Annotated in this window: 392 protein-coding genes, 2 tRNA genes, 3 pseudogenes and 1 riboswitch; of the genes and pseudogenes, 194 read left to right on the top strand and 203 right to left on the bottom strand. The window is 64.7% G+C overall.

What is annotated here, in order from left to right:
• Positions 1-165: 165 nt before the first annotated feature.
• The 7 genes from DSD28_RS14790 to DSD28_RS14760 all read right to left on the bottom strand — a co-directional run bounded on the left by DSD28_RS14790 (position 166) and on the right by DSD28_RS14760 (position 8,204).
• A complete protein-coding gene (locus DSD28_RS14790) occupies positions 166-1,311 on the bottom strand; it encodes an iron-containing alcohol dehydrogenase (RefSeq protein ID WP_119257161.1) in 1,146 nt (381 codons plus the stop codon).
• A gap of 5 nt (positions 1,312-1,316) precedes the next feature.
• Positions 1,317-2,696, bottom strand: coding sequence for an aldehyde dehydrogenase family protein (locus tag DSD28_RS14785; protein ID WP_119257160.1), 1,380 nt, complete (start codon positions 2,694-2,696; stop codon positions 1,317-1,319).
• A gap of 161 nt (positions 2,697-2,857) precedes the next feature.
• Positions 2,858-4,228 (bottom strand): glutamine synthetase family protein, encoded by a 1,371-nt coding sequence (locus DSD28_RS14780; RefSeq protein ID WP_162911408.1) that lies wholly within the window; start codon positions 4,226-4,228, stop codon positions 2,858-2,860.
• A 71-nt stretch (positions 4,229-4,299) separates the two neighbouring features.
• Complete coding sequence (locus DSD28_RS14775) at positions 4,300-5,352, bottom strand: TRAP transporter substrate-binding protein (RefSeq protein ID WP_119257159.1); 1,053 nt, start codon at positions 5,350-5,352, stop codon at positions 4,300-4,302.
• Positions 5,353-5,479: 127 nt separating this feature from the next.
• Positions 5,480-6,808 carry a TRAP transporter large permease gene (locus DSD28_RS14770; RefSeq protein ID WP_119257158.1) on the bottom strand — a complete coding sequence of 443 codons (1,329 nt, stop codon included), beginning with the start codon at positions 6,806-6,808 and terminating at the stop codon, positions 5,480-5,482.
• A complete protein-coding gene (locus tag DSD28_RS14765) occupies positions 6,805-7,314 on the bottom strand; it encodes a TRAP transporter small permease subunit (protein WP_119257190.1) in 510 nt (169 codons plus the stop codon). The genes DSD28_RS14770 and DSD28_RS14765 overlap by 4 nt, the downstream gene beginning before the upstream one ends.
• 125 nt (positions 7,315-7,439) lie before the next feature.
• Complete coding sequence (locus tag DSD28_RS14760) at positions 7,440-8,204, bottom strand: N-formylglutamate amidohydrolase (RefSeq protein ID WP_119257157.1); 765 nt, start codon at positions 8,202-8,204, stop codon at positions 7,440-7,442.
• Positions 8,205-8,398: 194 nt separating this feature from the next.
• Here DSD28_RS14760 and DSD28_RS14755 point away from each other — a divergent pair, with 194 nt between their 5' ends.
• The 6 genes from DSD28_RS14755 to DSD28_RS14730 all read left to right on the top strand — a co-directional run bounded on the left by DSD28_RS14755 (position 8,399) and on the right by DSD28_RS14730 (position 14,118).
• Entirely contained in the window at positions 8,399-9,277 is an 879-nt protein-coding gene (locus tag DSD28_RS14755; RefSeq protein ID WP_205536209.1) for a MurR/RpiR family transcriptional regulator, read from the top strand.
• Positions 9,278-9,373: 96 nt separating this feature from the next.
• Positions 9,374-10,480 (top strand): ABC transporter substrate-binding protein, encoded by a 1,107-nt coding sequence (locus DSD28_RS14750; protein WP_119257155.1) that lies wholly within the window; start codon positions 9,374-9,376, stop codon positions 10,478-10,480.
• A gap of 81 nt (positions 10,481-10,561) precedes the next feature.
• A complete protein-coding gene (locus tag DSD28_RS14745; protein ID WP_119257154.1) occupies positions 10,562-11,452 on the top strand; it encodes an ABC transporter permease in 891 nt (296 codons plus the stop codon).
• Positions 11,449-12,231 (top strand): ABC transporter permease, encoded by a 783-nt coding sequence (locus DSD28_RS14740; RefSeq protein ID WP_119257153.1) that lies wholly within the window; start codon positions 11,449-11,451, stop codon positions 12,229-12,231. Before DSD28_RS14745 ends, DSD28_RS14740 begins: the two co-directional genes overlap by 4 nt.
• A gap of 9 nt (positions 12,232-12,240) precedes the next feature.
• Positions 12,241-13,302: an ABC transporter ATP-binding protein gene (locus tag DSD28_RS14735; protein WP_119257152.1), complete on the top strand. Its 1,062-nt coding sequence runs from the start codon at positions 12,241-12,243 to the stop codon at positions 13,300-13,302.
• A 104-nt stretch (positions 13,303-13,406) separates the two neighbouring features.
• Positions 13,407-13,551, top strand: a riboswitch (FMN riboswitch).
• Between the two features lie 90 nt (positions 13,552-13,641).
• On the top strand, positions 13,642-14,118 hold the full coding sequence (locus DSD28_RS14730) for a 6,7-dimethyl-8-ribityllumazine synthase (RefSeq protein ID WP_119257151.1): 477 nt from the start codon (positions 13,642-13,644) through the stop codon (positions 14,116-14,118).
• Between the two features lie 110 nt (positions 14,119-14,228).
• Here the strand turns inward: DSD28_RS14730 and DSD28_RS14725 are convergent, their stop codons facing one another.
• On the bottom strand, positions 14,229-14,930 hold the full coding sequence (locus tag DSD28_RS14725; RefSeq protein ID WP_432430865.1) for a helix-turn-helix transcriptional regulator: 702 nt from the start codon (positions 14,928-14,930) through the stop codon (positions 14,229-14,231).
• A gap of 291 nt (positions 14,931-15,221) precedes the next feature.
• On the opposite strand from DSD28_RS14725, the gene DSD28_RS14720 reads away from it, so the two are divergent.
• The 5 genes from DSD28_RS14720 to DSD28_RS14700 all read left to right on the top strand — a co-directional run bounded on the left by DSD28_RS14720 (position 15,222) and on the right by DSD28_RS14700 (position 20,240).
• On the top strand, positions 15,222-16,301 hold the full coding sequence (locus DSD28_RS14720) for an ABC transporter ATP-binding protein (protein WP_119257149.1): 1,080 nt from the start codon (positions 15,222-15,224) through the stop codon (positions 16,299-16,301).
• Between the two features lie 35 nt (positions 16,302-16,336).
• Positions 16,337-17,503: a polyamine ABC transporter substrate-binding protein gene (locus DSD28_RS14715; RefSeq protein WP_119257148.1), complete on the top strand. Its 1,167-nt coding sequence runs from the start codon at positions 16,337-16,339 to the stop codon at positions 17,501-17,503.
• Between the two features lie 281 nt (positions 17,504-17,784).
• Positions 17,785-18,651 carry an ABC transporter permease gene (locus DSD28_RS14710; RefSeq protein WP_119257147.1) on the top strand — a complete coding sequence of 289 codons (867 nt, stop codon included), beginning with the start codon at positions 17,785-17,787 and terminating at the stop codon, positions 18,649-18,651.
• Positions 18,651-19,475 carry an ABC transporter permease gene (locus tag DSD28_RS14705; RefSeq protein WP_119257146.1) on the top strand — a complete coding sequence of 275 codons (825 nt, stop codon included), beginning with the start codon at positions 18,651-18,653 and terminating at the stop codon, positions 19,473-19,475. Before DSD28_RS14710 ends, DSD28_RS14705 begins: the two co-directional genes overlap by 1 nt.
• Positions 19,476-19,478: 3 nt before the next feature.
• Positions 19,479-20,240 carry an SDR family NAD(P)-dependent oxidoreductase gene (locus DSD28_RS14700; RefSeq protein WP_119257145.1) on the top strand — a complete coding sequence of 254 codons (762 nt, stop codon included), beginning with the start codon at positions 19,479-19,481 and terminating at the stop codon, positions 20,238-20,240.
• Between the two features lie 55 nt (positions 20,241-20,295).
• Here DSD28_RS14700 and DSD28_RS14695 read toward each other — a convergent pair whose 3' ends face one another.
• Entirely contained in the window at positions 20,296-21,009 is a 714-nt protein-coding gene (locus DSD28_RS14695) for a L,D-transpeptidase (protein ID WP_119257144.1), read from the bottom strand.
• A gap of 162 nt (positions 21,010-21,171) precedes the next feature.
• Between DSD28_RS14695 and DSD28_RS14690 the strand changes: the two genes are divergently transcribed.
• A complete protein-coding gene (locus DSD28_RS14690) occupies positions 21,172-21,771 on the top strand; it encodes a YdeI/OmpD-associated family protein (RefSeq protein ID WP_119257143.1) in 600 nt (199 codons plus the stop codon).
• A 10-nt stretch (positions 21,772-21,781) separates the two neighbouring features.
• Here DSD28_RS14690 and DSD28_RS14685 read toward each other — a convergent pair whose 3' ends face one another.
• Both DSD28_RS14685 and DSD28_RS14680 read right to left on the bottom strand, forming a co-directional pair.
• A complete protein-coding gene (locus DSD28_RS14685; protein ID WP_119257142.1) occupies positions 21,782-22,807 on the bottom strand; it encodes a glycoside hydrolase family 25 protein in 1,026 nt (341 codons plus the stop codon).
• Positions 22,808-23,041: 234 nt separating this feature from the next.
• Positions 23,042-24,016, bottom strand: a complete 975-nt coding sequence (locus DSD28_RS14680; protein ID WP_245424844.1) for a GlxA family transcriptional regulator — start codon at positions 24,014-24,016, stop codon at positions 23,042-23,044.
• 114 nt (positions 24,017-24,130) lie between these two features.
• On the opposite strand from DSD28_RS14680, the gene DSD28_RS14675 reads away from it, so the two are divergent.
• The 9 genes from DSD28_RS14675 to DSD28_RS14630 all read left to right on the top strand — a co-directional run bounded on the left by DSD28_RS14675 (position 24,131) and on the right by DSD28_RS14630 (position 36,404).
• Positions 24,131-25,045, top strand: coding sequence for a 3-keto-5-aminohexanoate cleavage protein (locus DSD28_RS14675; protein ID WP_119257140.1), 915 nt, complete (start codon positions 24,131-24,133; stop codon positions 25,043-25,045).
• Between the two features lie 186 nt (positions 25,046-25,231).
• Positions 25,232-26,728, top strand: coding sequence for a carnitine 3-dehydrogenase (locus DSD28_RS14670; protein WP_119257139.1), 1,497 nt, complete (start codon positions 25,232-25,234; stop codon positions 26,726-26,728).
• A 181-nt stretch (positions 26,729-26,909) separates the two neighbouring features.
• A complete protein-coding gene (locus tag DSD28_RS14660) occupies positions 26,910-28,070 on the top strand; it encodes an acyl-CoA dehydrogenase family protein (protein ID WP_119257138.1) in 1,161 nt (386 codons plus the stop codon).
• Positions 28,071-28,227: 157 nt separating this feature from the next.
• On the top strand, positions 28,228-30,318 hold the full coding sequence (locus tag DSD28_RS14655; RefSeq protein WP_119257137.1) for an acetate--CoA ligase family protein: 2,091 nt from the start codon (positions 28,228-28,230) through the stop codon (positions 30,316-30,318).
• On the top strand, positions 30,315-31,097 hold the full coding sequence (locus tag DSD28_RS14650; protein WP_119257136.1) for a carnitinyl-CoA dehydratase: 783 nt from the start codon (positions 30,315-30,317) through the stop codon (positions 31,095-31,097). Before DSD28_RS14655 ends, DSD28_RS14650 begins: the two co-directional genes overlap by 4 nt.
• Positions 31,098-31,257: 160 nt before the next feature.
• Positions 31,258-32,847: an ABC transporter substrate-binding protein gene (locus tag DSD28_RS14645; RefSeq protein ID WP_119257135.1), complete on the top strand. Its 1,590-nt coding sequence runs from the start codon at positions 31,258-31,260 to the stop codon at positions 32,845-32,847.
• Positions 32,847-33,956: an ABC transporter permease gene (locus tag DSD28_RS14640; protein WP_119257134.1), complete on the top strand. Its 1,110-nt coding sequence runs from the start codon at positions 32,847-32,849 to the stop codon at positions 33,954-33,956. Before DSD28_RS14645 ends, DSD28_RS14640 begins: the two co-directional genes overlap by 1 nt.
• Positions 33,953-34,780 (top strand): ABC transporter permease, encoded by an 828-nt coding sequence (locus DSD28_RS14635; protein ID WP_119257133.1) that lies wholly within the window; start codon positions 33,953-33,955, stop codon positions 34,778-34,780. Before DSD28_RS14640 ends, DSD28_RS14635 begins: the two co-directional genes overlap by 4 nt.
• Entirely contained in the window at positions 34,773-36,404 is a 1,632-nt protein-coding gene (locus tag DSD28_RS14630; protein WP_119257132.1) for an ABC transporter ATP-binding protein, read from the top strand. The genes DSD28_RS14635 and DSD28_RS14630 overlap by 8 nt, the downstream gene beginning before the upstream one ends.
• Positions 36,405-36,629: 225 nt before the next feature.
• Here DSD28_RS14630 and DSD28_RS14625 read toward each other — a convergent pair whose 3' ends face one another.
• The 4 genes and pseudogenes from DSD28_RS14625 to DSD28_RS14610 form a co-directional block, all read right to left on the bottom strand.
• Entirely contained in the window at positions 36,630-36,980 is a 351-nt protein-coding gene (locus DSD28_RS14625; RefSeq protein ID WP_119257131.1) for a PAAR domain-containing protein, read from the bottom strand.
• Positions 36,977-37,391, bottom strand: a pseudogene (locus tag DSD28_RS14620) (ACT domain-containing protein). Before DSD28_RS14620 ends, DSD28_RS14625 begins: the two are co-directional and overlap by 4 nt.
• A complete protein-coding gene (locus DSD28_RS14615) occupies positions 37,388-38,299 on the bottom strand; it encodes an alpha/beta hydrolase (protein WP_119257130.1) in 912 nt (303 codons plus the stop codon). The pseudogene DSD28_RS14620 and the gene DSD28_RS14615 overlap by 4 nt, the downstream one beginning before the upstream one ends.
• 19 nt (positions 38,300-38,318) lie before the next feature.
• Positions 38,319-38,966 carry a LysE family translocator gene (locus DSD28_RS14610; RefSeq protein ID WP_119257129.1) on the bottom strand — a complete coding sequence of 216 codons (648 nt, stop codon included), beginning with the start codon at positions 38,964-38,966 and terminating at the stop codon, positions 38,319-38,321.
• 130 nt (positions 38,967-39,096) lie between these two features.
• Between DSD28_RS14610 and DSD28_RS14605 the strand changes: the two genes are divergently transcribed.
• The 9 genes from DSD28_RS14605 (at position 39,097) to DSD28_RS14565 (ending at position 47,053) form a co-directional block, all read left to right on the top strand.
• The gene (locus tag DSD28_RS14605) at positions 39,097-40,005 is read left to right on the top strand and encodes a LysR family transcriptional regulator (protein ID WP_119257128.1); all 909 of its coding nucleotides are present in this window, start codon (positions 39,097-39,099) and stop codon (positions 40,003-40,005) included.
• Between the two features lie 75 nt (positions 40,006-40,080).
• Positions 40,081-40,509 (top strand): hypothetical protein, encoded by a 429-nt coding sequence (locus tag DSD28_RS14600; RefSeq protein WP_119257127.1) that lies wholly within the window; start codon positions 40,081-40,083, stop codon positions 40,507-40,509.
• A 123-nt stretch (positions 40,510-40,632) separates the two neighbouring features.
• Positions 40,633-41,793, top strand: coding sequence for an ABC transporter substrate-binding protein (locus DSD28_RS14595; RefSeq protein ID WP_119257126.1), 1,161 nt, complete (start codon positions 40,633-40,635; stop codon positions 41,791-41,793).
• A gap of 185 nt (positions 41,794-41,978) precedes the next feature.
• Positions 41,979-42,974, top strand: a complete 996-nt coding sequence (locus DSD28_RS14590; RefSeq protein ID WP_119257125.1) for an ABC transporter ATP-binding protein — start codon at positions 41,979-41,981, stop codon at positions 42,972-42,974.
• A complete protein-coding gene (locus DSD28_RS14585) occupies positions 42,971-43,921 on the top strand; it encodes an ABC transporter permease (protein ID WP_119257124.1) in 951 nt (316 codons plus the stop codon). The genes DSD28_RS14590 and DSD28_RS14585 overlap by 4 nt, the downstream gene beginning before the upstream one ends.
• A complete protein-coding gene (locus DSD28_RS14580; RefSeq protein ID WP_119257123.1) occupies positions 43,911-44,726 on the top strand; it encodes an ABC transporter permease in 816 nt (271 codons plus the stop codon). The genes DSD28_RS14585 and DSD28_RS14580 overlap by 11 nt, the downstream gene beginning before the upstream one ends.
• Before the next feature lie 23 nt (positions 44,727-44,749).
• Positions 44,750-46,177 carry a gamma-aminobutyraldehyde dehydrogenase gene (locus DSD28_RS14575; RefSeq protein ID WP_119257122.1) on the top strand — a complete coding sequence of 476 codons (1,428 nt, stop codon included), beginning with the start codon at positions 44,750-44,752 and terminating at the stop codon, positions 46,175-46,177.
• 107 nt (positions 46,178-46,284) lie between these two features.
• The gene (locus tag DSD28_RS14570) at positions 46,285-46,458 is read left to right on the top strand and encodes a DUF1328 domain-containing protein (protein ID WP_119257121.1); all 174 of its coding nucleotides are present in this window, start codon (positions 46,285-46,287) and stop codon (positions 46,456-46,458) included.
• Positions 46,459-46,537: 79 nt separating this feature from the next.
• The gene (locus DSD28_RS14565; RefSeq protein ID WP_119257120.1) at positions 46,538-47,053 is read left to right on the top strand and encodes a hypothetical protein; all 516 of its coding nucleotides are present in this window, start codon (positions 46,538-46,540) and stop codon (positions 47,051-47,053) included.
• A gap of 18 nt (positions 47,054-47,071) precedes the next feature.
• Here the strand turns inward: DSD28_RS14565 and DSD28_RS14560 are convergent, their stop codons facing one another.
• Genes DSD28_RS14560 through DSD28_RS14550 form a run of 3 tightly spaced genes read right to left on the bottom strand, consistent with a single transcriptional unit; the run spans position 47,072 to position 52,802 of the window.
• Positions 47,072-47,908: an isocitrate lyase/PEP mutase family protein gene (locus tag DSD28_RS14560; protein WP_119257119.1), complete on the bottom strand. Its 837-nt coding sequence runs from the start codon at positions 47,906-47,908 to the stop codon at positions 47,072-47,074.
• Positions 47,908-50,355 (bottom strand): GcvT family protein, encoded by a 2,448-nt coding sequence (locus DSD28_RS14555; protein WP_119257118.1) that lies wholly within the window; start codon positions 50,353-50,355, stop codon positions 47,908-47,910. Before DSD28_RS14555 ends, DSD28_RS14560 begins: the two co-directional genes overlap by 1 nt.
• Positions 50,352-52,802: a GcvT family protein gene (locus tag DSD28_RS14550; protein ID WP_119257117.1), complete on the bottom strand. Its 2,451-nt coding sequence runs from the start codon at positions 52,800-52,802 to the stop codon at positions 50,352-50,354. The genes DSD28_RS14555 and DSD28_RS14550 overlap by 4 nt, the downstream gene beginning before the upstream one ends.
• Before the next feature lie 128 nt (positions 52,803-52,930).
• Between DSD28_RS14550 and DSD28_RS14545 the strand changes: the two genes are divergently transcribed.
• The 3 genes from DSD28_RS14545 to DSD28_RS14535 are packed head-to-tail and all read left to right on the top strand — an operon-like array spanning position 52,931 to position 54,754.
• Complete coding sequence (locus tag DSD28_RS14545; RefSeq protein WP_119257116.1) at positions 52,931-53,788, top strand: LysR family transcriptional regulator; 858 nt, start codon at positions 52,931-52,933, stop codon at positions 53,786-53,788.
• Between the two features lie 56 nt (positions 53,789-53,844).
• Positions 53,845-54,099 (top strand): hypothetical protein, encoded by a 255-nt coding sequence (locus tag DSD28_RS14540; RefSeq protein WP_119257115.1) that lies wholly within the window; start codon positions 53,845-53,847, stop codon positions 54,097-54,099.
• A 34-nt stretch (positions 54,100-54,133) separates the two neighbouring features.
• A complete protein-coding gene (locus tag DSD28_RS14535) occupies positions 54,134-54,754 on the top strand; it encodes an HAD family hydrolase (protein ID WP_245424843.1) in 621 nt (206 codons plus the stop codon).
• A 43-nt stretch (positions 54,755-54,797) separates the two neighbouring features.
• On the opposite strand, the gene DSD28_RS14530 is transcribed toward DSD28_RS14535, so the two are convergent.
• The 5 genes from DSD28_RS14530 to DSD28_RS14510 form a co-directional block, all read right to left on the bottom strand.
• The gene (locus DSD28_RS14530; RefSeq protein WP_119257113.1) at positions 54,798-55,574 is read right to left on the bottom strand and encodes an SDR family oxidoreductase; all 777 of its coding nucleotides are present in this window, start codon (positions 55,572-55,574) and stop codon (positions 54,798-54,800) included.
• A gap of 186 nt (positions 55,575-55,760) precedes the next feature.
• Entirely contained in the window at positions 55,761-56,033 is a 273-nt protein-coding gene (locus DSD28_RS14525) for a hypothetical protein (RefSeq protein ID WP_162911405.1), read from the bottom strand.
• A 118-nt stretch (positions 56,034-56,151) separates the two neighbouring features.
• A complete protein-coding gene (locus DSD28_RS14520) occupies positions 56,152-57,495 on the bottom strand; it encodes a sensor histidine kinase (protein WP_245424839.1) in 1,344 nt (447 codons plus the stop codon).
• Positions 57,496-57,506: 11 nt separating this feature from the next.
• Positions 57,507-58,163: a response regulator transcription factor gene (locus DSD28_RS14515; protein ID WP_119257189.1), complete on the bottom strand. Its 657-nt coding sequence runs from the start codon at positions 58,161-58,163 to the stop codon at positions 57,507-57,509.
• A gap of 96 nt (positions 58,164-58,259) precedes the next feature.
• The gene (locus tag DSD28_RS14510; protein ID WP_119257110.1) at positions 58,260-59,897 is read right to left on the bottom strand and encodes a phosphoethanolamine transferase; all 1,638 of its coding nucleotides are present in this window, start codon (positions 59,895-59,897) and stop codon (positions 58,260-58,262) included.
• A gap of 416 nt (positions 59,898-60,313) precedes the next feature.
• Between DSD28_RS14510 and DSD28_RS14505 the strand changes: the two genes are divergently transcribed.
• Entirely contained in the window at positions 60,314-60,973 is a 660-nt protein-coding gene (locus tag DSD28_RS14505; protein ID WP_119257109.1) for a glutathione S-transferase family protein, read from the top strand.
• Positions 60,974-61,018: 45 nt separating this feature from the next.
• Here DSD28_RS14505 and DSD28_RS14500 read toward each other — a convergent pair whose 3' ends face one another.
• The 8 genes from DSD28_RS14500 to DSD28_RS14465 all read right to left on the bottom strand — a co-directional run bounded on the left by DSD28_RS14500 (position 61,019) and on the right by DSD28_RS14465 (position 69,165).
• On the bottom strand, positions 61,019-61,381 hold the full coding sequence (locus tag DSD28_RS14500; RefSeq protein ID WP_119257108.1) for a hypothetical protein: 363 nt from the start codon (positions 61,379-61,381) through the stop codon (positions 61,019-61,021).
• A 148-nt stretch (positions 61,382-61,529) separates the two neighbouring features.
• Positions 61,530-62,015, bottom strand: a complete 486-nt coding sequence (locus DSD28_RS14495; protein ID WP_119257188.1) for a GlcG/HbpS family heme-binding protein — start codon at positions 62,013-62,015, stop codon at positions 61,530-61,532.
• A 108-nt stretch (positions 62,016-62,123) separates the two neighbouring features.
• Positions 62,124-62,720 carry a response regulator transcription factor gene (locus DSD28_RS14490; RefSeq protein WP_119257107.1) on the bottom strand — a complete coding sequence of 199 codons (597 nt, stop codon included), beginning with the start codon at positions 62,718-62,720 and terminating at the stop codon, positions 62,124-62,126.
• Entirely contained in the window at positions 62,717-64,345 is a 1,629-nt protein-coding gene (locus DSD28_RS14485) for a sensor histidine kinase (protein WP_119257106.1), read from the bottom strand. Before DSD28_RS14485 ends, DSD28_RS14490 begins: the two co-directional genes overlap by 4 nt.
• 33 nt (positions 64,346-64,378) lie before the next feature.
• Entirely contained in the window at positions 64,379-65,824 is a 1,446-nt protein-coding gene (locus DSD28_RS14480) for an amidohydrolase family protein (protein WP_119257105.1), read from the bottom strand.
• Positions 65,817-66,914 (bottom strand): amino acid ABC transporter permease, encoded by a 1,098-nt coding sequence (locus DSD28_RS14475; protein ID WP_119257104.1) that lies wholly within the window; start codon positions 66,912-66,914, stop codon positions 65,817-65,819. Before DSD28_RS14475 ends, DSD28_RS14480 begins: the two co-directional genes overlap by 8 nt.
• Position 66,915: 1 nt before the next feature.
• A complete protein-coding gene (locus DSD28_RS14470; protein WP_119257103.1) occupies positions 66,916-68,064 on the bottom strand; it encodes an amino acid ABC transporter permease in 1,149 nt (382 codons plus the stop codon).
• A gap of 81 nt (positions 68,065-68,145) precedes the next feature.
• Positions 68,146-69,165: an amino acid ABC transporter substrate-binding protein gene (locus DSD28_RS14465; RefSeq protein WP_119257102.1), complete on the bottom strand. Its 1,020-nt coding sequence runs from the start codon at positions 69,163-69,165 to the stop codon at positions 68,146-68,148.
• Between the two features lie 558 nt (positions 69,166-69,723).
• On the opposite strand from DSD28_RS14465, the gene DSD28_RS14460 reads away from it, so the two are divergent.
• Positions 69,724-69,921, top strand: a complete 198-nt coding sequence (locus tag DSD28_RS14460) for a hypothetical protein (RefSeq protein WP_119257101.1) — start codon at positions 69,724-69,726, stop codon at positions 69,919-69,921.
• Positions 69,922-69,932: 11 nt separating this feature from the next.
• Positions 69,933-70,130, top strand: a pseudogene (locus DSD28_RS14455) (hypothetical protein); the annotation flags it as partial.
• Between the two features lie 160 nt (positions 70,131-70,290).
• Here the strand turns inward: DSD28_RS14455 and DSD28_RS14450 are convergent.
• Entirely contained in the window at positions 70,291-71,502 is a 1,212-nt protein-coding gene (locus DSD28_RS14450) for an MFS transporter (RefSeq protein ID WP_119257100.1), read from the bottom strand.
• Between the two features lie 274 nt (positions 71,503-71,776).
• Here DSD28_RS14450 and DSD28_RS14445 point away from each other — a divergent pair, with 274 nt between their 5' ends.
• Positions 71,777-72,997, top strand: a complete 1,221-nt coding sequence (locus DSD28_RS14445) for a helix-turn-helix domain-containing protein (RefSeq protein WP_119257099.1) — start codon at positions 71,777-71,779, stop codon at positions 72,995-72,997.
• A 33-nt stretch (positions 72,998-73,030) separates the two neighbouring features.
• Complete coding sequence (locus tag DSD28_RS14440) at positions 73,031-73,672, top strand: Vgb family protein (RefSeq protein WP_119257098.1); 642 nt, start codon at positions 73,031-73,033, stop codon at positions 73,670-73,672.
• On the opposite strand, the gene DSD28_RS14435 is transcribed toward DSD28_RS14440, so the two are convergent.
• Positions 73,669-74,529: an urea carboxylase-associated family protein gene (locus DSD28_RS14435; RefSeq protein ID WP_119257187.1), complete on the bottom strand. Its 861-nt coding sequence runs from the start codon at positions 74,527-74,529 to the stop codon at positions 73,669-73,671. The genes DSD28_RS14440 and DSD28_RS14435 overlap by 4 nt on opposite strands.
• A 460-nt stretch (positions 74,530-74,989) precedes the next feature.
• Here DSD28_RS14435 and DSD28_RS14430 point away from each other — a divergent pair, with 460 nt between their 5' ends.
• The 4 genes from DSD28_RS14430 to DSD28_RS14415 all read left to right on the top strand — a co-directional run bounded on the left by DSD28_RS14430 (position 74,990) and on the right by DSD28_RS14415 (position 78,821).
• Positions 74,990-75,607, top strand: a complete 618-nt coding sequence (locus DSD28_RS14430) for a hypothetical protein (RefSeq protein WP_119257097.1) — start codon at positions 74,990-74,992, stop codon at positions 75,605-75,607.
• A 337-nt stretch (positions 75,608-75,944) separates the two neighbouring features.
• The gene (locus tag DSD28_RS14425) at positions 75,945-76,493 is read left to right on the top strand and encodes a DUF488 domain-containing protein (protein ID WP_119257096.1); all 549 of its coding nucleotides are present in this window, start codon (positions 75,945-75,947) and stop codon (positions 76,491-76,493) included.
• Positions 76,490-77,602 carry a site-specific integrase gene (locus DSD28_RS14420; protein WP_245424838.1) on the top strand — a complete coding sequence of 371 codons (1,113 nt, stop codon included), beginning with the start codon at positions 76,490-76,492 and terminating at the stop codon, positions 77,600-77,602. The genes DSD28_RS14425 and DSD28_RS14420 overlap by 4 nt, the downstream gene beginning before the upstream one ends.
• Before the next feature lie 100 nt (positions 77,603-77,702).
• A complete protein-coding gene (locus tag DSD28_RS14415; protein WP_119257095.1) occupies positions 77,703-78,821 on the top strand; it encodes a competence protein CoiA in 1,119 nt (372 codons plus the stop codon).
• Between the two features lie 15 nt (positions 78,822-78,836).
• On the opposite strand, the gene DSD28_RS14410 is transcribed toward DSD28_RS14415, so the two are convergent.
• Positions 78,837-79,172, bottom strand: coding sequence for a helix-turn-helix domain-containing protein (locus DSD28_RS14410; RefSeq protein WP_205536204.1), 336 nt, complete (start codon positions 79,170-79,172; stop codon positions 78,837-78,839).
• Between the two features lie 150 nt (positions 79,173-79,322).
• Between DSD28_RS14410 and DSD28_RS14405 the strand changes: the two genes are divergently transcribed.
• A complete protein-coding gene (locus DSD28_RS14405; RefSeq protein WP_119257093.1) occupies positions 79,323-79,946 on the top strand; it encodes a hypothetical protein in 624 nt (207 codons plus the stop codon).
• A 147-nt stretch (positions 79,947-80,093) separates the two neighbouring features.
• Here the strand turns inward: DSD28_RS14405 and DSD28_RS14400 are convergent, their stop codons facing one another.
• Positions 80,094-80,396 (bottom strand): hypothetical protein, encoded by a 303-nt coding sequence (locus DSD28_RS14400; protein WP_119257092.1) that lies wholly within the window; start codon positions 80,394-80,396, stop codon positions 80,094-80,096.
• Between the two features lie 47 nt (positions 80,397-80,443).
• Positions 80,444-81,205 carry a hypothetical protein gene (locus tag DSD28_RS14395; RefSeq protein WP_162911403.1) on the bottom strand — a complete coding sequence of 254 codons (762 nt, stop codon included), beginning with the start codon at positions 81,203-81,205 and terminating at the stop codon, positions 80,444-80,446.
• On the opposite strand from DSD28_RS14395, the gene hsdR reads away from it, so the two are divergent.
• The 6 genes from hsdR (at position 81,204) to DSD28_RS14365 (ending at position 89,950) form a co-directional block, all read left to right on the top strand.
• On the top strand, positions 81,204-84,758 hold the full coding sequence (gene hsdR / locus DSD28_RS14390; RefSeq protein ID WP_245424837.1) for a type I restriction-modification system endonuclease: 3,555 nt from the start codon (positions 81,204-81,206) through the stop codon (positions 84,756-84,758). The two genes, DSD28_RS14395 and hsdR, sit on opposite strands and share 2 nt — an antisense overlap.
• Positions 84,758-86,224 (top strand): N-6 DNA methylase, encoded by a 1,467-nt coding sequence (locus tag DSD28_RS14385; protein ID WP_119257185.1) that lies wholly within the window; start codon positions 84,758-84,760, stop codon positions 86,222-86,224. The genes hsdR and DSD28_RS14385 overlap by 1 nt, the downstream gene beginning before the upstream one ends.
• Positions 86,221-87,579 (top strand): restriction endonuclease subunit S, encoded by a 1,359-nt coding sequence (locus tag DSD28_RS14380; RefSeq protein ID WP_119257090.1) that lies wholly within the window; start codon positions 86,221-86,223, stop codon positions 87,577-87,579. Before DSD28_RS14385 ends, DSD28_RS14380 begins: the two co-directional genes overlap by 4 nt.
• Entirely contained in the window at positions 87,576-88,508 is a 933-nt protein-coding gene (locus DSD28_RS14375) for a restriction endonuclease (RefSeq protein ID WP_119257089.1), read from the top strand. Before DSD28_RS14380 ends, DSD28_RS14375 begins: the two co-directional genes overlap by 4 nt.
• A gap of 144 nt (positions 88,509-88,652) precedes the next feature.
• Positions 88,653-89,396 (top strand): hypothetical protein, encoded by a 744-nt coding sequence (locus tag DSD28_RS14370; RefSeq protein WP_245424836.1) that lies wholly within the window; start codon positions 88,653-88,655, stop codon positions 89,394-89,396.
• Positions 89,393-89,950 (top strand): type II toxin-antitoxin system VapC family toxin, encoded by a 558-nt coding sequence (locus DSD28_RS14365; protein ID WP_119257087.1) that lies wholly within the window; start codon positions 89,393-89,395, stop codon positions 89,948-89,950. The genes DSD28_RS14370 and DSD28_RS14365 overlap by 4 nt, the downstream gene beginning before the upstream one ends.
• Positions 89,951-90,136: 186 nt before the next feature.
• Here DSD28_RS14365 and DSD28_RS14360 read toward each other — a convergent pair whose 3' ends face one another.
• Positions 90,137-90,421 carry an Arc family DNA-binding protein gene (locus DSD28_RS14360; RefSeq protein ID WP_162911402.1) on the bottom strand — a complete coding sequence of 95 codons (285 nt, stop codon included), beginning with the start codon at positions 90,419-90,421 and terminating at the stop codon, positions 90,137-90,139.
• Between the two features lie 128 nt (positions 90,422-90,549).
• Between DSD28_RS14360 and DSD28_RS14355 the strand changes: the two genes are divergently transcribed.
• From DSD28_RS14355 to DSD28_RS14340, 4 genes are all read left to right on the top strand, one after another.
• Positions 90,550-90,756, top strand: a complete 207-nt coding sequence (locus DSD28_RS14355; RefSeq protein ID WP_119257085.1) for an Arc family DNA-binding protein — start codon at positions 90,550-90,552, stop codon at positions 90,754-90,756.
• A 32-nt stretch (positions 90,757-90,788) separates the two neighbouring features.
• The gene (locus tag DSD28_RS14350; RefSeq protein WP_119257084.1) at positions 90,789-91,106 is read left to right on the top strand and encodes a hypothetical protein; all 318 of its coding nucleotides are present in this window, start codon (positions 90,789-90,791) and stop codon (positions 91,104-91,106) included.
• Positions 91,106-91,375 (top strand): hypothetical protein, encoded by a 270-nt coding sequence (locus DSD28_RS14345; RefSeq protein WP_119257083.1) that lies wholly within the window; start codon positions 91,106-91,108, stop codon positions 91,373-91,375. Before DSD28_RS14350 ends, DSD28_RS14345 begins: the two co-directional genes overlap by 1 nt.
• Positions 91,376-91,464: 89 nt before the next feature.
• Entirely contained in the window at positions 91,465-92,418 is a 954-nt protein-coding gene (locus tag DSD28_RS14340) for a tyrosine-type recombinase/integrase (protein ID WP_162911401.1), read from the top strand.
• Between the two features lie 93 nt (positions 92,419-92,511).
• Here DSD28_RS14340 and DSD28_RS14335 read toward each other — a convergent pair.
• Positions 92,512-92,587 (bottom strand) — tRNA-Ile (locus DSD28_RS14335).
• Positions 92,588-92,743: 156 nt separating this feature from the next.
• Between DSD28_RS14335 and DSD28_RS14330 the strand changes: the two genes are divergently transcribed.
• The gene (locus DSD28_RS14330) at positions 92,744-93,493 is read left to right on the top strand and encodes an SIMPL domain-containing protein (RefSeq protein WP_119257081.1); all 750 of its coding nucleotides are present in this window, start codon (positions 92,744-92,746) and stop codon (positions 93,491-93,493) included.
• A 202-nt stretch (positions 93,494-93,695) separates the two neighbouring features.
• Here DSD28_RS14330 and DSD28_RS14325 read toward each other — a convergent pair whose 3' ends face one another.
• The 5 genes from DSD28_RS14325 to DSD28_RS14310 form a co-directional block, all read right to left on the bottom strand.
• Positions 93,696-94,109 (bottom strand): hypothetical protein, encoded by a 414-nt coding sequence (locus tag DSD28_RS14325; RefSeq protein ID WP_119257080.1) that lies wholly within the window; start codon positions 94,107-94,109, stop codon positions 93,696-93,698.
• Between the two features lie 105 nt (positions 94,110-94,214).
• Positions 94,215-94,571 carry a nuclear transport factor 2 family protein gene (locus DSD28_RS14320; protein WP_119257079.1) on the bottom strand — a complete coding sequence of 119 codons (357 nt, stop codon included), beginning with the start codon at positions 94,569-94,571 and terminating at the stop codon, positions 94,215-94,217.
• Positions 94,572-94,626: 55 nt separating this feature from the next.
• Complete coding sequence (locus DSD28_RS14315) at positions 94,627-95,049, bottom strand: secondary thiamine-phosphate synthase enzyme YjbQ (RefSeq protein WP_119257078.1); 423 nt, start codon at positions 95,047-95,049, stop codon at positions 94,627-94,629.
• A 13-nt stretch (positions 95,050-95,062) separates the two neighbouring features.
• Positions 95,063-95,188, bottom strand: a complete 126-nt coding sequence (locus tag DSD28_RS26390; protein ID WP_281048102.1) for a hypothetical protein — start codon at positions 95,186-95,188, stop codon at positions 95,063-95,065.
• A gap of 50 nt (positions 95,189-95,238) precedes the next feature.
• A complete protein-coding gene (locus DSD28_RS14310) occupies positions 95,239-95,592 on the bottom strand; it encodes a DUF1428 domain-containing protein (protein ID WP_119257077.1) in 354 nt (117 codons plus the stop codon).
• Positions 95,593-95,752: 160 nt separating this feature from the next.
• Here DSD28_RS14310 and DSD28_RS14305 point away from each other — a divergent pair, with 160 nt between their 5' ends.
• Positions 95,753-97,399: an alpha/beta hydrolase gene (locus DSD28_RS14305; RefSeq protein WP_245424835.1), complete on the top strand. Its 1,647-nt coding sequence runs from the start codon at positions 95,753-95,755 to the stop codon at positions 97,397-97,399.
• A 230-nt stretch (positions 97,400-97,629) separates the two neighbouring features.
• Here DSD28_RS14305 and DSD28_RS14300 read toward each other — a convergent pair whose 3' ends face one another.
• The gene (locus DSD28_RS14300) at positions 97,630-98,736 is read right to left on the bottom strand and encodes an ABC transporter substrate-binding protein (RefSeq protein WP_119257075.1); all 1,107 of its coding nucleotides are present in this window, start codon (positions 98,734-98,736) and stop codon (positions 97,630-97,632) included.
• Positions 98,737-99,036: 300 nt separating this feature from the next.
• On the opposite strand from DSD28_RS14300, the gene DSD28_RS14295 reads away from it, so the two are divergent.
• Entirely contained in the window at positions 99,037-99,609 is a 573-nt protein-coding gene (locus DSD28_RS14295) for a hypothetical protein (protein ID WP_119257074.1), read from the top strand.
• Between the two features lie 244 nt (positions 99,610-99,853).
• On the opposite strand, the gene rpoD is transcribed toward DSD28_RS14295, so the two are convergent.
• The 6 genes from rpoD to DSD28_RS14260 form a co-directional block, all read right to left on the bottom strand.
• Positions 99,854-101,905, bottom strand: a complete 2,052-nt coding sequence (gene rpoD / locus DSD28_RS14285; protein ID WP_119257072.1) for an RNA polymerase sigma factor RpoD — start codon at positions 101,903-101,905, stop codon at positions 99,854-99,856.
• Positions 101,906-102,306: 401 nt separating this feature from the next.
• Positions 102,307-102,654, bottom strand: a complete 348-nt coding sequence (locus DSD28_RS14280; RefSeq protein ID WP_119257071.1) for a GFA family protein — start codon at positions 102,652-102,654, stop codon at positions 102,307-102,309.
• 70 nt (positions 102,655-102,724) lie between these two features.
• The gene (gene tdh, locus DSD28_RS14275) at positions 102,725-103,762 is read right to left on the bottom strand and encodes an L-threonine 3-dehydrogenase (RefSeq protein ID WP_119257070.1); all 1,038 of its coding nucleotides are present in this window, start codon (positions 103,760-103,762) and stop codon (positions 102,725-102,727) included.
• A 33-nt stretch (positions 103,763-103,795) separates the two neighbouring features.
• Positions 103,796-104,983 (bottom strand): glycine C-acetyltransferase, encoded by a 1,188-nt coding sequence (locus DSD28_RS14270; RefSeq protein ID WP_119257069.1) that lies wholly within the window; start codon positions 104,981-104,983, stop codon positions 103,796-103,798.
• 50 nt (positions 104,984-105,033) lie between these two features.
• The gene (locus DSD28_RS14265) at positions 105,034-105,489 is read right to left on the bottom strand and encodes a GFA family protein (RefSeq protein WP_119257068.1); all 456 of its coding nucleotides are present in this window, start codon (positions 105,487-105,489) and stop codon (positions 105,034-105,036) included.
• Between the two features lie 118 nt (positions 105,490-105,607).
• A complete protein-coding gene (locus DSD28_RS14260; RefSeq protein ID WP_119257067.1) occupies positions 105,608-106,336 on the bottom strand; it encodes a class I SAM-dependent methyltransferase in 729 nt (242 codons plus the stop codon).
• A 124-nt stretch (positions 106,337-106,460) separates the two neighbouring features.
• On the opposite strand from DSD28_RS14260, the gene DSD28_RS14255 reads away from it, so the two are divergent.
• The gene (locus DSD28_RS14255; protein ID WP_119257066.1) at positions 106,461-107,231 is read left to right on the top strand and encodes an SDR family oxidoreductase; all 771 of its coding nucleotides are present in this window, start codon (positions 106,461-106,463) and stop codon (positions 107,229-107,231) included.
• A gap of 477 nt (positions 107,232-107,708) precedes the next feature.
• Here DSD28_RS14255 and DSD28_RS14250 read toward each other — a convergent pair whose 3' ends face one another.
• The 5 genes from DSD28_RS14250 to DSD28_RS14230 form a co-directional block, all read right to left on the bottom strand.
• Positions 107,709-108,179: a VOC family protein gene (locus DSD28_RS14250; RefSeq protein ID WP_119257065.1), complete on the bottom strand. Its 471-nt coding sequence runs from the start codon at positions 108,177-108,179 to the stop codon at positions 107,709-107,711.
• A 70-nt stretch (positions 108,180-108,249) separates the two neighbouring features.
• The gene (recQ, locus tag DSD28_RS14245) at positions 108,250-110,112 is read right to left on the bottom strand and encodes a DNA helicase RecQ (protein WP_119257064.1); all 1,863 of its coding nucleotides are present in this window, start codon (positions 110,110-110,112) and stop codon (positions 108,250-108,252) included.
• 332 nt (positions 110,113-110,444) lie between these two features.
• On the bottom strand, positions 110,445-112,412 hold the full coding sequence (gene dnaG, locus DSD28_RS14240; RefSeq protein WP_119257063.1) for a DNA primase: 1,968 nt from the start codon (positions 112,410-112,412) through the stop codon (positions 110,445-110,447).
• An 88-nt stretch (positions 112,413-112,500) separates the two neighbouring features.
• Positions 112,501-112,839 carry a hypothetical protein gene (locus DSD28_RS14235; protein ID WP_119257062.1) on the bottom strand — a complete coding sequence of 113 codons (339 nt, stop codon included), beginning with the start codon at positions 112,837-112,839 and terminating at the stop codon, positions 112,501-112,503.
• 228 nt (positions 112,840-113,067) lie between these two features.
• Positions 113,068-113,517, bottom strand: coding sequence for a GatB/YqeY domain-containing protein (locus DSD28_RS14230; RefSeq protein ID WP_119257061.1), 450 nt, complete (start codon positions 113,515-113,517; stop codon positions 113,068-113,070).
• A gap of 322 nt (positions 113,518-113,839) precedes the next feature.
• Between DSD28_RS14230 and carA the strand changes: the two genes are divergently transcribed.
• Complete coding sequence (carA, locus tag DSD28_RS14225) at positions 113,840-115,048, top strand: glutamine-hydrolyzing carbamoyl-phosphate synthase small subunit (RefSeq protein WP_119257060.1); 1,209 nt, start codon at positions 113,840-113,842, stop codon at positions 115,046-115,048.
• 80 nt (positions 115,049-115,128) lie between these two features.
• Here the strand turns inward: carA and DSD28_RS14220 are convergent, their stop codons facing one another.
• From DSD28_RS14220 to DSD28_RS14205, 4 genes are all read right to left on the bottom strand, one after another.
• Positions 115,129-116,502, bottom strand: coding sequence for an MATE family efflux transporter (locus DSD28_RS14220; RefSeq protein ID WP_119257059.1), 1,374 nt, complete (start codon positions 116,500-116,502; stop codon positions 115,129-115,131).
• A gap of 151 nt (positions 116,503-116,653) precedes the next feature.
• Positions 116,654-117,907 carry a TCR/Tet family MFS transporter gene (locus DSD28_RS14215; protein ID WP_119257058.1) on the bottom strand — a complete coding sequence of 418 codons (1,254 nt, stop codon included), beginning with the start codon at positions 117,905-117,907 and terminating at the stop codon, positions 116,654-116,656.
• Between the two features lie 213 nt (positions 117,908-118,120).
• Positions 118,121-119,053: a KPN_02809 family neutral zinc metallopeptidase gene (ypfJ, locus tag DSD28_RS14210; RefSeq protein ID WP_119257057.1), complete on the bottom strand. Its 933-nt coding sequence runs from the start codon at positions 119,051-119,053 to the stop codon at positions 118,121-118,123.
• A gap of 110 nt (positions 119,054-119,163) precedes the next feature.
• The gene (locus DSD28_RS14205; protein WP_119257056.1) at positions 119,164-119,673 is read right to left on the bottom strand and encodes a DUF2306 domain-containing protein; all 510 of its coding nucleotides are present in this window, start codon (positions 119,671-119,673) and stop codon (positions 119,164-119,166) included.
• A 43-nt stretch (positions 119,674-119,716) separates the two neighbouring features.
• Between DSD28_RS14205 and DSD28_RS14200 the strand changes: the two genes are divergently transcribed.
• Entirely contained in the window at positions 119,717-120,553 is an 837-nt protein-coding gene (locus tag DSD28_RS14200) for a LytTR family DNA-binding domain-containing protein (RefSeq protein WP_432430864.1), read from the top strand.
• Between the two features lie 82 nt (positions 120,554-120,635).
• Entirely contained in the window at positions 120,636-121,295 is a 660-nt protein-coding gene (locus tag DSD28_RS14195) for a dihydrofolate reductase family protein (RefSeq protein ID WP_119257055.1), read from the top strand.
• 6 nt (positions 121,296-121,301) lie between these two features.
• On the opposite strand, the gene DSD28_RS14190 is transcribed toward DSD28_RS14195, so the two are convergent.
• Positions 121,302-122,189 (bottom strand): LysR family transcriptional regulator, encoded by an 888-nt coding sequence (locus DSD28_RS14190; protein WP_119257054.1) that lies wholly within the window; start codon positions 122,187-122,189, stop codon positions 121,302-121,304.
• A 110-nt stretch (positions 122,190-122,299) separates the two neighbouring features.
• On the opposite strand from DSD28_RS14190, the gene blaOXA reads away from it, so the two are divergent.
• Both blaOXA and carB read left to right on the top strand, forming a co-directional pair.
• Complete coding sequence (blaOXA, locus tag DSD28_RS14185; protein ID WP_119257053.1) at positions 122,300-123,106, top strand: class D beta-lactamase; 807 nt, start codon at positions 122,300-122,302, stop codon at positions 123,104-123,106.
• A 209-nt stretch (positions 123,107-123,315) separates the two neighbouring features.
• Complete coding sequence (gene carB / locus DSD28_RS14180; protein WP_119257052.1) at positions 123,316-126,798, top strand: carbamoyl-phosphate synthase large subunit; 3,483 nt, start codon at positions 123,316-123,318, stop codon at positions 126,796-126,798.
• Between the two features lie 54 nt (positions 126,799-126,852).
• Here carB and DSD28_RS14175 read toward each other — a convergent pair whose 3' ends face one another.
• The 3 genes from DSD28_RS14175 to DSD28_RS14165 form a co-directional block, all read right to left on the bottom strand.
• Positions 126,853-127,818, bottom strand: a complete 966-nt coding sequence (locus DSD28_RS14175; RefSeq protein WP_119257051.1) for an SDR family oxidoreductase — start codon at positions 127,816-127,818, stop codon at positions 126,853-126,855.
• Positions 127,819-127,828: 10 nt separating this feature from the next.
• On the bottom strand, positions 127,829-128,155 hold the full coding sequence (locus tag DSD28_RS14170; RefSeq protein ID WP_119257182.1) for a hypothetical protein: 327 nt from the start codon (positions 128,153-128,155) through the stop codon (positions 127,829-127,831).
• A 427-nt stretch (positions 128,156-128,582) separates the two neighbouring features.
• Positions 128,583-128,846 carry a hypothetical protein gene (locus DSD28_RS14165; RefSeq protein WP_119257050.1) on the bottom strand — a complete coding sequence of 88 codons (264 nt, stop codon included), beginning with the start codon at positions 128,844-128,846 and terminating at the stop codon, positions 128,583-128,585.
• Between the two features lie 227 nt (positions 128,847-129,073).
• Here DSD28_RS14165 and greA point away from each other — a divergent pair, with 227 nt between their 5' ends.
• The 4 genes from greA to DSD28_RS14145 all read left to right on the top strand — a co-directional run bounded on the left by greA (position 129,074) and on the right by DSD28_RS14145 (position 133,216).
• Entirely contained in the window at positions 129,074-129,550 is a 477-nt protein-coding gene (gene greA / locus DSD28_RS14160; protein ID WP_119257049.1) for a transcription elongation factor GreA, read from the top strand.
• 14 nt (positions 129,551-129,564) lie between these two features.
• Positions 129,565-130,626 carry a glycosyltransferase family 10 domain-containing protein gene (locus DSD28_RS14155; RefSeq protein ID WP_245424834.1) on the top strand — a complete coding sequence of 354 codons (1,062 nt, stop codon included), beginning with the start codon at positions 129,565-129,567 and terminating at the stop codon, positions 130,624-130,626.
• Positions 130,627-131,061: 435 nt separating this feature from the next.
• Complete coding sequence (locus DSD28_RS14150) at positions 131,062-132,225, top strand: glycosyltransferase family 4 protein (protein WP_119257048.1); 1,164 nt, start codon at positions 131,062-131,064, stop codon at positions 132,223-132,225.
• A gap of 7 nt (positions 132,226-132,232) precedes the next feature.
• Entirely contained in the window at positions 132,233-133,216 is a 984-nt protein-coding gene (locus tag DSD28_RS14145) for a mitochondrial fission ELM1 family protein (RefSeq protein ID WP_119257047.1), read from the top strand.
• On the opposite strand, the gene DSD28_RS14140 is transcribed toward DSD28_RS14145, so the two are convergent.
• Positions 133,188-133,655, bottom strand: coding sequence for an Lrp/AsnC family transcriptional regulator (locus tag DSD28_RS14140; RefSeq protein WP_119257046.1), 468 nt, complete (start codon positions 133,653-133,655; stop codon positions 133,188-133,190). The two genes, DSD28_RS14145 and DSD28_RS14140, sit on opposite strands and share 29 nt — an antisense overlap.
• 248 nt (positions 133,656-133,903) lie before the next feature.
• Here DSD28_RS14140 and trxB point away from each other — a divergent pair, with 248 nt between their 5' ends.
• The 5 genes from trxB to DSD28_RS14115 all read left to right on the top strand — a co-directional run bounded on the left by trxB (position 133,904) and on the right by DSD28_RS14115 (position 139,118).
• Complete coding sequence (trxB, locus tag DSD28_RS14135) at positions 133,904-134,893, top strand: thioredoxin-disulfide reductase (protein ID WP_119257045.1); 990 nt, start codon at positions 133,904-133,906, stop codon at positions 134,891-134,893.
• 114 nt (positions 134,894-135,007) lie between these two features.
• Positions 135,008-135,904, top strand: a complete 897-nt coding sequence (locus tag DSD28_RS14130) for a LysR family transcriptional regulator VtlR (RefSeq protein WP_119257044.1) — start codon at positions 135,008-135,010, stop codon at positions 135,902-135,904.
• Positions 135,905-136,407: 503 nt separating this feature from the next.
• Positions 136,408-136,713 (top strand): ArsR/SmtB family transcription factor, encoded by a 306-nt coding sequence (locus DSD28_RS14125; protein ID WP_119257043.1) that lies wholly within the window; start codon positions 136,408-136,410, stop codon positions 136,711-136,713.
• A 68-nt stretch (positions 136,714-136,781) separates the two neighbouring features.
• Positions 136,782-137,903 carry an alkene reductase gene (locus DSD28_RS14120; protein ID WP_119257042.1) on the top strand — a complete coding sequence of 374 codons (1,122 nt, stop codon included), beginning with the start codon at positions 136,782-136,784 and terminating at the stop codon, positions 137,901-137,903.
• Between the two features lie 120 nt (positions 137,904-138,023).
• Positions 138,024-139,118, top strand: coding sequence for a calcium:proton antiporter (locus DSD28_RS14115; protein ID WP_119257041.1), 1,095 nt, complete (start codon positions 138,024-138,026; stop codon positions 139,116-139,118).
• Positions 139,119-139,185: 67 nt separating this feature from the next.
• Here DSD28_RS14115 and DSD28_RS14110 read toward each other — a convergent pair whose 3' ends face one another.
• Positions 139,186-140,388 carry a pyridoxal phosphate-dependent aminotransferase gene (locus DSD28_RS14110; RefSeq protein ID WP_119257040.1) on the bottom strand — a complete coding sequence of 401 codons (1,203 nt, stop codon included), beginning with the start codon at positions 140,386-140,388 and terminating at the stop codon, positions 139,186-139,188.
• A gap of 323 nt (positions 140,389-140,711) precedes the next feature.
• Here DSD28_RS14110 and DSD28_RS14105 point away from each other — a divergent pair, with 323 nt between their 5' ends.
• The 4 genes from DSD28_RS14105 to DSD28_RS14090 all read left to right on the top strand — a co-directional run bounded on the left by DSD28_RS14105 (position 140,712) and on the right by DSD28_RS14090 (position 144,282).
• A complete protein-coding gene (locus DSD28_RS14105) occupies positions 140,712-141,620 on the top strand; it encodes an EAL domain-containing protein (protein WP_162911399.1) in 909 nt (302 codons plus the stop codon).
• 174 nt (positions 141,621-141,794) lie between these two features.
• On the top strand, positions 141,795-142,013 hold the full coding sequence (locus tag DSD28_RS14100) for a hypothetical protein (protein WP_119257038.1): 219 nt from the start codon (positions 141,795-141,797) through the stop codon (positions 142,011-142,013).
• A 96-nt stretch (positions 142,014-142,109) separates the two neighbouring features.
• Positions 142,110-143,279, top strand: a complete 1,170-nt coding sequence (locus DSD28_RS14095; protein WP_119257037.1) for a PQQ-dependent sugar dehydrogenase — start codon at positions 142,110-142,112, stop codon at positions 143,277-143,279.
• 100 nt (positions 143,280-143,379) lie between these two features.
• Positions 143,380-144,282 (top strand): DMT family transporter, encoded by a 903-nt coding sequence (locus DSD28_RS14090; RefSeq protein WP_119257036.1) that lies wholly within the window; start codon positions 143,380-143,382, stop codon positions 144,280-144,282.
• Between the two features lie 9 nt (positions 144,283-144,291).
• On the opposite strand, the gene DSD28_RS14085 is transcribed toward DSD28_RS14090, so the two are convergent.
• From DSD28_RS14085 to hppD, 5 genes are all read right to left on the bottom strand, one after another.
• Complete coding sequence (locus DSD28_RS14085) at positions 144,292-145,674, bottom strand: ATP-binding protein (RefSeq protein WP_119257035.1); 1,383 nt, start codon at positions 145,672-145,674, stop codon at positions 144,292-144,294.
• Between the two features lie 31 nt (positions 145,675-145,705).
• Positions 145,706-146,413, bottom strand: a complete 708-nt coding sequence (locus DSD28_RS14080; protein WP_119257180.1) for a response regulator — start codon at positions 146,411-146,413, stop codon at positions 145,706-145,708.
• 25 nt (positions 146,414-146,438) lie between these two features.
• Positions 146,439-146,873 carry a MarR family winged helix-turn-helix transcriptional regulator gene (locus DSD28_RS14075; RefSeq protein ID WP_119257179.1) on the bottom strand — a complete coding sequence of 145 codons (435 nt, stop codon included), beginning with the start codon at positions 146,871-146,873 and terminating at the stop codon, positions 146,439-146,441.
• 296 nt (positions 146,874-147,169) lie between these two features.
• Complete coding sequence (locus DSD28_RS14070) at positions 147,170-147,439, bottom strand: hypothetical protein (protein ID WP_119257034.1); 270 nt, start codon at positions 147,437-147,439, stop codon at positions 147,170-147,172.
• A 245-nt stretch (positions 147,440-147,684) separates the two neighbouring features.
• A complete protein-coding gene (hppD, locus tag DSD28_RS14065) occupies positions 147,685-148,788 on the bottom strand; it encodes a 4-hydroxyphenylpyruvate dioxygenase (protein WP_119257033.1) in 1,104 nt (367 codons plus the stop codon).
• Positions 148,789-148,925: 137 nt separating this feature from the next.
• Here hppD and DSD28_RS14060 point away from each other — a divergent pair, with 137 nt between their 5' ends.
• The 3 genes from DSD28_RS14060 to DSD28_RS14055 all read left to right on the top strand — a co-directional run bounded on the left by DSD28_RS14060 (position 148,926) and on the right by DSD28_RS14055 (position 150,394).
• Positions 148,926-149,378 carry an Lrp/AsnC family transcriptional regulator gene (locus DSD28_RS14060; protein WP_245424833.1) on the top strand — a complete coding sequence of 151 codons (453 nt, stop codon included), beginning with the start codon at positions 148,926-148,928 and terminating at the stop codon, positions 149,376-149,378.
• Between the two features lie 124 nt (positions 149,379-149,502).
• A complete protein-coding gene (locus DSD28_RS25935; RefSeq protein WP_162911398.1) occupies positions 149,503-149,664 on the top strand; it encodes a hypothetical protein in 162 nt (53 codons plus the stop codon).
• Positions 149,665-149,752: 88 nt separating this feature from the next.
• Positions 149,753-150,394 (top strand): MBL fold metallo-hydrolase, encoded by a 642-nt coding sequence (locus DSD28_RS14055; protein WP_119257178.1) that lies wholly within the window; start codon positions 149,753-149,755, stop codon positions 150,392-150,394.
• A gap of 77 nt (positions 150,395-150,471) precedes the next feature.
• On the opposite strand, the gene DSD28_RS14050 is transcribed toward DSD28_RS14055, so the two are convergent.
• From DSD28_RS14050 to DSD28_RS14025, 6 genes are all read right to left on the bottom strand, one after another.
• Entirely contained in the window at positions 150,472-150,897 is a 426-nt protein-coding gene (locus DSD28_RS14050; RefSeq protein WP_119257031.1) for a BA14K family protein, read from the bottom strand.
• Positions 150,898-151,036: 139 nt separating this feature from the next.
• A complete protein-coding gene (locus DSD28_RS14045) occupies positions 151,037-151,252 on the bottom strand; it encodes a cold-shock protein (protein ID WP_023515606.1) in 216 nt (71 codons plus the stop codon).
• Between the two features lie 540 nt (positions 151,253-151,792).
• The gene (locus DSD28_RS14040; protein ID WP_119257030.1) at positions 151,793-152,134 is read right to left on the bottom strand and encodes a tRNA-binding protein; all 342 of its coding nucleotides are present in this window, start codon (positions 152,132-152,134) and stop codon (positions 151,793-151,795) included.
• Between the two features lie 80 nt (positions 152,135-152,214).
• Positions 152,215-153,033 (bottom strand): pyrroline-5-carboxylate reductase, encoded by an 819-nt coding sequence (gene proC, locus DSD28_RS14035; protein WP_119257029.1) that lies wholly within the window; start codon positions 153,031-153,033, stop codon positions 152,215-152,217.
• A gap of 2 nt (positions 153,034-153,035) precedes the next feature.
• Positions 153,036-153,536, bottom strand: coding sequence for a YbjN domain-containing protein (locus DSD28_RS14030; protein WP_119257028.1), 501 nt, complete (start codon positions 153,534-153,536; stop codon positions 153,036-153,038).
• A gap of 391 nt (positions 153,537-153,927) precedes the next feature.
• Positions 153,928-154,185, bottom strand: a complete 258-nt coding sequence (locus tag DSD28_RS14025; protein WP_117366739.1) for an accessory factor UbiK family protein — start codon at positions 154,183-154,185, stop codon at positions 153,928-153,930.
• Between the two features lie 259 nt (positions 154,186-154,444).
• Here DSD28_RS14025 and lgt point away from each other — a divergent pair, with 259 nt between their 5' ends.
• The 7 genes from lgt to DSD28_RS13990 all read left to right on the top strand — a co-directional run bounded on the left by lgt (position 154,445) and on the right by DSD28_RS13990 (position 161,127).
• Positions 154,445-155,257 carry a prolipoprotein diacylglyceryl transferase gene (lgt, locus tag DSD28_RS14020; protein ID WP_119257177.1) on the top strand — a complete coding sequence of 271 codons (813 nt, stop codon included), beginning with the start codon at positions 154,445-154,447 and terminating at the stop codon, positions 155,255-155,257.
• 13 nt (positions 155,258-155,270) lie between these two features.
• Positions 155,271-156,371: a class I SAM-dependent methyltransferase gene (locus DSD28_RS14015; protein WP_119257027.1), complete on the top strand. Its 1,101-nt coding sequence runs from the start codon at positions 155,271-155,273 to the stop codon at positions 156,369-156,371.
• Positions 156,372-156,470: 99 nt separating this feature from the next.
• Positions 156,471-157,262, top strand: coding sequence for a peptidoglycan editing factor PgeF (pgeF, locus tag DSD28_RS14010; RefSeq protein WP_119257026.1), 792 nt, complete (start codon positions 156,471-156,473; stop codon positions 157,260-157,262).
• Between the two features lie 27 nt (positions 157,263-157,289).
• Positions 157,290-158,441, top strand: a complete 1,152-nt coding sequence (locus DSD28_RS14005) for a M24 family metallopeptidase (RefSeq protein WP_119257025.1) — start codon at positions 157,290-157,292, stop codon at positions 158,439-158,441.
• Positions 158,442-158,548: 107 nt separating this feature from the next.
• Positions 158,549-159,322: a hypothetical protein gene (locus DSD28_RS14000; RefSeq protein ID WP_119257024.1), complete on the top strand. Its 774-nt coding sequence runs from the start codon at positions 158,549-158,551 to the stop codon at positions 159,320-159,322.
• Positions 159,323-159,447: 125 nt separating this feature from the next.
• On the top strand, positions 159,448-160,380 hold the full coding sequence (locus DSD28_RS13995) for a ribose-phosphate pyrophosphokinase (protein WP_119257023.1): 933 nt from the start codon (positions 159,448-159,450) through the stop codon (positions 160,378-160,380).
• Positions 160,381-160,527: 147 nt separating this feature from the next.
• Positions 160,528-161,127, top strand: a complete 600-nt coding sequence (locus tag DSD28_RS13990; protein ID WP_432430863.1) for a Kazal-type serine protease inhibitor domain-containing protein — start codon at positions 160,528-160,530, stop codon at positions 161,125-161,127.
• 57 nt (positions 161,128-161,184) lie between these two features.
• Here the strand turns inward: DSD28_RS13990 and DSD28_RS13985 are convergent, their stop codons facing one another.
• The 3 genes from DSD28_RS13985 to DSD28_RS13975 all read right to left on the bottom strand — a co-directional run bounded on the left by DSD28_RS13985 (position 161,185) and on the right by DSD28_RS13975 (position 164,315).
• On the bottom strand, positions 161,185-161,571 hold the full coding sequence (locus DSD28_RS13985; protein WP_119257022.1) for a DUF779 domain-containing protein: 387 nt from the start codon (positions 161,569-161,571) through the stop codon (positions 161,185-161,187).
• Between the two features lie 125 nt (positions 161,572-161,696).
• Positions 161,697-163,205, bottom strand: a complete 1,509-nt coding sequence (adh, locus tag DSD28_RS13980) for an aldehyde dehydrogenase (protein ID WP_119257021.1) — start codon at positions 163,203-163,205, stop codon at positions 161,697-161,699.
• Between the two features lie 150 nt (positions 163,206-163,355).
• The gene (locus DSD28_RS13975) at positions 163,356-164,315 is read right to left on the bottom strand and encodes a helix-turn-helix domain-containing protein (protein ID WP_119257020.1); all 960 of its coding nucleotides are present in this window, start codon (positions 164,313-164,315) and stop codon (positions 163,356-163,358) included.
• 600 nt (positions 164,316-164,915) lie between these two features.
• Between DSD28_RS13975 and DSD28_RS13965 the strand changes: the two genes are divergently transcribed.
• Positions 164,916-166,100: a benzoate/H(+) symporter BenE family transporter gene (locus tag DSD28_RS13965; RefSeq protein WP_119257018.1), complete on the top strand. Its 1,185-nt coding sequence runs from the start codon at positions 164,916-164,918 to the stop codon at positions 166,098-166,100.
• Positions 166,101-166,102: 2 nt separating this feature from the next.
• On the opposite strand, the gene DSD28_RS13960 is transcribed toward DSD28_RS13965, so the two are convergent.
• Entirely contained in the window at positions 166,103-167,557 is a 1,455-nt protein-coding gene (locus DSD28_RS13960; RefSeq protein WP_162911396.1) for a hypothetical protein, read from the bottom strand.
• Positions 167,558-167,800: 243 nt separating this feature from the next.
• On the opposite strand from DSD28_RS13960, the gene DSD28_RS13955 reads away from it, so the two are divergent.
• The 4 genes from DSD28_RS13955 (at position 167,801) to pth (ending at position 172,578) form a co-directional block, all read left to right on the top strand.
• Positions 167,801-168,409 carry a 50S ribosomal protein L25/general stress protein Ctc gene (locus DSD28_RS13955; protein WP_119257016.1) on the top strand — a complete coding sequence of 203 codons (609 nt, stop codon included), beginning with the start codon at positions 167,801-167,803 and terminating at the stop codon, positions 168,407-168,409.
• A gap of 223 nt (positions 168,410-168,632) precedes the next feature.
• Positions 168,633-171,023: a putative bifunctional diguanylate cyclase/phosphodiesterase gene (locus DSD28_RS13950; RefSeq protein WP_432430862.1), complete on the top strand. Its 2,391-nt coding sequence runs from the start codon at positions 168,633-168,635 to the stop codon at positions 171,021-171,023.
• Positions 171,024-171,040: 17 nt separating this feature from the next.
• Complete coding sequence (locus tag DSD28_RS13945) at positions 171,041-171,790, top strand: substrate-binding periplasmic protein (protein WP_162911395.1); 750 nt, start codon at positions 171,041-171,043, stop codon at positions 171,788-171,790.
• 71 nt (positions 171,791-171,861) lie between these two features.
• Complete coding sequence (gene pth / locus DSD28_RS13940; RefSeq protein WP_119257174.1) at positions 171,862-172,578, top strand: aminoacyl-tRNA hydrolase; 717 nt, start codon at positions 171,862-171,864, stop codon at positions 172,576-172,578.
• 27 nt (positions 172,579-172,605) lie between these two features.
• On the opposite strand, the gene clpS is transcribed toward pth, so the two are convergent.
• Entirely contained in the window at positions 172,606-172,917 is a 312-nt protein-coding gene (clpS, locus tag DSD28_RS13935) for an ATP-dependent Clp protease adapter ClpS (RefSeq protein ID WP_119257014.1), read from the bottom strand.
• Between the two features lie 158 nt (positions 172,918-173,075).
• On the opposite strand from clpS, the gene ychF reads away from it, so the two are divergent.
• Positions 173,076-174,179 carry a redox-regulated ATPase YchF gene (gene ychF / locus DSD28_RS13930; RefSeq protein ID WP_119257013.1) on the top strand — a complete coding sequence of 368 codons (1,104 nt, stop codon included), beginning with the start codon at positions 173,076-173,078 and terminating at the stop codon, positions 174,177-174,179.
• 37 nt (positions 174,180-174,216) lie between these two features.
• On the opposite strand, the gene DSD28_RS13925 is transcribed toward ychF, so the two are convergent.
• Positions 174,217-175,335 carry a hypothetical protein gene (locus DSD28_RS13925; protein WP_119257012.1) on the bottom strand — a complete coding sequence of 373 codons (1,119 nt, stop codon included), beginning with the start codon at positions 175,333-175,335 and terminating at the stop codon, positions 174,217-174,219.
• Between the two features lie 154 nt (positions 175,336-175,489).
• Between DSD28_RS13925 and DSD28_RS13920 the strand changes: the two genes are divergently transcribed.
• Both DSD28_RS13920 and DSD28_RS13915 read left to right on the top strand, forming a co-directional pair.
• The gene (locus DSD28_RS13920) at positions 175,490-175,960 is read left to right on the top strand and encodes a MaoC family dehydratase (protein ID WP_119257011.1); all 471 of its coding nucleotides are present in this window, start codon (positions 175,490-175,492) and stop codon (positions 175,958-175,960) included.
• Entirely contained in the window at positions 175,947-176,414 is a 468-nt protein-coding gene (locus tag DSD28_RS13915; RefSeq protein WP_119257010.1) for a MaoC family dehydratase, read from the top strand. Before DSD28_RS13920 ends, DSD28_RS13915 begins: the two co-directional genes overlap by 14 nt.
• Before the next feature lie 217 nt (positions 176,415-176,631).
• Here the strand turns inward: DSD28_RS13915 and DSD28_RS13910 are convergent, their stop codons facing one another.
• From DSD28_RS13910 to DSD28_RS13890, 5 genes are all read right to left on the bottom strand, one after another.
• Positions 176,632-177,174: an adenine phosphoribosyltransferase gene (locus DSD28_RS13910; protein ID WP_119257009.1), complete on the bottom strand. Its 543-nt coding sequence runs from the start codon at positions 177,172-177,174 to the stop codon at positions 176,632-176,634.
• Positions 177,175-177,283: 109 nt separating this feature from the next.
• Positions 177,284-178,165 (bottom strand): cytochrome c1, encoded by an 882-nt coding sequence (locus tag DSD28_RS13905; RefSeq protein ID WP_119257008.1) that lies wholly within the window; start codon positions 178,163-178,165, stop codon positions 177,284-177,286.
• Between the two features lie 26 nt (positions 178,166-178,191).
• The gene (locus DSD28_RS13900; protein ID WP_119257007.1) at positions 178,192-179,460 is read right to left on the bottom strand and encodes a cytochrome b; all 1,269 of its coding nucleotides are present in this window, start codon (positions 179,458-179,460) and stop codon (positions 178,192-178,194) included.
• A gap of 14 nt (positions 179,461-179,474) precedes the next feature.
• Positions 179,475-180,053 (bottom strand): ubiquinol-cytochrome c reductase iron-sulfur subunit, encoded by a 579-nt coding sequence (gene petA / locus DSD28_RS13895; RefSeq protein WP_119257006.1) that lies wholly within the window; start codon positions 180,051-180,053, stop codon positions 179,475-179,477.
• A 263-nt stretch (positions 180,054-180,316) separates the two neighbouring features.
• The gene (locus DSD28_RS13890) at positions 180,317-182,185 is read right to left on the bottom strand and encodes an ABC transporter ATP-binding protein (RefSeq protein ID WP_119257005.1); all 1,869 of its coding nucleotides are present in this window, start codon (positions 182,183-182,185) and stop codon (positions 180,317-180,319) included.
• Between the two features lie 114 nt (positions 182,186-182,299).
• Here DSD28_RS13890 and DSD28_RS13885 point away from each other — a divergent pair, with 114 nt between their 5' ends.
• Both DSD28_RS13885 and DSD28_RS13880 read left to right on the top strand, forming a co-directional pair.
• Positions 182,300-182,599 (top strand): type II toxin-antitoxin system RelE/ParE family toxin, encoded by a 300-nt coding sequence (locus DSD28_RS13885; protein ID WP_119257004.1) that lies wholly within the window; start codon positions 182,300-182,302, stop codon positions 182,597-182,599.
• 1 nt (position 182,600) lies between these two features.
• On the top strand, positions 182,601-182,891 hold the full coding sequence (locus DSD28_RS13880; protein WP_119257003.1) for an addiction module antidote protein: 291 nt from the start codon (positions 182,601-182,603) through the stop codon (positions 182,889-182,891).
• 40 nt (positions 182,892-182,931) lie between these two features.
• Here DSD28_RS13880 and DSD28_RS13875 read toward each other — a convergent pair whose 3' ends face one another.
• Positions 182,932-184,788 carry an ABC transporter ATP-binding protein gene (locus DSD28_RS13875; RefSeq protein WP_119257002.1) on the bottom strand — a complete coding sequence of 619 codons (1,857 nt, stop codon included), beginning with the start codon at positions 184,786-184,788 and terminating at the stop codon, positions 182,932-182,934.
• Positions 184,789-185,137: 349 nt separating this feature from the next.
• Here DSD28_RS13875 and DSD28_RS13870 point away from each other — a divergent pair, with 349 nt between their 5' ends.
• A complete protein-coding gene (locus DSD28_RS13870; protein ID WP_119257001.1) occupies positions 185,138-185,599 on the top strand; it encodes a tRNA (cytidine(34)-2'-O)-methyltransferase in 462 nt (153 codons plus the stop codon).
• Position 185,600: 1 nt separating this feature from the next.
• On the opposite strand, the gene DSD28_RS13865 is transcribed toward DSD28_RS13870, so the two are convergent.
• Positions 185,601-186,809 (bottom strand): MFS transporter, encoded by a 1,209-nt coding sequence (locus DSD28_RS13865; RefSeq protein ID WP_119257000.1) that lies wholly within the window; start codon positions 186,807-186,809, stop codon positions 185,601-185,603.
• On the bottom strand, positions 186,806-187,378 hold the full coding sequence (locus tag DSD28_RS13860; protein WP_119256999.1) for an NADPH-dependent FMN reductase: 573 nt from the start codon (positions 187,376-187,378) through the stop codon (positions 186,806-186,808). Before DSD28_RS13860 ends, DSD28_RS13865 begins: the two co-directional genes overlap by 4 nt.
• Positions 187,379-187,451: 73 nt before the next feature.
• On the opposite strand from DSD28_RS13860, the gene soxR reads away from it, so the two are divergent.
• On the top strand, positions 187,452-187,922 hold the full coding sequence (gene soxR / locus DSD28_RS13855; protein ID WP_119256998.1) for a redox-sensitive transcriptional activator SoxR: 471 nt from the start codon (positions 187,452-187,454) through the stop codon (positions 187,920-187,922).
• Here soxR and DSD28_RS13850 read toward each other — a convergent pair.
• Positions 187,919-189,199 (bottom strand): hemolysin family protein, encoded by a 1,281-nt coding sequence (locus tag DSD28_RS13850; protein WP_119256997.1) that lies wholly within the window; start codon positions 189,197-189,199, stop codon positions 187,919-187,921. The genes soxR and DSD28_RS13850 overlap by 4 nt on opposite strands.
• 123 nt (positions 189,200-189,322) lie before the next feature.
• Complete coding sequence (locus DSD28_RS13845; RefSeq protein ID WP_119256996.1) at positions 189,323-189,580, bottom strand: hypothetical protein; 258 nt, start codon at positions 189,578-189,580, stop codon at positions 189,323-189,325.
• 226 nt (positions 189,581-189,806) lie between these two features.
• On the opposite strand from DSD28_RS13845, the gene hemF reads away from it, so the two are divergent.
• The 3 genes from hemF (at position 189,807) to DSD28_RS13830 (ending at position 191,369) form a co-directional block, all read left to right on the top strand.
• Positions 189,807-190,718: an oxygen-dependent coproporphyrinogen oxidase gene (hemF, locus tag DSD28_RS13840; RefSeq protein WP_119256995.1), complete on the top strand. Its 912-nt coding sequence runs from the start codon at positions 189,807-189,809 to the stop codon at positions 190,716-190,718.
• 81 nt (positions 190,719-190,799) lie between these two features.
• Complete coding sequence (locus tag DSD28_RS13835; protein ID WP_119256994.1) at positions 190,800-191,051, top strand: hypothetical protein; 252 nt, start codon at positions 190,800-190,802, stop codon at positions 191,049-191,051.
• A gap of 126 nt (positions 191,052-191,177) precedes the next feature.
• Complete coding sequence (locus DSD28_RS13830) at positions 191,178-191,369, top strand: DUF1059 domain-containing protein (RefSeq protein WP_119256993.1); 192 nt, start codon at positions 191,178-191,180, stop codon at positions 191,367-191,369.
• Positions 191,370-191,553: 184 nt separating this feature from the next.
• Here DSD28_RS13830 and DSD28_RS13825 read toward each other — a convergent pair whose 3' ends face one another.
• The 3 genes from DSD28_RS13825 to DSD28_RS13815 are packed head-to-tail and all read right to left on the bottom strand — an operon-like array spanning position 191,554 to position 194,056.
• The gene (locus DSD28_RS13825) at positions 191,554-192,813 is read right to left on the bottom strand and encodes a CCA tRNA nucleotidyltransferase (protein ID WP_119256992.1); all 1,260 of its coding nucleotides are present in this window, start codon (positions 192,811-192,813) and stop codon (positions 191,554-191,556) included.
• Complete coding sequence (locus DSD28_RS13820) at positions 192,810-193,442, bottom strand: CoA pyrophosphatase (protein WP_119256991.1); 633 nt, start codon at positions 193,440-193,442, stop codon at positions 192,810-192,812. The genes DSD28_RS13825 and DSD28_RS13820 overlap by 4 nt, the downstream gene beginning before the upstream one ends.
• Entirely contained in the window at positions 193,439-194,056 is a 618-nt protein-coding gene (locus DSD28_RS13815) for a DUF1285 domain-containing protein (RefSeq protein WP_119256990.1), read from the bottom strand. Before DSD28_RS13815 ends, DSD28_RS13820 begins: the two co-directional genes overlap by 4 nt.
• A gap of 173 nt (positions 194,057-194,229) precedes the next feature.
• On the opposite strand from DSD28_RS13815, the gene DSD28_RS13810 reads away from it, so the two are divergent.
• The 5 genes from DSD28_RS13810 to DSD28_RS13790 all read left to right on the top strand — a co-directional run bounded on the left by DSD28_RS13810 (position 194,230) and on the right by DSD28_RS13790 (position 201,769).
• Entirely contained in the window at positions 194,230-195,243 is a 1,014-nt protein-coding gene (locus DSD28_RS13810) for an AAA family ATPase (RefSeq protein ID WP_119256989.1), read from the top strand.
• A gap of 13 nt (positions 195,244-195,256) precedes the next feature.
• Positions 195,257-196,177 (top strand): DUF58 domain-containing protein, encoded by a 921-nt coding sequence (locus tag DSD28_RS13805; RefSeq protein WP_119256988.1) that lies wholly within the window; start codon positions 195,257-195,259, stop codon positions 196,175-196,177.
• On the top strand, positions 196,174-198,981 hold the full coding sequence (locus tag DSD28_RS13800) for a DUF4159 domain-containing protein (RefSeq protein WP_119256987.1): 2,808 nt from the start codon (positions 196,174-196,176) through the stop codon (positions 198,979-198,981). Before DSD28_RS13805 ends, DSD28_RS13800 begins: the two co-directional genes overlap by 4 nt.
• Before the next feature lies 1 nt (position 198,982).
• Positions 198,983-201,055 (top strand): hypothetical protein, encoded by a 2,073-nt coding sequence (locus DSD28_RS13795; RefSeq protein ID WP_119256986.1) that lies wholly within the window; start codon positions 198,983-198,985, stop codon positions 201,053-201,055.
• 177 nt (positions 201,056-201,232) lie between these two features.
• A complete protein-coding gene (locus tag DSD28_RS13790; protein WP_119257173.1) occupies positions 201,233-201,769 on the top strand; it encodes a glyoxalase superfamily protein in 537 nt (178 codons plus the stop codon).
• A 204-nt stretch (positions 201,770-201,973) separates the two neighbouring features.
• On the opposite strand, the gene DSD28_RS13785 is transcribed toward DSD28_RS13790, so the two are convergent.
• Positions 201,974-202,474 (bottom strand): GNAT family N-acetyltransferase, encoded by a 501-nt coding sequence (locus DSD28_RS13785; RefSeq protein ID WP_119257172.1) that lies wholly within the window; start codon positions 202,472-202,474, stop codon positions 201,974-201,976.
• A gap of 289 nt (positions 202,475-202,763) precedes the next feature.
• Between DSD28_RS13785 and DSD28_RS13780 the strand changes: the two genes are divergently transcribed.
• Entirely contained in the window at positions 202,764-203,750 is a 987-nt protein-coding gene (locus tag DSD28_RS13780) for a glutathione S-transferase family protein (RefSeq protein WP_119256985.1), read from the top strand.
• 1 nt (position 203,751) lies between these two features.
• On the opposite strand, the gene DSD28_RS13775 is transcribed toward DSD28_RS13780, so the two are convergent.
• The gene (locus DSD28_RS13775) at positions 203,752-204,240 is read right to left on the bottom strand and encodes an NUDIX domain-containing protein (RefSeq protein WP_119256984.1); all 489 of its coding nucleotides are present in this window, start codon (positions 204,238-204,240) and stop codon (positions 203,752-203,754) included.
• A 110-nt stretch (positions 204,241-204,350) separates the two neighbouring features.
• On the opposite strand from DSD28_RS13775, the gene DSD28_RS13770 reads away from it, so the two are divergent.
• From DSD28_RS13770 to DSD28_RS13755, 4 genes are all read left to right on the top strand, one after another.
• Positions 204,351-205,253 carry a metallophosphoesterase family protein gene (locus tag DSD28_RS13770; RefSeq protein ID WP_119256983.1) on the top strand — a complete coding sequence of 301 codons (903 nt, stop codon included), beginning with the start codon at positions 204,351-204,353 and terminating at the stop codon, positions 205,251-205,253.
• A 130-nt stretch (positions 205,254-205,383) separates the two neighbouring features.
• A complete protein-coding gene (locus DSD28_RS13765; protein WP_119256982.1) occupies positions 205,384-205,986 on the top strand; it encodes a hypothetical protein in 603 nt (200 codons plus the stop codon).
• 164 nt (positions 205,987-206,150) lie between these two features.
• On the top strand, positions 206,151-206,669 hold the full coding sequence (locus DSD28_RS13760; RefSeq protein WP_119256981.1) for an RNA polymerase sigma factor: 519 nt from the start codon (positions 206,151-206,153) through the stop codon (positions 206,667-206,669).
• A 2-nt stretch (positions 206,670-206,671) separates the two neighbouring features.
• Complete coding sequence (locus tag DSD28_RS13755) at positions 206,672-207,526, top strand: anti-sigma factor family protein (protein ID WP_119256980.1); 855 nt, start codon at positions 206,672-206,674, stop codon at positions 207,524-207,526.
• Positions 207,527-207,731: 205 nt separating this feature from the next.
• Here DSD28_RS13755 and leuA read toward each other — a convergent pair whose 3' ends face one another.
• From leuA to DSD28_RS13730, 5 genes are all read right to left on the bottom strand, one after another.
• The gene (leuA, locus tag DSD28_RS13750) at positions 207,732-209,438 is read right to left on the bottom strand and encodes a 2-isopropylmalate synthase (protein WP_119256979.1); all 1,707 of its coding nucleotides are present in this window, start codon (positions 209,436-209,438) and stop codon (positions 207,732-207,734) included.
• A gap of 390 nt (positions 209,439-209,828) precedes the next feature.
• Positions 209,829-210,407 carry an ATP-dependent Clp protease proteolytic subunit gene (locus DSD28_RS13745; protein WP_119256978.1) on the bottom strand — a complete coding sequence of 193 codons (579 nt, stop codon included), beginning with the start codon at positions 210,405-210,407 and terminating at the stop codon, positions 209,829-209,831.
• Between the two features lie 184 nt (positions 210,408-210,591).
• Positions 210,592-211,056, bottom strand: coding sequence for a preQ(1) synthase (queF, locus tag DSD28_RS13740; RefSeq protein WP_119256977.1), 465 nt, complete (start codon positions 211,054-211,056; stop codon positions 210,592-210,594).
• On the bottom strand, positions 211,053-211,970 hold the full coding sequence (locus DSD28_RS13735) for a cation diffusion facilitator family transporter (RefSeq protein ID WP_119256976.1): 918 nt from the start codon (positions 211,968-211,970) through the stop codon (positions 211,053-211,055). Before DSD28_RS13735 ends, queF begins: the two co-directional genes overlap by 4 nt.
• 291 nt (positions 211,971-212,261) lie before the next feature.
• Positions 212,262-214,451, bottom strand: coding sequence for an anthranilate synthase (locus DSD28_RS13730; protein ID WP_119256975.1), 2,190 nt, complete (start codon positions 214,449-214,451; stop codon positions 212,262-212,264).
• 335 nt (positions 214,452-214,786) lie between these two features.
• On the opposite strand from DSD28_RS13730, the gene DSD28_RS13725 reads away from it, so the two are divergent.
• The 3 genes from DSD28_RS13725 (at position 214,787) to DSD28_RS13715 (ending at position 218,630) form a co-directional block, all read left to right on the top strand.
• A complete protein-coding gene (locus DSD28_RS13725) occupies positions 214,787-217,078 on the top strand; it encodes a TonB-dependent hemoglobin/transferrin/lactoferrin family receptor (RefSeq protein ID WP_119256974.1) in 2,292 nt (763 codons plus the stop codon).
• Between the two features lie 285 nt (positions 217,079-217,363).
• Complete coding sequence (locus tag DSD28_RS13720) at positions 217,364-218,020, top strand: extensin-like domain-containing protein (protein ID WP_348627921.1); 657 nt, start codon at positions 217,364-217,366, stop codon at positions 218,018-218,020.
• A gap of 103 nt (positions 218,021-218,123) precedes the next feature.
• Complete coding sequence (locus tag DSD28_RS13715; RefSeq protein WP_119256972.1) at positions 218,124-218,630, top strand: DUF1993 domain-containing protein; 507 nt, start codon at positions 218,124-218,126, stop codon at positions 218,628-218,630.
• Between the two features lie 36 nt (positions 218,631-218,666).
• On the opposite strand, the gene DSD28_RS13710 is transcribed toward DSD28_RS13715, so the two are convergent.
• The 7 genes from DSD28_RS13710 to DSD28_RS13675 form a co-directional block, all read right to left on the bottom strand.
• Positions 218,667-220,346: a formate--tetrahydrofolate ligase gene (locus tag DSD28_RS13710; RefSeq protein ID WP_119256971.1), complete on the bottom strand. Its 1,680-nt coding sequence runs from the start codon at positions 220,344-220,346 to the stop codon at positions 218,667-218,669.
• A gap of 119 nt (positions 220,347-220,465) precedes the next feature.
• Entirely contained in the window at positions 220,466-221,617 is a 1,152-nt protein-coding gene (locus DSD28_RS13705; protein ID WP_119256970.1) for a DUF2333 family protein, read from the bottom strand.
• A complete protein-coding gene (locus DSD28_RS13700) occupies positions 221,610-222,911 on the bottom strand; it encodes a DUF6638 family protein (RefSeq protein WP_119256969.1) in 1,302 nt (433 codons plus the stop codon). Before DSD28_RS13700 ends, DSD28_RS13705 begins: the two co-directional genes overlap by 8 nt.
• A 10-nt stretch (positions 222,912-222,921) precedes the next feature.
• Positions 222,922-224,832 (bottom strand): AAA family ATPase, encoded by a 1,911-nt coding sequence (locus tag DSD28_RS13695; RefSeq protein ID WP_119256968.1) that lies wholly within the window; start codon positions 224,830-224,832, stop codon positions 222,922-222,924.
• Between the two features lies 1 nt (position 224,833).
• Complete coding sequence (locus DSD28_RS13690; RefSeq protein ID WP_119256967.1) at positions 224,834-225,982, bottom strand: hypothetical protein; 1,149 nt, start codon at positions 225,980-225,982, stop codon at positions 224,834-224,836.
• Between the two features lie 187 nt (positions 225,983-226,169).
• Entirely contained in the window at positions 226,170-227,258 is a 1,089-nt protein-coding gene (locus DSD28_RS13680) for a hypothetical protein (protein ID WP_119256965.1), read from the bottom strand.
• Positions 227,259-227,450: 192 nt separating this feature from the next.
• Positions 227,451-228,038 carry a thymidine kinase gene (locus tag DSD28_RS13675; protein WP_119256964.1) on the bottom strand — a complete coding sequence of 196 codons (588 nt, stop codon included), beginning with the start codon at positions 228,036-228,038 and terminating at the stop codon, positions 227,451-227,453.
• A 228-nt stretch (positions 228,039-228,266) separates the two neighbouring features.
• On the opposite strand from DSD28_RS13675, the gene DSD28_RS13670 reads away from it, so the two are divergent.
• The 10 genes from DSD28_RS13670 to DSD28_RS13625 all read left to right on the top strand — a co-directional run bounded on the left by DSD28_RS13670 (position 228,267) and on the right by DSD28_RS13625 (position 237,689).
• Complete coding sequence (locus DSD28_RS13670; RefSeq protein ID WP_119256963.1) at positions 228,267-229,226, top strand: choline ABC transporter substrate-binding protein; 960 nt, start codon at positions 228,267-228,269, stop codon at positions 229,224-229,226.
• Positions 229,227-229,371: 145 nt separating this feature from the next.
• Positions 229,372-230,247 (top strand): choline ABC transporter permease subunit, encoded by an 876-nt coding sequence (choW, locus tag DSD28_RS13665; protein WP_119256962.1) that lies wholly within the window; start codon positions 229,372-229,374, stop codon positions 230,245-230,247.
• Positions 230,244-231,287, top strand: coding sequence for a choline ABC transporter ATP-binding protein (choV, locus tag DSD28_RS13660; protein ID WP_119256961.1), 1,044 nt, complete (start codon positions 230,244-230,246; stop codon positions 231,285-231,287). Before choW ends, choV begins: the two co-directional genes overlap by 4 nt.
• Before the next feature lie 84 nt (positions 231,288-231,371).
• Entirely contained in the window at positions 231,372-232,136 is a 765-nt protein-coding gene (locus tag DSD28_RS13655) for a HugZ family protein (protein ID WP_119256960.1), read from the top strand.
• Between the two features lie 182 nt (positions 232,137-232,318).
• On the top strand, positions 232,319-232,654 hold the full coding sequence (locus DSD28_RS13650) for an ArsR/SmtB family transcription factor (RefSeq protein WP_119256959.1): 336 nt from the start codon (positions 232,319-232,321) through the stop codon (positions 232,652-232,654).
• Positions 232,655-232,814: 160 nt separating this feature from the next.
• Positions 232,815-234,140, top strand: coding sequence for an aspartate aminotransferase family protein (locus DSD28_RS13645; RefSeq protein ID WP_119256958.1), 1,326 nt, complete (start codon positions 232,815-232,817; stop codon positions 234,138-234,140).
• 330 nt (positions 234,141-234,470) lie between these two features.
• Positions 234,471-235,340, top strand: coding sequence for an aldose 1-epimerase family protein (locus DSD28_RS13640; protein ID WP_119256957.1), 870 nt, complete (start codon positions 234,471-234,473; stop codon positions 235,338-235,340).
• 174 nt (positions 235,341-235,514) lie between these two features.
• A complete protein-coding gene (ade, locus tag DSD28_RS13635; protein WP_119256956.1) occupies positions 235,515-237,209 on the top strand; it encodes an adenine deaminase in 1,695 nt (564 codons plus the stop codon).
• An 8-nt stretch (positions 237,210-237,217) separates the two neighbouring features.
• On the top strand, positions 237,218-237,463 hold the full coding sequence (locus DSD28_RS13630) for a DUF4160 domain-containing protein (RefSeq protein ID WP_119256955.1): 246 nt from the start codon (positions 237,218-237,220) through the stop codon (positions 237,461-237,463).
• Positions 237,444-237,689 (top strand): DUF2442 domain-containing protein, encoded by a 246-nt coding sequence (locus DSD28_RS13625; RefSeq protein ID WP_119256954.1) that lies wholly within the window; start codon positions 237,444-237,446, stop codon positions 237,687-237,689. The genes DSD28_RS13630 and DSD28_RS13625 overlap by 20 nt, the downstream gene beginning before the upstream one ends.
• Positions 237,690-237,693: 4 nt before the next feature.
• On the opposite strand, the gene DSD28_RS13620 is transcribed toward DSD28_RS13625, so the two are convergent.
• The gene (locus DSD28_RS13620) at positions 237,694-239,337 is read right to left on the bottom strand and encodes an alpha-glucosidase (RefSeq protein ID WP_119256953.1); all 1,644 of its coding nucleotides are present in this window, start codon (positions 239,335-239,337) and stop codon (positions 237,694-237,696) included.
• Between the two features lie 148 nt (positions 239,338-239,485).
• Here DSD28_RS13620 and DSD28_RS26495 point away from each other — a divergent pair, with 148 nt between their 5' ends.
• The 4 genes from DSD28_RS26495 to DSD28_RS13600 all read left to right on the top strand — a co-directional run bounded on the left by DSD28_RS26495 (position 239,486) and on the right by DSD28_RS13600 (position 242,991).
• Entirely contained in the window at positions 239,486-240,550 is a 1,065-nt protein-coding gene (locus DSD28_RS26495) for an Ldh family oxidoreductase (RefSeq protein WP_432430861.1), read from the top strand.
• Entirely contained in the window at positions 240,505-241,419 is a 915-nt protein-coding gene (locus DSD28_RS13610; protein WP_119256952.1) for a sugar kinase, read from the top strand. The genes DSD28_RS26495 and DSD28_RS13610 overlap by 46 nt, the downstream gene beginning before the upstream one ends.
• A gap of 98 nt (positions 241,420-241,517) precedes the next feature.
• Positions 241,518-242,069, top strand: coding sequence for a YbhB/YbcL family Raf kinase inhibitor-like protein (locus DSD28_RS13605; protein WP_119256951.1), 552 nt, complete (start codon positions 241,518-241,520; stop codon positions 242,067-242,069).
• Between the two features lie 64 nt (positions 242,070-242,133).
• Positions 242,134-242,991, top strand: a complete 858-nt coding sequence (locus DSD28_RS13600; RefSeq protein WP_162911394.1) for an AraC family transcriptional regulator — start codon at positions 242,134-242,136, stop codon at positions 242,989-242,991.
• Here DSD28_RS13600 and der read toward each other — a convergent pair.
• The 3 genes from der to DSD28_RS13585 form a co-directional block, all read right to left on the bottom strand.
• Positions 242,942-244,372, bottom strand: a complete 1,431-nt coding sequence (gene der, locus DSD28_RS13595; protein ID WP_119256949.1) for a ribosome biogenesis GTPase Der — start codon at positions 244,370-244,372, stop codon at positions 242,942-242,944. The two genes, DSD28_RS13600 and der, sit on opposite strands and share 50 nt — an antisense overlap.
• A 36-nt stretch (positions 244,373-244,408) precedes the next feature.
• Positions 244,409-245,080 (bottom strand): tetratricopeptide repeat protein, encoded by a 672-nt coding sequence (locus tag DSD28_RS13590; RefSeq protein WP_119257171.1) that lies wholly within the window; start codon positions 245,078-245,080, stop codon positions 244,409-244,411.
• Between the two features lie 103 nt (positions 245,081-245,183).
• On the bottom strand, positions 245,184-245,768 hold the full coding sequence (locus DSD28_RS13585; protein ID WP_119256948.1) for an NnrU family protein: 585 nt from the start codon (positions 245,766-245,768) through the stop codon (positions 245,184-245,186).
• A 139-nt stretch (positions 245,769-245,907) separates the two neighbouring features.
• Here DSD28_RS13585 and DSD28_RS13580 point away from each other — a divergent pair, with 139 nt between their 5' ends.
• On the top strand, positions 245,908-246,921 hold the full coding sequence (locus DSD28_RS13580) for a polysaccharide deacetylase (RefSeq protein ID WP_119256947.1): 1,014 nt from the start codon (positions 245,908-245,910) through the stop codon (positions 246,919-246,921).
• Between the two features lie 9 nt (positions 246,922-246,930).
• On the opposite strand, the gene sbmA is transcribed toward DSD28_RS13580, so the two are convergent.
• The 8 genes from sbmA to glpK all read right to left on the bottom strand — a co-directional run bounded on the left by sbmA (position 246,931) and on the right by glpK (position 255,201).
• Positions 246,931-248,208, bottom strand: coding sequence for a peptide antibiotic transporter SbmA (sbmA, locus tag DSD28_RS13575; RefSeq protein WP_119256946.1), 1,278 nt, complete (start codon positions 248,206-248,208; stop codon positions 246,931-246,933).
• Between the two features lie 103 nt (positions 248,209-248,311).
• Complete coding sequence (locus tag DSD28_RS13570; RefSeq protein ID WP_245424831.1) at positions 248,312-249,502, bottom strand: YbfB/YjiJ family MFS transporter; 1,191 nt, start codon at positions 249,500-249,502, stop codon at positions 248,312-248,314.
• Positions 249,503-249,578: 76 nt separating this feature from the next.
• On the bottom strand, positions 249,579-250,331 hold the full coding sequence (gene map, locus DSD28_RS13565) for a type I methionyl aminopeptidase (protein WP_119256945.1): 753 nt from the start codon (positions 250,329-250,331) through the stop codon (positions 249,579-249,581).
• Between the two features lie 46 nt (positions 250,332-250,377).
• Complete coding sequence (locus tag DSD28_RS13560) at positions 250,378-251,439, bottom strand: LLM class flavin-dependent oxidoreductase (RefSeq protein ID WP_119256944.1); 1,062 nt, start codon at positions 251,437-251,439, stop codon at positions 250,378-250,380.
• Between the two features lie 81 nt (positions 251,440-251,520).
• Entirely contained in the window at positions 251,521-252,789 is a 1,269-nt protein-coding gene (locus DSD28_RS13555) for an RNA polymerase sigma factor (RefSeq protein ID WP_119256943.1), read from the bottom strand.
• Positions 252,786-253,160 carry a YciI family protein gene (locus tag DSD28_RS13550; protein ID WP_119256942.1) on the bottom strand — a complete coding sequence of 125 codons (375 nt, stop codon included), beginning with the start codon at positions 253,158-253,160 and terminating at the stop codon, positions 252,786-252,788. Before DSD28_RS13550 ends, DSD28_RS13555 begins: the two co-directional genes overlap by 4 nt.
• A 94-nt stretch (positions 253,161-253,254) precedes the next feature.
• Positions 253,255-253,659 (bottom strand): YkgJ family cysteine cluster protein, encoded by a 405-nt coding sequence (locus DSD28_RS13545; protein ID WP_119256941.1) that lies wholly within the window; start codon positions 253,657-253,659, stop codon positions 253,255-253,257.
• A gap of 51 nt (positions 253,660-253,710) precedes the next feature.
• A complete protein-coding gene (gene glpK, locus DSD28_RS13540) occupies positions 253,711-255,201 on the bottom strand; it encodes a glycerol kinase GlpK (protein WP_119256940.1) in 1,491 nt (496 codons plus the stop codon).
• A gap of 192 nt (positions 255,202-255,393) precedes the next feature.
• Between glpK and DSD28_RS13535 the strand changes: the two genes are divergently transcribed.
• Together DSD28_RS13535 and xdhC are read left to right on the top strand one after the other, a co-directional pair.
• Positions 255,394-256,167, top strand: a complete 774-nt coding sequence (locus tag DSD28_RS13535) for a 3-hydroxybutyrate dehydrogenase (RefSeq protein ID WP_119256939.1) — start codon at positions 255,394-255,396, stop codon at positions 256,165-256,167.
• 38 nt (positions 256,168-256,205) lie between these two features.
• Complete coding sequence (xdhC, locus tag DSD28_RS13530) at positions 256,206-257,027, top strand: xanthine dehydrogenase accessory protein XdhC (RefSeq protein ID WP_119256938.1); 822 nt, start codon at positions 256,206-256,208, stop codon at positions 257,025-257,027.
• Here xdhC and DSD28_RS13525 read toward each other — a convergent pair.
• Positions 257,024-257,209, bottom strand: a complete 186-nt coding sequence (locus DSD28_RS13525; RefSeq protein ID WP_119256937.1) for a hypothetical protein — start codon at positions 257,207-257,209, stop codon at positions 257,024-257,026. The genes xdhC and DSD28_RS13525 overlap by 4 nt on opposite strands.
• A 79-nt stretch (positions 257,210-257,288) precedes the next feature.
• Between DSD28_RS13525 and DSD28_RS13520 the strand changes: the two genes are divergently transcribed.
• The 3 genes from DSD28_RS13520 to guaD all read left to right on the top strand — a co-directional run bounded on the left by DSD28_RS13520 (position 257,289) and on the right by guaD (position 261,036).
• A complete protein-coding gene (locus DSD28_RS13520; RefSeq protein WP_119256936.1) occupies positions 257,289-258,203 on the top strand; it encodes a LysR substrate-binding domain-containing protein in 915 nt (304 codons plus the stop codon).
• 175 nt (positions 258,204-258,378) lie between these two features.
• Positions 258,379-259,566 (top strand): arabinose transporter, encoded by a 1,188-nt coding sequence (locus DSD28_RS13515; protein ID WP_119256935.1) that lies wholly within the window; start codon positions 258,379-258,381, stop codon positions 259,564-259,566.
• Positions 259,567-259,728: 162 nt separating this feature from the next.
• Positions 259,729-261,036 carry a guanine deaminase gene (guaD, locus tag DSD28_RS13510; RefSeq protein WP_119256934.1) on the top strand — a complete coding sequence of 436 codons (1,308 nt, stop codon included), beginning with the start codon at positions 259,729-259,731 and terminating at the stop codon, positions 261,034-261,036.
• 245 nt (positions 261,037-261,281) lie between these two features.
• Here the strand turns inward: guaD and DSD28_RS13505 are convergent, their stop codons facing one another.
• From DSD28_RS13505 to puuE, 3 genes are read right to left on the bottom strand one after another with little or no spacing between them, the layout of a single operon-like run.
• Positions 261,282-261,776 carry an ureidoglycolate lyase gene (locus DSD28_RS13505; RefSeq protein WP_119256933.1) on the bottom strand — a complete coding sequence of 165 codons (495 nt, stop codon included), beginning with the start codon at positions 261,774-261,776 and terminating at the stop codon, positions 261,282-261,284.
• A gap of 51 nt (positions 261,777-261,827) precedes the next feature.
• On the bottom strand, positions 261,828-262,325 hold the full coding sequence (uraD, locus tag DSD28_RS13500; protein WP_119256932.1) for a 2-oxo-4-hydroxy-4-carboxy-5-ureidoimidazoline decarboxylase: 498 nt from the start codon (positions 262,323-262,325) through the stop codon (positions 261,828-261,830).
• Positions 262,322-263,254 (bottom strand): allantoinase PuuE, encoded by a 933-nt coding sequence (gene puuE, locus DSD28_RS13495; protein WP_119256931.1) that lies wholly within the window; start codon positions 263,252-263,254, stop codon positions 262,322-262,324. Before puuE ends, uraD begins: the two co-directional genes overlap by 4 nt.
• Before the next feature lie 136 nt (positions 263,255-263,390).
• Here puuE and DSD28_RS13490 point away from each other — a divergent pair, with 136 nt between their 5' ends.
• Positions 263,391-263,765, top strand: a complete 375-nt coding sequence (locus DSD28_RS13490; RefSeq protein WP_119256930.1) for a PRC-barrel domain-containing protein — start codon at positions 263,391-263,393, stop codon at positions 263,763-263,765.
• 6 nt (positions 263,766-263,771) lie between these two features.
• Here the strand turns inward: DSD28_RS13490 and DSD28_RS13485 are convergent, their stop codons facing one another.
• Positions 263,772-264,950 carry an NAD(P)/FAD-dependent oxidoreductase gene (locus DSD28_RS13485; protein ID WP_119256929.1) on the bottom strand — a complete coding sequence of 393 codons (1,179 nt, stop codon included), beginning with the start codon at positions 264,948-264,950 and terminating at the stop codon, positions 263,772-263,774.
• Between DSD28_RS13485 and mnmD the strand changes: the two genes are divergently transcribed.
• Complete coding sequence (gene mnmD, locus DSD28_RS13480; protein WP_119256928.1) at positions 264,949-265,671, top strand: tRNA (5-methylaminomethyl-2-thiouridine)(34)-methyltransferase MnmD; 723 nt, start codon at positions 264,949-264,951, stop codon at positions 265,669-265,671. The genes DSD28_RS13485 and mnmD overlap by 2 nt on opposite strands.
• 3 nt (positions 265,672-265,674) lie before the next feature.
• Here the strand turns inward: mnmD and DSD28_RS13475 are convergent, their stop codons facing one another.
• Both DSD28_RS13475 and DSD28_RS13470 read right to left on the bottom strand, forming a co-directional pair.
• Positions 265,675-269,298, bottom strand: coding sequence for a PAS-domain containing protein (locus tag DSD28_RS13475; protein WP_162911393.1), 3,624 nt, complete (start codon positions 269,296-269,298; stop codon positions 265,675-265,677).
• A 120-nt stretch (positions 269,299-269,418) separates the two neighbouring features.
• On the bottom strand, positions 269,419-269,871 hold the full coding sequence (locus DSD28_RS13470; protein WP_119256926.1) for a host attachment protein: 453 nt from the start codon (positions 269,869-269,871) through the stop codon (positions 269,419-269,421).
• 518 nt (positions 269,872-270,389) lie between these two features.
• Between DSD28_RS13470 and DSD28_RS13465 the strand changes: the two genes are divergently transcribed.
• Positions 270,390-271,826, top strand: a complete 1,437-nt coding sequence (locus tag DSD28_RS13465; RefSeq protein WP_119256925.1) for a DEAD/DEAH box helicase — start codon at positions 270,390-270,392, stop codon at positions 271,824-271,826.
• A gap of 81 nt (positions 271,827-271,907) precedes the next feature.
• Here DSD28_RS13465 and DSD28_RS13460 read toward each other — a convergent pair whose 3' ends face one another.
• Entirely contained in the window at positions 271,908-272,792 is an 885-nt protein-coding gene (locus DSD28_RS13460; RefSeq protein ID WP_119256924.1) for a DMT family transporter, read from the bottom strand.
• A 323-nt stretch (positions 272,793-273,115) separates the two neighbouring features.
• On the opposite strand from DSD28_RS13460, the gene DSD28_RS13455 reads away from it, so the two are divergent.
• Genes DSD28_RS13455 through DSD28_RS13445 form a run of 3 tightly spaced genes read left to right on the top strand, consistent with a single transcriptional unit; the run spans position 273,116 to position 276,295 of the window.
• Positions 273,116-274,510, top strand: a complete 1,395-nt coding sequence (locus tag DSD28_RS13455) for a circularly permuted type 2 ATP-grasp protein (RefSeq protein WP_205536208.1) — start codon at positions 273,116-273,118, stop codon at positions 274,508-274,510.
• A gap of 4 nt (positions 274,511-274,514) precedes the next feature.
• Positions 274,515-275,456: an alpha-E domain-containing protein gene (locus tag DSD28_RS13450; RefSeq protein ID WP_119256922.1), complete on the top strand. Its 942-nt coding sequence runs from the start codon at positions 274,515-274,517 to the stop codon at positions 275,454-275,456.
• A 14-nt stretch (positions 275,457-275,470) separates the two neighbouring features.
• The gene (locus DSD28_RS13445) at positions 275,471-276,295 is read left to right on the top strand and encodes a transglutaminase family protein (RefSeq protein ID WP_119256921.1); all 825 of its coding nucleotides are present in this window, start codon (positions 275,471-275,473) and stop codon (positions 276,293-276,295) included.
• Between the two features lie 84 nt (positions 276,296-276,379).
• Here the strand turns inward: DSD28_RS13445 and DSD28_RS13440 are convergent, their stop codons facing one another.
• The 6 genes from DSD28_RS13440 to chvE all read right to left on the bottom strand — a co-directional run bounded on the left by DSD28_RS13440 (position 276,380) and on the right by chvE (position 283,761).
• Positions 276,380-277,006, bottom strand: coding sequence for a hypothetical protein (locus DSD28_RS13440; protein WP_245424830.1), 627 nt, complete (start codon positions 277,004-277,006; stop codon positions 276,380-276,382).
• A 198-nt stretch (positions 277,007-277,204) separates the two neighbouring features.
• Positions 277,205-278,638 (bottom strand): aldehyde dehydrogenase family protein, encoded by a 1,434-nt coding sequence (locus tag DSD28_RS13435; protein WP_119256919.1) that lies wholly within the window; start codon positions 278,636-278,638, stop codon positions 277,205-277,207.
• 61 nt (positions 278,639-278,699) lie between these two features.
• Positions 278,700-279,695 (bottom strand): AraD1 family protein, encoded by a 996-nt coding sequence (araD1, locus tag DSD28_RS13430; protein WP_119256918.1) that lies wholly within the window; start codon positions 279,693-279,695, stop codon positions 278,700-278,702.
• A 127-nt stretch (positions 279,696-279,822) separates the two neighbouring features.
• Positions 279,823-281,031: a multiple monosaccharide ABC transporter permease gene (gene mmsB, locus DSD28_RS13425; protein WP_119256917.1), complete on the bottom strand. Its 1,209-nt coding sequence runs from the start codon at positions 281,029-281,031 to the stop codon at positions 279,823-279,825.
• Positions 281,031-282,566, bottom strand: a complete 1,536-nt coding sequence (gene mmsA / locus DSD28_RS13420; RefSeq protein ID WP_119256916.1) for a multiple monosaccharide ABC transporter ATP-binding protein — start codon at positions 282,564-282,566, stop codon at positions 281,031-281,033. Before mmsA ends, mmsB begins: the two co-directional genes overlap by 1 nt.
• Positions 282,567-282,687: 121 nt before the next feature.
• On the bottom strand, positions 282,688-283,761 hold the full coding sequence (gene chvE / locus DSD28_RS13415) for a multiple monosaccharide ABC transporter substrate-binding protein (protein WP_119256915.1): 1,074 nt from the start codon (positions 283,759-283,761) through the stop codon (positions 282,688-282,690).
• A gap of 256 nt (positions 283,762-284,017) precedes the next feature.
• Between chvE and DSD28_RS13410 the strand changes: the two genes are divergently transcribed.
• Both DSD28_RS13410 and DSD28_RS13405 read left to right on the top strand, forming a co-directional pair.
• The gene (locus DSD28_RS13410; protein WP_119256914.1) at positions 284,018-285,025 is read left to right on the top strand and encodes a LysR family transcriptional regulator; all 1,008 of its coding nucleotides are present in this window, start codon (positions 284,018-284,020) and stop codon (positions 285,023-285,025) included.
• Between the two features lie 24 nt (positions 285,026-285,049).
• Positions 285,050-285,526 (top strand): hypothetical protein, encoded by a 477-nt coding sequence (locus DSD28_RS13405; RefSeq protein ID WP_245424829.1) that lies wholly within the window; start codon positions 285,050-285,052, stop codon positions 285,524-285,526.
• Here the strand turns inward: DSD28_RS13405 and DSD28_RS13400 are convergent.
• The 5 genes from DSD28_RS13400 to DSD28_RS13380 all read right to left on the bottom strand — a co-directional run bounded on the left by DSD28_RS13400 (position 285,523) and on the right by DSD28_RS13380 (position 289,329).
• Positions 285,523-285,759, bottom strand: a complete 237-nt coding sequence (locus DSD28_RS13400; protein WP_119256912.1) for a hypothetical protein — start codon at positions 285,757-285,759, stop codon at positions 285,523-285,525. The genes DSD28_RS13405 and DSD28_RS13400 overlap by 4 nt on opposite strands.
• Positions 285,760-285,822: 63 nt before the next feature.
• Entirely contained in the window at positions 285,823-286,617 is a 795-nt protein-coding gene (locus DSD28_RS13395) for a 3-methyl-2-oxobutanoate hydroxymethyltransferase (protein WP_119256911.1), read from the bottom strand.
• Between the two features lie 10 nt (positions 286,618-286,627).
• Complete coding sequence (locus DSD28_RS13390; protein ID WP_119256910.1) at positions 286,628-287,851, bottom strand: NAD(P)/FAD-dependent oxidoreductase; 1,224 nt, start codon at positions 287,849-287,851, stop codon at positions 286,628-286,630.
• Positions 287,852-287,904: 53 nt separating this feature from the next.
• The gene (locus DSD28_RS13385; RefSeq protein WP_119256909.1) at positions 287,905-288,219 is read right to left on the bottom strand and encodes a MocE family 2Fe-2S type ferredoxin; all 315 of its coding nucleotides are present in this window, start codon (positions 288,217-288,219) and stop codon (positions 287,905-287,907) included.
• 24 nt (positions 288,220-288,243) lie between these two features.
• Positions 288,244-289,329, bottom strand: coding sequence for a fatty acid desaturase family protein (locus DSD28_RS13380; protein ID WP_119256908.1), 1,086 nt, complete (start codon positions 289,327-289,329; stop codon positions 288,244-288,246).
• 162 nt (positions 289,330-289,491) lie between these two features.
• On the opposite strand from DSD28_RS13380, the gene DSD28_RS13375 reads away from it, so the two are divergent.
• From DSD28_RS13375 to iolG, 6 genes are all read left to right on the top strand, one after another.
• A complete protein-coding gene (locus DSD28_RS13375; protein ID WP_119256907.1) occupies positions 289,492-290,523 on the top strand; it encodes a LacI family DNA-binding transcriptional regulator in 1,032 nt (343 codons plus the stop codon).
• Positions 290,524-290,685: 162 nt separating this feature from the next.
• The gene (locus DSD28_RS13370) at positions 290,686-291,498 is read left to right on the top strand and encodes a TIM barrel protein (protein WP_119256906.1); all 813 of its coding nucleotides are present in this window, start codon (positions 290,686-290,688) and stop codon (positions 291,496-291,498) included.
• A 256-nt stretch (positions 291,499-291,754) separates the two neighbouring features.
• Complete coding sequence (locus DSD28_RS13365) at positions 291,755-292,684, top strand: sugar ABC transporter substrate-binding protein (protein ID WP_119256905.1); 930 nt, start codon at positions 291,755-291,757, stop codon at positions 292,682-292,684.
• Positions 292,685-292,790: 106 nt separating this feature from the next.
• Complete coding sequence (locus DSD28_RS13360) at positions 292,791-294,329, top strand: sugar ABC transporter ATP-binding protein (RefSeq protein WP_119256904.1); 1,539 nt, start codon at positions 292,791-292,793, stop codon at positions 294,327-294,329.
• 49 nt (positions 294,330-294,378) lie between these two features.
• Positions 294,379-295,398 (top strand): ABC transporter permease, encoded by a 1,020-nt coding sequence (locus tag DSD28_RS13355; protein ID WP_119256903.1) that lies wholly within the window; start codon positions 294,379-294,381, stop codon positions 295,396-295,398.
• A 101-nt stretch (positions 295,399-295,499) separates the two neighbouring features.
• A complete protein-coding gene (iolG, locus tag DSD28_RS13350) occupies positions 295,500-296,492 on the top strand; it encodes an inositol 2-dehydrogenase (protein ID WP_119257169.1) in 993 nt (330 codons plus the stop codon).
• A gap of 73 nt (positions 296,493-296,565) precedes the next feature.
• Here the strand turns inward: iolG and DSD28_RS13345 are convergent, their stop codons facing one another.
• The gene (locus DSD28_RS13345; protein WP_119256902.1) at positions 296,566-297,786 is read right to left on the bottom strand and encodes an ROK family transcriptional regulator; all 1,221 of its coding nucleotides are present in this window, start codon (positions 297,784-297,786) and stop codon (positions 296,566-296,568) included.
• Between the two features lie 244 nt (positions 297,787-298,030).
• On the opposite strand from DSD28_RS13345, the gene xylF reads away from it, so the two are divergent.
• The 4 genes from xylF (at position 298,031) to DSD28_RS13325 (ending at position 301,590) form a co-directional block, all read left to right on the top strand.
• Positions 298,031-299,071, top strand: coding sequence for a D-xylose ABC transporter substrate-binding protein (xylF, locus tag DSD28_RS13340; RefSeq protein WP_119256901.1), 1,041 nt, complete (start codon positions 298,031-298,033; stop codon positions 299,069-299,071).
• A gap of 176 nt (positions 299,072-299,247) precedes the next feature.
• Positions 299,248-300,561 carry a sugar ABC transporter permease gene (locus DSD28_RS13335; protein ID WP_119256900.1) on the top strand — a complete coding sequence of 438 codons (1,314 nt, stop codon included), beginning with the start codon at positions 299,248-299,250 and terminating at the stop codon, positions 300,559-300,561.
• A 14-nt stretch (positions 300,562-300,575) separates the two neighbouring features.
• Positions 300,576-301,361: an ATP-binding cassette domain-containing protein gene (locus DSD28_RS13330; protein WP_119256899.1), complete on the top strand. Its 786-nt coding sequence runs from the start codon at positions 300,576-300,578 to the stop codon at positions 301,359-301,361.
• Between the two features lie 152 nt (positions 301,362-301,513).
• Positions 301,514-301,590, top strand: a tRNA-Arg gene (locus tag DSD28_RS13325).
• A gap of 328 nt (positions 301,591-301,918) precedes the next feature.
• Here the strand turns inward: DSD28_RS13325 and DSD28_RS13320 are convergent.
• The 10 genes from DSD28_RS13320 to DSD28_RS13275 form a co-directional block, all read right to left on the bottom strand.
• Positions 301,919-303,331: an HAD family hydrolase gene (locus tag DSD28_RS13320; RefSeq protein ID WP_162911390.1), complete on the bottom strand. Its 1,413-nt coding sequence runs from the start codon at positions 303,329-303,331 to the stop codon at positions 301,919-301,921.
• Between the two features lie 444 nt (positions 303,332-303,775).
• Complete coding sequence (locus DSD28_RS13315; RefSeq protein WP_119256897.1) at positions 303,776-306,670, bottom strand: autotransporter outer membrane beta-barrel domain-containing protein; 2,895 nt, start codon at positions 306,668-306,670, stop codon at positions 303,776-303,778.
• Between the two features lie 610 nt (positions 306,671-307,280).
• The gene (locus DSD28_RS13310; protein WP_119256896.1) at positions 307,281-307,820 is read right to left on the bottom strand and encodes a dTDP-4-dehydrorhamnose 3,5-epimerase family protein; all 540 of its coding nucleotides are present in this window, start codon (positions 307,818-307,820) and stop codon (positions 307,281-307,283) included.
• A gap of 7 nt (positions 307,821-307,827) precedes the next feature.
• Positions 307,828-309,054 carry a class I SAM-dependent methyltransferase gene (locus tag DSD28_RS13305; RefSeq protein ID WP_119256895.1) on the bottom strand — a complete coding sequence of 409 codons (1,227 nt, stop codon included), beginning with the start codon at positions 309,052-309,054 and terminating at the stop codon, positions 307,828-307,830.
• Between the two features lie 3 nt (positions 309,055-309,057).
• On the bottom strand, positions 309,058-310,134 hold the full coding sequence (rfbG, locus tag DSD28_RS13300) for a CDP-glucose 4,6-dehydratase (protein WP_119256894.1): 1,077 nt from the start codon (positions 310,132-310,134) through the stop codon (positions 309,058-309,060).
• On the bottom strand, positions 310,134-310,907 hold the full coding sequence (rfbF, locus tag DSD28_RS13295) for a glucose-1-phosphate cytidylyltransferase (protein ID WP_119256893.1): 774 nt from the start codon (positions 310,905-310,907) through the stop codon (positions 310,134-310,136). Before rfbF ends, rfbG begins: the two co-directional genes overlap by 1 nt.
• Before the next feature lie 235 nt (positions 310,908-311,142).
• Positions 311,143-312,177 (bottom strand): glycosyltransferase, encoded by a 1,035-nt coding sequence (locus tag DSD28_RS13290; RefSeq protein ID WP_119256892.1) that lies wholly within the window; start codon positions 312,175-312,177, stop codon positions 311,143-311,145.
• Between the two features lie 17 nt (positions 312,178-312,194).
• On the bottom strand, positions 312,195-313,118 hold the full coding sequence (locus DSD28_RS13285; RefSeq protein WP_119256891.1) for a glycosyltransferase family 2 protein: 924 nt from the start codon (positions 313,116-313,118) through the stop codon (positions 312,195-312,197).
• Between the two features lie 18 nt (positions 313,119-313,136).
• The gene (locus DSD28_RS13280) at positions 313,137-313,901 is read right to left on the bottom strand and encodes a hypothetical protein (protein ID WP_119256890.1); all 765 of its coding nucleotides are present in this window, start codon (positions 313,899-313,901) and stop codon (positions 313,137-313,139) included.
• A gap of 105 nt (positions 313,902-314,006) precedes the next feature.
• Complete coding sequence (locus tag DSD28_RS13275; RefSeq protein ID WP_119256889.1) at positions 314,007-315,113, bottom strand: acyltransferase family protein; 1,107 nt, start codon at positions 315,111-315,113, stop codon at positions 314,007-314,009.
• Positions 315,114-315,146: 33 nt separating this feature from the next.
• Between DSD28_RS13275 and DSD28_RS13270 the strand changes: the two genes are divergently transcribed.
• Entirely contained in the window at positions 315,147-316,028 is an 882-nt protein-coding gene (locus DSD28_RS13270) for a glycosyltransferase family 2 protein (protein ID WP_119256888.1), read from the top strand.
• Here the strand turns inward: DSD28_RS13270 and DSD28_RS13265 are convergent.
• The 3 genes from DSD28_RS13265 to DSD28_RS13255 all read right to left on the bottom strand — a co-directional run bounded on the left by DSD28_RS13265 (position 316,025) and on the right by DSD28_RS13255 (position 318,386).
• Complete coding sequence (locus tag DSD28_RS13265) at positions 316,025-316,672, bottom strand: NAD-dependent epimerase/dehydratase family protein (RefSeq protein WP_162911389.1); 648 nt, start codon at positions 316,670-316,672, stop codon at positions 316,025-316,027. The genes DSD28_RS13270 and DSD28_RS13265 overlap by 4 nt on opposite strands.
• A 200-nt stretch (positions 316,673-316,872) precedes the next feature.
• The gene (locus DSD28_RS13260) at positions 316,873-317,361 is read right to left on the bottom strand and encodes an acyltransferase (protein WP_119256886.1); all 489 of its coding nucleotides are present in this window, start codon (positions 317,359-317,361) and stop codon (positions 316,873-316,875) included.
• A gap of 461 nt (positions 317,362-317,822) precedes the next feature.
• Complete coding sequence (locus DSD28_RS13255; RefSeq protein ID WP_119256885.1) at positions 317,823-318,386, bottom strand: dual specificity protein phosphatase family protein; 564 nt, start codon at positions 318,384-318,386, stop codon at positions 317,823-317,825.
• Positions 318,387-318,548: 162 nt separating this feature from the next.
• On the opposite strand from DSD28_RS13255, the gene arsC reads away from it, so the two are divergent.
• Positions 318,549-318,971: an arsenate reductase (glutaredoxin) gene (gene arsC / locus DSD28_RS13250; protein WP_119257168.1), complete on the top strand. Its 423-nt coding sequence runs from the start codon at positions 318,549-318,551 to the stop codon at positions 318,969-318,971.
• Positions 318,972-318,974: 3 nt separating this feature from the next.
• Here the strand turns inward: arsC and DSD28_RS13245 are convergent, their stop codons facing one another.
• Positions 318,975-320,087, bottom strand: coding sequence for a glycosyltransferase (locus DSD28_RS13245; protein ID WP_162911388.1), 1,113 nt, complete (start codon positions 320,085-320,087; stop codon positions 318,975-318,977).
• A 323-nt stretch (positions 320,088-320,410) separates the two neighbouring features.
• Here DSD28_RS13245 and DSD28_RS13240 point away from each other — a divergent pair, with 323 nt between their 5' ends.
• On the top strand, positions 320,411-321,427 hold the full coding sequence (locus tag DSD28_RS13240; RefSeq protein WP_119256883.1) for a LacI family DNA-binding transcriptional regulator: 1,017 nt from the start codon (positions 320,411-320,413) through the stop codon (positions 321,425-321,427).
• 2 nt (positions 321,428-321,429) lie between these two features.
• Here DSD28_RS13240 and DSD28_RS13235 read toward each other — a convergent pair whose 3' ends face one another.
• The 4 genes from DSD28_RS13235 to DSD28_RS13220 form a co-directional block, all read right to left on the bottom strand.
• Positions 321,430-322,473 carry a Gfo/Idh/MocA family protein gene (locus tag DSD28_RS13235; RefSeq protein WP_119256882.1) on the bottom strand — a complete coding sequence of 348 codons (1,044 nt, stop codon included), beginning with the start codon at positions 322,471-322,473 and terminating at the stop codon, positions 321,430-321,432.
• A gap of 8 nt (positions 322,474-322,481) precedes the next feature.
• Positions 322,482-323,267 carry a ThuA domain-containing protein gene (locus DSD28_RS13230; RefSeq protein ID WP_119257167.1) on the bottom strand — a complete coding sequence of 262 codons (786 nt, stop codon included), beginning with the start codon at positions 323,265-323,267 and terminating at the stop codon, positions 322,482-322,484.
• Between the two features lie 109 nt (positions 323,268-323,376).
• A complete protein-coding gene (locus DSD28_RS13225; RefSeq protein ID WP_119256881.1) occupies positions 323,377-323,718 on the bottom strand; it encodes a DMT family transporter in 342 nt (113 codons plus the stop codon).
• Between the two features lie 61 nt (positions 323,719-323,779).
• The gene (locus DSD28_RS13220; protein ID WP_119256880.1) at positions 323,780-324,340 is read right to left on the bottom strand and encodes a TetR/AcrR family transcriptional regulator; all 561 of its coding nucleotides are present in this window, start codon (positions 324,338-324,340) and stop codon (positions 323,780-323,782) included.
• A gap of 133 nt (positions 324,341-324,473) precedes the next feature.
• Between DSD28_RS13220 and DSD28_RS13215 the strand changes: the two genes are divergently transcribed.
• Both DSD28_RS13215 and DSD28_RS13210 read left to right on the top strand, forming a co-directional pair.
• Entirely contained in the window at positions 324,474-324,890 is a 417-nt protein-coding gene (locus DSD28_RS13215) for a group II truncated hemoglobin (RefSeq protein ID WP_119256879.1), read from the top strand.
• A 15-nt stretch (positions 324,891-324,905) separates the two neighbouring features.
• Positions 324,906-325,280: a DUF423 domain-containing protein gene (locus DSD28_RS13210; protein WP_119256878.1), complete on the top strand. Its 375-nt coding sequence runs from the start codon at positions 324,906-324,908 to the stop codon at positions 325,278-325,280.
• A 95-nt stretch (positions 325,281-325,375) separates the two neighbouring features.
• Here the strand turns inward: DSD28_RS13210 and DSD28_RS13205 are convergent, their stop codons facing one another.
• The 4 genes from DSD28_RS13205 to DSD28_RS13190 form a co-directional block, all read right to left on the bottom strand.
• Entirely contained in the window at positions 325,376-325,642 is a 267-nt protein-coding gene (locus DSD28_RS13205) for a hypothetical protein (protein ID WP_119256877.1), read from the bottom strand.
• Positions 325,639-326,028, bottom strand: coding sequence for a DUF2325 domain-containing protein (locus tag DSD28_RS13200; protein WP_119257166.1), 390 nt, complete (start codon positions 326,026-326,028; stop codon positions 325,639-325,641). Before DSD28_RS13200 ends, DSD28_RS13205 begins: the two co-directional genes overlap by 4 nt.
• 405 nt (positions 326,029-326,433) lie before the next feature.
• Complete coding sequence (locus tag DSD28_RS13195; RefSeq protein WP_119256876.1) at positions 326,434-327,327, bottom strand: cell envelope integrity protein TolA; 894 nt, start codon at positions 327,325-327,327, stop codon at positions 326,434-326,436.
• A gap of 57 nt (positions 327,328-327,384) precedes the next feature.
• Complete coding sequence (locus DSD28_RS13190; RefSeq protein WP_119256875.1) at positions 327,385-327,813, bottom strand: hypothetical protein; 429 nt, start codon at positions 327,811-327,813, stop codon at positions 327,385-327,387.
• A 219-nt stretch (positions 327,814-328,032) separates the two neighbouring features.
• Here DSD28_RS13190 and DSD28_RS13185 point away from each other — a divergent pair, with 219 nt between their 5' ends.
• The 6 genes from DSD28_RS13185 to DSD28_RS13160 all read left to right on the top strand — a co-directional run bounded on the left by DSD28_RS13185 (position 328,033) and on the right by DSD28_RS13160 (position 333,008).
• The gene (locus DSD28_RS13185; protein WP_119257165.1) at positions 328,033-329,079 is read left to right on the top strand and encodes a hemin-degrading factor; all 1,047 of its coding nucleotides are present in this window, start codon (positions 328,033-328,035) and stop codon (positions 329,077-329,079) included.
• 41 nt (positions 329,080-329,120) lie between these two features.
• Entirely contained in the window at positions 329,121-330,071 is a 951-nt protein-coding gene (locus tag DSD28_RS13180; RefSeq protein ID WP_119256874.1) for a heme/hemin ABC transporter substrate-binding protein, read from the top strand.
• Positions 330,058-331,179 carry a FecCD family ABC transporter permease gene (locus DSD28_RS13175; protein ID WP_119256873.1) on the top strand — a complete coding sequence of 374 codons (1,122 nt, stop codon included), beginning with the start codon at positions 330,058-330,060 and terminating at the stop codon, positions 331,177-331,179. The genes DSD28_RS13180 and DSD28_RS13175 overlap by 14 nt, the downstream gene beginning before the upstream one ends.
• 7 nt (positions 331,180-331,186) lie before the next feature.
• Entirely contained in the window at positions 331,187-331,975 is a 789-nt protein-coding gene (locus DSD28_RS13170; RefSeq protein ID WP_119256872.1) for a heme ABC transporter ATP-binding protein, read from the top strand.
• A 136-nt stretch (positions 331,976-332,111) separates the two neighbouring features.
• A complete protein-coding gene (locus DSD28_RS25930; protein WP_162911387.1) occupies positions 332,112-332,510 on the top strand; it encodes a glycine zipper domain-containing protein in 399 nt (132 codons plus the stop codon).
• Between the two features lie 66 nt (positions 332,511-332,576).
• The gene (locus DSD28_RS13160) at positions 332,577-333,008 is read left to right on the top strand and encodes a hypothetical protein (protein ID WP_119256870.1); all 432 of its coding nucleotides are present in this window, start codon (positions 332,577-332,579) and stop codon (positions 333,006-333,008) included.
• A 72-nt stretch (positions 333,009-333,080) separates the two neighbouring features.
• Here DSD28_RS13160 and DSD28_RS13155 read toward each other — a convergent pair whose 3' ends face one another.
• The 3 genes from DSD28_RS13155 to DSD28_RS25925 all read right to left on the bottom strand — a co-directional run bounded on the left by DSD28_RS13155 (position 333,081) and on the right by DSD28_RS25925 (position 335,380).
• On the bottom strand, positions 333,081-334,586 hold the full coding sequence (locus DSD28_RS13155) for an HWE histidine kinase domain-containing protein (RefSeq protein ID WP_119256869.1): 1,506 nt from the start codon (positions 334,584-334,586) through the stop codon (positions 333,081-333,083).
• Between the two features lie 118 nt (positions 334,587-334,704).
• Positions 334,705-335,259, bottom strand: a complete 555-nt coding sequence (locus DSD28_RS13150) for an RNA polymerase sigma factor (RefSeq protein ID WP_119256868.1) — start codon at positions 335,257-335,259, stop codon at positions 334,705-334,707.
• 7 nt (positions 335,260-335,266) lie between these two features.
• A complete protein-coding gene (locus tag DSD28_RS25925) occupies positions 335,267-335,380 on the bottom strand; it encodes a NepR family anti-sigma factor (protein ID WP_162911410.1) in 114 nt (37 codons plus the stop codon).
• 234 nt (positions 335,381-335,614) lie between these two features.
• Here DSD28_RS25925 and DSD28_RS13140 point away from each other — a divergent pair, with 234 nt between their 5' ends.
• A complete protein-coding gene (locus DSD28_RS13140; protein WP_119256866.1) occupies positions 335,615-336,409 on the top strand; it encodes a response regulator in 795 nt (264 codons plus the stop codon).
• Positions 336,410-336,710: 301 nt separating this feature from the next.
• On the opposite strand, the gene DSD28_RS13135 is transcribed toward DSD28_RS13140, so the two are convergent.
• From DSD28_RS13135 to DSD28_RS13095, 9 genes are all read right to left on the bottom strand, one after another.
• Complete coding sequence (locus tag DSD28_RS13135) at positions 336,711-338,291, bottom strand: FGGY-family carbohydrate kinase (RefSeq protein WP_119256865.1); 1,581 nt, start codon at positions 338,289-338,291, stop codon at positions 336,711-336,713.
• Positions 338,291-338,983: an HAD family hydrolase gene (locus tag DSD28_RS13130; RefSeq protein WP_119256864.1), complete on the bottom strand. Its 693-nt coding sequence runs from the start codon at positions 338,981-338,983 to the stop codon at positions 338,291-338,293. Before DSD28_RS13130 ends, DSD28_RS13135 begins: the two co-directional genes overlap by 1 nt.
• A gap of 76 nt (positions 338,984-339,059) precedes the next feature.
• A complete protein-coding gene (locus DSD28_RS13125; protein WP_119256863.1) occupies positions 339,060-340,544 on the bottom strand; it encodes a mannitol dehydrogenase family protein in 1,485 nt (494 codons plus the stop codon).
• A 60-nt stretch (positions 340,545-340,604) separates the two neighbouring features.
• Positions 340,605-341,378, bottom strand: coding sequence for an L-iditol 2-dehydrogenase (locus DSD28_RS13120; RefSeq protein ID WP_119256862.1), 774 nt, complete (start codon positions 341,376-341,378; stop codon positions 340,605-340,607).
• A complete protein-coding gene (locus DSD28_RS13115; protein ID WP_119256861.1) occupies positions 341,375-342,376 on the bottom strand; it encodes an ABC transporter ATP-binding protein in 1,002 nt (333 codons plus the stop codon). Before DSD28_RS13115 ends, DSD28_RS13120 begins: the two co-directional genes overlap by 4 nt.
• A 13-nt stretch (positions 342,377-342,389) precedes the next feature.
• Positions 342,390-343,214, bottom strand: coding sequence for a carbohydrate ABC transporter permease (locus DSD28_RS13110; protein ID WP_119256860.1), 825 nt, complete (start codon positions 343,212-343,214; stop codon positions 342,390-342,392).
• An 11-nt stretch (positions 343,215-343,225) separates the two neighbouring features.
• Positions 343,226-344,098 (bottom strand): carbohydrate ABC transporter permease, encoded by an 873-nt coding sequence (locus tag DSD28_RS13105; protein ID WP_119256859.1) that lies wholly within the window; start codon positions 344,096-344,098, stop codon positions 343,226-343,228.
• A gap of 249 nt (positions 344,099-344,347) precedes the next feature.
• On the bottom strand, positions 344,348-345,658 hold the full coding sequence (locus DSD28_RS13100; protein ID WP_119256858.1) for an ABC transporter substrate-binding protein: 1,311 nt from the start codon (positions 345,656-345,658) through the stop codon (positions 344,348-344,350).
• A gap of 157 nt (positions 345,659-345,815) precedes the next feature.
• A complete protein-coding gene (locus tag DSD28_RS13095; protein ID WP_119256857.1) occupies positions 345,816-346,769 on the bottom strand; it encodes a sugar-binding transcriptional regulator in 954 nt (317 codons plus the stop codon).
• 257 nt (positions 346,770-347,026) lie between these two features.
• On the opposite strand from DSD28_RS13095, the gene DSD28_RS13090 reads away from it, so the two are divergent.
• Together DSD28_RS13090 and preA are read left to right on the top strand one after the other, a co-directional pair.
• Positions 347,027-348,388: an NAD(P)-dependent oxidoreductase gene (locus tag DSD28_RS13090; RefSeq protein WP_119256856.1), complete on the top strand. Its 1,362-nt coding sequence runs from the start codon at positions 347,027-347,029 to the stop codon at positions 348,386-348,388.
• A gap of 12 nt (positions 348,389-348,400) precedes the next feature.
• Complete coding sequence (gene preA, locus DSD28_RS13085; protein WP_119256855.1) at positions 348,401-349,714, top strand: NAD-dependent dihydropyrimidine dehydrogenase subunit PreA; 1,314 nt, start codon at positions 348,401-348,403, stop codon at positions 349,712-349,714.
• Between the two features lie 17 nt (positions 349,715-349,731).
• Here the strand turns inward: preA and DSD28_RS13080 are convergent, their stop codons facing one another.
• A complete protein-coding gene (locus DSD28_RS13080) occupies positions 349,732-350,076 on the bottom strand; it encodes a carboxymuconolactone decarboxylase family protein (protein ID WP_119256854.1) in 345 nt (114 codons plus the stop codon).
• 72 nt (positions 350,077-350,148) lie between these two features.
• On the opposite strand from DSD28_RS13080, the gene DSD28_RS13075 reads away from it, so the two are divergent.
• Together DSD28_RS13075 and DSD28_RS13070 are read left to right on the top strand one after the other, a co-directional pair.
• On the top strand, positions 350,149-350,451 hold the full coding sequence (locus DSD28_RS13075; RefSeq protein WP_245424827.1) for an ArsR/SmtB family transcription factor: 303 nt from the start codon (positions 350,149-350,151) through the stop codon (positions 350,449-350,451).
• A gap of 2 nt (positions 350,452-350,453) precedes the next feature.
• Positions 350,454-350,987, top strand: a complete 534-nt coding sequence (locus DSD28_RS13070) for a rhodanese-like domain-containing protein (protein ID WP_119256852.1) — start codon at positions 350,454-350,456, stop codon at positions 350,985-350,987.
• Between the two features lie 6 nt (positions 350,988-350,993).
• Here the strand turns inward: DSD28_RS13070 and DSD28_RS13065 are convergent, their stop codons facing one another.
• Positions 350,994-351,632, bottom strand: coding sequence for an exopolysaccharide biosynthesis protein (locus DSD28_RS13065; protein WP_119256851.1), 639 nt, complete (start codon positions 351,630-351,632; stop codon positions 350,994-350,996).
• 140 nt (positions 351,633-351,772) lie between these two features.
• On the opposite strand from DSD28_RS13065, the gene DSD28_RS13060 reads away from it, so the two are divergent.
• Together DSD28_RS13060 and DSD28_RS13055 are read left to right on the top strand one after the other, a co-directional pair.
• Positions 351,773-352,702, top strand: coding sequence for a DMT family transporter (locus tag DSD28_RS13060; RefSeq protein WP_245424826.1), 930 nt, complete (start codon positions 351,773-351,775; stop codon positions 352,700-352,702).
• A 79-nt stretch (positions 352,703-352,781) separates the two neighbouring features.
• Positions 352,782-354,005 carry an OpgC family protein gene (locus DSD28_RS13055; protein WP_119256850.1) on the top strand — a complete coding sequence of 408 codons (1,224 nt, stop codon included), beginning with the start codon at positions 352,782-352,784 and terminating at the stop codon, positions 354,003-354,005.
• On the opposite strand, the gene DSD28_RS13050 is transcribed toward DSD28_RS13055, so the two are convergent.
• Positions 353,986-354,636 (bottom strand): TetR family transcriptional regulator C-terminal domain-containing protein, encoded by a 651-nt coding sequence (locus DSD28_RS13050; protein WP_119256849.1) that lies wholly within the window; start codon positions 354,634-354,636, stop codon positions 353,986-353,988. The genes DSD28_RS13055 and DSD28_RS13050 overlap by 20 nt on opposite strands.
• A 275-nt stretch (positions 354,637-354,911) precedes the next feature.
• Here DSD28_RS13050 and DSD28_RS13045 point away from each other — a divergent pair, with 275 nt between their 5' ends.
• The 3 genes from DSD28_RS13045 to DSD28_RS13035 all read left to right on the top strand — a co-directional run bounded on the left by DSD28_RS13045 (position 354,912) and on the right by DSD28_RS13035 (position 358,064).
• Positions 354,912-356,162, top strand: a complete 1,251-nt coding sequence (locus DSD28_RS13045) for a Zn-dependent hydrolase (RefSeq protein ID WP_119256848.1) — start codon at positions 354,912-354,914, stop codon at positions 356,160-356,162.
• 73 nt (positions 356,163-356,235) lie between these two features.
• Complete coding sequence (gene hydA, locus DSD28_RS13040) at positions 356,236-357,690, top strand: dihydropyrimidinase (RefSeq protein WP_119256847.1); 1,455 nt, start codon at positions 356,236-356,238, stop codon at positions 357,688-357,690.
• Positions 357,690-358,064 (top strand): hypothetical protein, encoded by a 375-nt coding sequence (locus DSD28_RS13035; RefSeq protein WP_119256846.1) that lies wholly within the window; start codon positions 357,690-357,692, stop codon positions 358,062-358,064. The genes hydA and DSD28_RS13035 overlap by 1 nt, the downstream gene beginning before the upstream one ends.
• 26 nt (positions 358,065-358,090) lie before the next feature.
• Here DSD28_RS13035 and DSD28_RS13030 read toward each other — a convergent pair whose 3' ends face one another.
• Positions 358,091-358,504, bottom strand: coding sequence for a cupin domain-containing protein (locus DSD28_RS13030; RefSeq protein WP_119256845.1), 414 nt, complete (start codon positions 358,502-358,504; stop codon positions 358,091-358,093).
• A gap of 134 nt (positions 358,505-358,638) precedes the next feature.
• Between DSD28_RS13030 and DSD28_RS13025 the strand changes: the two genes are divergently transcribed.
• The 8 genes from DSD28_RS13025 (at position 358,639) to DSD28_RS12990 (ending at position 368,569) form a co-directional block, all read left to right on the top strand.
• Positions 358,639-359,427, top strand: coding sequence for an ABC transporter ATP-binding protein (locus DSD28_RS13025; protein ID WP_162911409.1), 789 nt, complete (start codon positions 358,639-358,641; stop codon positions 359,425-359,427).
• On the top strand, positions 359,417-359,992 hold the full coding sequence (locus DSD28_RS13020) for an endonuclease domain-containing protein (protein ID WP_432430860.1): 576 nt from the start codon (positions 359,417-359,419) through the stop codon (positions 359,990-359,992). The genes DSD28_RS13025 and DSD28_RS13020 overlap by 11 nt, the downstream gene beginning before the upstream one ends.
• A 32-nt stretch (positions 359,993-360,024) precedes the next feature.
• On the top strand, positions 360,025-360,909 hold the full coding sequence (locus DSD28_RS13015; protein ID WP_119256842.1) for an ABC transporter permease: 885 nt from the start codon (positions 360,025-360,027) through the stop codon (positions 360,907-360,909).
• On the top strand, positions 360,906-361,775 hold the full coding sequence (locus DSD28_RS13010; protein ID WP_119256841.1) for an ABC transporter permease: 870 nt from the start codon (positions 360,906-360,908) through the stop codon (positions 361,773-361,775). The genes DSD28_RS13015 and DSD28_RS13010 overlap by 4 nt, the downstream gene beginning before the upstream one ends.
• A 22-nt stretch (positions 361,776-361,797) precedes the next feature.
• A complete protein-coding gene (locus tag DSD28_RS13005; protein WP_119256840.1) occupies positions 361,798-362,790 on the top strand; it encodes an ABC transporter substrate-binding protein in 993 nt (330 codons plus the stop codon).
• Between the two features lie 349 nt (positions 362,791-363,139).
• Positions 363,140-364,300 carry an efflux RND transporter periplasmic adaptor subunit gene (locus DSD28_RS13000; RefSeq protein WP_119256839.1) on the top strand — a complete coding sequence of 387 codons (1,161 nt, stop codon included), beginning with the start codon at positions 363,140-363,142 and terminating at the stop codon, positions 364,298-364,300.
• Between the two features lie 121 nt (positions 364,301-364,421).
• On the top strand, positions 364,422-367,733 hold the full coding sequence (locus DSD28_RS12995) for an efflux RND transporter permease subunit (RefSeq protein ID WP_119256838.1): 3,312 nt from the start codon (positions 364,422-364,424) through the stop codon (positions 367,731-367,733).
• A gap of 152 nt (positions 367,734-367,885) precedes the next feature.
• A complete protein-coding gene (locus DSD28_RS12990; protein ID WP_119256837.1) occupies positions 367,886-368,569 on the top strand; it encodes a Crp/Fnr family transcriptional regulator in 684 nt (227 codons plus the stop codon).
• Positions 368,570-368,684: 115 nt separating this feature from the next.
• Here DSD28_RS12990 and DSD28_RS12985 read toward each other — a convergent pair whose 3' ends face one another.
• The 15 genes from DSD28_RS12985 to DSD28_RS12920 all read right to left on the bottom strand — a co-directional run bounded on the left by DSD28_RS12985 (position 368,685) and on the right by DSD28_RS12920 (position 381,477).
• Entirely contained in the window at positions 368,685-369,320 is a 636-nt protein-coding gene (locus DSD28_RS12985; RefSeq protein ID WP_119256836.1) for a Urease operon accessory protein, read from the bottom strand.
• A gap of 10 nt (positions 369,321-369,330) precedes the next feature.
• Positions 369,331-369,756, bottom strand: coding sequence for a lysozyme inhibitor LprI family protein (locus DSD28_RS12980; RefSeq protein WP_119256835.1), 426 nt, complete (start codon positions 369,754-369,756; stop codon positions 369,331-369,333).
• A gap of 1 nt (position 369,757) precedes the next feature.
• The gene (locus tag DSD28_RS25920; protein WP_162911385.1) at positions 369,758-369,919 is read right to left on the bottom strand and encodes a hypothetical protein; all 162 of its coding nucleotides are present in this window, start codon (positions 369,917-369,919) and stop codon (positions 369,758-369,760) included.
• A gap of 7 nt (positions 369,920-369,926) precedes the next feature.
• Positions 369,927-370,181, bottom strand: a complete 255-nt coding sequence (locus DSD28_RS12975) for a DUF1272 domain-containing protein (protein ID WP_119256834.1) — start codon at positions 370,179-370,181, stop codon at positions 369,927-369,929.
• A 5-nt stretch (positions 370,182-370,186) separates the two neighbouring features.
• Positions 370,187-370,357, bottom strand: a complete 171-nt coding sequence (locus DSD28_RS12970) for an urease subunit gamma (RefSeq protein WP_119256833.1) — start codon at positions 370,355-370,357, stop codon at positions 370,187-370,189.
• 284 nt (positions 370,358-370,641) lie between these two features.
• On the bottom strand, positions 370,642-371,760 hold the full coding sequence (locus tag DSD28_RS12965; protein ID WP_119256832.1) for a branched-chain amino acid ABC transporter substrate-binding protein: 1,119 nt from the start codon (positions 371,758-371,760) through the stop codon (positions 370,642-370,644).
• 108 nt (positions 371,761-371,868) lie between these two features.
• Positions 371,869-372,213 carry a DUF6867 family protein gene (locus DSD28_RS12960; protein ID WP_119256831.1) on the bottom strand — a complete coding sequence of 115 codons (345 nt, stop codon included), beginning with the start codon at positions 372,211-372,213 and terminating at the stop codon, positions 371,869-371,871.
• Between the two features lie 26 nt (positions 372,214-372,239).
• Positions 372,240-372,965 (bottom strand): ABC transporter ATP-binding protein, encoded by a 726-nt coding sequence (locus DSD28_RS12955; protein WP_119256830.1) that lies wholly within the window; start codon positions 372,963-372,965, stop codon positions 372,240-372,242.
• Positions 372,962-373,861 carry an ABC transporter ATP-binding protein gene (locus tag DSD28_RS12950; RefSeq protein WP_119256829.1) on the bottom strand — a complete coding sequence of 300 codons (900 nt, stop codon included), beginning with the start codon at positions 373,859-373,861 and terminating at the stop codon, positions 372,962-372,964. The genes DSD28_RS12955 and DSD28_RS12950 overlap by 4 nt, the downstream gene beginning before the upstream one ends.
• Complete coding sequence (livM, locus tag DSD28_RS12945) at positions 373,861-375,252, bottom strand: high-affinity branched-chain amino acid ABC transporter permease LivM (RefSeq protein ID WP_119256828.1); 1,392 nt, start codon at positions 375,250-375,252, stop codon at positions 373,861-373,863. The genes DSD28_RS12950 and livM overlap by 1 nt, the downstream gene beginning before the upstream one ends.
• A gap of 3 nt (positions 375,253-375,255) precedes the next feature.
• Positions 375,256-376,158: a branched-chain amino acid ABC transporter permease gene (locus DSD28_RS12940; protein ID WP_119256827.1), complete on the bottom strand. Its 903-nt coding sequence runs from the start codon at positions 376,156-376,158 to the stop codon at positions 375,256-375,258.
• A 266-nt stretch (positions 376,159-376,424) separates the two neighbouring features.
• A complete protein-coding gene (locus DSD28_RS12935) occupies positions 376,425-376,979 on the bottom strand; it encodes a sarcosine oxidase subunit gamma (RefSeq protein ID WP_119256826.1) in 555 nt (184 codons plus the stop codon).
• Positions 376,980-376,989: 10 nt separating this feature from the next.
• A complete protein-coding gene (locus DSD28_RS12930; RefSeq protein ID WP_119256825.1) occupies positions 376,990-379,947 on the bottom strand; it encodes a sarcosine oxidase subunit alpha family protein in 2,958 nt (985 codons plus the stop codon).
• Positions 379,944-380,219: a sarcosine oxidase subunit delta gene (locus DSD28_RS12925; RefSeq protein ID WP_119256824.1), complete on the bottom strand. Its 276-nt coding sequence runs from the start codon at positions 380,217-380,219 to the stop codon at positions 379,944-379,946. The genes DSD28_RS12930 and DSD28_RS12925 overlap by 4 nt, the downstream gene beginning before the upstream one ends.
• A 7-nt stretch (positions 380,220-380,226) precedes the next feature.
• Positions 380,227-381,477 carry a sarcosine oxidase subunit beta family protein gene (locus DSD28_RS12920; RefSeq protein WP_119256823.1) on the bottom strand — a complete coding sequence of 417 codons (1,251 nt, stop codon included), beginning with the start codon at positions 381,475-381,477 and terminating at the stop codon, positions 380,227-380,229.
• Positions 381,478-381,629: 152 nt separating this feature from the next.
• Between DSD28_RS12920 and cysQ the strand changes: the two genes are divergently transcribed.
• A complete protein-coding gene (cysQ, locus tag DSD28_RS12915; RefSeq protein ID WP_432430859.1) occupies positions 381,630-382,445 on the top strand; it encodes a 3'(2'),5'-bisphosphate nucleotidase CysQ in 816 nt (271 codons plus the stop codon).
• A gap of 165 nt (positions 382,446-382,610) precedes the next feature.
• On the opposite strand, the gene DSD28_RS12910 is transcribed toward cysQ, so the two are convergent.
• From DSD28_RS12910 to DSD28_RS12895, 4 genes are all read right to left on the bottom strand, one after another.
• On the bottom strand, positions 382,611-385,709 hold the full coding sequence (locus DSD28_RS12910; RefSeq protein ID WP_119256822.1) for an efflux RND transporter permease subunit: 3,099 nt from the start codon (positions 385,707-385,709) through the stop codon (positions 382,611-382,613).
• Positions 385,706-386,779: an efflux RND transporter periplasmic adaptor subunit gene (locus tag DSD28_RS12905; RefSeq protein WP_119256821.1), complete on the bottom strand. Its 1,074-nt coding sequence runs from the start codon at positions 386,777-386,779 to the stop codon at positions 385,706-385,708. The genes DSD28_RS12910 and DSD28_RS12905 overlap by 4 nt, the downstream gene beginning before the upstream one ends.
• The gene (locus DSD28_RS12900) at positions 386,776-387,846 is read right to left on the bottom strand and encodes an efflux RND transporter periplasmic adaptor subunit (protein ID WP_162911384.1); all 1,071 of its coding nucleotides are present in this window, start codon (positions 387,844-387,846) and stop codon (positions 386,776-386,778) included. The genes DSD28_RS12905 and DSD28_RS12900 overlap by 4 nt, the downstream gene beginning before the upstream one ends.
• Before the next feature lie 532 nt (positions 387,847-388,378).
• Positions 388,379-390,703, bottom strand: a complete 2,325-nt coding sequence (locus DSD28_RS12895; RefSeq protein WP_119256819.1) for a methyl-accepting chemotaxis protein — start codon at positions 390,701-390,703, stop codon at positions 388,379-388,381.
• Between the two features lie 396 nt (positions 390,704-391,099).
• On the opposite strand from DSD28_RS12895, the gene DSD28_RS12890 reads away from it, so the two are divergent.
• Positions 391,100-392,053, top strand: coding sequence for a ring-cleaving dioxygenase (locus DSD28_RS12890; RefSeq protein WP_119256818.1), 954 nt, complete (start codon positions 391,100-391,102; stop codon positions 392,051-392,053).
• A gap of 69 nt (positions 392,054-392,122) precedes the next feature.
• Positions 392,123-392,680 carry an NADPH-dependent FMN reductase gene (locus DSD28_RS12885; RefSeq protein WP_119256817.1) on the top strand — a complete coding sequence of 186 codons (558 nt, stop codon included), beginning with the start codon at positions 392,123-392,125 and terminating at the stop codon, positions 392,678-392,680.
• Positions 392,681-392,740: 60 nt separating this feature from the next.
• On the opposite strand, the gene DSD28_RS12880 is transcribed toward DSD28_RS12885, so the two are convergent.
• Together DSD28_RS12880 and DSD28_RS12875 are read right to left on the bottom strand one after the other, a co-directional pair.
• Positions 392,741-394,297 (bottom strand): VOC family protein, encoded by a 1,557-nt coding sequence (locus DSD28_RS12880; protein ID WP_119256816.1) that lies wholly within the window; start codon positions 394,295-394,297, stop codon positions 392,741-392,743.
• 153 nt (positions 394,298-394,450) lie between these two features.
• Positions 394,451-394,669, bottom strand: coding sequence for a hypothetical protein (locus DSD28_RS12875; RefSeq protein ID WP_119256815.1), 219 nt, complete (start codon positions 394,667-394,669; stop codon positions 394,451-394,453).
• Positions 394,670-395,325: 656 nt separating this feature from the next.
• Between DSD28_RS12875 and DSD28_RS12870 the strand changes: the two genes are divergently transcribed.
• On the top strand, positions 395,326-396,720 hold the full coding sequence (locus DSD28_RS12870; protein ID WP_119257162.1) for an efflux transporter outer membrane subunit: 1,395 nt from the start codon (positions 395,326-395,328) through the stop codon (positions 396,718-396,720).
• Positions 396,721-396,793: 73 nt separating this feature from the next.
• Here the strand turns inward: DSD28_RS12870 and DSD28_RS12865 are convergent, their stop codons facing one another.
• Complete coding sequence (locus tag DSD28_RS12865; RefSeq protein WP_119256814.1) at positions 396,794-397,498, bottom strand: GntR family transcriptional regulator; 705 nt, start codon at positions 397,496-397,498, stop codon at positions 396,794-396,796.
• 105 nt (positions 397,499-397,603) lie between these two features.
• Here DSD28_RS12865 and DSD28_RS12860 point away from each other — a divergent pair, with 105 nt between their 5' ends.
• Positions 397,604-398,443, top strand: a complete 840-nt coding sequence (locus DSD28_RS12860) for a fumarylacetoacetate hydrolase family protein (protein WP_119256813.1) — start codon at positions 397,604-397,606, stop codon at positions 398,441-398,443.
• A gap of 74 nt (positions 398,444-398,517) precedes the next feature.
• On the opposite strand, the gene DSD28_RS25915 is transcribed toward DSD28_RS12860, so the two are convergent.
• On the bottom strand, positions 398,518-398,679 hold the full coding sequence (locus tag DSD28_RS25915; protein ID WP_162911383.1) for a hypothetical protein: 162 nt from the start codon (positions 398,677-398,679) through the stop codon (positions 398,518-398,520).
• Between the two features lie 109 nt (positions 398,680-398,788).
• The gene (locus DSD28_RS12855) at positions 398,789-399,430 is read right to left on the bottom strand and encodes a thermonuclease family protein (protein WP_119256812.1); all 642 of its coding nucleotides are present in this window, start codon (positions 399,428-399,430) and stop codon (positions 398,789-398,791) included.
• Positions 399,431-399,594: 164 nt separating this feature from the next.
• On the opposite strand from DSD28_RS12855, the gene gst reads away from it, so the two are divergent.
• The 9 genes and pseudogenes from gst to DSD28_RS12810 form a co-directional block, all read left to right on the top strand.
• The gene (gene gst / locus DSD28_RS12850; RefSeq protein ID WP_119256811.1) at positions 399,595-400,197 is read left to right on the top strand and encodes a glutathione transferase; all 603 of its coding nucleotides are present in this window, start codon (positions 399,595-399,597) and stop codon (positions 400,195-400,197) included.
• Between the two features lie 273 nt (positions 400,198-400,470).
• Positions 400,471-401,964 carry an NAD-dependent succinate-semialdehyde dehydrogenase gene (locus tag DSD28_RS12845; protein WP_119256810.1) on the top strand — a complete coding sequence of 498 codons (1,494 nt, stop codon included), beginning with the start codon at positions 400,471-400,473 and terminating at the stop codon, positions 401,962-401,964.
• A gap of 76 nt (positions 401,965-402,040) precedes the next feature.
• Complete coding sequence (locus tag DSD28_RS12840; protein WP_162911382.1) at positions 402,041-403,084, top strand: amino acid ABC transporter substrate-binding protein; 1,044 nt, start codon at positions 402,041-402,043, stop codon at positions 403,082-403,084.
• Entirely contained in the window at positions 403,084-404,208 is a 1,125-nt protein-coding gene (locus DSD28_RS12835; protein ID WP_119256808.1) for an amino acid ABC transporter permease, read from the top strand. The genes DSD28_RS12840 and DSD28_RS12835 overlap by 1 nt, the downstream gene beginning before the upstream one ends.
• The gene (locus tag DSD28_RS12830; protein ID WP_119256807.1) at positions 404,205-405,284 is read left to right on the top strand and encodes an amino acid ABC transporter permease; all 1,080 of its coding nucleotides are present in this window, start codon (positions 404,205-404,207) and stop codon (positions 405,282-405,284) included. The genes DSD28_RS12835 and DSD28_RS12830 overlap by 4 nt, the downstream gene beginning before the upstream one ends.
• A gap of 2 nt (positions 405,285-405,286) precedes the next feature.
• A complete protein-coding gene (locus tag DSD28_RS12825; protein ID WP_162911381.1) occupies positions 405,287-405,988 on the top strand; it encodes a GntR family transcriptional regulator in 702 nt (233 codons plus the stop codon).
• A complete protein-coding gene (locus tag DSD28_RS12820) occupies positions 405,985-406,974 on the top strand; it encodes a phosphotransferase (protein WP_119256805.1) in 990 nt (329 codons plus the stop codon). Before DSD28_RS12825 ends, DSD28_RS12820 begins: the two co-directional genes overlap by 4 nt.
• An 18-nt stretch (positions 406,975-406,992) precedes the next feature.
• Positions 406,993-408,315, top strand: coding sequence for an aspartate aminotransferase family protein (locus DSD28_RS12815; RefSeq protein WP_119256804.1), 1,323 nt, complete (start codon positions 406,993-406,995; stop codon positions 408,313-408,315).
• A gap of 53 nt (positions 408,316-408,368) precedes the next feature.
• A pseudogene (locus DSD28_RS12810) lies at positions 408,369-408,550 on the top strand (amino acid ABC transporter ATP-binding protein); the annotation flags it as partial.

Genomic DNA, 408,550 nt, shown 5'->3' with positions numbered 1-408,550 from the left:
TCAGGCCCGGAAGGACCAACCGCTCTGCGCATCGTCACCAAGGTGTTGCGATCACCCAAATGACAAACGAGGCCGGATCATCATAACCGATGATCCGGCCTCGTAATGTATAAGCCCGGAAAAACAACGTTTTCCGGGCCTCTGTAACTTGTTAACGGTAAGAAATCAGATGCACTCGATGAAGAGCTTCTTGGCCGCATCGAGCGTCAGCTCCACCGGATTGCCGCCGGCCGTCGGGTCGACGATGGCCATGGCGGCCATCTCGTCGATGCGGTCCGTGCCGACGCCGAGCGCAGCGAGCTTGTCCGGCACGCCGACCTCTTCGCGCAGGCGCAGCACATAGTCGAAGAAGCCGTCGAAACCGCCAGCGATGCCGAGATAGGCGGCGGCGCTGGCGATCCTCGCCTCGATGGCCGGCCGGTTGAAGGCCAGCACTGGCGGCATCACGACGGCGTTGGTCATGCCGTGATGCGTGTTGTAGATCGCGCCGACCGGGTGCGACAGCGAGTGGATCGCGCCGAGGCCCTTCTGGAAGGCGACGGCGCCCATGGCGGCGGCCGACATCATGTTGGCGCGGGCCTCGATATCCGTGCCGTCCTTGTAGGCGCGCGGCAGGTATTCCTTGACGAGGCGCATGCCCTCGAGCGCGATGCCCTGGCTCATCGGATGGTAGAAGGGCGAGGAATAGGCTTCGAGGCAATGGGCGAAGGCGTCCATGCCGGTGCCGGCGGTGATGACCTTCGGCATGCCGACCGTCAGCTCCGGGTCGCAGATCGTCACCGAAGGCAGGAACTTCGGATGGAAGATCACCTTCTTGGTGTGCGTCTCGGAATTGGTGATGACGGAGGCGCGGCCGACTTCCGAGCCGGTGCCGGCCGTCGTCGGCACGGCGACGATGGGCGCGATGCCGTCGGAATTGGCGCGGGTCCACCAGTCGCCGACATCCTCGAAATCCCAGACCGGGCGCGTCTGGCCGGCCATGAAGGCGACGGCCTTGCCGAGGTCGAGACCGGAGCCGCCGCCGAAGGCGACGACGCCGTCATGGCCGCCGGCCTTGAAGGCCTTCACGCCGGCTTCGAGGTTCCTGTCGGTCGGGTTCGGATCGACCTCGGCGAACATCGCCCGGCCGAGGCCTGCGGCCTCCAGGATGTCGAGCGCGTTCTGCGTGATCGCCATGGTCGAGAGGCCGCGGTCGGTGACGAGCAGCGGCTTTTTCATGCCGACCGCCTTGCAGTGGTCGGCCAGTTCCTTAATCCGGCCCGCGCCGAACTTGATCGCGGTCGGGTAGCTCCAGTTGGCGGTGATGGTCATTCTGTTCAAGCTTTCCTGAAGTGGTAGGATTTCGGACGGGTAAGGTTGTGGAATCCGATGACGGAGAGCGAGCCGCCACGGCCCGTTTCCTTGACGCCCGTCCAGCACAGCGCCGGGTCGAGATAGTCGGCGCGGTTCTGGAAGACGGTGCCGGTTTCGAGGTCGCGGGCGATGCGGGCAGCCCGTTCGCTGTCCTTCGTCCAGAGCGAGACGGTCAGGCCGTATTTGCAGTCGTTCATCAGGGCGAGCGCTTCCTCGTCGCTCTTTACCTTCATGATGCCGACGGCCGGGCCGAAGGTCTCTTCCTTCATGAATTCCATGGAGTGATCGACATCGACGAGGATCTGCGGCGCGACATAGGCGCCGCCGTCATCGGCCGGGAAGAGTTTCGGGTCGACCAGCGCCTTGGCGCCCCTGGAGACCGCATCGGCGATCTGCGAGCGCACGGTCGCGGCGAAGCGCTTGTGCGCCATCGGGCCGAGCGTCGTTTCCGGATCGAGCGGATTGCCGAGCTTGTAGTTGGAGACCCAGGCGACGGACTTCTCGACGAAGGCGTCATAGAGCTTCTCGTTGACATAGATGCGCTCGATGCCGCAGCAGCACTGGCCCGAATTGTAGGTCGCGCCGTCCATCAGCGTGTCGACGGCGGCGTCGAGATCGGCGTCCTCCATGACATAGCCCGGATCCTTGCCGCCGAGTTCGAGGCCAACCGGCGTGAAGGTGCCGGCGGCGGCGCGCTCGATGGACCGGCCGCCTTCGACGGAGCCCGTGAAGTTGATGAAATCGAACGAGTTGGCGGCGATCAGCGCCGAGGTCGTGTCATGGTCGAGGAAGACGTTCTGGAAGACGTCCTCCGGCACGCCCGCCTCGTTGAAGGCGCGCACCAGCCTTTCGCCGACCAGCAGCGTCTGCGCGGCATGCTTGATGATGACCGTATTGCCGGCCATCAGCGCCGGGGCGATCGTGTTGATCGCCGTCATGTAGGGGTAGTTCCACGGCGCGATGACGAAGACGACGCCGTGCGGCTCACGCTCGATGCGGCGCTCGAAACGGTCGCTCTCCTCGATGACGATCGGCGCAAGCGAGGAGCCCGCGATCTCGGCGACATAGTTGGAGCGCTCGTTGAAACCCTTGAACTCGCCGCCGTAGCGGACCGGACGACCCATCTGCCAGGCGATTTCCGGTACGATCTCGTCGGCCATCTCGTTGACGCGGGCGACGCCCTTGAGGACGAGCTGGATGCGCTCTTCCAGCGGGCGCTTCGCCCAGGCCTTCTGCGCTTTCTTCGCACGGGCGACAGCGGCCTGCGCGACGGCCAGCGGCATCGCCTCGCGCTCGGCATAGACCGAGCCGTCCACGGGGGATATGCATTTGATCACAGTCATGATCGACTTCCTGTTGGTTCTATCGGAATTTCAGTCTCTGGCGCTCGGCCGCCCCTCATCCGCCATGCGGCATATCCCTGACCGAACCCTTTCGCAGGCCGGGTCCCCTCTCCCCGCTTGCGGGGAGAGGGTCAGTGTGAGGGGCAGTTCCCGAAACGCTTCTACGCCCTCTCGAAGCCGCGCGCCACCTCCCAGTCGGTGATGCGGCGATCGTACTCTTCCTGCTCCCATTCGGCCGCGCGGACATAGTGATCGACCACGTCGTCGCCGAAGGCGTCGCGCAACATCTCCGACCCCTTCAGGGCCGCAGCCGCGTCGCGCAGCGTCTTGGGAATCTCGCGAATGTCCTTGCCGCCATAGGCGTCGCCCTCGAAGGGCGCTTCCAGCTCGAACTTCCCCTCAATGCCTGCGATGCCGGCGGCCAGCAGCGCCGCCATGGCGAGGTAGGGATTGAGGTCCGAGCCGCCGACGCGGCATTCGATGCGGATGCCCTTCGTGCCCTCGCCGCACAGGCGGTAGCCGGCCGTGCGGTTGTCCTTGCTCCAGATCGCCTTGGTCGGTGCGAAGGTGCCCGCGACGAAGCGCTTGTAGGAGTTGATATAGGGCGCGAGGAAATAAGTGATCTCGCTGGCATGGGCGAGCAGGCCCGCCACATACATGCGCATCATCTCCGACATGCCGTATTTGGCCTCCCTGTCGAAGAACTTCGCTTCCTTGCCGTCGAGGCTCCAGAGCGACTGGTGGATATGCGAGGAGGAGCCGGCGGCGTTGTAGTTCCACTTGGCAAGGAACGTCACGGCCTTGCCGCGCTGCCAGGCGATCTCCTTGGTGGCGTTCTTGATGATCGAGTGCCGGTCCGCCATGGTCAGCGCCTCGGCATAGCGCACGTTGATCTCTTCCTGGCCGGGCGAGGCCTCGCCCTTGGAGTTCTCGACCGGAATGCCGGCGCCCTGCAGCCCGTTGCGCAGCGCGCGCATGACATCCTCTTCCTTGGTGGTCTGGAAGATGTGGTAGTCCTCGTTGTAGCCGCTGGCCGGCTGGAGGTCGCGGTAGCCGCTCTCGCGGGCATGGTCGTAGGTCTGGTCGAACAGGTAGAATTCCAGTTCGCTCGCCATGAAGGGCTTGAGGCCCATCGCCTCGAGGCGCTTGACCTGCTTCTTCAGGACGGCGCGCGGCGAATGCGGCACCTCTTCATGCGTGTGATGGTCGAGCACGTCGCAGAGCACCAGCGCCGTGCCCTCCAGCCAGGGAAGCTTGCGCAGCGTCGAAAGGTCGGGCTTCATCGTGTAGTCGCCGTAACCTGCGGACCAGCCCGTCGACTTGTAGCCCGGCACTGTTTCCATCTCGATATCGGTCGCCAGCAGGTAATTGCAGCTATGCGTTTCCTCGTAGGCGCCCTCGACGAAAAACTGCGCGTGGAAACGCTTGCCCATCAGGCGCCCCTGCATGTCCACGAGGCATGCCAGAACGGTGTCGATGCGGCCCTCGGCCACATCCTTCTTCAGGTCATCGAATGTATAGGTCACGGTCATCGGGGTGGTCCTGCGGGGTTATGGCGTCGTACCGGACCGGGCCGACAAGGGCCCGGTCCGAAGTCGTGGCGTCAGCCGTTGACGTAGGGCGGGCCGGCCTTGTTGATCACGCCGTTATAGTCCTCGAAGATCTTGACGACCTTGGCGGCCGTCTCGCTCTGTTCGGCGATCTCCTTCCAGAAGACCTTGGCGGCGTCCTCGACGACCTTCCATTCCTCGGTCGGAACGCTGGTGAGCTTCAGCTTCGTGCCTTCGGCGCGCAGCTTCGCCTCGCCGCCCCAGTACCACTGGTCGCGGTAGTTGTTGCCGGCCTCGATGGCGGCCATGACAAGCTTCTTCAGGTGGTCCGGCAGCTCGGCCCACTTCTTCTCGTTGACGAAGAACGAGCCGATCCAGGCGCCCGAGATGTTGTTGGTCAGGAAGTGGTCCGTCACATCGGCCCAGCCGACCGTGTAGTCCTCGGTGATGCCCGACCAGGCCATGCCGTCGAGCTCGCCGGTCTGCACGGCGACCTGCGCGTCCTCGTAGGGGATCGTGACGGGCACGACGCCGAACTGGCTGAGGAAGCGGCCGGCCGTCGGGAAGGTGTAGAGGCGAAGCCCCTCCAGATCCTTGACCGAGGTGATGGCCTTCTTGGTGTTGAAGTGGCACGGATCCTGACCGGAAGACGACAGCCACACGACGCCGCCGACCTTCTCGTAGGACGAGCGCCAGATATCGGCGAGGCCGTACTGCTTGAACAGCACCGGCACGTCGAGGATCTGCTTGGTGGCGAGCGGGAAATAGCCGCCGAAGGTGGCGACATCCGCCGGCGAGGCCATGGAATCGTCATCAGAATGCACGGCGTCGATGGTGCCGGCCTGGAGCGCGCGGAAGAGCTCGCCCGTCGGCACGATCTGGTCGGCGAAGTAGAGCTCGATCTCCAGCTCGCCCTTGGCGGAGGCGTTGATCGCATCGACAATGGGCTTGGTGACGTGCTCGCCGAGCGCGGCGCCCGCATAGGTCTGGAAGCGCCACTTGATGGCCTCCTGGGCCCTCACGATGGCGGGCGCGGAAAGCGTAGCGGCACCGGCTCCGATCGTAACCGCCCCGGCCCGCGTCAGAAATTGCCTTCTATTGGTCATATCTCTTTCCCTCTGGTTCGTTTTCGCATCTGCCCCGGAACGGCCGTTGCTTCCGGCGGCATGGTCTTCTTTTCTTCTGTGCGGCCTCATGTGGCTGCCCCGGCGTCTGCCGCCGGGGCGGTATTCGTCATTGCCCCTTGGCGTAGAAGTGCTCCGGCAGCCATGTCGCGATATCCGGGAACAGGCCGATGATGAGCAGACTCACGATCATGATGCCGACGAACGGCCAGATCGACGCATAGATGTCCCGCATGGTGATGCCGGGCGGCGCCATGGCGCGCATCATGAACAGGTTGTAGCCGAAGGGCGGGGTGATGTAGGCGATCTGGCAGGTGATCGTGTAGAGCACGCCGTACCAGACAAGGTCGAAGCCCAGCTTCTGCACCAGCGGAATGTAGAGCGGCGCCACGATGACGAGCATCGCCGTGTCGTCGAGGAACATCCCCATGATGAGGAAGGAGAGCTGCATCAGCACCAGCACCTGCCAGGGCTCGAGGCCGAGGTCGCCGAGGAAGAAGCGCTCGATGGACTTGACCGCGCCGAGACCGTCGAAGACGGCGCCGAAGCAGAGCGAGGCGATCAGGATCCACATGAACATGCAGCTGATGCCGAGCGTCTTCTGCAGAACGTCGCTCCACAGCCGCCGCGTCAGGCGGCCGCGTTGCCAGGCGACCAGCGCCGAGGAGATCGCGCCGATCGCCGAAGCCTCCACGAGGCTGGCGATGCCGCTAAGGAACAGCCACATCATCAACGTGAAGATGCCGAGCGGAAGGATGCCGGCGGTCAGAAGCCTCAGCTTCTCGCCCATCGGCACCTTGCGGTCCTCCGCCGGCAAGGCCGGCCCGAGGGACGGATTGATCCGGCAGCGGACATAGACGTAGATCGCCATCAGCGCCGCCATCAGGAGGCCCGGGAAGACGCCGGCGAGCCAGAGCTGGCCGACCGGAACGCGGGCGATCATGCCGTAGAGCACGAGCACGATGCTCGGCGGGATAAGGATGCCAAGCGTCGAGCCGCCCTGCACCACGCCCGTCGTCATCACCTTGTCGTAGCCGCGGCGCAGCAGCTCCGGCAGCGCGATGGTGGCGCCGATCGCCATGCCGGCGACGGAAAGGCCGTTCATCGCCGAGATGATGACCATGAGGCCGATGGTGCCGAGCGCGAGGCCGCCGTTGATCGGCCCCATCCAGACGTGGAACGCCTTGTAGAGGTCTTCCGCGATGCCCGATTCCGAGAGCATGTAGCCCATGAAGACGAACATCGGCACCGTCAGCATCGGGTACCATTTGACGAGCTTCATGGCGGAGGCGAAGCCCATTTCCGAGCCGCCCGTACCCCATAGCAGGAAGGCCGCGACGACGCCGACGAAACCGATGACGGCAAAGACGCGCTGCCCGGTGAGCAGCAGCACCATCATGCCGGCGAACATCGTGATTGCGATGAATTCATAGCTCATGCGATGGGCCTTCCCCGCAACTCGGCGATATCCTTGAAGAGCGAGGAGATGGCCTGCGCGAGCATCATCACGACGCCGAAGGTCATCACGATCTTGATCGGCGCCATATAGGGCGCCCAGGCGGAAAAGCTCTTTTCCTTGAACTGGATGGCATAGGTCGTGCTAGCGATGCCGCCGAACAGCATGAAGCCGAGGAAGACGATCAGCGCGATGGCCGTGACCGAATCGAAGGCCGCGCGCCGGCGCACCGACCACTGGCTGTAGAACAGGTCCATGCGGACATGGTCACCCGTCTGCATCGCGAAGGCGCCGCCCAGCATATAGTAGGCCGCCATGGTGAACTGGGCGGATTCCAGCGTCCAGTTGGCCGGCAGATGGAAGGCCTTCGAGACGGATGAATAAAGCAGGATCGCGAACATCGCGAAAATCAGATACATCGCAAAAATACCGACACGCCGGTTGAACGTGTCGACGAAACGTACATAGCTCTTGATGAAATCAGGCATGACCGTTGCCTCCCTTGGCAGCGGCGGCATCAGCCGGGCCGGACCTCCGATAAATCAACGCAAGCATCCGCTTGGCCTCTCCAGTTCGTGTTCATTTCCGTTTCCACGGCATTTCCCCGGGCCGGTTATTGATTGATTGCGGGAAGGCTCTTGGCGAGCAGTCCCGTCAGATAGCCGGCCACGACCCTCTGGCCGGCTTCGTCTCGGATGAGGTCGTTGCGGACCTCGATCATGACATTGGCAAGGCCGTTGGAAAGGCCGTGCTCCCTCAAGGTATGCGTCACGCCGTCATCCGGCCCGTAGGGCTCGTTGCGGCGGGCGTCATAGCGTCCGTCGGCCGCCGCAGCCTCCAGCATGGCGTCGGCGAGGCGCGCGTCGGTGTCGTGCAGAATGCCGATCTCGACGGCGCGCGGCGCACCGAAATAGACCGGCGTGAAGCTGTGCATGGTCACGATGACCGGCGGCCGGCCCTCGGCGATCCGCGCCTTCACGAGGCCGGAGAGCTTTTCGCGGAAAGGCAGATAAAGCGCCTCGGTGCGCGCATCGCGCGCCGCCCGGTCGAGCCCGGCATTGCCCGGCACGTCGAACACCTCGCTCTTTTCCGGCATGGCGGCAGGCGATTCCGGCGGGCGATTGCAATCGTAGACGAGACGGGAGAAGCGCTGGAAGAGCAGTGTCGCATCGAGGCTTTCGGCCATCAGGCGCGAGACGGCGAGCGCCCCCGGATCCCAGGCGATGTGACTGGCCAGCGCCTCTTCGGAAAGGCCCAGCGTACCGAGAGACTTCGGCAAGACGCGCGATGCGTGCTCACAGACCAGGATGACCGGACCGCGGGCAACGGCATTCTCCAGGGCGACAGGATCGCCCTCCTCCACACTCAGAATTCCCATGAGCCTGATCCCCTCGACCGGCCTTTATCGTTGATGAAGAGAATTCTTCACCATTTTGCCGCTGTCAACCGCACATTGAAAAAATCTCTTCAAAAAATCATTTGACTCCAATTGTGACAGCGATGTTTAATTTTCCAAACTCCGGCACCAGACCGGAGCGCAGGGGAATAAACTTGACGCCCAACACAGCATCCATGACGGTGTCGGATGTGATCCATGCTCATTTCGATACGCTGACGCGTGCCGAAAAGCAGCTTGCCGCATCACTGCTCGACAATTACCCCGTCTCCGGCCTCGGCAGCATCACGACGGTCGCGGAAAACGCCGGCGTGTCGACGCCGACGGTCGCGCGCATGGTGCAGAAGCTCGGCTTCCGCGGCTTTCCCGATTTCCAGGCGCGCCTGCACCACGAACTGGAGACCACGCTCTCCAGCCCGATCACCAAGCACGACCGCTGGGCCGCGAACGCGCCTGGCACGCATATCCTCAACCGCTTCGCCGACGCGATCATGACCAACATGCGCCAGACACTGGCGCATGTGGAGACCGCCGAATTCGACGGCGCGAGCGCCCTGCTCGCCGACCGCCAGCGCAGCATCTACATCATCGGCGGACGCATCACGAAGGCGCTCGCGGACTATCTCTTCACCCATCTTCAGGTCATCCGCCCGAACGTCACGCAGATCGCCTCCAATCCCGCCTCCTGGCCGCATTACGTACTCAACATGAAGGCCGGCGACGTGCTGGTGATCTTCGACATCCGCCGCTACGAGCAGGAGATGGAGACGCTCGGGCGCGTCGCCCGCGAGCGTGGCGTGGAGATCGTGCTCTTCACGGACCCCTGGGCCTCGCCCGTCGCCAAGGTCGCGGCGAAGGTCTTCCGCGTCCATATCGAGGCGCCGTCGGCCTGGGATTCGTCCGTCGTGACGCTGTTCATCGTCGAGGCGCTGATCGAGGCCGTCCAGAGCTCGGGCTGGGAGGAGACTAGCGACCGCATGAAGACGCTGGAGGGCCTTTTCGAGGCCAGCCGGCTCTTTCGCAAGCCCCGGCCGGAGGTTACCGCCAAGCCTTGAATCCATATGGGAAAAAACGGGACTAAACTGTCACGTAAGCTTCATCTGCCGCAAGTAATCACCCTTCGCCGCCTGACACACAAAAGGAGAACACCCGTGATGTCACAGACGAGACGCCTGCTTTCGCTTTCCACCGCCCTGGTGGTCGCCTCCTCCACGCTCGCCTTCGCAGAGCCGAGCGCGGAACTCATCGAAGCCGCCAAGAAGGAAGGCATGCTGACCACGGTCGCCCTTCCGCACGACTGGTGCGGCTACGGCGACGTCATCGCTGCCTTCAAGGCCAAGTATCCGGAAATCCAGGTCAACGAACTGAACCCGGATGCCGGCTCGGCCGACGAGATCGAGGCCATCAAGGCCAACAAGGACAACAAGGGCCCGCAGTCGCCCGACGTGATCGACGTCGGCCTCGCCTTCGGCCCCTCCGCCAAGGCGGAAGGCCTGCTCCAGCCCTACAAGGTCTCCACCTGGGACGAGATCCCGGACAACGTCAAGGACGCCGAAGGCTACTGGTACGGCGACTATTACGGCGTGATGTCCTTCTTCGTGAACAAGGACATCGTCACCAATTCGCCGAAGGACTGGGCCGACCTCCTGAAGCCTGAATATTCCGGCCAGGTGGCGCTTGCCGGCGACCCGCGCGCTTCCAACCAGGCCATCCTCGGCGTTCTCGCCGCCGGCCTCGGCAAGGGCGCGAAGGCGGGCAAGGAAGCCGGCGAAGCAGGCCTTTCCTATTTCGCCGAGATGAACAAGGCCGGCAACTTCGTTCCGGTCATCGGCAAGTCCGGCACGCTCGCCCAGGGCTCGACCCCGATCGTCGTCGCCTGGGACTATAACGCACTGAGCTGGGCCAAGACCCTCAACGGCAACCCGCCGACCGAGGTCGTCGTTCCGGAAACGGGCGTTCTCGCCGGCGTCTACGTCCAGGGCATCTCGGCCTACGCGCCGCATCCGAACGCCGCCAAGCTGTGGATGGAGCATCTCTATTCCGACGAAGGCCAGGTCGGCTGGCTGAAGGGCTATTGCCATCCGGTTCGCTTCAACGCCATGGTCAAGGCCGGCAAGGTTCCGCAGGACCTGATCGACGCGCTGCCGCCGGCCGCTGCCTACGAGAAGGCCTACTTCCCGACGCTCGAGGAAGTCGACGCCAACCAGGCCGCCGTGACCGGCGCCTGGGACAGCGTGGTCGGCGCGAACGTGCAGTAAACCACATCCCCGCCGCCCCGGTCTTCCGGCCGGGGCGGCGACCGCGGTATGCCAAGACGGCAACCCCACGAGGCTAACCCAATGTCTTCAGACAGCTCTGCCGCGAAACAGTCGACGAAGGCGCCGTTGCGCCTTCCGCTGCACTGGCTCGGCGCGGCGCCCTTCGCGATCTTCGTCCTGCTGTTCCTGATCATGCCCACGATGCGCATCGTGATCGGCGCTTTCCAGACGCCGGACGGCGGCTTCACGCTGGACAATATCCGCGGGCTGTTCACGACGTCGATCATGTCGGCCTACTGGATCTCCATCAAGATCTCCATCGCCTCCGCCCTGCTCGGCTGCCTGATCGGCTTTTCGGTCGCCGCCGCCGTGGTGCTCGGCGGCCTGCCGAAATGGATCCGCGGCCCGCTGCTGACCTTCTCGGGCGTCGCCTCCAACTTCGCGGGCGTACCGCTCGCCTTCGCGTTCCTGGCGACCCTCGGCCCGGTCGGCCTCGTCACGGTGTTCCTGAAGACCCAGCTTGGCATCGACCTGCGCGCGCTCGGCTTCAACATCCTTTCCTTCTGGGGACTGACGGTCACCTACCTGTTCTTCCAGATCCCGCTGATGATCCTCATCATCACGCCCGCGCTCGACGGCCTCAAGCGCGAATGGCGCGAGGCGGCGCAGATCCTCGGCGCGACCAACGCGCAATACTGGCGCATGGTGGCCTTCCCGATCCTGCTGCCCTCCTTCCTCGGCACGCTCGCGCTGCTCTTCGCCAATGCCTTCGGCGCCGTCGCGACCGCCATCGCGCTCACCGGCTCCTCGCTCTCCATCGTGCCGATCCTGCTCTTCGCGCAGATCCGCGGCGACGTGCTCGGCAATCCCCATCTCGGCTATGCGCTGGCCTTCGGCATGATCGTCGTCACCGGCATCGCCAACACGATCTACATCTGGCTGCGCGCGCGCAGCGAAAGGTGGCTGAAATGAAGAAGTTCTGGGCCTGGGGCGCCCTCATCGTCGGGCTGCTCTACTTCATCCTGCCGCTCCTCGGCATGACGAACTTCTCGCTGAAGATGCGCCGCGGGGTCTATTCCTTCGATGCCTATGCGGTCGTGCTCGGCGATCCGCGCTTCCAGGAGACCTTCACCTATTCCGTCGTGATGGCGCTGTTCACCATCGCCTTCGGCGTGCTCCTCGTCGTGCCGACGGCCTACTGGGTGCGCCTCAAGCTGCCGGGCCTCCGGCCCTATGTCGAATTCGTCACGCTGCTGCCGCTGGTCATCCCGGCCATCGTCATCGTCTTCGGCTATATCCGGCTCTACAACACCTCGAGCTGGCTGCCGCTGACCGGCTCGATCACCGGCACCAACATCCTCCTGATGTTCGGCTATGCCACGCTGTCGCTGCCCTACATGTACCGCGCGGTGGATACGGGCCTGCGCTCCATCGACATCACCACGCTGACGGAGGCCGCCCAGAGTCTGGGCGCCGGCTGGACGACGATCCTCACCCGCATCATCCTGCCGAACGTGCTCGTCGCGGTCCTGTCGGGCGCCTTCCTGACCTTCGCCATCGTCATCGGCGAGTTCACCATGGCCGCCCTCCTCAACCGCCCGGCCTTCGGCCCCTACATGCAGCTTCTCGGCGCCAACCGGGCCTATGAGCCGGCCGCGCTCGCCGTGATCGCCTTCGCCATCACCTGGGGCTGCCTCGGCCTGATCCAGCTCGTCTCGCGCTTCCAGAAGGGCGCGCAAAGCCCCGTCTAAGGATTTCCCATGAGTTTCCTCACACTCTCCAGCATCCAGAAGTCCTTCGGCCCGGTGCAGGTCGTCAAGGACTTCAACATGGCCATCGAGAAGGGCGAGTTCATCTCCTTCCTCGGCCCGTCCGGCTGCGGCAAGACCACCATCCTGCGCATGATCGCCGGCTTCGAGACGCCCTCGGGCGGCACGATAACGATCAACGGCAAGAGCCAGGCGAACCTTCGCCCGAACCAGCGCAACATCGGCATGGTCTTCCAGGCCTATGCGCTCTTCCCGAACATGAACGTCGCGGAAAACGTCGCCTTCGGCCTCAAGGTCGCCGGCCGGCCGAAGGCCGAGATCGACGCCCGCGTCAAGGAGATGCTCGGCCTCATCAAGCTCGACCATCTCGCCGACCGCTACCCCTACCAGATGTCCGGCGGCCAGCAGCAGCGCGTGGCGCTCGCCCGCGCGCTTGCCCCGAAGCCCCAGGTCCTCCTCCTCGACGAGCCGCTCTCGGCCCTCGACGCCAAGATCCGCGTGTCGCTGCGCGAGGAAATCCGCATGATCCAGCAGCAGCTCGGCATCACCACGGTCTTCGTCACGCATGACCAGGAAGAGGCGCTGTCGATCTCCGACCGCATCGTCGTCATGAATGCCGGCAAGGCCGACCAGATCGGCACCCCCGCCGAAATCTACAACCACCCCTCCACCCGCTTCGTCGCCGGCTTCGTCGGCACGCTCAACCTCATCGAGGCGAAGGTGGTGGACGCGGCCGCGAACCGCGTCACCATCGGCGACCAGGGCGTGACGCTCCGCGAGCCCCTCGGCAACGCCAAGGCCGGCGACACGGTATCGCTGGCGCTGCGCCCCGAGGCCGGCTCCATCGCCCCCGACGCCAAGGGCGATACCGCGCTTTCCGGCGAGGTCGTCTCCTCCAACTTCCTCGGCTCGGTCATCCGCACCCGCATGAAGGTCGGCGGCAGCGTCATCTCCTTCGACATGTTCAACAGCCCCGGCCTCGTGCCGCCGGCTGTCGGCGAAACGGTGACGCTGCGCTTCACCGCCGGCGACCTGTTGGTCATCCACGACTGAACGTCCATTCCACGCCTTACCGAAGGCGTGGAAAAATCTGTCGTGAATCGTGTTTTTTGCGTCGCCCGCGGATTTGATCTGCGGGCGATTGCCGTTTAATCTCCCATCGTTCTCAGGGCGGGGCGGAACTCCCCACCGGCGGTATCCGGAGCGATCCGGGAGCCCGCGAGCGCCTTCCGCGAGGAAGGGTCAGCAGATCCGGTGCGATGCCGGAGCCGACGGTCACAGTCCGGATGGAAGAGAGCAAGCAGGAGGCCCGTTCCGCGATGGGCCGGCCTCGTGCGTGTTCGCCCAAGGGACCCGTTGAAAAATGGCTCAACCCTTGAAAGGCCAAGACATATGAATGCCAATGCCACCCCCTCCGCCCGCATCGCCGTCATCCGTGCCCGCTGGCACGCCGGCATCGTCGACCAGGCGGTCACATCCTTCATCGCCGAATGGCAGGCCCTCGGCGGGCGGGTCGAGGACGTCGACGTGATCGACGTGCCGGGCGCCCTCGAAATCCCGCTGCACGCCCAGCTCCTCGCGAAGACCGGCCGCTACTCGGCCATCCTCGGCGTCGCCCTCGTCGTCGACGGCGGCATCTACCGCCACGATTTCGTCGCCGGCACTGTGGTCGACGCCATCGTGCGCGTCGGCCTCGATACGAACGTTCCGGTGCTCTCGGCCGTGCTGACGCCGCACAACTTCCAGGAATCGGAAGCCCATATCGCCTTCTTCCGCGACCACTTCGTCATCAAGGGCAAGGAAGCCGCCCACGCCGCCCGCCAGATCCTCGACGCACGGGCGCAGGTGGCGCTGGCGGCGGTTTCCTGAATCGGTTTCTCAAGAACCGGAATCGGCTCGTGAAGGCGAATCGATAAACCGCTGAAAAGACTCTGGAAGCCCGGCAGCGATGCCGGGCTTTTCCGTCCCCTCTCCTGCGTCTAAGCCTGCAAATTCTTCAGATAGATCGACAGCAACTGGATCTGCGACGAGATCCCCAGCTTGCGGTAGACGTTCCGCCGGTGAACCTTCACCGTCCCCGTCGAGATATCGAGCTTGAGCCCGATCGATTCCGATGAATGCCCTTGCAGCACGAGCTCGATGATCGAGGCCTCGCGGTCGGTGAGGTTGAGCTTGCGCCAGACCTTGTCCGCCGCGCTCACCGGCTCGCTGCGCCGCCCGCGCCCTTGCCCCGCAAGCGCGAAGCGTTCCGCAAGGCCGCTCCAGGCCTGGCGCACGAAGGCGGCGACGAGGGGTTCGGCATCCGCCAGAAGCGCAAATTCGGCGGCGGGGAATACCCCCGTCTTCTCGCGCCGCATCAGCGAGACGACCACCGTGACGCCGTCGCCTACCGGCACGAAGAAGCCCAGTTCCTCGGCAAGCCGCGTCTGCGAGTAGTAGGTACGGTAGTATTCGCTGGAGAAGAAGCGGTCCGGCGCGAGCTCCCGCATGCGGAAGACGCCGGCCCGGCCCGCCCGTGCCGTGTGGTAGAACGGATCGAGCAGGTACGGCCCCACCTGATAAAGCGTCACGAAGACATGGTAATCGTCCGCATCGAAGGTGCTGAAGAGGTCGATCGGCCGGGCCTTGTCGCGATAGGCGAAGATGACCATGTCGTCGAAGCGCACGAGCGCCCGCGTCATCGCCAGCAGGGCTTCGCCCGCCTGCCCGTCGGAGCGTTCCGCCGCATCCGTCCAGTCGGCGAGCGTGCGGAAGAGTGCCGTGAAATCGACCCGCATGACGCTGATGCTCCCCCGATCCCCTTGCGGCGCACGTTTTTCGCCGCGCCGGGATATACTCCTTCCATAGCCGGTTTACGGATAAAATACCTCTCTCGGGGTATATACCGTCCACCGGCGGCTGACTAGCATCCTTCCCGACGGTGGCTAAAGCGGCGCAAGATCGCTTCAACGCAACAACCGCAGGGAACAGACGTGACATCCGCCTCCACGAACGACATCGAGTTCCGGTCGGTGACCAAGCGCTATGGCGCGGTGACCGCGGTCTCCGACATAAACCTTTCCGTGCCGAAGGGCGCCTTCGTCGCGCTGCTCGGCCCGTCCGGCTGCGGCAAGACGACCTGCCTTCGCATGATCGGCGGCTTCGAGCAGCCGAGCGAGGGCGAGGTCCTGATCGCCGGCAATGTCGCCAACGGCGTGCCGGCCTATCGCCGCCCGGTCAACATGGTCTTCCAGCAATATGCGCTCTTCCCGCATTTCGACGTGGAGAAGAACGTCGCCTACGGCCTGAAGCAGCTCCGCCCGCGGCTGCCGGCCGGGGAGATATCGCGCCGCGTCGGCGAGGCGCTGGAAATGGTACGGCTTTCCGGCTTCGCCAGGCGCCGCATCCATGAAATGTCCGGCGGCCAGCAGCAGCGCGTGGCGCTCGCCCGCGCCCTCGTCAACAAGCCCTCCGTGCTCCTCCTCGACGAGCCGCTCGCGGCCCTCGACAAGAAGCTGCGCACCGCCATGCAGATCGAGCTGCAGACGCTCCAGCGCGACCTCGGCATCACCTTCGTTCTCGTCACCCATGACCAGGAGGAGGCGCTGTCGATGAGCGACCTCGTCTGCGTCATGAGCGCCGGCCGCATCCGCCAGCTCGCGACGCCCCAGGAGGTCTACGACCGCCCGGCCGATCTCTTCGTCGCCGATTTCGTCGGCAAGACCAACCGTTTCGACGGCACGCTGGAGACCGGCGGCACCATCCGCCTCGGCAACGGCACGGCCCTGCCCGCCCCGCGCGGCGATCTTGCGCCGGGCGCCGTCACCGTGGCGCTCCGCCCGGAGGCGATCCGCCTTGCGCGCGGCGCGGAGGGCGCGACGACGCTGGAGGGCACCGTCACCCACCGCATCTTCCTCGGCTCGGCCGCCGAATATTCCATCGCCATCGACGGGCTGGGCGACCTCCTCGTCACCGCCGAACGCCATAACCAGTCGGAAAACGACCTCGTCGCGCCGGGCGAACGGGTCGCAATCAGCTTCGATCCCGGCACAGCGCATATCTTTCCGGCCTGAGGGGAAACAGGCCCCAAACACAAGGGAACAGTGTGATGTCGAAATGGTTCAGAGACAATGCCCCGATCAGCGCCCATGAGCTGACGGAAGAATTCATGCGCCTGAAGCGCGGCTCCGTCACGCGCCGCCACTTCCTCGGCGTCACCGGCCTCGGCCTTGCCGCCGCCGTGCTCGCCCGCCAGCCCGGCCTCTTCAATTCGGCCGCCTATGCGCAGCAGGAAGATCTCGGCTCGGCCATGTCCATCGCCACTTGGCCGAACTATCACGACCCCGCGACCTTCGAGGCCTTCACCGCCGAGACGGGCGTCGCCGTCGAGGTCAACGTCTTCGGCTCGAACGAGGAGATGCTGGCCAAGCTCCAGGCCGGCGGCACCGGCTGGGACCTCTTCGTTCCCACGAACTACACGATCTCCACCTATGCCGGCCTCGGCCTGATCGATCCGCTCGATCTTTCCAAGGTGCCGAACTTCGACCAGAAGACCCAGAATGTACGTTTCACCAATGAGGGCACGGTCGACGGCAAGGTCTATGCGCTGCCGAAGAACTGGGGCACGACCGGCATTGCCGTCAATTCCGACAAGGTGAAGTCCAAGGTCACGAGCTGGAAGGAATTCTTCGAGATCGCCATGACCGAGGCGGACGGCCGCGCCATGGTGCACGACTACCAGCTCACCACCATCGGCAATGCCCTCGTCTCGCTCGGCTTCTCCTTCAACTCGGTCAAGCCCGAGGAGCTTGCCAAGGCCGAGGAGCTGCTGATCAAGGTCAAGCCGCACCTCTACGCCATCAACAGCGACTACCAGCCCTCCATGCGCGCCACCGACGCCTGGATGACCATGTGCTGGACCAACGACGGCGCGCAGCTCAACCGCGACATCCCGGAAATCCACTTCACGCTCGGCTCCGACGGCGGCGAGATCTGGTCCGACTTCTACGCCGTGCCGAAGGCCGCCGCCAACAAGCCGGCGGGTTACGCGCTGCTCAACTACCTGATGGACCCGCAGCATGCGGTGAAGGAGCACATCGCCAACGGCGCGCCTACCACCGACAGCCGCGTCATTGCCCTGCTGCCGGCCGAGATCACCGGCAACAAGATCGTCTATCCCGACGAGGCAGCGCTGACCCCGCTGGAATTCGGCGCTGCCGTGACGCTCACCGACCCGGCGCGCGCGGAACTGATGGCGCGGTTCAAGTCAGCGTAACAAAGCACGGGAAGCCGTTCCGACCTGCCGATCTCCCCCCCCTTGTGGGGGAGATGCCCGGCAGGGCAGAGGGGGGTGTGGCACCCACCTGCCCCCGCCGGATCGTCGTCCTGGCTGCGCCGTTGCTACCCCCCTCTGTCGGTTCGCCGACATCTCCCCCACAAGGGGGGAGATCAGAGGGAGTATGCCGCAATGTTTTTCCTTCTCCCCGCTTGCGGGGAGAAGGTGGCCGGCAGGCCAGATGAGGGGCGACCCTCGCAATTCGCAACAGGATCGACGCAATGCCCCTGACGACGACGGCGAAAAGACGGCTGGTGACGACGGCGCTGCTGGCGCCGGCCTCCCTCTGGCTGTTCGTCTTCCTGGTACTGCCCTTCATCGCCATGGTGGTCTTCTCCGTCGGCGAGCGCGGACCGGCGGGCGGTTACCAGGCGGCCTTCACCTTTGCGCAATATGCCAACCTGCCGGCCCGTTCCGCCGCCTACTGGAACACGCTGATGCTGGCGCCGGTCGGCGCCTTCCTCTGCCTGCTCGTCGCCTATCCGACGGCCTATTACCTCGCCGTCAAGGCAAGCCCGCGCCACCGGCTGCTGCTGGTCTCGCTGGTCGTCGTACCGTTCTGGACGAGCCTTCTGGTGCGCACCTATGCCTGGATGTACATCCTCGGCTCGCGTGGCATCCCGAACCTCCTCGACATGATCGGCATCGAGAACGTGCGCCTGCTCAACACGCCCGGCGCCGTGCTGCTCGGCATCGTCTACGGCTACCTGCCGCTGATGATCATGCCGATCTATGTCAGCCTCGAAAAGCTCGACCGCCGGCTGCTGGAGGCTTCGGCCGATCTCGGCGCGAAGCCCGTCTCGACCTTCTTCTCCGTCACCCTGCCGCTCTCGCTGCCGGGCGTCATGACGGGCGTCGCGCTCGTGACGATCCTGCTGCTCGGCGAATATCTCATTCCGCAGCTTCTCGGCGGCGGCAAGGTCTTCTTCATCGGCAATGCGCTGGTCGACCTCTTCCTGCAATCGCGCAACTGGCCCTTCGGCTCGGCCATCGCCGTCACGCTGGTCGCCATCGTGGTCGTGGTGCTGATGGTCGCCATGCGCATCGCCTGGAAAATCTCCGGCACGAGACAGGTGGACCTCGTCTGATGCGCGCGCTGATAACCTCCGTCTACCTGTTCCTCTACGCGCCCATCGCGCTGGTCGTGCTGTTCTCCTTCAATGCGGGGCGCAATGCCAGCGAGTTCACCGGCTTCTCGACGCAATGGTACGGCAAGGCGCTCGCCAATCCGTTCCTTGTCGCCGCGTTGCAGAACAGCCTGATCATCGCCTTTACCAGCGCCACGCTCGCCGCCGTCTTCGGCACCATGGCCGCCCTTGGCCTGGAACGCCTCGGCGCGCGCACCCGCGCCCTCTTCGACGGCCTGCTGGCCGCCGCCATCGTCGTGCCGGGCGTCGTCATCGGCATCGCGACGCTGGTCGCGCTCGTCGCGGTCTTCGGCGTCGTCAATCCGGCCATCGCCTCGCTCTGGCCGGGCGAGAAGCCGCCGCAGCTCGGCCTCGGCTACGGCTCGATCATCGCCGCGCACGGCCTCTTCACCATGGCGCTCGTGACGATGATCGTGAAGGCGCGCATCGCCACGCTCGGGCGCGATATCGTCGAGGCCTCGGCCGATCTCTACGCCACGCCCTTCACCACTTTCCGCGATATCGTCCTGCCGCAGATCCTGCCTTCGGTGCTGGCCGGCTTCCTGCTCGCCTTCACCTTCTCCTTCGACGATTTCATCGTGGCCTTCTTCGTCGCGGGCTCCAAGACGACGCTGCCGATCTACGTCTTCGCCTCGATCCGCCGCGGCGTGACGCCGGAGGTCAACGCCATCGCGACGATGGTGCTGGTCGCCTCGCTCTTCCTCATTCTCGTCGCCCGCCTCCTCATGCGGGAAAAGAAAACGAAATCGCCTGCCGGAGAATAACAGATGATCCTGAAGAACCGTGTCGCCATCGTCACCGGGGCCGGCTCCGGCATCGGCCGGGCCGGCGCGCGCATCATGGCGCGCGAGGGCGCGACCGTCTGCGTCGCCGACCGCGACGAGACGCGGGCCGGCGAGACGGTCGATCTCATCCGCAGCGAGGGCGGCACGGCCGAGGCCGTCATCCTCGACGTCACCGACGACGTGGAACTGAAGATGGCGATTGCCGGCGTGCTCTCGCGCCACGGCCGCATCGACATCCTGCACAACCATGCGGGCGCGCAGGTTGCCGGCGATCTCGAAAGCGTTGCGCTCGACGGGCTGGATCTTTCCTGGAACCTCAATGTGCGCGCCCATCTCATGGCGGCCCGCCTCGTCATGCCGGCCATGAAGGCGCAGGGAAAAGGCGTCATCCTCAACACCTCCTCCTCGTCAGGCGTGCTCTACGACCGCGAGATGATCGCCTATACGACGACCAAGCATGCAGTCATCGCCATGACGAAGCAGATGGCCGGCGACTATGCCCGCCACGGCATCCGCGTCAACGCGCTCTGCCCCGGCTGGGTCGACACGCCCTTCAACGCCCCCTTCATCGACCAGATGGGCGGGCGCGGCGCCATCGAGGACTATATCCGGGAAAAGGTGCCCATGGGCCGCTGGGCGAATGTCGAGGAGATCGCCGAACCGATCCTCTTCCTCGTCTCCGACCGGTCAAGCTACATGACCGGCCAGATCCTCGTGGTGGACGGCGGCGAGACCGTCGTCTAGCTCTGCTCAGCGCAATTCCGGACGCAAAACCGCCTCACGCTTTTGCTGGACTTGCTCAGACGGACCCCAGCCCGCCCTGATGCACGACGATGCGCGCGTGGTAGGGCACGCGCTTGTAGAGATCGAGCACGTCCTGGTTGACCAGCCGCACGCAGCCCGAAGAGGTCGCCTTGCCGATGGACCTCCATTCCGGCGAGCCGTGCAGGCGGTAGAGCGTGTCCTTGCCGTTCTGGAAAATGTAGAGCGCGCGAGCGCCGAGCGGGTTCTTGACGCCCGGATCCATGCCGCCATTCTCGACGGAATAGCGGGCAAGGCTCGGCTGGCGCTTGATCATGTCGTCCGGCACCTTCCAGCGCGGCCAGGGCTGGCGCCACTGGATGACACCCTCGCCTTCCCAGGCAAAACCGTCACGGCCGATGCCGACGCCGTAGCGCATCGCCGTGCCGCCCGGTTCTACGACATAGAGGAAGCGCGTGGCCGTATCGACCACCACCGTGCCTGCCGGCTCGCCGGTCGGGTCCTTGACGCGCTGGCGGTAGTATCTCGGATCGATCTCCTTGTAAGGGATCGCCGGGATGAGATGGCCGCCATCCTCGACGGCGGCATAGCGCGCCGCCAGCTCCTCGTCCGTTGCCGGCACGATCGGATAGCTGACCTTCTGGGGAAGCGGGACGGTCCTGGTCGAGGTTTCCGTGGTTGCGCATCCTGCGAGCGTCGCGGCGGCGCCCAGGAAGAAGGCTCTGCGCGACAAAGTGCACACCGTAGGCATTCTCTATATCGACTCCAATGAAAACGTGTTGGAGCCGATGGCTAGCCAAAGCAGGAAGGGGCTGGCAAGAAGCGGGAGCATCACATCTTCGGCATCCGCCCCGCATAGTCGCGGACAGATGCAAAGCGGCCACGCTGGACCATGCCGGGAGGGCAGAAAACGATGGCGCCTGTGGAAATCGACCCTGCCCATGTCCGCGAATTTCCCGACCCGGAAAGCTTCTGCCGCTGGCTCTCGGACAACCACGACAAGGCGCCGGAAGTCTGGATCCGGATTCACAAGCGCGCCTCGGGCCTTCAATCCATCAACCCGGAAGAGGCGATCGAGGCCGTGCTCTGCTGGGGCTGGATCGACGGCATCCGCAAGGGGCTGGACGACAAGAGCTTCCTCCAGCGCTACAGCCCGCGCGGCCGCAAGAGCGTCTGGAGCAAGAAGAACGTCGATACGGTCGGCCGGCTGATCGCGGATGGCCGCATGACGGAACATGGCCTGAAGCATGTGGAGGCCGCAAAAGCCGATGGGCGCTGGGACAGGGCCTATGGCAGCGGCAAGAACCTGAAGATTCCGCCGGACCTGCAAGTCGCCATCGACGCGGAACCGGCCGCCGCCGAAATGCTCGGCAGGCTCACCGAGCAGAACCGCTTCGCCCTCGCCTTCCGCGTCCACAATCTGAAGACGGAAGCCGCGCGCAGGCGCAAGATCGAGACATTCGTGGAGATGCTGAAGAACGGCGAGACGATCTATCCGCAGAAACGGAAATAGATCGTCCCGTTCAGGTGGACTGGCCCGCGAGCCAGTTGTGCCAGTCGTTCTCGCTGCCGGAGAAAACGTTGAGGTCGATCCTGCCCGTCACGCCATGCGACAGGCCCGAGCCGGAATATTGCCAGAACAGCCAGCGGCGGTTCGGATAGCGCTGCGACGGATGCGCGGCGACCGAGCGCAGCCAGAAATGATAGTCCTTCAATTCGCCAGACAGATTGTCTTCGTAGAAGTCCGGCGCGGTATAGATGATCGGCCGCTTGCCGTAGTGCCGTTCCAGCATTTCGGCGAAGACGCGGATCTTCTCGACATATTTCGCGCGCGACAGGCGCTTCTTGCAGGCGGAATCGCCGTTATATTCGGCATCGATCACCGGCGGCAGCGCATCCGGGTCCTTCGGCACGTTGCGGATGAACCATTCGGCCTGCGAGCTTGCGACCCGGCACCAGTAGAAGAAGTGATAGGCCCCGCGCCGGATGCCGGCTTCCTTGGCCTGGCGCCAGTTCTTCTGGAACATCGGATCGAGATGGTCGCCGCCGTCGGTCGCCTTGATGAAGGCGAAGTTGGCGCCCTGCGTGCGCAGCCGCATCCAGTCGATATCGCCCTGCCAGCGCGAGACGTCGACGCCATGCACCTGATAGTGCCGCGGCGCGCGCTTGCCGAAATTGATCGGATGAGCATCGCGGAACTGCTGGCTGTAGACGCGCGAGCGCTTGCCGAGGCGCCGGGTCGGCATTTCGGTCATCGTCGCGGAATCGGCCGGACGCTCGGAGGGAATGGCGGACTGTTTCGTCACCGTCTCGAAGACGTGGGTTTCCGGGATCGGCCCTGCCCAGGCGAGCATTTCCTCCGCGTCGTCGGCCTTCACCCTGCTCTGGCCGACGGCCACTTCCGGCACCGGCCCGCCGCCCTTGGTGACGGAGCTCGTGGTCTCGCGCGAGGGCTTGACCGCCAGCACCGTTTCCGGGGTCGCACTCGATGCGCAGCCGGCCAGGGAGGCGCAGCCGAGGAGGATCGCTGTCAGGACCGAAAGACGCATTGGCACTCGCACGCAAAACAAACCGAAGCCCCGCCCTTTCGACACATGGACGGAATTACTAACGGAAGATTACCGCGAAATGTTAAATACAATCTTTACGGCCGACCGTGACATTTCAGGCACTTAGGGCATTTCCGCTTTTCCTCGAATCGCGAAAACGCTCCAACCCTTCTACGCAATCCCGGACGCAAAACCGCTTCGCACTTTTGCTGGAATTGCTCTGGGTCCGCGTCTTCATCCCTTCGCGCCGGCCCGCAGCCGCCGCCGGGTCTCCGTCGGGCTTTCGTGGTAGTGCGCGCGGTAACTGCGGGAGAAGGCGGAGGAGGAGTTGAAGCCGGTGAGCGCGGCGATGTCGGCGAATTCCGTCTTGGTCTCGATCACCTTGCGCCGGGCGGCATTGAGGCGCAGCGCGAGATAATGCTGGTGCGGCGCGACGCCCATCGATTCCTGGAACAGGTCCTGCAGGTGCCGCGCACTGATGCCGACGCGCCTGGCAAGTTTTGCCAGCGTCAATGGCGCATCCATCGTCTCCTCCATCAGCCGCACTGCCTGGCTGACGCGCTGGTCGGCGACACGCATGTTGCCGAGCGCCGGCACCTGCAACAGGCCGCCAGTGCGCTCGTGCTCGTAGATGAATTGCCGCGAGACCTCCAGCGCCAGCGAATAGCCCTGCCGGCGGCGGATGATCTCCAGCATCAATTCGAGCGTCGGCAGCGAACCGCCGGTGGTGACGCGCTTGCCGTCGATGACGTAGCGCTCGCGCATCACCGCGATCTGCGGATAGCGGGAGGCGAATTCCTCCATGTCCTCCCAGTGAATCGTCACCGAATAGCCGTCGAGCAGGCTCGCCTCGGCAAGCAGCCAGCTTCCCGATTCGATGCCGGCCATCGCCGTGCGGTGGCGCGCCGTCTGCGAAAGCTGGCGGCGCAACAGGGATGTCGCACTCATCTGCCATTGGTAGCTCGATAGCACGAAGAGCGGCGCCGTCTCCCGCTCCGGCCGGAAGGCGCCGTCGACGGGCACGGGAATGCGGCTGCGCGTCTCCACCGGCTCGCCGTCCGGCGAGAAGATGCGCCAGCGGTAAAGCGCCTGCCCCGAGATGCGGTTGGCGGCGCGCAGCGGCTCGATGACCGAGGCGACGAGGATGAGGTTCGTCTCGGGCAGCACCAGGATGTCGATGTCGAGCGTGTCGGATGAGGGATCGAGCATGGCGGAAGCTTGGCCGCCCATCTCTCGAATTGTCAAGGATGGATCCGAAAAGTGAAAGCATTGCGCCTTCTCTTGGCTCGTAATGTCCGCAACGAGAATAATGGGAGAACGACAATGCCTCTTGCCATGAACCGCGACGTCTTCATCACCTGCGCCGTCACCGGCTCCGGCGACACCGCCGGCAAATCCCCTCACGTTCCGCGCTCGCCCAAGCAGATCGCCGAATCGGCCATCGAGGCCGCCAGGGCCGGCGCCGCCGTCGTGCATTGCCACGTGCGCGATCCGGAAACCGGCGCGCCGAGCCGCCGCAACGATCTCTACCGCGAAGTGACCGAACGTATCCGCGACGCCGAGGTCGACGTCGTGCTCAACCTTACCGCCGGCATGGGCGGCGACATGATCTTCGGCAACACCGAGCAGCCCCTGCCGCTGAACCCCAACGGCACCGACATGGCCGGCGCCACCGAGCGCGTTTCCCACGTCGCCGAATGTCTGCCGGAAATCTGCACGCTCGATTGCGGCACGATGAACTTCTCGCTCGGCGACTACGTGATGACCAACACGCCGTCCATGCTGCGCGCCATGGGCAAGATGATGACCGATCTCGGCGTCCGCCCGGAGATCGAGGCCTTCGACACCGGCCATCTCTGGTTCGCCAAGCAGCTCGTCGAGGAAGGCATCATCGAGGACCCGGTGCTCATCCAGCTCTGCATGGGCATTCCGTGGGGCGCGCCCGACGACCTCAACACCTTCATGGCGATGGTCAACAACGTGCCGTCCAACTGGACCTTCTCGGCCTTCTCCATCGGCCGCAACGCCATGGCCTATCCGGCCGCTTCCGTGCTGGCCGGCGGCAATGTCCGCGTCGGCCTGGAAGACAACCTCTATGTCGCCAAGGGCCAGCTCGCCACCAATGCGCAGCTCGTTGACAAGGCCGTCAACATCATCGAGAGCATGGGCGCCCGCGTCATCGGCCCGGCCGAAGTGCGCGAGAAGCTGAAGCTCACGAAGCGCGCGCCGCGCGGCTGACGATTTGGGGTTGCCCCTCACCCCTAACCCTCGCCCGTGAACGGGGAGAGGGAGCCCGCCAAGCGCAGGCTTGGAAATGAAGGAAACCGGCGCGGCATATCCCTTCTCCCCGCCTGCGGGGAGAAGGTGGCGGCAGCCGGATGAGGGGCAGCGACACCAGCACACAATAACGAATTGAGGGAACGCATGAGCACCACCATCAACAAGGCAGCCTGCGTCGGCGGCGGCGTCATCGGCGGGGCATGGGTCGCGCGCTTCGCGCTGGCCGGCATCGACGTGAAGATCTTCGACCCGCATCCGGAAGCCGAGCGCATCATCGGCGAAGTCATGGCCAATGCCGAGCGCGCTTATGGCATGCTCACCATGGCTCCCCTGCCGCCGAAGGGTAAGGTCACCTTCTGCAAGAGCATCGAAGACGCCGTGCAAGATGCTGACTGGATTCAGGAAAGCGTGCCCGAGCGCCTCGAACTGAAGCGGGGCGTCCTCACCCAGATCGATGCCGCCGCAAAGCCCGACGCCCTGATCGGCTCCTCCACGTCAGGCCTCATGCCGACCGATCTGCAGCGCGACATGAAGCACCCCGAACGCCTGTTCGTGGCGCATCCCTACAACCCCGTCTACCTGCTGCCGCTCGCCGAACTCGTCGGCGGCCAGAAGACGTCGCGCGCCGTGCTCGAAGACGCCAAGGCCAAGCTCGCCCCCATCGGCATGAAGGGCGTGATCATCAACAAGGAGATCGAGGCCTTCGTCGGCGACCGCCTGCTCGAAGCCGTCTGGCGCGAAGGCCTCTGGCTGATCAAGGACGACATCTGCGACACGGAAACGCTGGACGACGTGATCCGCTATTCCTTCGGCATGCGCTGGGCGCAGATGGGCATGTTCGAGACCTACCGCATCGCCGGCGGCGAAGCGGGCATGCGCCACTTCCTCGCCCAGTTCGGCCCCTGCCTCTCCTGGCCCTGGACGAAGCTCACCGATGTCGTCGATCTCAACGACGAACTGGTGGAAAAGATCGCCAACCAGTCCGATGCCCAGTCGGGCGCGCGCGGCATTCGCGAGCTTGAGCGCATCCGCGACCAGAACCTCGTCGGCATCATGCATGCGCTGAAGGCCGGCGACGAAGGCCGCGGCTGGGGTTCGGGCAAGCTGCTCGCCGACTTCGAGGCGCATCTTTGGGCCAAGGCTGGAAAGGCGAAGGTCGAGGTCTCCTCGAGCGAACCGCTCCGCCTCGTCGACACCAAGGTCAACGCCGCCTGGGTCGATTACAACGGCCACATGACGGAGCACCGCTACCTCCAGCTCTTCGGCGATACATCCGACGCGCTTCTCCGCCTCATCGGCGTCGACTTCGCCTATGTCGAGGCCGGCCACAGCTACTACACGGTGGAAACCCACATCCGCCATCTCGGCGAGGGCAAGCTCGGCCAGGCGCTCTACACGACGCTCCAGCTCCTCTCCTCGGACAGGAAGCGGCTGCACTTCTTCACCCGCATCCACGACGCCGCCACCGGCGACGTCATCGCGACCGCCGAGCAGATGATGGTCCATGTGGACTCGAAGGCCGGCAAGAGCGTCGATGCACCCGAGGACGTGCTGGCGAAGATCGCGCCGATTGCCGAGGCCCATGCGAAGCTGGCGGTGCCGGAGGGGGCGGGGCGCAGCGTCGGACAGAGGAACAAGTAGGGCGCAAGCCTCCACCCCCCTCTGCCCTGCCGGGCATCTCCCCCACAAGGGGGGAGATCGGCTGGGGGTAAGGCGGTGCCACGATCCAATCCCCCCCCTTGGGGGGGAGATGCCCGGCAGGGCAGAGGGGGGGTAGCCAAAGATGGCGCCTCCCGCAAAAGAAATACCGGGAGGACTTTCAATGAATTTCGCACTCACCGACGAACAGCAGATGATCGTGGACACGGTCCGCGCCTTCGTCGAAACCGAAATCTATCCGCATGAAAACGAGGTCGAGCGCACCGGCCATGTGCCGCCGGAACTCGGCCAGGAAATCGCGCGCAAGTGCAAGGAGATCGGCTTCTTCAGCTGCAACATGCCGGAAGAAGTCGGCGGCGCGGGCCTCGACCACACGTCCTTCACGCTGGTCGAGCGCGAGCTTGGCCGCGGCTCGATGGCGCTGACGGTCTTCTTCGGCCGCCCCTCCGGCATCCTGATGGCCTGCAACGACGAGCAGCGCGAGCGCTATCTGTTGCCCGCCGTCAGCGGCGAGAAGTTCGATGCCCTCGCCATGACCGAGCCGGACGCCGGCTCGGACGTGCGCGGCATGAAGTGCTTCGCCCGCAAGGACGGCGACGACTGGGTCGTCAACGGCACCAAGCATTTCATCAGCCACGCCAACATCGCCGATTTCGTCATCGTCTTCATCGCGACGGGCGAAGAGGACACGCCGCGCGGCAAGAAGAAGCTGATCACCTGCTTCCTCGTCGACCGCGGCACGCCCGGCTTCGAGATTCGCGAGGGCTACAATTCCGTCTCCCATCGCGGCTACAAGAACTGCATCCTCAATTTCGACGAATGCCGCCTGCCCTCCGCCCAGATCCTCGGCGAAGTGCACAAGGGCTTCGACATCGCCAACGACTGGCTCTACGCGACGCGCCTCACCGTCGCCGCCACCTCCGTCGGCCGTGCCCGCCGCGCCTTCGACTACGCTCTCAACTACGCCGCCGAGCGCAAGCAGTTCGGAAAGCCGATCGGCGCGAACCAGGGCGTTTCCTTCAAGCTCGCCGACATGATCACCGAGATCGACGCCGCCGACCTCCTGACGCTGTCGGCCGCCTGGCGGCTCGACCAGGGCCTGCCGTCGAACCGCGAGATCGCCTCGGCCAAGGTCTATGCCACGGAAATGCTCGCCCGTGTCACCGACGAGGCGATCCAGATCTTCGGCGGCATGGGCCTGATGGACGACCTGCCGCTCGCCCGCTTCTGGCGCGACGCCCGCGTCGAGCGCATCTGGGACGGCACGTCGGAAATCCAGCGGCACATCATCAGCCGCGACCTGCTCCGGCCGCTGGGGGCGTGATGAATATGGCAGTCCGTGCCCATGATACCCCCCTCTGCCCTGCCGGGCATCTCCCCCACAGGGGGGGAGATCAGCAGGGGGCTAGAACCTCACTAGACCAGCCACGTCAAAGATGGGCAGCACATCGCCCCATCCAATCTCCCCCCTTGTGGGGGAGATGGCCGGCAGGCCAGAGGGGGGTATCGCCGTGACCCGCTCCCTCGACCGCCTCATCCGTCCGAAATCCATCGCCGTCTTCGGCGGTAAGGAAGCGCGGCGGGTCATCTATCAATGCGACAAGATGGGCTTTTCCGGCGATATCTGGCCGGTGCATCCGCGTGAGGACGAAATCCTCGGCCGCAAATGCTATCGCTCGGTCGCCGATCTGCCCGGCGCGCCGGATGCCTCCTTCGTCGGCGTCAACCGCGAGCTCACCATCGGCATCATCCGTGATCTCGCTGCGCGCGGCGCGGGCGGCGCGGTCTGCTACGCCTCCGGCTTCCGCGAAGCCGTCAGCGAGCTTGCCGACGGCGATGACCTTCAAAGGGCGCTGGTGGAGGCCGCCGGCGACATGCCGATCCTCGGCCCCAACTGCTACGGCTTCATCAACATGCTGGATGGCGCCCTGCTCTGGCCCGACCAGCACGGCATGCTGCGCATCGAAAAGGGCGTCGCCGTCCTGACGCAGTCCTCAAACATCGCCTGCAATGTCTCGATGCAGCAGCGCGGCCTGCCGCTCGCCTATATCCTGACGGCCGGCAACCAGGCGCAGACCGGCCTTGCCGATCTCGCCTGCGCCGTGCTCGAAGACCCGCGCGTCACCGCCGTCGGCCTCCATATCGAGGGCTTTGACAGCATCGCTTCGCTGGAGCGCCTGGGCCTTCGCGCCCGCGAACTGAAGAAGCCGGTCGTCACGCTGAAGGTCGGCAAATCGGAACAGGCGCAGCTCGCCACCGTCTCGCACACCGCCTCGCTCGCCGGCAACGACGCCGTCTCCTCGGCGCTGCTCGCCCGCCTCGGCATCGGCCGTGTCGAGACCCTGCCGGAACTGCTGGAAACCCTGAAGCTTCTGCATGTCGCCGGCCCCCTTTCGAGCCACGACATCTCCTCCATGTCCTGCTCGGGCGGCGAGGCCTCGCTGATGGCGGATGCCGGGGTGAAGCGGAAGGTCGTCTACCGCGACCTGAAGCCGGCGCAGCGCCAGCCGCTGCGCGAAACGCTCGGCCAGATGGTGACGATCTCCAACCCGCTCGACTATCACACCTTCGTCTGGGGCAACCGCGAGAGGCAGACCGCCGCCTTCACCACCATGATGCAGGGCGGCTATGCGCTGAACCTCGTCGTGCTCGATTTCCCCCGTCTCGACCGCTGCGACGCCGCCGACTGGACCACCACCTGCGAGGCCCTGATCGACGCCGCGCGGGCGACGGGCGAAAATGCCGGCATCGTCGCCAGCATGGGCGAGAACCTGCCGGAAGCGACCGCCGAAATGCTGGTGCGAAACGGCGTCGTGCCCTTCTACGGCATCGAGGAGGCGCTTGCCGCCGCCGATGCCGCCGCCGGCATCGGCGAAGCCTGGTCGAAGCCGCTTGCCGCCCCGCTGCTCAAGGCCCCGACCGGCGAAGGCGAGGCGATCACGCTCACCGAGCACGAGGCCAAGCGGGCGCTCGCCACCCATGGCCTTCCCGTCCCGAAGGGCCTCACCGCCGAAACGGCGGAAGCAGCCGCGCAGGCAGCCGAAGCGCTTGGCTTCCCCGTCGTGCTCAAGGGCCTCGGCGTCGCGCACAAGACCGAAGCCGGCGCGGTCAAGCTCAACCTCGCCGGCCGCGAAGCCGTACTCGATGCGGCAAAGGCCATGGCCGGCGTCGCCTCGGGCTTCCTCGTGGAAAAGATGGTGGGCAAACCGGCCGCCGAACTCATCGTCGGCGCCATGCGCGATCCCGTCGCCGGCCCGGTGCTGACCATCGGCGCCGGTGGCATCCTCGTCGAACTGCTTGAGGATTCCGCGATTTTGACCCTGCCGACCGACGAGAAGACGATCCGCGAGGCGATCTCCGGCCTCAAGATCGCCAGGCTGCTGAACGGCTATCGCGGCGCGCCGAAGGGCGATATCGACGCCCTTGTCGCCGCCGTCGCATCAGCGGCATCCTATGTCGTTTCAAACGCTTCAATAATCGAAGAACTGGACGTTAATCCCATAATGGTGCTCCCCGCCGGCGACGGTGTCGTGGCGGCCGATGCACTGATCCGTCTGAGGAAACAATCATGACCGGACCGATACGCCAGCGCCGCGAAGGCGGCATCCTCGAAGTCACGATCGATCGCCCCAAGGCGAACGCCATCGACCTTGCGACCAGCCGCATCATGGGCGAGGTCTTCCGGGAATTCCGCGACGATGACACGCTGCGCGTCGCCATCATCACCGGCGCGGGGGAGAAATTCTTCTGTCCGGGATGGGACCTGAAGGCCGCAGCGGCAGGCGATGCCGTGGACGGCGACTATGGCGTCGGCGGCTTCGGCGGCATGCAGGAACTGCGCGACCTCAACAAACCGATCATCGCTGCCATCAACGGCATCTGCTACGGCGGCGGCTTCGAGATTGCGCTGTCGACCGACCTCATCCTCGCCGCCGAGCACGCGACCTTCGCCCTGCCGGAAATCCGCTCCGGCACGGTGGCCGATGCCGCCTCGATCAAGCTGCCGAAGCGCATTCCGTATCACATCGCCATGGACATGCTGCTCACCGGCCGCTGGCTGGACGTTCAGGAGGCGCATCGCTGGGGCTTCGTCAACGAGATCCTGCCGGCCGACAAGCTCATGGACCGCGCCTGGGAGCTGGCGCGCCTGCTCGAAAGCGGCCCCCCACTCGTCTACGCCGCCATCAAGGAAGTGGTGCGCGCGGCCGAGGGCGACACCTTCCAGGGAACCATGAACAAGATCACCAAGCGGCAGTTCCGCACGGTCGATATTCTCTATTCCAGCGAGGATCAGCTCGAGGGCGCGCGCGCCTTCGCGGAGAAGCGCGATCCCGTCTGGAAGGGGCGATAGGCGGCTTGGCCGGCTCGAGAAAGAAAGGAGATCAGGGAGAAGAATGATCCCGCGCCGGCATAAAAACCGGCCGCAAGGTTGCCTTACAGGCGAAAAACAGAAATTCTGCCAATCACAACGACAAATGCCCGCAAAAGGGCCAGCGAAAGGGAACAGGGGAATGACTGATTACACCAAATACCTCACCGGCCAGGTCACGCTCGGCAAGATGAACCGCCGCGAGTTCATGGGCCGCGCCGCTGCCTTCGGCATCACGCTCGCCGCCGCCGGCACCCTATTCGACACCGCCGCAAAGGCCCAGGAGCCCAAGCGCGGCGGCAACCTCAAGCTCGGCCTCGAAGGCGCAGCCGCCACGGATTCCAAGGACCCGGCAAAGGCGCTCTCGCAGTTCATGTTCGTCGTCGGCCGCAACTGGGGCGACATGCTCGTCGAATCCGAGCCGCTGACCGGCAAGCCCGTCCCGGCGCTCGCCGAATCCTGGGAGCCCTCCGCCGACGCAGCGACCTGGATCTTCAACATTCGCAAGGGCGTGAAATTCCACGACGGCAAGGAACTGACCGTCGACGACGTCGTCAAGACCCTGCAGCGCCACACCGACGAGAAGTCGGAATCGGGCGCGCTCGGCGTCATGAAATCGATCAAGGAAATCAAGACCGACGGCGACAAGCTGGTGCTGGTGCTGACCGAAGGCAACGCCGACCTGCCGCTGCTGCTCACCGACTACCACCTCGTCATCCAGCCGAATGGCGGCCTCGACGACCCGAATGCGCAGATCGGCACCGGCCCCTACAAGGTGACGAGCTTCGAGGCCGGCGTTCGTGCTACCTTCGAGCGCAACAAGGACGACTGGCGCCAGGATCGCGGTTTCGTCGATACGATCGAGATGATCGCGATGAACGACGCGACCGCCCGCATCGCCGCGCTCTCCTCCGGCCAGGTGCACTATATCAACCGCGTCGACCCGAAGACCGTCGATCTCCTCAAGCGCGCGCCGACCGTGGAAATCCTCTCCACCTCCGGCCGCGGCCACTATGTCTTCATCATGCATTGCAACACCGCGCCGTTCGACAACAACGACCTGCGCATGGCGCTGAAATACGCCATGGACCGCGAGACGATGCTGGAGAAGGTGCTCGGCGGCTACGGCAAGATCGGCAACGACTTCCCGATCAACGAGACCTATGCCCTCTTCCCGGAAGGCATCGAGCAGCGCGCCTACGACCCGGACAAGGCCGCCTTCCACTACAAGAAGTCGGGCCACAGCGGCTCGGTGCTGCTGCGCACCTCCGACGTCGCCTTCCCGGGCGCGGTCGACGCCGCCGTCCTCTACCAGGAGAGCGCCAAGAAGGCCGGCATCGAGATCGAGGTGAAGCGCGAGCCGGGTGACGGCTACTGGTCGAACGTCTGGAACGTCCAGCCCTTCTCCACCTCCTACTGGGGCGGCCGCCCGACGCAGGACCAGATGTATTCCACCGCCTATCTCTCGACGGCGGACTGGAACGACACCCGCTTCCAGCGCCCGGACTTCGACAAGATGCTGCTGGAAGCCCGTTCGGAACTCGACGAGGCCAAGCGCAAGGACATGTACCGCACCATGGCCATGATGGTGCGTGACGAGGGCGGCCTGATCCTGCCGATGTTCAACGACTTCGTGAACGCCTGCGGCAAGAACGTGAAGGGCTATGTCCACGATATCGGCAACGACATGTCGAACGGCTATGTCGCAACCCGCGTCTGGCTCGACGCCTGATGACCGGCAACGGACCGGCGCACGGTCCGGAGCTGACAGCGACGGCGGCTGCGGGCGAAGCCCCGCAGTCGGCCGGCGTTGCCGGATCGGTTGCGTCCACCGGAACCCCAGCCATCGAAGCTACGCCTTCGACCTGGGCAAAACTCAGCAAACGCAGCCCGCTGGCTGCGCTCATCCTGCAACGCCTCGCGCTCAGCGTGGCTCTGCTCTTCGCCGTGTCGCTGATGATCTTCGGCGGCGTGGAAGCCCTGCCCGGCGACTTCGCGACGACCTATCTCGGCCAGTCGGCGACGCCCCAGGCGGTGGAGAACATCCGCAAGGACCTCGGCCTCGACCAGCCGGCGACCACCCGCTACTTCAAGTGGCTCGGCGGCGCCGTCCAGGGTGACTTCGGCAAGTCCTGGGCCTCGAAGCAATCGGTCAGCGAGCAGATCGGCAAGCGCCTCGGCAATTCGCTGTTCCTCGCGTTCTTCGCGGCGATCATATCGGTGCCTCTCGCCGTCGGCCTCGGCATGCTCGCGGTGCAGTACCGCAACCGCCTGCCGGACAAGATCATCAACGTCATCTCGCTTGCGGCGATCTCGCTTCCCGAGTTCTTCGTGGGCTACCTGCTGATCCTGTTCTTCGCCGTGCAGATGGGCGTCGCGACCTTCCCCGCGACGGTCTACGACACGATGACGCTCGGCCAGCGGCTGTCGGCCATCGCGCTGCCGACCGCCACCCTCGTCCTCGTCGTGCTCGCCCACATGATGCGCATGACGCGGGCCGCGATCCTCAACGTCATGTCGTCCGCCTATGTGGAGACGGCGGAACTCAAGGGCCTCAGCGGCATCCGGATCATCGCCAGGCATGCGGCGCCGAACGCCGTGGCCCCGGTCATCAACGTCATCGCGCTCAACCTCGCCTATCTCGTGGTCGGCGTCGTCGTCGTGGAGGTGGTCTTCGTCTATCCCGGCATGGGCCAGTACATGGTCGACGCCGTGACGGTGCGCGACATGCCCGTCGTGCAGGCCTGCGGCCTGATCTTCGCCGCCTTCTACATCTTCCTCAACATGTTCGCCGATATCCTCGCGATCGTCGCGAACCCCAGATTGAGGCACCCGCGATGAGACTTTCCACCATCCCAATCAGCGCATGGATCGGCATAATCGGCATCGCCCTCGCCCTCTTCTGCGCTCTCTTCGCCCCCTTCATCGCACCGCATGGCGAAAGCGAGATCGTCGGTTCCGTCTGGCAGCCGATGGGCGGCGACTACCTGCTCGGCACGGACAATCTCGGCCGCGACCTCTTCTCGCGGCTGATCTTCGGCGCCCGCACCACGATCTTCGTGGCGCTGGCGGCAACCGTGCTCTCGTTCTCGCTCGGCATGCTGCTGTCCTTCACGGCGGCGGTGACGGGCGGGTTCATCGACCAGGTCTTCTCGCGCTTCAACGACCTGATGATGGCGATCCCGACGCTGATCTTCGCCCTCGTCGTGCTGGCCGTGCTGCCGCAGCAGCTCTGGATCCTCATCCTCGTCATGGCGATCCTCGACTCGACCCGCGTCTACCGCATCGGCCGCGCCGTCGCGCTCGACGTGGCGGTCATGGAATTCGTGGAGGCCGCAAGGCTGCGCGGCGAACGCACGGGCTGGATCATCTTCCGGGAAATCCTGCCCAACACGCTCTCGCCGCTGCTCGCCGAGTTCGGCCTGCGCTTCGCCTTCTCGATCCTGTTCCTTTCCACCCTCTCCTTCCTCGGCCTCGGCATCCAGCCGCCGGCGGCAGACTGGGGCGGCATGGTGAAGGACAACAAGGACGGCATCATCTTCGGCATTTCGGCCGCCCTCATTCCGGGCGGCGCGATCGCGGGGCTGGCCATCTGCGTCAACCTCGTCGTCGACTGGCTGATGAAACGCACCTCGAGCCTGAAGGGGGGACGCGGCGATGCCTGATCTTCTTTCCGTCCGCAATCTCAAGATCGAGGCGACGAGCTACCCGCCCGGCGAACCGCCGAAGACCGTGACGCTCGTCGAGGGCGTGAACTTCGACGTGCAGAAGGGCAAGGTGCTCGGCCTCATCGGCGAATCCGGCGCCGGCAAGTCCACCATCGGCCTCACCGCGCTCGCCTACGGGCGCGGCGGGGTGCGCATCACCGGCGGCGAGGTGAAGCTCAACGGCGAGGACCTCCTGAAGCTCTCGCCGTCGGGCATCCGCAAAGTGCGCGGCAGCAAGGTCTGCTACGTCGCGCAATCGGCGGCCGCGGCCTTCAACCCCGCCCACCGTCTCGGCGAGCAGGTGATCGAGGCCTCGCTGAAACACGGCATCATGAGCCGGGCGGACGCGGAAAAGCGCGCGCTCTACCTCTTCAAGGTGCTCGGCCTGCCGAACCCGGACACCTTCGGCCAGCGTTATCCGCACCAGGTCTCCGGCGGCCAGCTGCAGCGCGCCATGACCGCCATGGCGCTCTGCCCCAATCCGGAGCTGATCATCTTCGACGAGCCGACCACCGCGCTCGACGTGACGACGCAGATCGACGTGCTCGCCGCCATCAAGCATGCCATCGAGGAAACCCACACGGCCGCGCTCTACATCACCCACGACCTTGCCGTCGTGGCGCAGATCACGGACGACATCCTCGTGCTCCGGCACGGCAAGATGGTGGAATACGGCTCGGTAAAACAGATCATCGAAGAGCCGACGCAGGACTACACCCGGGCGCTGGTCAACGTGCGCGGCACCGGCCGGGACGAAGCGCCCGACCAGACGGACACGCTCCTGAAAGTGGAGAACGTCACCGCCGGCTACTCCAACGGCTTCAAGGTGCTGCAGGACGTGTCCCTGCATCTGCCGAAGGGCCAGACGCTGGCGGTGGTGGGCGAATCCGGCTCGGGCAAATCCACCCTCGCCCGCGTCATCACCGGCCTCCTGCCCCCGCAGGAGGGCACGATCAGCTTCGACGGCAAGCCCTTGCCGAAAGCGCTGAAGGGCCGGTCGAACGACGAGCTGCGCCGCATCCAGATGATCTACCAGATGGCCGACACCGCGATGAATCCGCGCCAGACGGTGCGCGACATCATCGGCCGCCCCCTCACCTTCTACTATGGCCTGCGCGGCCGGGAGAAGACCGAGCGGGTCAAGGAGTTGCTGGACCAGATCGAAATGGGCGGCCGCTTCGCCGATCGCTACCCCGCCGAGCTCTCCGGCGGCCAGAAGCAGCGCGTCGCCATCGCAAGGGCGCTTGCGGCCAAGCCCGAACTCATCCTCTGCGACGAGCCGACCTCCGCGCTCGACCCGCTGGTGGCCGAGGGCATCCTGAAGCTTCTCCTGAAGCTGCAGGAGGAAACGCATGTCTCCTACATGTTCATCACCCACGACATCGCCATCGTGCGCGCGATCGCCGACAGCGTGGCCGTGATGCACCGGGGACGCCTCGTGCGCTTCGGACCTAAATCGAAGGTGCTTTCACCGCCCTTCGACGACTACACGGACCTGCTGCTGAAATCCGTCCCGGAAATGGAGATCGGCTGGCTGGAGCGGGTACTGACGACCCGGCGCATGGAGAGTGCCGGGAATTGATAGAAGGCGGGCGGCTTTAGTCGCCCGTTTTTGTAGCAGCGTAGCCCCTCATCCGGCCTGCCGGCCACCTTCTCCGTGGCTGCGGGCGAAGGAGATATGCCGTGCGCTTTCCCGAATCTTCGGCGCTGCGTGGGGCAAGTCCCCTCTCCCCGCTTGCGGGGAGAGGGTTAGGGTGAGGGGCAACGCCTCAAGCACGACGGCCGGCGCAGGGCACGTGGCCCTCGCTCAATTCTGCGTGCAGGTCACGTCCCCGAGCCGGCTCGCCGATTCCCCCTCGACACTCACCGTCTCGTCGCCGCGCGCCGTGCAATTGCCCTTCTCGCCGACGCCGCTGCGAAACTTCACCATGGGCTGGCCCTCGATCATCACGCTCGGCACGATCTCGTAGAGTTCCGGCGGGCAGTTCACCACGTCGGAAAGGCGCAGCGCCGGGGCGCCGCCGATGAAGACGCTCTTGGAGCCGGACATGGCGCAGGCGGGAATGGGCGCCGGGGCATCGTCGGCAAGAGAGACGGACGGCGCGGCCGCCGCGATGCCGAAGGCCAGGATCGCGGCCGAAAAATGCTGGAATTTCATCTGGTTTCTCCCTTGTCACGCGCCGCGCGGGATAGCGCCCGCAGCGTTTCGAGCGCCCGTTCGGCGTCCCGCTCCGGCACGAATATATGGTCGTGATGGAAGGCGGCAACCACATTGGCGCTGATGCCCGCGCTGGTCCGTGGCGAAGGCCGCCGTCAGCCCCACCGCTTCAAGTGAGGAATGCACCGTGAGCGTGATCATGCGCATCGGCCCGCTGGCGGAAAGCCCGTCGGCGGCGTCAGCCGGCAGGATCAGCGTGATGCCCTCCTCCTCCCGGAAAAGGCCGATCGGCCCGCGCGCAAGATGGGCCGCGATATCGCTGGCCTGCACGCTCGCATAGACGAAACTGCCTGCCACCAGCGCCGGCTCCATGGTCGCCAACAGCTCGTCGAGATCGGTAACGCCGCTCATGGGTGGGCCATCCGGCGCACGGCATCGCAAAGCGCCGCAAAGCCGGCCCTTGCGCCCTCGCTCATGAAACGGGCGCGCAGCCAGGCATGGATCATCTGCTTTTCCTCACGATATTCCACCGGCACGCCGGCAAGGATCAGCCGCGCGGCATAGGCCCGGGCATCGTCACGCAGCGGATCGAAAAAGGCCCCGCTGATAAAGGCCGGCGGCAGGCCGGCGAGACTTTCCGCCCGCGACGGGAAGGCATGTGCCGCGTCCCCCGGCGCCGCATAGACTTCGCGATAATAGGCGACGTCGGCGGTGGAGAGGCCCGGCGCCTCGGCCATTTCCACATAGGAACCGGACACGAGATCGCCGCCAAGGCCGGGATAGATCAATGCCTGCCCGGCTATGCCCTTCAGCCCCTCGTCACGCGCCTTCAGCACGAGGCCAGCCGCAAGATTTCCGCCGGCGCTGTCGCCGATCACGACGACCGGATGGCTTTCCAGCAGAAGCTCGACGAGTACCGCCCAGCAATCGTCGAAGGCGGCGGGCCAGACGTGTTCCGGCGAGAGGCGGTAGTCGACCGAGACGAGTTCCGCCCCGGCCGCCTCGGAAATCTCCGCACAGATGGCGTCGTGGCTTTCGAGCGAGCCGACGACGAAACCGCCACCGTGGATGTAGAGGAGCCGTGTTTCGCTCGCCACCTGCGCGGGGCGATAGCGGCGCACCGGAATGCGCTCGGCCACCAGCCCGTCGCGCTTGACCATGCCGGCCGGCGGCGGCGCATCAAAGGCTGCGCAGAGGGCATCGTACCAGGCGCGCTGCTGGATGATGTCGGCATCGACGGCATCGGCGGGGTAAAAATCCTCGCAGCGTTTGTGGAAGGCGAGAATGCCCGCCTCGGTCGGCACGGGACGATCGGTCATGGCTGGGTTCCGCTGGCGCTCAGGTCTTCTGGAAGGCGAGATTGAGGCCGAGCCCGACGAGGATCGTGCCGCCGACGCGCTGCATCGTCTTCTGCATCCGCACCGAGCCCTTCACGCGGCTCGCGATGACGCCGGCCAGGAACACGCAGACGATATCGGCCGAGGTGAACATAAGATTGACGATGGTGCCGAGAACAAGAAGCTGCATCCAGACCGGCAGGGCCGCGGCGGGATCGACGAACTGCGGCAGGAAGGCAAGGAAGAAGATCGCCGTCTTGGGGTTCAGCACCTCCACGGAAATGCTTTCGACGAAGGCGCGCCAGCCATTCTTGCGCGCCAGTTCCGCCGGAAGCGCGGCTCCCAGATCGCCCATCGGCTCGGCCTTGGCGCGGAACATGCGCACCCCGAGCCAGACGAGGTAGAGCGCGCCGAGCAGCTTGACCGCCAGATAGAGCGCGGGCACGGCATGGAACAGCGCCGTGAGGCCCGCGGCGGCGGCGATCACATGCGCATAGCCGCCGAGGTGGATGCCGAGGCTTGCCATCAGGCCGGAGCGGCAGCCGCGCGCAATCGTCTGCGCCGCCGCATAGAGCATCGCCGGGCCGGGCATATAGGCGAAGACCGCCGTCGTCACGAAAAAGGCAAGCATCATCTCGAACGGCGGCATATCCTCTCCTCCAGGCCTCGTCTCCTGCCTGCGAGCTTATCGCGGAAATGGCGGGCGGGGAACTCTCGGCGGCATTTCATCCGCAGCCATTCGCCTTGCCTCTCCGCCGCCCGTCCTATTAAGTGCCGCCATGGCTTTCACTTTCCGGCAATTGCAGTATTTCGTCGCCGTCGCGGAACAGGGATCCGTGACGCGGGCGGCGCAGAACCTGTCGATCTCGCAATCCTCGATCACCGAGGCGATCAAGGAGCTCGAATCGGATCTCGGCGTCGAACTTTTCGAGCGCCATCCGCGCGGGCTGACGACGACGCATAACGGCCACCAGTTCCTGCGGCATGCGACGAAAATCCTCTCCAATGTCTCGGATGCCCGCCGCTCCTTCTCCGACAACCGGGCGCCGGAAAAGGGCCAGCTCAATCTCGGCGTCACCTCGCTTGTCGCCGGTTACGTGCTGTCGGACCTGCTCTCGCGCTACCGCCGCGCCTTCCCTGGCATCGATGTCAGCGCCATCGAGGACAACGGCTCCTATCTGGAGCACCTGCTGGTCGGCGGGGAACTGGACGTGGCGGTCATGGTCATCTCGAACCTGCGCGACCGCATGGCGCTGCAGGCCGAGATCATCGAGACCTCGCCCTATCGGCTGTGGCTGCCCATCGGGCATCCGCTCGTCTCGGCCGACATCATCTCCGTCAGCGATATTGCGAAGGAACCGCTGATCATGCTGACGGTGGACGAAATCGAGGAGAATACCGGCAAGCTGCTGAGCGCCCTCGGCGCCCGCCCGCATGTCGCCTTCCGCACCCGCTCGGTGGAAGCGGTGCGCAGCCTCGTGGCGACGGGCGCGGGCATCGCGCTGCTGCCCGACCTCGTCTACCGTCCCTGGTCGCTGGAAGGCGACCGCATCGAAAGCCGCGACGTCTCCGGTGCGCTGCCGGTGGTGCAGATCGGCATGGTCTGGCGCAAGGGCTCCGGTCTGTCGCAGGCGGCGCGCGATTTCGTGGGACTGGCGGAAGCGCTCAGAAGCGGGCGCGGGCGCTAACGTAAAAGTATATCAAGGAATGCTGAGTAAGCCGGAGATTGAGATTTTTACTGATCCGGCACCACGAGACGATCGATGAGAATATTTGTCCGGTTGATAACCATCACGATGACAACGGTCCTGTGCATCGTTGTTTTTAGCGCTCTGTTCGAGTTCCTGAACGCACTGCCGAATCTTTCCTGGACACTGCAGCCCCAACGTGGTGAGCTACCTTTTTACTCTGCCTTGCTCTGGGGGGCGGTGCTTCGCGCGCCGGGCTATATCGTCACCGGCACGGTCCCACTGCTGACCATTCTTTCCGTCTTCGAATGGCGAGTGATAAGAAATCGATGGGCCTACCTTCTCCTCTGGTCTGTGGCCGGGATTTTCGTTACCTGCCTGCTGTTCCTGTGGCTTCAGCCGTCCCGCCTCCTCGCCGCAGCCATAGCCGGTTGCGCCGCGGGTTCCCTATACTGGTTGCTTGCCGGCCGTCATGCGGGATTTGCGCCACGGAACGACACTTAACTTCACCATTCGGAATTTCCGATACCGGCATTCTGATTAATGAATTTGCGAAAGCGGCGAAATCGCGGCACCTTTCCTTTCGGGAACAATACCGCTCGAAGCGGATCAAACCGGGAGACTGTCATGAAGCGACTTCTGCATTCCTGCACCGCGCTTACCCTTTCGCTCGCCTTCGCCACCGCCGCCATCGCCCAGGAGCCGCTGAAGGCGCTTGGCCCCGGCGAGGGAGAAGTCTCCATCGTCGCCTGGGCCGGCTATATCGAGCGTGGCGAGACGGACAAGGCCTATGACTGGGTCACCGACTTCGAGAAGAAGACGAGCTGCAAGGTAACGGTGAAGACCGCCGCGACCTCCGACGAAATGGTCGCGCTGATGAACGAAGGCGGTTTTGACCTCGTCACCGCCTCGGGCGACGCCTCGCTCCGCCTCGTCGCCGGCAAGCGCGTCCAGCCGATCAACATCGACCTCATCCCCAGCTGGAAGACCCTCGACGAGCGCCTGCAGAACGCGCCCTGGTACACGGTGAACGGCGTCCACTACGGCACGCCCTATCTCTGGGGGCCGAACGTCCTGATGTACAACACCGAAGCCTTCAAGGGCGAGGCGCCGAAGAGCTGGAAGGTCGTCTTCGAGGAAATGACGCTGCCGGACGGCAAGTCCAACAAGGGCCGCGTGCAGGCCTATGACGGCCCGATCCACATCGCCGACGCCGCCCAGTACCTGATGGCGCACAAGCCGGAACTCGGTATCAAGAGCCCCTACGAGCTGAACGAAGACCAGTACAAGGCCGCGCTCGACCTCCTGCGCGTCCAGCGCACGCTCGTCGGCCGCTACTGGCACGATGCCATGATCCAGATCGACGATTTCAAGAACGAAGGCGTCGTCGCCTCGGGCTCCTGGCCGTTCCAGGTCAACCTGATGAAATCGGAAGGCCAGCCGATCGCCTCGACCTTCCCGGAAGAGGGCGTGACCGGCTGGGCCGACACCACCATGCTGCATGCCGAAAGCCAGCACCCCAACTGCGCCTATATGTGGATGGAGCATTCGCTTTCGGCCAAGGTGCAGGGTGACGCGGCCGCCTGGTTCGGCGCGGTTCCCTCCGTTCCGGCTGCCTGCAAGGGCAATGCGCTGCTGACCGACGAAGGCTGCTCGACCAACGGCTACGACAACTTCGACAAGATCGCCTTCTGGCGCACGCCGACGACGAAGTGCGAAAGCCAGGGCGAGTGCGTGCCCTATCACCGCTGGGTCTCCGACTATATCGGCGTCATCGGCGGTCGCTGAGAACAGCCCCCTCACCCTAACCCTCTCCCCGTGAACGGGGAGAGGGAACGTGCCCCACGACAGGTTTCGCTTCGACGGCAAAGGCCGCAGCGGAAAACGCCTCTTCGTGCCTCCTTCTCCTCGCCTGCGGGGAGAAGGTGCCGGCAGGCGGATGAGGGGCGGAACACAAAACACCGGGAGCCCCCATGACCGCCGTCCTGTTCCAGCAAGTATCCCGCCACTTCGGCGCCGTGCGCGCCGTCGACAGCGTGGATCTCGCCATTGCCGAGGGCGAGTTCTTCGCCATGCTCGGCCCGTCCGGCTCCGGCAAGACGACCTGCCTGCGCCTGATCGCCGGCTTCGAGCAGCCGACCTCTGGCCATATCGAGATCTTCGGCGAGACGGCCGAGGGCGTGCCGCCCTACCGCCGCAACGTCAACACGGTGTTCCAGGACTATGCCCTCTTCCCGCATCTCTCGATCCTGGAAAACGTCGCCTATGGCCTGATGGTCAAGGGCGTCGGCAAGGCCGAGCGGCTGAAGGCGGCGGAAGAGGCGCTCGCCATGGTGAAATTGCCCGGCTACGGCACGCGCCGCCCCGGCCAGCTCTCCGGCGGCCAGCGCCAGCGCGTGGCGCTCGCCCGCGCCCTCGTCAACCGCCCCCGCGTGCTCCTCCTCGACGAACCGCTCGGCGCGCTCGACCTCAAGCTGCGCGAGCAGATGCAGGAAGAGCTGAAATCGCTGCAGAAATCCCTCGGCATCACCTTCGTCTTCGTCACGCACGACCAGGGCGAGGCGCTGTCGATGGCCGACCGCATCGCCGTCTTCAGCGACGGCAAGATCCAGCAGCTCGGCACGCCTGAAGAGGTCTACAAGCGGCCGCAGACACGCTTCGTCGCGGATTTCGTCGGCTCCTCCAACGTGCTGCCGCCGGACTTCGTGGATGGCCTCGGCTACGGCCGGCACTATGCCAGCCTGCGCCCCGAGGACATCGCGCTCGGCGAGGCGCCCGGCCGCAAGCAGTTCACCGGCCGCGTGACGGCCGCAAGCTTCCTCGGCGCGGCGAACCGCGTCACGGTGGAAGCGAACGGCGCGCGCGTCGCCGCCATGCTGCCGGCTTCCATCGCGGTACCCGCCGAGGGCGAGACCGTCACCCTCTCCTTCCTGCCGCAGGACCTGCACACCATGGACGGCGCCCAATGAGCACCGTCACCGACACCTCAATTCTCGCGCGCCGGCAAGGCGCCTTCGGGCAGCTCTCGGATTTCTTCTGGCGCAATCCGGGCATCCTGCTGCTCCTGATGCTGACGCCGCCGCTGCTCTGGCTCGGCGTCATCTATCTCGGTTCGCTCTTCGCGCTGCTCCTGCAGAGCTTCTTCTCGATCGACGACTTTTCGGGGCTGATCAATTACGAGTTCACGCTCGCCACCTACAAGCAGCTCCTCATACCCTCGAACTTCGACATCATCCTGCGCACCGTGCTGATGGCCGCGCTGGTGACGATAGCGTCAGCGATCATCGCCTTCCCCATCGCCTATTATGCGGCGCGCTATGCCAAGGGGAAATGGAAGGTCATCTTCTATCTCGGCGTCATGCTGCCGCTGTGGTCGAGCTATCTCGTGAAAATCTATGCCTGGAAGCTGATCCTTGCCAAGGAAGGCATCCTCACCTGGTTCTTCGCCAAGCTGCACCTGCTGTGGCTGCTCGATGCGTGGCTTGCCCTCCCGGTCGTCGGCGGCTCCTCGCTCTCCATCAGCTATACCGGCACCTTCATCGTCTTCATCTATGTCTGGATGCCCTTCATGATCCTGCCGATCCAGGCCTCGCTGGAGCGCGTGCCGGGCAACCTCATCGAGGCGTCCGCCGACCTCGGCGGCAATCCCGGCCAGACCTTCCGCTACGTGCTGTTTCCGCTGGCGCTGCCCGGCATCATCGCCGGCTCCATCTTCACCTTCTCGCTGACGCTGGGCGATTACATCATTCCGCAGATCATCGGCTCGTCGCGACTGTTCATCGGCCAGGCGGTCTATGCCCAGCAGGGCACGGCCGGCAACATCCCGCTGGCCGCCGCCTTCTCCGTCGTGCCGATCGTCATCATGGGCCTCTATCTCTGGATGGCCAAGCGACAGGGAGCCTTCGATGCGCTCTGACAAGAACACCTCCGCCCCGCTCGGCCTGAAGATCGCCGCCGGCGCCGGCCTTGCCTTCCTGCACCTGCCGATCCTGCTCATCTTCCTCTACGCCTTCACCACGGAGGAGAAGAGCTACCAGTTCCCGCCGCCGGGCTATACGCTGCAATGGTTCGCCGTTGCCTGGAACCGGCCTGATGTCTGGGAGGCGATGGGGCTTTCCGTCCGCGTCGCGTCGATCTCGACGGCCGTCGCGCTGGTGCTCGGCACGCTCTGCGCCGCCGCCGTCTCCCGCACGCGCTTCTTCGGCCGTGAGACGGTCTCGCTGCTGGTGATCCTGCCTATCGCGCTTCCCGGCATCATCACGGGCATCGCGCTGCGCTCGGCCTTCTCCTTCGCGGAGATCCCCTTCTCCTTCTGGACCATCGTGCTCGGCCACGCGACCTTCTGCGTCGTGGTCGTCTACAACAACGCCGTCGCCCGCTTCCGCCGCATCTCCGGCTCGCTGATCGAAGCCTCCATGGACCTCGGCGCCGACAGCTTCCAGACGTTCCGCTACGTCATCCTGCCGAATATCGGCACGGCGCTGCTCGCCGGCGGCATGCTCGCCTTCGCGCTGTCCTTCGACGAGGTGATCGTCACCACCTTCACCGCCGGCCAGCAATCCACCCTGCCGATCTGGATGCTCGAGGAACTCGTGCGCCCCCGCCAGCGGCCGGTGACGAACGTCGTCGCCATGGTGGTCGTGCTCGTCACCTTCCTGCCGATCCTCGGCGCCTACTACCTCACCCGCGACGGCGACCAGGTCGCCGGCGGCGGCAAATGAACCAAACGACAAGGGAGAACATCATGGACACCCAGATGCTGATCGGCTCGCGCTTCGAGGCCGGCACCGAGGCGGAAGAGCACATCCTGAACCCGAAGACCGGCGGCAAGATCGTCGACCTGCCTGAGGCGTCCCATGCGCAGATCGACGCCGCCGTCGACGCCGCCGAGAAGGCCTTCGTCTCCTGGGCGACCACCACGCCCGCCGAACGCTCCGGCTATCTCCTGCGCATCGCCGACGCCATCGAGAAGGACTCGGACGCCTTCGCCGCGCTCGAATCCCTCAACTGCGGCAAGCCGATCAACGCCGCCCGCAACGACGAACTGCCCGCCATCGTCGACTGCTGGCGCTTCTTCGCCGGCGCGATCCGCTCGCTGCACGCCCCGGTCGCCGCCGAGTATCTGCCCGGCTTCACCTCCATGGTGCGCCGCGACCCGGTCGGCATCGTCGGCTCCATCGCGCCGTGGAACTATCCGCTGATGATGATGGCCTGGAAGCTCGCCCCCGCGATCGCCGGCGGCAACACCGTCGTCTTCAAGCCCTCCGAGCAGACGCCGCTGACGGCGCTGAAGATGGCCAAGCTCTTGGCCGACATCCTGCCGGAAGGCGTGGTCAACATCGTGCTCGGTCGCGGCGAGACGGTCGGCAACGCACTGATCAACCATCCGAAGATCAACATGGTCTCCATCACCGGCGACGTCGCCACCGGCAAGAAGGTGCTGGCCGCCGCCGCCAAGACCGTCAAGCGCACCCATCTGGAACTCGGCGGCAAGGCCCCGGTCGTCGTCTTCGACGATGCCGATCTCGAAGCCGTCGTCTCCGGCATCCGCGCCTTCGGCTACTACAATGCAGGGCAGGACTGCACCGCCGCCTGCCGCATCTATGCGCAGGACGGCATCTACGAGAAACTGGTCGCCGACCTCTCGGCCGCCGTCTCGACCATCAAGTACAACGACCCCGACGACACGCAGAACGAGATCGGCCCGCTGATCTCCAGGCGCCAGCGTGACCGCGTGGCGAGCTTCGTAGAGCGCGCCGCCGAGGTGAAGCATATCGAGATCACCGCGGGCGGGCGCCCCGGCAGCGACGACGGCTACTTCTTCCAGCCGACGGTCGTCGCCGGCGCGACGCAGGACGACGAGATCGTGCGCCGCGAGGTCTTCGGCCCGGTCGTCTCCGTCACCCGCTTCTCCGATGCCGAGCAGGCCATCGGCTGGGCCAACGACAGCGACTACGGCCTCGCCTCCTCCGTCTGGACGAAGGATATCGGCAAGGCCATGAAGGCGGCCTCCCGCCTGCAATACGGCTGCACCTGGATCAACACCCACTTCATGCTGACGACCGAAATGCCCCATGGCGGCGTCAAGCAGTCGGGCTACGGCAAGGACATGTCGATCTACGCGCTGGAGGACTACACCGCCGTCCGCCACGTCATGATCAACCACGGCTGACCCTCCCCGCCGCCCTCGCGCGCGGCCACCTGCCGGGGCGTCTCCAGCGCCCCGGAACTTTCTTGCCCTTCACGCGTCTTGCCTTCCATCAAACAGGAGGCACCGCCATGCTGAAATGGGCCTTGATTTTCCTCGTCATCTCACTGATCGCCGGCTTCCTTGGTTTTTCCGGCGTATCGGCCGCGACGGCCACCATCGCGAAGGTCCTCTTCGTGATCGCGCTCGTCATCTTCCTGATTTTCCTGGTTCTTGCCCTGATGGCCGGCAGCGCCGTGGTCTGAGACCGTTCAAGGCGATTTGAAGCCGAATACCCTTCCGGCCGCCCGTCGCGCAGGCTATACCAGTCCCAGGAGGACGGGGATGATCTGGGCATTTGCGGTCGCGGCGGCGGCCATTCTGTATCTCGCATTGCGTTTTCGACGCTTCCAAAGCTGGGTTGAACCCGTTCTGACCATCGTGGTCGCCATCGGCCTTGCCGGCGCGCTTCTCGTCTGGTTCGTCGACGAGCGGGTGCCGTCGAGCGATCCCGCGACACCCGGCAGCACGGCAGCGGCGCTTACCGCCGACGACGTTTCCCTCTCCGAAATGCAGGCGAGCGTCGGCCAGACCAAGACGAGCTACCGCGTCACCGGCCGCCTCACGAACAAGGGCACGATGCCGCTGCAATCCTTCCGGCTCGACGTGGTGCTCTCCGATTGCCCGAACGGCGCCTGCCGCGAGGCGGGCCGCGACAGCGCCCTGATCGTGCTGCGCGTGCTGCCGGGCGAAAGCCAGACCTTCAGCACCTTCGCCGTCTTCCCCGGCCTCGACCTCACCCCCGTCACGACGCCCGAATTCGACTTCGGCGTCAGGGACGTGCGCGCGGCCACCCGCTAGGCATTACACGGAAAAAGATCAATCCGCCTCGCCGGCGCCGGCTGTCAGCATCCGGTTGATGGCATCGCCGGACGCGGCCGCTGAGAGTTTCGCGAAGCTGCCGTCCTTGAGGATGGCGTCCATCTGCTCGGCGATGGCGGCGTGGGTGACGCGGGCGATCGTCGAGCCGAGCGAGATGCGGCGCACGCCGAGGGCGGCGAACTGCGGCACCGTGAGCTGGCGCAGCGGCCCGGCGGCAAGCGCGTTGACGGGCTTCGAGACGGAGGCGAGCACGCGCTTCAGCTCCTCGGCACCCGGCGGTACCGGAACATAGAGCAGATCCGCCCCGGCCTTTTCGAAGGCCTGGATGCGGCGGATGGCTTCGTCGAGATCGTAGACGCCGTTCATCACGCCGTCGGCGCGGGCGCAGAGGATGAAGGGCCGGCCGAGCGAGCGGGCGGCATCGGCAGCGGCGCGGATGCGCTCGACGGAAAGGTCGAAGGCATAGGCCGGGTTGCCGTCCACCATCTGCGTGTCTTCGATGGAGCAGCCGGAAAGGCCGACTTCGGCCGCAAGGCGGATCGTCTCGGCCACATCGTCGGGCGCATCGGCAAAGCCGTTCTCGAAATCACCCGAGACGGGAAGCGGCGTGGCGCGGACGATATCCTCGGCATGTTTCAGCGATTCCTCGCGCGTCACCCGCCCCATGTCGGGCCGGCCGAGCGTGAAGGCGAAGCCGGCGGAGGTGGTGGCGAGCGCGGCGGCTCCGGCCGACGCCATCATGCGGGCAGACCCCATGTCCCACGGATTGGGGATGACGAAGCAGCCCGACTGGTGCAGGTCGTGGAACCGTTGATGGCGTTCGGCAAGGTTCATCAGGCGCGCACCCTTTCGGCTTTCGGATCATACATCGGCACGAGCGAGGCTTCCGCCTTCACCCGCACGCCGGCGATCTCGATCTCGTATTGCGAGGCGAGGATATCCACCTCGCTTTCGCCTTCCGAGGGAACGTAGCCCATGCCGATGGCCCCGCCAAGGGCATGGCCGTAATTGCCCGAGGTCACGGTGGAGACGATTTTCCCGTCGCGCACCAGCGCCTCGTTGTGGAAGAGCAGAGGCTCCGGATCGGTGAGGCGGAACTGCACCATGCGGCGCTTCAGCCCCTCCTCCTGCTTACGCAGAACCGCATCGCGGCCGATGAACTCGCCCTTCTTCGTGCGCACGGCAAAGCCGAGGCCGGCTTCCAGAACGTGATCCTCGTCGGTGATGTCGTGGCCGAAATGGCGGTAGGCCTTTTCGATACGGCAGCTGTCGAGCGTGTGCAGGCCGCAGAGTTTCAGGCCGACATCGGCTCCGGCCGCCTCCAGCACCTCGAAGACATGGGCGGTCTGGTCGGTGGAGACGTAGAGTTCCCAGCCAAGTTCGCCGACATAGGTGACGCGATGGGCGCGGGCGAGGCCCATGCCGATCTCGATCTCGCGCGCCGTCGCGAAGGGATGATGGACGTTGGAGAAGTCGTTGGGGCTGACCTTCTGCATGAGGTCGCGCGCCTTCGGCCCCATGACGCAGAGCACGCTTTCGGCCGCCGTGACATCGGTGATGACGACGAACTCGTCCGCGAGGTGCTTGCGCAGCCAGGCGAGGTCGCGCTGGAGCGTCGCGCCGGGCACGACGAGGAAGAAGGCGGTTTCCGAAAGGCGCGTCACCGTCAGGTCGCTCTCGATGCCGCCGCGGGCATTGAGCATCTGGGTATAGACGATCTTGCCGGGGGCGACATCCATCTGGTTGGCGCAGAGCTTTTGCAGGAAAGCCAGCGCATCGCGACCCTCAACACGGATCTTGCCGAAGGAGGTCATGTCGAAGAGGCCGACGCCGTTGCGGACGGCAAGGTGCTCTTGCCTCTGGTTCTCGAACCAGTTCTGCCGCTTCCACGAATAGCGGTATTCCCGCTCCTGCCCATCCTTGGCGAACCAGTTGGCGCGCTCCCAGCCGGCCACCTCGCCGAAGACCGCGCCGCGCGCCTTCAGGTGTTCGTGCAGTGGCGAGCGCCGCACGCCGCGGGCCGTCGCCATCTGGCGATAGGGGAAATGGTCGGCATAGAGCAGGCCGAGCGTTTCGGAGACGCGATCCTTGAGGTAAGCGCGGTTCCGCTGGAACGGCTGGGCGCGGCGGATATCGACTTCCCAGAGATCGAAGGGCGGCTCGCCGTCGTTCATCCACTGGGCAAGCGCCATGCCCGCGCCGCCGGAGGAAACGATGCCGATGGAATTGTAGCCGGCGGCGACCCAGTAGCCCTTCAGCTGCGGAGCCTCGCCGAGATAGTAGCGGTCATCGGGCGTGAAGCTCTCCGGGCCGTTGAAGAAGGTGTGGATGCCGGCGGTCTCCAGTATCGGCATGCGGTTGATGGCGTTTTCGAGGATCGGCTGGAAATGGTCGAAATCCTCCGGCAACTGGTCGAAGCAGAAGTCTTCCGAAATACCGTCCATGCCCCAGGGCTTGGCCTTCAGTTCGAAGGCGCCGATCAGCATCTTGCCGGCGTCCTCCTTGTAATAGGTGCATTCGTCCGGCACGCGCAGCACCGGCAGGCGCTGAAGGTTCGGGATCGGCTCGGTGACGATGTAGAAATGCTCGCAGGCATGCAGCGGCAGCGTGACGCCCGACATGTCGGCGAGCGTGCGCCCCCACATGCCGGCGGCGTTGACGACATTGTCGGTCTCTATGGTGAAAGTCTCGCCGTTCTGCTCGCAGGCAACGCCCGTCACCCGGCCGTCCTTCGTCAGCACCGACGTCACCTTGACGTTCTCGATGACCGTCGCGCCGTTCTGCCGCGCGCCCTTCGCCAAGGCCATCGCAATATTGGCCGGGTCGCACTGGCCGTCGAGCGGCAGGTGCACGGCGGCCTTCACATCCGCCGTGTTGAGGTGCGGATAGAGCCCCTTCACCTCGTCCACGCTGATCTCGCGCACGTCGATATCGAAGGCGCGGGCGAGCGAGGCCTGGCGGTAGATTTCCTCCTTGCGCTCCTCGGTCAGTGCCACGGTCATCGAGCCGCACTGGCGCATGCCGGTGCCGATGCCGGTCTCTGCCTCCAGCTTGACGTAGAGGTCGGCGGAGTATTTGGCGAGGCGCGTCATGTTCTGCGAGGCGCGGAGCTGGCCGATGAGGCCGGCGGCGTGCCATGTCGTGCCCGACGTGAGCTGCTTGCGCTCCAGCAGCACCACATCCGTCCAGCCGAGCTTGGCGAGGTGATAGGCGACCGAGCAGCCGGAGACGCCGCCGCCGATGATGACGGCTCTCGCCTTGGAGGGAATGGGCTTGCTCATGCGCGCAGTCTTTCATTGTTGGGGTCGAAGAGCGGGCCGTCCGGCTGGACGGTCGCCTTGAAGCGGTCGCCGTAGATTTCCACCTCGATTTCCGTGCCGGGCACGGTAAGGTCGGCGCGCAGCATGCCGAGCGCGATGGATTTTCCGGTGCGGTAGCCCCAGTTGCCGGAGGTCGTCTCGCCGACGACCTTGCCGCCGTGCCAGAGCGTCGACATGTAGGGCGCGTCGCATTCGCCGGCTTCCACCGTCAGCGTCACGAAGCGCTTGGTGACGCCCTGCTGCTTCTCGCGCTCCAGAGCCGGCTTGCCCTTGAAGTCGGGCTTGGTCCAGTCGACGAAACGGTCGAGGCCGCCCTGCAGGATCGTGTAGTCGGTCGAAAGATCGCCCTTCCACGCACGATAGCCCTTCTCGATGCGCAGGCTGTCCAGCGCCTCCATGCCGAAAGGCTTCAGGCCATGCTTCTGCCCCGCCGCCCACACGGCGTCGAAGATGGCGGCGGTGTCCTCGATCTTCGTGTGGATTTCCCAGCCGAGCTCGCCGGCGAAGGAAACGCGCACGAGCTGGCACCAGCGGCCGGCGATCTGGCAGCTCTGGTGCGTCAGCCAGCCCTTGGAAAGGTCGGCATCGGACACATCGGCAAGGATGGCGCGGGAATTCGGGCCGGAAAGGATCTGGCAGGAGAAATTGTCCGTCACGTCATCGATGGTGAAGGCGGCATTGTCAGGCAGATGCTTCGTCAGCCATTCGAAATCGTGCCACTGGGCGGTCGCGGCGGTGATGAGGAAGAAGAAGTCCTCGTCCAGCATCATGACGGACATTTCCGTGACGATGCGGCCCTTGTCGTCGGAGAAATAGGCAAGGCCTATGCGGCCGGGCTTCGGCACCTTGCCGGTGATGAGCGAGGAGAGCCACGCCGTCGCGCCCTCCCCCTTCACACGGAAGCGGGAGAAGCCGGGAAGGTCGAGGATGCCGGCGGCCTCGGTGACGGCGCGGCACTCCTCCTCGATGCGCGGGCGCCACGGCCCCTCGCGGTTCCAGGTCTGGGTGGATTCCTCCGAAAGATCGTCGCCGGGCCTGGCGTACCAGTTGGCACGCTCCCAGCCGTTATAGGGCTTGAACTGGCCGCCGAGCGCCTTGATGCGGTCGTGGATCGGCGAGAGCTTCCTGTCCCGGCCCGCCGGCCATGCATGCTTGGGGAAGTGCATCGCATATTCGTGGCCGTAGATTTCCATGCCCTTGGCGATGCAATAGTCCTTGTCGGCGGCAAAGCTCGTGTAGCGGCGCGGATCGCAGGACCACATGTCCCACTCCGTCTCGCCTTCCGTGACCCATTCCGCCAGCACCTTGCCGGCCCCACCCGCCTGGCAGATGCCGAAGGTGAAGACGCAGGCCTCGAAGGCATTCGGCACGCCAGGCATCGGGCCGATCAGCGGGTTGCCGTCGGGCGCATAGGGAATGGGGCCGTTGATCATGCGCGACAGGCCCGCCGTTCCGAGGATCGGCACGCGCTCGACGGCGTCGTTGAGATACCATTCGAGACGGTCGAGATCGTCGGGGAAGAGCTGGAAGGAGAAATCGTCCGGCATCGGATCGTCAGGCGTCACCCAATGCGCCTTGCAGTTCCGCTCATAGGGGCCGAGATTCATGCCCGTCTTTTCCTGGCGGAGATAGTAGGACGAGTCCACGTCGCGCAGCAGCGGCAGCTTGTGCCCGGCCTCCCTCGACCATGCGGCAAGCTCGGGGATTTCCTCGAAGAGAATGTACTGATGGCTCATCACCATCATCGGCACGTCACGGCCGAACCATTTGCCCACCTCGCGGGCATAGTAGCCGGCAGCGTTGACCACCTTCTCGCAGCGGATTTCGCCCTGCGGCGTGGAGATCACCCACTCCTCCCCCTCGCGCCGCGCGCCGGTGGCGGGACAGAAGCGGAAGATCTTCGCGCCCATGTCGCGCGCGCCCTTGGCGAGCGCCTGCGTGAGCTGCGCGGGGTCGATGTCGCCGTCATTGGGATCGTAAAGCGCGCCGGTAAGGTCGTGCGTTTCGAGGAAGGGATATCTGCCGCGCATCTCGTCGGGCGTCAGGATGTCGAGGTCCATGCCCTGGTAGCGGCCCATGCCGACGACGCGCTTGAACTCCTGCAACCGCTCCTTCGAGTGGCCGAGGCGGATCGAGCCGGTGACATGGTAGTTCATGGGATAGTCGACCAGCTCGCCAAGCTCCCGGTAGAGCGAGGCGGAATAGCGCTGCATGTTCATGATCGACCAGGAGGAGGAGAAGGTCGGCACGTTGCCGGCGGCATGCCATGTCGAGCCGGCGGTCAGCTCGTTCTTCTCGAGCAGCACGCAATCGGTCCATCCGGCTTTCGCCAGATGATAGAGGGCGGATGCGCCGACAGCGCCTCCACCGATGATGACGACACGGGCATGGCTTGGCAGTGCGGACATTCTCGCTCCCCTTATTCGACGGGGATTTGTGGCAACCAAAGCGCCGGGGGACAAGCGGAGGATTTCGCTTTATTAATCGAGGATGCCGATTAGACTATTGTCAAACATTGAGAAAATACGGCGCGTTCATGCAGATTGCCCTGATTGAGACATTCCTCGACCTGATGGAAACGCGCAATTTCAACCGCACGGCGGAGCGGCTGAACATCACGCAATCGACGGTCACGCATCGCATCAACGCGCTGGAGGCGCTGTTCGCCCGGAAGCTCTTCGCGCGCAACAAGGGCGGCACCCAGCCGACCGCCGCAGGCCTGCGCTTCCTCGACCACGCCAAGGCCCTGCAGCACCAGTGGCACGAGGCGGCACGGGCGGTGGAAACGGCGGGCGCCTACGAGCGCTCCATGCGCCTCGGCCTTCAGCACGACCTTGCCGCCCATTATGCCGGCGACTGGCTGGCGGCGGTGCGGATGGAGCTGCCGGCGACGTCGATCTATCTGGAGGTAGACTACTCCAACCAGATGAACCGCGACCTCGGCGCGGGCGACCTCGACCTCGCCATCCTCTTCACGCCGCATTATCTGCCGGACCTCCATTACGAGCGCATCGGCGATGTACGCTACGACATGGTGAGCAACCGGGTAAGCCGCATCGAGGACGTCAGGCCGGAGGATTATATCCAGGCCGTCTACTCCCCCGCCTTCGACCGGCTGCACCGGCAGGCCTATCCCGGCCTTTCCACCGCCCCCATCGCCAGCGGCGAGACGACCGCCATCCTCGCGCTGATGCAGAAGCTGGGCGGCTCGGCCTTCGTGACGGCGGCCGACGCCGCGCGGCTGGTGCAGGCTGGCGCGGCAAGCCGGGTGGAAGGCGCCGAGCCTATCGCCCAGCCGGTCTACGCCGCCGTCAACGTGCGCACCCGCCACGCCCACCAGCACCGCCGCATCATCACCGCCCTACAGGCTTTGCTGGCCGCATCGAATCCTTGAAACCGGCCGGGCCGATGCCTATTAACGGCGAACCCTAACCGACGAAGGAGTCCCTCATGGCCGCCCGCGACCGCTATTCGCGCAAACTGGAATGCGCCATGTGCGGCAATGCCGGCTATGCGGAAGTCTCCGAGGACGACATGCCGACCCGCGCTCACCCGGATTTCACCGTCGATTCCCTGCCGCGCGGCTTCCTCACCGAACGGCCCTCGAAATATCCCGACAAGCACATGATCCGCTGCCGCTGCGGCCATGTCTTCAAGTTCCAGCAGAAGACGGTCTACGCCGCAGGCGGCGAGCCGCGGCGTTAAGCCATCAAGCCGAAAGGGAATTGTCTTGAGGTCGGTGCTCTTCGATGTGGATGGCGTCCTCGTCCATGGCTATACGGGGCAGACGGAGCGCCGCCGCCGATGGGACGAGCACTTGCTTGCCGATCTCGGCATCGATCCGGCGGCATTCCGCGATCTCTTCATCAAGCAGGCCTTCGAGAAAGAGGTCCTGACGGGCCGCAAGGCGCTGCTTTCGGCCCTTGAAGAGGTCCTTCCGAAACTGGGCTTTCACGGCTCGCCCTTCGTCGTCGCCAGCTACTGGCTGGATCGCGACAGTCACCTGAACCGGCAATTGCTGGATGTCGTCCGTCGCCTCCGGCGGACGGGACGCGCCCGCCTCTATGTCGCGACCAACCAGGAACACCTGCGCGCGTTCCATCTCTGGAACAGGCACGGCTTCGAGAACCTGTTCGACGATATGTTTCACGCGGCCCGGTTCGGCGCGCTGAAGCCCACGCGCGCCTTCTTCGAGCGCGCCGCGGAAATCCTCGGGCCCCAGGACGAACCGCCCCTCTTCTTCGACGATTCGGAGGCGGTGGTGCAGGCCGCCAGCGCCTTCGGATGGGAGGGCATCCTCTATCGCGGGCTCACGGACTGCACCGCTCACCCCTGGATTTCAACAATCCTGTCGCAGTAATCCTGAAACGCGCGCCACCGCCGGGCCCGGGCCGATACGGGCCCTACCCCCGCCCGACGAACGGCATGTTGGTCGCCATCACCGTCATGGTCAGCACGTTGGCGTCGAGCGGCAGGCTGGCCATGTAGACGACCGCGTCGGCGACGTGCCTGACCGACATGGTCGGCTCGGAGGCGATTTCGCCGTTGGCCTGCAGAACGCCGGCATTCATGCGGGAGGTCATGTCGGTCGCCGCGTTGCCGATGTCGATCTGGCCGCAGGCGATATCGTATTTGCGCCCGTCGAGCGCGATCGATTTGGTGAGGCCGGTGATGGCGTGCTTCGTCGCGGTATAGGGCGCGGAATTGGGGCGCGGCGCGGTCGCGGAAATCGAGCCGTTGTTGATGATGCGCCCGCCGCGCGGGCTCTGGTCCTTCATGATGCGGAAGGCCTGCTGGGTGCAGAGAAACGCGCCGGTGAGGTTCGCGGCGAGGATGCTCGACCATTCCTCGAAGGGAATGTCCTCCAGCAATGCCGGCGAGACATTGGAGCCGGCATTGTTGACGAGAACGTCGAGCCGGCCGAATTCCTGCTTCACCTCGGCAAAGACGGCCGCCACCTGCAAGGGATCGCCGACGTCGCAGGCGATGCCCCGCACAGGATTGCCCGTCGCCGCAGCAATCTCCCCCGCCGCCGTTTCCAGCACGGCAAGCCGCCGCCCGGTAATGACGACGGCATAGCCTTCGGCGCTGAGGGCGCGCGCGATTGCAAGGCCGATGCCTGTTCCGCCGCCCGTCACCAGTGCGATCCTGCCCTTGCCGGTGCTGCCCCATTGCGTCATGTCGGGTTCCTCCTCAGAATCGATGCCACAGGCCTTATGAGGACCTATCGCCCCGCACCGGGAAAGTCACCTCAGGACATGAATAGACCGCCCGAAGCCAGAATACGCGGCTTCGGGCGGCAGCTCCGTGATCATGACATGTCATTGGCGCAATACGCAGTACAAACCCGCGCCATAAGCTTACGATCAGGAGTGAAGCAGGACACGCTCGCGGCGCTCGTTCATCGCCGTCAGCTCTTCATGGATGTGGATATTCCGTGCCTCGTCCATCGCCGCGGCAATGGTCTGGCTGATTACGCGAACGCTGTTTTCTGAAAGAAGCGGCGACCCGCCGCGAGATTCTGCTGCATGCAACTTGCAAAGTGCGCTGGCCAGAAGCCGCGCATATTCCTCCGGTTTGCGACCCATGTTCCCCACCAGTTTTTGATTATGACCACATAAAACCACAATATTGGGCATAAAGCCACAACTTTCTCACATGCTAATACAAAAAATAGCCGGAACCGCCCGACTGTTGCAAGCGGGAAACACCGGAAACCCGGGCTGTCCGGAAATGGGTCAGGCCTGCTGCCGCCCCTCAGCTCCGTGTGGGAAACACGATCTCGGCCTGGAAGCCGTCGGGCATGCCAGGGATGGGCGAGGTCAGGACGAGGCTCGCCTGCATCTGCCCCAGGAGCCGCTCGGCGATGGACAGGCCGAGGCCGGAACCGGCTGCAAGGGTCCTGCCGCGGGCAAAGCGCTTGCGCACGGCGGCAAGCTCCTCATCGCTCATGCGCGGGGCGCCGTTGCGGATGCGCACATCGCCCACCCCGGTGAGGTGGATGTCGACCGGCGCATCGGCCCGCCCGTGCAGCAGCGCATTTTCGATGAGATTGCGCAGCACGATGGCGAAGGCGTCCGCCTCGCCCTCGTGCAGGACGGGCGCGGCAAGGTCGCTTGTGAGGCGGATGCGCCCGGCATCGGCCGAGGCGCGCTGGAAATCGGTGACGACGACGCGGGCGACATCGGCGACGTCGAAGGTGTTTTCCGTCATGCCGATGCCCGCCTCGGCGCGGGCGAGCTGCAGCAGCTTTTCCGTAAGCTTGGTCAGCTTCTGCAGCGAGGCTTCGATCTGCTGGGCACGCGCGCGTTCCGGCACGTCAGTCAGCTCGGAAAGAAGGAGTTGCGTCTGCGCCAGCGCGCCGGCGATCGGCGTGCGCAGCTCATGGGCGCTGTTGGAGGTGAATTCGCGCTCGGCCGCAAGGACCGCGCGCAGGCGGGCAAGCAGGAGATTGACCGAGCGGAGGATCGGCCGCAGCTCCTGCGGCAGACCCACCGCTTCGATGGCGGCGAGATTGCCGCCATCCTTCTCGCCGATCGCCGCGCGCAACGTTTCGACCGGCGCCAGAACACGGCGCACGATGAACCAGACGGCCGTGATGGTGAGGGGAACGATGAGCAGCACGGGCAGGAGCAGGGCGAGCGAACCCTCCCGCGTCGCCTCCCGCCGCTCCTTCGCCGAATCCTGCACCTGCACGAAGATCGTCTCGTCCAGCGTCGCAGCCGTGTAGATGCGGCCCTTGCGCCCTTCCCAGAACCCCACCTTGAGCGGCGCGCCGAACGGATCGACGGGCGCGGTGTGCGAATGCAGCAGCACCCTGCCCGTCTCGTCGCGCACCTGATAGGTCAGGTATTCCTCCTCGGAGGGGCCACGCGTCGCCTCGATGCGCAACGGGGCGTTCGGCTCGTCGCGATGCCTCAGGTCATCGACCACCAGCGGCACGAGGCGCTCGGCGGTCTCCTGCAGGGCGCTGTCGAAAATCTCGCCGAACTCGTCATGCATGACGAAGGCGCCGAAGCCGACGGCGACGAGCCAGAGGAGCGTGATCGTCGCCGTGATCCACAGCATGAGCTGGCCGGCAAGGCTCCTTCCCCCTCTCAACGGCCCTCCTCTCATCGGCCGAGCCTGTAGCCGATGCCGCGCAGGGTCTCCACGCAGCCCTTGCCGAGCTTCTTGCGCAGCCGGCTCACATAGACCTCCACCGTGTTGCTTTCGATTTCCGAGCCGAAGGCATAGAGCGCCTCCTCGATCTGCCCCTTGGAGACGATGGCATCGGGCCGGGCGGCAAGCCGCGCCAGCACCGCCCATTCCCGGCTGGAAAGATCGACCGGCTCGCCCTCGCGCAGCACCCGGCGATCGGCAAGCTGGATCGTCAGCGGCCCGGCCTCCACCAAGGGGAGGGCCGTGCCGGCATAACGCCGGGCGACGGCAAGCATGCGCGCATTGAGCTCGCCGAGGTTGAAGGGCTTGACGAGATAATCGTCCGCCCCGCTGTTCAGCCCCTCGATGCGGTCGGAGATCTGGTCGTGTGCGGTGAGGATGATGACGGGCGTGATGGCACCGGCCCGGCGCAGGTCCGTCAGCAGCGAAATCCCGCTGCCGTCCGGCAGGCGCAGGTCGAGCAGGATGAGGTCGTAGGCAACCGTGTCCGTCGCCGTGCGGCCGTCGTCCAGCGTCTGCATCCAGTCGACGGCATGACCGAGCCCGGCAACATAATCACGCACCGCCTCGCCCAGAACGGCGTCGTCCTCGATCAGCAGAACTCTCAAGCGCCCGGCACTCCGCATCGCGGCGGCGCATTGACCGCCGCCGCCTTCCGAATCCGGACGATACATGGGCAGGAGCCGTCTTGCCATGCCCATCGTTCAGGACGTAGCACCCTCGCGGCAGCCGGAGACGATGTCGAGGGACGGATCGCGCACAGTGGTATCGACCCGCATCATGCCGAGCACGGTGTGGAAGAGGTTGTCATGCGATTGCGGTTCCCTGGTCTTGCCTTCGAGGCAGGCAGCGGAATAGGCCGCCTTCTCGTCCTTGCCGAGCCAGAGCACGAAGGGCACATGGGTCTGATGGCTCGGCGCGATCATGTAGGGCGCGCCGTGCAGGTAGAGGCCCAGCTCTCCGAGCGATTCGCCATGGTCGGACATGTAGAGCATGGAGACGTCGAGGCGGTCCTCCTGCTTCTGCAGCCGGTCGATCACGCTTGCAAGGATGTGGTCGGTATAGGCGATCGTATTGTCATAGGCATTGACGATCTCCTCCTTGGTGCAGTCGGAGAACTCGGCGCTGCGGCATTCCGGCTGGAAGTGGCGGAACGCCTCGGGATAGCGCTGGTAATAGGCCGGACCGTGGCTGCCGATCTGGTGCAGCACCAGCACCGTGTCCCGGTTCACCGAGCCGATCCAGCCGTCCAGCGCATCGATCAGCACCTGATCCTGGCACTCGCCGCCCGAGCAATAGGCCGGATTGCCGTTCTTGATCAGCGACTGCTCCTTCACGCGCTTGGCGATTTCCTTGTCGCCGGTATTGTTGTCCCACCATTCGACATCGACGCCGGCATGGGAAAGCACGTCGAGCAGGTTCTGCGTCGCGAGCCCCTTGCGGTGCGTGTAGTCGGAGCGGGTATAGACGGAGAACATGCAGGGCAGCGAGACGGCGGTCGCCGTGCCGCAGCTCGTCGTGTCGGGGAAGTAGAGGATATCCTTCCTGGCCAGTTCGGGATTGGTGTCGCGCTCATAGCCGCCGAGCGAGAAATTGTCGGCGCGCGCGGTCTCGCCGGCAACGACGATCATGAGGCGTGGCTTGCGCTGGCCAAGCGGCGCGTCGCTGACACGCGCATCCTCGCCGAGCGGGGCGGCCACCACATTCAGGTCGCCGGACTGGCCGGCCGCGAACTGGACGGCGGTGACGAGCGGCACGATGGGATTGAGCGTCTCGAACCAGTCGTGATGCGCCCTGACGGCGGCGGCATAGACGCGGGCGTGGGAGAGCCCCGCGACGAGCGCGACGACAAGCGCCGGCACGATGACGGCAAGGTTGCCGCGCACCTTGCCGAAGAAGGTGCGATGACGGACCTTCACCCAGATCAGAAGGAGCGAGGGCAACACGCCATAGGCCAGCATGTGGATGACAAAGCCCGGCGTGATGAGATGGCCGGCTTCCGCGCTGTTCGTCTCTGCCGCGTTGCGGATCATCTCGATGTCGATGACGACGCCGAAGCGGTCCATGAACCAGGCGCCCGCGGCGCTTGCGAGAATGAGCGCGATGAAGAGCGGCTTCATCACATATTTCAGCGAAACGGCGACGCAGAGCGCGATGTAAAGGCAGGCGACCCCAAGGGCGATGGACGCGAAGGTGGTGGGACGGCCCTCCAGATAAGACCAGCCCTTCGACCAGAAGCTCCAGTTCGTGAGCGCCAGAAGATAAAGCGCCGTCAGGATGCTGACGGTAACGCTGCCAAGTTCGGGCCGCCAGAGGGAGAAGCGGCCGGTTCCTTCGCGCATGAATGGTCCTTTCACGTCAAATCGGGCAAGGCCGCGCACGGTCCGCCATTTTGTTTCCCCCTGCCCCGCCAAGCTGACAGCCGCCTGAACGATCCGGCCGCGTTCAGCCCGATGTCAGCTTTTCACCGGATAAACCGGTGCTGGAATGCGAGGTGATACGTGAAACCCAGACTGCTTTATCCCGGCGCGTTGTTCGTCGGCGCCCTGGTCTTTTTGGTCCTGGCCATCCCGCTCGCCCAGACCCAGTTCGCAAGATCGCACAGCGAAGACCTGCAGAGGGCTTTCGCTTGGCGGAGCGACTGACGGTCCGGAACCATGCAGGTCCCGCCCGAGGTCGGGAAACTGCTGCGCCTTGAAAATCCGATTGCAAAGTGCAATCGGATTTGCGACAAAGGCATGGCAAACGGGAGGTTGCCATGAAGCCGGTTCTCTATGCCCATCCCTTTTCAAGCTACTGCCAGAAGGCGCTGACGGCGCTTTATGAAAACGGCACGGATTTCGAGTATCGCATGCTCGACCATGCCCAGCCGGAAACGCTTGCCGATTTCGAGGCGCGCTGGCCGATCAAGCGCTTCCCCATCCTCGTCGACGGCGACCGCACGATCGTCGAGGCGACCATCGTCATCGAATATCTGGGACTGCGCTATCCGGGACCCGTGAAGCTCATCCCGGACGATCCTGACGCGGCGATCGAGGTACGCATGCTCGACCGCTTCTTCGACAATTACATCTCGACGCCGCAGCAGAAGATCGTCTTCGACGCCATCCGCTCCGAGCCGGACCGCGACCCCTACGGCGTCGAGGAGGCGCGGCGGATGCTGGAGCGCGCCTATGCCTGGCTCGACCGGCACATGGAAGGCCGAAAATGGGCCGCGGGCGAGGCCTTCACGCTCGCCGATTGCGGCGCCGGCCCGTTCCTCTTCTACGCCGACTGGACCCATGCCATCGATCCGGGCTTTCGCAACGTGCACGCCTATCGCCGGCGGCTGCTCGAACGCCCCGCCTTCGCCCGTGCGGTCGATGAAGGAAGGCCCTACCGGAAGTTCTTCCCGCTCGGCGCGCCGGACCGCGATTAGGTCTATCCACCGGAAGCGCGAAAAGGCGCCGTTTGCAGGTCGCCCCTATCCCTTCGGGCAGTGCCGGCGCTCCGCCGGCTTCGCCTTCCGCTCGATGCCGGTCACGACGAGCGCGGAAGGGCCCTTTGCCTGCCGCACGATATGGCCGCGCAGCACGAGGCGGCCATAATAGAGCGCATCCGTCTCGCGGATACGCTGCTGATCACTCGCCGAAAGCCTGCCGATATCCGGCGACGTCCCCTTCCACAGCTTGCCGGTCGCAAGATCGCGCACCGTCGTGGAAGGGCATGGCGCCTTGAAGCAGCGCAGGCCATTGTCGCAGGCGACATAGGCGCCGTCCCGCGCAGCGGACTGCGAGGCCGCGGCAAGAAGCAGGCAGGCGGCGAGTGCGGGAATCGTTGGGCGCATGCGGCATTCTCCCGGTGATTTCGGGCAGTCTATGCCTTTCCCGGCAAAGGACAAACCCCGGCGACCCACCCTCCTCCGTTGGAGGAGCTTCAAACAGAAAGACCCCGGCGCTTTCCGGCGCCGGGGTCGATCATGGAACGCGCAATCCTTACTTCAGCTTGGCGCTGACGGCCTCGATGCCGGCGCGGGCGCATTCGTCGTCGATATCGCCGCTCGGCGCGCCGCCGACGCCGATGGCGCCGATGGTTTCCTCACCCGCCTTCACCGGAACGCCGCCGGCGAGGACGAGGAAGCCCTCGATGGAAACGAGTTGCGCGGCAGCCGGGTTCTTGCCGACATTCTCGGCGATCTTCTGGGTCGGCGTGCGCATGGAAGCGGCGGTGAAAGCCTTGCGGATCGCGCTGTCGACGGTATGCGGGCCGGCGCGGTCTGCGCGCAGCACGGCGCGGGTGATGCCGGCGCGGTCGAGGACGGCGGCCGTCACGTTGAACTTCTTGGCGGCGCAGGCATTGACGGCGGCCTGGGCGGCTTCGACGGCGATGTCGAGCGGCATGTTGCGCTCGGTGAGCACATCGGCATTGGCGGCGCCGGCGAAGGCGAGAGCGGCGAAGGCGGTAGCAACGAACTTCTTCATGTTGATCTCCATCTGGGGCCGCCCGGTCTCATCGGCGGCAACGACCCTCTTTTCGGAGATTTCCGCGTGCTAGGGTATCGGTGGACGGACGGAGCGGGGTCCGTAGGACTACGGAGCCTGCCCGATCAGGGCGAGACGCGCGAACTCGGCGACCGAGGTCGTGCCGAGCTTCTGGGCGATGTTGGCGCGGTGCGTATCGACCGTGCGGGGCGAGAGTTGCAGGCTGTCGGCAATCTCCTTCGTCGACCAGCCGCGCCCGACCATGTCCAGTACCTCACGCTCGCGATCGGTGAGCTGCGCCACCAGCTTCACCGCCTCGGCCTTCTCCGCATGCACGTCCAGCGCGCCGGAGGCCTGTTGCAGGGCCTCGATCAGCACCTGCTCGTCGATGGGCTTGGTGAGGAAATCGACGACGCCCGCCTTGAAAGCGCGGCGGCAGGCATGCACGTCGCCATGGCCGGTGCAGATGATGGTGGGCCAGTCGCAGCCGATGGCGGCGAGCTTTTCGTGCAGTTGCAGGCCGGTGATGGCGGGCATGCGCAGGTCGAGCAGCAGCACGCCCGGCTTCAGTTTCGGCGCGCGGGCGAGGAAGGCGGTCGGATCGCCGAACGTCTCGATGCGGACGCCGTAGGTGCCGAGCAGAAGCGACAGGGCGCTGCGCACTCCCTCGTCGTCATCGACCAGATAGACCGGCGCCATCGTCATTCCGCTGCTTCCTCTCGTTTCTGCATATCCTGTGCCGTCGGCAGGCGCACGGTGAAGGTCGCGCCGCCCGCCGCCCCGTTCCCGGCCGAAATGCTGCCATCGAAGCGCTCGACGATACTTTCGCAAAGGCTGAGCCCGAGGCCCATGCCATCGGGCTTGCTGGAGAAGAACGGCTCGAAGAGGCGCGGCAGGATATCCGGCGGGATGCCGGTGCCATTGTCTGAAACGGTGATCTCGTAGCTTGCCGCCGCCGGCTTCAGCGCGACCAGCACCCGGCCATCCGCCCTCTCCGTCTGCTCGACGGCATCGGCGGCGTTGCGGATGAGGTTGTGGATGACCTGCTCGATCTCCACGGGGTCGATCCGCGCCAGTGCCGGGGCCTCCGGTATCTCGATATCGAGCGCAATGCCGCGCCGGTCGAGGTCGATGCGCGAGAGGGCGACGATATCGGCGACGTGACGGCCGAGATCGTGCACGCCGGCCTCCAGCGCGCTCTTGCCGACATAGGCGCGCAGGCGCACCAGGATATCGGCGGCGCGCTTGGCCTGCAGCACATTGGCGGCAAGCACGGTGTCGATGGGCGTATCCGTCAGGCCGTTCGCAGCGGCGATGCGCCTGCCCGCCTGGCTCTGGCTCAGCAGCGCCGTCAGCGGCTGAGTGAGTTCATGGGCGATGCCGGAGGCCATCTCGCCCATGCTGTTGATGCGCAGCGCATGGGCAAGCTTCGTCTCGTGCTGGCGCAGCGCCTCGCGCTGGGACGCGGCCTCAGCCGCCTCCCGCGCCAATGCGGCATCCTGCCGGTGTTTCAGCAGCGAGCGTACGAGCACGAGGCCCGCAAGCGAGAGGGCGGCGAAAAGCGCGAAGGGCAGCGGCGGCAGGAGCTGCGCCAGCGTGACATGGCGCTGCAGGGAAAGGCGCAGCGGTTGGGTGGCGCTGGCGATCGACGCATCGAAACTGACCGTGCGGGCAAGAAAACCTGCAGCGTCGGGCTGCCTTGCACCGGTTTCCAGCAGCGGCCCCTCGGCCGTCGAGAGGCGCAGGGTCGCCCAGCGCGGCAGTTCCTCGCCCTCGACCAGCTTTGCGCCGTCGATATCGAGACTGACGGCCATCGTCTCGTTCATGCGCTTCATCAAGCGGTAATGGCCGGGCTTGGCATCCGCGCCATAGGCCGCCTTGCCGGGGGTGAGCATTTCCACGGCCCGGGAGACCTGCGCGGGATCGACGGTCGAGCCATCGCCTGATGTCGCCGAACTGACGACGTCGGGCGACGTACCTGACGGAAGACGTACGAGGTCGATGGCGACGATGCGGGGGTAGAAGCGCAGGATCGACTTGGCGACGAGGTCGAAATCCTCCGATGGCTGCGCCTGTGCGAGGCCGAGGGCGCTGAGGCCGGTCAGGTGCGCATCGTGCTGGGCGACGCGCTGGGAGATGGCACGCTGCAAGGCGCGGCCGCTTTCCGACACTTCCTGCTCGAAGGCCTGCCAATGGCTCGTCGCGGAATAGACGCCGAAAGCCGCCAGCAGCAACAGCCAGCCGCCGGCAAAAGCGGCTGAGGAGCGGAGAAAGGTCAGTCGTCGATGCATGCGCGGTGCGGCCAGATCAGGGTTCGGGAGGATCATCATAGGACTTCCCTCCCCCCTTGGCGATCCGCAGCATCACGGATGCGGCAGCACCGGCAGCGAAAGCGGCGCGAGCGCGGCGGCGGAGCGGCCGCGCGGGTCGTTCGCCTGGAAATGGCGCACCGCGAAATCCTGCACCGCCTGCAATTCTGCAAGAGCGCCGTCATAATCGACCAGCGTCGGCCGGTCGTTCTCCATGACGCAGGCGCCGTCGACATAGACGGCCGCGACCGCACGCTCGGCGGCGCAATGCAGCAGGTTGCGCAGCGGGTCGTAGACCGGCTGCATGCCGGGGTGCTTGAGATCGACCAGCGAGAAATCCGCCTTCGCACCTTTCGCGATGCGGCCGATATCGCTGCGGCCAAGGGCCTTTGCGCCAGCCAGCGTCGCGACGTCGAGAATATCGGCGGTCGAGACGTCGAAGACCGTGCCGGCGGCGATGCGGGCGTTGATCAGCGCGGTGCGCATCTCCTCCAGCATGTTGAAGGGATAGCTGTCCGTGCCGAGCGCCACGTTGACCCCGTCGCGACGATACCGGCCGACCGATTGCAGGATCATGCCGCTACGCGCGAAGGTGACGGGGCAATGGGCAACGCTGGTGCCGCTTGCCGCAAGACGGCCGAGATCGTCCGCCGTTCGCTGGCGCGTCCAGCCGTGGCTGTCGATGAAGATGCAATGGCCGAGGATGAGGTCCGGACCGAGGACACCGAGCTTTTCGAGATAGTGCACGGCGGTGAGGCCATGGCGGCGCAGCAGCTCCTCGTGCTCGGCCATGGTCTGGGCGGCATGGATGGTAATCGGCACCTTGCGGCTGCGCGCGGCCTCCGCCGCTTCCTGCAGCAATTCGGGCGAGCAGGTCTCGACCTGCGCCGGGGCGACAATGCCGCCGAGGCGGCCGGAGGGATGAGCCTGCGCCGCATCGACGGTTTCGAGCGCACGGGCGAAGGCCTCGCGGCCGCGGGCGGCATCCCATCGAAAATCGAGGCGGTGGCTGTCTTCCACATGCCATTGCGCTTCGCGGAAGCCGGGGGCGACATAGGCGCGCGCGCCGCTTTGCACCAACGTCGGCAGCCAGCATTCGTGCGGGCCGGCAATGTCCACGAAGGTGGTGACGCCGCTGCGCAGGAGGTCGCCGAGCATGACGGTGAGCGCGGCCTTCACCGCGTCGTCGCTGATCTCGATGAGCGTCGAATATTCATACATCGCCTGGCCCCAGAGGGCGGCGGTTCCCTGGTCCTCGAAGAAGCTCTTGGAGATAGGCTCCTCGCCGGAATGGCAATGCACGTTGACGAAGCCCGGCAGGACCATGCGATCGCGCCCGGAAATCTCCGTCGTGAACGGTCCGTCATAGCGGCCGCCGACATGGACGAAGCCGGTCTCGTCGAAGGCGACGTCGGCGTCCTGCATATAGGCGTGGCCGCGGGTCCCCTCGTCATAGGCGACGACGGTGCGGGCATTGCGGATGACGGTGACGTTAGGCATGGGTCGTCCTGAAATGCACTTCGAGGAAGCGGCTGTAGGCGCCCATCAGGGCACTGAAGGTGAAATAGACGGCGGCGGCGACGAGATAGCCTTCCAGCACCGCGATGCCCTGCCATTCCGGGTCGCGGATGGCGGAGCGGACGGTATCGAGGAAATCGACGAGGCCGACGATGGTGACGAGCGTCGTATCCTGGAAGAAGCCGATGAAGAGGCCGACCATCGGCGGAATGACCTTCTTCAGCGCCTGCGGCAGCACGATCTTGCGCATGATCTGCCAGTAGTGCAGGCCGAGCGATTTGCCCGCCTCATATTGCCCGGCCGGCACGTCCTGCAGGCCGCCGCGCACGATCTCGGCGATATAGGCCGAGGCGAAGAGGATGATCGCCACCTGCGCGCGCAACAGTTTGTCGATGGTCGTGCCCTCGGGCATGAAGAGCGGCAGCATGACCGTCGCCATGAAGAGAATGCTGATCAGCGGCACGCCGCGCACGATCTCGATGAAGCCGACCGCAAGCACCCGGATCGCCGGCAGGTTCGAGGCACGGGCAAGCGCCAGCACGATGCCGAGCGGCAAGGCGAGCGTCAGCCCGACGAAGGAGAGCGTGAAGGACAGCGGCAGGCCGCCCCAGCTCGTCGTCGGCACCGGCGTCAGGCCGAAGACGCCGCCGGCCATGAGGATATAGAGCGCCGGCAGGATGACGATGATCCAGGCGATCAGCAGCTTGCGGCTCCAGAAGCGCGGCATCATGGAGAAGAGGCAGGCGCCGAAGAGCAGGAGCAGCGCGAGCATCGGCCGCCATTGCTCGTCATAGGGATAGAAGCCGAAGAGCATGTAGCGCAGCTTCTGCGCCACGAAGGGCCAGCAGGCCCCGCTCGCCGCCTTGCACACCGCGCCGTCGCCGGAAAACACGGCATCGACTACCAGCCAGCCGAAGGCGAGCTTGGCAATGAAGACGATGGCGGCGATGGAGGCGACGCTGATCAGCGTATTGCCTGGCGTGCCGAAATAGGCGGAGAGCTTTCCACCACGCGCGGCGGCGGCGGGGGCTGGCTGCGGCGGGGCGAGAACGAGAGCCTGAACGTCGGTCATATCAACGCTCCTTCAGCGCGACATGCGCATTGTACCAGTTCATCAGAAGCGAGATGGCGATCGAGAGGGCGAGATAGACGCCCATGAAAATCGCGATCGTCTCCATGGCCTGCCCGGTCTGGTTCATCACGATGTTGGAGACGGTGACGAGGTCCGGATAGCCGATGGCGATGGCCAGCGAACTGTTCTTGAAGACGGTGAGATAGGTATTGGTGAGCGGCGGGATGATGATGCGCAGCGCCTGCGGCAGCACGACGAGCCGCATGGTCTTGCCGCGCGGCAACCCGAGCGCGGCCGAAGCCTCCCACTGCCCCTTGTTGACCGCCTGGATGCCCGCGCGCACGATTTCCGCGACGTTTGCAGAGACGCTGAGCGCAAGGCCGAAGAGCAGCGCGACGAATTCCGGCCGCACATGCAGCCCGCCCGTCAGGCGGAATTTTCCGGCCGTCGGGAAATCCCAGTCGATCGAGACGCCGCCGGCAAGCCAGAGCAGCAGCGCCGGGCCGACGAGCACGGTGAGCGCGATGAGGCCGCCATGGTTCGACTGACCGGTCGCGACACGCTTCTTCGTTGCCACATTGCGGATGACGAGCGCCGCGACCGCGCCGCCGACGAGGCAGGCGAGAAGCGCAAGGCCCCCACTTTCGACGAGCGCCGCCGGCACGACGAGGCCGCTATTGGAGAGATAGACACCCGGCAGAAGGTTCAGGGCCTGCTTGACCGGCGGCAGGATGAGGATGATCAGCGAATACCAGAGGAAGAGATAGAGCAGCAGCGGCACGTTGCGCAGAAGCTCGACATAGACGAGCGCGAGGCGCGCCAGCAGCGGGTTTCGCGACATGCGCGCGATGCCGACGGCAAGGCCGAGCATGGTGCCGAAGATGGCGGCGAGCAGCGAAACCTTCACCGTATTGGCGATGCCGACCAGGATGGCACGGCCGACCGTGTCGGTGGGCTCGAAGGCGATGGCCGCCTCGGTAATGACGAAGCCGGCCGGCCGCGTCAGGAAGTCGAAGCCCGTCGCGATGTTCTGCTTGGCAAGGTTGGCGCTCGCCGTGGAAAACAGGGTCCAGCCGACGAGGGCCACGAAGCCGATCGCGACGACCTGGTAAAAATAGGCGCGAAAGCGCATGTCATGCAGGAAAGCCATGAAACCTCGCCGCCGATATCAGGAAAGAGGGGGCGCACGCACCGCCATGCGCGCGCCCCGGAGGATCGCCCTAGGAAGCGATCAACGGATCGGCGGCGAGTAGATCAGGCCGCCGGCATTCCAGAGCGCGTTCGGGCCGCGCGTCAGGCCGAGCTTGGTGCCCTCGCCCACGTTGCGCTCGAAGACTTCGCCGTAATTGCCGACGCTCTTGATGATGTTGTAGCCCCACTTGTTGTCGAGGCCGAGCATCTTGCCGAGTTCCTCGGTGGCGCCCAGCATGCGCTGTACGTCCGGGTCCTCGCTCTTCAGCTTCTCGTCGACATTCGCCTGGGTGATACCCTTTTCCTCGGCGGCCATCAGCAGCCAGACGGACCAGGAAACGATATCGCCCCAGTTGGAATCGTTCTGGCGGAAGGCCGGCGCGAGCGGCTCCTTGGAGATTGTTTCCGGCAGGACGATGTAGTCGTCCGGGTTGTTGGCGACGGCGCGGATCGAGGCAAGGTCCGAACGGTCGGAAGTGATCGCTTCGCAGCGGCCGGAATAGAAGGCGGCGCGGTTCTCGTCCGGGCTTTCGAAGACGACGAGCTCGAACTTGCCCTTGATGGCGGCGAAGAAGTCGGAAATGTTCTGCGCGGTCGTGGTGCCCGGCAGGGTGCAGATGGCGGCTTCCGTCAGTTCCTTGGCGCTGGTGACGCCGAGCGACTTCGGCACCATCAGGCCCTGGCCGTCATAGAAGACCGTCGGGCCGAAATCGAGGCCGAGCGAAGCGTCGCGGGAGAAGGTGTGCGTCGTCTGGCGCGAGAGCACGTCGATCTCGCCGGACTGCAGCGCCTGGAAGCGCGTATTGATGTTGGTCGGGACGAAATCGACCTTTTCGCCATCGCCGAAGACGGCAGCGGCGATCGAGCGGCAGATATCGACGTCAAAACCCTGCATGCGGCCCTTGTCGTCGGGCGCCGCAAAACCCGGAACCGTCAGCGAAACGCCGCAGATGAGCTTGCCGCGCGCCTTGACGGTTTCCAGCGTGCCGGCGGCCGAGGCCTGGCCGGCGATCGCGAGACCGAGCGCGGCGGCGCAAATCGAAAGAAGTGCCTGTTTCATGCTTCCCCTCCCATGGGTGTTTGTTGGATGCAGAAGGCATGCCGCCCTCCAGCAGCCGCCACTCCGTCGCGATCCTTCAGACCGCAATGATTGTGTACAATGCAAAAATAATATCATCAACACTTCGCACTTCACCATGTCGACAATCCAAGCAAATTGCTCATGTACAATGGGCATGAAGCCATGTATGATCGACATCAATCACGTATCCGCGCCGTTTCCTTCAGGAATTTCGGTCGCAAGCCTCTTGCCGGCGGCCAGCGGGGCCGCTGAAAAATAGGATTGATCGGGCAGCGACGTATACAATCGGCGTCGGACATCTCTTGTGGCCGCTGGTCCACTGGATACGGTTGCGCGCGGCCTTGAGGCCTATCTCGGATTTCTCCCGGAAGCGGGGTCGGAAGCGCGAATGCTCCGGCCCCGTCTCTGTTCGCGCATCACCCGCAAGAGGCGTCGGCGCCTGGAACCGATCCTCCCCAACCTTTCCATTTCCGCCACGGAACAATCGCCGCCCTTGCCGGTTCCCTCACCGTCAATGACGATTAGGCGTGATTGCAGATGCCCGACCAATCCAAGCTCTTTCCCGACCATCGAAGGCTGTCGGGGGAACGCTATACGGTGGAATCGTTCCGCGCGGCCTATGAGCTGACGCGGGAGGAGGCCCAGCGTCTCTTCGACAAGTTCGGCCCCTCCAAGAGGGAGCTCGACCTTCTCATGCGCGCCCGCCGGAACCCCGCGCAGTTCCTGAACTTCTGAAGGAGGCGATCATGACGATCGACAAACCACAACCCGGCCCGCCCGGCACCACGGATCAGTCGCCCCGCTGGGAAGGCCCGGAAGCCACCCGCCCCCGCGGCTACATGCCGGCGAAGGACGACCCGGACCACGACCGCGACGCCGCCGGTGAGACGAACGCTGATCCCTCGCGCGAAAAGCTGCGCGACGCCGGCAAGACCGCGGACGACGAGCCGGACAACGAAGAAAGCGAGATCCGGCGCGAGCAGGCGACCAACCCCGCCCTCATGCCGATCGGCGACCCCGCAGGCGCCGCCTAGGCGCGCAGTCTCGTGAACAACCTTTCGCCCGTCGAACCCGCCGCATCCGCGGCGGGTTTTTCATTCCGGCTTACGTCGCCGCCAGCGCCTCGCGCGTCTTCGCCGCCGGCCGGAACGTCATGGCGATCAGGAAAGCGCCGAGGCCGATGCCCCAGGAGCCGACATAGAGCCAGGTGTAGCTGGCGAAGGTATCGTAGATCATCCCGCCCGCGACCGGCCCCAGCGCCATGCCGAGGCTGCCGGCCATGGCCGTGCCGCCGATCACCGTTCCCATCAGGCGCAGCGGGAAGTTTTCGCGCGCGATCACCGCATAGAGCGGCATGACGCCCGCATAGATGAAGCCGAAGATGCCGGCGACGAGGTAGAACGAGAAAAGCCCGCCCGTGAAGACATAGCCGAGCGCCCCGAAGGCCTGCGCGAACAGCCCCGCGACGAGGACATGCTTGGCGCCGAACCGGTCGCCGAGAAGGCCGAAGACGACACGCCCCCCAAGACCGGCCAGCCCCTCGACGCTGTAGATCGTGACGGCGGCGATCATCGGAATGCCGCAGGTGATGGCATAGCTCACCGTATGGAAGATCGGCCCGGAATGGGTGGCGCAGCAGAAGAAGTTCGTCAGGCACAGAATGATGAATTGCGGCGAGCGCAGCACCTCACCCGTCGTCATGCCCTCCTGCGGCGCGTCTGAGGCGGGTGCCCCGGCCTCCGCTTCCAGCGCCGGCGGTCGGCGGATCAGAAGCGAGACGGGGATCATCACCACGGCCACGACCAGAGCGATGATCTGCATGGAGGTGCGCCAGCTATGCATGGAAACGAGCCAGGCCGCGAAGGGCGACATGGTCATCGGCGCCATGCCCATGCCCGCCGAGACCAGCGAGACGGCAAGGCTGCGATGCGTATCGAACCAGCCGGTGACGCAGGCCATCATCGGCGCGAAGACGGCGGCCGCCGCCACCCCCACGACCAGCCCGAAGGTGAACTGGAAGGCGACGAGCGAGGTGGCGACACTCGTCGCCGCAAGGCTGGCCGCCAGCAGCACAGAGCCCGTCAGCACCACGGGCCGCGGCCCCCAGCGGTCGGAGAGCCCGCCCCAGAACATGCTGGCGAAGGCCATGGCGAGGAAGCCGACGGTCATGGCGGTGGAAACGCCCGTCACAGACCAGCCGGTATCCTTCGAGATCGGCAGCAGGAAGACGGGCAGCGAGAACATGGCGCCGATGGCGATGCAGCCGAGCAGGCCGCCCGCCGCGACGATCACCCAGCGATAATGCGTATGGATCATGGTCATCTCCTTCTGGACCGACCGGCGGGCATGGCCACGCCGCACCGTTTCCGTCCACCCGGATGAAAGACGCCGGCCGGCGGGCTTTTCCGACATCGCGCGCGAAGAATTTCACGATGATGCCGAAGATGCCCGTCCGCAAGGTGCCTAGCGGCGGCATTTTCCGCCGGATGGGCTTGAACCCGGCCGGCAAAACGCCTTTCCTCCAGATCGACACGGCAAGACTAGGCGCCGGCAGCCCCGCAGCGGGAGTGACAAATGTGACGGGAATCGCATGGACTCGATGATCATTGCCGCCGCGCGGGCGCTGGCTGGGGGCGATCCGCTCGCCGCACTGAATCGCGTGGCGCTGCGCGACGATGCCCCCGCGCTGGCCCTGCGCGGCATCGCCATGGCCCAGCTCGGCGATCTCGACCGGGCGAAGGCCCTGTTGAAGAGCGCCGCCCGCGCCTTCGGCCCGCGCGAGGCCGTGGCGCGGGCGCGCTGCATCGTCGCCGAGGCGGAAGTCGCCCTTGCCGCGCGCGACCTCGCCTGGCCGGTCAAGGCGCTTGCCGCCGCCGGCGCGACGCTTCAGGCCCATGGCGACCGCCTCAACGCCGCCCATGCCGAAACCCTCGCCATCCGCCGCCTGCTGCTGATCGGCCGGCTCGACGAAGCCGCCACCCTGCTGGCGAAGCAAAACGCCGCCGCCCTGCCCCCGCCGCTGCGCGCCACGCACGAGCTGGCCGCCGCCGGCATCGCCATCCGCCAACTGCGCACCCGGGCGGCCCGAGAGGCCTTCGCCCGCGCCGCCGAGGCCGCCGGGCAGGCCGGCATTCCTGCCCTGATCCGCGAGATCGACGACGCGGCCGCGGTGCTGCAAAGCCCCGCCGCCCGCCTCATCGCCGGAGGAGCGCAGCGAACGCTGCTGCCGGAGGAGGTGGAAACCCTCTTCAAGACCGACACCCTCGTCGTCGATGCCTGCCGGCATGTGGCGCGCTGCGGCGAAAGAACCGTACCGCTCGCCACGCGGCCCATCCTCTTTTCCCTGCTGCGCACGCTGGCGGAAGCCTTTCCGCGGGATGCGAGCCGGGAGGCCCTGCTGCTGCATGCCTTCCGCGCCCGGCATGCCGATGAATCCCACCGCGCACGCCTGCGCGTGGAAATGGGCCGGCTGCGCGCCGAACTCGCCCCTTTGGCGGCGATCAACGCGACATCGGCCGGCTTCGTGCTCGCCCCACATGGAAATCGCGCGGTCGCCGTGCTCGCTCCGCCGCTGGACGAGCCGCATGCCGACATGCTGGCGCTTTTCGCCGATGGCGAGGCGTGGTCGAGCTCGGCGCTCGCCATCGCGCTCGGCGCCAGCGCCCGCACGGTGCAGCGGGCGCTCGAAACGCTTTCCGCCGCCGGCAAGGTGCAGCCGGTCGGGCGCGGCCGCGCCCGCCGCTGGCTGACGCCGACGCCGGGCGCTTTCTCGACACTCTTGTTACTCCCCGGTCCCCTGCCGGGCGATTAGGATCGATCGACCAACGATCCGGAGGAAACGACGATGACCAGGAGCGAAGCAGAGATCATTCGCGAATACGGCCCCTTTCCCGGCGTGGAACAGGTGCATGGCGTGACCTATGACGGCACGAACCTCTGGTTCGCCTCCGACGGAGGCGTCAAGGCCGTCGATCCCGATAACGGCACGGTGCTGCGCACCATCGACGTGGCCGCCCATGCCGGCACCGCCTATGACGGCCGCCACCTCTTCCAGATCTCCGAGGACCGGATCCACAGGATCGACCCCGAAAACGGCAAGGTGCTCGCCACCATTCCCGCGCCCGGCAATGGCGGCGATTCCGGCCTCACCTGGGCGGAGGGTTCGCTCTGGGTCGGCGAATACCGCAGCAGGCAGATCCATCAGATCGATCCGGAAACCGGCGCGGTCATCCGCGTCATCCGCAGCAACCGCATGGTGACGGGCGTCACCTGGGTGGACGGCGAGCTCTGGCACGGCACCTGGGAGGGAGACGAAAGCGACCTGCGCCATATCGATCCCGAAACCGGGGCCGTGCTCGACACGATCGTCATGCCCGCCGGCACGGGCGTTTCGGGCCTTGAATCCGACGGAGCGGACCGCTTCTTCTGCGGCGGCGGGCGAAGCGGCACGATCCGCACCGTCCGCCGCCCGCAGAGCAACCGTTAAAGGCCGTGGGTGCCGTCGTAGCCGTTGACCGGCGGCGGCGCCCAGCCCTTCGGCAGGCCCTTTGCCTTGTAGACCTCGACCACCATCGGATGGCAGGCCGCCGTGTCGGAGGAGTGCTCCGACGAGCAATCCCCGCCCGGGCAGGCCGACATGCAGCCGAGAAGATCGATCTCCGCGAAGAATTCCAGATAGTCGCCCGGCCGCACCGGGCTTGCCTTCATGAAATACTGCCCGGTGTCGCGCGTGAAGCCGGTGCACATGAAGACGTTCAGCACGTCGTGCACGTAGCCTTCCGCCTCGCGCGGCGCCATGCCGGTCTTCTGCGCGAAGGCGCGCGTCAGGTTGGAATGGCAGCAATGGTGGTACTGGCCGCCATGGCTGAGCAGGTTGTGCGTATAGGGATCGCAACGCGTGCCGATCACGTCATGCACCGCGCCGCCGAATTCGTCGAAGCCGTACCAGTCCAGCGTGTCATGGGTGATGGTGGCGATGGGGCGCAGATAGGGGAAATTGGAGAAGAGCTGGTCGCCGAGCCCGACATGGGTGCCGTTCAGCGCCCGCGTCTTGCCGGTATAGAGCCGTTCCTTCAGGTCATTGGCATTGAAGAGGTTGAGGTCGCCGACCTGCGGCCCCTCGCTGCAGACGATACGGCAGAAATGCCCCGCCGGCACCGACCACGTCGCCGCCTCGCGCGGCGGCACGACGATGGTCTCGACCAGCTCCAGATCGTCGCGCAACGCACGATAGGCCGAAAGATCCGGCCGCGGCAGGCTCTCCACCGGATAACAAACCACCGGCTTCACCGCCTTGCGCGCCGCCGCCTCCGCGGGAGCCGCCGTAATCGGATTGGGCTTCATGAAATCCTCCTCCACAGACGCCTTCCGGGCGCCTACTCCAACCTTGTTGAATAACATTATTATGATTGTTCAACAGAAAGCAATCGAAACAGCGACGCGGCATGTCGGATTGCACAAGGAGACCACCTTGCCGGCAAACCCGCATTCAAACGGCTGAAAATGAAGGAAAATGGTGGGCCCGGAGGTTCAGCCACTATCAAACCATTTCAAAGAGTTGGATTGGCTAATACCCAAAAACCTCGCCATTGGTTCAAAAAGGCAATTTTCTCGATTGGCTAACGCAAGTGAGCCGTAGCCACAGCGGCAATCGCTGCACATCCTCCTAAGAAAGCGGCCCCGGCGGATCGCACCCAGCCGAGGCCATTGAGAACACTCCGCACATCCAATCGCCGGGTGAACGACGCAATTATAGCACGTCCGTCCTCGGCAATGAACCACGTTCAAACGTGGGAGAAGGACGATGAACAAACAATCGACCTCGAAGATCGCACCACTCCGCAAGCTGATTGCCGAGAGCATCGCAAACCAGCCTCACGAACTTGATGGCTTCCTGTGGGCGGCTCATCCCCAGGAATGGTACTGCTTCAAGCTGGGCATATCCAAAGAGACGCTGCGCCGGTGGATCAGCAAACCGCCGTTTGTGCGCCAGGTGAAGCAGATTGACGGAAAAAACATGACGCTGCTCCGGGAGGGGGAGCTGGGGCCCATTACGCATCGTCATATCGCGAACATCATGTCGAACATCTTCCGAAAGAAGTTCGATAAGCCAGTAACGAGGAAGGAATACGGCTGCCTGATCGGACTGGCAGAGACTTGGCCACAGGGAGAACAGGTAGAAATTTTCAAGATAGTGCTGGCTGACTGGCAATCATTCATGTCAGGCGTCCATTGCATTATCATGGAAATGCAGGATGCCGGTGAGGACGCGGTGAAGCGGTTCTATTCGTTCCCGTCGATCTCGGTAATGCGGCGGTTTTCCGATGTCGGTCTTGAGCTTCATCTGATGAAGGTGCAGGCATCCATCAATGCTGCATCAAAGCCGCTGACAACTGACCATCTCGACGATTGCCCCTTCTGATCACGTTGATGACCGAATGCATCTTGTCCACGTAAACAAGAAAATACACCTAAGAACCACTATTATAACAGGGGACAAGATAATTCGGTCATAGTAGTTCTAAGAGCGGTCGCACTCGCTGACGCTCGTACTCGACGCCAGAGGAGTTTACCTGTTCTCCGGAGCGATAGCAGAACGTGGGGACAAGATGCATTCGGTCATCGATCCCGGACATTTTAAGCTGGAACTGATCTGCTGCTACAGCAGGATTAATTGATTATCCCTATGTTTTATTTGTGTAATTTTTCTCATCCGCATGCAAGGATACCTCATATAAGGAGGTAACTGCTTGAAGAATATGATTTTTAGCGTCGGGCACTCGAACCTAACATGGGATCATTTCCGGTCACTGATCGAGGCTCCTGACATCGGCGTCGTGCTGGATGTCCGATCCACCCCTCGGTCCCGCCTGCATCACTTCAACAAGCCCGAGCTGCGCTATCGACTGAATTCCATCGGGATCAGCTACGTGCACATGGGCGACCAGCTCGGGGGCCGTCCCACCAGCGGTGCTGCCGACTACGAGACGATGGCAACGACCGCTCCTTTTCTCGACGGAATTGCCAAGGTGCTGGAGATCGCTGGCCGCTGCCGCCCGGCGCTCGTGTGCGCCGAGCATGAACCTCTCGAATGCCACCGCTGCCTGCTTGTTGCCCGGCATCTGGTCGAGCATCATGGTGCGCAGGTTGTCCACATCCAACGAGATGGCCGGATCGAGCCCCACGAGGACACTGAAGATCGATTGTTGTCGAAGTGGGGAGACGGTGGCGATCTCTTCCGCACCCGCGCCGAACGTCTCGCTGTGGCGTATCGTCTGCAAGCACGTAGGCTGGGAGCGGGCAAATGAAATCCGACCTTTTCACCTCTGTCTTCTCAAAAGATGATGTCGCAGCCCCGGCAGACACTTACGACGATGGCAGCCGCGTTGCATGTCATGATGGGGAAGCCCGAGACGACGAAATCGACCATTCCGTAAAATCCGACATGATGGCTTCATCAGATGGAAAGACCGGCGGCGATAAAATTGCAATTAATTGCAATTTCGCGGACCAGCCTTTTCAAGGGCTTTCCACGCCCGTTCGCGATTTCGTATCCCAATCCATCGCCGCAAGCACCAAACGCGCCTATGCCGCCGATCTGGCCTCCTATGAGGCATCCGGAAGGAAAATCCCTTCCTCCCCGCAGGACGTTGCCGAATACCTCGCCGGGAAGGCGGGCACCCTCGCCGTCGCCACGCTCCAGCGGCACCTTGCTGCGCTCGCGAAAGCGCATCGCGCAATCGGCGCTCGTGATCCGGTAAAGTCCGAGTTGATCGCATCCACGATGCGCGGCATCCGCCGGACATTCGGTGTCGCACAGCGGCAAGCAAAGCCGCTGCTGCGCGACGATCTGTTCGCGGCACTCGACAAGCTCGGAGACCGACCGAAGGATGTCCGAGACCGGGCGCTGCTTCTTCTCGGCTTCGCCACCGCCATGCGTCGATCTGAGCTTGCCGCGCTCGATGTGGCCGACGTGGAATTCGTCACCAAGGGCATGCTCGTCACCATCCGCCGCTCGAAAACCGACCAGGAGGCGCAAGGACGCACCATCGCGGTTCCGTTCGGTCGAACCCGCCATTGCCCCGTGGCTGCCCTGAAGGAGTGGCTGGAGCTGGCCGAGCGCCGGGAGGGGCCAATCTTCGTCTTCATCGACAAGCACGGAAATGTCAGTAGCTGGCGAATTTCCGGAGGGGGCGTGAGCCATGTCGTGAAAACCCGCATCGCGGCGGCAGGCTACGATCCCACGCTGTTCTCGGGCCATTCGCTGCGGGCGGGTTTTGCGACCTCTGCGGCGCAAGCTGGGGCATCGACCCATAAAATCCGACAGGTAACGGGCCATCGATCCGAGGCCAGTCTTGCGCGTTATATCAGAGACGCCGACCTGTTCGCCGACAATGCTGCCGCCCGAGTACTGTAGGAGGCGGCACGGATTGCAGCACATTGACGATCAGGAACTGGCACAGCAGCACGGTGAGTGATCGAGTTCGTGTCGCGGGCGGATTGGAGCGGCCTGTCGAATGCCGGGATTGAAACAGCCGTCCGTGATGTGCAGATTGGAGCAGCCCAATAGTTGCCACCAGCAGGAAGATGATTTGCCTCTGCGTTGTCTCGATCAGTCCGGTGCAAGCATTCACGCCTTCGACCTGAAGGCGGAGGAATGGGACGATCTCGCCAATCGTAACAGACGTGACCGCCACCTGCGCATGTCGTGCTGCTCGGCACAGGCCACTCTGCGCCGCTCGTCACGCGGCACCCAGTTCTTCGCGCACAAGGCTGTGGGAGAGTGCCAGACTGCGCCGGAAACGGAAGTCCATCTGCGGCTGAAGCAGATGGCGGTCGAGGCCGCTCGCGCCCAGGGTTGGACGGCGGAGGCGGAGGTTTCTGGCGTATCCCCTTCTGGCGAGCGATGGCAGGCCGACATGCTGGCGTCCCGCAACGGCGTCAAGGTTGCCGTTGAAATCCAATGGTCCAGCCAGACGGCTGAGGAGACACTGCGCCGCCAGGAGCGTTACCGACAATCAGGTATTCGTTGTCTATGGATTGCTCGAACCGCGAGATTACCCGTAACCCAGAGCCTGCCTGTCGCGCATATCGCCGACAAAGGGGCGGAGCCACTCCGGGTCGAGCTGTCGAGTGGACAAACAATACCTGTCGATCAGTTCCTCGACGCAACCTTCGGCGGGCGATTTAAGTTTGGCGTACCTTTGGGTATCCCGGCGACGGTATCGGTGCGAGCCGGTCCTACCCAGTGTTGGCATGACAGTTGCCGGTCACGCACGACGATAATCACCGGCGTTGATGTCATGTTCGGCCCGAACGTCTGTGGGTTCGGTGTTGACGATCTGGGCGCCTATCCAGCTCTGTTTGAGATTATTCGAGGCCATCTCCCGAGGGACCAGCAAATCGGCGCAATCAAGCCACGCTTTAGCAAAACACGCGGAGAGCCCTATCTCAGTAACGGCTGCTATCGATGCGACCGGCTCATCGGCGCATTCTTCGAGCATGACGCTTATGAGGAGCAAGATGTCTTATGTGCGTTCCCGATCCGCCTAACGGAACTGTGGCAACGGGCGATAGATCAGCACCACGGTTACGACAATGGCTGGGCGGTCTATCCCCCCGACGACGGGCTCTGAAGTTCCCGCGTCACGTTACCGCTTCTGTCTCAGTGCAGCGTCCACAACCCCGTTGATCCAGGTAAGTTCGTCTTCACCCAACCCGGCAAGTCGGATTATGAGCGCCGTGAAGACCGGGCTGCGTTTTTCCCTCGGCGGTAATTCTGCTGTGAACAGCTCTGCCGGATCAACACGCAGCGCATTCGCCAGCTTCTCGATCAGGGGAAACCGCGCCCCCGTCGCGCCGGTCTCGATCTTGGAAATCATATCCACGCTGACAGACGCAGCCGCCGCAAGCTCATCCTGCGTCAGTCCCGCCTTGCGGCGATGAGCGGCAACCAGTCGCCCAAATCGCTTCCGAAGATCATCCATGCCGCCCTCCGCCATCCTGTGTAGAGGGGCGGTCGCGGCAACAGCAGTGATGTAATTTCAGAAATTTACCTAAATCCGTAATCTATTTACAGGAAACGGGAACTAGTTTCCGTATCTATGGAAACTCGTAAATCAAGGAGTACGGGAACGATGGTCAAGCTGATTGCAGCCACCTTGCTGGCGACAGCCGCCATGATCGGCGCGGCGCAGGCCGATGACATGGACGTCTATCAGACCTGCTGGGCAGAGGCATCGACATCAGTCCTCGACCAGAAGGGCGTCACGGAAGAGACCCTGAAGGAAGCGGTGCGCAAGGCAGATGGCATGTGTGAGTACCAGAGGATCAGCGTCATGGCGTCTGGGCAGTCGCCCAAGGAGATGCGGGAATACATGGAGGTCCAGCTCTACAACGCAAACCCGGTGCAGGAGACCCAGGTGGCGGCAGCAGAGCCCGAGAGGAAGATCGAGAAGGTATCTGGCTTCACCCCGAAGGTCGGCTACAACCTGTATAATGCCCGCACAGGTTTCCTGTGCCGCTTTCCGTCCGACGTGGAGAACGCTCGCGGGCTACTGGATACGAACCGCGCTCACCTGATCGAGCAGATCGGTGGCTGCGTCGTGATCGACAGGCCCATCGAGGTCGAGAAGATACAGACGCTCTACTCCGCTATCGAAGTCCGGTACGTGAACGCCAATGGCAAGATGATCACCGCCTTCACGAGCGACCGCACCTTCCGCACGAAGTCGGAGTGGAACCGGTTGGGGATCGAGTGACGTGTGTCGTTGTGGCAAGGTAATTGCAGTCCGTCTCAGCGGGTATAATTCCCTATTATCGGGCGCTAACGGCGAGGTTGTAACCGACGCAGCGAGCGTCAAAACAGGCGAAGTCACAGACCATCGCAGCGGTGCCGACCTTGCTCTCTACTGGCAAGCATCGCCCAGCTCCAGCTCGTAGGTGGTCTTGCCGACGCCCTGCGGCGGCACTGGCTTCAGGTAGACCGTCAGGTCGCATTCCTGCGTTCTCACCTGCCATTCACGCGCCCCATCGGCGCGGGTTCCCGTATTGGCGACATGGCCAATCGGCGCTTGACGAAGCGCATCCGCCACCGCTGCGCTGGACAGGATGGTGCCGATCTGTTCGGCGCTGTCATAGAAGCCCGACACGGCTGCCTGAGCCGGGATGGCGGCGATGACCAATGCCAGCGCGGTCAAAATGGATTTCATGTTACGGCTTCCTTCGTGGTGCATCGTTTCTGGCCGTCGTGATGGCCTCAATGGACGGTCCCGCTCGTCACCCTCGTGAAATTGAAATGCAGGAAACGCCCAAAGAGCGGCGTCTTGCGGTAGCAGCGGCCATAGACGCTGCCGTATCGCTCGGTGTCGGGATGCAGTTCGATCATACCCAGCCAATTCAGGGGGCGCATGAGGCGGGACAGAAGGTAGTAGCAGGCATCCTCCAGCGGGCTGAACCGATAGTTGGTGATGAGGTCAATAGGCAGGCACCAGCCCGCCAGTTCCGTCATCGGCATCCAGTCATCGAGCCGGTTCTTGATCACTCCGAGAAAATGCACGAAGTCAGCGTCGTCGTAGTCGATAGGGAACCGTTCGTGGCTGAGGAAGTCATAGCCGGTGAGATATGTGTCGAATAGCTCGGCCTGCAATGCGCCGTGATCGCCGATCATCGCCTTGCCCGTCTTTGTCAGTAGCGCCTTGCCTTTGTAGCGGCGGATCAGCCGTGCGCCGACCAGAAGCTCGTGCATGACGGCCAGGGGCGGGAAGTCCTGCTCGTTCAGCACCTTGCTGACGAGATAGAGCTGCTCCACCTCATAGCCGGGCCATCGGAAATCCTCCGCCGCCCAGGTGACGAACTTGCGATTGAACGCGCCGGACTTGGTGAGCAGGATGCCGTCATCCTCGTTGGCGCGGCTGAGCACCTTCATGGTGTTGATGCACATCGTGCTTCCCGACAGGTCGGATACGCCCAGGCTCTCGTTGAGCATGATGATGGGGTCGATCCTCGATGGTCGTATCATGGCGGCAATGATCCTGCGTCTTCCGGCCTATACCATAGGCGGTTTTGCCGCTGGCGAAAGTCAGCCTCGCATGGTCACCGCTCAAACGGCTGATGTCGGAGCCGAAAATACCATGTCGATGCTGGACAAATCTTTACGGCCTCGTGCAATGATTGCGGCCACGGGGGCGGATATGGTTGCATCACTGAACTTTGAGTTTCTTGCCGGGCATGACAATCGACTTGTGAAACTGGGCGGGCTCGCCGAACAGTATTTTAGCGGCGATCCATCGACGGCGATTGTCAAGCTGCGCCAATTCGCCGAACTCATGGCAAAGTTGATCGCCGCTCGCCATGGCTCCTACCGTGACGAGCGCGAGACCTTCGATGAAACCTTGCGGCGGCTGTCCTACGAACGGATCATCCCGAAGGAAGTTGCCGACGTTTTCCACGCGCTGCGCAAGGCGGGCAACACCGCTGTTCACGAGGCCAAGGGCGATCACGCCAATGCGCTGACCTCGCTCAAGTTCGCCCGGTCGCTCGGCGTCTGGTTCCATCGCACATACGGAAAACAGCCCGGCTTCACGCCCGGCGCTTTTGTTCCGCCCCGCGAGCCAATCGATGCCACCGCATCACTGCGCCAGGAGATCGAGGCGCTGCGGCGCAAGGTGGCAGAGAGCGACGACGCAGCCACCGCTGCTCGCCTTGAGGCCGAGGAGCAGGCTCGCGCCCGTGAGACGGTCGAGGAACGGTTGAAGCGCGAGGCGGAGGAGCGAGCGACTTGGGAACAGCTTGCCCAAGAGAGCGCGGCGGAGAAGGAGGCCATCGCTGCCAAGCTCGCCGGTCTTCAGGCAGCGGCGGAAGCGGCTCCCCGCGTCGAGGTTCAGGAGCTTGTCGAGCGCGGTGAGCAGGCAGCCGCGAAGATCGACCTCGATGAGAGCCAGACCCGCGCCCTGATCGATCAGCAGCTTCGGGATCGTGGCTGGGAGGCGGATACCAAAACGCTGCGCTACAGCGCCGGTGTACGTCCCGCCAAGGGCCGCAACATGGCGATTGCCGAATGGCCCACGGCCAGCGGTCCCGCCGACTACGCGCTGTTCATCGGCATGATGCTGGTTGGCGTCGTTGAGGCGAAGCGCCGCCGCAAGAATGTCTCCGCCGCCATCGACCAGGCCGAACGCTATTCGGTCGGGATCAAGGACAGCACGGACTTTGTTTTGGCTGGCGGGCCTTGGGGGGAGCATCGTGTCCCTTACGTCTTCGCCGCCAATGGTCGCTCCTATCTGAAGCAGATCGAGACCGAGAGTGGTATCTGGTTTCGCGATGTCCGACGTAGCGCCAATCATCGCCGTGCGCTGGTGGACTGGCTGACGCCGGATGGCATAGCGCGGCTTTTGGAGATCGATCTCGACGCGGCCACTGCCGCCCTCAAATCGCAGCCGTTCGAGTTCGGTTTTCCTCTGCGCTCGTATCAGGAGGCGGCGATCCGCGCCGTGGAGGCGGCACTGTCTGGCGAACAGCGGTCCATGCTGGTGGCGATGGCGACCGGCACCGGCAAGACCAAGCTCGCCATCGCCATGCTCTACCGGCTGCTGTCGGCCAAACGCTTCCGCCGCATCTGCTTCGTCGTGGATCGCAGTGCCCTCGGCCACCAGACCGAAGGTGAATTCTCGACCACCAAGGTCGTGTCGGGCAAGACCTTCGCCGAGATTTTCGGCCTCAAGGGGCTGGAGGATGTTACGCCCGATCTGGAAACCAAGGTGCATATCTGCACGATCCAGGGACTGGTGAAGCGTGTCCTCTTCGCCGCCGATACCTCGGAGGCTCCGCCCGTCGATCAGTACGACCTCATGGTCATCGATGAGTGCCATCGCGGCTATCTGCTCGACCGGGAGATGTCGGACGCCGAACTGAGCTTCCGGGGGCAGGACGACTACATCTCCAAGTACCGCCGGGTGCTCGAATACTTCGACGCCGTGAAAATCGGCCTGACGGCAACGCCAGCCCTGCACACCGCCGACATCTTTGGCGAGCCGATCTTCCGCTATTCCTATCGCGAGGCCGTCATCGACGGCCACCTGATCGACCACGAGCCGCCGATCCGGATCGAAACCGCTCTGGCCCGGTCGGGCATCGATTTTGCTGGAGGCGAGCAGGTCGAGTATCTTGTGCCGGAAACCGGCGAGATCAACACGGCGACCCTACCGGACGAAATCCACTTCGAGGTGGAACAGTTCAACAAGCAGGTGATCACGCCGGAGTTCAACCGCGTGGTGGCTGAGGAGCTGGCCAGGCACATCGACCCGGCGCTGCCCGGCAAGACGCTGATCTTCGCCGCCACCGATGCCCACGCCGACATGGTGGTCGATGCGATCAAGAAGGCGTTCAGCGACGCCTATGGCGAAATCGATGATGCGGCGGTGAAGAAGATCACCGGCAGCGTCGATAAGGTGCAGAACCTGATCCGCTCGTTCCGCAACGACGCCAATCCGCAGATCGTTGTCACCGTCGATCTTCTGACCACCGGCGTCGATATACCGAAGATCACCAACCTCGTGTTCCTGCGCCGGGTCAACAGCCGTATCCTTTATGAGCAGATGATCGGGCGAGCGACGCGGCAATGCCCTGAGATCGGCAAGGAGGTGTTCCGCATCTTCGACGCCGTGGACCTTTACCCGCATCTGCAAGGTCTGACGGACATGAAGCCGGTTGTCGTCAACCCGTCGATCAGCTTCGAGCAGCTTGTGCGCGAGATGGTCGAGGCGACCGACGATCACCAGCGCGAGACGATCCGCGAGCAGATGGCCGTGAAACTTCGCCGCCGTCTCAAGAAACTGCCCGAGGATGCGCGGCAGCGGTTCGAGGCGGTTGCGGGCGAAACGCCGGAAGCGATGTTGCAGCGGTTGCTGGTTGGCGATGCGCCAGGACTTTCCGCCTGGTTGAAGGACCGCGCTGCCATTGGCCCGATCCTCGATTGGCAGGGCGATGGCGGCAATCCGCGTATCGTGCCGATCTCGACGCACGGCGATGAGGTTGTTGCTGTCACGCGAGGGTATGGCGAAGCTGAGAAGCCCGAAGATTTCCTCGATAGTTTTGCCGCCTTCGTCCGCGACAACGTGAACAGCATCGCCGCACTCAAGCTGGTGGTGACGCGCCCCCGCGATCTCACTCGTGCCGATCTGAAGGAGCTGCGCCTGGCGCTCGACCGCAAGGGCTATTCGGAAGCCAATCTGCGTCGTGCCTGGGCGGATGCGAAGAACGAGGAGATCGCCGCCTCGATCATCGGTTTCGTGCGCCAGGCAGCGATTGGCGATCCGTTGACCCCGTACGAGGATCGCGTCAGATCGGCGATGCGCTCGATCATGGCGAGCCGCTCGTGGACCGATCCGCAGAAACGCTGGCTGTCGCGGATCGGTGAGCAGATCGAAAAAGAAGTGATTGTTGACCGCGAGGCCATCGACAAGGAGCCGTTCATCGCCGATGGAGGGTTCAACCGTCTCAACAAGGTGTTCGGCGGGGAGCTTGAAAACATCCTTGCCGGGATCAACGAAGAAATGTGGAAGAAGACCGCCTGATGACAACAACCACCGACATCGTTGCCAAGCTCTGGGGCCTCTGCAATGTCCTGCGCGATGATGGCGTCACCTACAACGAGTATGTGACCGAGCTGACCTATCTGCTGTTCCTGAAGATGTTGGAAGAGACGGGGCGCGAGGAGCGGCTGCCTGACGACTATCGCTGGGGCATCCTCGCCAAGCGCGAGGGCATGGAGCAGCTCGACTATTACAAGGCGATGCTGCTCGATCTCGGCAAGGCCAGGGACGGCCTGATCAGCGCGATCTTCACCGATGCGCAGACACGACTTCGGAAGCCGACCAATCTCAAGGCGTTGACCTCCAACATCGATCAGCTCGATTGGTTCTCCGCCCGCGAGGAAGGTCTCGGCAATCTTTATGAAGGGCTGTTGGAAAAGAACGCCGCCGACAAGAAATCCGGCGCGGGGCAGTATTTTACGCCGCGACCGCTGATCGATTGCATCGTTCGGCTAATGCAGCCGCAGCCCGGAGAGGTCGTGCAGGACCCGGCAGCGGGCACGGCGGGCTTCCTCGTCGCCGCCGACAGGTACATCAAGGATCACACCGACGATCTTTACAAGCTCTCGCCTGAGCAGGCGCACTTCCAGCGCAACAATGCCTTCGTCGGCGGTGAGCTTGTGCCGGACACGCATCGGCTTTGCATGATGAACCTGCTGCTGCACGGCATCGAGAGCGGCGTGGTGAACATCGACACATTGTCGCCGGACGGCGATGGCTTGCCCAAGGCCGATCTGATCCTGACCAACCCGCCCTTCGGCACGAAAAAGGGCGGCGGTCGCCCGACCCGTTCCGATTTCTCGGTGACGGCGGACACATCGAACAAGCAGCTTGCTTTCGTCGAGCACATTGTCCGCGCCCTCAAGCCTGGTGGCCGTGCCGCCGTGGTCGTGCCGGACAACGTACTGTTCGAGGACAATACCGGGCGGCGTCTGCGTACCTGGTTGATGGAGCTTTGCGACCTGCACACGATCCTGCGCCTGCCGACCGGCATCTTCTATGCGCAGGGCGTCAAGACCAACGTGCTGTTCTTCCAGCGCGGCAAGGCCGACAAGGGCAACACCAGCGCCGTGTGGGTCTATGACATGCGGGCCAATATGCCAGCCTTCGGCAAAACCCGCCCGCTGACCGTGGCCGACTTCGCCGAGTTCGAGACCGCCTATGGTTCCGATCCGAACGGCGGTGCCGAGCGGAAGGATCAGGGCGAGGATAGCCGGTGGCGTATGTTCTCCCGCGAGGCCATCACCGCCCGCAACGACAATCTCGACATCGCATGGTTGCGCGATACCGAAGCCGAAGCCGAGGAGGCGCTGACCGAGCCGGAGGACATCGCCGCCGCCATCATCGGCCACCTCAAGGCCGCACTGGAAGAGATCGAGGCGTTGTCGGAGGAAATCGAGCCTAACAGCATCGAGGAGGCTACTGGTGTGGCGGAGGCAGCGGAATGAGCGAGCTGCCGCAGGGGTGGATTGAAACACACGTCGGCGATGTTGCCGACATCAGCTCGGGTTTTGGGTTCCCAGAACGATTTCAAGGCAAGGCAACGGGTGACTTTCCCTTCGCCAAGGTTCGAGACATTTCCTATGCACACCGGAACCACCGTGGTCGGTTAGCCACTGCAGACAATTACGTTACACACACTGATCTGCTCGACCTAAAAGCTCGCCCTGCACCGGCAGGGTCAGTCGCGTTTGCAAAAATCGGCGAGGCGTTGCGTCTAAACCGCCGCGTTCTATTGGAGCAGGACACGATCCTCGACAACAACTGTATGGCTGTCACTGGCGACCGTCGCGCCATTGAAACCGAGTATCTATACCAGTTTTTGACCACGGTAGATTTGTCACCATTTGCCGTCGCAACTACGGTTCCGTCTGTCCGCAGGGGAGACGTTGAGGGGATCGCATTGCCTCTACCTCCACTGCCCGAGCAGCGGCGGATCGTGGCGAAGATCGACAGCCTCACCGGCAAATCCAGACGCGCCCGCGATCACCTCGACCACATCCCCCGCCTCGTCGAGAAGTACAAGCAGGCCGTGCTCGCGGCAGCGTTCCGAGGCGATCTGACGCGGGAGTGGCGGGCATCGCATACGCCGCCCGACGCCGACTGGGAAACGATAGAGTTGGGGCAAATCGCAGATGTTGGTACGGGGGCTACGCCGAAGCGTGGGACTTCTCGATACTATGACGGCGGAACCATCCCATGGGTGACCAGTGGTGCAGTGAACGACGAGATAGTGCGGGGCTCGGAGGAGTGCATCACGGCTGCCGCGCTGCGAGAAACCAATTGCCAGCTATATCCGGTTGGTACACTGCTGCTGGCAATGTACGGGGAGGGAAAGACCAGAGGCAAGGTGGCCGTTCTCGGGATGGAGGCTGCGACAAATCAGGCGTTGGCGGCAATCGTTGTCCACCGCAATAGCCCCGCAGAACGAGATTTCGTTCACTGGTATTTGCGTAGTCAGTACCTCGAACTCCGCGAACAAGCCGCTGGTGGAGTACAGCCGAACCTAAACCTCGGCATTGTCAAGCGAACTCTCCTCCCGCTACCGCCACAGATTGAACAACGAGAAATCGTTCAAAGGCTCGAAGCCGCCTTCGCCTGGATCGACCGCCTCACCGCGGAGGTGACCAGTGCCCGCAGGCTGATCGATCGGCTTGATCAGGCCGTTCTTGCCAAAGCCTTTCGTGGAGAACTCGTGCCGCAAGACCCCGAGGACGAACCCGCCAGCATGCTCCTGGATCGGATAAGGGCCGAGCGCGGCGCAGCTCCGAAGACGCGAAGAGGACGGCGACCAGCGGCATGAGCATTCCCGACTATCAGAGCCTGATGCTGCCCGTTCTGCGCCTCGCAGCCGAGGGCGAAAAGCGTGTCGCCGATGTGGAGGACCGGATCGCCAACGATCTCGGCCTGACGCAGGACGAACGTGAGGAACTACTACCCAGTGGCCGCCAGCGCGTACTGCACAACCGCATCCACTGGGCCAAGTTCTACATGACCAAGGCTGGGCTGCTCGCTTCTCCGGCACGAGGACGGTTCGTCGCCACGGACGATGGCAAGGCCATTCTCGCTGCCAACCCCGACCGGATCGACGTGAAGTTGCTCCTCCAGCGCCCGGACTTCCGTGAGTTCTACAAGAACGCCAACGGCTCGGATGCCAATGGCGGCGAGGCCGCGAAGGTCCAGACCCCGCACCCTGATACCGACGCCACGACGCCGGAGGAGCAGATCGAGGCTGCCTATCAGGCGGTGCTGACCGCACTGCGAGCCGACCTCCTCGACAGGATCAGTCAGAACAGCCCGGCATTCTTCGAGGGACTAATTGTCGATCTTCTCGTCGCAATGGGCTACGGCGGCTCACGCAAGAACGCAGCCGAGCAACTTGGTCGATCCGGCGACGGCGGTGTCGATGGCGTTGTGAACGAAGACCGACTGGGCCTCGACCGCGTGTATGTCCAGGCGAAACGCTACGCCCCTTCCAACTCTGTCGGGCGTCCGGACGTGCAGGCTTTCGTCGGCAGCCTCGTTGGTCTCGGGGCGACCAAAGGCGTGTTCGTGACGACCTCCACTTTCAGCCAGCAGGCCAGAGATTTCGTGAAGCACCTCTCTCAGAGGGTGATCCTGATCGACGGTCAGCGCCTCACCGACCTGATGATCGAGCACGACGTTGGTGTCCGCATCAGTCGCGCCATTGCGTTCAAACGCCTGGATGAGGATTTCTTCACGGAAGAATAGCGGCGGCGCTGCCGTAGGGAGACCATGAAGTGCTGCTATTTCCTGCCACGATGAAAATGTACCGTTTGGTTTCAGGGGCGATCAATGGTAGTCGTCTGGCAAGGTGGTCGGATTTTGCGCCGGCCAGCGTGAGGCATGATTAGAATGAGCGAATACAGGTTTCACATAGAAAACAGCTACACGCCGGAAACGCTGCCGATGGACCGGCTTGCGGAGTACATGGCGGCGTATGCCCGTTTGCTCGGTGAAACCGCCAATGTTCATTTTCAGGGTGTCAAGACGGGTTCCGCCATCCTTGTCGCTGCTGTGGATGAACCGGCGCAGCCGAAGGTGCAGGACAGGGTGCGGAGCCTTCAGCGAGGGAGCGCACCCAAGGATGCCCTCAAGGCGTTTGACGAACTCGATGAGATGCTCCGCAAGGATAATGCGACCGGCGAGCTGAGCGGGAACGATGGTGCTGTCATTCTGCCGTTTCCCGGTCGTACCCGGCCTGAGCCGCTGGTCTTTGGCCCGATACGGCAGGAAGGCAGCCTTGAGGGGCAGGTCATCCGCGTCGGTGGTAAGGATGACACTATCCCTGTTCACCTGCGCGATGGTGCCGTCATCCATAGCGGCCTCAACGCTACAGCCGACATCGCTCGGAAGATCGCACAGCATCTTCTCGGCCCGACCTTGCGCGTTTACGGCAGTGGGACATGGTATCGGGAAGCCGATGGCAGTTGGGTTTTGAAGAGCTTCAAGATCACCGATTTTGAAGTTCTGGGCGACGAGCCGCTGGAAGATGTGGTTGCCTCCCTGCGAAAGATCAAAGGAAGCACCTGGAACGAGGTTCCCGATCCTGTTCGCGCACTCCTTGAAGATCGTCACGGTGGCGGAGACGCGAATTGATTGTTGCCTTCGACGCCAACATACTGGTCTACCTCTTTGATGAAAATGCCAATGCGCCGACCAGTAAGACCACCGGCCTGCCGGTGGAGCGTTGCCGTGAGCGTGTCGAGTATCTGCTCGCGACCCTCCAGCGGGAAAAGACGAAGATCATCATCCCCACGCCCTCGCTGGCCGAAAGCCTTGTAAGGGCGCAGGATGGAGCGCCGGAACGCCTCTCGATCATCAAGAGAAGCAAGCATTTCCGCATCTCGCCTTTCGATGAGCGTGCGGCGGTAGAATATGCCGCCATGCAGGTTGAACGCCGCCGGAGCGGTACGAAATCCGAAGCGGCGTCAAAGGCGAAAGCCAAGTTCGATGACCAGATTGTCGCTATAGCCGCTATCGAGGGCGCGACGGTTATCTATTCTGACGACGGGGACATCAAGAAGCTGGCTGGCTCGAAATTCGAGGTCTTGGGCATTGAAGACCTGCAACTTCCGCCCGAAGATGACCAGACATCATTCAAATTTGATCCGCCGATAACCGGTGAAAATGACACCGAAGACAGTGAGTAGCGGCTAGCTTATCTGCAAATTCATCAACCGCTGGAACGCCTTGGATGATTTCAGTTGATCCGAAGGCCGGCGGCTCACTCAGTTTGCGACCGACCTTCGCGGGGCTGGTGGTGGGATAACTGACCTTGTGCAATTAATTGCAAATTTAATCGAATTTTAACGATCAGCAGATGCGACGCTATTTCGCTAGTCGCCCTTTTCGAGTGTTTCATTGATCTTCTCAAGCTCGGCCATGATGCCGAGGACGGCGGCCTCAACGGACGACAGGCGTTTGTCGTGATCCGGCACTGGAACCGTGAGCCGTGCCGCTGGTGTTGTGTTGGCGCCAGCCTCTTCCGCTGCGAAGCTCCACTCCAGACGCCGGATGATTTCATTGCTCGTGGTCCGGCTCCCATTGTCCGCTGCCTTGTCCACCTTCTCTTTCAAGGCCGTAGGGAGGCGCAGCTTAAACTGTGGGTCTGTTCTTTTCATCGTTCGTTTCCTGATTTGCGTCGTCATTAACTATCACGAACGGACGGACCCAAAAAGTACCCGGCATACTCTCGCGCTGGGTCCGCTAGGGTTTATATTGGGTCCTATATTTGATGGAGAGCGGACCCATGCAGACCAAAGAATTCAAGATCAGATTGCCGGAAGACCTCAAAGCCTGGTTGGAAAATCGCTCGATCCGCAACTTCCGTTCCATGAATAAGGAACTGGTTGCCCTCCTGTCCGCTATCCGCGACGGCGAGGAGAACGGCGCGAACTTTGAAAAGCTTGCTAATCCGTCCGGTATCTCCGGCGACACGCCTTTGTTTCCCACCTGACCCAGCCATCGAACAAGTAAGGAGTATCGAAAATGAGCAATCGTCACGAACGTCGCCGCGCCGCCAAGGTCATGCGCGTTGAACAGCGCACCATGTCCGTTGAAGAGTTTGCCAGCCTCCCCAGCGGTTGCGCATGGGCGGGCTGTACGGCCACCACCGCCGAGCCGCACAAGCACAGTTGGAGCAATATGCTCATCTACCGGGGCAGGCCAGCATTGGACTTTCTCGAAATCGATCCACGCCAGATGGCGCGGGATTGTGTCCTTTGCCCCGAACATGCCCGCTATCTTGACGAGAACCTTCTGGTGGAGATCGGCGGGCGTCTTCGCAACGTCGCGGGGAATGCCTAATGCCTGATAGCACCCTTGACAAGCTCCCGCTCCAGAAGTCCCCCGGCAAAGGGGGCTTCAGCTTCTTTAAGAAGCTCCAGCAACCGACGCCCCAGAAGCCCGCCTTCACCATTCCGAAGATGAAACAGGTGGCGAAGCTGGCGGAAGGCATGGGAAAACAGGTGACGGGCTTCACCGTCAACGGCGACGGCGGTTTCACGATCACCGCCGTTGAACCCGGCACCTTCACCGGCTCCGAACCGAACCCCTTTGACGCGGTGCTGAAATGATCCGGCACAAGCTCCCGAAGTATGTTCGGCACTATCAGGACCGCACCGGCACATGGCGCACCTATCTGCGCAGGCCGGGGAAGCCACAGATGCCCTTGCCGGGGCCGTTGTTCTCCGAAGCGTTCTTCATAGCCTATCACAAGGCCATGGAGGGCGGCGCGAAGCCGGTCATAGAGGCGGGAGCATCGAAGACCAAGGCAGGCACCTTCGACGCGCTCATTGCCGCCTATTACAAGTCGTCGTCCTTCACACAGTTGGAGAAGTCCACGCAATCGACCTACCGGAACCAGATCGAACAATTCCGTAAGGAGCATGGCACGAAGCCCGTTGCCGCGCTCAAGGCGAAGCATGTGGACGCCATCCTTGGCGGGATCGCCGCCAAGTCCACGGCGCAGGCCCAGAAGCTCCGCAAGCGCCTTGTAAAGCTCATGGCCCTTGCCGTGAAGTGGGAATACATCACCGACAATCCGATGCTGAACGCCGAGCGCGTGAAGCACAAGGCCAAGGGTTACGAGACGTGGACGGATGACGACATTGCCGCCTTCCGCGCCCATTGGGAGGACGGCACGCCCCAGCGGCTTGCTTTTGAAATCCTGCTCTATACCGGTCTTCGGCGCTCCGACGCCGTAAAGCTGGGACGGCAGCACATTCAGGGTGATTACATCGTCATCACCACCAAGAAGAGCGGCGACATGGTGGAACTGAACATTCCTATCCATGACGATTTCCGCAAGGTGCTGGACGGCGCGGAGAAGAAGCACCTGACATTCATCACCACGGCTTATGGGGCGGCGCGTTCCGAGAAGGCTTTCACCAACTGGCTTATCGAAGCAGGCCGGGAAGCTGGTCTTCCCTCGCATCGTTCGCCCCACGGCGTCCGCAAGGCGGCTTGCCGCACCCTTGCCGAAGCAGGCTGCACCGCGCTGGAAATCATGTCCATCACCGGACACACGAACATAAAGGAGATCGAAACCTATTGCGCCGCCGTCAACAAAAAGCGGCTCGCTCAGATCGCAATGACCAAGAAACATGGTGCAGCATGAGAACGAACGAAAAACAGAAATTGGCTAACCCGATTTCAGAGTTAGCCAAAACCGCCAGCAACATATTGAAAAATATAGGAAAAAAAGTAGAAATGGTGGGCCCGGAGGGACTCGAACCCCCAACCAAGCGGTTATGAGCCGCCGGCTCTAACCATTGAGCTACAGGCCCGTTCCGGCCGGATGGCCGGGGCCGTCGGTCAATGGCAGCCGACGGTGGGAAAGCGTCTAGACGAAATCGGCCATTCTCACAAGCGCTGCCGTATTCTCCACACAATCACGGGCGAAGAACGCGGCAAGGGACACAACCATCAGGAGACATTCCAACATGTTCCACGGAAGCTTGGGCCGCCGCACCGGCGCCAGCCTCGTCGCCCTCTCGCTCGCTCTGGCCGCTGCCGTTCCGGCCGCCGCACGGGCCGAGGAAGCCGCGAAACCGCGCGAATCGACCATCGTCGTCACTGGCGAGGGTTCGTCCGAAATGGCTCCCGACATGGCGCTGATCGACCTCGGCGTCGTCAAGGATGCCAAGACCGCCCGCGAGGCGCTCGACGCCAACAACAAGGCCATGGCCGAAATCCTCGCCGCGCTGAAGGAAGCCGGCATCGAGGAGCGCGACCTGCAGACCTCCGGCTTTGCGATCAACCCGCAATACCAGTACACGCAGAGCTCCACGGGCGAGAACCCGCCGCCGGTCCTGACCGGCTTCCAGGTCACCAACACGCTGACCCTGCGCGTGCGCGACCTTTCCAAGCTCGGCGAGATCCTCGACAAGGCGGTGACGCTCGGCGCCAACCAGGGCGGCGGCATCCGCTTCACCAACGACAAGCCCGACACCGCCGTCAGCGCCGCGCGCAAGAAGGCCGTCGAAAACGCCATCGCCAAGGCGAAGGAATTGACGGCCGCCGCCGGCGTCGATCTTGGCCGCGTGCTGGAAATCTCGGAAACGAGCTACCGCGCCGAGCCCATGCCGATGATGCGCGCCGTCGCCAAGGACTATGCCGGCTCCGTGCCGATGGCGACCGGCGAGAACAGCTATTCCGTCGTGGTCAACGTGACCTTCGCGCTCGGCAAGTAAGCCGGGCGGCACGCAGACAAGCGAAAGGGCCGGGAAACCGGCCCTTTTTCATTTGCAGCGGCAAGCCTTGGCCCCGGCACGGCACGCCAACGCAAAAACCCTCCCGGCGGAACCGGGAGGGTAGCCGTCCATCGGCCGGGGGTGACGAGATGGACGGTTTCCGTCGCGAGCCTGCGGGCGGTCGCCCGCCTGCCCCTTGGCGTTACATGGCCGGGCAGCCACGCTCGTTCGCGAAGATGATGCGGCGATAGTCGCCGCGGCGGAAGCCTTCGACCACGACGCGGCGCGGCGACATGTCGACGATGCGGGCACGGCGCAGGCCGAAATCGCGAGCCTTGGCAATCGCCAGCTCCGGCGAGCAACGGCCGCGGCGACCCCAGTCGCCATGGCGGCGGTCAGGGCGGCGGTCGCGATCCCAGCGATCGCCGCGATCACGGCGATAGTCCTCGCGATCCCAGCCGCCGTCATAGTCCTGGACCTGCAGGAAGCCGTTGCGGTAGCCGGCCGGCTCGACCGTGACGCTCAGGCCCGCAGCGGAGGCGGCCGGAACGGAGGCGGTCAGCGCGCCGAGCCCAAGGACCGCGGCAAGAAGCGTCTTTTTGAGAATGGTCGTCATGGAAGGATCTCCTGTTCGTTCCGACCGGATTGTTCTGTCCGGCGATTGGGGAAACCATATGGCGGCTGATCTGAACGCAGACCGAATTCGTCGTTCAGCCTGCGTTCAACTTTCCGCGGTGGAAAAGAGCGCAAAGCGCGTGATGAGCCCCTCCTCCAATTCCAGAAGCAGGATCTTTTCCTTCGAATAGGCAGCCCCGCCGGCGGCCTTGCCGCGGGCCGTCAGGCGGATGGCGATCGTGTTGCCGGAGGCGTCGCTCATCGCCAGCGCATCGCCATAACTTTCGTCGAAGGCTTCGAAATGCCGGGCAAGCCGCTCCCGCAACGCCTCGCGGCCATTGTCGCTGCCTTCGCCGATGCCGGAAATGGCGACGTCCTCGTCGACCCTGCCGGCGATCGCGGCGAAATCGCGGGCATTCAACGCCTCGACGACCGTATCCCTGATGCTTTCCCTGTCAGCCATGGATGTCTCCTCTTTCCAGCGGCAGGGAAACGTTCCATCGCGCGAACGGGTTCCGTCAAGAGCCGAGATGCAGCACGATCTCCCGCCGGTGCGGCCGGTCGCGATGCTCGAAGAGATAGAGGCCCTGCCAGGTGCCGAGCGCCGGCCGGCCGGCCATGACCGGAATGCCGATCGAAACCTGCGTCAGCGCCGCCTTGATGTGGGCCGGCATGTCGTCCGGCCCTTCCAGCGTATGCACGATCCAGCCCATGGCGGGATCGTCGGAAGGCGGCACGAGGCGGCGGAAGAATTGATCGAGGTCGCGCCGTACATCCGGGTCGGCATTTTCCTGGATGAGCAGCGAGCAGGACGTATGGCGGACGAAGACGGTCAGCAGGCCCGTTTCCACGCCTGCCTTGCGCACGAAGGCCTCGACCTCGCGGGTGAACTCGTAGAGCCCCTGCCCGCGGGTCGAAACCGAGATGACGGTCTGCGCCACGGCGCCGCCCGCCTCAGCCGATCGCCCAGAACACCGTGCCGGCGATCACGATGAAGGCGAGGATGACGCCCATGAAGCGCACGAGGCCGGCATTGGTGTCGGTCGTGGTGCCGACGATCGCGTAATAGAGGTCCTTCATGGCAAGTCCTTTCTTCCGGTAGCCCGCGTGATAGCGCAACCGCCCGCCGCTCACAACTCGACGAAGGCCTCGAAACCGCCATAGATCATCCGCTTGCCGTCGAAGACGTCCTTCCAGTCGTCGCCTTGCAGGCGGGCATCGGCCATGACCTTGGCGAGGACCTCGTCGCGGCGCGCGCGCGATTCATAGGTGATCCAGGAAAAGATCACGACCTCGTCGTCGCTCGCCAGCACGGCGCGGGGAAACGAGGTGAGCTCGCCATAGGGAACGTCGTCCCCGATACATTCCACATAGTCTATCGCGCCGTATTCCTTCCACACCGCGCCCGCCGTGCGCGCCATCGCCTTGTAGGCCTCCAGATTGGCCTTCGGCACCGCCAGCAGAAACCCGTCAACATAGGCCATGTCCGCTTCCTCCTTGTTGGGACATGACAAGGACGTGTGTCAGTTCCGCGATCCGACAAGGGGGGAGGTTATTTCACCGGCGGCCAGCGGCAGCTTGCGCCGCTTCGGCCGCCATGCGAGGTTTACACCCCGAAGGCGTTGAAGCGGAAGGGAGATTGTCGTGCGGGATTGGTTCTGGCGGGTCGTCCTTTCCCTCTCCGCCACCGGCCTCGTGCTGGGCACGCTTTTCTTCGCCGCCTCGCTGACGCCGAGTCTCCTGCCGCGCACCTACCTCACCCAGGGCATGCTTTCGGGCATCGCCATGGCCTGCGGCTATGGGCTCGGCGCGCTCTTTTCCGCGCTGTGGTTCTGGCTGGAACTGCCGGAGCCGAAGGACCGCCTGCGGCGGTGGATCATGATTATGGCGGGCAGTCTTTCCGGCATCGTCGTGCTCGTCTTCCTCTGGCGCACGGCGGAGTGGCAGAACTCCATCCGCACGCTGATGAACCTGCCGCCGATCGAGACCGCCCATCCCTTCTATGTCGGCCTCATCGCGCTCCTCGTCTTCCTCGTGGTGTTCGGCCTCGGGCGGCTCTTCGCGTTCCTGGTCCGGCTCTTCGCCCGGACATCGCGCCGCGCGGCCCCGCGCCGCCTTTCCTATGTCATCGGCACGGCGCTCGCCGCGACGCTGTTCTGGACGCTGGCGGACGGGCTTCTCCTACGCTTCGTGCTGCACACGGCCGATTCTTCCTTCCGGCATCTCGACCAGGTGATCGAGCCGGACACGGCGGAGCCGACCGATGCCATGAAGTCGGGCAGCGCCGCCTCGCTGGTGCGCTGGGACGAGCTCGGCCGCATGGGCCGCGCTTTCGTGGCGAGCGGGCCGTCATCCGCCGACATCGCCGCCTTCACCGGCAAGCCGGCCATGGAGCCGCTGCGGGTCTATGCCGGGCTGAACGCCGCCGAAACGGCGGAGGCGCGGGCGAAGATCGCGCTCGACGAGCTGATCCGCGTCGGCGGCTTCGAGCGTTCGACCCTTCTCATCGTCATGCCGACGGGCACCGGCTGGGTCGATCCCGAGGGCATCGACACGGTCGAATACCTGCATCACGGCGATATCGCGAGCGTCGCCATCCAGTATTCCTATCTCGCAAGCTGGCTCTCGCTGCTGGCCGAGCCCGATTACGGGGCGGAGGCGGCGCGCGCCCTCTTCCGCGCCGTCTACGGGCACTGGACCGCCCTGCCGAAGGCGCACCGGCCGAAGCTCTACCTCTACGGCCTCAGCCTCGGCGCCCTCTCCTCCGAGCAGTCGGCGGAACTCTTCGAGGTGATCGGCGATCCCTACCAGGGCGCGCTCTGGGCCGGGCCGCCCTTCCCCAGCCGCATCTGGCGCAAGATGACGGCCGAGCGCAATCCGGGCACGCCCGCCTGGCTGCCGCGCTTCCGCGACGGCTCCTATGTGCGCTTCACCAGCCAGCGCAACGCCCTGCCCGAGGCGGGCGACCACTGGGGGCCGATGCGCATCGTCTATCTGCAATATGCCAGCGATCCGATCGTCTTCTACGATCCCTATTCCTTCTACCGGCAACCCGCCTGGATGGCCGTGCCGCGCGGACCGGACGTCTCGCCGGACTTCCAGTGGTACCCCGTCGTCACCTTCCTGCAACTGACGCTCGACATGGCGATGGCGACGACGACACCCATGGGGCTCGGGCATGTCTATGCGGGCGAGCACTATATCGACCCGTGGATCGCGGTGACGGACGTGACGGACTGGAGCGCGGCGGACATCGCGCGGCTGAAGGAGAAGTTCCGGGCGGGGCGGTAAGGGACGGCCCCTCATCCGCCTGCCGGCACCTTCTCCCCGCAAGCGGGGAGAAGGGACATGTAGGACCGTTGCCTTCTTTCCCCATCGGTCCGATTTGCAGGAAACCGGCCCGGAATTCCCCTTCCCCGCTTGCGGGGAGAAGGTCGCGGCAGCGGGATGAGGGGCAGCCCTCCCCACAAACGAAAACGCCGGGGCAAAGCCCCGGCGTCCGCATTCGAATGACGACAGCCTTATTCGGCGTCGACGATCTTGCCGTCTTCCCACTTGAAGAGCGAGAAGCTCTGCGAGGTGAGGTCGCCGGTCTCGCCGTAGGTCAGCTTGCCGATGGCGGTCGGGATGGCTTCGCCGGACTTCAGGGCGGTGGCGACGGCAACCGGGTCTTCCGCGCTGCCGGCCTTCTCGATGCCGGCCTTCAGAACCTCGACGGCGGCATAGGCATTGAGCGTGAAGGCTTCCGGCGGGACGCCCTTTTCCTTGAGAACAGCGACGGCCGCCTGCGAGTCGGGGCTCTTCAGCGCGTCGGACGCGTTGGTGAAGAGCGTGCCGGCCGAAGCGTCGTTGCCGATCGCCCAGTATTCGCTGTTGGAGAGGCCTTCGCCGCCGATGATCGTGGCGCTGACCGACATGTCCTTCAGCTGGCGGGCGAGCAGGCCGCCTTCCGGATGGTAGCCGCCGAAGTAGATGACTTCGACGCCCTCGGACTTGAGGCGCGTGACCAGCGCGCTGAAGTCCTTGTCGCCGGGCGTGATGGAATCGTAGAGCACCTCGTTGACGCCGCCCTTGTTGAGCGCCGCCTTGAAGGCGTCTGCCAGGCCCTTGCCGTAGGCGCCCTTGTCGTGGACGATGGCGACCTTCTTGTCCTTCATCTTGGCCAGCACATAGGCGGCGGCGACTTCGGCCTGCTGGTCGTCACGGCCGCAGGTGCGCAGCACGTTGGTGAGGCCACGCGCGGTGAGGTCCGGCGCGGTCGCGGTCGGGGTGACCATCAGGATGCCGTTCTCGGCCAGTACGTCGGAAGCCGGGATGGCAACGCCGGAGGTGACCGGGCCGACGACGAAATGAATGCCTTCGCCGACGATCTGGTTGGCGGCCGAAACGCCCTGCTTGGGCTCGCCAGCATCGTCCGTCAGCTTCAGCACGACCTTTTCGCCGAGGATGCCGCCGTTCTTGTTGATCTGGTCGACGGCCGCTTCCGCGCCGTTCTTCACCTGGTCGCCATAGGCGGCGACGGGGCCGGTGAGCGGGGCGATGAGGCCGATGACGATATCGGCATGGGCGAGCGGCGCAAAGGCGACGGAGGCCGCAAGGAAGGCTCCGGCGAAAATCTGCTTCTTCATGGTTCTCTCCTCAACTGGGGCCGCCAAGGGGCCCGGTCGCAAGCCATTCTGCGCCCGGACGGCGCAGGCCGTGTCCGATAGCAGGACGGGGTACTTTCACGCTCCGGAACAATCGTGCGCGAAGGCCCGGCGTGCTGTGGATTGATTAGGCCGGCAGGGCAAAAAGCGCAACAAAATAATGCAATTGCACCTTTGCCGGGCGGTTTTGGCGCACCCGGCATAAGGATGCACTGCAATTGAATCAAAACGGATTGTTAAGATTTACCATTTATAAACACCCGGAAATTTTGAGGATCCACGATGCGTTGCGTATTGATCGTCGTCCTCCTGCTGCTCGCCGGATGTGCGTCCGTCCCCAGACAGACGCAGAATGCCTGCGCCATCTTCGAGCAGCGCGACGGCTACTTCGATAACTGGCGGAAAGCCGCCTATAGTGTAGAGCGCGAATATGGCGTGCCCGTCCCCGTGCTGATGGCGACGGTCTATGCGGAGTCCGGTTTCCGGCACAACGCCCGCCCGCCGCGCACCAAGCTCTTCGGCTTCATTCCCTGGAAGCGCCAGTCGACGGCGCTCGGCTTCTCGCAGGCGCTCGACGGCACCTGGGCGCGCTACAAGCGCGAGACGGGCCGCTGGTCCGCGAGCCGCACCGATTTCCGCGACGCCATCCGCTTCATCGGCTGGTATCATACGGAGAGCAACCGCCGGAACGGCATCGCGCTCAACGACACGTACCGGCTCTACATCGCCTATTACCACGGCCATACCGGCTACCAGCGCGGCAACTGGAGCGCGACGGCGAAGGCCGGCGCCAAGCGGGCGTCGACCATGGCCGGCAACTATGCACGGCAATTGCAGAGCTGCGGTGGATGGTGAGTTTGGCGGGGGCGATTGCCCCTCACCCGGCTGCCGCCACCTTCTCCCCGCAAGCGGGGCGAAGGGATATGCGGCACCCTTTTCCAGTCACATGACCGTGTTTGTTTGAGGAAACCCAGGCATCCTTCCCTTCTCCCCGCAAGCGGGCAGAAGGTGGCGGCAGCCGGATGAGGGGCAGACACATCCCACAAACAAAAAGCCCCGCAACCTCTCGGTCGCGGGGCTTTTCGGTTTCTTCGCCGCCTCAGCTGTCGAGGAACGAGCGCAGCTTGCGGCTGCGGCTCGGGTGCTTGAGCTTGCGCAGCGCCTTCGCCTCGATCTGGCGGATACGTTCGCGGGTGACCGAGAACTGCTGGCCGACTTCTTCCAGCGTGTGGTCCGTGTTCATGCCGATGCCGAAGCGCATGCGCAGGACGCGCTCTTCGCGCGGTGTCAACGAGGCCAGCACGCGGGTCGTCGTCTCGCGCAGGTTCGCCTGGATGGCGGCGTCGATCGGCAGAAGCGCGTTCTTGTCCTCGATGAAATCGCCGAGGTGGCTGTCTTCTTCGTCACCGACCGGCGTTTCCAGCGAGATCGGCTCCTTGGCGATCTTCAGGACCTTGCGGACCTTCTCGAGCGGCATGGCGAGCTTTTCGGCCAGTTCTTCCGGGGTCGGCTCGCGGCCGATCTCGTGCAGCATCTGGCGCGAGGTACGGACGATCTTGTTGATCGTCTCGATCATGTGCACCGGGATGCGGATCGTGCGGGCCTGGTCGGCGATCGAACGGGTGATCGCCTGCCGGATCCACCACGTCGCGTAGGTGGAGAACTTGTAGCCGCGGCGATACTCGAACTTGTCGACCGCCTTCATCAGGCCGATATTGCCTTCCTGGATGAGATCGAGGAACTGAAGGCCGCGGTTCGTGTACTTCTTGGCGATCGAGATCACGAGACGGAGGTTGGCTTCCACCATCTCCTTCTTGGCGATGCGCGCCTCGCGCTCGCCCTTCTGCACCATCGAGACGATGCGGCGGAATTCGGCGATGGAAATGCCGGTTTCCGTGGCGAGATTCTGGATCTCCTGACGGATGTCGCGGATCGTCGTGTTCTCGTTCTTGGCGAACTCCTTCCAACCGCGGGCGGCCAGATTGGCGATCGACTTCATCCAGTTCGGATCGAGTTCCGCGCCGGAATACTGCTCGAGGAACGAGTCACGCTTGACGCCGTAGCTTTCGGCGAGGCGCAGCAGGCGGCCCTCGTTCTGCATCAGGCGCTTGGAGATGTCGTAGAGCTGCTCGACAAGGCTGTCGACGCGGTTCTGGTTGAGCGACAGCGACTTGACGGCCGTGATCAGCTCGTCCTTGAGCTCCTTGTAGCGGCGCTCCTGGGCGGGCGAGAGCGTGCCGGTCGCCTGCAGGCGGGCTTCCACCTGCTGGTCCTGCAGCTTGCGCAGCTTCTTGTAGGTCTCGGCGATCGTGTCGAGCGTTTCCATGACCTGCGGGCGCAGTTCCGCTTCCATGGCGGCGAGCGAGAGGTTCGACTCGTCGTCGTCCTCTTCCTCTTCCTCCGGCGGCAGGCCTTCGCCGCCGACATTGGTGATGTCGTCGTCGTTGGCCGCGCGGGGCTTGCGGTTCTTTTCCTTCTCCTCGGCCGCCTTGCGGTCGGCCTCGATCTTTTCCGGGCTCTGGAACTGCGGGGCAGCCTTCGCCTCGGGACCGGAATAGGTCGTCTCGAGATCGATGATCTCGCGCAGCAGCGTCTGGCCTTCGTTGAGTTCATCCCGCCAGATGATGATGGCCTGGAACGTCAGCGGGCTCTCACAGAGGCCGGCGATCATCGTCTCGCGGCCGGCTTCGATGCGCTTCGCGATGGCGATTTCGCCTTCGCGCGACAGGAGTTCGACGGAGCCCATCTCGCGCAGATACATGCGCACCGGGTCGTCCGTACGGTCCGTCGGCTCCTTCTTCTTGGCGGTCGCAAGCGCGGTGCCGCCGGAAGCGGCAAGCTCTCCGCCTTCGCTCTCGTTGTCGTCGTCGCCGCCTTCGTCGTCGGTCTGGGCCGCCTCTTCGGCGTCCTCGTCCTCGATGACGTTGATGCCCATGTCCGAAAGCATGGCCATCGTGTCCTCGATCTGCTCCGAGGTGACTTCCTCGGACGGCAGGACGGAGTTCAGCTCATCCATCGTGACATAGCCGCGCTTCTTGGCGGCCTTGATCATCTTCTTGACGGCATCATCGGAAAGATCGAGAAGAGGGCCGTCGGATGCGCCTTCGCGTTCGTTTTCGACTTCCTCGTTCTCTTTGACCTTTGTCGCCATATTATTTCGTCGCTTTCCTGAGCATCAGTTTCCAAGCGGTCGGGGTTCCGCAGCCGATCGCCCTTCGGCATGCGCAAACGCGAATCAGCGTCCCTGACCTAACGGATTGACAATTAAATCCCGATTAACCACATCCCGGCCCGCGGGATCGTGGGAATGTTGCCTGAGCAACATAATTGACATGACTTCCCGATCCGCCGTACCCATTCCTTCTCAGCCAACCATGGTGATTCCCAGAATTTTCGGTTACGTCAAGCTTTTCCGGTAAAAAAGCCGGAAAAGGTTCCGATTCGGGTTCGCGGACAGGAAAGTCGGCGGATCCGGGCGATTGAGCCTCATGTAGGGGCAAATCCCGGAAAGACAAGGGCACGCGCCCGGCACCCCCGACCGAATCACCCGCCTCAGAACGAGCGCCCGTCCACCTTGTCGATCCTCAATGTTTCAAGATCGACCGCGGGGATGCAGCGCAGGTTCACCGCCGCCATCCTGTTGCCCTTCGGATCGCTCCCCTCGCCATAGGGCGCGATGCCGCAACTGGCGCAGAAATGATGCTGGATGACATGGCGGTTGAACGTGTAGGTCGAGACGTTTTCCTCCGGCACCGTCAGCCGCAGGTTCTCGCGCGGCACGAAGGCCAGAAGCCCGCCGCGCCGCCGGCACATGGAACAGTTGCAGTCGAGCGCGGAGGTGAACTCGCCCTCCACCTCGAAGGCGACATTGCCGCAATGGCAGCTTCCCTCGTACTTCATACGCAGTCCTCCCTTTGTTCAGACGCATGCCGTTGCCGCAAAACCGCTGCACACTTTTGCGCGGCATGCATCAGTACCAGTCCATGACGACCTTGCCGGAATTGCCCGAGCGCATCGCCTCGAAGCCGTCCCGGAACTCGTCGATCTTGATGCGGTGGGTGATGATCGGCGAAAGGTCGAGCCCGCCCTGCACGAAGGCGATCATCTTGTACCAGGTCTCGAACATCTCGCGCCCGTAGATGCCCTTCAGCGTGAGCATCTTGAAGATCACCTTGTTCCAGTCGATGCCGAAGCCGTCGGGCGCGATGCCGAGAATGGCGATCTTGCCGCCATTGTTCATCGTGTCGATCATCGAGCGGAAGGCCGGCGGGGCGCCGGACATTTCGAGGCCGACGTCGAAGCCCTCCGTCATGCCGATCTCCGTCATGACAGTGGCGAGGTCCTCCTTCGAGGCGTCGACCACATGATCGATGCCGACCTTGCGGGCGAGGTCGAGGCGTACCGGATTGATATCCGTGATGACGACCTTGCGCGCGCCGGAGCGCTTCGCCACCATCGCCCCCATGATGCCGATGGGCCCGGCCCCGGTGACGAGCACGTCCTCGCCGACGAGATCGAAGGAAAGCGCCGTGTGCACGGCATTGCCGAACGGATCGAAGATCGCCGCCACCTCGTCCGGCACGTCGTCCGGGATCGGCACGACATTATGCTCGGGAATGCAGACGAACTCGCCGAACGAGCCCGGCCGGTTGACGCCGACGCCCTTGGTATAGTGGCAGAGATGCCCGCGCCCGGCGCGACAATTGCGGCACTTGCCGCAGACAATGTGCCCCTCGCCCGAGACCCGTTCCCCGACATGGTATTTGGTGACCGCCGAGCCGACCTCGGCGATCTCGCCGACGAATTCATGGCCGACGACCATAGGCACCGGAATGGTCTTCTGCGCCCAGTGGTCCCAGTTCCAGATATGCACGTCCGTGCCGCAGATGGCGGACTTCTTCACCCGGATCAGCACGTCGTTCGGGCCGACCTCCGGCACCGGCACGGTCTCCATCCAGAGGCCGACTTCAGGTTTTGCTTTAACCAGCGCACGCATCATGTTCGACATGACAAAAACTCCGCAAGGGATTCAGAAGGCAGTTCAAATGACGCCCAGTTCGCGTCCGACCTCGGCGAAGACGTCAATCGCCTTGCGAACATCCGCCTCGCTGTGCGCGGCCGACATCTGGGTGCGGATGCGCGCCTGCCCACGCGGCACGACGGGGAAGGAGAAGCCGATGACATAGACACCCTTTTCCAGCATGCGGCTCGCCATCTCCTGCGCAAGGCTCGCATCGCCGAGCATGACGGGGATGATCGGATGCCCCTCGCCCGCAAGCGTGAAGCCGAGCTTCGTCATCTCCGCGCGGAAGAGATCGGCATTGGCATAGAGCCGCTTCCTGAGCGCATCACCGTTGTCGATGAGGTCGAAGACCTTCAGCGAGGCGGCCGCGATGACCGGGGCGAGCGTGTTGGAGAAGAGATAGGGCCGCGAGCGCTGGCGCAGCCATTCGACCACCTCGCGCCTGCCCGACGTATAGCCGCCCGAAGCGCCGCCGAGCGCCTTGCCGAGCGTGCCGGTGATGATATCGACCCGCCCTTCCACACCGCAATGCTCCGCCGAGCCCCGGCCGTGCCTGCCGACGAAGCCGACCGCATGGCTGTCGTCCACCATGACCATCGCGCCGTATTTTTCCGCAAGGTCGCAGACCCCCTCGAGATTGGCGATGATGCCGTCCATCGAGAAGACGCCGTCCGTCGCGATCATCTTGAAGCGGCTGCCTTCCGCCTTCTTCAATTCCTCCTCCAGAGCCGCCATGTCGTTGTTGGCATAGCGGAAGCGCTTCGCCTTGGAGAGCCGCACGCCGTCGATGATCGAGGCATGGTTCAGCGCATCGGAGATGATGGCGTCCTCCTCCGAAAGCAGCGTCTCGAACAGGCCGCCATTGGCATCGAAGCAGGAGGAATAGAGGATCGTATCCTCCAGCCCGAGGAAGGCGGAGATGCGCGCCTCCAGTTGCTTGTGCTCCTCCTGCGTGCCGCAGATGAAGCGCACGGAGGCCATGCCGTAGCCGTAGCGGTCGAGCGCCTTCTTGCCGGCCTCCGCCAGTTCCTCGTTGTCGGCGAGGCCCAGATAGTTGTTGGCGCAGAAGTTCAGCACGCGCTCGCCCGAGGTCACAGTGATCTCGCCCGCCTGCTTGGAGGTGATGACGCGCTCGGACTTGTAGAGGCCGGCGGACTTGAGGCCGGCGATTTCGGATTGCAGATGGGTGATGAAGGCAGAGGTCATGGACGCGCACTCACGGCTGGAAGGAACATGTCGGATCGAAGAGCGGCAGCTCACGCCGCGCGCGCCGCATAGGCGGCGACGAGCGTCTCGTAATCCTCCATCGGCGGGAATTTCTCGTAGCTGTGCACGGCGCCGGTCGCGGCGAAGGCGAGCTTCTCGCTCGTATAGGTCTCGATGAAGGGCTGGAACCAGCCGGTATCGTCGAGCATGGTCGGCCGGACATTGACGAAGAAATCCATCCCCGCCGGCCGCGTGAACATCCAGGTCATGCAATCGGGACAGAAGTGATGCCCCGCTTCGCGGCTGGCGCCGGCGACGACCGGCTCGCCCGCCGTGACGGCAAAGCCCTCTGAGGGGATCGCCGCGCTCAGCGAATAGGCGCTGGCCGACATGCGCTGGCAGCCGGTGCAATGGCAGGCCATGGTCAGGAGCGGCGGCGCGCTGATGCAGATTTTCACCCGCCCGCAACGGCAGGCTCCGTTAAGCGGCAAGGTCGGTTGCTTCATGGGCTCGGCTTCCCTTCCGATAAGCGCCGGCTTGTCTTGTTATCATAGCGCCGGCGAATGGCTCCACGGCATAGTTCTAGCGCAGCCGCAGCCGGCGTAAAGGGCCGCCGCCCCGTTTTCAGGGCCGCTCGCAGGCAATCAGCAGGAACATCGGCCGATTGAGCTCCACCTGCCATTCGGGATGCGCGGCAAGCTGCGCCTCGCTCGGCTTCCACTCCTCGACATGGCGGATGACAAACCCCGCGGCGATGAGCGCATTCAGCGTCGTGCCGAGGGTGCGGTGATGCTTGACGACGTCCTTGGCGAGCCAGTCCGTCGTGCGCGGACCCTCGACGAGATAGGAATCCACCGGCCAGACCGTGCGGCCATCGACCTCTGCCCAGTTCGGTGCCGAGGGGGCCATGTAGAGCGGGTGTTCGATGGTGAAGACGAAGGACGACCCCGGCACCAGCGCCGCATGGATCGTGCGCACCAGCCGGTCGAAATCCGCGATATAATGGAAAGCGAGCGAGGAATAGGCGAAGTCGAAGGTGTCCTCCGGCAATTCGAGCCGGTCGAGATCGGCGATCTCGTAGCGCACGGCCGGCGATTGCGTTTCCGCCTTCGCGCGCGCCAGCATGTTTTCCGAAAGATCGAGGGCGAGCACGCTTTTCGCCCCCTCCGCGGCGGCATGGCGCGCGAACCAGCCGAAGCCGCAGCCGAGATCGACGACGCGGCGGCCCGCAAGATCGGGCAGCAGCGCGCGCACCGATTCCCATTCCGCCGCGCCCGCAAGCCCGTGGATCGAGCGGGGAAGGCTGGAATAGCCCTCGAAGAAGGCGGGCTGGTCGTAGATGTTCTGGGCCATGGCGAAATCCTTTCCGCCGCGGACATAGCGCCTTTTCGGCGAAGGACAAAGCCCGCCATCACGCCCGCCGGGGTTGACAGGAAGGCCCCGCCTCTGTCCGGTGGCGCCACGAAAGGAAGCGACGATGACGATATTGGACAGGTTTTCCCAGAAAGGCCGCGTGGCCCTCGTCACCGGCGCCGGCCGCGGCCTCGGCTTCGAAATCGCGAAGGGCTTGGCCGAGGCCGGCGCGCATGTCGTGCTGACGGGCCGGACGGCCGCGACGCTCGACGAGGCGGTGGAAGCAATCGTTGCCGCCGGCGGCAGCGCCTCCGCCGTCGCCTTCGACATCGCCGACCGCGACGCCCAGCGCGAAACCCTCGCCGAAATCGAGCGCCGGCACGGGCGGCTGGACGTGCTGGTCAACAATGTCGGCGCGCGCGACCGCCGGCCGCTCTCCGAAATGGAGGATGCGGCCATCGACGCACTTCTCCTCACCGACCTTGCCGCCGCCGCCAGCCTTTCGCGCGACGCGGCGGCGATCATGAAGCGTCACGGCCATGGCCGCCTTATCTCGGTCACCTCGATCAACGGCCATGTCGCGCTGCCGAACGACGGTATCTATCCCGCCGCCAAGCACGGCCTCACCGGCCTGATGCGCGGCATGGCGGTGGAATACGGCCCCTTCGGCATCACCAGCAACGCCATCGCGCCCGGCTGGTTTGCGACGGAAACCAATGCCGCGATGGCCGCCGACGACGAGCTGACGCCCTTCGTGCGCCAGCGCATCCCCGTCCAGCGCTGGGCGCGCCCCGACGAAATCGCCGGCGCCGCCCTCTTCCTCGCCAGCGACGCCGCCTCCTTCGTCAACGGCCATGTGCTGGTTGTGGATGGCGGAATGACGGTGCGGATGTAGACGAAGCCCCTCATCCGGCCTGCCGGCCACCTTCTCCCCGTAAACGAGGCGAAGGAGATTGCCGCGCCGGTTTCTCCAAACATTGCCGACCTCTTCTCACTGCTTGCGGGGAGGCTATCGATTTTGAAGGAAGCCGTTTCCCCATCTCCCTTCTCCCCAGCGGGGAGAAGGCGCCGGCAGGCGGATGAGGGGGACGCCGAAAGCAGAAAAAATCAACGGCTTTATTCGAGATACCCCTCATCCGATCCTTCAGGCCACCTTCTCCCCGCTGGGGAGAAGGGAAGAGCGGCAATGCCGAATTCCATATGCGACAGCCCTGCCGCGGGCATGGATGTGCGCTGGTCGATGCCGAAAGGATCAGGCAGCCACGCCCTCCCGATCCTCTCACGCCGGCGAACCCGGGAAACCCCGGCATCCCTCCCTTCTCCCGCCTGTGGGGAGAAGGTCGCGGCAGCGGGATGAGGGGCAAGCGCCCACCTACCCCGCCGCAGCCGCCTCCAGCGGCGCGATATCCAGCTTGACCATCTTCAGCATCGCCGCAGTGACACGGCGCACCTTGTCCGGATCGGGATCGCTCATCAGTTCGCCGAGCCGCGTCGGCGCGATCTGCCAGGAAAGGCCCCAGCGATCCTTCAGCCAGCCACACTGCTCCACCGAGCCACCCTCCCTCAGCGCGTCCCACAGTCGGTCGAGGTCGCCCTGCGTCTCGCATTCCACCATGATGGAGAAGCTGTGATTGAAGGGATCGAGCGGCCCGGCCTCGATGGCCATGTAGCGCTGGTCGCCGAGCGTGAAGCTCGCGATCTTCACGCTGCCGGCCGGCCCGCTCGGCGTATCGGCCATGACGGGCGTGACCCAATGGACGGAAGAGCCGGGAATGAGCGAGGCATAGAAACCGATGGCGGCCTCCATGTCCTTCTCGAACCAGAGATGCTGCGTGACTTTCATCGGAACGTCCTCCTGCTGACCGTCAACAAGGACGATAGGGGACCGAACGTTCCGACAGGCCTCGCAAAAACTAGCCCGCAAAATCCTCGATGACGGCGAGGAAAGCCTCGCCGAAGCGGTCGCGCTTGGAAACGCCGATGCCGGGAATGTCGAGAAGCTCCTCGAGATCGGCCGGCCGTTCTCGCGCAAGCGCGATCAGCGTCGTATCCGGGAAGACGACATAGGGCGGCACGTCGAGATCCTTGGCGATGGCAAGGCGCTCGGCCCGCAACAGCTCGAAGAGCTCCCGGTCGGAACCCGAAAGGTTGTCGCGTTCGCGGGCGGCGGGCGAGCCGCCAGCCCTTGCCTTGCGCCCGGTCTGCGGCCGGTCCTTGCGGAACAGCACCTCCCGCTCGTGGCGGAAGACGGCGCGCGCCTCAGGCTCAAGCTTCAGCGCGCCATAGGCGGAATGGTCGACGCTGATGAGGCCCATGGCCAGCAATTGCCGGAAGATCGATTGCCAGATGCGCGGCGCGATATCCTTGCCGGCGCCGAAGACCGGCATGTCCGTATGGCCGAAGCGCTCCGTCTTCTCGTTGGCCGTGCCCATCAGCACATCGATGACGTGCCCCGCGCCGAAGCGCTCGCCCGTGCGATAGACCGCCGCGAGCGCCTTGATCGCGGCCTCCGTGCCGTCCCAGGTCTCGACCGGGTTGCGGCAGGTGTCGCAATGGCCGCAATGACCCGGATGGGCCTCACCGAAATGCGCGAGGATGGCCTTGCGCCGGCAGCTTGCCGTCTCGCAGATGGCGAGCAGCGCCGTCAGCTTGGCGCGTTCGATGCGCTTCACATCCTCGGCCGCCCCGCCCTCGTCGATCATCTTGCGCCGCTGCACGACGTCGGCCATGCCATAGGCCATCCAGACCTCGGAGGGCAGGCCGTCGCGCCCCGCGCGCCCGGTCTCCTGGTAATAGGCCTCCACCGAACCCGGCAGGTCGAGATGGGCGACATAGCGCACATCCGGCTTGTCGATGCCCATGCCGAAGGCGACGGTGGCAACGAGGCAGAGGTTCTCTTCCTTCAGGAACGCATCCTGGTTCGCGTCGCGCACCGCTCGGTCGAACCCGGCATGGTAAGGCAGCGCGCGAATGCCCTGCGTGTTCAGCCACGCGGCCGTGTCCTCCACCTTGGCACGCGACAGGCAATAGACGATGCCGCTCTCTCCTTCGTGGCGCGACAGGAAGCGTAGCAGCTGCTGGCGCGCCTGGTCGCGCTCGGCGATCTCGTAGGAAATGTTCGGCCGGTCGAAGCTGGTGGTGAAGACCTCGGCATCATCGAGCCCGAGGCGCTCGATGATGTCCTCGCGCGTATGCGGATCGGCCGTCGCCGTCAGCGCGATGCGCGGCACGCCGGGATAGCGCTCGCCGAGCAGGCCGAGCGTGCGGTATTCCGGCCGGAAATCATGCCCCCATTGCGAGACGCAATGCGCCTCGTCGATGGCGAAGAGCGCGATGCGGGCCTCCGCCACGAGATCGGCGAAGCCGTCCGTGACGATGCGCTCGGGCGTGACATAGAGAAGATCGAGCTCGCCGGCCCGCATGGCGTCGCGCACCGCGAAGAACTCGTCCCGCGTCAGCGAGGAATTCAGCGCCGCCGCCTTGACGCCGAGCTGCTTCAGCGCCTCCACCTGGTCGCGCATCAGCGCGATCAGCGGCGAGATGACGATGCCGACGCCCTGGCGGCAGAGCGCGGGAATCTGGAAGCACAGCGACTTGCCCGCCCCGGTCGGAAACAGCACGACGGCATCGCCCCCCGCCGTCACATGCTCCACCACCGCCTGCTGCTTGCCGCGGAAGGCGTCGTAGCCATAGACGCGCTTGAGCACGTCGAGCGGATCGGCGACCTCAGCATCGAACAGGGCGGAGAGGGAACCGGAGGGATTTGCCTGAATCATGACCTGCACTTTCTCCCTCCATTCTGGCCAAGCACGGGACCCTCGGCAACCACCCGACGGACGACTTTCGCGTTCACGCACAATGTTCTTGTTTCGTTCTAATTTCAAGGGTAAGTTGTGAAGAAAGTTCAGAACGGGAAAATTGGTAGGTGCCGGTGCGGCAGCGGCGCTGATCGGTGAGGCTCGGCGTTAGTCATGGCGAAAGCGCATGTCGAGCGGCAGGGGTCGCATGATGGCGCAAGCTGCTTTTGCTTGGGAGATGATCAGACGTCGTTCTCGGGGCGTGGGTCCTCGGGTCAAGCCCGAGGATCCAACGCCGCCAGTGCTGTCCTCTACTTCCCCGCCGGCCCCTTCACCCGGCCGGAGAGCACGCCGAAGCCTTCGATGATGGCCTCCTGGTTCTCCATCCGGACGGTCTCCATCTGCACCTCCTGAAGCGCGCGCAGGATCTGCGGCACGCGTTCGTCGTCGCCCTCATCCGTCGAGACGGCGAGTTCGCGTTCCAGTTCGCGGCGCTGCCAGAGGAGCGCGCGGGTGCGCTTGTGGAGGGCGAGCGCCTGGAGATAGCCTTCGCGGGCATCCTCGGGCGCGGCGTCCTCCGTCGCGGTCCACAGGCGCGAATTGCGGATCTGCTGGTCGAGGCCCTTGAGCAGGGTGTCGAAGCCGGCGGCTTCCAGCTCCTCGACCAGCCGGGCGCGGTCGAGCCGCGCGCCGACGGAGCCGGCAATGCCGATGAGGGCCGACCAGAGGCGCTGGAGGTCGCGGTTCTCGTATTCGATGATGGCGATCTCGTCATAGTCGCTGAAGAGAAGGCCCGGATGGTTGACGACGGTGAGCGCCAGCACGCTTTCGCGCAGGGCCGGCAGCTCCTGCGCGCCGCGCACCAGCGCCGAGCGGGCGAGCCGGTCGGAAATGCCGGAGGGGACCATATTGCCCTGCGGCCCGCCGCGGCCGCCGCCCCTACCCTGCCGGTTGCCGGAAAAGCCGCCGCCGCCCTGCCGCTGGACGGGGCGGAAGAAGGCGTTCAGCCGCTCGCGCATGTCCTGCTGGTAGTGGCGGCGCACGTCCTCGTCGGCGATGCCCGCGGTGATCTGGCGCAGGCGCGATTCCAGCTCGGCGCGGCTTTCCGGCGTGTCCAGCGTCGAGCCCTGGACCTCGCGGTTCCAGATCATGTCGGCGAGCGGACGGGCATTCGCCAGCACCTTGTCGAAGGGTGCGCGGCCCTCGTGGCGCACGAGATCGTCCGGGTCCTTGCCGTCGGGCAGCAGCGCGAAGCGCACCGTGCGGCCCGGCTTGATGAAGGGCAGCGCGAGATCGGCCGCCCGGTTCGCCGCGCGGATGCCCGCCCCGTCGCCGTCGAAGCAGAGCACCGGCTGCGGCGTCATCTTCCAGAGCAGATCGAGCTGGTTCTCGGTGAGCGCCGTGCCGAGCGGGGCGACGGCGTTCTCGATGCCCGCCTGGTAGAGCGCGATCACGTCCATGTAGCCTTCGACGGCGATGATCGTGCCGGCGCCGTCAGCGCCTTGAGCCCCCTTCCGGGCGCGGGCGTGGTTGTAGAGCACACTCCCCTTGTGGAAGAGCTCGGTCTCGTTGGAATTGAGGTATTTCGCCGGCGCGTCCGGCGACATGGCGCGGCCGCCGAAGGCAATGACCTTTTCCCGCACCGAGAGGATGGGGAACATGATGCGGTCGCGGAACCGGTCGTAGGAGACGGGGATTTCCGGCCCGTGCACGACGAGGCCGCAGGCCTCGATCGCCTCCTTCGGCACGCCCTTGCCCGCCAGAAACTCCTTCAGCGCGTTGCGGCTCTCCGGCGCATAGCCGAGGCGGAAGGTCTCGATGGTGCGGCCGGTCAGCCCGCGGTCGCGCAGATAGGCGCGCGCCTTCGCCCCGGCCGGCGTCTGGAGCTGGTCCTCGAAGAAGCGGGTCGCCATCTCCATGACCTCGACGAGGCCCATGCGCTCCCTCTCGCGCTGCTCGGCCTGCGGGTCCGGCTGGGGCATGGCGACGCCCGCGAGATCGGCGATCTGCTGGACCGCCTCGGGGAAGGACAGGCCGTCGAGATCGGTGAGGAAGCGGAAGTGATCGCCCGAGACGCCGCAGCCGAAGCAATGGTAGCGGCCCTTGCGGTCCTCGCAGTGGAAGGACGGCGATTTCTCGCCGTGGAACGGGCAGCAGGCCCAATAGTCCCCGCGCGAGACGTTGGTCTTCCTGCGATCCCAGGTCACGCGTCGGCCGATCACGTCCGAAATGGGGACGCGGTCGCGGATCTCGTCTAGGAAGGCGTTGGAAAAGCGCATGGATACCTCGGTCGAGGTCCATATAACCATGCGCGGGGCCCACCGCCAGCATTACCGCCCGGCGCCACGGCAATTCACAGGCTCCGGCTCAAAATCCCATGTCGGGCGCGTAGAAGCAGCGGGGCGTATCCTCGGTCGGGTAGAGGCAGAGATGATATTCTCCGTCCTGCGAGCGGCGGGCGGTGCCCTGCGGCAGGAGAAAGATATGGCGGCGGGTGGCGAGACGATGGTCGCCCGGCGCCAGCGTCACCTGATAGTCCCCGTGGACGATGCGCACGGCGGTCGCCGGGATCATCTGGCAGTCGCCGTTGTGGTTGCTGCCGTTGCAACAATATTGCTCGTACTGCCAGCCGCTCGGCGCATCATGCGCAAGGGCCGGCCCGGCAAGGGCGATGGCTGCGAGGGAAAGAAGAAACGTCGCACGCATGGGTTCGGCCTCCGTTTCGTGGAACGGCCACCGGGAACCTCGACGCTAGACAATCCGGCGGCACCACATGCACTTCGCCGGGGCGGGCGGTGACGTTCGACGACGCATCGTCACGCTCCTATTGCTGCGAGCTCAACTGTGCGCCTTCCTTTTGGTTCCCGCAAGCCGCAGGCCGGAAACGAAAAAGGCGGCCACCGGCCGCCTTCATGATACCGCAAGGACCGCAATTTACTTCAGCAGGTCCTTCACCACGCCGGAGGCCTTGGCGAAGTCCATCTGGCCGGGATGGCGCTCCTTGAGCACGGCCATGACCTTGCCCATGTCACGCAGGCCCTGCGCGCCGATCTCGGCGATCACGCCGGAAATCAGCTCCTTGACCTTCTCGTCGGAGAGCTGCTCCGGCATGAAGCTCTGGATGACCGTGATTTCCTCGCGCTCCTGGGCGGCGAGTTCCGGGCGGCCGTTTTCGGCGAAGATCTTGGCGGATTCCTCGCGCTGCTTGATCATCTTGGCGAGGATCTGCAGCAGCTCGTCATTTTCCACCGGCCCCTTGCCGGCGCCGCGGTTGGCGATGTCGCGATCCTTCAGCGTGGCCTGGATCAGGCGCAGCGTGGAAACACGGCAGGCGTCTCTTGCCTTGAGTGCATCCTTCAAGGCGTTTGCGATGGTATCGCGCATCATTTTCTCCATGGGAGGCTGCCGGCGCGGGATGCGCAGCTCGGCCTCTATCGTCGTTCGATTGTGCATGCTCATAGACCGGCGGAGGGTCCGCCGGCAAACGGATTACGCAAGCGATTGATTTTAAACGCTTTATAATTCCGCGCAATCCACAGGCAACGGTTGACCCTGTCCCCTGCTTTGTCTATTTTCCGGCACCTGCACGAAAATCGGCAATCAGGGCGAACCAACGCGGGTTTCCGCGCGCCTTTGCCTGCGACCTTAAATGGTGTCCGTCCCCTCGGCTTTCAAGCCGGCGCCCGACACCGGAAACGGGATGACTATGACCTCGACCCCCGCATGGACCACTGAAAAGCCCACCGCCCTCATCGTCCTTGCCGACGGCACCGTGATCGAAGGCAAGGGCATCGGCGCCACCGGCAAGGTGACCGCGGAAGTCTGCTTCAACACGGCGCTGACGGGCTACCAGGAAATCCTGACCGACCCCTCCTATCTCGGCCAGATCGTCACCTTCACCTTCCCGCATATCGGCAATGTCGGCGCCAATGACGAGGACATCGAGGACCTGACGCCGGCCGCCCGCCACGGCGCGGTCGGCACGATCTTCAAGGCCGACATCACCGAGCCGTCGAACTACCGCGCCGCAAAGCACCTCGACGCCTGGCTGAAGGCCCGCGGCATCATCGGCCTCTCGGGCATCGACACCCGCGCGCTGACCGCCTGGATCCGCGAGAACGGCGCGCCGAACGCGGTGATCGCCCACGACCCGAACGGCGTCTTCGACATCGAGACGCTGAAGGCCGAAGCCAGGGCCTGGGGCGGCCTCATCGGCCTCGACCTCGCCAAGCCCGCCTCCTCCGGCCAGTCCTCGCGCTGGAGCCAGAAGCCGTGGGTGTGGAACGAAGGCTACGAGGACCTTGCCGACAGCGACGTGAAGTATCACATCGTCGCGCTCGACTACGGCGTGAAGCGCAACATCCTGCGCCTCTTCACGGGCCTCGGCTGCAAGGTCACGGTCATGCCGGCCACCTCCAGCGCCGACGACGTGCTGGCGCTGAAGCCGGACGGCATCTTCCTTTCCAACGGCCCGGGCGACCCGGCGGCAACCGGCGAATATGCCGTGCCGGTGATCAAGACGCTGATCGAAACGGGCATTCCGGTCTTCGGCATCTGCCTCGGCCACCAGATGCTCGGCCTCGCCGTCGGCGCGACGACCGAGAAGATGCACCAGGGCCACCACGGCGCGAACCATCCGGTAAAGGATCACACGACCGGCAAGGTCGAGATCGTCTCGATGAACCACGGCTTCGCCGTCGCCTCCTCCACCCTGCCCGAAGGCGTCGAGGAGACCCACGTTTCCCTGTTCGACGGCACGAATTGCGGCCTGCGCCTGACCGGCAAGCCGGTCTTCTCCGTGCAGCACCACCCGGAAGCCTCCCCCGGCCCGCAGGACAGCCACTACCTCTTCCGCCGCTTCATCAACCTGGTGCGCGAGAGGAAGGGCGAGGAAGCCATCCCGGAACGCGCATAAGCAGGCGATCCGCCCCACCATCGACGTGAAAAGCCCGCCGGAGCGATCCGGCGGGCTTTTCTTATCGCCACTCTCGGGCGTCAGGCGCCCCTCTGCCTCACCAGCCGGTAGAAGCGCAGGTTGAGCAGGATCGACGCAGTGGAAAGGCCGGCGAGGAAGCCGAACCAGATGCCGATGCCGCCCAAGCCCACCGGGAAGGCGAAGAGCCAGGCGGCGAAGAAGCCGACCGGCCAGTAGGAGATCAGCGCCAGCACCATCGGGATGCGCGTGTCCTTCAGGCCGCGCAGCAGGCCGGCGGCGATCGCCTGCAGGCCGTCGACGAGCTGGAAGAGGCCCGCGACCACCACGAAGGGGCCGGCGATGGCGAGAACCGCGGCCGAATCCGTACCCGCCTTGTCGAGGAAGATCGAGGCGAGCTTCGTCGGGATGAGCGCGAAGAGTAGGCCGCCCCCGACCGCAATGGTCGCCGCGATGACGAGCACCGCCCAGGCCGCGCGCACGACGCCGAGATGATCGCCGCGCCCGTGCGCCACGCCGACGCGCACCGTGCCCGCCTGCGCAAGGCCGAGCGGAACCATGAAGGCGACGGAGGCGAGCTGGAGCGCGATGCCGTGCGCGGCAAGCTCCAGCGTGCCGATATTGCCCATCAGCAGCGAGGCGCCCGTGAAGAGGCTGACTTCCGCCAGCATGGTAAGGCCGATCGGCAGGCCGAGATAGACGACCTCGCGCAGAGCGCCCCAGTCCGGCCGCCAGAAGCGCACGAAAAGCTCGTAGCGGCGCATGTCCGGCTGCGCCTGGATATAGGCGGTGATGAGCACGAAGCTCAGCACGTTCACGCCGAAGGAAACGATGGCCGCCCCCTCCATGCCGAGGGCCGGGAAGCCGAAATGGCCGAGCACCAGCGCGTAGGCGAAGAAGGCGTTGACGGAGAGGATGACGATCGTGACATAGAGCACGATACCCGCCCGCCCATGCGCGCTGACGAGGCCGCGCAGCGTCATGAAGAGCAGCGCCGGGCCGAGCCCCCATTGCGCGATCTTCAGGTAGCTGCCGGCAAGCGCGGCGACCTCCGGCTTCTGGCCGGCAAAGAGCAGGATGTTTTCCGCATTGTAGAAGAGCGGGATCATCAGCGCCGCATAGAAGAGTGCTACCCACATGCCCATGCGCACCGAACGGCGCACGGAAACCGTGTCGCCCCGGCCATAGGCCTGCGCCACCATGGGCATGACGGCATTGGCGAAGCCCGAGCCGAGCATGAAGATCGTGAAGAAGAACTGGCTGGACAGCACGATGGCCGCGAGATGCGCCGCGCCGAGCCGGCCGAGGATCACCACGTCCGTCGTATGGATGCCGAGCTGGGCGAGCTGGGCGCCGATCAGCGGCACGCCGAGCGTCAGGGTCGCCCGGAAATGCCGCCCCCAGCCGTTGTCCTCGCGATGCGTTGCCATGTGCATGATAGTTCTCACTTTCGCCTCGCTTCCGATCACAAGTTCCGGTCGCGATCAATCGAATAGATTTGATGACGTCATCAAAAATGCGCGGAAACGGCGCTCCGGGGCCGTTTCCGGACGAAAATTTCGTCGAAATGTCACGTTTGAAAGCGCTTCAGGCGCTTTCCGGGGCAAAATTCCCGCTCGGGCCGACACCGGCCCCTTTCAGCTTGACGAGGAAGATCGCCAGGCCGGCAAGGAGGATGAGCGCCGCCACTGCGAACGGCGCACCGGCGAAGGCGACGGGCGCGGACGGGGCGGTAAAATGGCTGAAGACCTGCGCGAAGATCAGCGGTCCGATGATGGTCGTGATCGAGGAAACGCTGGTCAGCGCCCCTTGCAGCTCGCCCTGCGCCGAGGCCGGCACGCGGGCGGACGCGATGGAGCGCAGCGGCGGATCGGCCAGCGCCTCCAGCGCGGTCAGGGCGATGACGACATAGACCATCCAGCCCTGCCACGCCGCGGCATAGCCGGAAAGCGCGACGACCGAGAAGACGAGGCCGAGGACGGCCGTGCGGTACTCGCCGAGCCTCGGCACGATGCGCGGCAGGACGAAGCCCATGACGACCGCGCCGCCGATGCCGAAGATGCCGAGCGACAGGCCGATCTGTCCCTCGCTCCAGCCGTAGCGATAGGAACCGACGAAGGACCAGACCGCCGGATAGACGGCATGCGCCAGGCCATAACAGAGGAAGACGACGCCGACCCAGAGCACGCCGGGATAGTTGCGCATCTGCATGAGAGCGCCGAGCGGATTGGCGCGGGCAAGCTCGAAGGAACGTCGATTGTGCGCCGCAAGGCTCTCCGGCAGCAGGATCCAGGCGCCGACGAAATTGAGGAAGGCAAGCACGGCCGCGCCATAGAAGGGAATGCGCGGCCCGAACTCGCCGAGAAGCCCGCCGATCACCGGCCCGATGACGAAGCCGGTGCCGAAGGCGATGCCCATCAGCCCGAAATTCTTCGAGCGGGTCTCGTCGTTCGACACGTCCGCGATATAGGCGGCCGCCGTGCTGAAGCTCGCGCCGCTGATGCCCGCCAGCACCCGCCCGACGAAGAGCATCCAGTAGCTCGCCGCCAGCGCGCAGATGAGGTTGTCGATGGCGAAGGTCAGGATGCAGGCCAGCAGCACCGGCCGCCGGCCGAAACGGTCCGAGAGATTGCCGATGAGCGGCGCGAAGAGGAACTGCATGCCGGCATAGACGAGCAGCAGCCAGCCGCCGTCGATGGCCGCCTGGCTGATATCGTCGCCCGTCAGCTCACGCAGATAGGTCGGCAGCACCGGCATGATGATGGCAATGCCGATCACGTCGAGGAACATGATCATGAAGACGAGAAAGAGCCCGCGCCGGGTAGACCTGGCATCGATCATGGATGTGACCTCGAAAGAATGAACAGCGCCCCGGGGGCAAAAATGTCAGGCGGGGAGTTCTATTTCACTTCTTTCAGCGAAACAATCCATGAACATCTCAAAAGTTTTGATGCTTATGATCGGATTCGTCGATGATAACGGCCCGTTCGGCCCGAAAAGGCAAAGCCCCTCGGCAGGCAAGCCGGAGGGCTTTTCAGAGAAGTCCGTGTAATATCAGGGCTCGCCCTGGAAGGTGTTGCAGGCATCCAGGCGGCCGCTGTCGAAGCCGCGCTTGAACCAGCGGCGGCGCTGCTCGGAAGTGCCGTGGTTGAAGCTTTCCGGCACGACATAGCCCTGCATGCGCTTCTGCAGCGTGTCGTCGCCGATCTGCGTGGCAGCGTTCAGCGCCTCATCGAGGTCGCCGCTTTCCAGAAGGCCCTTCTGCTGCGTGTACTTGCCCCAGATGCCGGCATAGCAGTCGGCCTGCAACTCGACGCGCACGGACATCTGGTTCGCCTCCGCCTCGCTCATGCGCTGGCGCTGCTGGTTGAAGCGCGGCAGGATGCCGGTGAGGTTCTGGACATGGTGGCCCACCTCATGCGCCACGACATAGGCTTGGGCGAAGTCGCCGGCCGCGTCGAACTTGTTGGCGAGCTCGTCGAAGAAGCTCATGTCGAGATAGACCTTGTGGTCGCCCGGGCAATAGAACGGCCCGGACGCCGCCGAGGCGAAGCCGCAGGCGGATTTGACGGAGCCGGAGAAGAGCACCATCTTGGGCTCCTCGTATGTCTCGCCGGCTGCCTTGAAGATGCCGTTCCAGGTGTCTTCGGTCTCGGCGAGCACCGTCGCCATGAATTCCTTGGTCTCTTCCTCCTGCGGCGAGGAACGGTTGCTGGCGCTCTCCGTCTGCTCGAAGCCCGGCATGCTGACCTGCCCGCCATTGCCCATGACCTGCAGGAGATCGATGCCCATCGCCTTGAAGACGAAATAGATGACGACGAGGAAGATGATGGTGCCGATGCTCATGCCGCCGCCGGACCGGCCGCCGCCGCCCATCGGAATGCGGAAACCGCCGCCCCGGCCGAAGGGATTGCTGCCTCCCATCGAGGGACCGGCTCCGCGCTGGTCCTCGATATTGCCCGACTGGCGACGACCTTTCCATTCCATGGCGCATTTCCCCGCATTGAATTGCCGACGAACGTTCATCGCATGAATTCGTTCCTCAGCAACGACTTATAGGGCCTGCCGGGGCGCCTTGCAAAACGAAAAGCGGCCCCTCAGCGCCGCCGGAGAAGCCCGCCCCAGCCGGCTTCGCGCACCGCCAGCGCCCCCGCCGCGACGAGCAGGAAACTGACGGCGGCAGCGGCAAGCCCGCTCGCGAGGCCAGACGACCCGTCGAAGATCATCGCGCCCATCACCCGGTGCGGAACGAGGGTGAAGAGACCCGCAACGACGATACCGCCGAAATATATGCCGGCGACCTGGGCGCGGTGCGCGCGGATATTGCCGCGCCGCGCCGCCATCACGGCCGGCACGCTGGCGAGGATGACATAGAGCGAGAGGAGATGGATCGGGCTGAAGCCGTGGAATGTGTTGATTCCATGGATGAAGAAGGTCGAGAAACTCGTCGCAACCATCAGGAAAAGCCAGACTTTTCCGAGCAGCCGATGGGCCGGCGTGCCCTTCGGGCGGGCGAGGAGGACGGCGCCGAGCACGGCCGCCGGCAGCACGGTCGCGACGTGGAACTGGACGGCGAAGGGCGCGTTGGCAAGCGGCTCGAAGGTCATGGCGGGCTCCGGGGGCGGTTGAATTCGGCCCCGTCTTCCGCCAATGATCGGGCCGCTTCAAACGCTTTGGCCCGAACGGACGGAAAACTTCGTGGAACGCCCCTTGCTGCAATCCGCGCTTCGTGAACTGCAGGTCTTCCTGCGCGCGCCGCGGTTCTGGGCGACCTTCGGCGCGGTGGTGCTGATCTTCTGGGTGACGGGTCCCTACGGCACCGCGGAGCGGCTGGCCGCCATCCCTCGCCTCGGCTTCTGGCTCGTGCTGCATGCCGTCGCCTGGGCCATCGCCGTCACCGCCATCGTGCTCGTCAACACGCTGCTGCGGGACCATATCCCGAGCCTTGGCCGCCGCATGGCGCTCGGCACGCTGGTCGCCGGCGTACCGGTCGGGCTTGCGACGAATGCGATCAGCCGCGCGACCTTCGGCGGCACGCCGACAATCTCCGACCTTGCCGCAAGCATCGCGACCGGCCTCCTCCTCTCCGCCCTCTTCTGCGCCCTCACCTACCTGACGATGAGCAGCCGGCAGGCCGAGGCGCTCTCCTCCGTCCCGCCGAGCGAGGAGGAACGGGCAGATGTGCCGCTGCTGCGCCGCCTCAGGCCGGAAAACCGCGGCCCGATCCTGCACATGACCGTCGCCGACCACTATACCGAGGTGACGACCAGCCGCGGGCGGGAATTGATCCTGCTGCGCTTTTCCGATGCCGTGGAGGAAGTCGGCGGCACGCCGGGCTTGCAGGTGCACCGCTCGCATTTCGTCGCCGATGTGCATGTCGAAAGGCTCCTGCGCTCCGACGGCAAGCTGGCGATCCTCCTGAAGGACGGCTGTGAGATTCCGGTGAGCCGTAGCCGGACGGATGCGGTGCGCACCCGCTGGGGCTGATATTTTTCCGGCGCCTGTCGGCTCGCCGTCGCGCCGTTCGTCTCTAGGTATCCGTCAATCAACCGTGCCAGGAGAAGTCTCCATGCGAAAGATCATTGTCGGCGCATTCACCAGCCTCGACGGCGTCATGCAGGCGCCGGGCGGGCCGGACGAAGACCCCGTCGGCGGCTTCAAATTCGGCGGCTGGGCCGCCCCGATGTTCGACGAGAAGATGGGCGCCTTCATCGGCGAGCTTTTTGCAAAACCCTTCGACTTGCTGCTCGGCCGCAAGACCTACGACATCTTCGCGGCCCACTGGCCCTATGTGGACAAGGACGACCCGATCGGCCCGCTCTTCGACCGCATCGATAAATATGTCGCGACCCGTAACCCGGATTTCAAACCCACATGGCAGAACAGCCATGTGCTCGGCTCGGACACCATTGCGGCCGTGCGCAAGCTGAAGGACGGCAACGGGCCGGACCTCCTGACGCAAGGCTCCACCGAATTCCTGAAGGCGCTGTTCGAGAACGACCTCGTCGACGAGATCCACGTCTCCGTCTTCCCGGTCATCCTCGGCAAGGGCAAGCGGCTCTTCGGCGACGCCTCCTTCCCGCGCGCCCTGACGCTGATCGATTCGCGCACCAGCGACACCGGCATCGTCATGAGCCGCTATGCCCGCGCCGGCGACGTCGCCAGCGGCTCCTTCGAGTTCGAGACGCCGACCGACGCCGAGCTGGAGCGCCGACGCAACCTCACCTGACCGGGCTCAGGCCAGCCCCTCCTCCGCCACCGTCTCCGCCAGCCACGCGGCGAAGGCGGACATGGCGGGGGTGAGGCTGCGCGATTGCAGGCGGGTCAGCCAGTAGCTGCCGAGCGCGACGCTGGTGCGGAAAGGCTGGACGACAGCCCCGGCGGCCAAGAGCCGCGAGAACATCAGCGGCGGCGCAAGGCCGACGCCCGCGCCCTGCAAAACCGCCTCCATCATGGCGAGCGAGGTGTCGAAGACGATGGCGTTCTGCGGCGGCGGCGTGCGCGGCAGCCCGGCGGCCTCGAACCAGCGCGTCCACTCGTCGCGCCGGTAGGAGCGCAGCAGCGTCAGCCCGAGCAGGTCGGCGGGCTCCTTGAGGTCGCGCGCGACGGCGGGAATGGCGAGCACGGACAGCGGTGCATCGAAGAGGCGCACGGCATCCGTCCCATGCCATGCGCCGGCCCCGAAGCGGATGGCGAAGTCGAGCCCTTCGGCGGCAAGGTCCACCCGGTTGTTGTTGGTGGAAAGCCGCACCTCCACGAAGGGATGGCGCTCGCGAAAACCGGCGAGCCGCGGCAGCAGCCAGCCGACGGCGAAGGTGCCGACAGCGCCCACCGTCAATATCTCCCGCACATGCCCGCCGCGGAAGCGCTCCACCGCATCCGCCATGCGGTCGAAGCTGTCGCGCAGAACCGGCAGCAGGCTCTCCCCCTCCGCCGTGATCATCAGACCGCGCGGCAGACGCTTGAAGAGGACGACGCCCATCTGCTCCTCCAGGCTCTTCACCTGATGGCTGACGGCCGCCTGCGTGACATTCAGCTCGATGGCGGCGCGCGTGAAGGAAAGATGGCGGGCGGAGGCCTCGAAGGCGCGGAAGGCGTTCAGCGGTAGATAAGGCCGAACCATGGCAATGCCCCAATTTTCCTAATGGCTGAGACCAGTATTCATCTTTTGTCAGGCCATGAAAGCATTGCTATCCATGATGCACAAGTCATTCGGAAATAGAGGAAAACGTGATGGACCTGCGTCCCTTCGCGGCCGGCATCCTGCTGGCCGCCGGCTTCGCCATGCCCGCCGAGGCCCGCATTATTTGTAGCATCGTCGCCGATGCGGAAAACGGCGAGATCATCCTGGAAAAGGGCGACTGCAAGACACGCGTCACCCCCGCCTCCACCTTCAAGGTGCCGCTCGCGGTGATGGGCTATGATTCCGGCTTCCTCGAAAACGCCGAGGAGCCGGCGCTACCCTTCATCAAGGGCTATCCCGACTGGGGCGGCGACAACTGGCGCCAGCCGACGACGCCGAAGCGCTGGCTGGAATATTCCGTCGTCTGGTATTCCCAGCGCATCACCGAATTCCTCGGCTACGAGCGGCTGCGCGACTATGCCGAAGCCTTCGGCTACGGCAATGGCGACATGACCGGCGATCCCGGCAAGGACAACGGCCTCGAGCGCGCCTGGATCGCCTCCTCGCTGAATATCTCGCCGCGCGAGCAGGTGGAATTCCTGCGCAAGCTGGTGAACCATGAGCTGCCCGTCTCCGCCGAGGCGATGGATGCGGCGATGGAGATCGTCGAGGGACGCGACATCGCCGACGGCTGGCGGGCGCAGGGCAAGACCGGCATGGCCTATCCCCGAAAGACCGACGGCAATTTCGATTATGCCCGCCCCTGGGGCTGGTATGTCGGCTGGGCGCGCCGCGAGGACCGCACCGTCGTTTTCGCCCGGCTGATGCAGGACGAGAAGAAGCAGGAATCGCGCACCAGCCTGCGCGCGCGGGACGGCATCCTCGCAGAATTGCCGGGCATTCTGGCCGGCGAGTAAGGCCCGCCCGCGACACCCCGGATCGACAGCGCAAAGTCCCCGCACTTTTCCTGTCGATTCGGCGATTTTCGGGGTTCCGCTCGCCCCTTCCTTTGCCTATAAGCCGCTTCTAGCCTTTGAACGACCATAGATGCGCGCCCGGCCGGTGAACCCATCACCATGGCCGGTTTTATGCGCGCGCGGCCCATGCGTTAAGAACGGATAGAGAGATGCCCAAGCGCCAAGATTTGAAATCGATCCTCATCATCGGCGCGGGGCCGATCGTCATCGGTCAGGCCTGCGAATTCGACTATTCCGGCACCCAGGCCTGCAAGGCGCTGAAGGAGGAAGGCTACCGCGTCATCCTCGTCAACTCCAACCCGGCGACGATCATGACCGATCCGGGCCTCGCCGACGCGACTTACGTAGAGCCGATCACCCCGGAAGTCGTGGCGAAAATCATCGCCAAGGAGCGCCCGGACGCGCTGCTGCCGACCATGGGCGGCCAGACCGCGCTCAACACCGCGCTCTCTCTCAAGCGCATGGGCGTTCTCGACCGCTACAATGTCGAGATGATCGGCGCCAAGCCGGAAGCCATCGACAAGGCCGAGGACCGCGCGCTCTTCCGCGAGGCCATGGCCAAGATCGGCCTCGAAACGCCGAAGTCGATGCTGGCCAACGCCACCGAGATCAAGGACAAGGACCGCAAGCTCCACGAGGCCGAGCGCGCCAAGCTGAAGGCCGAGCTTTCGGGCGATGCGCTCGACAAGGCGCTGGACGAGCTTGAGAACCAGTGGAACCTCGGCGAGACCGACCGCAAGCAGCGCTACATGAGCCATGCCATGGCCATCGGCGCGCAGGCGCTCGACGTCATCGGCCTGCCCGCCATCATCCGCCCGTCCTTCACGCTGGGCGGCACCGGCGGCGGCATCGCCTACAACCGCTCGGAATTCTTCGAGATCGTCAATTCCGGCCTCGACGCCTCCCCGACCACGGAAGTCCTCATCGAGGAATCCGTCCTCGGCTGGAAGGAGTACGAGATGGAAGTCGTCCGCGACAAGGCGGACAACTGCATCATCATCTGCTCCATCGAGAACATCGACCCGATGGGCGTGCATACGGGCGATAGCATCACCGTCGCCCCCGCCTTGACCCTGACGGACAAGGAATACCAGATCATGCGCAACGCCTCGATCGCGGTGCTGCGCGAGATCGGCGTCGAGACGGGCGGCTCCAACGTGCAGTTCGCCGTAAACCCGGAAAACGGCCGGCTCGTCGTCATCGAAATGAACCCGCGCGTCTCGCGCTCCTCGGCGCTGGCATCGAAGGCCACCGGCTTCCCGATCGCCAAGATCGCGGCCAAGCTCGCCATCGGCTACACGCTCGACGAGCTGGAGAACGACATCACCGGCGGGGCGACCCCGGCCTCCTTCGAGCCGTCCATCGACTATGTCGTGACGAAGATCCCGCGCTTCGCCTTCGAGAAATTCCCCGGCGCCGAGCCGACGCTGACCACGGCCATGAAGTCGGTCGGTGAAGTCATGGCCATCGGCCGCACCTTCGCCGAATCGCTCCAGAAGGCCCTGCGCGGTCTCGAAACGGGCCTGACCGGCCTCGACGAGATCGAGATTCCCGGCCTTGGCGACGGCAACGACAACAATGCCATCCGCGCTGCCATCTCCACGCCGACGCCGGATCGCCTGCGCATGGTCGCCCAGGCGCTGCGCATGGGCCTGACGCCGGAGGAAGTCCACGAAGGCTCGAAGATCGACCCGTGGTTCCTCGAGCAGTTCAAGGCCATCGTCGACATGGAGGCCCGCATCCGCGAGCACGGCCTTCCGGCCGACGCCGAGAACCTGCGCATGCTGAAGGCCATGGGCTTCTCCGACGCGCGCCTCGCCACCCTCTCCGGCAGGCGCCCGAAGGAAGTGGCCGAGCTGCGCAACGGCCTCAATGTCCGCCCGGTCTTCAAGCGCATCGACACCTGCGCTGCCGAGTTCGCTTCGCCCACGGCCTACATGTACTCGACCTACGAAACCCCGTTTGCCGGCGCGACGCGCTCGGAAGCCGGCATCTCGGATCGCAAGAAGGTCGTCATCCTCGGCGGCGGCCCGAACCGTATCGGCCAGGGCATCGAGTTCGACTATTGCTGCTGCCATGCCGCCTTCGCCCTGAAGGACGCCGGCTATGAAGCCATCATGGTCAACTGCAACCCGGAAACCGTCTCGACCGACTACGACACGTCGGACCGCCTCTATTTCGAACCGCTGACGGCAGAAGACGTCATCGAGATCCTGAAGGCCGAGCAGACCAACGGCGAAGTCGTCGGCGTCATCGTGCAGTTCGGCGGCCAGACCCCGCTGAAGCTCGCCGAAGCGCTGGAGAAGAACGGCATCCCGATCCTCGGCACCGCACCGGACATGATCGACCTTGCCGAGGACCGCGACCGCTTCCAGAAGCTGCTCCAGAAGCTCGACCTCGCCCAGCCGAACAACGGCATCGCCTATTCGGTCGAGCAGGCCCGTCTCGTCGCGGCCGAGATCGGCTTCCCGCTGGTCGTGCGCCCGTCCTACGTTCTCGGCGGCCGTGCCATGCAGATCATCCATTCGGAAGGCCAGCTCCAGACCTATCTGCTCGATACGGTGCCGGAACTTGTTCCCGAGGACATCAAGCAGCGCTACCCGAACGACAAGACCGGCCAGATCAACACCCTGCTCGGCAAGAACCCGCTGCTCTTCGACAGCTACCTGTCGAACGCGGTCGAGGTCGATGTGGACGCGCTCTGCGACGGCAAGGACGTCTTCGTCTCCGGCATCATGGAGCATATCGAGGAAGCCGGCATCCATTCGGGCGACTCGGCCTGCTCGCTGCCCGTCCACACGCTCTCCAACGAGATCGTTGACGAACTGGAACGCCAGACCAAGGCGCTCGCCAAGGCGCTGAACGTCGGCGGCCTGATGAACGTGCAATACGCCATCAAGGACGGCACGATCTACGTGCTGGAAGTCAACCCGCGCGCCTCGCGCACGGTGCCTTTCGTCGCCAAGACCATCGGCGCGCCGATCGCCAAGATCGCCGCCCGCGTCATGGCCGGCGAAGGCCTCGATGCGGCAATTGCCGCCTATGGCGAGAAGCCGGACCCGCGCAACCTCAAGCATATCGCCGTCAAGGAAGCCGTGTTCCCCTTCGCCCGCTTCCCGGGTGTGGATACGCTGCTCGGCCCGGAAATGCGCTCGACCGGCGAGGTCATCGGCCTCGACACGGACTTCGCGCTGGCCTTCGCCAAGTCGCAGCTCGGCGCCGGCGTCGACCTGCCGCGCGAAGGCACGGTCTTCGTCTCCGTGCGTGACGAGGACAAGGAGCGCGTGCTGACGGCCGTGCGCCTCCTCACCGAGATCGGCTTCAAGGTCATGGCCACCTCCGGCACGGCCCGCTTCCTTGCCGAAAAGGGCATCGAGGCGATCAAGGTCAACAAGGTGCAGGAAGGCCGCCCGCATGTCGAGGACGCCATCCGCAACCGCCAGGTCAGCCTCGTCATCAACACGACGGACAGCAGCAAGGCGATCTCGGACTCGAAGTCGCTGCGCCGCGCCGCGCTGATGCAGAAGGTGCCCTACTACACGACCATGGCCGGCGCGGAAGCCGCCGCCCAGGCGATCAAGGCCCTCAAGCAGGGCCAGCTCGAGGTACGGCCGCTTCAGGCCTATTTCTGAGGCCGATCTCCTGAGGAATGGAAAGCCGGGCAATCTGCCCGGCTTTTTTCGTTTTCAATAGCCGCCGATGATCGGGAGCACTTCTCCCGTGATGTAGCTGGAGCATTGCGGCGAGGCGAGGAAGACATAGGCGGGTGCCAGCTCCTCCGGCTGGGCGGGCCGCTTCATCGGCGTCTGTGCGCCGAATTTCGCCACGTCCTCGGCCGCCTTGTCGGAGGGGTTCAGCGGCGTCCAGACCGGCCCCGGCGCCACGGCATTGACGCGGATGTCGCGCGGCACGAGCTGGCCGGCGAGCGAGCGCGTGAAGGCATGGATGCCGCCCTTGGTCATCGAATAGTCCAGGAGGTCCTTCGAACCCTCCAGCCCCGTGACCGAGCCTGTATTGACGATCGCCGACCCCGTCTTCATGTGCGGCACCGCGGCCTGCGCCATGAAGAAATAGCCGTAGAGATTGGTCTTCAGCGTCTCGTCGAAATGCTCTTCCGAAAGGTCGGCGATATCCTTCGTGTGCACCTGGAAGGCGGCATTGTTCACGAGGATATCGAGCCGCCCGAGGTCCCGCACCACGCATTTCACCGTCTGCACGCAGAACGCCTTGTCCTTGACGTCGCCGGCAAAAGCGATGCAGCGCCGGCCTTCCGCCTCCACGGCCGCGATCGTCTCCCGCGCATCCTTTCCTTCCGCAAGATGCACGATGGCGACATCCGCGCCCTCGCGCGCAAAGAGCACGGCGACCGCCCGGCCGATGCCGGAATCCCCGCCGGTGATGAGCGCCACCTTATCCTTCAGCTTTTCCGAGCCCTTGTAGAAGGGAGCGTCGTACATCGGCGGCGGATCGAGCGTGGCCTCCCTGCCGGGCTTCGGCTGGTGCTGCCCGGGAAAGGGCGGCGCGGGATAGGGCCGCGCACCAGCCTGCATGGCGCCCGGCTTTTCGCTCCTGCCCTTGCGGTCGGCCTTGGCCACCTCTTCCTGGATGTCGCGCTGCTTTTCTGCCGTGCGGGCGGACTGGCTCGGGCTCATCGCTCTCTCCTCAAAGTTCGCTGGGTCGGATATTGTCGACACGGACCTTCCCGGCCACGACCCCGCGCGGCCCTTCGACCGGATAGGCAGGATCCGTCTCGTCGATGACCGTGTAGAGCTTCTCGCTGCGGAAGGCGCTGGACGAGGTCGTGGAATTGCCGTCGCCCGGCAGCGCGTCGATCTCCAGATAATCGAGCTCCGCCTCGGCCGCGACGACCCGCGCATCGCCGCTGGAGCGGGCGCGCACCACCACCTCGCCCTGGTTCGGCGCAAGGTCCCAGTTCTGGTCGCCCGCCGCCGCGATGGGAACGAGGCGGAAGAGCTTCAATTGCTCCATATCGGAATAGTCGACGGCCGGCGCGCCGGTATCCCGCCGCGGCGCGGTCTCGTCGAAGCCCGCCGACCAGTCACGGGCCGGCTCCGTCATGCCGGGCGGCGTGCGATGCGCCGTGGCGTCGTCGCTCCCGGTGATGACCCGCGGCTTGGCGCTGGAAACGCCGTCATTGCTCGCGCCGGCCCGCGAGATCACGAACTGCGGCGCCGCATCCGCACGGACGGCCCTCCCCGCCTCGCTCTCCGCCGGAGCGGCGCTTTCCGCCGCGGACGGCGTGCGCGGTTCGGCGTGCATTGCCTCGACATCCGGGTGATTTACGCCCACCGCCTCCCGCCGTCCTTCGTCATGCATCGCCTGGTTGCCGGATACCTCGCCGGCAAGCTGCTTGAAATAGCCGGAAATCTTCTCGATCACACCCATCGTCCGTTCCTCATGATCTGGTTTCGAGGCGCGCCATCGCGGCCTTCAGGATCGCGCGGATTTCATCGTCGGCGATCTGCTGGGCGGCGAAGGTGGCATCCGGCTCGATGCCGGGATCCTCCTCGTGGTCGCGAACCGTTTCGCTGTCGCGGGCCATGGCGACGAGCGCGTCGCGCGCCTCGGGCATGGCGGCGATGGCCGAGATGAGTTCGACCAACAGGCGCCGGTGCGCATTGATCCTGCCTTCCAGATGAACCGTCCCGTCGATTGCCATGCACGCCTCCCGCGATAGAGCGCTAACGGCAGCACCGGGCGATTGTTCCGACCGCTGTGGGCAGCGCGGAAGCGGCGGCGAAAAAACTGGCTTTCGCGGGGCGCAATCTGCTATAAGGGCCGTTCAAACGCTTCCGACGGTTCCGGGGATTCTTCTCCGGAGACCGTTTTCTTTTGCGTCCGCATGGCTGGGAAGCCGGGCGGCGCGGTCTGAAGGACGGGAATAAAATGGTTGAAAAGGTACCGATGACTCAGGACGGTTTCGTCAAGCTGCAGGAAGAACTGCGCTGGCGTCAGCAGGAAGAGCGTCCGCGAATCATCGAGGCGATCGCCGAGGCGCGCGCCCATGGCGACCTGTCGGAAAACGCCGAGTACCACGCCGCCAAGGAAGCCCAGAGCCACAACGAAGGCCGCATCACGGAGCTGGAGGACTTCGTCGCGCGCGCCGAGGTCATCGACCTTTCCAAGATGTCCGGCTCCAAGATCAAGTTCGGCGCCAGGGTCAAGCTCGTCGACGAGGACACCGAAGAAGAGAAGGTCTACCAGATCGTCGGCGACCAGGAAGCCGACGTGAAGCAGGGCCGCATCTCGATCTCCTCCCCCATCGCCCGCGCCCTCATCGGCAAGGAAGTCGGCGACTCGATCGAAGTCAACGCCCCCGGCGGCTCCAAGGCCTACGAAATCCTCGCCGTCAGCTGGGGTTGATGGAGAGGCAGCCCATGTTTTCCGAAGAGGAAAATAATACCGGTAGCGGTAGAACCGCCACCGTGGTGAAGGTAATGGGCGGGCCACTTGCCCGCCAGCTACTTTCCGGTTTTTCCCAAAAGCACAACCTTTCCTTCACCTTCGATCCAGAGGCGCGGGATTATGATTGGCTCGTTGTCTATGAGAACTTTCCGCCGGTCGGCACCGAGCGCCGTTCGATGCGGGTGGAAAATCTCGCCTGTGCGCCGGAAAACACCATTCTCTTCACAACAGAGCCATCGGGCATCAAGATTTACAGCCGCACTTATACGCGCCAATTTGGTCATGTGGTGACGAGTCAGGAGCCTTTCGCACTACGCCACCCGGGTCGCATTTATAACCAGGCCGGCCTGTATTGGTTCTATGGCAATGGCAGCCGACAGAGAAGCGCCGACGAAATTGCCACTTATTTTCCGGAAAAAGTGAAAACCATTGGTACGGTCTGCTCTACCAAGCGGCAGGGCCATACGCTGCATCGCCTCCGTTACGATTTCACGCAAGCCATGGCGGCACGCATGCCGGATCTCGAGGTCTTTGGTCGCGGTCATCGCCCCATCGACGATAAAGCGGAAGCAATCGACCCCTACAAATACCACCTGGCGATCGAGAACCACCTCGCCCCGCATCATTTCACTGAGAAACTCGCCGACCCCTTTCTTGGTCTATCCTTGCCGTTCTATTTCGGCGCGCCGAACGCTGCAGACTATTTCCCGGCCGAAAGTTTTATAGCAATCGATATCCGCAAGCCGGATGAAGCCTATCGGATCATGCGTGAGGCGATCGATAACGGTGAATATGAAAAGCGCCTTCCCGCTATCCGCGAGGCGCGACGCCGTGTGCTCGAAGACCATAATCTTCTCACGCTCATCGCCAAGGTAGTGGAGAAGAATGGCACGAAACCAAAGGGCAATGGTGGTGCATTGCTAAAGAGCCAGCGTGCCGCTCGAAAGGGTCATCCGCTGCTTGCTGCTGGTACTTTCGCCTTTCGCGAGGCACTCCACCTGAAAAACCGTATCACCGGACTACTTTTGCGCTAGGAGAATCGATAGACCTAGCGAGCTGCCGTAAATATATATGAATTCTGACATGATCGGAACACGATAAATGCCGGAGGCGAACCTCACAATCGCCTTGTGATGAGGAAGAATTTCGATCAATCCTCCACCTTAACTCCAGCAAGATGGAATAAAATGCCGCAGAGGGAGACGATACTCAGGCTCGCAATATTCCGCAACGAAGCTTGACGACTAACGAATCTTGAGAGAATTACGGCGAGGCCGATGCCAACCAAAAGCGTATCCATCCTAGACGCTGTTTCGATATAAGCGCTTCGTGTGTCTCGATCACTTTCGCGTCGCTTTAAAACGCATCATGACGACCACTATCATTCTGATGCCTTCTCGGGCAAAAGCTGTAGGTCAGAGGCTCCATTCATCTCCTCTGTGGGTAACAATCCCAGCATTGGCAAGAGTATGCTCGCATCCACTTTCCCTTCGCAAGGGTCCGAAAATTTAAAAATCCTTCAGCTTCTCCCGGCTCTCGGGGATGGCGGCGTCGAGCGCAGCACGGTCGAGATGGCCCAGTATCTGAGTGCACGCGGAATTCCCAATCTCGTTGCCAGTCGCGGCGGGGCGCTGGTTTCCGCCGTTGAGGCGGTGGGAAGCCGGCATGTATCGATTCCCGTTGGCAGCAAGTCGCCATTCACGATAATTCGAGCCGCTCGGTCCGTCGCCCGCCTTATCGATGCCGAAGGGATCAATGTCGTGCACGCTCGGAGCCGGGCGCCCGCATGGGTCGGTCTCCTCGCTTGCAAACTTGCGAAGCGACAGGCCCGCTTCATTACCACTTTCCACGGCGTATATAGCCACGGCAACGTACTGAAGCGCTTATACAATAGCGCCATGTTGCGTACGCCGGTCGTGATTGCCAACTCGCAGTTCATCCGTAGACATATCGTCGATGTTTATGGCTATCCAGAAGAGCGGATCGTCGTCGCGCCGCGCGGCATTGATCCCACATTGTTCGAGCCTGCAACCATATCCGACGCTACCCGAAGCGCCGTTCGAGCCGAACTCGGTGTCATTGAAGGGGTACCGCTGGCCGTCATGGTAAGCCGTATTACCAACTGGAAGGGCCATTCCGTTTTCGTCGACGCCATGGCCCGCTGCAGCCGAAACGACCTGCATGCGGCCTTTGTCGGCGAAGGCAACCCGGACGAAATCGCCCGCGTAAAGCAACAGATCGAACGGCTTGGTCTCTCCGACAGGATTTTTTTCGCAGGCAGTCGCCGCGATGTTCCGGCCATTCTCGCCGCAGCCGACCTTGCCGTTTCCGCTTCCATCCGGCCGGAGGCTTTCGGCCGGGCAGCCATCGAGGCACAGGCAATGGAAACGCCGGTGATCGCAACCAACCATGGCGGCAGCAGAGAAACCGTTCTGCCGGGTGAAACGGGCTGGCTTGTACCTCCTGGTGATGTAGCGGCTCTCGCGGCCGCCCTTGAGGAAGCGTTTGCGGATCCGGGGCGCCTGGCTGTCATGGGAACGCACGGACGCGAACACGTACTGGCGACTTTCACCACGCAGCAAATGCTCGAAAGAGAGTTCTCCGCCTATGAAAAGCGCATGGCGGCGCCATGACGCCGAGATGACGAACGACACGTCTCCCATCGTCTGGGTGCTGACGGACGGCAAAGCCGGTGACGAACAGCCGATGATCGGCCTTGCCGAAGCGATGGAGGCGAAGACGATCCTGCGCCGCGTAGCGCCCCGCCGCGCCTTCACCTGGTTCATGCCGATAGGGCCGATTGACCCGAAGGACGCCCCGTCGAGACAGGGCTCGCCCCTCTCGCCTCCCTTCCCTGATATATGTCTCGCCACGGGGCGTCGTGCAGTTCCCTATCTCCGAAAGCTCAAGGCGGCTTCACCGGAAACCTTCTGCGTGCTTTTCAAAGATCCACGCACGTCGCGCCACGACGCCGATCTGCTCATCGTGCAGGAGCACGATACGCCGAGAGGCGACAATGTCCTGGTCACGACGACCGCCCCCAATCGACTGTCTGCCCAACGCCTCTCCGAAGCGCATGCTGCCTTTGCGGCGGCATTGATGCCCTTGCCGAAGCCGAGAGTCACAGTCCTCATCGGCGGGGACAGCCGGCATCACCGCTTCACCGGGGAGGATATTCAACGCCTGTTGCATGGCCTTCACGCAAAGCTCGACAGTGGATCGGCCTTGATGATCACGACATCGCGCCGGACACCGCCTTCGCTTGCCAAGGCGCTTGCCGACCTCGCCGAACGCCCGAATATACATATGTGGGACGGCAAGACCGAGAATCCATTTCTTGCATACCTGTCCTGGGCCGACGAGATCATCGTCACCGCCGATTCAACGAATATGGTGGGAGAGGCCGTGGCAATCGGCGTGCCTGTGCAGATATTCCATCCTTCAGGTGGGCATCCCAAGATCGACCGTTTTATCGCCGCCCTTTCGCGAAAGTTTCCTGTCGGCCGTTTCCCGGATATGCCCGTTATAGGCAATCATCCGCCGCTCAATGCCACAAAAGAACTGGCGCGTCAGATCATGACACGCTGGCAGGCGTTCAAAGTTCCACCAGCCCCACCTTCTTGACCTGCCGGATCGTCAGCATCGTCCGCACGGTGTCCACCTGCTGATTGGCGGTGAGCTCCTCGATGACAAAGTCCTGGAAGCGGGTGAGGTTTTCGGCGACGCAGTGGAGCAGGAAGTCGCTGTCGCCGGAGACCATCCAGGCCTGGCGGACCATCGGCCATTCGCCGGTCGCGGCGGCAAACGCCTTGAGGTTGGCTTCCGACTGGTGCTTGAGGCCGACCATGCAGAAGGCGACGAGGTCGTAGCCGAGCGCGGGGGCGTTCAGCATCGCCGTGTAGCCCTCGATGATGCCGGCCTCCTCCAGCTTGCGCACGCGGCGAAGGCAGGGCGGGGCGGAAATGCCGGCCCGGGCGGCCAGCTCCACATTGGTCATCCGGCCATCGGCCTGCAGTTCCTTCAGGATGCGGATGTCGATGGCGTCGAGTTCGGCACGAAACATGGGAGCTTTTGAAACCTTTCGGAATGGCGACCGGAAGTAACCCGAATCGTCGCATCGGCGCAACATTGTTACCCCAAGCGGCACAAATATGTCACGGGGCTTTGCTTGTCTGTTGGCAAACCGCCGCGAGCTCTTGAAACTCGGTCGACTCCCCTCATAAATGAGGATCGAACACAGACACGCTGGCTCTGCCATGCGCGAGACCGCGCGCAGGGCCGATTGGGGCGATGGCCCCGGAAGGAACGACCATGTCCGCCCGCCCTGCTTCCGCCCGTCACGTCAAGGTGCTGATCATCGGCTCCGGCCCCGCCGGCTACACCGCCGCCATCTACACCGCCCGCGCCATGCTGGAGCCGGTGCTGATCGCCGGCATGGAACAGGGCGGCCAGCTCATGATCACCACGGATGTGGAAAACTATCCGGGCTATGCCGATCCGGTGCAGGGTCCCTGGATGATGGAGCAGATGCTCAAGCAGGCGGAGCATGTCGGCGCCGAGATCGTCAACGACCTCGTCACCAATGTCGACCTCGACGTGCGTCCCTTCCGCATCTCCACCGACAGCGGAACCGAGTGGACCGCCGATGCGCTCATCATCGCCACCGGCGCCAAGGCCAAGTGGCTCGGCATCGACACCGAGCATAAGTTCATGGGCTTCGGCGTTTCGGCCTGCGCCACCTGCGACGGCTTCTTCTACCGCGGCAAGGACGTCATCGTGGTCGGCGGCGGCAATTCGGCCGTGGAGGAAGCGCTCTACCTCGCCAATCTCGCGAAAACCGTGACGGTCGTGCACCGCCGCGATTCGTTCCGCTCGGAAAAGATCCTGCAGGAGCGCCTGTTCGCCAAGGAAAACGTCAAGGTCGTCTGGGACCACGAGGTCGTCGAATATCTCGGCGCCGAGCCCAAGCCGCCGATGCCGGCCTCCGTCAACGGCGTGACGCTGCGCAACGTGAAGACCGGCGAGACGCGCGATGTGGAAACGGACGGTGTCTTCGTCGCCATCGGCCACGCGCCGGCAGTGGAACTCTTCAAGGGCAAGCTGCGCCAGAAGCCGAACGGCTACCTCTGGACCGCGCCCGATTCCACCGCGACGGACGTGCCGGGCGTTTTTGCCGCAGGCGACGTCACGGACGACATCTATCGCCAGGCGGTCACGGCCGCCGGCATGGGCTGCATGGCGGCCCTCGAAACCGAAAAATACCTTGCAGGTCATATGCCTGTCGCAATTGCGGCCGAGTAGAAGCCGCCAACAAAGGGCGGCGGATTCGCATCCGACCGCCCGCGTGGGAACAGTAGTATCAGCGACCGGGCGGGAGGCACGCGCTCCCCGCCGCACAGACATATGGGGGATAGAATGCCGCTCGATTGGGACAAGCTGCGGATTTTTCACGCCGCGGCCGAGGCCGGCTCGTTCACGCACGCCGCAGACAAGCTGCACCTTTCTCAATCGGCCATCAGCCGCCAGGTGAGTGCGCTGGAGCAGGATGTCGGCATCAAGCTCTTCCACCGCCATGCCCGCGGCCTGATCCTCACCGAGCAGGGCGAGATTCTCTATCGCGCCGCCCACGACGTGCTGATGAAGCTCGAAAGCGTGCGCGTGCAGCTGACGGAAAACACCGAGAAGCCGAGCGGCAAGCTGCGCATCACCACCACCGTCGGCCTCGGCCAGGGCTGGCTGACGGACAAGGTGCAGGAATTCCTCGCGCTTTATCCGGACATGCAGGTGCAGCTCATCCTCGACAACGAGGAGCTGGACGTGAACATGCGCCATGCCGACTGCGCCATCCGCCTGCGCGAGCCGCAGCAGTCGGATCTCATCCAGCGCCGGCTGTTCACGGTGCACATGCACCTCTACGCCGCCCCCTCCTACATCAACCGCTACGGCGAGCCGCAGTCGATCGACGATCTCGACAACCACAAGATCATCACCTTCGGCGAGCCTGCACCGAGCTACCTGCTCGACGTCAACTGGCTGGAGATCGCCGGGCGCGATTCCGACAATCCCCGCCCCTCCGTGCTGCAGATCAACAGCCAGACCTCGATCAAGCGCGCCTGCCTGCTCGGCATCGGCATCGCCATGCTGCCGGACTATATCGTCGGGCGCGATCCCGGGCTGATCCAGCTGCCGGTGAGCGCCGACATTCCCTCGTTCGACACCTATTTCTGCTATCCGAGCGAGATGAAGAACGCGGCGAAGCTCAAGGTTTTCCGCGACTTCATCGTCGCCAAGGCGCGCAACTGGAACTTCTGAGGACGGCTTTCGGCAAGGCCTGCGCCCCGCGCATGGCTGGCATGCACATTAACGGATTGATGCATGCCCAAAAAACCAGCATATGACGCGCAGCTGATGCACTTTGGTGGCTTTTTCCTCCCAGTGCCACCGCACCAGCTGTTCCCCTCTGGAGGTTTTATTACCTTCAAAACTATAAAGGGCCCAAGTTGATCTTGCGGCCCTCTTTTTTTGCCTTCCGTTCACCGGAAAGGAATTTCCACCCTTCCCGGAAAACTTGGCACGCGCTTCTCTTGAAGAATGCCGGCCCCTCCCCCATATCTAGAACAGCCGGCGCATCCGCGGTCTTTCTCCTCCCAGTACCGCGCGCTGGCTGTTCCCCTCTGGAGGTTCTTTAACCTTCAAACTTGCAGGGCCCAAGCTTCGCTTGTGGCCCTCTTTTTTTGCCGACGCCTCTTGTATCGCCGAACGGCGAACCCGATATCGAGATCAGACGATATAACCATCGCCGGATCACGATAGAGATGACCACGCCCGACACCGACGAAATCCTCAAGGCCCTCGCCCATCCCAAGCGGATGGAGATCCTCGCCTGGCTGAAGGAGCCACAGCAGCATTTCGCCGGCCAGGAGCACCCGCTGGAATTCGGCGTCTGCGCCGGCCAGATCGAAAAGCGCTGCGATCTTTCGCAGTCCACCGTTTCCGCCCATCTCGCCACCCTCCAGCGCGCCGGCCTCGTGACGACGCGCAAGGTCGGCCAGTGGGTGTTCTTCAAACGCGACGAAGAAAAGATCGCGGCCTTTCTCCACCACATCAACGGCGCCCTTTGAGCAGTCCGGCTTCCGCCGGCCCTTGCCGCAGACGACGTCACCTTTCCCAGCAGAAGAAGGATCCTTCCATGACCTCGCTCTTCGACCCCATCAGGATCGGCGATATCCAGCTCGCCAACCGCATCGTCATGGCGCCGCTGACGCGCAACCGTTCGCCGGGCGCCGTGCCGAACACGCTGAACGCGACCTATTACGAGCAGCGCGCCTCCGCCGGCCTCATCATCACCGAGGGCACGCCCATCACCCAGCAGGGCCAGGGCTATGCCGACGTGCCGGGCCTCTATACGCCCGAAGCGCTCGCCGGCTGGCGGCAGGTGACGGACGCCGTACACAAGGCCGGCGGCAAGATCGTCGTGCAGATGTGGCATGTCGGCCGCGTCTCGCATGAGAGCCTCCAGCCGAACGGCGGCAAGCCGGTGGCCCCCTCCGCCGTCATCGCCAGATCCAAGACCTATCTCATCAATGCCGACGGCAGCGGCGCCTTCGCCGAGACCTCCGAGCCCCGCGCCCTCGACCGCACCGAGCTTGCCGGCATCGTGGAGGATTACCGCCACGCGGCCCGCGCCGCGATCGACGCCGGCTTCGACGGTATCGAGATCCATGCCGCCAACGGCTATCTCATCGACCAGTTCCTGCGCTCCGGCAGCAACAAGCGCACGGACGACTACGGCGGCTCCATCGAGAACCGCGCCCGCTTCCTCTTCGAGGTCGTCGACGCGATCGTCGCCGAGATCGGCGCCGGCTGCACCGCCATCCGCATCTCGCCGGTGACGCCCGCCAACGACGCCTTCGACCCGGAACCGCAGCCGCTCTTCACCCATGTCGTCGAGGGCCTTGCGAAGCACGACCTCGCCTATATCCACATTATCGAAGGCGCGACCGGCGGTCCGCGCGATCACCAGCAGGGCGACAGGCCCTTCGACTACGAAGCCCTGCATACGGCCTACAAGGCGGCCGGCGGCAAGGCCGCCTGGATGGCCAACAACGGCTACAACCGGGAACTGGCCATCGACGCCGTTGAGGAAGGCCGGGCCGACCTCGTCGCCTTCGGCAAGCTCTTCATCGCCAACCCGGACCTCGTGGAGCGGCTGAAGAACGACACGGTGCTCAACCCGCCGGACAAGGACACGTTCTACGGCGGCGGCGCCAGGGGCTATACGGACTACCCGGCCCTTGAAAACGTCGCCTGATCAAGGCGTCGCCTAAAAGAACCATGCAGAAACGCCCGCGGTTTTCTCCCCGCGGGCGTTTCCTTTTTGCGGGTCTCGGCTACATCTACGCAAGATGCAACCACAGGGAGCCGCCTGCCCATGCTATCCAGCCTGCTGAAGGAACGCTTCCTGTTCGTCGGCCTTGCCGCCGCCATCCTCGCCTATGCGAGCGAACACAGCCTGCTGGAGATGGGCCGCCTGCCGGTGCTGGCGGCCGCCTTCGCCCTCGTCGTCGCGATCGTTCTCGTTTCCACCCGCATCGCCCACCACGCGGAAATCCTCGCCTCCAAGGTCGGCGATCCCTATGGCACGATGATTCTCACCCTGTCGGCGGTGCTGGTGGAGGTGGTGATCCTCGCCATCATGATGCAGGGCGAGACCTCGCCGACGCTGGTGCGCGACACGATCTATGCGGCGGTGATGCTGGACATCAACGGCATCCTCGGCCTTGCCGCCCTCCTCGGCGGCATCCGCCACGGCGAGCAGCCCTATAACGACGATTCGGGAAAGACCTACGGCGTGATGATCCTGACCGCCATGGGCATCTCCATGGTCGTGCCGGAATTCGTGCCGCGCGAAAGCTGGCACCTCTATTCCGCCTTCACCATCGGCGCGATGATCGCGCTTTATGCGCTCTTCCTGCGCATGCAGGTCGGCGCGCATTCCTATTTCTTCAGCTACGCCTATCCGCGCGCCGAGCGGAAGGAGGCCCACAAGAGCACGGAGCCGGAGGAAGACGAGCCGGCCGGCCTCTCCATCGCCGTCATCGTCATCGGCGTGGTGCTGATCGGCGCGCTCGCGGAAGTGATGTCGGTGCTGCTCGGCGCCGGGCTCAAGGGTTCCGGCGCGCCGCCGGCGCTGATGGCCGTGGTGGTCGCCGCGATCTCCGCCGCGCCGGAAATCCTGACGGCGCTGCGCGCCGCGCTCGCCAACCGCATGCAATCGGTCGTCAACATCGCCATGGGCGCCTCGCTCTCGACGGTCATCCTCACGGTGCCCGTCATGGAGGCCATCGCCCTCTATACCGGCCAGCCCTTCATCATGGCCATGTCGCCGACGCAGACCGTCATGGCGACGATCACGCTGATCGCCGCCGCCATCAACCTCAACGACGGCGAGACGAACGCCATCGAGGGGATGACGCATTTCATCCTCTTCGCCACCTTTGTCATGCTGACCTTGATCGGCCTTTGAGCGGCGCACCGCGCAACAAAAAAACCCGCCGTCTCCGGCGGGTTTCTCGTTCACGAAGTGAAATGCGTTACTTGCAAGCCGCGCAGAAGCGCTGGATGCGCTTGCAGGCCTCCTCGAGCTGGGCTTCCGAGGTCGCATAGGAGATGCGGAAGTTCGGGCCGAGGCCGAAGGCCGAGCCGTGCACGACGGCGACGCCTTCCGCTTCCAGCAGTTCCGAAACGAAGTCCTCGTCCGTCTCGATGACCTTGCCCGACGGCGCGGTCTTGCCGATCAGGCCCTTGCAGGACGGATAGACGTAGAAGGCGCCTTCCGGCGAAGGGCATTCGATGCCGGTCGCCTGGTTGAGCATGGACACGACGAGATCGCGGCGACCTTCGAAGATCTTCTTGTTTTCCGGAATGAAGTCCTGCGTGCCGTTCAGCGCCTCGACGGCCGCCCACTGGGCGATCGAGCAGGCGCCCGACGTCTGCTGGCCCTGGATCATGTCCATGGCCTTGATGAGGGCGAGCGGGCCGGCCGCATAGCCGATACGCCAGCCGGTCATCGCATAGGCCTTGGAAACGCCGTTCATGGTCAGCGTGCGGTCGTAGAGGCCGGGCTCGACCTCGACCGGGGTGGCGAACTTGAAGTCGCCATAGGTCAGGTGCTCGTACATGTCGTCGGTCAGCACCCAGACATGCGGATGGCGCATCAGAACGTCCGTCAGCGCCTTCAGCTCGTCATGGCTGTAGGCCGCGCCCGAGGGGTTGGACGGCGAGTTGAAGATGAACCACTTGGTCTTCGGCGTGATAGCCTTTTCAAGGTCTTCCGCCTTCAGCTTGAACTTGTTTTCCTGCGTGGTCGCAACGAAGACCGGCGTGCCGCCGCACAGCGAGACCATTTCCGGGTAGGAGACCCAGTAAGGTGTCGGGATAACGACTTCATCGCCCGGATTCATCGTCGCCATGAAGGCGTTGAAAAGAATCTGCTTTCCGCCCGTGCCGACGATGGTCTGCGCGGCGGTGTAGTCGAGGTTGTTCTCGCGCTTGAACTTCTTGACGATGGCTTCGCGCAGTTCCGGAATGCCGGCAACCGGCGTGTACTTCGTCTCGCCGCGGTTGATCGCCTCGATGGCGGCCTGCTTGATGTTGTCCGGCGTGTCGAAGTCCGGCTCGCCCGCGCCGAGCCCGATGACATCGCGGCCCTTCGCTTTCAGCTCGCGCGCTTTCTGGGAAACGGCGATGGTGGCGGAAGGCTTCACACGGGAAAGAGCGTCGGCAAGAAAGGCCATGATGGAGATGTCCTCATCGGGTTCAAAGACGGCTTGAGGCCATGGACCCGGAGCGCGGGCTCCATAGCGGTTAGGTCTATGTCGAATGTGGGCCGGTCTTGCAAGCGCGAAGGGCGAAAAAAGCGGGAAATGCGGGCGGCACCGCAAAATTTCATGGGCGCCATCAGCGATGCGAATGGATCGCCGCGCCGTCATGCAATCGTCACACCAGAAAGTTGAGACAACGGGAAACACCAGAAATTTTTACGCGAAAGATTAATCCGGCATTAACGGCTCGGCCCTATTATTTCATCATCACATCGTTCCAGCGGATGGTGCGCTGCATGAGCGAAAGAAGCATCTTCTCCAATCTCGTCCGCCAGCCGGACGGCGCCTTCAGCGCGATCTATGGTCCCTACCTGCTGCAATCCGCCCTCCAGCCGATCTTCTGCGAGCATCAGGACGGACACCTGCAGATCGCCGCCTTCAAGGGCCTGATCCGCGCCAGCATCAAGGGCGAGCCCATCGCCCCGACGGATTTCTTCCGAACGGTGCCGGAAGAGGAGTGCGCGGCGGTGGATGGCCTTTGCCGCAGCCTGCACATCCTCAGTACGGGCGCGCTCGGCCGGCAGGGCGTCGCGCTCCTGGTCAATTTCCAGACCGGATTCTACGGCGCGTCCCAGGCAATGCGCCAGGAGGTCGAGCGGCTGCGACTCTCGGCCCATCAGGCCGGCATGGCGCCGGATGCCATCGCCTGCGAAATCCACGAGCACCCGCTGGACGATTCCGACGAGCTAGCGGAGTTTGCCGCACGCCTGCATGAAAGCGGCTTTTCCATCGCCATCGACGACTACGCCGGCGAGGATCGCGACCTTGACCGCCTCGAACGCCTGCGCCCGCAATTCGTGACCTTCGACACGGCATGGCTGCACGGCTTTGCGGAAAACTCCGCGGGCCTCGCGCTGCTGCGCATCGTCGTCGGCCAGCTCGCCCAGAAGGGCATCCGCGCCATCGTCGCCGGCATAGAGGAGCCGGACATGATCGCGCTCTGCCGCGAGATGGGCGGGCCGCTGATGCAGGGCTATCTGCTGGCCCGGCCGGAGATCGCCCCGACGAGCTTCAACGCGACCTTTCCCGAGACGGGGGAAGCGCCTTCGCGGATGCCTGCGCAAGCCCCCTCGGCAGGCACCCACGCCCCGGCGGAAACCCGCCTTCAACGCTCTCAGCGCCAGTTCGGCAGGAGGGGTGTCTAGAACGGTGCGAAGCGGCCGTCTATTCGGCGGAACATGCTGAAAATCCGCCTTTTTTACCATGCCATCTTTTCGCCGCAATAAATGCCGTGCCTTGCCGCAATTCGGTCCTTGTCGCGCCGATTTCCGCAGGCTTTTTCGTACTGCAACGGGAAAAAACCGAGACAGGGGAAAACGATGTTTCTCGACGAAGACAAGATCGGCAGGTCGCCAAAGGTGCGGGAATCGCGCGCCATGTTCCTCATCGCCATGACGGCGCTGGCCGCCTGCGTGGTCATGGTCGTCGGCCTCATGTCTCCCCCGGCCGTCGCCGTCGATACGATCAAGACTTCCAGCATCGAAAAGACCGCGCCCGACGCAGTTTCCCCGCAAAAGGTCGACCCCACGCAAAAGTGAGGCGCGCTTTCGCGCCTTCCTGCCGCGTCCGGCCCGAACGCTCTTGAAAGCCGCCCGCGTCTGGGCCAGTTATCGGCACAAGGATGGGAGACGGGCATGCGACAGGAAAAGACCTACCGGAAAAGCGCTTTGGCGGTCGCCGCCGCGGCATTCCTCCTCGCCCTTGCATTCTCCCCTGCCCCTTCCGCCGCAGAAACCCGCAATTTCCCCAGCAAGAAGGCCGAGCTTGCCGTCGAGACCGTGGCGACGGGCCTCAAGCATCCTTGGTCCGTCGAAGTGCTGCCCGATGGCGCCTATATCGTCTCCGAAAAGGGCGGCACGCTCCGCCTGATCCGCAAGGGCCATATTTCCGCGCCGATCAGCGGCGTGCCGGAAGTGGCGACCAACGGCCAGGGCGGCCTGCTCGACATCGCGCTCGCGCCCGATTTCGCGACGAGCCGCACCCTCTTCCTCACCTACAGCGCCCGCGGCAACGGCGGCATCGGCACCGCCGTCGCGAAGGCCCGGCTTTCGGACGACGGCACGAAGCTCGAAGGCACGACCCGCATCTTCCTGATGAACCGCCTCACCGGGCGCGGCGAGCATTTCGGCTCACGCATCGCCATCGCCAGGGACGGCAGCCTGTTCTTCGGCATCGGCGACAGGGGCGACGGCGCTCGCGCGCAGGATCCGCGCGACCATGCCGGCTCCATCCTGCACATCAACCCCGACGGCAGTCCCTTTGCCGGCAATCCCTTCCGCGGCAGCTCCGATGGCCTTGCGGAAATCTGGTCCAAGGGCCACCGCAACCCGCAGGGGCTGACCATCGATCCGAAGGACGGCACCCTGCTCACCGCCGAGCACGGCGCGCGCGGCGGGGACGAGATCAACAACCCGCAGCCCGGCCGCAACTACGGCTGGCCGCTCGTCTCCTACGGGCGGCACTATTCGGGCGCGGAATTCGACCTCGGCTCGTCCGCCGCGGGCTACGAACAACCGCTCTACTACTGGGACCCGTCCATCGCGCCGGGCGCCATCGCCGTCTATCGCGGCGCAATGTTCCCGGAATGGGATGGCAACCTCATCGTCGCCGCGCTGAAATACCAGCTCGTCGCCCGCCTCGAGCGAGACGACAGCGGCGCCATCGTCGCCGAGGAACGCATGCTCGCCGGCGAATATGGCCGCATCCGCGACGTCGTCGTCGACCCGGACGGCGCACTCCTGCTGCTGACGGACGATGCCGACGGCGCGCTCCTGCGCGTTTCCCGCGTCACCACCACGGACTGACCCCGCGCCCTCGACCGCCCTTGCCTGAACGGCGGGCACCTGCTAGCAGGGCCGCGGGCGCGTTGACGCCCGCCTATCTCCCATCACAGGGTCAAGAGACATGACGCGCATTCAGGCGAACCTTCTCCTGTTGCTGGCCGGCGCCATCTGGGGCGCGGGCTTCATCGCCCAGTCGACGGCGATGGAGACGCTGGGACCGATCTGGTTCATCGGCCTGCGCTTCGTCCTTGCGACCGTCGTCGCCGCGCCCTTCGCGCTGTGGGAAAAGGCGCGCGCGGCAAGCCCCCTTCGCCGGCGCGACCTTGCCGGCTTCGTGCTGACCGGCATCGCGCTCTTTGCCGCCGCCGCCGCGCAGCAGATCGGCCTCCTCACCACCACCGTCACCAATTCCGGCTTCCTCACCGGCCTCTATGTCGTCTTCACGCCGATCCTCACCGTGCTGGCGCTGCGCCGCCGGCCGCACTGGGTCGTCTGGCCCGCCGCGCTCATGGCTTCCTTCGGCATCTTTCTTCTCTCGGGCGGCGCGCTCGCGGCGCTGACGGCCGGCGACATGCTGACGATCCTGTGCGCCGTGCTCTGGTCGGTGCAGATGATCTGCGTCGGCGTTCATGCGGGCCGCTCCGGCCGGCCGCTCGCGCTCTCGCTCGTGCAGTTCGCCGTCTGCGCGGTGCTCGGCTGCACGGCGGGCTTCCTGTTCGAGCCCGTGAGCCTTGCCGCCATCAAGGGCGCTCTGCCGGAAATCCTCTATGCCGGCCTGTTCTCCAGCGGCATGGCCTTCATCTTCCAGAACATTGCCCAGCGCTACACGAGCGCCCCGCAGGCCGCCATCTTCCTTTCCAGCGAGGCCCTGTTCGCCGCCGCCTTCGGTGTGATGCTGCTCGGCGAGACGATCACGCCTGCCGGCTATGCCGGCTGCGCCATCATCTTCGCCGCCATGCTGGCGGTGGAGCTCGTGCCGGAATTGCTGCGCCCCCGCCGCGCGAACGTCGCCGTGGAAGCCTGAAGCCGTCCGTCAGGCCGGAACGCGGACCGTCGCGCGCAGGCCGCCGAGCGGACTGTCGGAAAGCGTGACGTCGCCGCCGTGGCTGCGCGCGATGTCGCGGGCGATGGCAAGGCCGAGGCCCGTGCCGGACGCGTCGAGATTGCGCGCCTCGTCGAGACGGAAGAACGGCTTGAAGACATCCTCGCGCGACCGTTCGGGAATGCCCGGGCCGTCGTCGTCCACGGTGATCGTCAGCCATTTGGCGTTCCGCCGTGCCTCCACGCGCACCGTTCTGGCATAGCGGAAGGCGTTCGACACCAGATTGCCGACGAGACGGCTGAAGGCGTTCGGGCGGGCCAGCACCTCGTCGTCGCCATCGATTTCGCTGCTGAAGGTGCGGTCGTGCAGCTCGGCCTCCATGGCGAGCCGTTCGAAGAGGTCGGAGAGCCGCAATTCGCCGACATCCTCCTCCGCGTCACCCCGGGCAAAGGAAAGATAGCCCTCCAGCATGCTCTGCATGTCCTCGACATCCTTGTGGAGGCCCTGAAGGTCCGGATTGTCGCCGGCAAGCGCGAGCTGCAGCTTGAAGCGGGTGAGGATGGTGCGCAGATCGTGGCTGACACCGGTCAGCATGGCGGTGCGCTGCTCCATCTGGCGCTCGATGCGCTCGCGCATGAGGATGAACGCAAGACCGGCGCGGCGCACCTCGTTGGCCCCGCGCGGTGCAAAACCCTCCGGCATCTTCTGCCCCTTGCCGAAGCTCTCGGCCGCCTGCGTCAACGTCAGGATCGGCCGGATCTGGCCGCGCAGGAAGAGGATGGAGATACCGATCAGCACCAGCGCCGAGCCGACCATCCAGAGCAGGAAGATATGCGTGTTCGACGCATAGGCCTGGTTGCGCCGCGCATAGACGCGCAGCACCTTCTTGTCGAGCAGGATGCGGACCTCGACGACGCCACTGTCGCCAACCGTGTCGATCCAGAACGGCCGGCGGATCTGGCGGACGATCTCGTCGCTGAGGATCTCGTCGAGAATGTTGAAGAAGGGCTTGCGGCGCGGCGGCGGCAGCTCGGTGCCCGGCTCGATCGACACGATCAGGTCCAGCCGCTCGCGCGCGATGCGGATGATCTGGGCATAGGCCGGATCTTCCGGATAGGTGTCGATGAGATCGATGATCGCCGCGATGTCGCGTGTGACCGCCTGCGAAAGGCGCTGGGTGACGAGCTGCCAGTGGCGCTCCATGAAGACGAAGGCGACCACCGCCTGCAAGAGCACCATCGGCAGGATGATGATGAGGAGGGAGCGGGCATAGAGGCCCGTCGGCATGCGGCGGCGCAGCCAGCGGGCGAGGCGCCGCCAGCCGGCGAGCGGCGCGCGTTCGAGGTCCCGCCGCAATGTCTCGAAAGTGGTCATCGGACCGCGCTTTCCGCCGGGCGTTCCACGCTCAACCCTGTTCCACGCTCAGCCGGTAGCCGATGCCGCGCACCGTCTGCAGCCAGACCGGGTTGGAGGGGTCCTCCTCGATCTTGCGGCGCAGCCGATTGATCTGCACGTCGATGGTGCGCTCGCCGACCTCGGTCTCCTCGCCGATCAGTTCGTGCCGCGGGATCGTCTCACCGGCGCGCAGCGAGAAAAGCAGCATGATCTCCTGCTCGCGATCGGTGAGGCGGATCGGATCGCTGCCGCGCTTCAGTTCCTTGCGCACGATGGAGAAGGTGTAGGGACCGAACATGACCTGCTCGATCTTCGGCGTTGCCGGCGCGGCGTTGCGTTTCAGGATGTTGTTGATGCGCAGCACCAGTTCGCGCGGCTCGAAGGGTTTTGACAGGTAGTCGTCCGCCCCCGCCTCCAGTCCCTCGATGCGCGCGCGCGATTCGGCGAGCGCCGTCAGCATCAGGATCGGCACGGGGCGGATCTCGCGCAGGCTCTTCGTCAGCGAAAGCCCGCTCTCGCCGGGCATCATCACGTCCATGATGATGAGGTCGAAATCGAGGCCACGCAGCTTGCGGCGGGCCTCGTCGGCATCGCCCGCTACCGTCACACGAAAGCCCTCGGCCACCAGGTAACGGTTCAGAAGCTCGCGGATGCGGGTGTCGTCGTCGACGACGAGAAGATGGGATGCATCGTCGGAGGGCGTACCGGCCGCGGTCATCGTCTTCACCTCCAGGGTCAAATTCTCAATCGTTTCGGGCGTTCTGCATGCCGGTGAGGAACCGGATCACCACCCGGCGGTCGCCTGCATTCATATCCTCGAATGCATGGGCGATGCGGCGGGATTGCGGCTCGGCGAGCGCGAGCGCGAGTTCCCTTCCGGCCCTTGTCGGGTAGAGCTTGCGCTGGCGGCGATCCTCGGGGCCGGCCACCTGCTGGATATAGCCGGAATCGATGAGCTGCTTCAAGACGCGCGCAAGGCTCTGCTTGGTGATCTTCAGCGTGTCGAGCAGGTCGGCGACGGTCATGCCCGGCTCGCGGTTGACGAAGTGCACGACGCGGTGATGGGCGCGGCCGAAGCCGCTTTTCTCCAGGATGGCATCCGGATCGGAGATGAAGTCGCGATAGGCGAAGAACAGGCCTTCGATGATCTCGAAGTCGATACGGCCGTCGCCGGTCATGGCGTCCTCGTGCAGCGCGCCCAAGCCGTTCTTCTCCGGCGCCTGTCGAGCCACGTTGTCGTTTCCTTTCATGCCTGCCGTCCCCATTTCGCTCCGGTGCCGAAGAATATCCGGATTTCTCCTCGCCGGGCGCAAATTACGCTTCTGCCGTCTCTGGTTAGACCGTAATCGGCAAAACAATCAACTTGAAAGAAGAAAGGGAAAAAGCAAGGGGCGCGGCAGGCCGGGATGGCGCGCGCGGGCGGAAAAGGGTCCGCCCAAGAAAAACGGCGGCCCTTGCGGGCCGCCTTTCTCGTTCAGGCCGGCTTCTTGCCGAGCACGGCGCCGACGATCGCGGTGAGCACGCCGCCGCCGACCAGACCACCGATGCCATTGGCAACGAGGCCGGAAAGACCGGCTTCACCGCCAACCATCTGCAGGAGAAGGCCGCCGCCGACACCCCCGATGGCCCCGACGATGGTTCGCACGATCACGCTCACGGCCACCTGTTTCAGGGCGGCGCCCGCGGCGTTGCCCCCGACGGCGCCGGCGATGAGCTGCGTGATGATGGGCATCAATGCTTCCATGACTTCCCCTCCGAAAGGTGCGCCCGGAATGAAGAGTGCTCCGGGACCGGACACCTGCCTCGTTGCCGGCCGCGATCTGGAGCCCGCGCCGGTGCCGAAAGATTCGGCTTCCCTAACGTGCGGAGAGTCTTGGCCGCTGTCAATTTATCCGTGCGCCTCCTGCACCGGAGTTTTATCCAACGAAAAGAGGCGGCCGCAATGCGACCGCCCCTTCCTTCCCCGCGTTGGCTTGGGTGCCGCGGTTGTTATTCTGCTGCGATGACGCCCCGGCGGATCTGGTCTTCCTCGATGCTCTCGAAGAGCGCGCGGAAATTGCCCTCCCCGAAGCCTTCGTCGCCCTTCCTCTGGATGAACTCGAAGAAGATCGGACCGATTACGGTCTTCGAGAAGATCTGGAGCAGGATCTTTGTCATGCCACCGTCGACGACACCTTCGCCGTCGATGAGGATGCCGTGCGTCTTCATGCGCTCGACCGGCTCCTCATGGCCGACGACACGCACATAGGAGCGGTCGTAGTAATTGTCCGGCGGGCCGGGCATGAACTTCAGGCCGTTCCCGGCGAGCCTGTCGGTCGCGTCATAGATCGCATCGGTGCCGACGGCGATGTGCTGGATGCCCTCGCCCTTGTACTTCTTCAGGTACTCGACGATCTGGCTTGTCTCGTCCTTCGATTCGTTCAGCGGAATGCGGATCTTGCCGCAGGGCGAGGTGATGGCGCGCGACACGAGGCCGGTGATGCGGCCGTCGATGTCGAAGAAATGGATCTGCCTGAAGCCGAAGAGCTCGCGGTAGAAATCCCACCACTTGTCCATGTTGCCGCGATAGACGTTGTGCGTCAGGTGGTCGAGATAATAGAAGCCGACGCCCTCGGGCTTCGGATCGCGCGCGCCGGTCCATTCGAATTCCGCGTCATAGGCCGAGCCCTTGGCGCCATACGTCTCGATGAAATAGAGCAGCGAACCGCCGATGCCGACGATGGTCGGCACGTCGAGCGCCTTGTCGTCCCCTTCATAGGGCGTGGCGCCCTTGGAGACCGCATGTTCGAAGGCATGCCGCGCATCGACCACGCGCCACGCCATGGAGGCCGCGCAGGGACCGTGCACATCCGCGAATTTCATGGCATGCGAGCCGGGCTCGGCATTGACGAGATAGTTGATGTCGCCCTGCCGCCAGACGGAAATCGCCTTGCTGCGATGCGTGGCGACCTTGCTGTAGCCCATGCGGGCGAAAAGCTCTTCCAGCTTTTCCGGTTCCGGATGGGCGAACTCGACGAACTCGAAGCCGTCCGTGCCCGCCGGGTTTTCCGCCGTGATCTCGGCCGGCGGTGCGTCATGCGGGAAAGGGCCCATCGTTCATCCTCCTCGAAAATGATGTCAGGAACAGTATGGCGCGATTTCCGCGCAATGTGCGTGCATAGTGCTTGCGCTTTGGCAAATCCATGCAATGTTCGTGCGCAGATACTTATTCAGAAGGGCAATCCGTGCAAATGGACGATTTCGACCGCAAGCTGCTGGCGCATCTGCAGGAGGATGCGCGCCTGACGAACAACGAATTGTCGGAGCGCATCAACCTCTCCCCCTCGCAATGCTCGCGCCGGCGCATCCGCCTTGAGGAGGAAGGCATCATCCACGCTTACCGGGCCGAACTCGACCGGGAAAAGCTCGACCTAGGCATCGTCATCATCGTCACCGTGACGCTTTCCACGCACAACCGCGACAATGCGGTGCGCTTCGCGCGGCTGATCTCCAATCTGCCGGAGGTGCTGGAAGCCTATTCGCTGACCGGCGAGATGGACTACATCATCAAGGTCGTCGTGCCGAACCTCAAGGCGCTCTCCGCCTTCGTCAACGACGTGCTGCTGCCGCACGAATCCGTCTCGCACGTCAAGACCGCCATCGTGCTCGACACGCTGAAGGAAACCACCGCCCTGCCGCTGTGAGCGCTGTTGCGCGAAAGCAACAGCCTCCCGCCTCGCCTGTTCCCGTTGGAACAGGCCGGATTCCTGCGTCGTTGTAGAAGAAATCGCATGGGGCCCGGAGCGGCCGGAAACAGCAGGAAGAACGATGCAAACGAACCCGAAGCCGCAGAACCCGGTCGCCAAGCGCCTCCGTCCCGTCGTCTATCTTTACGCCGCCTTCAACATCGCCGTGGCGATGCTGCTCTTCTCCACCGTCTCGCCGACGCTGGCGACCGGCCCGGTGCAGGAGATGGCGAGCGCCCGCTAGAACGGTTTCCCAGTTCAGGCTTGGTCTTCGCCCGCGCTTGCGGCTATAGGGAAGCGACAAGCGGCAATCGAGCGAGGACCCCATGGGCATGCTTCAGGCGGGCATCATTCCCGTCACCCCCTTCCAGCAGAACTGCACCATCCTCTTCGACACCGAAACGAAGGAAGGCGTGGTCGTCGATCCGGGCGGCGATGTCGAGGTGATCCTGAAGACCGTCGAGGAAAACGGCATCACCCTCAAGGCGATCTGGCTGACGCACGGCCATATCGACCATGCCGGCGGCGCCAAGGAACTGAAGGAAGCGCTCGGCCTCGACATCATCGGCCCGCACAAGGACGACCTGCAACTGCTGCAGCGGCTGGAGGCGCAGGCCTCGATGTTCGGCGTGCCGATGAAAGTCAGCAATGTCGTGCCGGACCGCTGGCTGGAGGACGGCGACAGGGTTTCCTTCGGCGACCACGAATTCGAGGTCTACCACACGCCCGGCCACGCGCCGGGACACGTGATCTATTTCAACCGCAACCAGGGCTTCGCCCATCTCGGCGACGTGCTGTTCCACGGCTCGATCGGGCGCACGGACCTTCCCGGCGGCGACCATCAGCAGCTTCTGGAATCGATCCGCGACAAGGTGTTTCCGCTGGGGGACGAGGTCGGCTTCCTCTGCGGCCACGGGCCGGGCGGCAAGATCGGCGAGGAGCGCCGCACCAACCCCTTCCTGCGCGGACTTTAGGGGCGCAAACTTCCCTGTAGATATAAAAAAGGCGGGTGCCACGCGGCACCCGCCTTTCGATTCAAGCCCGCGGCCGATCAGCCGGCAGTGCAGAAATGCTCGCGGCCGTCATAGCCGACATAGGTGCCGGTGTTCGCGTCGAACGAGCGGTAACGCTGCGAGCAGAAGCGGTACCAGGACTGCGTCCAGGGCTCGTAGCTCGGGGCCTCGCGATAGATCACGCGGCGCTCGGGCTCGGGATAGTAATCCGGCTCGACATAGACACGGCGCTCTTCGTAGCGCGGCTGCGAAGCGATCGCGCCGCCGATGATCATGCCGGTGGCAAGGCCGAGCGCGCCGCCCACGAGGGCGTCGTTGTTATGGTGATGGCGGCGATAGTAGGGGCGATGGCCGTTGCCCCAGTAGCCGTCACGGTCACGCGCTTCGGCAATGCCGGCGGTTGCGGTGATCAACGTGGCGGCGGCCGCTGCAGAAAGCACGATGGCTTTGATGACTTTGTTCATGACCTTACTTCCTTTGGACGCCGGCTTGGCCGGTCGAATGATGCTACCAAACTAGAGAAACGAGGCTGAACGGAGGCTGAATGAAAAAACCCGGCATCTCTGCCGGGCTTCAACTTGAAAATCCTGAGAAAGTTCCGGCTCAGCCGGCGATCTGCAGGTTGACCGCCTTCGGGCCTTTGCCGCGGCGATCGGGTTCCGTGTCGAAGCTTACCTTCTGGTTCTCGGAAAGGCCGTTCAGGCCCGAAGCCTGCACGGCGGAGATGTGTACGAAGATATCCGCACCACCGTTGTCGGGCTTGATGAAGCCGAAGCCCTTCTCGGTGTTGAAGAATTTTACGATGCCAGTTTCGGCCATGCGTCAGGTCCTTTTCTCTCTGCCCGTATATTTGGCGGCGGGCAGCACATCAGTTTTGCCCCGTAGGGCGTTAGGCAGGCAGTTCTCGAGGTTGAGGAAAGGGTCCTGTTTTCACCGCAGCCAGCCAACCATATAGTCCAAGGACCGTCCAGATGTTGGCTGCCCGGAATTGTTTCGCGTCTCCGGCGCGCTTTTATTCAAGGTCTTCCCGTGTTCGCAAATTGCCCGAACGGCGCAAGATTGATGTGTTTGCGACAAATTGGCAAGCAAAAGTTTTGATGCGCTCTTGTGACGCCTAACTTTGGTCAAATTCCGGGCGATTGCCGAAAAATCCCTCAGCTTTTACGGGGTTTCCGGTGCTATCGTATGATTTATATTGCACCGCGGAAGAAGACGCGCGGCCACTCCAGTATCGCCCGGATACCGTGAAGGAACGGCGGGCGGGTTGCCTTGCCCGCCCCTGTAACGCGCCCGCGGCTGCGCGGACCGTACTTCATCGCCGCACGGCCACGTCGACCGGCGCCGCGGATACTCGCCCGCTCAGCACATCTTCTTGCCGTTCGGCACGGCCTGGCCGACGCCGGCAAGAACGATCGCGCCCGTCTCGTCCTCGAAGCCGAGCGTCAGCACTTCCGAGCGCACCGGGCCGATCTGGCGCGGCGGGAAATTGACGACGGCAAGCACCTGGCGGCCGACGAGATCTTCCAATGTATAATGCACGGTGATCTGCGCCGAGGACTTCTTGATGCCGATCTCGGGGCCGAAATCGATCTGCAGCTTGTAGGCCGGCTTGCGCGCCTCGGGAAACGGCAGCGCCTCGACGATGGTGCCGACGCGGATGTCGACGCGTTCGAAATCGGCGTAGGTGATGGTTTCGGTCATGAAAAAATTCCTGTCTGCAAACCCCTCACCCTAACCTCTCCCCGCAAACAGGGAGAAGGGCAAACCGGTCATATGAGAGTTCAGCCCGCCAGTTCCTCGGCACGCTTGCGGGCACTCGCAATGGCCTTGTCGAAGAGCGGCTGCATGCCGTCCTCGGCCATCAGTACGGCGAGCGCAGCGGCGGTGGTGCCGCCCGGCGAGGTCACGTTCTGGCGCAGGCGGCTGGCGTCGTCGGGGGACTGGTGAAGCAGTTCACCAGCCCCCGCGACTGTTTCCCGTGCGAGCCGCATGGCGAGGTCCGCCGGCAGGCCGGCTTTGCGGCCCGCCTCTGCCATGCACTCGACGAGATAGAAGACATAGGCCGGCCCGCTGCCCGAGACGGCGGTGACGGCATCGATATCGGCCTCGCTCGCGACCCATTCGACCGGGCCGCTGACCTTGAGGAGGGAATGGACGAAATCGCGCTGCGCCGCGGTGACGCGCGCATTGGCGAAGGCTCCGGTGACGCCGCGGCCGATCATCGCCGGCGTGTTCGGCATGGCGCGAACGGTGGCGGCCGCGCCGAGATGGCTTTCCAGATTGGCGATCGTCTTGCCGGCGGCGACCGACACCACGACGGTCTCGGGCCCGACGAGCCCCTTCAGCGGCGGCAGGACCTGGTCCATCACCTGCGGCTTGACGGCGACGAAGAGGACGCCCGCCTTCACGCCCGCAGGCGCGGAGGTTTCATGGTGCGCGCCGTTGTCGGCGATCAGCTTGGCCATGGCCGGCTGCGGGCCGGGATCGATGACGACAACGGACGAACCGGAAATGCCGCTCTTCAGCCAGCCCGAAAGCATGGCGCCGCCCATGTTGCCGGCGCCGATGAGAACGATGGGACCCGTCGCAGCCGCTGCCATCCTCAGGCCTCCCCGACCGTTTCGAACAGCACGGCGTCGACGGCGGACTGGGCGTCCATGCCGGACCAGACGACGAACTGGAAGGCCTGGAAATAGGCCTCGCAGGATTCGAGCGCGCTGGAAAGCAGCACTTCGACCTGCCGGTTGGTCGGCTCCGCGCCGCCGGCCAGCAGCAGCGACTGGCGGAAGATCACCACGTCCTCGCGGCGCCACAGGTCGAAATGCCCCATGAGCACCTGGCCGTTCACATGCGAGAGCAGGCAGTGCACCTCGTTGACGCGGCTTTCGGGAACCTTGATGTCGAAGGCGCAGGCCAGATGCAGCGCCTCGAATTCCTCCATCCAGGAGAAGGAGACGTGGTAGTCCGTCCACTTGCCCTCGACGGTCATCGCGATCTCGTCTTCGCCGGATCGCTCGAACGTCCAGTCATTGTTGGCTGCGACGAACTCGATCATGTCGACCGGGTTGGACTGGCGCCCGATATCCAATTCCATAAAGCTCATGCATCACCTTCAAGACCGGAAGGCATGCGCCGTCGCGCTCACACACACGACGCGGCAAACCGTACTCCGGATACAACACTGAATGATTGCTCGGCACTTTACGCAATCTGGACGACTTACCCTGCCCGAAGCTTGCGTTGCCCGTTTCGAATCATCATTTAAAATCAGTGTATAACGGCGGAGTCACGACGCCAGCCCCCGCCTTCCCGTTTTCCCCGGCCGGTTGTGGACAGAGGTTGTGAAAAAGATTCAGGTCGGTCGCTTAAGAGACTCTGCGAAAAGAGCTTTTCGGAAGTGTCCACAGGGGTAAAAAATTTATTAAAAAAAACGGTTGGCGCGATGTGAATCACGCCAACCGAGTCCTGCCTCTGAAATGCTGCCCCGAAACGGGTCAGTTGCCTGTATTGAGGCGCGCTTCGAGGGCTTCGATGCGCTTCAGAAGCGCGTCGTTTTCGTCCCGTGCCTTGATGGCCATTTCCCGCACCGCCTCGAATTCCTCGCGTTTGACGAGGTCCATGCCGTTGATGAATCGCTCGGCCTGGGCGCGGAACACCGTCTCGGCTTCCTTGCGCACGCCCTGCGCGGCGCCGGCGGCATCGGTCATCAGCTTGGCGAAGTCGTCGAGAATGCGGTTGGCACCGGTGGTCATGGTCTGCCCTCCTGGGGGATCGATGGTCCTGGCGGGCCTGCCGCCCGCGTCTTGGAACTGAGGTAGGGTCTCGCGCCGCCGCTTGCAAGCGATTTCGGGGCGATTTCCGGGGCGGATTTCGGTGGATCGCGGCGTATCCGGACGCCGCGCGGCCACCGCGCGCCATTTCTCGCCTTGACCCTGCCGCAAGCCCTCGCCATCTTCCGCGCAAATCAGGAATATCCGAGCCTTGACGAATATAGCGCAACTCTTCGCCATCATGCCCTTTCCCGAGATCGACCCGATCGCCTTCTCGATCGGCCCGGTCGCCGTCCACTGGTACGGCATCGCCTATGTCGTCGGCATCATGCTCGGCTGGCTCTATGCCCGCCGGCTGATCGAGACGCCGCGATTGTGGGCGGGCGAAGCGCCGATGACGCGCGCCATGCTCGACGACTTCCTCGTCTGGGCCGCCGTCGGCATCATCCTCGGCGGCCGCGTCGGCTATATCCTCTTCTACGACTTCCCGAATGTCGCCGCCGATCCGCTGCGCGCCATAAAGGTCTGGAACGGCGGCATGTCGTTCCACGGCGGCTTCGCCGGCACGACGCTCGCCATGATCCTCTTCGCCCGGCGCAACCGCATCCCGATCTGGAGCCTCTTCGACATCGTCGCCGCCGTGGTGCCGATCGGCCTGTTCTTCGGCCGCATCGCCAATTTCGTCAACGGCGAGCTGTGGGGCCGCCTGTCCGATGCGCCCTGGGCCGTCGTCTTCCCGGAAGCCGGCCCCTTCGCGCGCCATCCGAGCCAGCTTTATGAAGCCGGCCTCGAGGGCATCGTCCTGCTCGCCGTGCTGGCGCTCGCAATCTACCGCTTCGGCGCACTGAAGCGCCCGGGTATCGTCACCGGCCTCTTCGTCTGCGGCTATGCGCTGTCGCGCATCGCCGTGGAATTCTTCCGCGAGCCCGACCCGCAGCTCGGCTATCTCTACGGCGGCTGGCTCACCATGGGCATGCTGCTGTCGCTGCCGATGCTCGTCGTCGGCCTGTGGGCGATCATCCGCGCCCGCCGGGCCGAGCCCGCAAGGGCCTGAGCGGACCAACGCCATGACGACGCCCCTCGCCCGCAAGATCAAGGCGCTGATCCGCACCAACGGCCCCATCAGCGTGACCGACTATTTCGCCCTGTGCCTCGCGGACCCCGCCTATGGCTACTACCGCACGCGCGACCCCTTCGGCGAGGCCGGCGATTTCATCACCGCGCCGGAGGTCAGCCAGCTTTTCGGCGAGATGCTCGGCGTCTTCCTCGTCCATGCATGGCAAAGGCACGGCGCGCCCGAGACGGTGCGCATCGCCGAGATCGGCCCCGGCCGCGGCACGATGATGGCCGACATGCTGCGCGTCGTCTCCCGCATCGCCCCCGAGCTCTACGAGAGCGCGACGATCCATCTCATCGAGACGAGCCCGAAACTGCGCACCGTCCAGCGCGAGACGCTGGGCACCCATGCCGCGCGCGTCGCCTGGCACGACAGCTTCGAGGAACTGCCGGAAGGCTTCGTGCTGCTCGCCGCCAACGAGCTCTTCGACGCCATCCCGATCCGCCAGTTCATCAAGACCGCTTCCGGCTTCCGCGAGCGCATGGTCGGCCTCGACGCCGAGGACGAGCTCACCTTCGCCGCGGGCGTTGCCGGCATCGACCCGGCGCTGCTGCCGGAGCATCACAGGACGGCCGAAAACGGCACGATCTTCGAGATCGCCCCGGCCCGCGAAGCCGTCATGGCGACGATCGGCGAGCGCATCGCCCGCTGCGGCGGCACGGCGCTCGTCATCGACTACGGCCATTTCGTCACCGGCTTCGGCGATACGCTGCAGGCCGTGCTGAAGCACGATTTCGACCCGCCGCTCGCCCATCCCGGCGAGGCCGACCTGACGAGCCATGTGGACTTCGAGCGGCTGGCGGGCGCGGCCGTCGGCGCGGGCCTTCATGTGCACGGCATGCTGCACCAGGGCGATTTCCTCGTCGGCCTCGGCATCGGCGAACGCGCCTCCGCGCTCGGCCGCAACCGCGACGAGGCGACGCAGCAATCGATCCTCGCCGATGTCGACCGTCTCGCAGGCTCGGGCGCGGGGAAAATGGGCGATCTTTTCAAGGTGCTGGCCGTCGGCAGCGCACCGCTCGCCCTCTTTCCGTTCCGTCAGCCCGATTGACACATAAGCCAAGGCCGGACAACATTCGGCCCGATTTGACCCCGCATGCCCCGGCGACATCCTTGCCTGGCGGCCCAGCCCGAAGCCAGCCGAGAGACCATGAAGGACCAAGCGCCCCCAACGCCCATCGAAAGCCCGCTGCTTGCGGAACGCGCCGGAAAAGCGGCCCTGCACGGGTTCTTCACCCGCGCCGGCGGCGTGTCCGAAGGCATCTATCGCGGCCTCAATGTCGGCCTCGGCTCGAAGGACGAGCGCGGCAAGGTCGAGGAGAATCGCGCCCGCGTCGCGCGCTGGTTCTCGGCGGAGCCCGGCCGGCTCGCCACCGTGCACCAGGTCCACTCGCCCGATGTCGTCATCGTCGACGAGACCTATGACGGATCGCGCCCGGAGGCGGACGCGCTGGTCAGCGCCACGCCCGGCGTCGTCCTCGGTGTCCTCGCCGCCGATTGCGGCCCGATCCTCTTCTGCGATCCCGAGGCCCGCGTCGTCGGCGCCGCCCATGCGGGCTGGAAGGGCGCGCTCTACGGCGTCCTCGAAAACACCATAACGGCCATGGAAAGGCTCGGCGCGAAGCGCGGCAGCATCCTCGCCAGCCTCGGCCCCTCGATCAGCCGCCGCAACTACGAGGTCGGCCCGGAATTCGTCGAACGCTTCCTCGGCGTGGACAAGGCTTACGAGCGCTACTTCACGCCGTCCGAAAAGCCCGGCCACGCCATGTTCGACCTGCCGGGGCTGACAACGCAGCGCCTCGCCGACGCCGGCGTGACGGCCGAGAACCTCGACCTCTGCACCTATCCCGACGAAGAGCGGTTCTTCTCCTACCGGCGCACGACCCACCGGCAGGAACCCGATTACGGCCGCCAGATTTCAGCGATCATGCTAAGGGGCTGAAACCCCGCAAGCGAAGGAGACACCGCCATGGCACTTCACTTCGATAGCGAGGAATACGCCAACCGGCTCCAGCGCCTGACCTCCCGCATGCGGGAGGAAAAGCTCGACGCCATGCTGCTCTTCGCGCAGGAGAGCATGTACTGGCTGACGGGCTACGATACGTTCGGCTACTTCTTCTTCCAGACTCTGGTCGTCAAGGCCGATGGCAGCATGGTGCTGCTCACCCGCTCGGCGGACCTGCGCCAGGCGCGCCACACCTCCAATATCGAGAAGATCGAGGTCTGGATCGACCGCGTGAACGCGGACCCGACCATGGACCTGAAGAACCTCCTGTCCGATCTCGACCTGCTCGGCTGCCGCATCGGCGTGGAATACGACACGCACGGCCTGACCGGCCGCAATGCACGCCTCCTCGACAACCAGCTCCAGAGCTTCGGCGAGATCGTCGACGCCTCCACGCTCGTCAGCCGCCTGCGCCTCATCAAGAGCCCGGCGGAAATCGCCTATGTCGAGCGCGCGGCCGCCCTTTCCGACGATGCGCTGGACGCCGCCCTGCCGCTGATCGCCGCCGGCGCCGACGAGGCGGCGATCCTGGCGGCGCTGCAGAACGCGGTGCTTGCTGGCGGCGGCGATTACGCCGCGAACGAATTCGTCATCGGCTCGGGCGCCGACGCGCTGCTCTGCCGCTCCAAGTCCGGCCGCCGCCGGCTCGATGCGACCGACCAGCTCACCATCGAATGGTCGGGCGTCAGCGCGCGCTACCACGCGCCGATGATGCGCACGGCGCTGATCGGCGAGCCGAGCAGCCGCCACCGCGAACTCTACAGCGCCTGCCGCGAGGCCATGCAGGCGATGGAGATGGTGCTGCGTCCCGGCCATACTTTCGGCACCGTCTTCGAGACCTTCGCCCGCATCGTCGACGAGCGCGGCCTTGCCCGCCACCGGCTGAACACCTGCGGCTATTCCGTCGGCGCGCGCTTTGCGCCCTCCTGGATGGACCCGCAGATGTTCCTGATGGGCAACCCGCAGGAAATCGAGCCGAACATGTCGCTCTTCCTGCACACGATCGTGCTCGATTCGGAGAGCGCGACGGCCATGACGCTCGGCCAGACCTATCTTACCACCACCGACACGCCGAAGGCGCTGTCCCGCTACGGCCTCGATTTCATCGCGGTCTGACAGGAGACAACCCGCAAGATCCTGCGATTGACAGGCCCTGGGGCGAAACCCATAAATCGTTGCGGGACAGAGGAGGCCAAAGCCTCCTGAGGACACGAACGATGACAATGCACGAGCTGACGAAGCGGCTGGCACTGATCGGTCTCATTGCCACCCTTGCCGGCTGCAACAGCACCGATGCGCTCATTCCGCGCGTCGATGTCGGCAGCAACTTCAATTCACCGCCGGTGACGCAGAACGATCTCGACCAGATGAGCGCCGAGTCGAGGCCCGTCACCACCATGCCGGTCGCGACCGCCACGCAGCAGACCGCCTTCACCTCGCCCTCCGGCATCGGCGGCTCGACCGGCGAGGACACCGCCGGCACGCTTCAGGGCCAGGCCGATGCGCTCGCCCGCAACCAGGGCGGCCGCCGCGGGCCGGCGGACGAGGATTTCGCCCGCAACTCGCTCGCCGCCGAAACGTCAGGCGGCACGGAAGAGGTCGCGGCCCTGCCCCCCGCCGCATCCGCGGCCGGCGCGACGATCCGCTTCCTGCCGATCATCGGCGCTCCGGTCGAGGCCGTCACGCCGCTCTCCAAGCGGCTCGGCGCCGAAGCGCGCTCGAGCGGCCTGACGATCCGCAGCGCTTCGGACAACTCCACCGAATATATCCTCAAGGGCTATTTCTCGGCGATGAACGACAGCGGCAAGACCACGGTCGTCTATGTCTGGGACGTGCTCGACGGCGGCGGCTCGCGGCTGCACCGCATCCAGGGCCAGGAGAGCGTGCCGGGCACCGCCGCCGATCCCTGGACCGTCGTGCCTGCGCGCACGATGGAGGACATCGCCCACAAGACGATCCGGGACTATCTCGAATGGCGTGGTTCGCTGCGGGGTTAAGCCGTCCGAAAGGGTAAATCACAGCCAAATGCGAAGAATCGCTTTCCTGAGGGGGCAAGGCCCTTGCATTCACGGATTTTGCCGCTTAAACGCCCCCCATCAGCATAATAACAGGCGGACCATAGATGAAGGTTTTCGCGGGCAATTCGAACCGGCTTCTGGCCGAAGCGATCTGCAATTATCTGAATGTTCCGCTCGGCCGTGCCACGGTTCGGCGCTTCGCAGACCAGGAAATCTTCGTTGAAATCCAGGAGAATGTGCGCGGCGAGGACGTTTTCGTCGTGCAGTCGACGTCGTTCCCGACGAACGACCACCTGATGGAAATGCTCATCATGATCGATGCGATGCGCCGCTCCTCGGCGCGCCGCATCACGGCCGTGATCCCCTATTTCGGCTATGCCCGCCAGGACCGCAAGCCCGGCCCGCGCACGCCGATCTCCGCCAAGCTGGTCGCCAACCTCATCACCGAGGCCGGTGCCGACCGCGTGCTGACGCTCGACCTGCATGCCGGCCAGATCCAGGGGTTCTTCGACATTCCGACCGACAACCTCTACGCCGTGCCGATCCTGGCGCGCGACGTGAAGCAGAACTACGACCTGAAGAACGTCATGGTCGTCTCGCCGGACGTCGGCGGCGTGGTGCGCGCCCGCGCGCTGGCCAAGCGCCTCGACTGTCTGCTGGCCATCGTCGACAAGCGCCGCGACCGTCCGGGTGAATCCGAGGTCATGAACGTCATCGGCGACGTCGCGGGCAAGGATTGCCTGCTGATCGACGACATCGTCGATTCGGGCGGCACGCTCTGCAACGCGGCCGAGGCGCTCTTGAAGAACGGCGCCACCAGCGTCACCGCCTATATCACCCATGGCGTGCTTTCGGGCGGCGCCGTGGCGCGCGTCACCTCTTCCAAGCTCAAGGAACTGGTGATCACCGACACGATCCAGCCGACCACGGCCGTCCAGTCCGCGCACAATATCCGCGTGATCTCGACCGCCAACCTGCTCGGCGAGGCGATCAACCGCACCAGCGCCGAAGAGTCCGTTTCCAGCCTCTTCGACTGACCCGCCACGACCCTTTCGAAAGGCCCGTGCACCTCTGGTTGCGCGGGCCTTTTCTTTTGGCAACCATCCCCTGTTTTTTACGTTCGCCCCGATACCGGATGCTTCACTTTTGCGTTACGGTTCGGCGAGATTCACCTGGAGGACTCCATGATGACGCCTTTCCTGTCCCGGCTGGCCGGACGCATTGCCATCCTTCTTGCCGCCGGCACGCTTGTCGCCTGCTCCGTCGACGTCGATGAAGGCGGCGGGCGTCCCCGTCCTCGCCCGCAGGCCTGCACCATGGAATACATGCCGGTGTGCGGCGCGCGCGGCGGCGACCTCCAGACCTTCGCCAATACCTGCGAGGCACGCTCGAGCGGCTACCGCGTCGTCAGCCGTGGCGAGTGCCGCCGTGGCGGTCGTCCCGAGCCGCGCCCGGACGAAGGCCGCGCCTGCACGCGCGAATATGCGCCGGTCTGCGGCGCGAACAGCCGCGACCGCCAGACCTTCGCCAATGCCTGCGAAGCGCGCCGTAGCGGCTATGACGTGATCGGCCGCGGCGAATGCCAGGGCCGCAATCCGGGCGGCAACGGCAGTGACTGGGGCAACGGCCGCGATCGCGACCGTGACAACCAGCGTGTCTGCACCATGGAATACCGGCCGGTCTGCGCGCAGCGCGGCCGCGACCGCAAGACGTTCGGCAATTCATGCTCGGCCGATGCCGCCGGCTACCGCGTCGTCAGCCCGGGCGAATGCTCGGCCTACTGATCTCGTCATCGTGTAGAAATCAGGCCCCGCTGTTCCGGCGGCGGGGTTTTTCTTTGCTCAGCGTTCCGGCAGCGGACAGGCTTCCCCGCCACCGAAGAGGCGCGAGCGGGTGAGGAAACGCTTCTCCCGCCCGTTATCGAGCGAGAACATGCCGCCCCGCCCCGGCACCACGTCGATGATAAGCTGCGTGTGCTTCCACACGTCGAACTGGCTTTCGCTGATATAGACCGGCACGCCACCGATCTCGCCGAGCTTCACGTCCCGGTCGCCGACAATGTAGTCGTCCGCCGGGTAGCACATGGGCGAGGAGCCGTCGCAGCAGCCGCCCGACTGGTGGAACAGGATGTCCGGATAGTCCTTCCGGATTTCGCGGATGAGCGCGAGCGCGGCCTCGGTCGCCACCACGCGCGGTTCGTTCAGGGCTTCGGGCAGGGCTTTGGGCATCGCGGCCTCCTCCTGTGCTTTTCCCTCCCCCCGCGAGCGGGGAGAGGGACGGGGCTGGACATGGCGGACAGGTCCCGCCCTTCGGGTGGCCTTCTCCGGTAGGGGCGGAGAAGGATAGCGGCCGCTCAGAAGAAGCCGAGCGCCTTGGGAGAGTAGCTGACCAGCATGTTCTTGGTCTGCTGGTAGTGGTCGAGCATCATCTTGTGGTTCTCGCGCCCGACGCCGGACTGCTTGTAGCCGCCGAAGGCCGCGTGGGCCGGATAGGCGTGGTAGCAATTGGTCCAGACGCGGCCGGCCTGGATGTCGCGGCCGAAATGGTAGCAGCGGTTCGCATCGCGGCTCCACACGCCCGCGCCGAGGCCGTAAAGCGTGTCGTTGGCGATGGCGAGCGCCTCGGCATCGTCCTTGAAGGTCGTGACCGAGACGACCGGCCCGAAGATCTCCTCCTGGAAGATGCGCATCTTGTTATGGCCGCGGAAGACGGTCGGCTTGACGTAGTAGCCGCTGGAGAGCTCGCCGCCGAGATCGTTGCGCCCGCCACCGGTCAGCACTTCCGCGCCTTCCTGCCGGCCGATATCGATATAGGAGAGGATCTTCTCGAGTTGCTCGGAGGAGGCTTGCGCGCCGATCATCGTCGCCGTGTCGAGCGGGTTGCCCTGCACGATCTTCTCGACTCGCTTGATCGCTTTTTCCATGAAGCGGTCGTAGATCTTCTCGTGCACCAGCGCGCGGCTCGGGCATGTGCAGACCTCGCCCTGATTCAGCGCGAACATGGCGAAGCCTTCCAGCGCCTTGTCGAGATAGTCGTCGTCCTCGCGCATGACGTCTTCGAAGAAGATGTTCGGCGACTTGCCGCCGAGCTCCAGCGTCACCGGAATGAGGTTCTGGCTGGCATATTGCATGATGAGGCGGCCGGTCGTCGTCTCGCCCGTGAAGGCGATCTTGGCGATGCGCGGGTTGGAGGCGAGCGGCTTGCCGGCTTCAAGGCCGAAGCCGTTGACGATGTTGAGCACGCCCGGCGGCAGGAGGTCGGCGACGAGTTCGGCCCAGACGAGGATCGACGACGGCGTCTGCTCGGCGGGTTTCAGCACCACGCAGTTGCCGGCGGCAAGCGCGGGCGCCAGCTTCCAGGTGGCCATCAGGATCGGGAAGTTCCACGGGATGATCTGGCCGACGACGCCGAGCGGCTCGTGGAAGTGATAGGCGACGGTCTCATGGTCGATCTCGCTGATGCCGCCTTCCTGCGCGCGCACGCAGGCCGCGAAATAGCGGAAATGGTCGATGGCGAGCGGAATGTCGGCCGCCATGGTCTCGCGCAGCGGCTTGCCGTTGTCCCAGGTCTCCGCCTTGGCGAGGAGTTCGAGATTGTCCTCCATGCGCTGGGCGATCTTCATCAGGATGTTGGAGCGCTCGGTGGTCGAGGTGCGGCCCCACTTGTCCTTGGCCGCGTGGGCGGCGTCGAGCGCGAGCTCGATATCGGCGGCGTCCGAGCGCGCGATCTCGCAGAGCTTGCCGCCGGTGATCGGCGTGGTGTTGTCGAAGTAGCGGCCCGCGACCGGCTCCCGCCACTCGCCGCCGATGAAGTTGCCGTATTTCGCCTTGTACGGGTTTTCGACGATCTTCTGGTGCAGCATGTCAATTCCTCCCTTGAAAGGCCCGGATGGGCCGTCGGAAGAATGGTGCTGCGCTTCGGCCCGGCGCGGTAGGGGCCGGCCGGTGATGGCGGGCGCGACTGTTTCAGATTTGAGACAGGCCCGGCGGGCCTACTGTGCTGCGCCGCAGCATCAATTGATCGAGAGCTTCTTCATCTTTCGGTACAGCGTCGCGCGGCTGATGCCGAGCAGGTCCGCCGCCTGGCTGACATTGCCGCCGGCGCGCGTCAGCACGCGGCGGAGCGCGGCGCGTTCGGCGTCGTCGAGGTCCCGCCCCTCCTCCGCCCGGTCCTCGTGCAGGAGATCGGAGGCGGCGATGCCGGTCGCGATGCGCCGGTCGTCGAGGCCGAGCACCTGCCGGGCGGCGCGGGTGGCGCCGAGCACGAGGTCGTCGCGGTCGACGGCCAGCAGCGCCGGCGCCATGCGCCCTTCGACGGGCACGAGCAGGATGCGGGCGGCGGAGAAGGCGCGGCGGAAGAGGCCCGCCTCAATGCGCGCCGCGGCGTCCCGCACGGCCTGCGAGAGGATCGACATGGTCATCTCGTTGGCGTCGTCGCGGCACGTGGAGATGTCGATGGCGGCGGCGATGCGGCCGTTATGGTCGCGGATCGGCGCGGTCGTGCAGGAAAGGCCGGTGTTCTGCGACAGGAAATGCTGGTCGCGCAGGATCAGCACCGCCCGCTCGTCGGCAAGCGCCGTGCCGATGCCATTGGTGCCGACGCTCGCCTCGCTCCAGACCGTGCCGGACCAGAGGCCGACGCCTCGGAAATCGCGGTCGTCGCCCGCCGCGCCGCGCCGCTCGAGCGCGATGCCGTTCTCGTCGGTGAGCAAGAGGCAGCAGCCGGCCTTGCCGACCGTCGCGAAGAGCCGGTCGATCTCGCCCCGCGCCTCCTCGATCAGCGCGCTGGAACGGATGCGCGCCTGCCGGAACTCGGCTTCGGTCAGCCGCCAGGGCGTGCGCGCCTCCTCCGGGGCAAGGCCGTGCAGTATCAGGCACCGCCGCCACGAGGCCGCCACCGGCGAACTCGCCGCGGCCGAGGCATGGGCCGCAACGGTGTGCACATGATCTGCGTGATCGAAACGCACAGACATCCGCTCTCCTCCCGAAAGCATCCGACCGATCATCGCGCCAGAATATAACGCCCGACGACTATAGCCCCGCTTTGCACAGATGGTCCAGTCGGACGAAGGTTCAAGGGCGGAGCACCCGAGGGAGGCCGCACGGCCCCTCATCCGGCCGCACCGGCCACCTTCTCCTCGGCTGCGGGGCGAAGGGAGATGCCGCGATGGTTTCCTCAAACAAGGATCGTGCGTGGGGGCACTCCCATCTCCACAAACGGGGGGCTAGCGCATAGGGGATTCGACGTTGCCGCCCTTCCCTTCTCCCCTCGGGGAGAAGGTGGTCCGAACGGTCGGATGAGGGGGCGCGGCACCGGAAAATTTTTCGTTTTGCCTGCGGCATGCCCCTCATCCGCCTGCCGGCACCTTCTCCCCGCAAGCGGGGCGAAGGAGATGTGCCGCGATGGTTTCCCCAACCAACAACCGCGCGCTGGCCACGTCCCCTCTGCCCGCTTGCAGGGAGAGGGTGAGGGTGAGGGGCAGCCTTCCTGGCTCGCCCCCACGAACAACCCTGTTCCCAAGCCCCGCCTCGCCTGTTACCAGTGCATTTCCCTTTCCGGTATCGATCCTGCCATGCTTCGTGATTTTTCCGCCCAAGCCCTGTTCATGGGTCTGCTCACCGCCTTCGTCGGTTTCGCCAGTTCCTTCGCCGTCGTGCTGCACGGCCTCACTGGCGTCGGCGCCACAGAGGCGCAGGCCGCCTCGGGGCTGATGGCGCTGTCCGTGTCGATGGGCATCTGCGCCATCGTGCTCAGCGTCGCGACGCGCCTGCCCGTCTCGATCGCCTGGTCGACGCCGGGCGCGGCGCTGCTGGCCAGCTCCGGCGCGGTCGAGGGCGGGTTTTCGACGGCGGTCGGCGGGTTCCTCGTCTGCGCAGTGCTGATCGTCATCGCGGGCCTGTGGAAGCCGCTCGGCCGCATGGTCGCCGCCATTCCCGCGACGCTCGCCAACGCCATGCTGGCCGGCGTGCTGATCGGCCTCTGCTTCGCGCCGGTCAAGGCCATCGCCTTCAACCCGCTGCTCGGCCTGCCGATCGCACTCGCCTGGATCGTCGTCGGCAGCGTCAACCGGCTCTATGCGGTGCCCGCCGCACTCGCCGCCTTCGTCGCGGTCCTCGCCTTCGGCATCGACATCCCCGACGGCGCCTTCGCCGGCCTCGCCGATGCGCTGCTGCCGAAACCCGAATTCGTGACGCCGGCCTTCACGGTCGCCGGGCTCGTCGGCATCGCTCTGCCGCTCTTCATCGTCACCATGGCCTCGCAGAACATTCCCGGCATCGCCGTGCTGAAGGTCAACGACTACGAGCCCAATCCCGGCCCGCTCTTCGCCGTCACCGGCTTCTTCTCGCTGCTTTCGGCCCCCTTCGGCGGCCATGCGGTCAACCTCGCTGCCATAACCGCCGCCATGTGCGCCGGTTCCGACGCCCATCCCGACCCGGCGAAACGTTACTGGGCGGCCATCAACGCCGGTGTCTTCTACGTGATCTTCGGCCTTGCCGCGGGCGCGGTCACCGCCTTCGTCAGCCTCGCCCCGCCGATCCTCATCCAGGCCGTCGCCGGCCTTGCGCTGATCAGCGCCTTCGCCGGCTCCGCGCTCAACGCCTTCCGCGAGACGGAGGGGCGGGAAGCGGCGGCGGTGACCTTCCTCGTCACCGCCTCGGGCGTTTCCTTCGCCGGCGTCTCCGGCGCCTTCTGGGGTCTGATCGCGGGCGGCCTGATGCTGGCGCTCTCCCGCTTCGTGGCGAGCCTTCGGAAATAATCCTACTGCTGGAACGGCAGCGGACGGCCGTTGATCAGCACCTTGCCGTCCTCCCCGACCGTGAGGTCCCATGCCTGCGCGCCGTTGCCGGCGTCGCGGGCAAGGCCCTTCATCATCAGGAGCCCGAAGGACGCCTGGGCGAATTCCGGCACGGCGCCGGCGTTCTTCTGGAGATAGGTGACCGTCTTGTCGAAGTCGCGCATGGTGATCGTCACGTCGGCGCTGTGGCGCTCCTTGTCGTCGGGATAGACCGTCATCTTGCCGGTGAGGTGCACGTCATAGATCGGCGAGGCGGCCGAGACGTCCTCGAATTCGAGGGTCATGGCCCCGCCGGGAAGCACGATGCGGCCGATCTCCTTTTCCTCCTCGTCGGTCAGCAGCTTCGGCTTGGTGAAATCCGCATGGTCGGCGAGATATTTGACGGCGCCGGCAAGGTCGAGGTCCGCGACCGCCATCCTGAAGGTCGCCCGCTCCGGCAGGAGGCCCTCATAGGCGGCCGGCAGCAGGCCGGCCGGCGGCTTCGGCTTCTCGACGCCGAAACCGAAGCCGAAGCGGGTCGAATGGGCGATGCCGTTCATCGCGACATTGTAGTCGACCGCCTCCGCGCCGAAGGTGCCCTTGTCCGTGCCCACCGTGACATTGGAGGCCCTGATCGTCTCCGTGAGATTGTCGAAGACCGGCAGCGCCGCGCGCAGCAGCTCCTTGAGACGCGCCGCCTCCGACGCCTCCAGCCGCTGCTTGTGCAAGTTGTCGAGCACGAGGAAGACGAGGTCCTGCATCACCTTGTAGCGCGCGCCGTCCATGCTGACATCGATGTCGAGCTTGTCCGCGCCGATCTCCACCCGGCCCGACTGGTCGCTGGTGATCGTCTCGGCGAAGGCCTTCATCACGCCGGTCGAGGAAATGTCGAGCGTGCTCGCGTCCTTCTTCTCGGCGGAAACGTGCATCGCCGTCTCGCCGAAGCTCGCCGTCACGCTGTCCTTGGGCGAGGTGCTGGAGAAAGCGATCTTTCGGGTGACCCAGTCGGCGGAGGTGAAATAGAGGATCTCCGGGTCGTAGACGCCGTCGAGCTTCATCGAATCGATGACATAGGAGAACGAGTTGCGGCCCTCGGGAAGGTCGACGTCGCCCTTGATGTCGAAGCTGTCATTCGCCTCGATGCGGTAGGTGCCGTCCGCCGAAGGCCGCAGATAGGCCGTCATCGGCTTCAGGCCCTCGAGCTTGACCATGCCGCCTTTGGTCTTGTCGAGCAGGACCTTCGGGTCGAAGCGCAGCTCGTAGAAGGAGGTCGCAGCCTTGACGGTGATCAGCCCCGCGTCGATCATGTCCTGCGGCAGGTAGCGCGTGAGGCGCTGCTGGATGCTTTCGGCCTCGGAAGGCGAAATCTCCTGGGCAAGAGCGGGACTTGCAGATACGAGTGCAAGTGCGGCCGAAGCCATCAGGATTTGTTTTCTCATCATGGCCTCCTGCGCCGAACCGATTTGGCCCGAACATCCAATCGCCGCGCCGCGATGTCAATCCGGGGCATGGATCGGGCACGGGCCTTGCATTTCCGGGCATTCTCGGCTATCGAGCCCGCGTCCGCGTAGACACCCTTGGAGGCAACGCGGATGAGGCTTTCACGAAATCCTCAAGTTTTGCGCGGCCGGAGACGCTTCCGGCCGGGGAAAACTCTCCAGTAACATACGAAAGGTAAAGCCATGAGCCACGACACCTACGAGCTCAAGGCCGAAACGCGCGAACGGGTTGGTAAGGGGTCCTCCCGTGAACTTCGCCGCAACGGCCTTATTCCTGCAGTTATCTACGGCGACAAGCAGGCCCCCCTCGCTATCGCCATCTCGACCAAGGAAGTGACCCAGCGCATCCACGCCGGTGGCTTCAAGACGACGGTCGCCACGATCGACGTCAACGGCGAGAAGATCAAGGTTCTGCCGAAGGACTTCCAGCTGGATCCGGTCCGCGACTTCACGATGCATGTCGACTTCCTGCGCGTTTCGGGCGACACCCACGTCGTCGTCGAAGTGCCGGTTCACTTCGTCAACGAAGAGAAGTCCCCGGGCATCAAGGCCGGCGGCGTCCTGAACGTCGTTCGCCACGCTGTCGAACTGCACGCCCTTGCCGGCAACATCCCGGACTCCATCACGGCCGACCTGACCGGCCTGAAGGTCGGCGACGGCATCCACATCTCCCACGTCAAGCTGCCTAAGGGCACCAGCCCGGTCATCACCGACCGCGACTTCACGATCGCCACGATCGCTGTCCCGGCTGCCGGCGTGAAGGAAGAAGAAGCCGCAGCTTCGGAAGAATAATCCCCCTTCAAAGGGATTTTCTCGAAACCCCGTGTCCCCGACACGGGGTTTTTCTTTGCCCGCAGGACGTGTGCAGTCGCCGGAAAGGTTCAATTTTCAGCACTTTTCCGGATCGATATTTCAGCAACATTTAAGACTTTGATGAAAGTCTGTTCTGCGAAAAAACGAAGACCAAGAGGGGCATCATGGGTTGGCTTCGGACAGGCGCGGGGGGACGACCGGCATGAAAATGCATTCGGTCGAAAGCCGCTTCATTGCCATCGTCATCGGTGCCCTGCTCGTCTTCGTCGCACCGCTCTTCGTCCTGTTCCTCGTCCTCTCCTCCGACCGCGTCGCGCGCGAGCGCCTGCAGAACACCGACGTCCTCCTCAAGAGCAGCGTCCAGGCGCTCGGCAAGCCGCTCTGGGACCTCGACCGGGAAAGCATCGACCAGATCGTCGGCGACCTCGAGGCCGAGGCCGATATCGGCTATGTGCGCGTGCGCGACACGTCCGGCACGATCGACGTCAGTGTGCCCGCCATCGCGCCCGATGCGGATGAGACACGCGCCGTGGTCGTGACGGATATCACGCACAAGGCCATGGACGGTCCCAAGAAGGTCGGCACCGCGGAGATCTGGCTTCGCAAGGAAGGCCCCTTCTCGCGCTTCTCGACGGACGAGATGACGATCTTCGCCATCTTCTTCTTCGCCGTGGCGACGCTCTTCACGGCGGCCATCATCGGCAACCGCATCACGATCATCCGGCCGCTGATGCGCCTGACCGCCGCGATCGAGGCGACACGCCGCCTCGGCTCCCGCCACCATGTCGACTGGACCTCGAACGACGAGATGGGTGCCCTCGCCCATAACTTCAACGAGATGCAGAGCAGGCTGGAGCGCGAGGAAACGGAGCTGAAGCACGCCCATACCCGCGCCACCGACATCTACAACCTCACCCCCGCCATGCTCTTCTCCATCGACGGGCAGAACCGCATCACCGCCGTCAGCGATTACTGGCTGACGGCGACCGGCTATCGCCGCGAGCAGGCGATCGGCCAGGAATTCACCGCCTTCGTCGATGCCGACTGGCGCGATGTCTACCGCGCCCGCCGCGAACAGGGATCGGAGGATGGCATCTGCGAGGTCACGGTGCGCTTCCGCCGCGCCGACGACAGCGTGATGGACGTGCTGATCCTGGAGACGGGCGTGACGGCGGAGAGCGGCCGCCAGCCTTTGTCGCTGTCGGTCATGACGGACGTCACCGATCTCAAGGAAGCGGAGAACCGCAACCACCGCCAGGCGATCACCGACCACCTGACCGGCCTTCTCAACCGGCAGGGCTTCGAATCCGTGCTGGACGACATGATCGAGGAGGCCGACACGCTCGGCCAGCCGCTCGCCTGCCTCTTCGTCGACCTCGACCGCTTCAAGTGGATCAACGACAATCTCGGCCATGCCGCCGGCGACGACGTGCTCTGCCAGGTCGCCATGCTGCTGCGCCGCCAGTTGCGCGCCGGCGACGTGATCGCCCGCCTCGGCGGCGACGAGTTCGCGATCCTGCTCTCGGCCCGCAACGGCCACCAGTTCGCCCTCGACGTCAGCGAGCGGTTGGTCGCAAGCCTTCGCTCGCCGCTCATTGTCAACGGCGCGGAACTGACGGTCAGCGCCAGCATCGGCGTCGCCGTCTATCCCGACCAGGCATCCACCGCCGCCTGCCTGCTGCAGAAGTCGGACATGGCCATGTATGCCCGCAAGCGCAGCGGCAAGAACGGCGTGCAGCTCTTCGACAACAACATGGTCGACATTGCCCGCAAGCGGCTGGAAATCGAGAAGTTTATCGAGCAGGGTCTGCGGGACGACTGGTTCACCGCCCATCTCCAGCCGATCGTTTGCCTCTCCGACGGACGCGTCGCCGGCTTCGAGGCGCTGATGCGCCTCCAGCATCCCGAGCGCGGCCTGCTGCCGCCGGCCGAGATCATCGGCATCGCCGAGGAGAACGGCTCGATCGGCCAGATCGGCGACTGCATCCTGGCGAAGTCCATCCGCAGCCTCTCGATCATCTCGAAGCTGGAGGGCCTTGCCGACAGCTATCTCGCGGTGAATTTCTCGCCGCTGCAGTTCGAGCCCGACCTGCCCGCCCGCCTCGCCCATCTCCTCCTGGAAAACGGCATCACGCCGTCGCGCATCGTGGTGGAAATCACCGAAGCGGTGCTGATGCTCGACAATCCGATCGTGCGAGAAGTGCTCGACGCCCTATCCCAGCTCGGCTGCCGCATCGCGCTCGACGATTTCGGCACGGGCTATTCCTCGCTGAGCTACCTCAACCGCTTTCCGGTCGATATCGTCAAGATCGACCAGTCCTTCACCCGTTCGCTCTCTTCCGATCAGCCGGACGTGCGCCGCAAGAGCCGCATGCTGGTCGAGGGCATCCGCACGATCTCGCACCAGATGGGCTGCGCCGTCGTGGCGGAAGGCATCGAGACGGCGGAGCAATGGGACATTCTCCAGGCCATGGATGTCGAGTTCGGCCAGGGCTACCTGATGAGCCGCCCCCTGCCGCTGGACGTCCTCCTGGAGAAGCTGGACGAAATCAGGGCAGCCGGCGCGGTCGAGCGCCGGGCCATGGCCTCCTGACGAACGGGGATGGGACGATGAAGACGCTGCTCCTGACGCTTTGCCTTTCGCTCACCCCGCTCTCGACCGCGCTTGCCGAAACGCTCCATTTCGTCACCGAGGAATATCCGCCCTTCAACTATTCGCAGGACGGCAGGATCACCGGCATCGGCGTCGAGCAGGTCGACGCGATCACGAAGGCGGCGGGGATCGACTATACGCTCGAGATCATGCCCTGGGCCCGCGCCTTCGCCATGGCGAAGAGCCAGCCGATGCATTGCGTCTTCACGACGGGCTACACCCGCGAGCGCTCCGGCCAGTTCGTCTGGGTCAATCCGCTCCTGAAGGACCAGATGGTGCTGCTGAAGCGCAAGGACGGCAGCAAGGGGCCGGCCACCATGCAGGAAGCGCTCGGCATGAAGATCGGCTCGCAGCGTGGCGACTTCGCCGTGGAGGTGATGGAGGATCTCGGCGTCAAGGACATCGACCTCGCCGCCGATATCGACCTTTCCGTCCGCAAGCTCCTGTCGGGCCGCATCGACCTCCTGCCTACCTCCATCAAGACCTACGAGAACCTCGTGAACCAGGGCCAGCCCGTCGAGAAAGCCATGCTTCTCGCAGGCAAGACCTATGGCATCGCCTGCCAGAAGGATACGCCGCCCGCGCTGATCGCCCGCCTGCAGGCGGAGCTGGACAAGCTGATCCTCAGCGGCGGGCAGGACCGCATCTTCACCGCCTACGGCCTGCCGCCGAACGCCCGCACCGCCGACAACGGCGACAAGAAATGACCGCGGGCGGTTGACTTCCAGCCGCTTTCGCGGTGGTGAAGACCGATCACGTTCTTTTGGCGGACCATTCCATGCAGATCATCGCCGGGCTCGGCAATCCGGGCGCAAAATATGCGGGCAACCGCCACAATATCGGTTTCATGGCGCTCGACGCCATCCACCGTAAGAACCCGTTCTCGCCCTGGTCGAAGAAGTTCAAGGCGGAGATTTCCGAAGGGGAGCTTGCCGGCGAGAAGGTGCTGCTCGTCAAGCCGCAGACCTTCATGAACCTCTCGGGCGAATCCGTCGGCGAGGCCATGCGTTTCTACAAGCTGGCGCCGAAGGACATCGTGGCGATCTACGACGAGCTGGACCTTGCCCCCGGCAAGGCGCGCATCAAGGTCGGCGGCGGCCATGGCGGGCACAACGGCATCAAGTCGCTCGACGCCCATTGCGGCAAGGACTACCGGCGCCTGCGCCTCGGCATCGGCCATCCCGGCGCCAAGGAACTCGTCACCAACCACGTTCTCGGCGATTTCGCCAAGGCCGATCATGCCTGGCTCGATCCGCTGCTCGATGAACTGGGCATCAATGCCGACATGCTGGTGCGCGGCGAGGATTCGCAGCTGATGAACAAGCTGGCGCTCGCGACCGGCAGCAAGCCGGAGGAGAAGGAGGCGCCGACAAAGAAACCCGGCGGCCAGTCCCATATCCGCCAGGCCCGCAACCACGCCCAGCCGAAAATCCTGCCCACCAGCGGCCCGATGGCGGAGATGCTGAAGAAGCTCTTCGGCAACAAGGGCGACTAGGGACGGGATAGGAGGGGTCCTGGAGACCTATTCCTCCGGCTCCGTCTGGAAGAGCAGCGGGAAGCCGGCATCCTTGGCAAGCTCCGTCGCTTCCTTCGCCTTCGTCTCGGCGATGTCGCGCGCGCAGACGACCACGACGGACGTGCCCATCTTGTGCGCCGTCATCATGACGCGGTAGCTCGTCGTCTCGGGCATGCGGAAGATGGCCTTCAGCACGAGCACGACGAAGTCGCGCGGCGTATAGTCGTCGTTGACCAGGATGACCTTGTAGAGCCTCGGCCGCTCCAGCTTCGGCTTCGTGACGGTTTTCGGCTTGAGGACGGTGTCACCATTGCTCATCGGAAGCTCCTCGTAACATTGGCTTCGAGCGGTGTGCGACCATTGTGCACCGCAGGGCCGGCGACTTCAAGGGCCCGCGGGCGCGAGGCCCTTGACCCTGCCCCGTCCTTCCCCCATAGCGGTGGCAACGAATTACTTGAGACGAACGGACCATCTCCATGGGCTTCAAATGCGGTATCGTCGGCCTGCCGAATGTCGGCAAGTCGACCCTCTTCAACGCGCTGACCAAGACGGCGGCCGCCCAGGCGGCGAACTATCCCTTCTGCACCATCGAGCCGAACACCGGCGAAGTGGCGGTCCCCGATCCGCGCATGAAGGCGCTCGCCACCGTCGCGGGCTCCAAGGAGATCATCCCGACGCGCATCTCCTTCGTCGACATCGCCGGCCTCGTGCGCGGCGCCTCGAAGGGCGAAGGCCTCGGCAACAAGTTCCTCGCCAATATCCGTGAAGTCGATGCGGTCGTGCATGTGCTGCGCTGCTTCGAGGACACCGACATCACCCATGTCGAGGGCCGCATCAACCCCGTCGCCGATGCCGAGACCATCGAGACCGAGCTGATGCTCGCCGACCTCGAAAGCCTGGAGCGCCGCGTCGAGCAGACCCGCAAGCGCGCCACCGGCAAGGACAAGGAATCCATCGCGCAGCTTCCGGTCATGGAAGCCGTAATCAAGCTGCTCAACGAGGGTAAGCCCGCCCGCCTGCTCCTGAAGACGCTGGCGCCGGAAGAAATCGAGGTCCTCAAGAGCCTCAACCTCCTGACGTCGCACCCGGTCCTCTATGTCTGCAACGTCGCCGAGGCGGACGCCGCGACCGGCAACGCCCATACCGAGGCGGTCGCCGCGATGGCGAAGGAACAGGGTGCCGAATGCGTCATCATCTCGGCCGCCATCGAATCCGAGGTCGCCCAGCTTCCGGAAGAGGAAGCCAGCGAGTTCCTCTCCGCCCTCGGCCTTGAGGAAGCCGGCCTCGACCGCCTCATCCGCGCCGGCTATCACCTGCTGGACCTCATCACCTATTTCACGGTCGGCCCCAAGGAAACCCGCGCCTGGACCATCGTGCGCGGCACCAAGGCCCCGCAGGCCGCCGGCGTCATCCACACCGATTTCGAACGCGGCTTCATCCGCGCCTTCACCATCGCCTATGACGACTACATCGCCTTCAAGGGCGAAGTGGGTGCCAAGGAAGCCGGCAAGGGCCGCGACGAAGGCAAGGAATACGTGGTGCAGGACGGCGACGTCATCCACTTCCGCTTCAACACGTAAGGCGCTTCGGCTCCTTTGAGACCACGGCTGCCGTCCCTCACCGCAGGGGCGGCAGCCTTTCCCTGAGCGGGACCGGCAGCGGCGCCATCGCCCAGCGCCGGAAATGCGGCCAGCCGATGCCGATGGTCAGCACGACGAGGCCGACGATCAGCAGCGTCAGGAAGACATAGCTCTGCGGCGGCGCCTCCATATGCTTGAAAAGGCTCGCCGTCGCGAGCCCCAGCGACAGGAGGCCCGAGGTGACGAAGGCCCGCCGGTCGATGACGAGCCCGATCCCCATCAGCACCACGACGACTGTGAGCACGGCCAGCGCCTCCGGCAGTCCCTTGCCGCCGCTGAACAGCGTGTCGTTGGCAAGGTCGCCGAGGAACACGAAGGCGAGCGTCGAATAGAGCAGCGCGGGCGCCGTGACGAGATGCAGCCAGAAGGCGATGTCGGAGCGGCGCGAAACGCGGAAGCGGTCCGACAGGTCGTAGGACATCGCCACCGCATAGAGCGCGAGCGCGGCGGCAAGGAAGATGGCCGCGGAGATCATGGGACGGTCCGCGATGAAGTCGGCGCTGCCGGCAAGGCGCGTCAGCGCGAGGAAGACGGCGCCGAGCGCGACGGCCGCGAGCGACAGGAACCAGAGGCTCAGCGACAGCGGAATGCGGTAACGCCAGTAGAATGGCGGCAGCAGGACGGCTAGGGGCAGCACGACAAGCAGGAAGCGCAGATACGGATCCGCCTGCCCGTCGAGATACGCGTCATAGGCAATCACCACCGCCACGAAGATGCAATAGACATAAAGGACGGTGAGCAGAACCGCCGGCAGGGCAAGCCGCTGCCGCTTCACCAGGATCTCCGCCAGGATCACGATGACCGGCAGGGCGGCAAGGACGGAGCCGATGCCCAGGACGCCCGCCATGACGATGGCGACGCCGATGGTGATCAGCACGTCATGAAAGCCGCGGACGAAGCGCGGCGCCTCCGTGTCCTCGACCGGCGCGATGGCGCGCGCCTCGGCCCGGCCGGCGATATCGACCGCGTCCGCCTCCGGCGGCTCGCGCAGGAAAACGCCGCGCGCCTCCATATAGGGCAGCAGCGCGCCGGCCTGCCCGGCGCTGATGATGCCCTCTGCCGCCGCGCCGTCGAGCACGGATTTCAAGCTCTGCATGTGTCGTCGCCTCCTCGTGCCGCCTGCGCGCGCATTAGAGTTTGTCCAACCTCATTCTGAACCTGGCAAACTCTAGCGACGCCCCGCCGGCTGGCAAGCCCTTGCAAAACAACGTCGCGCTCGCCATTCTTCGCCCGCAACAGGACGACCGGACGTGGCCAATTATAAATTCGAAGACTTTCCCCCGGGCCGCCGCTTCGATTTTAAGAAGCGGACGCTGACGGCGGACGAGATCATCGCCTTCGCGCGCGAGTTCGATCCGCAGCCGATGCACATGGACGAGGAAGCCGGCCGCGCCAGCATCCTCGGCGGGCTAGCCGCCTCGGGCTGGCACACCAGCGCGATCATGATGCGCATGCTCTTCGACGCCTATCTCGACGGCTCCACCTCGGAAGGCTCGCCCGGCGTCGACAGCATGGAATGGAAACGCCCGGTGCTTGCCGGCGACACGCTCGGCGGCCATTGCGAGGTGCTGGAGGCCCGCATCTCGCGCTCGCGCCCGGAACTCGGCATCGTGCGCATGCGCGCCGAGGTGACGAACCAGCGCGGAGAGATCGTCGCGGTCTGCGACTATATCAACATGCTGCGTCTTGCCGGAAAGGATGTCGACCATGCGCATGGCTGAGCTCTATCCGACGGGCGAGGCCGTCGAGGTCGGAAGCCTCGCCTTCACCACCGAGGACATCGTGCGCTTCGCGCGGGATTTCGACCCGCAGCCCTTCCATCTCGATCCGGAACTGGCGAGGAATGCCCTCTTCGGCGGGCTCTGTGCCTCCGGCTGGCACACCAGCGCCGGCTGGATGAAATGCTTCGTGTCGTTCTGGGCGCGCGAATGCAGGCGCCTTGCCGCCGAAGGCATCGCGCCGCCGAAACTCGGCCCCTCCCCGGGCTTCACCGGGCTCGCCTGGCTGAAGCCGGTCTTCGCCGGCGACACGATCACCTATTCGGTGACGCTCCTCGGCTCCCGCGCGGTCACCTCGCGGACGGACCGGCTCTTGAACACGATCCTCTGCGCCGGCCGGAACCAGAACGGCGAGCCGGTCATCCGCTTCGAGAGCACGGTGCTGGAATTCGTCTGACGGCGGGGCCGGTCTTTTCCGGCGTGCCGCCCGGGTTGCCCCTCACCCTAACCCTTTCCCCGCAAGCGTGATGAGGGGACGTGCCCCACGCGACGTAAAAGCTCAGGGAAAACGGTACGGCATATCACCTTCTCCCCGCTTGCGGGGAGAAGGAAGCCGGCAGGCCGGATGAGGGGCCGAACACCCCAAACCAATCGAGAGATTCAGACCAACAGGCTCAATACCCGTCGAACGCCACCAGCGTCCGCACCTCGACGCCGAGCGCCTCCAGCTTCCTGCGACCGCCGATGTCCGGCAGGTCGATGACGAAACAAGCGGCGACGATATCGGCCCCCATCTGGCGCAGAAGCTTGACGGCGGCCTCCGCCGTGCCGCCGGTGGCGATCAGGTCATCGACGAGGATCACCTTTTCGCCGGGCGTGATGGCGTCCTTGTGCATCTCCATCTCGTCCACGCCGTATTCCAGGCTGTAGGCCACGCGCACGGTCTCGTGCGGCAGCTTGCCCTTCTTGCGGATCGGCACGAAGCCGGTCGACAGCTGGTGCGCCATGGCGCCGCCGAGGATGAAGCCGCGCGCTTCGATGCCCGCGACCTTGGCGATGCCGATGCCGGCATAGGGATGCACCAGTTCGTCCACCGCGCGGCGGAAGGCACGCGGATTGCCGAGCAGCGTGGTGATGTCGCGGAACATGATGCCCGGCTTCGGATAATCCGGAATGTTGCGGATCGCGGCGACGAGTTCTTGCTCAAGACTGGACATGGGATTTCCCGACTGCGGAGGGCTTCGCCCGGTTATTGCAGGTGCATGCGCACCCCACAACAAAAAAGGCGGCCCGAAGGCCGCCTTTTCGACAGAGCGGAAAGACCGCTCAGTGTTCCTTGTTCGCGTAGACCGACTTCTTCGTCAGGTAGATCAGGCCGGTGAAGATCACCAGGAAGACCATGACCATGAAGCCGGTGCGCTTGCGCTCTTCCAGGTGCGGCTCGGCGGCCCACATCAGGAAGGAAGCGACGTCGCGGGCATACTGGTCGACCGTCTGCGGCGAGCCGTCGTCATAGGTGACCTGGTCGTCGGAGATCGGCTTTGCCATCGCAAGCGCCGCGGCTCCGGCGAAATACGGGTTGTAGTGCGTGCCTTCCGCGAGTTCGATATTCGCCGGCTTCTCTTCGTCGTAACCGGTCAGCAGCGAGTAGATGTAGTCCGGCCCGCCTTCCTGGTACTGGGTGAAGATGTCGAAGACGAACTGCGGGAAGCCGCGGGTGATGCCGCGTGCCTTGGCGAGCAGCGACATGTCCGGCGGAGCCGCGCCATTGTTCGAGGCGGCAGCCGCCTCGTGGTTGGCGTAGGGCGACGGGAAGTGGTCGGACGGGATGGCCTTGCGGGTGAACATCTCACCGTCCGCGTTCGGGCCGTCCTGCACTTCGTAGTTCGCCGCGAAGGCCTTCACCTGCGCTTCGGAGTAGCCAAGGCCTTCCAGCGTGCGGAAGGACACCAGGCTCATCGAGTGACAGGCCGAGCAGACTTCGGTGTAGACCTTCAGGCCGCGCTGCAGCTGGCCCTTGTCATACTTGCCGAAGGGACCGGCGAAGGTCCAGCTCTGCTGCTTCGGGTGGTGGATCGGGTAATGCGGCGTGGCGTGTTCCGCTTCCGCACCGCCGGCAGCCGCGTGATCTTCCTGCGCCGTGGCGAGGGAGACGCCGAGGCCGGCGACGAGGGCGAGCGACAGAATGCCTGCAACAAGCTTTTTCATTGTCATGGTTCCTTTCGTCGCTCGTCTCAGGCCTTGGCCAGCTTTGCGTTCTTCTTTTCCAGAACCGCTTCCGTGATCGAATTCGGAATGCGCTTCGGGGTTTCGATCAGGCCGAGGAGCGGCATGAGGACGATGAAGAAGCCGAAGTAGTAGAGCGTGCCGAGCTGGGAAAGGACGACGTAGATGCCTTCAGCGGGCTGTGCGCCGAGCCAGCCGAGCATGATGGCGTTCGCCACGAAGATCCAGAAGAACAGCTTGTACCACGGGCGGTAGACGGCGGAGCGAACCTTGGAGGTGTCGAGCCACGGCAGGAAGAACAGCACGATGATCGCGCCGAACATCACGAGGACGCCGCCGAGCTTCGAGTCGATCGGGCCGACATTGAAGGTGATGGCGCGCAGCATCGCGTAGAACGGCAGGTAGTACCATTCCGGAACGATGTGAGCCGGGGTCTTCAGCGGATCCGCCGGAATGTAGTTGTCCGGGTGGCCGAGATAGTTCGGCATGTAGAAGATGAACCAGGCGAAGACGATCAGGAAGACCGAGACGCCGAGCGCGTCCTTCAGCGTCGCATAGGGCGTGAAGGCGACCGTGTCGGTCTTGGACTTCACCTCGACGCCGGTCGGGTTCGTCTGGCCGGTGACGTGCAGCGCCCAGACGTGCAGGACGACGACGCCGGCGATCATGAACGGCAGCAGGTAGTGCAGCGAGAAGAAGCGGTTCAGCGTCGGGTTGTCGACCGCGAAGCCGCCGAGCAGGAACTGCTGGATCCACTCGCCGACCCACGGGAAGGCCGAGAAGAAGCCGGTGATGACCGTCGCACCCCAGAAGGACATCTGGCCCCAGGGCAGAACGTAGCCCATGAAGCCGGTGGCCATCATGAGCAGGTAGATCACCACGCCGAGGATCCAGAGGATTTCGCGCGGCGCCTTGTAGGAGCCGTAGTAGAGGCCGCGGGCGATGTGCAGATAGACCGCGATGAAGAAGAAGGATGCGCCGTTGGCGTGCATGTAGCGCAGCAGCCAGCCGTGGTTCACGTCGCGCATGATCTTCTCGACCGAGTTGAACGCGACGGTCGTTTCGGCGGCGTAGTGCATGGCCAGAACGATGCCGGTCAGGATCTGCACGATCAGCATCACCGACAGCATGGCGCCGAAGGTGTAGGCATAGTTCAGGTTGCGCGGAACCGGATAGGAAACGAAGCTGTCATGGATCATGCGCGGCAGAGGCAGGCGCGAATCGACCCATTTTTCGATGCCAGTCGTCGGCTGGTAGGTTGAATGTTCAGCACTCATTATCAGTAGTCCCCTCAACCGATCTTGATGACTGTGTCGGAAATGAACGAGAAGGTCGGCACGGCGAGGTTCTGCGGCGCCGGACCCTTACGGATACGACCGGCAGTGTCATAGTGCGAACCGTGGCAGGGACAGAACCATCCGCCGAAGTCGCCGGCCTGGCCAAGCGGAATACAGCCGAGATGCGTGCACACGCCGACCATGATGATCCAGTTTTCCCGGCTTTCGCCGGCCGAGCGGTCGAGGTCGGTCGCCTGCGCGTCGGCCGCGATGTTGGCATTGCGGGCAACCGGGTCCTTGAGGTCGGCAAGCGCGACGGCCTTGGCTTCCTCGACTTCCTTGTCCGTGCGGTTGCGGATGAAGACGGGCTTGCCGCGCCACTTGACGGTCAGCGACATGCCGGGCGTCAGGCTGGAGACGTCGACTTCGATGGCGCCGAGCGCCAGCGTCGATGCATCCGGGCGCATCTGGTCGATGAACGGCCAGGCAACCGCCACGCCGCCCACGACGCCCGCCATGCCGGTGGCCAGGTAAAGGAAGTCGCGGCGAGTGGGCTCGCCCAGGGATTCGCTTGTTGTCTCGTGTTCGCTCACGGCTAAACCATCCTCTCACGCAATGTCTGCGGAAACCGCAACGCCCCTTTGGAAACCGGCAAGATCCGGACACAATACGGCCATAGATTCCCCGTCAATCCGGCGCGTTCTATGCTTGATCGCAAATTATGTCCAGCCTTGGCAAGAGGAGGTGGGCACATTGTCGCGGGAAAAACGGGGCATCTTGACAAGCCGCAGGCATCGCCTTGAACCTCCAGCGCTTCCGGCTTGAAAAAGCGAGGGAAAAACGACGCTTGGCGTCGCTATTGCGCCGCCGCCTCGTGGCCGAGGAAACCGCCCGACTGGCGCGACCAGAGATCCGCATAGAGCCCGCCCCGCGCCACCAGCTCGCCATGCGTGCCCTCCTCCACGATGCGGCCGTGATCGAGCACGATCAGCCGGTCGAGCGCGGCGATGGTGGACAGGCGATGGGCGATGGCGAGCACCGTCTTGCCGCGCATCAGCCGCTCAAGGTTCGACTGGATGGCGGCCTCCACCTCCGAATCGAGCGCCGACGTCGCCTCGTCGAGCACGAGGATCGGCGCATCCTTCAGCATGACGCGGGCGATGGCGATGCGCTGGCGCTGGCCGCCGGAGAGCTTGACACCGCGCTCGCCGACATGGGCGTCGTAGCCCCTGCGGCCGCGCTGGTCTTCCAGCGCGAGGATGAAATCATGCGCCTCGGCCTTGCGCGCCGCCTCGATCATCTCCGCCTCGCTGGCATCCGGGTTGCCGAAGAGGATGTTGTCGCGGATCGAGCGGTGGAGCAGCGCCGTGTCCTGGCTGACCATGCCGATATTGGCGCGCAGGCTCTCCTGCGTGACGGCGGCGATGTCCTCGCCCCCGACGAGGATGCGCCCGCCTTCAAGGTCGTAGAAGCGTAGCAGCAGATTGACGAGCGTCGACTTGCCCGCCCCCGACCGCCCGACGATGCCGACCTTCTCGCCCGGCCGGATCGACAGCGAGAGGTCGTCGATGACGCCCGAGGGGCGGCCGTAGTGGAAACGGACGTTCTCGAAGCGGATCTCCGGCCGCGCGACCGTCAGCGTGGCCGCGTCCGGCCGGTCGACCAGGCCGATCGGCTGGGAGATGAGGTCGGCCGAATTCTGGATCGTGCCGATATTGCGCATGATGCTGTTGAGCTGCGTCATCAGGCGGTTGAGCAGGAAATTGAGCCGCAGCACCAGCGCCATGGTGAAGGCGACGGCGCCCGAGCTGATGATGCCGCCGAGCCAGAGATGGATGCACAGCACCGCCATGCCGGCGATCATCAGCCCGGAAAGGAAGGCGAGCGAGGCGCGCAGCGACGTCAGGAGCCGCGTGAAGGCGAGGATCGTTCCCTGGAACGTATCGAAGCCGCTGCGCATGTAGCGGTCGTTCGCCTCGTCGCGGCCGAAGAGCTTCAGGGTCTGGATATTGGAATAGGCATCGACCATGCGCCCGCTGATCATCGAGGCGGCCTCGGCCGAAAGGCGCGAGTGCTCGCGGATGCGCGGCACGAAATAGCGCGCCAGCACCGCGAAGATCGCCAGCCAGACAAAGAGGACCGCCGCCAGCCTGAGGTCGAGCTGGCCGAGCAGAACGAGCGTCGAGGCCGTGTAGATCGTCACGAACCAGATGCTCTCCATGAAGGAGGTGATGACATCGCCCGTCGCCTGCCCCGCCGACCAGACCTTGGTGACGATGCGCCCGGAAAAGTCGTTCTGGAAGAAGGAGAGCGACTGGCGCGCGACATGCACATAGGACTGCCAGCGCACCAGATTGTAGAAGCCGGGTGTGATGACCTGCTGGTCGACGAGCGCCGTCAGGAAGGCGACGACGAAGCGCACGACGCCGATGAGGCCGAGCATCAGCAACAGCTCCGTCCCGTGCGCGGCGAGAAGCCCGTCCCACCCCTCGCCCGGCTTCACCGTCGCCAGCATGTCGACGAGCCGCCCGACGAACCAGAAGGTCGCCGCCTCGATCCCCGCCGTGATGCCGCCCAGCACCAGCAGCGCCGCGAACGGCGCCTTGGCCTGACGGACATAGAACCACACGAAGGCAAAGAGCCCCTGCGGCGGCCGCAGGTCATCCCGCCGCGCGAAGGGCTGTATCCAGTTCTCGAAGAAGGAGAAAAGCGGCCGGAAGATCATGCCCCCGATATAGGCCGTTTTGGACGGCGGGCAAATTAAAGATCGGCAAGGTATGGGGCCTGATCGCGCAGGACCTTGATCTTCGGGGATTGTAATATTAAAGTTACAACCTTCATGGCGATCCTGATCAGGCAGACGGACACATTTCGCAAATGGGAGCGCGCCCTCGGCGATCCGAAAGCGCAAGCCCTGATCGCCGCCCGCCTGAACCGCATCGCCTACGGTCTCCTCGGCGACGCCAAATCCGTTGGCGACGGCGTCAGCGAAATCCGCGTTCACTACGGACCGGGATACCGCATCTACTTCACGCGCAGAGGCAACGAGATCATCGTGCTGCTTTGCGGCGGCGACAAGGGTTCACAAAGACGGGATATCGCGGCTGCCAAGGTGCTCGCATCTCAATTGGACGACTGACATGAGCAAGGCACTACACATCTACGATCCGGCAGAAGCCCTCACATCCGACGAGGCCATCGACGTCTTCATGAAGGACGCCTTCGAGAGCGGGGACGCGGGATATATCGCACACGCCCTCGGCGTCGTCGCCCGCGCGAAGGGCATGAGCAAGATAGCCGAGGAAACGGGTCTGGCACGGGAAGCGCTCTATCGGTCGCTTGCCAGCGACGGCAACCCGACCCTCAAATCCATGCTGACGATCATGCATGCGCTGGGGCTCGAACTCACGTCGAAGCGTACCGGCACATGAGGAAGGCATCCCCGTCGATCCGGCGGGGATGCCTCGATCTTCACTCCGCCGCCGCGTCCGCCTCGGCCGTGTCGTCGGCGATGAAGCCGCCGGACTGGCGGGTCCACAGGTCGGCGTAGATGCCGCCGTTGGCGACCAGCTCGGCGTGGGTGCCCATCTCGCGGATGCGGCCCTTGTCGAGCACGACGAGGCGGTCCATCTCGGTCAGCGTCGAGAGGCGGTGGGCGATGGCGATCACCGTCTTGCCTTCCATGAGGGCGAAGAGGTTTTCCTGGATCGCCGCCTCGACCTCGGAATCGAGCGCCGAGGTCGCTTCGTCCAGCACCAGGATCGGCGCGTCCTTCAGGAAGACGCGGGCGATCGCGATGCGCTGGCGCTGGCCGCCGGAGAGCTTCACGCCGCGCTCGCCGACCTGCGCGTCGAGGCCGGAGCGGCCCTGCTGGTCGCTGAGGCTCTCGATGAAGTCCCAGGCATTGGCCCGCCTTGCCGCCTCGATGATCTCCGCGTCGCTCGCATCCGGCTTGCCGTAGGCGATGTTGTCGCGGATCGAGCGGTGGAGCAGCGAGGTATCCTGCGTCACCACGCCGATCTGCGAGCGCAGGCTGTCCTGCGTCACCGCCGCGATATCCTTGCCGTCGATGGTGATCCTGCCGGATTCAAGATCGTAGAACCGCAGCAGCACGTTCATCAGCGTCGTCTTGCCGGCGCCGGAACGACCGACGAGGCCGACCTTCTCGCCCGCACCGATATTGAGCGACAGGTCTTCGATCACGCCCTTGTCCTTGCCGTAGTGGAAGCGGATGCGGTCGAAGCCGATGGCGCCCCTGGCGGCCGGCAATGCCGGAGCCTGCGGCTCATCCTCGATGTCGTGCGGCTTGGTCATCATGCCCATGCCGTCATAGACCGTGCCGATATTCTCGAAGAGCGCGGTCACTTCCCACATCACCCATTGCGACATGCCGTTGATGCGCATGGAAAGGCCGACGGCAACGGCGACGGCACCCACCGTCACGTCGCCCGCCATCCAGAAATGGATGCCGACAGCGGCGGTCAGGAACATCGCGACGACATTGTTGAGGTCGATCAGGATGTTGAACCGCGTGATGAGGCGCATCTGCCTGTGCACGGTCTGCAGGAAGCCGTCCATGCCCTCGCGGGCATAGGTCTCCTCCCGGCCGGCATGCGAGAACAGCTTGACGGTCGCGATGTTGGTGTAGCTGTCGACGATGCGGCCCGTCATCATCGAGCGCGCATCCGCCTGCTCGCGCGAAACCACCATCAGCTTCGGCACGAAGTAGCGCAGGATGCTCACATAGAAGACGAACCACACGACCAGCGGCACGACGAGCCGCAGGTCCGCCGAGGCGATGATCGCGATCATCGAGATGAAATAGCTCACCACATAGATGAAGACGTCGATGATCTTCATCACCGTCTCGCGCACGGCGAGCGCCGTCTGCATCACCTTCGTCGAGACGCGGCCGGCGAACTCGTTGGAGAAGAAGGTCATGCTCTGGCGGATCAGGTAGCGGTGCATCTGCCAGCGGGCGATCATCGGGAAATTGCCCGCGAGCGCCTGGTGCATTGTCATGGTGTGCAGCGCGCCGAAGCCCGGGATGAGGACGAGCAGAAGCACGGCCATCCAGACCAGCGTGCCGCTCTCGCGGGCAAGGAACGTGCCCGGATCGCCCGCCGACAGCCAGTCGACGATATTGCCGAGGAACTGGAAGAGCAGGACTTCGGCAATGCCGAGCACCATCGAGCAGAAGCCGAGCACGAAAAGCCACGGCGCCGCGGGGCGCGTATAGTGCCAAAGGAAGGCGAAAAGCCCCTTGGGCGGAAGCGAGGGCGCCTCCGCGGGATAGGGATTCAAACGTCTTTCGAACCAGCCGAACATGGCTTTCTCCGTAATAGAAAGGCGGAACCGGCACGGACGGCGCAAAACGGGCGCTGTCGGGAACGAGGTTCCGGTAAATTTGCCGCGGTGACGAAAAGCGTCACATGGCGATTTGAACTGAAGGCAATCTGGGAATCCGGGCGGCGAAATGCCTAAGCGAGAAGAGGCGTGATTCCAGCCGGGAGGCGTAGCCGATGCGTGTTATTCATCATGGTCCTCCTTCTTTCTCGCGTTGCAGATGGCTTCTGGTTAACCCGGAATGACGCAATTTTCCAGACACTTTGTCGCAAATTCGCATCTGCGGCCAATTCTGTTGCCTTGCCGCCACATCTCCATTAGGCGACAGGCCATGTCCGACCTGCGCATCGCCCTCTACCAGCCCGACATCGCCGGCAATACCGGCACGATCCTGCGTTTCGCCGCCTGCCTCGGCCTCGCCGTCGACATCATCGAGCCGGCCGGCTTCGACATTTCCGACCGCAGCCTGAAGCGGGCGGGCATGGATTATCTCGCCGCCGTGACGCTGACGCGGCATGTCAGCTGGGACCGTTTCGAGGAATGGCGGGCGGCGAGCGGCCGCCGGCTCGTGCTCGCCTCGACGAGGGCGGCGGGCCTCTATACGGATTTCGCCTACCGGCCGGACGATATCCTGCTCTTCGGCCGCGAAAGCGCCGGCGTGCCGGACCGCGTGCACGAGACGGCGGACGGCCGGGTGCTCATTCCCATGGTCGAGGGCCAGCGCTCGATCAACGTCGCGCTCTCCGCCGCCATGATCTGCGGCGAGGCGCTGCGCCAGACGGGCTTTGCCTGACCTAGCCATCGCCCGACCGCGCCGGCCGCGCGGCGAAGGCGACGAGGCCGATGGCCAGCACCACTGCTCCGACAAGCCCATAGGCGCCTCCGTATCCGAAGCGGCCGATCAGTGGCTGCGAGACGATGGGCGAGAGGAACTGGCCGGCGAAGATGCTGGAGACGAGCAGCCCCGACACGCGCCCGCGCAGGGCGGGCGGCGCCAACAGCATCGCGGCCGCAGCGAAATTCGGCATGATCGTGCCCATGCAGATACCCGAAACCGCCATGGCCAGAAGCACGCCGGCATAGCTCTCCACCATCGACAACAGGAGGAAGGAAAGCCCGGCGGATGCGAAGCCGAGGCCGAAGACGCCCATGATCCCCAGCCGGCGCCTGAAGGGCGCGAAGGCGAGCGCGCTCGCCACGCCGACGAGCTGCCCCGCGCCGATGGCCGCGCCCGCAAGGCTCGGCGCGGTAAAGCCGAGGCGTTCCAGAAAGAAGGGAAGCTGCGTGGGGATCATGTAGAAGGCGATCATGTTGACCGCCGCCGCGAGGAACAGGAGGCCGAGCAACGCCGCCTTTCGCCCGCCGAGCCTCGCCTCCCCCGCCGTCGCCCCTGCCCGGCGCACGCGCTGCGGCTCCGGCAGGAAGGCCAGCGCCGCCGGCAGCAGCAGGATCGCCGCCGTATAGATGAGGAACGGCCCGCGCCAGTGGATTTCCGCAAGGAAGCCGCCGCCCGTCAGGAAGATCGTTCCGCCGATGCCGACGAAGGCCTGCTGCAGGCCCATGTAGCGGTCGCGCGCCGGCCCCTGGAAGAAGTCGCCGACCAGCGCCGTCGTCGCCGTCATGATGCCGCCGACGGCGATGCCGAGCACCGCCCGGCCGGCAAGAAGGCCGGGCAGCGTATCGAGCACCAGCCCGGAGGCGCCCGCGACGGAAAAGAGCGCGAGCGAGGCGAGCAGCAGGGGCTTGCGCCCGAAGCGGTCGACGAGAAAGCCCGCGGCCGGCGAGAACAACGCGATGAACACCGCCGGCAGCGTCAGCACGAGCCGGCTGAGCAGCGCGACGTTCTCCACCTCGGCGAACCGCGCCGCGATGCCCGGCAGCGAGGCGGAGATCGTCGCGCCGGACATGATGGTGAGCGTGCTGACGAAAAGCAGCGTCGCGTTGCGCCGGTATTCCTCCGGCGAACGGGCAACCTCGGCCGTCGCGTAATGATCGGGCCTCATGCCGCAACCTCGTCGTAGCGCGTCGCGATGCGCGCCGCCTTCAGCGCGTTGGCCCACCAGGTCAGCCGCTTCATCAGCATGGCGAGCTGGCCGTTGAGCTGGCCGGGGCGGAACGGGTTGCCGGCGGGATCGAACTGCGTCCAGGCATGGGGGAGGCTCACCGTGTCGCGGATCGCCACGGCATGAAGCTCGGCGAAGACCAGCCGCAACTGCTCCACCGCCCTGAGCCCGCCCGAGACCCCGCCATAGGAAACGAAGGCGATGGGCTTGGCGTGCCAGGGCCGGAAGCAGCAATCGATGATCGCCTTCAACGCGGCCGGATAGGCGTGATTGTATTCCGGCGTGACGATCAGGAAGGCATCCGCCTGCAGGATCAGGCTTTCGACCCGCTCCGCCGAGGGCTCGTCGAGGCCGCCGGGCGTGAAGGTCAGGTCGGCCGGGTCGATGCGGATGACGTCGTATTGGCCGAACCCGGCAAGCTCCGGCTCGAGCCACCCCGCGATCGTATCGGCAAAGCGCCCTTGCCGGCCGCTGCCATAGATGAGGGCGATGGTCAGTCTGTCTGTCATGCGGTTTCGCTCCGTGTTGGAAAATCAGGGAGCGGCTGGTATAAAACCTCAAGTAAAGTTGAGGTCAACAGCCATGACGGAAAAATGTCCGAACGATGCCATGCCGCGCGAGCTCAGCGTCGGCGAAGTCGCCGAACGCAGCGGCGTCGCGGTTTCCACATTGCATTTCTACGAGACGAAGGGGCTGATCCGCAGCCAGCGCAACCGCGGCAACCAGCGGCGCTATCCGCGCAGCATCCTGCGCCGCGTCGCGGTGATCAAGGTCGCCCAGCGCACCGGCATTCCGCTGGCGGAGATCGCCGATGCGCTCTCCGTGCTGCCGCATGACCGGCCGCTTACCGCGCAGGACTGGCGAAAGCTCTCGCAGACCTGGCGCACATTTCTGGACGACCGCATCGCGCGACTCACGAAGCTGCGCAACCAGCTCGACGGCTGCATCGGCTGCGGCTGCCTTTCGATGCGCGAATGCCCGCTGCGCAATCCGCTGGATACGCTGGCGGCGGAAGGCCCGGGCCCGAGACTGCTCGAGCCCGATCCGGCTTAATCGAGCCTGGAGGCGAGAAGCTTGTCGACGCGCCGGCCGTCCATGTCGACCACCTCGAAACGCCAGCCCTGGGTTTCGGTGATCTCGCCGGTCTTCGGCAGCTTCTGGAGGGATTCGATGACGAGGCCGGCGGCCGTCTGGTAGCTGCGGCGGGCCGGCAGGGTCAGGCCGAGGCGGTCGGCCATCTCGTCGATGGGCATCGAGCCGGCGATGAGCCAGGAACCGTCCTCGCGCTGCACCGCATACTCGTCGTCGCCTTCCTCGATATCGGCGCGGAACACGCCGGCAATCGCCTCCAGCACGTCGGCGGGGGTGATGATTCCCTCGAAGTGGCCGTATTCGTCATGGACGAGCAGGATCGGCATTTCCGAATTGCGCAGCGCCTCCAGCACGCGCATCGCATCCATCGTGTCGGGCACGATGGGCGCGGGGCGGACGAAGGAGCGGATGTCGAGCGGCTGGCCGGTCAGCATGGCGGAGAGCATCTCGCGCTTCTGAACGATGCCGACGATGGTCTCCGGCCCGCCATCGGCGACCGGCATGCGCGAATGCGGGCTTTCGGTCAGCTGCTGGCGGATCTCTTCCATCGTATCGCCGAGGTCGATCCAGTCGACGTCGTTGCGCGGCGTCATGAGGCCGCGCGCCTCGCGGTCGGAAAAGCGCATGACGCCGGCGATCATCAGCTTCTCGCCGCCCTCGATGACGCCGGCGGCCTCGGCTTCGGCGACGATGGTCTTGATCTCCTCGTCGGTGACGACGCTTTCGGAGACCTCGTGCTGGCCGAGCAGGCGGAAGATCACCCGTGTCGAGGCGTCCAGCACCCAGACGGCCGGCGCGCCGATCTTGGACATCAGCGACATGGCCGGCGCGACCAGCGTCGCGAAGCGCTCGGGGTTCTTCAGCGCGATCTGCTTGGGCACCAGCTCGCCGATGACGACCGACAGGAAGGTGATGACGAAGATGACGATACCGTAGCCGAGCGGGTCGGCGAGCCAGTCCGGCACGCCCTCGGCAAAGAGGATGTCACGCAGGCGCCCGCCGAGCGCGGCACCGGAGAAGGCGCCGGCTAGGATGCCGATGAGCGTGATGCCGATCTGGACGGTGGAGAGGAATTTCCCGGGATTTTCCGCAAGCTTCAGCGCCGATGCGGCGCCGCGCGAGCCCTGGGCGGCCATGGTCTTGAGGCGTGGCTTGCGCGAGGAAACGATGGAAAGTTCGGAAAGGGCAAAAACCCCGTTCAGGAGAATGAGGAAGACAGCGATCGCGAGTTCGAACAAGGACTATGAGCCGTGCTTGAGAACCGCAACGGCGCCTTTCTGTTGATGACGATGGCCGCAAGATAGGGGCGCGCGGGTTCGCCGTCAATCGAGCTTGCCGATCACGCTGTCGTCAGGTCCGCCTCAATCGGCGCTCGGCAACCGGCGCATGGTGAATTCGATGCGGTCGCCCTCCAGCATCCGCCAGCTTTCCACCTCCGTCCAGTAGGCGGCCTTCGGCCAGAGATCGAACCATTCGCGCGCCTTATCCCGCGCCGCCTGCCGCTCGAGGCAGAAGGTCTCGCGCACGAAATGCCCCTCGCCGCGAAAGGGCTTTTCGCGGCGGCGGCGCTCGATCTGGCGCCTCAGGCCTTCAAGGGGCGGTCCCGGAATGCGCGCCATGCAGGTTTCCTCCAGGGCGGATCCGGCGCTTGCATCCGAAGCCGCGTGAAACGTCTTGCTGCACTTTCAATAAAGGAAGATAGGCCAGCGCCTGCCCTTTTGCGAGTCCTGCGCCGGGTGCTCATTTCGCCCCCGCGGTTGCAAAAAAGGGCAAAGTTAACGACTGTGGCCGAAATGCGATTCGGCGGCGCGGCCGCCAGCGGGAAACATCCCAGCGGGAAATATCATGGAACGACCAGACCTGCCGAAGGGCCTGCCCGAGGACATCGAAGACAAGAAGGCCATGGCGCGCGCCTGGTTCGAGCAGTTGCGCAACGCCATCTGCGCCAGCTTCGAGGCCCTCGAGGACGAGCTGGAAGGCCCCCTCTCCGACCTGCCGCCCGGCCGCTTCGTCGGCAAGGACTGGCTGCGCGAGGGCGGCGAAGGCGGCGGCGGGCGCATGTCGATGATGGAAGGCCGCGTCTTCGAAAAGGTCGGCGTCCATACGTCAACGGTCCATGGCGAGTTCTCGCCGGAATTCCGCAGCCAGATTCCCGGCGCGAGCGAAGACCCGCGCTTCTGGGCATCCGGCATCTCGCTGATCGCCCATCCGGTGAACCCCAACGTGCCGGCCGTGCACATGAACACCCGCATGGTCGTCACCACCAGCCGCTGGTTCGGCGGCGGCGCGGACCTGACGCCGGTGCTCGACCGCCGCCGCGTGATGAGCGACCCGGACACCGCCCTCTTCCACAAGGCGATGGAGATTGCCTGCAACCGCCATCCCGTCGCCGACCATGCGAAGTTCAAGGACTGGTGCGACGAATACTTCTTCCTCAAGCACCGGAACGAGCCGCGCGGCACCGGCGGCATCTTCTACGACTGGCTGCACTCGCCGGAAGAGCTCGGCGGCTGGAATGCCGACTTCGCCTTCACGCAGGATGTCGGCCGCGCCTTCGCCATGGTCTATCCGAAGATCGTTCGCTCCAACTTCAACAAGGGCTGGACGGAGGAGGACCGCGACGAGCAGCTCGTGCGGCGCGGGCGCTATGTCGAGTTCAACCTGCTCTACGACCGGGGAACGATCTTCGGCCTGAAGACGGGCGGAAACGTCGATTCCATCCTCTCCTCCATGCCCCCGGTGGTGCGCTGGCCGTGAGCCGCTAGCGCGCTTGTGATTACGGTTTGCCTTTCCTGGGTGGTAGGATGCTTCCAGCATGGTTCCACGGAGGAGGCAGTCATGATCAATAAGATGCAGGACGCAGTGCATTCGGGCCTCGACCCGCAATCCGCCGATTTTCTCGACCGTTACGCCGAAACCATCCGTGCCGAGAGCGGCATGGACCTGCCGCATGCCTATTTCGTCGAGGAGGCCCGGCTGCGGCTTTCCCGCGAAAACGTCCACACCATCGCCGGGCGCAGGGCAAGGCCCGAGCCGCTCGGCTCGTCCGCCTGCTTCGACTGCTGGGCCAGGGACGAGGACGCCGCCTGACGGCGTGGAACCGGACGCAAGCTTCGCCGTTTCCGAAGACGGCCGACACGGCCGCGGACCCGTCGCGGTTTGGCCGGAACGGCCTCATCTGCTATACTCGTCCCGTTGAAACGACAGGAGATAGTCATGAGACTTTTTGAATGCGGTTCACTCGTCCCCGGATGCGACTGGCATACGCGCGCCCATGACGACGCCGAAGTCGTCCGCCGCGCGGTGGAGCACATGCGCACGGCCCATGGCGAAACCACCATCAGGGAAAGCATGGTCGAGCACATCAAGGAACGCATCGTCGACGAAAAGGCGGCGGATGCCGCCTGACGGAGGGAGGGCCCTCGCTGGCCGGTTGCCCTTGGCGAGGCAAGGCCCCACCCCAACCCCTCCCCACAAGGGGGAGGGGCTTAACGTGCCGCCCCGTTGGCATTCCTTATAGAACCGCGAGCAAGCCTCTATCTTTCTCCCCCCTTGTGGGGGAGATGCCGGCAGGCAGAGGGGCCTTCGGGCGCTAATTGGCCTTCACAAAGGCATCCAGCCGCGCAAGCAACCTGGCCCGATCCTCATGAAAATTCCCGGCCACCCACTCGTCCTCGATGGCCGAAAGCGCCGCGCCGACCGTCGGCCCGGCGGGAACGCCCGCGGCCAGCACATCCGCACCCGTCAGCGGGAAGGACGGCTTGCGCCATTTCTCCGCCCGCGCCAGAAGACGCTGGCACAGGCCGGAAAAGGCAAGCGCCTCGGGATCGCCGAGCCCGCGCGCCCGCGCACCGGCGAGCGCCAGCTTGAGGCGCATGGTCAGCCCCGAAGGCCCATTGCGATAGAGCAGCCGGTCGAAGGCCGTCTCGGCCAGTTTCGGCGCGATCTCGGGGGCGGCCGCCCAATGGTCGAGCGTCGCGGCTTCCGCCTTCGAAAAGCGCAGGCGCTCGGCGAGCGCCTTCAACCGTTCCCGGTCGGCCGGCACCATGGCGGCAAGGCGCAGCATCGCGTCCGGCTTCCAGCCAAAAGCCTTTTCCGCCTCGATCAGGCCGGGGATCGCGTCGATGCCCCACTTTTCCGTCTCCGGCAGGATTTCCGTCAGCACGCCCGCCTGCCGCATCCACAGCAGCGCGCGGCCGGGATCGGGCGCGCCGAGCAGCTTCTTCGTCTCCGACCAGACCCGCTCGGCGGAAAGCCTCGCAAGGCTTGCCTTCGCCCGCGCGCAGGCCTTCAGGCCCTCGGCATCCGGCCGGCCGCTGCCGTAGAGCGCGAAGAAACGAAAGAAGCGCAGGATGCGCAGGTGATCCTCCGCGATGCGCGTTGCCGCGTCGCCGATGAACCGGACCGTGCGGCTCTCGATATCCGGCAGGCCATTCACGAGGTCGACCACCGTCCCGTCCTGCTTCGCATAGAGCGCGTTGATGGTGAGGTCGCGCCGCTCGGCGTCCGTCTGCCAGTCCGTGCCGAAGGCGACGTCCGCGTGGCGGCCGTTGGTCGAAACGTCCCGGCGCAGCGTCGTCACCTCGAAGGGCGTGCCGTCGATGACGAGCGTCACCGTGCCGTGCTCGATGCCCGTCGGCACTGCCTTGATGCCCGCCGCCTTCGCACGCTCGACCACCGCCTCCGGCCGCAGCGTCGTCGCAATATCCACATCGGCCACCGGCAGGCCCATCAGGCTGTTGCGCACGGCCCCGCCCGCCACGCGCCCCTCGCCGCCGTCGCTATTGAGCAAGGCCAGCACGCGCACGAGCGCCGGATCGGAAAACCACGCCTCGCCCGAGACAGACGTCATGCATAAAGCCTTTCATAGATCACCCGCACGATGCCGGCGGTGATGCCCCAGATATTATGCCCCTCATAGGGCATGCGATAATAATGCCGCTCGCCGCCGAGCCAGATGCCGCTGCCCTGCTCGTGGTTGCGCGGATCCATGAGGAAGGAGAGCGGCACGTCGAAGACCGTCTCCACCTCCGCCGGGTTCGGGACCAGCTCGAAACCCGGCCGTACGACCGCCAGCACCGGCGTGATCGAGAAGCCGGAAAGCGCCTTGTACTGCGGCAATCGCCCGACCGGCTCGACGAAACGGCGGTCGAGACTGATCTCCTCCTCCGCCTCGCGCATCGCGGCCGCCTCGGCATCCTCGTCCTCCGCGTCCACCGCCCCGCCCGGAAAGGCGACCTGGCCGGAATGCTTGCGCATCGTCGCCGTGCGCTGGGTGAAGATGACGCGCGCCTCCTCCCCGTCGTCGACGACGGGGATCAGCACGGCTGCATCGCGCAGCTTCATATCCTCCAGATGGGGAATGACACCGGGATTGAGCAGGCTGTCGCCATGATCGCGCCAGCTCTCCTCGCCGAGTGTCAGGCTCTGCTCGATGGCCCGGCGGCGGAACTCTGCGGCGCTGTAGGGCGCAAAGCTCATCGCGATAGCGCATCCAGTTCGGCCGCCGGCATGACCGGGAAGACCACGCCGCCGGAGCGCACCGCGAACATCGGCACGCCGTCGATCTCGACCGTCTCGCCGAGCTCCACCAAATCGTACATCACCGCCCGCGAGACCAGCGCCTCCAGCCGGCCGCGCACGAGAAGATAGGGCTTCAGCTCGCTGTTTTCGCCGGAGATGACGAAGCGCAGGGGATGCTCCGCCCCGGCCTCCACCACATCGCCGACATTGGTGCGGAAGGTCAGCACCTGTGCGGCGGCCTCACCGCTCACATTCATCTCGACGGCGAGGAACGGCGCATCGACCACGCGGATGCCGACCTTCTCGACCGGCGTCACCAGATAGGTCTTCCCGTCCTCGTCCTTGCGCAGCACCGTGGAGAAAAGCCGCACCAGCGGCGCACGGCCGATGGGGGTGCCGAGATAGAACCATGTGCCGTCGGCGCGGATCTCCATGTCGATATCGCCGCAGAACGGCGGGTTCCAGCGCTCGACGGGCGGCAGGCCGCGTCCGCCGGTCTCGGCGCTCGCGCGCGAGATCAGGGCGGCCAGTCCCGCGGCATCCGTGCTGTCGCCAATTTCACCTGTTGCCATTGTTCCGTCCCGGTTCATCCCTATCTCCGCGAGAGGAAAAGGTGGATACACACACGAGATAGTCATTTCGTGGCCGCTTGTCAGCCACGGCTGGGCTAATAAGCTCTCAAGAACGGGACGGACGCGGCGGAGCCACGATTCGTCCAAGGTTTCAAACGGCACTGGAGACGACCATGGGCGTTCAGAATTCCTCCGAGGCGAGCCTCGACGAGAAGGCGGTGGTCGCCGCCGCCGAACGCGCGCTCTCCGATATCGCCCGCGTCCGCCAGGAAGTCGCCAAGGTCATCTTCGGCCAGGAAAGCGTCGTGGAGCAGACCATGCTCGCCGTGCTCTCCGGCGGCCATGCGCTGCTGGTCGGCGTGCCCGGCCTCGCCAAGACCAAGCTGGTCGCCACGCTCGGCACCGTGCTCGGCCTTTCCGCAAGCCGCATCCAGTTCACGCCCGACCTCATGCCCTCCGATATCCTCGGCTCGGAGGTGATGGACCAGGACGACAACGGCAAGCGCTCCTTCCGCTTCGTGCCTGGCCCGATCTTCACCCAGCTCCTGATGGCCGACGAGATCAACCGCGCCTCGCCGCGTACCCAGTCCGCCCTCTTGCAGGCCATGCAGGAATACCATGTGACGGTCGCCGGCGCGCGCAACGACCTGCCGAAGCCCTTCCATGTGCTGGCGACGCAGAACCCGCTGGAGCAGGAAGGCACCTACCCGCTGCCCGAGGCCCAGCTCGACCGTTTCCTGCTGCAGGTCGACGTGCACTATCCGGAGCTTGCCGCCGAACGGCAGATTCTCCTCGAAACCACCGGCGTCAGCGAGGCGCAGGCGGAAGCGGCGATCTCCGCCGACCGTCTCATCGAGATCCAGACCCTCATCCGCCAGATGCCCGTCAGCGAGAAGGTGCTCGACGCGATCCTCTCGCTGGTGCGCTCGGCGCGCCCCGGCAACGGCGTCGCCTCCACCGACAGGCACGTCGCCTGGGGTCCCGGCCCGCGCGCCGGCCAGGCGATGATGCTCTGCGCGAGAGCCCGCGCGCTTTATGACGGCCGCCTCGCGCCCTCCGTCGACGACGTGCTGGCGCTCGCCGAGCCGGTCCTCCAGCACCGCATGGCGCTGACCTTCGGCGCGCGTGCCGAGGGCATGTCGGTGCGCGACGTCATCGCCGATCTCGTCCGGCAGGCGGGCGGCTGAACAGGATAGAAGCATGGCATCCGTCGGCCAGATCGTCCAACCGACCCCGACCCGCGACGTGCTCTCGCGGGCGCAGGCGCGCGCCGCCCTCGTTCCCGATTGCATGGTGGAGGCCCAGCGCCTCGCCAACACGGTGATCGCCGGCTGGCACGGCCGGCGCAAGCGCGGCATCGGCGAGAATTTCTGGCAGTTCCGCCCCTATGTCGACGGCGAGAGCCTGTCGCGCATCGACTGGCGGCGCTCGGCCCGCGACGACCATACCTATGTGCGCGACCGCGAATGGGAGGCCGCCCACACCGTCTGGATCTGGGCCGACCTCTCGCCCTCGATGATGTACAAGTCCACCTTCGGCGCCGTCTCGAAGGAAAGCCGCGCGCTCGTCCTCATGCTGGCGCTCGCCGAAATCCTCGCCCGCTCCGGCGAGCGCATCGGCTGCCCGGGCATCATGGAGCCCATCGCCGCGCGCAACGCCGCCGAGCGCCTCGCGACCGCCCTGATGCACAACCCCGCGGCCGATGGCCTGCCGGACACCGCCATGATCCGCGGCAACAGCGATATCGTGCTGATCGGCGATTTCCTCGATCCCGTCGCGGACGTGATGGACCGCCTCGGCCCCCTCGCCCGGCGCGGCCTGCGCGGCCATGTCGTCGAGGTCGCCGACCCGGCGGAAGAGCTCTTCCCCTATGCCGGCCGCACCGAATTCACCGATCCCGAAAGCGGCATGAAGCTGACGGCAGGCCGCGCCGAGACGCTGAAGGACGACTATGCCCGCGCCTATGCCGCGCGGCGCGAGAGCCTTGCCGACAACCTCCGTCATCTCGGCTGGAGCTTCATCCCCCACCGCACAGACCGCCTCGCCTCCGAGGCGCTGGTCGCCGTGCACGCCTATCTTTCCGGCCTGCCGGCGATGAAGACGGAGGGCATTGGCCGATGAGCGCTTTCGCCTTCGCCTTTCCCGCCGTGCTGACCGCGCTGGTGCTTTTGCCCGTCATCTGGTGGCTGCTGCGCCTGACGCCGCCCAAGCCCGTCACCGAGGTCTTCCCGCCCTTCGCCATCCTGGCCTCGATCCTCAAGCGCGAGGAGACGCCGTCGCAGAGCCCCTGGTGGCTGACGCTGCTGCGCATGCTGATGGCCGCCGCCGTCATCCTCGCCATCGCCGACCCGGTCTTCAACCCGCGCACCAGCACGCTGGCGACCGGCGGACCGCTCGTCCTCGTCGTGGACAACAGCTGGGCCGCCGCCACCGACTGGAAGCAGCACGTCGAGACCGCCTCCATGCTGATCGACGATGCCGAAAGCCGCGACCTGCCGGTCTCGCTGGTGCTGACCGCCGACCGCCAGCAGGATGCCGTGCCGGTCGATGCCGTGACGGCCCGCAACCGCCTCGCCGCCGCCGAGCCGCGCCCGCTGCCGGCCGACCGCAAGGCGGCCGTCGCCGCGCTGCGCACCGCGCTCGACGGCGCAAGCCCCGGCACCATCGCCTACATCACCGACGGCATGGCGGGCGAGGCGACCGACGACACGGTCGCGGCCCTGCAGGCCCTCTCCCCGGCCGACTTCCGCCTGATCGCAGGCGATGGCGCACCCGCCGTCGCCGTCACCGCGGCGGCCAATGGGGCGGATGCGCTTTCCGTCACCCTCACCCGCCTCGACGGCGGCGCGGCGCGCAGCCTGCCGCTGACGGCGCATGACGGCCACGGCCGGCCGATCGCCGCCGGCACCGCCGATTTCGCCGCCGGTGCGACGACCACGACCGGCACGATCACCGCGCCCTTCGAGCTGCGCAACGATTTCGCCCGCATCACCGTCGACGGGCTCGCCAATGCCGGCGGCGCCTATCTCCTGGATGACGGCTTCCGCCGCCGCCGCGTCGCCTTCCTTTCCGGCGAGGTGGTGGACAATACCCAGCCGCTGCTTTCGCCGCTGCACTATATCAACCGCGCCCTCGCGCCCTATGCCGACCTGATCGAGCCGAGCATCGCCGACCTCTCGGTCGCGATCCCCGAACTGCTCGAGCAGAACCCCTCCGTGCTCATCATGGCCGATATCGGCCGCCTGCCGGGCGACGTGCAGGACAAGGTGAAGCGCTGGATCGAAGGCGGCGGCATGCTGATCCGCTTCGCCGGCCCGCGCCTTGCCGCCGCGCCCGCCGACGACCCGCTGGTGCCCGTCATGCTGCGCAAGGGCGAGCGCGCGCTCGGCGGCGCGCTCTCCTGGTCCGAGCCGCAGCCGCTATCGGCCTATCCGGCCAATAGCCCCTTCTTCGGCATGCGCGCGCCGGAAAACATCCTCGTCAAGCGCCAGGTGCTCGCCGAGCCGACGCCGGACCTTGCCGACCGCACCTGGGCGAGCCTTGCCGACGGCACGCCGCTGGTGACGACCGGCCCGCTCGGCGCGGGCAGCATCGTGCTCTTCCATGTCAGCGCGGAGACCGGCTGGTCCAACCTGCCGCTCTCGGGCGATTTCGTGGAAATGCTCCGCCGCACCGTGCAGCTCTCGCGCAGCAGCGGCGCCGCGGCGAAGGGCGGTGAACAGGCGAAGGGCCTGCCGCCCTACCGCCTGATGACCGCGGGCGGCACGCTCGCCGCGGCAACCGGCGAGGCAAGGCCGCTCGTGGCGGACGGCGCGAAGAAGATCGCCAGCTTCGACAACCCGCCCGGCCTCTACGGCACGGAGGACGGCTATGTCGCGCATAACCTCTTCCCGCCCGGCCATGAAATCCGCCCGCTCGCGCTTCCCGAAGGCGCAGCGATCCAGCGCGAGCCGCTCGCCGGCAAGGAGACCTGGTCGCTGAAACCCTATCTCTTCACCCTCGCCGCCGTCCTGCTTCTGGCGGATTGCGCCATCGTGCTCCTCATGGGCGGCGCCTTCGCCGCCGCCGCCCGCCGCGTGCCGAAGCGCGGCGCGACCGCTGCTATGCTGCTGGCGCTCGCCGCCGGAACGCTCGCGGGCCTGCCCTCCGAAAGCCGGGCGAACGATGCCAAGCCGGGGGATAAGGTGCTGATGTCGCGGCTCGATACGACACATCTCGCCTATGTCGTCACCGGCGAGAGCGATGTGGACCGCATTTCCGAGCGCGGCCTTGCCGGCCTCACGGAATTCCTCACCTACCGCACGACGCTGGAGCCCGGCGAGCCGGTCGGCGTCGACATTTCGCGCGACGAGCTGGCGCTCTACCCGATCATCTACTGGCCGGTGAGCGCTTCGGCCGAAATGCCCTCCAGCACCGCGATCAGCCGCATCGACGCCTATATGCGCAACGGCGGCACGGTGCTGTTCGACACGCGCGACCAGTTCACCTCGCTCGACGGCAATGCGACGAGCCCGAACACCGAACGCCTGCAGGCGATCCTCGCCAATCTCGACATTCCGCCGCTGGAGCCCGTCCCGGCCGATCACGTCCTGACCAAGGCCTTCTACCTGCTCTCCAATTTCCCCGGCCGCTATGCCGGCGGCCCGCTGTGGATCGAGGCGGAGCTCGACCGCAAGGAGGACCCGTCGCGTCCCGCCCGCGCGGGCGATGGCGTGTCGCCGATCATGATCACCGGCAACGATTTCGCCGGCGCCTGGGCGATCGACGCCAACGGCATGCCGCTCCTGCCGACCGTTCCGCCCGACGATGTGCAGCGCGACCACGCCTTCCGCGCCGGCGTCAACATCATGATGTACATGCTCACCGGCAACTACAAGGCGGACCAGGTGCACGTTCCCGCCCTGCTCGAACGGCTGGGGCAGTGACATGACCTTTCAGTTCTCCCCCCTCCTGCCCTGGCTCGCCATCGCCCTCATCGGCGCCGCGGCCCTCGCGCTCGCCGCGCTCGGCTTCTGGCGCGGCCTGCGCGGCGCCTCCCTGCGCGCGCTGGCGCTCGCCCTCCTGGTGCTCGCCCTTGCCAATCCGGTCTTCCTGCAGGAGGATCGCGAGGCGCTTTCCACGGTCGTTCCGGTCATCGTCGACCGCAGCCAGAGCCAGGACAACGAGGACCGCACGGCTCAGACCAATGCCGCGCTGGAAGGTCTCAAGGAGCGCTTCGCCCGCTATCCACGTATCGAGCCGCGCATCGTGGAAGCCGGCGACGACGGCAAGTCGGACACGCCCTCCACCCGCCTCTTCGACGCGCTGAACGCCGCCATCGCCGATGTGCCGCGCTCGCGCGTCGGCGGCGCGATCCTCATCACCGACGGCCAGGTACACGACATTCCCGAGGCCTCCGCCTTCTCCAGCTTCGACGCCCCGGTCCATGCCCTCGTCACCGGCCGGCCGGACGAGTTCGACCGCCGCATCGAGGTGGTCAGCGCGCCGCGCTTCGGCATCGTCGGCGAGGAGCAGGAGCTGAAATTCCGCGTGGTGGACGACGGCAAGGGGCCGGACACGCCGGCCCGCGTGACCGTCCGCCTCAACGGCAACCAGATCGCCTCGGAGATCGCCCAGCCCGGCACCGAGCAGCCGCTCGGCTTCACCGTGCCGCGCGGCGGCAACAACATCCTTGAGTTCGAGGTGGAACCGGTCGAGGGCGAGATCACCACCGCCAACAACCGCGCCGTCCATGTCATCGAGGGCATCCGCGAGAACCTGCGCGTGCTGCTCGTCTCGGGCGAACCGCATGCCGGCGAGCGCGCCTGGCGCAACCTCCTGAAGTCCGATACGGCCATCGACCTCGTGCACTTCACCATCCTGCGCCCGCCGGAAAAGCAGGATGGCACGCCGATCAACGAACTGTCGCTGATCGCCTTCCCGACGCGCGAGCTCTTCGTCGACAAGATCAAGGAATTCGACCTCATCATCTTCGACCGCTACCAGCACCGCGGCGTGCTGCCGATCCTCTATTACGACAACATTGCGCAATATGTGGAGAACGGCGGCGCGCTGCTGATCGCGGCGGGGCCGGAGCATGCAGGCAACGATTCCATCGCCGGCACGCCGCTCTCGGCCGTGCTGCCGGCAACGCCGACCGGCGCGATGAACGAGGCGCCCTTCTATCCGCGGCTTTCCGAACAGGGCAAGAAGCATCCCGTCACGCGCGGCCTCGAAGGCGCCAACGACGAGCCGCCCCATTGGGGCCGCTGGTTCCGCACCGTCGACGTCGAGCGCCCGGAAGGCAATGTCGTGATGGAGGCCAATGACGGCAAGCCGCTGCTGGTGCTGAACCGCGCCGGCAAGGGCCGCGTCGCGATGCTGCTTTCCGACCAGGGCTGGCTCTGGGCGCGCGGTTTCGAGGGCGGCGGCCCGCATGCCTCGCTCTACCGGCGCACCGCGCACTGGCTGATGCAGGAGCCGGCGCTGGAGGAGGAGGCGCTGACCGCGCGCACCTTCGGCCGCACGCTGCAGATCAACCGCCAGACCATCGGCGACGCGCCGGGCGAGGCGATGCTGAAGCTGCCCTCCGGCAAGACGCAGCGCGTGGCGCTCAGCGAGGCAGAGCCCGGCCTCTACCGCGCCGAGGTGCAGACCGCCGAGACGGGCCTCTACGAGATCACCAATGGCGACCTCAACGCCCTCGTCCATGTCGGCGCGGTCGACGCCCCGGAATTCAAGGCGACGATCTCGACCACCGAGACACTGAAGCCGCTCGCCGATGCGACGAAGGGCACGGTCCGCCGGCTCGTCGCCGAGAACGGCGAGGCCGTCTCCCTGCCGCCGCTCCTGCCGGTTTCCGGACAGGTGCGCAGCATCGACGAGAACCGGCTGTCGCTGCACATGACGGACGAGACGGTGCTGAAAGGCATCAACTCGCTGCCGCTCTTCGCCGGCTTTGCCGGCGTCGGCCTGCTGCTGCTCGCCTTCTCGGCCATGTGGTATCGCGAAGGGCGTTGACCACGCCTGCGTTTGCGCTAATCTCCCCGCACGGCCGGAGGCAGCCGGCAGACCCGCGCCTTTTCCGAAGGCATGGCGAACGCCTCCTCAACAACCTTTCTCCACCGTTCATCGTTGGGCGAAGGCGTCGGCAATGCGGGCACTGACGGGGACTTCGCCGGAACGGAAGGAACGGACATGCGCGATTTTCGCGATGCCAAGGCCATGGCGAAAGCCATGCGGGAAACACTGGCCGCCCGCAATATCGAGATCAGCCACAGCGAAGCCCTCGAAATCGTCGCCCGCCAGTTCGGCGTGGAGACCTGGAACATCCTCTCCGCGAAGATCGAGGCGAAACCGCCGGAAGGCGGCATCGCCTTCGAGCAGGCGGTGCCCATCGTGCGCATCTTCGACGTGGCGAAGGCGCATGAATTCTACCTCGGCTTCCTCGGCTTTTCCGTCGACTGGGAGCACCGCTACGGCGAAAACTTCCCGCTCTACACGCAGGTCTCGCGCGGCGGGCTGCGGCTGCATCTTTCCGAACATGCCGGCGACGCCACGCCCGGCGGCAACATGGTCGTCTACATGGCGGGCATCCGCGCCTTCCAGAAGGAACTGATCGGCAAGGACTACCGCTACATGAAGCCGGGGCTGGAGGACGAGGGCTCACGGCTGGAGGTGACGGTGACCGACCCCTTCCAGAACCGCATCCGCTTCATGGAGTTGAAGGGGTAAAGATCCTTCTACCTCCCAGGGTCTTCCTGTAACGCCCCTGCTTCGCGGGGCCACCCCCTCTGCCTGCCGGCATCTCCCCCACAAGGGGGGAGAACGACAAAGGCTTGCTCACCGTTCCAGAAGGGATTGCCGACGGAGCGGCACTTTAAGTCCTTCCCCCTTGTGGGGAGGGATTTAGGGAGGGGGCTTCCTTGCGAGGGGCCTTCACGCCCGCCAGGCGATGACGCCTTTCAGCCGCTCATGCGTATCCGCCGCGAAGGGCATGACGAGCACCCGCGCCGGATCCACCGGACCGGGAAACGCCAGCGCGTTCCACGCCACCTTCTCGAAACCGAGCGGGCCGTAATAGGGCGGGTCGCCGACGAGGACCACGGCCTCCGAGCCCTTCCGCTTGGCTGCGGCGCAGGCGATGCGCAGCAGCTCCCGGCCGATGCCGCGGTTCTTGTGTGAGGGCCTGACGGCGAGCGGGCCGAGAAGATGCGCCTTCACCCCGCCGGCCATGACGGGCGTCATGCGCACAGAGGCGATGGTCTCCCCATCGTCGGTGCAGACGAAGGAGAGCGAAAGGTCGTGCGGCCCCTGCTCGCGGATGCGCGCAGCCGCGCGGACATGCCGGCCGGGGCCGAAGGCTTCCTCGTTGATCAGTTCGATGGCGGCGTCGTGGGAGGCATCTTCCGTCAGGTAGACGATATCGTGCTTGAGCATGTTCATGGATCAGGGAACCGGATACGAAGCTGTGGATGCGGGTGATCGCGCCGCCGCCGAAGGGGGCGCAGCGTGAGCATCAGCGTCGTCGTGGGGTTCCCGTATAGAACATGCGTCTCGTCTTCCTCGCCGGCCGGAGTGCCGGTGCTGGTCTGCGCGAATAGCAGAAATTTTCGCTCTGTCAAAGAGCAAAACGCACCGTTCACCAAAAGGCACCTATCCAGCCCGGCCCCATACGCTATCTATGAACGCAAGTTCAGGCCGCATCGGGCGGCAAAAGGAGACAATCATGGGCATGCTCGTTGACGGCGTCTGGCATGACGTCTGGTACGATACGAAATCGACGAAGGGCCATTTCCAGCGCTCCGTCTCGCAGTTCCGCAACTGGATCACGCCGGACGGCGCCCCCGGCCCGACGGGCGAAGGCGGCTTTGCGGCGGAAGCCGGCCGCTACCATCTCTATGTCTCGCTCGCCTGTCCCTGGGCGCACCGCACGCTGATCTTCCGCAAGCTGAAAAAGCTGGAAGACCTGATCACCGTCTCCGTCGTCGATCCGCTGATGCTGTCGAAGGGGTGGGAATTCAAGGGCGAGAACGGCGGCACGCTCGATCCGCTGTTCGGCGCGTCCGCGCTCTACGAAGTCTACCTCAAGGCCGATCCGCACTATTCCGGCCGCGTCACCGTGCCGGTCCTGTGGGACAAGAAGCAGAACCGCATGGTCTCGAACGAATCGGCCGAGATCATCCGCATGTTCAACTCCGCCTTCGACCGGATCACCGGCTCGCGCGAGGACTTCTACCCGGAGCCCCTCCGGGCCGAGATCGACGCGCTGAACGACAGCATCTACGACACGGTCAACAACGGCGTCTACAAGGCCGGCTTCGCGACGACGCAGGAGGCCTACGAGGGCAATGTCACGAAGCTCTTCGCCATGCTGGACAGCCTGGAAGAACGGCTTTCGACCAGGCGCTACCTCACCGGCGAGCGCATCACCGAGGCCGACTGGCGGCTCTTCACGACGCTGGTGCGCTTCGACCCGGTCTATGTCGGCCATTTCAAGTGTAACATCCGCCGCATCGCCGATTATCCGAACCTCTACGGATATCTGCGCGAACTCTACCAGGTGCCGGGCGTCGCCGACACGGTGAACATGCGCCACATCAAGGAGCACTATTACCGCAGCCACGTCACGATCAACCCGACGGGCGTGGTGCCGGTCGGCCCGCAGATCGACCTCGCCTCCCCGCATGGCCGCGAGCGGCTGAAGGCGGCCTGACCTACCAGAAATCCGCGAAGGGCGCCTTGCCGGCGATTTCAAGAAGCCGCCGGCGGGTGGCCGCGGTGGTCGCGGCCGGCAGGGCGTCGAGCGCGAAGAAGCCGGCCTCGACGATCTCCCGGTCCTTGAGGCGCGGCCCCGTCTGCGTGACACCGTCGCAACGGTAGAGCAGGACGTGATCGCGCTTGCTGGTCTGCCGGTTGAAATAGATGTGCAGGAGCTGCGGCGACGCGCCGATGACGAGGTTCCCCTCCTCGCGCATCTCCTTGGCCAGCGCCTCCAGCGCCGTCTCCCCCCGCTCGATGCCGCCGCCCGGCAGGTGCCAGCCGGGCACATAGCTGTGGCGTACGAGGAAGATGCGGCCGGCCTCGTCGAAGCAGGCCGCACGCACGCCCATCGTCATGCCGCGCGAGAGCGCGAAATAGACATGCAGCACGCGTGTCACGAGCTTCACGAACGGGCTTCTGGTCGGCGGGGCGTCGTCATTCATCGCCGCACTTCGCCGGAACCCTTCGGCCAAATCAAGGCTCATCGCCGCGAATGGCGAGGAATATCCACGCCTTGCGTTTCCCTAGGCCGGCTTATGCTCTAAGGAAGGGTATGTTCAGACTTGCCCATATATCGGACGTCCATCTCGGGCCGCTGCCGGCCCTCACCTTCCTGGAACTGTTCTCCAAGCGCATCACCGGTTTCGTGAACTGGCATCGCAACCGCCGCCGGCACCTCTTCACCAACACGCTGGACATCGTGCTCGAGGATATCGAGCGGCAGGCCCCCGATCATCTCGCCATCACCGGCGACCTCGTCAATCTCGCCTCTTCGCTGGAGATCGCCGCGGTGAAGCACTGGCTGCCGGAGGCCGGCGCGCCGGAAAACGTCTCGGTCGTGCCCGGCAACCACGACGCCTATGTGCGCGGCGCCTACGAGAAATCGACACGCGCCTGGTATCCCTACATGCGCGGCGACGCCGCCCCCGCCGAATGGCAGGAGGACACGCACGTCTTCCCGTATCTGCGCGTGCGCGGCCAGGTGGCGATTATCGGCTGTTCGACGGCTGTCGCCACCCCACCCTTTTCCGCCTCGGGCTATTTCGGCAGCCGGCAGGCGCGCGAGACGGTGAACATGCTGCGCGCGGCGGGCGAGGCCGGCCTCTTCCGCGTCGTGCTCATCCACCACCCGCCGATCCGCGGCGCGACGGCCTTCCACAAGCGCATGATCGGCATCCGCCGCTTCGCCGCGACCATCTCGACCGGCGGGGCGGAACTCGTCCTCCACGGCCATACCCATCTCAACACGGTGAACTGGCTGCCCGGCCAGACGAAGCCGGTTCCGGTCGTCGGCATCGCCTCGGCCTCGCAGGGGCCGGGCGGCCACAAGCCGCCGGCCGGCTACAACCTCTTCTCGATCTCGGGCGCGCCGGGCAACTGGACCATCGAGCGCGAGCGCTATGCCCTGACGCCGGACGGGCTGGCCCTGTCGCTTGCCGAGACGACGCGCTTTTGAAAAGCCGCGAATAAATCTCTCCCGTCATCCGTACTCCCTTTTCAGAGCGGCCCGCCCGAAAAGGCGGCATGAACGGCCGCTCCGGCACGGCCAGCGTCCGGCAAAAGGCCGATCAGGAGGGAACCGAGACATGCTCCGCCACACGATACTGCTTTCATTCTGCGCCGCCGTCTCGCTGACGGCGCTTTCGGCTGCCCGCGCCGCCGATTCCGACACGACCACGCCGCCCGCCGCCACCGAGACCACGACGACCTGCACGGACGGCAAGATCTGGAGCGACGAGAAGAAGGAATGCATCGCGCCGGAAGACCTGAAGCCGGCCGAGGGCACGGACGAAAAGACGCCGGAGGAGCAGAAGAAGAGCGAACGCCTGATCGACGACAAGCTCTATGAAGCCGCGCGCGAATTCGCCTATGCCGGCCAGTACGAAAATGCCCTGCGCGCGCTGCGCGCCGCCCACGACCAGGAGGATCCGCGCATCCTCAACTATCTCGGCTACAACACCCGCAAGCTCGGCAACATGCAACTCGGCATGAGCTACTACAGGCGGGCGCTGCAGAAGGACGAAAACTACATTCTCGCCCGTTCCTATATGGGCCAGGCCCTGATCGAACAGGGCGACATCGAGGGCGCCCGCGTCCAGCTCGTCGAGATCCGCGACCGCGGCGGCGAGAACACCTGGGCCTACCGCGCCCTGCTCCAGTCGCTGGGCGGCGAGCGCGCCAGCTACTGACCGCGCGTCAAACCCAGGAATAAACGTTGCGGAACGCGGGGAAACTGCGTTCCGGATTGCCGTTCATGCTTGCGGACCAAGGGAAGAATGTTTCATATCAGGCGGTCGCTGCCCGGCCGGGGGGCGAATAGAGTTTTGATCCCGAACGTTCCCTTGGAAAAGCAATGCGTCCGACGGCAGAATCGAATGAGTTCCGGCGAGAATTGGTCAATTTGCTGCCGAAGCTGCGCCGTTTCGCCATGACGCTGACGCGCAATGGCAGCGATGCAGACGACCTCGTGCAGGAAGCATGTGAGAGGGCCATCACGCGAAGCCATCTCTGGAACGGGGAAGGCCGGCTGGAAAGCTGGGTTTATGCCATGACGCGCAATCTCTGGGTGGACGAGATCCGCAAGCGAAAGGTCCGCACAGGGTCCGGCACTGTAGATGTTGCCGAGCAGGACAGCCTGCATGTCGACGCATCGGCCGACAAGGCGGTCTATGCCAAACAGTTGCACAAATTGATCATGACGATGCCGGAGGGCCTTTCGAGTGTCTTCCTGCTGGTGAATGTCGAAGGGCACAGCTACCGGGACGCGGCGGATATCCTCGGGATACCGATCGGCACGGTGATGAGCCGGCTCTCGGCGGCCCGCATCAGGCTCGCGGCCATGATCTCCGAACAGGCAGAAAGGAGGGCCTGATCGTGGAAAGCACACGGGGTCTCCCGCTCGAGGTTCGGTTGTCCGCCTATCTCGATGGCCAGTTGCCGGAGGAGGAAGTCGAGGAGATCAACGTCCTCCTCGCCGCCGACGACGAGGCCCGCGCCGTCTATGAGAAGCTCAAGCTCGGCAGCGAATTCGGCGCGCGCGCCTTCGACAGGATGCTGCAGGAGCCGATCCCGCTCGACCTCGTGCGCAACATCAAGGAAGCCGGCCGGAACGAGGAGGAAGCGCCGAAGCTCGGTTTTGTCGGCGCGCCAGTCGCCGCCGTGCCGGCAGGCCGCCGCAGCGCCTTCTGGCCGCAGGCGCTCGCCGCATCGCTGGTGATCTTCCTGTCCGGCGGCGCCGTCGGCTATTTGATCTCCGAACAGAAGCAGACCGCCTTCCAGGCCGCCAGCAACCAGTTCGCCCCGGCCCGCACCTGGCTCGACGACATCGCCGACTACCACCGCATCTATTCGCGCCAGGCGCGCCATCTGGTGGAAGTGCCGGCCAACGACGCGGCGCATATCGTGGAATGGCTCTCGGCCAGCACGGGCGTGAAGTTCCAGCTTCCCGACCTTTCGGCGGAAAAGCTGACCTTCGAGGGCGCCCGCCTGCTCGTCGCCGGCGGCAAGCCGACCGCGCAGCTCCTCTATCGGGACACCGACAACGAGGTCTTCGCCATCTGTTTCCTGCAAAGCGAGCCAATCGACGGCAAGACGTCGCTTGCCGAGAGCATGCGCAACGACATCGGCCTCGTCTCCTGGCAGAAGGGCAACGCTTCCTATGTCGTCGTCGGCCCCTCGGCCGACCCGAACCTGGAACGCATCGCCGAGGCGGTTTCCACGACCATCTAGAGCAATTCCAACAAAAGTGCGAAGCGGTTTTGCGTCCGGGATTGCGTAGAAATAAAGAGTTGGAGCGTTTTCGCGATTCGAAGAGAAGCGGAAATGCTCTAGGTGGGCCGCCTTTGGGGCCGCCGTCCTCACGACGATCGCAAGCCGACAAAAAGAGCCCGGTAGCAACGCTGCCGGGCTCTCGTCATTTCATGTGACCGGCCGATCAGCCGCGCGTCGCCAGCACCCGGTTGGCGGCGGAGACGATGGCTTCCAGCGAGGCGGTCACGATGTTCGTGTTGATGCCGACGCCGAAGAGCTTGCCGCCCGGATGCTCGACTTCGACATAGGCGATGGCCGCCGCGTTCGAGCCGTGCTGGAGCGAGTGCTCGGAATAGTCGGCGACGGACATGGGGATGCCGAGATAGATCGACAGCGCGTTGATGAAGCCGTCAATCGGGCCGGTGCCCCTGCCCTCGATGCGCTTCACCTCGCCGCCGTCGGTGATCTCGGCCGCGACGATGCGCGTGCCCTTCTGCTCGCCGTCGGGATAGGTATGATGGTCGACGAAACGCAGGCGCGTGCCCGGCTGCGTGACATAGCGCTGCATGAACTGCTCATGGATGCGCTTGGAGGGAAGCTCCACGCCTTCCTCGTCGGTGATGCGCTGGATCTCCTCGCGGAACTCCACCTGCAGGTTGCGCGGCAGGTTGATACCGTAGTCTTCCTGCAGGATATAGGCGATGCCGCCCTTGCCGGACTGCGAGTTGATGCGGATGATCGCCTCGTAGGAGCGGCCGACATCCTGCGGGTCGATCGGCAGGTAGGGCACTTCCCAGAGCGGCTTGTTGGCCTTCTTGATGGCCTTCATACCCTTGTTGATGGCGTCCTGGTGCGAGCCGGAGAAGGCCGTGTAGACCAGTTCGCCGACATAGGGGTGACGCTCCGGAATGACCATCTCGTTGGAATATTCGTAGACCGCCTTGATGCGCTCGATGTCGGAGCAGTCGAGCTTGGGATCGATGCCCTGCGTGTACATGTTGAGCGCCAGCGTGACGACGTCGACATTGCCCGTGCGCTCGCCGTTGCCGAAGAGCGTGCCTTCGACGCGGTCCGCGCCGGCCATCAGAGCCAGTTCCGTGGCGGCGATGCCGGTGCCGCGGTCGTTGTGCGGATGCAGCGAGATGATGACGTTCTCGCGGTTGTCGATGTTGCGGCACATCCACTCGATCTGGTCGGCATAGATGTTCGGCGTCGCCATCTCGACGGTGGAGGGCAGGTTGAGGATCAGCTTGTTGTCGGCCGTCGGCTTCACGATCTCGACGACGGCGTTGCAGATCTCCAGCGCCACTTCCAGCTCGGTGCCGGTGAAGCTCTCCGGCGAATATTCGAACCGGTAGCCGCCGCCGGCCCTGGCCGCCATGTCGGTGATCATCTTGGCCGCGTCGGTCGCGATCTGCTTGATGCCGGCCACGTCCTTTGCGAACACCACGCGGCGCTGCAATTCGCTGGTCGAGTTGTAGAAGTGGATGATCGGCCTATGCGCGCCTTCCAGCGCCTCGAAGGTGCGGGTGATCAGCTCCGGCCGGCACTGGACCAGCACCTGCAGCGAGACGTCGTCGGACACGTTGCCCTCCTCGACGCACCAGCGGGCGAAATCGAAGTCGGTCTGCGAGGCCGAGGGGAAGCCGATCTCGATTTCCTTGAAGCCCATGTCGAGCAGGAGCTGGAACATGCGGGCCTTGCGGTCGTGGCCCATCGGGTTGACCAGCGACTGATTGCCGTCGCGCAGGTCCACCGAACACCAGATCGGCGCCTCGGTGATCGTCTTGCCGGGCCAGGTGCGGTCCGGGATGCTGATCGTCGGATAGGCCTGATACTTGGTTGCTGCATCGGGCATGCCCTGCTTGGGCGTGTGGGTCTTCACAATCATCGCGTCTTCTCTTCGTCGTCCCGGCATTCGCGAAAGCGTCTTAGCGCAACGGTCGGCGCTTGGCGACGGCGAATGCTGGCCATGGGCGGCCAGAACCGGAATTAATGCATGGGGTGAAACGAGGAGCTATTGCCGGACGGGCTTTTCGGCCGCCGGGCGCTCCTCAGCGAACCCGGCAACCGCGCGTAAGGCCGAGAAGAAGAAGCGAGGAGAAGCCGCGCGAACGCTCGCGAACAGCTGCGCTGCCGCGGGAAACTCGTTCGATGATCTGTGCGCCGGTCTTCAACATGATGGGGCGCTTATAGCGGCGGGAAGGCCGCTGCGCAACCCACCAGACGAAAAAGCCCTCCGCAATGGGAGGGCTTCCTTTATTCAAGTGGCCGAAAAGCCTCAGATATCGCCCTGCGAGTTCACGATGCGCGAGACGAGGCCGTAGCCCTTGGCTTCCTCGGCGGAGAGCCAGTAGTCGCGGTCCGTGTCCTTGGCGATCTTTTCGATCGGCTGGCCGGTGGCGTCGGCGAAGATCTTGTTCAGGCGCTCGTTCATCTTGATGATCTCGCGGGCCTGGATCTCGATGTCCGATGCCATGCCGCGGGTGCCGCCCGACGGTTGGTGCAGCAGGAAGCGGGTGTTGGGCAGGCAAAGGCGCCGTTCCTTGGGCGCGGCGACATAGATCAGCGCGCCGGCCGAGGCGACCCAGCCCGTGCCGATCATCCACACCTTCGGCTTGATGAACTTGATCATGTCGTGGATCGAATCGCCCGATTCCACATGGCCGCCCGGCGAGTTGACGTAGATGCGGATGTCCTCGTCGCTGGCGGCGGCAAGCGCCACGAGCTGCGAGCAGACCTTCTGCGCCAGTTCCTGGTTGATCGGCCCGTAGATGAAGATCGAACGCGACTTGAAAAGGTTCGCTTCCGTTTCCTTGCCCAGGGGCAGTTCCGTCTTCTTGTCGTCTTCGTCGCTCATCCAAAGTCTCCGGATTGCTCGTCAATAGTCCTGTCGCTGTCAGATAATGCGACTCACCGGCCAAGACAATGCAACAAAACCGATACCCGGCGATAGAGCGCACCCGCGCCACCGCAAAACACGGTAAATGCCGGGCGACGGCTCATGACCCGCCTTCCTCGCAGGACGGCGGAAGCCCGCCGCCTCATCCTCGCCCGCGATACGGCTGCACGCCCTGGTCCGGCAGCCAGACGCCCTTGGGCGCTTCACCGGTCTGCCAGAACACATCAATCGGAATGCCACCGCGCGGATACCAGTAGGCGCCGATTCTCAGCCATTTCGGCTCCAGCAGCCCGACGAGCCGCTTGGCGATATCGATGGTGCAGTCCTCATGGAAGGCGCCATGGTTGCGGAAAGAATGCAGGTAGAGCTTCAGCGACTTCGATTCGACGAGCCAGCCGTCCGGAATGTAGTCGATGACGATATGCGCGAAGTCCGGTTGGCCGGTCATCGGGCAAAGCGAGGTGAATTCCGGCGCGGTGAAGCGCACCACGAAATCGGTGCCGGCATGGCTGCTCGGCACCTTTTCCAGAAGCGCGGCATCGGGATCGGCAGGAAGATCCACCTTCTGCCCGAGTTGCGACAATCCCGATACGTCCGTCCTGCTCATGATCCGACCCTTTCGATCCTGACCCTTACACCATGCGCCTTTTCCGTCTCGGGCTCCACATGGATGGCGATCTGGGCGCCCGGCTGCACGGCGCGGATGGCGTCCTCCAGCCGGTCGCAGATATCATGCGCCTGCCCGACGGGCATGGCCGCCGGCACGACGAGGTGGAAATCGACGAAGGTCGCCGATCCGGCCCGCCGGGTCTTCAGGTCGTGCACGCCAAGCGAGCCGGCCCCGTGCGCCGCGATGGCCGTCTGGATCGCCTCGGCCTCCCCCGGCTCCACCGCATGGTCCATCAGGCCATCGACCGAATGGGCGATGACCTTCCAGCCCTGGTAGAGGATGTTGAGCGCGACGAGGATCGCCAGCAGCGGATCGAGCACGGCATAGCCGGTCACGATGGCAAGGACGAGGCCGATCAGCACCCCGATTGAGGTAACGACATCCGACAGGATATGCTGCCCGTCCGCGGCCAGCGCCGGCGAGCGGTAGCGCCGGCCCGCGCGGATGAGCACATAGGCCCAGACGGCATTGATCACCCCCGCCGCGAAGTTGATGGCAAGGCCCACGACAGGCGCTTCCATCGACGCCGGCGCCATCACCGCCGGCACCGCCTCCATGACGATCAGCAGCGCCGCCACGACGATCAGCACGCCTTCCAGAACCGCCGAAAGATATTCCGCCTTGTGATGACCGAAGGGATGCGTCTTGTCCGCGGGCTTGGCCGCATAGGTGATGGCCGCGAAGGCGACGATGGCCGCCACCACGTTGACGCTCGATTCCAGCCCGTCCGAAAGCAGCGCCACCGACCCCGTCACCCACCAGGCGACGAGCTTCAGCCCCATCACGCCGAAGGCCAGCGGGATGCCCCAAAGCGCCAGCCGCTTGACCGTGTTGCCGTCCGTGTTTGCCATTCTGCTCTCCATGCGCATGCAACCGAGTTGCAAAAAGCCTGGCCCATCAACGCAAAACCGCGCGCACGGGGACGTGCACGCGGTTTTTCTCTCGGGGTTCGCTATGGACCAGGACGGCGGCTTTGTCAAAGCCCGCGCGGCTGGGCGCACAGGTTAAGGCTGCCCCTCACCTGCCTGCCGGCATCCTCTCCCCGTAAACGGGGCGAGGAGCGCTGGGCGCGCCGTTCTGCCCCTTCTCCCCGCCTGCGAGGAGAAGGTCCCGGCAGGGGGATGAGGGGCGGCCCTGCTACACTAGGCCGCCTTCACCCTCGCCTTCTTCGACAGATGCGCCACCACGTTCTCGATCATGCGCATGCCGGCATCCTGGCCGAGCGTCATGATCGATTCCGGGTGGAACTGAACGGCAGCCACCGGCTCGCTGGCATGCTCGATGCCCATGATCGTGCCGTCTTCACTCTCCGCCGTGATGATGAAATCACGCGGTAGCGTGGCCGGGTCGGCGAAGATCGAGTGGTAGCGGCCGACCGTCACCTCCTTGCCGAGGCCGGAGAAGACGATGCCCGGCTCCAGCACGCGGATGCGCGAGGGCTTGCCATGCATGGGGATGGCGAGCTGGCGCAACTCCCCGCCATAGGCCTCGGCCAGCGCCTGAAGGCCGAGGCAGACGCCAAAGATCGGCAAGCTGCGCGCGCGCGCCTTCCTGATCGTCGCCTTGCAGTCGAAGTCCTTCGGGTTGCCGGGGCCCGGCGACAGCACGACGAGGTCCGGCTTCACCCGGTCGAACACCTCTTCAGGAACCGGCGTGCGCACGGTCGTCACCTCCGCGCCGGTCTGGCGGAAATAGTTGGCGAGCGTGTGCACGAAGCTGTCCTCGTGGTCGACGAGCAGGATCTTCACCCCTGCCCCGACAGCCGCGACGTCGCGCTGGACCTTGGCGGAATTGCCGGACTTGGCGTCGCGGATGGCTGCGATCATGGCGGAGGCCTTCAGTTCGGTTTCGGCTTCTTCTTCTTCCGGGTTGGAATCGTAGAGCAGCGTCGCGCCGGCGCGCACTTCGGCAATGCCGCCCTTGATGCGGATGGTGCGCAGCGTCAGGCCCGTATTCATATCGCCGTTGAAGCCGACCATGCCGATCGCCCCACCATACCATGCCCGCGGGCTCTTCTCATGCGCCTCGATGAAGCGCATCGCCCAAAGCTTCGGCGCACCCGTAACGGTCACGGCCCAGGCATGCGAAAGGAAGCCGTCGAAGGCGTCCATGTCGTCGCGCAGGCGCCCCTCGATATGGTCGACCGTATGGATGAGGCGCGAATACATCTCGATCTGCCGGCGGCCGATGACCTTGACGGAGCCGGGCTCGCACACGCGGCTCTTGTCGTTGCGGTCGACGTCCGAGCACATGGTCAGCTCGGATTCGTCCTTCTTCGAGTTGAGCAGCTTCAGGATCTGTTCCGAGTCGGCAATCGGGTCGTCGCCGCGCTTGATCGTGCCGGAGATCGGGCAGGTCTCGATGCGCCGGCCCGACACGCGCACGAACATTTCCGGCGAGGCGCCGACAAGATATTCCTGGTTGCCGAGATTGATGAAGAAGGAATAGGGCGACGGGTTGATCGCCTTGAGGCGGCGGGAGATTTCCGAGGGCCTGCTCTCGCAGCGCTCGAAGAACTTCTGGCCCGGCACGACCTCGAAGAGATCGCCGCGCTTGAAGCTTTCCTTCGCCTTGACGACGAGCTCGGCATATTCGCCCGGCCGGTGATCGCCCTGCGGCGGGATGACGTCGGAGGTGCGGAACGGCTCGGCGGCGATCGCCTCGCCCTTGCCCTCGGTGGAAAGGCCGCCCTTGGCGAAATCGTAGCGGTCGATCCAGGCCTTGGCGGCATAGTGGTCGACGACGAGGATCTCGTCCGGCAGGAAGAGCACCATGTCGCGCTGGTCGTCCGGCCGCGTGAGCTTGAGGTCGATGGCGTCGAACTGGAAGGCGAGGTCGTAGCCGAAGGCGCCGTAGAGACCGAGGCTCGCATCCTCCGCCGAATGGAAGAGGTCGGTGACGGCGCGCAGCACGGTGAAGACCGTCGGCATCTTCGAGCGCTCTTCCTCGGTGAACACCCGGTCGGGCAGCTTCACGTCGAGATCGAGCCGGCTTGCCGTGCGCGCGCCGAGCGCCAGCTCCGGCACGCTCGCCAGGCGGTCGGCGATCAGCGACAGCAGCACCTCGCCGCGCGCATTGTAGGCCTCGATCCAGACGGAGCGGCCGAAGGAGGAGATGCCGAGCGGCGGATCGACCACGGCCGTGTCCCAGCGCGTATAGCGGCCCGGATATTCGTAGTTCGAGGAGAAGACCGCGCCACGCCGCTCGTCGAGCCTGTCGATATAGGCGGAGATCGCATTGGCATAATCCGCCGCACGGCGCCGCCGCGTGACGGTCACCCCGCCGCGCGTCTCATAGGCTTCGCCGCCGTCTTCCAGAATTTTCGTCGCCATTCCCAACTCCGTTTCGGCCCGGTCCTGCGAGGCGGCCGAACACAAAAAAGCCGCCTCGAATTTTCCGGGCGGCTTGTCGTCTCAATCACGCATGACTGGTCAAGGCCGCCTCAGCGAGCCCACCACCAGCCAGAAATGATGCGTGCGTTTGTCATGGGCGGAATTGTTAGCGCGAAGCATGACCCCGTGCAAGGGGCGTTGAGGATACAGGTTGGATATCTCTTCACAGGACCACACCATAAAACGTGAATTAAAAAATCATATTCAAACTTGACTCTTATAGGAAAGATTTAGTAGCCACATTTCAGCCAAAATCAAAACACCAAGGAGCTTCCATGCGCCGGTCCATCTCCCCGCGCGTACGTCTGTTGAGTGGATCAGCCGTCGTCCTCGCCCTCTATATCCCGGCAGCAGCATTTGCCCAGCAGACCAAGACTGAAGAGACCCAGCTTGAAGCGATTACGGTCGAAGGCAAGAAGCAAGGACGGGTGGAACAGTCGCCACTGACGCAAACGACGGAGCGGGCCAAACTCGACCAGCGTATGGTCAACGATTTCAAGGATTTCTCCCGCCGTGTCGATGCCGGCGTGAACTTCAATGAAGCGACCAAAAGCGTCAACATCCGCGGCCTTCAGGACAACCGTGTGCTCACCACCATCGACGGCATCCGCATGCCATGGCTGACCGATCCCCGCGACAGTGCGAGAGGCGGCGGGAATGCCTTCGATTTCGACAGCCTCTCGGCCGTCGATATCACCAAGGGCGCAGATTCCAGCAAATATGGGTCCGGTGCCCTGGGCGGCGTCGTACAACTTCGTACGCTCAATCCTGAAGACCTCATTGAAGAGGGGAAGTCGTTCGGTGCGTTGACCAAGAGCGGATACGACAGCTCGGACAATAGTTTCGGAGGCAACGCCGCTCTCGCTACCCGTTTTGACGATACCTGGTTCCTGATTCAGGGCGGCTACAAGAAGGGACACGAGGCGGACAATCTCGGCACGATCGGGGGATACGATGCAGCCCGCACCGAGCCCAATCCCTCGGACTTCACGCAGCAAAACCTTCTCGTCAAGCTGCACCAGTATCTTGAAGGCGGCCACCGCATCGGCTTCACCGGCGAGCTCTTCAACCGTGACGAAGACGTCGACAACATGCGCGGCACGACGTCGAGCTATCAGCAGGGCACCTTCAAGAGCGGCGAGGAAATCGATCGCAAGCGGCTATCGGGATCGTATGACTTCGAGTCCCCCGATGGGACCGATATCGTCGATAAGGCGAGTGTCAATGTCTACTGGCAGAAGGAAAGGCTCAACAACACTGTAGACGCCATCCGCAAAATGGATGGGCGCGCCTTTATCCCAGGGGCCGCAGCCCTTTATTACGGCCCTCCATACGGCATATACACACGCGACAACATGATTGAGCAGACCTCTTACGGCATTTCTGGAAACGCCGAGAAGGAGCTGCAGATCGGTGGCATCAGCAATGAATTCCGTTTCGGCGGTGAACTCTACTGGCAAAAGACCCATCAATATGCCGCAGGCGTCGACAATTGCCCGGATGTCGATTGGTCCACCATTCCGGAATTGATCATCGGCGGCGAAAGCATCGGCCCGCAGACCTGCCGAATGCTGCACACCAATTCCTCGGATATGCCTGATGTCGACAGTACCGTCGCGGGCTTCTTCGTGGAGGACGACATCAAGCTGCTCGACGACCGGTTGACCGTGACGCCCGGCGTCCGCTTCGACTGGTATAGCCACAAGCCGAAGTTGACGTCCGCTTTCGAAGATAGCCCCAATTACGATCCGGCTTATATGAAGAGCAAGGACGACTTCGGCATCTCGCCCAAGCTTCGCCTTGCATGGCAGGCCACAACAGAACTGGAACTCTTCACGCAATATGCACGCGGCTTCCGTGCCCCGACGGTGACGGAGCTTTACCAGAATTACGGTGCACCGGGCTCCTATGCGCGCCTCGGCAACCCGGACCTCGAAACGGAAACCAGCAACGGCTTCGAAGTGGGCGCGCGTTATGCCGGCGATGATTATAGCTGGTCGGCAACCGTCTTTAACAATTACTACCGCAACTTCATCGACACGGTGATGATCGCTCCGCCAGGCGGAGAATATCCGGTCGGCGGCGTCACGGGCTACGCCAACCGCAATAAGGTACAGATCTACGGCATCGAGCTCGGCGGCGAGTGGCGGTTCCGCGAAAATTGGCGGACCTGGGGCTCTTTCGCGTGGTCGCACGGCAAGGACACGGGAGAGGATGAATATCTCAATTCGGTTGCCCCGCTGCGGGCGATCGTCGGGCTTGGTTACTCCACCGAAACCTGGGGCTCGGATGTCTCCCTCAGCATGGCGGCGGCGCGTAACAAGGTCAGCTCTTCCGGCTTCAAGGCCCCCGGCTATGGTATCGTCGATGCGACCGTCTGGTGGCAGCCGGAAAAAATCGGCGATACGGACCTAGAAGGCCTTCGCGTTCAAGCTGGCGTCTTCAATGTCTTCAACAAGAAATACTGGAATGCTGTCGAAGTGCCGGACGGAACAGTGCTCGCAAGGCGGGACTTTTTCAGCGAACCTGGCAGAACCTTCAAGGTATCCATCAGCAAGAAGTTCTAGGAAGAACCGTATTTGGAACAGGAGAAGCCCGCTATATATGCGGGCTTCTACACCTTCATGCCTTTGAGTACAGGCGCGTAATAGCTGGTAGTTACCGCACAGGGCTGGCCGATCCGCGCAACCAAATCCGCTGCCGGGCGTTTCCCCGCTGATCTTTTCAGCGGGAGACAGCCCATTCTCACCCTTCGCCCCCTCGCCCTCATCGCCCTGCCCCTCATGCTCGCCAGCGCCGCCGACCTGCCGGAAAAGGGTCCGCTACCCGCTTCACGTCCCGAGCAGGCGCCCGTGGAAGAAAAGAAGGAGATCCCGGCGGTCGATGTGAAAACGGAGGCGGGGCGCAAGGCCGCCGAGGAAGCGGAGAAGGCCAGCGAGCGTCCGCACGAGGATGCGAGCGAAGAGGCGGCCTGCCGGAAGGCGTTGACGGAGATCGGCGTGGGCTTCGAGGAGGCGCCGGAGGTCGAGGACGGCAAGGCCTGCGGCATCGACAAGCCCGTCCTCCTCAAGCAGCTGCCGGGCGGCATCAAGGTCGAGCCGCAGGCGACGGTGCGCTGCGAGGCGGCGCTGCAGCTTGCCCGCTGGCTGGAGGGCTCGGTGAAGCCTTCGCTTCAGGCCGCCATGCCGCAGGAAACGATCACCGGCCTCTCCCAGGCCTCCGCCTATGTCTGCCGCAATCGCAACGGCGCGACGGAAGGCAGGATTTCCGAACATGCCTTCGGCAATGCCATCGATATCGCCGGCTTCACCTTCAAGAGCGGCAAGACCTTCACCATCCGCCCGGCGGACAAGGATTCCACGCTGGAAGGCGCCTTCCAGCGCGCGATCACCGAGGCGGCCTGCCTCTATTTCACGACGGTGCTCGACCCCGGCAGCGACGCGGCGCACCAGAACCACCTGCATCTCGACGTGAAGGAACGGCGCGGCGGCTACCGCTACTGCTGGTGATGAACCCCGGCGATATTTTCGGCGGCTCCTGAAAAGAGGCGCTCGCCGCTCCTATCTGTAGTGCGGCCCAGAGCCCGATATCCCGCCACGCAGAGGTTCCCTCATGTCGATCACGCCCTACGAACTCTCCATCCCCGCGTTCCAGCGCGGTTTCGCCGTCCTGTCCAAACTGCTCGACAAGGCCGAAGCCTTTGCGCAGGAGAAGAACATCAAGCCGGAAGTGCTGGTGAATGCGCGCCTTGCGCCGGACATGCTCTCGCTCGCAGGCCAGGTCCAGCGCATGAGCGATACGGCCAAGGGCGCCGCCGCGCGCCTCACCGGCACCGATGCGCCGAGCTTTGCGGACGACGAAACGACGCTATCCGACCTGCGCGCCCGCATCGAGAAGACCACGGCCTATCTCGCCTCCGTGCCGGAAGCCGCCTTCGAGGGCGCGGCCGAGCGCACCGTCGTCCTGAAGACGCGCGGCGGGGAACTCAGCTCCTCCGGCAAGGACTACCTCCTCACCTTCGTGCTTCCGAATTTCTACTTCCACCTGACGACCGCCTACGCGATCCTGCGCCACAACGGCGTTCCCGTCGGCAAGCTGGACTATCTCGGCCGTACGTAGCCGCGACGAGGGGCGCCCAAGGCGCCCCTTCCGCTTTCAGAAGAGGCCTTCGATATGGCCCTCTTCGTTGAGGAAGATCCTCTCCGACGACGGCACTTTCGGCAGGCCCGGCATGGTCATGATCTCGCCGGTGACGACCACGACGAAGCCGGCGCCCGCGGACAGGCGCACCTCGCGCACCGGCACGGTATGGCCGGTGGGCGCGCCGCGCAGGTTCGGGTCGGTCGAGAAGGAATATTGCGTCTTGGCCATGCAGACCGGCAGCCGGCCGTAGCCCTGCTGCTCCCACATATGGAGCTGAGCCCGCACGGTCTTGTCGGCGATTACCGCGTCGGCATGGTAGATGTCCTTGGCGATCGTCTCGATCTTCTCGAAAAGCGGCATCTCGTCCGGATAGAGCGGCGAGAATTGCGAATGGCCGGATTCGGCAAGCTCCACCACCTTGCGCGCCAGCTCTTCGATGCCGGCCGAGCCGAGCGCCCAGTGCCGGCAGAGGATCGCCTCGGCGCCGAGCGTTTCCACATAGGCCTGCACCGCGCGGATTTCCGCCTCGGTATCGGAGGTGAAATGGTTGATGGCGACCACGATGGGCACGCCGAACTTCTTCACGTTCTGCACATGCCGGCCGAGATTGGCGCAGCCTTTGCGTACCGCCTCCACATCCTCCCGGCCGAGATCGTCCTTCTTCACGCCGCCGTTCATCTTCATGGCGCGCACGGTCGCGACGATGACGGCGGCATCGGGCTTGAGCCCGGCCTTGCGGCACTTGATGTCGAAGAATTTCTCCGCCCCGAGATCGGCGCCGAAACCGGCCTCCGTCACCACATAGTCGGCAAGCTTCAGCGCCGTCGTGGTGGCGATGACGGAATTGCAGCCATGGGCGATGTTGGCGAAGGGCCCGCCATGCACGAAGGCCGGGTTGTTCTCCAGCGTCTGCACGAGGTTCGGCTGCATGGCGTCCTTGAGCAGCACCGTCATCGCCCCGTCCGCCTTGATGTCGCGGGCGAAGACCGGCGACTTGTCGCGCCGGTAGCCGATGATGATGTTGCCGAGCCGCCTTTCGAGGTCCCTGAGGTCCATCGACAGACAGAGGATCGCCATCACCTCCGAGGCGACGGTGATGTCGAAACCCGCCTCGCGCGGATAGCCGTTGGCGACGCCGCCGAGCGAGCAGACGATCTGGCGCAGCGCGCGGTCGTTCATGTCCATCACGCGCCGCCAGGCGATGCGGCGGGTATCGATGTTCTGCTCATTGCCCCAGTAGATGTGGTTGTCGATCAGCGCGGCGAGCAGGTTGTGCGCCGAGGTGATGGCGTGGAAATCGCCGGTGAAATGGAGGTTCATGTCCTCCATGGGCACCACCTGCGCGTAGCCGCCGCCGGCCGCTCCGCCCTTCACGCCGAAGCAGGGGCCGAGCGAAGCCTCGCGAATGCAGGTGATGGCCTTCCTGCCGATGCGGTTGAGCCCGTCGCCGAGGCCGACCGTGGTCGTCGTCTTGCCCTCGCCGGCCGGCGTCGGGTTGATGGCGGTGACGAGGATCAGCCTGCCGTCGGGCTTGCCCTTCTGCGCGGCGATGAAGCCGGCGGTGATCTTCGCCTTGTCGTGGCCGTAGGGCAGCAGCGCTTCCGGCGGGATACCAAGCTTCGCGCCGATCTCCAGGATAGGCTGCTTCTTCGCGGCGCGGGCGATTTCGATGTCGGATTTCACGTCGGCCATGCGGTGTGCTCCCCTCAGCATCGCTGCCGCAACCGGGTCTCCTCTCCCGGAGGCGGCATTCGGTCAATACGCAAAGGCGGCGGGGAATGCTGCTCGCAATCCCCGCGAAATCACTGCTGTCAGCGTGCCAGCACGTCGCGCATTTCCACAAGGTTCGAGCGCACGCGCAGGATATAGAAGCCCATAGTGGCAAGATGCGTCGGCATGATCCAGCCGTCTTCCTTGCCGTTCGAGATGATGGCCGGCTGGATCTTCAGCGCCGAGCGAAGCTGCGAGATCGTCGCCTTCCACAAGGGCTCGATGCCGCGCGCCTTGATGACCGCCTCGAAGTCGGCGCCGGAAGCCGAGAGGATGCCGTAATAACCGTAGAGCTGGCCATAGGCGAACCAGAAGCGGTCGTCCGCCCGCGTGTCGAACCAGCCGCCATTTTGGAATTCCGACTGCTTCCGAATAATGTCGGAAGTCGAGCCGATATCGTTGGTGATGCGGTCGAGGAATTCGATCAGGTTGTCGGAGCGGCCGTCGAAGATGGCGTCGCAGGCTTCGAGCGAGGCGTTGAACTTGCGCAGGTCCGCCATCGCCGTGCGATAGTAGTTCGGCGTCGGCGTCTTGGGCAGCAGCGAATCCGAGCCGAAATACCAGGTCTCCTCGTCGAACTGCAGGTTGCCGCGGGCGCGCTGGAGGTCGGCGTTGATGCCGGAGGTGCCGCGCACGCGGCCGAGCGCATCGACCAGTTCCACCGCCGTGCGCCGGACCGCCTGGTTGACGCCGCGCTGGAAGGACGCCTTGTTGTCGAACCACGGCGTCTTGTCCCAGTCGAGCCCGAAGAGCCCGAGCTTGTAGAGCAGCATGGAGGAGATCCAGGCGTTCTGGTTGACGTTGAAGTCGATGAGGTCGGCCGTCACGTCAACGATCGCCGAGCGCACGCAGGTCTTCGGCTCCGGCTCGGCAAGATCGCCCGCCGGCGGCGTGGCGGAGGCGGTGCCGCCGGTAGCGGTGCCCGCATCCTGCTTGCGCTGGCCGAGATTGTAGGCGTTCACATAGTCCGGGTTGAAGCCGCTCCACACCTGGGTCTGCCAGATGAAATAGGCATAGAAGGCGACAAGCACGACGAGTGCGATGCCGATCGGCCCCTTGATGATCCAGCCGCGGGCGCGATACCAGTTCGCCACCGTCATGAAGGGCCAGAGGATCCAGGCGATCACCATGCCGATGCCCCGACCGATGGCCGCGAAGATGCGCTGGAAGAAGGCGACGATCGGGTCAAGCATTGGGGTCGTCCTCTCTGATGCCGAAGAGTTTCCTGCGGAATGCAGCCTTGTCTTGCAGATAGGTTCGCGTCAACGTCGCAACAACGTATTCGCGGAACTTTTCGCTGTAGTGCTCGTAGGCGGAATAGAAGCCCTGCTTGTCGAAGACGAAGCGCGACACGAAGTCATGGGGAACCATCTGCGAAATCAGCCGGTTGACCAGCCATTGGTCCGGGTGGTCGGGCGCGGCGCGCACGAGGAGGAAGCGCCGGTCGGGCGCGACCTCGTCGATCTTGATCTCGCCGGTCGTCGCGACCGTCCGCATCGCCTCCTGCAGGAAGGGATAGGTGCCCTCCTCGGCCACCAGCGCGGCGTTGCGATGCATCCAGGTCTGCAGCCAGATGCGGTCGGCCTTTTCGAGGTCGGCGGTCGGGTCGCTCCGGTTGACGAGGCCGGCGACGGTCATGTCCGCCCTGTGCTGGAAGAGGCCCGAGGGCTCCACCCACGAGGCCCGCGGCAGCTCCAGTCGCTTGGTGGAGGCGAGGAAATCGAAGATGCGCCGGTGATCGTCGAGCGCGATGTAGCTCACCTGCCACGGCCGCGAGCGGCGGAAGCCGGGCACGCTGGGGTCGCAGATCACCGTCGTCGTCCTGTCGTCGAGGAAGACGAAGACCCCGCCGAAATGGTTCGCCCAATAGGCCTCGTGGCGGAAGACGAGCTGGTCCGGCACCAGCGCGTTCTGGCGGATGTCGCCGGTCTGCCTGGCAAGTTCCACCATGCGGTTCAGCATCGCGTCGTCCGCCCAGGCGTTGGGCACGGTCTTCAGCCGGTCGACGAGCCCGCGCAGCTCGGCCGCCTTGCCGAGCATGTCCTCAGCCGAGAGCACCCTGAAGCGCACCTCGTTGATCGAGAGCAGGTCGTCGATATCGTTGACGACGGAGACGGAATCCTCGATCTCGCCATAGAGCGCATCGCGGATGGTGATCGCGTTGATCGCCCTTGCATTGGCAGAGAAGAACTCGTGCATCAGCGCGGCCGTGTTGGAAAAGCTCGTATGCACCACCGGCAGGTTCACCTGGTCGGGCGTCATGATGACGAAGCGCCGGTTGACCCGGTTGGGATCGAGATAGTCCCGGTCGCCGAGCTCGTCGGCGATTTCCGGCGAAAAGCCGGTCATGTCGATGCGGAAGCTCGAAAGCCCGGTACGCCGCATCCCGAACCCGTCCAGCGCCTTGTTGTAGCGCTCGACCAGATGCGGCTCATCGACCGGCAGCAGCCGCCCGTAGATCAATTCGGCTTCGAGGAGGCGTTTCATGCGGGCGTCCTCACCACCGCCCCTCCGCCTTCATCGTCTCGATCTCGCGGACCGCCTTCTCGCGCTGGCGTTCGCGGCGGATGATGTCGGAGACGGCGGCGTCGTCGGATTTGTCGGTGTAGCGGAATTCCGAATCGGCGTAGCGGTTGATCTCCTGGAGCACCATTTCCATGGTGATCGGCCCGCGCAGCTCCTCGATCATCGCCTTCTTCTCGTCGTAGCTCCTGTGCATGAAGGCATCGGCCGTGGCGAACCAGTCGTCCGGCAGCTCCACGTCCATGGCGCGCATCTTGATCGCATCGGTGATGTTCTTGATGGCGCGGCCGGTGAAGCGCGGCTCGGCGACCTTGATGGCGTGCAGGTAACCGCCGATATCCTCCAGCGTGCGGATCGCGCCGTGCTCCTTCTCGTGGCGCTCCCAGACGGCGAGAAGCCCCTCTTCCTGCGGGCGCGCATGCTGGCCGTAGGAATTGGAGACGGCGCGCTGGATCTCCTGTCCTTCGAACAGCGTGTGCCCGCCGAGCGGGATCGAATGGTTCCGGCCGACGAGCAGCGCGAAGATGTCGATATAGTCGTCCTCGGTCTGCGGCCCGTCGACCAGCCAGCGGGCGCCGGCGCGCTGGCGCAGGGCATCGTCGACATTCTCGGGATAGTTGGAGAACATGCCGAAGGTGCAGTTGCCCCGCACCACGGTCGAGGCGCCGGCGAAGCTCTCCATCAGCACCGCCGTCACCTCGTGCTGGCCGGCCGAGGCGCGGTCGTCGGAGCGCTTGGCGGCGACCTGGTCGACGTCGTCGATGGTGCCGAAGCCGATCGCCTTCGGGTTCATGACGTTGTTGACGAATTCCTTGCAGTTCTGGCCGGACTTGCCCTGGTAGGACGAGATCTGGTCGACGCCGAAATTCTCGTAATGGAAGGCGTAGCCGGCAACCTGGCAATAGTCGTTGACGAGGCCGGCGAGCATCTGGATGAGGATGGTCTTGCCCGTGCCCGGCATGCCGTCGCCGATGAAGGTGAAGAGGAAGCCGCCGAGCTCGACGAACGGGTTCATCTGCCGTTCGAAATCGTAGGCCATCAGCATCTTGGCGAGCTTCATCGCCTGGTACTTGGCGATATGGTTGCCGATGATCTCGTTCGGCTTCTTGAAGGTCATGACCAGCGGCTTGCGCTTCTGGCCCGGCGCGACGTCGAAGCCGGACAGCGTGAAATCGTCCTGCTCGATGCGGATATGCGCGTTCTCGAAGCCGGCAAGGCCGGTGAAGCGGGCGCGGCGGCCGATCAGCCCTTCGATGGCAACGCGCGAGAAGGCGCGGGCGCGGCTGACGAGCGCCGCATCGTCCGGCGCGCCGGCAAGAGTGCGGTCGAGGCCGGCGACCATGCTTTTCAGCGCATCCTGCGGCGTGTCGAAGAGATAATCCGGCTCGCCGCCGTCCTCCACCGGCTCGCCCTCGCCCGGCAGCGTCGCGCCGAGATAGGCGGCGAAGGTGAAGGCGGCGATATAGGCGGAGGCCGCCAGCAGCGCCCGGAAATGATCGGCCTCGGCGCCGGCCAGCGGCGCGGCGAGATTGCGCGCCTGAAGCCCTTCCAGATCGGTCTGGCGGGAAAAGGCGTCCGTCACCGCCAGCGCCACCTGAAGCCCGCGGCGGGCGCGGAACAGCACGGCATGCTGCTGCGGCGAAAGGAGCGGATCGGCGGCGCGCACCGACTGGATTGTCCTTGCCAGCTCCACCTCGCGCGTGCGACGCGCGCCCGCGGTGGAGACGGTGGAGACGAAGCGGCGGCCAGTGCCGGCCAGCGCCGTGCCGTTCCTGCCGTCGTCGCTTTCGAGGATGACGAGTTTCGAAACGAGGCTCTGCGCCATCGCCTGGTGCTTGGCGATGTCGTCCTCGTGGATCGTCGTCAGTCCGGCATTGAGGCTCATCTCATCCCTCGGTGATTACCTGGTTTCCTGAAATCACATGCACCTTGTAGCTGCCGAAGATGCCCTGCGTCTCGCCGGCGGCATAGAGCGCCTGATAGGCATCGTGCGGCACGAGCGCATGTTTCTCGTAGGCGCTGACGCCCATGCGGGCGGCTTCGAGATCGTCGGTCTCGATGTGGAACTCCTCCTGCGCGGGCGTCGAGCTCCAGAAGCCCTTCTGCGCCGGGCGCTCGGCCTTGGAGAACACTTCTTGCACCGTCCAGGTCAGCAGCCAGGCATTTTCCGGCTTGCGCACCTTGGAGAGGATCTCGTTGACCTTCGCATTGTTCTCGGTGATGCCGGCCGAATAGAACGGTCCGAGCACGATACGGCGGAGCTGCTTGGGATGCAGCGCCGGGAAATCCCTGTCGAGATTGGTGGCGATCGTCACCGGCGTCAGAGAATAGGCGCTGTTCTTCAGCGCGAAATCGTCGAAGCGGCTGGCAAGGTCGGGATTGAGCAGGCCCCCGACGGGCAGCGGGATATCGACGTCCTGATTGAGCTTGCCGTCCTTGGTAACGAGCATGTCGACGACAGTGTCGCTCGAATCCTCGATGGTCGCCATATAGACCATCGGCAGCGTCGCGGTGCCGTCGAAGGCGCCCCAGCAGACGACGTAATAGGGCCGCATGGTCTTCGGATTGACGGCGACCCGGATCGTCTCCGGCAGCACGAAGGGCGAGAATATGTCGCCCTTGCCGATCTGCTCCAGATAGAGCCGCTCGGCCATGCGCGTCTGGAGGTCCGTCGGAAAGGCCTTCTGCCGCAGGATGAAATCGGCCATTTCCGAACGGAGCTGATCGGCATTCGGCATGGCGGCAAGGCGCTTTTCCGCCCCCTGCCGGTCGTTCTCCAGCTCCATCACGTTCTGGAAGACGGGAAAGCCGCTCTCGGCGCGCGACACGCGGAACTGCTGGACGAAGCCGATGCGGTTCTCCCAGCAGGCGAAGGACGCCCGCAGCCGGGCGAGATAGGGCATGACCACCTCGCCCACCACGCTGTTGCGGTAGAGCGGGGAATTCCGGTCGCCGAGGAAGATTTCGAGCCCGCCGAGGGCGGAGCGGATGGTGGAGAAATATTGCGCGACGGCGCTGTCGGCGGGGATGTTCATGGCAGTCTCCCGCTAGAGGCGGAGCGCGGCCCCTCATCCGGCCTACCGGCCACCTTCTCCCCGCAAGCGGGGCGAAGGGGATATGCCGCCCTCTTTTCCCCAAGCAAGAACCTTTCGCGGGGCACGTCCCCTCTCCCCGCCTGCGGGGAGAGGGTTAGGGTGAGGGGCAATCGCATGCCTGCAACCATCACGACTTCACGTAGTTCGCGGTATTGTGCTTGTCCATGACGGTCTGGAAGCGGCGGGCGAAGGCGTCGTCAGCGAGCTTCTTGCGGCGCTGGATATCCTGCGTCGCCAGCATGTTCTTCTCGTGCATCTCCAGAAGGTCGCCGATATGGCGCTGGGCGGCCGAGCCGATGCCGGCCATGGTCTCTTCCGCGGCGGTATCGACCTGCGAGCCGAGCGTGTTGATCTTGTGGGCGACGTCCTGCTGCGCCGCCGTCTTCAGCGAATCCTCCAGCGCCTTGTAGAGCACGATGCGCTGCTCGGTATCGATGGTCAGCTTGTTGATCAGCGTGTTCTGCGCGGCGATCTGGTTGTTGAGCGAATCGACGAAGGTCTGGAACATCGAGCTGTAGCGCTCCAGCGTCTGGCTCTCGGCCAGAAGCTCCTGCTCCTTCGCCTGCATCTGGTTGTATTCGGTCGCCAGCGCCGAACGCTCGCCTTCCAGGTCCGTGCGGGTCTTCTGGTCCGTCGAGGCGGCGATGCGGTTCTCGAGGTCCATGAGGAGCGGGTTCAGCTCCTCGATGCGCTTCTGCGTCGCCTCCAGGTTCGACATCGTGCCCTTGCGGCGCTCGATCACCTGCACGAGGCTCGTCTCGGAGGTCTTGTAGCGCTGGTCGAGGATCGACTTCTGCTCCTTGAGGATGCCGACGATCGTGTCGGACTTGGAGAGTAGTTCCTGCAGATTGCCGGCGAGCGACATGTTACGCACGCGATCGGTGCGCATGCGCTGCATCTTCTGCTTGGAGAAGATGCCGATGAACTTCTCGTAGCCCGAATAGCTCTTCATGCTCTCGAATTCGGTGCCGAAGATATTCGTCGCATCCTCCAGTCCGATGATGAGGTCGGCGATATTGCCCTCCATCACCTTCTGCTGGGCGATGACATCCTGGATGCGCGCATTCTCGATGTCGAAATTGACGTCGCCGAGCTTGGTGTCCGCCTTGGCGAACTGTTCCAGCACGATGCCGGACTGTTCAAGCTTGCCGCGCATCTCGTTGACGACACTGCGGGTCTTGTCGATCTCCGCATCGAAATTCTGAAGTGTGGCCATTCTTGTCCCCTTGCACTCTCAACGGCAGACGTCCGCGCCGCCCGATTTATTCCATCGCGGCGACACTATACGATTTCGGACGGACAGGAACCCGCCCGAGGGTTTTCCCGCAGAACATGTGGGACACGGCCGACGCACCGCAAGATGGCCGGGGAATTTTTTCGCCGCACGGCCCGAACGGCCGTACCCGCCTCAATCGGCCTGCATGATGTCGTCCCAGTGCCGGCGACAATAGGAAACGTATTTGTCGTTGCCGCCGATCTCCACCTGCGCGCCCTCCTTCACCACCTTGCCGTCGGCACCGAGGCGCACGACCATCGTCGCCTTGCGGCCGCAATGGCAGATGGTGCGCACCTCGCGCAGCTCGTCGGCAAGGGCGAGCAGCGCCTGCGAGCCCGGAAAGAGCTTGCCCTGGAAATCCGTGCGCAGGCCATAGGCCATGACGGGGATATGCAACCGGTCGGCGACGCGGGCGAGTTGCCAGACCTGCGCCTCGGTAAGGAACTGCGCCTCGTCGACGAAGATGCAGGCGATCTCCTCTCCGCCGTCGCCGTTGAGGGTCTCGATATGCCGATAGAGGTCGTCGCTGCGGTCGAAGGCGATGGCGTCCGAGGAAAGGCCGATGCGCGAGGAGATGCGGCCCTGCCCGGCGCGGTCGTCGAAGGCGGCGATGAAGATCGCCGTGCGCATGCCGCGTTCGCGATAGTTGTAGGACGCCTGCAGGAGCAGCGTCGACTTGCCCGCGTTCATCGTCGCGTAACTGAAATAGAGCTTGGCCATGATTTTCTCCGTTCCCGCGTCATGGCCCGGCGGGACGCGTTTTTCCAGCCGCAAAGGCCTGAAAACCACAGAAAACAAAGGGGCCCATCCGTTGCGACATCCATGTGCAAAATTGCGAACAGGGCCGAAATTTATTGGACCTTTCAGAGGCTTCGGGCTACGCCAAGGCGCTTGAAAGCATGTCGTTTTGATGATTGGCTAAAACATAGTCATAAGGGGAGCAAAAACATGAAGACTGCATCACCATTGAAGATACTCCTTGCCGCTGCCGCATCCGTCCTCGCCCTCGGCGTTGCCAACGTTTCGGCCGCCGAAGCGGAAAGCTGTGGCAAGGTCCGGTTCTCGGACGTGGGCTGGACCGATATCACCGCCACCACCGCGACCGCGACCACCATCCTCAAGAGCCTCGGCTACGAGACGGAAGTCACCGTGCTTTCGGTTCCGGTCACCTATACCTCGCTCGGCAACAAGGACATCGACGTCTTCCTCGGCAACTGGATGCCGACCATGGAAGCCGACATCAAGCCGTTCCGCGACAACGGCACGGTCGAGACCGTGCGCGAGAACCTCGAGGGCGCGAAGTACACGCTCGCGACCAATGCCAAGGGCGCCGAGCTCGGCATCAAGGACTTCGGCGACATCGCCAAGCAGAAGGACGCGCTCGGCTCCAAGATCTACGGCATCGAGCCCGGCAATGACGGCAACCGCCTGATCATCGACATGGTCTCGGCCGGCAAGTTCGACCTCTCGGGCTTCGAGGTCGTCGAATCCTCCGAGCAAGGCATGCTGGCGGAAGTCGCCCGCGCCGAGCAGGAAGGCGCGCCGATCGTCTTCCTCGGCTGGGAACCCCACCCGATGAACGCCAACTTCAAGCTGACCTACCTTACCGGCGGCGACGACATCTTCGGGCCGAACTTCGGCGGCGCGACGATCTACACCAACGTGCGCCAGGGCTACACCACCGAATGCCCGAACGTCGGAAAGTTCCTGCAGAACCTCAAGTTCTCGCTGGAAATGGAAAACCAGATCATGGGCAAGATCCTGAACGACGGCCAGGATCCGGAAGCCGCAGCGACGGAATGGCTGAAGGCCAATCCGGCAGCCATCGAGCCGTGGCTCGCCGGCGTGACGACCAAGGACGGCAGCGGCGAGGCCCTGCCCGCCGCGAAGGCCGCGCTGGGTCTCTAATAGGCAAGAATAGGGCGGGGAGGAAACTTTCCCGCCCTTCTTCTCTCCGGATACTGCCCTTCCCGCAGACGTTTCGAAGAGACTTGAATCCGGATTTTTCGGAACCCGCTGCGTATCGTCAACTTTCAGCCAGGGGCTTGCTGCCGTGGATTGGCTCACCGTCTCAAAAATTCCGATCGGCCCGATCGCCAAGGACGTCGTCAGCTGGCTGACGACGAACGGCAAGGGCCTGTTCGATTTCCTGAAGGTCTTCCTGCAGGCCGGCATCGACGCCCTGCTCGTCCTCCTGCAGGGACCGTTCATCACCAGCCCCGGCGGCAAGCTCGCCTATGCGCTGTTCCTCATCGTCCTCGTGACGGGGGTGAGCTGGTATTTCCGCCGCTCGCTCGGCGTCGCCGTCTTCACCTTCCTCGGCCTGCTGCTCATCGTGAACCAGGGCTACTGGAAGGAGACGACGGAAACGCTGGCGCTCGTGCTGGCGGCGACCGGCGTCAGCATGGTCGTCGGCGTGCCGCTCGGCATCGCCGCCGCGCGCCGGCCGTGGTTCTACTCGATCCTGCGGCCGATCCTCGACCTCATGCAGACGATCCCGACCTTCGTCTACCTGATCCCGGCGCTCATCCTCTTCGGCCTCGGCATGGTGCCGGGCCTGATCGCCACCGTGATCTTCGCCATCCCCGCGCCGATCCGCCTCACGCGCCTCGGCATCATCTCGACGCCGCCCTCGCTGGTGGAGGCCGCCCAGGCCTTCGGCGCGACGCCCGGCCAGGTGCTGCGCAAGGTGGAGCTGCCCTTCGCCATGCCGCAGATCATGGCGGGCCTGACGCAGACCATCATGCTCTCGCTGTCGATGGTGGTCATCGCCGCGCTGGTCGGCGCCAAAGGCCTCGGCGTTCCGGTGGTGCGCGCGCTCAACACCGTGAACATCTCCATGGGCTTCGAGGCCGGCCTCTGTATCGTGATCCTCGCGATCATCCTCGACCGCCTGTTCCGCTCCTCCGACGAAGGAGACGCAAAATGACCGACGCCGTCGTCTTCAAGAACGTCTCCATCATCTTCGGCGACAATCCGCAAAGAGCGCTTGCACTGGCCGACGCCGGCAAATCGCGCGACGAGATCGGCGCGGAAACCGGGCTCGTGCTCGGCGTCGCCGACGCGACACTGTCGATCACCGAGGGCGAGATCCTCGTGCTGATGGGCCTTTCCGGCTCCGGCAAATCGACGCTGCTGCGCGCCGTCAACGGGCTCGCCCCGGTGGTGCGCGGCGAGGTGGAGGTCAAGGCCGGCAGCAGCAGCGTCGATCCCTACGGGGCGACGCAGAAGGCGCTGCGCGACTTCCGAATGCACACCGTCTCCATGGTGTTCCAGCAGTTCGCGCTGCTGCCCTGGCGCACCGTCGCGGACAATGTCGGCTTCGGCCTGGAGCTTGCCGGCGTGCCGGACAGCGAGCGCAAGGCGCGCGTCGCCGAGCAGCTCGAGTTGGTCAACCTCGCCAAATGGGCGGACCGCAAGGTGAACGAGCTGTCGGGCGGCATGCAGCAGCGCGTCGGCCTTGCCCGCGCCTTTGCCACCGGCGCGCCGATCCTGCTCATGGACGAGCCGTTCTCCGCGCTCGACCCGCTGATCCGCACGCGCCTGCAGGACGAGCTGCTGGAATTCCAGCGCCGGCTGAAGAAGACCATCATCTTCGTCAGCCACGACCTCGACGAGGCCTTCCGCATCGGCAACCGCATCGCCATCATGGAAGGCGGGCGGATCATCCAGTGCGGCACGCCGCAGGAGATCGTCAGGAGCCCGGCCAACCAGTATGTCGCGGACTTCGTGCAGAACATGAACCCGATCAACATGCTGACGGCCGGCGACGTCATGCAGCCCGGCGCCTCCGGCGACAATGGCGGCGTGACGGCGACCGCCACGCCGCAGACCCCGCTCGTCGACGTGCTCGACGCCATGGCCCGCACGCCCGGCCATGTCGGCGTCGTCGACAACGGCACGGTGATCGGCACGATCAACGCACAGGATATCGTGAACGGATTGACGCGGCACCGCCGGCGCGGCTGACAGCGGCCGCCGATAAGGCTAGACAGGGCGGCGCCCCTTGACGGGCGCTGCCTTTTTCATTGCCGCAAGCGGGAGCCGAAGACCATGACCGAGAAGGACAAGCCCAGCGTTCTGCGCGAAACGGACGACGACGCCCGCCGCCTCGCCCGCACCCTGCTGCGCTCGGCGCGAAGCTGCGCGCTCGCCGTGCTGGAGCCGGAAACTGGCGCCCCCTTTGCAAGCCGCACCCTGACGGGGACCGACACCGACGGAACGCCCGTCATCCTCGTCTCCGCCCTTTCGGTTCACACCCAGGCGCTGAGGGCCGACAGGCGGGCCTCGCTGCTGGCCGGCGAGCCCGGCAAGGGTGATCCCCTCGCCCATCCGCGCCTCACCGTCATCTGCGAGGCCGAGGAAATCCCGCGCGAAAGCGAGGCGCGCGCGGCGCTGCGCGAACGTTTCATCCGCCGTCATCCCAAGGCCAAGCTCTATGTCGATTTCCCCGACTTCACCTTCTTCCGCCTCGTGCCGCAGCGCGCCTTCCTCAATGGCGGTTTCGGCAAGGCCTTCCTGCTGACGGCCGAAGACCTCCTGATTCGCTCCCCCGCCCGCGCGGCCCTCGCCGCGATGGAAACCGGCGCCGTCGAGCACATGAACAGCGACCATGCGGAAGCCGCGAATGTTTATGCGCGCCACTATTGCGGCGCCAGGGACGGCGAATGGATCATCGTCGGCCTCGATGCGGCGGGAATCGACCTCGCGAGCAGTGACAAGTTAAGACGTTTCGAATATTCACATGAACTTGAAGACGCGAAGGAACTTCGCAGCGAGTTGGCACGTTTGCTCCGCGAGGCAAGAGCAACGGGCTGATCCGCAGAGCGCATGAATCCACTGTTCGCGTCTATCGTTTTTGGAGAAGAAACTTATAGCATTGCGTGCACCCCGACCCCTGATTTCTTGCCACTTGATGGGAAGGGTTTTGCTTATATGCTAACAAGCGGATTCACATAAAAGCACAAGTTTTGAAGCGGAAACGCCCAAAGGAGTTTCAAATGGACAAGATTTCAGACGCAGAGCACGCACAGGCCGAGGTCGCATCCGATTTCCTTTCCGCCATGGCGAATCCCAAGCGCCTGCTCATCCTCAAGGTTCTGGTGGAAGGCGAGATCGCCGTCGGTGCACTGGCAAACCAGGTCGGACTCAGCCAGTCCGCCCTTTCGCAGCACCTGTCGAAGCTGCGCGCGCAGAATCTCGTGACCACGCGCCGCGACGCCCAGACCATCTATTATTCCAGCAAGTCGGATGCGGTCATGACCATCCTCGACTCGCTGGACCGCATCTACAAGAAGGCCGGCGCCGCCGCGGAAAAGAAGCTCCGCATCGCCTGATCTCTTCCCGGCCGGTGATTCGCGACGCCCCGAATGCCCATTCGGGGCGTTTCGCCGTCAAAGGGCTGCTTGACGCCCCCCACTGCCTTGCTAATTTGACCATCGGGTAAAAATACCAGCCGGGACGGCCCCCGCATTCAATGGCCGTGGGAGAGATCGCATGTCCAACCGCCTCAACACCCCCAACGATCTGCGCGCCTTCTGGATGCCCTTCACGGCGAACCGACAGTTCAAGAAGGAGCCGCGCCTTTTCGTCGGCGCCAAGGACATGTACTACACCACCCATGACGGCCGCCAGGTACTCGACGGCACGGCGGGCCTGTGGTGCGTGAATGCCGGCCACTGCCGGCCGAAGATCACCGAGGCGATCCGCGAGCAGGCCGGCGAGCTCGACTATGCGCCCGCCTTCCAGCTCGGCCATCCCAAGGCCTTCGAGCTCGCCAACCGCCTCGTCGACATCGCCCCGGAAGGCATGGACCACGTCCTCTACACCAATTCCGGTTCCGAATCGGTCGAGACCGCGCTGAAGGTGGCGCTCGCCTATCACCGCGCCAAGGGCGACGGCTCGCGCTTCCGCCTGGTCGGCCGCGAGCGCGGCTATCACGGCGTCAATTTCGGCGGCATCTCCGTCGGCGGCATCGTCTCCAACCGCAAGATGTTCGGCACGCTGCTGACCGGCGTCGACCACATGCCGCACACCCACTTCCCGGACAAGAACGCCTTCTCGCGCGGCGAGCCGGAGCATGGCGGCGACATTGCCAGCGAACTCCAGCGCATCATCACCCTGCATGACGCCTCGACCATCGCGGCCGTCATCGTCGAACCGGTCGCCGGCTCGACGGGCGTCCTCATCCCGCCGAAGGGCTACCTCCAGAAGCTGCGCGAGATCTGCACACAGCACGGCATCCTCCTGATCTTCGACGAAGTCATTACCGGCTTCGGCCGCCTCGGCGCGCCCTTCGCCGCGCAGTATTTCGACGTGAAGCCGGATATCATCACCACCGCCAAGGGCCTCACCAACGGCGTGATCCCGATGGGCGCGGTCTTCGTGACGTCGGAAATCCACGACGCCTTCATGAACGGCCCGGAACACATGATCGAGTTCTTCCACGGCTATACCTATTCCGGCAACCCGATCGCCTGCGCCGCCGCCCTCGGCACCCTCGACACCTACAAGGAAGAGGGCCTTCTGACCCGCGCCAGCGAGCTTGCCTCCTATTGGGAAGAGGGCCTGCACTCGCTGAAGGATTGCCCGAACGTCATCGACATCCGCAATGTCGGCCTGATCGGCGCCGTCGAACTCGCCTCCATCCCCGGCGAGCCGACCAAGCGCGCCTTCAACGCCTTCCTCAAGGCCTATGAGAAGGGCCTGCTCATCCGCACGACGGGCGACATCATCGCCCTCTCCCCGCCGCTCATCATCGAGAAGCCGCAGATCGACGAACTGTTCGGCAAGCTGCGCGAGGTCCTGCAGAACAATATCTGATCCGGCATGCCGGGCAGACGGAAATGGCGGCTCCGGCCGCCATTCATGTTTCTCGCCGGTACGGGATGGCTCTTGCCCCTCACCCTCACCCTCACCCTCACCCTCACCCTCACCCTAACCCTCTCCCCGCAAGCGGGGAGAGGGGACGTGCCCCACGCGGCGCTGGAGATTTTGGAAAACAGTTCGGCATATTCCTTCTCCCCGCCTGCGGGGAGAAGGTGGCCGGCAGGCCGGATGAGGAGCAGGCGGCACATGCCGCTATCGACCGCCGCTCTTGCAAGTCCGCCCCGTTCGGCGCAATTGTGCGGCCACCACGACGAGGGCCAGCCGATGCCGACCATGACCCGCATAGCGAACGAATTCCTCTCCATCGAGATCTCCGCCCTCGGCGCCGAGATGCAATCGGCGACGACGCGCGACGGGGCGAATTGGCTGTGGAACGGCGACGACGCCTTCTGGACCGGCCGCTCGCCGGTCCTGTTCCCCATCGTCGGCAAGGCGCCGGACGATACGCTGCTGATCGACGGCAAGCCCTATCCGATGGCGCAGCACGGCTTTGCCCGCCGGCGGGAATTCTCGCTCGAGGCAGCGGAGGAGAGCGCCTGCCGTTACGTGCTGGAAGCATCGGAGGAAACCCGCGCTACCTATCCCTTCGATTTCCGGCTTACCGTCGAACACCGCCTGGATGGCCCGGCGCTGACCGTCTCCGCCGAAGTGGAAAACCGCGGCGCCGTCCCCATGCCCTTCGGCTGCGGCTTCCACCCCGCCTTCGTCTGGCCCCTGCCGGGCGCCGCCGGCCGGCCGCACACCGTCACGCTCGACAATGGAGGAGAACCCGAGCGCCAGCCGCTGGAAAAGGGCCTCCTCTCACCCCACCGGCTCCCCTCGCCTTTCAGCGGCGGCCGGCTGACGCTCGCCCATGCGCTCTTCGACAACGACGCCCTCGTCTTCCCGCAGGGAGCCGGCACCGGCCTCACCTACGCCGCCGAGGATGGCCCAACGCTGCGCTTCCGTTTCGAAAACCTGCCGAACCTCGCGCTCTGGACCAAGCCCGGCGCGCCCTTCCTCTGCATCGAGCCATGGCACGGCACGGCCGCCGAATATGGCGGCGCGCGCGAACTGAAGGACCGGCCCTTCACCACCCTGCTTGCCGCAGGCGGGCACACACGCTTCGCCTTCACGGTGACTTTCCCGCACTGAAGATTCGCCGTCTGGCCCTTTCTTCCTGCCGCGGCGGGACCAGAGCATTTCCAGCAAAAGTGCGAAGCGGTTTTGCCTAGGGAAATGCGGCAAACAAAGAGTTGGAGCGTTTTCGCGATTCGGAGAAAAGCGGAAATGCTCTAGAGTCTGCGAAAAGGGATTCGGAGACCAGCCATGACCGACTTGGAACGCTTCATCGACCAGGGAACCGGCCGCGAGCCTGCCGACATCGTACTCAAGGGCGGGCAGTTCTTCGACCTCGTGACGGGCGAGCTCGTCGCCTCCGACATCGCCATCTGCGGCGACCGTATCGTCGGCACCTGCGGCGAATACAAGGGCCGCAGGGAAATCGACATCACCGGCCGCATCGTCGTACCCGGCTTCATCGATACGCATCTCCACATCGAATCCTCGCTGGTAACGCCGCACGAATTCGATCGCTGCGTGCTGCCCTACGGCGTCACCACCGTCATCTGCGATCCGCACGAGATCGCCAACGTGCTCGGCACCGAGGGCATCCAGTTCTTCCTCGACAGTGCGATGGAAACGATCATGGATATCCGCGTGCAGCTTTCGAGCTGCGTGCCGGCGACGCATCTGGAAACCTCCGGCGCCGACCTGCCGATCGAGCGGCTTCTGCCGTTCCGCGACCATCCCAAGGTCATCGGCCTTGCGGAATTCATGAATTTCCCGGGCGTCATCCACAAGGACCCCGTCTGCCTCGCCAAGCTGGAAGCCTTCCAGGGCGGCCATATCGACGGCCATGCGCCGCTCCTTCGCGGCAATGACCTCAACGGCTACCTCTCCGCCGGCATTCGCACCGAGCACGAATGCACGACGGCCGAAGAGGCCCTGGAGAAGATTCGCAAGGGCATGCATATCCTCATCCGCGAGGGCTCCGTCTCCAAGGACCTGCACGCCCTGATGCCGATCCTCACCGAACGGCTCTCGCCCTTCCTCGCGCTCTGCACCGATGACCGCAACCCGCTCGACATCGCCGAACAGGGCCATCTCGACTACATGATCCGCACGGCCATCGCCCACGGCCGCGCCCCGCTCGCCGTCTACCGCGCCGCCTCCATCTCCGCGGCGAAGGCCTTCGGTCTGCGCGACCGCGGCCTCGTCGCCCCCGGCTGGCGAGCCGACCTCGTCGTCGTCGATACGCTGGAGAACTGCAAGGCCGGAATGGTCTTCTGCGCCGGCCGCAAGGTGGACGACGCACTCTTCGCGACCCGCAAGGCGGTGGAGCCGGTCGGCCTCGACAGCGTCAAGGCACGCCCCGTCAGCGCCGCGCATTTCGCCGTTCCCGTCACGGAGGGCGAGACCCCGGTCATCGGCGTCCTGCCCGGCAAGATCATCACCGAGCACCGCCGCTACCGCCTGCCGGCGAGCGGCAACCAGACCGCCGTCGACCTCGCGCAAGACATCATCAAGGTCGCCGTCATCGAGCGCCACGGCAAGAACGGCAACCACGCCAACGGCTTCGTGCAGGGCTTCGGCCTGAAGAAGGGCGCCATCGCCTCGACGGTCGGGCACGACAGCCACAATATCTGCGTCGTCGGCGTCGACGAGGACGACATGGCGCTCGCGGCAAACCGCCTCGGCGAGATCAAGGGCGGCTTCGTCGTGGTGGAGAACGGCAAGGTCACCGGCGAGATCGCTCTCCCCGTCGCCGGCCTGATGAGCCTCGAACCCTACGAGGCCGTGCGCGACACCCTGCACCACCTGCGCCAGGCCGCCTTCGCCCTTGGCGCCACGCTGGAAGAGCCCTTCCTCCAGCTCGCCTTCCTGCCGCTGCCGGTCATCCCGCATCTGAAGATTTCGGACAGGGGGATGGTGGATGTGGATCGGTTCGCGCTGATCGGGTGAGGTCGTGAATGCCGGTCGTCTTCCGCCACCAGAACCTCACCTTCTTCTTCTATTCGAACGAAGGCGACCCACGTGAGCCGGTTCACGTTCATGTCCGGGCCGGCGGCGCGATCGCGAAAATCTGGCTTGAGCCGCTGATCGGCATCGCGGAGAGCCGCGGCTTCAACAGCAGGGAACTGTCTGCTATCCTGCGTCTTGTCGCAGAGCGCAGACATCTCATCGAGAAGACGTGGCATGAATATTTCAGCAACTGAAATCCGTTTCGACGACGATACGATGTGGGTATCCCTCGATGACGGCCGGACGCTGGGCATTCCGCTGGCCTGGTTCCCCCGCCTCCTCACGGCAGACAAGGCATCCCGGCTCGCTTATGAACTCAGTCCCGGCGGGATACACTGGGATGCGCTTGACGAAGATATCTCCATCGCCGGCCTGCTCGCAGGCCGTGGCGACCAGACGGTGAAGCGCCCAGCCGCCTGATCCTTCACAGCCGTACGCAGGCCATGTCCAGCGCGTCCAGCTCGATCGTCCCGTCCTTCAGCTTCGCACCGAAGCCGGGGACCGGCAGCGGCTCGCCGAGCTTCAGCGATTTCGCCGGCACGAATTCCGCCTTCTCGCGCGTCAGGTTGAAGACGAAGAGCAGCTTCTCGCCGGCCTTCTCGCGGGTGAAGGCGAGGATGTCGTGGTTGGAATGGAGGAAGGACATGTCGCCGTCGTGCAGCGTCTCGTGCTCCTTTCGGAAGGCGAGCGTCGCGCGGTAATGGTTGAGTACGGAGCCGGCGATCTTCTCCTGCGTATCGACCGCAAGGCGGGCATGGTCTTCCGGCACCGGCAGCCAGGGCTTGGCTGTGCTGAAGCCGGCATGGGCCTCGCCGCGCTGCCAGGGCATCGGGGTGCGGCATCCGTCGCGGCCCTTGAAGGCCGGCCAGAAGCGGATGCCATAGGGATCGCGCAGGTCCTCGAAGGCGAGCTCGGCTTCCGTAAGGCCCAGTTCTTCCCCCTGATAGAGGCAGATCGAGCCGCGCAGCGTCGAAAGCAGGGTGATCGCCAGCTTGGCGACGCGCTCGCGCTCCTCCGGCGCATGGATGAAGCGGCTGACATGGCGGTCGACATCGTGGTTGGAGAAGGCCCAGCAGACCCAGCCGTCCTCCACCGCCCGCTGGAAGCTCTGCACGCATTTGCGGATATGGTCGGCCGTGAAATCCGGCCCGAGCAGGTCGAACGTGTAGCACATGTTCAGCTTGTCGCCGCCGCTCGTATACTCGGCGACCGTCTTCAGCGAGCGCGCGCCGTCGCCGACCTCGCCCACCGTCATGCGCCCCTCGTATTCGTCGAGCAGCGCGCGGAAGCGCTTGAGGAAATCGACATTCTCCGGCTGCGTCTTGTCGTAGCGATGCGTCTGCATGCCGTAGGGGTTCACGTCCGGCGCATCGAGGCCGATCTCGTCCGGGTTCGGCTCGTGGGGCGGGTTGTCGCGCAGCTTCCTGTCGTGGAAATAGAAGTTCACCGTGTCGAGACGGAAGCCGTCCACGCCGCGGTCGAGCCAGAAGCGCACCGTCGACAGCAGCGCATCCTGTACGGCTTTGTTGTGGAAGTTGAGGTCCGGCTGCGAGGTCAGGAAGTTGTGCATGTAATATTGCTTGCGCACGCCGTCCCATTCCCAGCCCGGCCCGCCGAAGATCGACAGCCAGTTGTTGGGCGCCGTGCCGTCGGGCTTCGGATCGGCCCAGACATACCAGTCCGCCTTCGGGTTCGACCGGCTGGACCGGCTCTCGACAAACCAGGGATGCTGGTCGGACGTGTGCGAGATCACCTGGTCGATGACGACCTTCATGCCGAGGCGATGGGCCTCGGCCAGCATCGCGTCGAAATCCGCCAGCGTGCCGAACATCGGATCGACATCGCAATAGTCCGAAACGTCATAGCCCATATCCGCCATCGGCGACTTGAAGAAGGGCGAAAGCCAGATGGCGTCGACGCCGAGCGAGGCGATGTGCCCGAGCCGCCTGGTGATGCCCCTGAGGTCGCCCATGCCATCGCCGGTCGTGTCCTGGAACGAGCGGGGATAGACCTGGTAGATGACCGCGCCGCGCCACCAGTCGTCGGCCTTCTTGCGGGGCTTCGTCATGCGTTCTTGCTCCGGTTCCTGTTGCTCCGGGCAAGATGTAACGCGCGTCCCGTGCAGCGTAAACGGGCGGCAGCCGGATTTTTCGACGGTTGACGAAAGGCGGGCCGGTCTGGATGATGTCGGCAAATTCCATAGAGAAGGTTGCCGTATGACCGATGACGTCACCCTTTCCCCGACGGAAGCAATGGACCTCGCCCGCACGGCGCTGATGCGCGTCGGCATGGCGGAGGCGGCAGCGGCGGCGCTCGCCCGCGCCACGCTGGACGCGGAAATGGCCGGCAAGCGCACGGTCGGCTTCCTGCACCTGACGGACTATCTCAGGAGCCTCGTCGACGGCAGGATCGCCGGACGGGCCGAACCGCTCATCACCTCGCCAGTACCCGCAATCATGAAATGCAACGCCATGGGCGGCGTGGCGCAGCACGGTTTTTCACTTGCCCATGAGGAACTGGTGGCCAAGGCGAGGACCTTCGGCATCGCCGTCTTCTCCCTGCACAACAGCTATACGACCGGCGAGCTCGGCTGGTATGCCGCCCGGCTTGCCGAAGAAGGCCTCGTCGCGCTCGCCGCCACCAACGGCCCGGCGCTGATGGCCGGCGCGGGCAGCCGCCAGCCGGTCTACTGCACCAATCCCCTCGCCTTCGCCGCCCCCTTGGAGGACGGCCGCCTGCTCCTGATCGACCAGGCCTCCAGCATGGCGGCCTTCGTCGACATCCGCGAGGCGGCGGCGCGGGGCAAGTCCATCCCCGACGGCTGGGCGCTCGATCAGGAGGGTGAGCCGACCCGGGACCCATTCGCGGCCATGCAGGGCGCGCTGCTGGCCTATGGCGGCACCAGGGGAGCCAATATCGCCCTCTGGTGGAGGTGCTGGCGGCGGGCCTCACGGGCGCCAACTGGTCGCTCGACGCGCCGGATTTCCAGGCGGGCGAGGCGACGCCCGGCATCGGCCTCTTCGTCCTTGCCCTCTCGCCGCAACTCTTCGCCGACGATTTCCCGGCCCGGCTCGCCGGGCAGGTGGAGCGCCTTTCCGGCGAATTCGGCGTGCACATCCCCGGCCTTCGCCGCATGGAACGGCAGCGGCAGGCGGAAAGCGCGGGCATCGTCTTGCCTCGCCAACTCTTTGACAGTATTTCCTCTTTCCGGCGCAATTGACCGGAGAGAACGGATATGGCGGGACGGCTGCTGGCGATCGGCGAATGCATGGTGGAACTGATGCAGGCCGAGGGCGGCCTGATGCGCAAGAGCTTTGCCGGCGACACGTTCAACACCGCCTATTACGCCCGGCAATACCTGCCGTCCGACTGGAGCGTCGACTATTTCTCCGCCGTCGGCACCGACACGATTTCCGACGAGATGCTGGCCTTCATGGAAGGCCACGGCGTCGGCACCGCCCATGTCGCGCGCATCGCCGGCCGCTCGCCGGGCCTCTACATGATCCATCTCAAGGACGGCGAACGCAGCTTCTCCTACTGGCGCTCCGCCTCCGCCGCAAAGCTCCTTGCCCGCGACGGCGACCGGCTGCGCGCCGCCATCGAGGCTTCCGACATTATTGTCTTCTCCGGCATCACGCTGGCGATCCTGCCGGCGGAGGATGTCGAGACCCTGCTTGCCGAGCTGCGCCGCGCCAGGGCCGCCGGCAAGCGCGTCGTCTTCGATCCCAATATCCGCCCGCGCCTGTGGGACGACATGGACCGGATGCGCGCGACGGTCACCGAGGGCGCCCGCGCCGCCACGCTCGTCATGCCGAGCCTCGACGACGAGACGACCCATTTCGGCGACGCCTCGCTGGAGGCGACCATCGCCCGCTACGCCGCGCTCGGCGTCGCGGAACAGGTGGTGAAGGACGGTGGCGAGGGTGCGACGCTGGTCTTCGGCGAGAAGCGCAGCCATGTCCCGTCGGCGCGCGTCGAGAAGATCGTCGACACGACGAGCGCCGGCGACAGCTTCAACGGCGCCTTCCTCGCCCGCCTCGCGGCAGGCGCGGCGCCGCAGGAGGCCGCGCGCTTTGCGGCGGACGTCGCCGCCGCCGTCATCCAGCATCACGGCGCGCTGGTCGTAAAGGACAAGCTGCCGCAAGGCTGATTGATCGGATCGGCGCCAAAATCGATCGGCCGCGCACCGACGCGGCGGCCGATCCCGCCTATCCTTCCCCTGTCTTCATCGCAGACAGGACGGAAACCATGATCCCATCACGCTTCATCGCGGCCCTTGCCGCCACCCTCGCCCTTTGCCCGGCGGCAGGCCGCGCCGCCGATTTCACCGCCACCTCGAAGGCCTTCGCATCCGGCACGGTGCAGCCGGCGCAGTTCTCCGCCATCATGGGCTGCACCGGCGGCAATCTCTCGCCGGACATCCAGTGGTCCGATCCGCCGGAGGGCACGAAGAGCTTCGTCGTGATGGTCTACGACAAGGACGCGCCGACCGGCTCCGGCTGGTGGCATTGGGTCGTCATCGACCTGCCGGCCGATACGGCCGCGCTTGCCGAGGGTGCCGGCAGCGGCAGGGCGGACCTGCCGAAGGGCGCCCGCATGACGCCGACCGACATGGGCGCGCCGGGCTTCCTCGGCGCCTGCCCGCCGGAAGGACCCGAGCACGACTATACGATCACCGTGAAGGCGCTCGGCATCGACAGGCTGCCGGTGCCGGACGAAGCGACCCCGGCCATGGTCGGCTTCGTCAGCAACATGAACGCGCTCGCCACCGCGACGATTTCCGCGAAGGGTAGGCGCTGACGGCGGTTCTTGCCGGGGCCCGTCCGGGAAGGATAGGCTCCGGCAGACCCAAGGGATGGACAGGATGAGCATCGCCATACGCCCCGAGATCGGCGCCTCGGCCCGCATCGTGCAGTACAACCGGCTGCGCTATGCCAATATCCTGATCAACCGTCCCGTTCTCATCCTCGTCGAGCGCGGCACGAAGGTCCTGCGCACCGGCGAGGAGGAATGGGTGGTGCCGGCGGGCGGCTGCATCGCGCTGGCGCAGGGCGAGACCTTCGACGTGGTGAACGCCGCCGAAGGCGAGCGGGCCTATGAAGCGCGCTGGATCGCCTTCGAGCCGGACACCGTCGCGGCCTTCGCCGCAAGGCCCGGCAATGGCCAGCCCTTCGGCCGCGCCTTCACCATCCGCGAGCCGCACAGGGGCTTTCACGATTCCTTTGCCGATTGCACCGAAGCGATCACCGATCCCGGCGGCATCCCCACCGAGATCGCCCGCCACCGGCTCGGCGAACTCCTGCTCTGGCTCGACCTTGCCGGCGGGCGCTTTGCCCTGCCGCGTCCGGCCGGCTTCAGCGACCGCGTGCGGCACCTCGTTTCCGGCAAGCCCGATGCCAGCTGGACGAGCGCCGACCTCTGCCATGCGCTCGGCGTCAGCGAGGCAACGCTGCGCCGCAGGCTCGCCGCCGAGAAATGGTCGTTCCAGTCCCTGCTGATCGATGTGCGCATGTCGATCGCCATGCAGCTCCTGCAATCGACGGACATGTCCGTCCTCGGCATTGCCGGGGCGGTGGGCTATGAATCGCAGTCGCGCTTTGCCGCACGGTTCCGCACCCGCTTCGGCTTTGCGCCGAGCGCGATCCGCGGCCACATCCGGCCCGATCCGGTGGTCAGCGCTTCTTCTTCGCCCGGCCCGCGAACGGATTGTCCGCCGCCTTGAAATGGATGCGAATCGGCACGCCCGGCAGGTTGAAGTCGTTGCGCAGGCCGTTGGTGAGGTAGCGGATATAGGATTCCGGCAGCGCGTCGGGACGCGTGCAGGACACCATGAAGCCCGGCGGGCGGGCCTTCACCTGCGTCATGTATTTCAGCTTGAGACGGCGGCCGGAAACGGCCGGCGGCGGATGCTGCGTCTGCACCGCGTCCAGCCAGCGGTTGAGCTTGGCGGTGGAGATGCGGCGGTTCCAGGTGCGGTCCGTGTCGATGACGGCCTGCATCAGCTTGTCGAGGCCTCTGCCCGTCTGGCCGGAGACCGGCACGGCGCGGATGCCGCGCGCCTGCGGCAGCAGCCGGTCGGTCTTCTCGCGCAGCTCCGCGAGCACGGCCTGCGGGTCGTCGATCAGGTCCCACTTGTTGAAGGCGAGCACGGCGGCGCGGCCTTCGCGCAGCACGAGGTCGACGATCTGCAGGTCCTGCTTCTCGAAGGGAATGGTGGAATCGAAGACGATGACCACGGTCTCGGCGAAACGGATGGCGCGCAGGCCGTCGGCGACGGAAAGCTTCTCCAGCTTCTCCTGCACCTTCGCCTTGCGCCGCATGCCGGCCGTGTCGAACATCTTGATCGTGCGGCCTTTCCAGTCCCATTCGACGGAAATGGAATCGCGCGTGATGCCGGCCTCGGGGCCGGTCAACAGCCGGTCCTCGCCGAGGAAGCGGTTGATCAGCGTGGACTTGCCGGCATTCGGGCGACCGACGATGGCGACGCGCAGCGGCTTCGTCTCGTCGTATTCCGGCTCGAAATCCTCGTCCGCTTCGGCGCCCTCGGCCATCTCCGCTCGCACGTCGATATTGGTTTCGGCCTCGTCTTCTTCGGGATAGGCGCGTTCCTCGCCGATGGCGGCGACGATGGCGTCGCGAAGGTCGAGCATGCCCTGCCCGTGTTCGGCGGAGATCGGCGTCGGCTCGCCGAGGCCGAGCGTGAAGGCATCGTAGAAGCCACCGTCGGAGCCGCGGGCTTCCGACTTGTTGGCGACGAGCACGACGGGCTTGCCCTTGCGGCGCAGCATCTCGGCCAGCGTCTGGTCGACCGGGGTGAGGCCCATCTTGGCATCGACCACGAAGAGCGACAGGTCGGCCTCCTCGATGGCGGCTTCCGTCTGGGCGCGCATGCGGCCCTGCAGCGTCTCGGGCGCGGCCTCTTCGAGGCCGGCCGTATCGATGATGCGGAATTTCAGGTCGATAAGGCGGGCGTCGCCCGGCCGGCGGTCACGGGTGACGCCGGGCGTATCGTCGACGAGCGCGAGCTTCTTGCCCACGAGCCTGTTGAACAGGGTGGACTTGCCGACATTGGGGCGTCCGACAATGGCGACGGTGAAGCTCATGAACGTGTTCCGTTATAGCGGCCGGCAGATGCCGGCTCAGGAAGACAGCTTGCCGCTTGCCGTGATCAGGTCAAGCAGCATCTGCGCGCGGTTGGCGACATTGCGCGGGCTTTCGCTGTCGTTGATTATGGCGTCGAACCACTCCTTGGCGCGCGCATAATCCTCGTGCTTGTAGGCCGAAAGACCGAGAACCTCGCGGGCGGAATGGCGCAGCGCCCCCTGCGGCGTCGCAAGCTGCTCGGCCTCGGCCGAGACCTGGTCGTAGGTGCCGGTATCGACGAGGAGATAGGCTGCGCGAAGGCGGGCCGCATCGCGCAGCGCCTGCGGCACCGAGCCGTCCTTGGAGATCGCCGTGAAGGCATCGATGGCGCCCTTGGCGTCGGTCTCGGCCAGCAGCGAGGCCGAGCGCATGCGGGCAAGCACCGGATAGGAGCCGAAGCCATCCTTCTCGAGCGCGCCGAGCGCGGCCAGCGCCTCGTCCTTCTTGCCGTCGCGGGCGAGCGTCAGGGCGGCGAGGAATTCGTCGCCGGAAGCGGAAGCCTCGCGGTCGCGCCAGTATTCGTAGCCCACCTTGCCGATCGTGCCGAGCACGACGAGAACGGCCGCGCCGATGAGGATTCGGCCGAAACGCTTCCAGACCAGACGCATCTGATCGGAGCGCAATTCCTCGTTCACCTCGCGGATAAAGCTGTCGTCCTGATTTACCATGTCCTGCCCGGCGCCAACCAACGTTTAAAGTTAGCGCCTTCTACCCGATTTTCGCGGCGTTGTAAGGGGGCAGGTGCGAAAAGCCCCCGGGATGCGCAACGGATCAGGGCAGCGGGGCGACGCCGATCAGCCATTCGTGAAGCTTGAGGACGATCACGGCATAGAGGGCGAGCCCGACAACGACGGCGGTGACGTCGTATTTCGCCGAGACGAAGACCGGCAGCTTGGTTTCCCCCGCCGCGATGCGCTTCTTGAGCGTGATGCGCAGGATGACCGCCCAGGCGAGGATCGTCACGAAGAGCAGAACGGAATAGCTCTCGCCGTTCGCCAGCAGATGCGCCAAGGCCCAGATCTTGATGGCGACGAGGATCGGGAACTTCAGTTTCGTGCGGATATGGCCGGGCGGCAGGAAGCCCGCCACGAGACAGATTGCGGCGATGGCCATCAGCGTCAGCGTGATATGCGCCATGAAGGGGGGCGGGAAATACAGCATCTCGCCGCCGTTCTCGCGTGCGTCGATGAAGCCGTAGACGATGAGGGCGAGGCTTGCCAGCGACACGATGCCGTGCAGCGCCATCCAGCCCGGCTTGCCGAGCGCGGCGATGCCGGCATTGCGCAGCCCCGGCGCGACGGGGCGCAGGAGATGGGTGGCGATGAAGAGAACGAGACCGATGATGAGCAACGTCATGAAAATGCCCCTTGAAGAAAAATCGGCGGATGGCCGTCACCATTGGAATATCCGTCGCGCGGCGACAATTCCAGCCCGATCAAAGGATTGCCGCATTCGGAATCGATGAGAGACCCTTTGCAAATTGTCGCGGGTAGCCATGTCCTCCTTGTTTTCGCCTCGTTCCCTCCTTCTTCCCCTCGCCGTGGCGCTCGCCGCCGGGCCGGCGCTCGCGGGGGACGAGGCGGTGGGGACCGCAAAGCGCAAGCAACTCGTCATCGTCTCCTTCGACGGGGCGCACGACAACCTGCTCTGGGAAAAGAGCCGCGCCATGGCCAAGCGCACCGGCGCGCATTTCACCTATTTCCTCTCCTGCACCTTCCTCTTCCCGAAGGCCGAGCGCGCCAAATACCAGGCGCCGCACGAAAAGCGCGGCCGCTCGAATGTCGGCTTCGCGCCGGACCGGGAGGATACGATCCTCCGGCTCGGCGAGATATGGCTCGCCAAGCTGGAAGGCCACGACATCGGCAGCCATGCCTGCGGCCATTTCGACGGCGGCAAGTGGAGCGCGGAAGACTGGAAGGCCGAGTTCGCCTTCTTCCGGGAGTCACTGAAGAACGCCTGGCAGAATGCCGGCGTCGGCGAGCGCGAGCCGGCGGACTGGAAGCGCTTTGCCGAAGAGGACATCAAGGGTTTTCGCGCGCCCTATCTTTCGGCCGGAAGCGGCCTTGTGAAGGCGCTGGAGGAAAACGGCTTTGCCTATGATGCAAGCCTCGTCACCAAGGGGCCGGCCATGCCTGTGGCAAGCGGCGATATCGCCCGCTTCGGCCTGCCGCTCGTTCCGGAAGGCGCATCCCAGCGTCCCGTCATCGCCATGGACTACAATCTCTATGTCCGCCATTCCAAGGGCAAGGAGAACCCGGAAAAGAGCGCCGCCTTCGAGGAAAGCGCGCTGAAGGCCTATCGCGACGCCTTCGCCAAGCAATATGACGGCGAGCGCATTCCGCTGCAGCTCGGCTTCCATTTCGTCGAGATGAATGCCGGCGCCTACTGGCGCGCGCTCGACCGCTTCCTGACGGAGACCTGCGGCAAGGCGGATGTCGCCTGCGTCAGCTATGCCGGCGCGCTGGACATCCTCGCGAAAGAGAAGAAGGCGGCTGGGGCCGCCCTCTAATCGCAATCCTTACGGTTCGTTGGCCGCAAGCTCGCCTTCGACGGCCGCCCTTTTCAGGTAGCGCTCGTCGATATCGGGCAGCGGCTGGTCGTCGATCGCCGCCTCGAAGGCCTTGAGGCGCTTGTAGATCGACAGAAGCTCGACGATCGTCGTCCAGGAATTGACGAGATACTGGAACGACTCGCGCACCTGACCGAACACGTTCTGGATCTGGCTCATCACGCCGAGCGTCAGCTTGCCGGCGACGATGGAGGGCACCAGAACGAAGGTGCCGAAGAGATTGTCGGCCTGCAGGTAGAAGATGCGGGCGACGTTGAAATAGAGATAGTGGAAATAGAGGCGGAAATAGTTCTTGCGCACATTGGCGAAGAGCTCCGCCACCGTCGGCGGCTGCGCCCGGTCGGCATGGTCCTCGCCATAGACCAGCTCCTTGCGGTAGGCCGCCTCGACGCGCTGGTTGCGGAATTCAAGGCCCGGCAGCTTGATGCCGACGGCGGCCAGGAACACCGTGCCGAACAGCGACCAGCAGATCGCCGCCCAGACAAGGGCATGCGGAACCTCGCCGACGAAGGGCAGCACCGTCACCGTGCTGGAGAACTTGAACAGCACGGGAAGGAAGGCGACGAGCGTCATGATCGAGGAAACGAGGCTGACGCCGAGCCCTTCGACGGTGCGCGAGAAGCGCATCGTGTCGTCCTGCACGCGCTGCGAGGCGCCCTCGATATGGCGCAGCTTGTCCCAGTGGGACATGTAGAAATCGTTCATCGCCGTGCGCCAGCGGAAGACATAGTGGCTGACGAAGAACAGGTTCAGCGTGCCGACGGTGATGGCGACGAAGGCGATGCCCGCAAAGCCGATCATCCCGACATAGATCTCGGTTTCCGTCGGGATCGGCTCGGTGCGCGCGAGGCCGCGCTGGATCATGTCGTAGAACGGCCCGTACCACGCATTGATGGCAACGCTTACCTGCACCGAGAAATAGGTGTTGAAGATGATCAGCGCCGATCCGAGCACGGACCAGAGCTGCCATTGATGCGGGCGGTAGGCGAACCAGAAGGCCGCGAACAGCCCGACCATCACCGCGTAATAGATGTAGAACCAGAGGAAGGGCGCCGACCAGAAGACGGAGACCCCGACGACCGCTTCCTCGCCCGGCTTCAGCGGCGGCAGCCCGATATAGGCGCCGAGATCGCCTCCCCCGGCATACCAGATAATCATGGCGAGGGCCGACCAGAGGACGACGGACGGGAAGAACAATCTGGGATAGGGGAAGAAGGAGACGAACAAAGGGATAGCTTTCGTTTCTCGTAGGCCGGGCGACGCGAAGCACGCCGAAGATGCGCAGAACCTAAAGGAGTTTGCGCAGCACAACAATTGGTGCCCCGGGGCATTACCGAGATTTAATGGAAAGCGCGCCGCCGAGCACAGTGATGGCCGCGGCAAGGAGCAGGATGCCGGCCGCCGCAAGGCTAGGCAGGGCGTAGCTTCCCGTGCGCGCGGCGAGGAACCCGGCCCCGAGCGGGCCGATGATCTGCCCGACGCCGAACGCTGCCGTCATCAGGGCGAGAACCTGGCGCGGGCTCCGGCTGGCGAGAACCCGCCCGAGCTGCAGGCCATAGGCGGTGATGACGATGAAGGTGAGGCCGAGAAGAACGCCCCCGACGAGCGCCGACCACGGAAAGGGCAGCAGGACCGTCGCCGCGACGCCGACCGTCTCCACGAGAATCGCAAGCAGATAGGCCATGGCGACGCCGCTGCGACGCTCGACGGGTTTCCAGGCGATGAGCGACAACGCCGCCGCACCGCCGGTAACGAGCCATGTGAGGCATTCGAGCAGTGGGCTCTCCGCCCCTTCCCGCGCGATGGCGACGATGAACGTGGCGGTCACCACATAGCCGATGCCAAAGAGACCGTAGCTCAGCGTCAGCGCCACGAGCGGCCGCGTCCAGACAATCGGCGGCTCGCGCACGGCCGACGCGCCGCCTTCCGGCCGTGGCAGCAGCACCATGACGGCGGCAAGGCCGGCGGCGGCGAGCAGCGCGCCGAAAAGCCAGTCCGCCCGCCATGCCGGGAGCGCGGAAAAGTCGATGAAGGAGAGAAGGTAGACGAGCACGGCCGAGACCGCGATACCGCTGCCGACGCCGGAAAAATGCGCCATCTGCACGCGCGGATCGCCATGGGCGAGCCCGATGGACAGCACGATACCCGATGTGAAGATCATGGCGAAGGCGCTGGCAAGACCCGCGAGGAAACGGATGACGGACAGTGCCGCGACACCGGAGAAAAGCCCCATGGCCAGAAGCAGCAGGACGGTCGCGGCGAGAGCGCCGATTGCCAGAGACCGCTCCCGGCCGGCGGCCCAGCCATAGGCGGCCAGCACCGCGCCGATCAGGTATCCGGCGAAATTCGCCGCCGCGATGATGCCGGCATCGGCCGCATTGAGGCCGAGCCCCGCCATCATGCCGGGCAGGACGGGCGTGTAGAAGAAGCGGCCGAGCCCCATGGCCACCGCCATGGCGAGCGCGCCGGCAATGGCGGCGCGCAGGGTCACGCGCGAAGAAGCGGCTGTGCGTTGCATCATGGCGGGACCATTGCACTGCAACATGGCCACGGCAAACGACATTTATTGATCGTCGGATCAGCGCCGGTGAAGGCTCTCAGCCCGGCAGCGTCACCACCAGCGGGCCGTTGCGCGTGGCGACGACCGTGTGCTCGAACTGCACCGTCGGCGCGCTCGGCTCGCTGTAGAGCGTCCATTCGTCCTTGTCGCCGCCTTCCGCCCAGTTCGCCCCGAGCGAGAGGAACGGCTCGACCGTGAAGACGAGGCCTTCCGTCATGCGGCGCTTTTCCTGCGGGTCCGGCCAGGTGGCGATTTCCGTCGGCTCCTCGTGCAGCGAGCGGCCGACGCCGTGGCTGGCGAGATTGGCGATCAGCGTATAGCGGTTCTTGCGCGCGAAGGCGCCGATGGCGTTGCCGACCTCGGCCAGCGGCTTGCCGGCCTTGACTTCCTTGAGACCGACCCAGAGCGCCCGCTTGCCGTCGCGGCAAAGCCGCTCCACCGCCGGCACCGAGCGGCCGACCGTGAAGGATGCGCCCGTATCGGCGAAATAGCCGTCGAGCTCGGCGGAAACGTCGATATTGACGAGGTCGCCTTCCTTGATCACCCGCTCGCCCGGAATGCCGTGCGCCACCTCTTCGTTGATGGAAATGCAGGTCGCGCCCGGGAAATTGTAGCAGCTTTCCGGCGCCGAGCGGGCGCCCGTCGCCTCCAGCATGCGTCGGCCGATCAGGTCGAGCTCGGCCGTCGTCATGCCGGGCCGGACGGCGGTCGACATGTGCTGCAGCACGTTCGCGCAGATCCGGCCGATCGCCTTCAGGCCGTTGAGGTCTTCATCGTTTCCAAGGGTCATGGCATCTCTCTTTCGCGGGGCGTCCTAGCACGTCCGCGCCGCTCTGTCAGGCGGAAGGGGCCATTTCCGCCCTGGGCTCGTCCGCCAGCATCTCGCGCACCAGCGGCGCGACCTTCGTGCCGTAGAGCTCGATCCCGCGCAGGATGCGATCATGCGGCATCAGGCCGATGGCCATCTGCAGCAGGAAGCGGTCGTTGCGGAAGATCCTGTGGTGGGCGACGATCTTCTTCGCCACCGTCTCCGGATCGCCGAGGAAGAGATGGCCGTCCTGCCCGGTCGACTGGTCGAACTGCGCCCGGCTCGTCGGCCCCCAGCCGCGCTCGCGGCCGATGCGGTTCATCACCTCCGCCTGCGGCCCGTAAAAGGTGTCGGCCGCTTCCGCCGTCGTATCGGCGATGAAGCCGTGCACGTTGATGCTGGTCTTCAGCTTCGCCTCGTCCTGTCCCGCCCGCCGCGCGGCCTCGCGGTAGAGATCGAAGAGCGGCGCATAGCGCGCCGGCGTGCCGCCGATGATAGCGAGCGCCAGCGGCAGGCCATAGGCCCCTGCCCGCGCCACCGACTGCGGCGTGCCACCCACCGCGATCCAGACCGGCAGCCGGCCATGCAAGGGCCGCGGATAGACGCCGATGCCCGATAGCGGCGCGCGCATGACGCCGTTCCACGAGACCTTCTCGCTTTCGTTGAGGGCGAGCAGCAGGTCGAGCTTTTCCTCGAAGAGCTGGTCGTAGTCGTCGAGCGCGTAGCCGAAGAGCGGGAAGGATTCGATGAAGGAGCCGCGCCCCGCCATGATCTCCGCCCGGCCGCCGGACAGGAGATCGACCGTCGAGAACTGCTGGAAGACGCGCACCGGATCGTCCGACGACAGCACCGTCACCGCGCTCGAAAGACGGATGGTCTTGGTGCGCGCCGCCGCCGCGGCCAGGATGACGGCCGGCGCCGAGGCCGCATAATCCGGCCGGTGATGCTCGCCGAGCCCGAAGACATCGAGCCCCACCTGATCGGCAAGCTCGATCTCTTCCAGCAGGTTCTTCAGCCGCCGCTCCCCTTCCCGCCCCTTGTCGGCGGCATTGGGATCGACATCGGCGAAGGTATAGAGGCCAAGTTCCATGGGATGTTCCGGATGAGAGGATTTCCCTCAGATATGGCGCTCAGCCGGAGGTTGGAAGAGGCGTTGAGGGAAACAGTGTGTTCACGGCGCGGGAAACACCGCGCCGTCCGCCGCCTCGCGCTGCATGCTGTCGAGATGCTGGCGGATATGGGCCGCCTCGGCCGAGGTCGTGGCGAGCGCGATGGCGCGGTCGAAGGCCTGATGCGCCTCCGCATAGCGGCCGAGCTGCTTGAGGAGCCCGCCGCGCAGGCCATGGAAGTAGAAATAGCCGTCGAGCTTTTCCGCCAACGGTTCGATGAGCGCCAGCGCCGCCTCCGGCCCCTCGCGCTTGGCGACCGCGACGGCACGGTTGAGCCGCACCACCGGCGAGGGCTGGAGGCGCTCCAGCGTCTGGTAGAGAAGGTCGATCTCCACCCAGTCCGTCTCCGCCGCCGTCGCGGCGCGGGCATGCAGCGCGGCAATCGCCGCCTGTATCTGGAAGGGGCCGGGCGCGCGGTGGCGCAGCGCCTTGTCGATCAGCACCAGCGCCTCGTCGATGAGCGCGCGGTCCCACAGCGAGCGGTCCTGATCCTCCAGCAGCACGATCTGCCCGTCCCCGTCGAAGCGGGCGGCAAGCCGGGAATGCTGGATGAGCAGCAGCGCCGTCAGCCCCATGATCTCCGGCTCCGCCGGAAAGAGCTTGAGCAGCAGCCGGGCGAGCCGGATCGCCTCCGTGCAGAAGGGCATATCCGCCTTCTCCGGCACCCCGGCCGAATAACCCTCGTTGAAGACGAGATAGATCATCGCCGCGACGAGGCCGAGCCGTTCGGCCCGCGCCACGGCATCGGGCGTCTCGAAGGGAATGCCGGCCGCGCCGACCTTGGCCTTGGCGCGGGTGATGCGCTGCTCCATCGCCGCTTCCGAGACGAGGAAGGCCCGCGCGATCTGCCTGACCGAAAGCCCGGAGACGATGCGCAGCGCCAGCGCGATCTGCTGCGTCGCCGGCAGGTCCGGATGGCAGCAGACGAAGAGCAGGCGCAGGATGTCGTCGCGGTAATGCGCGCCGTCCAGCCGGTCGGCAAGGTCGCTCTCGGTGTCCTCAAGGTCGGACAGTACCTCCTCGGGCGGCAGCGGCCGGGTTTTCGCGCGCTTCCTCACCTGGTCGATGCCGCTGTTGCGGCCGACGAAGATGAGCCATGCTGCCGGATCGCGCGGCGGGCCTTTTTCGGGCCATGTCCTCAGCGCGCGAAGGCAGGCCTCCTGAAAGGCCTCCTCCGCCATGTCGAGGTCACGGAAGTAGCGCAACAGCGCCCCCATGGCCTGCGGCCGTGCCGAGGTGAGCGCCAGGTCGATCCAGGCAAGGTCCGTCATGAAATGGGCACTCCCGGATTGAAGAACTGCAGCGGCCGGATCTCATAGGTCCCGTTCGCCGGATTGGCGGCGGAAAGCTCGCGGGCGAACTGGATCGCCTCCTCCAGCGTCTCGGCCTCAAGCACGAAGAAGCCGAGGAACTGCTCCTTGGTCTCGGCGAAGGGACCGTCCATGACGATATTGTCCGTCGGCCCCTTGCGCACGGTGACGGCGGCCGTCGTCGGCATCAGCCGCGCGACGGGCCCGAGCTTGCCGGCCTCGGCATAGCGCTGGTTGACCGCGCCGAGATCGGCCATGACCTTCTCGTCCAGCTCCTTCGACCAGGCGCAGACTTCGCTTTCGGCATCGTAACAAAGAACGGCATACAGCATGGTGAACTCCCGTGGTTGATAGACGCAGGAGTAACGCCTCAGCCGACAGGGCGCACCGGAATATTTTTGATTTTCGGCAGGAAATGCCGCCCGCTCAGATCTTGAAAATGTCGTCCTGCGAGAACACGATGACGTAGCCGCCCGTCGCTTCGGCATCGTCAGCCCAGGTCCGCAAGTGCGAATGATAGGGCTCTTTCCGCCAAACATCGGGGTGATCGGGATCGACCAGCACTGTAACCTGCGGCCCCTGCCGGTAGACCATCATGTGTGAGCACGACGGCTCCCACACTTCAGCAAGGCCCTCATCGGTCATCCACAGACAGAGGAAATCCCGGCAGACCGATGGCCGATCCGCATAGATCGAGCACCCCTCGCCCGCGACGCAGTGCCTGCACCAGGCATTGGCCGGCTTGTCAAGGAGATCGATGTCGGGCAGCCGGCAACAGAGCGTGCAGGTGCCGCAGGATCGGCCGGCAACAACGTTAGGGGATGATAGCATGGCCGGTGCATAGCATCCGACCACCAAGCCTAGAAGGGCCGGTGATGCGAATTACGCGCTCAGTGTCCGCCGCACCGCATCCTTCCATCCCCTGATCTTCACCGCACGCATCTTCTCGTCCATCTCGGGTGTGAAGCGCGTATCGCGCGCCCAGGACTTGGCAAAGCCCTTGCGATCCGGCCAGACGCCGGCGCGCTGGCCGGCGAGCCATGCCGCGCCGAGGGCCGTCGTTTCAAGGATGGTCGGGCGGTCGACGGGAGCGTCGAGGATGTCGGAAAGGCGCTGCATGGTCCAGTCGGAGGCAACCATGCCGCCATCAACGCGCAGCACCGTCTCCTTGCCGTTCGCCTTCCAGTCCTTGTGCATGGCGTCGAGCAGGTCGCGCGTCTGGTAGCAGACGGCCTCCAGCGCCGCGCGGGCGAATTCGGCGGGGCCGGTGTTGCGCGTCATGCCGTAGATGGCGGCCCGCGCCTCCGGGTCCCAATGCGGCGCGCCGAGGCCGGTGAAGGCGGGCACGAGATAGACGTTCTGTGTCGGGTCGGCCTTGGCGGCAAGGTCGCCGGTATCGGACGCGGCCTTGATGACCTTCAGCCCGTCGCGCAGCCATTGCACGGCCGCGCCCGCGATGAAGATCGAACCCTCCAGCGCATAGGTCGTTTCGCCGTCGAGCCGGTAGGCGATGGTGGTGAGCAGGCGGTTCTTCGAGCGCACCATGTCCGGCCCGGTATTGAGCAGCGCGAAGCAGCCGGTGCCGTAGGTGGATTTCATCATGCCCGGCTCGAAGCAGGCCTGGCCGATGGTCGCCGCCTGCTGGTCGCCGGCAACGCCGAGGATCGGGATTTCCGCGCCGAACAGGCTTTTCTCCGTCACGCCGAAATCGGCCGCACAGTCCAGCACCTCGGGCAGCATGGCCTTCGGCACGCGCAGGATCTCCAGCAGTTCGTCATCCCATTCGTTCGCCGCGATGTTGTACATCAACGTGCGGCTGGCATTGGTGGCGTCGGTGACATGGGACTTACCGCCCGTCAGCCGCCAGATGAGGAACGTGTCGATGGTGCCGAAGCAGAGGTCGCCTTTGGCGCCCCGCGCCCGCGCGCCCTTCACGTTGGAGAGCATCCAGGAGAGCTTGGTGCCGGAGAAATAGGGATCGAGCAGCAAGCCCGTCTTCTTCGTGAAGGTCTTTTCGAGGTCCTGCTTCTTCAGCTTCTCGCAATAGGAGGCGGTGCGGCGGTCCTGCCAGACGATGGCGTTGTGGATCGGCCTGCCGCTCTCGCGCTCCCAGACGACGACCGTCTCGCGCTGGTTGGTGATGCCGATGGCGGAAATGTCGGAGGCCTTGACGCCGGCCTTCTTCAACGCAGCCTTCACCGACCAGACGACGCTTTCCCAGATTTCCTCGGGATCGTGCTCGACCCAGCCGGATTGCGGAAAGATCTGCGTGAATTCCTTCTGGCCGGACCCGACGACCTTCTGGCTGCCGTCGAAGACGATCGCCCGGCTCGATGTCGTGCCCTGGTCGATCGCGAGAACATATCCGCCCATGCTTCCCTCCCGGTGAAGGGCCGCTCCCAGGCCCTTCGGAATCTTCAATACGATACAAAAACGAATGTCAAAGGAAAATAAAACGCAAATCGCGCTTTGCCCTCAGCGGGACTGTACCGCGCGGAAAACGCAATTGTCATCGCTTGAGTTTTAGGCGTAGGCTGCCGCAACGCAGCATATCGGGAGATAGTCATGAAGAGCGTCGTCGTCACCGGCTCCACCAGCGGCATCGGCCTTGCCATCGCCACCGCCTTTGCCGAAACCGGCGCCAATGTCGTCATCAACGGCTTCGGCGCAGCGGACGAGATCGAGGCGATCCGGGCAAAGCTCGATGGGCTCGGCAAGGGCCGCGTCATCTACCATCCCGCCGACATGACCAAGCCGCACGAAATCTCAGACCTCATCGAGACGGCGGTGGAGGAATTCGACGGCGTCGACATCCTCGTCAACAATGCCGGCATCCAGCATGTCGAGAAGATCGAGGATTTCCCGGTCGAGAAGTGGGACCAGATCATCGCGATCAACCTCTCCAGTTCCTTCCACACCATCCGCTGCGCCGTGCCGCACATGAAGCGCAAGGGCTGGGGCCGCATCGTCAACGTCGCCTCCGCGCACGGCCTCGTCGCCTCGCCCTTCAAGGCCGCCTATGTCGCGGCCAAGCACGGCGTCATGGGCCTCACCAAGACCGTCGCGCTGGAAGTCGCCGAGAACGGCATCACCGCCAACGCCATCTGCCCCGGCTACGTGCTGACGCCGCTCGTCGAAAAGCAGATCCCCGATACGGCCAAGGCCCGCGGCATCAGCGAGGCCGAGGTGAAGACCGACGTCATGCTGAAATTCCAGCCGACCAAGGAATTCGTCGGCACCGACGAGGTGGCGGCCATCGCGCTCTTCCTCGCCTCGGATGCGGCAAAATCGATCAACGGCACCCATATATCCGTCGATGGCGGCTGGACCGCCCAATAAGAAGGCGCCCCGGTGACGGGGCGCGCAAGAAGGACGAAATGAACTTTCTACAGGACAGCCTCGAGGGCTTTCTCGCCCGCGAGCACCGCGTCGTCATCGTCGAGGTCAGTGCAACGAAAGGCTCCGCCCCGCGCGACACGGGCACCTTCATGCTGGTCGCGCCGACCGAGATCCACGGCACGATCGGCGGCGGCCAGCTCGAATATGTGGCGATCGAGAATGCCCGCAAGCTGCTGGCGGGCGCCGGCGGCGAGGCGAGCCTCGACATTCCCCTCGGCCCGGATATCGGCCAGTGTTGCGGCGGCCGCGTCGAACTGACCTTCACCGTCGCCGACGAGGCGGCCCGCAAGGCCCTCGATGCCCGGCTGAAGGAAGAGGAGCGGCGAAAGCCGCAGGTCTGGGTGTTCGGTGCCGGCCATGTCGGCCGGGCGCTCGCCGAGGCGCTGACCCTCCTGCCCCTCAAGGTCTTCGTCGTCGAGGCGCGCGAGAGCGAGCTCGACCAGCTTACCTCCGAGGTGCACCACCGGCTGGACGCCATGCCCGAATCGCTCGTCGCCGATATCCCGCCGGGCTCGGCGGTGGTCATCGTCACCCATGACCATGCGCTCGATTTCCTGATCGGCCGCGAGGCGCTGGCCCGCACGGACCTTGCCTATATCGGCATGGTCGGCTCGAAATCGAAGCGCGGCAGCTTCCTCCACTATCTGGAGGAAGAAGGTCTCGACCGCGCCGTGGCCGACCGGCTCATCCTGCCCATCGGCGGAACGGCGGTCGACGACAAGCGCCCGGAGGTCATCGCCGCGATGACGGCGGCCGAGGTGCTGCTCGCCTTCGCCGCATGGCGGGGCGAGACGGTTTAGCGACCGCTGCGCCCGTCGAGAAAACCGAGATCGCGCTTGATGTGATCGGACAGTTCCCGCGGATCGAGCCGCGGGCGGCGCTTCCTCGCGCCCGGGCGCAAGGCGATGGAGAGCTTATGCCAGAGGCCGGGCTTGCGGAATTGCAGGGCGCCCGCCTGTGCCGGGTCGGCGATGCATGTCATGGGAAAACCTCGTGAATTCGATCCATTGCTTGCAGGATGCGCGGAAAGATGATGGAATTCCAATCGAAGCTTCGTCTGTATGCATGAAGAGAACTTGGCCTTGAAGATGTCCCGCAACTTCCCGCTCAATGCGCTGCGCGTCTTCGACGCGGCGGCCCGGCATGCGAGCTTCACCCGCGCCGGCGACGAGCTGGGCATGACGCAGACGGCCGTCAGCTACCAGATCAAGCTGCTGGAGGAGACGCTCGGCGAGCCGCTGTTCCTGCGCCAGCCAAGGCAGGTCATCCTCAGCGAGGCGGGGGAACGCCTCGCGCCGAAGGTGGCCGAGGGGCTCGGCAAGCTCGCCGAGGCCGTCGCGGACCTGCGCGGCGCGACGGAGCAGAAGCTCTGCATCCACTCCACGCCCACCTTCGCCCTGCAATGGCTGAGCCGCACCGTCGGCGATTTCCAGCTCAGGCATCCGAACATCGCCGTCCGCCTCACCACCTCGCAGGACGTGATCGATTTCGCCAAGGAGGAGGCGGACGTCGCGATCCGCTGGGGCAAGGGCGACTGGCCCGGCCTTGCCAGCCACCGCGTCATGCGCATGAACTTCACGCCGATGCTGAGCCCGGCGCTCGCCGAGACCATCGGCGGCGTGAAGGAGCCGGCCGACCTCCTGAAGCTGCCGATCATCAGCGCGCGCGACATCTGGTGGCGCACCTGGTTTTCCGCCGCCGGCGTCGACAATCCCGATCTCGAACGCTTCCCGCCCAACGAGCTCGGCACGCAGACCATCGATGCACAGATCGCCATGGCCGGCCAGGGCGTCGCCGTCCTCAATCCCGGCCATTTCCGCATGGAAGTCGCCGCCGGCCAGCTCTTCCAGCCCTTCGCACTGACCTGCAACGACGGGCGGGACTATTGGCTCGCCTACCCGGAAAACCGCCGCAACATCCCGAAGATCAGGGCCTTCCGCGACTGGATCCTCGCGACCATGCCGCCGGAGGCATAGGCCGCCATCGGTCTTTGCTGCCGCAAGCCGTTGACTTGACGCGCGGGAAAATCTATTGCGTCTTACGCCAGTGTTCTGGCCGTAAGCGTCTAACGTCAAGCAACGCACAACGACCCTCGCCGGTCGGAGTGCGTTTTTCATGCGCCGTCGGACGAGGGAAAGCCTGGAGGAAACCATGGCTCCCCAATTCATGCGTACGGCCCCGCCGGGTCGGCTTCTGTTGCTGACGGCCATCCTGCTCGTCTCCTATCTCTGCGTCGCGATCTCGCTGCCCATCGTCCCCGTCTTCGTCACGGGCTCGCTTGGCCTCGGCAATGTCTGGGCCGGGCTCGGCGTCGGCAGCGCCTTCCTGTCCACGATCCTCACGCGCGCCCATGCCGGCCGGCTTGCCGATGGCCGCGGCGCCAAGACCGCCGTCGCGCGCGGCCTTGTCTTCTACATCGCGGGCGCGCTGGCTTCGCTCGCCGCCGGCCTCTTGCCCGGCCAGCCCCTCGCCGCCTTCGCCATTCTCCTCGCCGGCCGCCTGCTTCTCGGCCTCGGCGAAAGCCTCGTCGCCGTCGGCGTCATCGCCTGGGGCGTCGGCATCGTCGGCCCGGCCAATTCGGGCCGCGTGCTGGCGATGGTCGGCGCGGCGATGTACGGCGCGCTCGCCATCGGCGGGCCGCTCGGCCTTGCGCTGCTCCAGTCGGTCGGCTTTGCCGGGGCGATGACGATCAGCGCCCTCCTGCCGGCGCTCGGCCTGCTGGCCATCTGGCGCATCCCGGCCGTCGCACCTCATCCCGAACAGGAAAGGCCCTCGTTCCGCAGCGTGATCAACCGGATCTGGCTGCACGGCACGATCATCTGCCTGCAGGGCATCGGCTTTGCCGCCATCGGCGCGTTCTTCGCCCTCTATTTCCGCGACCAGCAATGGAGCCATGCCGGCCTCGGCCTCACGGCCTTCGGCAGCGGCTTCGTGCTGATGCGCATCTTCTTCGGCCACCTGCCGGACCGCATCGGCGGGCTGCCGGTGGCGATCGGCTCGCTCGCCGTCGAGGCCGTCGGCCAGATGCTCATCTGGAGCGCGAACGACCCCACGCTCGCCCTCGTCGGCGCGTTCCTCACCGGCATCGGCTGCTCGATGATCTTTCCCTCGCTCGGGCGGGAGGTCGTGCATCGCGTGCCGCCGCATCTGCGCGGCACGGCGCTCGGCGGCTTCTCGGCCTTCCAGGATGCAGCCTATGGCCTGACCGGCCCCTTTGCCGGGCTGCTCGCCGACCATGCCGGCTATGACAGCGTCTTCCTCATCGGCGGCATCGCGGCGGCGGCGGGCTTCGTGATCGCGCTGTCGCTCAGGCGCAAAAGCCTCGCGGCCGCCGCCTAGCAATCCACGGATGCATGAAGATCGCCCGCGCGGACAGCCTTCGCGCGGGCGGAAAACCGGCACCCGCCCTTTCTTCGCCCGCAAAGCTTGCACAATATGGCAACAGATGAGACACGCCCTCACCATCCCGTTCGAGCCAGCCGCAGAAGGAAGCCGACCGCCATGACCCAGACCCTGATCCGCGGACGCCTGCTCTCCTTCCTCCGCCGCCCGCAAGCCATCGACGATGCCGCAAGCTACCGCTACGAGGAGGACGGCGGCCTGCTGGTCGCCGACGGCAGGATCCTCGCCTCCGGCCCCTATGCCGCCGTGCGTGCCGAAGCTGCTGACGATGCAGAGGAGATCGACCACCGCCCCCATCTCATCCTGCCGGGGCTCATCGACACGCACCTGCATTTCCCGCAGATGCAGGTGATCGGCTCCTATGCCGCCAACCTGCTGGAATGGCTGAACACCTACACCTTCCCGGAGGAATGCCGCTTCGTCGAGAGTGAGCACGCCGCCCGCATCGCCCGCCATTTCTACGACGAGATGATCCGCCACGGCACGACGACGGCGGTCGCCTACTGTTCCGTGCACAAGGCCTCGGCCGACGCCTATTTCGCCGAGGCGCTGAAGCGCGGCATGCGCATGATCGGCGGCAAGGTGATGATGGACCGCAACGCTCCGCAGGGCCTGCTCGACACGCCCGAGATGGGCTATGACGAGACCCGCGCGGTGATCGCCGAATGGCACGGCAAGGGCCGCAACCATGTCGCCATCACCCCGCGCTTCGCCATCACCTCGACGCCGGCGCAGATGGAAATGACCGCCGCGCTCGCCCGCGAGTTCCCGGACCTGCACATCCAGACGCATCTTTCGGAGAACCACGACGAGATCCGCTTCACCGGCGAACTCTACCCGGACGCCATCGACTACACGGATGTCTATGCGAAATATGGCCTGCTCGGGCCGAAAAGCCTCTTCGGCCACTGCATCCATCTTTCCGAGCGCGAGGCGGATGCGATGAGCGAGGCGGGCGCGGTGGCGGTGCATTGCCCGACCTCCAACCTCTTCCTCGGTTCCGGCCTCTTCCCGCTGAAGAGCTTGTCGCGGCGGGAAAAGCCGGTGCGCATCGGCGTCGCCACCGATGTCGGCGGCGGCACGAGCTATTCCATGCTGAAGACGATGGACGAGGCCTACAAGATCCAGCAATTGCTCGGCGAGCGGCTGAACCCCTACGAGAGCTTCTATCACATGACCCTCGGCAATGCCGAAGCGCTCTCGCTGGCGGACCGCATCGGCACGCTGGAGGCCGGCACCGACGCCGATTTCGTGGTGCTCGACGCCGCCGCGACGCCGGCCATGGCGCTGAAGATGGAAGTGGTGCGCTCGCTCACCGACGAGCTCTTCCTGCTCCAGACCCTCGGCGACGACCGCGCCGTGCGCGAGACCTATGTGGCCGGCAGGCCGATGAAGGCGGTGCTTTGAGAAGAGCGGCCGGTAGCCCCCGCAATTCGCGGTTATTGCCGACAGGCAGGGCAGCGCCGCAGGTTCCCTTCTCCCCTCGGGGAGAAGGTGCCGGCAGGCGGATGAGGGGAACGCCGGAGGAGGGAAGAACGGCAGTCTTCAGCCGTGCATCCCCTCATCCGCCCCTTCGGGCCACCTTCTCCCCGAGGGGAGAAGGAAAGGTGCGGCGCCGTCACCTCTATGCGATGGCCCTGCCCCGCAAGCGATCAAGGCTGTTCGATGATGAACGGCGTGTCGAAGAAGTATTCTTCCAGATTGACGCCGCCGCCGAGGCGGTCGACGACGATGAAGTCGCTGGTGGCGCCGACCGTCATCAGCGGGTGGTGCCAGACGTTGCGGCGGTAGTTCACGCCCTGCCGCCCGCCGGCGCGGAACACCTGCGGCCGGCCCGGCCGGCCGCCCTCGTCCTGCGCCACGATCACCAGCCAGGGCCGGTCGTCGATCGGCGAGAAGCTCTGGCTGCCGAAGGGATGGCGCTCCATCATGTCGACGGCATAGGGGAAGCTCCGCGGGCTGCCGCGGAAGATGTTGATGATGACCTTCGCATCCTCGCCGACGGCTTCGGCCTCGGCGAGCGCATGGTAGCGCTCGGTGTTGCCGCCGTTGATATGGCGCATGGCGGCGGGATCGGCCTCGATCACCGTGCCGAAAGGGGCGAAGGCTTCACGGGTCAGCGGGCGGATCGTCAGTCTCTCAGCCATCGGACAGCCCTCCCGGGGAGAGGAAGGGCGGTCGTGGGTCGTCGGGCATTTTCAATCTCCGGGGAGCAGAGCAGTCAATCTCAGGAGCGCGATGCGCTCCACCTGGGTCTTCGCGGTCTCGAATTCCACATCGGCGGTGTTGCCGATGCGGGCCTCGAAGGCGGCGAGGATATCGTCCTTCGTCAGCCCCTTCACGGCGATGATGAAGGGAAAGTCGAATTTTTCCGTATAGGCCGTGTTGAGCTCGGTAAAGCGGGCATGCTCGGCCGGGCTCAGCCGGTCGAGGCCGGCGCCGGCCTGTTCCTTGCGGCTGTCCTCGGTGAGCCCGCCGGCAATCGCCAGTTTGCCGGCAAGGTCCGGGTGGGCCTGGAGCACGCCGAGCTGTTCGGCATGGCTCGCCTTGCGGAAGGCACCGGTCAGCGCGGCATGCACGCCCTTGGCGGTCAGCGGCAGCGACACCGCGCCCGCATCGAGCGCCCGCTCGGCGATGAAGGGCGAGTGCTCGAAGACGCCGCCGAACCGGTCGAGGAAATCGGCACGGTCGATCATGCGCCCTTGCCCTTCGACGGATGGTGATGCTCGATCCAGTGGCGCGCGATATCGATGCGGCGCGGGATCCAGACCTTTTCATGGCCGAGCACGTAGTCGACGAAGCGGGCGAGCGCGGCGACACGGCCCGGGCGGCCGACGAGGCGGCAGTGCAGGCCGATATTCAGCATCTTCGGGCTGCCGTCCTGGCCTTCCTGGTAGAGCACGTCGAAGGCGTCCTTCAGGTAGTTGAAGAACTGGTCGCCGGCATTGAAGCCCTGCGGCGTCGCGAAACGCATGTCGTTCGTTTCGAGCGTGTAGGGAATGATGAGGAAGGGCTCGCCGTCGACGCCCGGCACCCAGTAGGGCAGGTCATCGGCGTAGGAATCGGAGGAATAGACGAAGCCGCCCTCCTCCATCACCAGCCGCAGCGTGTTGGACGACGGCTTGCCCTGGTACATGCCGAGCGGGTGCGAGCCGGTCAGCTCCTTGTGCAGGCGCACGGCCTCGCGGATGTGCTCGCGCTCCTGCTCCTCGGAGAAGTCCTTGTATTCCAGCCAGCGATAGCCGTGGCTGGCGATCTCCCAGCCGGCTTCCTTCATGGCCGCGACGGCTTCCGGATTGCGCGCCATGGCAAGCGTCACGCCGTAGACGGTCGTGGTGACGTTACGGCTGGTGAAGAGCCGGTGCAGGCGCCAGAAGCCGGCGCGCGAGCCGTATTCGTAGATCGATTCCATGTTGAGGTTGCGCTGCCCCTGCCAGGGCTGCGCGCCGACGATTTCCGACAGCAGGCATTCCGAAGACGGATCGCCGTCGAGGATGCAGCTCTCGCCGCCCTCCTCGTAGTTCACCACGAACTGCACGGCGATATTCGCATCGCCCGGCCAGCGCACCTGCGGCGGGTTGCGGCCGTAGCCGATCAGGTCGCGCGCATAGGTCTTGTCGGTCATTCGCTCACCTCGAAATTGGGCCTACCGTAGCACCGGACGGCGGAAAGTCGAATTGAATCTGGTGCATAACCCCATGAAGAGGAACCATTACCGCCTTGGCCCGTTTCCTGTCCATGACAACCAAGGAGAAACACTTATGGCCATGCAGGATGCAAATATTCGCGAAACCCAGGATCTCATCGCCAGCGACAAGGTCGAGGGCACGAGCGTCTACGGCGCCGACGGCAAACATATCGGCTCGGTGGAACGCCTGATCCTCGACAAGCGGAGCGGCCACGTTTCCTATGCCGTCCTCAGCTTCGGCGGGTTCCTCGGCATCGGCCAGGATCATTACCCCCTGCCCTGGGCCAAGCTCAGCTATGACGAGGGCCTCGGCGGCTACCGCGTCGACCTGACCAAGGAACAGGTGGAAAACGCCCCGCATTACGAGAGCGATGCCGAATATGACTGGAACCGCCGCAACGGCAAGGTCATCCACGACTATTACGGCGTTCCGCCCTACTGGATGTAAAACGGTCTATACCCGCCCGGCTTCGTCGAAGTGTGCCGGGACGGTGAACGAGGGCGGCACGTCGAGCGTGCCGCCCTCGATTTCGTTGAGCACCGCGCGGGCGAGCCTGTGCGCGATACCGAAGCTCACCTTGAAGCCGCCCGCCATGAGGCTGACATTGCGGTGATCCGGGTGCCGCCCGACCATCGGGTTCGGCCCCACCGCCCGCGGCCGAAGCCCCGCCCAGCGCTCCACGACCGGCGCGTCGGCAAGGAGCGGCGCCATCGCCCGCGCTCTTTCGATCAGCGTGTCGAGCAGGCCATCCGTGCCGTGGGGATCGGCGAACGCATTCTCGCTGGTGCTGCCGATGGCGACCAGCCCGTCCTCATGCGGAACGATATAGAGGCCGTCGGCGAAGATCACCGGCAGCGCCGGATCGAGATCTGCCTTCAGCAACGCCGCCTGCCCCTTCACCGCGCTGCCGGCCGGCCTGGCGAGTTTCGGGCCGAGCGGCGTCAGGAGATCGAAGGTCTGCACGCCGGCCGCCAGCACGCAGGTGCCGAAGGCAAGACTGGTCCCGTCGTCGAGATGCGCCCGGCCGGCCGCCGGATCGAGCGCCGCAAGGCCGATTCCCTCGCGGATGGCGACATTCGCCATGCGGCCGAGCGCGGCCTTGAGGGCGACGAGCAGGAGGCGCGGCGCGACGCGCGCGGCAAGGCGGTCGTGCACGATGCCGTAGGGCATCGCCTCCGCCGACGGCCAGCCGGAAACCGGCGCCGCATCCAACACCTCGAAGGCGAAGGACCGGTCGGGCGTGCGCCAGGCGGAAAGCGCATCCTGCGCATGGCCGAGGGCACGCTCGCGATTATGGGGTTTTTGCAGCGGCATGAGACGGCCGGAGCGGCGATAGCCGGTGGAAAGCCCGGTCTCGGCCTCGAGGGCCGCGATCTCCCCCTCCAGCGAGACGAGCGCATCGAACTGGAAGGCCTTCTTGGCATTCCACCTGTCGGGCAGGTGCGCCATCAGCGCGCCGAGCACACCGCCGCTCGCCCCCGCGCCGATCCGCCTCTTCTCTATGAGTGCGACCGAGAGCCCTTCGCGGGCGGCCAGAAGGGCGGTCCACAGGCCCATCACCCCGCCGCCGACGACGAGGAGGTCCACGCCCGGTTGACCGGCGGCCTTCACGCGACTATCGGCATTCGCCATGGCTGACCACAATCCTGAGAACACGACCGGGACCGATGCGGTCCTCGACTGGCACGAGGGCGATATGCCCTATTCCCGTGCCTTTGACGATCACTTTTATTGCCGCAGCGACGGGCGGCTGGAATGCGGCCATGTCTTCCTTTCCGGCAATGACCTGCCCCACCGCTGGCAGCGCCGGGAGCCGTTCCGCATCGCCGAGCTCGGCTTCGGCACCGGCCTCAACCTGTGCGAGACGTGGCGGCAATGGCGCGAGACCGCGCCGGAGGGCGCAAGCCTCCACTTCACCTCCTTCGAGCGCTTCCCGATGGCCCGCGCCGATATCGACCGCGCCCTTTCGCACTGGCCGGAAATCGAACGGGAACGCGCGATCCTCACCGAAAAATGGCCCGACGCCCCCGAGGGCCGCGTCGAGATCGAGCTCGAACCCCGCATGCGCCTCACCGTCGTCTGCGGCGCGGCGCTCGACAGCCTATCGGAGGAGAAAATCCCTTTCGACGCCTGGTATCTCGACGGTTTCGCGCCCTCGCGCAATCCGGACATGTGGTCGGCGGAGCTGATGGCGGAGGTCTTCCGGCTGACGGTTCCGGGCGGGCGCTTCGGCACCTATGCCGCCGCCGGTTTCGTGCGACGCAATCTCGCCGCCGCGGGCTTCACCGTGGAACGCCGGCCGGGCTTTGCGGGAAAGCGCGAAATGCTGTGCGGGGAAAAGCCGGCCGCCTGAAGATCAGTGCAGCGTGCCCTTTGCTGCGGGCGCGATGCCGCGCTTCAGCCAGCGGTCGAGCTTTTCATCCAGCTTCTCGACGCTGATCGGCTTGGTCAGATAGTCGTCCATGCCGGCGGCAAGGCAGTCCTCGCGGTCGCCATCGAGCACATGGGCGGTGACGGCGACGATGGGCACGCGATGACCGGTGCCGCTTTCGAGCTCGCGGATCGCCCGGCTCGCCTGCAGGCCGTTCATCACCGGCATGGAAATGTCCATCAGGATCATGCCGGGCCGGCTGGCGCGGAAGACCTCCACCGCCTCCTCGCCGTTCTCGACCAGCCGGAAGCGAAGGCCGGAAGCGAGCAGCATCTGGGTGAAGAGGATCTGGTTGACCTCGTTGTCCTCGGCCACCAGCACGTCCAGCACCCCGTCCCCAATCGGCGCGGCCTGCGGGGCGACCTGCGGGCGCAGCGGCAACACCTTGCCTGCTGCGGCGGTAGGCGCCGTTTTCGCCCGCGCCGCGCGCAGCACCTCGAACACCGTCTCGCGCAGAAGATCGGCGCGAACGGGCTTCATCAGATGGGCCTCGACCTGCTGCGAGGAGAGGAGCTGGTCCTCGGCGGAGAGGTTCATGGAGGTCAGGACGATCACGGCGATATCCGCCGTCGGCGCGCTGTCGCGCAGCGCCCGCACGAAGCCGGGCGAGCGCTCCGGCTGATAGTCTAAAAGGATCGCGTCCACCGCCACACCCATGTCCGAGGCCGCCGCGAGCACCGCCAGCGCCTCGACCTCGGAAGCGACCGCCGTGGCGTCGTATCCCCAGTCGAGCAGCATGTCATAGGCCGCCTTGCGGGAAAGCGCGTGGGCATCGACGACGAGGATGCGCCCGTCGGGCGCCTTTGCCGGCGTGATCCGGGCGGGCAATGCGGAAACGGCAAGCGCCATCGGCAGGCGCACCGTGAAGACGGAACCCCGCCCGACCTCGCTCACCACGTCCAGCGTACCGCCGAAAAGCCGCGTCAGCCCGTCCGTGATGGCAAGGCCGAGGCCCGTGCCCTCGTGCCGCCGGGTCGAGGAGGCGTCAACCTGCGAGAACTTCTCGAAGATCGATTCCATCTTCTCCGTCGGAATGCCCGCGCCGGTATCCTCGACGCGAACGACGATCTCCACGCCGCTTTCCGTGGTTTGCGAGGAAAGATCGATGAGCACATGGCCGCGGTCGGTGAACTTGACGGCATTGCCGACGAGATTGGTGACGATCTGCCGGAAGCGCCCGGCATCGCCCATCACCGCCGCCGGCATGTTGGCTGCGCCGCGCACGACGAGCTCGACATCCTTCTCCGCCGCCTTGGCCGAAAGGAGCGTCGCCACGTCCTCGATCGCCTCCACCGGATTGAAGGCGACGTCGCGCAGCGTCATCTGGCCGGCATCGATCCGGGAGAAGTCGAGGATGTCGTTGATGATCGTCAGAAGCGCGTTGCCGGACTTCACCATGATGTCGATGAAGGTCTTCTGGCGCGTGTCGAGGTTCGACTTGGCAAGCAGCTCCGCCATGCCGAGCACGCCGTTCATGGGCGTGCGGATCTCATGGCTCATATTGGCGAGGAATTCGGACTTGGCCTTGTCGGCAAGCTCGGCGCGCATGACGAGCCGGCGCAGCTCCTCCTCACGGCTCTTGAGGTCCGTGATGTCGGAGAAGACCATGACGAAACGGCCACGATCCGTCGGCGTCACATCGAGGCGCAGCCATCGCCCGCGTCCGCTATACATGATCAGCGATACCGGCTCGCCGGAAAAGAAGATCGCGCCGAATTCGTGTGCCTCGACATGCCGTTCGTCGACGGACCCGGTCGCGCCGCGCTCGATGCAATCGTCCAGCAGGTCCGCGACCGGCGTGCCCGGCTGCAGCAGGCGCTCCGGCACGGCGACCATGCGGGACAGCGTCTCGTTGGACAACACCACCTTGCCGTCCTCGACGACGAGCAGGCCCTGGCTCATCGAGGAGACCGCGTCCTTGAGCAGGCTGCCGGTCTCCTCCAGCGCGCTGCGGGCTTCCAGCACCTCGCGCTCGCGCTCGCGCCGCTCGGTGATGTCGATATAGGTCAGCAGGCATCGGCCGCCGGAAATTGCGCAGCCGGCCTCGATCACCGTCCGCCCGTTGGCATAGGTGACTTCCCGAACGGGCGTCTCGCCCGCGCGCATATCCGCAAGGCACGCTCCGTAGCCCTCGGCGGAGGGACCCTCGTCATCGCAAATCCCGCCCTGCGCCTGCTGGAACAGCAGGAGATCGCCGAGCGGCCGCCCCCGCATCATCGGCAGCGCGCCGTCCCACAGTTCTTCGAACGCGCCGTTCACCAGTTCCACGACATCGGTCGCATCGACCACGACGATGCCGACAGGAATGGATTCCACGATGCTTTCCAGATCGACCCGCGCTGCTTCCGCCTGGCGCTGGGCCTCGATGAGCTGGTCCTCGCGCTTCTTCAGCACCGTCGTGTCGGTGATCGAGCCGATCAGGTAGTTCTTGTCGTCGAGCGTCGTGACCCGGTAGAGGCGCGAGATCGTCGGCAGGACCGTGCCGTCGGCGCGGATATATTCGATCTCGCTTTCGACCAGCTCGCCGGTATCGAGCACGAACTGGTTCTGCCGGTGGAACTCCTCGCCCTGTTCGGGATACATGTCGAGCGTGCTGAGGCCGAGCAGCTCTTCCGGCTGGCGCCCCGTCATTTCGACATAGGCGCGGTTGGCGAAGATCATGCGCTGGTTCTCGTCGCGCATGAAGCTTGCGACCGGCAGCTCGTCGAGCAGCGCGCGGTAGAGACTGATCTCCTGCGAATGCTGCCGAAGCCGGCCTTCGTTTTCCTTGAGCGCGGTGACGTCGAGGCGCAGCGCGACAAGCATGCCATCCGGCCGGCGCTGCGTGACGAGGCGGATCCAGCCGCCGGAAAGGCGCGCGACGGATTCGTGAAGCGGCAGGTCATAGGCGGCAAGCCGCGCCGCGATCCAGCGCTCGCGCTCGACCGCCTCCGCCTGCCCGACCTCGACGTCGTGCAACGCCTCGGTGAGGGTCGCGAGGCTGACGGCGCCGTCCGCACTGTCGCCGACCAGCGTCCGGTAGAATTCCCGCATGCTGCTGTTGGCGTAGCCGAGGCGGTTGTCGGGGGAGAAGACCGCAACGCCCGCCCCCATCGCATCGAGCGCGCCCTCGACATGCTCGCCGGCGCGCGCCGGCGCCCGCTCGGCTTCTCCATTGGCATTCGCGGCGCAGCGGATCGCCGCCGCCAGCACGTCGGCGGACGGCGTGAACAATCCCACAAGGATGGAGAGCGCCGCCGAAAGCCGCTCGCGCTTCAGCGCGATGTCGAAGCTGCCGTCGCCGAAGGGGTGGATATAGCGGGCACGCTCGGGATTGCCGAAGATCAGGCAGCGCCGTTCCGGGTCGTCGCGGTCGTCATGTCCCGGCGCATCGCCGATCTCATCGGTGCGAAGGCCGATCATCTCCTCCGGCAGACGGCCGAAAAGGCGGGCATAGGCGTCGTTCACCGCGAGATAGCGCAGTTCGCTGCTCTTGACATATGCGGGATGCGGGTGCGCGCGAACGCGCGCACAGGCCGCCACCAGCAATTCGTCTTGAGATTCAGCCACGCCAAGAACTCCCCGAAGCGGCACGGAAGGAGGGATTCATACCTCCCGGGGAGTATCACCAATCCTTGAACGGATGGTTAACCCTTCGTTGCCGGAATTGCCGGGGCGTCCCGGTTTCCGTCAGGTCTCGAACATGATCGAGCGGACGCTGGCGATCAGCTTTTCCGTCGGCAGGTTGGAGAAGTTCTTGTCGATCTCCACGACCGTCAGCGCGCGCGCCTTGTCAGAAAGCCTGCCGCGCAGATCGCCGAGCGTCTGCGGCGCGGCGCAGAGCACGAGCCGGTCGAACGCGCCTTCGGCGGCATAGTCGTCGATCCGCCCGGCGATCTCGGCGGTGAATTTCTGCTGCTCCTCGCGCACCGGGTCGCTCGAATATTCCATGGAGGACCGGCCGGGGCCGACCGAGGAATGGCTGCGGCCCGGCTTGTCGGCCATGATGTCCTGAGCCTTCTTCGGTTCCCAGCGAAAGACCTCCTGCTCCGGGCTCTGCTGGCCCTCCTTCAGCAGGTTCACGCCCTTGAGCAGGCGGGCCTGATTGCCGTCTGCGGCGAGGATCCAGGTCGTAGCGGTCATTTCTCACTCCCCTAGCAAGGTTCACGGAAACGCAGATGGTACTGCGCGAGGGAGCATCCGACAGGATTGTGGCAGGATGCGTATTGGTCCAACGCAACGCGCGCGGGCATGTTCCGCCATCCGCGACGGGCAAGCATTCCGGCCGCCGACATGCCGGTTCGGGCGAGGAACGCGCATCCGGCATTTCGCACATGCGAAAGTAGCGCTTGACTTTTCACCGCGAAACAACGACATGAGACCCCGAGCGTCGCCCTTCGGCCGCCGCGTGAGCGAGCCCAGCGATTTCCCGAGCACGGGACGCGAGAAGGAGAAGCGCAGGAGAATGGTCCGCCGGATAGCGGCGGAAGACTGCGCAGACGCAAATCCAACCCACAAGTTCCCAATTCACGCGGGGTTCTTGACGCCAGACGAAACCGGATCGCATGGTGCGTTCCGGCCCGAGGCGGTTCCGCAAGAGATGGCGCATTGCGCCCGGAACCGGATTCGGAAAGTCGCCTGGCGCCCCGAAAGGTATTGCTTTGACAACTTTCCACGACCTCGGTCTCTCGAAGACCATCGTCGCCACCCTCTCCGCGCTCGGCTTCGAAAAGGCGACACCGATCCAGGAAAAGGCCATTCCGCTGGTCCTCGAAGGCTCTGACCTCATCGGTCTCGCCCAGACCGGCACCGGCAAGACGGCCGCCTTCGGCCTGCCGATGATCGAGAAGCTTCTCGCTGACGCCCGCCGTCCCGACCCGCGCAACATCCGCGCCCTCATCCTTGCTCCGACCCGCGAACTGGTGAACCAGATCGCCGACAACCTGCGTGACTTCGTGAAGAAGACGCCGCTGCGCGTCGTCACCGTCGTCGGCGGCGCTTCCATCAACAAGCAGTCGGAAATGCTGAACCGCGGCACCGACATCCTCGTCGCAACCCCGGGCCGCCTGCTCGACCTCGTCGCCCGCAAGTCCGTGACGCTGACGCAGGCCCGCTACCTCGTGCTCGACGAGGCCGACCAGATGCTCGACCTCGGCTTCATCCACGACCTGCGCAAGATTTCGAAAATGGTGCCGAAGAACCGCCAGACGCTGCTCTTCTCGGCCACCATGCCCAAGCTGATCGCCGAGCTTGCCGGCGAATATCTGTCGAACCCGAAGAAGGTCGAGGTCACCCCGCCCGGCAAGGCCGCCGACAAGGTGGAACAGTACGTGCACTTCGTGCCCGGCAAGGACCAGAAGACGCAGATCCTCAAGCAGACGCTCACCGACAATCCGGACGGCCTGTCGCTCGTCTTCTCGCGCACCAAGCACGGCGCGGAAAAGCTGATGAAGCATCTCGACCATGTCGGCTTCAAGGCTGCCTCGATCCACGGCAACAAGAGCCAGGGCCAGCGCGAGCGCGCCCTCAAGGCCTTCCGTGACGGCGAGATCCGCGTGCTGGTCGCCACCGACGTCGCCGCCCGCGGCATCGACATCCCGGGCGTCACCCATGTCTACAACTACGACCTGCCGGAAGTGCCGGACGCCTACGTCCACCGCATCGGCCGCACGGCCCGCAACGGTCGCGACGGCATCGCCATCGCCTTCTGCGCCCCGGACGAAGCGCATCTCCTGCGCGATATCGAGCGGCTGATGGGCATCAAGATCGCCGTCGCCAGCGGCGAAGCCCCGGCCGAAGTCAGCACGGCAGGCCCCGGCGGCAAGTCCCGCAAGGGCCGCAACAGCCGCGGCGGCGGCCAGCGCTCGGGCAATGGCAACGGCCGCGCCGCGAACCGCCCGGCACGCCAGCCCTTCGGTGACGGCGCGCAGGCGGAAGCCGGTGCCCCCGCCGGCGCCAAGCGCCCGCAGCACGGCCGCCCGGCCCAGAAGCAGGGCGACCGCCAGAACCGCAACCACGGCGGCAACGGCCAGCCCGGTCGCCCGCAGCGCAGCGGAAAGCCGCGCCGCCCGGAAGGCCAGCGCCGCGAACAGGCGTGAGCCCGTCACGGTATCGAATGCGGAAACGGCGGGCTTCGGCCCGCCGTTTTTGTTTGTAGGAAGGTTGCGGGAACCGCCCTCTCACTCCGCCGGCGCGACGTCCTTGCGGTTCGTGAGATAGACCCCCACCACCACGATGGCCGTCCCGAGGATCATCGGAACCGTCAGCTCCTCGCCGAAGACGGCGGCGGCCTGCAGGGCGGCGATGGGCGGGACGAGGTAGATGAGCGAGGCGGCGCGGGAGACCTGGCCGCGGCGCAGCAGATAGAGCAGCAGCAGGATCGCCCCCACGGAAATGCCGAGCACCGACCAGGCGAGCAGCGCGACGAAGGCCAAGCCGAAATCGACATGCAGGTTTTCCAGGGCGAGCGCGAAGGGGACGGTGACGACCAGCGCGCCCACATATTGCAGCGTCGCGATGGTGCGGATGTCACCGGTATGCAGGTGCTGCTTCTGGTAGATCGTGCCATAGGTGACGGCCGCCATGCCCAGCATGTTGACGACGATGGCGAAGGCCGGGATCTCCGCCGCGCTTTGGCCGAAGAACTTCGGCAGGACGGCGATCAGCACCCCGAGAAAACCGAGACAGATTCCGAGCTTCTGCATCGTGCCCAGCCTTTCCCCGATGAAGAAGGGCGCCGCCAGCGCCGTCATCAGCGGCTGGAGGGCGGCGATGATCGAGGAGAGCGCCGCCGGCACGCCCTGGCCGATCGCCCACCAGACCGTGCCGAGATAGATGCCGTGCAGGAAGGCGCCGGAGACGATGGCGTGCAGGACGGTGCGCATGTCGCGCGGCCATGCGGCCCCCGAAACGAGACAGAGCACGGTGAACAGGACGGCTGCCGTCACATAGCGGATGCTGAGGAAGGTCAGCGGCTCGGAGACGATGGCGCCGAACTTGGCGACGACCCAGCCGGTGGACCAGAGCAGGACGAAGATGGCCGGAGCCAGGCGGTCGAGGGACATGGGCTTTCCGCGAAGGGGACAATCGGTGCGCGAGCGATAGGCATCGCGCCGGTGATGGTCAAAGGAATTTCCTTGATGCTTAGGTTCAGGGAAAAGCGGAGCGAACAGTCTTTCGGCACCTGCCCATGTTTTCGGCAGGCATGGATCCCCCGGATGCGCTTCGCCGGACGGCTTACCGGTAGAAACCGTCGCGATGGCCGGTTTTATACGCCTCAAAGCGGTATGAGAATTCTTGATCGCTAATTGAGCATGGTTCTTGCATTGCCGGGAATGTTGTACTCAAATGACAAAAAATGGGGAACACGCCTTTGGCATTTGATGAAATGATGAACGCGGACTCCGGTGCGCGGCAGCCATACCAGAACTACCATGAATGGTACGAAGCACAGGATCGGGCCCGCCTGATCGCCAAATCGAGGGACGCCGAGAACCTCTTCCGCAAAACCGGCATCACCTTCGCGGTCTACGGGCACGCCGACAGTTCCGAAAAGCTCATCCCCTTCGACATCATACCGCGCATCATCTCCGGCCGGGAATGGCGCAAGCTCGCCCAGGGCATCGAGCAGCGGGTCATCGCCCTCAACGCCTTCCTCGATGACATCTACCACAAGCAGGAGATCATCAAGGCGGGCCGCATCCCGCGCGAGCTGATCGAGCGCAACGAGGCGTTCCTGCCGCAGATGATCGGCTTCAAGCCGCCGGGCGGCGTCTATACCCACATCGTCGGCACCGACATCGTGCGCACCGGCGAAGACCAGTTCTACGTGCTGGAGGACAATGCCCGCACCCCCTCCGGCGTCAGCTACATGCTGGAGAACCGGGAAACCATGATGCAGATGTTCCCGGAGCTGTTCCACCTCAACAAGGTGCGCCCGGTCGAGGACTATCCGAAACTGCTGCGCCAGAGCCTTGCTTCCCTCGCCCCGCCCGGCTGTTCCGGCAAGCCGCGTGTCGCGGTGCTGACGCCCGGCATCTTCAACTCCGCCTATTACGAGCACGCCTTCCTCGCCGACATGATGGGCGTGGAGCTGGTGGAAGGCTCGGACCTGCGCGTCGTCGACGGCAAGGTGAAGATGCGCACCACCCGCGGCTACGAGGCCATCGACGTGCTCTACCGCCGCGTCGACGACGACTTCCTCGATCCCATGACTTTCCGGCCGGATTCCGCGCTCGGCATCCCCGGCATCATGGACGTCTACAAGGCCGGCAACATCACCATCGCCAACGCCCCCGGCACCGGTATTTCCGACGACAAGGCGATCTATTCCTACATGCCCGAGATCGTCGAGTTCTATACCGGCCGCAAGGCGATCCTGGAGAACGTGCCGACATGGCGCTGCTCGGAGGAGGACAGCCTGAAATACGTGCTGGAGCACCTGAGCGAACTCGTCGTCAAGGAAGTGCACGGCTCGGGCGGCTACGGCATGCTCGTCGGCCCGACCGCCACGAAGAAGGAATGCGCGGCCTTCGCCGAGAAGCTGAAGGCCCGGCCGGCGAACTACATCGCCCAGCCGACGCTCTCCCTCTCCACCGTGCCGATTCTCGTCAACAAGGGCATCGCGCCCCGGCATGTCGACCTTCGGCCCTATGTGCTGGTTTCCGACAAGGTGCAGATCATTCCCGGCGGGCTGACCCGCGTGGCGCTGAAGGAAGGCTCGCTGGTGGTCAATTCCAGCCAGGGCGGCGGCACGAAGGACACCTGGGTTCTGGAGGACTGAGCCGATGCTGGGAAGAACTGCAAACGGCCTCTACTGGATGTTCCGCTACATCGAGCGGGGCGAGAACATCGCCCGCCTCATCGACGCGGGCCTGCGCATGGCGCTGACGCGCTCCGGCTCCTCCGACGAGGACTGGGACGGCGTCCTGCAAAGCGCCGGGGTGCGAGAGGATTTCGACGCCGCGCACGACAAGCTGACGAGCGCCGACGCCATCGACTACCTGCTGCGCGACCGGACGAACCCGTCGAGCGTGATGTCCTGCATCGAGGCGGCGCGCAACAATGCCCGCATGGTGCGCACGGCGCTGACCCGCGAGACCTGGGAAGCGACCAACGAATGCTGGATCGAGCTGAAGCAGGTTCTCGCCAAGCGAGCCAAGCCGGCCGACATGCCGTCGATCATCGACACGATCAAGCGCAGCACCGGCCTCATCCGCGGCGCCTTCCACGGCACGATGCTGCGCGACGACATCTATAATTTCTCGCGCATCGGCGCCTTCATCGAACGCGCCGACAACACGGCGCGCATTCTCGACGTAAAATACTACGTGCTGTTGCCGGCCATCGCCAAGGTCGGCTCCTCGCTCGACAACAAGCAATGGGAATCGATCCTGCGCTCCGTCTCGGCGCACCGCTCCTATAGCTGGGTCTATGACGGGGACTATTCGCCCGCCAATATCGCCGACTACCTGATCCTCAACGACCGCATGCCGCGCTCGCTCGCCTATAACTATGACAAGATCGTCAGCAATCTCGGCTATCTGGCCAAGCTCTACGGCGAGAACCATGCGGCGCACGAGACGGCATCCTCGACGCTCATGCTGCTGAGAAGCCGCAGCATGGACGACATCATGGAACAGGGCCTGCACGAATTCATCGAGGAATTCATCGTGCACAACAACCGCCTCGGAGAGGAAATCTCCGAGGCCTATCGTTTCTATCGCTAGGGCTGGGGACGCGGATGCGACTGAAGATCAGCCATACGACCGAATACCGCTACGACGATCCGGTACAATATTCCCTGCAGCGCCTGCGGCTGACGCCGAAGAGCCAGCCGGGCCAGATCGTGCGCGAATGGAAGACCACCGTCGACGGCGCCCATGTCGAGGCGGGCTATACCGACCATTTCGGCAATCATGTCGACCTCGTCAGCACCAATGCCGAACAGGTGATGATCCGCATCGTCGCCGAGGGCGAGGTGGAGACCGAGGACCGCGCGGGCGTCTTCGGCCCGCATCAGGGCTTCGTGCCGCTCTGGCTCTATCTGCGCGAAACGCCGCTCACCCGGCCCGGCAAGCTGATCCGCGACTTGGCCAGGGCCTCGAGCGGCGAGAACGAACTGGCGCGCATGCACGACCTGATGGCGATGCTGCACGAGGCCGTCGCCTACAGGCCGGGCGAGACCGCGCCGGACACCACGGCCGAGCAGGCGCTGGAAAAGAAGCAGGGCGTCTGCCAGGATCACGCCCACATTTTCCTCTCGGCGGCCCGCCATCTCGGGCTTCCGGCACGCTACGTCTCCGGCTACCTTCTGATGGACGAGCCCGACCAGACGGCAAGCCACGCCTGGGCGGAGGTGCATCTGCCGGGCCTCGGCTGGGTGGGCTTCGACGCGGCGAACAAGGTCTGCCCGGACGCGCGCTATGTCCGCCTTTCGACGGGCCTCGACTACAAGGACGCCGCCCCCGTTTCCGGCATGGTCCTCGGCAAGGCGGCGGAAACGATGGATGTTTCCATCACCGTCGCGCCGGTGGCAAGCCAGAGCCAGTCGCAAAGCCAGAGCTGAGGCGGCGGCCGCATGGCCACCGCCTCCTTTCGGCTTGGAGTTTGTCCTGTCGGGAAAACCGGGTTCCACTTTTCCTGACAAGCTCTAGCGGGATGCCGTCTGGAGCAGGCGGCAGAGCTTGACCAGCGCCGCGTCATAGCCACCGCTGGTGACGCCGCGGCAACGCTTGACGAGCTGCATGCGTTCGCTCTCGGGCATTCGCGCGAATTCGCGCATTACGCTCCGGTCGCCCGGGGTCAGGCTGCCGCCCGTGCCGATGCCGATATTCGCATCGAGCAGGCTGCCGCCGAGGACGTTCGCATCGACCTTCGCCCCGAGCGTGCCGACCCCGGCACGGACATTCGCGTCGACCAGGCCTTTCGTTCCGCCAACCGTCGCCGTCGTGCGGGCGTTCACGCCGCCGCTGCCGCCGACGGATGCGGTCGTCGTGGCATCGACCAAGCCGCGGGAACCACCCACCGAAGCATTGACGCCGGCATTGACACCTTTCGACCCGCCGACGCTTGCGCCGACATTCGCGCTCGCCAATCCCTTGCTGCCGCCGAGGGAGGCGCCGAGGCCGGCACTTATGCCGCCGACGCTGACGCCGACCCCAAGGCCTCTTCCCCTCCCGTCCTGCGCGAGCCCGTCGAGCGGCGCCGCAAGAACCATCGCGGCAAGCGCGATCGACAGCTTGGGGAACGACATTGCACGTGATGATGCTGTGAACATGGGAACCTCCAATCAGCGCCCGGCCCGGGATTGGGCCGGCATCTCGAAACGGAAGGTTGAGCGTTTGCCGATTGTTCCCGCATCGCGGCAGCAGGCCTTCATCAAGGCAAATGAAGGGTTTCACAGGGTATCGTATCGAAACAGTCCGGGCGCGATCCGAAGAACGCGCCCGGGAAAAAACGACGATCGTCCGCCGGCTCAGGCGAGCGTATAGGCCGTCTTCACGGTCGTGTAGAACTCGTTGGCGTACTTGCCCTGCTCGCGCGAACCGTAGGACGAGCCCTTGCGGCCGCCGAAAGGCACATGGAAGTCGACGCCCGCCGTCGGCAGGTTGACCATGACCATGCCGGCCTCGGCATTGCGCTTGAAGTGGGTGGCGTGCTTGAGGCTCGTCGTCGCGATGCCCGAGGAAAGGCCGAACGGGGTATCGTTGGCGATGGCCAGCGCTTCCTCGTAGTCCTTGACGCGGATGACCGCGGCGACCGGGCCGAAGATCTCCTCGCGCGAGATGCGCATGTCGTTCGTCGCCTCGGTGAAGAGCGCGGGCGAAAGATAGAAGCCGGGCGTGTCCCGCTTGAGGGGTTCGCCGCCGAAGGCGAGCTTCGCGCCTTCCTTTTGACCGATCTCGATATAATCGGTGTCCTGCTTCAGCTGGCTCTGGTCGACGACCGGGCCGATATGGGTGCCGGCCTTCAGCGCGTCGTCCACCACCACGCTCTTCAGCCGCTCGCCGACGGCCGCGACGAAGCGGTCATGGATGCCTTCCGTCACGATGACGCGCGAGGAGGCCGTGCAGCGCTGGCCGGTGGAGAAGAAGGCCGAATTGACGGCGGCTTCCACCGCGACGGTGAGGTCCGCGTCGTCGAGCACGACGAAGGGGTTCTTGCCGCCCATTTCGAGCTGGTACTTGCGGTTATGCTCGACGGAGGCGGCGGCGACGCGCTTGCCCGTGCCGGTGGAGCCGGTAAAGGTGATGGCATGGACATCGGGGCTGTCGAGCATCGTCTGGCCGACGACGGAGCCCTTGCCCATGACGAGGTTGAGCACACCCTTCGGCAGGCCGGCGCGCACGAGGATGTCGACGATGGCCCAGGAGCAGCCCGGCACCAGCTCGGCCGGCTTGAAGACGACCGTGTTGCCGTAGCAGAGCGCCGGCGCGATCTTCCAGGCGGGAATGGCGATGGGGAAGTTCCACGGCGTGATGATGCCGACGACGCCGACCGGCTCGCGGGTAATCTCGACGCCGATATTCGGGCGGACGGACGGCAGCGTCTCGCCGGCAAGGCGAAGGCACTCGCCCGCGAAGAAATCGAAGATTTGGCCGGCGCGCACCGTCTCGCCAATGCCCTCGGCCAGCGTCTTGCCCTCCTCGCGCGAAAGCAGCCGGCCGAGCTCGTCCTTGCGGGCGATGATCTCGTCGGCGGTCTTCCTCAGGATCGCGTGGCGCTCCAGGATGCCGGAACGCGACCAGGCCGGGAAGGCCGCCTTGGCGGCGGCGATCGCCACCTTCGTGTCCTCGGCGGAGGCACGGGCATATTCGCCCACCACGTCGTCGGTGTTGGACGGATTGACGTTCTTGATAGCCTCGGAGCCGACCCATTCGCCGGCAATCAGGTTCTGATGGATGGTCATGGGCTCGACAAGCCTCCTGTCTGTCATGATGCGGCCCGATAAAACCGGGCCGCGACCGGAATTACAATTGGCGAATGACGATTTCCTCTTCCGCGGCGACCGCCAGCGGATTGCGCAGCGACAGGCCGAAGCCTTCCGCGCCGATCTCGAACACGTCGCCCTCTTCCGTGCGGATGCCGTCGCCGAAGGACAGCGTCGCCGTGCCGAACATGTGCACATGCACGTCGCCCGGCGAACGGAACAGGCCGTACTTGAAATGATGGTATTCGAGATTGGCGAAAGTATGCGACATGTTCGCCTCACCCGAGACGAACGGCTTTTCCCACAGCACCTTGCCGCCGCGCAGGATGCGCGAGAAGCCGCGGATATCCTCCGGCGCGGCACCGACGCGGATTTCCGGGCCGAAGCTTGCCTGCCGCAGCTTGGAATGGGCGAGGTAGAGATAGTTGATCCGCTCCGTCACATGGTCGGAGAATTCGTTCGACACGGCAAAGCCGATGCGGAAGGGCGAACCATCCGCGGCGATGACGTAGATGCCGGCCATTTCCGGCTCCTCGCCGCCGTCGAGCGCGAAGGAGGGCGAGGTCAGCGCCGCGCCGGGGGCGATGGCCTGCGTGCCGTTGCCCTTGTAGAACCATTCGGGCTGCACGCCCTTTTCGCCGGCCTTCGGCTTGCCGTTCTCGAGGCCCATGCGGAACATCTTCATCGAGTCCGTCAGCGTCTCCTCGGCGGCTTCCGCCGTCTTCTTGTGCATGGAATCGCGCGTGGCGGCGGAGCCGAGATGGGTAAGGCCCGTGCCGGTCAGGTGGAGATGCGCGGCGTCGGGATGGGTGATCGGCGGCAGCAGCCGGCCTTCGGCATAGGCCGCTTCGAGATCGATCTCCTCGCCGAGGCCCTTGGCGTCGATGACGGCCTTCAGCGACTTGCCGCCATTGGCCGCTTCCATGGCCAGCGCGTGCACGCTCGCCGCGCCCTTCACCGCGCGGCCCTTGCCGCCCTCCTCGCGCACGACCACGGTGATCGAGCCATCGGCATTTCCAACCTGCGATATCAGCATCTTCGTTTCCTTCCTGAAGCCGGCAGCACGCCGCGCTCCGCACGCGCGGCGGACGAACGTCCCCGCTCTGGCCGCGCCGGCGGCCGGTCAAATAAGCTTGCGATGGGGCGGCTGGCAGGTTTCCCGGTCAGCCCTTGTTCTTGTTGTAGACGTCGAAGAACACGGCGGCGAGCAGCACCAGACCCTTGATGAGCTGCTGGTAGTCGATGCCGATGCCCATGATCGACATGCCGTTGTTCATCACACCCATGATGAAGGCGCCGATGACCGCGCCGGTGATCTTGCCGACGCCGCCCGAGGCCGAGGCGCCGCCGATGAAGCAGGCCGCGATGACGTCGAGCTCGAAGCCGACGCCGGCCTTCGGCGTCGCCGAATTGAGGCGGGCCGCGATGATCATGCCGGCCAGCGCGGCGAGCGCGCCCATGTTGACGAAGGTGTAGAAGGTCAGCCGTTCGGTATTGATGCCCGAGAGCTTGGCCGCCTTCTCGTTGCCGCCCATCGCATAGATGCGCCGGCCGATCGTCGTGCGCGTCGTCACGAACGTATAGAGCGCGATCAGGAGGCCCATGACGACCAGCACGTTCGGCAGGCCGCGATAGGTCGAGAGCTGGAAGCCGAGGAAGATCGCCACGGCCCCGATGACGAGCATCTGGATCGCGAAGAAGGCGAAGGGCTCGTTCTCGGTCTCGTGCAGGACGTTCATGCGCCGCTCGCGCAGGCCCGCATAGACCGCATAGGCGACGAGCGCCAGCACCGCGATGAGCGCGACATAGTTCTTGACGAGGCTGGTCGCCGGATCGGTGATCGACAGGAAGTCCGGCACGAAGCCCGTGGAGAGGATCTGGAACTCCTTCGGGAACGGGCCGACCGGGCGGCCGCCGAGCACGACATAGGTCATGCCGCGGAAGACGAGCATGCCGGCCAGCGTCACGATGAAGGACGGGATCTTCTGATAGGCGACCCAGTAGCCCTGCGCCGCGCCCATGACCGCGCCGACGAGGATGCAAAGCGGCACGACGACGATGGCCGGCAGCCCCCATTTCACCAGCATGATCGCCGATATGGCGCCGATGAAGGCGACGATGGAGCCGACCGACAGGTCGATATGCCCCGCCACGATGATCAGCAGCATGCCCAGCGCCATGATGACGATGAACGAGTTCTGCAGCACCAGGTTGGTGATGTTGACCGGGCGGAAGAGTACCCCGTTGGTGATGACCTGGAAGAAGATCATGATGACGACCAGCGCGACGAGCAGGCCGTATTCGCGGATGTTCTTCCTGAGATAGTCCCCCACCGAAGGCTGGGTTCTCTGGGTCGCGGTGTCGGTGGCCATTAGTGTTTCTCCCCGGAGCGCATGATGGCGCGCATGATGGATTCCTGGCTTGCTTCCGCCTTGGAAAGCTCGGCCACGATGCGTCCTTCGTTCATGACATAGATGCGATCGCAGGTCCCGAGCAGTTCCGGCATCTCCGACGAGATCATCAGGATGCCCTTGCCCTCGGCGGCAAGCTGGTTGATGATGGTATAGATTTCGAACTTCGCGCCGACATCGATGCCGCGCGTCGGCTCGTCGAGGATCAGCACGTCAGGATCGGTGAAGAGCCATTTCGACAGCACCACCTTCTGCTGGTTGCCGCCCGAAAGGTTGACTGCTTCCTGATAGATCGAATGCGAACGGATGCGCAGCTTCTGGCGGTAGCCGGAGGCGACCTTGGCTTCCTGGTGCGTATCGATCACCGTCCCCTTGGAAACGCCCTTGAGGTTGGCGAGCGTCGTGTTGTGCATGATGTTGTCGATCAGCACGAGGCCGAGCTGCTTGCGGTCTTCCGTGACATAGGCAAGGCCGGCGTCGATCGCCTTCGGGATCGTGCTGACGTCGACGGGCTTGCCGCGCATGGCGACGTCGCCGGTGATCTTGTGGCCCCAGCTCCTGCCGAAGAGGCTCATCGCCGTCTCGGTGCGCCCTGCCCCCATGAGGCCGGCAATGCCGACCACCTCGCCGGCGCGCACCGTGAAGCTCACGTCGTGCAGGAACTGCCGGTCGCGGTGGTGCTGGTGGAAGACGTTCCAGTTCTTCACCTCCAGCAGCGTCTCGCCGATCTTCGGCTCGCGCGGCGGATAGCGGTCTTCCATCTCGCGGCCGACCATGCCCTTGATGATGCGGTCTTCCGAAATGTCCTCGTTGTGGCAGTCCAGCGTTTCCACCGTGCCGCCGTCGCGCAGGATGGTGATCTGGTCGGCGACCTTTTTGATCTCGTTCAGCTTGTGCGAGATGATGATCGAGGTGAGGCCCTGCGTGCGGAATTCCATGAGCAGCTTGAGGAGCGCGTCGGAATCCTTCTCGTTGAGCGAGGCCGTCGGCTCATCCAAGATGAGCAGGCGCACCTTCTTCGACAGCGCCTTGGCGATCTCGACGAGCTGCTGCTTGCCGACGCCGATATCGGTGATCAGCGTGCCCGGCGGCTCCTTGAGGCCGACCTTGTCGAGCAGTTCCTGCGTGCGGCGGAACGCCTGCTTCCAGTCGATGATGCCGTTGGTCGCGACCTCGTTGCCGAGGAAGATGTTTTCCGCGATCGACAGGAGCGGCACCAGCGCCAGCTCCTGGTGGATGATGATGATGCCCAGATGCTCGCTGTCGGAGATCGTGGAGAAGCGGCGAACCTCGCCGTCGAAATGGATTTCGCCCTCGTAGGAGCCGGCGGGATAGACGCCGCTCAACACTTTCATGAGGGTGGACTTGCCGGCGCCATTCTCGCCCACGAGGGCATGGATTTCGCCTTCGCGGACCTTCAGGTTGACGTTGTCGAGCGCTTTCACGCCCGGGAACGTCTTCGTGATGCCACGCATTTCCAGAAGGGTCTTGCTCATTTACCAGTTTCCAGCGGCCGTTCGCCACCTCGCGGCGGCGAAAGCGAGCCTATTCGCTCTGCGATCCGGATAAAAGAGGGTTCGCGCGAAACGCGCGAACCCCGGAGAATGTAGGAAGCGATCAGTTCTTGAGCTGGTCGGCCGTGTAGTAGGCCGAGTCCGTGACGAGGATCTTCTCGGCATTGGACTTGTCGACGGCGACCGGCTTGAGGAGGTAGGACGGAACGACCTTGACGCCGTTGTCATAGGTCTTGGTGTCGTTCACTTCCGGCTCCTTGCCTTCCAGGATCGCGTTGACCATGCCGACGGTAACCTTGGCGAGTTCACGCGTGTCCTTGAAGATCGTCGAGTACTGCTCGTCGGCGAGGATCGACTTGACGGAGGGGAGTTCGGCGTCCTGGCCGGTGACGATGGCCATCGGCTGGTCGCCCGAGCCGTAGCCGACGCCCTTCAGGGCCGAGATGATGCCGATGGAAAGACCGTCATAGGGCGAAAGAACGCCATCGACGCGGCCATCGGTGTAGGTCGAGGAGAGCAGGTTCTCCATGCGGGCCTGTGCGACCGCACCGTCCCAGCGCAGCGTGCCGACGGTTTCCATGCCGGTCTGGCCCGACTTGATGACGATATCGCCCTTGTCGACGAGCGGCTGGATGACCGACATCGCGCCGTCATAGAAGAAGAAGGCGTTGTTGTCGTCCGGCGAACCGCCGAAGAGCTCGACGTTCCACGGCTTGGTGTCCGGGAACTTCGCCTTCAGGCCGTCGACGAGGCTGGTGGCCTGCAGGACGCCGACCTGGAAGTTGTCGAAGGTGGCGTAGTAGTCGACATTGCCCGAATCGCGGATCAGGCGGTCATAAGCGATGACCTTGACGCCGGCATCGGCAGCCTTCTGCAGGATGTCGGAAAGCGTCGTGCCGTCGATGGCGCCGATGACGAGGACCTTGGCGCCCTTGGTGACCATGTTCTCGATCTGGGCGAGCTGGTTCGGAATGTCGTCGTCGGCGAACTGCAGGTCCGGCGTGTAGCCGGCTTCCTTGAACAGCTTTTCCATCGTCTCGCCGTCCGAGATCCAGCGGGTCGAGGTCTTGGTGGGCATGGAGATGCCGACCATGCCCTTGTCCTGGGCGAAGGACGGCGCCACGAACGACGCAACGCTGATGGCAGCGGCGGCGAGAAGCGAAGTGATCATTTTCATTGAAAGGTCTCTCCCTTGTGCGCACTGGCCGTAATTGCAGCCAGGCATTGTTCCATGCGCGGCAGGGTCGCATTCAGGCGACGCCTGGAAACGGCCGGGCAAGAGCCCGCCGATCCCCACTCCCAAGGACCCCAGCGCACATTGGCGCAAGGTCTACCGAATTGCCATAACTGTCAAATGCAATGAGCTTCTAAATCGATATCAAATTTGATATGCAGTGAGCGAAATATATTACTTTTTACCGATCGGAGAAACCATGCGTTTGCACGGCGAGAGCGAGGATCAGTTTTTTGCCGGCGAGAGCTTCGACAACCTGCAGGGCGTGGCGCTGCTGCGCAGCGGCCTGAAGCTCAGCCACCTGCGCATGATCGTCGCCATCGAGGAGCACAAGCAGGTGAGCGCGGCGGCCGATGCGCTGAACATCTCCCAGCCCGCCGCCTCCCGCATGCTTACGGAAATGGAGATGATCCTCAAGGCGCAGCTCTGCGAGCGCGTCTCGCGGGGCGTCGCCCTCACCGCCTTCGGCCGGGCCTTCGCGCGGCGCGCCCGCACCATCCTGCTCGAACTGCGCGAGGTCGACCGCGAGCTTTCGGCGCTGAAATCCGGCACCGGCGGCTCGGTCTTCCTCGGCTCCGTGACGGCGCCGGCCATCAGCCTTGCCGTGCCGGCGATCCAGCAGGTCAGCGCCGCCTATCCCGGCATCGAGGTGAATGTGCGCGTGGAGACCAGCAACGTGCTCGCCCGCGAGCTGCTGGCCGCCCAGCAGGATTTCATCATCGCCCGCGTGCCGGACGACCTCAATCCGCGGCTCTTCAACGTCACGGAGATCGGCATCGAGAGGGCCTGTCTCATCGTCCGCAAGGGTCACCCCCTTGCGGACAAGCCGGTCGTCGGCCTTGCCGACCTGCCGCATTACGACTGGGTGTTCCAGCCCTCGGGCACGCTGCTGCGGCGGCGCATCGAGGAGCTGTTCCTCGCCGCCGGGGTGCCGCTTCCCTCCACCGTGGTCAACACCTCGTCCATCCTGCTCACCACCGCCATCGTCTGCGGCTCCAACGCCATTGCGCCGGTGGCGCGCGACATGGCCGACTTCGTCGCCGATGTCGGCGCGCAGGCCGGCGAGATCAGGATCCTCGACACGGATTTCGAGATCGACATCAAGCCCTACAGCCTCATCTCCGTCAAAGGCCGGGCGCTCCCGCCGAGCGCCAAACTCCTCTATGATCTCATCCTGCAACGCAGCCGGATGCTTTCGCCGGACTGATCGATCGGAGAGACCATGTTCGGCATGACCGTTTTCGAATCCGTGCTGGAGCGGCTGCGCGCCGAGGCGCGCGAGGCGGAAGAGGAGATAGCGGAAGAGCAAGGCCCCGGCCCTGTCCGTGGGCTGACGTCCGGCTTTGCCGGCCTCGGCGCGACGGGTGCCTTCATGTCCGGCTCGCAGGCCACCGCCGCCTATCTCGACCTCTACGAGGAGCCTGCGCCGCCGGAGCCGGAGCCGGAAAGCCCGCCGGAAGAACCCGCCCCCGTGCCGGAGCATCTCCTGCGCATCACGCCGGAGGCGGTCGCGGAAGACCTCGCCCTTACCGGCCGCGAAGGCATCGACGACCTCGCCGCGCGCCGCCGCAGCTTCGCACGCGAAAACCACCCCGACCGCGCCCCGGCCGAGCTTCGCGCCAATGCGACGCTCCGCATGAAGATCGCCAACATGCTGATCGACGAGACGATCCGGCGGATCAATGTGGAAAAGAGCCTCGGCCTCTAGCCCTCGCTCTTCGTTTCGCCACCCTCGCCGGGCGGCTTGGCGGCCGGATCGGAGGGCTTGAAGAAGAGGATGAGGTTGGCGAAGGCATAGGCGGTCACGATGAGGAAGACCGTGCCCCAAGTCTGCTCGCCATTGTAGAATTCCACGCCGGTCCATGCGGCGCAGATCCCGACCAGAAGCAGCCGCCGCCAGAGCGGACGGTAGAACGGATGGTCGGGATCGATGAATTTCATGAACGTCTCCTCACGCCTTTGCCCGTGTACATAGGCGGTTTTCCGTCGCGAGGAAACCGGCTTTCAACCATCCAGCCGCTCGAGGAAGGCGGCAAGCTCCGCCGCCTCGATGCCGACGAGATGGCCCTTCTCAGGATAGACGCCGGAGCGCACGTCGTCGGCATATTCGCGGAAGGCGGCGATGCGCTCCTGCTGCAGCCGGTCGTATTCGGCGGCGAAATTGCGGTAGACCCTGGCATGGCGCGGATAGTGGCCGCGGTTCTGGCCGAGCACATCCTCGGCGAAGAGATATTGCGCGTCGCAGCCGGTGCCCGCGCCCATGGAGAGCATGACGAGCGAGGTCTTCGCGCTGATCGCGGCGGCGACCTCGCCCGGCACGACCTCGATCTCGGCCGCGAAGGCCCCCGCCTCCTCCAGCGCCTTGACCTGCCGGAAGATTTCCAGCGCGCTCTCCGCCGTCTTGCCGACGGCGCGGAAGCCGCCCGTCCACGTCGCCTTGGAGGGGATGAGACCGACATGGCCGCAGACCGGGATGCCCTCCTCGCGCAGCCGCCGCACGGTCGAAAGGCCGGCCGCGCAATAGACGGCATCGCCCCCCGCCTTCATCGCCTGGAAGGCGCCGCGCAGGTAATCGTCGGCGGTGACGAAGTCGCCATATTCGAGGCCTGGAAAGGCGAAGACCGTCGGCGCGGCCTCGCGGAAGGCCGGTCCCAGCAGGGCCGGCGGCACGGAGACGAGGTCGATGCCCGCCTGCTCGGCGGCCTCCGCCTCCTCCAGCGTCACGACGCGCAGCATGGTGAGCTGGCGCTTGCCCTTCATGGCCTGGAGGTCGGCGACGGTCGGTCTCTTGGTCTTCACGGGGATCTCCTCAGGCGGCGAGCAGTTTCTTGAGCTTGGTTTCCGGCGCGGCGAGTTCTGCCGGGTCGGGATGGATGCGGGCGGCGATCAGCATTTCCGCAAGACGAATGTCGCGGGCGACCGCATTGCCCGGCCCGATGCCGCTCGCCGCGATCAGCCGGCCCTCGCCGTCGAGATGAAAGAGGATGAAGGCCCCCTCGCCCATCTCGCGCCGCACCGTCGTCACCATCCCGTCGGCAAGGCCGGCGATCTGGAGCGTCATGTCGTACTGGTCCGACCAGAACCACGGCACGGCCGAATGGACATCCTCGCCGCCCAGCATATTGGCGGCGGCAAGCTGGCCCTGCTCCTGCGCGTTGCGCCAGGATTCGAGGCGGATGCGGCGGTCGCCGTAAAGGGGGAGTGGATAAGAGGTGCAGTCTCCCGCAGCAAAAATGTCGGGATCGGAGGTGCGCAGATGGCCGTCGACGGCAATGCCGTTGTCGATAGCGAGGCCGGCGGCCTCCGCCAGTTCCGTGTTCGGCACCGCGCCGATACCGACGACGAGGAGGCTTGCCGAAACGACGCGGCCATCCTCCAGCGCAATGCGCACCTCGCCCGGCAGGTCCTCGATCCCGGCGACCTTCGCGCCGCAGAGGATTTCCACGCCTTCGGCCATGTGCCGGTTGGCAACGATCTCGGCGATCTCGGGCGGCACGCCCCGCGTCAGCACGCGCGGCAGGCCCTCGACCAGCGTGACGGAGGCGCCGAGCTTGCGGGCGCTCGCGGCAAGTTCCAGCCCGATGAAGCCGCCGCCGAGAATGGCGACGTGGCTGCCCTCCACCAGATGCGCGCGGATGCGGGCCGCATCGTCATGGCTGCGCAGCGCCGCGATGCGGCCGCCATGGTTCGTGCCCGGCAGGGCGCGCGGGCGCGCGCCAGTGGCAAGCAGCAGCCTGTCATAGGGAACGACCGTGCCGTCTCCCAGCACGACATGCTTTGCCGAGCGGTCGATTCTAGACACCGTGCGGCCGAGCAGAAGGTCGATGCCGGCCTCGACATAGCGTTCCGCCTCCGCGACGAGCTTCGGGCCGGCGCCCGCGACCAGCGCCTCCTTGGAGAGCGGCGGGCGCTCATAAGGCAGATGGGTTTCGCTGCCGATCAGGGTGATCGCACCGTCGAAGCCCTTTTCGCGCAGCGCGAAGGCCGCGCGTGCGCCGCATTCGCCGGCACCGACGATGACGAAGCTCATCATGGCGATATCCTCTATCTCTTTGTTTTTACGCAATTCCGGACGCAAAACCGCTGCTAGAGACCTATAAAGACGGTACCGCCCTCGACCTTGACCGGATAGGTCTTGAGGTCGATACAGACCGGCGCACCCAGCGCCTCGCCGCTCTTGTAGTTGAAGCGGCCGTTGTGCTTGGGACATTCGATGACGTGATCCATCACGAGGCCGTCGGCGAGGTGGATTTTCTCGTGCGTGCAGAGCCCGTCCGTGGCGTGATAGGTGTCTTCCGGGCTGCGGTAGATCGCGAAGGTCCGGCCCGCATGGTCGAAGCGGATGACGTCCTCCTCGTCGATCTCGTCCGCCGCGCAGACCTCGATCCAGGTGTCGCTCATGGTCTCTCCTCCAGTGACTGTTGGTTATTCGGCGGCCGCGATGGCGGGTTCCGCGTGGAATTCTTCCTTGTAGGGCCGCGCCGTCGGCGGCAGCTCGCGCTTCAGGAAGTAGTCCTCGTTGCGAAGCTGGCGCAGGAAGGCCGGGATCATCTCCCTGTAGCCGTGCCACATCGACGGGTTCGGCTCCGGCAGGTCGTGCCTGATCATGGCGTGCAGCCTCGGCAGCGCATGGTAGGGCACCATCGGGAACATGTGGTGCTCCACATGGTAGTTCATGTTCCAGTAGATGAAGCGGCTGACCGGGTTCATGTAGACCGTGCGGCTGTTGAGCCGGTGGTCGATGACATTGTCGGCAAGGCCGCCATGCTGCAGCAGGCCCGTCAGCACATGATGCCAGGCACCGTAGAGCCGTGGCAGGCCGATCAGCATGGCCGGCAGGATCGAGCCGAACGCGAGGCAGGCGGCAATGGTCGCGACATAGATGGCGAGCCAGATGCGGGCGATGCGGATCGCCTTCGGCTGCTCGGATTCGGGAATGAAGGTCTTTTCCGCGGCGCTCATGACGCCCGCCGCATTGCGCAGCATGTCGATGACGGCATGCCAGGCATCGAGAAGGCCGAAGAAGTTCAGCACGAGGCGCGCAAGATCCGGCGGGCGCATGACGGCGATTTCCGGGTCGCGACCGACGATCACCGTATCCGTATGGTGGCGCGTATGGCTCCAGCGCCAGGTCACCGGGTTGCGCATGATCATGAAGCAGGCGATCTGGTAGACCGCATTGTTCATCCACATCGTCTTGAAGGCCGTGCCGTGGCCGCATTCGTGCCAGCGGCTGTCGGAGGCCGAGCCGTAGAGCACGCCATAGACGAGGAAGAACGGCACGCAGGCCCAGGTTCCCCAGAACCACGCGCCGAGCCCGCCGGAAACGGCGAGACAGCCGAGCCAGATCGCGGTGTCGCGGATCGCCGGGCCATCGCTGCGCTGCATCAGCGCCTTCATCTCCTTGCGCGGGATTTCGGTGTGGTACCACTCGGCCGCCGCAAGACCATTGGCAACGGCGGCCTCGGCATCGCGGCCAAGAAGGCTGTAGTCCCGCTTCGTCGGCTTCATCGCTCGTCTCCTCCTTGAGGGGGCGTTTCCGCTCCACGCCTCGTCCAGTGACCGAACGATAGCGCCGCTCCTTGCATCTCTCAATCCTGCCATGATAGAATGCATCAAATTCCATCATCCGCTATCATTCGTCCTTGATGGAAAGATTTCAGGGAGGGGAAAATGGCATCGAGACCCACCATCTCGGATCTCGCCCAGGCGGCCGGCGTCAGCGTCGCGACGGTCGACCGGGTGTTGAACGGCCGCCACAAGGTCCGCGAGGAGACGGCGCGCCGGGTCTACGAGGCGGCCAATGCGATCGGCTACCATGCCATCGGCCTCATCCGGCAACGCGTCTTCGAGGACCTGCCGCAATATAGGCTCGGCTTCAGCCTGCAGCGCCCGAGCCAGGCCTTCTACCAGAACTTCGCCCGCGAGATCGAGATCGCCTGCAATGCCTGCACGACCGCCCGCATCGTCCCGCAGGTCGACTTCATCAACGCGCAGACCCCGGCGGCGATGACGGAGATGCTGCGCCAGCTTTCCGCGCGCAACCAGGCGCTCGCCGTCGTCGCGCCGGACTATCCGGCGACGACCGCCATGGTGGAGGAGCTGAAGGAGCGCGGCCTTCCGCTATTCTGCCTGCTCTCCGACTTCGCCATGGACGTGCGGCAGGGCTATATCGGCCTCAACAACATGAAGGTCGGGCGCACGGCGGCCTGGATGATCGCCAAGGGCGCGAAACGGCCGGGCAAGGTGGCGATCTTCGTCGGCAGCCACCGCTTCCACGGCCACGAGCTGCGCGAAATGGGCTTCCGCTCCTTCTTCCGCGAGAAGGGCCAGGATTTCGAGGTGCTGGACACGCTGGTCAATCTCGACACCAGCGAGATCACCCACGAGGCGACGGCGAACCTTCTCGCCCAGCATCCCGACCTCGTCGGCCTCTATGTCGCCGGCGGCGGCATGGAGGGGGCGATCTCGGCGATCCGCGAGGAAGGTTACGCCGGACGGATCCAACTCATCGTCAACGAGTTGACGCCCGAATCGAAGGCCGGCCTTGCCGACGACGTCGTCACCATGGCGATCAATACCCCGCTGCCGGCCCTCTGCCGCGAGCTCGTCTCGCTGATGGTCACGGCCATCGAGAAGGGCGGAAACGCCGTTCCGGGTCAGACCTTCCTGCCCTTCGACATCCTCCTGCCGGAAAATATCTGAGCTGGAATGATGGTTTTCCATCACGCCCTTGGCCAAATCTCTCAGCGATGAAGGTGCCGGCCACGCCTTGGGCTTTGACGCCCGTCAAGTGCGTCCCGATCCTCATGCGTGCATGCGAGGCCGCCCTGTCGGCGACCTCGAAGACCGGAGGACACCCATTCCATGCCGCCCCTTGATTTCGCCCTCAACCACATGACGGCCCCCGGCCTCAAGCTGGACGCCTTCTTCGCCCTTGCCGTCTCCCTCGGCATGAAGGCGGTGGAGATTCGCAACGACCTCGACGGCAACGCCATCCTCGACGGCACGACGCCGACCGAGGTGAAGGCCCTCGCCGAGCGCCACGGCGTCACGATCATCTCGATCAACGCGCTCCAGCGCTTCAACGAGTGGACGCCCGCCCGCGCCGCCGAGGCGAAGGACCTCATCGATTATGCCAGCGCCTGCGGCGCCCGCGCGCTGGTGCTCGTGCCGAAGAACGACGGCACCGGCCAGGCCGACGGCGAGCGGCAGGAAAACCTGCGCACGGCGCTGACGGCCCTGAAGCCCCTGCTCGACGCCGCCGGCATCGTCGGCCTCGTCGAGCCGCTCGGCTTCGAGATCTGCTCGCTGCGCTCCAAGCGCGAGGCGGCCGAAGCGATCCGCGCCGTCGGCGGCGAAGCGACGTTCCGCCTGGTGCACGACACGTTCCACCACCACCTTGCCGGCGAGCCCGACCTCTTCGCCGGCCTCACCGGCCTCGTGCACATTTCCGGCGTCGAGGACCCTGCGGTCTCCGTTTCCGACATGCGCGACGGCCACCGCGTCCTCGTCGGCCCGAAGGATCGCCTCGACAATGCCGGCCAGATCAAGGCCCTGTTGGCCGCCGGCTATGCCGGGCCGCTCTCCTTCGAGCCCTTCTCGCCTTCCGTTCACGACGTCGCGGACCCGAAGGCCGCCGTTGCCGAAAGCGTCGCTTTCCTACGCGCAAATATCTGAAAAGCCTCATGCCGGCGGCCCCTGCCGCCGGCATTTTTCCCCAGGACCCGGGCCTTGCCTTATCGCAAAAATGGAACGGGCTTGACGTCCCGGGCAGAAAATGGAATAAACATTCCGCAATACGGAATTCGCGGTTTGTTTATTCTGTTTTGGCCTTTTGCATCCCGGGAGGAGCAGGGGGCGGGCCGTCCTGCAAGGGTCGGTCTTCCGGTTGATCTGTGGTGCCGCCGGACACCATGTTGAGGAGGAGAACAACATGAAAAAATTCATTCTTGGTTCGGCGCTCGCCGTCATGATGTCCACGGCCGCCCATGCCGAAACGATCGGCGTTTCCATGGCGCTGTTCGACGACAACTTCCTGACCGTCCTGCGCAACGGCATGTCCGACTATGCCAAGACGCTCGACGGCGTCGAGCTGCAGATCGAGGACGCCCAGAACGACGTCGCCAAACAGCAGAGCCAGGTCCAGAACTTCATCGCCTCGGGCGTCAGCGCCATCATCGTGAACCCGGTCGATACCGACGCGACCGCCGCGCTCTCCAAGGCCGCCGCCGATGCCGGCATTCCGCTGGTCTATGTCAACCGCGAGCCGGCCAACATCAACGAACTGCCGGAAAAGCAGGCCTTCGTCGCCTCCAACGAGCAGGAATCCGGCACGCTGGAAACCAAGGAAGTCTGCCGCCTGCTGAACGGCAAGGGCAAGGTCGTCGTCATGATGGGCGAGCTTTCCAACCAGGCCGCCCGCATGCGCACGCAGGACGTCAAGGACGTCATCGCCACCGACGAGTGCAAGGGCCTCGAGATCGTCGAGGAGCAGACCGCCAACTGGTCGCGCACGCAGGGCTCGGACCTGATGACCAACTGGCTCTCCGCCGGCGTGGAATTCGATGCCGTCATCTCCAACAATGACGAAATGGCCATCGGCGCGATCCAGGCCCTGAAGGCCGCCGGCCGCTCGATGGACAGCGTCGTCGTCGCCGGTGTCGACGCCACGCAGGACGCGCTCGCCGCCATGGCTGCCGGCGACCTCGACGCCACCGTGTTCCAGGATGCCGCCGGTCAGGGCAAGGGCTCGGTCGACGCCGCGCTGAAGCTCGCCAAGGGCGAGAAGGTGGATACCAAGGTCTACATCCCCTTCCAGCTCGTGACCCCGGCGAACATCGCCGACTTCCAGGCGAAGAACTGACCGGCTCGCCGGCAAACGATAAAACTGCCAGATTGATCCAGGGACGCGCGCACGCCTGCGTGCGCGCGTCCGACCCGTTTCAGATGCTCCGGGAGGGAGGAACACGATGGTCAGCCCGACCACCATGGCCGCGGTTCGTGCAAGCGGCGCCATTCCGAATGCGGAATATCTTCTGTCCGCGGAAGGCATCCGCAAGGAATTCCCCGGCGTCGTCGCGCTCGACGACGTCCAGTTCAAGCTGAAGCGCGGCACCGTGCACGCCCTGATGGGCGAGAACGGCGCCGGCAAATCCACCCTGATGAAGATCCTCGCCGGCATCTACACGCCCGATCAGGGCGAGGTGCTGCTGAAGGGCCAGAAGATCCGGCTCGCATCGCCGCTCGACGCGCTGGAAAACGGCATCGCCATGATCCATCAGGAACTGAACCTGATGCCCTTCATGACGGTCGCGGAGAACATCTGGATCCGCCGCGAACCGAAGAACCGCTTCGGCTTCGTCGATCACGGCGAGATGCACCGCAAGACGGCCGAGCTCTTCAAGCGCCTCAACATCGCGATGGACCCGGAAACGCAGGTGCGCGACCTCTCCGTCGCCAACCGCCAGATGGTCGAGATCGCCAAGGCCGTCTCCTACGAGAGCGACGTCCTCATCATGGACGAGCCGACTTCGGCCCTGACGGAACGCGAGGTGGAGCATCTCTTCACCATCATCCGGGACCTGCGCTCGCAGGGCATCGGCATCGTCTACATCACCCACAAGATGAACGAGCTGTTCGAGATCGCCGACGAATTCTCGGTGTTCCGCGACGGCAAGTATATCGGCACCCACGCCTCGACCGACGTGACGCGCGACGACATCATCCGCATGATGGTCGGCCGCGAGATCACCCAGATGTTCCCGAAGGAGGAAGTGCCGATCGGCGACGTCGTCCTGTCGGTGAAGAACCTCACCCTCAAGGGCGTCTTCCACGACGTTTCCTTCGACGTGCGCGCCGGTGAAATCCTCGGCCTCGCCGGCCTCGTCGGCTCGGGCCGCTCGAATGTCGCAGAGACGATCTTCGGCGTGACGCCCGCCACTTCCGGCACGATCTCGATCAACGGCAAGGAAGTCGCGATCGACAGCCCGAACACGGCGATCAAACATCGCATGGCGTTCCTGACGGAGGACCGCAAGGATACCGGCTGTCTGCTGATCCTCGATATCCTGGAAAACATGCAGATCGCCGTGCTGCAGGACAAGTTCGTCAAGAACGGCTTCGTCCAGGAGGGGGCGCTGAGCAAGGTCTGCGAGGAGATGAGCCGGAAGCTGCGCGTCAAGACGCCGAACCTTTCCGAAAGGATCGAGAACCTTTCGGGCGGCAACCAGCAGAAGGTGCTGATCGGCCGCTGGCTGCTCACCAATCCGCGCATCCTCATCCTCGACGAGCCGACGCGCGGCATCGATGTCGGCGCGAAGGCGGAAATCCACCGCTTCGTCACGGAACTCGCCCGCGACGGCGTCGCCGTCATCATGATCTCGTCGGAAATGCCGGAAGTGCTCGGCATGAGCGACCGCGTCATGGTCATGCACGAGGGCCGCGTCACCGGCATCCTCGACCGCGCCGAGGCGACGCAGGTCAGGGTGATGGAACTGGCGGCCCAGTGAGCCCGGCCAGTAAGTTCAGGGCCGCCGAGCGGCCGCAAGGGAGGTAATCATGAGCACGAATTCCGCAGCGCAGGCCCAGGTCGCCGCGCAGAAATCTGCCCGCCGGCTGCCGCCGGAACTCAACATCTTTCTCGTCCTCGTCGGCATCGCGCTGGTCTACGAAATCCTCGGCTGGATCTTCGTCGGCCAGAGCTTCCTGATGAACTCGCAGCGCCTGACGATCATCATTCTGCAGGTCTCGGTCATCGGCATCATCGCCGTCGGGGTGACGCAGGTCATCATCACCGGGGGCATCGACCTGTCGTCCGGCTCGGTGGTCGGCATGACGGCGATGTTCACGGCCTCGCTCGCCCAGGCCTCGACCTGGCCGCGCGCGCTCTATCCCTCGCTGACGGACCTTCCGGTCATCGTGCCGGTTGCCGTCGGCATCGGCGTCGGCCTCCTGGCCGGCATCGTCAACGGCCAGCTCATCGCCAAGACCAAGATCCCGCCCTTCATCGCCACGCTCGGCATGATGGTCTCGGCCCGCGGCATTTCCAAGTGGTACACCAAGGGCCAACCGGTCTCCGGCCTCACCGAGCAGTTCAACTTCATCGGCACCGGCATCTGGCCCGTCGTGATCTTCCTCGTCGTCGCGGTGATCTTCCACATCGCGCTGCGCTACACCCGCTACGGCAAGTTCACCTATGCCATCGGCGCGAACGTGCAGGCCGCCCGCGTCTCCGGCATCAACGTCGAATCCCATCTGGTGAAGGTCTATGCCATCGCCGGGGCGCTTGCCGGTCTTGCCGGCGTCGTCACCGCGGCAAGAGCCCAGACCGCGCAGGCCGGCATGGGCGTGATGTACGAACTCGACGCCATCGCCGCGACCGTCATCGGCGGCACCTCGCTTGCCGGCGGCGTCGGCCGCATCACCGGCACGGTCATCGGCACCGTCATCCTCGGCGTCATGACATCGGGCTTTACCTTCCTGCGCGTCGATGCTTTTTACCAGGAGATCGTCAAGGGCGTGATCATCGTGGCCGCCGTCGTCGTCGACGTCTACCGCCAGAAGAAGCGCAAGGTCTGATCCCAATCTCCGCGGCCCCGGCCGCGGCGCCTTCGCGGGGCGAGCGCATCGCCCCGTCCCTCCCCGCCGGCGTGGCCGGCAGTATACCAGAGAGAATGAAGATGACTGTGAGATTTGGTCTTCTCGGCGCAGGCCGTATCGGCAAGGTCCACGCCAAGGCCGTGACCGGCAATCCCGATGCCGTGCTCGTCGCCGTCGCCGATGCCTTTCCCGCCGCCGCCGATGCCATCGCCAAGCAGTATGGCTGCGAGGTCCGCACCATCGAGGCGATCGAAGCCGCCAAGGACATCGACGCCGTCGTGATCTGCACGCCGACCGACACCCATGCCGATCTCATCGAGCGCTTCTCCCGCGCCGGCAAGGCCATCTTCTGCGAAAAGCCGATTGACCTCGACATCGACCGCGTCCGCGCCTGCATGAAGGTCGTGGACGAGACCAAGGGCAAGCTGATGGTCGGCTTCAACCGCCGCTTCGACCCGCATTTCATGGCCGTCCGCAAGGCCATCGACGACGGCCGCATCGGCGACGTCGAGATGGTGACGATCACCTCGCGCGACCCCGGCGCCCCGCCGGTCGACTATATCAAGCGCTCCGGCGGCATCTTCCGCGACATGACCATCCACGACTTCGACATGGCCCGCTTCCTGCTGGGCGAAGAGGTCGTCTCGGTATCGGCGACGGCCGCCGTGCTGGTCGATCCGGAAATCGGCAAGGCCGGCGACTATGACAGCGTCTCCGTCATCCTGCAGACGAAGTCCGGCAGGCAGGCGATCATCTCGAACTCCCGCCGCGCCACCTACGGCTACGACCAGCGCATCGAGGTGCACGGCTCCAAGGGCGTCGTCTCCGCCGAGAACCAGCGCCCGGTCTCCATCGAGATCGCCAACGGCGACGGCTACACCCGCCCGCCGCTGCACGATTTCTTCATGACCCGCTACACCGAGGCCTATGCCAACGAGATCGCGGCCTTCATCGCCGCCATCGAGAAGGGCGCCGCCATCTCGCCCTCCGGCGCCGACGGCCTCGCCGCCCTCGCGCTGGCCGACGCGGCCGTGAAGTCGGTGGAAGAAAAGCGCCAGATCGCCGTCGGCTGACGGAAGACGACTCCCAGGACACCTGACCGGGCGGTTCCATCGCCCGGTCTTTTTGCGTCCGGCGGGCGCGCCCTTAATCCCCGCTCGTCCGCGCCGCGATGATATCGTGATCCATCTCCGCCAATGCCCGGTCGAGATGGCCCTCCAGCACCAGCGTCGCCTCCTCCGGCACGACGGTGATCGGCGGCGCGCCGAAGAGGCGGACCTGCTGCGACTGCGCCAGCCCCTCCTCGAGACCGCGCCGCATGAGATCGAAATAGCGCGTGCCGGGGCCGGTGATGGCGATGGGCATGCTCTCGTGGAGGCTGACCATGCGCGACAGCCCCTGCCCCAGCGCAAGCCCGGCCTGGCGGAAGGCATATTCCGACATGCGATGCCCCTGCCGGGCCCGAAGCGCGATCTTGTCCATCTCGGCCAGCGGCACGAACTTGGCGGGAATCGTATCCGGCGGCACCTCGAAGGCCGTGCGCAGGATGCCGTAGAAGCCGGCAGAGGCCTCGATGCATCCCTGCGAGCCGCAGCGGCACAGCTTGCCGTCCGACGAATTCAGCATGTGCCCGAAATTCGGCGCGGTTACCGACAGTTCGCCGGAGCGGTCGAACCGCGCGATGCCGAGGCCAATGCTGTGGCCGAGCGATAGCGCGGCGACGGAATGCAGGTTTTCCATGCCGGCCCGCTCCATGCGCAGCGCCATGGCATGCGCGACGAGCAGCGTCTCGTTGCTGAGCAGGATCTTCGCCCGCCAATGTGGCTGGAGCAGCGCGGCGAAATCCACCTGCCGCGAACCGAAGATCGGCGACCAGACGAGCCGCGCAAGCGCCGGATCGACGAGCCCCTTGCTGCTGATCGAAACGACGAGCACGTCTTCCCGCGCGATCCGCGACCGGCTCGCAAGCTTCTCCAGCGCCGCCACGAAGGCTGCCGCAAAGGGCTCCGTCGAGCTGTCCGCATGGTTGCGCGCTTCCTCGAACCGGTCGATCAGCGTGCCGCCATAGTCAGCCAGCGAATATTGCACGATGTCGGAGGAAATGCGCACCGCGATGAGATAGCCGGCCGCGCGCCGCTGGCCGAAGATGACGCGAGGCCGCCCGCGCATTGCGGTCGCCTGCTGCTCGCGCCGCTCCAGCACATCGGCCTTTTCTAGCTCCGCCGTGATAGCCGAGACGGTCGCCGAGGCAAGGCCGGTATGCTGGGAAATATCGGTATGGGCGAGCGGTCCATGCCGGCGCAGCGAGGCGAGCACGAGCGCGCTGTTCTGCTGACGCACAAGCTCCGTGCTCGACTTCACCAGCATCGCCTGTTTCCGCCCGCTTTCATGAGATGCAACACATGCCCCTCCAAAGCACCTGTCACGCCGCCGTTCAAGAGCCGTCAAAGCCTTGTTGACAGCCTTCGAAACATCTGACATTTATTTTCTCGACTGTCGAGAAAAAAGTCCCGGCGTGTCGGGAGGGGTTATCGAGACAGTGTTATCGTGGCCGGTCGTTGAAAGGACGGGATTCGTCCAGGCGGCCGGTGTTCACTTGGGAGGAGATAAGATGAAATCCGTTTTGAAGCTGATGGCAGGGGCTGCCATCATCGTTTCCATGCATTCCGCCGTTCACGCCAAGGACCTCGTCGTCGGCGTCTCCTGGTCCAACTTCCAGGAAGAGCGCTGGAAAACCGACGAAGCCGCCATCAAGACAGCGCTCGAGGCTTCCGGCGACAAGTACATTTCCGCTGACGCCCAGTCGTCCGCCGCCAAGCAGCTCACCGACATCGAATCGCTGATCGCACAGGGCGCCAACGCCATCATCGTCCTGGCGCAGGATTCCGACGCCATCGGCCCGGCCATCGAGAAGGCCGCGGCGGAAGGCATCCCGGTCGTCGGCTACGACCGCCTGATCGAAAACCCGGCCGCCTTCTACATCACCTTCGACAACAAGGAAGTCGGCCGCATGCAGGCCCGCGAAGTGTTCAAGGTGAAGCCGGAAGGCAACTATGTCTTCATCAAGGGCAACTCCGCCGACCCGAACGCCGACTTCCTCTTCGCTGGCCAGCAGGAAGTGCTGAAGGAAGCGATCGACGCCGGCAAGATCAAGAATGTCGGCGAAGCCTATACCGACGGCTGGAAGCCGGAGAACGCCCAGAAGAACATGGAGCAGTTCCTGACGGCGAACGACAACAAGGTCGACGCGGTCGTCGCCTCGAACGACGGCACCGCCGGCGGCGCGATCGCGGCGCTCGCGGCCCAGGGCCTTGCCGGCTCCGTTCCGGTCTCCGGCCAGGACGCCGACCACGCCGCGCTCAACCGCGTCGCGCTCGGCACGCAGACCGTCTCGGTCTGGAAGGACTCGCGTGAACTCGGCAAGCGCGCCGCGGAAATTGCGGCCGAGCTTGCCGGCGGCAAGACCATGGACGAGATCGAAGGCGTCACCACCTTCAACGGCGGCCCGAAGGGCGTCGAGATGAAGTCCGTGTTCCTCGCCCCCCTGCCCGTCACCAAGGACAACCTGAACGTCGTCATCGACGCCGGCTGGATCTCCAAGGACGCGGCCTGCCAGGGCGTGAAGACCGGTTCGGTCGCGGCCTGCGACTGAGCCCGATCAACCGGTAATGACCTGACCATCGCCAGGCGCCGCAACGACACCGTTGCGGCGCTTGCGCAAGATGGACAGCGGGCGGAGGATGATGCGGATCCATCCTTTCAAGAAGCAGCACACGAACTGCGTGCCCGAAACGAACGTTCAACAAAAGTGAGGGGGACGGCAAGACCATGGCCGACATCACGAATACCGCACATGCCAACCGTGCGCGCTCGGCGAGCGAGAATCCGGTGAAGCGCTTCTTCCGCGCGACCGAGATCGACACGCGCCTGCTCGGCATGGTCGGCGCGCTGCTGATCATCTGGATCGGCTTCAACTTCCTGTCCGGCGGCCTGTTCCTGACGCCGCGAAACCTCTGGAACCTCTCCGTCCAGACCGCCTCCGTCGCCGTGATGGCGACCGGCATGGTGCTGGTCATCGTCACGCGCAACATCGACCTTTCCGTCGGCTCGATCCTCGGCTTCGTCGGCATGATCATGGGCGTGCTGCAGGCCGAGCTGCTGCCGCAGCTTCTCGGCTTCAACCATCCGGCTACCTGGATCGTCACGCTGCTCGCCGGCCTTCTGCTCGGCGCCGCCATCGGCGCGCTGCAAGGCTCGATCATCGCCTTCATGAACGTGCCGTCCTTCATCGTCACGCTTGGCGGCCTGCTCGTCTGGCGCGGCGCCACCTGGTTCGTCACGAGCGGCCGCACCGTCGCCCCGATGGACGCCACCTTCCGCCTGATGGGCGGCGGCACCGAGGGCTCGATCGGCGCGACGGCAAGCTGGATCGTCGGCGCCCTCGCCTGTGTCGCCATCGTCGCGACGATCGCCAATTCCCGCAAGCAGCGCAAGCGCTTCGGCTTTCCGCTGCGCCCCATGTGGGCCGAATGTTTCCTCGTCGCCATCGGCTGCGCGCTGGTGCTCGGCGCCGTCGGGGTCGTCAACAGCTATCCCTGGCCCGTCGCCATCGCCCGCAGATATGCCGATGCCAACGGCATCGCCTGGCCGGACGGCGGCCTCTTCATCCCGCACGGCATCGCCATTCCCGTGCTGATCGCCATCGTCGTCGGCATCGTCATGACCTTCATCTCGACGCGCCTGCGCTTCGGCCGCTATGTCTTCGCCATAGGCGGCAACCAGGAAGCCGCCGAGCTCGCCGGCATCAAGACGCGCTGGGTCACGGTCAAGATCTTCGCGCTGATGGGCATGCTCTGCGCCATCGCCGCCGCCATCTCGACCGCCCGCCTCAACGCCGCGACCAATGCGCAGGGCGAGCTCGACGAGCTCTATACCATCGCGGCCGCCGTCATCGGCGGCACCTCGCTCGGCGGCGGCATGGGCACCATCGCGGGCGCCATGCTCGGCGCTCTCGTCATGCAATCGCTGCAATCGGGCATGGTGCTGGTCGGCATCGACACCCCGTTCCAGCGCATCGTTGTCGGTGTGGTCCTCGTGGTCGCCGTCTGGCTCGACACGATCTACCGCGCCCGCGCCAAGTAAGAGGAGCCCACCCAATGACGGACACCCGTACGCCCCTCGTGGAGATGAAGAACATCTCCATCTCCTTCGGCGGCATCCATGCCGTGGACAACGCCTCAATCGATCTCTATCCCGGCGAGGTCGTCGCCCTGCTCGGCCACAACGGCGCCGGCAAGTCGACGCTGATCAAGATCCTCTCCGGCGCCTACAGGCGCGACAGCGGCGAGATCCTGATCAACGGCGAGCCCGCCGACATCGCCAACCCGCGCGACGCCAAGAAATACGGCATCGAGACGATCTACCAGACGCTGGCCGTCGCCGACAATGTCGACGCCGCCGCCAACCTCTATCTCGGCCGCGAGCTGCGCACCCCCTGGGGCACGCTCGACGACGTGGCGATGGAGGCCAAGACCCGCGAGGTCATGGGCCGCCTCAACCCTAACTTCCAGCGCTTCAAGGAGCCGGTGAAGGCGCTTTCCGGCGGCCAGCGGCAGTCGGTGGCGATCGCAAGGGCCATCCTCTTCAACGCCCGCATCCTCATCATGGATGAGCCGACAGCGGCACTCGGCCCCCAGGAGACAGCGCAGGTCGGCGAGCTGATCAAGCAGCTCAAGAAGGAAGGCATCGGCATCTTCCTCATCAGCCACGACATCCACGACGTCTTCGACCTCGCCGACCGCGTCTCGGTGATGAAGAACGGCCAGGTGGTGGGCCACGCCCGCACCGAGGACGTCACCAAGGACGAGGTGCTCGGCATGATCATCCTCGGCAAGGTCCCGGAAAAAGCCATTCCCGGCCCCGGCGCCATGCAGACCGCCTGATCCCCTACCAGAAAGGCCGCCCAATAGGCGGCCTTTCATTTCATCCCCGGCAAACCTATGACAGTTTGCCATTTCCGCAATTTCCGCATTGAAGCCCGCCCCCACCTGGGTTAAGAACCCTCTCATCGGACAGGCGAGTCATCGCCTTGGATGCACCCGTAGCTCAGCTGGATAGAGTGTTGGATTCCGATTCCAAAGGTCGCAGGTTCGAATCCTGCCGGGTGCGCCATTTCTCCGCCAATTACCCTCCATAGTACGCTATAGCCGCCGAAATTACGCCTTTGCATCGGGTGAAGGCTAGGCCTGTGCGCAGGAAAGCGTAGAAACGGCGGCGTTTGGCGGTGAAAAAGTTCGGATCCCTTCCGGTCAATGAAAAGATTTTGCACCTACGGCGCCGTTGCATGCGGGATTTTAAACGGCAGCTTCACGCTTACCCTCGAACGTCGAAGACCTTTTCGGCATTATAAGTTCGAATCCCGATCGACCCGCCATACTTTTAGCTCCTGGAAAGACGAATCAAAGTGGGCCCCTGTGATAGGGCCCGCTTTTCGTTTTCCTTAATCCCCATTTAAAGTTGCGCCGTTGAATGCAATGCTGCTTGTTTTGGCGGCTTCAGCAGGGATTGGATTAGCGAACAATGCAAAAATGCCGAAGAACAGGATTACCAATGCGCCTAGGCCGTAGAAGAGATTGATTTTTCCGTTTGATCCCAGTTTGATGCCAAAGATTGAAACCGGGCTGCTAGCGCTGATGCGTGAGCCAAGTGTTATCTCTGGAATACTTTTCCCAAATTTTTCTTCGATCGTTGCCGCATGGTCCACAGCCCCTTTCAGAAGGCGATGGTACCAGTGCCTATCCATGAACCAGAAGCCGGCCCATATGGTCAGTGCAATCAACGCAATCCCAACTGATATGCTAATATTCGCTTCGAGAAAGCGGACTGACAAACCATCACGGAACGAAATTCCGGCCGCCGCCATAATGGCTCCGATGACAGTGAGGGCGTAGTTACGAATTTGCATTTCAAGCTGATTGAAATGCTGCTGGACATCGACGACCTTTTTCCAAATATCAATCATATTGTTTGCATTTAGGTCGGCGAGTTTCACTTGAGGGCCGACGAAATCAAACTTTTGAAGAATTTCACTGAAAACCTCAATGGAATAGGAAGGGGTCACTGTTCGCTCAGTGACGCGTTTCTCTCTTTCAATATCGGCGTCGCTCCAGTGTGACACCTTCCGCAAAAGCTCATAATCTAGGTGCATCTGCACAGCTCCGTATTCCGCGTAGACGTCATGAACGCCTGCGTCCTGAGCCATCGCAACGTCCTTAAACAAGCTGTCTCCTACATAAACACATTCTTCCGGTTTCGTGTTGAGATCGCGGATAATTTCCCGAAGAAGCTTCGGATTTGGCTTTAGCTCATTCGGAACAGTGTGTTTGATTTCGGTGATCTGCAATTCGTAAAATTCGTCAGGAAGACTGCGAATCTTGGTGAGACTAATACCAGAGGGTAGATCGTTGTCCTCAGGGCAATAGAGGTAGTCAATGACTCCATCCAGGCCGAGCTTCTTAAGGCGGTAACCGCTATAGAATGAAAGAGATTCAGTGTACGCTATAATTCTCGTACCACTCTTTTTCACCTGCCAAAGAGTTTTCAAGACCGTGTTATAAAGCTTAAGGGCACGATCTCGATCGGTTTTGGACCGGCGGATTTCCTCTGCAAGAAAAGCCCGAAGAGTCAAGCCATCTGGAGTGGTAATCTGTAGCTCGTCTAGAAGAAAGGTGTATTCAGACGTTCGTCGATGTCTATGGACGTCGCGGATCGCCGTCTGAAGAGCGACCTCATCAACATTTAAACGATCACGCAGCCCAATGTAAATCGGCAAGAATGCCGCGCGCCATATATCAAACCAGTCGTATAGGGTGTTGTCCAAATCGACGATGAGAGTGTTGATTTTTGGCTTCATAGGACAAGGTCTCGCGAGCTGATTTGGATTGATAAGGATGTGAGCTGGAAGCATTTAACGTCAGTTTAGCGGCGCCGCACTATTCGGAAATTCGGCAGATAATTACGTAGCTAATGAGGTGGACCGAATAAATTGCGACGTCCCATCAGTTCGTTTTCCGGTTTTCAATTTTGACTGTCGCCCCTGGGGCCTTTCCCACATGCTCGGCCTCGCCTTTGATCTGCTGGACAGGTTGAGAGAGCGGGCACTTGTCACCGCTTTCCAAAAGCAGATCACCAACGAACAGGCCTGACGGATTCCTGATGTTTCTTCAGTGAGTTACAGCCAATTTCATGACGCCATTTTAGAGAGCTATAGCGTAGGCGTATTTATCATTTCTGTCTGGGGCGGTGCGCCATTCTTGAACAAAAGTCAGAACCGTCGGCTGTTGTGCTACGGCCCCAATCAGAATTGCATCCGAAGACCAAGATTGCCTTTTAGGGCATAGCTTTTGCCAAAGCTGCTTATCGGGGTACCTGCCAGCACTTCGCCGTAGAGAGCGATATTGCTCTGCCAATCCATGCTCGCACCAAGGCCGATTTCACCCGTGAGGCGTTCGCTGGCGTGTCGGATGGCTGTGCCCGCAACCGAGGCCTGCGTCCCGTCCAGCCACTCGTAGCTGAGGTTGGCTATGCCATAGGCTCGGCTGCTCCTGCCCTCCCAGGTGCTCTGGTAATCAAAGGCCAAACCCCAGCGTGTCATCAGACTGTCGTTGCCGTCCGCCGTCACGACAGCGCCTGCCGGGTCGACAAAACGATCAAACCGGACATTCGAATAGATCATCTGGAATTGCGGTGTGATGCCGAGATTTTCATCGATCGACAGCCTCTTGCCGACCTCCACACTGAATGCTTCAGCCTGGCCACCGTTGTTATTGGCAAGAATGCCGAGAAGCTCTGATCTGAGGTCGCTGCCATAGCGGCCTATTTGAGCCTGGGCATCTGCATAGAAGCCGGCACCGTCATACCATGTCAGCGTCGCGCCGATACCATAGCCTTCGGATTTCAGCGCTCCGTTGCCAAAAACGGATTTTATCCGGCTGTTGGCCTCGCCATAGCTCAGGTTGATGCCCGCGATCAGACTTCCACCATTGTGGTCTTCAGCAAGCAAACCATCCGCTCCGAGCTGTATCTTCCAGGTATCGATGCGGTGATCCATACCTGTCGTCGATATCCGAGCATCATCGAAGCGGCCGTATGTGCCTTCCATCCTGCCCCAGAAGCCGCTACCGTCACTATCGACGCCAGCCAGCTGGAAGCGGCTTCCCACGCGTTGCTGGAGGGTCGGCAAGGTGTTGATCGATTGTAGATTGGCACCGTAGGCTTCGTAGATTGGCACGCCGGGCTGATATAGGGGCGTGTTGACAAGCACGGAGCGCAAATACCAGTCGCCGTCCGTCGGGTCGGATACCCCGCCTTGGTAGAGGCGATAGGCGTAGGCGCCCGCGATTACCGACGGATCGCCCTCGAACAGATAGTTGCCGTCGAGCACGAAGCTGCCGTTGGACGCTCCGGCGACATCGACGATCTTGATGCCTTCCACCGTCTGTGCGCCAAGGCCGCCCTGATTGATGACATTGATCAGCGTGAGCCCGGAGGTCGAACCATCGACGACGACGAGGCTGGTCTGGGAGCTGTCGTCACCGAGAACAGCTGCAATTTCGAGGCGACCGCCATTGCTGGTATAGTCGCCGTCAATGGTGAGCGTGCCCATCATCCCGCCGGAACCCGGGGCGACGACCCCGGTATTCACGACGGGTCCAACATGCCCTGTGCCCGCCAGCCGGCCGGATGTATCGATCAGCATGTTGCCGCCCAGAATACCATTGACCGCCAATGTGCCCGCCGAGACGGTCGAGTCACCATAAAAGCCGGAGCTGTCGCCAGTCAGCGTCAGTTGTCCAAGGCCAAACTTGTCGAAGCTCGAGGAGCCGGAGAAATCCGTGCCGATGGCAATGTCGTAGCCATTCGTGTCGAACCAGGCGCCTCCGGCTGCCACCGCCACCGATGAGAACCCGTTGAGGAAATTGGCCTGATCTCGATTGGCGCGCAGGATGCCGCCATCGAGGTCCAGCACGGCGCTGGAGCCGGAGCCCTTGATCACCGCGCCGGTTTCAAGAATGCCGCGGCCGCTGGGGTCACCATCGAGATGAAGTGTCGCGCTGCCTGTAGCACTATTGGCGAGATAGACGGCGCTGCCGGCACTGACGAAGCCGCCCTTGCTGACAGTCATTTCACCAGTGCCGCCGTACCCCAACTCGATGCGATCGGACGCGCTCAAGCTGGACAGGGCGCCGTTGCTGCTCGAAACGACTACCGAACCGGTACTGCCAGCCCCGTGGCCGACATAAATGGAAGCAGCACCGCCGCCGGTCGCACTTGTCGCGACCTGCGCGCCATCCTCAACAGAGAGCGCCCCATTGCCATAATACCCGACATAGATGTTGTTGGCGGCATTCCAGGTTGACGCGTGGCCGTTGCCATCATGGCCGGAGACCGTGACTGAATTGGCGCCGGCGTTGGACCCTATCAGGCCCTGCCCGCTGTTCACCACGCCCCCGTTCAGAATGTTCAACGTTCCTACGCCGCCGTCGCCGATATGAAGCTGGTTGGCATTGTTCCAGGTCGACACGTTTCCATTGCCGTCATGACCGGAAACAGTGACGGTACCTACGCCGCCGCTGCTGTTACCGATCGTGGTCACCGAGCTGCTTACCGTTCCTCCATCTGAAATGTTGAGGGTGCCCGCTCCGCTTTCGCCGATGTAAAACTGCCCGGTAATGGTCCATATCGAGGCATTGCCATCGACATCTCTGCCCAAAATCGTGACGTCGCCCTGGCCGTTGGCCCCAGCACCGATATAGCTCCACGCGCTGTTTACAACGCCGCCATTGATGACGGAGAGCATGCCTTTACCGTCTTGGCCGATCGTAAGATCGCCATTGTTGGTCCAGGTCGAGGCGTTTCCGGTCGCGTCACGACCGGATACGGTGACTTCGCCCTGATCGGAAGCACCGTCGCCGACAATACCGTTGTTGTTGGTGACTGTGCCGCCATTCTCGATTTTCAGGAAGCCGGGGGTGGGGCCGGAAGCGCCAACGTCAAGGTCGCCGCCCACCGTCCAGTTCGGCGACACGATGCCGCCAGGGCCGCCAGAGGAGGTCACGCCGTTTCCGGTGACTGACTGGGCGCATACCGGCCGTATGCCAGCCATCATGGAGACAAGCGTAACAAGCGCCGTCGTCAGTAAAAAATATGTTCGGCGCTCTGCGGAGCCCGCTAAATTAATAGGTTTCGCCATCCGGCATTCTTTCGTCACTTACGAATGCGTGGAGAGCTCCCTACCGCAATTCGCCGCTCAGACGTGACGCCGAGCGGCACCGTTCGAGATGAACAGCCACCAGGACGCCGCCATGCGCAGACCATCGGATATTATGGTTAATCTTTGGTTTCTTGCTGCCGCACGGGAGCTTTTGACTGCGTGGATATTCAGTGATCGGTGAGGAAAAAATCCACCGAAAGGCCGCTGGTTGAGAGCACCCCTCAGAGGGCTTCCCACCTGCATCGGCGACCAATGCCGAATATCTGCTTTCGGTATTTGCCAGGGTCGCAGGAACAACGGAGACGAGGTGCGTGGCCGCTCCCCCTATCATGCTCGATAGCTGCAAATGCAAGTAATGTCGGTACTACCCGAAGGGCCGGAACAAAGGCGCTCTACTGCCCCTTCGCACCATAACGCACCCCCCCAGATGGGGAGCAAGCTTAGATTGAAACCGCCCTTCTTACCGGCAATGTTGATGGCCTAATTTCTCATCTCCACCATCCTTGATGCGCCAACGTCCCTTCAAGTTTACAGAATAACTGACAAGATTTCTGCAAGCTTGCGGTGCTTTTCCTTCAAAGTCGGACCTTTAGGAAAAATCTGTATAATTTCTATCACGCTCACCTATTAGGCTTGGTGCTTCCGGCCAATTGATCGAGAAGGCCGGATCATTCCAGCGGAAACCAGCACCATGCCCTCGCTCGAACATACGATCGATCTCGTAAACTACATCGGTATCAGGCTCCAGCGTCAAAAATCCATGCAGGAAGCCGCGTGGAATGTAGAACGAGGCGAGGTTGTCCGCGGAAAGAATGGTCGCGCACCACTTCAAGTAGGTCGGGCTTCCGTCCCGGAGATCCACCGCCACGTCGTATATGGAGCCACGCGCTGCACGGATCAGCTTACCTTCCGCCCATTCGCCAGGCTGGTAATGCATGCCACGCAACGTACGCCTCATCGGGTTGCGTGAAACACTCGTCTGTACCGGCTGGAAAGCAATGCCGAGGTCAGCGACCTCATTCGGACAGAAAAGACGAGCGAACAAACCCCGCTCGTCCTCATGCGGCGTTGGCACGATCACCGCCGGGCCATCGATGGTGCTGCCGAATTCCGGAAGGCGACGTTCCATGCCGACCTCAGAAAACCTTCAACTCGGGAATGGCTGTCACGAAGCGGCCTCCCCAATCACGAACAGGCGCAAGCTGTTGCTCCACTTCGCGCGCAAGGTTCCACGGCAGGATCACGACATAATCCGGTTTCGTTTCCATGATTTTCTCCGGATCAACGATCGGCGCATGTACGCCGGGTAAAAGTCGACCCTGCTTGTGAACGTTGCGGTCGGCAACGTAAGCAATATCGTCCGCACCGAGACCACAGTAATTCAGGAAAGTGTTTCCTTTCGCTGCCGCACCATAGCCGGCAATTGTCTTGCCGGCGCGTTTCGCCTCGCCAAGGAAAGCGAGGAAATCCTCCCGCACCTTTTCGACTTTGGCTGTGAAACCTTCATATCCGGCGCGCTCGTCAAGACATGCGTGCTTCTCGGCCGCTCGCACAGCGAAAAGGCCGGGTTGCTCGGCATGGCTCGCCTCTTCACGGCAGGCGAAGACACGCAAAGACCCGCCATGAGTCGGAAGCTGCTGCACATCGAACACCCGCAATCGATGGCTGCGCAGGATTGTTTCGACGGCGATGAGCGAAAGATAGGAATAATGCTCGTGATAGATCGTATCGAACTGCACGAGATTGATGAGATTGAGAAGATGCGGAAACTCGAAGGTCACCACACCCTCCGGCTTCAACGCAATGGAAAAGCCCTTGACGAAATCGGAAATGTCCGGAACATGCGCAAGGACATTGTTGGCGGCCATCAGGTCAGCCTGGCGCCCTTCCGACACAAGACGCTCGCCAAGCGCGCTGCCGAAAAAGGCTACCATCGAAGGCACGCCTCGCAACTCGGCTTCGGCGGCACAATTGCCCGCAGGCTCCACGCCCAGCACGGGGATACCAGCCTTTACGAAATGCTGCAGTAGATAACCGTCGTTCGAAGCCACCTCGATAACCAGCGAGGATTCGCCAAGACCGAAACGATGCAGCATCATTTCGCAGTACTGCCGGGCATGTTCGACCCAACTCGACGAGAAACTGCTAAAATAAGCATAATCGTCGTGGAATATGGCGTCAGCCGGCACTGTCTCGGTCGTTTGCGCCAAGTGGCATTTCTCGCAGACCATCACATGCAGCGGAAAAGCCTTTTCCGTAGGGATATCATCGCGCGCCCGCAGGTTCGAATTGGCCAGCGGCGTCATTCCGAGATTCACCAGGGACAACGAAAGCGGGGCGGAACAGAAACGGCACTTAGTCATTACTCACTCCAGACCTTGATAAGCAGCAATCTCGCGCCGTGTAGCGGCAGCCATGTCCTGGCCGGAATGCCATGCATTGTACCAGCGCGCCGTAGCGGCGATCGCCTCGCCGCCGACCAGACGGTCACGCCAGTTCAGCAGGCGGTGGGCGAGTGACGGATCAAGCGCCAGACGCGGCGCCTCTACCGACCTCGCTTCTTCTTCTATGCGCAGCAGGTCCGGGCACGCCATTTCGGCAAGAAGAGCCTGAGCGAAGGTCAGCACCGGCAGATCATGAGCGCTTTCTGGACCGATATTCATCACGCGCGGCGTATCGGTCTTCAAGGCGAGATCTTCGGCATAGACCAGATAGCCGCACAGGCAATCAAGGACGTGCTGCCAGGGCCGCGTGGCGGCGGGCTGACGCAGCACCACCGGCGCGCCGGACACGATCGCCCGCACGCAGTCGGGTGCAAGGCGATCCTCGGAGAAGTCGCCTCCGCCGATCACATTGCCGCCGCGGACCGTAGCGAGCGGGATATCGCGGAAATAAGTCTCCCGCATGGAGCGCACGAGAATTTCGCAGGCTGCCTTGCTGGCCGAATAAGGATCCTTACCGCCCAGCGGATCGTCCTCCCGGAACGCCCTGCCCTTGCCGTCATTGGCATAGACCTTATCGGAGGTCACGACCAGAACGGCCTCAAGGCCATCGAGACCGCGCAGCGCCTGCAGGAGATTGAGCGTGCCATCGACATTCGTCTGCCAGGTCGTGACCGGGTCGCGCACCGAGCGGCGCACCAGCGCCTGCGCCGCCATATGCAGGACGATGTCCGGCCGTGTTTGCTTCATCAGCGTGTCGATGCCATCGCCGTCACGCAAGTCGAGAAAGCGGCTGTCGCACTCTTTTGCAACCTCGGCCAGCCCAAAAAGACTAGGCTCACCTTCCGGCGGCAGGGCGATCGCCGTTACCTTCGCACCCAAGGCCTTGAGCCACAGAGCGCACCAAGCTCCCTTGAAGCCAGTCTGTCCTGTCAGAAGGACGCGCTTGCCGTTCCAGAAGGCCGGATCAGGAAGCCGTCCGCCTTTGTTCACTCGCGTCATCAAGCCCATTTTTTCCACGGCGCAGCGCCGCTTTCCCAAAGTTTCTGCAAATGGTTCTTGTCGCGCAGCGTATCCATCGGATGCCAGAATCCGGGGTGGCGGAAAGCGTGCAACTGCCCAGTAGAGGCGAGCATTTCCAACGGCTCTGCTTCCCAGATGGTCTCATCCCCTTTGATCAGGTCAAGGCAATTATGCTGAAGCACGAAAAAGCCGCCATTGATGAGACCATTGTCACCTGCCGGCTTTTCCTCGAAACGCTCAATGACATCGCCTTCGATCTTCAACGCACCGAAGCGGCCGGGCGGTGCGACGGCTGTCATCGTCGCCCGTGCGCCATGCGCCTTGTGGAAGGCGATGGACGCGGCAATATCGACGTCAGAAACACCATCGCCATAGGTGAAGCAGAAGTTCTCCTCGCCCTCAAGATAAGGGCGGACGCGGCCAAGCCGGCCACCAGTCATGCTATTCTCGCCGGTCTCCACCAGCGTCACCTTCCACGGTTCGACGATGTTCTGGTGATACTGAATGTCGCCGGTCGTCGTATCCACGGTCATGTCAGCGCCATGGCGAATGAAGTTCGTGAAGAACTCCTTGATCATATAGCCCTTGTAACCAAGGCAGATGATGAACTCGTTGACACCGTGGGCCGAGTACATCTTCATGATATGCCACAAGATGGGACGATTGCCGATCTCGATCATCGGCTTCGGCCGCAAGACGGATTCCTCGGAGATCCTGCTGCCAAGCCCCCCGGCCAAAATCACTGCCTTCATAACGCTTCCATTCTACAAATAGAACTACAAGTATTCGCCGCTCTTTTTAGCCATTTCCCCGACCAAAAGCGCCTGCGCTCCCTTCGCAGCAACTAGCAAATATGCCCGACCTGTCAACAATAAACGACTGCCCCACTCCTCGTCGCAGCGATAGGATGGACATCCTCATGTGCCAGACTTGCTGCTAGCCCGCCATGGTGACCCGCAACGGTTCCGGACCTTTCATTATCGCCCACTATCCGTCATTCAACACGGTCGGCCAGGAAACGGCGCCTTCACTTTCACCCAGACTGATCGCCAGAATGTAACTGGCGACTCGTGCTCCATTCGTACGGTCGTGCGCGATGCGATGACCAATCCCACCTACACGACGCCGCTCTGCATCGTTTTCATAAAGGGTGATCATTTTTGCAATGAGATCCTGCCGATCTGCATATTCTACCAGGCCATCTTCATAAAGGTCGGCAAGCCGACTAGCGGCGATGGTCAGGGTCGTTACTCCCTGTCCCAGCGTCTGGGCAATGCGGTCGGACGAATAGAGATAGGTCAATTGCTCCGGCTTCAGATCGTCCAGCGGCAAGTTGGGACAAACAGCCGCGTCGGCGAGGCGCTCCAGATAGGTGGTGCTGTCCATTCGTGTTGTTGCAAAAGCCCTTCCGCCGGATTCGAAACGATAGGCGGCCGGAAGCGCAGCACGAATCGCCTCGATCTGTTCTTCCCGCCGCTCGATGCCCGTGCCAAGGAACTGGCCATCAAGTCGCAACGCTGCACGAGGCGTTTCGAAGACGCGAGCCGTTTCCATTCCCGGATCGACGGGGTTTGGCATGAAGAACAGCCGACCCGCGGGTATTCCAAGCACCTTTGCCTGCACGCGATCGGCGCTAGTCAGGAAGGCCGCATCCACGTGTTGGGCGCGAGCGGCAAAACGCTGCATGGTCGCCCTGCGGAACAGCGCATCGACACAGAAGGCGGCGAGCCGCAAACCGGGATGATTGGCTCGCAAACGTTCATAGATTTCTGACTCGATGAGATCCGCATGGCCGAAGAGCACGAGGTGAGGACAGTAATGCGCCGCCGTCTCGATCAACTTCGCTTGCATTTTCTTCACGCCAAGCTTCTGGGTACTGAAAATATTAGCCTCGCGCGCATGATCACGATCAGAAAAGCAAAGGACATGATGCCCGGCGCGGATGAAGCCATTCGCCAGCTTGCTTTCCGTATTGAAGTAGCGGCGGAACAGGTCTTTGCGCCCGAAATTACCGACGATCATAATACGTCTTGGTCGCATCATATGCCTCCGGGGCGGCGGATGCCGGGAAGGGTCTTCAGGCGGGCAGCTACATCTGCGAGGAGGCGTCCGGACGGTTCCAGACCGAGCATGCGATTAAGGAGGTAGCAGCGGCCCGCAGCCGAGAGGAACGGCAGTTGCACGCCACGATCGCGATCCATTTTCCACAGGCTTGAAACCATCTGCCGCATGACCGCCCTGCGCGCTGTAGGCGAAGCATCCGGCCGGTCGAGGAATGGCAATAATGCGAAAAAGCGATCGTGATGTTGCTGCAGCACGTTGCGCGACAGATTGCCATCCCCCGCCTGGCGCAAATGATAGACCAGTGCATCGACGAAGACGAGCCGGTCGGCGGCAGCTGCAAGACGTAGTGGCAGGGATTGATCCTGGATGAAGACCGTTTCGTCCGCGCCGCCGGCCTTGAGCCACAGTTGCCTTTCGGCAAGAAATCCCATGCGCACGATCTTGCGTTCGGCGACAAAAGCGAGCGGATCGCTCTCGACGGAAAGCGCGGCGTCCTCCGGAACATCCCGGCAATCTTCGCCACGACGCGACCGCCCGAAGACGAGTGCGGCGTCAAAACGCCGCGCGCTGTCGATCAGAAACTTAGCCGCATTGCCGGGGAGCATGTCGTCAGCGTCAATAGCAAGAAGATACCGCCCCCGCGCCTGCGACGCCGCCCGATTGAAAGCAATGGCCGGACCGTTGTTTTCCTGCGAGGCAAAAATTCGGACGCGAGAATCCCTTCCCGCCTCCTCTTCAAGTAGCGCCAGCGAACCGTCGGCAGAATTGTCATCGACAAACACGAACTCGATGTCTTCTTCCGCTATACCCCTTTGCGCCCTGGCCAGCCGAAGGGTCTCCGGCAGAACTTCGGCTTTGTTGTAGACAGCGGAAATGATACTGAGGAGTGGCCCGGTCATGCGGCGATCCGACGGATTTCATTCATGCCAGTAATCCGCGATCCAGCGGGCTGGCAGAAGCCTCTTGTACCACTTGCCTGGCCATTTCCCCGCCAGCGCATCGTCCGGATTGGGGCGCCCGTGGAAAACACAGACGCTCGCCCCATCCGGCAGGCGCGCCGGCACGAACCAATTGAGTAAGATACGCGGAAATTTCCAACCACCAGGCAGACAATGCACCTTGAACGAGACACACCAGCCTTCCGGCCAATAGCTCAACCGACCCTGCCGGTGCAGTTGCTGGGAAAGAAAGGTCTGCTCAATTCGATAGACATCCACCCAGTGCTGAGTCGGCTGACTGTGGAACAGTTCTAGCAGGTCAGAATGCGCACCGATCTCGAAGCGGAAAACAGATGTATTGCCATTGATCTGCTTTGGTTGCGTCCAATTATGAATAACGCAATATTCGCCCTGCCGGTCGAAAAATCTATCCAGCGGACCGGTAATCACTACGTCGAGATCAAGAAAAAGGGTCGGCCCGGAAAGATTACCAAGCGTCGGATTATAAAGCGCCAGCTTCTTCCACGGCGTATTCTTATAAGGTGGATCGATACGGATCGGCGGCAGCTCCATCGTCTCGATTCCAGAGCAAAGTCCAGCCGTATCGTCTGTGAAGCAGACGAAACGAAACGGCCGGGAGAGATTGCGCGCCACCATCGCATAAAGCCGGTTGGCATATTCCGGGCCATAGAGCGTACCCCATTTCATGCAGACGACATTGACGGGAGCTTCGGCGCTGCTCATCGACACTGGGCTGGTCCTGTTTCCAAGTTGAACGGGGCAGGAATCGCTCCCTATGATGGGCTCCTTATACGTCGCAGATGCGTCCCTGTGAACGGGGCCGCACCATTACGCCCCAGCCACCGGAACGACGCGTCGATAAAGCCCTGCCATTGCATCCTCGACAGCGCGCTTGCGCGTGAGGGCAGGCTTCTCGACCAGCTTCCAACTTAGCGAGGCCAGCACCACGGTAATTGCCAGCGAAGCGGTGGTAAGCGGCAGGAGACCGAAGCGGTCCGCGAATAGCGCCGAAAGCGACTGCTGAACCGGAAAGCCATAAATGTAGATGCCATAGGAAATGTCCGGCGCCCCACGCAGCCTTTTTAACGCAGTAGCCTGCGAAAAGGCGAAGCAATACACAAGATAGGGTAAAGTCAATCGCATCGCAGGATCAAGAAAAGGCGTATTAACGGTAAAAAGCGAAGCGATGAACAACACCACAGCAACTATCAAATTGCGCGGAATAACATGTTCCCAGCATAGCAGAACAGCACCGGCCGCGAAATAATAACCGTAAATCCAGTTCGTTTTTGGCGTCAAAACACCTTCTGGAAGAAGTGGAGGAAGTATCGCTCCAAAATATGCGACGACAAAAAGCACCATCAGCAAATATTTCAGATGACGCATCCATTCCGGTCTAAGCCGTGCAAGAAAAACGATTACGCCGAACAGCATGTACATGCGGATTTCAACACGTAGCGACCATAGAGACCCATTGACCGCACCAGGATAAACATTGTCCTTGAACACTCCCGGCAGGTCATATTGGATCGACATCAGCATGGTATTGCGCCGGAGAAACGACCACACCGAACCGTCCGTGAGATACTCGTAGATGCCTAGAGTCGTAAAAACGAGACCGAGAGCAAAGGTCATCAACAGGGCACAGATGAAAGCGCCTGGCAAGAGCCGCATGACGCGCGAAACGATATAGGACAGCACCGAACGAGACAGGATGGCGGAACGTGTCACCAGCATGCCACTGATGGCGAAGAAAGCCATGACACACATCTGGCCGATATTGAACGGCGAACCATGCGCCTGCCAGGGATCCGCTGCCCCGATAAACAGCGGATAGGCGTGGCTGACAATCACTAACGAGGCCAGCACGAGACGAAGGAAATCGAAGTTGTTTCCGGCTTGCGACCAGTCGTTCTTATGTGCAAAGAGGGGCATCTGCTACCAGCATGATTTGAGGACGCGCGGACTATGGCACGGGTAACGGTCGGAATTCCAGTTTATAACGGAGCGCCCATGCTGCGCGAATGTCTCGACAGCCTGCTGGCGCAGACTTATGTCGATTTCCTCATTATTATCTCCGATAACGGATCGACCGACAACACGCCAGATATTTGCACAGAATATGCCGCAAGAGATAACCGGATTGAAGTTATACGTCATCAGGAAAATGTCGGCCCTCTACCTAATTTCAAATATCTAGTTGATCGCGCAAATACTGAATTCTTCATGTGGCGCGCGGATGATGATTATTCGGACAGAAATTTTCTTGAAAAGCTTGTCGAAACCCACGACCGCAGCCCGAACGCACAATTAGCCGTCCCACGCATCGTTACACGTATGAATGAAACTGAGTTTGGCCCCGAATTTCCTTTTATAGAGATTTCCGATGGCACATATATCGAACGCCTTTTAAAACGCTTCTATCTATACCATGCTAGCTGGTATTATGGCCTCTGGAGAACCAAATATATTCAAGAGACGTGCTCTCGCGTATGGGAAGCTTATCCCGAAGCATATGCCGGAGATCATCTTACATTGCTTTCGGCACTACTGGATGAAAGCGTCGTTGGCAGTAATGATACTTTATTTGTGCAACGCACCTATTCCCCTGTTAAGGGAGATGGTATGCGTGGCCGCCGTTCACTGAAGGATCGGATCACACTCCTAGAGAGGCTAATGCCTATCTTCTACGCTTGCTATGACGCCGAAATACGGCGAAGAAATCTGCACCTCGATGAAGAACGACGTTTACTAACTGAACGCAGGCGCTTCACGTATAATAAGCTTCGAGCCTCGCCTTGGCGCATTTTTCGTCTCAAGGTAAAGCGAATTCTGGGAAAGAAATATTAGCTTTTTTTGTTCAATTGCAATTTCTGCAATAAGATTTTTGAAAAATCGCGCCTAAACGGGTTCCGGGACGGCTCACAAAATTCTTCCCGAAAGCGGGAAACATTGATTTCCGGAAATATGATAGTGAACTGCTCATTCTCAAAACGAACTGAGCAACCATACTCTCTGAAAATAGATGCAATTTCTGCGTTTGACGTATTTCTGCCGCTTGCTAGGTTATAAATTTGATGACATGTATTCTCAGCGTCGACGATAGAAAGTATGCCAGATACGGCATCTTCTATATGAATATAATCTTTATTTGAAGTTTGAGAATTACGAATAACGACAGGCCGCCCTTCCTTCCAATCCCTTATCAATGAAGTAAGAAAATTGTTCGAAACATCCCCAAGGCCAAAGACATTCGATAGGCGAACAACCTTAAAACGGGGATCACGTCGGCCGATCACCAACAATTCGGCAGTCAACTTAGTTACGGTAAAGATATCATTCGGATCAGCAGCATCCACAATAATGGGCGTATCTTCATTAGTATATTCTGTATGAACATAGAGCCTAGTTGAAGATAAATAGACAAATCTCTCGAATCGGAATTGGCGAAGAGCTGATATTAGATATGTTACATGCACATCGGCGGTTTGCATGGGATCATCCCGAAACCCCGACGTCATTCCGGAAGTAAAGATCACACGACCCAAATCACTACCGCTCTCAGGCCAAGTATTACGCGATACGATTCGACATGGAAGCCCATTCTGCTTGAGTCGAGCCATCAGGGCTTTGCCGACGAAGCCGGACCCGAAGATTGTGTACATAGGCGTGGCGGAAACACAGCCACTCTTCATCACGGGCGATCCTTAATTTTGCGCGCAGGAATACCACCATATACACAGTAAGACTCGAGCTTGCCACGCACGACCGATCCCGCTGCGATAATAGTTCCCTTCCCGATATACGCTCCATCGAGAATAACGCAGTTCGCTCCTATCCAAACATCATCCTCAATAACTATACCAAGCCCCTTTGCATGCCCCTGCCTAAATATAGGAATATCACGCCGCTCATAAACATGGTTAGTTGAAGCAAAAGTTGTATTTGCGGCGACTAATACACCATTACCAATTTGCACGCCATTCCCTGTATATATAACGCAGCCAGAATTAATTTTGCTATCGCTTCCTATGAAAACGCCTCCACTCCCACCCGCGGGCTTAATCTTAACAAAACTATCGATAATTGAGCGAGGACCGATAACAATACATGTTCCACGAACACTATCTTCGATATCGGCCAGCGTTGAAATTTTTGCGTCAGGGTGAATTTCGATGGTCATGCCAAATTCTCGAACATACCGTGTTGGTGGAAAGTGCCCCATGCACCTCGAAGTATATGAAAACTAACATCAATTAACGCCTATGCCAAGAATTCCGAGTAATTTTCATGCAAGGTTCTAATGCATCATTTATGCCACCAACACAACAACGCTAACACCTTCCCTAAATCCAATCGCCTCAGATTCGAGATTGTCACATCTGTCCCGCAATCACGGAACATCTATCTGTTGCGATGAAAAAAACCAGAAGAACTCACAGCCTTTTTTCAAAAGGTACTCTAACTAGTTCCACTCAAAGGCGTGCTCATATAGAACTTACCCCCGACGTCATAGCGATTTTCGGTGCGGCTATTCATAATGATGTAGGCGTGGCGTTTGATGCCTTGATGGCACAATCCGGTCGGTTTTACGTAGGGGTGCAATTACCCTCGCGAGGAGACTTTCAACATCAGTAGGAACGCTCAGCCGGCGGAACGTGCCGCCGCCTCCATATCCTCCCAGCTTTCGTCCATCGCATAGGTCGGGGAGAAGAAGGGAACGCCGAAATGGCCGTAGCGGATGGAGAGCTGGTGTTCCGCGGTTTCCTCGTCCTCATGCGCGACGCGGGCGAGATAGACGACTGAGGCGAGGCCGGTTCGGTCGGCGCCTGAGCGACAATGGATGAGGATCGGGCGTGGCGCGTCGCGAAGGGTTGCGACAAGGTCGTCCGCCGTCTTCGCGTCGAGGCGCCGGCTGGCGTTCAGGGGGAAGTCGATCAGGGTGAGGCCGAGCTGTCTTGCGGCGGCGGCCTCGTTTTTGTACCAGGCCGACTTTTCATCCCGGCCTCTGAGATTGATGACGGTGCGGATCTTGTAGCGCTCGGCATAGGTCGCGAGATCGGCTGGCGTGGGCTGGTTGGAGCGGTAGGCTTCCCCCGGCACGACGGCGGCGAAATTTCCTGTCAGCTGTATTGCCACGAGATAGAGGCCCAGCCCGAGGCCGGCCGCGCCGGACGCAAGCCCTGTCCATTTCAAGAACCGCTTCATGATCGCCTTTCCTGCCGATTTGGGCGACAGAAAAAGCCTTGCGGCTGACAGGGCGCTGAACGCCGGCTGCGAAAAGGCGGGGATGGCGTCGCCTCGCCTTCCGGCTTGACGCTGCGCCGGGATCGCGTATCCCTTGCCGGACACCTCTTCAAAAGGCCGGCCATGGAAGCGATCATCTATCACAATCCGCGATGCGGCACCTCGCGCAACACGCTGGCCCTAATCCGCAATGCGGGCATCGAGCCGAGGATCGTGGACTATCTCGCTGCACCGCCGACCCGGGAGGAGCTGCAGGCCCTGATCGCTGCCGCCGGCCTTGCGGTGCGCGCTGCCATTCGCGAGAAGGAGGCGTCTTACGCCGCCCTCGGTCTTGCCGATCCCGCGCTGTCGGACGATGAGCTGCTCGACCACATGGTGGCCGAGCCGATCCTCATCAACCGCCCCTTCGTGACGACGCCGCTCGGAACGCGGCTCTGCCGGCCTTCGGAAGTCGTGCTGGATATCCTTCCCGACACGCACAAGGGGCCTTTCGCCAAGGAGGATGGCGAGAAGGTGATCGGCGAGGATGGCAAGCGGCTCGCTTGAGGGCTATGCCTCCATAGTCGGGTGCGTTGCGGCGAGGCCGAGGGCGGCGCGCAGTGTCGCCTCGCTTTCCATAGCAAAGCGCTCGGCCGCATGACGGCCGCGCAGCTCGTCCCGCGGCGGCAGCGGGCCGGCAAGACGGACGGAAAGCCCCTCCATCGGGGCGGCAAGATGCGGCACGTCCTCGATGGCGCACAGGCGATGGGCGAGCGAGCCCTCGCGCACCACCACCGGAAGGCCGAGCTGCGCCGCCCGCCCGAGAATGCCGAAGGCCTGGTCCCCCGTCCGCGGGTAGAAGCACCAGATCGCATCGCTCGCCGCATAGGCGCCCAGCAGCTCAGCATCGGAGATGAACCGGTCAACCGTGACGCCGCCGCCCTCGCGCAGGACCTCGGCATGCTCGGCGTCGGCCACGGCAACCTTGCCGCAGGCGATGAACTGGTAGCACGCCCGCAGCCGCGCGGACCGGGCATAGATATCGGCGAAGAGATCGAAGCCTTTCCGGCCGCACTGGCTGCCGATGGCCGTCAGCACAAGGCGGTCGCCCGGCCGGCGCTCGGCGCGTAGCGCGTTCACCGCCTTGCGCTCCTCCTCGCTCAGGTCCCAGAGCTGGAAATCGTAGATATAGCCATCGGCAATGGCGGCGGCGGGCGGAAGCACGCTGAAGGGCACGATGGAGAGCGTGCGCACCGCGCGGCAGCGCTTCAGCCTTTGCAGCACCGCGCGCCGCCAGCGGTTTCCCCAGCGGGGCGAAACGGCGAGCGGCCCCGGCTTGAGCAGGAGCCCCACGGTCCGCCGTCCCAGCAGGGTACGGAAAAGCCCGACCAGCACATAAAGAAAGAACGCCTCCTCCACCATAAGGAAAAGCACTGGCGCCCGCGCGAACAGGAGGCTGCGAAGCCGCGCCCGCCGCGCGCCGAATACCCGCTCCAGCACGCGGAAATAGGCAGGCCGCCGGCCGGCCTCGCTCCGGCTATAGACGAGCGGCGCACCCAGCCGACCCTGCCCCGCCAAGGCTTCGCGTGACCGCCCGCCTGCCCTCGCGTCGAGATTTTCCGGCTGCAGGTCCGATCGAACAGACGGACCCACCGCGGCCGGCAACACGCTGCCCGCCTGCATGATCTTCCCCCCAAAATCGTCGCGAATAGCCCTCGAAGCCGTCCCTGCCCGAAAGGCCCGGATGAGCGGCCGCGTTCCCTTCGGCCCTCAACCCATCGACATATTAGTAGAAGCGAAATTCGCCTCCGCCACAACCATGTCGTTCAAATCCGGACCTTAACGTGTCGTTAACATTTATCAAGCGGGATTCCGCAACCTGAATGATGCCTTAGCGCGATCGGCCTTACCGGAAGCGGACAGCCACGCCCCTGCCCTTGCTTGCGGCGATGGGCGGGAGAGTCCATAAAGACCGCAATCGAAAGACTGCTTTCGAGGGGAAGAGAATGAACCTCAAGGAATTTGCCGCGCGCATCGGCCTCTCCCAGACGACGGTGAGCCGGGCTATGAGCGGCTATCCGGAGGTGAAGGCGGAAACGCGTGCGCGCGTGCTGGAGGCCGCGGAGCGGCTGGGCTACCGCCCGAACAGCATCGCGCAACGGCTGGCGACCGGCCGGGCCGGCGCCATCGGCATCGTCTTCCAGGGCGGCGGGCGCTTCGGGCCCCATTCCAGCGAGTTCATGGGCGGTCTTTCGACGCGGCTACAGCAGGAAGGCATCGACATCCTCGTCTCGACCGTCGAGAGCGCGGAAGACGAGGCGGCCGCCTATCGCCGGCTTGCGGCGAGCAAGCGGGTGGATGCCGTCATCGTGCATACGCCCGCCTGCACCGACGAGCGCATCGCGCTGTTGCAGGCGTTCGGCCTCCCCTTCATCGTGCACGGGCGGAGCGAGGCGGAAAAGCCCTTCGCCTTCCTCGACATCGACAATTTCGGCGCCATCGCCGCCGCGACGAAGCATCTCGCCGCCTTCGGCCATCGCCGCATCGCCCTCATCAACGGCGATACGGACAGCACCTATGCCCGCGACCGGGACGAGGGCTACCGCAGGACGCTCGCGGCAGAAGGCATCGCGGCGGATCCGGCGCTGACCGGCCACGGCGAATTCACCGACGAGACCGGCTTCCGGCTCATGCAGGGCTTCCTCGCCCTCCCCGCCCCGCCGACGGCGGTCATCGCGGGGTCGATGATGTCGGCGCTGGGCGCGATGCGGGCGATCCGCATCGCGGGGCTTGCCGTCGGCGAGGATGTCTCGCTCATCGCCCATGACGACGTCTTTCCCTATCTCAGCCCCGACAATCTCGTTCCGGCCGTCACCACGACGCAATCGCCGATCCGCGCGGCGGGCGAGCGGATCGGCGACATGACCTTGCGGCTTTTGCAGGGGGAAGCGCCGGAAGCGCTTCAGGAGGTCTGGCCGGTCGAGTTCATCATCCGCGGCTCGACAGGCCCGGTCCGGAGTTAAGGTCAGACCGCCAGCTCGCAGCGCCCCTTCTCGGTTTCGATGGCAAGATCGAGCACCTTCTGGAGCTCGGCGGCATGACGGAAGCCCGGCTCGATCCTTTCGCCCGCCGCGACGGCCGCGGCGAAGCGCTCGTAATTGGTCGGCACCGTGCCGGCGTCGATCTCCCGCCAGACGGCCTGCTCGACATCCTCGCCGAGGCAGCCGCGCAGCTTCGATCCCTCGGTCGAATGGATGACCTCGAGGGCGCCCTTGTCGCCATGCATGCGCAGGCGCAGCTCGTTGAGATGGCCGGTCGCCCAGCGGCTGGCATGGATCACGCCAAGCGCGCCGTTGTCGAAATCCACCGTCATGGTGAAGCTGTCATTGGCGTCGAGGTCGTATTCGCCGATCCGGTTGTCCGGCGCCTTGTCGAAAGCCTTCAGCCGCGCGAAGACATGGTCCACGTCGCTCGCCGCGCCGTAGCTGGCGAAATCGAGGATGTGGATGCCGACATCGCCCAGCACGCCGTTCGAGCCGTGGCGGGTGGAAAGGCGCCAGAGCCACTGGCTTTCCGTCGCCCAGTTGCCCCAGGCCTTCGAGACGAGCCAGCTTTGCAGGTAGGACGCCTCGACATGGCGCACGCGGCCGATCTCGCCCGCCAGCACCATCGCGCGCGCCTTCTGCAGCGGCGCCACGTTGCGATAGGTGAGGTTCACCATGGTCACGAGCCCGGACGCCTCGGCGGCGCGGGCCATCTCGTCGGCCTTGGCGTAGTTTTCCGCCAGCGGCTTCTCGCACATCACATGCTTGCCCGCCGCCAGCAGCGCCAACGTCGTCGGATGGTGCGCACGGTCGGGCGTGACGTTGGTCGCCGCGTCGAAGCCATTCCAGGCGATGGCGTCCTCCAGCGAGGTGAAGACATTCGCGATGCCGTGCTGGTCGGCGAAGGCCTTGGCCCGCGAGGGGTCGACATCGACCGCGCCGACCAGCTCGACGCCGTCTATCGCGGCAAAATATCTGGCATGGGTATTGGCCATGCCGCCTGTTCCAACAACGAGAAGACGCATCGTTCGCCTCAGCGGTAACCGGCTTCGCCGGCCTCATGCAGTTTCGGGCCGCGCTCCTCGATCGGCTCCAGGGCCTTGTCGACCGGCACGTTCGGCGCATCGTGGATGGCCGCATAGGTGCCCTGCGGGTTGAAGGCCCATTTCACGCCATTGACCAGGACCTTCTGGACCGTGGCGTCGTGATAGGTCGGGTAGGTCTCGTGGCCCGGGCGGAAATAGAAGATGTTGCCGGCGCCGCGGCGCCAGGTGAGACCCGAGCGGAACACCTCGCCGCCCGCAAACCACGAGATGAAGACGGTCTCCAGCGGTTCCGGCACGGAGAACTGCTCGCCATACATCTCCTCGTTTTCCAGCACGAAGTTCTCGCCGAGCCCTTCGGCAATCGGGTGGCGGGGATTGATCACCCAGAGCCGCTCGCGCTCGCCGGCCTCGCGCCATTTCAGCGCGCAGGGCGTGCCCATCAGGCGCTTGAAGATCTTGGAGAAATGGCCGGAATGCAGCACGAGGAGGCCCATGCCCTCCCACACGCGCCGCGCCACGCGCTCCACCACCGCATCGTCGACCGCGCCGTGATCCTTGTGGCCCCACCAGACGAGGACGTCCGTCTCGGCAAGGCGGGCCTCGGTGAGCCCGTGTTCCGGCTCTTGCAGCGTCGCCGTCGTGGCGTGGATCGCGGGATCCCTGTTCAGCGCCTCGGCGATCGTGTTGTGCATGCCGTTCGGATAGATCGAGCGGACGATCTCGTTCGTCTGCTCGTGGATGTTCTCACCCCATACGATGGTGCGTATTGCCATGTGCCATTCCTTCAAGGCCGGGAATTGAAACCGCTTTCAATTCGTCGAAACCGATAGAGGCAGTCCCGCATCTTGGCAAGCGGGGTCCTCTCACGATTCCGGCTCCCTTTCAGTGGAATGTCGATTTGGAGAAAAGGTTCAGCACAAGAACGCCGGCGATGATCAGGCCGAGGCCGGCAATGGCGGCAAAGTCGAGCTTCTGGCCGAAGGCGAAGTAGCCGACGAGCGAGATCAGCACGATGCCGAGGCCGCTCCAGATCGCATAGGCGATGCCGACCGGAACGTAGCGCAGGCTCCACGAGAGGAAGTAGAATGCCACGGCATAGCAGACCACCATGACGAGGGTCGGCCCGAGGCGGGAGAAGTGCTGCGCGGCCTGCATGGCGGAGGTGCCGAGCACCTCGAAGACGATGGCGGCCACCAGGACGGCATAGACGGCGGTGATGTTCATGTGAGGTCTCCGGCGCAGGCCGCGCCAACGGGCGCCTTCCGGCGCGGATTGCAAAAGACGGTCAGGTGCGCGACAGGGCCATCAGGCGCTCCAGCATGGCCGCGCGCGGTGCGGCATCCATGACGGGCGCCCCGAGCAGGTCGGCCAGCCAAAGCCCGTCCACCGCATAGCGGACGAGCATGGCGTCGAGCGTCGAATCCGTGCCGACATTTTCCGCAAGGTGCCGGTCGACCCATTGTCGCCAGCGTTCGCGCAGGTGCGGCTCGGAGATGAGCGCGACGGTGAGCACCTTCCATTGCTCGCCGTCGGAAAGGCCCTCCGGCAGGAACCAGATCGCCGCATAGGCCCGCGTGAAGCGGCCCTTCGGCTCAGGATCGTCGCGCATGCGCTCGGCAAGCGCCCGGTCGAACTTTTCCGTCAGGTCGTCGAACAGGCCGTCGAGCAGCGACAGCTTGTTGGGAAAATGATGCAGCAGCCCCCCCTTGCTGACCCCGGCCGCCTGGGAAACGGCATCGAGCGTCACGCTCGCCGGCCCCTTCTCCAGCGACAGCTTCGCCGCGACCTCCAGCAATTGCTGGCGGACGGCCTCGGGATGCTTTTTGCGATGGTGGGCTTTGCTCATGATAAAACATACCGTCTAGACGGTTTCTTGTCAATCCGCCGAGGCGGCGCTGCCGGGCGCATTGCCGCAGCTCTGCGGCCGGGATTGCGCGGCGGATGCGGCGGCGCTAAGACCCAAGGCAACGGGAAGAACCATGACCGACGCGACGCAAGAGCAGGAACGGCAGGGCGAGACGATCACCCTCTACCAGGCGGTGGGCGGCGAGGCGGGCGTACGCGCCCTGACGCGCCGCTTCTACGAATTGATGGATACAATGCCGGAAGCGGCCCGCTGCCGCGCCATCCATCCGCCGGACCTCACCGGCAGCGAGGAAAAGCTCTACGAATACCTGACCGGCTGGCTCGGTGGCCCGCCGCTCTATACGCAGAAGCGCGGCCACCCCATGCTGCGCCGCCGCCATTTCGTCGCGCCGATCGGCCCGGCCGAACGGGACGAATGGCTGCTCTGCTTCGTGCGCGCGCTGGAAGAGACGGTGCCTAGCGAGGGCCTGCGGAAGATCATCCTCGAGCCGGTTACCCGGCTTGCCCACCACATGCAGAACCAGGAATAGCCCCGGGAGTCATCCATGTCCTTTTCGCTCCGCTCGGCAAGCCTTCTCGTCGCCGGCCTGATGGGCCTTGCCGGCGTCGCAACAGCGGCGGCCGCCTCGCATGGCAGCGATCCGCGCCTGATGGCCGGCGCTTCCGCCATGTGCCTTGCCCATGCCCCGGCGCTGGTCGCGCTCCACGCGGCCTGGCCAATGGTGCGGACCGCGCCGCTGGCCGCGCTGCTGCTGGCCCTCGGCACGGCGCTCTTTGCCGGCGACCTCGTCTTCCGCCATTCGGCGGGGCACGGGCTTTTCCCCATGTCCGCGCCGACCGGCGGCGTCGTGATGATGGCGGGATGGCTGGCGGTCGCGCTCGGCGCGTTCCTGCCTAGAGCAATTCCAGCAAAAGTGTGAAGCGGTTTTGCGTCCGGAATTGCGTTAAAATAAAGAGTTAGAGCGTTTTCGCGATTCGAAGAAAAGCGGAAATGCTCTAAGAATCAAGCCTGACGTCAGCGCCCGGAGGGCGCGCGACGCAGCGAGGAGAACGCGACGACATTGTCGTTGCGCGCATCGAGGGCGGTGTCGTCCTCGAAAGCCGCCCGTCGCGCCGGCGGGCGAGCGTCGTTCACGGGAAATTCCACGACATTGGCGCTGTCCAGCAGGCAAGCGCGGCGCGTCAGGAGGGCATAGAGCTCCGGTACGAGGCCGTCGCCGTTCTGGGCGGCCAGCTTGTGCAGGCCGATCATCGCGAAGGCCTCGGGTCTTTCGTCATTCACTGGGTACTGTCTCCCTGGCTCATGCTCTGCAGGGCCCGCTCGAAGGAGGACTTGCTGCCGTTGCGCAGCGGCACGAAGGCCTTCTCCCACTTCTTGCAGCCCGTTTTCACGCGGATGCAGGCATCATGGCTGATACAGTCGATGGGGCAGAAGACGCAGTCCACGGAGGGCAGCACGTTGTCGATGCGGGAAACCGCCTCGCGCAGACCGCCGTCGTGATGGATGAGGTTGGCGCCGTAGGAGCTGGCGATCTGGCGCAGATGCGCCACCTGGCAGTCGCGGCCGCCGACATAGAGGAAGCTGCGGCCCTCGAGGCCGGCCTTGTCGGCCTTCTCGTCATTGTCCTGCCGCTGGCGGGCCTGCTGCTGTTGCCTTTTCTCGCGCATCGCCTTCCTCTCCGCTTCGCCGGTCCGGCGCTTCACTTTGGTGACTTCCACGCTGCGGGGGGCCTGCGCCTGCGGCGCCCGCACCTCCATCCGCTGGGCGGCCGGCGCTGCGGCCGCTCCCTCCTGCGAGCCTTCGGCCATCTGCTTGCGGAGCGCGGCAAGCTGGCGCTCCAGATCGGCGATGCGCCGGTCCCGCTCGGCGATCATTGCCTTCAGGACCGACTCCATGCGGCCCGCAGTCATCGTATTCATGCAGCATCCCCTTTGGCACTCCGCGTGGGCGGAGCCTCAGTCCGGGTCAACCTACAAAACTTGATTTTCAGAGTAAAGTATAAACATGACTATTAAAGTCATATTTTCCGACAAAAAAATCCCGCCAACCGGAAGGCAGCGGGAAAGATCGCCTCAGTTGAAAACGATCGGCACGTTGAATGCCCAGGACGCGCGCCCCGCGGCCTCGGGGATCTTCGCGAAGGGCGCGGCGCGCTGCACCGAATCGACCGCCGCCCTGTCGAGCGCCGCGCTGCCGGAGCTGCGCGCGACGCGGATGCCGCTCGCCTGTCCGCCCGAGCCGACGACGAAGCTTACCACGACGCTGCCGCTCTCGCCGCCCGGCGCGCGCCGCTTGGCGCGGTTGATCTTGTTGCGGACCTTGCCCGGATAATTGCTGACGGCGGCATTGCCGGCCGTGGACGAATTGCCCTTCTTCTGGCCGCCGACGGAGGCGGTCTTCACATCGGCCGAGCCATCCACCTCGCCCTTCGTGGCATTCGCCTTCGCCGTGCCCTTCTCGCCGGCCTTGCGGACGACCTTCTGCTTCGGCTTCTTGCGCTCGACCTTTTTTACCGGCTCTTGCTTCTTCACCTCGGGAACCGGCTTGATCTCCCGTTCCGGCTCGACCTCGGGCTTGATTTCCGGGATCGGGATCGCGGCGATCTCCACCTCGGCGGAGGGAACGATCAACTCATGCACCGGCTCCGACACCACCGGATCGACGGGCGCGATCTCGGTCGTCTCGGGCTGGATCTCGGTGGGCTTGATTTCCGCAACCTCCTGCGGTTGCGGCTCGGTGACGTCGGGCTGGATCGCTTCCGGCGTGATCGCCTCTTCGGGATTGCCAGACTCGACCGCCTCGAAGGCGCCGTTGCCGAGCATGGCCACTTCCGCGACGACGCCGCCGGCGATCAGCGCCTCGTCTTCCGGCGCCGCCGGCGTCATGGTGAGGATCGCGGCCGCCCCGGCATGGGCCAGCAGGGAAAACACCCCCGCACCGATCCAGAGCCACTTGCTTCCAGCCATCGTCTTATCCACCGTTCCGTTTATCGCGATCCCGCCTCATGCGGGCCGCCACTCAACTCAACCTTCGAGACCGGCCGAAACCTTGCTGCGCGTGACGATGCCGTCCATGCAGCGGGCCTTGTCGAGCCCCTCGCCTTCGCAGACCGGCGCATCGTTGATCAGCAGGTTCTTCACCCCTTCGCACTTGATGCCCGGCACGTCGAACTGGCGCACCTTCGACTTGCCGGCCGGCAGGTCGCGGAAATCGAGCAGCGCCAGCCGCTCGACCGTGCCCTTGTCGTTGAAGATCACGAATTCGAAGGAGACCTTCGAAACGTTCTGCTGAAAGCCGTTCGCCGCGACGAAGGTGAAGAGGCAGCCCTTCTGCGAGGCGGCAAGCGCATTGAGCTCGACATCCAGCCCCTTGGGCGCGGCTTCCTGTGCGGCCGCGCCGGAGACGGCGGCGGCTGCGAGCATCGACGAGAGAAGAAGGGTGCGTACGATCATGGCTTGCCTGTTCGTGTTTTCGGTCCGGACGTCGGTTCCGGCGTCTCACAAAATTAACATGAGTTTGCCAGTCCTGTATTGCGCCTATAGATAAATATGAGTAAGCAAGTCAAGATAGTAAACGCCAAATTCCCCCGCAACTCCCTGTTCCGCCGAGAAAAACGGACCAGCGGGAGCAGCAGGAAAATGGCCATGAACATTTGAATGAAGGCCGCGACCATGACCGACACGACCCGACCGACACCTGCCGAAATCCGCGCCTTCCGTGCGGAAAACCCCAAGATGCGCGAGCGTGACATCGCCGCCCAGCTCGGTATTTCGGAGGCTGCGCTCGTCGCGGCCGAGGTCGGGCTCACCGCGATCCGCATCGACGGCAGCGCCAATCGCTTCCTCGAGCGTGCCGAAGCCCTCGGCGAGATCATGGCGCTGACCCGCAACGAGAGCGTCGTGCACGAGAAGATCGGCGTGTTCGAGAAGGTCACCACCGGCAAGCACGCCTCGATCGTGCTTGGCGAGAATATCGACCTGCGTATCTTCCCCGGCACCTGGGCCCATGGCTTCGCCGTGACGAAGACCGACGGCGAGCAGGTCCGCCGCAGCCTGCAGTTCTTCGACAAGGCCGGCGACGCCGTGCACAAGGTCCACCTTCGCCCGGCCTCCAACCTCGAAGCCTACGAGGCCATCGTCGCCGACTTCCGCCTGGAGGACCAGTCGCAGGAATTCGTCGAAGTCGTCTCGGAGAAGACCGTCGAGACCGGCCCGGTCGATGTGGCGGCGCTGCGCGAGAACTGGAGCGCCATGACGGATACGCACCAGTTCTTCGGCATGCTGCGCAAGCTGAAGATCGCCCGCCAGGACGCCGTGCGCAGCGTCGGTGAGGATTTCGCCCGCCAGGTGCGCGCCGATGCCGTCAGCGAACTGCTGCGCGCCTCGGCCGAGCGCGACGCCGAGATCATGTGCTTCGCCGGCAATCACGGCACGATCCAGATCCACACCGGGCCGGTGAAGAACATCCAGCCGATGGGTCCCTGGCTCAACGTGATGGATCCCACCTTCCACATGCACCTGCGCACCGATCACATCGTCGAGTGCTGGGTCGTCCGCAAGCCGACCAGCGACGGCCACGTCACCTCGCTCGAAGCCTATGACGCGAGTGGCGAGATGATCGTCCAGTTCTTCGGCAAGCGGAAGGAAGGCATGAGCGAGCGCGCCGACTGGCGCGAGATCCTCGACGGCCTGCCGCGCCCCGACAGCGCCGCCGCCTGAAGACGAGCACCATCAGGGACCACGACCCAAGGATTACGATCATGAGCAAGAGCTTCGATCTGCGCCGCGCCCGCCCGTGGGAAGTGGCCCTCACCGTCTTCGCGCTTTCCGCCCCGCTGCTGGCGACCTTCACCCTGCCCGTCGACGGCGGCTTCGTCCGCAAGGCGGCCGCACAGGACATGCAAAAGGTCGACACGTCGAAGCTGGTGACGATCGGCGGCGCGGTGACGGAAATCGTCTATGCGCTCGGCGAAGGCGAGCGGATCGTCGCGCGCGATTCCACCAGCATGTATCCCGAGGAGGCGCTGAAGCTGCCGGATGTCGGCTACATGCGCGCCCTCTCGCCGGAAGGCGTCATCGCCGTCAATCCCACCGCGATCCTCGCGGTGGAGGGCAGCGGTCCGGCCGATGCGCTGGCCGTGCTGAAGAGCGCCGGTATTCCCTTCGAAACCGTGCCGGAAGGCTATGACCGCGCCGCGATCCTCAGGAAGATCGACGTCGTCGGCAATTTCCTCGGCGTGCCGGAAAAGGCGAAGGCGCTGGAAGAGAAGGTCGGCGCGGAACTCGACGGCGCCATCGCCGATGCCGCCAAGCGGCCGGAAAGCGAACGCAAGCGCGTGCTCTTCATCCTGAGCTTCCAGAACGGCCGCATCATGGCCGCCGGCAACCACACGGCCGCCGACGGCATCATCGGCCTTGCCGGCGCGATCAACGCCACCGAAGGCACCTTCGACGGCTACAAGCCGCTCACCGACGAGGCAGTCATCAACGCCAAGCCCGACGTCGTCATGGTCATGACGCGCCCGGGCGCCGGCAGCACGGACGAGGAAGTGCTCGCCCATCCCGCCATCGCCGTGACACCGGCCGGCAAGAACAAGACGGTCCTGCGCATGAACAGCCTGCACCTGCTCGGCTTCGGCCCGCGCACCGCCTCGGCCGTCAGCGACCTCAACAAAGAACTCTACGGCAAGCCCGGTAATGTCTCTCAATGACGCCATGCGCGGCCCGGTCGCACGCAGGTCCTTCCTGATGCGCGCCGCCGGCGGGCAGGCGGCCGGCGACCGCACCGCGATCGCCCGCCTCACCCTCTGTCTCCTCGTCATCCTGTCGGCCGCCGCGATCGCACTGTCCATCGCCACCGGCGCATCGGACGCATCCGCGGTCAATGTCATCGGCGCGCTCCTCACCGGCGCGGAAGACACCGCGCTCAGCATGCGCGACCGCATCATCGTCTTCGACATCCGCATGCCGCGCGCCCTGCTCGGCTTCCTGATCGGCGCGGCACTCGCCATGTCAGGCGCCGTCATGCAGGGCCTCTTCCGCAACCCGCTCGCCGATCCCGGCCTCGTCGGCATCTCCTCGGGCTCGGCGCTCGGCGCGGTGCTGATGATCGTGCTCGGCGGCAGCCTGCCGGCCGGCCTCATGCTGGCGCTCGGCGCCTATGCGCTGCCGCTTGCCGCCTTCCTCGGCGGGCTTCTGACGACGCTGCTGCTCTACCAGATCGCCACGCGCGGCGGGCAGACCTCCGTCGCCACCATGCTGCTCGCCGGCATCGCCATCGCGGCCCTTGCCGGCGCCGTCACCGGCATCCTCATCTACATGGCCGACGACAAGCAGCTGCGCGACGTCACCTTTTGGAGCCTCGGCTCGCTCTCGGGCATGACCTGGACGAAGCTTCTCGCCGCCGGCCCGATCATCCTCGTCGCCCTCCTCGTCGTGCCCTTCCTGTCGCGCGGGCTCAACGCCATCACCCTCGGCGAGGCCGCCGCCTTCCACATGGGCGTGAAGGTGCAGCGGCTGAAATACACCGCAGTCATCGCCGTCGCGGGCGCCGTCGGCGCCTCGGTCGCCGTCAGCGGCGGCATCGGCTTCGTCGGCATAGTGGTGCCGCACCTGCTGCGCATCGTCATCGGCCCGGACCATCGCTACCTGCTGCCGGCCTCCGCGCTGCTCGGCGGCGTGCTGATGCTCGGGGCGGACATGCTGGCGCGCACCATCGTCGCCCCCGCGGAACTGCCCATCGGCATCATCACGGCGCTGGCCGGCGCGCCCTTCTTCCTCTGGGTGCTGCTGCGCGACCGCACGCGGAACGGCTGGTAGGACGGAAATGATCGCTACAAGGAACCTTACGGTCAGCCTGTCCGGCAAGACCATCGTCCAAGGCGTATCGCTGCAGGCGAAGGCCGGCGAGCTGACCGCCATCGTCGGCCCCAACGGCTCGGGCAAGACGACGACGCTGAAGGCGGTCGCCGGCGAGCTTTCGAGCAAGGGCGACATCACCCTCAACGGCCACGACATCCGCGCGCTCGAGCCCTGGCAACTCGCCATCAAGCGTGCCGTACTGCCGCAGGCCGCGACCATCGCCTTTCCCTTCACCGTGCGCGAGATCGTCCGCCTCGGCCTGACCGTCGGCCCGAACCGCCATGCCGACCGCATCGACGCCATCACCGCCGAGGCGCTCCGCGCCGTCGACCTTTCGGGCTTTGCCGGGCGGCTCTATCAGGAGCTTTCCGGCGGCGAGCAGCAGCGCGTGCAGCTTGCCCGCGTACTCTCCCAGATCTGGGAGCCAATCCTCGACGGCGAGCCCTGCTTCCTGATGCTCGACGAGCCGGTCTCGGCGCTCGACATCCGCCACCAGCTCACCATCATGCAGCTCGCCCGCCGCTATTGCGAAAACGGCGGCGGGGTGATCGCCGTCATGCACGACCTCAACCTCACCGCCATGTTCGCCGACCACATGGTGATGATGAAGGCCGGCCGCATCGAGCGGGCGGGACACCCGGCCGATGTCATGACGGACGATGCGATGGAAGCCGTCTTCGGCTGCCGCATGCGCATCAACGGCGTGCCCGAAGCGGGCGTGCCCTTCGTGCTGCCCCATACCGCTTCGGCCTAACGTTCCAGCGTCCTGGAGCAGCTCCAGGGAACCTTTTGCGACATTGCACGTTTTCTGCCCCGGAAGACCGTTCCGCCAAGGGGGTGGAGCGCAGTTCGGCCCGCGCGCAAGCGGGCGACCGCAAAGGAGAAACGGCATGGCCAACGGAATGTTTTCATCCCGCAGCAAGACCCTCAAAAACGGGCTCAAGGACGAAGCCCAGGCCGTCGAGGACCAGATCACGGAACTGCGCGAGGAAATCGCCTCGCTCACCCGCCTGCTCGCCACCGACGCCTCGAAGGGGGCGGGAAACATCCGCAAGAGGGCCCGGGCGGCCAAGGCCGAGATGAGCGACGCCGCGCACGGCCTGAAGGACCGCGCGGAAGGCGACTTCCGCGACATGATCGCCGCCGGCGAGGACATCCTCTCCGAACTCCAGTCCCGCTACCAGGATTCCGGCCGCATGGCCCGCAAGGCCGTCAAGGAGCATCCGCTGACGACGCTCGGCGTTGCCGCCGCCGCCGGCTTCCTGCTGGCCGCACTGCTGCGGCGCTGAGCCTTCCCTTCACGATCGATCCAGGGACGCGCCTGCGTCCCCCCACTTCCGCGGAGCACACAAGGCATGCTGTCACTGGGGGCCATTCTCGTGCAAAATCTCGTCACCCGCGTCACGGACCGGGTGGAAGAAACGGTCGACAGCGCCCGGCGCAACGCGATCGGCGGCCTGATCGCCGGCGTGCTGCTCGTCACCGCCTATGTGCTGGCCGTCGTCGGCGGCGCGGTGCTGCTGGCCGAGCGCTACGGCACGGCGCCGGCCCTCTTCGGCCTTGCCGGCGGCTTCCTCGTGCTGGCGATCATCGTGCTCGTCGTCGTCGCCGCCCGCAACAGGCGGGAGCGGGAACTGCGCCGCATCCGCCGGCAGCAACTCGCCGCGCGCCGCGACCTGATGGCCGCGGCCGCCAGCGTCGCCACGCAAAAGCCCTTCGCCGCGACGGCCGTGGCGCTTGCCCTCGGCTTCCTGCTCGCGCCGAAATCGCGACGCGACGACGACTGACGATCCCCACCATTTCCGACAGGAGAACCGTGCGCCCGAACGGGCGCACAAGGCCGTTCTATTTCCCTGAAACTACAGCGGCATCCGCACGACGGCGGTCACGCCCTTCGGCAGGTATTCGACATGCACGCTGCTGCCGAGGATCTTGTCGAGGCTGCGCTCGATCAGCACGGAGCCGAAGCCGCGCCGCCCGTTCGGATTGACCGGCGGCCCGCCGACCTCGTGCCAGGTCATGTTGAGCACGCGGCGGCCCTCTTCGTTGACGATGCGCGCCGTGATCACCACCTTGCCGGTGGCGACCGAGAGCGCCCCGTATTTGCGGGCATTGGTGGCAAGCTCGTGCAGCACGAGGCCGAGGCCGACGGCCTCGTCCGGCCCCAGCTCCACCTCGTCCTTGTGGATCTCGACCTGGCTCTCGTAATCGAGCGCATAGGGCATGATCTGCTTCTGCAGCAGCATCTTGAGATGGATGACGCCCCATTCGTGATCGCTGAGCAGCCCATGCGCCTCGGAAAGCGATTGCAGGCGGCCGGCGAAGGCATCCATGAACTCCACCGGATCGCTCGTCTGGCGAAGGGTCTGGCGGGCGAGCGACTGCAGCATGGCAAGCGTGTTCTTGACGCGATGGTTCAATTCGCGCAGCAGGAGCCGCGTCCGCTCGGAGGCGAGCTGCCCGTCGGTGACGTCGACATTGATGCCGAGGAAGAGGGTCGGCTTGCCCTCCGCGTCCCATTCATGCACCCGGCCGCGGCCGAGCAGCCAGCGGCCCGACTTGGACGCACGGAACAGGCCGTCATATTCCTTGCCGGTGGCGAGCGCATTGCGCAGGCGGTCGATGGTCGTCTTGCGGTCGGCGGGGTGGACCGCACCGAAGAAGGTGCGCGCGCTCATCGGCCGCGTCGAACGGAAGCCCAGCATGCGGTGGAAGGTCTCGTTGCCCGACACGATGCCCGTCGAGAGGTCCCACATCCAGCTCGCCACATTGGCGGCGTCGAGCGCCAGCGCATGACGCTTCTCGTCACGCGACAGGACCTCGGCGGCCAGCATGCGCCGCCGCGCCTCTTCCTTCTGACGGATCAGGACGCCGGCGAGCGAGGCGAGCCTTGCGAGTTGCGGCAGAAGGGTGTCGGCAGCGGCTGTGCGGACCTTCCTGTCGGCGACCGCGACCGTGCCGATGGGCTGGCCGTCCATCACGATCGGCGCGCCCGCATAGAAGCGAACATGCGCCTCGCCGCTGACGCTCGGCAGGCCGGAAAAGCGGGGATCCCTGGACGCATCGGCCACCATGAGCGGCGGCGCCCCCTTTTCCGCCAGCATCCGTGCGCAAAAGGTCTCCTGGGAGGGAAAGCGGATTTCCGGCGTGCCGCGGCGCGCCAGGAACCATTGGTCCGTCTGGCCGAGAACGGTGACGAAGGCCATGGGAGTGTCGGCAAGACCGGCGGCCAGGCCGGCGATGTCGTCGAAATCGGGATCGGGGCCAAGAAAGACCGGCATGGCGGCTTGCAGCGCCGCAAGCCGTTCCGGCGCGCCGAGAATCGCAGCTACACCGGTCGGCAATGGCTGAGCGTTGTCCTTCATGCCCTTTGGTAGGCGATTCCACGTCCGATTTCACCCGCCATGCGAGCAAATGGATGTATTTTCGCCGTTCCCCCTCAATCTTTCCGCCGCCCGCCACGATGACGGGCGGCTTTTGCCATCAGGATGCGAATGCACGAGAGGTGATCGGCGCGGACACGGCGTCCGGACCGTAGTCGCTTTCGCCGCTGACCTGCAGAAGCTCCTGCAGGCGCTGCCGGGCACGGTTGACCCGGCTCTTGATCGTGCCGAGGGCGCAGCCGCAGATTTCCGCCGCCTCCTCGTAGGAAAAGCCCGAAGCGCCGACGAGGATGATGGCCTCGCGCTGTTCGTCCGGCAGCTTTTCCAGCGCCTTCTTGAAATCCTGCATGTCCAGCGAGCCGTACTGGGAGGGGTGCTGGGCGAGGTTTTCGGTGAAGATGCCGTCGGAATCCTGCACCTCGCGACCGCGCTTGCGCAGCTTGCTGTAGAGTTCGTTGCGCAGGATCGTGAAGAGCCAGGCCTTCATGTTCGTGCCCATCTCGAACTGTTCCTGCTTCGCCCAGGCTTTCATGATCGTGTCCTGCACGAGATCGTCCGCCTGGTCGTGGCGGCCGATCAGCGAAATGGCGAAGGCACGCAGGCTCGGCAGAACGGCCAGCAGTTCTCGTTTGAAATTGGTCTGGTCCCTGTCCATTGCTTCCTCACTCGGCCCTTTGCACGCTGTTTTCGACAGCATCCAATTTTTCGAGAAGATCCAGGAACCTCTGGGGAAGCGCCTCATCCTGAACCGAATGGTAGAAGGCGCGAAGCTTCATCGCGATCTGCCCGTTCGGATCGTCGGGTTTTCTGGAGGACGTCCCCGCCCTCGTCTGCTTTTCAACACTATTCACTCTTGGCCACTTTCATCTTTGACGCTCCACGCCCCGGTGAAGATTTCGGCGTGAAAATGCCGCCAGGCGAAAAAAGTTCCCTTCCCCGGAACCTAAATTTGATTGCCGCGTTCAAACCGTCAACTGCCAGTGCAGCAATTCGAGAACAGGGGACAGAATATGCCGATTTCCGACCGCATCGGACCTCATCTTCCGGCGCTTCGCCGTTACGCCCGCGCCCTTACGGGCACCCAGTCCTCCGGCGATGCCTATGTGGCAGCCACTCTGGAAACCATCCTCATCGATCCCTCGACCATGCCGGAAGGCGGAGACGACAAGGCAAGGCTCTTCGGGCTCCTCAGCCGCATCATCGCATCGCTGCCGGTTTCCATGAGCCGGGCCGCCGGCGCCATCGCACCGGGCAAGGAGGCGCCCTTCGATCTTTCCGGCGTGCCGCCGCTCGGCCGGCAGGCCCTGCTGCTGGCAACCGTCGAGGGCTTCTCGGTCGAAAAGACCGCCGATATCCTCGAGGCGGACGCCTCGGACATCCGCGACCTGCTCGACGCCGCCTTCGCGGAAATCGCCGCACAGGCGGAAACGGGCATCATGATCATCGAGGACGAGCCGCTAATCGCGCTCGATCTTGCCCACATGGTCGCCGGCATGGGCCACCGCGTCACCGGAATCGCCCGCACGCAGGCCGAGGCCGAGACGCTGTGGAGCGACAGCCGCCCCGGCCTCGTGCTCGCCGACGTGAAGCTGGCCGACGGTTCCTCCGGCATCGACGCCGTCAACACCATCCTCTCGCGCACGGATATCCCGGTGATCTTCATCACCGCCTACCCGGAGAAGCTCCTGACCGGCGAGCGGCCCGAACCGGCCTTCCTCGTCTCCAAGCCCTTCAATCCCGAACAGGTGAAGGTGCTGATCAACCAGGCTCTCCTCTTTACGCCGCAGACCCGCGCAGCGGCCTGATCTCGCTCCCGGATAGCCGCAGCGGCGGCGCGGCTGGCGGCGGTGGGACGGCACGCCCACCGCCGCCTTTTTTTGCCATGCCGACCATACGGACATGACGGGGCAGGCCCCAAAGAGAAAACAGCCAGCGCCGGGGAGGCACTGGCTGCTTGAGTATCCACGGACCGGAGGGGGACACGGTGTCGTGGTCGTTCACCGGTCGAGGGCCTCGCATTTGGGGGATATGCGCAGACCGGTGACGACCTAGAAACACGCGACGCACGATTTGGTTCCGCCCGGTTGCAAATTTTTCGAGATTTTTTCAGTCGATCGCGTCGAGCTCGGCGCGATGGCGATAGAGCGCCAGGAAGCGCCGGAAATCCCGGTCGTAGCGGGCCTTTCGGGTCGTATCCGGCAGGTATTCCCGCCCGCCCGGATACATGCCTGATCCCGCCGCCGGCAGGTCCGGATAGAGGCCGCCGGCAACCGCCGCGGCCATCGCCGTGCCGAGCAGCACCGCGTCCTGCGTCTGCGGCACGACGAGACGGCAGCCGGTCACGTCCCGGTAGAGTTCCATCAGCAGCGGATTGCGCACGTGGCCGCCCGCGACATGGAGCGTATCGAGCGGATAGCCGCCGTCGGCGAGCTTTTCGAGGATATGGCGGATGCCGAGCGCGATGGCGACCGAGGTCCGCCAGTAGAGCCGGCAGAGCCCGTCGAAGGAGGCATCGAGCGCCAGCCCGCTGATCACGCCGAGGGCATGGGGATCGGCGAGCGGCGAGCGGTTGCCGTGAAAATCGGGCAGGACATGCAGCCGCTCTGCAAAGGCCTCGCCCTCTTCGGCCCGCAGTTCTCCGATCCGCGCGACGATCCGGGCATGCGTTGCCGCCGTGGGCTCGCCGCCGGCGCTGTGCGTGCCGACGATGTGATCGAGTAGCGCGCCCGCCGCCGACTGGCCGCCCTCCAGCAGCCAGAGGCCCGGCAGGACCGCCTCGTAATAGGGTCCCCACATGCCGTAGCCGAATTTCTTTTCCCGCGCGAAGGCGACGATGCAGCTCGACGTCCCGCCGATCAGCGCAAGCTGCCGCTCCAGCTTTTCCGGCGCGCCGGCGAACGGGCCGAGCACGCCGAAGGCGCCGGCATAGGCATCGATGAGGCCGCTCGCGACCACGCAGTCCGTATCCAGCCCGAGGTCTTCCGCCGCCCCGGCGGCGAGCCGCCCGACCGCCTGCCCGACGGGCAGGGTCGTTTGCGGCAGCGACCCGCGCTCGCGCACGTCCTCGAGCCCGATCGCGGCGAGGAAATCCTCGCTCCAGGGCCTTTCCGCATGGGAAAGGTAGTTCCATTTGGCCGTCATCGTGCAGCGCGAGCGAGCATTCGAGCCCGTCGCCCGCCAGGTGACGAAATCGGCGAGATCGAAGAAATAGCCGGCCTTGGCCCATTGCCCGGGCCGGTGGCGCTTCAGCCACATGAGCTTCGGCATTTCCATTTCCGGCGACATCACGCGCCCGGAATGATCAAGCACCGGATGCGCCGTCGCCGTGCAGGCATCGGCCTCCTCCAGCGCCCGGTGGTCGAGCCAGACGATCGTATCCCAGCGCGCGTCATCGCCGGAAACGGCGAGCGGCTTTCCCGCCCCGTCGCGGACGACCAGCGAGCAGGTCGCATCCACGCCGAGCGCGGCGACCCGCGACGGGCGCGCATCCGCCGCCGCGCAGGCACGCCGGACCGCGCCGCAGACGGCGCGCCAGATATCCTCGGAATCGTGTTCGGCATGGTCGGCCGCCGGGCGGCGCATGGCGATCGGATGCTCGGAACGCCCGAGCAGCGCACCGCTCCGGTCGAACACACCGGCGCGGGCACTGCCCGTGCCGATGTCCACCGCAACGATCAGATCGCGCATCAATGCTCTTTCCCGACGTCCTCTTCCTCGCGGACAAACTGTAACAATTCCCGCATGTCGTCAAACAGCGCGTCGGGGCGAAGGTCGAGCAGCGCGTCGCGATGACGGGGCGTGCGCGCATGGGAGCCGCCGGTGAAGGCGACGACCCGCATGCCGGCGGCCTTGGCGGCCATGATGCCGGCGGGGCTGTCCTCCACCACCACGCAGCGCGCGGGGTCCACACCCATCTCGGCGCTGGCATGGAGGAAGAGATCCGGCGCCGGCTTGCCGTGGGTGACCATGCTGGCGCTGAAAATGTTCGGCTCGAAGCAGTCGAGGAGACCGGTCACGGAAAGCGACAGCCGGATGCGCTCCGGCTGGCTGGACGAGGCCACGCAATGGGCGACGCCGAGCGCATCGACGGTCTCGGCGACGCCGGCTATCGGCTGGAGTTCCGAACGGAAGCGCTCGTAGAGCACCTTGCGCATGGCCTCGAGGAAGGCCGCGTCTACAGCAAGGCCGTATTCGTCATGCAGGATTTCCGACATGCTCTTGAGGCTGCGGCCGAGAAAGCGTTCGTGCGCCTCCGCCTCGCTCATCGCGACGCCCGCGGCGGCGAGCGCTTCGACCAGAACGGTGATCGAGATGGGTTCGCTGTCGACGAGCACCCCGTCGCAATCGAAGATGACCAGTTCTGTCGCTTTGGCGGCCATGGCGTTCCGTTCCGTTTTCAGGCCCCCGTTGGTACTGTCTGCCCCGCGCGATGAAAAGCCCCGATTGCCGATCTCCTCACTTTGCGAGACGGCCTTCCAGATAGCGCTTCAGCGTCGCACGCGTTCCTTCTTTCTGAAGAGAGCGGAGCGCATCGGCAAAGCGCCGGCGGAAGAGTTCCGACGTGCCGACGGAGCCGAAGATGTCCTTCATGTCGAGGAAGGCGAGCGGCTCGTCCCTGGCGGCCGTCGCGGCGGCGCGGATGCGGTCGATATTGGGATCGTTGAAGACGATATCCTTGCCGCTGTCGGTCGTGCCGGCGAGATAATGGCACCAGAGCGCCGAGACCAGCGAGAGGCCGACGACGTCCTCGCCGCGCGACAGCCGGTCGGCGGTGGAGGGCAGGATGAACTTCGGCTGGCGGTTGGACCCGTCCTGCGCCAGCCGCGGGATCGTATCGGCGATCTTCGGATTGGAGAAGCGCCGCTCGATGAGTGCATAATAGTCGTTGAGGTCGGTATCCGGCACGGGCGGGATGACGGGGATGATCTCGTCCCGCTCCAGCTTGGCGAGGAACGCGCGGATATCCGCATCCTCCATCGCCTCGTGCACGAAATGGATGTCGAGCAGCGCCGCCGGATACGCGATGGCCGCATGACCGCCGTTGAGGATGCGGATCTTCATGTGCTCGTAGGGCGCGACATCCGGCACGAACTGGACGCCGGCCTTCTCCAGCGCCGGGCGGCCTTGCGGGAAATGATCCTCCAGCACCCATTGCTTGAATTCCTCGCAGAAGACCGGCCAGGCATCGTCGATGCCGTAGTCGTCGGCCGCGATGCCGATCTCGCGCGGCCCGGTGGCGGGCGTGATGCGGTCGACCATGCCGTTCGGGAAGGCGACATTGGCGTCGATCCAGTCGGCGAGCGCCGGATCGGAAAGACGGGCAAGGCCGGAGATGGCGGCGTGCGTGACCTCGCCATTGCCGGGAATGTTGTCGCAGGACATGACGGTGTAGGGCGCAATGCCCTTCTCCCGGCGCGCCCTGAGGCCAGCGAGGATGAGGCCGAAGACGGTCTTCGGATCGCCGGGATTGGCGGCGTCGGCGGCAATCGCCGGATGGGTGGGATCGAAGACGCCGGAGGCCGGATCGATGAAATAGCCGCCCTCGGTGATGGTCAGCGAGACGATGCGGATCGCCGGATCGGCAAGCCGGGCGACGGTCGCCGCCGCATTGCCGGGGGCGAGATAGCCGATCATCGCGCCGGTGACGCGCGCGCCGGAGCGGTTGTTGTCCTGCTCGACCACGGTCGTCAGGAAATCCTGGCCCGCGAGCTTGTCGCGCATCGCCGCATCGGAGGGCAGCACGCCCGCACCGATGATCGCCCAGTCATGGTCGAGGCCGAGATTGAAGAGGTCGTCGAGATAGACCGCCTGATGCGCCCGGTGGAAATTGCCGACGCCGAAATGGACGATGCCGGCCGCAAGGCTGCCGCGCTCATAGGCGGGCACGCTTGCCGTCCTGGCGATTTCCCTGAGATTGGCGAGCGACAGTTTCGTGGTCATGGTCCATTCCTTCCGGTCTGTCCGGTCATCTCTCTTGCCGGGCCCGCGTTCGGCGCGGGCTCAGCTCATCCAGTTGCCGCCGTCGACATTGTAGGTCTGGGCGACGACGTAGTTGCTCTCCTCAGAGGCCAGGAAGATCGCCATGCCGGTGAGGTCGTCCGCCGTTCCCATGCGGCCGAAGGGCACTTCGGCGCCGACGAGGCGCTTCTTCTCGCCGAGCGGCCGGTTCTCGTATTTCGCAAAGAGCGCGTCGACGCCGTCCCAGTGCTCGCCGTCGACCACGCCGGGGGCGATGGCGTTGACGTTGATGCCGTGCCTGATGAGGTTCAGCCCGGCCGACTGGGTCAGGCTGATGACCGCCGCCTTGGTGGCGCAGTAGATGGCGACGAGCGCCTCGCCGCGCCGGCCGGCCTGGCTCGCCATATTGACGATCTTGCCGCCGCGGCCCTGCGCGATCATCTGTTTCGCCGCAGCTTGCATTGTGAAGAGCGTGCCGGCGACATTGAGCGAGAACAGCCTGTCGTAGCTCTCCCGCGTGATCTCGACGATCGGCGCGAGATCGAAGAGCGCGGCGTTGTTGACGAGGATGTCGAGCCCGCCGGCCTCCTTCACGCAGGTCCCGATGGCCGCGTCGATGGACTCCTGCCGCGTCACGTCCATCTGGATCGCATAGGCCGCAGGGCCGATCTCCTTCGCGGTCGCCTCGGCCCGCTCGATATTGATGTCGGCGATGGCGACGCGCGCGCCCTCGCGGACATAGGCCTCCGCGAAAGCGCGGCCGATACCCCGCGCCGATCCGGTGATCAGCGCGCTCTTGCCTTCCAGTCTGTTCATCGGATCGCCATTCCCTTGTCGTCGAAGCGGTGGATGCGGGTCTCGTCCGGCGTCAGGTAGACGGTGTCGCCATGGGTGACGGGGAAGCCGCCGTCCGCGCGCACCGTCATCGTGCCGACGCCGTCGACATTGACATGCAGGAAGGTGTCGGAGCCGAGATGCTCGGCGACGCCGACGACGCCCTTCCAGGTGCCGCTCTCCTTGGAGAGCTTCAGGTGCTCCGGACGGATGCCGGCGGTCGGCGCGTTCCATGGCCTTGCCGCCTCGCCCGTGACGAAGTTCATGCGCGGGGAGCCGATGAAGCCGGCGACGAAGAGGTTGTCCGGCTTGTTGTAGAGATCGAGCGGCGAGCCGACCTGCTCGATATTGCCGGCATTCAGCACCACGATCTTGTCGGCCATGGTCATGGCCTCCACCTGGTCGTGGGTGACGTAGATCATCGTGGTCTTGAGCTGGTGATGAAGCTCGCTGATTTCGAGCCGCATCGTACCGCGCAGCGCCGCGTCGAGGTTGGACAGCGGCTCGTCGAATAAAAAGGCCGACGGTTCGCGCACGATGGCGCGGCCGATGGCCACGCGCTGGCGCTGACCGCCGGAAAGCTGACCCGGCCGCCGCTCCAGGTAGTTGGTGAGGTTCAGCACGCGTGCTGCTTCCGTCACCTTCCTGTCGATCGCCGCCTGATCCATTTTCGCCATTTTCAGCGGGAAGGCGATGTTCTTGGCGACACTCATATGCGGATAGAGCGCATAAGACTGAAACACCATGGCGAGCCCGCGCTTGGCGGGGGCGGCGGCGGTGACGTCCTTGCCGTCGATCTCGATTGCGCCGCTCGTCGTGTCCTCCAGGCCTGCGATGAGGCGCAAGAGCGTGGACTTGCCGCAGCCCGACGGGCCGACGAAGACCACGAACTCGCCGTCCTCGATGGTGAGGTCGATGCCCGGAATGACCTGCGTCGCGCCGAAGGACTTGTTGACTTTCTTCAGGATGATCTTGCCCATGAGTTCCCTCCCCTTACTTCACGGCGCCGAAGGTCAGGCCGCGGACAAGCTGTTTCTGGCTGAACCATCCCATGATGAGGATGGGGGCGATGGCGAGCGTGGATGCCGCCGAGAGTTTCGCCCAGAACAACCCTTGCGGACTTGAGAACGAGGCGATGAAGGCCGTGAGCGGCGCGGCGTTGGTCGTCGTCAGGCGGATCGTCCAGAAGGATTCGTTCCAGGCGAGGATGATGTTGAGCAGCAGCGTCGAGGCGATGCCCGGCACCGCCATCGGCGTCAGCACATGCACGATCTCGCCCCAGAGCGTCGCTCCGTCCATGCGGGCCGCTTCCAGGATCTCGCCGGGGATTTCGCGGAAGTAGGTGTAGAGCATCCACACGACGATCGGCAGGTTGATCAGCGTCAGCATGACGGTGAGGCCGAAGCGCGTGTCGAGAAGGCCCGTGTCGCGGAAGATCAGGTAGATCGGCACCAGCACGGCGACGGCCGGCATCATCTTGGTCGAGAGCATCCACATCAGGATGTCCTTGGTCCGGCGCGTCGGCGCGAAGGCCATCGACCAGGCGGCGGGGATGGCGACGATAAGCGCCAGCAGCGTGGAACCGACGGAGATGACCACCGAGTTCATGAAGGGCTTGAGATAGTCGCGCTGGGTCTGCACCGTCACGTAGCTTTCCAGCGTGAAGGACGGGATGAGGCTGAAGCCCTTGATCGCCTCCGGCTCCGTCTTCAGCGAGGTGATGACGGTATAGAGGATCGGGAAGAAGATGATCAGCGCGACGATCCAGGCGGCGATCGTGGCCACAACCTTGTGGCGGGTCGAAACGGCTCTTGCCATGGCTTCTCTCCCTACTTGTCCAGGTTCTTGCCGACGGCGCGCATCAGGAAGATGGCGACGATATTGGCGAGGATGACGGCGATGATGCCGCCGGCGGAGGCGCCGCCCACATCGTAGCCGAGGAGCGCGGTGCGGTAGATCAGGAAGGCGAGGTTCGTCGAGGCATAGCCCGGACCACCATTGGTGGTGACGAGGATTTCCGCATAGACGCCGAGCAGGAAGATCGTCTGGATGAGAATGACGACCGTGATGGCGCGCGCGAGATGCGGCAGCGTCAGGTAGATGAAGCGGGAAACGAAGCCCGCGCCGTCCATCTCGGCCGCTTCCTTCTGCTCGCCGTCGAGCGATTGCAGGGCGGTCAGCAGGATGAGCGTCGCAAACGGCAGCCATTGCCAGGCGACGATGATGATGATGGAGAGCAGCGGGAACTGGGCGAACCAGTCGATGGGCTGGAAGCCGAAGGCGCGGTTGATATCCGCAAGCACCCCGTAGCCCGGATGCATGATCATATTCTTCCACACCAGCGCCGCCACCGGCGGCATGACGAAGAAGGGCGAGATGATCATGATGCGCACGATCCCCTGCCCCCAGACCGGCTGGTCGAGGAGAAGCGCGATGGCGATCCCGCCGACGACGGTGATGAGCAGCACCCCGCCGACGATCATCAGCGTGTTCCAGATCGACTGGAAGAAGGCCGGATCGGTATAGAAGAACTGGTAGTTGAAGAGCCCCGTCCAGCTGACATTCGCAGGGTTCAGCAGGTTGTAGTTCTGGAACGAGAACCACAGCGTCATCGCCAGCGGCACGATCATCCAGATCAGAAGCAAGCCCACAGAGGGCGCCAACATCAGCCGCGCAAGCCCGCGCGTATTCTCCGTCGCCATGATTTCCTCCCGAGGGCCGGTGCGGCCGGCCGATGCTGTCAGATCATATATGCCGCCAGCGGCCCCTCACCTGCCTGCCGGCATCCTCACCCCACAGGCGGGGAGAGGAACGATGGGCGCGCCGTTTTCCTCCTTCTCCCCGCCTGCGGGGAGAAGGTCCCGGCAGGGGGAGGCAAACGCCGAGCACGAAACCCCGCGTCCTCGGCTGCCCGGAACGCATTCCGGGCAGCCCGTCCTTGGGGAGGAGGCTTACTTGATGTAGCCGGCGCGGGTCATTTCGCGCACGGCCGTCGTCTGGGCCTGTGCCAGCGCGTCGTCCACGGAGGACTGGCCTGCGAGCACGGCCGAGAAGAGCTGGCCGACCGTCGTGCCGAGACCCTGGAATTCCGGGATCGCGACGAACTGGCCACCCGTATAGGGCACCGGCTTGACCGAGGGCTTGGTGATGTCCGCCGCGTCCATCGCCGCAAGGGTCGGAGCCGCGAAGGGCGCTGCCTTCTCGTACTCGGCATTCTTGTAGAGCGAGGTGCGCGTGCCCGGAGGAACGTTCGCCCAGCCTTCCTTGCTGGCGACGAGCTCGGTGTAGCCCTTGCCGGTCGCCCAAGCGATGAACTTCTGCGCGGCTTCCGCCTTGGTCGAGCTTGCCGGAATGGCGAGGTTCCACGACCACAGCCAATGGCCATGGTTGCCGTTACCCGTATCCGGGAAGATCGCGTAGCCGACCTTGTCGGCGACCGTCGAGTCCTTCGGGTTGGAAACGAAGGAAGCGGCGACCGTCGCATCGATCCACATGCCGCACTTGCCCTGCTGGAAGAGCGTCAGATTCTCGTTGAAGCCGTTGGACGAGGCGCCCTGCGGGCCGGCATCCTTCATCAGGTCGACATAGAACTGGAGGGAGGCCTTCCACTCCGGCTGGTCGAACTGCGGCTGCCACTTCTCGTCGAACCAGCGACCGCCGAAGGAGTTGTTGAGCGCGGAGAGAAACGCCATGTTCTCGCCCCAGCCCGCCTTGCCACGAAGGCAGATGCCGTTGATGTCGGCGCTGCGGTCGGTGATCTTGCGGGCGGCATCGCCGATGAATTCCCAGGTCGGGGAATCGGGCATCTTGAGGCCGGCCTTCTCGAACAGGTCCTTGCGGTACATGATCATGGCGGATTCGCCGTAGAACGGCGCGGCATAGAGCTTGCCGTCGACGGAAAGGCCGCCGCGGATCGCCGGCAGGAGGTCGTCGACGTCATAGTCGTCGCCGAGGCCGTCGAGCGCGACCAGCCAGCCCTGCTTCGCCCAGATCGGAACTTCGTAGTTGCCGATCGTGACGATGTCGTACTGGCCGCCCTTCGTCGCGATATCGGTCGTGACGCGCTCGCGCAGCACGTTTTCCTCGAGCGTCACCCACTCGAGCTGAATGTCCGGATTCTTGGTGGTGAAGTCTTCCGTCAGCCCCTGCATGCGGATCATGTCGCCGTTGTTGACGGTAGCGATCGTGAGGGTTTCGGCATTGGCGAAACCGGCAAGAAGAGCAGCCGAGCAGGTGCCCAGCAGAAGGGTTCTCAAATTCATCATCTTCCTCCCAGAAGGGTTATGAGCATTTGCTTCGCTCATGGGCAATTACTCACACAATGCCGCAGGAAGTCAACGACCATTCGTTGCTGCAATGCACAATGCACGCAGCCATGCCTTGAATCTCATGGAAAATTTCTGCCGGGCGAAAACGCCGTCAGGCCGAAAGCAGGTCGCGCGCCGTCGCTTCGTCGGTGATCACGCCATTGATCATGCGGCCCCTGAGGGCGGCGAGAAGGGCGGCATATTTGCGCTTGCCCTTGGCAAGGCCGATGACCGTGGTCGTCTCGCGCGGCGGCAGCGGCACGGAGGCGACGCGCTCGTTGATGCTGCCGTCGAGCAGCCTTCCATTACTGTCGAACATCCAGCCGCAGATCTCGCCGGCCGCGCCCTCCTCCATCAGCCGCGCCATCTCTTCGGGATCGAGGAAACCGTCGAGGCAGAGCGGCGCGTCGGCGCCGAGCTCGCCGATGCCGACGAAGGCGACATCCGCCTCGCGGCCGAGCTGAAGCGTCGACTGCACGAGGCTCTGCCGGTGCAGGAGATCGCGCTCCTCCGTCGAGGAGACGAGGACGGGCAGCGGCATCGGATAGTGCCGGGCCTTCACCGCGTCGGCCATGGAGAAGATGACGTTGTAATAGGCGGCCGAGCCGTCCGGCCCGATATTGCCGGTGAGAGACAGGATACGGTGCTGCGGGCACTCCATCGCCGGAAGCTGGTCGATCGCCGCCTTCAGCGTGCGCCCGGTACCGACGGCGAGCACGATGGGCTCGCTCTTCTTAAGCCAGCGCTCGATCTCGGCCGCCCCCGCCTCGGCGATGCCGATCGTCGTGGAGGTGGAGCCCGGATCGCTCGGCACGATATCGACATGCACGAGGCCGAATTTCCGCTTGAGCGCTTCGCCCAGCTCCAGGCATTCGGCGATGGGATGGTCGAGGCGAACCTTGATCAGCCGCTCGGCGACGGCAAGCGACACGAGGCGCTGCGCCGACTGGCGGGAAATGCCCATGGCCGAGGCGATCTCGTCCTGCGTGCGGCCGGCGACATAGTAGAGCCAGCCGGCCCTTGCCGCATCGTCCAGCCGCCCGGCTGTTTCCGTCCGCTTCGCCATCGTCTACCCCGTTCGTTTCATAAGATTTGCTGCATCTTTTCCCCCGGCCTGTCAAACGCCGCGTGATGGCGCAGGAAAGACAGGCAAGGCCGCACGGCTTTATTGACGCCGCAAAAAGATAACCCGATTACTCATGTTTATTTTCGCTGCAACCATTGAAAAACCAGCATTTCTTTTGAAGTTTTACCGTTTGATAAAAAAATAAAGCTGGGTTACCGTTCTTCTATTCAAAAAGCCCACTCGAATGGGAGATAACTATGGGAACGACGCAATCTGGGATTCATCGGGGGCGTCTTGCGCCGGCCGAATACGAGACGAACTTTTCCGACCTCCACCCGCGCCTCGACGACCATGAGGCGCTGGTCGCAGCCGACCGCTGCTACTTCTGCTACGACGCGCCGTGCATGACGGCCTGTCCCACCTCCATCGACATTCCGCTGTTCATCCGCCAGATCTCGACGGGCAACCCGATCGGTTCGGCGAAGACCATCTTCGACCAGAACATCCTCGGCGGCATGTGCGCCCGCGTCTGTCCCACCGAGACGCTCTGCGAGCAGGCCTGCGTGCGCAACACCGCCGAGCATCGCCCCGTCGAAATCGGTCGTCTCCAGCGCTACGCGACCGACGTCGCGATGACGGAGAACCAGCATTTCTACGAGCGCGCGGCCCACACGGGCAAAGCCGTGGCCGTCGTCGGCGCCGGCCCGGCGGGTCTCGCCTGCGCCCACCGCCTCGCCATGAACGGCCATGACGTCGTGATCTTCGAGGCGCGCGAGAAGGCCGGCGGCCTCAACGAATACGGCATCGCCACCTACAAGGCCGTCGACGACTTCGCCCAGCGCGAGGTCGACTACGTGCTTGCCATCGGCGGCATCGAGGTGAAGAACGGCCTGAAGCTCGGTCGTGACTTCACGCTCGCCGACCTCACCGCCAATTTCGACGCCGTCTTCCTCGGCATGGGCCTTGCCGGCGTCAACGCGCTCGGCGCGGAAGGCGAGACCCTGCCCGGCGTCGTGGATGCCGTCGATTTCATCGCCGAGCTGCGGCAGGCCGGGGACAAGGCGAGCGTGCCGGTCGGCCGGCGCGTCGTCGTCATCGGCGGCGGCATGACGGCCATCGACGCCGCCGTGCAGGCAAAGCTCCTCGGCGCGGAAGAGGTGACGATCTGCTACCGCCGCGGCAAGGAGCACATGAACGCCTCGCCCTTCGAGCAGGACCTCGCCGCCTCCAAGGGCGTGATGATCCGCCACTGGCTCCAGCCGAAGCGCGTCATCGCCCGCGACGGCCATGTCGCCGGCATCGAGGTGGAATATACCGAGATGCGCGACGGCAGGCTCGTCGGCACCGGCGAGACCGGGGCGCTCGCCGCCGACCAGATCTTCAAGGCCATCGGCCAGACCTTCGAGGCGGCCGGGCTCGGCCTGCTCGCCATGGCCGGCAACCGCATCGCCGTCGACGCCGAGGGCCGCACCTCCGTTCCCAATGTCTGGGCCGGCGGCGACTGCGTGAAGGCCGGCGAGGACCTGACGGTCACCTCTGTCGCGCAAGGGCGCGACGCGGCCGATTCGATCAACCGCATACTGGCTGCCGGCGCGCAGCCTTCCGTTGCCGTCGCTTGAGGGAGATGAGACATGGCTGATCTTCGCAACAATTTCGTCGGCATCAAGTCGCCCAACCCGTTCTGGCTGGCCTCCGCGCCGCCGACCGACAAGGCCTACAATGTCGAGCGCGCCTTCAAGGCGGGCTGGGGCGGCGTGGTCTGGAAGACGCTCGGCGAAGAAGGCCCGCCGGTCGTCAACGTCAACGGCCCGCGCTACGGCGCGATCTGGGGCGCCGACCGCCGCCTCCTCGGTCTCAACAATATCGAGCTCATCACCGACCGCGATCTCTACACGAACCTGATCGAGATGAAGCAGGTCAAGATGAACTGGCCGGACCGGGCGCTGATCGCCTCGATCATGGTGCCCTGCGAGGAGGAGAGCTGGAAAGCGATCCTGCCGCTGGTGGAAGAGACCGGCGCGGACGGCATCGAGCTCAATTTCGGCTGTCCGCACGGCATGTCCGAGCGCGGCATGGGCGCGGCGGTCGGCCAGGTGCCGGAATATATCGAGATGGTCGTGCGCTGGTGCAAGCAGTATACCCGCATGCCCGTCATCACCAAGCTGACGCCGAACATCACCGATATCCGCAAGCCCGCCCGCGCGGCCAAGGCCGGCGGCACAGACGCCGTGTCGCTGATCAACACGATCAACTCCATCGTGTCGGTCAATCTCGACAGCTTCGCCCCCAACCCGACGGTCGGCGGCAAGGGCACGCATGGCGGCTATTGTGGGCCGGCGGTCAAACCCATCGCACTCAACATGGTGGCCGAGATCGCCCGCGACCCGGAGACCTACGGCCTGCCGATCTCCGGCATCGGCGGCGTGACGACATGGCGCGACGCCGCCGAGTTCCTGGCGCTCGGCGCAGGCAACGTGCAGGTCTGCACGGCAGCCATGACCTACGGCTTCAAGATCGTGCAGGAGATGATCTCAGGCCTTTCCGACTGGATGGACGCCAAGGGCCACCGCAGCCTTGACGACATCTGCGGCCGCGCCGTGCCGAACGTCACGGACTGGCAGTATCTCAACCTCAACTACATCGCCAAAGCCCATATCGACCAGGATGCCTGCATCAAGTGCGGCCGCTGCCACATCGCCTGCGAGGACACCTCGCACCAGGCGATCACCCAGTTCGTCGACGGCGTCCGGCATTTCGAGGTGATGGAGGACGAGTGCGTCGGCTGCAATCTCTGCGTCAACGTCTGCCCGGTCGAGAACTGCATCACCATGGTGGGCCTCGAACCCGGCACGCTCGACCAGCGCACCGGCAAGCCCGTCGACCCGAACTACGCCAACTGGACGACCCATCCGAACAACCCGGCGGCCCGCCAGGCAGCGGAGTAAGCCAACCCGCCGGGGCCTCAGGCCCCGGCGAACTGGTCGTAGGCGCGCAGGGCATCGGCCGCATACATCAGTGCCGGCCCGCCCCCCATATAGACGCACATCACCATCACCTCTGCGACCTCCTGTCGGCTGGCGCCCAGCTCGTGCAGCGCCTTGGCATGGAAGCCGATGCAGCCGTCGCAGCGCTGCGTCACGCCAATGGCGAGCGCGATCAATTCCTTCGTCTTCCTGTCCAGCGCGCCTTCGGCGCCCGCGCCCTTCGCGAGCGCCGAAAAGCCCTGCATCGCTTCCGGCGCAAGCTTGCGCAGCTCGCCCATATAGGCCGAGATATCCCTTGTGATCGCCTTGTAGTCCTTCGTCATGGCTCGCTCCTTGCAGCTTTACATTTCATATTTTCTTGATATCATAAAAATATAAATCATAAAGAGATGCCCGTGACGATTACCGAAGAGATGCCGGCGAAGGCCGAGACGGTGGCGAATTTCCTGAAGGGACTCGCCAGTTCCCACCGCCTCCTGATCCTGTGTGCGCTGGCGAACGGCGAGCGCAACGTGAACGAGCTGATCGGGGAGACGGGCATCGCCCAGACCTCGATGTCGCAGCACCTCGCCAAATTGAAGGAGGAAGGGATCGTGCGCTTCCGGCGCGATCACCGCACTCTTTTCTACGCCATCGACCATCCGGCCGTGATGGAAATCATGGCCGTGCTCTACGCCCGCTTCTGCGCAAAGGACTGACCATGACCGCATCCGTGTCCCCGAAAGACGCCGCCCTGTGGCTCGCCTCCGGCGAGGCCGTGCTGGTCGACGTGCGCGAACCGGACGAGTTCCGTGCCGAGCACATCGCCTGCGCCGCCTCGATCCCGCTTTCTTCGCTCGACCACGCGCTTGCCGGCGCGCAGATACCTGCCGACCGCAAGATGATCTTCCAGTGCCTGAAAGGCGCGCGCGGCGAAGCGGCCTGCCGGACGGCCGAAGCAGCCGGCGCAGGCCGTGCGGTTTACAATCTCGAAGGCGGTATTGCCGCATGGAAGGAAGCCGGCCTGCCCGTCGTCGGCGGTGCCCGGTCGGCGGCGATCCCGCTCTTCCGGCAGGTCCAGATCGCGGTCGGCATCCTGATCGCCGCTCTGGTCGCGCTGGGCTTTTCCGGCCTGACCGCCGCCTTCGCCCTCGCCGGCGTCATCGGCATCATGTTGGCCTTCGCCGGCACGACGGGCTGGTGTGGCATGGCGATGCTGCTGGCGCGCATGCCCTGGAACCGGCAGCCGGCCTGATGCCCCTTACTCGAAGATGTTGAAGCTCTGCCCCGCGCTATAGGCGAGGAAGGCGAGCGCCGTGAAATAAACGACGGTCAGCACCACCATTGCGTAGCCGGCGAGCACCACCAGCCCGTCGCGCTGCGAGATACCGGCGGCGAGCAGCAGGATAGCGACGCCCGGCAGCGTGTTGGAAAAGGGAATGAGCCCGAGCGGCGCCATCAGCAGCAGCCCCGCCCCCATCAGCGCCAGCCCGTTGATCCGGTTCATCACGGCGCCCGTCGTCACCGAGGCGAAGCGCGGCTTGAAGAAGCGGTCGATCCGGCGCAGGAACGTCACGCCGCGCTGCAGCACCGGCCGCAGCCGGCCGCTTTCCAGCCGCCGGTCGGCGACCTTTTCCGGCAGCCAGGGCAGCCGGTTCAGCGTGATCGCCGCGCTGATCAGCACGATGCCCGCGCCGAAGACGGTGGAGACGCCGGGGATCGACACGGGAAAGAGGAAGGGCAGCGACAGGAAGGCGCAGAGCAGAAGGAGACCGCTTTCCCCCATCATCGTGAGAAGGTCGCGCAGCGTGATGTGCTCGCCCCGGATCGAATGGAGGATGTCCTCGAGCAGTTCGCTCGTCTTGCGGTCGGTATCCTTGAAGCCGATGGCTGCCGTCATGAACTGTCCTTTGCCGTGCCGCGTGTCTGTGGGCGGGGAATGCGGCTTTCCTATGGGCTCTGGCGCATCCTCTCGCCCAAGGCTATGAGCAACGGGGCGGGAGGCGGGCAAGCCGCGCCGCAGACGATAGGATGATTTTCTTGACGAAGCGTATGCCGGCCCCGGCGGGCCTTTCCACCCACGCCAAGGGCCACGAGAAGCTGAAGGGCCATCTCGCCATGCTGCTCTTCGCCGTGCTGATCGCCGGCTCCTTCTCCTTCGGCGGGCTCGCGGCCCGCTACATGAAGGCCGAGCCGCTGATGCTCTGGCGCTATATCCTGACCATCGTCGTCATGGCCGTGCTCGCCTTCGGCGTCTTCCGCGTCCCCACGGCCCTGCCGAAGCAGGCGTGGCGCTTCCTGCTGCTCGGCGGCCTCATCGCGGCCTATATGCTGACCATGTTCATGGCGCTGGAATTCACCAGCCCCGTCGCCACCGGCGCGGTCTTCACCCTGATGCCGCTGCTGAGCGCCGCCTTCGCGCTGCCGGTGCTCGGCCAGCGCACCAGACCGGGCGTGCTGGCGGGCCTCATCATCGCCGCCGCGGGCGCGGTCTGGGTGATCTTCCGCGGCAATGTCGATGCGATCCTTTCCTTCGATGTCGGTACCGGCGAGATGATCTTCTTCGTCGGCGTCATCTGCCATGCGCTCTATGTGCCGCTGATCCGCCGCTTCGACCGGGGCGAGCATGCCGTCGCCTTCGGCTTCTGGGTCACGGTGGGCGCGACGCTCTGGCTGATACCGCCCGGCATAAGAGGCCTCGTCCAGACCGACTTCTCGGCCCTCCCCCTCACCGTCTACGCCGCCGTCGCCTATCTCGCGGTCGTCACCACGGCCCTCACCTTCCTGCTGCTGCAATATGCCTCGATGCGCCTGCCGGCCTCCAAGCTGCTCGGCTACGGCTACCTGACGCCGAGCTTCATCATCCTGCTGGAAGGCCTGCTCGGCCATGGCTGGGCGAGCCTGCCGGTGCTGGCCGGCGCGCTGGTCACGGCCTGCGGCCTCGCGCTGATGGCTTTCCTGCCCGACTGAACTTTTTTCGGAACGATCCGCCGCGCCGCGCGTTGCCGCCCTGTTGGGGCGCACCTTGAGCAGCGACGGAGTGCGCATTTTGAAGCGATTTGAGATCATCGATGGCATGCGGGGCTATTTCCTCGTCTTCATGCTCATCAACCACCTGATATTCGTCGGCGGCTACTGGATGATGGAGGTGAACCACCGTCAGTTCGCCTTCGTGGAGGACGCGCAGGGCTTCGTCTTCCTCTCCGGCCTGCTGATCGGCATGGTCTATGCCCGCAAGATGCTGAAATACGGCTACGACACCGGGCGCCAACTCATCCGCAACCGCGCCTTCGAGCTCTACCGCTATGCCATGGGCACGGTGATGGCGGTGCTCGTCGTGCAGATGTTCCTGCCCGATGCCTACCGGCTCTGGTACAACTGGCTCGGCACCACGAATTTCGACGAGCCGCTGCGGCTGGCGGCCATCGCCACCTTCCTCTTCCAGCCGACCTTCATGGATATCCTGCCGCAATATATCGTCTACATGATCTTCGCGCCGCCGCTCGTCTGGCTGTGCCTGCGGGGCAAGTGGGCGCATGTGCTCGCCGGGTCGCTGATCGCCTGGATGGCCGCGCAGCTCGGCCTGCAGCGCTTCGCCACCGAGCCGCTGAACGCCCTCGTCACCGGCGCCGACGGCCAGGGCATCCGCGCCAGCTTCAACATGCTCGGCTGGCAGATCGTCTTCTTCTCCGCCATGGTGATCGGCGTCCTCACCGCGCAGAAGAAGATCGACTGGCAGGCCATCTTCTCGCCGGAGAGGACATTGCTGCCCAAGGCCGCGCTCGCCATCTGCCTGTTCTTCCTGCCGCTGCGCATCGTCACCGCCTGGGACCTGTTGCCGCAAGCCGTGCTCGACAAATTCGCGACGATGGAGATCCGCGCCGATTTCGGCCCGGTCTACCTCCTCAACTTCGCCGCCGTGGCGACGGGCCTCGCCTGGCTGCTGATCGCCGGCCCGAAGCATCACAATGCCTTCGTCCGTGCGCTTGCCCGCGGCGTGACGGCGGTCTTCACGCTGCGCTTCCTGCGCCTGCTCGGCCGCCATTCGCTGCAGGTCTATGTCTGGCACGTCGCCATCGTCTATGCGGTCTATTATGCGGATGGCCGCACGCCCGCACTTTCGCAGCTCACCAAGACGACGATCGCCCTCGTCTGCATCGCGCTGCTGCCCCTGCCCGCCCTCTGGCGCGAACGCGAGCAGATCGCCGCCAGCCTCTTCGGCCAGCCGAAGGCCGAACCGGTGGAAACGAAGTCTAGATCTGCTGCTCGCTGATATTGAGCCCGGCGACGAAAAGCTGTTCGAGGAAGCGCGCCGCATCCTCGAACCGCCCCTCGCCGGACTGCCCCTGCCCGAGCACCGCACGCACCTGCACGTCGAAGTCGGCATAGTGCTGCGTGGTGGACCAGATGGAGAAGATGAGGTGATAGGGATCGCATTTGGCGATCTTGCCGGCCTTCGCCCAGCTGCGGATGACCTCCGCCTTCTCGTCGACCAGCGCCTTCAGCGGCCCCTTCAGCTCATCCTCGATATTGGGCGCGCCCTGCAGGATCTCGTTGGCGAAAAGCCGGCTTTCGCGCGGGAAATCCCGCGCCATCTCCAGCTTGCGGCGGATATAGCTGCGGATCTCCGAGACCGGATTGCCGCCCGCGTCGAACTCGCGCAGCGGATCGAGCCAGGTGTCGAGGACGCGGGTGATCAGCGCCCGGTGCATCGCCTCCTTGGTGCGGAAATAGTAGAGGAGGTTCGGCTTGGACATGCCGGCGACCTCGGCGATCTGGTCCACCGTCGCGCCGCGGAAGCCGTGCAGCGAAAAGACCTCCAGCGCCGCTTCGAGGATCTGCTCTTCCTTGGCTTCCTGGATGCGCGTGCGCCGCTGTGTCCTCGCCGCCCTCGGTAGTGCCATCGTGCCCCCTCGGCGTCCTCCGCCGCGCGGAAAAGTGCCGTCAAATTCACCAGTTTAACCAGCCGCCATTTTCTTGGCGCTCACCAAAGGTTTTTGGTTTTTCGGCTTGAGTGCCGCAACGGAAGCTGTAATGTTTACCAACCGGTCAAATTATCAGACAGTTATCAAGTAAAGGCAACTGCTCTGAACGGACGGCGCAAAAACAACAATCGCGCTGCCGGCCGGTGGGAACAAAATGGGGCCTCAAAGAGCCCGAAGACGTGGGAGCATACGACATGGCCGCACCCGGCGAGAACATGCGTGTCAACGCGGACCGCCTGTGGGATTCCCTCATGGACATGGCGAAGATCGGCCCCGGCATCGCCGGCGGCAACAATCGCCAGACGCTGACCGATTCAGACGCCGAGGGCCGGCGCCTCTTCCAGACATGGTGCGACGACGCGGGCCTGACCATGGGCGTCGACACGATGGGCAACATGTTCATGACGCGCGCCGGCACCGATCCAGACGCCCTGCCCGTCTATGTCGGCTCGCATCTCGATACCCAGCCGACCGGCGGCAAGTATGACGGCGTGCTCGGCGTGCTCGCGGGCCTGGAGGTCGTGCGCTCGCTGAACGATCTCGGCATCGAAACGAAGCACCCGATCGTCGTCACCAACTGGACGAACGAGGAAGGCGCCCGCTTCGCCCCGGCCATGCTCGCCTCCGGCGTCTTCGCCGGCGTGCACACGCAGGACTACGCCTATGGCCGCAAGGACCCGGAGGGCAAGACCTTCGGCGACGAACTGAAGCGCATCGGCTGGGTCGGCGACGAAGAGGTCGGCGCGCGCAAGATGCACGCCTATTTCGAATACCACATCGAGCAGGGACCGATCCTCGAAGCCGAGAAGAAGGAAATCGGCGTCGTCACCCACTGTCAGGGCCTGTGGTGGCTGGAATTCACGCTGACCGGCCGCGAGGCGCATACCGGCTCGACGCCGATGGCGATGCGCGTCAATGCCGGCCTTGCCATGTCACGCATCCTCGAAATGGTGCAGACGGTCGCCATGGAGAACCAGCCGGGTGCCGTCGGCGGCGTCGGCCAGGTGTTCTTCTCGCCGAATTCGCGCAACGTGCTGCCCGGCAAGGTCGTCTTCACCGTCGACATCCGCTCGCCCGACCAGAAGAAGCTCGACGGCATGCGCGCCCGCATCGAGGCGGAAGCGCCGAAGATCTGCGAGGCGCTCGGCGTCGGCTGTTCCGTCGAGGCGGTTGGTCATTTCGACCCCGTCACCTTCGACCCGACGCTCGTCGCGACCGTCCGCAAGGCCGCCGAGGACCTCGGCTACAGCCACATGAACCTCATCTCCGGCGCAGGCCATGACGCCTGCTGGGCCGCTAAGGTCGCCCCCGCCACGATGATCATGTGCCCCTGCGTCGGCGGCCTCTCGCACAACGAGGCGGAGGACATCTCGAAGGAATGGGCCGCCGCCGGCGCGGACGTGCTGCTCCATGCGGTGATCGAGACGGCGGGCATCGCCGAGTGATCCTCAGCCGCCCAGCCAGCCGGGCGGTTCCACGCGTTGCGTGCACGAAAATCAAGACAGGGAACGGACCAACATGAGCACAGTCATCAAGGGCGGTACCATTGTCACCGCCGACCTGACCTACAAGGCGGACGTGAAGATCGAGGGTGGGAAGATCGTCGGGATCGGCCCGGACCTTTCCGGCGACGAGGTGCTGGATGCGGCGGGCTGTTATGTCATGCCGGGCGGCATCGATCCGCATGTCCATCTCGAAATGCCCTTCATGGGCACCTATTCGGCCGACGATTTCGAAAGCGGCACGCGGGCCGGCCTTGCCGGCGGCACGACCATGGTGGTCGATTTCTGCCTGCCCGATCCCGGCCAGTCGCTGCTCGACGCCTTGAAGCGCTGGGACAACAAGTCGACCCGCGCCAACTGCGACTATTCCTTCCACATGTCCGTGACCTGGTGGGGCGAGCAGGTCTTCGACGAGATGAAGACCGTCGTCGAGGAAAAGGGCATCAACACCTTCAAGCACTTCATGGCCTACAAGGGCGCGCTGATGGTGAACGACGACGAGATGTTCGCCTCGTTCCAGCGCTGCGCCGCGCTCGGCGCACTGCCGCTCGTCCATGCGGAGAACGGCGACGTCGTCGCCGCCATGCAGCAGAAGCTGATGGACGAAGGCAACAACGGGCCGGAAGGCCACGCCTATTCCCGCCCGCCCTCCGTCGAGGGCGAGGCGACGAACCGCGCCATCATCATCGCCGACATGGCGGGCGCCCCGCTCTATGTCGTGCACACCTCCTGCGAACAGTCGCACGAGGCCATCCGCCGCGCCCGGCAGAACGGCATGCGCGTCTACGGTGAGCCGCTGATCCAGCACCTGACGCTCGACGAGAGCGAATATTTCGACAAGGACTGGGACCATGCCGCCCGCCGCGTCATGAGCCCGCCCTTCCGCAACAGGCAGCACCAGGATTCGCTCTGGGCCGGCCTAGCCAGCGGCTCGCTGCAGGTGGTGGCGACCGACCATTGCGCCTTCACGACCGAACAGAAGCGCACCGGCATCGGCGATTTCCGCAAGATCCCGAACGGCACCGGGGGCTTGGAAGACCGCATGCCGATGCTCTGGACGCACGGCGTCAACACCGGCCGCCTCACCATGAACGAGTTCGTCGCCGTCACCTCCACCAACATCGCCAAGATCCTCAACGTCTATCCGCGCAAGGGCGCGATCCTTGTCGGCGCCGATGCCGATATCGTCGTCTGGGACCCGAAGCGCAGCAAGACCATCTCGGCGAAGAACCAGCAATCCTCCATCGAATACAATGTCTTCGAGGGCAAGGACGTGACCGGCCTGCCGCGCTACACGCTGACGCGCGGCGTCGTCGCCGTCGAGGAAAGCACCATCAAGACCCGCGAGGGCCATGGCCAGTTCGTCAGGCGCGAGCCCTTCACGGCGGTCAACAAGGCGCTCTCCACCTGGAAGGAGATCACCGCGCCGCGCAAGGTGGAGCGTACCGGCATTCCGGCGAGCGGCGTCTGATGGGCGCCGGCCGTTCGCTTCCCGCTCTTCTGTTCGGCATCGTCCTCGCCGGTCCGGCGGGGGCGGCGGCCGTGGTCGACGGCAGCTATGGCGACAAGGAAGGCTGCCTCTATTCCGAAACCGGCGAATCCTCGGGCAGCGACATCTTCTTCCTTCTCAACAGGGAAGGCGTGACCACCGCCGTCTCCTACTGCGCCTTCAAGGGCGACGGCCGGAAGGTGGGCGGCGCGACGGTGGTGTCGGCCGAATGCCACGAGGAGGGCGCGACCGAGGCGACGCCCTACGAGATGACGCTGACGCCGGACCATGGCGGCTACACAGTCGGCTTTGCCGACGGCACGCGCTGGGGGCCGCTGATGCGGTGCAAGAAGTGACGGGTGGGCATCCGGCATATAGACGCCTACGCGGGAACCAGCGCATCGAGATGCGGCAGAAGCACCACGCTCTCCTGCTCGTGGGGATCTGTCCGGGCGACGACGGCGCAGACCGGCGCGTCGGAGAGATTGGCGGGAAGATGCGGCACGCCGGCGGGAATGTAGAACATCTCGCCGGCCCTGACGACGACATGGTTCTCCAGCCGCGCGCCGTACCAGGTATGCGCCTCGCCGGAGAGCACGTAGATCGCCGTTTCGTGGCTCTCGTGCAGATGCGCCTTCGCCCTCCCGCCGGGGGGGATCGTCAGCAGATGCATGCAGATGCCGGAGGCGCCCACCGTCTCGCGGGCAATGCCCTCGAAATAGCTGAACCCCTGCTTTCCGTCATAGGTTCCGCCCGGGCGCACCACCCGGCATTCGGCCGTCGTTTCCACCGCCATCGTCTCCTCCACCGATCCCAGCGTGAGAATTCCGTGCCTAAAGTGATACCGCAGACAATGCCGATTGCAATGCCGGGAACGGACATGCAGTCTGCCGAAAACCGCGCCCTTGCAGGTGCCGAAAGATGACCCGTATGTCCTCGTCCGATACCGTCGTCTCCGCGAAAGATCTCGGCCTGACCTTCCAGACGGCCGACGGCCCCGTCACGGCGCTTTCCGACGTCAACCTTTCCGTCGAGAAGGGCGATTTCGTCTCCTTCATCGGCCCGTCCGGCTGCGGCAAGACGACGTTCCTGCGCGTCATCGCCGATCTCGAAAAGCCGACTTCCGGGGCGATCACCGTCAACGGCATGACGCCGGAGGAAGCCCGCCGGCACCGCGCCTACGGCTATGTCTTCCAGGCCGCCGCGCTCTATCCCTGGCGCACCATCGAGAACAACGTCGCCCTGCCGCTCGAAATCATGGGCTATTCGAAGGAGGATCGGAAGGCGCGCATCGAACGCACCCTCGATCTCGTCAACCTTTCGGGCTTCGGCAAGAAATATCCCTGGCAGCTCTCCGGCGGCATGCAGCAGCGTGCCTCCATCGCCCGCGCGCTCGCCTTCGACGCCGACCTCCTCCTGATGGACGAACCCTTCGGCGCCCTCGACGAGATCGTCCGCGACCATCTCAACGAACAGCTCCTGAAACTCTGGGCCGCAACGCGGAAGACCATCTGCTTCGTCACCCACTCCATCCCCGAGGCCGTCTATCTCTCGACGAAGATCGTCGTCATGAGCCCCCGCCCCGGCCGCGTCACCGACGTGATCGAATCCCCGCTGCCGAAGGACCGCCCCCTCGGCATCCGCGAGACGCCGGAATTCCTGGAGATCGCGCATCGGGTGCGGGAAGGTTTGAGATCGGGGCATAGCTATGAGGAGTGAGGTCGCGTTCGTGATGAAGACCCCTCCCCAACCCCTCCCCACAAGGGGGAGGGACTTACGATGCCGCGCCGGCTGTGATTCTTCAATAAGGCTGCTGCAAGTAGAAACGGCGCGAAAGTGCAAAGCGGATCGGCAGATTAAGTCCCTCCCCCTTGTGGGGAGGGGTTGGGGAGGGGTCTTCGCAATGCCGCACTCGAACGTCCCGGCAAGAACAAGAACACGCGCCCAAACGCTCCGCCACGAACGAACGAAGGCTGAGCAGGCGATGTGGGACATCCTGCGCGATTTCCGCCCACGCGGCGCCCGCTTTCGCCGGGAAACGCCTGTCGGCCCCTATATCGCGGATTTCGCATGGCTCTCGGCCAAGATCATCGTCGAGGTCGACGGCGACAGCCATGAGACGGAAAGCGGCCGGCGGCATGATACCCGCCGCGACGCTTTCCTTCGATCCCACGGCTTCACCGTGCTGCGCTTCGACAACGATCAGGTTCTCGACGGCCCGGACCACGTCGCGGTGACGATTGAAGCCGGTATCGCCGCCCATCTGAGGAAGGAGACCGCCTGATGCCCCGATCCTCCCCGTCGCGGAGCTGACCCATGGAACAGGCAAGTTTCCTTCGCGACCGCCTGCTTCCGATAGGCACCGTCCTTATCGCCCTCATCGCTCTCTGGTATGTCTTCTCCGCCGTGCTCAACGCGCCCTTCGAGCGCGACACCGCGGCGCGGGCCGGCGGGACGATCGGCTTCATGGAGCTGCTGCCGAAGACCATGGCACAGGAGCGGCCGGTGCTGCCGGCGCCGCACCAGGTCTTCGCCGAGCTCTGGGACACCACCGTCAACAAGGCGATCACCTCCAAGCGCAGCCTCGTCTATCATGCCTGGGTCACGCTGTCGGCGACGCTGCTCGGCTTTGCCATGGGGGCCCTGCTCGGCATCCTGCTCGCCATCGCCATCGTGCATAACCGCGCCATGGACCGCTCGCTGATGCCCTGGGTCATCGCCAGCCAGACCATCCCCATCCTCGCCATCGCGCCGATGATCATCGTCGTGCTGAACGCCATCGGCATATCGGGCCTGATGCCGAAGGCGCTGATCTCGACCTACCTTTCGTTCTTCCCCATCGTCGTCGGCATGGTGAAGGGGCTGCGCAGCCCCGAGCAGATACAGCTCGACCTGATGCACACCTACAATGCCTCCCCGGCACAGACCTTCTGGAAGCTGCGCTGGCCCGCCTCCATGCCCTATCTCTTCACCTCGCTGAAGGTGGCGGTCGCGATCTCGCTGGTCGGCGCCATCGTCGGGGAGCTGCCGACGGGCGCCGTCGCCGGCCTGGGCGCGCGCCTCCTCGCCGGCTCCTATTACGGCCAGACGGTGCAGATCTGGGCGGCGCTCTTCATGGCGGCGGGCGTTGCGGCGCTGCTCGTCATCATCGTCGGCATCGCGCACAATCTCGTCCTCAAGCGCATGGGGGCACGGGCATGAATGCATCGATCCTGATCGCCGCCGTCGTCTTCTGGCTCGCCGCCTGGGCGTTCAACGAATGGCTGGTGCGCCGGAAATTCCTGAGTCCCGTTGCCGACCGCGCCGCGCGCCTTGCCGTGCCGCTGATCTTCGGCGCCACCATCCTCGTGCTCTGGGAAGGCATTGTCCGGGGCTTCAACGTCCCCTCCGTCCTGCTGCCGCCGCCGAGCATGATCTGGACGCGGCTCATCGGCTCCGTGCCGACGCTCTGGGCGGATTTCCGCCAGACCTTCCTGAAATCCGTGCTGGTCGGCTATGCGCTCGGCTGCGGCCTCGGTTTCCTCGTCGCCATCCTCATCGACCGCTCGCCCTTCCTGCAGAAGGGCCTGCTGCCGCTCGGCAATTTCGTGTCGGCTTTGCCGGTCATCGGTGTCGCGCCGATCATGGTCATGTGGTTCGGCTTCGACTGGCAGTCGAAGGTCGCCGTCGTCGTCATCATGACCTTCTTCCCCATGCTGGTGAACACCGTTTCCGGCCTTGCCGCCACCAGCCACATGGAGCGCGACCTGATGCGCACCTATGCCGCCGACTGGTTCCAGACGCTGGTGAAACTGCGCCTGCCGGCCGCCTGGCCCTTCATCTTCAATGCCCTCAAGATCAATTCCACGCTGGCCCTCATCGGCGCCATCGTGGCCGAGTTCTTCGGAACGCCCATCGTCGGCATGGGTTTCCGGATCTCCACGGAAGTGGGCCGCATGAATGTCGACATGGTCTGGGCCGAAATCGCGGTCGCCGCGGTGGCTGGCTCCGTCTTCTACGGGATCGTCGCGCTTGTCGAGCGGGTCGTCACGTTCTGGCATCCGTCTGTCCGCGGTGGACAGGCTTAACAAGAAGAAAGAGGGAACTGACATGAAAACGAAGATCGCATCGCTGCTTATGGCAAGCGCCTTCTCGCTTGCCGCGTCCCAGGCCGGGGCCGCCGACAAGGTGACGCTCCAGCTCAAATGGGTGACCCAGGCCCAGTTCGGCGGCTACTATGTCGCGAAAGACAAGGGCTTCTACGAGGAAGAGGGCCTCGACGTCGAGATCAAGCCGGGCGGCCCGGACATCGCCCCCGCGCAGGTGATCGCCGGTGGCGGCGCCGATGTCATCGTCGACTGGATGCCCTCGGCGCTGGCAACGCGCGAGAAGGGCGTGCCGCTCGTCAACATCGCCCAGCCCTTCAAGTCCTCGGGCATGATGCTGACCTGTCTGAAGGAATCCGGCGTCAAGGGCCCGGACGACTTCAAGGGCAAGACGCTCGGCGTCTGGTTCTTCGGCAACGAATATCCCTTCCTCTCCTGGATGAGCCACCTGAAGATCCCGACCGAGGGCGGGCCGGACGGCGTGACCGTCCTCAAGCAGGGCTTCAACGTCGATCCGCTGATCCAGAAGCAGGCCGCCTGCATCTCGACCATGACCTATAACGAATACGGCCAGGTCCTCGATGCCGGCATCAAGCCGGAAGACCTCGTCACCTTCAAATATGAGGACCAGGGCGTCGCGACGCTGGAAGACGGCCTCTACGTGCTGGAGGACAAGCTCAAGGATCCGGCCTTCAAGGAGAAGATGGTCAAGTTCGTGCGCGCCTCCATGAAGGGCTGGAAATATGCCGAGGAGCATCCGGACGAGGCCGCCGAGATCGTTCTGGAGAACGACTCGACCGGCGCGCAGACCGAGGCGCACCAGAAGTTCATGATGGGCGAGGTCGCCAAGCTGACTGCCGGCTCCAACGGCGCGCTCGACGAGGTCGACTACAAGCGCACCGTCGAATCGCTGCTCGCCGGCGGTTCCGATCCGGTCATCTCCAAGGAGCCGCAGGGCGCCTGGACGCACGAGATCACCGACGAAGCGCTCAAGTAATCAGTGACTTGCCGGATATTTGCGACGTGCGGGGCCCTGCGCCCCGCACGTTTCGTTTTGAGGTATCGTCCCGGCATCCTTCCGCCGCCATGGAAATGCCAAACACCTAAAATAATGAGGCACCATTTCGTTACCCCTTGTAAGCGCTGGAAACGCCGATTACATAGACCGCGCAGTTGGAACCTGGAGAGGCCGGAAGCCGTTCCGCGTCCGCCATACTGGCAGGAATAAGTCCGGCATAATCAAAAGAAGAGCGCCCGGACCAAGATCATAAAGTCATGCTTTTGGGAAAGTTCGGCCTATGGCTTCTGGACACAGGACAGTTCTCTCTTTTTCCGTCGCTGCATTCATGATGGCCGCGCCTGCCCTCGCCTTTGCCGCCGATGCGTCGACGGGCGATACCGCCGGGCAGGAACAGACGCAAAATCTTCCGGCAATCGTCGTCACCGCCGCTGAAAAGCGCCCCGTTGTCGACCGCGTGATCGCCACCGGCACCGTCCAGGCGGTGGAAGAGGTCTATGTGACGCCGCTCGTCGATGGCCTCTCCATCCGCACGCTCGCCGCCGATGTCGGCGACCGGGTGGAGGCGAACGGCACGCTGGCGACGCTCAACGACGACGCGCTCGTCCTCCAGAAGAGCCAGACCGAGGCCTCGCTTGCCAAGGCGAACGCCGCCCTCGCGCAGATCAAAGCCCAGCTCGTCGAGGCGAAGGCCAATGCGGACGAGGCCGTGCGCGCCCGCGACCGCGCCCAGCGCCTCGTCAAGTCCGGCTCGCAGTCGCAGGCGAATGCCGATCAGGCGCTTGCCGCCGCCGACGCCGCGCTCGCCCGCGTCAATTCCGCCGAACAGGCGATCGCCGTCTCCGAGGCCGACATCAAGGTGGCCCAGTCGCAGATCGACGACATCGACCTGAAGCTTGCCCGCACCGCCGTCAAGTCGCCGGTCGCCGGCGTGGTTTCTGCCCGCACGGCCAAGATCGGCGCGATTGCCAGCGGCGCCTCCTCCCCCCTCTTCACCGTCATCCGCGACGGGGCCATCGAACTGAAGGCCGACGTCTCGGAAGATGCGATCCTCAAGCTCGCCCCGGGGCAGAAGGCGACCGTTACGCTCGCCGGCGGCGTGGCGAAGCTCAAGGGCGACGTGCGCCTCGTCGAGCCGACGCTCGACGCGCAAAGCCGGCTCGGCCGCGTCTATATCCGCTTCGACGAACCGGGCAAGGCGCGCGCCGGCATGTTCGCGAGCGCGGAGATCGTCATCGAGGAACGGCAGGGCATCGTCCTGCCGCTTTCCGCCATCACAACCGCGGACGGCAAGACGGTGGCCCGCAGGGTCGAGAACGGCGTGGTGAAGCTGGTTCCGGTGGAGACCGGCATTCAGGACGGCCAGGTGATCGAGATCGTCAGCGGTCTTGCGGCCGGCGACGAGGTGGTCGCCAAGGCCGGCGCCTATGTGCGCGACGGCGACCGCATCAACCCGGTCCATGCCGAGGAAGCCTCGGCCACGAAATGACGGGAGGTCCCGCAGGTCGCGGGGCTGCGATGCCGGGCTGGGGCGCCCGGCGGCATGACGGACGGTCCGGGGCGGATCGCTCCGAGGGAACGTCCGGTCTCGCAAAGAGGATTTTGGGGACATGAATTTTTCAGCCTGGTCCATTCGCAACCCGATTGCGCCACTGCTCGCGTTTTTCCTGCTGCTCTATGTCGGCATCCAGTCGTTCTATTCGCTGCCGATCACGCGGTTCCCCAATATCGACGTGCCCGTCGTCGCCATTTCCGTGACGCAGAGCGGCGCCGCGCCGGCCGAGCTCGAGGTGCAGGTCACCAAGGAGATCGAGGACGCGGTCGCCGGCATCGAGGGCGTCAAGGACATCATGTCCACCGTCACCGACGGCAGCTCCGTCACCTCGGTGCTCTTCGAGATCGAGAAGCCGACCAATCAGGCGCTGCAGGACGTCAAGGACGCCATCGACCGCATCCGTAGCGACCTGCCGGCCTCCATCGAGGAGCCGGTCGTCACCAAGATCGACGTCGAGGGCCAGGCGATCCAGACCTTCGCCGTCTCCTCGCCCAACATGACGCTGGAAGAGCTGTCCTGGTTCGTCGACGACAAGGTCAAGCGCGCCCTGCAGGGCCAGCCCGGCATCGGCAAGATCGACCGCTTCGGCGGCGCCGACCGCGAGGTGCGCGTCGACCTCAACCCCGACAAGCTGGAATCCTTCGGCGTCTCCGCCGCCGACGTGAACCGGCAGATCCGCAGCATGAATGCGGATGCCGGCTCCGGCCGCGGCCAGATCGCCGGCGCCGAACAGGCGATCCGCACGCTGGGCGACGCCCGCTCGGTGGAAAAGCTCACCAACACGATGATCGCGCTGCCGAACGGCCGCTTCGTGCGGCTCTCCGAGCTCGGCAAGATCAGCGATACCTATGAGGAACCGCGCTCCTTCTCGCGCTTCAACGGCACCCCGGTCGTGACCTTCGCGGTCTTCCGCTCCAAGGGCGCCAGCGAGGTGACGGTGGCCGAATCCGTCGCCAAATCGCTCGAAAAGGTGCGCACGCAATATCCGAACGTCTCCATCGAGATGGTCGACGATTCCGTCTACTTCACCTACGGCAACTACGAGGCGGCGCTTCACACGCTGATGGAGGGCGCGCTGCTCGCCGTCATCGTCGTGTTCCTCTTCCTGCGCAACTGGCGGGCGACGCTGATTTCCGCGGTGGCGCTGCCGCTGTCGGCAATCCCCACCTTCTTCGTCATGGACCTGCTCGGCTTCTCGCTGAACCTCGTCTCGTTCCTGGCGCTGACGCTGGCGACCGGTATCCTCGTCGACGACGCCATCGTGGAGATCGAGAACATCGCGCGGCATATCCGCATGGGCAAGACGCCCTACCGGGCCGCCATCGAGGCCGCCGACGAGATCGGCCTTGCCGTCATCGCGACGACCTTCACCATCATCGCGGTCTTCGTGCCGGTCTCCTTCATGCCGGGCATTCCGGGCCAGTATTTCATCCAGTTCGGCCTGACGGTCGCCGTCGCCGTGTTCTTCTCGCTCATGGTGGCGCGCCTCATCACGCCCGTCATGGCGGCCTATCTCATGCGCTCCGGCGATGCGGACGGCCACGGCGAGGAGAAGGAAGGCGCCTTCATGCGCTTCTATACCTGGCTCGTCAGCAAGACGACGAGCAGGTGGTATGCCCGCTATGCGACGCTGCTCGCGGCCATCGCCTTCCTCGTCGCCTCCGTCGCCCTGCTCTCCACCGTGCCCGGCAGCTTCCTGCCGCCGGAAGACGCCTCGCGCGTCGTGCTCTCGGTCGAGCTGCCGCCGGACGCCATGCTGGACGACACGGATCGCACCACGACGCAGATCTACGACCGCATCAAGAACATCGACGGCGTGCAGAGCGTCTTCGTGCTCGGCGGCTCCTCGCCGAAGGGCGACCTGGAACTGCGCCGCGCCTCCGTCACCGTCATCCTCGACAAGCTGGAGCATTCGCTCACCCACAAGCTGGTGAACGACGTGCTGGGCCGCATTCCCTTCATCGGCCCGTACCTGCCGAAGATGGAGGCCAAGGGCCGGCTGCGGCCGCAATGGGATATCGAGAAGGAGCTCTTCGCGACCCTGCGCGACATTCCCGACGTGCGCATCATCAAGCTCAACGACCGCGGCGAGCGCGACCTTGCCTTCAACCTGCTCTCCAACGACGAGGCGGCCCTCAACGATACCGTCGCGGTGCTGGAATCCAGGCTGCGCGCCGATCCGCTGCTCGCCAATGTCAGCTCGGAAGGCTCGCTGCCGCGGCCGGAGCTGCAGATTCGCCCGCGCGACGACCAGATGGCCCGCTTCGGCATCACCACAGCGCAGATCGCCGAGGTCGTGCGCGTCGCCACCATCGGCGATATCGACTCCCAGCTCAGCAAGGTCTCGCTCGACGACCGCCTCATTCCGATCCGCGTCCAGGTCGACCGCAGCTTCCGCACCGACCTTGCCGCCATCCGCAACCTGAAGATCCAGACGGCGGCCGGCCAGTTCGTGCCGCTCTCCTCGGTCGCCGACATCGACTATTCGGAAGGCCCGAGCTCGGTGAAGCGGCATGACCGCAACCGCGTCGTCTCCATCGGCTCCGACCTCAGGCAGGGCGTCGCCCTCGACACGGCGACCGCCCGCTTCAAGGAGATCGCCTCCGGCATCGACATGCCGCCGACCGTGCAGTTCGCCGAAAGCGGCGATGCGGAGGTGCAGGCGGAGATGCAGCAGTCCTTCGGCAACGCCATGCTGCTCGGTCTTCTCCTGGTGCTGATGGTGCTGATCCTGCTCTTCAAGGACGTGATCCAGCCCTTCACCATCATCCTCTCGCTGCCGCTCGCCATCGGCGGCGTGGCGGCGGGCCTCATCCTGACGCAGAACGCGCTTTCCATGCCCGTCCTCATCGGCATCCTGATGCTGATGGGCATCGTGACGAAGAACGCCATCCTGCTGGTCGACTTCGCCATCGAGATGATGCACCACGGCATGGAGCGCGTGCACGCGATGATCGAGGCCGGCCGCAAGCGCGCCCGTCCGATCGTCATGACCTCCATCGCCATGTCGGCGGGCATGCTGCCCTCGGCGCTCGGCGTCGGCGAAGGCGGCTCGTTCCGCTCGCCCATGGCGATCGCGGTGATCGGCGGCATCATCGTCTCGACGGTGCTCTCGCTCGTCGTCGTGCCGTCCTTCTTCCTCATCATGGACGACGTCTCCCGCTTCCTCGGCTGGCTCTTCGGCCGCTTCGTCGGCAGGAAGGACGACGAGCAGCTCGCCATGAAGCCGGAAGACCTCACCCGCCTTGCCGACCAGACCGCCCGCGACGTCGCCGATCTCGAAAAGCGGATCGACACGCTCGAAAGGAAGAACGGCGAGCGCAAGCCCTTCAGCGTGGTGCATCACTCGCCGCTCGCGGCCGAATAGGCGCCACCCGCCGAAATAAAACGGCCGGCCCTCGCAAAAGCGGGCCGGCCGTTTTCGTTGTTTGATCGAAATCAAGCAAGCCTGGCCGATCCTCGACTATCGTTCTTCCATCCAAGACCACAGGATGCCTGCGGGAGCCCGGAGTGAGATCGATGAACAGGCTGATGAAACCCGGTGCACGGGAACGCGAAACGCTGCTGAACGCCGGCCTTCTTTCCATGCTCGGCGTGGAGAGCGTCGCGGCGATGATGGAAATCGCGGTGATCGGCAACCTGCCGGCGCGCCAGATGCTGTTCCGCGAGGGCGAGCCCGCCGACATGCTGCTTTGCGTGCTCTCGGGCTATATCCGCGTCTACAAGCTCGACCCCGACGGGCGTGAGGCCGACGTGGAGCTCTACGGTCCCGGCGACCTGGTGGGCGCCAGCGTCGTGCTGGAAGGTGGACGCTATCCGGCCACCGCGCAGGCGGCAGAACCGTCGCTCATCGCCCGCTTCGACCTGAAGCGCGTGCGCGACATTGCCGCCCGCCGGCCCGATCTTGCCATGGCGCTGGCGGCAACCCTTTCCAGCCAGCTCGGCCGGGCCTTCGCAAGCCTTTCCGACGACCGGCTGCACACCGCGCCGCAACGCGTTGCGCGCTACCTGCTCTCCCATTGCTCGGTGGACGGCAAGCCTTCCAGCTTCCGCCTGCCCTACCAGAAGAGCCTGCTTGCCGGAAAGCTCGGCCTCGCGCCGGAAGCGCTTTCCCGCGCCTTCTCGCTGCTGCGCAGCCACGGCGTCAGCGTGCGCGGCCGCCTCGTCCATATAGGCGATCCCGAGGCATTGCGGCGCGTCTGATCAGAGCCTGCCCTCGACCCTGAGGACATCGACGATCCGGTCGACCGTCGCCGCGCTTCATGTCGAATTAGACGAAGAGGCACACGCGCTTATGCCCGGCATCCTATAGACGGGATCAGCTTCTCCGGCAGGCGGAAGGAGGATCGAGACGGTCGAGGCGGCCAGCGGCGATGCGGGCGTCCACCCAGCGCCGCTCGGCGGCGAAGGGATGCCACATCCAGCCCTCATGGCCGAAACCGGCAAGGGATACATGGTCGCCGGCCTCGGCCACGTTGTCGAGCACATGGGCGATGACGATAAGCCCGGAACTCGGCACCACATAGGGCGCCGGATCGAAGGCCCCGAGCGAGGCGACGACCGCGTGATGCACGGCGGCGGGGACGACCTTCAGGCGCCGGCCCGTCATCTCGGCGAAGGTGCGGAAGCCGTCGGTATGGTCGTCGCAGAAATCGTCGAGGTCCGGATGGCTTTCGGCAAGCGGCGCACGCAGCGCGGCGAAGACCTCCGAGGCGCGCACGCACCAGATTTCCCCGGCCTGCCGCACGGTCTCGCTCGCCTTCCATCGTCCGCCGGCAAGCATCTCCATCGCCGGGCGGCCGGTATTGCACACGGCGACGACGTCAGTCTTGCGGCCGCCGCGCCCCGCCGAGCGGCACCCGTTGAAGCGGATCACCACATCCGCGGCGTCGATCGTTCCGGCCACCCCGTCCGGAATGTCGCCGTTGCCGACGATGACAATCCTGCGCGACACCGATGCCCCCTCAGTTTTCCTGCTCGTAGACGGCTTTCAGTTCCTCGGTGCGCTTGCGCGTGAGGTCGGCAAGACAACCGGAAACCAGCAGCGGCTCCATGGAGCCGCCGCGCGCCTCGAAACCGGCAAGCTCGCACTGGCCGTCGCGATAGCCGATCCATGCGCGCTGGGCGTTCTTCAGCGCGTTGACGGCGCCGACATATTGCTCGCCCATGCCGCGGGCGTCCGCGTCCATCGTCTGCGCCGCGGCCATCGCCTTGCGATAGGCGACGTTGAGCGCCTTGTCGGCCTCCTCATAGTCGCGCCGGGCGCAAATGTTCATATCCGCCTGGGTCATGGCGTTGTCGCAATCGACCTCGGGCTCTTCCGCCTGCGCCATGGCGAAGGCGGATGAAAGGAGGAGTGCCGCGGACGCGAGAAGAAGGTGGCGACGCATCTCAGAGCCTCCCCATCATGCATGGGCGCAGACCGTGGATTTCCCGATTGCCGACAAAGGGGATGAGCCCGACCCTGCCGGTCCGGAGGAGATTGGAATGGTAGTGGCTGCCGATCTGGCTCGGCCGGTCGCCTTCGGCGGCGATGATTTCCCTCGGGATCATGCTTTCCTCATGCAGCTTCTGCCGGCCCGCAGCCTTCGGCTTTCAGGACCCGCTTGGTGGATGCCGGATATTTCGCAAGAAGCGCCGCCGGCCGGATCGGCCGGGGGACGAATTCGCCGCCGCAATTCGGGCAGGCGCCGCCGAGGGTGCCCGCAACGCAATCCGCGCAGAACGTGCATTCGAAGGTGCAGATCATCGCCTCGCGGCTCTCCGGCGGAAGGTCGCGGTCACAGCATTCGCAGTTCGGTCTGATCTCGAGCATGGGGCCTACCGTATCGGTTCGTGGACGGTCACGCGCTTCGTGCCGCCGGAAAAGGTCACTTTCACCTGGATGTCGTGGATCATCCCGGGGATTCGCTCCATGGCCCGGCCACGCGTCAGGACATGCGCACCCGCCTCGATCGGCAGTTCGTCCTTTTCACGGGGTGTCAGGTTCATCGGCGACCCGTCGATTGTCCTCTAGAGATTCCCGATTTTTGGCACGCCAACGCCATCAAGCAAGTGCGAAATGCGGGGATGCAGCTTTTTCCGAGGGCGAAGCCGTCTTCGGCGATGACAGCACCATGTGCATGTCCGCCGGTGGCCGGAACCGATGCGGCTGCTCGCGCAAGTGACGGGGCACGCGCCCGGCCCCTTCGCCCACGAAAAAGCCCGGCGCGAAGGCCGGGCCGAAGTCGAGGCGGTCGGGCGGCGTGCATGCGCCGCCCGTTCCGGAACGAGGACTATTCGTTCTGGGAGTAGGTGTACTTGCCGTCTTCACCCTTCTTCCAGGTGTACAGGACGTAGTCCGGACGGGTGATGTCACCCTTCTCGTCGAAGCTCAGTTCGCCGATGACGGTCTTGAACGGACCCTTCGACTTCAGGGCTTCGGCCACGGCCTGCGGGTCGTTGCCGCCGGCTGCCGCTGCGGCCTGCGCGATGACCTGAACGGCCGCGTAAGCGTAGAGCGTATAGGCTTCCGGCTCGAAACCGGCAGCACGGAACTTCTCGACGAGCTCCTTTGCGGCGGGGTTCTTGCGCGGGTCCGGAGCGAAGGTCATCAGCGTGCCGTCGACGGCGTCGCCGGCGATCGAAGCCAGTTCGTTCGAAACGATACCGTCGCCCGAGATGAACTGGGCCTTCAGGCCCTGGTCGGCGGACTGGCGCTCGATAAGGCCGAACTCGGTGTGCAGGCCGCCCCAGTAGACGACCGTCACGCCGGCTTCCTTCATCTTGGCGATGAGGGCCGAGAAGTCCTTGTCGCCGACATTGACGCCTTCATAGAGGGTCTCGGTCACGCCGGCTTCGTTCATGAACTTCTTGGTTTCGTCGGCAAGGCCCTGACCGTAAGGCGTCTTGTCGTGCAGAACGGCAACCTTGGCGTCCTTGAAGTTGGCCGCGATGAAGGAGCCTGCCACGGAGCCCTGCTGGTCGTCACGGCCGCAGGTGCGGAACGTGTTCCACAGGCCACGCTCCGTATAGGTCGGGCTGGTGGCCGCCGGCGAGACTTCCAGGATGCCGTTTTCGGCATAGACTTCCGAAGCCGGGATGGAAACGCCCGAGTTGAAGTGGCCGACAACGAACTTCACGCCGTCAGCGACGAACTTGTTGGCGACCGAAACGCCCTGCTTGGCGTCCGACACGTCGTCGCCGATCGAGACCTTGATCTGTTCGCCGTTGATGCCGCCGGCTGCGTTGAGGTCTGCGACCGCCTGCTCGGCGCCCTTCTGGATCTGCGCGCCGAAAGCGGCGTTGGGGCCCGTGATCGGAGCACCGATACCCAAAAGCACATCGGCCCAGGCGCTGCCGCTGAAAGCGACCATTGCAGCCAAAGCAACAGCCGACATGAGAGACTTCTTCATATTATTACTCCCAATTTGAAGCGGGTTGATTTCGACCGGGCGCAACACCCGCATTCATTGCGCCGGTATTTATTCCGCCGCCGAAGCCGGCTGCGGGGTTCCCTCTGATTATTTGGCTTTCCAGGAGAAGGGCGAGGCCTTTTCATAGAGCCAGTAGTAGTTGTTGGTCATCTGCCGCGTACGGTAGTAGCGGTAGCCGAGCGTAGCAAACAGCAAAAGCACGACGGTGTCCACGGCATAGTATTGCGGCGTGAGCATGGTGCCGTGGAAGAGCGCGTGGTGGATGAAGCGGATGCCGGCGCCCAGCAGCAGCACGTAGATGACGAGCGTGCCGTAGCTCTGCCAGTTCTCCGCAACGCTCTTGCCGGTGCGCCAGGCGGTCCAGCCGCCCATGATGACGGTGATGAAGAGGAACTGCCAGATCGACGGTTCTTCGTAGAGAATTCCCTGCATTGTCCTGTCTCCCCTGCCGGACCCGTCTAGTGCCTGCCGCCTTCGAGATAGGCGGCGCGCACTTCCGGATTGGCCAGCAGTTCCTTGCCCGAACCGCTCATCGTCACCTGGCCGTTGACCATCACATAGGCCCGGTCGGAGAGCTTGAGGGCGGCGAAGGCGTTCTGCTCGACGAGGAACACGGTCAGGCCCTGTTCCTGGTTCAGCACCTTGATGGCGTCGAAGATGCCCTTGACGATCAGCGGCGCGAGGCCGAGCGAGGGTTCGTCGAGAAGCAGCAGCTTCGGACGGGCCATCAGCGCGCGGCCGATGGACAGCATCTGCTGCTCGCCGCCCGAAAGCGTGCCGCCACGCTGGGCCTGGCGTTCCTTGAGGCGCGGGAAGAGCGTGAAGATCTTCTCCACGTCTTCGTTGAAATATTTCAGGTTGTCGAGGCTCGCCCCCATCTGGAGGTTCTCGAACACCGTCATGCGCGGGAAGATGCGGCGGCCTTCCGGCGACTGGGCGATGCGGCGGCGGGCGATCAGGTGCGTCGGCAGGCGCGTGATGTCCTCGCCGTCGAAGGTGACCGTACCGGCGCGGGCCTGCGGGCTGCCGCAGATCGTCATCATCAGGGTCGACTTGCCGGCGCCGTTGGCACCGATCAGCGAGACGATCTCGCCCTTGTTGACCTCGACGTCGACACCGGCCAGCGCGCGGATATTGCCGTAATAGGTCTCCACGCCCTTCACGCTGAGAAGCGTATCGCTCATTCCTGCGATCCTCCCTCAGTGCTTTCGATCTCTTCGATTTCCTCGATCACCTCTTCGACCTCATCATCTTCGACACCGAGATAGGCCGCGATAACCTTCGGATCGTTCTTCACATGCTCCGGCGTGCCGTCGGAGATCTTCTGCCCGTATTCGAGCACGACCACATGGTCGGAGATCTCCATGACGACCGACATGTCGTGCTCGATGAGCAGGATCGACGTGCCGCTGTCCTTGCGGATGGAGCGCAGCAGTTCGTTGAGCGCGAGGGATTCGCGCGGGTTGAGGCCGGCCGCCGGCTCGTCGAGGCACAGGAATTCCGGCCCCGTGCACATGGCGCGGGCGATTTCCAGGCGCCGCTGCGCACCGTAGGGCAGGTCCCCCGCCGGGTCGTCGGCGCGCTCGATGAGGTCCGCCTTCTCCAGCCAGTGCTTGGCGACATCGATCGATTCCGCCGAAGCCTTCTTGTAGGCCGGCAGGCCGAGGAGGCCGAGGATCGTGTAGCCCGAGGCCTTCATCAGCTTGTTGTGCTGGGCGACGAGCAGGTTCTCCAGCACGGTCAGGCCCGAGAAGAGCCGGATGTTCTGGAAGGTGCGCGCCACCTTGGCATCACGCGTGATCTCGAAATCCGCCATGCGCTCGAGGAGAAATTCCCTGCCCCCCTTCTGGCGCATGGTGATCATGCCCATGGTCGGCTTGTAGAAGCCGGTGACGCAGTTGAACACCGTGGTCTTGCCTGCGCCGTTGGGACCGATCAGCGCGGTGATCTCGCCGCGCTCGGCCTCGAAGGAGAAGTCGTTGATGGCCATCAGGCCGCCGAAGCGCATCGACAGATGCTCGACCTTGAGAATGGGATCTTTCGTCATCGTATGGGTCGCTGTATCCGTTCCGGGCGCCATCAGCCGTGCCCTTCCTTGGTGAAGCTGCCGGAGACGGCCTTGCGCTCCTTGAGGAAGGCGGTCGGCTCACGGCTTCCGACGAAGCCGCGCGGCTTCCAGACCATGACGGTGACCATGGCGAGGCCGAAGATCAGCATGCGGTAGAGTTCCGGGGTGAAGTCGGGCCCGAAGACCTGCTTGAGGAACTGCATCTCGCGCAGGAGTTCCGTGCCCCCGACCATCAGCGCCGCGGCGACGGCGATGCCGACCAGCGAGCCCATGCCGCCGAGAACCACGATGGCGAGAATGATCGCCGATTCGAGGAAGACGAAGCTCTCCGGCGAGACGAAGCCCTGGCGCACGGCGAAGAACGAGCCGGCGATACCGCCGAACATGGCGCCCGTGGCGAAGGCCGTCAGCTTGGTCGTCACCGTGTTGATGCCGAGCGAGCGGCAGGCGATCTCGTCCTCGCGCAGCGCTTCCCAGGCCCTGCCGATCGGCATGCGGCGCAGGCGGATCGTCACATAGGCGGTGAGCAGCGCCAGCGCCAGGATGAGATAGAACAGGAAGATCTTGTAATAGGCCGAGGACATCGGCAGGCCAAAGGCCTTGGTGAAGTTGTTCGGCGCGGAAACGTCGAAGGACCAGATGCCGAAGACCGAGGCCTTGGGAATGCCCGAGACGCCAAAGGTGCCCTTGGTGACTTCCGTCCAGTTGATGAGGACGAGGCGGATGATCTCGCCGAAGGCGAGCGTCACGATGGCGAGGTAATCGCCCTTCAGGCGCAGCACCGGGAAGCCGAGGATTATGCCCCAGAAGGCGGCAAGGATGCCGGCCAGCGGCAGCAGGACCCAGAAGGACAGGCCGAAATACTGCGACAGCAGCGCATAGGAATAGGCGCCGACCGCATAGAAGGCGACGTAGCCGAGGTCGAGCAGGCCGGCAAGGCCGACGACGATGTTGAGGCCCCAGGCGAGCATCACGTAGATCAGGATCTGGATGCCGAAGTTATCGACCCATTTCAGCGAGCCCTGCACGCCGAAGATCGATACGGCGAGGAAAGGATAGATCAGCAGGAACGCAATGGCGATCTTGCTGAAATTGCGCTTGAAGAAGCTCTCTTCGGCTTCCACGGCCGGCTTTGCCGCGGCGGCGGCCTTGCGGGCGGCCATCCAGGGGCGCAGATAGGCGACGGTGAGGAAGCGGCCGACGGCGGCGACGATCACGAAGATCGCCAGCAGTCCCCAGCGCTGGTTGAGAACCAGCTCGTTGCGGATGTTCTGGGTGGTCTCGAGGCCGACAAAGAGGACGAAGAGGCCGAGCGAGACGAGGCCGGCGAAAAAGCCCTCGCGCAGAGCCCGCGCCGTCAGGTTCCCGCCGGCGCTCTCATTGGTATTCGAAATGTTGGACATGGATCAAACCTTCTCGACTTCCGGTCGTCCGAGAATACCGGACGGCTTGAAGATCAGGACGATGGCGAGGATGGAGAACGTCGCGACGTCCTTGTAGTCGATGGTGAAGTATGCGGACCACAGGCTCTCGATGAGGCCGATCAGCATGCCGCCGAGCACGGCGCCCGGCAACGAGCCGATGCCACCCAGAACAGCAGCCGTGAAGGCCTTGACGCCCGGGATGAAGCCGTCGGTGAAGACGGTCACGCCGTAATACATCAGGTACATGGTGCCGGCGACGGCGGCCAGCGACGCGCCCATGATGAAGGTTACGGAGATCGTCCGGTCGACGTCGATGCCGAGCAGCGCCGCCATCTTGCGGTCCTGCTCCGTGGCGCGCTGGGCGCGGCCGAGCGAGGTCTTGTTGACGATGTACCAGAAGGTCGTCAGCAGCACGACCGTCAGCACCATGATGATGATCTGCTTGAGCGAGATCGCGATGCCGAAGACGTTGTAGACCGAGGAAACCAGCGGCGGGATCGGCTTGTTGCGTGGACCCTGCGTGACCTGGATGAAGTTCGACAGCGCGATCGACATGCCGATCGCCGTAATCAGCGGCGCAAGGCGGAACGAGCCGCGCAGCGGCCGGTAGGCCACCTTCTCGATCGTCCAGTTCCACAGCGACGCCGTCAGCATCGCCGCGGCGATCATCACCAGCAGCAGGATGACGACCGGAAGGCCGGCGAACACGCTGGTCAGGATCAGGAAGGTGATGAGAGCGGCAAATCCGCCGAGCATGAAGATATCGCCATGGGCGAAGTTGATCATGCCGATGATGCCGTAAACCATGGTATAGCCAATGGCTATCAGCCCGTAGATCGAGCCAAGAGTCAGCCCGTTGACGAGCTGCTGCACGAAGTATTCCATATATATAATCCCCCGGATGCGGTTCCTGAAGGGCCGCATCTCTTTTTCTTACCGCTCATTTTAGAGCTTGTTCGACAAGGGGATTCCATACCGCTTTCGAGACAAAAGGGAAGCCCAAAATGCCCGGATCGACAATTTCTTTGGCCGGAAGCGTTAAATGGCGCGTTTAACGCCACGAAAACCAAAAATTCGGCAGCGAAATCGGCATTTTGCCCTCAAGGATGCGCAGAATCACGAGACGCCCGTTCCAATGTGGAACAGGCAACTCATCGCGTCGCGAAATCCACCGACAGATCGTGGCTGCGTGCCATGATCTTGAGATCGTCCACCAGCGCCCCGGCGAAGCTGCGCATCGCCACGAGATCGAAACGCGTCTCTCCGGTGCGGGCGAGATTGACGGAGAGGTGGTTGCACAGGACGTTCGCCGCGCGCCCGACAGGAAACGCGTCGATATGCAGATCGATGCCGACGCCGTTTGTCAGGATGCGCGCGGCATCGGGACCCGAAAGCGTCACGGCCGTCCGGCCGTGGCTCTGGTCGACGACATGGGCATGATCGCCGAGCCGGACGGCAAGCTCGGCGGCCAGCGTTTCCGGCGCATGCGCCTCCGACAGGACCAACCATTCGCCGGGGCCGGCAAAGCGTGCCTCGAACGCGCCGTCGGCGACGAGGATGCCGGCCGCCTCCGCCTTGCGGCCGGGCGCCGCCAGCACCACGGCGATCGCGAGCGCCCGGTGGACGGCGAGATGATTGGCGCGCCGCGCGGAGATCGCGCCGATCGTGCCGTCGAGCGGGTGAACCGCCTGATAATCGTAAGCCATCGCCCCTACCTCACGCCATCAGCTTCGCATTGCCCGGATCGACGAAGACCGGATCGCAGACTTCCGCCATGGTCTCGACGCCGCGCAACTGGTCCCACACCACGATCTTCTCGCCGTAGCGCTCGCGCCCCGATTTCAGGAAGGCGAGCGCGATGGGCCCGCCCACCGTCGGCGAGAAGCAGGCGGAGCTGACCCAGCCCTGGTCGTTGAGCGTCGAGGGCTTGGCGCCGTCCTTCAGGAGATGCGCCCCGGCGCGGATATCCTTGTCGGCCTCCAGCGCGCGCAGCCCGACGAGTTGCGCGCGATCAGCCGCCGTCAGGCCGAAGCGGGTGGAGAGCCGCTTGCCGATGAAGTCCGGCTTGCCGCCCGCCAGCATCCGGCCGAGGCCTGCATCGTCGGGCGTGACGCGGCCGTCGAGCTCAGCATGGGTGACATGGCCCTTCTCGATGCGCAGCACGTTAAGCGTCTCGACGCCATAGGCGCAGATGCCGTGCGGCGCGCCCGCCCGCATGAGCGCATCCGCGACCGCCTCGCCGTAGCCGGCCGGCACCGCCAGCTCATAGGCCAGTTCCCCCGAGAAGGAGATACGGAAGAGCCGCGCCCTGAGATTGCCCTTGAGGCGCACCTCGCGGGCGGCAAGGAACGGGAAGGCCGCGCTGGAAATGTCGTCCTCGACCAGCGCCTGGAGGATCGTCCGCGCCTTGGGCCCGGCAATCGACATCTGCGCCCACTGGTCGGAAACGGACAGGAAGCGCACACGAAGCTCCGGCCACAGAGCCTGCGCGGCGAATTCCATATGCGCCAGCACGCCGCTGGCCATGGCCGTCGTGGTGGTGATCAGGAAATGCTCCTCGCCTAGCCGGCTCACCGTGCCGTCGTCGAAGACCATGCCGTCCTCGCGCAGCATGAGGCCGTAGCGGGCCTTGCCGACAGGCAGCCGGAACATGGGGTTGCAGTAGAGCCGATTGAGGAATTCGGCGGCATCCGGCCCGAAGACCTCGATCTTGCCGAGCGTCGAGACATCGCAGAGGCCGGCGCTCTCGCGCACGGTGCGCACCTCGCGGTCGACGCTCTCGCGCCAGGCCGTCTCCCCCGCTCTCGGGAACCAGGCCGGGCGATACCAGAGCCCCGCATCGATAAAGACCGCGCCGTTGCGCGCCGCCCAGCCATGCAGCGGCGAGCGGCGGACCGGCATGGCATGCTCGCCCGCCGACGTTCCCGCAAGCGCGCCGAAGGAAACCGGCGTGTAGAAGGGCCGGAAAGTCGTGGTGCCGACCTCCGCCGGGCTGACGCCGCGCATGCCCGCCAGGATGCCGACGGCGTTGATGTTGCCGAGCTTGCCCTGGTCGGTCGCCATGCCGCTCGTCGTATAGCGCTTGGCATGCTCGACATGGCCGAAGCCCTCGCGCACGGCAAGGCCGAGATCCCCGGTATGGACGTCGTTCTGGAAATCGACGAAGGCCTTGGATTTCGCGCCGGGCACATGCCAGAGCGCCGTGAAGGACGGATCCACCTCCTCGCCGACGACAGGGGGCGTGAATGCGGCAGCGGGCCGTCCGAGCGCCTCGGCGATGGCCGACGCCTTGCGCGCGCCGTCCTCGAAGCATTCCGAAAGGCGGTAGCGCCCCGCCGCGGCACCGGCCGTGATCAGCCCCGGGCCGGCATCCGGCGCCAGGAACGCCTGCAGCGCCTCCGACCAGACGGGCTTGCCGCCGCGCTGGCAGGCAAGGTGGATCACCGGGCTCCAGCCACCGGACATGGCCACGGCATCGCAGGCGATCAGCTCCTCGAAGCCGCCGCGGTCGCTGACGACGGCACGCACCCGCTGCCGGCCTTTCGTATCGACGACGGAAGCGCCACGAATGAGCCGCACGCCTTCCGGCGCCGCATCCGGAGCGTTGGTGCGCGTATCGATGAGCGCGGCGATCTCGATGCCCTGCGCCGAGAGGTCTGCGGCCGTGCGGTAGCCGGACGAGCCGTTGGTGAAGACCGCGACGGATTTGCCGACGGCGACGCCGAAGCGGTTGGCATAGATGCGCGCGGCGTCCGCCATCAGGACGCCCGGCCGGTCGTTGCCGCCGAAGACCAGCGGCCGCTCTTCCGCGCCGGTGGCGAGGATCGCGTGCTTCGCCACGATGCGCCACAGGCGCTCGACGGGCCTTGCGGCGTCGATTGCGGCGCCATGCTTCTGCACGCGCTCAAGGGCGCCGAAGACATTGTCGTCGTACCAGCCGAAGACGGTGGTGCGCGGCAGGAGCGTGACGTTCGGGCTGTTATGCAGTTCGTCGACCGCATGACGGGCGAAGAGGAAGGGCGCCTCGCCATTAAGCCGCGTCGTCTCGCCGAGCAAGGCGCCGCCGAACACGAAATCCTGCTCGGCGAGGATAACCCGCAACCCCGCGCGCGCCGCGACCAGCGCGGCCGCAAGGCCCGCGGGCCCCGAGCCGACCACGAGCAGGTCGCAATGCGCCCAGCTCTTCTCGTAGCCGTCCGGATCACGCGGCAGCTTGGTGCGGCCGAGGCCCGCCGCCCGGCGGATCAGCGGCTCGTAGACCTTCTCCCAGAAGGCCGCCGGCCACATGAAGGTCTTGTAGTAGAACCCCGCCGACAGGAAGCGCGACATCAGGTCGTTCACCGCGCCGATATCACGGGCAAGGCTCGGCCAGCGGTTCTGGCTGGTGGCGACGAGGCCGTCGTAAAGTTCGGCGACCGTCGCCCTGGTGTTCGGGTCGCGCCGCGCGCCGCTGCCGACGGTGACGAGCGCATTCGGCTCGGAGGGGCCGGCCGTCACGATGCCGCGCGGGCGATGATACTTGAAGCTGCGGCCGACGAGCAGCCTGTCATTGGCCAGCAAGGCCGAGGCGAGCGTGTCGCCGGCATGGCCGGCAAGGCTTGCGCCGTCGAAGGAGAAGCGCACCGCATGGCTGCGGTCGATGAGGCCGCCGGAGGTAAGGCGATAGCCGGTCATGCCGCGCCCTCCTTCTGCGCTGCCGCATCGGTTACCGTAAAGACTTCATGGGTGAAATTGTCCCGCTCCACCACCAGCCAGCGCCGGCAGCCGGCGGCATGATGCCAGTGCTCGTGGATGCGCCCACGCGGATTGGCGCGCACATGTACATAGTCGTGCCAGGCCTCGTCATCGGCCATTGGGCCGGGACGGACGGGCGTCGCATCGCCGCGAATGTAGAATTCTTCCTTGGGGCGCGTGCCGCAATGCGGACAGGAAATCAGGCTCGCCATGCTGGCCTCAATGCAGGTTCGGCTGGGTGCCGGCGCCCAGCTCATCGATGGGGAACCCGCGCTGGAAGCGGTCGAGACGCAGCGCCCGCGCGACGTGATGGCTCTCCTCCTTCGCGATCAGATGCGCGAAGCAGAAGCCGGATGCCGGCGTCGCCTTGAAGCCGCCATAGCACCAGCCGCAGTTGAGATAGAGGTTCTCGACGGGCGTGCGGTCGATGATCGGCGAGCCGTCCATAGACATGTCCATGACGCCGCCCCAGGCACGCAGCACACGCACGCGGGAAAGACCGGGGATCATCGCCACCCCTTCCTCCATCACATGCTCCACGGTCGCAAGGTTGCCGCGCTGGGCATAGGAGGAATAGCCATCCAGCTCCGCGCCGAAGACCAGCCCGCCCTTGTCGGACTGGGAAATGTAGAAATGGCCCGCGCCATAGGTGACGACATGGTCGAGGCAGGGCTTCAGCCCCTCGGTGACGAAGGCCTGCAGGACATGGGTCTCGATCGGCAGCTTCAGCCCGGCCATCTCGCCGACACGGGAGGAATTGCCGGCGGCGGCGAGCGCCAGCTTGTTGCAGCCGATAAAACCCTTCGTCGTCTCGACGCCGGTGACAATACCATTCTCGCGGCGGATGCCCGTGACCTCGCAGTTCTGGATGAGGTCGACGCCGAGCCGGTCCGCGCCGCGCGCAAAGCCCCAGGCGACGGCATCGTGCCGCGCCGTGCCCGCGCGCCGCTGCAAAAGACCGCCCATGATGGGGAAGCGGGCATGGTCGAAGTTCAGGAAAGGCATCATCTTCTTCAGCGTCTCGCGGTCGAGAAGCTCGGCCGCGACGCCCTCCATCATCATGGCATTGCCGCGCCGGACATACCGGTCGCGCTGCCCGTCATTGTGATAGAGATTGATGACGCCGCGCTGCGAGAACATCACATTGTAGTTGAGTTCCCGCTCCAGCCCTTCCCAGAGCTTCAGCGAGAATTCGTAGAACGGCTCGTTGCCGGGCAGCATGTAGTTCGAGCGCACGATGGTCGTGTTGCGGCCGACATTGCCGGAGCCGAGATAGCCCTTCTCCACCACCGCGACATTGCGGATGCCGAATTCCTTCGCAAGGTAATAGGCCGTCGCGAGCCCATGCCCGCCGCCCCCGACGATGATCACGTCGTAATGCGGCTTCGGCTGCGGCTCCCGCCAAGCGGGCTTCCAGCCGAGGTTTCCGGCAAAGGCTTGTTTCAGGATGGAAAAGGCGGAGTAGCGCATGCGAAATCCCGGATCAGTCGACACACATTCGCATATGCAGCACAAACGGCAAGACGGGAGAGCGTCGCAGCCCCTGTCGCACGGTTCTTTCCACATGGTTGCAGCGATGCGCCACATTGCTTTCGCCCCATGCGGGAGCTAAGCCATGAGCCATGCAGAGCGACCTCGAAGAGCTGAGACAGGTGATGGAAGACGCGGCGCTTGCCGCGGGCCGCGCCATCATGACGATCCGCGGCAGCGGAGCGGACGTGCATTACAAGCCCGACAGCTCCCCGGTGACGGAAGCCGACGAGGAGGCCGAGCGGCTGATCCTCGCCGCCCTGCGGCAACACTTTCCCGCCATCCCCGTCGTGGCGGAAGAAGCGGTCGCGGCCGGGCTGGTGCCTGATATTTCCGACGGTCTCTTCTTCCTCGTCGATCCGCTCGACGGCACGAAGGAATTCGTCGCCGGACGCAGCGAATTCACCGTCAACATCGCCCTCGTCGAAAACGGCGCGCCCATCGCCGGCATCGTCTACGCCCCGGCGCTGTCGAACGGCTTCACCGCCGTCGACGGACGCGCCGAGCGCTTCACGGTCGACGGCGGCGCGATCGTCGAACGCCGGCCCATCGGCTGCCGCGGCCGCGGCAGCGCGCTGACGGCCGTCGCCAGCCGCTCGCACGACACGCCCGAGACGGCGCGCTTCCTCGACGACCACGGCATCGACGCCTGCACCGCCATCGGGTCGTCGCTGAAATTCTGCCTCGTCGCCGAGGGCCTCGCCGACGTCTATCCCCGCTTCAGCCGGACGATGGAATGGGACACGGCGGCGGGCGACGCCGTGCTGCGCGCCGCCGGCGGCGAAACACGCATGCTCGACGGCACGCCGCTCACCTACGGCAAGCGCAACCAGCCCCACGACGCGGATTTCGCCAATCCGAACTTCATCGCCGCACGGACGGGGTGGAGCGCGGGCGGGGGAAATTGACCGATCCCCAATCCCGACGTCATCCTCGGGCTTGACCCGAGGATTCATGCTCCATCCGCTGCGTGTGGATGCTCGGATCAAGCCCGAGCATGACCGAGGAGAGGGCGCGGGTGACAGCTTGAGCGTCGCGACGCAAGTCACACCGCGCCAATCATTCTGCGCATCTCACACTGCCGGAAGCGGCTCGACGGGTTCGGGCTCGGGCGCAGGCACCTCCCCGTCCCGGTCCTCCGGCTTGATGCGGAACCAGGCGATGTAGAGCGCCGGCAGGAAGAGCAGCGTCAGCACCGTCCCGACGATGATGCCGCCCATCATGGCATAGGCCATCGGCCCCCAGAACACTTCGCGCGAGATGGGAATGAGCGCCAGGCTCGCCGCCGCCGCCGTCAGCATGATCGGCCGCATGCGATGCTCCGTCGCCTCGCGCACGGCATCCCAGGCATGCATGCCTTCGCGCCTCAGGTCCTCGATCTGCACGACGAGGATGACCGAGTTGCGGATCAGGATGCCGATGAGCGCCAGCACCCCGAGGATCGCCACGAAGCCGAGCGGCGCCCCGCTGCCGAGCAGCGCGATGACCACGCCGATGAGCGCCAGCGGCGCCACCGCGAAGACGAGGAAGAGCCGCGAAAAGCTCTGGAGCTGCAGCATCAGGATCGTCGCCATGGCGAACAGCATCAGCGGCACGACGGCGACGATGGGCGCCTGGCTGTTGGCGCTTTCCTCCACCGTGCCGCCGACGACGACCTTGTAGCCGGAGGGCATGCCCTGCCGGAAGCTCGCGACGTCCTTGTCCAGCTGCGAGACGATGGTGGCCGGCTGCACGCCGCCGGTGACGCTCGCCTTGACGGTGATGGTGGGCTGGCGCGAGCGGCGCCAGACGACCGGCTGCTCCATCTCGTAGCGGAAGTTCGCGACGGCCGCGAGCGGCACGGAGGTCCCGTTCGCCGTCGGGAGCTGGAGCTGGCGCAGCGTCTCGATGGACTGGCGCTCGTCCGCCCGCGCCCGGCCGATGACGTCGATCAGGTAGACGTCGTCGCGGATCTGGGTGACGGTCGTACCGCCGACGACGCCGTTCAGCGCCGAGGAAATGTCCTGCGAGGTCACGCCGAGCTGGCGGGCCTTGTCCTGCAGCACATCGACCTTCACGACGCGGGCCGGCTCGTTCCAGTCGTAGACGATGTCGCCGAGATGGTCGTTCTTGCCGATGAGTTCGCCGAAGGCGAGCGCCTGCTTGCGCACTTCCTGGATATCCGGCCCGCTGACGCGGTACTGGATCGGCCGGCCGACCGGCGGGCCGATGTCGAGGAGCTTCACAAGCGCGTCCGTGCCGACGAAGGTCTTGCGCAGGTAATCCTGCAGGTCCGCCTTGAGACGGTCGCGCGCCTCCAGGTCCTTGCTGACGATGACCGTCTGGCCGAAGGCCGGCGACGGTGGCTGCACGTCGAAGGAGAGCAGGAAGCGCACCGCGCCCTCGCCGACATAGGAGGACCAGCGCTCGATGTCCGGATTGCCCTTGAGCTTTTCCTCCTCGAGTTTCGCGATCTGCGCATTGGTGTCGGCGATCGAGGCGTTCTGCGGCAGACCCCAGTCGATCACCAGTTCCGGCCGGTCCGAGGACGGGAAGAACTGCTCCTGCACGAAGCGCATGCCGAAGACCGAGACGAAGAAGATGAGCACGGTCGCGACGATGGTCGTCCACTTCCAGCGCATGCAAGTATCGAGGATGCGCGCGAAGGTGCGGGCGAACCAGCCCTTCTCGTCGTGATGCTTCTTCATGCTCTTCGGCAGGATGGTGACGCCGAGCAGCGGCGTGAAGATCACCGCGACGACCCAGGAGACGACGAGCGAGATCGCGATGACGACGAAGAGACTGAAGGTGAACTCGCCGGCCGCGCTGTTGTTGAGACCGATCGGGATGAAGCCCGCGACCGTCACCAGCGTGCCGGTCAGCATCGGGAAGGCGGTGGAGGTATAGACATACGTCGCCGCCTTGCGCAGCGAATCCCCCGCCTCGAGCCGCGCCACCATCATCTCCACCGCGATCATGGCATCGTCGACGAGAAGGCCGAGCGCGATGATAAGCGCCCCGAGCGACACGCGCTGCAGGGATATGCCGTCGTAATACATGAAGACGAAGGTGATGCCGAGCGTCAGCGGGATGGAGAGTGCCACGACGAGCCCGGCGCGAAGGCCGAGGCTGACGAAGCTGACGACGAGCACGATGGCGACCGCCTCGAAGAGCGCGCGGGTAAAGCCGGAAACGGCCTCCTCCACCACCTTCGGCTGGTCGGAAACGAGATGCACGTCGACGCCCACCGGCAGCTCGTGCGAAAGCTGCTCGATCTCCTTCTCGACGGCCGCGCCGAATTCCAGGAGGTTCGAGCCCTGCTTCATGCCGATGGCAAGGCCGATGGCCGGCTCGCCGTTGAAGCGGAAGAGCGACGACGGCGGGTCCTGGTAGCCGCGGGTGATCGTGGCGATGTCGCTGAGGCGGAAGAAGCGGTTGTTGACGCGAAGGTTCACTTCGCGAAGGCTTTCCTGCGAGGTGAACTGCCCGCCGACGCGCACGGCGACGCGCTCGCCGTCGCCCTGCACCACGCCGGAGGGTGAAATCGCGTTCTGCGCCTGCAGCGTGGCGACCACCTGCTGGGTGGAGATGCCGAGCGCGGCAAGCTGGCGCGTCGAGAACTCGAGATAGATGACCTCGTCCTGCGCGCCGATGAGGTCGACCTTGCCGATATTCGGCACGGTGAGCACGCGGCGGCGGGCGTCCTCCACATAGTCGCGCAACTGGCGGGAGGTCAGGCCGTCGGCGGTGAAAGCATAGATATTGCCGAAGACGTCGCCGAACCGGTCGTTGAAGGCGGGGCCGACGACGCCAGAGGGAAACTCACCGCGAATGTCGTTAATCATGTTGCGGACGGTCAGCCAGGTCGGCGCGACATCGCGCGCGCGGGTCGTCGGCTTCAGGTTGACGAAGACGAGCGTCTGGCCGGGCGTCGTGATGCTGCGGCTGAAATCGAGCGATTCCAGCTCTTCCAGCTTGCGCTCGATGCGCTCGGTCACCTGCCGCGTCGTCTCCTCGACGGAGGCGCCGGGCCAGGCCGCGCTGATCGTCATCGTTTTGATGACGAAGGACGGATCCTCCTCGCGGCCGAGATTCTGGTAGGTGAAGAAACCGAGCAGCGCGAAGACGATCATGAAGTACCAGACGAGCGAAGCATGTTCGAGCGCCCAGTCCGAAAGGTTGAACTTCTTCATAGGCTTGCCTCGTCCTCGATCTTCACTTTCTGGCCTTCTTCAAGGCTGTGCACGCCGGCGGTGACGACACGGTCGCCCTCCTTGAGGCCGCTCGTCACGGCAAGGGAGTGCCCGGCGGTCGTTCCCGTCTCGACGGGCACGAGATGCACCTCGCCCTTGCCCACATCGACCAGCCAGACATGCGGCTTGCCGTCCTTGGTCAGCACCGCGCTTTCCGGCACCATGAGGGCGGTGAGATCCGGCCCTTCGAGTTCGGCGGTGATCGTCGTGCCGAGCCGCACCGTATCCGGCGGGTTCTCCAGCGCGATCTTGACGCGCCGCGTGCGGGTCGCCGCATCGGCGGAGGGAGCGACCTCGCGCACCACGCCCTTGACGGTGACGGCGGGATTGATCTGCAGCGACACCTCGAAGCGGCTGCCGACGGCCACGCCGCCGGAAGTTTCCGGAATGTCGACGACCGCATCGCGCTCGTCCGGCCGCGCGACCGTGACGATGGCCTCGCCCGGCGAGACCGTCTGGCCGACTTCCGCGCCCGTCGCCACCACGACCCCGTCGAATTCGGCCAGGATACGGGTATAGGAAAGCTGCTCTTCCGCCTTCACCAGCGCCGTGCGCGCCCGCGTCACGCCGGCATCGGCCGCCTCGCGGGACTGCTCGGCGCTCTCGACGGCCGCCTTGGCGGCGGCATTCGACTGGAGCAGCGTCTTCTGCCGCTCCTGGTTGGCGACGGCGCTCGCAAGCGTCGCCTCCGCGCTGGAAAGCTCGGCGCGCGCCGAGCGGACGGCGAGCTCATAGGCCGTGGCGTCGAGCACGGCGAGCACGTCGCCCTTCTGCACCAGATCGCCGACATGGACGCTGCGCGAGACGAGGCGGCCGGCGACGCGCGAACCGAGAGCGGCCTGGACCTTCGCCTGCACCGTGCCGGCAAAACGCGTGCCGGGCAGCGCGGAGGGCGCGACGACCAGCGACAGCACCGGCCGGGGCGGCGCGGCCGCCTCTTCCTCCTTCTTGCAGCCGGCAAGCGCCAGCGCGGCGATAACGGCGATGGCCAGCGGAACGGACATCCTCATTGGGCGCCTCCTTCGAGGGCGGTGACGGTCTGGCCGGGCCGCAAGAGCTTCGTGCCGTCGGCGACATAGGTCTCGCCTTCCTCGATGCCGCCCGAAACGAGCGCCGAGCCGGTCTCGAAGGAAAGCACCTCGACCGGGCGAAGACTGACGGTGTTGTTCGCCTTGTCGACGATCCAGAGCGCGGGTCTGCTGCCGACGCCGGAAAGCGCCTGCCACGGCACGACCGCGACGCGGCGGGGCGCGAGCGAGCCGACGCCGACGACGGACGCGCCGAGCGTCATTTCCGGCGGCGTCTGGTCCATGGCGATCTTGACGCGCACGGTACCGGTCTGCGTGTCGATGGTCGGGGACACCTCGCGCACATGACCGGTCGTGCGGACCTTGTCGTCCCTCAGCAGCGTGACGATCACGCCGTCCTTGGAAGGCTGCTCGAAGAAGAGCGATTCGTAGACGTTGAAGACGGCGTCGCGCGGACCGGTATCGGCGATGGTGAACATGGTCTGCGCCGCCTGCGCCACCTGCCCCGCCTCGGCGAGGCGCGCGGTCACGATGCCGTCCGCCGGCGCGCGCAGCTCGGTATAGGAAAGGAGTTCCTTCGCCGTGTCGCTCTGGGCGATGGCGGCCTCGCGGGCGCTTTCGGCCGTGCGCAGCGCGGTCTCCGCGTCGTCGAAGTCACGCCGCGTGCTGATACCGTCGTTGAGGAGGGATTTCTGGCGGTCGAAATTGGCGCGGGCGAGCTTGAGCTGGGCCTCGGCGGCGCGAATGCCGGCCTCTCCGGCCTCCACATCCGCCTTCTGCTCCTCAGGATCGAGGCGCGCCAGGACCTGGCCTTCCTTCACCGCGTCGCCCACATCGACGAACCACCCGGTGATGCGCCCGCCGACACGGAAGGAGAGATCCGTCTCCACCCGCGCCACCACCTCGCCGGTGATGGTGACCGTCTGCTCGCGTTCCTCGAAGTGGACCGGCGCCGTGCGCACCGGACGCGACGCACCATCGGCAAGCGCCGGCATGGCCGTGGCGGACAGCAGCAGCGCTGCCAGCATCATTCTGCCCGATCGGGTCATCGTCGTCTCCACCGTTGCAGAACCCATTTAGTGTGGGTCCTCATTATATCGCGAAGAGCAGACTGGCAAGCCTTCACACCATCGGGCGTTGAGCGTGCCGGGGCAGAGTGTGGCGAAGTCTTTCCGAAAAGCCAATCGGGGAACGTGCTGCGGCGAAAAATAGAATAAGTCATTCGCCTCAGGGACGTAGCCGTCGCCCGTCCTTCAAGACGAGAAAGCCGCCGGGCAGCCCGGAAACGTTGGTGTTTCTCTGCGGCTGCACGGCGGCTTTATCGGAGCGCCGTTTTCCAGCGCTTCTATCGGTCCCCTCTGGACCTTCCCGAAGAAAAGCAGGAAGCGTGCCAATCGCGGAAGGCGACACACAGACATGTAAATTCAATGGCTTGACGATTACCCATCGCGGCAGGGCGGCGGGCGCGTCAACCCGATCTGTTCAAAAGCTGGGCAAAGTACAAATCCCGAGCGCAAAAGAAGGGCGGCCCTTGGCGGACCGCCCCTCTCCCCAGCCCCGGTTCCGTTCCCGGCGGCTATCTCAGAATTCTTCCCAGTCCTGCGCCGCAGCGCCCGCCGCGGCCGGCTGTCCGCCCCCGCCGAAGGCACGGGCAAGCTTGCTGCCGAGAGCCCGAGCACCGGATGCGACCGGACGATGCTCGGCGGATGAGGCCACGGCGGGCCGCGCATCGGTGGCGCCCATTCCGAGACGGAACTGCGCGAGCAGCGTGTTGAGGGCCGAGGCCTCGGTCGCCAGCGCATGGCTTGCCGCCGTCTGCTCTTCCACCATGGCCGCATTCTTCTGCGTGCCCTGGTCGATGGAATTGACCGCCGAACTGATCTCGTTGAGACCCGTCGACTGCTCGCGTGCCGAGCGCACGATCGCCGCGACGTTCTGGTCGATCTCCTGCACCTGGTCGACGATCTCGGAGAGCGCCGAGCCGGTCTCGCCGACGAGCGCGACACCGAGATTCACCTGCTCGCCCGACTTGGTGATGAGCGCCTTGATCTCCTTGGCGGCATTGGCCGAGCGCTGGGCAAGCTCGCGCACTTCCTGCGCGACGACGGCAAAACCCTTGCCGGCCTCCCCTGCCCGCGCCGCTTCCACGCCGGCATTGAGGGCGAGAAGGTTGGTCTGGAAGGCGATCTCGTCGATGACCCCGATGATGTTGGAGATTTCGCGCGAGGAAGCCTCGATGCCGCTCATCGCACCCACCGCCCGTCGCACGACGTCGCCGGACTTTTCCGCGCTGGCACGGGTGCGCTCGACGAGATGGCCGGCATCTTCCGCCCGGCGCGTCGCGTCCTTGAGCGAGGTGGTGATCTCCTCCAGCGCCGCCGCCGTCTCCTCGACGGAAGCGGCCTGCTGCTCGGTGCGCTTGGCGAGGTCGTCGGAAGCCGTGCGGATTTCCGCCGAGCCGGCCTGGATGGCATTGGCATTGCTGCCGACCGAGCGAAGGGCCGATTGCAGCTTCTCGACGGAGATATTGAAGTCGTGGCGAACCTGATCGAGCGAGCCGGCGAAGGCCTGTTCGATCCGGTGCGTCATGTCGCCGTCGGCAAGCTTCTGAAGCCCCTCGGCAAGCGCCTCGACGGCCATGCGGGTCTGGCGCTCGCGCTCGGCGGCCTCCTCGGCGCGCTGGCGGCGTTCGTCCTCGGAAAGCGCGCGGTTCTGCTCCGCCTCGCCTTCGAGGCGGATCTTGGCGAGCGTCGCATCGCGCAGCACGGCCAGCGACCGGGCCATTTCACCGATCTCGTCCTGGCGGCCGGATTCGGAAAGATCGACATCCGTGCGGCCGGCGGCGATCTCGCTGGTGGCAACGATGACCTTGTCGAGCCTCTTGCGGAAGCGAGCCGCCAGCAGCCAGCCGATCGCCACCATCAGCCCGGCGGCGATGGCGATGACGACCGTCGAGGTAAGCGCCAGCGCGGAAAGATGCGAGAACAGCACCGACTTCGGCACGGAGACGACGGTGAACCATGTGGTGCCCGGCACCAGCGGCACCGGCACGGCGACGGCGATGGACGAAACACCACCGACATCCTTGATTTCCATCGCCTTTTCGGGGTTGGCGAGCAGCGCCTTCCAGACCTCGGCATCGAGGCCGGAATCGCCGAGCGTCTTGCCGAGCGCGGCCTGGTCGGGATGACTGATGATGCTGCCGCCCTGGCTGAGCAGCGCGACATAGCCCTCGCCCAGCGGCTTCAGCCGCGCCATGTCGGCGGCAAGCGAATCGAGCGCGATGTCGACGCCCGTCTCGCCCTTGAATTCGCCGTCGAAGAGGAGCGGCACCATGAAGGAGGTCATCAGCACATTCTTGCCGCCGATGACATAGCTGTAGGGCTCGGTCAGGAAGTCCTTCCCGGTCGCCTTGGGCACCTGGTAGTAGTCGCCGGGGCCGGGCTTGTCGTAGTCGACCAGCGCCTCCATGCCGACCTTGCCCTCGTTGCGCACGAAATAGGGAATGTAGCGGCCCGTCGCGTCGTGACCCGGCTTGTTCCTGTATTCCTCGTCCTTGCCGTCGAAGGCATTCGCCTCCCAGCCGGTGCTGACGCCGAGCGCATAGGGATTGTCCGCCATCAGGCGGTCGAAGATGCCGTTCATCGTCTCGCGGCTCGGCGTACCCGTCGCCTTCACCGCATAGAGGGTGGAGCGCATGTTCCAGCTCAGCGCCTTGACCTTGGCGAAATAGGTTTCGACCTTGCCGGCGCTCGCCTCGGCAGCATTCACCATTTCCGAGATCGACCGTTCCTCCACCGCCCGGTAGGACAGCCAGAGCAGAACGCCCGCGGTCGCGACGGTGGTGGCAACGCCGGCCGCCACGATGGCGAACATGTTCCGGGCAGTCGCAGTCTTTGGCAGCATGAAACGTCTCCTTGCATCCGGGCGTGCAGGCACGCACCGGCATTCGTCGGGAAATGGCGGAAACATGCCGGCGGACGCGGCGAAACAGAGACGAAGTCATTTCGCAGACCCGGAGCGTAAGCGCGTACTGGTTTATGAAACGATAAAATTCGAATGAACGATATTCGGAACGGAATGCCGGCTGGTGCGCTTTTCCCGAAGGCCGGTTTTTCAGGGCATCGGAGCGCATTTCACGGCTGCGGCGCCCTCGGGAGGACCGTTCGGAAAAAGTGAACAATGCGTTCGCCCAGCCCGGCCTTCCGGCAGGCGGCGCAAAGGGCGATATTCGCCTCAATGCAAGGCGCCGAAACCGACGCCGCACCCGAACATCCCGGACGGTTCCGGGGAGGAGTTATCATGACCCTTAAGCTCACAGGCATCCATCACCTGACGGCAATCACCGCGAACGCCGCGGAGAACCTGCATTTCTATACGCAGGTACTCGGCCTGCGCCTCGTCAAGAAGACGGTGAACCAGGACGACACGACCGCCTACCACCTCTTCTACGCCGACGGCCTCGCCTCGCCCGGCACGGACCTCACCTTCTTCGACTGGCCGGTCGGCCATGAGCGCCGCGGCACGCACAGCGTCTCGCGCACGGGCCTTCGCGTCGCAAGTCTCGACACGCTCGAATGGTGGAAGGCCCGTCTTGCCGACCTGAAGGTCAAGGCCGGCGAGATCCGCGATGTCGGCGGTCGCGCCACGCTCGATTTCGAGGATGGCGAAGGCCAGCGCTTCCGCCTGACCGTGGACAATGCCGGCGCGCCTTCCAATCCCTGGGAGAAGAGCCCCGTTCCGGCCGAACACCAGATCAAGGGCCTCGGCCCCATCACGCTCAGCGTGCCCGATCTCCGCAACACGGAAATCGTGCTGACCGAGGTGATGAACATGGCGGAGACCTCGACCTATCCGAACCCGGACGGGGCGGGCGAGGTTCACGTCTTCTCGATGGGCGACGGCGGGCCGGCGGCCGAACTGCATGTCGCCGTCGAGCCGGACCTGCCGGTCGCCCACCAGGGCGCGGGCGCCGTGCACCATGTCGCCTTCCGCGCCCCGGACATCGAGGCGCTTCATGCCTGGACGGAGCGGTTGCGCGGCTTCCGCGTGCCTTCCAGCGGCGAGGTCGAGCGCTTCTATTTCCGCTCGCTCTATTTCCGCGAGCCGAACGGTATCCTGTTCGAGATCGCGACGGACGGCCCCGGCTTCGCCGTGGACGAGCCGCTCGAGACCCTCGGCGAGAGCCTGTCGCTGCCGCCCTTCCTCGAGCCGCGCCGCGCGCAGATCGAGGCCCGGCTGAAGCCGCTCGCCTGACCCCAACCGAAACCCCGGCGTGGCTGAACCCCCGCCGGGGTTTTTGCACCCTCACAGCGGAGAAAAGACATGACCAGACTGGTGGCAATCTCGGGCAGCCTGCGCAAGGCCTCCTTCAACACGGCGCTGCTGCGCGCCGCCCTCGACATGGCGCCGGAGGGCGTCGAGATCCTCGAGGGCACCATCCGCGGCATTCCGCTCTACGATGCGGACGTGGAAGCCTCCGACGGCATCCCGCAGGCGGTCGCCCGCCTCAAGGACCAGGTGGCCGAAGCCGATGGCGTGATCCTCTTCACGCCGGAATACAACAACGGCATTCCCGGCGTCTTCAAGAACGCCATCGACTGGATGAGCCGCCCGCCGGCCGATATCCCCCGCGTGTTCGGCGGCAAGCCCTTCGCCATCGCCGGCGCCTCGCCCGGCAATTTCGGCACGCTGCTCTCGCAGGAAGCCTGGCTTCCCACCATGCGCACGCTCGGCACCGTGCCGTGGTTCGGCGCCAAGCTGATGGTCTCGCGCGCCGCCACCGTCATCGAGGACGGCCGGATCGTCGACGAGGCGACCGAAAGGAAATTGCGCGACTTCATCGCCGGCTTCGCCGCCTTCGTCGCCAACTTCAAGGACTGACCGGCAAAAAAGGGGCGCGCCTTGCGGCGCGCCCCTTTTTATATTGTGTCGTCGCAGGCCTCAGCCGACGACGCGTTCCTTGTAGGCTTTCGCCAGGTCCAGATCGGCGATGCCGATATCGTGGCCGGCGGCGAGCAGCTTGTGCTCCATCGTCGCGCCGGCTGCCGCAAGATGCGCCTCGAGGTCGCCGGCATAGCGGCCGTAGGGATCCGTCTCGCCACTCACCATCAGCACGTTCGCGCCGGAAAGATCGGCGGCGGGCACCGTCTCCAGAACGTTCATGCCGCGCAGCAGCACGGCGTTGCGGATGACGCCCGGATGCAGCAGCATCACCGCCCCGATCATGTTCGCGCCGTTGGAATAGCCGACGAACAGCGTCTTTGCCGGATCGAGCCCATAGGCGGCATTCGCCCCTTCCATGAAAGCCGCGAAGGCTTCCGCCTCGCTGGCGAGCTCCTTCTGGTCGAAAGTGACGGCCGTCAGGCGGCGGAAGAAGCGCGGATAGCCCTCGTCCATGCTGCGGCCGCGCGGGCTGAGCAGCACCGCATTAGGCGCAAGCCGCGCGCCGAACGGCAACAGGCTGGTCTCGTTGCCGCCGGTGCCGTGCAGCAGCACGACCGCGGTGCCATCGGGATTTTCCGGGCGATGCACCCGGTGGATGAAGGGCAGGTCCCGTTCGCTCATTCTTTCTTCTCCGGGCAGGGAAAATTGCGGAAGCCGGGCACGGACATCATCCGGATCGGCGCGGAAATGCCGGGGAACGAACAGCCTGGCGCCGAGCGTTTCCAGCGGCTCGTCGACCGTCATGCCGGGCGCGTCCGTCGCATATTCGACGAGCGAGCCGCCCGGCTCGCGGACATAGAGCGAGTAGAAATAGGTGCGGTCGTGCATGTTGGTGTCGCCCGCATCCTCGGCGGCAAGCCGGCCTGCCGCCGCTTCCACGGCCGCCCGGTCCGGCGCCCGCAATGCGACATGGTCGATCGTGCCCGTGCCGGGCGCCGAGGTCCAGAAGCCGCTCGCATCGCGGATGTCGAGCACGTCGCCCGCATCGCCGGCGAGCCGCACGATGCCGTCCGCCTCGGCCGCCCTGCGGAAGCCGAAATGCCCGCCGATGAAGGCGGCGGTCTCCGCCGGTCTTTCCGACAGGATCGTCGCGCCGCGGATGCGCTGGATGGCGTCGCCTGCCGCGATGTCCTTCGTGACATGCGGCGCCGGGCCTTCCACGCCCGCCTCGCCGACGAGCTTGACGATGATGCCGTCGGGGTCCTTCAGCCGGAGCACGGGCTCGCCGAACTCCTGCGCCGGGCCCGTCATCGCGATGTTCTGCGTCAGGGCGCGCGTCAGCCAGAAGCCGATGGCTTCCGGCCGGATGGCGAAGGCGATCTCCGACGGCTGGCCGAGCCCGACCCGCCCCGGGGAACCGTCTTCCCAGGCGAGGAAGGTGACCAGCGAGCCGGGGCTCGCCGCCGCATCGCCATAGAAGAGATGGAGCTGGTCGGCGTCCTCGTAGCCGGCCGTCCGCTTGACGAGCCTGAGGCCGAGGAAGCCCGCATAGAAATCGACGTTCGCCTGGATCTTCCGGGTAATGCCCGTGATGTGATGGATGCCGCTTGTCATGGGGCACCTCCTTTCGCGAGCACCCAATCAGGATTTGGCCATCCGCGCCAGCCGGCGCCCGGTGAATGCACTGTCCATAAAACAAGACCGGCCCCGCTGATGGCGAGGCCGGCCGATGCCGGCGCGACTGCGCCGGAGCGTCTGGAATTTGGTTCAGGCGGCCGCGATATGGGCCGGCGACATCGCCCGCGTCGAGGCGGACGGGTCGTTGAGGAGACGGCGGATCGCGGCGCGCACCTCGTCTGCCGAGGAGAAACGCTGGGAATCCAGGTCCCACACGGAATATTTGACGGCGACGAACTTCAGCCGATCCTCGTCGGGAACGACGACGCCGACAGCCTCACCACCGATTTCGATAACCTGCTTTTGCATAACAACTCCTGCCGCGCCTAAAGGCACAGCCAATTCAATTTGCGCTTATTCGACGGAGGGGACTTCAGTTCACATTCGGCGGAGGGCCGTATGCACTTTCCCTTTGATCGTTTCACGACAGGAGCACGCCACACGCACGGAGGCGATGCAGTTGATATCGTACATGACACACTCCCTCTGGTTGGCGCTGACGCTGAAAAAAGGACGCGTCAGAGACGGACCGAAACAGACGCATGCGGTCCTCATGCGATGCTCCAACACATAAGCGGCTCTCCTTTCCTTGTCAAGGAAATCCGTAGAATTTTGGAAAAAATTACTGCCGGATTTGTGTGACAATTCGAATCGCAAAATAGTTTTCGCGCTTGCAGCATATTCCAGGAAAATATGTCGCCAAGACGGACATTCCGGGGAAAAGCCGTGACGCAACCCTGCGGCGGCGCGGAAAGGCCGCCACCTCACCCTATGGGCGAAGATCGCCGCATTGGGCAAATGCTCCAGTTGCCCATGGGACACACACCCGAAACGAAGCGGGGAAAAAACGCTGTGGGACCATTCTTTTTCGCGATGGAGGCTCGATCTTCCGGTGAAACATGAATAAAGAGTGAATCGCGATTTTGTTGTGTTAATTAAGCCGCAGTGACCGGCAGGGTATGAACATGAATTTCACACGGACGCTTTTCCCTCTGAGCATGCTCCTCCTGTCGGGCTGCGTGGTCGGCCCCGATTACCAGAAGCCCGACACCGCGCTTCCGGCCAAATTCACCGAGAGCAAGACATCGAGCGCCGAGAACGTGACGCTCAATCCGTGGTGGGAATCCTTCCGCGACAAGCGGCTGAACAGCCTTGTGCATCAGGGCATTGGCGAAAACCTCTCCGTATTGACGGCGCTTGAGCGCATTACCGCGGCCGAGCAGGGCGTGGTCGTCGCTGGCGCTGGCTCGCTGCCGAGCCTCGGCGCTTCGGCGGGAGCGACGGCAAAGGGTGGGCATAACAATGGCACCGGCGAGACCCGGACGCTGAGCGCCGGGGCGGATGCTTCGTGGCTTCTCGACTTCTTCGGCCAGTACCGCCGCGCCAAGGAGTCCGCCAACGCTTCGCTCGACGCCGCCTATGATAATGTCAATGTGGCGCGGCTTGCCTACCTCTCCGATCTCGTATCGAGCTATGTGAACGCCCGCTACTATCAGGAAGCACTGGCGCTGAACCGCAAGAACCTGGAATCGCGCCGCGAGACCCTGAAGCTGACAAACGAGATCAAGGAAGCGGGCGCCGCTTCGAGCCTTGATGTGCTGCAGGCCGAAGGCCTCGTCAACCAGACGCTCGCCGACCTGCCGGCCCTTGAAACCGGCTTCCTGCAGTCGGCCAACCATATCGCTACCCTTCTTGGCGTGCCGGCCGGCACGATCACGGCCAGCCTCACCAAGGGCTCAGCGCAGCCGATGCCGCGTTATTCGACGCGCGTCGGCGTGCCGGCCGATCTCATCCGCAACCGTCCCGATATCCGCTCGGCCGAGCGTCTTCTGCAGGCCGCGACGGCACAGATCGGCGTTGCCGAGGCCGACCTCTATCCGAGCATCGAGCTGGGCGGCTCCATCGGCGCATCGCGGATCTTCCCCGGCGCAACGAACGCAACGAGCTGGTCCTTCGGCCCCTCCCTGACCCTGCCGATCTTCAACGGCGGCGCGCTCAGGGCCCAGGTCAAGATCGCCCGCTCCGAAGCCGAACAGCAGTACCTGGCCTGGAAGTCGACGGTGCTGAACGCGGTGGAAGAAGTCGAGAACGCCCAGAGCGCGCTGATCCGCGACGGCCAGACGGTCGCCGCCCTGCGCAAGGTCGTGCAGTCCTACGAGCAGACGCTGAACCTCGCCCGCGAAAGCTATCGCGGCGGCGCCAGCACGATCCTCGACGTGCTCGACGCAGAACGCAACGTCGCCTCGGCCCGCCTGTCGCTCGCTTCGGCGATCCGCCAGCTTGCCCGCGACTATGTCTCGCTCAACGTCGCGATCGGCGGCGGCGCGGAGATCGGTTCGCCGACCGTCGCCAGCCGGTAAGCAGTCGGGCGGTCGCCGGGCGCCTCATCCGGCGGCATATATATAATGAGAGAATTCCAAGCGGCGGTCCGGCCTAGGCGGGACCGCCGCTTTCGGTTTCGAAGAACATGTCGAGCGCGGCGGCCGTGCGGCCGTAATGCTCGCGCAGAGCCGCCGCCGCGCCCTTCCCGTCGCGCGCGAGCGCCAGCTCCATCAGCCGGCGATGCTCGCCCTCGACATCGCGCGCCCCGCCGGAGACGCTGATCGACATGCGCCGGTAACGATCGGCCCGCGAAAACAGCTTCTCGCAGATTTCCAGAAGGATCGGCGATCCGCAGGCCGAGATCAGCGCCGCATGGAAGGCGGCGTGCCGCTCCTCCCAGTCCTCCCGGATCGCCGAGGGAATGTCCTCGCGCACCTGCGGGATGCGCGCGAGAAGGTGGTGGGCGGCGATCACCCGCACCTCCCAGTCCGCATCCCCCTTTTCCACCGCCAGCCGCAGCGCTTCGCTCTCGCAAAGCTGCCGGGCCGCCGTGATATCGCGCAGCTCTTCGAGCGACAGTGTCGCAACGCTGTAGCCGCGATGATCGTCGAGGACCGTGAAGCCTTCCGCCGTCAACCGCGCCAGCGCCTCGCGCACCGGCGTCACGCTCATGCCGCAGAGCGCCTGCAGATCGGCGAAGCGCAGCCGGTCGCCGGGCTTGAACCGCGCCGAGCGGATCGCCTGCCGGATCGCCTCGTAGGCATCGCCCGCCAGCGTCCGCCCGCCTGCCCGCTTCTGGTCCGTCTGACTGCGCATCTTATAAACTCGCAAGGATTTTCGAAAATCGTTGACTTCATGTAAAACCGGATGGAAGGTACGCGCAACCGAAATCGGCAAGGCCGGCACTCAACGGAGGATACTATGAAGCTGGTGCGCTTTGGCGCGGCGGGCGCGGAAAAGCCCGGACTGATCGACGCGGACGGCAAGATCCGTGACCTTTCCGGCGTGGTGCCGGACATTGCCGGCGAGGTTCTCGGCCGCGCCGGGCTGGAGCGCCTGCGCGCCATCGACCCGAAGAGCCTGCCGCTCGCCCCGGAAGGTAGCCGCTACGGCGCCTGCGTCGGCCGCGTCGGCAATTTCATCGCCGTCGGCCTCAACTATGCCGACCACGCCGCCGAAAGCGGCATGGCCGTTCCGAGCGAGCCGGTGCTCTTCAACAAGGCTCCGTCCTGCATCGTCGGCCCGGACGATACGGTCCTCATTCCCCGCGGCTCGGAAAAGACCGACTGGGAAGTCGAGCTGGCCGTCGTCATCGGCGAGCGCGCTTCCTATGTGTCGGAAGCCGAGGCGCTGGACTATGTCGCCGGCTACTGCGTGTGCAACGACGTTTCCGAGCGCGCCTACCAGATCGAGCGCGGCGGCCAGTGGACCAAGGGCAAGGGCTGCCCGACCTTCGGCCCGATCGGCCCCTGGCTGGTCACGAAGGACGAGGTGGACACAAGCGACCTCGCCATGAAGCTCAGCGTCAACGGCGAGCTGGTGCAGAACGGCTCGTCCAGCACCATGGTCTTCAAGGTGCCCTTCCTCGTGCACTACATCTCGCAGTTCATGATCCTGGAACCCGGCGATATCATCACCACCGGCACGCCGCCCGGCGTCGGCATGGGCATGAAGCCCCCGCGCTACCTCAAGCCCGGCGACCGCATGGAAGTCTCCATTGCCGGCCTCGGCGTCCAGCGCCAAGCCGTGGCGGCCGGCTGACCCGGCCGGGAATTGCCTGGAAACAGACGGATAAAGCGAGAGGGGCCTTGAAGGCCCCTCTTTCGTCTCGGCTATCAGTGCACCGTGGCGGGCGACATGTCCTCGTCGAGGATGCGGAAGGCCTCGTCCAACGCGGCCACCAGAATGTCCGTCAGTTCGTCGGCATCGTTTTCGAGAAGGAAGAGCGCAACCGTTGCATTGTCCGGATCGCTGTAGCGCTCGAGGTCGTTCGACATGTCATTGTCCCCTTTCCAGCCGGCACCATCCCGGTTAACGGAAAGCTTAGGGACGCAGGCTTGCGTCTGGCTTGTGCCGGAAAGACACAAGGTCTGCAAGGTCAAAACATCAGCCGCACCAGGATTGGTGCCGCCCCGCCCAGGGCCGGGCAAAGCCTTCGCGCACCAGCCTCTGGCCGATGGACTGGCCGCCGCGCATCACGATATGCGGCGCCGCTCCCGCCTTGCCGGCGGCGCGGCTCCTTGCCGCCACCAGCGATACATCGCCCTCGTTGAGGATCTCGCGCAGCCGCAGCTTGGCGTCCCCGCCCCGCGAGCGCTCTGCATCGCAGCGCGCATCGGAAATCGACGGCGCATCGATATCGGCCAGCCGCACCTTGCGCCCGGCATAGAGGATCGTGCTGCCGTCCAGCACGCAATAATCGGTCTGCGTCGTGCAGATGAACCATTTCCCCGCAAAAGGCGGCAGCTTCTCGGCCGCCGGCAGCTTCTGCTCCACCCGTTCGGCCGGCGTCGGCATGGCGCGCACCAGCGCCGTCTCGCGCGCGGGCTTCTTCTCCCCGCGCTCGATGGAAGCGGTGCGGATCGCCGCCGCGCCCTTCTCGGGGCCGGGCGTCCAGTTGTCCATGTAGAGAATGCCGCCGACAAGCGCCGCGCCGAGCACATACCAATGCGCCATGCCGCCGCCGCGCCGCGCGCCGGAGCGCTTCGCTCCCGAGGCCTTCTTTCGCCGGGTCGTCTTCTTCGCCATCGTCTGTCTCCTGCACGGGACATTGCGACGATCTCTTGAAGATATGGTTACCGATCGCCGACCGGCCGGGATGCGGCCGCCATACACGAAAAATTGTCATCCGCTTTGTTGCCGCGCGCGCCAGACTTGATAGAAGCCCGGCTGCAATCTGACAGGAGATTTCAGTGAAGCTCTACTACAAGGCAGGCGCCTGCTCCCTCGCGCCGCATATCGTCCTCAGCGAAGCCGGCTCTTCCTATACGCTCGAAGCCGTCGACCTGAAGGCCAAGAAGACCGAGCACGATGCCGACTATTTCGGGATCAATCCGCGCGGCGCCGTCCCGGCGCTGGAAGTGGAGCCCGGCGTCGTCATCACGCAGAACGCCGCGATCCTCCAGTATATCGGCGATCGTTCCGACGTTCCCGCCTTCAAGCCCGCCTACGGCACGCTGGAGCGCGCCCGGCTGCAGGAAGCCCTCGGCTTCTGCTCCGACCTGCACGGCGCCTATGGCGGCCTCTTCGCACCCAACCTTTCGGACGAGGCGAAGGCCGGCGTGATCGCCAACATCAACCGTCGCATGGGCCAGTTCGAGGCGATGCTGTCGGACGACAAGCCCTACTGGCTCGGCGATTTCACCCAGGCCGATGCCTATGCCTCCGTCATCATCGGCTGGGGCGTCGGCCTCAAGCTCGACCTCGGCGCCTATCCGAAGGCCCTGAAGCTGCGCGAACGCGTCATGGCGCGCCCGAAGGCACAGGCCGCCCTGAAGGAAGAAGGCCTCCTCTGATATCCGCGGACCGGAGGCTTCGGCCCCCGGTCCCGCTTCCGGCCCAAACAGCCGATGCCCTGGGCGAATGCCCGAAGCTCCCCCAAACAAGCTTTTGAATTTAAAGCTGTCGGTACGAGCCGAACGCTTCGGCCGCTGCACCTCCCCTTTCCCTCACTTCAAAAAAGACCGGCATTTCGCTCGTCGTGACGACGCACGGGGCTTGACTCTTTGTAATTTGATGCTTGTTATAACACTCGACAGATTGTTGGAGTGAACTAGGAACTTTCATCCATGACCGTGCACCAAATTACGCGTCACGCCCTTATCGGGCGTCTGGCGGACCCCTCCCTGTTGCGTCATCAGGCCTATATCGACGGGCAATGGGTGAATGCCGATGGCGGCGATACGGTCACCGTGACCGATCCGGCGACGGGCATCGAGATCGGCACGGTACCGAACATGGGCGCCGCCGAGACCCGCCGCGCCATCGAGGCGGCGGAAGAAGCCCGTCATGGCTGGGCGGCGCTGGCTGCCAAGGACCGCGCCGTCGTGCTGCGCCGCTGGTTCGACCTGATCGTCGCAAACCTTCCCGATCTCGCGTCCATCATGACCGCCGAGCAGGGCAAGCCGCTGACCGAGAGCCAGGGCGAAATCCGCTATGCCGCTTCTTTCGCCGAATGGTTCTCGGAAGAGGCCAAGCGTGCCTATGGCGACCTGATCCCCGCCCCGCGCGCCCAGTCCCGCATCATGGTGCTCAAGCAGCCTATCGGCGTCGTCGCCGCCATCACGCCGTGGAACTTCCCCTCGGCCATGATCACCCGCAAATGCGCCCCGGCCTTCGCCGCCGGCTGCTCCGTCGTGGTCAAGCCCTCCGAATTCACGCCCTATTCGGCGCTGGCGCTGGCCGAGCTTGCCGAACGCGCCGGTATTCCCAAGGGCGTCTTCAACATCGTTACGGGTGACGCAACGGCCATTGGCGGCGAGATGACCTCTAGCCCGATCGTGCGCAAGATCAGCTTCACCGGCTCCACCCGCGTCGGCAAGCTGCTGATGGAACAGTCGGCCAGCACCGTGAAAAAGGTGGCGATGGAGCTCGGCGGCAATGCCCCCCTCATCGTCTTCGAAGACGCCGATCTCGACGTCGCCGTGCAGGGCGTCATCAACGCGAAATTCCGCAACACCGGACAGACCTGCATCTGCCCGAACCGCATCTATGTGCATGAAAACGTCCACGACGCCTTCGTCGCCCGCCTTTCGGCAGCCGTCGGTGCGCTGAAGGTCGGCGACGGCTTCGTCGACGGCGTGCAGCAGGGCCCGCTGATCAACGAAGCGGCTCTCACAAAGGTCGAACGTCATGTGGCGGACGCACTCGGTAAGGGCGCGAAGGTGGCCACCGGCGGCAAGCGCCACGGCCTCGGCCAGACCTTCTTCGAGCCGACCGTGCTGACGGATGTCGATGCCACCATGCTCTTCGAGAGCGAGGAGACCTTCGGTCCCGTCGCCCCGGTCCAGCGCTTCTCCGATGAGAAGAGCGTCATCAAGGCCGCGAACGCCACCGCCTCCGGCCTTGCCGCCTACATTTTCACCCGCGACCTCGACCGCATGTGGCGGGTCGCCGAGCAGATCGAGTCCGGCATTGTCGGCGTCAACGAGGGCCTGGTGTCGAACGAGGTCGCGCCCTTCGGCGGCGTGAAGGAATCCGGCATCGGCCGCGAAGGCTCCAAATACGGCATCGAGGAATTCCTCGAGCTCAAATACGTCTGCATCACCCAATCGGCAGCCTGACGGCCCGCCGGAAATGCAGCCCGCCGGCAATGGTGCCTGCGGGCCTCACCTGAATGCGCATGAAAAGGGGAAATACATGAAACTTGCGAATTCACTGAAACTGGGAGTTCTCGCCTGCGCGACCGCGCTGATGGGCGCCATGTCCTTCGCCGGCACCGCCGAGGCCGGTGCCGCGCTCGACGCCATCAAGGCCCGCGGCAATCTCGTCTGCGGCGTCGGCCAGGCCGTTCCGGGCTTTTCCGCTCCTGCTGCCAATGGCGAGCTCGCCGGCATCGACGTCGACTACTGCAAGTCCATGGCTGCCGCTATTCTCGGCGACGCCTCCAAGGTGACCTACCGCCAGACCTCCTATTCCGAGCGTTTCGTCCTGCTTTCCTCGGGCGAGATCGACGTGCTGGCGCACGACACGACGACCACGCTCAACCGCGAAGGCGCCCAGAGCGCGCGTTTCGCCTCGCCGAACTATTTCGACGGCTACACCTTCATGGTGCCGAAGTCGCTCGGCGTCGACAGCCCGGACCAGCTTGCTGACGCCACCGTCTGCATCCTGCAGGGTTCGACCTTCGAAGTGAACACCGAGAACTTCTTCAAGTCGCGCGGCCTCAACTACACGCCGCTCGTCCTCAGCGCCTGGGAACAGCTCGACGCGGCCTTCTTCGGCGGTCGTTGCGACGCCTTCGGCGGCAACTACGGCAACCTCGCCGGCTCGCGCGCGGGCAACGGCAATGTCGACGACTACATCATCTTCCCGAACTTCATCACGCTGGAGCCCTACGCACCGGCCGTGAAGAGCGGTGACGAAGAACTCTTCCTCGTCGCGCGCTGGGTCATGTTCGCCCTCGTCGAAACCGAACGTCTCGGCATCACGCAGGCCAATGTCGCGGATCTCGCCAAGAACTCCCCGGATCCGGAAGTCAAGCAGCTGCTCGGCACGACCCCGGGCAACGGCAAGGATCTCGGCCTCTCGGAAGACTGGGTTGTCAAGATCGTCTCGTCCGTCGGCAACTACGGCGAGAGCTTCGAACGCAATCTCGGCAAGGCTTCGCCCCTCAAGCTCGACCGCGGTCTCAACGACCTGTGGACGAAGGGCGGTCTCATGTATGCGGCCCCGTTGCGTTGATGCGTAGCGAGCGCCTTCAAAACGCGCTGTTTGTCGCGGCAGCCATCGCAGTTCTTGCGTGGCTGTCGCACAATCTTGCGTCCAACCTCGCCGCCCGCGGCATCAGCATCGACTACGGCTTCCTGTGGAGCGCCACGTCGTTCCCGATCGGCGAGTCGCTGATCTCCTTCGGGTCGGGCGACACCTATTTCCGGGCGCTGCTCGTCGGGTTGCTCAACACGGTCAAGCTGGCGCTTGCCGCCATCGTGCTCTCCACCCTGCTCGGCATCCTGATCGGCCTTGCGGGCCGCACCGCCCACCCGCAGCTCCGTGCCCTCGCGAAAGCCTATATCGAGGTGACGCGCAACACGCCGCTGCTGCTCATCCTCGTCGTCTGCGCCACCGCCGTCCGCGTTCTGCCGCCGCCGCGCCAGGCCTGGACCTTCGGGGAATCCATCTTCATTTCCAGCCGAGGCCTCTATATCCCGACGGTGCTCGTCGGCGATGCAGGTCCGGTCCTTGCCGCCGTCGCCGTGCTGGCCCTCGCCTGCGGCTTCCTCTTCTGGCGCGCCATGGTGCACGGCCGCAACGAGACGGGGCACTTCCCGCGGCCCGCGACCAGCGGCCTGTTCCTCTCGGCCGCCGCGCTCATCGGCGTCATCGTCTATGCGCTCGGCTGGGGCGAGATCCAGAAGCCGACGCTGATGGGCTTCAACTTCCGCGGCGGCATGGGCATGACGCCGGAATATCTGGCAATGCTGGTGGGGCTCTCGTTCTATACGTCCGGCTTCATCGCCGAGATCGTGCGGGGCAGCCTCGCCGCCCTGCCCAAAGGCCAGTCGGAGGCCGCCCATTCGCTCGGCCTCAGCCCCATCCTGACGCTCTATCTGGTGCTCGCCCCGCAGGCGATGCGGCTCATGCTGCCGCCGCTCGCCAACCAGTATCTCAACGCCATCAAGAACACGACGCTCGCCGTTCTCATCGGCTATCCGGACCTGGTTTCCGTCGGCAACACCGCGCTCAACCAGACCGGCCGGGCCATCGAGACCGTGTCCATCTACCTTCTGATCTACCTGTCGCTCAGCCTCGTGACCTCCGCGGTCATCCGCTGGCTGGAAAAGCGCGCGCAACTGGTGAAGTCATGAGCGAAATTACCGCCGCACTCCCCCGCCCCTCCAATGGCGGCCTCGCCGGCTGGCTGCGCCCCTACTTTAATCCGTGGCCGCATGCCCTGCTGACGGTGGCGATCACCGGCAGCCTCGTCTACGTCCTCGCGCGCTTCTACCGCTGGGCCGTCACCGATGCCGTGTTCGGACAAGCCTCTCCCGATACCTGCCGCGCGGCGGCGGGCGCCTGCTGGGCCTTCCTGCACGAGCGCTACCACATCATCCTCTTCGGCAGCTATCCGGCCGACCAGTACTGGCGCCCGACGCTCGCCGTCGTGCTGGTGCTCGCGATCCTCATCCTCAGCGGCTTCCGCCGCTTCTGGAAACCGGCGCTCGCGCTCGCCTGGATCGCCGTCATGGTGATCAGCCTCGTCCTGATGGGTGGCGGCATCCTCGGCCTGCCCTCGGTTTCCACCAGCCGCTGGGGCGGCCTGCCGCTCACCGTCGGCCTTTCCGCCTTCGGCATCGTGCTCGCCCTGCCGCTGTCGGTCTTCATTGTGCTCGGCCGCCGCTCCAAGGCCGCCGTCATCCGCCGATTCTGCTCGCTCTATGTGGAGATCGTGCGCGGCCTGCCGCTGATCGCGGTGCTATTCATCGCCTCAACCATGCTGCCCTTCCTGCTGCCCGGCGGCAACCTGATCGACAATATCCTGCGCGCGCAGGTGGCGCTGATCCTCTTCCAGGCGGCCTATCTGGCAGAAGCGATCCGCGGCGGTCTCGAAGCCGTGCCGCGCGGCCAGTCGGAGGCCGGCCACAGCCTCGGGCTTTCCAGCGGCCTGATCTCCCGCCTCATCGTGCTGCCGCAGGCCTTCCGCATCGCGCTGCCGGCGATCATCAACACCTTCATCGAGTCCATCAAGGACACGACGCTGATCAGCATCATCGGCCTCATCGACGTGCTTGGCGGAGCACGCGGGGCCATCGCCGACGGCGCATGGCTGGGCTTCTACCGCGAGGCCTACCTTGTCGTCGGCGGTGCCTTCTTCATCTTCTGCTTCATCCTCTCCCTCCATTCCCGCCGCCTCGAGCGGGAGTTCTCCAGCGAGAAGCACTAGGCATGGACAGGAAGGAAATCGCGCTGGCGGACGGCGGCTCCATGCCCACCTACCGGACGCTCGTCCAGGATACCCTCAACGAGCAGATCTACCAGCAGATCAAGGAGAAGCTGATCATCGGGGAATTCCGCCCCGGTGACCGGCTGGTCCTCAGAAACCTCGCCGCCGCCCTCGGAACCAGCGTGGTGCCCGTGCGCGATGCGCTGCAGAAGCTCGAAAGCCTCGGTGCCCTGCGGCTCGAGCGCACCTTCATCGTGCCGCTGCTGACCATCGCGGAACTCACGGAGATCCGCGATATCCGCGTGGCGCTGGAAGGCCTTTCCGCCGCCCGTGCGGCACGGGCGGCAACGCCCGAGAGCCTTGCGGGCCTGCGCGTCCATTTCGACGCCATGGCGGAAGCCGCGCACGCCAACGACACCAGCCGGTTCTTGCGTGCCAATGCCCGCTTCCACCTGCATATCGCCGACATGAGCAACTCGCCGATCCTGCGCGACATGATCGAACCGCTCTGGCTGCGCATGGGGCCATCGGTGCGCCTCGCCAAAGCAGAGCCCGGCAAGCTGACCGACGCCATTCCCGACCATGAGACGGCCTTCGCCGCCATCGCCGCAAACGACGCGGCGGCCGCGCGCAGGGCCGTCGTCTCCGACGTCGTCAACTGCTTCGGCATCCTCGCGGATTCCTTCCAGGGAGCGGACGAATGACGGCGCGGCTCGATACCGCGAAGGCCGAAGCCCTCGCCCTTCGCCATTTCGGCGTAGATGGCCGCGCGACGGAGCTTGGCGGCGAGCGCACCCAGAATTTCCGCATCCGCACGGCCGAGGGCGTTTCCTTTACGCTGAAGGTCTCGGACCCCGCGGAAAGCGCCGACGGCACGATGCTCGAAAGCGCCGCGCTTCTCCACATTGCGCACACCGCCCCTGATATCGCAGCCCCGCGCGTCGTGCCCGCCCTCACCGGCGAAGAGGCCGTCTTCCTCGGCACTGAAGATGGCCGCTACCTGCGCCTGCTGACCTATCTCGAAGGCACGCCGTTTTCCTTCATTGAGGCACCGACGCCAACACTGCGCCACGCCATTGGAGACGCCGTCGCCCGTCTCGACATGGCGCTGGCGAGCTTCTATCATCCCTTTTCGCGCGAGCGCGACCTCATCTGGGACGTCAAGCACATCGCCCGTCTGCGCCCCTTCCTGACGCTGATCGACGAGGCGCGCCGGCCGCTCGCCGAAGCCATGCTCGACCGCTTCGAGGCGGCCGCGGGGCCGCACATGGCCGCACTGCCCGCGCAGGCCGTCCATAGCGACATGAACGGCCAGAATATCCTCGTCGACAGCGATGCGACGGACCGTCTTTCCGGCTTCCTCGATTTCGGCGATCTCGTCCACGCGCCCCGTCTCGTCGATCTCGCCGGCGCGGCGCTGCTGCAGGTTCGCGGCGGAGAGGATGATCTGCGAGATGCCGCCGATGTCATCAGCGCCTATCACCGGGCCTCGCCGCTGGAGGCGCTGGAGATCGAGCTTCTGCCGGAATTCATGATCGCGCGCTGCGTGATCAATGTCGTGGTCACGGAAATCCTCGCGGACCGCGACCCGGTCAACCGCCCCTATATCATGAAGAACAATCCCGCCTCCTGGATGCGGCTGGAGCGGCTGTCGTCGTTTCCGCAAGATCCATTCAGGACCGCCCTCTAGAGAACGAAGGTGCATGCCATGAGCGTACCCGTGATGATCAACGCGTTCGACAGCGCGAACGCCGCAAACCTCGACGAGCGCACGCGCGATCTCGTGGAGCGCCGCCAGCGCGTCCTCGGCCAGCCCTACCGCATGTTCTATGAGGAGCCGGTGCATTTCGACTGGGCGAGCGGCGTGCGCCTTTACGATGCGGCGGGCAATGCCTATCTCGACGCCTATAACAACGTACCCTGCGTCGGCCATTGCCACCCGCGCGTCGTCGCGGCCATCGCCGAGCAGGCCGCACGGCTCAACGTGCACACGCGCTATCTCGACGAGAGCATCGTCGGCTATGCCGAGCGGCTGCTTGCCCATTTCCCGGCCGAGACCAACCGCCTGATGCTGACCTGCACCGGCAGCGAAGCGAACGACCTCGCCCTGCGTATCGCCCGCAACCACACCGGCGGCACCGGCTTCATCGTCACCGCCAACGCCTATCACGGCATCAGCCACGCGATTGCCGCCATGTCCCCGTCCCTCGGCCTGAACGTGCCGCTGGCCGTGGATGTGCGCACCGTCGCCGCGCCCGATCCGCGCCTTGCCGGGTCGCCGGAAGCGGTCGGCGCCTTCTTCGAGCGCGAGGTGCGCGCCGCCATCGCCGACATGCAGCGCCACGGCATCCGCCCCGCCGCTCTGCTGGTCGACACGATCTTCTCCAGCGACGGCGTCTTTTCGGAGCCGGCCGGCTTCCTTGCCGGCGCGGTCGCCGCGATCCGCGAGGCAGGCGGCCTCTTCATCGCCGACGAGGTTCAGGCCGGCTTCGGCCGCATGGGCTCGCATATGTGGGGCTTCCAGCGCCACGGGCTGGTGCCCGACCTCGTCACCATGGGCAAGCCCATGGGCAACGGCTATCCCATCGCCGGCGTCGTCGCGCGCGAGGAGGTGCTGGAACGCTTCGCCCGCGAGGCGCGCTACTTCAACACCTTCGGCGGCAACCCGGTCGCCTGCGCCGCAGCCACGGCGGTTCTCGATATCCTTCGGGACGAGGACCTGCTGGCGAATGCGTCGAAGGTCGGCGCGCATATGAAGGCCGGCTTCGAAACACTGGCCAAGCGCCACGGTGCCATCGGCAACGTCCGCGGCCAGGGTCTCTTCCTCGGCGTCGACATTCTCGGCGCCGACGGCGCGCCCTCTCCTGGCGCCGCGGGCGACCTCGTCAATGCGCTCCGCCGCCGCCGCGTGCTCATCAGCGCATCCGGGCCGCTCGGCCATGTGCTGAAGATCCGGCCGCCGCTGCCCTTCTCCATCGCCGACGCGGACGAGCTTTTGCAGGTCTGCGACGAGGTGCTGGCCACTCTTTAACGATCAACCGCGCGGCCGAGGAGGCAAGGCGCAGCAATGCAGGAGGATGCTCGATGGCGGGCGAAAATGTAGTACGTGCCGACGATCTCGATGCCGACACGACAAGAATGCAGGTCTCCGCAACGGACGTCGCCGTCGAGATCACCAACATGAACAAGTGGTACGGCGACTTCCACGTTCTGCGCGACATCAACCTCAAGGTCATGAAAGGCGAGCGCATCGTCATCGCCGGTCC

It is taken from the genome of Shinella zoogloeoides (genome assembly GCF_003574625.1).
Classification (GTDB): domain Bacteria; phylum Pseudomonadota; class Alphaproteobacteria; order Rhizobiales; family Rhizobiaceae; genus Shinella; species Shinella zoogloeoides_A.
This window is presented reverse-complemented; position numbering and strand designations above follow the sequence as displayed.

Bases quoted from the DNA above. Each gene is read 5' to 3' on its own strand.
- DSD28_RS14790 (WP_119257161.1), bottom strand. From the start codon at position 1,311: ATGACCATCACCGCCAACTGGAGCTACCCGACCGCGATCAAGTTCGGC.
- DSD28_RS14785 (WP_119257160.1), bottom strand. From the start codon at position 2,696: ATGACTGTGATCAAATGCATATCCCCCGTGGACGGCTCGGTCTATGCC.
- DSD28_RS14780 (WP_162911408.1), bottom strand. From the start codon at position 4,228: ATGACCGTGACCTATACATTCGATGACCTGAAGAAGGATGTGGCCGAG.
- DSD28_RS14775 (WP_119257159.1), bottom strand. From the start codon at position 5,352: ATGACCAATAGAAGGCAATTTCTGACGCGGGCCGGGGCGGTTACGATC.
- DSD28_RS14770 (WP_119257158.1), bottom strand. From the start codon at position 6,808: ATGAGCTATGAATTCATCGCAATCACGATGTTCGCCGGCATGATGGTG.
- DSD28_RS14765 (WP_119257190.1), bottom strand. From the start codon at position 7,314: ATGCCTGATTTCATCAAGAGCTATGTACGTTTCGTCGACACGTTCAAC.
- DSD28_RS14760 (WP_119257157.1), bottom strand. From the start codon at position 8,204: ATGGGAATTCTGAGTGTGGAGGAGGGCGATCCTGTCGCCCTGGAGAAT.
- DSD28_RS14755 (WP_205536209.1), top strand. From the start codon at position 8,399: ATGACGGTGTCGGATGTGATCCATGCTCATTTCGATACGCTGACGCGT.
- DSD28_RS14745 (WP_119257154.1), top strand. From the start codon at position 10,562: ATGTCTTCAGACAGCTCTGCCGCGAAACAGTCGACGAAGGCGCCGTTG.
- DSD28_RS14740 (WP_119257153.1), top strand. From the start codon at position 11,449: ATGAAGAAGTTCTGGGCCTGGGGCGCCCTCATCGTCGGGCTGCTCTAC.
- DSD28_RS14735 (WP_119257152.1), top strand. From the start codon at position 12,241: ATGAGTTTCCTCACACTCTCCAGCATCCAGAAGTCCTTCGGCCCGGTG.
- DSD28_RS14730 (WP_119257151.1), top strand. From the start codon at position 13,642: ATGAATGCCAATGCCACCCCCTCCGCCCGCATCGCCGTCATCCGTGCC.
- DSD28_RS14725 (WP_432430865.1), bottom strand. From the start codon at position 14,930: ATGACGCGGGCGCTCGTGCGCTTCGACGACATGGTCATCTTCGCCTAT.
- DSD28_RS14715 (WP_119257148.1), top strand. From the start codon at position 16,337: ATGTCGAAATGGTTCAGAGACAATGCCCCGATCAGCGCCCATGAGCTG.
- DSD28_RS14710 (WP_119257147.1), top strand. From the start codon at position 17,785: ATGCCCCTGACGACGACGGCGAAAAGACGGCTGGTGACGACGGCGCTG.
- DSD28_RS14705 (WP_119257146.1), top strand. From the start codon at position 18,651: ATGCGCGCGCTGATAACCTCCGTCTACCTGTTCCTCTACGCGCCCATC.
- DSD28_RS14700 (WP_119257145.1), top strand. From the start codon at position 19,479: ATGATCCTGAAGAACCGTGTCGCCATCGTCACCGGGGCCGGCTCCGGC.
- DSD28_RS14695 (WP_119257144.1), bottom strand. From the start codon at position 21,009: ATGCCTACGGTGTGCACTTTGTCGCGCAGAGCCTTCTTCCTGGGCGCC.
- DSD28_RS14690 (WP_119257143.1), top strand. From the start codon at position 21,172: ATGGCGCCTGTGGAAATCGACCCTGCCCATGTCCGCGAATTTCCCGAC.
- DSD28_RS14685 (WP_119257142.1), bottom strand. From the start codon at position 22,807: ATGCGTCTTTCGGTCCTGACAGCGATCCTCCTCGGCTGCGCCTCCCTG.
- DSD28_RS14680 (WP_245424844.1), bottom strand. From the start codon at position 24,016: ATGCTCGATCCCTCATCCGACACGCTCGACATCGACATCCTGGTGCTG.
- DSD28_RS14675 (WP_119257140.1), top strand. From the start codon at position 24,131: ATGCCTCTTGCCATGAACCGCGACGTCTTCATCACCTGCGCCGTCACC.
- DSD28_RS14670 (WP_119257139.1), top strand. From the start codon at position 25,232: ATGAGCACCACCATCAACAAGGCAGCCTGCGTCGGCGGCGGCGTCATC.
- DSD28_RS14660 (WP_119257138.1), top strand. From the start codon at position 26,910: ATGAATTTCGCACTCACCGACGAACAGCAGATGATCGTGGACACGGTC.
- DSD28_RS14655 (WP_119257137.1), top strand. From the start codon at position 28,228: ATGGCCGGCAGGCCAGAGGGGGGTATCGCCGTGACCCGCTCCCTCGAC.
- DSD28_RS14650 (WP_119257136.1), top strand. From the start codon at position 30,315: ATGACCGGACCGATACGCCAGCGCCGCGAAGGCGGCATCCTCGAAGTC.
- DSD28_RS14645 (WP_119257135.1), top strand. From the start codon at position 31,258: ATGACTGATTACACCAAATACCTCACCGGCCAGGTCACGCTCGGCAAG.
- DSD28_RS14640 (WP_119257134.1), top strand. From the start codon at position 32,847: ATGACCGGCAACGGACCGGCGCACGGTCCGGAGCTGACAGCGACGGCG.
- DSD28_RS14635 (WP_119257133.1), top strand. From the start codon at position 33,953: ATGAGACTTTCCACCATCCCAATCAGCGCATGGATCGGCATAATCGGC.
- DSD28_RS14630 (WP_119257132.1), top strand. From the start codon at position 34,773: ATGCCTGATCTTCTTTCCGTCCGCAATCTCAAGATCGAGGCGACGAGC.
- DSD28_RS14625 (WP_119257131.1), bottom strand. From the start codon at position 36,980: ATGAAATTCCAGCATTTTTCGGCCGCGATCCTGGCCTTCGGCATCGCG.
- DSD28_RS14615 (WP_119257130.1), bottom strand. From the start codon at position 38,299: ATGACCGATCGTCCCGTGCCGACCGAGGCGGGCATTCTCGCCTTCCAC.
- DSD28_RS14610 (WP_119257129.1), bottom strand. From the start codon at position 38,966: ATGCCGCCGTTCGAGATGATGCTTGCCTTTTTCGTGACGACGGCGGTC.
- DSD28_RS14605 (WP_119257128.1), top strand. From the start codon at position 39,097: ATGGCTTTCACTTTCCGGCAATTGCAGTATTTCGTCGCCGTCGCGGAA.
- DSD28_RS14600 (WP_119257127.1), top strand. From the start codon at position 40,081: ATGAGAATATTTGTCCGGTTGATAACCATCACGATGACAACGGTCCTG.
- DSD28_RS14595 (WP_119257126.1), top strand. From the start codon at position 40,633: ATGAAGCGACTTCTGCATTCCTGCACCGCGCTTACCCTTTCGCTCGCC.
- DSD28_RS14590 (WP_119257125.1), top strand. From the start codon at position 41,979: ATGACCGCCGTCCTGTTCCAGCAAGTATCCCGCCACTTCGGCGCCGTG.
- DSD28_RS14585 (WP_119257124.1), top strand. From the start codon at position 42,971: ATGAGCACCGTCACCGACACCTCAATTCTCGCGCGCCGGCAAGGCGCC.
- DSD28_RS14580 (WP_119257123.1), top strand. From the start codon at position 43,911: ATGCGCTCTGACAAGAACACCTCCGCCCCGCTCGGCCTGAAGATCGCC.
- DSD28_RS14575 (WP_119257122.1), top strand. From the start codon at position 44,750: ATGGACACCCAGATGCTGATCGGCTCGCGCTTCGAGGCCGGCACCGAG.
- DSD28_RS14570 (WP_119257121.1), top strand. From the start codon at position 46,285: ATGCTGAAATGGGCCTTGATTTTCCTCGTCATCTCACTGATCGCCGGC.
- DSD28_RS14565 (WP_119257120.1), top strand. From the start codon at position 46,538: ATGATCTGGGCATTTGCGGTCGCGGCGGCGGCCATTCTGTATCTCGCA.
- DSD28_RS14560 (WP_119257119.1), bottom strand. From the start codon at position 47,908: ATGAACCTTGCCGAACGCCATCAACGGTTCCACGACCTGCACCAGTCG.
- DSD28_RS14555 (WP_119257118.1), bottom strand. From the start codon at position 50,355: ATGAGCAAGCCCATTCCCTCCAAGGCGAGAGCCGTCATCATCGGCGGC.
- DSD28_RS14550 (WP_119257117.1), bottom strand. From the start codon at position 52,802: ATGTCCGCACTGCCAAGCCATGCCCGTGTCGTCATCATCGGTGGAGGC.
- DSD28_RS14545 (WP_119257116.1), top strand. From the start codon at position 52,931: ATGCAGATTGCCCTGATTGAGACATTCCTCGACCTGATGGAAACGCGC.
- DSD28_RS14540 (WP_119257115.1), top strand. From the start codon at position 53,845: ATGGCCGCCCGCGACCGCTATTCGCGCAAACTGGAATGCGCCATGTGC.
- DSD28_RS14530 (WP_119257113.1), bottom strand. From the start codon at position 55,574: ATGACGCAATGGGGCAGCACCGGCAAGGGCAGGATCGCACTGGTGACG.
- DSD28_RS14525 (WP_162911405.1), bottom strand. From the start codon at position 56,033: ATGCCCAATATTGTGGTTTTATGTGGTCATAATCAAAAACTGGTGGGG.
- DSD28_RS14510 (WP_119257110.1), bottom strand. From the start codon at position 59,897: ATGCGCGAAGGAACCGGCCGCTTCTCCCTCTGGCGGCCCGAACTTGGC.
- DSD28_RS14505 (WP_119257109.1), top strand. From the start codon at position 60,314: ATGAAGCCGGTTCTCTATGCCCATCCCTTTTCAAGCTACTGCCAGAAG.
- DSD28_RS14500 (WP_119257108.1), bottom strand. From the start codon at position 61,381: ATGCGCCCAACGATTCCCGCACTCGCCGCCTGCCTGCTTCTTGCCGCG.
- DSD28_RS14495 (WP_119257188.1), bottom strand. From the start codon at position 62,015: ATGAAGAAGTTCGTTGCTACCGCCTTCGCCGCTCTCGCCTTCGCCGGC.
- DSD28_RS14490 (WP_119257107.1), bottom strand. From the start codon at position 62,720: ATGACGATGGCGCCGGTCTATCTGGTCGATGACGACGAGGGAGTGCGC.
- DSD28_RS14485 (WP_119257106.1), bottom strand. From the start codon at position 64,345: ATGATGATCCTCCCGAACCCTGATCTGGCCGCACCGCGCATGCATCGA.
- DSD28_RS14480 (WP_119257105.1), bottom strand. From the start codon at position 65,824: ATGCCTAACGTCACCGTCATCCGCAATGCCCGCACCGTCGTCGCCTAT.
- DSD28_RS14475 (WP_119257104.1), bottom strand. From the start codon at position 66,914: ATGACCGACGTTCAGGCTCTCGTTCTCGCCCCGCCGCAGCCAGCCCCC.
- DSD28_RS14470 (WP_119257103.1), bottom strand. From the start codon at position 68,064: ATGGCTTTCCTGCATGACATGCGCTTTCGCGCCTATTTTTACCAGGTC.
- DSD28_RS14465 (WP_119257102.1), bottom strand. From the start codon at position 69,165: ATGAAACAGGCACTTCTTTCGATTTGCGCCGCCGCGCTCGGTCTCGCG.
- DSD28_RS14460 (WP_119257101.1), top strand. From the start codon at position 69,724: ATGCCCGACCAATCCAAGCTCTTTCCCGACCATCGAAGGCTGTCGGGG.
- DSD28_RS14450 (WP_119257100.1), bottom strand. From the start codon at position 71,502: ATGATCCATACGCATTATCGCTGGGTGATCGTCGCGGCGGGCGGCCTG.
- DSD28_RS14445 (WP_119257099.1), top strand. From the start codon at position 71,777: ATGGACTCGATGATCATTGCCGCCGCGCGGGCGCTGGCTGGGGGCGAT.
- DSD28_RS14440 (WP_119257098.1), top strand. From the start codon at position 73,031: ATGACCAGGAGCGAAGCAGAGATCATTCGCGAATACGGCCCCTTTCCC.
- DSD28_RS14435 (WP_119257187.1), bottom strand. From the start codon at position 74,529: ATGAAGCCCAATCCGATTACGGCGGCTCCCGCGGAGGCGGCGGCGCGC.
- DSD28_RS14430 (WP_119257097.1), top strand. From the start codon at position 74,990: ATGAACAAACAATCGACCTCGAAGATCGCACCACTCCGCAAGCTGATT.
- DSD28_RS14425 (WP_119257096.1), top strand. From the start codon at position 75,945: ATGATTTTTAGCGTCGGGCACTCGAACCTAACATGGGATCATTTCCGG.
- DSD28_RS14420 (WP_245424838.1), top strand. From the start codon at position 76,490: ATGAAATCCGACCTTTTCACCTCTGTCTTCTCAAAAGATGATGTCGCA.
- DSD28_RS14415 (WP_119257095.1), top strand. From the start codon at position 77,703: ATGCCGGGATTGAAACAGCCGTCCGTGATGTGCAGATTGGAGCAGCCC.
- DSD28_RS14410 (WP_205536204.1), bottom strand. From the start codon at position 79,172: ATGGATGATCTTCGGAAGCGATTTGGGCGACTGGTTGCCGCTCATCGC.
- DSD28_RS14405 (WP_119257093.1), top strand. From the start codon at position 79,323: ATGGTCAAGCTGATTGCAGCCACCTTGCTGGCGACAGCCGCCATGATC.
- DSD28_RS14400 (WP_119257092.1), bottom strand. From the start codon at position 80,396: ATGAAATCCATTTTGACCGCGCTGGCATTGGTCATCGCCGCCATCCCG.
- hsdR (WP_245424837.1), top strand. From the start codon at position 81,204: ATGGCGGCAATGATCCTGCGTCTTCCGGCCTATACCATAGGCGGTTTT.
- DSD28_RS14395 (WP_162911403.1), bottom strand. From the start codon at position 81,205: ATGATACGACCATCGAGGATCGACCCCATCATCATGCTCAACGAGAGC.
- DSD28_RS14385 (WP_119257185.1), top strand. From the start codon at position 84,758: ATGACAACAACCACCGACATCGTTGCCAAGCTCTGGGGCCTCTGCAAT.
- DSD28_RS14380 (WP_119257090.1), top strand. From the start codon at position 86,221: ATGAGCGAGCTGCCGCAGGGGTGGATTGAAACACACGTCGGCGATGTT.
- DSD28_RS14375 (WP_119257089.1), top strand. From the start codon at position 87,576: ATGAGCATTCCCGACTATCAGAGCCTGATGCTGCCCGTTCTGCGCCTC.
- DSD28_RS14370 (WP_245424836.1), top strand. From the start codon at position 88,653: ATGAGCGAATACAGGTTTCACATAGAAAACAGCTACACGCCGGAAACG.
- DSD28_RS14360 (WP_162911402.1), bottom strand. From the start codon at position 90,421: ATGAAAAGAACAGACCCACAGTTTAAGCTGCGCCTCCCTACGGCCTTG.
- DSD28_RS14355 (WP_119257085.1), top strand. From the start codon at position 90,550: ATGCAGACCAAAGAATTCAAGATCAGATTGCCGGAAGACCTCAAAGCC.
- DSD28_RS14350 (WP_119257084.1), top strand. From the start codon at position 90,789: ATGAGCAATCGTCACGAACGTCGCCGCGCCGCCAAGGTCATGCGCGTT.
- DSD28_RS14345 (WP_119257083.1), top strand. From the start codon at position 91,106: ATGCCTGATAGCACCCTTGACAAGCTCCCGCTCCAGAAGTCCCCCGGC.
- DSD28_RS14340 (WP_162911401.1), top strand. From the start codon at position 91,465: ATGCCCTTGCCGGGGCCGTTGTTCTCCGAAGCGTTCTTCATAGCCTAT.
- DSD28_RS14330 (WP_119257081.1), top strand. From the start codon at position 92,744: ATGTTCCACGGAAGCTTGGGCCGCCGCACCGGCGCCAGCCTCGTCGCC.
- DSD28_RS14325 (WP_119257080.1), bottom strand. From the start codon at position 94,109: ATGACGACCATTCTCAAAAAGACGCTTCTTGCCGCGGTCCTTGGGCTC.
- DSD28_RS14320 (WP_119257079.1), bottom strand. From the start codon at position 94,571: ATGGCTGACAGGGAAAGCATCAGGGATACGGTCGTCGAGGCGTTGAAT.
- DSD28_RS26390 (WP_281048102.1), bottom strand. From the start codon at position 95,188: ATGAAGGACCTCTATTACGCGATCGTCGGCACCACGACCGACACCAAT.
- DSD28_RS14310 (WP_119257077.1), bottom strand. From the start codon at position 95,592: ATGGCCTATGTTGACGGGTTTCTGCTGGCGGTGCCGAAGGCCAATCTG.
- DSD28_RS14300 (WP_119257075.1), bottom strand. From the start codon at position 98,736: ATGAAGAAGCAGATTTTCGCCGGAGCCTTCCTTGCGGCCTCCGTCGCC.
- DSD28_RS14295 (WP_119257074.1), top strand. From the start codon at position 99,037: ATGCGTTGCGTATTGATCGTCGTCCTCCTGCTGCTCGCCGGATGTGCG.
- rpoD (WP_119257072.1), bottom strand. From the start codon at position 101,905: ATGGCGACAAAGGTCAAAGAGAACGAGGAAGTCGAAAACGAACGCGAA.
- DSD28_RS14280 (WP_119257071.1), bottom strand. From the start codon at position 102,654: ATGAAGTACGAGGGAAGCTGCCATTGCGGCAATGTCGCCTTCGAGGTG.
- tdh (WP_119257070.1), bottom strand. From the start codon at position 103,762: ATGTCGAACATGATGCGTGCGCTGGTTAAAGCAAAACCTGAAGTCGGC.
- DSD28_RS14270 (WP_119257069.1), bottom strand. From the start codon at position 104,983: ATGACCTCTGCCTTCATCACCCATCTGCAATCCGAAATCGCCGGCCTC.
- DSD28_RS14265 (WP_119257068.1), bottom strand. From the start codon at position 105,489: ATGAAGCAACCGACCTTGCCGCTTAACGGAGCCTGCCGTTGCGGGCGG.
- DSD28_RS14260 (WP_119257067.1), bottom strand. From the start codon at position 106,336: ATGGCCCAGAACATCTACGACCAGCCCGCCTTCTTCGAGGGCTATTCC.
- DSD28_RS14255 (WP_119257066.1), top strand. From the start codon at position 106,461: ATGACGATATTGGACAGGTTTTCCCAGAAAGGCCGCGTGGCCCTCGTC.
- DSD28_RS14250 (WP_119257065.1), bottom strand. From the start codon at position 108,179: ATGAAAGTCACGCAGCATCTCTGGTTCGAGAAGGACATGGAGGCCGCC.
- recQ (WP_119257064.1), bottom strand. From the start codon at position 110,112: ATGATTCAGGCAAATCCCTCCGGTTCCCTCTCCGCCCTGTTCGATGCT.
- dnaG (WP_119257063.1), bottom strand. From the start codon at position 112,412: ATGCGCTTTTCCAACGCCTTCCTAGACGAGATCCGCGACCGCGTCCCC.
- DSD28_RS14235 (WP_119257062.1), bottom strand. From the start codon at position 112,839: ATGCGTGCGACGTTTCTTCTTTCCCTCGCAGCCATCGCCCTTGCCGGG.
- DSD28_RS14230 (WP_119257061.1), bottom strand. From the start codon at position 113,517: ATGCGCGATACCATCGCAAACGCCTTGAAGGATGCACTCAAGGCAAGA.
- carA (WP_119257060.1), top strand. From the start codon at position 113,840: ATGACCTCGACCCCCGCATGGACCACTGAAAAGCCCACCGCCCTCATC.
- DSD28_RS14220 (WP_119257059.1), bottom strand. From the start codon at position 116,502: ATGCACATGGCAACGCATCGCGAGGACAACGGCTGGGGGCGGCATTTC.
- DSD28_RS14215 (WP_119257058.1), bottom strand. From the start codon at position 117,907: ATGATCGATGCCAGGTCTACCCGGCGCGGGCTCTTTCTCGTCTTCATG.
- ypfJ (WP_119257057.1), bottom strand. From the start codon at position 119,053: ATGGAATGGAAAGGTCGTCGCCAGTCGGGCAATATCGAGGACCAGCGC.
- DSD28_RS14205 (WP_119257056.1), bottom strand. From the start codon at position 119,673: ATGACCTTCGAGCCGCTTGCCAACGCGCCCTTCGCCGTCCAGTTCCAC.
- DSD28_RS14200 (WP_432430864.1), top strand. From the start codon at position 119,717: ATGATCGGGCCGCTTCAAACGCTTTGGCCCGAACGGACGGAAAACTTC.
- DSD28_RS14195 (WP_119257055.1), top strand. From the start codon at position 120,636: ATGCGAAAGATCATTGTCGGCGCATTCACCAGCCTCGACGGCGTCATG.
- DSD28_RS14190 (WP_119257054.1), bottom strand. From the start codon at position 122,189: ATGGTTCGGCCTTATCTACCGCTGAACGCCTTCCGCGCCTTCGAGGCC.
- blaOXA (WP_119257053.1), top strand. From the start codon at position 122,300: ATGGACCTGCGTCCCTTCGCGGCCGGCATCCTGCTGGCCGCCGGCTTC.
- carB (WP_119257052.1), top strand. From the start codon at position 123,316: ATGCCCAAGCGCCAAGATTTGAAATCGATCCTCATCATCGGCGCGGGG.
- DSD28_RS14175 (WP_119257051.1), bottom strand. From the start codon at position 127,818: ATGAGCCCGAGCCAGTCCGCCCGCACGGCAGAAAAGCAGCGCGACATC.
- DSD28_RS14170 (WP_119257182.1), bottom strand. From the start codon at position 128,155: ATGGAGCAATTGAAGCTCTTCCGCCTCGTTCCCATCGCGGCGGCGGGC.
- DSD28_RS14165 (WP_119257050.1), bottom strand. From the start codon at position 128,846: ATGGCAATCGACGGGACGGTTCATCTGGAAGGCAGGATCAATGCGCAC.
- greA (WP_119257049.1), top strand. From the start codon at position 129,074: ATGGTTGAAAAGGTACCGATGACTCAGGACGGTTTCGTCAAGCTGCAG.
- DSD28_RS14155 (WP_245424834.1), top strand. From the start codon at position 129,565: ATGTTTTCCGAAGAGGAAAATAATACCGGTAGCGGTAGAACCGCCACC.
- DSD28_RS14150 (WP_119257048.1), top strand. From the start codon at position 131,062: ATGCTCGCATCCACTTTCCCTTCGCAAGGGTCCGAAAATTTAAAAATC.
- DSD28_RS14145 (WP_119257047.1), top strand. From the start codon at position 132,233: ATGACGAACGACACGTCTCCCATCGTCTGGGTGCTGACGGACGGCAAA.
- DSD28_RS14140 (WP_119257046.1), bottom strand. From the start codon at position 133,655: ATGTTTCGTGCCGAACTCGACGCCATCGACATCCGCATCCTGAAGGAA.
- trxB (WP_119257045.1), top strand. From the start codon at position 133,904: ATGTCCGCCCGCCCTGCTTCCGCCCGTCACGTCAAGGTGCTGATCATC.
- DSD28_RS14130 (WP_119257044.1), top strand. From the start codon at position 135,008: ATGCCGCTCGATTGGGACAAGCTGCGGATTTTTCACGCCGCGGCCGAG.
- DSD28_RS14125 (WP_119257043.1), top strand. From the start codon at position 136,408: ATGACCACGCCCGACACCGACGAAATCCTCAAGGCCCTCGCCCATCCC.
- DSD28_RS14120 (WP_119257042.1), top strand. From the start codon at position 136,782: ATGACCTCGCTCTTCGACCCCATCAGGATCGGCGATATCCAGCTCGCC.
- DSD28_RS14115 (WP_119257041.1), top strand. From the start codon at position 138,024: ATGCTATCCAGCCTGCTGAAGGAACGCTTCCTGTTCGTCGGCCTTGCC.
- DSD28_RS14110 (WP_119257040.1), bottom strand. From the start codon at position 140,388: ATGGCCTTTCTTGCCGACGCTCTTTCCCGTGTGAAGCCTTCCGCCACC.
- DSD28_RS14105 (WP_162911399.1), top strand. From the start codon at position 140,712: ATGAGCGAAAGAAGCATCTTCTCCAATCTCGTCCGCCAGCCGGACGGC.
- DSD28_RS14100 (WP_119257038.1), top strand. From the start codon at position 141,795: ATGTTTCTCGACGAAGACAAGATCGGCAGGTCGCCAAAGGTGCGGGAA.
- DSD28_RS14095 (WP_119257037.1), top strand. From the start codon at position 142,110: ATGCGACAGGAAAAGACCTACCGGAAAAGCGCTTTGGCGGTCGCCGCC.
- DSD28_RS14090 (WP_119257036.1), top strand. From the start codon at position 143,380: ATGACGCGCATTCAGGCGAACCTTCTCCTGTTGCTGGCCGGCGCCATC.
- DSD28_RS14085 (WP_119257035.1), bottom strand. From the start codon at position 145,674: ATGACCACTTTCGAGACATTGCGGCGGGACCTCGAACGCGCGCCGCTC.
- DSD28_RS14080 (WP_119257180.1), bottom strand. From the start codon at position 146,413: ATGACCGCGGCCGGTACGCCCTCCGACGATGCATCCCATCTTCTCGTC.
- DSD28_RS14075 (WP_119257179.1), bottom strand. From the start codon at position 146,873: ATGACCGGCGACGGCCGTATCGACTTCGAGATCATCGAAGGCCTGTTC.
- DSD28_RS14070 (WP_119257034.1), bottom strand. From the start codon at position 147,439: ATGGAAGCATTGATGCCCATCATCACGCAGCTCATCGCCGGCGCCGTC.
- hppD (WP_119257033.1), bottom strand. From the start codon at position 148,788: ATGGGCCCTTTCCCGCATGACGCACCGCCGGCCGAGATCACGGCGGAA.
- DSD28_RS14060 (WP_245424833.1), top strand. From the start codon at position 148,926: ATGGACGATTTCGACCGCAAGCTGCTGGCGCATCTGCAGGAGGATGCG.
- DSD28_RS25935 (WP_162911398.1), top strand. From the start codon at position 149,503: ATGCAAACGAACCCGAAGCCGCAGAACCCGGTCGCCAAGCGCCTCCGT.
- DSD28_RS14055 (WP_119257178.1), top strand. From the start codon at position 149,753: ATGCTTCAGGCGGGCATCATTCCCGTCACCCCCTTCCAGCAGAACTGC.
- DSD28_RS14050 (WP_119257031.1), bottom strand. From the start codon at position 150,897: ATGAACAAAGTCATCAAAGCCATCGTGCTTTCTGCAGCGGCCGCCGCC.
- DSD28_RS14045 (WP_023515606.1), bottom strand. From the start codon at position 151,252: ATGGCCGAAACTGGCATCGTAAAATTCTTCAACACCGAGAAGGGCTTC.
- DSD28_RS14040 (WP_119257030.1), bottom strand. From the start codon at position 152,134: ATGACCGAAACCATCACCTACGCCGATTTCGAACGCGTCGACATCCGC.
- proC (WP_119257029.1), bottom strand. From the start codon at position 153,033: ATGGCAGCGGCTGCGACGGGTCCCATCGTTCTCATCGGCGCCGGCAAC.
- DSD28_RS14030 (WP_119257028.1), bottom strand. From the start codon at position 153,536: ATGAGCTTTATGGAATTGGATATCGGGCGCCAGTCCAACCCGGTCGAC.
- DSD28_RS14025 (WP_117366739.1), bottom strand. From the start codon at position 154,185: ATGACCACCGGTGCCAACCGCATTCTCGACGACTTCGCCAAGCTGATG.
- lgt (WP_119257177.1), top strand. From the start codon at position 154,445: ATGCCCTTTCCCGAGATCGACCCGATCGCCTTCTCGATCGGCCCGGTC.
- DSD28_RS14015 (WP_119257027.1), top strand. From the start codon at position 155,271: ATGACGACGCCCCTCGCCCGCAAGATCAAGGCGCTGATCCGCACCAAC.
- pgeF (WP_119257026.1), top strand. From the start codon at position 156,471: ATGAAGGACCAAGCGCCCCCAACGCCCATCGAAAGCCCGCTGCTTGCG.
- DSD28_RS14005 (WP_119257025.1), top strand. From the start codon at position 157,290: ATGGCACTTCACTTCGATAGCGAGGAATACGCCAACCGGCTCCAGCGC.
- DSD28_RS14000 (WP_119257024.1), top strand. From the start codon at position 158,549: ATGCACGAGCTGACGAAGCGGCTGGCACTGATCGGTCTCATTGCCACC.
- DSD28_RS13995 (WP_119257023.1), top strand. From the start codon at position 159,448: ATGAAGGTTTTCGCGGGCAATTCGAACCGGCTTCTGGCCGAAGCGATC.
- DSD28_RS13990 (WP_432430863.1), top strand. From the start codon at position 160,528: ATGATGACGCCTTTCCTGTCCCGGCTGGCCGGACGCATTGCCATCCTT.
- DSD28_RS13985 (WP_119257022.1), bottom strand. From the start codon at position 161,571: ATGCCCAAAGCCCTGCCCGAAGCCCTGAACGAACCGCGCGTGGTGGCG.
- adh (WP_119257021.1), bottom strand. From the start codon at position 163,205: ATGCTGCACCAGAAGATCGTCGAAAACCCGTACAAGGCGAAATACGGC.
- DSD28_RS13975 (WP_119257020.1), bottom strand. From the start codon at position 164,315: ATGTCTGTGCGTTTCGATCACGCAGATCATGTGCACACCGTTGCGGCC.
- DSD28_RS13965 (WP_119257018.1), top strand. From the start codon at position 164,916: ATGCTTCGTGATTTTTCCGCCCAAGCCCTGTTCATGGGTCTGCTCACC.
- DSD28_RS13960 (WP_162911396.1), bottom strand. From the start codon at position 167,557: ATGAGAAAACAAATCCTGATGGCTTCGGCCGCACTTGCACTCGTATCT.
- DSD28_RS13955 (WP_119257016.1), top strand. From the start codon at position 167,801: ATGAGCCACGACACCTACGAGCTCAAGGCCGAAACGCGCGAACGGGTT.
- DSD28_RS13950 (WP_432430862.1), top strand. From the start codon at position 168,633: ATGAAAATGCATTCGGTCGAAAGCCGCTTCATTGCCATCGTCATCGGT.
- DSD28_RS13945 (WP_162911395.1), top strand. From the start codon at position 171,041: ATGAAGACGCTGCTCCTGACGCTTTGCCTTTCGCTCACCCCGCTCTCG.
- pth (WP_119257174.1), top strand. From the start codon at position 171,862: ATGCAGATCATCGCCGGGCTCGGCAATCCGGGCGCAAAATATGCGGGC.
- clpS (WP_119257014.1), bottom strand. From the start codon at position 172,917: ATGAGCAATGGTGACACCGTCCTCAAGCCGAAAACCGTCACGAAGCCG.
- ychF (WP_119257013.1), top strand. From the start codon at position 173,076: ATGGGCTTCAAATGCGGTATCGTCGGCCTGCCGAATGTCGGCAAGTCG.
- DSD28_RS13925 (WP_119257012.1), bottom strand. From the start codon at position 175,335: ATGCAGAGCTTGAAATCCGTGCTCGACGGCGCGGCGGCAGAGGGCATC.
- DSD28_RS13915 (WP_119257010.1), top strand. From the start codon at position 175,947: ATGCGCATGGCTGAGCTCTATCCGACGGGCGAGGCCGTCGAGGTCGGA.
- DSD28_RS13910 (WP_119257009.1), bottom strand. From the start codon at position 177,174: ATGTCCAGTCTTGAGCAAGAACTCGTCGCCGCGATCCGCAACATTCCG.
- DSD28_RS13905 (WP_119257008.1), bottom strand. From the start codon at position 178,165: ATGAAAAAGCTTGTTGCAGGCATTCTGTCGCTCGCCCTCGTCGCCGGC.
- DSD28_RS13900 (WP_119257007.1), bottom strand. From the start codon at position 179,460: ATGAGTGCTGAACATTCAACCTACCAGCCGACGACTGGCATCGAAAAA.
- DSD28_RS13890 (WP_119257005.1), bottom strand. From the start codon at position 182,185: ATGATCTTCCGGCCGCTTTTCTCCTTCTTCGAGAACTGGATACAGCCC.
- DSD28_RS13885 (WP_119257004.1), top strand. From the start codon at position 182,300: ATGGCGATCCTGATCAGGCAGACGGACACATTTCGCAAATGGGAGCGC.
- DSD28_RS13880 (WP_119257003.1), top strand. From the start codon at position 182,601: ATGAGCAAGGCACTACACATCTACGATCCGGCAGAAGCCCTCACATCC.
- DSD28_RS13875 (WP_119257002.1), bottom strand. From the start codon at position 184,788: ATGTTCGGCTGGTTCGAAAGACGTTTGAATCCCTATCCCGCGGAGGCG.
- DSD28_RS13870 (WP_119257001.1), top strand. From the start codon at position 185,138: ATGTCCGACCTGCGCATCGCCCTCTACCAGCCCGACATCGCCGGCAAT.
- DSD28_RS13865 (WP_119257000.1), bottom strand. From the start codon at position 186,809: ATGAGGCCCGATCATTACGCGACGGCCGAGGTTGCCCGTTCGCCGGAG.
- DSD28_RS13860 (WP_119256999.1), bottom strand. From the start codon at position 187,378: ATGACAGACAGACTGACCATCGCCCTCATCTATGGCAGCGGCCGGCAA.
- soxR (WP_119256998.1), top strand. From the start codon at position 187,452: ATGACGGAAAAATGTCCGAACGATGCCATGCCGCGCGAGCTCAGCGTC.
- DSD28_RS13845 (WP_119256996.1), bottom strand. From the start codon at position 189,580: ATGGCGCGCATTCCGGGACCGCCCCTTGAAGGCCTGAGGCGCCAGATC.
- hemF (WP_119256995.1), top strand. From the start codon at position 189,807: ATGGAACGACCAGACCTGCCGAAGGGCCTGCCCGAGGACATCGAAGAC.
- DSD28_RS13835 (WP_119256994.1), top strand. From the start codon at position 190,800: ATGATCAATAAGATGCAGGACGCAGTGCATTCGGGCCTCGACCCGCAA.
- DSD28_RS13830 (WP_119256993.1), top strand. From the start codon at position 191,178: ATGAGACTTTTTGAATGCGGTTCACTCGTCCCCGGATGCGACTGGCAT.
- DSD28_RS13825 (WP_119256992.1), bottom strand. From the start codon at position 192,813: ATGACGTCTGTCTCGGGCGAGGCGTGGTTTTCCGATCCGGCGCTCGTG.
- DSD28_RS13820 (WP_119256991.1), bottom strand. From the start codon at position 193,442: ATGAGCTTTGCGCCCTACAGCGCCGCAGAGTTCCGCCGCCGGGCCATC.
- DSD28_RS13815 (WP_119256990.1), bottom strand. From the start codon at position 194,056: ATGGCAACAGGTGAAATTGGCGACAGCACGGATGCCGCGGGACTGGCC.
- DSD28_RS13810 (WP_119256989.1), top strand. From the start codon at position 194,230: ATGGGCGTTCAGAATTCCTCCGAGGCGAGCCTCGACGAGAAGGCGGTG.
- DSD28_RS13805 (WP_119256988.1), top strand. From the start codon at position 195,257: ATGGCATCCGTCGGCCAGATCGTCCAACCGACCCCGACCCGCGACGTG.
- DSD28_RS13800 (WP_119256987.1), top strand. From the start codon at position 196,174: ATGAGCGCTTTCGCCTTCGCCTTTCCCGCCGTGCTGACCGCGCTGGTG.
- DSD28_RS13795 (WP_119256986.1), top strand. From the start codon at position 198,983: ATGACCTTTCAGTTCTCCCCCCTCCTGCCCTGGCTCGCCATCGCCCTC.
- DSD28_RS13790 (WP_119257173.1), top strand. From the start codon at position 201,233: ATGCGCGATTTTCGCGATGCCAAGGCCATGGCGAAAGCCATGCGGGAA.
- DSD28_RS13785 (WP_119257172.1), bottom strand. From the start codon at position 202,474: ATGCTCAAGCACGATATCGTCTACCTGACGGAAGATGCCTCCCACGAC.
- DSD28_RS13780 (WP_119256985.1), top strand. From the start codon at position 202,764: ATGGGCATGCTCGTTGACGGCGTCTGGCATGACGTCTGGTACGATACG.
- DSD28_RS13775 (WP_119256984.1), bottom strand. From the start codon at position 204,240: ATGAATGACGACGCCCCGCCGACCAGAAGCCCGTTCGTGAAGCTCGTG.
- DSD28_RS13770 (WP_119256983.1), top strand. From the start codon at position 204,351: ATGTTCAGACTTGCCCATATATCGGACGTCCATCTCGGGCCGCTGCCG.
- DSD28_RS13765 (WP_119256982.1), top strand. From the start codon at position 205,384: ATGCTCCGCCACACGATACTGCTTTCATTCTGCGCCGCCGTCTCGCTG.
- DSD28_RS13760 (WP_119256981.1), top strand. From the start codon at position 206,151: ATGCGTCCGACGGCAGAATCGAATGAGTTCCGGCGAGAATTGGTCAAT.
- leuA (WP_119256979.1), bottom strand. From the start codon at position 209,438: ATGATTGTGAAGACCCACACGCCCAAGCAGGGCATGCCCGATGCAGCA.
- DSD28_RS13745 (WP_119256978.1), bottom strand. From the start codon at position 210,407: ATGAGCGACGAAGACGACAAGAAGACGGAACTGCCCCTGGGCAAGGAA.
- queF (WP_119256977.1), bottom strand. From the start codon at position 211,056: ATGAGCAGGACGGACGTATCGGGATTGTCGCAACTCGGGCAGAAGGTG.
- DSD28_RS13735 (WP_119256976.1), bottom strand. From the start codon at position 211,970: ATGGCAAACACGGACGGCAACACGGTCAAGCGGCTGGCGCTTTGGGGC.
- DSD28_RS13730 (WP_119256975.1), bottom strand. From the start codon at position 214,451: ATGGCGACGAAAATTCTGGAAGACGGCGGCGAAGCCTATGAGACGCGC.
- DSD28_RS13725 (WP_119256974.1), top strand. From the start codon at position 214,787: ATGCGCCGGTCCATCTCCCCGCGCGTACGTCTGTTGAGTGGATCAGCC.
- DSD28_RS13715 (WP_119256972.1), top strand. From the start codon at position 218,124: ATGTCGATCACGCCCTACGAACTCTCCATCCCCGCGTTCCAGCGCGGT.
- DSD28_RS13710 (WP_119256971.1), bottom strand. From the start codon at position 220,346: ATGGCCGACGTGAAATCCGACATCGAAATCGCCCGCGCCGCGAAGAAG.
- DSD28_RS13705 (WP_119256970.1), bottom strand. From the start codon at position 221,617: ATGCTTGACCCGATCGTCGCCTTCTTCCAGCGCATCTTCGCGGCCATC.
- DSD28_RS13700 (WP_119256969.1), bottom strand. From the start codon at position 222,911: ATGAAACGCCTCCTCGAAGCCGAATTGATCTACGGGCGGCTGCTGCCG.
- DSD28_RS13695 (WP_119256968.1), bottom strand. From the start codon at position 224,832: ATGAGCCTCAATGCCGGACTGACGACGATCCACGAGGACGACATCGCC.
- DSD28_RS13690 (WP_119256967.1), bottom strand. From the start codon at position 225,982: ATGAACATCCCCGCCGACAGCGCCGTCGCGCAATATTTCTCCACCATC.
- DSD28_RS13680 (WP_119256965.1), bottom strand. From the start codon at position 227,258: ATGGCCACACTTCAGAATTTCGATGCGGAGATCGACAAGACCCGCAGT.
- DSD28_RS13675 (WP_119256964.1), bottom strand. From the start codon at position 228,038: ATGGCCAAGCTCTATTTCAGTTACGCGACGATGAACGCGGGCAAGTCG.
- DSD28_RS13670 (WP_119256963.1), top strand. From the start codon at position 228,267: ATGAAGACTGCATCACCATTGAAGATACTCCTTGCCGCTGCCGCATCC.
- choV (WP_119256961.1), top strand. From the start codon at position 230,244: ATGACCGACGCCGTCGTCTTCAAGAACGTCTCCATCATCTTCGGCGAC.
- DSD28_RS13655 (WP_119256960.1), top strand. From the start codon at position 231,372: ATGACCGAGAAGGACAAGCCCAGCGTTCTGCGCGAAACGGACGACGAC.
- DSD28_RS13650 (WP_119256959.1), top strand. From the start codon at position 232,319: ATGGACAAGATTTCAGACGCAGAGCACGCACAGGCCGAGGTCGCATCC.
- DSD28_RS13645 (WP_119256958.1), top strand. From the start codon at position 232,815: ATGTCCAACCGCCTCAACACCCCCAACGATCTGCGCGCCTTCTGGATG.
- DSD28_RS13640 (WP_119256957.1), top strand. From the start codon at position 234,471: ATGCCGACCATGACCCGCATAGCGAACGAATTCCTCTCCATCGAGATC.
- ade (WP_119256956.1), top strand. From the start codon at position 235,515: ATGACCGACTTGGAACGCTTCATCGACCAGGGAACCGGCCGCGAGCCT.
- DSD28_RS13630 (WP_119256955.1), top strand. From the start codon at position 237,218: ATGCCGGTCGTCTTCCGCCACCAGAACCTCACCTTCTTCTTCTATTCG.
- DSD28_RS13625 (WP_119256954.1), top strand. From the start codon at position 237,444: ATGAATATTTCAGCAACTGAAATCCGTTTCGACGACGATACGATGTGG.
- DSD28_RS13620 (WP_119256953.1), bottom strand. From the start codon at position 239,337: ATGACGAAGCCCCGCAAGAAGGCCGACGACTGGTGGCGCGGCGCGGTC.
- DSD28_RS26495 (WP_432430861.1), top strand. From the start codon at position 239,486: ATGACCGATGACGTCACCCTTTCCCCGACGGAAGCAATGGACCTCGCC.
- DSD28_RS13610 (WP_119256952.1), top strand. From the start codon at position 240,505: ATGGCGGGACGGCTGCTGGCGATCGGCGAATGCATGGTGGAACTGATG.
- DSD28_RS13605 (WP_119256951.1), top strand. From the start codon at position 241,518: ATGATCCCATCACGCTTCATCGCGGCCCTTGCCGCCACCCTCGCCCTT.
- DSD28_RS13600 (WP_162911394.1), top strand. From the start codon at position 242,134: ATGAGCATCGCCATACGCCCCGAGATCGGCGCCTCGGCCCGCATCGTG.
- der (WP_119256949.1), bottom strand. From the start codon at position 244,372: ATGAGCTTCACCGTCGCCATTGTCGGACGCCCCAATGTCGGCAAGTCC.
- DSD28_RS13590 (WP_119257171.1), bottom strand. From the start codon at position 245,080: ATGGTAAATCAGGACGACAGCTTTATCCGCGAGGTGAACGAGGAATTG.
- DSD28_RS13585 (WP_119256948.1), bottom strand. From the start codon at position 245,768: ATGACGTTGCTCATCATCGGTCTCGTTCTCTTCATCGCCACCCATCTC.
- DSD28_RS13580 (WP_119256947.1), top strand. From the start codon at position 245,908: ATGTCCTCCTTGTTTTCGCCTCGTTCCCTCCTTCTTCCCCTCGCCGTG.
- DSD28_RS13570 (WP_245424831.1), bottom strand. From the start codon at position 249,502: ATGATGCAACGCACAGCCGCTTCTTCGCGCGTGACCCTGCGCGCCGCC.
- map (WP_119256945.1), bottom strand. From the start codon at position 250,331: ATGACCCTTGGAAACGATGAAGACCTCAACGGCCTGAAGGCGATCGGC.
- DSD28_RS13560 (WP_119256944.1), bottom strand. From the start codon at position 251,439: ATGGAACTTGGCCTCTATACCTTCGCCGATGTCGATCCCAATGCCGCC.
- DSD28_RS13555 (WP_119256943.1), bottom strand. From the start codon at position 252,789: ATGACGGACCTTGCCTGGATCGACCTGGCGCTCACCTCGGCACGGCCG.
- DSD28_RS13550 (WP_119256942.1), bottom strand. From the start codon at position 253,160: ATGCTGTATGCCGTTCTTTGTTACGATGCCGAAAGCGAAGTCTGCGCC.
- DSD28_RS13545 (WP_119256941.1), bottom strand. From the start codon at position 253,659: ATGCTATCATCCCCTAACGTTGTTGCCGGCCGATCCTGCGGCACCTGC.
- glpK (WP_119256940.1), bottom strand. From the start codon at position 255,201: ATGGGCGGATATGTTCTCGCGATCGACCAGGGCACGACATCGAGCCGG.
- DSD28_RS13535 (WP_119256939.1), top strand. From the start codon at position 255,394: ATGAAGAGCGTCGTCGTCACCGGCTCCACCAGCGGCATCGGCCTTGCC.
- xdhC (WP_119256938.1), top strand. From the start codon at position 256,206: ATGAACTTTCTACAGGACAGCCTCGAGGGCTTTCTCGCCCGCGAGCAC.
- DSD28_RS13525 (WP_119256937.1), bottom strand. From the start codon at position 257,209: ATGACATGCATCGCCGACCCGGCACAGGCGGGCGCCCTGCAATTCCGC.
- DSD28_RS13520 (WP_119256936.1), top strand. From the start codon at position 257,289: ATGCATGAAGAGAACTTGGCCTTGAAGATGTCCCGCAACTTCCCGCTC.
- DSD28_RS13515 (WP_119256935.1), top strand. From the start codon at position 258,379: ATGGCTCCCCAATTCATGCGTACGGCCCCGCCGGGTCGGCTTCTGTTG.
- guaD (WP_119256934.1), top strand. From the start codon at position 259,729: ATGACCCAGACCCTGATCCGCGGACGCCTGCTCTCCTTCCTCCGCCGC.
- DSD28_RS13505 (WP_119256933.1), bottom strand. From the start codon at position 261,776: ATGGCTGAGAGACTGACGATCCGCCCGCTGACCCGTGAAGCCTTCGCC.
- uraD (WP_119256932.1), bottom strand. From the start codon at position 262,325: ATGATCGACCGTGCCGATTTCCTCGACCGGTTCGGCGGCGTCTTCGAG.
- puuE (WP_119256931.1), bottom strand. From the start codon at position 263,254: ATGACCGACAAGACCTATGCGCGCGACCTGATCGGCTACGGCCGCAAC.
- DSD28_RS13490 (WP_119256930.1), top strand. From the start codon at position 263,391: ATGGCCATGCAGGATGCAAATATTCGCGAAACCCAGGATCTCATCGCC.
- mnmD (WP_119256928.1), top strand. From the start codon at position 264,949: ATGGCTGACCACAATCCTGAGAACACGACCGGGACCGATGCGGTCCTC.
- DSD28_RS13485 (WP_119256929.1), bottom strand. From the start codon at position 264,950: ATGGCGAATGCCGATAGTCGCGTGAAGGCCGCCGGTCAACCGGGCGTG.
- DSD28_RS13470 (WP_119256926.1), bottom strand. From the start codon at position 269,871: ATGACCGCTACGACCTGGATCCTCGCCGCAGACGGCAATCAGGCCCGC.
- DSD28_RS13460 (WP_119256924.1), bottom strand. From the start codon at position 272,792: ATGTCCCTCGACCGCCTGGCTCCGGCCATCTTCGTCCTGCTCTGGTCC.
- DSD28_RS13455 (WP_205536208.1), top strand. From the start codon at position 273,116: ATGATGAACGCGGACTCCGGTGCGCGGCAGCCATACCAGAACTACCAT.
- DSD28_RS13450 (WP_119256922.1), top strand. From the start codon at position 274,515: ATGCTGGGAAGAACTGCAAACGGCCTCTACTGGATGTTCCGCTACATC.
- DSD28_RS13445 (WP_119256921.1), top strand. From the start codon at position 275,471: ATGCGACTGAAGATCAGCCATACGACCGAATACCGCTACGACGATCCG.
- DSD28_RS13440 (WP_245424830.1), bottom strand. From the start codon at position 277,006: ATGTTCACAGCATCATCACGTGCAATGTCGTTCCCCAAGCTGTCGATC.
- DSD28_RS13435 (WP_119256919.1), bottom strand. From the start codon at position 278,638: ATGACCATCCATCAGAACCTGATTGCCGGCGAATGGGTCGGCTCCGAG.
- araD1 (WP_119256918.1), bottom strand. From the start codon at position 279,695: ATGCTGATATCGCAGGTTGGAAATGCCGATGGCTCGATCACCGTGGTC.
- mmsB (WP_119256917.1), bottom strand. From the start codon at position 281,031: ATGGCCACCGACACCGCGACCCAGAGAACCCAGCCTTCGGTGGGGGAC.
- mmsA (WP_119256916.1), bottom strand. From the start codon at position 282,566: ATGAGCAAGACCCTTCTGGAAATGCGTGGCATCACGAAGACGTTCCCG.
- chvE (WP_119256915.1), bottom strand. From the start codon at position 283,761: ATGAAAATGATCACTTCGCTTCTCGCCGCCGCTGCCATCAGCGTTGCG.
- DSD28_RS13410 (WP_119256914.1), top strand. From the start codon at position 284,018: ATGCGTTTGCACGGCGAGAGCGAGGATCAGTTTTTTGCCGGCGAGAGC.
- DSD28_RS13405 (WP_245424829.1), top strand. From the start codon at position 285,050: ATGACCGTTTTCGAATCCGTGCTGGAGCGGCTGCGCGCCGAGGCGCGC.
- DSD28_RS13400 (WP_119256912.1), bottom strand. From the start codon at position 285,759: ATGAAATTCATCGATCCCGACCATCCGTTCTACCGTCCGCTCTGGCGG.
- DSD28_RS13390 (WP_119256910.1), bottom strand. From the start codon at position 287,851: ATGATGAGCTTCGTCATCGTCGGTGCCGGCGAATGCGGCGCACGCGCG.
- DSD28_RS13385 (WP_119256909.1), bottom strand. From the start codon at position 288,219: ATGAGCGACACCTGGATCGAGGTCTGCGCGGCGGACGAGATCGACGAG.
- DSD28_RS13380 (WP_119256908.1), bottom strand. From the start codon at position 289,329: ATGAAGCCGACGAAGCGGGACTACAGCCTTCTTGGCCGCGATGCCGAG.
- DSD28_RS13375 (WP_119256907.1), top strand. From the start codon at position 289,492: ATGGCATCGAGACCCACCATCTCGGATCTCGCCCAGGCGGCCGGCGTC.
- DSD28_RS13370 (WP_119256906.1), top strand. From the start codon at position 290,686: ATGCCGCCCCTTGATTTCGCCCTCAACCACATGACGGCCCCCGGCCTC.
- DSD28_RS13365 (WP_119256905.1), top strand. From the start codon at position 291,755: ATGAAAAAATTCATTCTTGGTTCGGCGCTCGCCGTCATGATGTCCACG.
- DSD28_RS13360 (WP_119256904.1), top strand. From the start codon at position 292,791: ATGGTCAGCCCGACCACCATGGCCGCGGTTCGTGCAAGCGGCGCCATT.
- DSD28_RS13355 (WP_119256903.1), top strand. From the start codon at position 294,379: ATGAGCACGAATTCCGCAGCGCAGGCCCAGGTCGCCGCGCAGAAATCT.
- iolG (WP_119257169.1), top strand. From the start codon at position 295,500: ATGACTGTGAGATTTGGTCTTCTCGGCGCAGGCCGTATCGGCAAGGTC.
- DSD28_RS13345 (WP_119256902.1), bottom strand. From the start codon at position 297,786: ATGCTGGTGAAGTCGAGCACGGAGCTTGTGCGTCAGCAGAACAGCGCG.
- xylF (WP_119256901.1), top strand. From the start codon at position 298,031: ATGAAATCCGTTTTGAAGCTGATGGCAGGGGCTGCCATCATCGTTTCC.
- DSD28_RS13335 (WP_119256900.1), top strand. From the start codon at position 299,248: ATGGCCGACATCACGAATACCGCACATGCCAACCGTGCGCGCTCGGCG.
- DSD28_RS13330 (WP_119256899.1), top strand. From the start codon at position 300,576: ATGACGGACACCCGTACGCCCCTCGTGGAGATGAAGAACATCTCCATC.
- DSD28_RS13320 (WP_162911390.1), bottom strand. From the start codon at position 303,331: ATGAAGCCAAAAATCAACACTCTCATCGTCGATTTGGACAACACCCTA.
- DSD28_RS13315 (WP_119256897.1), bottom strand. From the start codon at position 306,670: ATGGCGAAACCTATTAATTTAGCGGGCTCCGCAGAGCGCCGAACATAT.
- DSD28_RS13310 (WP_119256896.1), bottom strand. From the start codon at position 307,820: ATGGAACGTCGCCTTCCGGAATTCGGCAGCACCATCGATGGCCCGGCG.
- DSD28_RS13305 (WP_119256895.1), bottom strand. From the start codon at position 309,054: ATGACTAAGTGCCGTTTCTGTTCCGCCCCGCTTTCGTTGTCCCTGGTG.
- rfbG (WP_119256894.1), bottom strand. From the start codon at position 310,134: ATGACGCGAGTGAACAAAGGCGGACGGCTTCCTGATCCGGCCTTCTGG.
- rfbF (WP_119256893.1), bottom strand. From the start codon at position 310,907: ATGAAGGCAGTGATTTTGGCCGGGGGGCTTGGCAGCAGGATCTCCGAG.
- DSD28_RS13290 (WP_119256892.1), bottom strand. From the start codon at position 312,177: ATGATCGTCGGTAATTTCGGGCGCAAAGACCTGTTCCGCCGCTACTTC.
- DSD28_RS13285 (WP_119256891.1), bottom strand. From the start codon at position 313,118: ATGACCGGGCCACTCCTCAGTATCATTTCCGCTGTCTACAACAAAGCC.
- DSD28_RS13280 (WP_119256890.1), bottom strand. From the start codon at position 313,901: ATGAGCAGCGCCGAAGCTCCCGTCAATGTCGTCTGCATGAAATGGGGT.
- DSD28_RS13275 (WP_119256889.1), bottom strand. From the start codon at position 315,113: ATGCCCCTCTTTGCACATAAGAACGACTGGTCGCAAGCCGGAAACAAC.
- DSD28_RS13270 (WP_119256888.1), top strand. From the start codon at position 315,147: ATGGCACGGGTAACGGTCGGAATTCCAGTTTATAACGGAGCGCCCATG.
- DSD28_RS13265 (WP_162911389.1), bottom strand. From the start codon at position 316,672: ATGCAAACCGCCGATGTGCATGTAACATATCTAATATCAGCTCTTCGC.
- DSD28_RS13260 (WP_119256886.1), bottom strand. From the start codon at position 317,361: ATGACCATCGAAATTCACCCTGACGCAAAAATTTCAACGCTGGCCGAT.
- DSD28_RS13255 (WP_119256885.1), bottom strand. From the start codon at position 318,386: ATGAAGCGGTTCTTGAAATGGACAGGGCTTGCGTCCGGCGCGGCCGGC.
- arsC (WP_119257168.1), top strand. From the start codon at position 318,549: ATGGAAGCGATCATCTATCACAATCCGCGATGCGGCACCTCGCGCAAC.
- DSD28_RS13245 (WP_162911388.1), bottom strand. From the start codon at position 320,087: ATGCAGGCGGGCAGCGTGTTGCCGGCCGCGGTGGGTCCGTCTGTTCGA.
- DSD28_RS13240 (WP_119256883.1), top strand. From the start codon at position 320,411: ATGAACCTCAAGGAATTTGCCGCGCGCATCGGCCTCTCCCAGACGACG.
- DSD28_RS13235 (WP_119256882.1), bottom strand. From the start codon at position 322,473: ATGCGTCTTCTCGTTGTTGGAACAGGCGGCATGGCCAATACCCATGCC.
- DSD28_RS13230 (WP_119257167.1), bottom strand. From the start codon at position 323,267: ATGGCAATACGCACCATCGTATGGGGTGAGAACATCCACGAGCAGACG.
- DSD28_RS13225 (WP_119256881.1), bottom strand. From the start codon at position 323,718: ATGAACATCACCGCCGTCTATGCCGTCCTGGTGGCCGCCATCGTCTTC.
- DSD28_RS13220 (WP_119256880.1), bottom strand. From the start codon at position 324,340: ATGAGCAAAGCCCACCATCGCAAAAAGCATCCCGAGGCCGTCCGCCAG.
- DSD28_RS13215 (WP_119256879.1), top strand. From the start codon at position 324,474: ATGACCGACGCGACGCAAGAGCAGGAACGGCAGGGCGAGACGATCACC.
- DSD28_RS13210 (WP_119256878.1), top strand. From the start codon at position 324,906: ATGTCCTTTTCGCTCCGCTCGGCAAGCCTTCTCGTCGCCGGCCTGATG.
- DSD28_RS13200 (WP_119257166.1), bottom strand. From the start codon at position 326,028: ATGCGCGAGAAAAGGCAACAGCAGCAGGCCCGCCAGCGGCAGGACAAT.
- DSD28_RS13195 (WP_119256876.1), bottom strand. From the start codon at position 327,327: ATGGCTGGAAGCAAGTGGCTCTGGATCGGTGCGGGGGTGTTTTCCCTG.
- DSD28_RS13190 (WP_119256875.1), bottom strand. From the start codon at position 327,813: ATGATCGTACGCACCCTTCTTCTCTCGTCGATGCTCGCAGCCGCCGCC.
- DSD28_RS13185 (WP_119257165.1), top strand. From the start codon at position 328,033: ATGACCGACACGACCCGACCGACACCTGCCGAAATCCGCGCCTTCCGT.
- DSD28_RS13180 (WP_119256874.1), top strand. From the start codon at position 329,121: ATGAGCAAGAGCTTCGATCTGCGCCGCGCCCGCCCGTGGGAAGTGGCC.
- DSD28_RS13175 (WP_119256873.1), top strand. From the start codon at position 330,058: ATGTCTCTCAATGACGCCATGCGCGGCCCGGTCGCACGCAGGTCCTTC.
- DSD28_RS13170 (WP_119256872.1), top strand. From the start codon at position 331,187: ATGATCGCTACAAGGAACCTTACGGTCAGCCTGTCCGGCAAGACCATC.
- DSD28_RS25930 (WP_162911387.1), top strand. From the start codon at position 332,112: ATGGCCAACGGAATGTTTTCATCCCGCAGCAAGACCCTCAAAAACGGG.
- DSD28_RS13160 (WP_119256870.1), top strand. From the start codon at position 332,577: ATGCTGTCACTGGGGGCCATTCTCGTGCAAAATCTCGTCACCCGCGTC.
- DSD28_RS13155 (WP_119256869.1), bottom strand. From the start codon at position 334,586: ATGAAGGACAACGCTCAGCCATTGCCGACCGGTGTAGCTGCGATTCTC.
- DSD28_RS13150 (WP_119256868.1), bottom strand. From the start codon at position 335,259: ATGGACAGGGACCAGACCAATTTCAAACGAGAACTGCTGGCCGTTCTG.
- DSD28_RS25925 (WP_162911410.1), bottom strand. From the start codon at position 335,380: ATGAAGCTTCGCGCCTTCTACCATTCGGTTCAGGATGAGGCGCTTCCC.
- DSD28_RS13140 (WP_119256866.1), top strand. From the start codon at position 335,615: ATGCCGATTTCCGACCGCATCGGACCTCATCTTCCGGCGCTTCGCCGT.
- DSD28_RS13135 (WP_119256865.1), bottom strand. From the start codon at position 338,291: ATGCGCGATCTGATCGTTGCGGTGGACATCGGCACGGGCAGTGCCCGC.
- DSD28_RS13130 (WP_119256864.1), bottom strand. From the start codon at position 338,983: ATGGCCGCCAAAGCGACAGAACTGGTCATCTTCGATTGCGACGGGGTG.
- DSD28_RS13125 (WP_119256863.1), bottom strand. From the start codon at position 340,544: ATGACCACGAAACTGTCGCTCGCCAATCTCAGGGAAATCGCCAGGACG.
- DSD28_RS13120 (WP_119256862.1), bottom strand. From the start codon at position 341,378: ATGAACAGACTGGAAGGCAAGAGCGCGCTGATCACCGGATCGGCGCGG.
- DSD28_RS13115 (WP_119256861.1), bottom strand. From the start codon at position 342,376: ATGGGCAAGATCATCCTGAAGAAAGTCAACAAGTCCTTCGGCGCGACG.
- DSD28_RS13110 (WP_119256860.1), bottom strand. From the start codon at position 343,214: ATGGCAAGAGCCGTTTCGACCCGCCACAAGGTTGTGGCCACGATCGCC.
- DSD28_RS13105 (WP_119256859.1), bottom strand. From the start codon at position 344,098: ATGGCGACGGAGAATACGCGCGGGCTTGCGCGGCTGATGTTGGCGCCC.
- DSD28_RS13100 (WP_119256858.1), bottom strand. From the start codon at position 345,658: ATGAATTTGAGAACCCTTCTGCTGGGCACCTGCTCGGCTGCTCTTCTT.
- DSD28_RS13095 (WP_119256857.1), bottom strand. From the start codon at position 346,769: ATGGCGAAGCGGACGGAAACAGCCGGGCGGCTGGACGATGCGGCAAGG.
- DSD28_RS13090 (WP_119256856.1), top strand. From the start codon at position 347,027: ATGGGAACGACGCAATCTGGGATTCATCGGGGGCGTCTTGCGCCGGCC.
- preA (WP_119256855.1), top strand. From the start codon at position 348,401: ATGGCTGATCTTCGCAACAATTTCGTCGGCATCAAGTCGCCCAACCCG.
- DSD28_RS13080 (WP_119256854.1), bottom strand. From the start codon at position 350,076: ATGACGAAGGACTACAAGGCGATCACAAGGGATATCTCGGCCTATATG.
- DSD28_RS13070 (WP_119256852.1), top strand. From the start codon at position 350,454: ATGACCGCATCCGTGTCCCCGAAAGACGCCGCCCTGTGGCTCGCCTCC.
- DSD28_RS13065 (WP_119256851.1), bottom strand. From the start codon at position 351,632: ATGACGGCAGCCATCGGCTTCAAGGATACCGACCGCAAGACGAGCGAA.
- DSD28_RS13050 (WP_119256849.1), bottom strand. From the start codon at position 354,636: ATGGCACTACCGAGGGCGGCGAGGACACAGCGGCGCACGCGCATCCAG.
- DSD28_RS13045 (WP_119256848.1), top strand. From the start codon at position 354,912: ATGGCCGCACCCGGCGAGAACATGCGTGTCAACGCGGACCGCCTGTGG.
- hydA (WP_119256847.1), top strand. From the start codon at position 356,236: ATGAGCACAGTCATCAAGGGCGGTACCATTGTCACCGCCGACCTGACC.
- DSD28_RS13035 (WP_119256846.1), top strand. From the start codon at position 357,690: ATGGGCGCCGGCCGTTCGCTTCCCGCTCTTCTGTTCGGCATCGTCCTC.
- DSD28_RS13030 (WP_119256845.1), bottom strand. From the start codon at position 358,504: ATGGCGGTGGAAACGACGGCCGAATGCCGGGTGGTGCGCCCGGGCGGA.
- DSD28_RS13025 (WP_162911409.1), top strand. From the start codon at position 358,639: ATGTCCTCGTCCGATACCGTCGTCTCCGCGAAAGATCTCGGCCTGACC.
- DSD28_RS13020 (WP_432430860.1), top strand. From the start codon at position 359,417: ATGAGGAGTGAGGTCGCGTTCGTGATGAAGACCCCTCCCCAACCCCTC.
- DSD28_RS13015 (WP_119256842.1), top strand. From the start codon at position 360,025: ATGGAACAGGCAAGTTTCCTTCGCGACCGCCTGCTTCCGATAGGCACC.
- DSD28_RS13010 (WP_119256841.1), top strand. From the start codon at position 360,906: ATGAATGCATCGATCCTGATCGCCGCCGTCGTCTTCTGGCTCGCCGCC.
- DSD28_RS13005 (WP_119256840.1), top strand. From the start codon at position 361,798: ATGAAAACGAAGATCGCATCGCTGCTTATGGCAAGCGCCTTCTCGCTT.
- DSD28_RS13000 (WP_119256839.1), top strand. From the start codon at position 363,140: ATGATGGCCGCGCCTGCCCTCGCCTTTGCCGCCGATGCGTCGACGGGC.
- DSD28_RS12995 (WP_119256838.1), top strand. From the start codon at position 364,422: ATGAATTTTTCAGCCTGGTCCATTCGCAACCCGATTGCGCCACTGCTC.
- DSD28_RS12990 (WP_119256837.1), top strand. From the start codon at position 367,886: ATGAACAGGCTGATGAAACCCGGTGCACGGGAACGCGAAACGCTGCTG.
- DSD28_RS12980 (WP_119256835.1), bottom strand. From the start codon at position 369,756: ATGCGTCGCCACCTTCTTCTCGCGTCCGCGGCACTCCTCCTTTCATCC.
- DSD28_RS25920 (WP_162911385.1), bottom strand. From the start codon at position 369,919: ATGATCCCGAGGGAAATCATCGCCGCCGAAGGCGACCGGCCGAGCCAG.
- DSD28_RS12975 (WP_119256834.1), bottom strand. From the start codon at position 370,181: ATGCTCGAGATCAGACCGAACTGCGAATGCTGTGACCGCGACCTTCCG.
- DSD28_RS12970 (WP_119256833.1), bottom strand. From the start codon at position 370,357: ATGAACCTGACACCCCGTGAAAAGGACGAACTGCCGATCGAGGCGGGT.
- DSD28_RS12965 (WP_119256832.1), bottom strand. From the start codon at position 371,760: ATGAAGAAGTCTCTCATGTCGGCTGTTGCTTTGGCTGCAATGGTCGCT.
- DSD28_RS12960 (WP_119256831.1), bottom strand. From the start codon at position 372,213: ATGCAGGGAATTCTCTACGAAGAACCGTCGATCTGGCAGTTCCTCTTC.
- DSD28_RS12955 (WP_119256830.1), bottom strand. From the start codon at position 372,965: ATGAGCGATACGCTTCTCAGCGTGAAGGGCGTGGAGACCTATTACGGC.
- DSD28_RS12950 (WP_119256829.1), bottom strand. From the start codon at position 373,861: ATGGCGCCCGGAACGGATACAGCGACCCATACGATGACGAAAGATCCC.
- livM (WP_119256828.1), bottom strand. From the start codon at position 375,252: ATGTCCAACATTTCGAATACCAATGAGAGCGCCGGCGGGAACCTGACG.
- DSD28_RS12940 (WP_119256827.1), bottom strand. From the start codon at position 376,158: ATGGAATACTTCGTGCAGCAGCTCGTCAACGGGCTGACTCTTGGCTCG.
- DSD28_RS12935 (WP_119256826.1), bottom strand. From the start codon at position 376,979: ATGGCTTACGATTATCAGGCGGTTCACCCGCTCGACGGCACGATCGGC.
- DSD28_RS12930 (WP_119256825.1), bottom strand. From the start codon at position 379,947: ATGACCGGCTATCGCCTTACCTCCGGCGGCCTCATCGACCGCAGCCAT.
- DSD28_RS12925 (WP_119256824.1), bottom strand. From the start codon at position 380,219: ATGGCGAGCCTGATTTCCTGTCCGCATTGCGGCACGCGCCCCAAGGAA.
- DSD28_RS12920 (WP_119256823.1), bottom strand. From the start codon at position 381,477: ATGCGCTACTCCGCCTTTTCCATCCTGAAACAAGCCTTTGCCGGAAAC.
- cysQ (WP_432430859.1), top strand. From the start codon at position 381,630: ATGCAGAGCGACCTCGAAGAGCTGAGACAGGTGATGGAAGACGCGGCG.
- DSD28_RS12910 (WP_119256822.1), bottom strand. From the start codon at position 385,709: ATGAAGAAGTTCAACCTTTCGGACTGGGCGCTCGAACATGCTTCGCTC.
- DSD28_RS12905 (WP_119256821.1), bottom strand. From the start codon at position 386,779: ATGAGGATGTCCGTTCCGCTGGCCATCGCCGTTATCGCCGCGCTGGCG.
- DSD28_RS12900 (WP_162911384.1), bottom strand. From the start codon at position 387,846: ATGACCCGATCGGGCAGAATGATGCTGGCAGCGCTGCTGCTGTCCGCC.
- DSD28_RS12895 (WP_119256819.1), bottom strand. From the start codon at position 390,703: ATGCTGCCAAAGACTGCGACTGCCCGGAACATGTTCGCCATCGTGGCG.
- DSD28_RS12890 (WP_119256818.1), top strand. From the start codon at position 391,100: ATGACCCTTAAGCTCACAGGCATCCATCACCTGACGGCAATCACCGCG.
- DSD28_RS12885 (WP_119256817.1), top strand. From the start codon at position 392,123: ATGACCAGACTGGTGGCAATCTCGGGCAGCCTGCGCAAGGCCTCCTTC.
- DSD28_RS12880 (WP_119256816.1), bottom strand. From the start codon at position 394,297: ATGACAAGCGGCATCCATCACATCACGGGCATTACCCGGAAGATCCAG.
- DSD28_RS12875 (WP_119256815.1), bottom strand. From the start codon at position 394,669: ATGCAAAAGCAGGTTATCGAAATCGGTGGTGAGGCTGTCGGCGTCGTC.
- DSD28_RS12870 (WP_119257162.1), top strand. From the start codon at position 395,326: ATGAATTTCACACGGACGCTTTTCCCTCTGAGCATGCTCCTCCTGTCG.
- DSD28_RS12865 (WP_119256814.1), bottom strand. From the start codon at position 397,498: ATGCGCAGTCAGACGGACCAGAAGCGGGCAGGCGGGCGGACGCTGGCG.
- DSD28_RS12860 (WP_119256813.1), top strand. From the start codon at position 397,604: ATGAAGCTGGTGCGCTTTGGCGCGGCGGGCGCGGAAAAGCCCGGACTG.
- DSD28_RS25915 (WP_162911383.1), bottom strand. From the start codon at position 398,679: ATGTCGAACGACCTCGAGCGCTACAGCGATCCGGACAATGCAACGGTT.
- DSD28_RS12855 (WP_119256812.1), bottom strand. From the start codon at position 399,430: ATGGCGAAGAAGACGACCCGGCGAAAGAAGGCCTCGGGAGCGAAGCGC.
- DSD28_RS12845 (WP_119256810.1), top strand. From the start codon at position 400,471: ATGACCGTGCACCAAATTACGCGTCACGCCCTTATCGGGCGTCTGGCG.
- DSD28_RS12840 (WP_162911382.1), top strand. From the start codon at position 402,041: ATGAAACTTGCGAATTCACTGAAACTGGGAGTTCTCGCCTGCGCGACC.
- DSD28_RS12835 (WP_119256808.1), top strand. From the start codon at position 403,084: ATGCGTAGCGAGCGCCTTCAAAACGCGCTGTTTGTCGCGGCAGCCATC.
- DSD28_RS12830 (WP_119256807.1), top strand. From the start codon at position 404,205: ATGAGCGAAATTACCGCCGCACTCCCCCGCCCCTCCAATGGCGGCCTC.
- DSD28_RS12825 (WP_162911381.1), top strand. From the start codon at position 405,287: ATGGACAGGAAGGAAATCGCGCTGGCGGACGGCGGCTCCATGCCCACC.
- DSD28_RS12820 (WP_119256805.1), top strand. From the start codon at position 405,985: ATGACGGCGCGGCTCGATACCGCGAAGGCCGAAGCCCTCGCCCTTCGC.
- DSD28_RS12815 (WP_119256804.1), top strand. From the start codon at position 406,993: ATGAGCGTACCCGTGATGATCAACGCGTTCGACAGCGCGAACGCCGCA.